General features: G+C 63.9%; 376 protein-coding genes, 5 tRNA genes and 2 pseudogenes (2 of these 383 running past the window's edge). 212 read left to right on the top strand and 171 right to left on the bottom strand.

Annotated elements, in window-relative coordinates; genetic code table 11:
* Positions 1-539, bottom strand: the start of a protein-coding gene (locus ACZ0BA_RS10635) for a phosphatase PAP2 family protein (protein ID WP_463451248.1). 721 nt of this gene lie to the left of the window's left edge; 539 of the gene's 1,260 nt are visible here — the first part of the coding sequence; the start codon lies at positions 537-539; the stop codon falls past the left edge of the window.
* Between the two features lie 89 nt (positions 540-628).
* Here ACZ0BA_RS10635 and ACZ0BA_RS10630 point away from each other — a divergent pair, with 89 nt between their 5' ends.
* From ACZ0BA_RS10630 to ACZ0BA_RS10620, 3 genes are all read left to right on the top strand, one after another.
* Positions 629-1,687 carry a patatin-like phospholipase domain-containing protein gene (locus tag ACZ0BA_RS10630; protein WP_463451247.1) on the top strand — a complete coding sequence of 353 codons (1,059 nt, stop codon included), beginning with the start codon at positions 629-631 and terminating at the stop codon, positions 1,685-1,687.
* Positions 1,684-2,427, top strand: coding sequence for an SDR family NAD(P)-dependent oxidoreductase (locus ACZ0BA_RS10625; RefSeq protein WP_463451246.1), 744 nt, complete (start codon positions 1,684-1,686; stop codon positions 2,425-2,427). Before ACZ0BA_RS10630 ends, ACZ0BA_RS10625 begins: the two co-directional genes overlap by 4 nt.
* A gap of 67 nt (positions 2,428-2,494) precedes the next feature.
* Positions 2,495-4,636, top strand: coding sequence for a gluconolaconase (locus tag ACZ0BA_RS10620; RefSeq protein WP_463451245.1), 2,142 nt, complete (start codon positions 2,495-2,497; stop codon positions 4,634-4,636).
* A gap of 40 nt (positions 4,637-4,676) precedes the next feature.
* Here ACZ0BA_RS10620 and ACZ0BA_RS10615 read toward each other — a convergent pair whose 3' ends face one another.
* Entirely contained in the window at positions 4,677-4,835 is a 159-nt protein-coding gene (locus ACZ0BA_RS10615; RefSeq protein WP_463451244.1) for a hypothetical protein, read from the bottom strand.
* A gap of 26 nt (positions 4,836-4,861) precedes the next feature.
* Positions 4,862-5,287, bottom strand: a complete 426-nt coding sequence (locus tag ACZ0BA_RS10610; protein ID WP_463451243.1) for a hypothetical protein — start codon at positions 5,285-5,287, stop codon at positions 4,862-4,864.
* 398 nt (positions 5,288-5,685) lie between these two features.
* On the opposite strand from ACZ0BA_RS10610, the gene ACZ0BA_RS10605 reads away from it, so the two are divergent.
* Positions 5,686-7,509, top strand: coding sequence for a glycoside hydrolase family 16 protein (locus ACZ0BA_RS10605; RefSeq protein WP_463451242.1), 1,824 nt, complete (start codon positions 5,686-5,688; stop codon positions 7,507-7,509).
* A gap of 19 nt (positions 7,510-7,528) precedes the next feature.
* Here the strand turns inward: ACZ0BA_RS10605 and ACZ0BA_RS10600 are convergent, their stop codons facing one another.
* On the bottom strand, positions 7,529-8,740 hold the full coding sequence (locus ACZ0BA_RS10600) for an MFS transporter (RefSeq protein ID WP_463451241.1): 1,212 nt from the start codon (positions 8,738-8,740) through the stop codon (positions 7,529-7,531).
* A 90-nt stretch (positions 8,741-8,830) separates the two neighbouring features.
* Between ACZ0BA_RS10600 and ACZ0BA_RS10595 the strand changes: the two genes are divergently transcribed.
* The 5 genes from ACZ0BA_RS10595 to ACZ0BA_RS10575 all read left to right on the top strand — a co-directional run bounded on the left by ACZ0BA_RS10595 (position 8,831) and on the right by ACZ0BA_RS10575 (position 13,296).
* Entirely contained in the window at positions 8,831-9,283 is a 453-nt protein-coding gene (locus tag ACZ0BA_RS10595; RefSeq protein WP_463451240.1) for a winged helix-turn-helix transcriptional regulator, read from the top strand.
* Between the two features lie 112 nt (positions 9,284-9,395).
* Positions 9,396-10,586: an acyl-CoA dehydrogenase family protein gene (locus ACZ0BA_RS10590; RefSeq protein WP_463451239.1), complete on the top strand. Its 1,191-nt coding sequence runs from the start codon at positions 9,396-9,398 to the stop codon at positions 10,584-10,586.
* A 9-nt stretch (positions 10,587-10,595) separates the two neighbouring features.
* Positions 10,596-11,735 (top strand): acyl-CoA dehydrogenase family protein, encoded by a 1,140-nt coding sequence (locus ACZ0BA_RS10585; protein WP_463451238.1) that lies wholly within the window; start codon positions 10,596-10,598, stop codon positions 11,733-11,735.
* Positions 11,732-12,775: an alpha/beta fold hydrolase gene (locus tag ACZ0BA_RS10580; protein WP_463451237.1), complete on the top strand. Its 1,044-nt coding sequence runs from the start codon at positions 11,732-11,734 to the stop codon at positions 12,773-12,775. The genes ACZ0BA_RS10585 and ACZ0BA_RS10580 overlap by 4 nt, the downstream gene beginning before the upstream one ends.
* A gap of 59 nt (positions 12,776-12,834) precedes the next feature.
* A complete protein-coding gene (locus ACZ0BA_RS10575) occupies positions 12,835-13,296 on the top strand; it encodes a cupin domain-containing protein (protein ID WP_463451236.1) in 462 nt (153 codons plus the stop codon).
* A 323-nt stretch (positions 13,297-13,619) separates the two neighbouring features.
* Here ACZ0BA_RS10575 and ACZ0BA_RS10570 read toward each other — a convergent pair whose 3' ends face one another.
* The 17 genes from ACZ0BA_RS10570 to ACZ0BA_RS10490 form a co-directional block, all read right to left on the bottom strand.
* Positions 13,620-14,633 (bottom strand): OmpA family protein, encoded by a 1,014-nt coding sequence (locus ACZ0BA_RS10570; protein WP_463451235.1) that lies wholly within the window; start codon positions 14,631-14,633, stop codon positions 13,620-13,622.
* A gap of 94 nt (positions 14,634-14,727) precedes the next feature.
* Positions 14,728-15,645, bottom strand: a complete 918-nt coding sequence (locus tag ACZ0BA_RS10565) for a diguanylate cyclase domain-containing protein (RefSeq protein ID WP_463451234.1) — start codon at positions 15,643-15,645, stop codon at positions 14,728-14,730.
* Positions 15,642-20,249 (bottom strand): PAS domain-containing protein, encoded by a 4,608-nt coding sequence (locus ACZ0BA_RS10560; protein WP_463451233.1) that lies wholly within the window; start codon positions 20,247-20,249, stop codon positions 15,642-15,644. Before ACZ0BA_RS10560 ends, ACZ0BA_RS10565 begins: the two co-directional genes overlap by 4 nt.
* Before the next feature lie 123 nt (positions 20,250-20,372).
* Positions 20,373-20,945, bottom strand: coding sequence for a prepilin-type N-terminal cleavage/methylation domain-containing protein (locus tag ACZ0BA_RS10555; protein WP_463451232.1), 573 nt, complete (start codon positions 20,943-20,945; stop codon positions 20,373-20,375).
* 55 nt (positions 20,946-21,000) lie between these two features.
* Entirely contained in the window at positions 21,001-21,747 is a 747-nt protein-coding gene (locus ACZ0BA_RS10550) for a hypothetical protein (RefSeq protein ID WP_463451231.1), read from the bottom strand.
* Positions 21,744-22,511 (bottom strand): ABC transporter permease subunit, encoded by a 768-nt coding sequence (locus ACZ0BA_RS10545; protein WP_463451230.1) that lies wholly within the window; start codon positions 22,509-22,511, stop codon positions 21,744-21,746. Before ACZ0BA_RS10545 ends, ACZ0BA_RS10550 begins: the two co-directional genes overlap by 4 nt.
* A 34-nt stretch (positions 22,512-22,545) precedes the next feature.
* Positions 22,546-23,268 (bottom strand): type II secretion system protein, encoded by a 723-nt coding sequence (locus ACZ0BA_RS10540; protein ID WP_463451229.1) that lies wholly within the window; start codon positions 23,266-23,268, stop codon positions 22,546-22,548.
* A 27-nt stretch (positions 23,269-23,295) separates the two neighbouring features.
* On the bottom strand, positions 23,296-24,045 hold the full coding sequence (locus ACZ0BA_RS10535) for a hypothetical protein (RefSeq protein WP_463451228.1): 750 nt from the start codon (positions 24,043-24,045) through the stop codon (positions 23,296-23,298).
* Positions 24,035-24,589 carry a hypothetical protein gene (locus tag ACZ0BA_RS10530; RefSeq protein WP_463451227.1) on the bottom strand — a complete coding sequence of 185 codons (555 nt, stop codon included), beginning with the start codon at positions 24,587-24,589 and terminating at the stop codon, positions 24,035-24,037. The genes ACZ0BA_RS10535 and ACZ0BA_RS10530 overlap by 11 nt, the downstream gene beginning before the upstream one ends.
* Complete coding sequence (locus ACZ0BA_RS10525) at positions 24,586-25,278, bottom strand: hypothetical protein (RefSeq protein ID WP_463451226.1); 693 nt, start codon at positions 25,276-25,278, stop codon at positions 24,586-24,588. The genes ACZ0BA_RS10530 and ACZ0BA_RS10525 overlap by 4 nt, the downstream gene beginning before the upstream one ends.
* On the bottom strand, positions 25,275-26,858 hold the full coding sequence (locus ACZ0BA_RS10520) for a hypothetical protein (RefSeq protein WP_463451225.1): 1,584 nt from the start codon (positions 26,856-26,858) through the stop codon (positions 25,275-25,277). The genes ACZ0BA_RS10525 and ACZ0BA_RS10520 overlap by 4 nt, the downstream gene beginning before the upstream one ends.
* A gap of 7 nt (positions 26,859-26,865) precedes the next feature.
* Positions 26,866-28,068, bottom strand: coding sequence for a type II secretion system F family protein (locus ACZ0BA_RS10515; protein WP_463451224.1), 1,203 nt, complete (start codon positions 28,066-28,068; stop codon positions 26,866-26,868).
* Positions 28,068-29,786 carry a GspE/PulE family protein gene (locus tag ACZ0BA_RS10510; protein ID WP_463451223.1) on the bottom strand — a complete coding sequence of 573 codons (1,719 nt, stop codon included), beginning with the start codon at positions 29,784-29,786 and terminating at the stop codon, positions 28,068-28,070. The genes ACZ0BA_RS10515 and ACZ0BA_RS10510 overlap by 1 nt, the downstream gene beginning before the upstream one ends.
* Before the next feature lie 13 nt (positions 29,787-29,799).
* Positions 29,800-31,455, bottom strand: coding sequence for a tetratricopeptide repeat protein (locus ACZ0BA_RS10505; RefSeq protein ID WP_463451222.1), 1,656 nt, complete (start codon positions 31,453-31,455; stop codon positions 29,800-29,802).
* Positions 31,452-33,347 (bottom strand): pilus (MSHA type) biogenesis protein MshL, encoded by a 1,896-nt coding sequence (mshL, locus tag ACZ0BA_RS10500; protein ID WP_463451221.1) that lies wholly within the window; start codon positions 33,345-33,347, stop codon positions 31,452-31,454. Before mshL (ACZ0BA_RS10500) ends, ACZ0BA_RS10505 begins: the two co-directional genes overlap by 4 nt.
* Positions 33,348-33,410: 63 nt before the next feature.
* Positions 33,411-34,349: an ExeA family protein gene (locus ACZ0BA_RS10495; RefSeq protein WP_463451220.1), complete on the bottom strand. Its 939-nt coding sequence runs from the start codon at positions 34,347-34,349 to the stop codon at positions 33,411-33,413.
* A 5-nt stretch (positions 34,350-34,354) separates the two neighbouring features.
* Entirely contained in the window at positions 34,355-35,071 is a 717-nt protein-coding gene (locus ACZ0BA_RS10490) for an ABC transporter ATP-binding protein (protein WP_463451219.1), read from the bottom strand.
* 181 nt (positions 35,072-35,252) lie between these two features.
* Here ACZ0BA_RS10490 and ACZ0BA_RS10485 point away from each other — a divergent pair, with 181 nt between their 5' ends.
* The 16 genes from ACZ0BA_RS10485 (at position 35,253) to ACZ0BA_RS10410 (ending at position 51,684) form a co-directional block, all read left to right on the top strand.
* Positions 35,253-36,959 (top strand): GspE/PulE family protein, encoded by a 1,707-nt coding sequence (locus tag ACZ0BA_RS10485; RefSeq protein ID WP_463451218.1) that lies wholly within the window; start codon positions 35,253-35,255, stop codon positions 36,957-36,959.
* Between the two features lies 1 nt (position 36,960).
* Positions 36,961-38,190 (top strand): type II secretion system F family protein, encoded by a 1,230-nt coding sequence (locus tag ACZ0BA_RS10480; RefSeq protein WP_463451217.1) that lies wholly within the window; start codon positions 36,961-36,963, stop codon positions 38,188-38,190.
* On the top strand, positions 38,190-38,729 hold the full coding sequence (locus ACZ0BA_RS10475; RefSeq protein WP_463451216.1) for a type II secretion system protein: 540 nt from the start codon (positions 38,190-38,192) through the stop codon (positions 38,727-38,729). The genes ACZ0BA_RS10480 and ACZ0BA_RS10475 overlap by 1 nt, the downstream gene beginning before the upstream one ends.
* A gap of 51 nt (positions 38,730-38,780) precedes the next feature.
* Positions 38,781-39,317, top strand: coding sequence for a type II secretion system protein (locus ACZ0BA_RS10470; protein ID WP_463451215.1), 537 nt, complete (start codon positions 38,781-38,783; stop codon positions 39,315-39,317).
* A gap of 98 nt (positions 39,318-39,415) precedes the next feature.
* Complete coding sequence (locus ACZ0BA_RS10465; RefSeq protein WP_463451214.1) at positions 39,416-39,907, top strand: pilus assembly FimT family protein; 492 nt, start codon at positions 39,416-39,418, stop codon at positions 39,905-39,907.
* Positions 39,897-40,523, top strand: coding sequence for a type IV pilus modification PilV family protein (locus ACZ0BA_RS10460; protein ID WP_463451213.1), 627 nt, complete (start codon positions 39,897-39,899; stop codon positions 40,521-40,523). The genes ACZ0BA_RS10465 and ACZ0BA_RS10460 overlap by 11 nt, the downstream gene beginning before the upstream one ends.
* A 6-nt stretch (positions 40,524-40,529) precedes the next feature.
* A complete protein-coding gene (locus tag ACZ0BA_RS10455; protein ID WP_463451212.1) occupies positions 40,530-41,456 on the top strand; it encodes a prepilin-type N-terminal cleavage/methylation domain-containing protein in 927 nt (308 codons plus the stop codon).
* A gap of 8 nt (positions 41,457-41,464) precedes the next feature.
* Positions 41,465-41,938: a pilus assembly PilX family protein gene (locus ACZ0BA_RS10450; protein ID WP_463451211.1), complete on the top strand. Its 474-nt coding sequence runs from the start codon at positions 41,465-41,467 to the stop codon at positions 41,936-41,938.
* Positions 41,939-42,074: 136 nt separating this feature from the next.
* Positions 42,075-43,019 carry a type IV pilus biogenesis protein PilM gene (pilM, locus tag ACZ0BA_RS10445; RefSeq protein ID WP_463451210.1) on the top strand — a complete coding sequence of 315 codons (945 nt, stop codon included), beginning with the start codon at positions 42,075-42,077 and terminating at the stop codon, positions 43,017-43,019.
* On the top strand, positions 43,016-43,687 hold the full coding sequence (locus tag ACZ0BA_RS10440) for an MSHA biogenesis protein MshI (RefSeq protein WP_463451209.1): 672 nt from the start codon (positions 43,016-43,018) through the stop codon (positions 43,685-43,687). Before pilM ends, ACZ0BA_RS10440 begins: the two co-directional genes overlap by 4 nt.
* Entirely contained in the window at positions 43,684-44,433 is a 750-nt protein-coding gene (locus ACZ0BA_RS10435) for a hypothetical protein (RefSeq protein WP_463451208.1), read from the top strand. Before ACZ0BA_RS10440 ends, ACZ0BA_RS10435 begins: the two co-directional genes overlap by 4 nt.
* A complete protein-coding gene (locus ACZ0BA_RS10430) occupies positions 44,430-44,807 on the top strand; it encodes an MSHA biogenesis protein MshK (RefSeq protein ID WP_463451207.1) in 378 nt (125 codons plus the stop codon). Before ACZ0BA_RS10435 ends, ACZ0BA_RS10430 begins: the two co-directional genes overlap by 4 nt.
* Positions 44,808-44,817: 10 nt before the next feature.
* A complete protein-coding gene (mshL, locus tag ACZ0BA_RS10425; RefSeq protein WP_463451206.1) occupies positions 44,818-46,620 on the top strand; it encodes a pilus (MSHA type) biogenesis protein MshL in 1,803 nt (600 codons plus the stop codon).
* Between the two features lie 2 nt (positions 46,621-46,622).
* On the top strand, positions 46,623-47,525 hold the full coding sequence (locus ACZ0BA_RS10420) for an ExeA family protein (RefSeq protein ID WP_463451205.1): 903 nt from the start codon (positions 46,623-46,625) through the stop codon (positions 47,523-47,525).
* Positions 47,522-48,619: a tetratricopeptide repeat protein gene (locus tag ACZ0BA_RS10415; RefSeq protein WP_463451204.1), complete on the top strand. Its 1,098-nt coding sequence runs from the start codon at positions 47,522-47,524 to the stop codon at positions 48,617-48,619. Before ACZ0BA_RS10420 ends, ACZ0BA_RS10415 begins: the two co-directional genes overlap by 4 nt.
* A gap of 305 nt (positions 48,620-48,924) precedes the next feature.
* Positions 48,925-51,684, top strand: coding sequence for a beta strand repeat-containing protein (locus ACZ0BA_RS10410; protein WP_463451203.1), 2,760 nt, complete (start codon positions 48,925-48,927; stop codon positions 51,682-51,684).
* Between the two features lie 44 nt (positions 51,685-51,728).
* Here the strand turns inward: ACZ0BA_RS10410 and ACZ0BA_RS10405 are convergent, their stop codons facing one another.
* The 3 genes from ACZ0BA_RS10405 to ACZ0BA_RS10395 all read right to left on the bottom strand — a co-directional run bounded on the left by ACZ0BA_RS10405 (position 51,729) and on the right by ACZ0BA_RS10395 (position 54,458).
* Positions 51,729-52,715 carry an HD-GYP domain-containing protein gene (locus ACZ0BA_RS10405; protein WP_463451202.1) on the bottom strand — a complete coding sequence of 329 codons (987 nt, stop codon included), beginning with the start codon at positions 52,713-52,715 and terminating at the stop codon, positions 51,729-51,731.
* A gap of 16 nt (positions 52,716-52,731) precedes the next feature.
* Complete coding sequence (locus tag ACZ0BA_RS10400; RefSeq protein WP_463451201.1) at positions 52,732-53,940, bottom strand: pyridoxal phosphate-dependent aminotransferase; 1,209 nt, start codon at positions 53,938-53,940, stop codon at positions 52,732-52,734.
* A 68-nt stretch (positions 53,941-54,008) separates the two neighbouring features.
* Positions 54,009-54,458: a putative toxin-antitoxin system toxin component, PIN family gene (locus ACZ0BA_RS10395; protein WP_463451200.1), complete on the bottom strand. Its 450-nt coding sequence runs from the start codon at positions 54,456-54,458 to the stop codon at positions 54,009-54,011.
* A 56-nt stretch (positions 54,459-54,514) separates the two neighbouring features.
* Here ACZ0BA_RS10395 and yaaA point away from each other — a divergent pair, with 56 nt between their 5' ends.
* Positions 54,515-55,285 (top strand): peroxide stress protein YaaA, encoded by a 771-nt coding sequence (gene yaaA / locus ACZ0BA_RS10390; protein ID WP_463451199.1) that lies wholly within the window; start codon positions 54,515-54,517, stop codon positions 55,283-55,285.
* Between the two features lie 57 nt (positions 55,286-55,342).
* Here the strand turns inward: yaaA and ACZ0BA_RS10385 are convergent, their stop codons facing one another.
* On the bottom strand, positions 55,343-56,143 hold the full coding sequence (locus tag ACZ0BA_RS10385; protein WP_463451198.1) for an outer membrane protein assembly factor BamD: 801 nt from the start codon (positions 56,141-56,143) through the stop codon (positions 55,343-55,345).
* An 89-nt stretch (positions 56,144-56,232) separates the two neighbouring features.
* On the opposite strand from ACZ0BA_RS10385, the gene ACZ0BA_RS10380 reads away from it, so the two are divergent.
* The gene (locus ACZ0BA_RS10380; RefSeq protein WP_463451197.1) at positions 56,233-57,264 is read left to right on the top strand and encodes an RluA family pseudouridine synthase; all 1,032 of its coding nucleotides are present in this window, start codon (positions 56,233-56,235) and stop codon (positions 57,262-57,264) included.
* A gap of 23 nt (positions 57,265-57,287) precedes the next feature.
* Positions 57,288-58,052, top strand: a complete 765-nt coding sequence (pgeF, locus tag ACZ0BA_RS10375; RefSeq protein ID WP_463454740.1) for a peptidoglycan editing factor PgeF — start codon at positions 57,288-57,290, stop codon at positions 58,050-58,052.
* Positions 58,053-58,069: 17 nt separating this feature from the next.
* Here the strand turns inward: pgeF and ACZ0BA_RS10370 are convergent, their stop codons facing one another.
* On the bottom strand, positions 58,070-58,327 hold the full coding sequence (locus ACZ0BA_RS10370; protein WP_463451196.1) for a hypothetical protein: 258 nt from the start codon (positions 58,325-58,327) through the stop codon (positions 58,070-58,072).
* A 61-nt stretch (positions 58,328-58,388) separates the two neighbouring features.
* Here ACZ0BA_RS10370 and phaC point away from each other — a divergent pair, with 61 nt between their 5' ends.
* From phaC to ACZ0BA_RS10330, 8 genes are all read left to right on the top strand, one after another.
* Positions 58,389-60,125 carry a class I poly(R)-hydroxyalkanoic acid synthase gene (gene phaC, locus ACZ0BA_RS10365; RefSeq protein ID WP_463451195.1) on the top strand — a complete coding sequence of 579 codons (1,737 nt, stop codon included), beginning with the start codon at positions 58,389-58,391 and terminating at the stop codon, positions 60,123-60,125.
* A 199-nt stretch (positions 60,126-60,324) separates the two neighbouring features.
* A complete protein-coding gene (phaR, locus tag ACZ0BA_RS10360) occupies positions 60,325-60,888 on the top strand; it encodes a polyhydroxyalkanoate synthesis repressor PhaR (RefSeq protein ID WP_315399017.1) in 564 nt (187 codons plus the stop codon).
* Between the two features lie 223 nt (positions 60,889-61,111).
* A complete protein-coding gene (locus tag ACZ0BA_RS10355; RefSeq protein WP_463451194.1) occupies positions 61,112-62,494 on the top strand; it encodes a GH1 family beta-glucosidase in 1,383 nt (460 codons plus the stop codon).
* Positions 62,495-62,542: 48 nt separating this feature from the next.
* A complete protein-coding gene (locus tag ACZ0BA_RS10350) occupies positions 62,543-63,802 on the top strand; it encodes an ABC transporter substrate-binding protein (RefSeq protein ID WP_463451193.1) in 1,260 nt (419 codons plus the stop codon).
* 3 nt (positions 63,803-63,805) lie between these two features.
* Positions 63,806-64,702 carry a carbohydrate ABC transporter permease gene (locus tag ACZ0BA_RS10345; protein WP_463451192.1) on the top strand — a complete coding sequence of 299 codons (897 nt, stop codon included), beginning with the start codon at positions 63,806-63,808 and terminating at the stop codon, positions 64,700-64,702.
* Positions 64,703-64,815: 113 nt separating this feature from the next.
* Positions 64,816-65,682, top strand: coding sequence for a carbohydrate ABC transporter permease (locus tag ACZ0BA_RS10340; protein WP_463454739.1), 867 nt, complete (start codon positions 64,816-64,818; stop codon positions 65,680-65,682).
* Positions 65,683-65,694: 12 nt separating this feature from the next.
* Positions 65,695-66,780, top strand: a complete 1,086-nt coding sequence (locus ACZ0BA_RS10335) for an ABC transporter ATP-binding protein (protein ID WP_463451191.1) — start codon at positions 65,695-65,697, stop codon at positions 66,778-66,780.
* A gap of 158 nt (positions 66,781-66,938) precedes the next feature.
* A complete protein-coding gene (locus tag ACZ0BA_RS10330) occupies positions 66,939-69,365 on the top strand; it encodes a TonB-dependent receptor (protein WP_463451190.1) in 2,427 nt (808 codons plus the stop codon).
* A gap of 231 nt (positions 69,366-69,596) precedes the next feature.
* Here the strand turns inward: ACZ0BA_RS10330 and ACZ0BA_RS10325 are convergent, their stop codons facing one another.
* On the bottom strand, positions 69,597-70,622 hold the full coding sequence (locus ACZ0BA_RS10325; RefSeq protein ID WP_463451189.1) for a LacI family DNA-binding transcriptional regulator: 1,026 nt from the start codon (positions 70,620-70,622) through the stop codon (positions 69,597-69,599).
* 131 nt (positions 70,623-70,753) lie between these two features.
* Between ACZ0BA_RS10325 and rimO the strand changes: the two genes are divergently transcribed.
* The 6 genes from rimO (at position 70,754) to ACZ0BA_RS10295 (ending at position 78,039) form a co-directional block, all read left to right on the top strand.
* Entirely contained in the window at positions 70,754-72,163 is a 1,410-nt protein-coding gene (rimO, locus tag ACZ0BA_RS10320; RefSeq protein WP_463451188.1) for a 30S ribosomal protein S12 methylthiotransferase RimO, read from the top strand.
* A 66-nt stretch (positions 72,164-72,229) separates the two neighbouring features.
* Complete coding sequence (locus ACZ0BA_RS10315; protein ID WP_463451187.1) at positions 72,230-73,399, top strand: cystathionine beta-lyase; 1,170 nt, start codon at positions 72,230-72,232, stop codon at positions 73,397-73,399.
* On the top strand, positions 73,396-74,454 hold the full coding sequence (gene hisC / locus ACZ0BA_RS10310; RefSeq protein WP_463451186.1) for a histidinol-phosphate transaminase: 1,059 nt from the start codon (positions 73,396-73,398) through the stop codon (positions 74,452-74,454). Before ACZ0BA_RS10315 ends, hisC begins: the two co-directional genes overlap by 4 nt.
* Positions 74,455-74,624: 170 nt before the next feature.
* Entirely contained in the window at positions 74,625-75,248 is a 624-nt protein-coding gene (locus ACZ0BA_RS10305; RefSeq protein WP_463451185.1) for a hypothetical protein, read from the top strand.
* A 125-nt stretch (positions 75,249-75,373) separates the two neighbouring features.
* On the top strand, positions 75,374-76,603 hold the full coding sequence (locus ACZ0BA_RS10300) for a putative DNA modification/repair radical SAM protein (protein ID WP_463451184.1): 1,230 nt from the start codon (positions 75,374-75,376) through the stop codon (positions 76,601-76,603).
* Complete coding sequence (locus ACZ0BA_RS10295) at positions 76,579-78,039, top strand: UdgX family uracil-DNA binding protein (protein ID WP_463451183.1); 1,461 nt, start codon at positions 76,579-76,581, stop codon at positions 78,037-78,039. The genes ACZ0BA_RS10300 and ACZ0BA_RS10295 overlap by 25 nt, the downstream gene beginning before the upstream one ends.
* On the opposite strand, the gene ACZ0BA_RS10290 is transcribed toward ACZ0BA_RS10295, so the two are convergent.
* Both ACZ0BA_RS10290 and ACZ0BA_RS10285 read right to left on the bottom strand, forming a co-directional pair.
* Positions 78,036-78,398 (bottom strand): DUF4870 family protein, encoded by a 363-nt coding sequence (locus tag ACZ0BA_RS10290; RefSeq protein WP_463451182.1) that lies wholly within the window; start codon positions 78,396-78,398, stop codon positions 78,036-78,038. The genes ACZ0BA_RS10295 and ACZ0BA_RS10290 overlap by 4 nt on opposite strands.
* Positions 78,399-78,529: 131 nt before the next feature.
* A complete protein-coding gene (locus ACZ0BA_RS10285) occupies positions 78,530-79,594 on the bottom strand; it encodes an AraC family transcriptional regulator (protein ID WP_463451181.1) in 1,065 nt (354 codons plus the stop codon).
* Positions 79,595-79,844: 250 nt separating this feature from the next.
* Here ACZ0BA_RS10285 and ACZ0BA_RS10280 point away from each other — a divergent pair, with 250 nt between their 5' ends.
* A complete protein-coding gene (locus tag ACZ0BA_RS10280; protein WP_463451180.1) occupies positions 79,845-80,780 on the top strand; it encodes an NAD(P)/FAD-dependent oxidoreductase in 936 nt (311 codons plus the stop codon).
* Here ACZ0BA_RS10280 and serB read toward each other — a convergent pair.
* From serB to ACZ0BA_RS10265, 3 genes are all read right to left on the bottom strand, one after another.
* On the bottom strand, positions 80,772-81,614 hold the full coding sequence (gene serB / locus ACZ0BA_RS10275) for a phosphoserine phosphatase SerB (RefSeq protein WP_463454738.1): 843 nt from the start codon (positions 81,612-81,614) through the stop codon (positions 80,772-80,774). The genes ACZ0BA_RS10280 and serB overlap by 9 nt on opposite strands.
* Before the next feature lie 67 nt (positions 81,615-81,681).
* A complete protein-coding gene (gene mfd, locus ACZ0BA_RS10270) occupies positions 81,682-85,125 on the bottom strand; it encodes a transcription-repair coupling factor (protein WP_463451179.1) in 3,444 nt (1,147 codons plus the stop codon).
* 139 nt (positions 85,126-85,264) lie between these two features.
* Complete coding sequence (locus ACZ0BA_RS10265) at positions 85,265-86,209, bottom strand: 5'-nucleotidase (RefSeq protein ID WP_463451178.1); 945 nt, start codon at positions 86,207-86,209, stop codon at positions 85,265-85,267.
* Between the two features lie 270 nt (positions 86,210-86,479).
* Between ACZ0BA_RS10265 and ACZ0BA_RS10260 the strand changes: the two genes are divergently transcribed.
* From ACZ0BA_RS10260 to ACZ0BA_RS10250, 3 genes are all read left to right on the top strand, one after another.
* A complete protein-coding gene (locus tag ACZ0BA_RS10260; RefSeq protein WP_463451177.1) occupies positions 86,480-87,067 on the top strand; it encodes a hypothetical protein in 588 nt (195 codons plus the stop codon).
* A 9-nt stretch (positions 87,068-87,076) separates the two neighbouring features.
* Positions 87,077-87,502 carry a GGDEF domain-containing protein gene (locus tag ACZ0BA_RS10255; RefSeq protein ID WP_463451176.1) on the top strand — a complete coding sequence of 142 codons (426 nt, stop codon included), beginning with the start codon at positions 87,077-87,079 and terminating at the stop codon, positions 87,500-87,502.
* 243 nt (positions 87,503-87,745) lie between these two features.
* Positions 87,746-88,237 carry a hypothetical protein gene (locus ACZ0BA_RS10250; protein WP_463451175.1) on the top strand — a complete coding sequence of 164 codons (492 nt, stop codon included), beginning with the start codon at positions 87,746-87,748 and terminating at the stop codon, positions 88,235-88,237.
* A gap of 7 nt (positions 88,238-88,244) precedes the next feature.
* Here the strand turns inward: ACZ0BA_RS10250 and yfiB are convergent, their stop codons facing one another.
* Genes yfiB through yfiR form a run of 3 tightly spaced genes read right to left on the bottom strand, consistent with a single transcriptional unit; the run spans position 88,245 to position 90,561 of the window.
* Positions 88,245-88,790: an outer membrane lipoprotein YfiB gene (gene yfiB, locus ACZ0BA_RS10245; RefSeq protein ID WP_463451174.1), complete on the bottom strand. Its 546-nt coding sequence runs from the start codon at positions 88,788-88,790 to the stop codon at positions 88,245-88,247.
* The gene (dgcN, locus tag ACZ0BA_RS10240) at positions 88,787-90,055 is read right to left on the bottom strand and encodes a diguanylate cyclase DgcN/YfiN (RefSeq protein ID WP_463451173.1); all 1,269 of its coding nucleotides are present in this window, start codon (positions 90,053-90,055) and stop codon (positions 88,787-88,789) included. Before dgcN ends, yfiB begins: the two co-directional genes overlap by 4 nt.
* Positions 90,052-90,561, bottom strand: coding sequence for a regulatory sequestration protein YfiR (gene yfiR, locus ACZ0BA_RS10235; protein ID WP_463451172.1), 510 nt, complete (start codon positions 90,559-90,561; stop codon positions 90,052-90,054). Before yfiR ends, dgcN begins: the two co-directional genes overlap by 4 nt.
* 211 nt (positions 90,562-90,772) lie before the next feature.
* Between yfiR and ACZ0BA_RS10230 the strand changes: the two genes are divergently transcribed.
* Complete coding sequence (locus ACZ0BA_RS10230) at positions 90,773-91,453, top strand: TetR/AcrR family transcriptional regulator (RefSeq protein WP_463451171.1); 681 nt, start codon at positions 90,773-90,775, stop codon at positions 91,451-91,453.
* Positions 91,454-91,494: 41 nt separating this feature from the next.
* On the opposite strand, the gene ACZ0BA_RS10225 is transcribed toward ACZ0BA_RS10230, so the two are convergent.
* On the bottom strand, positions 91,495-93,852 hold the full coding sequence (locus ACZ0BA_RS10225) for a penicillin-binding protein 1A (protein ID WP_463451170.1): 2,358 nt from the start codon (positions 93,850-93,852) through the stop codon (positions 91,495-91,497).
* A gap of 185 nt (positions 93,853-94,037) precedes the next feature.
* Here ACZ0BA_RS10225 and glpD point away from each other — a divergent pair, with 185 nt between their 5' ends.
* Positions 94,038-95,573 carry a glycerol-3-phosphate dehydrogenase gene (glpD, locus tag ACZ0BA_RS10220; protein WP_463451169.1) on the top strand — a complete coding sequence of 512 codons (1,536 nt, stop codon included), beginning with the start codon at positions 94,038-94,040 and terminating at the stop codon, positions 95,571-95,573.
* Between the two features lie 17 nt (positions 95,574-95,590).
* On the opposite strand, the gene ACZ0BA_RS10215 is transcribed toward glpD, so the two are convergent.
* The 3 genes from ACZ0BA_RS10215 to ACZ0BA_RS10205 all read right to left on the bottom strand — a co-directional run bounded on the left by ACZ0BA_RS10215 (position 95,591) and on the right by ACZ0BA_RS10205 (position 99,164).
* Positions 95,591-96,520, bottom strand: coding sequence for a lipase secretion chaperone (locus ACZ0BA_RS10215; RefSeq protein ID WP_463451168.1), 930 nt, complete (start codon positions 96,518-96,520; stop codon positions 95,591-95,593).
* 9 nt (positions 96,521-96,529) lie between these two features.
* A complete protein-coding gene (locus ACZ0BA_RS10210; protein ID WP_463451167.1) occupies positions 96,530-97,444 on the bottom strand; it encodes a lipase family alpha/beta hydrolase in 915 nt (304 codons plus the stop codon).
* Between the two features lie 220 nt (positions 97,445-97,664).
* On the bottom strand, positions 97,665-99,164 hold the full coding sequence (locus ACZ0BA_RS10205; protein ID WP_463451166.1) for a peptide MFS transporter: 1,500 nt from the start codon (positions 99,162-99,164) through the stop codon (positions 97,665-97,667).
* Between the two features lie 267 nt (positions 99,165-99,431).
* On the opposite strand from ACZ0BA_RS10205, the gene ppnN reads away from it, so the two are divergent.
* Complete coding sequence (gene ppnN, locus ACZ0BA_RS10200) at positions 99,432-100,802, top strand: nucleotide 5'-monophosphate nucleosidase PpnN (protein ID WP_463451165.1); 1,371 nt, start codon at positions 99,432-99,434, stop codon at positions 100,800-100,802.
* A 101-nt stretch (positions 100,803-100,903) separates the two neighbouring features.
* On the opposite strand, the gene ACZ0BA_RS10195 is transcribed toward ppnN, so the two are convergent.
* Positions 100,904-102,778, bottom strand: coding sequence for a glycoside hydrolase family 15 protein (locus tag ACZ0BA_RS10195; RefSeq protein WP_463451164.1), 1,875 nt, complete (start codon positions 102,776-102,778; stop codon positions 100,904-100,906).
* Positions 102,778-103,575 carry an SDR family oxidoreductase gene (locus tag ACZ0BA_RS10190; protein ID WP_463451163.1) on the bottom strand — a complete coding sequence of 266 codons (798 nt, stop codon included), beginning with the start codon at positions 103,573-103,575 and terminating at the stop codon, positions 102,778-102,780. Before ACZ0BA_RS10190 ends, ACZ0BA_RS10195 begins: the two co-directional genes overlap by 1 nt.
* Before the next feature lie 260 nt (positions 103,576-103,835).
* Between ACZ0BA_RS10190 and ACZ0BA_RS10185 the strand changes: the two genes are divergently transcribed.
* From ACZ0BA_RS10185 to ACZ0BA_RS10140, 10 genes are all read left to right on the top strand, one after another.
* The gene (locus ACZ0BA_RS10185) at positions 103,836-105,329 is read left to right on the top strand and encodes an AMP-binding protein (protein ID WP_463451162.1); all 1,494 of its coding nucleotides are present in this window, start codon (positions 103,836-103,838) and stop codon (positions 105,327-105,329) included.
* Between the two features lie 32 nt (positions 105,330-105,361).
* The gene (locus tag ACZ0BA_RS10180) at positions 105,362-105,619 is read left to right on the top strand and encodes a hypothetical protein (RefSeq protein WP_463451161.1); all 258 of its coding nucleotides are present in this window, start codon (positions 105,362-105,364) and stop codon (positions 105,617-105,619) included.
* Positions 105,620-105,645: 26 nt separating this feature from the next.
* A complete protein-coding gene (locus tag ACZ0BA_RS10175) occupies positions 105,646-106,023 on the top strand; it encodes an ectoine synthase (RefSeq protein ID WP_463451160.1) in 378 nt (125 codons plus the stop codon).
* Positions 106,024-106,035: 12 nt separating this feature from the next.
* Entirely contained in the window at positions 106,036-107,838 is a 1,803-nt protein-coding gene (locus ACZ0BA_RS10170) for an acyl-CoA dehydrogenase family protein (protein WP_463451159.1), read from the top strand.
* The gene (locus tag ACZ0BA_RS10165; RefSeq protein ID WP_463451158.1) at positions 107,838-108,635 is read left to right on the top strand and encodes a maleate cis-trans isomerase family protein; all 798 of its coding nucleotides are present in this window, start codon (positions 107,838-107,840) and stop codon (positions 108,633-108,635) included. The genes ACZ0BA_RS10170 and ACZ0BA_RS10165 overlap by 1 nt, the downstream gene beginning before the upstream one ends.
* A gap of 76 nt (positions 108,636-108,711) precedes the next feature.
* Positions 108,712-109,308, top strand: a complete 597-nt coding sequence (locus ACZ0BA_RS10160; RefSeq protein WP_463451157.1) for a DsbA family oxidoreductase — start codon at positions 108,712-108,714, stop codon at positions 109,306-109,308.
* A 63-nt stretch (positions 109,309-109,371) separates the two neighbouring features.
* The gene (locus ACZ0BA_RS10155) at positions 109,372-109,689 is read left to right on the top strand and encodes a DMT family transporter (protein WP_463451156.1); all 318 of its coding nucleotides are present in this window, start codon (positions 109,372-109,374) and stop codon (positions 109,687-109,689) included.
* A gap of 67 nt (positions 109,690-109,756) precedes the next feature.
* Entirely contained in the window at positions 109,757-110,191 is a 435-nt protein-coding gene (locus ACZ0BA_RS10150; RefSeq protein WP_463451155.1) for a DMT family transporter, read from the top strand.
* Positions 110,188-110,718 (top strand): nucleoside deaminase, encoded by a 531-nt coding sequence (locus ACZ0BA_RS10145; protein WP_463451154.1) that lies wholly within the window; start codon positions 110,188-110,190, stop codon positions 110,716-110,718. The genes ACZ0BA_RS10150 and ACZ0BA_RS10145 overlap by 4 nt, the downstream gene beginning before the upstream one ends.
* A 102-nt stretch (positions 110,719-110,820) precedes the next feature.
* The gene (locus ACZ0BA_RS10140; RefSeq protein ID WP_463451153.1) at positions 110,821-111,228 is read left to right on the top strand and encodes a MarR family winged helix-turn-helix transcriptional regulator; all 408 of its coding nucleotides are present in this window, start codon (positions 110,821-110,823) and stop codon (positions 111,226-111,228) included.
* 43 nt (positions 111,229-111,271) lie between these two features.
* On the opposite strand, the gene lysS is transcribed toward ACZ0BA_RS10140, so the two are convergent.
* From lysS to prfB, 3 genes are all read right to left on the bottom strand, one after another.
* Positions 111,272-112,810 carry a lysine--tRNA ligase gene (gene lysS, locus ACZ0BA_RS10135; protein ID WP_463451152.1) on the bottom strand — a complete coding sequence of 513 codons (1,539 nt, stop codon included), beginning with the start codon at positions 112,808-112,810 and terminating at the stop codon, positions 111,272-111,274.
* 26 nt (positions 112,811-112,836) lie between these two features.
* The gene (locus tag ACZ0BA_RS10130; RefSeq protein WP_463451151.1) at positions 112,837-113,559 is read right to left on the bottom strand and encodes an HAD family hydrolase; all 723 of its coding nucleotides are present in this window, start codon (positions 113,557-113,559) and stop codon (positions 112,837-112,839) included.
* A 3-nt stretch (positions 113,560-113,562) separates the two neighbouring features.
* Positions 113,563-114,667, bottom strand: a protein-coding gene (prfB, locus tag ACZ0BA_RS10125) for a peptide chain release factor 2 (protein ID WP_143067986.1) whose coding sequence is annotated in 2 segments (ribosomal slippage) — positions 113,563-114,585 and positions 114,587-114,667 — 1,104 coding nt in all. Because the reading frame shifts where the segments join, the coding sequence is not laid out codon by codon here.
* 291 nt (positions 114,668-114,958) lie between these two features.
* Here prfB and ACZ0BA_RS10120 point away from each other — a divergent pair.
* From ACZ0BA_RS10120 to ACZ0BA_RS10080, 9 genes are all read left to right on the top strand, one after another.
* A complete protein-coding gene (locus ACZ0BA_RS10120; RefSeq protein ID WP_463451150.1) occupies positions 114,959-116,962 on the top strand; it encodes a bifunctional 2',3'-cyclic-nucleotide 2'-phosphodiesterase/3'-nucleotidase in 2,004 nt (667 codons plus the stop codon).
* 23 nt (positions 116,963-116,985) lie between these two features.
* Complete coding sequence (locus ACZ0BA_RS10115; RefSeq protein ID WP_463451149.1) at positions 116,986-117,519, top strand: tetratricopeptide repeat protein; 534 nt, start codon at positions 116,986-116,988, stop codon at positions 117,517-117,519.
* A gap of 231 nt (positions 117,520-117,750) precedes the next feature.
* On the top strand, positions 117,751-118,908 hold the full coding sequence (locus tag ACZ0BA_RS10110; protein WP_463451148.1) for an ABC transporter substrate-binding protein: 1,158 nt from the start codon (positions 117,751-117,753) through the stop codon (positions 118,906-118,908).
* Positions 118,909-118,990: 82 nt separating this feature from the next.
* Entirely contained in the window at positions 118,991-119,881 is an 891-nt protein-coding gene (locus tag ACZ0BA_RS10105) for a branched-chain amino acid ABC transporter permease (RefSeq protein ID WP_463451147.1), read from the top strand.
* Positions 119,882-119,884: 3 nt separating this feature from the next.
* Complete coding sequence (locus ACZ0BA_RS10100) at positions 119,885-121,852, top strand: branched-chain amino acid ABC transporter ATP-binding protein/permease (RefSeq protein WP_463451146.1); 1,968 nt, start codon at positions 119,885-119,887, stop codon at positions 121,850-121,852.
* An 11-nt stretch (positions 121,853-121,863) separates the two neighbouring features.
* Positions 121,864-122,586, top strand: a complete 723-nt coding sequence (locus tag ACZ0BA_RS10095; protein ID WP_463451145.1) for an ABC transporter ATP-binding protein — start codon at positions 121,864-121,866, stop codon at positions 122,584-122,586.
* Between the two features lie 68 nt (positions 122,587-122,654).
* Positions 122,655-123,494, top strand: coding sequence for an aldo/keto reductase (locus ACZ0BA_RS10090; RefSeq protein WP_463451144.1), 840 nt, complete (start codon positions 122,655-122,657; stop codon positions 123,492-123,494).
* A 14-nt stretch (positions 123,495-123,508) separates the two neighbouring features.
* Positions 123,509-124,582 carry a DUF4272 domain-containing protein gene (locus tag ACZ0BA_RS10085; protein ID WP_463451143.1) on the top strand — a complete coding sequence of 358 codons (1,074 nt, stop codon included), beginning with the start codon at positions 123,509-123,511 and terminating at the stop codon, positions 124,580-124,582.
* 65 nt (positions 124,583-124,647) lie between these two features.
* On the top strand, positions 124,648-126,684 hold the full coding sequence (locus ACZ0BA_RS10080; protein WP_463451142.1) for an alpha/beta hydrolase domain-containing protein: 2,037 nt from the start codon (positions 124,648-124,650) through the stop codon (positions 126,682-126,684).
* Here the strand turns inward: ACZ0BA_RS10080 and ACZ0BA_RS10075 are convergent.
* The gene (locus ACZ0BA_RS10075; RefSeq protein ID WP_463451141.1) at positions 126,654-127,358 is read right to left on the bottom strand and encodes a hypothetical protein; all 705 of its coding nucleotides are present in this window, start codon (positions 127,356-127,358) and stop codon (positions 126,654-126,656) included. The genes ACZ0BA_RS10080 and ACZ0BA_RS10075 overlap by 31 nt on opposite strands.
* The gene (locus ACZ0BA_RS10070) at positions 127,358-128,290 is read right to left on the bottom strand and encodes a glycoside hydrolase family 43 protein (RefSeq protein ID WP_463451140.1); all 933 of its coding nucleotides are present in this window, start codon (positions 128,288-128,290) and stop codon (positions 127,358-127,360) included. The genes ACZ0BA_RS10075 and ACZ0BA_RS10070 overlap by 1 nt, the downstream gene beginning before the upstream one ends.
* Positions 128,291-128,568: 278 nt before the next feature.
* Between ACZ0BA_RS10070 and ACZ0BA_RS10065 the strand changes: the two genes are divergently transcribed.
* Entirely contained in the window at positions 128,569-130,416 is a 1,848-nt protein-coding gene (locus ACZ0BA_RS10065) for a carbohydrate-binding module family 20 domain-containing protein (RefSeq protein ID WP_463451139.1), read from the top strand.
* Positions 130,417-130,422: 6 nt separating this feature from the next.
* Here ACZ0BA_RS10065 and ACZ0BA_RS10060 read toward each other — a convergent pair whose 3' ends face one another.
* The 5 genes from ACZ0BA_RS10060 to ACZ0BA_RS10040 all read right to left on the bottom strand — a co-directional run bounded on the left by ACZ0BA_RS10060 (position 130,423) and on the right by ACZ0BA_RS10040 (position 134,795).
* Positions 130,423-130,752: a DUF2288 domain-containing protein gene (locus ACZ0BA_RS10060; protein ID WP_463451138.1), complete on the bottom strand. Its 330-nt coding sequence runs from the start codon at positions 130,750-130,752 to the stop codon at positions 130,423-130,425.
* 12 nt (positions 130,753-130,764) lie between these two features.
* Positions 130,765-131,454 carry an RES family NAD+ phosphorylase gene (locus ACZ0BA_RS10055; protein WP_463451137.1) on the bottom strand — a complete coding sequence of 230 codons (690 nt, stop codon included), beginning with the start codon at positions 131,452-131,454 and terminating at the stop codon, positions 130,765-130,767.
* Positions 131,455-131,892 carry an antitoxin Xre/MbcA/ParS toxin-binding domain-containing protein gene (locus ACZ0BA_RS10050; RefSeq protein WP_209712617.1) on the bottom strand — a complete coding sequence of 146 codons (438 nt, stop codon included), beginning with the start codon at positions 131,890-131,892 and terminating at the stop codon, positions 131,455-131,457.
* Between the two features lie 135 nt (positions 131,893-132,027).
* Positions 132,028-133,722 carry a single-stranded-DNA-specific exonuclease RecJ gene (gene recJ, locus ACZ0BA_RS10045; protein WP_463451136.1) on the bottom strand — a complete coding sequence of 565 codons (1,695 nt, stop codon included), beginning with the start codon at positions 133,720-133,722 and terminating at the stop codon, positions 132,028-132,030.
* On the bottom strand, positions 133,719-134,795 hold the full coding sequence (locus ACZ0BA_RS10040; protein WP_463451135.1) for a hypothetical protein: 1,077 nt from the start codon (positions 134,793-134,795) through the stop codon (positions 133,719-133,721). The genes recJ and ACZ0BA_RS10040 overlap by 4 nt, the downstream gene beginning before the upstream one ends.
* A 297-nt stretch (positions 134,796-135,092) precedes the next feature.
* On the opposite strand from ACZ0BA_RS10040, the gene ACZ0BA_RS10035 reads away from it, so the two are divergent.
* The 13 genes from ACZ0BA_RS10035 (at position 135,093) to ACZ0BA_RS09975 (ending at position 153,692) form a co-directional block, all read left to right on the top strand.
* On the top strand, positions 135,093-139,889 hold the full coding sequence (locus ACZ0BA_RS10035) for an SdrD B-like domain-containing protein (RefSeq protein ID WP_463451134.1): 4,797 nt from the start codon (positions 135,093-135,095) through the stop codon (positions 139,887-139,889).
* A 62-nt stretch (positions 139,890-139,951) separates the two neighbouring features.
* Complete coding sequence (locus ACZ0BA_RS10030) at positions 139,952-140,644, top strand: PEP-CTERM sorting domain-containing protein (RefSeq protein ID WP_463451133.1); 693 nt, start codon at positions 139,952-139,954, stop codon at positions 140,642-140,644.
* Between the two features lie 130 nt (positions 140,645-140,774).
* Positions 140,775-142,040 (top strand): lipoprotein-releasing ABC transporter permease subunit, encoded by a 1,266-nt coding sequence (locus ACZ0BA_RS10025; protein ID WP_463451132.1) that lies wholly within the window; start codon positions 140,775-140,777, stop codon positions 142,038-142,040.
* A gap of 94 nt (positions 142,041-142,134) precedes the next feature.
* A complete protein-coding gene (locus ACZ0BA_RS10020; protein ID WP_463451131.1) occupies positions 142,135-143,400 on the top strand; it encodes a lipoprotein-releasing ABC transporter permease subunit in 1,266 nt (421 codons plus the stop codon).
* Positions 143,393-144,100 (top strand): lipoprotein-releasing ABC transporter ATP-binding protein LolD, encoded by a 708-nt coding sequence (gene lolD / locus ACZ0BA_RS10015; RefSeq protein WP_463451130.1) that lies wholly within the window; start codon positions 143,393-143,395, stop codon positions 144,098-144,100. Before ACZ0BA_RS10020 ends, lolD begins: the two co-directional genes overlap by 8 nt.
* A 4-nt stretch (positions 144,101-144,104) precedes the next feature.
* A complete protein-coding gene (locus ACZ0BA_RS10010; protein WP_463451129.1) occupies positions 144,105-144,890 on the top strand; it encodes a TatD family hydrolase in 786 nt (261 codons plus the stop codon).
* Positions 144,891-145,041: 151 nt separating this feature from the next.
* A complete protein-coding gene (locus ACZ0BA_RS10005; protein ID WP_463451128.1) occupies positions 145,042-145,842 on the top strand; it encodes a CsgG/HfaB family protein in 801 nt (266 codons plus the stop codon).
* A 45-nt stretch (positions 145,843-145,887) separates the two neighbouring features.
* Positions 145,888-146,616 (top strand): PEP-CTERM sorting domain-containing protein, encoded by a 729-nt coding sequence (locus tag ACZ0BA_RS10000; RefSeq protein ID WP_463451127.1) that lies wholly within the window; start codon positions 145,888-145,890, stop codon positions 146,614-146,616.
* Between the two features lie 316 nt (positions 146,617-146,932).
* Positions 146,933-148,765, top strand: coding sequence for a hypothetical protein (locus tag ACZ0BA_RS09995; RefSeq protein WP_463451126.1), 1,833 nt, complete (start codon positions 146,933-146,935; stop codon positions 148,763-148,765).
* A gap of 122 nt (positions 148,766-148,887) precedes the next feature.
* Positions 148,888-151,392 (top strand): DNA internalization-related competence protein ComEC/Rec2, encoded by a 2,505-nt coding sequence (locus tag ACZ0BA_RS09990; protein ID WP_463451125.1) that lies wholly within the window; start codon positions 148,888-148,890, stop codon positions 151,390-151,392.
* Positions 151,393-151,467: 75 nt separating this feature from the next.
* Positions 151,468-152,316: an alpha/beta hydrolase gene (locus ACZ0BA_RS09985; protein WP_463451124.1), complete on the top strand. Its 849-nt coding sequence runs from the start codon at positions 151,468-151,470 to the stop codon at positions 152,314-152,316.
* Between the two features lie 51 nt (positions 152,317-152,367).
* A complete protein-coding gene (gene dcd / locus ACZ0BA_RS09980) occupies positions 152,368-152,934 on the top strand; it encodes a dCTP deaminase (RefSeq protein ID WP_463451123.1) in 567 nt (188 codons plus the stop codon).
* 17 nt (positions 152,935-152,951) lie between these two features.
* The gene (locus ACZ0BA_RS09975) at positions 152,952-153,692 is read left to right on the top strand and encodes a hypothetical protein (protein WP_463451122.1); all 741 of its coding nucleotides are present in this window, start codon (positions 152,952-152,954) and stop codon (positions 153,690-153,692) included.
* Positions 153,693-153,696: 4 nt separating this feature from the next.
* Here the strand turns inward: ACZ0BA_RS09975 and ACZ0BA_RS09970 are convergent, their stop codons facing one another.
* Complete coding sequence (locus tag ACZ0BA_RS09970) at positions 153,697-155,256, bottom strand: sensor histidine kinase (RefSeq protein WP_463451121.1); 1,560 nt, start codon at positions 155,254-155,256, stop codon at positions 153,697-153,699.
* 3 nt (positions 155,257-155,259) lie between these two features.
* On the bottom strand, positions 155,260-155,952 hold the full coding sequence (locus ACZ0BA_RS09965; RefSeq protein WP_463451120.1) for a response regulator: 693 nt from the start codon (positions 155,950-155,952) through the stop codon (positions 155,260-155,262).
* A 207-nt stretch (positions 155,953-156,159) separates the two neighbouring features.
* Here ACZ0BA_RS09965 and ACZ0BA_RS09960 point away from each other — a divergent pair, with 207 nt between their 5' ends.
* Together ACZ0BA_RS09960 and ACZ0BA_RS09955 are read left to right on the top strand one after the other, a co-directional pair.
* The gene (locus ACZ0BA_RS09960; RefSeq protein WP_463451119.1) at positions 156,160-156,702 is read left to right on the top strand and encodes a Spy/CpxP family protein refolding chaperone; all 543 of its coding nucleotides are present in this window, start codon (positions 156,160-156,162) and stop codon (positions 156,700-156,702) included.
* A 74-nt stretch (positions 156,703-156,776) separates the two neighbouring features.
* Positions 156,777-157,658, top strand: coding sequence for an intradiol ring-cleavage dioxygenase (locus ACZ0BA_RS09955; RefSeq protein WP_463451118.1), 882 nt, complete (start codon positions 156,777-156,779; stop codon positions 157,656-157,658).
* 18 nt (positions 157,659-157,676) lie between these two features.
* On the opposite strand, the gene ACZ0BA_RS09950 is transcribed toward ACZ0BA_RS09955, so the two are convergent.
* From ACZ0BA_RS09950 to ACZ0BA_RS09935, 4 genes are all read right to left on the bottom strand, one after another.
* Complete coding sequence (locus ACZ0BA_RS09950) at positions 157,677-157,868, bottom strand: YqaE/Pmp3 family membrane protein (protein ID WP_463451117.1); 192 nt, start codon at positions 157,866-157,868, stop codon at positions 157,677-157,679.
* A gap of 98 nt (positions 157,869-157,966) precedes the next feature.
* Positions 157,967-160,225 (bottom strand): Orn/Lys/Arg family decarboxylase, encoded by a 2,259-nt coding sequence (locus ACZ0BA_RS09945; protein ID WP_463451116.1) that lies wholly within the window; start codon positions 160,223-160,225, stop codon positions 157,967-157,969.
* A gap of 212 nt (positions 160,226-160,437) precedes the next feature.
* On the bottom strand, positions 160,438-161,004 hold the full coding sequence (locus ACZ0BA_RS09940) for a DUF4337 domain-containing protein (protein WP_463451115.1): 567 nt from the start codon (positions 161,002-161,004) through the stop codon (positions 160,438-160,440).
* Between the two features lie 24 nt (positions 161,005-161,028).
* A complete protein-coding gene (locus tag ACZ0BA_RS09935) occupies positions 161,029-161,514 on the bottom strand; it encodes a dihydrofolate reductase (RefSeq protein WP_463451114.1) in 486 nt (161 codons plus the stop codon).
* 161 nt (positions 161,515-161,675) lie between these two features.
* Here ACZ0BA_RS09935 and ACZ0BA_RS09930 point away from each other — a divergent pair, with 161 nt between their 5' ends.
* Complete coding sequence (locus tag ACZ0BA_RS09930) at positions 161,676-164,561, top strand: insulinase family protein (protein ID WP_463451113.1); 2,886 nt, start codon at positions 161,676-161,678, stop codon at positions 164,559-164,561.
* A 77-nt stretch (positions 164,562-164,638) separates the two neighbouring features.
* Here ACZ0BA_RS09930 and ACZ0BA_RS09925 read toward each other — a convergent pair whose 3' ends face one another.
* From ACZ0BA_RS09925 to wrbA, 12 genes are all read right to left on the bottom strand, one after another.
* Positions 164,639-165,349, bottom strand: coding sequence for an alpha/beta fold hydrolase (locus tag ACZ0BA_RS09925; protein WP_463451112.1), 711 nt, complete (start codon positions 165,347-165,349; stop codon positions 164,639-164,641).
* Entirely contained in the window at positions 165,346-166,320 is a 975-nt protein-coding gene (locus ACZ0BA_RS09920) for a thymidylate synthase (RefSeq protein ID WP_463451111.1), read from the bottom strand. Before ACZ0BA_RS09920 ends, ACZ0BA_RS09925 begins: the two co-directional genes overlap by 4 nt.
* A gap of 45 nt (positions 166,321-166,365) precedes the next feature.
* Positions 166,366-167,547, bottom strand: a complete 1,182-nt coding sequence (locus ACZ0BA_RS09915) for a sulfatase-like hydrolase/transferase (RefSeq protein ID WP_463451110.1) — start codon at positions 167,545-167,547, stop codon at positions 166,366-166,368.
* Positions 167,548-167,562: 15 nt separating this feature from the next.
* A complete protein-coding gene (locus ACZ0BA_RS09910; protein ID WP_463451109.1) occupies positions 167,563-169,110 on the bottom strand; it encodes a DEAD/DEAH box helicase in 1,548 nt (515 codons plus the stop codon).
* A gap of 61 nt (positions 169,111-169,171) precedes the next feature.
* Positions 169,172-170,257 (bottom strand): threonine aldolase family protein, encoded by a 1,086-nt coding sequence (locus tag ACZ0BA_RS09905; protein WP_463451108.1) that lies wholly within the window; start codon positions 170,255-170,257, stop codon positions 169,172-169,174.
* A gap of 33 nt (positions 170,258-170,290) precedes the next feature.
* The gene (locus ACZ0BA_RS09900) at positions 170,291-172,126 is read right to left on the bottom strand and encodes an ABC transporter transmembrane domain-containing protein (RefSeq protein ID WP_463451107.1); all 1,836 of its coding nucleotides are present in this window, start codon (positions 172,124-172,126) and stop codon (positions 170,291-170,293) included.
* 50 nt (positions 172,127-172,176) lie between these two features.
* Entirely contained in the window at positions 172,177-173,268 is a 1,092-nt protein-coding gene (locus tag ACZ0BA_RS09895) for a lipocalin-like domain-containing protein (RefSeq protein ID WP_463451106.1), read from the bottom strand.
* On the bottom strand, positions 173,268-175,820 hold the full coding sequence (locus tag ACZ0BA_RS09890) for an FtsX-like permease family protein (RefSeq protein ID WP_463454737.1): 2,553 nt from the start codon (positions 175,818-175,820) through the stop codon (positions 173,268-173,270). The genes ACZ0BA_RS09895 and ACZ0BA_RS09890 overlap by 1 nt, the downstream gene beginning before the upstream one ends.
* A gap of 65 nt (positions 175,821-175,885) precedes the next feature.
* Entirely contained in the window at positions 175,886-176,341 is a 456-nt protein-coding gene (locus ACZ0BA_RS09885; protein WP_463451105.1) for a DUF4124 domain-containing protein, read from the bottom strand.
* A gap of 11 nt (positions 176,342-176,352) precedes the next feature.
* Positions 176,353-177,771, bottom strand: coding sequence for an FAD-binding oxidoreductase (locus ACZ0BA_RS09880; protein ID WP_463451104.1), 1,419 nt, complete (start codon positions 177,769-177,771; stop codon positions 176,353-176,355).
* On the bottom strand, positions 177,768-178,175 hold the full coding sequence (locus ACZ0BA_RS09875) for a DUF2069 domain-containing protein (protein WP_463451103.1): 408 nt from the start codon (positions 178,173-178,175) through the stop codon (positions 177,768-177,770). The genes ACZ0BA_RS09880 and ACZ0BA_RS09875 overlap by 4 nt, the downstream gene beginning before the upstream one ends.
* A gap of 81 nt (positions 178,176-178,256) precedes the next feature.
* Positions 178,257-178,868, bottom strand: a complete 612-nt coding sequence (gene wrbA / locus ACZ0BA_RS09870) for an NAD(P)H:quinone oxidoreductase (protein ID WP_463451102.1) — start codon at positions 178,866-178,868, stop codon at positions 178,257-178,259.
* Between the two features lie 134 nt (positions 178,869-179,002).
* Between wrbA and ACZ0BA_RS09865 the strand changes: the two genes are divergently transcribed.
* Both ACZ0BA_RS09865 and ACZ0BA_RS09860 read left to right on the top strand, forming a co-directional pair.
* Positions 179,003-180,310, top strand: coding sequence for a YihY family inner membrane protein (locus tag ACZ0BA_RS09865; protein WP_463451101.1), 1,308 nt, complete (start codon positions 179,003-179,005; stop codon positions 180,308-180,310).
* A 153-nt stretch (positions 180,311-180,463) separates the two neighbouring features.
* On the top strand, positions 180,464-180,922 hold the full coding sequence (locus ACZ0BA_RS09860; RefSeq protein WP_209712659.1) for a CBS domain-containing protein: 459 nt from the start codon (positions 180,464-180,466) through the stop codon (positions 180,920-180,922).
* A 68-nt stretch (positions 180,923-180,990) separates the two neighbouring features.
* On the opposite strand, the gene ACZ0BA_RS09855 is transcribed toward ACZ0BA_RS09860, so the two are convergent.
* Positions 180,991-183,258, bottom strand: a complete 2,268-nt coding sequence (locus ACZ0BA_RS09855) for a putative bifunctional diguanylate cyclase/phosphodiesterase (RefSeq protein ID WP_463451100.1) — start codon at positions 183,256-183,258, stop codon at positions 180,991-180,993.
* 266 nt (positions 183,259-183,524) lie between these two features.
* On the opposite strand from ACZ0BA_RS09855, the gene aroC reads away from it, so the two are divergent.
* Positions 183,525-184,622 (top strand): chorismate synthase, encoded by a 1,098-nt coding sequence (aroC, locus tag ACZ0BA_RS09850; protein ID WP_463451099.1) that lies wholly within the window; start codon positions 183,525-183,527, stop codon positions 184,620-184,622.
* 3 nt (positions 184,623-184,625) lie between these two features.
* Positions 184,626-185,780, top strand: coding sequence for an MFS transporter (locus ACZ0BA_RS09845; protein WP_463451098.1), 1,155 nt, complete (start codon positions 184,626-184,628; stop codon positions 185,778-185,780).
* 11 nt (positions 185,781-185,791) lie between these two features.
* Here the strand turns inward: ACZ0BA_RS09845 and ACZ0BA_RS09840 are convergent, their stop codons facing one another.
* A complete protein-coding gene (locus ACZ0BA_RS09840) occupies positions 185,792-187,288 on the bottom strand; it encodes an HDOD domain-containing protein (protein ID WP_463451097.1) in 1,497 nt (498 codons plus the stop codon).
* Positions 187,285-189,033, bottom strand: a complete 1,749-nt coding sequence (locus ACZ0BA_RS09835; protein ID WP_463451096.1) for a putative bifunctional diguanylate cyclase/phosphodiesterase — start codon at positions 189,031-189,033, stop codon at positions 187,285-187,287. Before ACZ0BA_RS09835 ends, ACZ0BA_RS09840 begins: the two co-directional genes overlap by 4 nt.
* Positions 189,034-189,344: 311 nt before the next feature.
* Between ACZ0BA_RS09835 and ACZ0BA_RS09830 the strand changes: the two genes are divergently transcribed.
* The 4 genes from ACZ0BA_RS09830 to ACZ0BA_RS09815 all read left to right on the top strand — a co-directional run bounded on the left by ACZ0BA_RS09830 (position 189,345) and on the right by ACZ0BA_RS09815 (position 192,625).
* Complete coding sequence (locus ACZ0BA_RS09830; RefSeq protein WP_463451095.1) at positions 189,345-191,060, top strand: isovaleryl-CoA dehydrogenase; 1,716 nt, start codon at positions 189,345-189,347, stop codon at positions 191,058-191,060.
* A gap of 48 nt (positions 191,061-191,108) precedes the next feature.
* Positions 191,109-191,759 carry a uracil phosphoribosyltransferase gene (gene upp, locus ACZ0BA_RS09825; protein ID WP_463451094.1) on the top strand — a complete coding sequence of 217 codons (651 nt, stop codon included), beginning with the start codon at positions 191,109-191,111 and terminating at the stop codon, positions 191,757-191,759.
* An 8-nt stretch (positions 191,760-191,767) separates the two neighbouring features.
* On the top strand, positions 191,768-192,130 hold the full coding sequence (locus ACZ0BA_RS09820) for an Hpt domain-containing protein (protein ID WP_463451093.1): 363 nt from the start codon (positions 191,768-191,770) through the stop codon (positions 192,128-192,130).
* Positions 192,131-192,421: 291 nt separating this feature from the next.
* Positions 192,422-192,625 (top strand): cold-shock protein, encoded by a 204-nt coding sequence (locus ACZ0BA_RS09815; protein WP_008448165.1) that lies wholly within the window; start codon positions 192,422-192,424, stop codon positions 192,623-192,625.
* Positions 192,626-192,711: 86 nt separating this feature from the next.
* On the opposite strand, the gene ACZ0BA_RS09810 is transcribed toward ACZ0BA_RS09815, so the two are convergent.
* Positions 192,712-193,626, bottom strand: a complete 915-nt coding sequence (locus ACZ0BA_RS09810) for a LysR family transcriptional regulator (protein ID WP_463451092.1) — start codon at positions 193,624-193,626, stop codon at positions 192,712-192,714.
* Between the two features lie 201 nt (positions 193,627-193,827).
* On the opposite strand from ACZ0BA_RS09810, the gene aceB reads away from it, so the two are divergent.
* Positions 193,828-195,426, top strand: a complete 1,599-nt coding sequence (aceB, locus tag ACZ0BA_RS09805) for a malate synthase A (protein ID WP_463451091.1) — start codon at positions 193,828-193,830, stop codon at positions 195,424-195,426.
* 69 nt (positions 195,427-195,495) lie between these two features.
* Here the strand turns inward: aceB and gloB are convergent, their stop codons facing one another.
* Complete coding sequence (gene gloB / locus ACZ0BA_RS09800; protein WP_463451090.1) at positions 195,496-196,302, bottom strand: hydroxyacylglutathione hydrolase; 807 nt, start codon at positions 196,300-196,302, stop codon at positions 195,496-195,498.
* A 20-nt stretch (positions 196,303-196,322) separates the two neighbouring features.
* On the opposite strand from gloB, the gene ACZ0BA_RS09795 reads away from it, so the two are divergent.
* The 4 genes from ACZ0BA_RS09795 to ACZ0BA_RS09780 all read left to right on the top strand — a co-directional run bounded on the left by ACZ0BA_RS09795 (position 196,323) and on the right by ACZ0BA_RS09780 (position 198,545).
* Positions 196,323-197,150, top strand: a complete 828-nt coding sequence (locus tag ACZ0BA_RS09795) for a class I SAM-dependent methyltransferase (protein WP_463451089.1) — start codon at positions 196,323-196,325, stop codon at positions 197,148-197,150.
* A 4-nt stretch (positions 197,151-197,154) separates the two neighbouring features.
* The gene (rnhA, locus tag ACZ0BA_RS09790; protein ID WP_463451088.1) at positions 197,155-197,595 is read left to right on the top strand and encodes a ribonuclease HI; all 441 of its coding nucleotides are present in this window, start codon (positions 197,155-197,157) and stop codon (positions 197,593-197,595) included.
* An 80-nt stretch (positions 197,596-197,675) separates the two neighbouring features.
* Complete coding sequence (gene dnaQ, locus ACZ0BA_RS09785; protein ID WP_463451087.1) at positions 197,676-198,386, top strand: DNA polymerase III subunit epsilon; 711 nt, start codon at positions 197,676-197,678, stop codon at positions 198,384-198,386.
* 84 nt (positions 198,387-198,470) lie between these two features.
* A tRNA-Val gene (locus ACZ0BA_RS09780) sits at positions 198,471-198,545 on the top strand.
* A 182-nt stretch (positions 198,546-198,727) separates the two neighbouring features.
* On the opposite strand, the gene ACZ0BA_RS09775 is transcribed toward ACZ0BA_RS09780, so the two are convergent.
* Positions 198,728-199,645, bottom strand: a complete 918-nt coding sequence (locus ACZ0BA_RS09775) for an NmrA/HSCARG family protein (protein ID WP_463451086.1) — start codon at positions 199,643-199,645, stop codon at positions 198,728-198,730.
* A gap of 101 nt (positions 199,646-199,746) precedes the next feature.
* Here ACZ0BA_RS09775 and ACZ0BA_RS09770 point away from each other — a divergent pair, with 101 nt between their 5' ends.
* The gene (locus tag ACZ0BA_RS09770; RefSeq protein WP_463451085.1) at positions 199,747-200,202 is read left to right on the top strand and encodes a winged helix-turn-helix transcriptional regulator; all 456 of its coding nucleotides are present in this window, start codon (positions 199,747-199,749) and stop codon (positions 200,200-200,202) included.
* Between the two features lie 43 nt (positions 200,203-200,245).
* Here ACZ0BA_RS09770 and ACZ0BA_RS09765 read toward each other — a convergent pair whose 3' ends face one another.
* From ACZ0BA_RS09765 to imuA, 4 genes are all read right to left on the bottom strand, one after another.
* Positions 200,246-201,028 carry an SOS response-associated peptidase family protein gene (locus tag ACZ0BA_RS09765; protein WP_463451084.1) on the bottom strand — a complete coding sequence of 261 codons (783 nt, stop codon included), beginning with the start codon at positions 201,026-201,028 and terminating at the stop codon, positions 200,246-200,248.
* A 62-nt stretch (positions 201,029-201,090) separates the two neighbouring features.
* Positions 201,091-204,219, bottom strand: a complete 3,129-nt coding sequence (locus ACZ0BA_RS09760) for an error-prone DNA polymerase (protein WP_463451083.1) — start codon at positions 204,217-204,219, stop codon at positions 201,091-201,093.
* 24 nt (positions 204,220-204,243) lie between these two features.
* A complete protein-coding gene (locus tag ACZ0BA_RS09755; RefSeq protein WP_463451082.1) occupies positions 204,244-205,716 on the bottom strand; it encodes a Y-family DNA polymerase in 1,473 nt (490 codons plus the stop codon).
* Positions 205,643-206,389, bottom strand: a complete 747-nt coding sequence (imuA, locus tag ACZ0BA_RS09750) for a translesion DNA synthesis-associated protein ImuA (RefSeq protein WP_463451081.1) — start codon at positions 206,387-206,389, stop codon at positions 205,643-205,645. Before imuA ends, ACZ0BA_RS09755 begins: the two co-directional genes overlap by 74 nt.
* Before the next feature lie 396 nt (positions 206,390-206,785).
* On the opposite strand from imuA, the gene ACZ0BA_RS09745 reads away from it, so the two are divergent.
* The 4 genes and pseudogenes from ACZ0BA_RS09745 (at position 206,786) to ACZ0BA_RS09730 (ending at position 208,292) form a co-directional block, all read left to right on the top strand.
* On the top strand, positions 206,786-207,220 hold the full coding sequence (locus tag ACZ0BA_RS09745; RefSeq protein WP_463451080.1) for a response regulator: 435 nt from the start codon (positions 206,786-206,788) through the stop codon (positions 207,218-207,220).
* Positions 207,221-207,329: 109 nt separating this feature from the next.
* Positions 207,330-207,617: pseudogene (locus ACZ0BA_RS09740) on the top strand (SDR family NAD(P)-dependent oxidoreductase); the annotation flags it as partial.
* 100 nt (positions 207,618-207,717) lie between these two features.
* Positions 207,718-207,879: an SDR family oxidoreductase gene (locus ACZ0BA_RS09735; protein WP_463451079.1), complete on the top strand. Its 162-nt coding sequence runs from the start codon at positions 207,718-207,720 to the stop codon at positions 207,877-207,879.
* Between the two features lie 146 nt (positions 207,880-208,025).
* Positions 208,026-208,292: a hypothetical protein gene (locus ACZ0BA_RS09730; protein ID WP_463451078.1), complete on the top strand. Its 267-nt coding sequence runs from the start codon at positions 208,026-208,028 to the stop codon at positions 208,290-208,292.
* A 19-nt stretch (positions 208,293-208,311) separates the two neighbouring features.
* Here ACZ0BA_RS09730 and ACZ0BA_RS09725 read toward each other — a convergent pair whose 3' ends face one another.
* The 5 genes from ACZ0BA_RS09725 to ACZ0BA_RS09705 all read right to left on the bottom strand — a co-directional run bounded on the left by ACZ0BA_RS09725 (position 208,312) and on the right by ACZ0BA_RS09705 (position 214,589).
* Positions 208,312-210,744, bottom strand: a complete 2,433-nt coding sequence (locus ACZ0BA_RS09725; protein ID WP_463454736.1) for a TonB-dependent receptor — start codon at positions 210,742-210,744, stop codon at positions 208,312-208,314.
* Between the two features lie 194 nt (positions 210,745-210,938).
* Positions 210,939-211,937 carry a FecR domain-containing protein gene (locus tag ACZ0BA_RS09720; RefSeq protein ID WP_463451077.1) on the bottom strand — a complete coding sequence of 333 codons (999 nt, stop codon included), beginning with the start codon at positions 211,935-211,937 and terminating at the stop codon, positions 210,939-210,941.
* Positions 211,937-212,434 carry a sigma-70 family RNA polymerase sigma factor gene (locus tag ACZ0BA_RS09715; RefSeq protein WP_463451076.1) on the bottom strand — a complete coding sequence of 166 codons (498 nt, stop codon included), beginning with the start codon at positions 212,432-212,434 and terminating at the stop codon, positions 211,937-211,939. The genes ACZ0BA_RS09720 and ACZ0BA_RS09715 overlap by 1 nt, the downstream gene beginning before the upstream one ends.
* A 150-nt stretch (positions 212,435-212,584) precedes the next feature.
* On the bottom strand, positions 212,585-213,391 hold the full coding sequence (locus ACZ0BA_RS09710) for a hypothetical protein (protein WP_463451075.1): 807 nt from the start codon (positions 213,389-213,391) through the stop codon (positions 212,585-212,587).
* 214 nt (positions 213,392-213,605) lie between these two features.
* A complete protein-coding gene (locus ACZ0BA_RS09705) occupies positions 213,606-214,589 on the bottom strand; it encodes a glycoside hydrolase family 43 protein (protein ID WP_463451074.1) in 984 nt (327 codons plus the stop codon).
* Positions 214,590-214,805: 216 nt separating this feature from the next.
* On the opposite strand from ACZ0BA_RS09705, the gene ACZ0BA_RS09700 reads away from it, so the two are divergent.
* The 10 genes from ACZ0BA_RS09700 (at position 214,806) to ACZ0BA_RS09655 (ending at position 231,810) form a co-directional block, all read left to right on the top strand.
* Positions 214,806-215,753: an alpha/beta hydrolase gene (locus ACZ0BA_RS09700; protein WP_463451073.1), complete on the top strand. Its 948-nt coding sequence runs from the start codon at positions 214,806-214,808 to the stop codon at positions 215,751-215,753.
* A gap of 293 nt (positions 215,754-216,046) precedes the next feature.
* The gene (locus ACZ0BA_RS09695; RefSeq protein WP_463451072.1) at positions 216,047-219,052 is read left to right on the top strand and encodes a TonB-dependent receptor plug domain-containing protein; all 3,006 of its coding nucleotides are present in this window, start codon (positions 216,047-216,049) and stop codon (positions 219,050-219,052) included.
* A 58-nt stretch (positions 219,053-219,110) separates the two neighbouring features.
* Entirely contained in the window at positions 219,111-220,481 is a 1,371-nt protein-coding gene (locus ACZ0BA_RS09690; protein WP_463451071.1) for a glycoside hydrolase family 43 protein, read from the top strand.
* Between the two features lie 156 nt (positions 220,482-220,637).
* Positions 220,638-222,893, top strand: coding sequence for a TonB-dependent receptor (locus ACZ0BA_RS09685; protein WP_463451070.1), 2,256 nt, complete (start codon positions 220,638-220,640; stop codon positions 222,891-222,893).
* A gap of 23 nt (positions 222,894-222,916) precedes the next feature.
* Positions 222,917-224,851: a serine hydrolase domain-containing protein gene (locus ACZ0BA_RS09680; protein ID WP_463451069.1), complete on the top strand. Its 1,935-nt coding sequence runs from the start codon at positions 222,917-222,919 to the stop codon at positions 224,849-224,851.
* Between the two features lie 27 nt (positions 224,852-224,878).
* Positions 224,879-226,861, top strand: a complete 1,983-nt coding sequence (locus tag ACZ0BA_RS09675; RefSeq protein WP_463451068.1) for a serine hydrolase domain-containing protein — start codon at positions 224,879-224,881, stop codon at positions 226,859-226,861.
* A gap of 25 nt (positions 226,862-226,886) precedes the next feature.
* Positions 226,887-228,362 (top strand): M81 family metallopeptidase, encoded by a 1,476-nt coding sequence (locus ACZ0BA_RS09670; protein ID WP_463451067.1) that lies wholly within the window; start codon positions 226,887-226,889, stop codon positions 228,360-228,362.
* A 77-nt stretch (positions 228,363-228,439) separates the two neighbouring features.
* Entirely contained in the window at positions 228,440-229,132 is a 693-nt protein-coding gene (locus ACZ0BA_RS09665; RefSeq protein WP_463451066.1) for a helix-turn-helix domain-containing protein, read from the top strand.
* Between the two features lie 206 nt (positions 229,133-229,338).
* Entirely contained in the window at positions 229,339-230,472 is a 1,134-nt protein-coding gene (locus ACZ0BA_RS09660; protein ID WP_463451065.1) for an NAD(P)/FAD-dependent oxidoreductase, read from the top strand.
* A 39-nt stretch (positions 230,473-230,511) separates the two neighbouring features.
* Positions 230,512-231,810 carry a peptide MFS transporter gene (locus ACZ0BA_RS09655; RefSeq protein WP_463451064.1) on the top strand — a complete coding sequence of 433 codons (1,299 nt, stop codon included), beginning with the start codon at positions 230,512-230,514 and terminating at the stop codon, positions 231,808-231,810.
* A 152-nt stretch (positions 231,811-231,962) separates the two neighbouring features.
* Here the strand turns inward: ACZ0BA_RS09655 and ACZ0BA_RS09650 are convergent, their stop codons facing one another.
* Positions 231,963-232,559, bottom strand: coding sequence for an NAD(P)H-dependent oxidoreductase (locus ACZ0BA_RS09650; RefSeq protein WP_463451063.1), 597 nt, complete (start codon positions 232,557-232,559; stop codon positions 231,963-231,965).
* 231 nt (positions 232,560-232,790) lie between these two features.
* Here ACZ0BA_RS09650 and ACZ0BA_RS09645 point away from each other — a divergent pair, with 231 nt between their 5' ends.
* Positions 232,791-233,654, top strand: a complete 864-nt coding sequence (locus ACZ0BA_RS09645) for an AraC family transcriptional regulator (RefSeq protein ID WP_463451062.1) — start codon at positions 232,791-232,793, stop codon at positions 233,652-233,654.
* A gap of 21 nt (positions 233,655-233,675) precedes the next feature.
* Here ACZ0BA_RS09645 and ACZ0BA_RS09640 read toward each other — a convergent pair whose 3' ends face one another.
* On the bottom strand, positions 233,676-234,140 hold the full coding sequence (locus ACZ0BA_RS09640; RefSeq protein WP_463451061.1) for a cache domain-containing protein: 465 nt from the start codon (positions 234,138-234,140) through the stop codon (positions 233,676-233,678).
* A 272-nt stretch (positions 234,141-234,412) separates the two neighbouring features.
* Between ACZ0BA_RS09640 and ACZ0BA_RS09635 the strand changes: the two genes are divergently transcribed.
* From ACZ0BA_RS09635 to ACZ0BA_RS09610, 6 genes are all read left to right on the top strand, one after another.
* A complete protein-coding gene (locus tag ACZ0BA_RS09635) occupies positions 234,413-235,621 on the top strand; it encodes an ABC transporter substrate-binding protein (RefSeq protein ID WP_463451060.1) in 1,209 nt (402 codons plus the stop codon).
* Positions 235,622-235,658: 37 nt separating this feature from the next.
* On the top strand, positions 235,659-237,341 hold the full coding sequence (locus ACZ0BA_RS09630; protein ID WP_463451059.1) for an AMP-binding protein: 1,683 nt from the start codon (positions 235,659-235,661) through the stop codon (positions 237,339-237,341).
* Positions 237,338-238,006 carry a glutathione S-transferase family protein gene (locus ACZ0BA_RS09625; RefSeq protein WP_463451058.1) on the top strand — a complete coding sequence of 223 codons (669 nt, stop codon included), beginning with the start codon at positions 237,338-237,340 and terminating at the stop codon, positions 238,004-238,006. Before ACZ0BA_RS09630 ends, ACZ0BA_RS09625 begins: the two co-directional genes overlap by 4 nt.
* A 61-nt stretch (positions 238,007-238,067) precedes the next feature.
* Positions 238,068-238,733: a Crp/Fnr family transcriptional regulator gene (locus ACZ0BA_RS09620; RefSeq protein WP_463451057.1), complete on the top strand. Its 666-nt coding sequence runs from the start codon at positions 238,068-238,070 to the stop codon at positions 238,731-238,733.
* 89 nt (positions 238,734-238,822) lie between these two features.
* The gene (locus tag ACZ0BA_RS09615; protein ID WP_463451056.1) at positions 238,823-239,296 is read left to right on the top strand and encodes a (2Fe-2S)-binding protein; all 474 of its coding nucleotides are present in this window, start codon (positions 238,823-238,825) and stop codon (positions 239,294-239,296) included.
* A 10-nt stretch (positions 239,297-239,306) separates the two neighbouring features.
* Positions 239,307-241,535 carry a xanthine dehydrogenase family protein molybdopterin-binding subunit gene (locus ACZ0BA_RS09610; RefSeq protein ID WP_463451055.1) on the top strand — a complete coding sequence of 743 codons (2,229 nt, stop codon included), beginning with the start codon at positions 239,307-239,309 and terminating at the stop codon, positions 241,533-241,535.
* Between the two features lie 56 nt (positions 241,536-241,591).
* Here the strand turns inward: ACZ0BA_RS09610 and ACZ0BA_RS09605 are convergent, their stop codons facing one another.
* Both ACZ0BA_RS09605 and ACZ0BA_RS09600 read right to left on the bottom strand, forming a co-directional pair.
* Positions 241,592-241,831 (bottom strand): 2-hydroxymuconate tautomerase family protein, encoded by a 240-nt coding sequence (locus ACZ0BA_RS09605; protein WP_463451054.1) that lies wholly within the window; start codon positions 241,829-241,831, stop codon positions 241,592-241,594.
* 33 nt (positions 241,832-241,864) lie between these two features.
* The gene (locus tag ACZ0BA_RS09600; protein ID WP_463451053.1) at positions 241,865-242,605 is read right to left on the bottom strand and encodes an SDR family NAD(P)-dependent oxidoreductase; all 741 of its coding nucleotides are present in this window, start codon (positions 242,603-242,605) and stop codon (positions 241,865-241,867) included.
* 163 nt (positions 242,606-242,768) lie between these two features.
* Here ACZ0BA_RS09600 and ACZ0BA_RS09595 point away from each other — a divergent pair, with 163 nt between their 5' ends.
* Positions 242,769-243,686, top strand: coding sequence for a LysR substrate-binding domain-containing protein (locus ACZ0BA_RS09595; RefSeq protein WP_463451052.1), 918 nt, complete (start codon positions 242,769-242,771; stop codon positions 243,684-243,686).
* On the opposite strand, the gene ACZ0BA_RS09590 is transcribed toward ACZ0BA_RS09595, so the two are convergent.
* Positions 243,683-244,954 (bottom strand): aminotransferase class V-fold PLP-dependent enzyme, encoded by a 1,272-nt coding sequence (locus ACZ0BA_RS09590; protein WP_463451051.1) that lies wholly within the window; start codon positions 244,952-244,954, stop codon positions 243,683-243,685. The genes ACZ0BA_RS09595 and ACZ0BA_RS09590 overlap by 4 nt on opposite strands.
* Positions 244,955-245,008: 54 nt before the next feature.
* On the bottom strand, positions 245,009-247,303 hold the full coding sequence (locus ACZ0BA_RS09585; protein ID WP_463451050.1) for a TonB-dependent receptor: 2,295 nt from the start codon (positions 247,301-247,303) through the stop codon (positions 245,009-245,011).
* Positions 247,304-247,538: 235 nt separating this feature from the next.
* Between ACZ0BA_RS09585 and ACZ0BA_RS09580 the strand changes: the two are divergent.
* A pseudogene (locus ACZ0BA_RS09580) lies at positions 247,539-249,572 on the top strand (LamG-like jellyroll fold domain-containing protein).
* A 125-nt stretch (positions 249,573-249,697) separates the two neighbouring features.
* Here the strand turns inward: ACZ0BA_RS09580 and ACZ0BA_RS09575 are convergent.
* Positions 249,698-251,242: a cryptochrome/photolyase family protein gene (locus tag ACZ0BA_RS09575; RefSeq protein ID WP_463451049.1), complete on the bottom strand. Its 1,545-nt coding sequence runs from the start codon at positions 251,240-251,242 to the stop codon at positions 249,698-249,700.
* Complete coding sequence (locus tag ACZ0BA_RS09570; protein ID WP_463451048.1) at positions 251,239-252,486, bottom strand: DASH family cryptochrome; 1,248 nt, start codon at positions 252,484-252,486, stop codon at positions 251,239-251,241. The genes ACZ0BA_RS09575 and ACZ0BA_RS09570 overlap by 4 nt, the downstream gene beginning before the upstream one ends.
* Here ACZ0BA_RS09570 and ACZ0BA_RS09565 point away from each other — a divergent pair.
* On the top strand, positions 252,485-252,841 hold the full coding sequence (locus tag ACZ0BA_RS09565; RefSeq protein ID WP_463451047.1) for a TIGR02450 family Trp-rich protein: 357 nt from the start codon (positions 252,485-252,487) through the stop codon (positions 252,839-252,841). The genes ACZ0BA_RS09570 and ACZ0BA_RS09565 overlap by 2 nt on opposite strands.
* Before the next feature lie 10 nt (positions 252,842-252,851).
* Here ACZ0BA_RS09565 and ACZ0BA_RS09560 read toward each other — a convergent pair whose 3' ends face one another.
* The 3 genes from ACZ0BA_RS09560 to ACZ0BA_RS09550 form a co-directional block, all read right to left on the bottom strand.
* Positions 252,852-253,277, bottom strand: a complete 426-nt coding sequence (locus ACZ0BA_RS09560; RefSeq protein WP_463451046.1) for a BLUF domain-containing protein — start codon at positions 253,275-253,277, stop codon at positions 252,852-252,854.
* Positions 253,278-253,295: 18 nt separating this feature from the next.
* Positions 253,296-254,018 (bottom strand): GTP cyclohydrolase I, encoded by a 723-nt coding sequence (folE, locus tag ACZ0BA_RS09555; RefSeq protein WP_463451045.1) that lies wholly within the window; start codon positions 254,016-254,018, stop codon positions 253,296-253,298.
* Positions 254,019-254,097: 79 nt separating this feature from the next.
* Complete coding sequence (locus ACZ0BA_RS09550; protein ID WP_463451044.1) at positions 254,098-255,063, bottom strand: MerR family transcriptional regulator; 966 nt, start codon at positions 255,061-255,063, stop codon at positions 254,098-254,100.
* A gap of 153 nt (positions 255,064-255,216) precedes the next feature.
* Here ACZ0BA_RS09550 and ACZ0BA_RS09545 point away from each other — a divergent pair, with 153 nt between their 5' ends.
* Positions 255,217-256,209 carry an NAD(P)/FAD-dependent oxidoreductase gene (locus ACZ0BA_RS09545; protein WP_463451043.1) on the top strand — a complete coding sequence of 331 codons (993 nt, stop codon included), beginning with the start codon at positions 255,217-255,219 and terminating at the stop codon, positions 256,207-256,209.
* Here ACZ0BA_RS09545 and ACZ0BA_RS09540 read toward each other — a convergent pair.
* The 4 genes from ACZ0BA_RS09540 to ACZ0BA_RS09525 form a co-directional block, all read right to left on the bottom strand.
* Positions 256,187-258,355 carry a TonB-dependent receptor gene (locus ACZ0BA_RS09540; RefSeq protein WP_463451042.1) on the bottom strand — a complete coding sequence of 723 codons (2,169 nt, stop codon included), beginning with the start codon at positions 258,353-258,355 and terminating at the stop codon, positions 256,187-256,189. The genes ACZ0BA_RS09545 and ACZ0BA_RS09540 overlap by 23 nt on opposite strands.
* 75 nt (positions 258,356-258,430) lie before the next feature.
* On the bottom strand, positions 258,431-259,735 hold the full coding sequence (locus ACZ0BA_RS09535) for a M20/M25/M40 family metallo-hydrolase (RefSeq protein ID WP_463451041.1): 1,305 nt from the start codon (positions 259,733-259,735) through the stop codon (positions 258,431-258,433).
* Between the two features lie 15 nt (positions 259,736-259,750).
* Complete coding sequence (locus tag ACZ0BA_RS09530) at positions 259,751-261,955, bottom strand: ATP-binding protein (protein ID WP_463451040.1); 2,205 nt, start codon at positions 261,953-261,955, stop codon at positions 259,751-259,753.
* Between the two features lie 6 nt (positions 261,956-261,961).
* Positions 261,962-263,113: a pyridoxal phosphate-dependent aminotransferase gene (locus ACZ0BA_RS09525; RefSeq protein WP_463451039.1), complete on the bottom strand. Its 1,152-nt coding sequence runs from the start codon at positions 263,111-263,113 to the stop codon at positions 261,962-261,964.
* A 122-nt stretch (positions 263,114-263,235) separates the two neighbouring features.
* On the opposite strand from ACZ0BA_RS09525, the gene ACZ0BA_RS09520 reads away from it, so the two are divergent.
* The gene (locus tag ACZ0BA_RS09520) at positions 263,236-264,426 is read left to right on the top strand and encodes a branched-chain amino acid ABC transporter substrate-binding protein (RefSeq protein ID WP_463451038.1); all 1,191 of its coding nucleotides are present in this window, start codon (positions 263,236-263,238) and stop codon (positions 264,424-264,426) included.
* Positions 264,427-264,487: 61 nt separating this feature from the next.
* Here the strand turns inward: ACZ0BA_RS09520 and ACZ0BA_RS09515 are convergent, their stop codons facing one another.
* Entirely contained in the window at positions 264,488-266,785 is a 2,298-nt protein-coding gene (locus tag ACZ0BA_RS09515) for a TonB-dependent receptor domain-containing protein (protein WP_463451037.1), read from the bottom strand.
* Between the two features lie 233 nt (positions 266,786-267,018).
* On the opposite strand from ACZ0BA_RS09515, the gene ACZ0BA_RS09510 reads away from it, so the two are divergent.
* The 4 genes from ACZ0BA_RS09510 to ACZ0BA_RS09495 all read left to right on the top strand — a co-directional run bounded on the left by ACZ0BA_RS09510 (position 267,019) and on the right by ACZ0BA_RS09495 (position 271,097).
* On the top strand, positions 267,019-267,408 hold the full coding sequence (locus ACZ0BA_RS09510) for an OsmC family protein (RefSeq protein WP_463451036.1): 390 nt from the start codon (positions 267,019-267,021) through the stop codon (positions 267,406-267,408).
* 153 nt (positions 267,409-267,561) lie between these two features.
* The gene (locus ACZ0BA_RS09505; RefSeq protein ID WP_463451035.1) at positions 267,562-267,987 is read left to right on the top strand and encodes a post-PEP-CTERM-1 domain-containing protein; all 426 of its coding nucleotides are present in this window, start codon (positions 267,562-267,564) and stop codon (positions 267,985-267,987) included.
* Complete coding sequence (locus tag ACZ0BA_RS09500) at positions 267,977-269,389, top strand: PA domain-containing protein (protein ID WP_463451034.1); 1,413 nt, start codon at positions 267,977-267,979, stop codon at positions 269,387-269,389. Before ACZ0BA_RS09505 ends, ACZ0BA_RS09500 begins: the two co-directional genes overlap by 11 nt.
* Before the next feature lie 121 nt (positions 269,390-269,510).
* Positions 269,511-271,097, top strand: a complete 1,587-nt coding sequence (locus tag ACZ0BA_RS09495) for a RecQ family ATP-dependent DNA helicase (RefSeq protein ID WP_463451033.1) — start codon at positions 269,511-269,513, stop codon at positions 271,095-271,097.
* Here ACZ0BA_RS09495 and ACZ0BA_RS09490 read toward each other — a convergent pair.
* From ACZ0BA_RS09490 to hmpA, 11 genes are all read right to left on the bottom strand, one after another.
* Complete coding sequence (locus ACZ0BA_RS09490) at positions 271,063-272,229, bottom strand: esterase-like activity of phytase family protein (protein ID WP_463451032.1); 1,167 nt, start codon at positions 272,227-272,229, stop codon at positions 271,063-271,065. The genes ACZ0BA_RS09495 and ACZ0BA_RS09490 overlap by 35 nt on opposite strands.
* A 47-nt stretch (positions 272,230-272,276) precedes the next feature.
* Positions 272,277-273,770, bottom strand: a complete 1,494-nt coding sequence (locus tag ACZ0BA_RS09485) for a DUF3526 domain-containing protein (RefSeq protein ID WP_463451031.1) — start codon at positions 273,768-273,770, stop codon at positions 272,277-272,279.
* A complete protein-coding gene (locus ACZ0BA_RS09480) occupies positions 273,767-275,224 on the bottom strand; it encodes a DUF3526 domain-containing protein (RefSeq protein ID WP_463451030.1) in 1,458 nt (485 codons plus the stop codon). Before ACZ0BA_RS09480 ends, ACZ0BA_RS09485 begins: the two co-directional genes overlap by 4 nt.
* A gap of 10 nt (positions 275,225-275,234) precedes the next feature.
* The gene (locus ACZ0BA_RS09475) at positions 275,235-275,939 is read right to left on the bottom strand and encodes an ABC transporter ATP-binding protein (protein ID WP_463451029.1); all 705 of its coding nucleotides are present in this window, start codon (positions 275,937-275,939) and stop codon (positions 275,235-275,237) included.
* A gap of 19 nt (positions 275,940-275,958) precedes the next feature.
* Entirely contained in the window at positions 275,959-278,262 is a 2,304-nt protein-coding gene (locus tag ACZ0BA_RS09470; protein WP_463451028.1) for a TonB-dependent receptor, read from the bottom strand.
* A gap of 22 nt (positions 278,263-278,284) precedes the next feature.
* The gene (locus ACZ0BA_RS09465; protein WP_463451027.1) at positions 278,285-279,556 is read right to left on the bottom strand and encodes a GTP-binding protein; all 1,272 of its coding nucleotides are present in this window, start codon (positions 279,554-279,556) and stop codon (positions 278,285-278,287) included.
* 140 nt (positions 279,557-279,696) lie between these two features.
* Positions 279,697-280,128 (bottom strand): Fur family transcriptional regulator, encoded by a 432-nt coding sequence (locus tag ACZ0BA_RS09460; protein WP_463451026.1) that lies wholly within the window; start codon positions 280,126-280,128, stop codon positions 279,697-279,699.
* 60 nt (positions 280,129-280,188) lie between these two features.
* Positions 280,189-280,929: an ABC transporter ATP-binding protein gene (locus ACZ0BA_RS09455; protein ID WP_463451025.1), complete on the bottom strand. Its 741-nt coding sequence runs from the start codon at positions 280,927-280,929 to the stop codon at positions 280,189-280,191.
* Positions 280,926-281,801, bottom strand: coding sequence for an ABC transporter permease (locus ACZ0BA_RS09450; protein WP_463451024.1), 876 nt, complete (start codon positions 281,799-281,801; stop codon positions 280,926-280,928). The genes ACZ0BA_RS09455 and ACZ0BA_RS09450 overlap by 4 nt, the downstream gene beginning before the upstream one ends.
* Before the next feature lie 13 nt (positions 281,802-281,814).
* Complete coding sequence (locus tag ACZ0BA_RS09445) at positions 281,815-282,807, bottom strand: aliphatic sulfonate ABC transporter substrate-binding protein (protein WP_463451023.1); 993 nt, start codon at positions 282,805-282,807, stop codon at positions 281,815-281,817.
* A 93-nt stretch (positions 282,808-282,900) separates the two neighbouring features.
* Positions 282,901-284,082 carry an NO-inducible flavohemoprotein gene (gene hmpA / locus ACZ0BA_RS09440; RefSeq protein WP_463451022.1) on the bottom strand — a complete coding sequence of 394 codons (1,182 nt, stop codon included), beginning with the start codon at positions 284,080-284,082 and terminating at the stop codon, positions 282,901-282,903.
* Positions 284,083-284,288: 206 nt separating this feature from the next.
* Here hmpA and ACZ0BA_RS09435 point away from each other — a divergent pair, with 206 nt between their 5' ends.
* Entirely contained in the window at positions 284,289-286,334 is a 2,046-nt protein-coding gene (locus ACZ0BA_RS09435) for a TonB-dependent receptor family protein (RefSeq protein ID WP_463454735.1), read from the top strand.
* Positions 286,335-286,565: 231 nt separating this feature from the next.
* Positions 286,566-287,333 (top strand): Crp/Fnr family transcriptional regulator, encoded by a 768-nt coding sequence (locus ACZ0BA_RS09430; protein WP_463451021.1) that lies wholly within the window; start codon positions 286,566-286,568, stop codon positions 287,331-287,333.
* Positions 287,334-287,345: 12 nt separating this feature from the next.
* Here ACZ0BA_RS09430 and ACZ0BA_RS09425 read toward each other — a convergent pair whose 3' ends face one another.
* A complete protein-coding gene (locus ACZ0BA_RS09425; protein WP_463451020.1) occupies positions 287,346-287,762 on the bottom strand; it encodes a hypothetical protein in 417 nt (138 codons plus the stop codon).
* Between the two features lie 15 nt (positions 287,763-287,777).
* On the opposite strand from ACZ0BA_RS09425, the gene ACZ0BA_RS09420 reads away from it, so the two are divergent.
* Positions 287,778-289,226, top strand: a complete 1,449-nt coding sequence (locus ACZ0BA_RS09420; RefSeq protein WP_463451019.1) for a SulP family inorganic anion transporter — start codon at positions 287,778-287,780, stop codon at positions 289,224-289,226.
* A gap of 1 nt (position 289,227) precedes the next feature.
* Here the strand turns inward: ACZ0BA_RS09420 and ACZ0BA_RS09415 are convergent, their stop codons facing one another.
* From ACZ0BA_RS09415 to ACZ0BA_RS09390, 6 genes are all read right to left on the bottom strand, one after another.
* A complete protein-coding gene (locus ACZ0BA_RS09415; RefSeq protein WP_463451018.1) occupies positions 289,228-291,582 on the bottom strand; it encodes a hypothetical protein in 2,355 nt (784 codons plus the stop codon).
* Positions 291,579-292,319, bottom strand: a complete 741-nt coding sequence (locus tag ACZ0BA_RS09410) for a hypothetical protein (RefSeq protein ID WP_463451017.1) — start codon at positions 292,317-292,319, stop codon at positions 291,579-291,581. Before ACZ0BA_RS09410 ends, ACZ0BA_RS09415 begins: the two co-directional genes overlap by 4 nt.
* A gap of 53 nt (positions 292,320-292,372) precedes the next feature.
* The gene (locus ACZ0BA_RS09405) at positions 292,373-293,812 is read right to left on the bottom strand and encodes a catalase (RefSeq protein ID WP_463451016.1); all 1,440 of its coding nucleotides are present in this window, start codon (positions 293,810-293,812) and stop codon (positions 292,373-292,375) included.
* 144 nt (positions 293,813-293,956) lie between these two features.
* Entirely contained in the window at positions 293,957-294,490 is a 534-nt protein-coding gene (gene pal / locus ACZ0BA_RS09400; RefSeq protein WP_463451015.1) for a peptidoglycan-associated lipoprotein Pal, read from the bottom strand.
* 113 nt (positions 294,491-294,603) lie between these two features.
* Complete coding sequence (locus ACZ0BA_RS09395; protein ID WP_463451014.1) at positions 294,604-296,775, bottom strand: UvrD-helicase domain-containing protein; 2,172 nt, start codon at positions 296,773-296,775, stop codon at positions 294,604-294,606.
* A gap of 3 nt (positions 296,776-296,778) precedes the next feature.
* Positions 296,779-297,915 carry a LacI family DNA-binding transcriptional regulator gene (locus ACZ0BA_RS09390; protein WP_463451013.1) on the bottom strand — a complete coding sequence of 379 codons (1,137 nt, stop codon included), beginning with the start codon at positions 297,913-297,915 and terminating at the stop codon, positions 296,779-296,781.
* Positions 297,916-298,140: 225 nt separating this feature from the next.
* Between ACZ0BA_RS09390 and ACZ0BA_RS09385 the strand changes: the two genes are divergently transcribed.
* The 3 genes from ACZ0BA_RS09385 (at position 298,141) to ACZ0BA_RS09375 (ending at position 301,572) form a co-directional block, all read left to right on the top strand.
* Positions 298,141-299,391: an Hsp70 family protein gene (locus ACZ0BA_RS09385; RefSeq protein ID WP_463451012.1), complete on the top strand. Its 1,251-nt coding sequence runs from the start codon at positions 298,141-298,143 to the stop codon at positions 299,389-299,391.
* A gap of 46 nt (positions 299,392-299,437) precedes the next feature.
* Positions 299,438-300,058: a 3'-5' exonuclease gene (locus ACZ0BA_RS09380; RefSeq protein ID WP_463451011.1), complete on the top strand. Its 621-nt coding sequence runs from the start codon at positions 299,438-299,440 to the stop codon at positions 300,056-300,058.
* A gap of 116 nt (positions 300,059-300,174) precedes the next feature.
* A complete protein-coding gene (locus ACZ0BA_RS09375) occupies positions 300,175-301,572 on the top strand; it encodes a tetratricopeptide repeat protein (protein ID WP_463451010.1) in 1,398 nt (465 codons plus the stop codon).
* A 14-nt stretch (positions 301,573-301,586) separates the two neighbouring features.
* Here ACZ0BA_RS09375 and ACZ0BA_RS09370 read toward each other — a convergent pair whose 3' ends face one another.
* The gene (locus tag ACZ0BA_RS09370; RefSeq protein ID WP_463454734.1) at positions 301,587-303,344 is read right to left on the bottom strand and encodes a GGDEF domain-containing protein; all 1,758 of its coding nucleotides are present in this window, start codon (positions 303,342-303,344) and stop codon (positions 301,587-301,589) included.
* A 244-nt stretch (positions 303,345-303,588) separates the two neighbouring features.
* Here ACZ0BA_RS09370 and ACZ0BA_RS09365 point away from each other — a divergent pair, with 244 nt between their 5' ends.
* The 6 genes from ACZ0BA_RS09365 (at position 303,589) to ACZ0BA_RS09340 (ending at position 314,127) form a co-directional block, all read left to right on the top strand.
* Complete coding sequence (locus ACZ0BA_RS09365; RefSeq protein ID WP_463451009.1) at positions 303,589-304,230, top strand: methylamine utilization protein; 642 nt, start codon at positions 303,589-303,591, stop codon at positions 304,228-304,230.
* A 15-nt stretch (positions 304,231-304,245) separates the two neighbouring features.
* A complete protein-coding gene (locus ACZ0BA_RS09360; RefSeq protein WP_463451008.1) occupies positions 304,246-306,651 on the top strand; it encodes a putative bifunctional diguanylate cyclase/phosphodiesterase in 2,406 nt (801 codons plus the stop codon).
* 124 nt (positions 306,652-306,775) lie between these two features.
* Positions 306,776-307,855: a DUF5694 domain-containing protein gene (locus tag ACZ0BA_RS09355; RefSeq protein WP_463451007.1), complete on the top strand. Its 1,080-nt coding sequence runs from the start codon at positions 306,776-306,778 to the stop codon at positions 307,853-307,855.
* A gap of 164 nt (positions 307,856-308,019) precedes the next feature.
* Complete coding sequence (locus ACZ0BA_RS09350; RefSeq protein WP_463451006.1) at positions 308,020-310,230, top strand: prolyl oligopeptidase family serine peptidase; 2,211 nt, start codon at positions 308,020-308,022, stop codon at positions 310,228-310,230.
* Positions 310,227-312,731 carry a zinc-dependent metalloprotease gene (locus ACZ0BA_RS09345; protein ID WP_463451005.1) on the top strand — a complete coding sequence of 835 codons (2,505 nt, stop codon included), beginning with the start codon at positions 310,227-310,229 and terminating at the stop codon, positions 312,729-312,731. Before ACZ0BA_RS09350 ends, ACZ0BA_RS09345 begins: the two co-directional genes overlap by 4 nt.
* A 193-nt stretch (positions 312,732-312,924) precedes the next feature.
* Entirely contained in the window at positions 312,925-314,127 is a 1,203-nt protein-coding gene (locus tag ACZ0BA_RS09340) for an ammonium transporter (protein ID WP_463451004.1), read from the top strand.
* 27 nt (positions 314,128-314,154) lie between these two features.
* Here the strand turns inward: ACZ0BA_RS09340 and ACZ0BA_RS09335 are convergent, their stop codons facing one another.
* Positions 314,155-314,730: a helix-turn-helix domain-containing protein gene (locus ACZ0BA_RS09335; RefSeq protein WP_363509287.1), complete on the bottom strand. Its 576-nt coding sequence runs from the start codon at positions 314,728-314,730 to the stop codon at positions 314,155-314,157.
* Positions 314,731-314,921: 191 nt separating this feature from the next.
* Here ACZ0BA_RS09335 and kbl point away from each other — a divergent pair, with 191 nt between their 5' ends.
* From kbl to ACZ0BA_RS09320, 3 genes are read left to right on the top strand one after another with little or no spacing between them, the layout of a single operon-like run.
* Positions 314,922-316,127: a glycine C-acetyltransferase gene (gene kbl, locus ACZ0BA_RS09330; RefSeq protein ID WP_463451003.1), complete on the top strand. Its 1,206-nt coding sequence runs from the start codon at positions 314,922-314,924 to the stop codon at positions 316,125-316,127.
* Positions 316,128-316,144: 17 nt separating this feature from the next.
* Positions 316,145-317,113 carry an NAD-dependent epimerase/dehydratase family protein gene (locus ACZ0BA_RS09325; protein ID WP_463451002.1) on the top strand — a complete coding sequence of 323 codons (969 nt, stop codon included), beginning with the start codon at positions 316,145-316,147 and terminating at the stop codon, positions 317,111-317,113.
* 40 nt (positions 317,114-317,153) lie between these two features.
* Entirely contained in the window at positions 317,154-318,551 is a 1,398-nt protein-coding gene (locus ACZ0BA_RS09320) for an L-serine ammonia-lyase (RefSeq protein WP_463451001.1), read from the top strand.
* 9 nt (positions 318,552-318,560) lie between these two features.
* Here ACZ0BA_RS09320 and ACZ0BA_RS09315 read toward each other — a convergent pair whose 3' ends face one another.
* Positions 318,561-321,701, bottom strand: coding sequence for a bifunctional diguanylate cyclase/phosphodiesterase (locus tag ACZ0BA_RS09315; RefSeq protein ID WP_463451000.1), 3,141 nt, complete (start codon positions 321,699-321,701; stop codon positions 318,561-318,563).
* A gap of 242 nt (positions 321,702-321,943) precedes the next feature.
* Between ACZ0BA_RS09315 and thrC the strand changes: the two genes are divergently transcribed.
* Genes thrC through moaD form a run of 3 tightly spaced genes read left to right on the top strand, consistent with a single transcriptional unit; the run spans position 321,944 to position 324,917 of the window.
* Positions 321,944-323,422 carry a threonine synthase gene (thrC, locus tag ACZ0BA_RS09310; protein WP_463450999.1) on the top strand — a complete coding sequence of 493 codons (1,479 nt, stop codon included), beginning with the start codon at positions 321,944-321,946 and terminating at the stop codon, positions 323,420-323,422.
* A gap of 2 nt (positions 323,423-323,424) precedes the next feature.
* Entirely contained in the window at positions 323,425-324,663 is a 1,239-nt protein-coding gene (locus ACZ0BA_RS09305) for a molybdopterin molybdotransferase MoeA (RefSeq protein WP_463450998.1), read from the top strand.
* On the top strand, positions 324,663-324,917 hold the full coding sequence (gene moaD / locus ACZ0BA_RS09300) for a molybdopterin converting factor subunit 1 (protein ID WP_463450997.1): 255 nt from the start codon (positions 324,663-324,665) through the stop codon (positions 324,915-324,917). Before ACZ0BA_RS09305 ends, moaD begins: the two co-directional genes overlap by 1 nt.
* Before the next feature lie 36 nt (positions 324,918-324,953).
* On the opposite strand, the gene ACZ0BA_RS09295 is transcribed toward moaD, so the two are convergent.
* The gene (locus tag ACZ0BA_RS09295; protein ID WP_463450996.1) at positions 324,954-325,190 is read right to left on the bottom strand and encodes a hypothetical protein; all 237 of its coding nucleotides are present in this window, start codon (positions 325,188-325,190) and stop codon (positions 324,954-324,956) included.
* A 50-nt stretch (positions 325,191-325,240) separates the two neighbouring features.
* Between ACZ0BA_RS09295 and ACZ0BA_RS09290 the strand changes: the two genes are divergently transcribed.
* Entirely contained in the window at positions 325,241-326,509 is a 1,269-nt protein-coding gene (locus tag ACZ0BA_RS09290) for a TIGR03862 family flavoprotein (RefSeq protein WP_463450995.1), read from the top strand.
* On the opposite strand, the gene ACZ0BA_RS09285 is transcribed toward ACZ0BA_RS09290, so the two are convergent.
* From ACZ0BA_RS09285 to hpnD, 4 genes are all read right to left on the bottom strand, one after another.
* Entirely contained in the window at positions 326,472-327,278 is an 807-nt protein-coding gene (locus ACZ0BA_RS09285) for a head GIN domain-containing protein (RefSeq protein ID WP_463450994.1), read from the bottom strand. The two genes, ACZ0BA_RS09290 and ACZ0BA_RS09285, sit on opposite strands and share 38 nt — an antisense overlap.
* Before the next feature lie 10 nt (positions 327,279-327,288).
* Positions 327,289-328,092 carry a DUF1700 domain-containing protein gene (locus tag ACZ0BA_RS09280; protein ID WP_463450993.1) on the bottom strand — a complete coding sequence of 268 codons (804 nt, stop codon included), beginning with the start codon at positions 328,090-328,092 and terminating at the stop codon, positions 327,289-327,291.
* Between the two features lie 129 nt (positions 328,093-328,221).
* Positions 328,222-329,625, bottom strand: coding sequence for a hydroxysqualene dehydroxylase HpnE (gene hpnE, locus ACZ0BA_RS09275; protein WP_463454733.1), 1,404 nt, complete (start codon positions 329,623-329,625; stop codon positions 328,222-328,224).
* Positions 329,626-329,635: 10 nt separating this feature from the next.
* Positions 329,636-330,469: a presqualene diphosphate synthase HpnD gene (hpnD, locus tag ACZ0BA_RS09270; RefSeq protein WP_463450992.1), complete on the bottom strand. Its 834-nt coding sequence runs from the start codon at positions 330,467-330,469 to the stop codon at positions 329,636-329,638.
* A 105-nt stretch (positions 330,470-330,574) separates the two neighbouring features.
* On the opposite strand from hpnD, the gene ACZ0BA_RS09265 reads away from it, so the two are divergent.
* On the top strand, positions 330,575-330,985 hold the full coding sequence (locus ACZ0BA_RS09265; RefSeq protein ID WP_463450991.1) for a VOC family protein: 411 nt from the start codon (positions 330,575-330,577) through the stop codon (positions 330,983-330,985).
* On the opposite strand, the gene ACZ0BA_RS09260 is transcribed toward ACZ0BA_RS09265, so the two are convergent.
* Both ACZ0BA_RS09260 and hpnC read right to left on the bottom strand, forming a co-directional pair.
* On the bottom strand, positions 330,960-331,187 hold the full coding sequence (locus ACZ0BA_RS09260; protein WP_463450990.1) for a hypothetical protein: 228 nt from the start codon (positions 331,185-331,187) through the stop codon (positions 330,960-330,962). The two genes, ACZ0BA_RS09265 and ACZ0BA_RS09260, sit on opposite strands and share 26 nt — an antisense overlap.
* A gap of 797 nt (positions 331,188-331,984) precedes the next feature.
* Complete coding sequence (gene hpnC / locus ACZ0BA_RS09255) at positions 331,985-332,827, bottom strand: squalene synthase HpnC (RefSeq protein WP_463450989.1); 843 nt, start codon at positions 332,825-332,827, stop codon at positions 331,985-331,987.
* Between the two features lie 156 nt (positions 332,828-332,983).
* Between hpnC and ACZ0BA_RS09250 the strand changes: the two genes are divergently transcribed.
* The 12 genes from ACZ0BA_RS09250 (at position 332,984) to ACZ0BA_RS09195 (ending at position 346,813) form a co-directional block, all read left to right on the top strand.
* On the top strand, positions 332,984-334,135 hold the full coding sequence (locus tag ACZ0BA_RS09250) for an efflux RND transporter periplasmic adaptor subunit (RefSeq protein ID WP_463450988.1): 1,152 nt from the start codon (positions 332,984-332,986) through the stop codon (positions 334,133-334,135).
* Positions 334,132-337,215 (top strand): efflux RND transporter permease subunit, encoded by a 3,084-nt coding sequence (locus ACZ0BA_RS09245; protein WP_463450987.1) that lies wholly within the window; start codon positions 334,132-334,134, stop codon positions 337,213-337,215. Before ACZ0BA_RS09250 ends, ACZ0BA_RS09245 begins: the two co-directional genes overlap by 4 nt.
* Positions 337,216-337,408: 193 nt before the next feature.
* Positions 337,409-337,495: transfer RNA gene (locus tag ACZ0BA_RS09240), tRNA-Leu, on the top strand.
* 32 nt (positions 337,496-337,527) lie between these two features.
* The gene (tig, locus tag ACZ0BA_RS09235) at positions 337,528-338,868 is read left to right on the top strand and encodes a trigger factor (protein WP_463450986.1); all 1,341 of its coding nucleotides are present in this window, start codon (positions 337,528-337,530) and stop codon (positions 338,866-338,868) included.
* 97 nt (positions 338,869-338,965) lie between these two features.
* Positions 338,966-339,592 (top strand): ATP-dependent Clp endopeptidase proteolytic subunit ClpP, encoded by a 627-nt coding sequence (clpP, locus tag ACZ0BA_RS09230; RefSeq protein ID WP_315219061.1) that lies wholly within the window; start codon positions 338,966-338,968, stop codon positions 339,590-339,592.
* 170 nt (positions 339,593-339,762) lie between these two features.
* The gene (gene clpX / locus ACZ0BA_RS09225; RefSeq protein ID WP_090319072.1) at positions 339,763-341,031 is read left to right on the top strand and encodes an ATP-dependent Clp protease ATP-binding subunit ClpX; all 1,269 of its coding nucleotides are present in this window, start codon (positions 339,763-339,765) and stop codon (positions 341,029-341,031) included.
* 278 nt (positions 341,032-341,309) lie between these two features.
* Positions 341,310-343,721 (top strand): endopeptidase La, encoded by a 2,412-nt coding sequence (gene lon / locus ACZ0BA_RS09220; protein ID WP_463450985.1) that lies wholly within the window; start codon positions 341,310-341,312, stop codon positions 343,719-343,721.
* Positions 343,722-343,933: 212 nt separating this feature from the next.
* Positions 343,934-344,206, top strand: coding sequence for an HU family DNA-binding protein (locus ACZ0BA_RS09215; protein WP_090319067.1), 273 nt, complete (start codon positions 343,934-343,936; stop codon positions 344,204-344,206).
* 60 nt (positions 344,207-344,266) lie between these two features.
* Positions 344,267-344,342, top strand: a tRNA-Val gene (locus ACZ0BA_RS09210).
* Between the two features lie 40 nt (positions 344,343-344,382).
* A tRNA-Asp gene (locus ACZ0BA_RS09205) sits at positions 344,383-344,459 on the top strand.
* Positions 344,460-344,488: 29 nt separating this feature from the next.
* A tRNA-Asp gene (locus ACZ0BA_RS09200) sits at positions 344,489-344,565 on the top strand.
* A 337-nt stretch (positions 344,566-344,902) separates the two neighbouring features.
* Positions 344,903-346,813: a SurA N-terminal domain-containing protein gene (locus ACZ0BA_RS09195; protein WP_463450984.1), complete on the top strand. Its 1,911-nt coding sequence runs from the start codon at positions 344,903-344,905 to the stop codon at positions 346,811-346,813.
* Positions 346,814-346,893: 80 nt separating this feature from the next.
* Here ACZ0BA_RS09195 and ACZ0BA_RS09190 read toward each other — a convergent pair whose 3' ends face one another.
* The 3 genes from ACZ0BA_RS09190 to ACZ0BA_RS09180 all read right to left on the bottom strand — a co-directional run bounded on the left by ACZ0BA_RS09190 (position 346,894) and on the right by ACZ0BA_RS09180 (position 351,407).
* Positions 346,894-349,374: a TonB-dependent receptor plug domain-containing protein gene (locus ACZ0BA_RS09190; RefSeq protein WP_463450983.1), complete on the bottom strand. Its 2,481-nt coding sequence runs from the start codon at positions 349,372-349,374 to the stop codon at positions 346,894-346,896.
* Between the two features lie 312 nt (positions 349,375-349,686).
* Positions 349,687-350,748, bottom strand: coding sequence for a tRNA 2-selenouridine(34) synthase MnmH (gene mnmH, locus ACZ0BA_RS09185; RefSeq protein ID WP_463450982.1), 1,062 nt, complete (start codon positions 350,746-350,748; stop codon positions 349,687-349,689).
* Entirely contained in the window at positions 350,745-351,407 is a 663-nt protein-coding gene (locus ACZ0BA_RS09180) for an arylesterase (RefSeq protein ID WP_463450981.1), read from the bottom strand. Before ACZ0BA_RS09180 ends, mnmH begins: the two co-directional genes overlap by 4 nt.
* On the opposite strand from ACZ0BA_RS09180, the gene ACZ0BA_RS09175 reads away from it, so the two are divergent.
* Positions 351,406-352,164: an ABC transporter ATP-binding protein gene (locus tag ACZ0BA_RS09175; RefSeq protein ID WP_463450980.1), complete on the top strand. Its 759-nt coding sequence runs from the start codon at positions 351,406-351,408 to the stop codon at positions 352,162-352,164. The two genes, ACZ0BA_RS09180 and ACZ0BA_RS09175, sit on opposite strands and share 2 nt — an antisense overlap.
* A 23-nt stretch (positions 352,165-352,187) precedes the next feature.
* On the opposite strand, the gene ACZ0BA_RS09170 is transcribed toward ACZ0BA_RS09175, so the two are convergent.
* On the bottom strand, positions 352,188-353,714 hold the full coding sequence (locus ACZ0BA_RS09170) for an NAD(P)H-hydrate dehydratase (RefSeq protein ID WP_463450979.1): 1,527 nt from the start codon (positions 353,712-353,714) through the stop codon (positions 352,188-352,190).
* 107 nt (positions 353,715-353,821) lie between these two features.
* Between ACZ0BA_RS09170 and ACZ0BA_RS09165 the strand changes: the two genes are divergently transcribed.
* Positions 353,822-357,430: a hydantoinase B/oxoprolinase family protein gene (locus ACZ0BA_RS09165; protein ID WP_463450978.1), complete on the top strand. Its 3,609-nt coding sequence runs from the start codon at positions 353,822-353,824 to the stop codon at positions 357,428-357,430.
* Positions 357,414-359,471, top strand: a complete 2,058-nt coding sequence (locus tag ACZ0BA_RS09160) for a hybrid sensor histidine kinase/response regulator (RefSeq protein ID WP_463450977.1) — start codon at positions 357,414-357,416, stop codon at positions 359,469-359,471. The genes ACZ0BA_RS09165 and ACZ0BA_RS09160 overlap by 17 nt, the downstream gene beginning before the upstream one ends.
* Before the next feature lie 313 nt (positions 359,472-359,784).
* Here the strand turns inward: ACZ0BA_RS09160 and ACZ0BA_RS09155 are convergent, their stop codons facing one another.
* On the bottom strand, positions 359,785-361,425 hold the full coding sequence (locus ACZ0BA_RS09155) for a response regulator (protein WP_463450976.1): 1,641 nt from the start codon (positions 361,423-361,425) through the stop codon (positions 359,785-359,787).
* 267 nt (positions 361,426-361,692) lie between these two features.
* Between ACZ0BA_RS09155 and purL the strand changes: the two genes are divergently transcribed.
* The gene (gene purL, locus ACZ0BA_RS09150) at positions 361,693-365,748 is read left to right on the top strand and encodes a phosphoribosylformylglycinamidine synthase (protein WP_463450975.1); all 4,056 of its coding nucleotides are present in this window, start codon (positions 361,693-361,695) and stop codon (positions 365,746-365,748) included.
* Between the two features lie 82 nt (positions 365,749-365,830).
* Here the strand turns inward: purL and ACZ0BA_RS09145 are convergent, their stop codons facing one another.
* Positions 365,831-366,499, bottom strand: a complete 669-nt coding sequence (locus ACZ0BA_RS09145; protein ID WP_463450974.1) for a DNA alkylation repair protein — start codon at positions 366,497-366,499, stop codon at positions 365,831-365,833.
* Between the two features lie 234 nt (positions 366,500-366,733).
* Between ACZ0BA_RS09145 and ACZ0BA_RS09140 the strand changes: the two genes are divergently transcribed.
* Complete coding sequence (locus ACZ0BA_RS09140) at positions 366,734-367,165, top strand: YeeE/YedE family protein (protein ID WP_463450973.1); 432 nt, start codon at positions 366,734-366,736, stop codon at positions 367,163-367,165.
* A 10-nt stretch (positions 367,166-367,175) separates the two neighbouring features.
* Positions 367,176-367,592 carry a DUF6691 family protein gene (locus tag ACZ0BA_RS09135; RefSeq protein WP_463450972.1) on the top strand — a complete coding sequence of 139 codons (417 nt, stop codon included), beginning with the start codon at positions 367,176-367,178 and terminating at the stop codon, positions 367,590-367,592.
* Positions 367,593-367,671: 79 nt separating this feature from the next.
* Here ACZ0BA_RS09135 and ACZ0BA_RS09130 read toward each other — a convergent pair whose 3' ends face one another.
* The 6 genes from ACZ0BA_RS09130 to ACZ0BA_RS09105 form a co-directional block, all read right to left on the bottom strand.
* Positions 367,672-368,448 carry a peptidylprolyl isomerase gene (locus ACZ0BA_RS09130; RefSeq protein WP_463450971.1) on the bottom strand — a complete coding sequence of 259 codons (777 nt, stop codon included), beginning with the start codon at positions 368,446-368,448 and terminating at the stop codon, positions 367,672-367,674.
* A gap of 99 nt (positions 368,449-368,547) precedes the next feature.
* Positions 368,548-369,324 (bottom strand): peptidylprolyl isomerase, encoded by a 777-nt coding sequence (locus ACZ0BA_RS09125; RefSeq protein WP_463450970.1) that lies wholly within the window; start codon positions 369,322-369,324, stop codon positions 368,548-368,550.
* A 120-nt stretch (positions 369,325-369,444) separates the two neighbouring features.
* Positions 369,445-369,717 (bottom strand): BolA family protein, encoded by a 273-nt coding sequence (locus ACZ0BA_RS09120; protein ID WP_463450969.1) that lies wholly within the window; start codon positions 369,715-369,717, stop codon positions 369,445-369,447.
* Positions 369,714-370,343: a septation protein A gene (locus tag ACZ0BA_RS09115; RefSeq protein ID WP_463450968.1), complete on the bottom strand. Its 630-nt coding sequence runs from the start codon at positions 370,341-370,343 to the stop codon at positions 369,714-369,716. The genes ACZ0BA_RS09120 and ACZ0BA_RS09115 overlap by 4 nt, the downstream gene beginning before the upstream one ends.
* Positions 370,344-370,360: 17 nt before the next feature.
* Positions 370,361-370,759, bottom strand: a complete 399-nt coding sequence (msrB, locus tag ACZ0BA_RS09110) for a peptide-methionine (R)-S-oxide reductase MsrB (RefSeq protein ID WP_463450967.1) — start codon at positions 370,757-370,759, stop codon at positions 370,361-370,363.
* A 14-nt stretch (positions 370,760-370,773) separates the two neighbouring features.
* Positions 370,774-372,252: a protein adenylyltransferase SelO gene (locus ACZ0BA_RS09105; RefSeq protein WP_463450966.1), complete on the bottom strand. Its 1,479-nt coding sequence runs from the start codon at positions 372,250-372,252 to the stop codon at positions 370,774-370,776.
* Between the two features lie 218 nt (positions 372,253-372,470).
* Here ACZ0BA_RS09105 and ACZ0BA_RS09100 point away from each other — a divergent pair, with 218 nt between their 5' ends.
* The gene (locus tag ACZ0BA_RS09100; protein ID WP_463450965.1) at positions 372,471-374,096 is read left to right on the top strand and encodes a 3-(methylthio)propionyl-CoA ligase; all 1,626 of its coding nucleotides are present in this window, start codon (positions 372,471-372,473) and stop codon (positions 374,094-374,096) included.
* Positions 374,097-374,110: 14 nt separating this feature from the next.
* Here the strand turns inward: ACZ0BA_RS09100 and ACZ0BA_RS09095 are convergent, their stop codons facing one another.
* Positions 374,111-375,508 (bottom strand): aminotransferase-like domain-containing protein, encoded by a 1,398-nt coding sequence (locus tag ACZ0BA_RS09095; protein ID WP_463450964.1) that lies wholly within the window; start codon positions 375,506-375,508, stop codon positions 374,111-374,113.
* A 177-nt stretch (positions 375,509-375,685) separates the two neighbouring features.
* Between ACZ0BA_RS09095 and ACZ0BA_RS09090 the strand changes: the two genes are divergently transcribed.
* Positions 375,686-375,919 carry a hypothetical protein gene (locus ACZ0BA_RS09090; RefSeq protein ID WP_463450963.1) on the top strand — a complete coding sequence of 78 codons (234 nt, stop codon included), beginning with the start codon at positions 375,686-375,688 and terminating at the stop codon, positions 375,917-375,919.
* 43 nt (positions 375,920-375,962) lie between these two features.
* Here the strand turns inward: ACZ0BA_RS09090 and ACZ0BA_RS09085 are convergent, their stop codons facing one another.
* The gene (locus ACZ0BA_RS09085) at positions 375,963-376,658 is read right to left on the bottom strand and encodes a DUF4197 domain-containing protein (RefSeq protein ID WP_463450962.1); all 696 of its coding nucleotides are present in this window, start codon (positions 376,656-376,658) and stop codon (positions 375,963-375,965) included.
* Between the two features lie 225 nt (positions 376,659-376,883).
* Here ACZ0BA_RS09085 and ACZ0BA_RS09080 point away from each other — a divergent pair, with 225 nt between their 5' ends.
* Complete coding sequence (locus tag ACZ0BA_RS09080) at positions 376,884-378,491, top strand: methyl-accepting chemotaxis protein (RefSeq protein ID WP_463450961.1); 1,608 nt, start codon at positions 376,884-376,886, stop codon at positions 378,489-378,491.
* A 93-nt stretch (positions 378,492-378,584) separates the two neighbouring features.
* On the opposite strand, the gene ACZ0BA_RS09075 is transcribed toward ACZ0BA_RS09080, so the two are convergent.
* Genes ACZ0BA_RS09075 through ACZ0BA_RS09060 form a run of 4 tightly spaced genes read right to left on the bottom strand, consistent with a single transcriptional unit; the run spans position 378,585 to position 383,241 of the window.
* Entirely contained in the window at positions 378,585-380,129 is a 1,545-nt protein-coding gene (locus ACZ0BA_RS09075; RefSeq protein ID WP_463450960.1) for a chemotaxis protein CheW, read from the bottom strand.
* Positions 380,116-380,688, bottom strand: a complete 573-nt coding sequence (locus ACZ0BA_RS09070; RefSeq protein ID WP_463450959.1) for a chemotaxis protein CheD — start codon at positions 380,686-380,688, stop codon at positions 380,116-380,118. Before ACZ0BA_RS09070 ends, ACZ0BA_RS09075 begins: the two co-directional genes overlap by 14 nt.
* Complete coding sequence (locus tag ACZ0BA_RS09065) at positions 380,685-381,530, bottom strand: CheR family methyltransferase (RefSeq protein WP_463450958.1); 846 nt, start codon at positions 381,528-381,530, stop codon at positions 380,685-380,687. The genes ACZ0BA_RS09070 and ACZ0BA_RS09065 overlap by 4 nt, the downstream gene beginning before the upstream one ends.
* Before the next feature lie 13 nt (positions 381,531-381,543).
* The gene (locus tag ACZ0BA_RS09060) at positions 381,544-383,241 is read right to left on the bottom strand and encodes a methyl-accepting chemotaxis protein (RefSeq protein ID WP_463450957.1); all 1,698 of its coding nucleotides are present in this window, start codon (positions 383,239-383,241) and stop codon (positions 381,544-381,546) included.
* 291 nt (positions 383,242-383,532) lie between these two features.
* Between ACZ0BA_RS09060 and ACZ0BA_RS09055 the strand changes: the two genes are divergently transcribed.
* Entirely contained in the window at positions 383,533-385,620 is a 2,088-nt protein-coding gene (locus ACZ0BA_RS09055; protein ID WP_463450956.1) for a 3-hydroxyacyl-CoA dehydrogenase NAD-binding domain-containing protein, read from the top strand.
* Between the two features lie 214 nt (positions 385,621-385,834).
* Positions 385,835-386,479 carry a PEPxxWA-CTERM sorting domain-containing protein gene (locus ACZ0BA_RS09050; RefSeq protein ID WP_463450955.1) on the top strand — a complete coding sequence of 215 codons (645 nt, stop codon included), beginning with the start codon at positions 385,835-385,837 and terminating at the stop codon, positions 386,477-386,479.
* An 87-nt stretch (positions 386,480-386,566) separates the two neighbouring features.
* Here the strand turns inward: ACZ0BA_RS09050 and ACZ0BA_RS09045 are convergent, their stop codons facing one another.
* Positions 386,567-387,799 (bottom strand): lipase family protein, encoded by a 1,233-nt coding sequence (locus tag ACZ0BA_RS09045; protein ID WP_463450954.1) that lies wholly within the window; start codon positions 387,797-387,799, stop codon positions 386,567-386,569.
* Positions 387,800-387,932: 133 nt separating this feature from the next.
* Here ACZ0BA_RS09045 and ACZ0BA_RS09040 point away from each other — a divergent pair, with 133 nt between their 5' ends.
* On the top strand, positions 387,933-388,958 hold the full coding sequence (locus ACZ0BA_RS09040) for a helix-turn-helix transcriptional regulator (protein ID WP_463450953.1): 1,026 nt from the start codon (positions 387,933-387,935) through the stop codon (positions 388,956-388,958).
* 135 nt (positions 388,959-389,093) lie between these two features.
* On the opposite strand, the gene ACZ0BA_RS09035 is transcribed toward ACZ0BA_RS09040, so the two are convergent.
* On the bottom strand, positions 389,094-390,791 hold the full coding sequence (locus ACZ0BA_RS09035) for an MFS transporter (protein WP_463450952.1): 1,698 nt from the start codon (positions 390,789-390,791) through the stop codon (positions 389,094-389,096).
* Between the two features lie 191 nt (positions 390,792-390,982).
* Between ACZ0BA_RS09035 and ACZ0BA_RS09030 the strand changes: the two genes are divergently transcribed.
* The 5 genes from ACZ0BA_RS09030 to ACZ0BA_RS09010 all read left to right on the top strand — a co-directional run bounded on the left by ACZ0BA_RS09030 (position 390,983) and on the right by ACZ0BA_RS09010 (position 396,060).
* Entirely contained in the window at positions 390,983-392,161 is a 1,179-nt protein-coding gene (locus ACZ0BA_RS09030; RefSeq protein WP_463450951.1) for an acetyl-CoA C-acyltransferase, read from the top strand.
* A 4-nt stretch (positions 392,162-392,165) separates the two neighbouring features.
* Positions 392,166-394,091 (top strand): acyl-CoA dehydrogenase, encoded by a 1,926-nt coding sequence (locus ACZ0BA_RS09025; protein ID WP_463450950.1) that lies wholly within the window; start codon positions 392,166-392,168, stop codon positions 394,089-394,091.
* Between the two features lie 12 nt (positions 394,092-394,103).
* Positions 394,104-394,406, top strand: coding sequence for a Dabb family protein (locus tag ACZ0BA_RS09020; RefSeq protein ID WP_463450949.1), 303 nt, complete (start codon positions 394,104-394,106; stop codon positions 394,404-394,406).
* Positions 394,407-394,412: 6 nt separating this feature from the next.
* Positions 394,413-395,420: an NADP-dependent oxidoreductase gene (locus tag ACZ0BA_RS09015; protein WP_463454732.1), complete on the top strand. Its 1,008-nt coding sequence runs from the start codon at positions 394,413-394,415 to the stop codon at positions 395,418-395,420.
* Positions 395,421-395,532: 112 nt separating this feature from the next.
* A complete protein-coding gene (locus tag ACZ0BA_RS09010; protein ID WP_463450948.1) occupies positions 395,533-396,060 on the top strand; it encodes a superoxide dismutase family protein in 528 nt (175 codons plus the stop codon).
* A gap of 55 nt (positions 396,061-396,115) precedes the next feature.
* On the opposite strand, the gene ACZ0BA_RS09005 is transcribed toward ACZ0BA_RS09010, so the two are convergent.
* Positions 396,116-397,195 carry a tartrate dehydrogenase gene (locus tag ACZ0BA_RS09005; protein WP_463450947.1) on the bottom strand — a complete coding sequence of 360 codons (1,080 nt, stop codon included), beginning with the start codon at positions 397,193-397,195 and terminating at the stop codon, positions 396,116-396,118.
* A gap of 105 nt (positions 397,196-397,300) precedes the next feature.
* Between ACZ0BA_RS09005 and ACZ0BA_RS09000 the strand changes: the two genes are divergently transcribed.
* Together ACZ0BA_RS09000 and ACZ0BA_RS08995 are read left to right on the top strand one after the other, a co-directional pair.
* Positions 397,301-398,230: a LysR substrate-binding domain-containing protein gene (locus ACZ0BA_RS09000; RefSeq protein WP_463450946.1), complete on the top strand. Its 930-nt coding sequence runs from the start codon at positions 397,301-397,303 to the stop codon at positions 398,228-398,230.
* Positions 398,227-398,664, top strand: a complete 438-nt coding sequence (locus ACZ0BA_RS08995) for a GNAT family N-acetyltransferase (protein WP_463450945.1) — start codon at positions 398,227-398,229, stop codon at positions 398,662-398,664. Before ACZ0BA_RS09000 ends, ACZ0BA_RS08995 begins: the two co-directional genes overlap by 4 nt.
* On the opposite strand, the gene ACZ0BA_RS08990 is transcribed toward ACZ0BA_RS08995, so the two are convergent.
* Genes ACZ0BA_RS08990 through ACZ0BA_RS08955 form a run of 8 tightly spaced genes read right to left on the bottom strand, consistent with a single transcriptional unit; the run spans position 398,639 to position 407,433 of the window.
* Positions 398,639-401,185 carry a hypothetical protein gene (locus tag ACZ0BA_RS08990; protein WP_463450944.1) on the bottom strand — a complete coding sequence of 849 codons (2,547 nt, stop codon included), beginning with the start codon at positions 401,183-401,185 and terminating at the stop codon, positions 398,639-398,641. The two genes, ACZ0BA_RS08995 and ACZ0BA_RS08990, sit on opposite strands and share 26 nt — an antisense overlap.
* On the bottom strand, positions 401,182-401,835 hold the full coding sequence (locus ACZ0BA_RS08985) for a tetratricopeptide repeat protein (protein ID WP_463450943.1): 654 nt from the start codon (positions 401,833-401,835) through the stop codon (positions 401,182-401,184). Before ACZ0BA_RS08985 ends, ACZ0BA_RS08990 begins: the two co-directional genes overlap by 4 nt.
* Positions 401,832-403,139, bottom strand: a complete 1,308-nt coding sequence (locus ACZ0BA_RS08980; RefSeq protein ID WP_463450942.1) for a glycosyltransferase — start codon at positions 403,137-403,139, stop codon at positions 401,832-401,834. The genes ACZ0BA_RS08985 and ACZ0BA_RS08980 overlap by 4 nt, the downstream gene beginning before the upstream one ends.
* A complete protein-coding gene (locus tag ACZ0BA_RS08975; RefSeq protein WP_463450941.1) occupies positions 403,133-403,984 on the bottom strand; it encodes a hydrolase 1, exosortase A system-associated in 852 nt (283 codons plus the stop codon). Before ACZ0BA_RS08975 ends, ACZ0BA_RS08980 begins: the two co-directional genes overlap by 7 nt.
* Entirely contained in the window at positions 403,974-404,840 is an 867-nt protein-coding gene (locus ACZ0BA_RS08970) for a hydrolase 2, exosortase A system-associated (RefSeq protein WP_463450940.1), read from the bottom strand. The genes ACZ0BA_RS08975 and ACZ0BA_RS08970 overlap by 11 nt, the downstream gene beginning before the upstream one ends.
* On the bottom strand, positions 404,837-405,085 hold the full coding sequence (locus tag ACZ0BA_RS08965; protein WP_463450939.1) for an acyl carrier protein: 249 nt from the start codon (positions 405,083-405,085) through the stop codon (positions 404,837-404,839). The genes ACZ0BA_RS08970 and ACZ0BA_RS08965 overlap by 4 nt, the downstream gene beginning before the upstream one ends.
* A 6-nt stretch (positions 405,086-405,091) precedes the next feature.
* Positions 405,092-406,186 (bottom strand): GNAT family N-acetyltransferase, encoded by a 1,095-nt coding sequence (locus tag ACZ0BA_RS08960; RefSeq protein WP_463450938.1) that lies wholly within the window; start codon positions 406,184-406,186, stop codon positions 405,092-405,094.
* Positions 406,183-407,433: an aminotransferase class I/II-fold pyridoxal phosphate-dependent enzyme gene (locus ACZ0BA_RS08955; protein WP_463450937.1), complete on the bottom strand. Its 1,251-nt coding sequence runs from the start codon at positions 407,431-407,433 to the stop codon at positions 406,183-406,185. The genes ACZ0BA_RS08960 and ACZ0BA_RS08955 overlap by 4 nt, the downstream gene beginning before the upstream one ends.
* Before the next feature lie 248 nt (positions 407,434-407,681).
* On the opposite strand from ACZ0BA_RS08955, the gene ACZ0BA_RS08950 reads away from it, so the two are divergent.
* The 9 genes from ACZ0BA_RS08950 to ACZ0BA_RS08910 all read left to right on the top strand — a co-directional run bounded on the left by ACZ0BA_RS08950 (position 407,682) and on the right by ACZ0BA_RS08910 (position 418,438).
* Positions 407,682-409,316 carry an acyl-CoA ligase (AMP-forming), exosortase A system-associated gene (locus ACZ0BA_RS08950; RefSeq protein WP_463450936.1) on the top strand — a complete coding sequence of 545 codons (1,635 nt, stop codon included), beginning with the start codon at positions 407,682-407,684 and terminating at the stop codon, positions 409,314-409,316.
* On the top strand, positions 409,313-410,599 hold the full coding sequence (locus ACZ0BA_RS08945) for a pyridoxal-dependent decarboxylase, exosortase A system-associated (RefSeq protein ID WP_463450935.1): 1,287 nt from the start codon (positions 409,313-409,315) through the stop codon (positions 410,597-410,599). Before ACZ0BA_RS08950 ends, ACZ0BA_RS08945 begins: the two co-directional genes overlap by 4 nt.
* The gene (locus ACZ0BA_RS08940; protein WP_463450934.1) at positions 410,596-412,437 is read left to right on the top strand and encodes an asparagine synthetase B family protein; all 1,842 of its coding nucleotides are present in this window, start codon (positions 410,596-410,598) and stop codon (positions 412,435-412,437) included. The genes ACZ0BA_RS08945 and ACZ0BA_RS08940 overlap by 4 nt, the downstream gene beginning before the upstream one ends.
* Positions 412,438-412,441: 4 nt before the next feature.
* Positions 412,442-413,467 carry a polysaccharide deacetylase family protein gene (locus tag ACZ0BA_RS08935; RefSeq protein WP_463450933.1) on the top strand — a complete coding sequence of 342 codons (1,026 nt, stop codon included), beginning with the start codon at positions 412,442-412,444 and terminating at the stop codon, positions 413,465-413,467.
* The gene (locus tag ACZ0BA_RS08930; protein ID WP_463450932.1) at positions 413,464-414,096 is read left to right on the top strand and encodes an arsenate reductase/protein-tyrosine-phosphatase family protein; all 633 of its coding nucleotides are present in this window, start codon (positions 413,464-413,466) and stop codon (positions 414,094-414,096) included. Before ACZ0BA_RS08935 ends, ACZ0BA_RS08930 begins: the two co-directional genes overlap by 4 nt.
* Entirely contained in the window at positions 414,093-415,217 is a 1,125-nt protein-coding gene (locus ACZ0BA_RS08925; RefSeq protein ID WP_463450931.1) for an acyltransferase family protein, read from the top strand. Before ACZ0BA_RS08930 ends, ACZ0BA_RS08925 begins: the two co-directional genes overlap by 4 nt.
* Positions 415,210-416,451 carry a carboxylate--amine ligase gene (locus ACZ0BA_RS08920; protein WP_463450930.1) on the top strand — a complete coding sequence of 414 codons (1,242 nt, stop codon included), beginning with the start codon at positions 415,210-415,212 and terminating at the stop codon, positions 416,449-416,451. Before ACZ0BA_RS08925 ends, ACZ0BA_RS08920 begins: the two co-directional genes overlap by 8 nt.
* Entirely contained in the window at positions 416,448-417,473 is a 1,026-nt protein-coding gene (locus tag ACZ0BA_RS08915) for a glycosyltransferase family 2 protein (protein ID WP_463450929.1), read from the top strand. Before ACZ0BA_RS08920 ends, ACZ0BA_RS08915 begins: the two co-directional genes overlap by 4 nt.
* 89 nt (positions 417,474-417,562) lie before the next feature.
* Positions 417,563-418,438: a ThiF family adenylyltransferase gene (locus ACZ0BA_RS08910; protein ID WP_463450928.1), complete on the top strand. Its 876-nt coding sequence runs from the start codon at positions 417,563-417,565 to the stop codon at positions 418,436-418,438.
* Positions 418,439-418,447: 9 nt separating this feature from the next.
* On the opposite strand, the gene ACZ0BA_RS08905 is transcribed toward ACZ0BA_RS08910, so the two are convergent.
* The 6 genes from ACZ0BA_RS08905 to ACZ0BA_RS08880 all read right to left on the bottom strand — a co-directional run bounded on the left by ACZ0BA_RS08905 (position 418,448) and on the right by ACZ0BA_RS08880 (position 423,070).
* Positions 418,448-419,554 carry a nucleotidyltransferase domain-containing protein gene (locus ACZ0BA_RS08905; protein ID WP_463450927.1) on the bottom strand — a complete coding sequence of 369 codons (1,107 nt, stop codon included), beginning with the start codon at positions 419,552-419,554 and terminating at the stop codon, positions 418,448-418,450.
* Entirely contained in the window at positions 419,551-420,465 is a 915-nt protein-coding gene (locus ACZ0BA_RS08900; protein WP_463450926.1) for an HprK-related kinase A, read from the bottom strand. Before ACZ0BA_RS08900 ends, ACZ0BA_RS08905 begins: the two co-directional genes overlap by 4 nt.
* Complete coding sequence (locus ACZ0BA_RS08895) at positions 420,459-420,731, bottom strand: HPr-rel-A system PqqD family peptide chaperone (protein ID WP_463450925.1); 273 nt, start codon at positions 420,729-420,731, stop codon at positions 420,459-420,461. The genes ACZ0BA_RS08900 and ACZ0BA_RS08895 overlap by 7 nt, the downstream gene beginning before the upstream one ends.
* A 2-nt stretch (positions 420,732-420,733) precedes the next feature.
* Positions 420,734-421,330, bottom strand: a complete 597-nt coding sequence (locus ACZ0BA_RS08890) for a hypothetical protein (protein WP_463450924.1) — start codon at positions 421,328-421,330, stop codon at positions 420,734-420,736.
* A 172-nt stretch (positions 421,331-421,502) separates the two neighbouring features.
* Positions 421,503-422,108 (bottom strand): XrtA/PEP-CTERM system exopolysaccharide export protein, encoded by a 606-nt coding sequence (locus ACZ0BA_RS08885; protein ID WP_463454731.1) that lies wholly within the window; start codon positions 422,106-422,108, stop codon positions 421,503-421,505.
* 158 nt (positions 422,109-422,266) lie between these two features.
* Positions 422,267-423,070: a S1C family serine protease gene (locus tag ACZ0BA_RS08880; protein WP_463450923.1), complete on the bottom strand. Its 804-nt coding sequence runs from the start codon at positions 423,068-423,070 to the stop codon at positions 422,267-422,269.
* A 206-nt stretch (positions 423,071-423,276) separates the two neighbouring features.
* Here ACZ0BA_RS08880 and ACZ0BA_RS08875 point away from each other — a divergent pair, with 206 nt between their 5' ends.
* The 17 genes from ACZ0BA_RS08875 to ACZ0BA_RS08795 all read left to right on the top strand — a co-directional run bounded on the left by ACZ0BA_RS08875 (position 423,277) and on the right by ACZ0BA_RS08795 (position 444,429).
* Entirely contained in the window at positions 423,277-424,803 is a 1,527-nt protein-coding gene (locus tag ACZ0BA_RS08875; RefSeq protein ID WP_463450922.1) for an XrtA system polysaccharide chain length determinant, read from the top strand.
* An 85-nt stretch (positions 424,804-424,888) separates the two neighbouring features.
* On the top strand, positions 424,889-425,875 hold the full coding sequence (locus tag ACZ0BA_RS08870) for an XrtA-associated tyrosine autokinase (protein ID WP_463450921.1): 987 nt from the start codon (positions 424,889-424,891) through the stop codon (positions 425,873-425,875).
* Positions 425,862-427,439: a TIGR03016 family PEP-CTERM system-associated outer membrane protein gene (locus tag ACZ0BA_RS08865; protein WP_463450920.1), complete on the top strand. Its 1,578-nt coding sequence runs from the start codon at positions 425,862-425,864 to the stop codon at positions 427,437-427,439. Before ACZ0BA_RS08870 ends, ACZ0BA_RS08865 begins: the two co-directional genes overlap by 14 nt.
* A gap of 15 nt (positions 427,440-427,454) precedes the next feature.
* Positions 427,455-428,471 (top strand): XrtA/PEP-CTERM system-associated ATPase, encoded by a 1,017-nt coding sequence (locus ACZ0BA_RS08860; protein ID WP_463450919.1) that lies wholly within the window; start codon positions 427,455-427,457, stop codon positions 428,469-428,471.
* A complete protein-coding gene (gene wecB, locus ACZ0BA_RS08855) occupies positions 428,468-429,637 on the top strand; it encodes a non-hydrolyzing UDP-N-acetylglucosamine 2-epimerase (protein ID WP_463450918.1) in 1,170 nt (389 codons plus the stop codon). Before ACZ0BA_RS08860 ends, wecB begins: the two co-directional genes overlap by 4 nt.
* Positions 429,634-430,485, top strand: coding sequence for an XrtA system polysaccharide deacetylase (locus ACZ0BA_RS08850; RefSeq protein WP_463450917.1), 852 nt, complete (start codon positions 429,634-429,636; stop codon positions 430,483-430,485). The genes wecB and ACZ0BA_RS08850 overlap by 4 nt, the downstream gene beginning before the upstream one ends.
* Positions 430,482-431,585: a FemAB family XrtA/PEP-CTERM system-associated protein gene (locus ACZ0BA_RS08845; protein ID WP_463450916.1), complete on the top strand. Its 1,104-nt coding sequence runs from the start codon at positions 430,482-430,484 to the stop codon at positions 431,583-431,585. The genes ACZ0BA_RS08850 and ACZ0BA_RS08845 overlap by 4 nt, the downstream gene beginning before the upstream one ends.
* A 3-nt stretch (positions 431,586-431,588) precedes the next feature.
* Positions 431,589-432,809, top strand: a complete 1,221-nt coding sequence (locus ACZ0BA_RS08840; RefSeq protein WP_463450915.1) for a TIGR03087 family PEP-CTERM/XrtA system glycosyltransferase — start codon at positions 431,589-431,591, stop codon at positions 432,807-432,809.
* A gap of 1 nt (position 432,810) precedes the next feature.
* Positions 432,811-434,391: an exosortase A gene (gene xrtA, locus ACZ0BA_RS08835; protein WP_463450914.1), complete on the top strand. Its 1,581-nt coding sequence runs from the start codon at positions 432,811-432,813 to the stop codon at positions 434,389-434,391.
* Positions 434,388-435,563 carry a TIGR03088 family PEP-CTERM/XrtA system glycosyltransferase gene (locus ACZ0BA_RS08830; protein ID WP_463450913.1) on the top strand — a complete coding sequence of 392 codons (1,176 nt, stop codon included), beginning with the start codon at positions 434,388-434,390 and terminating at the stop codon, positions 435,561-435,563. Before xrtA ends, ACZ0BA_RS08830 begins: the two co-directional genes overlap by 4 nt.
* Entirely contained in the window at positions 435,551-437,446 is a 1,896-nt protein-coding gene (locus ACZ0BA_RS08825; RefSeq protein ID WP_463450912.1) for an XrtA/PEP-CTERM system amidotransferase, read from the top strand. The genes ACZ0BA_RS08830 and ACZ0BA_RS08825 overlap by 13 nt, the downstream gene beginning before the upstream one ends.
* A 56-nt stretch (positions 437,447-437,502) precedes the next feature.
* Complete coding sequence (locus tag ACZ0BA_RS08820; RefSeq protein ID WP_463454730.1) at positions 437,503-438,717, top strand: TIGR04063 family PEP-CTERM/XrtA system glycosyltransferase; 1,215 nt, start codon at positions 437,503-437,505, stop codon at positions 438,715-438,717.
* Complete coding sequence (locus tag ACZ0BA_RS08815; protein WP_463450911.1) at positions 438,714-439,835, top strand: glycosyltransferase family 4 protein; 1,122 nt, start codon at positions 438,714-438,716, stop codon at positions 439,833-439,835. The genes ACZ0BA_RS08820 and ACZ0BA_RS08815 overlap by 4 nt, the downstream gene beginning before the upstream one ends.
* Positions 439,832-441,268 (top strand): phenylacetate--CoA ligase family protein, encoded by a 1,437-nt coding sequence (locus tag ACZ0BA_RS08810; RefSeq protein ID WP_463450910.1) that lies wholly within the window; start codon positions 439,832-439,834, stop codon positions 441,266-441,268. The genes ACZ0BA_RS08815 and ACZ0BA_RS08810 overlap by 4 nt, the downstream gene beginning before the upstream one ends.
* Positions 441,265-442,572, top strand: coding sequence for a putative O-glycosylation ligase, exosortase A system-associated (locus tag ACZ0BA_RS08805; protein WP_463450909.1), 1,308 nt, complete (start codon positions 441,265-441,267; stop codon positions 442,570-442,572). Before ACZ0BA_RS08810 ends, ACZ0BA_RS08805 begins: the two co-directional genes overlap by 4 nt.
* A complete protein-coding gene (locus ACZ0BA_RS08800) occupies positions 442,569-443,588 on the top strand; it encodes a polysaccharide deacetylase family protein (protein WP_463450908.1) in 1,020 nt (339 codons plus the stop codon). Before ACZ0BA_RS08805 ends, ACZ0BA_RS08800 begins: the two co-directional genes overlap by 4 nt.
* Positions 443,589-443,730: 142 nt before the next feature.
* The gene (locus ACZ0BA_RS08795; RefSeq protein ID WP_463450907.1) at positions 443,731-444,429 is read left to right on the top strand and encodes a chemotaxis protein CheB; all 699 of its coding nucleotides are present in this window, start codon (positions 443,731-443,733) and stop codon (positions 444,427-444,429) included.
* 51 nt (positions 444,430-444,480) lie between these two features.
* Here ACZ0BA_RS08795 and ACZ0BA_RS08790 read toward each other — a convergent pair whose 3' ends face one another.
* The 3 genes from ACZ0BA_RS08790 to ACZ0BA_RS08780 all read right to left on the bottom strand — a co-directional run bounded on the left by ACZ0BA_RS08790 (position 444,481) and on the right by ACZ0BA_RS08780 (position 447,340).
* On the bottom strand, positions 444,481-445,542 hold the full coding sequence (locus ACZ0BA_RS08790) for a nitroreductase family protein (protein ID WP_463450906.1): 1,062 nt from the start codon (positions 445,540-445,542) through the stop codon (positions 444,481-444,483).
* A gap of 83 nt (positions 445,543-445,625) precedes the next feature.
* A complete protein-coding gene (gene pepA, locus ACZ0BA_RS08785) occupies positions 445,626-446,417 on the bottom strand; it encodes a flocculation-associated PEP-CTERM protein PepA (RefSeq protein WP_463450905.1) in 792 nt (263 codons plus the stop codon).
* A gap of 185 nt (positions 446,418-446,602) precedes the next feature.
* A complete protein-coding gene (locus ACZ0BA_RS08780; RefSeq protein ID WP_463450904.1) occupies positions 446,603-447,340 on the bottom strand; it encodes a GNAT family N-acetyltransferase in 738 nt (245 codons plus the stop codon).
* Positions 447,341-447,603: 263 nt separating this feature from the next.
* On the opposite strand from ACZ0BA_RS08780, the gene prsT reads away from it, so the two are divergent.
* Complete coding sequence (gene prsT, locus ACZ0BA_RS08775) at positions 447,604-450,408, top strand: XrtA/PEP-CTERM system TPR-repeat protein PrsT (RefSeq protein WP_463450903.1); 2,805 nt, start codon at positions 447,604-447,606, stop codon at positions 450,406-450,408.
* 28 nt (positions 450,409-450,436) lie between these two features.
* Here the strand turns inward: prsT and ACZ0BA_RS08770 are convergent, their stop codons facing one another.
* The 5 genes from ACZ0BA_RS08770 to ACZ0BA_RS08750 form a co-directional block, all read right to left on the bottom strand.
* Entirely contained in the window at positions 450,437-451,237 is an 801-nt protein-coding gene (locus ACZ0BA_RS08770) for an N-acyl amino acid synthase FeeM domain-containing protein (RefSeq protein WP_463450902.1), read from the bottom strand.
* Positions 451,238-451,761: 524 nt separating this feature from the next.
* Positions 451,762-452,721, bottom strand: coding sequence for a glycosyltransferase family 2 protein (locus ACZ0BA_RS08765; RefSeq protein ID WP_463450901.1), 960 nt, complete (start codon positions 452,719-452,721; stop codon positions 451,762-451,764).
* Positions 452,722-452,725: 4 nt separating this feature from the next.
* Positions 452,726-453,481 (bottom strand): class I SAM-dependent methyltransferase, encoded by a 756-nt coding sequence (locus tag ACZ0BA_RS08760; protein WP_463450900.1) that lies wholly within the window; start codon positions 453,479-453,481, stop codon positions 452,726-452,728.
* Entirely contained in the window at positions 453,478-454,437 is a 960-nt protein-coding gene (locus tag ACZ0BA_RS08755) for a glycosyltransferase family A protein (RefSeq protein WP_463450899.1), read from the bottom strand. Before ACZ0BA_RS08755 ends, ACZ0BA_RS08760 begins: the two co-directional genes overlap by 4 nt.
* Positions 454,434-455,888 (bottom strand): lipopolysaccharide biosynthesis protein, encoded by a 1,455-nt coding sequence (locus tag ACZ0BA_RS08750; protein ID WP_463450898.1) that lies wholly within the window; start codon positions 455,886-455,888, stop codon positions 454,434-454,436. The genes ACZ0BA_RS08755 and ACZ0BA_RS08750 overlap by 4 nt, the downstream gene beginning before the upstream one ends.
* A gap of 159 nt (positions 455,889-456,047) precedes the next feature.
* On the opposite strand from ACZ0BA_RS08750, the gene ACZ0BA_RS08745 reads away from it, so the two are divergent.
* The 5 genes from ACZ0BA_RS08745 to prsK all read left to right on the top strand — a co-directional run.
* The gene (locus tag ACZ0BA_RS08745) at positions 456,048-456,992 is read left to right on the top strand and encodes a glycosyltransferase family 2 protein (protein WP_463450897.1); all 945 of its coding nucleotides are present in this window, start codon (positions 456,048-456,050) and stop codon (positions 456,990-456,992) included.
* Positions 456,993-457,314: 322 nt separating this feature from the next.
* Positions 457,315-458,604, top strand: coding sequence for a nucleotide sugar dehydrogenase (locus ACZ0BA_RS08740; protein ID WP_463450896.1), 1,290 nt, complete (start codon positions 457,315-457,317; stop codon positions 458,602-458,604).
* A 2-nt stretch (positions 458,605-458,606) separates the two neighbouring features.
* Positions 458,607-459,662, top strand: a complete 1,056-nt coding sequence (locus ACZ0BA_RS08735) for an NAD-dependent epimerase/dehydratase family protein (protein ID WP_463450895.1) — start codon at positions 458,607-458,609, stop codon at positions 459,660-459,662.
* An 80-nt stretch (positions 459,663-459,742) separates the two neighbouring features.
* Positions 459,743-461,143: a TIGR03013 family XrtA/PEP-CTERM system glycosyltransferase gene (locus ACZ0BA_RS08730; protein ID WP_463450894.1), complete on the top strand. Its 1,401-nt coding sequence runs from the start codon at positions 459,743-459,745 to the stop codon at positions 461,141-461,143.
* Positions 461,144-461,161: 18 nt separating this feature from the next.
* Positions 461,162-461,373 carry the start of an XrtA/PEP-CTERM system histidine kinase PrsK gene (prsK, locus tag ACZ0BA_RS08725; protein ID WP_463450893.1) on the top strand. 1,843 nt of this gene lie beyond the right edge of the window, so the window shows 212 of its 2,055 coding nt (coding positions 1-212); it begins with the start codon at positions 461,162-461,164; its stop codon lies beyond the right edge, outside the window.

The following is a 461,373-nucleotide window of genomic DNA, read 5'->3' as shown; positions in this document are numbered from 1 at the left end:
CATGCGGCGCGCGCGACGGTACGCAGGGCGGGCCAGAAGATCACGCAGTACGCCACGTGCAGCGACGGTAGCTGGTTGTACGGCCGGTCCACCAGCGAAAGCTGCGCGAACAGCCAGGCGGGCAGGGCGGCATCGACGGCTGGCCTGGTCAGCTCGAAGCGCAACGGAAAGGCGGCAAAGATCAGGCAGGCGACGATGGTAGCGAAGGCTGCGCGGCGGCTCAACGCGGACAGCTCGCCGCGCCCGCGCACCAGCAGGAAGCTCAGTGCGAACAGCAGGCCCGATGTCATATAGGGCACCACCATCCACGGCAAGAATGGCAGGGCTCTTTCCCATGCCATGACCACGCTGTCAACCGCTGATTGTTCCTGTCTGAGCTGGCCGAGGTAGTTCGATGCAGGATAGCAGACGGCAAACAGCAGTGCGTTCAGTCCCAGCGGTATCCAGCGCGCGGCGGCTGCCATGTCGGCTTGATCGGCCGTATGGGCGCCGATCGGCAGGTCGCGCTCGCACGTACCGGTGGCTGGCTGGCGATACATTGCTGAAGCGTCCTTGTTATTAACTATGTAATTGATGCATTATGTCACGCATGACGCAAGCTGAGCGATATCCAAAATATGAACGTTGCATGGTGCTGGCCGGTGGCGGTTTCCGCTTCGGCTATTACCTGGGCATGCACGCGGCGGCGATCGATGCGGGCCGGGAGCCTGATTTGCTGCTGGCCACGTGCGGCGGCGCCGTCGCGGGCGCCATCATTGCCGGTCTCCCCGATACCGAGTCGCGCAAGGCGTGGCTGCGATCGCGGCCAATGTATGAATTCCTCGGCGACATGCGCTCGAGCGCGCGCGCCACGCCCGCCAGGGCCTTGTTCGATGTGGCGCGGCGGCGTCTGGGCGGCGGTCGCGCAGTGCGTCTGCCGGATCTGTTCAACGACTATCTGTTCGAACTTCCGACGGCGTTGCCGCTACCGCGGCCCGGCGGCGCGGACGGGCCGGCTTTGGCCATCATCGGCGGCAAACTGTTGTTCGGGCCGCACGAAGCAGGGCGGCTGCGTGGCGGGCGCGCGATTTACAGTGTCACGCTGTTTTGCGATGGCCGCACCGCCGCGCTGGCCGATGGCTTGCCGTCTGCGATAGGCGCGGACGGCTGGACCGACGCCGTGACGTCGGATTTACTGGTCGATACCGCCATGTCGGTGGCCGACGCGGCGCGCATCTCCATCGCCGATATGGTGTACTTTCGTTGCCAGGCGGCGCGCGGCGCCGACTACACCGGCGGCGTGATCGATCTGTTCCCGGTCGAGCTGGCGCGCGGGCTGGCGCGGCACGTCACCATGGAAATGAAGGAGGCCTACGACGAACTGCTGGCGACGCCGGCGCTGCGATCGGTCTTCGGTTTCGACGGCAACCGCCGGCTGCGCCACGTGCATGCGCAGCCGGTCGATGTGTGGGTCGATACGTCCGACGTCCGCCGCGTCTTGCGGGGTTGCGGCGTACGCAAGCAGGTGGACTGGCTGCACAACCGTGTCAGGCTGGTCGCGCCGTCCAGCTACGAGCGGTATGTGGCTGATGTCGACGCGTTGTGGCAATACGGCTACGAGCGTGCGCGGGAAGCGTACACCTTGGCGGCGCAAGGCCGTCGTCCACCGATGCGCAACAGCAGCAGGCTCAACGAGGCTGCGCGATGACTGTCCAACACGTGATGATTATTGGCGGCACCAGCGGCATCGGCCTCGGATTGGCGCGCCACTATGCGGCGCTGGGCGCGCGCGTGGCCGTCTGCGGCCGCCACCCGGAGAAGGTCGCCGGTCTGCCGCTGATGCGCGATGGCCGCGTCACCGCGCATGCCTGCGATATCGCCGACCGCGACCAGGTGGCAACGGTGGTGAACGAATTTGCGGCGGGCGGCCTGGATCTGCTGATCGTCACCGCCGGGCAGTACACCGACGCGGCGGCGATTGCACGCGACCCCGGGGCCGGTCTGCCGGTGTTGCGTGTCAATGTCGGCGGATTGGAGCACGCCTTCAGCGCGGGTGCCGGGGCGATGATGGCGCGGGGGGCGGGCCATCTGGTCGCCGTCGCCTCGATCGCGGGATTACAGCGGGATTATCCCGGCGGCTCCGTCTACAGTGCCAGCAAGCGGGCCGCGATCGCCATCTGCGACGCTTATCGCAAGGCGCTGGCGCCGTGCTCCATCGCGGTGACGGTCATCGTTCCCGGCTATGTCGACACCGCGCGCCTGCGCGAGTTGAACGGCGGTGACGCCAGCGGCAAACCATTCCTGATGTCCGAAGACGAGGCCGTACAACGCATCGCGGCCGCCATCGCGCGCCGCGCCGAACGGTATGTCTTCCCGTGGCAGATGCAGGCGCTGGTTCGATTGTTCAACCTGCTGCCCCTGACATTGAAGCGCTTGCGCAAAAAGTGAACAGGCAACCAGAGCGTGCATCAAGCAAACATATGGACTTTATCGTATCAACTATAGGCCAGGCAACGTGTCTACAACCAAATTGAAAATTATTCTGGCGGCGCTGACGCTCGGCGCCGTGGCTATCGGCGGCGGCATCGCCTTCAAGCTGGCGCAACCGTCGATCGACAAGCGCATAGCGGCAGTGGCTGCCGCGCAAGGCACGCAGCGCCAGTGGAGCACACGCGTCACCACCATTGCCGGCGATGGCTCGCCCGGCATGAGCAATGGCGGCGGACGCAGCACGCGCTTTGCCGACCCGTTCGGCGTGGTGGTGGACAAGGCCGGCAATCTGTACGTGGCCGATGGCGGCGACAACAACAGCATCCGCAAGATCGGTCCGGACGGCGTCAGCACCACCTTTGCCGGGGCGGTCGAGGGATACGCCGATGGACTCGGCATTGCGGCCTCCTTCAACACGCCTTCCGGCCTGGCGATCGACGGCGCCGGCAACCTGTATGTGGCTGATACCGGCAACAACGCGATCCGCAAGATCACGCCGGACGGCAAGGTATCCACCCTGGCCGGCGACGGGATGGCGGGCAGCAGGGATGGCGCTGGCGCTGCGGCGCGCTTCAACGGTCCGATCGGCGTCGCGGTCGACAATAAGGGCGTGGTGTATGTGACCGACACTTATAACGACCGCATCCGCCGCATCGCTCCCAACGGCGACGTCACCACCATCGCCGGCGGCGGCCGCGCAGGCCAGGCCGACGGTCCGGCGGCGCAGGCCTTGTTCGACCTGCCGACCGGTGTGGCGGTGGCGGCCAACGGCGATCTGTACATCGCCGATACCGGCAACCACGCGATCCGCAAGCTGGGCAAGGACGGCGTGGTTGTCACTTTCGTCCAGGCTCAGGAGGGCGAGCGGGCGTCGCTATTGTTTTCGCCGGTGGCGCTGGCGTTGACCGCGGATGGTTATCTCTATTTGGGCAGTAATTTGCACGGCCGTGTGGCGCAGATCACGCCGTCCGGCGAGGTGCTGCACCTGGTCGATGTCGATCAGGTGGCCGAGCCGGGCTACGGTCCCGATGGCAGCGTGCGCCTGTACGCGCCGCGCGGCATCGCGGTGGCCGGGGACGGTTCGCTGTTCGTGACCGATGGCGCCACGTATCGTTTGCACCATGTCGTTTTGGCCGTGGCGGGCCAGCCGGCGCCACCTAACGAGCCGCCGCCGGCCCCACCGCCGCACGGCGCGACGATGCTGTGGCCGGTCAAGCCCCAGGACAAGGCGCACGAGGTGGTCGGACTGATGGGCGAGGTGCGCGGCGATTTCCACGGCGAGAGCCGCCACCATTTCCATTCGGGGCTGGATGTACAGGCGGCCATCGGCACGCCGGTGCTGGCGGTCACGGCGGGCAAGGTCACCGATCCGCGCGCGACATGGGGGTATGGCGAGCTGTCGGAAGGCATCGCGTTCAACGGCCTGCAATACATCCACATGCGCGTCGGCCGCGACGGGCGCGACAAGGTGATCGATCCGCGCTTTCAGGTGTTGAAGAACGAGAAGGGCGCGCCGGACGCGGTGCGGGTCAAGCGCGGCACGCGGTTCGTCGTTGGCGAGCGGCTCGGCACCGTCAACCGGATGGCGCATGTGCATCTCGATTACATTCCCAATGGCGATGCGCTCAATCCGCTGAGCTTGCCGTTTATCGGTCTGGAGGACACCATCGCGCCGAAAATCCAGAACGTTACGTTAAGCGACGCGGTTGGCAAGCAGCTCAAGGAAATGGCTGCCGGGCGGTTGCTGGTGCGGCGCAGCCTGGGCGAGGTGCAGATTGTCGTGGACGCTTTCGACCAGATGAACGGCGGGCAGGCGCGGCGGCGGTTGGGCTTGTTCAAGCTGGGGTATCAGTTGCTGAAAGCGGAAGGGGCGGTGATTCCGGGTATGGAGCAGCCGGTGATTACGCAGTTGTACGACAGGATTCCGCGTAACCGGGAGGCGGTCAAGCTGGCGTATATGGCGGGCAGCGGTATCACGGTGCACGGCAATGCAGAGACGCGGTTTGCGTACGCCATCAACAACTCGCTCATGCACGGCAAGCTGACGCCGGGCGCGTGGAAGGTCGGCGCGCTCGCTCCGGGCAATTACACCTTGCGCATCACCGCGGAGGATTATGCCGGCAATGCCGCGGTAAAAGGGCGCGATCTGGCGATCACGATTGAGTGACGACCATACATGGCGGATTACGCGCTTCGGCCAATCCGCCCTACATATTTCCGTTGCGGCGCAAGCGTCGTCGAAGGCGGTAGTTGTCCGCCGCTAGCGCGATCAGCGCGATCACCGTTAGCGCGCCCAGCGCTTGCTCGCCCAGATAGTGCCAGAACGCCCAGGCAAGCCCTGCGCACAACAGCGCGGTCAATATCATTAATAGATCGTCTCTCATGTCGTCGCTCACCGCTGCATCGCCGCGTGCTTGTACGTCTTCTTGCCGGCGACCGTCGGACGATAGATCCCCGGTGCGCGATAAAGTTCCGCCGCCAGCCACGGACGGTGCAGATGATGCGTGCGCGCATACAGCAAAACGTCGGCGACGCCGGCGCCGCCCGACATCGATCTTCCCGTCGCCACGGCCAGGCTGCCGATGCACGCGCCGGCGTAAAACGCGGCCGACAACGTGCCGAACATCCCCAGTTTTTCCAGCCGCGTACCGGCGCCGATCAGATCGGCGATGGTGGTCGTCTTGCCGAATTTGTCGATGCTCGCCAGCAGGACCGAGACCGTGGTCAGGCTGCTCTGCAGTGTGCCGAACAAACTGTCCGGCGCGGGCAGACCGAGGGCCTCCATGTTCTCTTTGAAATAACGGTAAAAGTCGGACATCACATTCTCCTTGTGGCTGCGCGCTTGTCAAATTGATTTCAGCGGCCAGCATAAGGGCGTGCGGCCCGGACGCGTTTGACGCGCGTCATCGGCCGCACGTTTGCGCTTTGGCGTTGACAAAAAAAGTTTATCGGAATATATTTTCCTCAAGGATTGGAATCGTTTCCAAAGTTATCCAGAAATAGTGTCCGGACAGTGATCCGGACCGGCAAGGGGACCGTAGTGACTAGCAAAACGCCTCGTAGCGCAGGCGCCCGTGCGTCCGTTTTTTTTGAAGACGGCGCCGCGTCCTTTTCCTCTCGCCACAACGCATGCGCCGGCGCCGATCGTGCCGGCATGGAGCGGACCGGACCATTGTCCGGTTCGAATTTGAGGAAGTATCGATACGAGGAGTCATTGTGAATAAACAGAAATTCGTTCTGTCCGCCGTCGCCGCCAGCATCGTGCTAGCTTACGGCGCGCCGGTGTCGGCCAGCGTCACCAGTCCCGTCATCGGCACGTTGCTGTGGTCCGAGGAATTCAATGGCGCGGCGCTGAACACGGCCTTGTGGAACACGTACGACGGCAATGGCTGCCAGATCGGCCTGTGCGGCTACGGCAACCAAGAGCTGGAATACTACAGCCCGAATAATCTCTCCATCGTCAACGTGCCGTTCGAGTCGGCCACGCGGGCGCTGGCGATCAAGGCGCAGAACCAGACCATCGGCAGCAACGTCTTCACCTCCGGCAAGATCGACTCGGCCAACAAGGTGCAGGTGCAATACGGCATGATCGAAACGCGCATCGCCACGCCGCCTCTGGGCATCGGCTTGTGGCCGGCCGCGTGGATGCTGGGCACCAGCCCGCAAGCGTGGCCGCGCAAGGGCGAGATCGACATCATGGAAATGGGCCACAAGGCCAGCAGCCGGGCCGCCGCCTCGCCGACGCCGGGCATCGACAATTTCACCGCCTCCAACGTGATCACCTGGCAGCAGGCCGCCTGCGTGACGGGCAACGAAAGCTGCGCCGCGTCCACCGCGTGGCAGACCAAGAGCTGGTACACGCCGGGCCAGTCGCTGGCCAACCGTTTCGTCATCTACCGCTTCTACTGGACCGAGTCGCAGATGCGCTTCACCGTGGTCGACAACGGCGTCGAGCACGATATGTACAACGGGCCGTTGCCGGTCAATTCGACCGCGCTGCAAGCACCGTTCTACCTGCTGTTCAACCTGGCCGTCGGCGGCAATTTTACCGATGCGGCCACGCCGGCGCAGGTGACCGCGCCGCTGCCGGGCACCATGTATGTCGACTATGTGCGCGTCTACCAGCTCGACGGCAAGGGCTCGGTCAAGCTCGGCAACCAGACCGTGCCGGAAGTGGGCAAGTTCGGTGTGTTCACCGACAACACCGTGGTCAACAACAAGCTGGTGGCCGGCACCACCTCCGACATCTTCGTGTGGAACAACGCCTCTGTCTCCGCCGGCAACTTGCCGCCGTATGAGGGGAGCAACTCGATGTCGTGGAGCTACAACACGCCCGGCCAGTGGTTCGGCGGCAGCGTGCAATCGCGTGCCGTGCGCGACTTGAGCAACTTCCGCAACGGCACCGTCAAGCTGAAGATCAAGATTCCGGCCAATGTCGCCTTCACGATCGGCATCGGCGATACTTACACCAACCAGCACTCGGTTAAGTTCCCGGCCAACGCCACCACGTACGGCCTGGTGCGCAATGGCGATTGGGGCACCGCCACCATCCCGGTGGCCGACCTGGCCGGCCCGCTGGTCGCGCTGCAATCGGTGGCGGACGTGTTCCAGATCGCCAGCGACAGCACGGCCTTGCCGACGGCCGCGTTCCAGATGGCGATCGACGACATCATTTGGGACACCGGCGTGCCGACGCCGACGCCGACGCCAACGCCGACGCCGACGCCAACTCCGACACCGACACCGACGCCAACCCCAACCCCAACGCCAACGCCAACGCCAACGCCAACGCCGGCCGTCAGCCAGACCAGCGCGACGATGTTGAAGTTCGCGTGGAATTCGTCCGCCTGGGCGGATGTGCATTACACGGTCAACGGTGGTGGCCAGATGAACGTGCGGATGACACAGAGCGGTGGTGTCAACAGCTATACTGCTAGTGGTCTGAAAATCGGCGACGTGGTCCGCTACAGCTTCACGTATTGGGATACGGCCAACAACTACGCGGTCGACACGGCGCCGCAGACGTACACGATGAAGTAAGCACGTCGTCTTGCGGCCGTCACGCTGGTGGCGGTCGTTTCTCCAGCGTGGCGGCCCAGAACAACAGCGCCGCCGCGCTGACGGCGCCGCCCAGCAAGCACACGCCGGTCCAGCCGGTGGCGGCATACATCGACGTCGCCGCGATCGCGCCGCTTCCGCTACCCACGGCATAGAACAGCATGTAGCAGCCCACCAGCCGGCTGTGCGACGCCGAACTCGCGCGGAAAATCAGACTCTGATTGGTCACCTGCAGCGCCTGCACGCCAAGATCGAGCGCCAGAATGCCGACGATCAGCGCCGCCAGCGCCAGCGGGCCGCTACTGGCGCCGAACAGGCCAAGCGGCAGCCACGCCAGCAATATCAACAGCAGCGCGCCGCCGCTGGTCCTTTGCGCCCAGCCGCGATCGGCCCATTGTCCGGCGCGCGATGCGGCCAGCGTGCCTGCCACACCCACCAACCCGAAAGCGCCGATGGCTGTATGCGAGTAGTTGTAAGGCGGCGCGCCGAGCGGCAGCACCAGCGCGCTCCACAGCATGCCGAACGCGGCGAACATCAGCATGGCGATCGTGCCGCGCACCTGCAGCACGCGGTCGCGCCGCAGCAGGGTGAGCATCGAGCCGATCAGCTGCGGATAGGACAGCGTTCGCGTGGCTGTCGGCAGCACAGGCAGCGTGCGCCACAGCAGCAGCGCCATCGCGATCATGGCCAGCGCCGAGCTGGCGTAGACGGCGCGCCAGCCGGCGATGTCGGCGATCAGTCCGGCCAGGGCGCGCGCCAGCAGCAGGCCGGCCACCACACCGCCTTGCGCGGCGCCGACCACGCGCCCGCGCTCCGACTCGGCCGAGGCGCTGGCGGCGTAGGCGATCAGCCCTTGCGTCATGGCCGTGCCCAGCATGCCGACGGCCAGCATGCCGAGCATCAGCGCCACTGCGCTCGGCGCCAGGCTGACGCCGGCGAGGGCGACCGTCAACGCCGCCAATTGCGCCAGCATCAGGCGCCGGCGCGGCAGCAGGTCGCCCAGCGGCACCAGCAATAACAGCGCGAGCACGCTGCCGACTTGCGTGACGGTGATGACGCCGCCGATAGCGGCACGGCCAATGGCAAAATCGACAGCCAGCGCGTCCAGCAGCGGCTGTGCGTAGTAGACGTTGGCCACGCTGAGTCCGCTGGCGCAGGCGAACAAGGCGACCAGGGGGCGGGACATGGAGGAATGTACCGAATGAGAATGCATAATTGCCTCTAAACTGGTTGCAAATCAAAACTAGTTGAAGTCTAGTCATTCTGGTTTTAAAATGCAACCAAAGAATTCGAGGACACGCCCATGGCAAAACGTAAGTCGATGCACGATGACGCCTGTCCGGTGGCCCGCTCGCTCGACTTGGTCGGCGACCGCTGGTCGATGCTGATCGTGCGCGACGCCTTCGACGGCATCTGCCGCTTCAGCGATTTCCAGCGCAACCTGGGCGTGGCAAAGAACATCCTGTCGGACCGGCTAAGTGCGCTGGTCGAGGAGGGCGTGTTGACGGTCCAGCCGGCGTCCGATGGCACCTCCTACCAGCAATACGTGCTCACGCCCAAGGGTGAAAGCCTGTTTCCGGTGGTGGTGGCGCTGCGCCAGTGGGGCGAGCAGCATCTGTTCGCCAGCGGCGAGCCGCATTCGATGCTGGTCGACAAGGCCAGCGGCAAAGCGGTCGCGCCCATGTTGCCGCACGATCTGGCCGGGCACGCGTTAAAACCCGCCGATACGCTGGTGAAGAAAATCACGGTAAAGTGAATAAAGCCGCCGAATTTGTCGCCCTATGTAAATGCGCACCTGCGGCGTGGCGTCTTGCGGTAGAATTATTTGAACGGTCGTGCTTTTCAGCGGCGAACCACATGGAGACAGCATGGATCTGAATTACACGGCGGAGGACCTGGCGTTCCGCGACACGGTGCGGGCATTCCTCGACGCCAACCTCCCGGCCGACTTGCAAAAGAAGGTGCGCAACCACCTCCGCCTGGGTCGCCGCGATTACGTTCGCTGGCACCAGATCGTCGCCAACCAGGGCTGGGCCGCGCCATCGTGGCCGGTGGAGTACGGCGGTCCGGGCTGGACGCAGACGCAGCGCCACATCTGGGAAGAAGAGTGCGGCCGCGCAGGTACGCCGCCGATCCTGCCGTTCGGCGTCAACATGGTGGCGCCGGTGATCATGGCCTTCGGTAACGACGCGCAAAAAGCCTACTACCTGCCGCGCATCCTCAATTGCGAGGACTGGTGGTGCCAGGGTTATTCCGAGCCCGGTTCCGGCTCCGACCTGGCGTCGCTGAAGACCACCGCCGAGCGAGTGGGCGACCATTACATCGTCAATGGCCAGAAGACCTGGACCACCCTGGCGCAGCACGCCGACATGATCTTCTGCCTGGTGCGCACCGACAGCACGGTGCGCAAACAGGAAGGCATCTCGTTCCTGCTGATCGACATGGACTCGCCGGGCATCACCGTGCGTCCGATCATCATGCTCGACGAGGACCACGAGGTGAACGAAGTCTTCTTCGACAACGTCAAGGTGCCGGTGCAGAACCTGATCGGCCAGGAGAACAAGGGCTGGACCTACGCCAAGTATTTGCTGGGACACGAGCGCACCGGCATCGCTGCGGTGGGCCGTTCCAAGCGCGAGCTGCTGTTCCTGAAGAAAATCGCGTCCGAGCATTTCAAGCACGGCAAGCCGCTGCTGCAAGACCCGGTGTTCGCCGCCAAAGTGGCCAATCTGGAGATCGAGCTGATGGCGCTGGAGACGACGGTGCTGCGCGTGATCACGCGCGAGTCGCACACGCCGGGGCCGGAGGCTTCGCTGCTGAAGGTGCGCGGCACCGAGATCCAGCAGATGCTGACCGAGTTGATGGTCGAGGCGCTGGGGCCGGACGCCTTTGCCTTCGACACCGATTATCTGGAGGGCCGGTCCGACCATGCCGTCACCGGCGACGACGCCGCCGCGCCGCTGGCCGCCTACTACTTCAACTTCCGCAAGACGTCGATCTACGGCGGCAGCAACGAGATACAGAAGAACATCATCACCCAGATGATCCTGGGACTGTGAGGGAACGGCATGGATTTCAATTTTAAAGAAGAGCAGTTGCAGTTTGCCGATGCCCTGCGTCGCTGGATCGATAAGGATTACGGTTTCGACGTGCGCAAGCGTATCGTGCATTCGGCGACCGGCGTCTCGGACGTTGCCTGGAATACGCTGACCGAATTGGGCATGCTGGCCTTGCCCGTGCCGGAGGCGCAGGGCGGCTTCGATGGCAACGCCGTCGACATGCTGGTGGTGATGCAGGAGCTGGGTCGCGGCCTGGTGGTCGAGCCGTACTTCGCCACCGTGTGGGGCGCGCGCTTCCTGGCGCTGGCCGGCAACCAGCATCGGCTGCTGGAGGATGTCGCCAAGGGCGAACTGAAACTGGCCTGCGCGCTGGGCGAAAAACAATCGCGCCACGACCTGGCCGACATCAAGACCATCGCCGGCATCAATGGCGAAGGTTACCGCATCGACGGCACCAAGACGGTGGTGATCCATGGCGGCCAGGCCGACGCGTTGATTGTTTCGGCCCGCAGCGCCGGCGCCCAGCGCGACGCCAACGGTATCAGCCTGTTCGTGGTGCGCACCGACACGCCCGGCGTGACGGTGCGCGACTATCGCACCATCGACGGCCTGCGCGCGGCCACCGTCCAGTTCAGCCATGTGGCAGTGCCGGCGACGGCGCTGTTGAGCAAATTGGGCGGCGGTTGCGAGATGCTCGACGAGGCGGCCGACTACGGCACCACCTTGCTGTGCGCCGAGGCGCTTGGCGTGATGGACGCGCTGTTCGCCGCCACCTTGGAGTATATGAAGACGCGCAAGCAGTTCGGCACGCCGATCGGCAGCTTCCAGGCGGTGCAGCACCGCATGGCCGACATGTACATCCATCTGGAGCAGGCGCGCTCGATGGCGATGCTGGCTGCGGCGCGCATGTCCTGCGGCGATATCGAGGAGCGGCGCCGCGTGGTGTCGGCGGCCAAGGTGCGCATCGGCCACGCGGCCAAATTCATCGGCCAGCAATCGGTGCAGCTGCACGGCGGCATGGGCGTCACCGACGAACTGCCGGCGGCCCATCACTTCAAGCGTTTGACGACGATCGAGGCTACCCTGGGCGATGTCGATCACCACCTGGAACGGTTTATCGCGCAGCGCGGTTTCGGGCAGCACTCATGATGCGCGCCCTTCGCCTGGTTGTTCCCATGTTCGCCGCCGCTGGCGCCGCGCTGCTGATGCATGGCGCCGTCCACGCCGCCGAGGACTGCATCGAGCCGACGCCGGATCCCACCAACACCTACGACGCGCAGCACACGTACGAGAAACTGGCGCCCAAGTATCCGGCGATCCGCATCTCCAGCGCGTCGGTGCCGGCCGACGTGCGGGTGGTGGCCGACAAGACGTATGTTCAATATGGCACGCATTGCCTGAAGCTGGACATGTATCTGCCGGCGGAGGCCAAGCAGGATTTGCCGGTGGTGGTGTTTGTGCATGGCGGCGGATGGCGTTCCGGTTTCCGTTCGGAGTTCGTGCCGATGGCGCTGCGGATGGCGCGCAACGGCTATGCATCGGTCACCATCAGTTATCGGCTGGCGGGAGAGGCGATGTACCCGGCGGCGGTGCACGACGTGCGCGCGGCGGTACGCTGGGTGCGCGAACATGCGGGCGAGTACGGACTCGATCCTCGGCGCATTGCGTTGGCGGGCGGTTCGGCCGGTGGGCAGATCGCCAGCCTGGCCGGGGTGACCGGACATATGAACCAGTTCGACCCTGGCGCGGCCACAAGCGATGTCTCCAGCGCAGTGCAGGCGATCGTCAACATCGATGGCTTGTCCGATTTTACGTCGGAGGCGGCGCGGGTGAATGAGGACGATCCCAAAAAGCCGGTATCGGCGGCAGGGTACTGGTTCGGCGGACGGTATGCCGAAAGGGCGGCGTTATGGCGTGAGGCTTCGCCAATCCAGTATGTCAATTCGAGTATGTCGCCGGTGCTTTTCATCGGCAGCGCGCAGCCGCGCTTCGCCGTCGGTCGGGACGAAATGGTCGAGAAGATGACGCAACTGCGCGTGCCAAGCAAGGTGGTGCTGCTGCCGGATACGCCGCATTCGTTCTGGTTGTTCGACCCGTGGCTGCAGCCGACCGTGGATGTGACGGTGGCGTTTTTGAATGAGCAGATGCCTTCGCGGACAGCCAAGCGGTTCTCGCGAAAATCGGAGTAGGGCGGCGGGCGGGGCGGGCCTCCGCAGGAATCCACATACATTGAGAACGGAGCTTATCGATGCCTATTTTCAGGCCCGACCAATTAATCAGTGAGATCAATCCGGTGGAGGGTTCCAACGAACCGAATCAGACGCTCTGGATCAGTGAGGCCGGAGCGCTGACGCAGTTTGGCGCGTTCATCGAGGTCCTGCAGCCCGGCTGCAGATCCTCGATCAAGCATTGGCACAGCGCGGAGGACGAGATGGTCTATGTCCTTGCAGGCGAAATCACTGTCGTCGAGGGCGGTGCAGAGACACGGATGCCAGCCGGATGCGTCGCCACGTTCCGCGCTGGAGTCGAGGTGGGGCACTATCTGGAGAATCGGAGTTCTTCGGAGACGCGGTGCCTGGTCGTTGGAACGCGGGCGCCTGTCGATCGCATTACCTATCCGGAGCATGACCGCGTGTGTGTGCGAGATCGGTCGCTGCCGGATGACATATGGATTGACTTTGCCGGTCGGCCTGCGGCCAGCCCCTACTAGTCCCTCGACAAGGCAGCGGTTCGTGCCTGGCCCAGCGACGCCAGCATTTGTCCACCCTATCGGTGAGGAATGAAAATCGACCACATCTATCGTCCCAACGATCCCTTTCAATCTTCCATTGACCGAATCGAAGCAGCCGGCAGTTTGTCCACCACGCACAAGCCGTGGGTCAAGACAGCGTGGTTGTACGTCTTCGTCATTTGTCCACTGATTTTCATTCGCCTATGCTGGGGTGGCATACCCGGCGGGTGGCTGGCTGCGGCTGAATTTGCTCACCGCGCCGAACTGGCTCGGGTGCCTCACGCCGATTACCTGCCGCTGGCTTATTGCTTCACCAGCTCGACCCGGCGGTTCTTCTCGCGGCCGGCGTCGGCATCGTTCGAGGCCACCGGCGAGTACGACGCCACCCCTTTGGCGCTGAGCCGCTTGGCGTCGATTTTGTAGTCCGCAGCCAGCGCTTTGACCACCGATTCCGCCCGCTTTTGCGATAGTTCGATGTTATGCGCTAGCCCGCCCTGGTTGTCGGTGTGGCCGACAACGTACACCTTCAACTTTGGATCCTGCTGCAGCAGCTTCGCCATCTCGCCCAGCGCCGCCTTTGAATCCGGCTTGACTTCGGCCTTGTCGGTGTCGAAATAGACGCCATACACGGCGACTTTGCCTTCAGCTGCAATGCCTTTTGCCATGTCGGCCGCGTTCAGGCTGGCGGAGACCTTGCCGCCCTCCATGGCTTTGGCCTCCACCACCTCGAGATACACGCCGCCGATCTTGTCCTGCACCGGCGAGACCACGTACACGCCCACATGCACCAGCGCGCCGTCGGGGCGCGTACCCTTAGCCACCAGGTAGCGGTTATCGTTGCGGCCGTAATTGAATGGCGCCCAGCTCGCTTCCGGGCCCTTGATGAAGTGGTCGCCCACGCGTTTGTCGAGGAAGAACTCGCCGAAGTTGCCGCCACACGTTTCCTTCGCGCAGCTGAACAGCACTTTCAGGCCGGCCTTGTCCAGCGCGGCCTGGTAGTTGCGCATGACTTCCAGCGAGGACCGTTCTTTGGGATAGTTGTAAGCGATGCGGGTGTATTTGCCTTCAAGCTGCAGCGCGTTCTCGAACGCCGCCTTGCCGTCCTTGTTGGCGACGCGCTTGCCTGCGGGCAGCATCACTTCGTCGAATTCCTTGATGTCGTAGCCGACCAGCCTGGAGCCGTCAAAACGGGACAGTAGCGGGTGGTCCTTGGCGCCCTTGACCGTGTCCTGCGCCGGCATTTGCGCCTGCGCGACCGGTGAGAGGGCGGCAATGCCGGCAACCATGGCGAAGGCGAGAAGTCGAGGCGTGCGCACGTGTATCCCTTGTCAAGAATGAATGATTAGTCCGATTCTAGGGGGAAATTGCAGTAAGATCAATGCATCGATCCTACGGTGCGGCGACGTAGGCTCAGTCGGCGAAGTAGCGGTTGCGGCCGGCTTGCTTGGCGCAGTACAGGCGGGCGTCGGCCGCGCGCACCACGGCGATGGCGTCCTGGCTGTCGAGCGGCGGCATCGCCGTCGCCAGGCCCATGCTGATCGACACGTAGGGCGCCGTCGGCGAGGCCGCGTGCGCCAGGTTCAGCTTGCGCACCTCGTCGAGGATGCGCCGGGCGACGACTTCGGTGCCCTCCGGACCTTCCTGCGGCAGCAGCAGGATGAATTCCTCGCCGCCGTAGCGGGCCAGCATGTCCTGCGGGCGCGAGGCGCAGCCCTTCATCGTGGCGCTGATCTGCTGCAGGCAGGCGTCGCCGGCCTGGTGGCCGTAATGGTCGTTGTAGAGCTTGAAGTGGTCGATGTCAATCATGATCACCGACAGCGGCAGGCCGGCGCGCGCGCAGCGGCGCCATTCGGCGTCGATGGTGTCGTTGAAGTGGCGGCGGTTGGCCACGCCGGTCAGGCCGTCGGTCAGGCTCAGTTCGCGCATGGCGTCTGCCTGGCGCTTGATGGTCAGCTGGCTGCGCACGCGCGCGCGCACCACGGCGATGTTGAACGGTTTGCTGATGAAATCGACCGCGCCGGCCTCGAGCGCGCGGGTCTCGTCCTCGGGCTGGCTGAGGGCGGTGACAAAGATAATCGGGATATCTTGCAGCCGGGGCGAGGCGCGCAGCGCGCCGCACACGGCGTAGCCATCCATGCCGGGCATGACGGCGTCGAGCAGGATCAGGTCCGGTAGCTGGGCCAGCGCGATGTCGAGCGCCTTTTCGCCGTCCAGCGCGAACAGCACTTCCTGCTCGTCGCGCAGCGCGTGGTGCAGGATCTGGATGTTCTCCATGGCGTCGTCCACCACGAGGATGCGTCCATTCCTGGCCAGGTCGGTCCAACTCATGCACTTTCCTTTCGCTGCAACATAATGTCCACCAGTTTAGCCGCTGTGATGAAATCGAGCGTTTCGACTGCGTCGGCCAGGGCGCCCGCTTGGTCCGTCGCTACGAGCGCGGGCCGCAGCTCCCGGAACTGTTCAAGGGCCTTCAGGTTGTTATTCTGAAGCAAAGCTTGCAGCTGCGCCAGCCTTTGCGGTAAATCGGACGCTATTGTGTTGCCCTCTGGCATATCCATTTCCACCATCGACATGCCGCGCACGGTGTGGGCGACCACGCCGAGCGCGGCGGCGAGGCGGTCGAGCGCCATGTCCAGCCCGGCGCCAACGGCCGCGTCCTGCTGGTGCAGGGCGCTTTCGGCCAGCGCACAGAGCCGTGCGACCTCGCCGGCGCCGAGGTTCGAAGCTACCCCGCGCAGCCGGTGCAGCGCTTGTGCGGCCTGCTGACGCTGGTCATCGGCCAGCAGCGCGCGCACCTCGTCGACGGTGCCGCCCTGCGATTGCTCGAAGCGGCGCAGCAGCGCCATCAGCGCCGCGCGGTCGCCGCCCAGACGCGCCAGCGCGGCGTCGAGGTCGATGCCGGGCAGGGCGCTGCCGGTGGCGGACGCGCCAGCGGGACGGGTGGCCGGTGCCGCCGCCGAGGCCACCGGGGCGGCCGGCATAGGGGAGGCTGGCGTCGCGGCGGGCGGCGCCGTTGCCACGCCAGCCGGCGGCGAGGACGATGTCAGCCCGGTCAGCACGCCGATCAGGTCCTCGACATCGATCGGTTTGGCGACATGGGCATTCATGCCGGCGCTCCGGGCGCGGCGGCGGTCGTCCTCCATGACGTTGGCGGTCATCGCCACCACCGGCAGCGTCAGGCCGGCCGCACGCAGCGCCGCCGTCGCGTCGTAACCGTTGAGCACCGGCATTTGCACATCCATCAGCACCACGTCGTAGCGGTCGGGTTCGGCCGTCAGCAAGTCCACCGCCAGTTGGCCGTTGCCGCGCACATCGACGGTGGCGCCGGCGTGCAGCAGGATGTATTGCGCCACTTCCTGGTTGATCTCGTTGTCCTCGACCAGCAGGATGCGCATGCCGGCGAGCCGGCCGTGCAGCGGCGACACCGCGACGGCGCTGTCCTGGCCGTGGCCGCCGTCGGCGGCGTCGCCGTCCATCAGCGCGGCGACGCGCCCGAGCAGCCGCGCCGGCGTGACCGGCTTGGACAGGATGCCCGCCAGCCCCAGGCTGCCGGCGTGCTGCGCCTCGGCCGCCGCCAGGTGCTCGGTGACCATCATCAACACCGGCGGCAATGGCAGCGCCATGCTGGCGTGGATGTCCGCCAGCAGCGCCGGGCCATCCATGCCGGGCATGTCGCGGTCGAGCAGCAACAGGCCGTAGGGACGGCTCGCCTGGTGGCTCTCCTGCAGCATCGCCAGCGCCGTTTGGGCGTCGGCGGCGACGGCGGCGCTCCAGCCCAGGTGGCCGCAGGCCTCTTGCAATGCGCCGCGCACGCTGGCGCTGTCGTCGACGATCAGCAGCGAGAGCGCCTCCGCCGCCGCCGGGATGGCCGGCGCCGCAGGCGCGGCCAGGCATTCGAACGGACAGGCGAACAGGAACTCGGCGCCCTGGCCGGGCTCGCTGCTGACCTCGATGGCGCCGCCCATCATGTCGGCCAGCTGGCGGCAAATGGCCAGCCCCAGCCCGACACCGCCGAACTTGCGGCTGGTGCTGCTGTCGGCCTGCGAGAAGGCGTCGAAGATGTGGGCCTGCTGTTCTGCCGGAATGCCGACGCCGGTGTCGCGCACGCGGAACTCGATCAGCAGCGCGCGCTCGTCCGGGCGGGCGGTGGCGGCGCGCCGCACCGACAGCACCACCTCGCCCTGGGCGGTGAACTTGACCGCGTTGCTCAGCAGGTTGAGCAGCACCTGCTGCAGCCGCATCGGGTCGCCGGCCAGCTCGTTGGGCAGGCTCGGGTCGATGTCGAACACCAGTTCGATGCCCTTGTCGGAAGTGCTACCGCTGATGAGGACGCTGATGCTATTCAAAATGTGTTCCAGCTGGAAGCTCGCATGCTCGAGTTCGAGCTGGCCGGCTTCGACCCGTGAGAAATCGAGCACATCGTTCACCAGGCTCAGCAGCGACTGCGTGGCCAGCTGGATCTTGTCCAGGTAGCCGCGCTCGCGCGGCCCCAGCCCGGCCTCCTGCAGCAGCAGCGCCAGGCCGGTGATGGCGTTCATCGGCGTGCGGATCTCGTGGCTCATGTTGGCCAGGAATTCGCTCTTGGCGCGACTGGCGGCCTCGGCGCGGTCGCGCGCGAGCACCAGCTCGACGTTGAGCTCCTGCAGATGCAGTTCGGTCTCCTTCAGTTCGGTTACGTCCGACACCAGCACGAAGAAGCCGCGCACCTCGCCGTACTGGCCAATGTCGGGGATGTAGTTGACCCAGGTATAGCTGAGTTGCCCGGAAGGCCAGCGCAGCTCGCTGGCGAAGCCCTGCGGCTCGCCATGGAGCGCGGCCTGCACATAGGGCGCGTTGTCGGCGTATTGCCGCTCGCCGAGCACGTCGGCCATGCGCGCGCCCATTATTTGCTCCGCGCTGCGCTGGTGCCACTCAAGGAAATAGCGGTTGGCGAAACGGCAGCACAGGCCGGCGTCCCAGTAGGCCACCATGCCGGGCAGGTTGTCGGTCACGGTGCGCACGAACTGTTCGCTTTCTGCGAGGCGCTCGACGGTGGCGCGCAGCGCTTCCTTGGCCTGCTTGCGCTCGGTGATGTCGAGCGCGATGCCCAGCACGTGGGTGGCCACGCCGTGCTCGTCGCGCAGCGCCACCTTGCGCGTGGTCAGGTAGCGCGTCTGGCCGCTGGCGTTGGTGATCGGCTCCTCGGCGATCTCGGTGATCTCGCCGGGGTTGGAGGCCAGCACGCCACGGTCGCCCAGGGCGTACAGTTCTGCCTGCTCGGTCGGCACGAATTCGTCGTCGTTCTTGCCGATCATCTCATCGCCGCTGCTGCGCCCCATGAGCAGCGCGCCGTAGCGGTTGAACATCGCGTAGCGCAGGTCCGACGCGCGCTTGAGGAAGATCATTGCCGGCATGTGCTCGACGACCGAGCTGAACAGTTGACGCGATTGCAGCAGCTCGGCCGCTACGCGCTTCTGGTCGGTCACATCGAGCAGCAGGCTGGTGATAGCGCTGACCTTGCCGTCCGGATCGAACTGCGGGTAGTAGCTCAACACCCAATGCGACAGCCGGTCCGGGTCGGCGGCGGTGTAGCCGGAGCGCTCGATGCCGGTCAGTGGCCGGCCCGTGTCGAGCACTTTGCGGTAATCGGCCAGCACGCCCTGGCGCACGTTGGGGTCGGCAATCATGTCGCCGAGATGGCGGCCGAGGTGGGCCACCACTTTTTGCCCGTTCAGCCCGGCCATGTAGTCGTTGATGCGAATCACCCGCAATTCGCTGTCGACGTAGCTCAGGCCCACCGGAGCGGTGGCGTACAGGGTTTCAAGCTGGGCGCGCGACTTTTCCAGTTGCGCGGTGCGCTCGTCGACCAGTTTTTCCAGTTCGTGACGGTGGGCACGCAGGTCGCCTTCAAGCGCGTGGAAGGCGTCCGCCACAGCCTGCGCCTCGCGAAAACTCATCGGTTGCAGCGTGAACGGCGCGCCGCTGGCAAGCGCCTCGGCCGGCCCGACCAGGTCGCGCACCGAGCGCGCGATGCGCCCGCCGACCATCCATGCCAGCGAAAACCCGGCCAGCAGCACCAGCCCCATGATCAGCGAGATGCTGGTGACCGCGCGCAACAGTTCCTCCAACGCCTTGGCCTGCGGCGTGGCGATGGCGACCGTCACGCCGCTCACCGGCGAGCGGCTATAGCCCAGATAGATCGGGGTGCCCTCGGTGTCCTCGGTCACCAGCAGCGCGTCGGACGCCTGCAGCAGCCGGGCGCGCAAGGTGGCGTCGGCCGGCTGCCCCAGCGCCTGGCGCGGGCCGCCCGCCTGCGCCACGACGGTGCCGTCGCCATCGTACAGCGTCATCGACTGGTGCGGCTTGATCTTCTCGTCGGACAGGATGGCCGTCAGCCGGTTTGGCTTGATCAGGACAGTGATCGCGTAGGCCACGTGGGTGTCGATGAACACCGGCACGTCCACGGCCAGCAGCGCGCTGCCGGCCACGTAGATGATCGACAGCTGGGGGCGCGCCGTCTGGAACAGCGGCATCAGCCGTTTGCTGTTGTTGACCTGGTTGAAAGTTTCCGGCAGCGGGGCGCCGACGTGCATGGCCACGCCGCCGGTTTCATCGCTCAATAACAATTGCGACGCGGGAAATTGCGGCCCCAGCAGGCCGCCGGCCTGGACCCGCAAGCCGGTTTTGTCGGTTTCGCGCATGCTGGGCGAGGTCGCCAGCGCCATGGCCGCGCCCTCGCTCTGGATCAGGTCGCGGTCGATGGCGGCGGCCACCATGCGCGCCGCCTGGCGCGTGTCTTCCATCAAGGTGGCGCGTTCGCGGCCGTAAAACTGCCGGACCACGGCGCCGAAGCCCACCGCCGCCGGCAACGCGCATGCCAGTACCAGCAGCGCGATCTGCGAGCGTATCGATGGCAGCGGGGAGGTCGGTTTGTGTGGCACTGGCGCTGGCACGTGGAGGGCTCCCGGTAACCGGTTGGTTCAGTTGGCAGGAGGATATTAGCTGAGCCCGGCCGTTTCAGAAAGGGTTTTGTCCTGGACCGGCCGGTATCCGGGATGCGCCATCAGCCTGGCCGCCTAGAAGAACAACGCCGTCCGCTGGATCACGCTGCCATTGTTGGAGTACGGCGCGGTCGCGCGCACCGAGCCGGTGTTGAACTTGCCGTCATCGAGCTTGCTGTCGACCTGCTCGGCGAACGAGTCCGGCAGGTTGTCGAGCCGCACGCCGTTGCCGCCGCGTCCGCCGACCACATCGTTGTAAATGTACACGGCGCCGCCCTGGGCGCTGGTCATGAAGTCGGTGGTGCCGTTGAACGAGCCGGTGATAAAGCCCGACAGCGCCAAATGCTGCGGCGCCAGCTGGTATTCGGCGATCTGGCCGTCGCCGTTGCCGTTGCCGGTGGCGCCGGGCGCATGGGTGGTGCCCTGCACGTCGTCGCCCGGCAGCGCGCGGAACTTGTCCTGGTAGGCGTTGGCGGCGGCCGTCAGCGACGTCGATTGCTGGATGATATTCTTGACGCGGGCGCTGTCGATCAGGCCCTGTCCCTTGAGCACGCCACCGAGCAGCAGGCCGATGATGACGAGCACGATGGCGATTTCAACCAGGGTAAAGCCGCGTTGGCGCAGTGAGGTCGGAGGGGGCGTACGCATGGGGTGATTCCTTTCTTTAGTACTGCTCTGTGTTGATGCCATATTACAGCAAGGTTTATGGCTTGGGACCGCTGTCTTGCCGGTTCGCACCGTTCGATTGATCCAGCCGATCGAGCCGGTCCGATAAAAACTTCAGCTCGTGCGGATCGGTGATCAGACCGTCGCGCAGCAGGCCGCCGATCAGCGCGCGGGCGCTGTCGAGTTCATTCATGTCTTCCAGCATGAATACTTCCATTTCGCGCGCCCACGCCGGCACTTGCGGGCCGGTCGCGCGCAGCCGGATCGCCTGCGCGTAGCGGCGCGCCAGCGGCAAATCGTGCAGCCGGTGCCGCGCCACGAGCGCCGCGTGCGCCAGCCACGGCCAGCGCCGGTTCGGGTCCTCGGCAAAGCGGGCATGGACGAACTCAAGCATGACGCGCGCGCGCGCCGGATCGGCCACCGCGCCGTACACCTCGCTGGCCGCGAGCAGCGGATACTGGCCGCGCGGATCGAGCTCCAGCACGCGCTGCAACCACAAGGCGACCTTGGCGTAGTCGAGATCGCGCCAAGCGATGCTGACGCCTGCCTGCTCGTCGAAACCCTGCACGTACAGCATGGTCAGCTTCGACAGCGCCACCGGCTCGCCCAGCGCCGCCAGCCGCAGCGCCGCCAGCGACGGCGCCGGCGGCAAATCGCGCGCCCGGGCGCGTGGCGGCGCCGCGTTGGCCTGCCACAGCAGTTGCAGCACCAGGGTCAGCGCCAGCAGCGCCAGCACCGCGCGCGGCACGGCGCCGATCGGTTTGACGTCTGCTCGCATGCTCATATCTGCTTGCGGTACAAATCGAACAAGCCGGCGGCCGCCATCAGCGCCACATAAATAGCCGTTTGCGCGGCGATGGCCAGCAGGTCGGCGGCCGAGCCGTCGTGGTAGACCAGCCAGTCGCTGCGGGCGAAACGGTCCAGGTGCGGCAGCAGCAGCGCCAGGCCATCGATCGCTGTGCCGAGCACCTGCTGGCCAGCGCTGTGCGCGGTACTGGCGCCGTGGCCGAGCAATTGGAGCGTGCCGATCGCGCGCGCCAGCACATAAAAGGCGAAGGCGGCGGCCAGCGCCGGCAGCACCTGGCTCAGGGTCAACATGCACAACAGGCTGAAAGCGGCGACGATCCAGCATTCGCACAGCAGCGACACGGCCCACAGCGCCGCCTGCGATGGCGGTGCGAAAAACAGCGCCAGCGCGCCGAACAGCACGGCCGGCAGCACAGCCAGCGCGGCGAACCCCGCCAGCTTGCCCAGCAGGTAGACGGCGCGCGGCAGCGGCAGCGCCATCAGCAGTTCCAGGCCCTTGTCGTTGGCTTCGCGCACCATGCTGGTGATGACGAAGGTGGCGATCAGAAACACCGCCGCCACCCGCAGTAGCGCGCCCAGCAGCGCCGCTTGCAGTTGCCGGCTTTCGGTCAGCGCCAGTTCGTTCAGAAAGCCACTGAGCCCGACCGCGCCCAGCGCGACGACCAGCAGCAGCCACAGCAGCCGGTTGCGCAGCGCTTCGAGCAGGGTGTAACGGGCGATGGTGAGGGCGGCCAGGATCACGGAGCGGTCATTAAATTAGACGTTAAGCGGGACATCACGGCAGCTTCTGCGCCGCCACCATGCGGTTGTACAGGATATTGGGCGAGATCCAGATGACGATGTCGTCGAACTCGCCGCCGGCGCCGCGCGGGTCGGTGCTGGCAGGGCGGCTGATCAGCGCCACGCCGCCGCTTTGCAGATTGGTTTTCTCGTCGACGTTGTTGTTGCCGGCGTCGAGGATGCGGGTGTTCTGGTCGCTGGTGCCGCCGTAGCCGTTGCGGCCGAACGACATGATGGCCGCCGGAATATCCTCGACATCGGTCGATGGCACCAGCTCGCCGCCGGCGCCGCGCGTGGCGATGGTGATGTCACGCTTGGTCGAGAGCGAGAAGAAGGCGGTGCTGTCGGCGAACGCCGGCGTGACGCTGTACGCCAACACCCGGCCCCAGCCGTCGAGCCGGCCCACGCCCAGGGTGGCCCACGGCAGGTAGCCGAAGCGCTTGTTGCAGGATGCGCCGGCGCGGTCTTCGCGGCCGTCGGCGGCCGAGATGGCAGGGCAGGGCAGATAGCCGTTGCGCAAGGCAAAGCCCATCAGCGCTTCCTTGGCCTCGTCCATGACGCGCACGGTTTCGCTCACGCGTCGCTGTTCCAGCTGCGACGACAGCGGCGCGACCAGGCCGCCGATCATCAGGCCGACGACCAGCAGGACGATGGCGATCTCGACGATGGTGAAGCCGGCTTGTCGTTGACGTGAAGGCATGTAGGGGTAAGAAGTCATGGTGGTTGAAACCGGTCTGCGCGGTGCTCAGCGCTTGGGCGCCGAGGCGCGCACGCGGTTGCGTATCATCGGCAGCGGCACCCAGCTGACCACGTTGCTGAAGCTGCCGCCGATGCTGCGCGGCTCGCTGGTGGCGGCGCGGGCCATGAAATCGCGCACGGCGACCTCGTTGGCCTGCTCGTCGAGATTGTCCGCCACGCCGCTCAGTTGCGGGATGCCGTCGACGCTGACGCCCAGGTGCTTGCCGCTGGAATAGATTACCGCTGGCGTGCAGCGGTCGTCGACGCGGCAGTTGGCCGAGCCGACACGGTAAAACACGCTGCCATCGTCGTTGCGGTCGAAGATGGTTTTGTCGGCCTCGACCGGATCGTCCAGCGTGCCGTTGGCGAACTCGCGCGACACGCTATAGCGCAGCAACTTGTTCCAGCCGTCGCCCGGCACCAGGCCCAGCGATATCCACGGCAAAAAGCCCGTGCAATCGGCGTCGCTGGCGCACGGGCGCGGATTTTCGCGGCCGTCGGTGGCCGACAGCGCCGGACGCGGCAGGCGCCGGTGCAGGATGGCGTAGCCCAGCAGCGCCTCGCGGGCTTGCGCCAGCGATTCGCGCGTGAGCGCCTGCGGGCGCAATTCGCCGGACGGCGGACTGAACAAGCTCATCAACAACGACGACGCCCCCAGGCCCAGCACCACCAGCAACAGCAGCAGGGCGGCGCCGCGCTGGCGTCGCGGCAAGGCCGGACGGCGCCGCTGCAATGACTGAAGGCGTTCACGGCTCATTGATGTCCTTGACGCGGCCATCGGCCAGGTCGTAGCGCTGGCCCGGCCGCAGCACGATTTTCTTGCCGGAGGGCAGGGTGACGGTCAGCGCTTTTTTGTTACGGTTGCTAAACTTGTTCTGCGGACCGCTCTGTGGCACGTTGTTGAGCCACACGGTGTTGCGCCCGCTGCTACTGCGGACCAGACCGTTCATCTCGAGCTGCTCAGGCGGCGGTGGGGGCAGTGTCCCGGTTTCCATGCCTGGCATAGCCGCTGTGCCGGGTTGCATCATGCCGGGCTGCGCTCCCTGCGCCGCCGGCGGCGGCATATTGCCGGGAACACCAGGCGGCAGCGAATACTCCGCCTGCGCCCCAGGTTGCGGAACCTGCGGTCCGTTGACGGCGGCAGCCACTTTGCCGCGATTGGCATCCAGCGCCGAGCGCTCGGCCGGTGTATTAAACAGGCGACCCAGACCCGGATCGGCGTAAGCGAAGTGACAGGCGGTCGACAATAACACGCCCGCGACAGCCGAATGCCACCTCGACACGTACTCACGGCGGCTCATGCTTTGCCTTTCTTGCGCTCAACCACCGGCGTCGCCTTGGGCACCGGCGCCATCGTAATCCAGTTCAAGGTGCAATCCGCGCCCAAGGTCGGCCCGGCCGCGGCGCCTGGCGCCCCGGCCGCCACGCCCAGCCGTTTGATCGAACAATCCTGCACCGCAAAGAAACTGCGCTCGCGCAAATCGCCCAGGAAATCGAACAAATCCATCTCGTGCAACAACTCCATATGCAAGCGCATGCGGCTTCCCTGCAGCTGGTACTCGCCCAGATCGAGCGCCGACTCCAGCCGCACCGGCTGCTGCGGATCGATTTCATAGCTCAGCGGCAGCAACTTGCGCTGCTCCTGCGTCTGCCGGATCGCGTCGACCCACTCCAGGCGCTTTTCCTCGCCGATCAGCCCGCGCTCGCGCAACTCGATATAGCGTTGCTGGAAATTGCGGATATCGCGTTTTTCATTGTCGACATGCGCGTAGCGCGAATAGGCGGCGTCGCGCACGCGCTGCACCCGTTGCAGCTCCTGGTCGGCGTCCTGCTGGCGCCAATTGGTGACGAGCACGCACGTCATGCCGATCGTCACGGCGGCGACGGCTGTCAGCACGGCCGTGCGGATCAGCGCGAACTCGTTGATCCAATAGGGCAGCGCGACACTGGCGCGCGCCGGCTTTTTGCCGGTGACGGGATTGGTGCTCATGGCTGCCACACTAGGTTCAGGGAGAATTTGGCGCGCGTCTCGACCGCCTGCACGCCGGCCTTGCCGTTGAGCTTGACGGAGGAGCGGGTGTCCAGCGGCGGCTTGTCGACCTCGACGATCAGGCGCGGATGGCTGGCCAGTTGTTGCGCGAAGACGTTCATCGTATTGACGGCGTTGCGGTAGTCGTCCTGGTCGGTCATGATTTCCGCCTCGAGCAACAGCGCCTGCGGCGGCCGCCCCGGGATGCCGGCCAGCAGCGACGACATCGGCGCCACCTGGCCGGCGCCGCCCATATCGGCCGCGCCGCCCTGGCCGCTGATTTGCGCGGCCGGCAGGTTGACCTTCCAGTCCAGTTGCAGCAAGCGGATCTGCGGCGACTGTTCCAGTGCGCCGCTGACAATACTCATCAATTGCTGCGGTCCCGGTCCCTGCGTCACCAGCATGCGCTCGACGTTGACGGCGGCCCGCATATTGGCGGTGGTGGTCACGCGCGGCGGCATCGCGGCCATGACCGCGCTGTAGCGTTGGTCGTACGAGGTCGCTTCGGCGGCCAGCCGCGCGGCGTCGCTGCGGGCGTCGCCCAACTGCCACAGGTTGATACCGGCCAGCACCACGCAACCGGCGGCCAGCACGCCGCTGAACAGATACAGGTTGACGCGCGCGCGCCACAGCCTGAAGTAACGCTGCAACGGCCCCAGGGTGTAGTGGCTGGGTGGATGCGTGCGCGCCAGGAAGGCCAGCATCAGCGGATCGGTCAGCCGTCCCGCCAGGTCGGCGACGTTGCCATCGCCGGTCTTGATGCCGAGGCGGTCGGTCAGACCCTCCAGCGGAATGAAGCGGAACGCGGTCTCGGCGCCTTCCTCGCATTGCGCTTCCAGCGCCGGCAGCGCGGCGGCGGGGGCGATCACCGCCGTCTCGAGCACATTGCCGCGCGCCATCAGCCGCACGCTGGTCAGAAATTGCTGGGTCTTGCCGGTCTCGGTGCCGATGTTGACGGCGTCGCCATCGCGGTCGATGGCCGGCGTCAACCGCGAGAATTTCAACTGGCCGTTCTGGAAGTAGCTCTGACGCCAGCCGGCGGACTGCTGCGTCACCAGCAGCAGGTGCTCGTCGCGCATGGCCAGCTTGCGCACCAGCGCCTCGCTCAGCAGGGTGGTCGAGTACAGGCCGGCCAGCGGTATCTTCAATTGCTCGAGCGCCTCGGCCCACGGCTGCACCGACGACGGATTAGTCAGCGCCGACAGCAGCACGATGTCGTCGCGGCGGCCCAGCGCCTCGCGGCCCTGCACCTCGTGGTGGCGGAACGGCGTTTCGCGATATTGCTGCAGCAGGCGCCGCTGCATCAGCTTGGCGCCGGAGCGACCGCCGACGTGCGGCACGTGGACGCGCTGGAAGTCTTCCTCGATCAGGTCGGCCAACAAATAGACCGGCGCGTGGCTGCCGTGGTCGATATAGTCCATGAAATCGTCGACGCCGGCGCGGTCGTTGTTGAAGCGCACGCCGCCCGTCAAACGGCCGTTGCGCCACTGGTAGGCGTGCAGTTGTTCGCTGCTGAGATAGAGTAGGTGTTTGCTCGTCACGGCAGCCTCAGGTTCTGATCTTGCTGATCGTGTCGTAAATCGGACCCATCACCGACAGCATGATCCAGCCGACCATTACGCCCAGGATCACGGTCATCGCCGGTTCTATCATCGCTTGCACCTTCTCGATCATCTCCTTGACTTCGCGGTTGTAGAAGTAGCTGACGTTGCGCAGCGCGCCGTCGAGCGCGCCGGTGGTTTCGCCGACCTTTAGCATGCGGATCACCAGCGGCGGGAAGATGCCGGTGTTCTGGAACGCCGCCGTGATGCCCTGTCCTTCGGAAATCAGCTGCCCGGCGCGGCGCAGGCCGGCCGCGATCACGCGGTTGCCGACGATGCCCTCGGACAGGCGGATGCATTCGAGGATGGTGATGCCCGAGCCGTACATCATCGCGAAGAAGGTGGCGAAGCGGGCCAGGATGATCTTGTGCAGCACCGGGCCGATCATCCAGATGCGCAGCTTGAAGCCGTCGGCGGTATAGCGCGCCTGCTCGCTGCGCGCCAGCCAGGTGCGGCCGACGAAAAAGGCGATCAGCGGCACCGCGACCAGCACATACCAGTAATTGATGAAGATGTTGGAGACGAAAATCAGCGCCTTGGTGTGCAGCGGCAGCGTGTTGCCCATGTTCTTGACGAACGACGTCAGCTGCGGCACCAGATAGATCATCAGGAAAAAGGTGACAGCGGTGACGAACACGCCGACGGCGGCCGGGTACATGACGATTTTCTTGGTTTGCGAGGCCAGTTCGTCCTGCCACTTCAGGCTTTCCGACAGGTTCTTGAACACTTCGGCCAGCTTGCCGCTTTGCTCGCCGGCCGTGATCAGGCTGGTGAAGGTCAGGTCGAACACCTCCGGATACGCGGCCAGCGCGGCCGACAATTGCTGGCCGCCCTCGATGTTCTCGATCAGGCCGGTGATCATCTCGCGGAAGCGCGGGTGGTCGATGCTCTCGCGCAGGTCGTTCAAGCCTTCGAGGATGGGCACGCCGGCGCCGGTCAACTGTTCCATGTGGAAGCAGAAGTTGATCAGGTCGCGGCGGGTGATGACGCGTTTGAGCGCCACCACCTTGGCGCGCGAGACGCGGCAATCGATCAGGTCCAGGCCCATGCGGTGCAGGCGCAGCTCCAGATCCGGCTCGTTGGCGGCGTCCATGTTGCCCGGCGCGATCTGGCCGCCGGCATCCATCGCGCGGTAGAAGTATTGGGGCATCAGGTGGCCAGCCTTTCGGTGAGCCGCTCGGTCAAATCGACGACGCGGCCGACTTCTTCCAGCGTGGTCACGCCTTCGAGCACGCGGCGCACGCCGTCGTCGATCAGGCTGTGGAAGCCGGAGTTGGCGGCGGCGGTCTTGAGCTCGCGCGACGAGGCGCGGCGCGCCACCATCTCGTCAAGCGCCGGCGTCATCTTCAGCAACTCGATGATGGCAATGCGGCCCTTGTAACCCTGGTGCGCGCAGTGGTCGCAGCCGACCGCGCGGTACAAGGTTTGCGGACCGGCCGTCTCCGGCAGGCCGAGCAGACGGCGCTCGACGTCGTCGGCGATGTGCGGCTCGCGACAGGCGGTGCACAGCTTGCGCACCAGCCGCTGGGCGATGATGCCGATGATGTTGCCGGCCATGATGTCGGGCACCACGCCTATGTCGAGCAGGCGCGGAATCGAGCCGATCGCCGAGTTGGTGTGCAAGGTCGAATACACCTGGTGGCCCGTCATCGCGGCCGAGAAGGCCATCTCGGCGGTTTCCTTGTCGCGGATCTCGCCGACCAGGATGATGTCCGGGTCTTGCCGCATCATCGAGCGGATGCCCTCGGCAAAGCCCATCTTGGCCGACTCGTTGACCGACGTTTGGCGGATCATGTTCATCGGGTATTCGACCGGGTCTTCCAGCGTCATGATGTTGACGCTTTCGGTGTTGATGTGGTTCAGGATCGAATACAGCGTGGTGGTCTTGCCGGAGCCGGTCGGGCCGGTCACCAGGATCACGCCGTCGGGGCGGGCGATCATCAGCTTCAGCAGATTGAGCTCGGCCTCGCCCAGGCCCAGGCCGTCGAGCGGCACCAGGCCTTTTTGACGGTCGAGCACGCGCAGCACGAAGTTCTCGCCGTGCGTGGTCGGCTGCGCCGAGGCGCGGAAATCGATCTGCCGGCCCGAGAACTTGATCGAGATGCGGCCGTCCTGCGGCGCGCGCGTCTCGGCGATGTTCATGTTCGACATCACTTTCAGGCGCACGGCCATTGCCGGCCAGTACGATTTGTGCAGGCTGCGGATCTGGCGCAGGATGCCGTCGATGCGGTAGCGGATACGCAGGAACGATTGCTCCGGCTCGAAGTGGATGTCCGAGGCGCTGTTTTGCACGGCGTCGGCCAGGATCGCGTCCATCAGCCGCACCATCGGCTGGCTGTACTCGTCGGACGTGGTGCCCAGGCTGGCGTAGTTGACCTCGCCCGTTTCAATCTCGTGCAGGATGCCGTCGATCGACAGCTCGAAGCCATAGTATTGGTCGATCGCGCGCGAGATGTCCGACTCGTTCACCAGCAGCGGGCTGATGGTGATGCCCTTGACCAGCATCGCGCTGATCTGGTCGAGCGCGACGATGTTGCTGGTGTCGGACATCGCCAGGATCAGGTTGTCGGTCTGGCGCTCGTAGACGATCGGGAACACGCGGTAGCGCTTGGCCACTTCCTTGGGGATCAGCTTCAGCGCGATGGCGTCGACCACCAAACTGGTCAGGTCGGCGCTTTGCTGGTTCAGGTTTTCCGACAACGCCATCCGCACCGTGGCTTCGGTGACGAAGCCCAGCGTGATTAACAGTTTTCCCAACGGTTCGTTGCTGCGTTTTTGCTCGATCAGCGCGATGCGCAGCTGGTCTTCGCTGATGACGCCTTTCTGGATCAGCAGTTTGCCGAGCGGGAGTTTTGCGTGTTCTGCCATCGATAGTCTGTTCTTATTGGGCGGCGGGCGCGCCCAGCTCGTGCATGCGAATGCGCAAGGCGTTGCGGTCGAACGCGGCCGCCTTGTCCTGCGACAGCACCAGCGCGCGCTGATAATAGGTCAGCGCGAGCCGGCCCTGGTTCAGGCGGTCCAGGCCGATGGCCAGGTTGTAGGCGTAGTCCGGATTGTCCGGCGAGGCGCTGTAGGCGCGGAAGAAGGTCTGCTGTGCGTCCGACCAGCGGTTCTGCTGCGCGTACAGGTTGCCCAGCGCAAACAGCGCGGGACCGGCCTCGGGATTGGTGGCCAGGATCGCCTTGAGGCGGCCTTCGTTCTGGGCGGCGTCGCCCGAGCGCATGCTCACCAGGCCGGCGACGGCGGTGGAGTCGTTCGGATCGAGTTCCAGCATGCGCAGGTAATAAGATGCAGCCTGTGCGCCCTGGTTCTGACGGGTATGCAAGGTGGCCAGGCCCAGCAGCGCGTCGCGGCTGGTCGGTTCCTGGCGCAGCGCGGCTTCGTATTGCTTTTGCGCGTTCGGCAGGTCGCCGCTGGTGAACGACTGGTAGGCGGTTTCCACGGCCGGGGCGATCTTGGGAGCTTGCACGGCGCGCGCCACACGGATCTCGGCATTGTTGTCCGGTGCGGCCACGGGCGGCAGTCGTTCCGCGCGCGGCGCCGAGTTGGCCAGCTGGCTCTGGATGGCCTGCTGGGCGGCGGCCAATTCCTGCTCGGTGCGGGCCAGGCGACGCTCGAGGTCGTCGCGGCCGCCACGGCTGACGGAAGGCGCCAGCATGGCGCTGCCGCTGGCATCGACGGCCATCGGATCGACGAAGCCGGCGGCGGCGGGCTGGCCGGGTTGAGCGGCGGCGCCCGGGGCGGCGCCGATCACCTGCACCGGCGTGGCGCCGGTGGCGCCCGGCGGCGGCATCGGCACCGGCGGCAGGCGCGAGCCGGCACCCGGCGCGACCACGGCCTGCCAGTAGTAATAGCCGAAGCCGGCGACGATCAGCGCCAGTATCGAGAGCAGCCCGATCAGGCGCAGGCGTTCCGGGTCCATGCCGACCGGTTCATTCGCGCTGGCGGACGCCGCACGAGCGCGGGCGGCGCCGCGCGGCTTGGCGGCGGTTTTGTCGCCGGCCTGCGGTTTGGCGGAGGCCGACGCTTTGGCGCCTGCCGTTGGCCTGGCAGCGCCGTGGAGGTTTTGGGCGTGGGTCTGCGCTGCTGCTGCCGCTGTTGTTGTTGCTGCTGCCGCGCTGGCGGCCGCTGTGGGGGCAGCCGCCGACAGCGGCGCTTGCGGTTGTGCGGGCCGTGGCGGCGCCACCGCTGGCGCTGGCGCCACCGGCGCCGACGGATCCGGTGTCAGGTCGAACGTCAGGCCGGCGTCCAGATGGTCGCTCGGCGGCGGCAACGGGCTAGGCGATGGTCGCGGGGTCAGGCTGGCGGCCGGCGCTTCCGGCGCCAGCGGTTCCAGGCTGAATTCGGCCATCGGTTCGAGGTCGAGACTGAGCTCGCGCCTGGCGGGCGGCACGGCGGCGTGCGGCGCGGGCGGCGGCTCGGGCGTGAGCGCCAGCACCGCGTCAAACTCCTCCGACGGCCGGTCCGCCTCGTCCTCGACCGCCGAGCTTTGTTTGGCGCGCTCGGCCTTCTTTAGCGCCTGCATCAGTAAGCTCATGATCCGTTCCCGTTGTTGGTGGGGGCAGGGGGCGATTGCGGGACAGGGTAGGGCTCGTTGTCCGGCTTTTCCCCCGGCAGCAGATAGCGGTAATCCTTGTAGTCGCCGTTGACGCTGGCATCCTTGACGACGATCGGGCGCATGAAGATGACCAGCTCGGTCTTGGTGCTTTTCTCGTTACGGTAGGAGAACAGGTCGCCGATCACCGGCACGCTGCCCAGGAACGGCACCGAGTCCTTGGCGTTGTCGACCGAGTCCTGCATCAGGCCGCCCATGACGGCGATCTGGCCGCTCGGGATCTTCATCAGCGATTCGAGCTCGCGCGCCTGGATTACCGGCACGAAGCTTTGCACCTTGGCGTCGGCCAGCGCCGGGTTCGGGTCCAGCACGGTGCCGACGATCCGGGTGATGGTCGGACGCACGTTGACGGTGACGTCGTCGTTGTCGGCAATTTGCGGCGTGACGCTCATGACGAAGCCGACCGGCACCGTTTCCAGCTTCGATTCGTAGGTGGCCGGCGAGGTCGGCGTGCCGTTGATGCCCAGCACGGCCGGTGTGACCTTGATCGAGAAGAAGACGTTGTTGTCAACCACCTTGAGCAGCGCGGTCTGGTTGTTCATCACGCTGATTTTCGGGCTCGACAGCACTTTGACCTTGCCGAACGACTCCAGCAGCTCGATGGTCGCGGCGATATTGCCCAGGCCGCTGAGCGGGTTGTTGTACTTCAGCAGGAAAATGCCGGGGCTGGTGCCGGGATTGACCGCGCTGGGCAGGTTGACGGTGCCGACCTGGCCTTGCGTCATGCCCAGGCGGCCCGAGCGCGACAACGTCGACCAGTTGATGCCCTGCTGATAATTGTTGTTGAGGCGAACCTCGATCACGGTCGCCTCGATCAGCACCTGGCGCTTGGCCGCGCCCAGCACGATATCGACGAACTCGCGGATTTTTTCGTGCTGGCGGCTGGTGGCGCGCACGGCGATCAGGCCGCCCTCGGCATTGACGATGACCGAGTTGGGGCGGTTGCTATTGTTGCGCGATTGGCCGAAGGCGCCGGTATCGAACGCGGCCGGCGCCTGCTGGGCCTGTCCGCCTTGCGCGCCGCCCTGTGCGTTTGGTGCATTTTGGGTATTTTGGGCCACGCCGGCCAGCGGATCGACCGGGTTGTCGCTCAGATTGGTGTTGCGCAGCATGTCGCGGATGTTCTTTTCCAGCGTGAACCAGAAGTTGTTGTCCGAGCGGTTGTTGACCACGGTCGTCGAGTTGTTGCTGCCGGTGCTGCTGCCGCTGTTGCTGTTCGATGACTGGTTGCCGCTGCCGGTGCTGCCGCTGGTGCTCGAACCGCTGGCCGACGCGGTCGCGCCGACCGGATTGGACGCGCTGGAACCGCCGCCGCCGCCGGTGGTGGAAATCTGCGTTGCGATGCTGACGCTGCTGCTGGTGCTGCGCGCAATGTTGACGTAGTCGATCTTGTAGTTGCGCCACTCCGGCGTGTCAGGCAGCACCGTCAAGGTGCCATTGTTGATCTCATAACGCATGTCGACCTGGCGCTGGATGCGGCTCAGCAGCTGTGGCAGGGTCTGGTCCAAGGCGTTGAGCGTGACCATGCCCTCGATGCCGGGATGGACGTCCACGTTGAGGCCGGCGTCGCGCGCCAGCGCGAACAGCAGCGACTGCACCGGCACCTTGTGCACGGTGACGCTATAGGTTTCCACCTTGGCGGTTGGCTTGGGCGGCGGCAGCACCGCGCTTTGCCGCACCGGCTCGGGGATCGACCCGGCCGGACGTGGCGCTTCGCTGATATGGGCCGGCGAGGTCGGCAGGGTCCGCGTGGCGCAGGCGCCAAGTAACACACTGCAAGCCACGGGGACGATGGTCAAGGCTAGTTTATTCATTGTTTCTTCCGGCCCGGGGGGGAACGCAGGATGTTGTGCATATGCAATACAGCTAGCATGATCTTACAAATTCGGTGCCACCGCAAGGACGCTCAACCATATTGCGCCAATTAAAAGCCCCAGCAAACACCCGATTGCAACACTGCGGTTCAACCGGCCGCCCGGGCGCCGATTTAACAATGTGCCGGCGCGGTCGCGGCCGAACGGCGATTCGCGGATCGCCGCGCGCACGTGGCGCTTGTCGACCACGTCGGCGTCGTCGGCAAACGCGGCCAGCAGCGCCTTGTCGGCCAGGATGTTGATGCGGCGGACGATGCCTTCGGAACTGTCGCCGATCATTTTGGCGGCGGCCGTGCTGAAGACCGACGGGCCGTCGCGACCGGCCGCGCGCAGCCGGAAGTCGAGGAACTCGGCCACCAGCGCTGGCTCCATGGCCGGCACGTGGAAACTGTGGGTGATGCGCTCGCGCAGCTGGCGCATGGTCGACAGTTCCAGGTGCTGGTCCAGTTCCGGCTGGCCGAACAGCACGATTTGCAGCAGCTTGCTGCGCGCCGTTTCCAGATTGGTCAGCAGGCGGATCGCTTCCAGCGTCTCGAGCGGCATCGCTTGCGCTTCCTCGACCAGCAGCACCACCTGCCGGTCCTGGCCGTGTCGCTCGATCAAATGGGCGTGCAACCCGCGCTGGACCTCGTCGACGCGGAAGCCGCGCGTCGGCAGGCCCAGCTCGGCGGCGATCGCGAACTGCACTTCGACCGGGTTCAGATTCGGGTTGACCAGGTAGATGACCTCGATGTGCGGCGGCAGCTGGCTCTCCAACATGCGGCACAACATGGTCTTGCCGGCGCCGACCTCGCCGGTCACCTTGATGATGCCTTCGCCGTGGCAGACCGCATACAGCAAAGCTTCGAGGATTTCGCCGCGCGTATTGCCGGAATAGAAAAAGGCCGGGTTCGGCGTGATGCCGAACGGCGATTCGCGCAGCTGGAAATGGGATTGGTACATGCTGCTCACGCGATACAGGCCAGGAACGCCTGCTCCAGGCTGTCCGCGCCATAGTGGTCGCGGCATTCGGCCGGTGTGCCGGCAAAGCGGATCTGGCCGTCGTGCAGGATGGCCATGCGGTCGCACAGCTCGTCCACATCGGCCAACGCGTGCGAGGTCAGGAACAAGGTGCTGCCGGCGTGGTGCAGGCTGCGCAGTTGTTCTTTCAACAGCGCGCGCGCCTTCGGGTCGAGGCCGCTCATCGGCTCGTCGAGGATATACAACGGCTTGCGCGCGAGCAGGCAGGCGGCCAGTCCCAGTTTTTGCGTCATGCCTTTGGAATAGCCGCGCACCGTGCGCTTGAGCGCGTCCGGGTCGAGGTCGAGCGCGCGCATCATCGCATCGACCGCGTCGGCGTCATAGCGCAAGCCTTGCAAGGTCAGCAAGTAACGGATGAAGTCGGCGCCGGTCAGATAGTACGGCGGCGTGAAGCGTTCGGGCAAAAAGCCGAGCGGCTGGCGGCTGGCGGGGCGGTGATGCGGCTGGCCGAAGATGTCGATGCTGCCGCCGCCCAGCGCGCAAAAATCGAGCACGCATTTGATCAAGCTGGTCTTGCCGGCGCCGTTGACGCCCACCAGGCCGAAGCATTCACCCGCGCGGAGTTCCAGATCCACGCCGCGCAGGACGGTGGTTTGGCCATAGCGTTGAACCACTTGTTGCAAGCGCAGGGCGGGTACGGTCATGAAAGGGAATAGTGGCGACAGGAAACGAACCACAACTGTAGCGCATTCGTGCGAAGAAAGCGACATCCTCTGCAGATAGGCAAGCTTGGCATTGGGTAAGTGGGGTAATCTGCACTAGAATGGCCGCAAGTTGTCGCAAGGCATTAAATCGATCATTTGGCGTTGAGATTGGGGAGCAAGCATGGCGAGGCCGGAGAAAGTCAGGCTGGGGGAAATTCTGGTGCAGCAAAAGCTGCTGTCGGAAGAACAACTGGGGCTGTCGCTGGCCGAGCAAAAGCGCAGCGGGCGCAAGCTTGGCCGCGTGTTCATCGAGAACGGCTACGTCACCGAGGAGCAGATCGCCGGCGCGCTAGCGCGCCAGCTCAGCATCCCGTATCTGAACCTGAAGTTTTTCAACGTCAATCCCGAGATCGTCCGCATGCTGCCGGAGACGCAGGCGCGCCGCTTCCGCGCGCTGGTGCTGGAAGACCGGCGCGGCGTGCTGCTGGTGGGCATGTCCGACCCGACCGACCTGTTCGCGTATGACGAGATCGCCCGCATCGTCAAACAGAATATCGAGCTGGCTGTCGTCAACGAGACCGAGGTGCTGGCCGTCATCGACCGCATCTATCGGCGCACCGAGGATATCTCCGACCTGGCGCGCGAGCTGGAGCAGGATCTCGGCGACGTTTCGGTCGACTTCGGCGCGCTGGCGGCCGCCAATCCGAATCTGGAAGAGGCGCCCATCGTCAAGCTGCTGCAGTCGGTGTTCGACGATGCCGCCCAGGTGCGCGCTTCCGACATCCACATCGAACCGCAGGAAGGGCGGCTGCAGATCCGCTTCCGCATCGACGGCGTGCTGCACCTGCAGACCGAAACCGATATCAAGATCGCACCATCGCTGGCGCTGCGCCTGAAGCTGATGTCCGACCTGGACATCTCGGAAAAGCGGCTGCCGCAGGACGGACGCTTTGCCGTGCGCGTGCGCAACCAGCGCATCGACGTGCGTATCTCGACCATGCCTACCCAGTACGGCGAGTCGGTCGTCATGCGTCTGCTGAGCCAGGGCGGCGCGCAGCTGCGGCTCGACGCCATCGGCATGCCGCGCGGGCTGGTGGAGAAATTTCGCGCCATCATCCAGCGTCCGAACGGCCTGGTGCTGGTGACCGGGCCGACCGGTAGCGGCAAGACGACGACGTTGTACTGCGCGCTGTCGGAACTGAACTCCGTCGAGAAGAAACTGATCACCGTCGAGGACCCGGTCGAGTACCGGCTGGCCGGCATTAACCAGGTGCAGGTCAACGACAAAATCGACCTGAACTTCGCGCGCGTGCTGCGCTCGGCGCTGCGGCAAGACCCGGACATCGTGCTCGTCGGCGAGATGCGCGATCAGGAAACCGCGCAAATCGGCCTGCGCGCGGCCATGACCGGTCACTTGGTGTTGTCGACTTTGCACACCAATGACGCGATGAGCACGCCGCTGCGACTGATGGACATGGGCGTGCCGCGCTACATGGTCGGCAGTTCGCTGCAAGCGGTGCTGGCGCAGCGGCTGGTGCGCATCATCTGCGAAGCCTGCACCACGCCGTACGATCCGACGCCGACCGAGCGCGAGTGGCTGAGCATGGAACTGAACGACAAGGTCGACAAGGCACGCTATTTCCACGGCAAGGGATGCTCGCATTGCAACGGCATGGGCTATCGCGGCCGTACTGGCGTCTATGAGCTGCTGGAGATGACGCGTGCGGTGGTCGATGCCGCCAACGATCCCGATCCGGCGCACTTCCTGAAGGTCGCCGCGACGCAGATGGCCGGCGAAACCCTGCGCCGGCACGCGGTGCAGCTGGTGGTGCAGGGCCGCACGACGGTGTCCGAAGCGATGCGCATCAGTAACCAGACCGAGGATTGACGTGCCGTTCTTCGCCTACAAAGCCCGCAACGCGCGCGGCGAACTGATGCAAGGCGTGCTGGAGGGCCCGGACAGCGGGGCGGTTGCCGATCAACTGTTCAATACGGGCGTGACGCCGATCGAAATCACTGTCACGCAAAAAGCTGTCGCCACCAACGGCGAAAGCTGGCTGTCGCGGCTGCTGGAGAAGAAGGTCACGTCGATGGACGTGCAGTTGTTCAGCCGCCAGTTGTACACCTTGCTCAAGTCCGGCGTGCCCATCATGCGCGGGCTGGCGGGGCTGCAGGAGTCTGCGGTCAGCAAGTCTTTTGGCAAGGTCATCAAGGATTTGCGCGAGTCCCTCGACTCGGGCCGCGAGCTGTCTGCCGCCATGCGGCGCCATCCGGACGTGTTCTCGCCGTTTTACCTGTCGATGGTGCGGGTAGGCGAGATGACCGGGCGGCTCGAGGAGGTCTTCCTGCGCTTGTTCGACCACCTGGAGTTCGACCGCGACATGCGCGAGCGCGTCAAGACGGCGACCCGCTATCCGAGTTTTGTGTTGATGGCCATGGTGGCGGCGATGGTCGTGGTCAATATGTTTGTGATCCCCGCGTTTGTCGGCGTGTTCAAATCGCTGCACGCCGAGTTGCCGTTAATGACGAGGATACTCATCGGAACTTCCGGCTTCACCGTGCGTTACTGGCCGGTGATGGCGGTGGCCGCCGTGGCCGGCGTGTGGGGTTTCCGCGCCTGGGTGGTAACGCAGCGCGGCTTGTATCAGTGGGATAAGTTCAAGCTGAAGATTCCGGTCGCCGGCAAGATCATTTTAAAGGCCACGATGGCGCGCTTCGCCCGCAGCTTCGCGCTCGCCAACCGCAGCGGCGTGCCGATCGTGCAGGGGTTGACGGTGGTGTCGCAGACGGTGGACAACGCATATTTGTGCGCCCGCGTCGAGCAGATGCGCGACGGCGTCGAGCGCGGTGACAGCATATTGCGGACTGCGGCGGCGGCCGGCGTGTTCACCCCGGTGGTGCTGCAAATGATCGCGGTGGGCGAGGAGAGCGGTTCGATCGACGATTTGATGGACGAGATCGCGCAGATGTACGAACGCGAGGTCGATTACGAGCTCAAGACCTTGTCGGCGCAGATCGAGCCGATTCTGATCGTCTTCCTTGGCATGATGGTTTTGGTACTGGCGCTGGGCATCTTCTTGCCGATTTGGGATCTGGGCAAGGCCGCCTTGCATAAGTGATGCCGAAAACGGGGCGTTCGGTGTATTTATTATCAACATTTGTGACGCAGAAACAACGCGGCGCCAGCTTGCTGGAATTTGCGTTGCTCGTCGTGATCGTGGGCATATTGACCACGGTTTTGCTGCATCGGATTTCGCTTTATCAAATCGAGGCGGAGCTGGCGGCGATGCGGGCGACAGTGGCCAACCTGCGGACGTCCTTAGAAATAAAGGTTGTTCATGGGAAATTGCCCGGTGGAACGGTAGATTTAACGATCTTGACCGAACAAAATCCGTTTGATTGGTTGAAAGATAAGCCGCTCAATTACGTCGGCGAATACTTTTCCCCAAGCGACGCCGACATCAGCGCGGGGAACTGGTGCTTTGACCGGACCGATAAGTCGGTGGTTTATTTGTTAAATAATCGCACCGGAATTTTAGATGCCTCAATGAAACGTTTGAAATTCAAGGTAAAATTACTTCGCTTGCCCCATCGCCCCGCCAAGCCGTCAGGCGCACCAGGACCCCTCGGTGTGGCCTTTGAGCAAGTGAAAGACTGACGCAATTCGCGCGGTCTTTCTTCAACTAAATGGACGACTTGGAGAAGTGAAATGAACAAGGCAGCGATGAGCGCATTCCGTAAACCAGCAGCCCAGTCGGGCTTCACGCTGATCGAACTGATCGTCGTGATTGTTATCCTCGGCATTCTGGCGGCAACCGCGTTGCCACGTTTTTCCAGCTTGAGTGGCGATGCGCGCGTGGCGACATTGAACGCTGCCCGGGGCGCGTTGACATCGACGACGGCTATGGTGCACGGGCAGGCTTTGATCAATCCGACGGCGACGACGGTCACTTATGAAGGCACCCAGATCAATATCGTGAATGGTTATGCAGCTGCGAACGCAAATACCGCGATCGCCGCAGGTTTGACCACGAATGACTACACGGTGACGGTGAACTCCGGCTCCACGGCTCAGTCGGCTTCAGGTAACTTGCCGGCCATCCCAGCCAATAGTTTTGTAGCCCAGCCGATCTCCGTCGCAGCCAACGCCACCGGAATCACGTGCTTTTTGACCTATACCCAGGCTGCCAACACTACGACGCCACCAGTGGTGACCGTGAGCGGCACTACCGCTAACTGCAACTAAGCAGCTTGAGATTGCTCTGCGGTGCGACCTTGAAACGTGCATCCCTCCCTCGGCGCCTGCGGGGCTCCGTTGGCTTTCTGCAGGTGGGAGGGTTCACGATGGTCGAACTGGTGACGGTGATTGTCTTGATTGGCATCTTAGGTGCAGCGGGTGTTTCCCGATTTTTCGATAATTCCGCCTATGAAGGCCGCGCTTACGCCGACCAAGCCAAGTCGGTGATCCGCTACGCCCAGAAGCTCGCCATTGCACAGAACCGTCCGGTCTTCGTGCTGGCGACGCCGGCAAGATTTGCTGTCTGTTTCAATCCTAACTGCAACAGCGCCGCCGACCTGGCGCTCGCGCCGGGAAGCAGCAACAGCGGCAGCACGGCAACCCGGGCCGTCTGCACGCTCAATGGTAACTACGTTGCCAGCTGGCTGTGCGAAGGCACGCCGGCTGGTGTGGCGGTGGCTGGGGTAGCACCCGGCAATGTTTTCTCTTTCGACCGCATGGGCAGTCCGAGCTTCGCTGTGCCAATGACGTTGACCTTCACCAGCGGCACCAGTGTTTACCAATTCACAGTAGCGGCCCAGACCGGTTATGTCTATTAATCGCCAGCGCGGTCTCACCATCATTGAGCTGGTGATGTTCATGGTCATCATGGGCGTTGCCGCAGCCGGCATTATCGGCGTGCTGAATTTGAGCGCGAAATCCAATGCCGATCCGCTGCGCCGCAAGCAGGCGATGCTGATCGCTGAAGGTTATATGGAAGAGGTGCAATTAGCGCCCTTTACTATTTGCACATCCGGTGATCCCGCAGTCGGGACCGCCACGATGCGCAGCGACTGCGCCACCCCGGCCGAGGTCGGAACGAGGGCGGCAGGTGCGTCACGTCCGTATACCAACGTCGCCGAGTACGCAACGATATTGAATACGCCACAACGCACTTTCGCTGTCGGCGGTGTGGACCGTGACGTGAACGGCCGCGCGCTGGGACAGGATCAGAATCTCAATACGATGGGTAACGCTTCACTTGACGGTATCACGACGACGGTGACGTTGAATCTGGTCGGGCCCGCCGAGCTCGGACCTAACGGCCGCGCGATCGAATCGGCCGCGAATAATCTCGTGGCGGTGCGCATCACCATCATCACCAGATATGGCAACGGCGCCAACGATTTTATTCAGCTGGACGGCTATCGGACGCGGTACGCGCCGAATAACTGAGCGACCATGACAACACGCTTCCGACTTCTGCGGCTTACACTGCCCCGCCAGCGCGGCTTCACCTTGGTGGAGGCGGTGGTGGTCATGGTGGTCACCGGCATCCTCGCTGGCACCATGGTGCTGTTCATCCGCCGCCCCGTGCAGAACTACACCGATGCCGCAGCCCGCGCGGACCTGAGCGACGCGGCCGATCTGGCGTTGCGCCGCATGGCCCGTGAACTGCGCGGCGCATTGCCCAACAGTGTGCGCCTGACGGTGAACAATGGTGTTTGGTGGCTGGAGTTCATTCCGACTATCGCGGGCGGCCAATATCTGGCTGTCGAAAACGGAGCGCCCACAGGCAGTCCGCTGAGCTTCACCAACGCTGTCGCGATGCCATTCAGCGTGGTTGGGCCGATGCCGAAGCCCCTGCCTACGTTCTCGCCGACGGGGCCGAATAATTACCTTGTGATCTATAACCTGGGCGTTGGCTTTTTGGGGGCGGACGCTTATGCGCGCTCGAATCTCGCGCGGATTACGGGCGTCAACGGCACCGCCATTTCTTATGAACGATATCTGGACGGCGACGCGGCCGGCAACGGCATAAACCCGTTTGCGGGACAGGCCAATCCGAACTCCTCGCCCGGCCAGCGTTTCCAGGTGGTGACCGAGCCGGTGACTTTCCGCTGCCAGGGGCTGGCAAACGGCAAGGGCACGTTGACCCGCTCCGTGGCTGCCAACTTTCTGGCCGACCAGCCCACCCCAACGGCCGCCGCCGGCGCGCTGTTGGCGAACAATGTGGTGGCGTGTAATTTCTCCATTGGGACCGCCGCCACTCAACAGAGTGCGCTGATAGGGTTGAGTATCGCATTGGGTCGCCCTGACATAAATGGCGGCAATGCCGTGGAGACCGTCACCTTGACCCATCAAATCCATGTGGACAACACGCCATGAAGCTACCGATGAGACGCAAATCGGCTGGCGTCGCGCTGGTGACGGCCATCTTCCTGCTGGTAGTGCTGTCCGGATTGGCGGTCGCCGTCGTATCGCTGACGACCTCCCAGCAGAGCGCGTCCACGCAGGACGAGCAAAGTGCCCGCGCATATCAGGCAGCACGTGCCGGTATGGAATGGGCGATATACACCAGCTTGCAAACTGGCGGGGGATTGACCCAGAACCCCCTTGGATGTGCGCTAACCCCGGCAAATGCGATTTCGTTCGGCTTGCGGGCGCCAACATTGTCGGCCTTCACCGTCACGGTCACTTGCACCGGCCCTGCTACGGGATATGGCAACCCGCCAAACGGGCAGCCCGATTTGACCGCCAACGGTGTCCGGATCTCGGTCACGGCCTGCAACCAGCCTGTAAACAATGCCTGCCCCAACGGCGCGCCGGGTCCTGATTATGTGCAGCGCGTTGTCGAGGCGCAGCTATAAAGAAACAAGCCACGGGACAATGTAAATATTTTTGTGGCATTAATATTAATTAGTGGCAAACAGACGGTGTAACGTGAATATAATCAACCAACTAGCGCGTAAACCTCGTGTGCTGGTAATCATCTAGGTCGCTGGCATGGGATTCCTCAAACGAAGCAAAAAGAAGGATGGCTGGCTGACCGTCTCGTTCCAGCGCGACGGCATCTGCGCTGGCCGCGTGCAACGCATGCGCGACGCCAAGCCGCTGGTCGAGCTGTCGTCGTTTTATCCGTTTGCCGCGAGCGTTTCGACCGAGTCGCTGGAAAAAGTGAGCAAGGATTTGAAGGCCGCCAATTTCCTCTTCGGCACGATGCTGAGCGGTGGCGAATACCAGATGCTGACCGTCGACGCGCCCAACGTGCCGCAGGATGAATTGAAAACGGCGGTGCGCTGGCGCTTGAAGGATATGCTCGATTTCCATGTCGACGACGCCACCATCGACGTGCTCGATATTCCGGTCGATCCGAACGCGCCGTCGCGCGCGCATTCGATGTTTGCCATCGCTGCCCGCAACGCGCTGATCCAGTCGCGTCAGGGCCTGTTCGCCGAGGCCAAGATCGAATTGAACGTCATCGATATTCCGGAAATGGCGCAGCGGAACATCTCGGTCTTGCTCGAAACCGAAGGCCGGGGACTGGCGATGCTGTCGTTCGACGGCGACGGCGGGCTGCTGACGATTACTTTCAAAGGCGAGCTGTACCTGTCGCGCCGCATCGACGTGACGTTGCAGCAGTTGCTGGAACCGGATACCGACAAGCAGCAGGCCTGCTTCGACAAAATCACGCTGGAACTCCAGCGCTCGCTCGATCACTTCGACCGCCAGTTCAACTACGTCAACGTGATCAAGCTGTTGCTGGCGCCGACCGGCGCGCAGGGCTTGCACGAGTATCTGGCGGCCAATCTGTACATGCCGGTCGAAGCCATGGGGCTGGAGGATGTATTTGATCTGAGCAAGGCGCCGGCGCTGCTGGACGTCGAGCAGCAGCAGCGTTTCTTCCTGACGTTGGGCGCGGCCCTGCGGCACGAGGAGGTGGTCCTGTGAGCCAGCAGATCAATCTTTTCAATCCCATCTTCCTGAAGCAGAAGAAGGTGTTCACGGCCTTGCCGATGGCCGAGGCGCTGGGCGTGATCGTCGCCGGCGCGCTGCTGCTGACGTGGTACGCCGGCCAGCGCGTGGCGGACCTGGAACATTCGGCGGCATCGGGCAAGACCTTGCTGGCCGACCGCGAGCGCCGCCTGGTGGAAGCCAACAAGCAGTTCGCGCCGCGCCAGAAAAGCGCCACCATCGCGACCGAAGTCGCCGAGGCGGAGGCGGAGTTGCGGTCGCTGCAACAAGTGGAATCGGTGCTGCGTAACGGTTCGTTGGGCAACGCGGCCGGCTATGCGGAGTATTTCCGGGCGTTTTCGCGCCAGAACGTCAGCGGCCTGTGGTTGACCGGCGTGTCCATCGTCGGCGCCGGCAATGATATCGGCGTGCAGGGACGGGCGATGCAGCCGACGCTGATACCGGCTTACATCGCACGCTTGAAGTCGGAGCGGATTATGCACGGCAAGAGTTTCGCCAGCCTCGATATTTCGCGGCCGGACGCGCAGCCGGTGCCGGCCGCCGCGCCGACCGCCGCGCCCGCACCGGCTGCTCCGGTTGCTGTCACGGCGCCGTTCGTGCAGTTCAGCCTGCAATCGACCCCAGTGGCGAGGACCGCACAATGAAGCAGCAATTGCAACAGCAATGGCTCAAGCTGAGCACCAAGCTGGACGCGATGACCTTGCGCGAGCGGACGATGGTGTTCGTGGCCGTGACGGCGGCGATCCTGTTCCTGCTTTACACGATGGCGGTCGAGCCGATGCTCGCTAAGCAAACGCTGCTGCTGACACAAATCAAGCAGCAGCAAAATCAGATCGCCGGTATCGACATGGAAATCACGGCCAAGGCGCAAGGCTTCAGTCTCGACCCGGACGCCCAGGAGCGCGCCAGGTTGCAGACGGCGCGCGCCGAGATCGACCGTATCAGCGCCGGCCTGCTAGCCGTGCAAAAGGGCTTGGTGGCGCCGGAGAGGATCGCGCCGTTGCTGGAAAATCTGCTCGGCGGCCATGGAAAGTTGCGCTTGATGGCGATGAAGACGTTGCCGGTGACAGGCATGAACGAGACCTTCGTTGAATCCACGCCGCCAGTGGTGGCCAGCGCGACGCCGGTTGCCGCGCCAACCCAGTCAGCCCAGTCAGCCCAGCCTGCCGCCAGCACGCACAAGCCGCGCGAGCTGCTGTACCGGCACGGCGTGGAAATCGTCTTGCAGGGCAGCTATTTGGACATGGTCAGTTACATGTCCGCATTGGAAGCATTGCCGGTACAACTGTTCTGGGGCAAGGCCAGCCTCGATGCGCAGCAGTACCCGAACTCGCGCTTGACCTTAACGCTTTACACGCTGAGCCTGGATCAGAAATGGATGAAGCTATGAGCGCCGCCGTAAGTCGGGCGTGGTGGGCCGGCGCTTTTTCTGCGCTGTTGCTGGCCGCGCTGCCGGCGTCGGCGCAGACCTTGGCCGATCCGACCCAGCCGCCACCGGAGTCGCGCCTGCTGATGCCAGGCGCCTCAGATGCGCCGGCGGCAAGCACCGGCCCGCAACTGCAATCGATTCTGATCGGCACGCGCGGACGCGAGGTGGCGGTGATCGACGGCCAGACCCTGCGCAAGGGCGACAAGATCAATGGCGCGGTGCTGGTTCAGATCCGCAAGAATCAAGTGGTGTTGCAACACGGACGGGCGCAACAGGTGTTGACCCTGTTCCCCGACACCGGGACGGGCGGCAAGACGCCCGTTCATCAACGTTAAACGAATGCATATGCAAAAAATACTGACCATCGCCATCCTGACGACGCTGCTGCTGAACGGCTGCTCGACGCCGCCCCAGCGCGATACCTACAACAAGATCAACGCCGAGGTGGATGCCGCGCTCAAGGCCAAGCCGCCGGCGGCGGCGCAGGCGGACGCGGTGGCGAGCGCCTTGCTGCCGCCGGTGTCGCAGCTGACCGAGCAGCTGCCCAAGGCGCGCGCGGTGCTCGAGGAGCGCTTCAACGTGTCGTTCAACAACGTGCCGGTGCAGCAGTTCTTCAACTCGATCGTGGCCGGCACGCGCTACAACATGTTGATCAATCCGGAAGTGACGGGCACCATCACCGCCAACCTGAAGGATGTGACCCTGGTCGAGGCGCTGGACGCGGTGCGCGAGCTGTACGGTTACGACTACAAGATCGAGGGCACCCGCATTTACATTCGTCCGCTGACGATGCAGACTAAGATGTTCAAGGTCAATTACCTGACGGGTATCCGCAAAGGCGTGTCGAGCCTGCGCGTGTCGTCGACATCGGTGGCCAGCGCCGGCACCAGCAACAGCGGCTCGCAAAACAATTCGGGCGGCAACAATAACTCGAACAATAACAATAACAGCGACAACTCGGGCAACAACGGCAATAACGGTAACAACGGCAACAATTCCGGCGGCAACCAGGGATCGCGCGACGCGGCCAACGTGCAAACCACGTCCTCCAGCGACTTCTGGCTGGAGCTCAAGACGGCGCTCGAAGCGCTCATCGAAACCGGCAAGGACGGCCGCAGCGTGACGATCAGCCCGCAGTCGGGCGTGATCGTGATCCGCGCCATGCCCGACGAGCTGCGCAATGTCGACCAGTATCTGCGCGCGACCCAGTTGTCGGTCGAACGCCAGGTGATCCTGGAAGCAAAGATCCTTGAAGTGGAGTTGAACAGCAACTTCCAGAGCGGCATTAACTGGGCCGCGTTTGGCAAGCTGAGCACCAACAGCCGCATCTCGGCCGGGCTGGTGCAGCCGGGCACGTCGCTGACGCCGCTCGGCCTCAGCGCCAGCGGTTCGCTGACCAGCGGCGGCGCGGCCGGCGCGGTGGCCGTGCCGGGCGCGTCGATCGGCGCCGTGTCGGACGCCGTCGGCTCGCTGTTCGGCCTGGCGTTCCAGACCAGTAATTTCGCGGCGCTGATTTCCTTCCTGGAAGGGCAGGGTACCGTGCACGTACTGTCGAGCCCGCGTATCGCGACACTGAACAATCAGAAGGCGCTGCTCAAGATCGGCACCGACGAGTTTTTCGTGACCGGCATCAGCACCACGACGACGACCAGCGGCACCGGCACCGGCATCACGACGCCGACGTTGACCTTGCAACCGTTCTTCTCCGGCGTTGTGCTGGACGTGACCCCACAGATCGACGACCACGGTAACATCATCTTGCATGTGCACCCATCGGTGAGCCAGGTCTCGACCGTCAACAAGGGTGTCAATCTGGGCGCCTTGGGTAACTTCAGCCTGCCATTGGCTGCGTCGTCGACCTCGGAGATGGACAGCATGGTGCGCGGCCAGGACGGTCAGGTGGTCGCCATCGGCGGCCTGATGCGCCAGGCGACGACGTCGGACCGTTCCGGCGTGCCGGGCGCGAGCGACATTCCCGTAGTGGGCGCCTTGTTCCGCACCGCCGGCGAGGTGATCCAGAAGCGCGAGCTGGTGGTGCTGATCAAGCCGACCATCGTCGAATCGAGCGCCGACTGGAACCAGGATTTGCTTGAGAGCGGACGCCGCATCAAGGAACTCGATCCGCGCCGCGCCAGGGAGCGCAACTAATCATGTATAGCAAACACTTCGGCCTGCGCGAGGCGCCGTTCAGCATCACGCCGGATACCAGCTATTTCTTCACCAGTCCGCACTCGCAGGAGGCGCTCAACACCTTGCTGGTGGCCGCCAAGAGCGGCGAGGGCTTTATCAAGATCACCGGCGAGGTCGGCACCGGAAAGACGCTGCTGTGCCGTAAGTTCATCGCCACGGTCGGACCGGAGTTCGTCACCGCCTACATTCCCAACCCGTTCCTGGAGCCGCGCACGTTGATGCTTGCGCTGGCCGACGAGCTCGAGGTGACCCTGGCGCGCGATGTCGACCAGCACCAGATGCTCAAGTCGATCACTTATCGTCTGATCGAACTGGCGCATGCGGGCAAGCAGGTGATGTTGCTGCTCGACGAGGCGCAGGCGATCCCGGTCGAGAGCCTGGAGGCGTTGCGCCTGCTGAGCAACCTGGAGACGGAAAAGCGCAAGCTGCTGCAGATCGTGCTGTTCGGCCAGCCCGAGCTGAACCAGCATTTGCAGGCTAATTCGATCCGCCAGCTGGCGCAGCGGATCACGTTCCACTACCACCTGGGCCCGTTGAGCCGGGACGACATCGAATACTATCTGGCCCACCGCTTGCGCGTGGCCGGCTACACGGGCGGGCGCCTGTTCAGTCGCGGCGCGATCGGCAAACTGTTCCGCGCCAGCGGCGGCATTCCGCGACTGGTCAACATCATGGCCAACAAGTCGCTGATGCTGTGCTTTGGCGAGGGCCGGCAACAGGTCACGCGCCGCGATGTCGGCCTGGCGGCGCGCGACACCAACGACGTGGTCGCCGCGCGGGCGGGCGTACGCTGGCCGTGGCTGGCCGCCGGCGTCAGTGTGCTGGTCGCCGCGTGCGGGCTGACGTGGGCGCTGACAAAATGAGCCTGATCAATAAAATGCTGCAGGACCTGGACAAGCGCGGCGGAGCCGGCGACGGCGCGGTCCAATCCCAGGAACTGAAAGCGGTGCCGGCGCCGGAGCGCGATCGCCGGCCATTGATGCTGGCTGGCGCCGGTGTCGCGGCGGCGGCCGTGCTGGCCGCCGGCGGCTGGTACGGTTGGCAGGCGTGGCAGAGCCATCGCGCGCCGCCGGCGCCGGTGCCGAAAGTGGTGCTCAATCAGCTACCGCCCGGCGTCGTGCGCGCAACGCCGCCATCGGCGCCGATTCCCGTACCGATCGCCGCAGCGCCCACCGAGCCGGTATCGAAGCCTTTGGAGCTGGCGCAAGTCGACGACCGGCCGGCGAAACCGGTCCCGGCCAAAGTGACGGCCACGGCGGCTTCCAGAGCTGTGGCCGCCAGCGACGACGCCGTTGTGTCCAGGCCGCGCAGCCCGGTTCCCGATACTGAAGCGCACCGTCCCGAGCGCAAGCCGGCCCAGGCGGAAGGTGTCAGCCGGCGCGAACTGACGCCCAAGCTTGAATCGGACGGCGCCTACCGTCGCGCGCTGGTGGGGTTGCAGGACGGCCGCTTGAGCGTGGCGATGGCCGATCTGGAGCGCGCGCTGGACATCGATCCGCGCAACGAGGCGGCGCGCCAAACCTACGTCAGCCTGCTGCTGGAAAACAAGCGGACCGATGAAGCGGTCCGCCAGCTGCGCCTGGCGCTTGGCATCGACCCTCGCCAGCCGGGCCTGGCGATGGTGTTGGCGCGGCTGCAACTGGAACGCGGCGGGCCGGCGCTCGCAACGCTGATGGCGACCCTGCCATACGCCGGCAACAATGCCGATTACCTCGCCTTCCTGGCGGGCGTGCTGCAACGCGAGCAGCGCCACGCCGAGGCGGTCCGCTACTATCGCGACGCGCTGCAGCTGGCGCCGGGCAACGGCGTGTGGTGGATGGGGCTGGCGATTTCGCTACAGGCCGACCAGCACCTTCCCGAGGCGCGCGACGCCTATACGCGGGCGCGGGCCGCGACCGGCATGACGCCGGAACTGATGGCTTTCATCGACCGCAAGCTGGAGCAGCTGGGGCGCTAATTGGTCCCCAATCGCACGACCGGAAACCTGAGCAATTGATCCCGGTGGAAAAGATTCTGCTGTTCGAGGCGGTCGACGAGCAATCGCCGGTGGCACATCTGATTGCGCAGGACCAAGCTAAAAATAAACGTAGCCGGTGCCACGGTGTGGGGGGCGAGCGACGCGTCGCCGCCCTGTAACAACATAATTTGTAACGTTACAAATATTATAATTAAAATAAGCTAAGATGGTGTTCTTGACAAGGCTTTCAAGCGGGCGGCCAGATCCGCCCGCATCTCTTAGAACACTATTTTGGGGTCAGCTTAATGAATACATCGAAGTCACGGACATCCCTAGCCACATCGTCGCGCTACATCGCCGGCATTGCGCCGCTGCTGTTGTCGCTGTTGGTCAGCCAGGCCTTCGCGGCCGACCGCACGGTCACCGGCGCCGACGGCGCGACCGGCGCGCCCGGCACTGCGGCCGCGCCCAACGGCGGCACCGGGGGCGCCGCGCCCGATCTCACCGACGCGTCGCTCACCGTCGGCGCCTTCAACCGCTTGACCTTGACCGGCGGCAGCGGCGGCATTGGCGGGACGGGCCTGCGTGGCCCCGTGCTCGATCCGGACAGCGAAGCCTGCCGCGATTACGGCGTTTGCCAGTACGGACCAAGCGGCATCGGCGGCAACGGCGGGGCGGGCGCGTCTGCGACCGGGCGCGTGAACGCGGTCTCGGTGACCGGCGGCGCCGGCGCGGAGTCTAATGTGTTTGGCGGCAATGGCGGCCATGTTGGGGCGGGGGAAACTCTCTCCTTCGATATGGACCCCGCGCTCAGCAACGGTGGCGCCGGCGGCAATGCCTCGAGCGTTGCCAATAGCACGGCCTTGTCCGGTGCGGTGTCGGCCAAGGCGTACGCGACCGGTGGCAATGGCGGCAACACGGACGTCATGTTTGCCGGCCGGGGCGGCGACGGCGGCAAGGCCACGGCCCGGGCGTCGGCGTATTCCGGCACCGGCAATGTGACGGTGCTGGCGCAGGCGACCGGCGGTAATGGCGGCAGTGCCAACAACCACTACGCGCCGGCCGGCGCCGGGGCGGCCGTTTATCTGGAAAACATGGTGGCGGGCGCGACCCGTGGCGTTCTGTCGCTGTTGCAGCATGCGATAGGCGGCAAGGGCGGCGAAATCGCTGTTGGCGGCGGCGGTACTTCTGACCTGCCTGTCAACAACGTCGGCGGCAATGCCGGATCGGTGCTACGACTCAGCGACAGCCAGGCCAGTGCGCTCAAGGGCACCGTCACCGCCAAAGGCGGCGACGCCGGCGGATCCACCGATACCGCTAAGCCGGCCGCCGGCAACGGCCGGGCCGAGCTGTATCTGACCTCGACCCGGGGCGGCGCCAATGTCGACGGCAGCGTGACGGCCACTGGTGGCGACGCCAGCAGTTATGGCTTCGGCATGGGTGGCGCCGCCGGCAGCGCCACAGCGATCGCCAGCCTCACCGGCAAGGCGGCGGTGACGGGAACGGCCGAGTCCTTCGGCGGGCAATACGGCGGGCCGGTCGCCGCCAGCGCCACCAGTCTGTTGACCATCAACGCGGGCGGCCTGGCGACGGGCAGCGCGCGTGCGCTGGGCGGCCAGCAGGGCGGCTCGGACCACAGCTGGGCTTATCAGGACGGCGACGCCAGCGCGACGCTGGAACTGGTCGGCGCCGGCGCCAACGGCGCAAGTTATGCGCGCGGCGGCAACGCCAACAGCAGCGTCAACGTGACCACCACCGGTGCGCGCGCGGTCAACGTCGAGTCCAGGGCGATCGCCGGCCTGGGCGACGCATCCGCGCCGCGCGGCCACCAGGGCGACGCCAAAGCGAGCACCGTGGTCAACGCGGGCACCACCGGCGGGCGCGCCGCCGTGACGGCCGGCGCCTATGCGTTCGGCAGCGGCGGCAGCCAGAATGCGCAAGCCAACCTGCTGATATACACCGGCGGCAACATCGTCGGCACCGCGCAGGCGCAAGGCGGCGTGTTCGAGTACATGTACACCGAAAGCGGCAACTCCGAGGCCACCGCCCGTGGCGTCACCAGCGGCGCCCACTCGGTCACATTGAACGCGACCGCCAATAGCACTTTCGCGCCGATGCAGGGCCAGAACGGCTATGGCAAGGCCACCGCCAACGCGTATGGCGCCTCCGGCAGTGGCGTCGTCACCGTCGCGGCGCAGGCCCTCAGCGGCAACAACTACATCCTGAGTCCGCGCCTGTCCTCGGCGCGCGCCACGGCGGAAACGTCGTTGGCGGGCGGCGTGAGCAACGCCAGCGCCCGCGCCAGCGGCGAGCAGATGGAAGCGGTCGCCACCGCGAACGCCATCGGCGCCAAGGGTGCCCGGGTCGGTTTCGTCGCCACTGCGGCCGGCGACTTCGCGCAGGGCTCGGCCGTGGCCTCGAACCGCTTCGACGCGGCCAGCTTCGCGTTGAAAACCGGTAATGGCGCGGCCGGCGACAACCAGCTGTATGCGTATGCCAGCGCGGCTCCGGCCGATCGCGCCGCCCTCGGCCTGAGCGCGAGCGCCAGCGCCGCGCTGTCGGAACTGTACGGCGCCGGCATGCACGGCGGCTCGGGCGGCGTCGATGCCGAGCAGTCTGTTTCGGCGCTGGGCGCCACCAGTTCGGAGCTCCAGTTCGTGTCGGCGGTCGACCAGCATTTGCTGATCGCTTTCCTGGGCGCGGGCGGCACCGGCTTCGACTCGCTCGACCTGTCGATCAGCAACCACGGCACTCTGCTGTTCAGCCAGTCGTTCACGTCGCTGAGCGACGCCAACCTGTTCTTCACCGACAAGGTGCTGGACCTGGGCTTGTTCGGCGCAGGCGCGCAGGACATCGTGGTGCGCTCGTCGCTTGCCGGTGCGGCATACGGTTATGCGTTCAACTACGTGTTGGGCGGCGGCGTGCTCGGCAGCATTGGCACGCCGACAGGCGTGTCCGGCGTGTCGGCTGTTCCGGAAGAGTCGAGCTGGATGATGATGATGATCGGCCTGAGCGGGCTGGTGATCGTGGCGCGCCGCCGCAAGTCGGCCGCCGCGCGCGCTTAAGTTCCACGCTTAAGCTCTTTGCATCGAGCGCCCGGGGCCGGCCGTTACAGGCTGGCCTGCGGGCCCCAGATCTGCTTCATGCTGAAGCGGATCGCGGCCTGGTCCTCGCTGAGCGCCTCGGCAATGACGGGGCGCTCGCCGGCTGCGCGGTGTTGCTCGGCCGGCGGCAGCGCCGTGCCGGCCGCATCGCGCAGGCAATGCACGTGCAAGGCGTCGCCGCCCGCCAGCCGGTGGCTGACGACGCCGATCTCGCCGGTGGCCAGCCGCACCAGGCAGCCGGGCGGGAAGTCCCCGAGTTCGCGCTGGAAATGCAGCGCAAGCGCCGGATCGACCGGCGAGCCCTGGTCCTCCATCAGATTGCGCAGCGCCCGATCCGGCAGCACCGAGCGCCGGTAGTTGCGCGCGGATACCTGCGCGCAATAGCGGTCCGCCAGGCTGAGCAGCTTGGCGTTGAACGTCACCTGCGGACTGGCGACGCCGGCCGGGTAGCCGCTGCCTTCATCGTTTTCGTGGTGCAGCAGCACGCACGAAATCCATTCCTCGTCCTCGATGCCGGCGCACTTGAGCAGGTCGACGCTGTCGGCCGGATGGCGGCGCACGATGGCCATCTCTTCCTTGCTCAGGCTATGCTTGTTCTGGAAGCTCTCGTGGTGGCGCAGCATGCCGACGTTCATCGTCAGCGCGGCGGCCGTCACGGTGAGCAGGTCGGCCTCGGTCTTGCCCAGGCTGCGCGACATGACGACCATGACCACCGCCGTCTCGATGCAGTGGCGCACCGCGTAGCTGCCGGCGATCTGGCACAGGAAGATGCAGGCGAGCGCGATGTCCGGATTGAGATCGACCGCGCGCACCACCTCGCGTGCGATGTCGCGCAACTCGCTTTCTGCGTCGTGTTCGTTGCGCAGGTTTTGCAGCAGCCGCTCCAGCCGCCGGTTCGACACGTTGAGCTGGTGCAGCACCGACGGCGGCGGGTTGTCCGCCAACGTCGGCGTGGCGGCGAACGGCGGGTCCAGTTGTTTGGTATCGGCCATGATCGAGCTCCCCGATTTAAACTTTCGCCAGCCGCTCCAGCGCCAGCGCCAGGGTCTCGTCCCGTTTGGCAAAGCAAAAGCGCACGATGCCCGACTCCTTGCCTTGCTGGTAAAACGCCGACACCGGGATCGCGGCGACCTTGATTTCCGTGGTCAGCCATTCGGCGAACTCGGCCTCGGTTTGCGTTGAGATCTTGTCGTAGCGCACGCACTGGAAATAGGTGCCGTCGGCCGGCAACAGTTCGAAGCGGGTGTTGGCCAGACCGTCGCGGAACAGGTCGCGCTTGCGCTGGTAGAACGCCGGCAGGTTCAGATACGGCGCTGGATCGGCCATGTAGCTGGCGACGCCATGCTGCATCGGTGTGTTGACGCTAAACACGTTGTACTGGTGCACCTTGCGGAACTCGGCCGTCAGGGCGGGCGGCGCGGCCACGTAACCGAGCTTCCAGCCGGTCACGTGGTAGGTTTTGCCAAAGCTGGAGACGACAAAGGCGCGCGCGGCCAGCTCCGGGTAACGGCACACCGATTCGTGGCGCTGGCCATCGTAGACCATGTGTTCGTAGACTTCGTCCGAGAGGATCAGGATGTTGGTACCGCGCACGATGTCGGCCAGCGCGTGCATGTCGACGCCGCGCAGCACGCTGCCGGTCGGGTTGTGCGGCGTGTTGATGACGATCAGCCGCGTTTTGGCGGTGACGGCGGCGGCCACCCTGGCCCACGGCACCGTGTAGCCGAGTCCGCCCGTGCTCATCTCCATCTGCACGCCGATGGCCACGCCGCCGGCAAGGTTAATGGCCGGCACATAGCTGTCGTACACCGGCTCGATGACGATCACCTCGTCGCCCGGATGCACGCAGCACAGAATGGCCGTGGTCAGCGCCTGCGTGGCGCCGGCGGTGACGGTGATGTCGGTATTGACGTCGTACTCGTGGCCGTACAGCGCGGCGATCTTGGCGACGATGGCGTTGCGCAACACCGGCGCGCCGCTCATCATCGGGTACTGGTTGAAGTCGGCCTGCATGGCGTCGGTGACGGCCTGCAGCAGGCTGCGCTCGCACGAAAAATCGGGGAAACCCTGGCCCAGGTTGACGGCGCCGGACTGCGCGGCCAGGGTCGACATGCGCGTGAAAACGGTGGTGCCGACGGCCGGCAGGCGGCTGGTCAGCAACGGCGTCGACGGAAGATCGTGGTGCGGGTCGTTTGGAGGTTCGTTGCGGCTATTCATGGCGGCTGTAGAGTGAACGGATAATCTATTCTAGCTCAGCGAGCACGCTTTGGTGTTGCGTAAAAAATCTATCGTTCGAGGCGCCACGCCTCCGGCACCACGACCTTGAACATGCCCGCCTTGGCCAGCCGGCGCGCCAGTTTGAGCAGCGCCTTGTCCTTGGTGATGAGCACCTCGGCGCCGGCGTCGCGCGCCACCTCCAGGAATTTTTGATCGTCCTTGTCGGTGCAGACGGGCAGGCGTATGCCCGATTCGGCCGGGGCGACCACCTTGATCAGCGCGTCGAAGCGCGCCGCCGCCAGCGGCCGGCTGGCCTCGTCGAGCGGCAGGTGCGCATAGTGCAGCACGATATTGTATTCGTCGCGGCAGTCGGCGCGGGTGACGGCTTCGACGGCGCCACTTTCCAGCGCGGCCAGCAGGTCGGCCCAGCGCGGATCGTGGAACACGAACAGGTCGAGGCAGACATTGGTGTCGATGACGATGCGGGCCGGTGCGGGTTTTGTTGGAACAGGTATCATGTCGGTAGTCGTATAAATGTGCTTATTTGAAATTCTTTGGACTTAGTTGAAATCTCATGCTGATAGTGCTTTCGCCCGCAAAAAGTCTCGACCTCGAGACGCCACCGACCACCAAGCTGCACTCCCAACCCGCTTTCCTCGACCACTCGGCGCAACTGATCGAGCGCCTGCGCGAGTTTTCGCCGGTGCAGATCGGCGAGCTGATGGACCTGTCCGACAACCTGTCGGCCCTCAATGTTGCCCGATACGCATCGTGGACGCATGACACCGCCGAGGGCCGTCAGGCCGTGATGGCCTTCAACGGCGACGTCTACGGCGGGCTGGCGGCGCGCACCTTGACGCCCAAACAGCTAGATTACGCGCAGGCGCGCATCCGCATTCTGTCCGGGCTGTACGGCATGCTGCGTCCGCTGGACCTGATCCATCCGCACCGGCTCGAGATGGGCACGCGGTTGAGCAATTCGCGCGGCAATAATTTGTACGACTTTTGGGGCGACACCATCACCGGGGCGCTGAACAAAACCGCCGGAGAGCAGGGCGCCGACACCCTGGTCAACCTGGCGTCGGAGGAATACTTCAAATCGGTCAAGCCCAAGCTGCTCGATGTGCCGGTGATCACGCCGCAGTTCGAGGACTGGAAAAACGGCAAGTATAAAATCATTTCCTTCTACGCCAAACGGGCGCGCGGGCTGATGGCGCGCTACGCCGCCGTCAAAGGCATCACCGATCCACAGAAGCTGAAAAAGTTCGATGTCGACGGTTACGCGTTCGACAAGAATGATTCGACCGACAGCACCTGGATTTTCCGCCGCAAAATCGCCGCGTAAAACCAGGTAAAGACCCCGGCGGTCAATAAAAAACCGGGATCGCGTCCCGGTTTTTTGTTAATTCCAGAGTTTCCACCAGTGACGTTCGGCCTTTTTGCCTTCGTCGAGGAACTTGCTGCTCGGGTAGTTCAGCTTGAACACGCGCATGGTGTCGTCGCGCAACTCGGTCATGCCCAGCTTGTCGTAGCTGCGGATCATGATGAACAGCGCCTCTTCGATCGCCGGCGAGTCGCGGTAGTCGCTCATGATGCCCATGGCGCGGTTGGCCGCGGCCAGGTAGGCGCCGCGACGGTAGTAGTAACGCGCCACGTGCACCTCGTACGACGCCATGGCGTTGGTCAGATACCGCATGCGGTCCAGCGCGTCCGGGGTATACTTGCTGTTCGGGAACTTATCCACCAGCTGCTTGAACGCCGCATAGGCTTCGCGCGTGGCCTTCGGGTCGCGCTCGGTCGTGTCCTGGGCGTAGATGAAGTTCAGGAAGCCGATCTGGTCGTTGAAGTTGATCAGCCCGCGCAGGTAGTACATGTAGTCGACGTTGTTGTGGTTCGGGTGCAGCTTGATGAAGCGCTCCACGGCCGCCAGCGCCTGGGCCTGGTCCTGCGCCTTGTAATAGGCGTAGGCGATCTGCATCTGCGCCTGCTGGGCGTAGGTACCGAACGGATAGCTCGATTCCAGGCGCTCGTACAGCTGAATTGCGCGCTCGTAGTGGGCTCCGTCGAGTTCTTCAGTCGCCTCCGAGTATAATTTCGAAGCTGTCCAACCTTTCGTCTCGTCGGCTTTCTCCGAGAAAATGCCGCAAGCGGACAAACTAAGCAGAACCAACGTTGCTGCGACTACCGATAATTTTTTTTGCATATGTTTTGCAAGAAGCTGTTTAACCAAAGTTTTACAATAGGCTGATTATAGCCGATGGGAATGCCGTGATATTAACTCCAAAGCCGAATTTGGCCGAATCCTCCTCCGATCATGAATCCGACGCCGACCTGCCCGCAGAGCTCGAAGTCCAGGATGGCGACTACGGCGACGACGATGACGGCCTGGCTCCGATCGAACTGGAACTGACCCCGGAAGCGTGCGGCCAGCGCCTGGACAAAGTCATTTCCAAGCTGGTGCCGCAGTTTTCGCGCGGCCGCCTGCAAATGTGGATCGACGACGGCTTCGTCACGGTCGACGGTAAAGTGGCCAAAAGCAACAAGGACACGGTCTACGGCGACGAGAAGATCGTCATTCTGCCCCAACCGGCGCCGGAAGACGAGGCTTTTAAGCCGGAAGCGATGGAACTTAACATCGTTTATGAAGACGAGCACCTGATCGTCATCAACAAACCGGCCGGCCTGGTGGTCCATCCGGGCGCCGGCAACTGGTCCGGCACCTTGCTCAACGGCCTGCTGCACCACTGCCCGCAGCTGTCGGGCGTGCCGCGCGCGGGCATCGTCCACCGCCTCGACAAGGATACGAGCGGCCTGATGGTCGTCGGCAAGAACCTGCCGGCGCAGACCGATCTGGTGCGCCAGCTGGCCGCGCGTACCGTCAAGCGCGAGTATTTCGCTTTGGTGTGGGGAACGCCGCGCGTTAGCGGTACTATTGACGCATCGATGGGACGCCATCCGAAAGACCGCATCAAGATGGCGGTCTCGAACAATTTCTCCGCCAAGCCGGCCATCACGCATTACGAGTTGCTGGCCAGCGGCGATCTGGAGCGTCGTCCCGTCAGCCTGGTGCAATGTCGTCTGGAAACGGGCCGCACGCACCAGATTCGCGTCCACATGATGTCGATCGGCTTTTCGCTGGTTGGCGATGTGATGTATGGCAAGCAGCATCTGGCCAGTGTCTTCCCGCGTCAGGCCTTGCAGGCCCGCCGGCTGGGACTGGTACACCCGGCCACGGGCGAGCAGTGTGAGTGGCTGGTGCCGCTTGCCGAGGATTTTGCCGAGCTGATCGCCAAGGCCGGCATCGAGGAACCGGAACAAGTTTGAACGCGATCCATCAGCAGTGGTTGATGCCGAAATGGCCGGGCCTGCCCGCCAATGTCGGCACCTTGTCGACCACCCGGCGCGGGGGCGTCAGTCCCGCGCCGTACGACGACGGCATGGGGCAGGGCGGCCTGAATCTGGGCACCCACGTCGGCGACCAGCCGCACAACGTCGCGCACAACCGTGCCCTGCTCCGCGCGATGTTGCCGTGCGACCCGGCGTGGCTGAACCAGGTGCATGGTACGGCCGTGGTCGACCTGTCGGAATTGCCGCCGCAACAGGTACCGGACGCCGATGCCAGCGTCACCAATGCGCCCGGCAAGGTGTGCGCGATCATGACGGCCGACTGCCTGCCGGTGCTGCTGTGCGACACCGCAGGCAAGACCGTCGGCGCCGCCCACGGCGGCTGGCGCGGCCTGGCTTCGGGCGTGCTGGAGAATACGGTCGAATCGATGCGGGCGGCAGGCGCCGGCGAATTGATGGCGTGGCTGGGGCCGGCGATCGGTCCTTACCAGTTTGAGGTCGGACCGGACGTGATGCAAGCCTTCCTCACCGGCGCGCTGGACGAGTCCGGCGTGCGCCACGTGACAGCGGCGTTTTCGCCGATCGAGGGCAAGCCGGGCAAGCATCTGGCAGACATTTATGCGTTGGCGCGCTACCTGCTGCACCGGGCCGGCGTGGCCCAGGTGCATGGCGGCGAGTATTGCACTGTCTCCAACTCGGGGCGGTTTTATTCGTACCGGCGCGACGGCATCACCGGCCGCCAGGCTTCCTTGATCTGGCTCAAATGAAGCGACGCGGCGCCGGCTTAGTCTTCGCCCTTGGTGGGTTGGACGGCGCCGGTGTCGTCGGCCGCGGCGTTGTCCTGGGCGGCGCGCGCGTCACGGGCCGCCTGCTCTTCGGCGCGGCGTCGCGCTTTGCGCTTGCCGGTGCCGGCGATATACATCAGCGTGCCCAGCGGCAGCACGCAATAGAACAAAAACGTTACAATTCCCGCAACGACGCTGGGTTCGGTGAGCGCCATCAGTCCCACCACGTAAATCCAGGCAACCGCAACGATCAGCATAGAGAGTTCAGCATAGAGCAGTCCAGGTAAAGATATTTAAACTATTTTTAGGGAATCAAACATGAATGTGCCCGATCCTCAAGCCATTGCCAACGCCTGGATGTCGCAGATGAGCGACCCAGCCCAGTGGCAATCCTGGTTCAGCAAACTTCCCGCGCCGGACGCCAATCCGCTGGCCGCCATCATGCAGGACGTTGGCGCCACCGTGCAACCGCAGGCAATGGAACAGCTGAAGAACCAATATCTCGCAGACTTCGGCGTGTTGTGGCAAGATTTTTTAGCCGGCAAAACGCCGGCGCTGCAAGACCGCCGCTTCAGCTCGCCGGCCTGGCAGGGCAATCCGATGTCGTCGTTTAATGCGGCATCATACCTGCTCAACGCCAAATTCCTGACCGCGATGGTCGATACCGTCGAGACCAACCGCCATCAAAAACAAAAGATCCGATTTGCCGTGCAGCAGATCGTTGACGCCATGTCGCCGGCCAACTTCCTCGCCACCAATCCGGAAGCGCAGGAAAAGCTGATTGAAACCAAGGGCGAGAGCCTGACCAAGGGCCTGGCGAACATGCTGGCCGATATGAACAAGGGGCATATTTCGCTGTCCGACGAAAGCGCATTCGAGGTCGGCCGTAACCTGGCGACGACGCCCGGCACGGTGATCTACGAGAACCCGCTGTTCCAGCTGATCCAATACACGCCGACCACCGCCACCGTCCATCAACGGCCGCTGCTGATGGTGCCGCCGTGCATCAACAAGTTTTACATCCTCGACCTGCAGCCGGAAAATTCGCTGGTGCGTTACGCGGTCGAGCAGGGCAATACCGTGTTCATGATCTCGTGGGTCAACGCCGACAAATCGCTCGAAGCCACCACCTGGGACGATTACATCGAGAAGGGTGTGATCGAAGCGATCCGCGTGACGCGCGAAATCAGCGGGCAGGACAAGCTGAACCTGTTCGGTTTCTGCATCGGCGGCACCCTGGTGTCGACCGCGCTGTCGGTGCTGGCCACGCGGGGCGACAACCCGGCCGCCAGCCTGACCCTGCTGACGTCGCTGCTGGACTTCAGCGACACCGGCGTGCTTGATGTGTTCATCGACGAGACCCAGGTGTCGATGCGCGAGCAGCAAATCAAGGAGGGTGGCCTGATGTTGGGGCGCGACCTGGCTAGTACCTTCTCCAGCCTGCGTCCGAACGACCTGGTGTGGAATTACGTGCAGTCGAACTATCTGAAGGGCAACGAGCCGCCGCCGTTCGACCTGCTGTACTGGAACTCCGACAGCACCAATCTGCCGGGGCCGATGTTTTGCTACTACCTGCGCAATATGTACCTGGAGAACCGCCTACGCGAGCCGGGCAAGCTGCAAGTCGGCGGCGCCTCGGTCGATCTGTCGGTGATCGACGCCCCGGTGTTCGTCTACGGTTCGCGCGAGGACCACATCGTGCCGTGGACTTCGGCGTTCGGCTCGATGAATTTGCTCAACCCGGGCAAACCCAAGGCCAACCGCTTCGTGCTGGGCGCCTCGGGCCACATCGCCGGCGTGATCAATTCGCCGGTCAAGAACAAGCGCAGCTACTGGGTCAACGACAAGCCGGCCGGCCGCGCCGCCGCCAAGCCGCACGATCCGGAGGCGTGGATGGCCGGCGCGACCGAGACGCCCGGCAGCTGGTGGCCGGAGTGGGCCGGCTTCCTGGCCGAGCACGGCGGCAAAGACATCAAGCCCAAGGCCAAGCCGGGCAACGCCACGTACAAGGCGATCGAGGCGGCGCCGGGACGTTACGTCAAGGTCAAGGGGTGAGTGTAGAGGGGAAAGGCTTGCTTTCCGGCTTCTAAAATTAGTTGCGTTGCAATAAAAGCCAAAAGTTATATCAGTTAGTGCAGGATATGCTTTTTCCCCTCTATAATAGGTGCGGTAGCTTAGTGGGAAAGCGGACCGGAAGTTCGCTTTTTTTTCGAATTGTTAGAGGACGCGCTGCGGCGCAATAAACGGACTTGTGATGAGTAGTGCGAAAAAAAATGCTGAACGTCTGATCAAGAAGTACCCGAATCGCCGTCTGTATGACACGCAGACCAGTTCCTACATCACCTTGACGGACGTCAAGCAACTGGTGCTGGACAATGAGGAATTCACGGTCGTCGATGCCAAGAGCAACGAGGACTTGAGCCGCAGCATTCTGCTGCAGATTATTCTGGAAGAAGAGGCGAGTGGGGCGCCGATGTTCTCCAGCGACGTGCTGGCGCAGATCATCCGCTTCTACGGCCATGCCATGCAGGGCATGATGGGTTCGTACCTGGAGAAGAACGTCCAGGCGTTCACCGACATCCAGCGCAAATTCACCGGCACCACGGTCGGCGGCCTTGAAGGCAAACCGTTCAGCCCGGAGATGTGGACCCAGTTCATGAATGTCCAGGGCCCGATGATGCAGGGCATGATGAACAACTACATCGACCAGAGCAAGAGCTTGTTCGTGCAGATGCAGGAGCAGATGCAAAACCAGAGCAAGAATATCTTTGGTACGTTCCCCTTCGTTCCAGGCGTTCCGCCGACGGACAAAAAGTAATTCGCTGACGTCGCCCTCGATGGGCGACGTTGGCGGCGCTTGGCGCTTGGCGGGTTGCGCCGTTCCGGCTAATCCGCCAGGCTCCACCACCGGCTCCCACTGCTCACTGTAGCAAAGCTACAAAAAATCCCATATTCCCGTTGACACCCGAATTTCATCGGTAGTACTATCGACAACATATTGTGGAAGCGCTTCCACTGATAATCAAAACAAAGGAGTCGCTGTGGTCCTAGATGCATCCGTTACACTGGAAGAGAGTTTTTCCCCACCGCCTGACTCGGTCCTCTGGCGTCCGGAATTCTTGCTGGGAGCCGCCACCGCCGCCTATCAGATCGAAGGCGCGATCGCCGAAGACGGCCGCATTCCCTCGATCTGGGACACCTTCTCCGCCACGCCCGGCAAAACGCTGGCAGGCGACACGGGCGACGTCGCCTGCGACCATTACCACCGATGGCAATCGGACGTCGAGCTGCTCGCCAGCCTGAATGTGGGCGCCTATCGGCTGTCGATCTCCTGGCCGCGCGTCATGACGCAGGACGGCCAACCCAACCAGAAAGGCATCGCCTTCTACCGCAACCTGCTGACGGCGTTGCGCGCCAAGGGTCTGAAAACCTGGGTCACGCTGTACCACTGGGACCTGCCGCAGCACCTGGAAGACAAGGGCGGCTGGGTAGACCGCGACACCGCCTACCGCTTTGCCGAATACGCCGACATGATCAGCCGCGAGCTGGCCGGCCTGGTCGACGCCTGGGCCACGCTCAACGAGCCATGGTGTTCGGCGATGCACGGCTACGGCACGGGCCACCACGCGCCCGGCAAAACCGACGTGGTGTTCGCCACGCAGGCGATGCACCACCTGCTGCTCGGCCACGGGCTGGCGGCGGCGCACCTACGGGCCAACGATCCGGCGGCGCAAGTGGGCATCGTCGCCAACGTCGGACGCGGTACGACCACGGGCAGCGGCGCGGCCGACCAGCGCGCCGCTTGGCTGTTCGAACTACAGCATAACAACTGGATCCTCGATCCGCTGCTGAAGAAATCCTATCCGTCGGCGCTGTGGCAGCTGTGGCCGGGCGCCGAGCCGCTGGTGCTGGACGGCGACATGGACATCATCGGCACGCCGCTCGATTTTCTGGGTATTAATTACTACTTCCGCACCAACGTCGTCAGCGACGGCAAAAACGGCTACACGGAAGTGGACCTCGAGGGCGTCGAGCGCACGCAGATGGGCTGGGAGGTGCATCCGGACGGCCTGCGCCACCTGCTGGTCGGCTTCCACCGCGACTATCCGAACCTGCCGCCGATTTACATCACCGAGAACGGCATGGCCTCGGACGACAAGGTGGTCGACGGCGAAGTCGATGACCGCAGCCGCATCTCTTTCCTGAACCGCCATCTGGCGGCGGTGGATCAGGCGGTGAAGGCGGGCGTCGATATCCGTGGTTACTTTATCTGGTCTTTGATGGACAATTTTGAATGGGCCTTCGGTTATGAGCGCCGATTCGGTATCATCCACGTGGATTACGCCACGCAGCAACGCACGCTGAAGCGCAGCGCGAAGCTGGTGGCGCAGTTCCTGGCCAAGAGGGCGACGACAGCCGCCTAGCTTTTAGCCATCCAAAAAAATGGGCGCATGACGCCCACAGGAGACAGAATGAAGAAGGCGATAAAAATGGCCGGCGCCTGCGCGCTGGCCCTGGCGGGCGGCGGCGCGTTCGCGCAGGGCGCACCTGCGGCGGCGGGCGCTCCGCTCAAGGCGACCGTGATCCACTGGTGGACCTCCGGCGGCGAATCGCAGGCCGTCAAGCAGTTCGCCGACGCCTACAACAAGGCCGGCGGCCAGTGGATCGACCAGGCGGTCGCCGGCGCCGACCAGTCGCGCGCCACCACCATCAACCGCATTGTCGGCGGCAACGCGCCGACGGCCGCGCAGTTCAACACGTCCAAGCAGTTCCGCGACTTTGTCGAGCAGGGCTTGCTGAACAATGTCGATGACGTTGCCATCGCCGGCAAGTGGGACCAGGTCATGCCGGCCTCCATCCTCGCGGCGATCAAGATCAACGGCCATTTCTATGCGGCGCCGGTGGACATCCACATGCCGGCCTGGTTCTTCTATTCCAAGGCCGCGTATAAAAAGGCAGGCATCTCGGCCGAGCCGCAAACCTACGACGAATTCCTGGCGCAACTGGCCAAGCTGAAGGCCGCCGGCCTGGTGCCGCTGGCCTTCGGCGGCCAGGTGTGGCAGGAGAAGATCACCTTCGACGCCATCTTCGCGATGGTCGGCGGCGCCGACCTGTATCTGAAGGTGTACCGCGACCGCGACCAGAAGGCGGTGATGTCGCCGGCCTTCAAGCAGGTGCTGGTCGATTTCAAAAAGCTCAAAGCCTTCGTCGACGCCGGCTCTCCGGGCCGCAACTGGAACGACGCCACCGCGATGGTCGTCAGCGGCAAGGCCGGCGTGCAAATCATGGGCGACTGGGCCAAAGGCGAGTTCTCGTCCGCCAAACAGGTCGCCGGCAAGGACTTCGGCTGCTTCCCCGGATTCGGCCCCAAGGCGCCGTACATCGTCGCCGGCGACGCCTTCGTCTTCCCCAAGACCAGCAACGCGACCACCATCAAGGCGCAAAAGCTGCTGGCCACGGTGGTCACTTCGCCGGCCGCGCAGGTGGCCTTCAACTCGCGCAAGGGCGCGATTCCGATACGTGGCGACGTTGACGAATCGTCGCTGGACATCTGTGCGCGCCAGGGCCTGGCCATTATCCGCGACAAGAGCCGCCAGCTGCCGAATTCCGAGATGCTGGCCACGCCCGATACCACCGGCGCGCTGCAGGACGTGCTGACCAATTACTGGAACAAGAACCAGTCGGCGGACGACGCGCAGAAAGCCTTCGCACGCGCGCTGAAGGATGAATAATCCATGACCGTCGCCCCTGTGAAGAAACGCCAAAGCGTCTCGGTCGCCGCCTACATTGCGCTGATTCCGATGGCGTTGACCGTGCTGCTGGCCTATCTGGGCACGATGTTGTGGACCGCGCGCGTCTCGGTCAGCAGCTCGCGCACCTTCCCCAACAGCGATTTCGTCGGCGCCTCGCAGTATATCCGCCTGTTCAACAACGAGCGCTGGCTGCTGTCGCTGCAAAACGTCGCCGTCTACGGGGTGCTGTTTATCGCCGCCTGCCTGATCATCGGCTTCCTGCTGGCCGTGTTCATCGACCAGAAGGTGATGGCGGAAGGCGCGCTGCGTACCATCTTCCTGTATCCGTACGCGATGTCGTTTGTGGCGACGGGTTTGATCTGGCAATGGATACTCAACCCGGAGCTGGGCATCCAGGAGGTGCTGCGCAAGCTTGGCTTCACGGAGGCGAAGTTCGACTGGATCGTCGATCAGGACATGGCGATCTACACCATCGTCATCGCCACCGTGTGGCAGGCGTCCGGCCTGGTGATGGCGTTGATGCTGTCCGGCCTGCGCGGCATCGACGAGGAATTGTGGAAGGCCGCACGCATCGACGGCATTCCGCGCTGGCGCGTGTATGCGAGCATCGTGCTGCCGATGCTTGGTCCATCGGTGTCGACCGCGTTCGTGCTGCTGTTCGTGATGGTGGTGAAGGTGTTCGACTCGGTGGTGGCGATGACGCAGGGCGGTCCGGGCACGGCCAGCGAGGTGCCGGCCAAGTTCATCATGGATTATCTGTTCGGCCGCGCCAATATCGGCCTGGCCTCCGCCGCATCGATCGTGCTGCTGGCCACCGTGCTGGCCATCGTCGCGCCGTTGTATTACGTGCGCAGCCGCCGCGCCGACAAGGGGATGTGATGGGATATGTCGTGAAACAGGAGAAGAACGTCATCGCGGTGGCCGAGGCTTCCCACGTTGCCGCCAATGACAGCGGCGTCGGCACCGGACCGGCAGCGGCGTCCGGGGCGGCGCTGCGGCGCAGGAAGCTGGCATGGACTCCCGCGCGCGCCGGCGTCTACGCGTTTTTGATCGTGGCGGCGCTGTTCTTCCTGCTGCCGCTGTACGTGATGCTGGTTACGTCGGTCAAGCCGATGGAGGAGATACGACTCGGCACGCTGTTCGCGCTGCCGGTCAAGCTCACGCTGCAGCCTTGGGTGCAGGCCTGGCAGTCCGCCTGCACCGGCCTGGAATGCGAGGGCATACGCGGCGGCTTCTGGAACTCGGTCGCCATCGTTGTGCCGAGCACCATCCTGTCGATCGCGATCGGCGCCGTCAATGGTTACGCGCTGTCGTTCTGGCGGCCGCGCGGCGCCGGCGTGTTGTTCGCGATCCTGATGATGGGCGCCTTTATCCCGGTGCAGGTGATGGTGTATCCGCTGGTGCGGGTGCTGGCGGCGGTCGATTTGTTCAGTTCTTTGCCCGGCATCGTCTTGATCCACACGATCTTCGGCATGCCGGTCATGACGCTACTTTTCCGTAACTACTACGCGGCGCTGCCGATGGAGCTGTTCAAGGCGGCGCGCATCGATGGCGGTGGCTTTTGGCGCATTTTCCTGCAACTGATGCTGCCGATGTCGACGCCGGTGATCGTGGTGGCCGTCATTATGCAGGTCACCGGCATCTGGAACGACTTCCTGCTTGGACTGGTGTTCGCCGGCTCGGAGCATCTGCCGATGACGGTTCAACTGAATAACATCATCAATACCACCACCGGCGAGCGGCTTTACAACGTCAACATGGCGGCCACGATACTGACTTCGGTCGTGCCGCTGGCGCTGTATTTTATTTCGGGCCGCTGGTTTGTGCGCGGTATCGCTTCCGGCGCGGTCAAAGGTTAAAGGTCTATCATCATGTCTAATGTAGCGATACGCAATCTGCAAATTGAACTGGGCGGCACCAAGGTTATCGAATCACTCAACCTCGACGTCAAGGCCGGCGAGTTCGTGGTGCTGCTGGGGCCTTCCGGTTGCGGCAAGTCGACGCTGTTGCACAGCATCGCGGGCCTGATCGACACCACCTCCGGCCAGATCGAAATCGGCGGCAAGGACATGACATGGGCCGATCCCAAGGATCGCGGCATCGCGCTGGTGTTCCAGTCGTACGCGCTGTATCCGACGATGAACGTCGAGAACAATATGTCTTTCGGGCTGCGTATCAGCGGCACGCCCAAGGCGGAAATCGCGCGGCGCGTGTCACGCGCCTCCGACATGCTGCAGCTCGGGCCTCTGCTTAAGCGCAAGCCCGCCAATCTGTCCGGCGGCCAGCGGCAGCGCGTGGCAATCGGCCGCGCCATCGTGCGCGAGGCCGATGTGATGCTGTTCGACGAGCCTTTGTCCAATCTCGACGCCAAACTGCGCACGGAGCTGCGGCGCGAGCTCAAACAGCTGCACAAGCAGCTGGGCGCGACGATGATCTACGTGACCCACGATCAGGTCGAGGCGATGACCCTGGCGCAGCGCATGGCGGTGATGAAGGGCGGGGTGGTGCAGCAATTCGACACGCCAGCCAATATCTACAACGAGCCGGCCAATCTGTTCGTCGCCACCTTCCTCGGTTCGCCCGGCATGAACCTGTTCCGGGGCCGGCTGGAGCAGCATGGCGGTCGTACGTTGTTTAGCAACGAGTACCTGGCCGTCGACGTGACGCACTATCCATTTAGCCAGCCGCCGGTCGGTACGCGCGAATGCGTGCTTGGCGTGCGGCCGGAGGACGTCGACATCGGCAACACCGACGGCGCCGAGGGCATCGTGGGCGCTACCGTCTCGCTGGTGGAGGCCATGGGCGCGCATCGCGTGTTGTGGCTGGACTTCCACGGCACGCAGATCGCCGGCATCGTGCAGGACCAGCAAAAGATCGACAGCGACAAGGACATCAGCTTCTCAATCCGCACCAAACGACTTTCCCTGTTTGACGGAGCCAGCGAACAGCGGCTCTAAGACGGCACTGGCCGCGTAGCGTAGTCATTCGGGCCGGGCCGCCACGGCATGGCCCGTCGCATCCCTGCGTCCTGCGGTGGTACCGGTTCCACTCGTGCGTATTCGCCGTCAGAGCGATGCACGACCCCACAACCGATGGAAGAAGTGAGGAAGACAAAATGAAGAAAACGATCCTGGCGCTGAGCATCGCGCAAATAGCGCAACTGGCGCTGACGGGCGGCGCGGCGATGGCGCAGCAAGCCACGGCCGCCGCCCAGACCAACGGCGGCGACATGGAAAAAATCATCGTCACCGCGACCCGCCGCGACACCCTGGTGCAGGACACGCCGCTGGCGATCACCGCGTACACGCAGGACACGCTGGCCAACAACCAGGTCAAGGACCTGGCGTCGATGACGGCAATGGTGCCTAGTCTCGTCGTCGAACCGCACAGCGATTCGGGCGGCGTGCACGTGTACATGCGCGGCGTCGGCTCGGCCAACCATACGGAGCTGGGCGATCCCGCGGTGGCGTTCTACGTCGATGGGATCTACGTCGCGCGTCCGCAAGGCGCGACGGCGCTGATGTATGACCTGAGCCACGTCGAGGTGGCGCGCGGTCCGCAAGGCACGCTCAATGGCCGCAATTCGACCGCCGGCGCGGTCAACCTGGTCTCCGGCGCGCCCAATCCGACCAAGATGTTCGGCTCGGCCAGCATCACGGTAGGCGACTATCACCGCATCCAGACCCAGGGCATGATCAATATTCCGCTCAGCGACGATATCGCGCTGCGTATCGCCGCCATCCAGGATCGGCGCGACGGCTATGTCGATTTCCGCAAGGGCTCCAATGTGGCGCCGGGCACGCGCAAATATGGCGCGGGAGACCAGAAGGGCGCACGCGCGTCGCTGCTGTGGCGCTTCACGCCGGACCTGAAGGCGACCTTCATCGCCGACTATTACAGCGACACCGGCGCCGGCAACATCTACCTGGCGGCGGAACCGGCGCCGGGGCAGGACCTGCGTTCGGCGCTGATCGATACGCCCGGCGCGCTCGATCAATCGATCATCACCGGCAAGGCCAAGGTGCAATGGCGGCCGTTCGACGGCATCGAGACGCAGTACCTGGGTTCCTGGAGCCGTTTGAAACGCACCAATGCCAGCGATGCCGACGCCGGCCTCTATCCCGGCTTCAAGGCCGAGAACCGCACCGAATGGGGCCAGTTCGACAGCCTGTCGAACGAGCTGCAGGTGCGCTCCGATTCGGAATCGGCGCTGCAATGGGTGGGCGGCCTGTTCTTCTTCAAGGAGAAGAACAAGGTTCGCTTCGACATCGACCGCAGCCAGATCTCGCAGGCGATGCTTGAGCAGGATATCGCCAACGGCAACGTGATCTTCGTGCAGCCGACCGTGGGCCAGTACGCGTCGGCCATGTCCTTCATCCAGGGCGACCGGCAGCTGCATTCCAAGGCCGTCTTCGCGCAGGCCAGCTACGACATCGATCCGCTGTGGAAGCTCACCGCCGGCGCGCGTTACACCAAGGACCACAAGTACGATGTGGGCGGCCAGAATTGGGCCTGCCCGAACTGGCCTGACAATCCGCCGCGCGGCACCGTCAACCTGACGCCGGGCCAGATCGCGCAGCTGGTCACGCCCGGCACCGGCACCATCAACACCCACAACATCGGTCCGGGCGGGGTTGTGAATCAAGCCACCTGCGGGAATACCTATGGCGACAACACCGCCGACCTGGCGTACGGTCAGGCGACCTGGCTGGGTCGTGTGGAATACAAGGTCACCAAGGATATCCTGACCTTCGCGTCGGTGACGACCGGCTTCCATTCGCCGGCCATCGGCGACGGCGGCGCCACCACCAAGCCTGAAAAGCTGACCAGCTACGAGATCGGCTTCAAGTCCGACCTGTTCGACCGCAAGCTGACGCTGAATCTGGACGCGTTCTGGATGACCTACAAGGACAAGCTGGAATCACAGGTGGTTAATAACACGCTGCAGAACTTCAACGCGGCCGGGGCGTCGGTCAAGGGCATCGAAGCGGAGTGGAACTTCCGCCCGACCAGCGTCGATCGCTTCAGCGGAAACGCCACCTGGCTCAAAGCGCGCTATGACGACTTCCTGTCGTGCGACGTCGACGCCGCGCGCGCCAACGGACAGTCCTGCGGGACCACCGCGCCGACCGTCAACGTCGGCGGCAGTGTGCTGAAACACGCGCCGACCTTCGCCACCACGCTGATGTACGAGCGCGATTTCGACATCGGCAAGGGACGCCTCACACCGCGCGTGTCGGCCCACTACGAGACCGAGTCGTTCGTCGGTTCTGGCGCCTTCAACAACGATGTGCCGGGTCATCCCGGTGTCAAGCAGCAGCGGGCTTACACCACACTGGATTTGAGCCTGCGCTTCGAGCCGCGCAACAAGGCTTACACGGCCGAGCTGTTCGTCAACAATGCCACCGACAAGGACGTGAAATATGACGCGGTGGAAGTGTGCACGCAGGTTGGCGCGCCGTGCCAGCCCACCGAGCAAATCTGGGCGGCGTACTACAACAACCCGCGCACGATAGGCGCGCGGGTGTCGATGAAGTTCTAAAGCAGGGTATCCAACACAGGGGAGTCTCCGTGGTTTTAGGCCGGCAGCGATGCCGGCCTTTTTTTATGGCGTGGTGTCACCTTACCAGCGGTAGCTGGCCGTCATCGCCAGTGTGCGCGGCGCGCCGTATTGAAACGGGTCTATGGTGGTGGAAACTATAGAAGAGACGCACCGACGCCGCAAAAAATTAGTCTTTCTTACAAATATTTTCTATGTGGAGAGCGCAGCGGCTCAGACGCGGGTGGCGACCGACCCGCGCTTCGAGACCGTGACTGGAAAATCGCGCGAGATGGCATGCTCGGTGCCATAGCATTGATTGAGCAGCCAGCGCACGGCGTTCTGGGTCAGCTGCTGCATCGGTATATGCACCGACGTCAGGCCTGGCGAGGAAAATTCGGCCGAATAGTCGTCGTCGTAGCCGACGACGGACACTTCGTCCGGCACGTTGATGCCGGCGCGGTGGAAGGCCGCCATCGCGCCGACCGCCATTTCATCGTTGGCGCAGAAAAGGCCGGTGAACCGTTGGCCCTCTTCGACGACGCGGCGCGCTTCGATCAATCGCTGGGTGGCGCCGAAACCGCCTTCGCGCGAAAAGTCCGATTCGATCAGCTGCACCGCAAAACGACCGATGCCATGGCCCTCCAGCTCCGCGAAAAAGCCTTCCATGCGCGCCTGGTTGTCCGAGGTGGCGGCCGGGCCGGAGATGACGGCCAGTTGGCGGTGTCCCGCGTCGAGCAGGGTGCGCGCAGCCAGCGCGCCGCCGTGGCGGTGGTCGGGGCAGAACGAGGCTTCTTCCAGCTGCGCGCAGTGGCGATTGAGGAAGGCCAGCTTCGGATGCATTTTGCGCAGCGCCAGCATGTCTTCGTCGTGCAGGTCGTGGCCCAGCACGACGATGCCGTCGCAATCGCGCCCGATCAGGAACTTGACCGCTTCGATGGCCTCGTCGCGCGGCGTGCCGTCGCCGCAGCCGGTGGCCACCACCACGTGGCGGCGCATGGCGCGCAGTTCGATGTCGGTCTGTTTGAGGATGGTGCCGTAGTAGGCGCCGAAGAACGAGGGCACGTAGATGCCGATGATGCCCAGCGATTGCGCCGACAACGAGCGGCCGATGGACGAGGGGCGGAAATTGAGCTGTTCGATCGCCGCCTGGACCTTCTTCATCGACTCGGCGGACACGGGGCCGGCGCCCGAGATGGCGCGCGATGCCGTCGACATGCCCACACCGGCCAGCATTGCGACGTCTTTCAGCGTTGCCACACGTTCTCCCGAGCTTAGTCTATCTATATTGGTGAAGCGCTATCCTAGCATGATCTCCCTATGAGAATAGGGTATAATCGTCGATTGCTCGTAATTTTCATGGCGCTTTTCGCAACCCCAGGCAACCTATCATGCAATCGCAACCACTCTCCCGTATCACCAAGCCCGCCGCCGCCAGCACCTCCGTCACGGGTGCCGCACCGAAGGTCGGCTTCGTCTCGCTCGGCTGCCCCAAGGCGCTGGTCGACTCCGAACAGATCCTGACCCAGCTGCGTGCCGAAGGCTACGAAACGGCCAAGTCGTATGATGGCGCCGATCTGGTGATCGTCAACACCTGCGGCTTCATCGACGCCGCCGTGCAGGAATCGCTCGACGCCATCGGCGAAGCGCTGGCCGAAAACGGCAGGGTGATCGTGACCGGCTGCCTGGGCGCGAAAAAAGACGCCGCCGGCGACGACATCATCATGAAGGTGCACCCGAAGGTGCTGGCCGTGACCGGCCCGCACGCGCTGACCGAGGTGATGGACTCGGTCCACTTCCACCTGCCAAAGCCGCACGAGCCGTTCATCGACCTGGTGCCGGCGCAGGGCATCAAGCTGACGCCTAAGCACTACGCCTATCTGAAAATCTCCGAAGGCTGCAACCACCGCTGCAGCTTCTGCATCATCCCATCGATGCGCGGCGACCTGGTGTCGCGTCCCATCGCGGACCTGATGCTGGAAGCGGAAAACCTGTTCAAATCGGGCGTCAAGGAAGTGCTGGTGATCTCGCAGGACACCTCGGCCTATGGCGTCGACGTCAAGTTCCGCACCGGTTTCTGGAACGGACGTCCGATCAAGACGCACATGACGCAACTGACCGAAGCGCTGGGCGAGCTGGCCAAGTCGTACGGCGCCTGGGTGCGTCTGCACTATGTTTATCCGTACCCGCACGTCGACCAGATCATCCCGATGATGGGCGACGGCCATATCCTGCCGTACCTGGATATCCCGATGCAGCACGCGCATCCCGACGTATTGAAGCGTATGAAGCGCCCGGCCAGCGGCGAGAAAAACCTCGACCGCATCCAGGCCTGGCGCCAGATGAATCCGGACCTGACGATCCGCTCGACCTTCATCGCCGGCTTTCCGGGCGAGACCGACGCGGAATTCGAATACCTTCTGGACTTCCTGAAGGAAGCTCAGATCGATCGCCTGGGTTGCTTTGCCTACTCGCCGGTCGAAGGCGCCACCGCCAACGAACTGGCCAATCCGGTGCCGGAAGAGCTGCGCGAAGAGCGCCGCGGCCGCGTGATGCTGCTGCAGGAAGAAATTTCGAAGAATCGCCTGAAGGCCAAAGTCGGCAAGACCGTGCGCGTCTTGATCGATGAAGTCAATCGCAGCGGCGGCATCGGCCGTTCCAGCGCCGACGCGCCGGAAATCGACGGCGTGGTGTATGTCAAGCCGCCGTACGAGCCGCACAAGAAGTTGGTGGTCGGCCAGTTCGTCGACGTCAGGATCACCACCTCCGACGCCCACGACCTGTGGGGCGAGGCTCAGTAATCAGCATGAAGGCGGACCCGCTGTGGTCCGCCTTTTTTTCATCTGGCTTATGTATATGATGTAGATATGACCATCAAAAAATCCCCGCAGACGGCACTGATCCACTCCGATTACCAAGCGCCCGAAGGTTTCGCAGCCTTCCCCAACGCGATCCATCACGCCTCGACGGTGCTGTTCAAGAACGTCGCCGCCATGCGCTCGGGCGACTGGAAAGAGAAGAACGCCTATACCTACGGCCTGCACGGAACGCCGACCACCTTCACCCTCGAGGCGCGGCTGGCCGAGATCGAGGACGGCACGCATTGCCTGCTGGCGCCAAGCGGCCTGGCGGCGATCGCGATGGTCGATTTCGCGCTGCTCAAGGCTGGCGACGATGTGCTGCTGCCCGATAACGTCTATAACCCCAACCGCGAGCTGGGACGATGGCTGTCGGCCGATTTCGGCATCACCGCGCGCTATTACGATCCGCTGATCGGCGCCGGCATCGCCGCGCTGATCCAGCCCAATACAAAGCTGATTTGGACAGAGGCGCCCGGATCGGTGTCGATGGAAGTGCCCGACCTGCCGGCCATCTGCGCGGCAGCGCATGCGCGCGGCGTGCTGGTCGCGCTGGATAACACCTGGTCGGCCGGTCTGGCGCTGCGTGGCTTCGACCTGGGCGTCGACATCATCATGCAGGCGCTGACCAAGTACCAGTCCGGCGGCTCGGATGTGCTGATGGGCGCCGTCATCACGCGCGACGCCGCGCTCAACGAGCGTTTGAGCCTGGCGCACATGCGGCTCGGCATGGGCGTTGGCGCGGACGACGCCTATCTCGTGCTACGCGGCCTGCCGACGATGCGCCTGCGCTTCGACGCCCACGACGCGGCCGCGCGCAGGCTGGCCGCGTGGCTGCAGGCCCGTCCCGAGATCACCAAGGTGCTGCATCCTGCCTTTGCCGATTGTCCCGGCCATGACATCTGGAAGCGCGATTTCAGCGGAGCGGGCGGCTTGTTCTCGGTGTTGTTCGATCCTCGCTTCACGGAAGAACAGACCGACCGCTTCGTCGATGCGCTGGAACTGTTCAAGATCGGCTACAGCTGGGGCGGCGCCAACAGCCTGGTGATGCCGTATCGGATACAACACATGCGCAAGGATTGGAACGACCGGGGTATTCTTGTGCGCTTCAACGTCGGCCTCGAAGACGTCAACGATTTAATCGCGGATATTGAACGCGCGATGGGAGCAATGCTGTGAGCCGTTTTTGGAGTGACATCGTTCATGAACTGACGCCGTACACGCCGGGCGAGCAGGTTCGCATGTCCAACCTGATTAAATTGAACACCAACGAGAATCCCTACGGCCCGTCGCCGAAGGCGGTGGCGGCGATGCAGGCAGCCGTGGGCGACTCGCTGCGGCTGTACTCCGATCCTGCCAGCACGGCGGTCAAGGATGCCGTGGCCAAGCGCTTCGGCCTGACGCGTGCGCAGGTCTTCGTCGGCAACAGCTCGGACGAGGTGCTGGCGCATACCTTCCACGCGCTGCTCAAGCACGACAAGCCGCTGCTTTGTCCGGATATCAGCTACAGTTTTTATCCGACCTATTGCAGCCTGTATGGCATCGAAGCGCGCCAGGTGCCGCTGAACGCGCAATTCCAGATCGACGTCGCCGACTACACGCAGCCGTGCGGCGCGATCATCATCGCCAATCCGAACGCGCCGACCGGCATCGCGCTGCCGCTGGAGCGGATCGAGACGCTGCTGGCCGCGCATCCGGACCAGGTGGTCGTGATCGACGAAGCCTATGTGGACTTCGGCGCCGACAGCGCGGTCGCACTGCTGGACCGCTACGACAATCTGCTGGTGGTGCAGACCTTGTCCAAATCCCGTTCGCTGGCGGGGCTGCGGGTCGGCTTCGCGGTCGGCCATCCGGACCTGATCGCCGGGCTTGAGCGGGTGAAGAACAGTTTTAACTGTTATCCGCTGGGGCAGGTGGCGCAGGCCGGCGCGTTGGCGGCGATCGAGGACGCGGCGTATATGGAGCAGACGTCGCAAGCCATCATCGCCACGCGCGCCTGGCTGACGGCGCGCATGGTGGAGCTGGGGTTCGAAGTGCTGCCGTCGCGTGCCAACTTCATATTCGCCCGCCATCGGGGACACGATGGCGCGGCCATCGCGGCGGCGCTGCGCGAGCGGGCCATCCTGGTGCGGCATTTCAAACAGCCGCGCATCGACCAGTTCCTGCGCATCTCGATCGGTACCGACGAGGAATGCGCCGCGCTGGTCGACGCGCTGAAGCAGATCGTCCGCTGACCTCCCCGGAGGGACTGGCCAAACCCTCTAAAAAACTTGTATTCCTATTGTATCAATTGACCTAGTTTCAGAAACAATACGAAATAATTAATTTGTTGACCATCGTAAACTAAGCTGATGTAATGCCGATGGGAATTTATTTTGTTAGTTTGATATCTCTGGGATAAATGATGCAAAAATTTAAGATGGTCGCTATCCTGACCATGGCGCTGACGCTCGGCGGCTGCGCGTCGACGCAAAGGTTGAGTGAGTCGGACCGCGCCAGTGTCAGGACCGTCTCCGTGGGCAGTGCCGTCCAAAAGGGCGACCTGTTTCTACTTGCTCCCAGCAGCGTCAAGATTGGCACGATGTTCGGCATCATCGGCGCCGCTATTGGATCAACCTCCGCAAGCGATCGAACGGCGTTTGACAACTTTTTGCAAGCTCACGCCGTATCGGTCGACGCCATCGTGCACGACGAGTTCGTAAAGGTGTTGCGGGCCTCCGGCAAAGTGACCGTCGGCGCACCGGGCAACGACACCTTGCCTGTATTGAAGGTCTCGCTACCCCAGTACGGGTTTGGCGTGACGTACCTCACGAGCTCGAACGTCGTGCCGGTAATGCAAATCAAGGGGGAGTTGACCGACAGCGCGGGCAAAGTGCTCTGGAGCGATACCGAGCGCATGTTCCCTTCCATCGCCAGTCCCATCGATCCCACGACCTGGCAGCAACTGCATGACGATCCCAAGCGAATCGAGAAGGAGTGGCGTAAGGCGGCGCACTACCTTGCCCAGAAAATGGTCGACACGCTGTAATAGGGACGGGAGCTCGATCGGCCTTGTCCCGTGTTTGAACCGCATAGCGGCGATCAATAGTCGCCCCCGCTGGCCAAAGGTTGCTATACTGTGTTTTTATACAGTATCACAACATCGGGGCAAGCATGGAGTTGACGGATAAGCTGGAGATCCTGGCCGATGCGGCCAAGTACGACGCCTCCTGCGCCAGCAGCGGGGCGCCGAAGCGCAACTCCATCGGCAAGGACGGTTTCGGCGCGACCACCGGCATGGGCATCTGCCACAGCTACACGCCGGACGGTCGCTGCGTGTCGCTGCTGAAGGTTCTGCTGACCAATTACTGTCTGTACGACTGCCAGTACTGCGTCAACCGCCGCACCTCGAACGTGCCGCGTGCCCGTTTCACGGTCGCCGAGGTGGTCAAACTTACCACCGATTTCTACCTTCGCAATTACATCGACGGGCTGTTTCTCAGTTCCGGCATCATCCAGTCGGCCGATTACACGATGGAACAGTTGGTACAGGTGGCGCGCGAACTGCGCGAGGTGCACCAGTTTCGCGGCTATATCCATCTGAAGACGATTCCCGATGCCGATCCGGCGCTGATCGCCGCCGCCGGCCGTTATGCGGACCGGTTGAGCGTCAATATCGAGCTGCCGACGCAAGATAGCGTGCAGAAGCTGGCGCCGGAAAAAAGCGTCCACACGATCAAGCTGGCGATGGGTTCCATCCGCCGTAAGCTCGATGAAAAGGCCGAGGAGCCCAAGTCGCCGCGCTTCGCGCCGGCCGGGCAAAGCACGCAGATGATCGTCGGCGCCGACGCCAGCGACGACCAGCAGATATTGACCACGGCCGAGACGCTGTACGGCAGCTACAAGCTCAAACGCGTTTACTACTCGGCCTTCAGCCCGATTCCGCAAAGCCCGAAAAGCGTGCCGTTGGCGCCGCCGCCGATGCTGCGCGAGCACCGTTTGTACCAGGCCGATTTCCTGCTGCGCAGTTATGGCTTCCAGGTCAAGGAGCTGCTGCCGGCGACCGGCAATCTGGCGCTCGACATCGATCCCAAGCTGGCGTGGGCGCTCGAGCACCGCGAGCATTTTCCGATGGACTTGAACCGCGCGGAGCCGCATATGATCGCGCGCATCCCGGGCATCGGTTTGCGCAACGCGCAGCGGCTGATCGATCTGCGGCGGTTGCGGCAAATCCGTTACGCCGATCTGTCACGGCTGCGCTGCAGTATGAAGAAGATTTCGCCCTTTATCATCACGGCCGATTATTTCCCCTCCAACGACGCCGGCCCGTCCGAACATTTGCGACGTGCGATGGCCGATGCTCCCCAGCAGATGAATTTATGGCCGGAGCTGCAGGCGGCATGATGCGGCGGGTGGTTCAGTCGTTCGACGAATGGCGCGACGCGGCACGAGAGCTAATCGCGCGCCACGTCGCGCCCGAATTCGTAGAATGGTTGTCACAGCCGGAGGACGGCGATTTGTTTTCGGTCGCGCCTGATGAGCAAACCGGGGCGGCGCCCGACGCGATTTCCGGTCCGGTGCCAACGTCGACAACCCTGCGGCTGCCGCGCCAGTTGATGGAACTACTCGTCAGCGCCGCCTGTTTCAGCGCCCCGGACCGCTGGTCCTTTCTGTACAAGGTGGTCTGGCGCTGGCATCTGGGCGAGCACGATGTGATTTCGCCGGCCGATGCGAATGGCGCGCGGCTGCACGGGATGGTCAAAGCTGTTCATCGGGAGGAGCATGACATGCATGCGTATGTACGTTTCCGCGAGCGCAAGGAGGAAGACGGCGCGCCGCGTTTCGTCGCGTGGTTCGAACCGACCCACGAAGTGCTGCCGCAGGTGGCGCGGCATTTCGCCCGCCGCATGGGCAACGTCACATGGATGATCGCCACGCCGGCCGCCGCCGTGCTGTGGGACGGCGAGCACCTGCACGATGCGCCGTCGTTGATGCGCAGCGCGGCCGACATCGAGGACGCCGGCGAGGCTTTGTGGCTGACCTACTACCGCAGCATCTTCAACCCCGCGCGCCTGAACGCAGATCTGCTGCGCAGCCATATCCCTTCGCGTTTCTGGAAGAATCTGCCGGAAGGGGCGATCGTGCCGGCGATGGTCAGCGCCGCCGCCAATGGCGAGCGTCGCACCGGCCAGACCAGCACCGTGGGCCGGCGCGGGGGCGCGACCACGATCCCGATCGCGGCCGAACGCGCGCAGCCCGAGCGTGAGCAGCCGACCACGCTCGACCAATGCCGCCGCTGCGACCTGTGGGAGAACGCCACGCAGGCGGTGCCCGGCGTTGGCCCCAAACGGGCGCGCATCATGCTCGTTGGCGAGCAGCCGGGCGACCAGGAGGATTTGCAGGGCCTGCCGTTCGTCGGCCCGGCCGGCGCGATGCTGGAAAAGGCGATGGGGGAAGCAGGGATGGAGCGCGACAGCATCTACCTCACCAACGCGGTCAAGCACTTCAAGTGGGAGCCGCGCGGCAAACGCCGGCTGCACAAAACGCCTGCACAAAAGGAGATCGCGGCCTGCCATTTGTGGCTGGAAGAAGAACTGGCGCGCGTGCGCCCGGAAGTCGTGGTGGCGCTGGGGAGCACCGCGCTGAAATCGGTTATGAAGGACGGCAGCGTGACCATGAAATCGGTGATGGGAGCGCCGGTGCAGCACGACGGCCGCTGGGTGGTCACGGTGTATCACCCGTCGTATGTGTTGCGCGCGCCGGACGAGGCGACGCGGCGCCAGGCCTACGAGGTGATCGTCGAAGGCCTGCGCGAGGCGAAGCGCTTGCTGGGCGGTTAGATCGCCGCCGCCGAGTTGTCGTTCAGGCGGATAAAGCCGGCGATCAGACGGTAGGCTTTCCAGATCCAGGCGCCTGCCCACACCAGCCAGGCGACCGGAATGCCGATGATGGTGATCGCCAGCAGCCCGCCGAGCGCCATCCACACCACATACCACCAGAACGAGCGGATCATCCACGTGTGGTGACTGTGGACAAACGTGCCTTCGGTGCCCGGACGTTGCACATAGTTGATGATCAGCGGGATCACCGAAAACAAGCCAAGGGAGAACACAAAGCTGACGCCATGGACGATGTACAGCCACCATGCGGTGGTCTTAGCTGAGCCGACCCGGCTATCCAGAACCAATTCCTGCGACATGGTATTTCCTTTAATGTTGATGGTCTTGGTTAAGAGTATAGCAATCCGGTTTCAGTTTTGGGGTGCAAATTGCGCGGAGGTCCCTGCGATGGCCGGCATGCGTGCGTCGCCGCACACAGGCCGACCTGTTGTCACAGCGGCCTGACCGGGATGCAGAGGTCGCAGACCATCTGGCCGTTTTGCGGGTTGGTCACCGTGTCCTGCCCAAACATTTCGAAGCATGGCCGGTCGTCGCACTGCATGCCGCTCTCCGGCAGCCAGTTGCGCGTGAGCCAAGTCCAGGCGTCGGCGATGCCGGCGGGCGGGCCTTCGAAGCGGGCGACGGCGTAACGCCCGCCGGGCAAGGTGGCGATGTCGGCCGAGCCAGCGCTGTCGAAGCCGTCGGGGACCGCGACGCAGGCGTCGTAGCGGCACTTGTCGGGCGGCGTGATGCTGGGATCGTCGAGGCCGACGCCGTAGCAGCCTTGCTGGCCCAGGCCATGCGACTGGATCCATGGCGCAACCGTCGCGCGCCAAAAGGTGCCGATGCCGGGACCGTAAGGCCCGATGTAGCGATGATAGGCCACGCGTTCTGCGGGCAGCTCGATGACGTTGACGTTCATGTGGAAATCTCCTTGGTCGTTGTTGGAGATGTCATCGTCGCCGAAGCCGCGTTGCGGTGTCTGATCGAACTTGCCCAGTACCTGATCCAGATTGCTGTCGGCGTCAAGCAAGTTCCCGCGGCCTGGCTGCAGCGCCTGCGACGCGAGGCGCTCGCGCGTGTCCCGGCGCCATTGGGTCGGCGTGCAGCCGAACTTGAGTTTAAAGGCGCGCGAGAACGCTTCGCCTGAGCCAAAGCCGGTCGCCAGCGCCGTCTCCAGCACCGATACCGCCGGCTTGCAGCTGAGCCGAAATGCGGCCTTCTCCAGCCGCCGACGCCGCGCATAGTCGCCCAGCGTTTCACCCATCCACGCGGCGAACACGCGGTGGAAATGGAAGGGCGAAAAATTGGCGACTTCGGCCAGCTGCCGCAGGTCCAGCGGCTGATCCAGGTGCTGGTCGATATAGTTCAGTACGCGGTTCATGCGCCGCGTGTATTCGGCGCGCGGCGAGGGATGGGGAGTGTTGGTCATCTGGTAATTATAGCAACGTGATGGCATTCCACGGCCCAGCGCTCCCGAAAGGTGGCGGCCGCCGACTTCGAGGCCTTCGATCATGTGCTGGTCCGACGTCGTGCCCGATCCCTACTATGTAGGCGGGCGCGGGTTCGATCTGGTGCTCGACTATATCGAGGACGCTTCGGACGGTTTGATCGCGTTCTTGCGGACGAAATAGCACAGCGCCGCCGGGGTGTCGGCAAAATCTCACGCCGGCGTGGGCCGTGCGCCGATGGGACGTCGAACCGGTCCGTCGGATACTGGACCAATGAATGCGATCAGCCCAAGTGGCCCATTTTCCTGCGATGTATTGATCATAGGCGGCGGCCCTGGCGGGCTTGAAGCGGCGATTTACCTGCGCCGTTTTCAGCGCAGCGTGATGATCGTCGATAAGGGCCACAGCCGGCTGTCGCTGATCCCGGTGACGCACAACTACGGCGGCTTCCCGGACGGGATACCTGGGCATCAGTTGCAGCAGCGCTTGCGCGATCAGCTTTCGCGCTACGATACCCACGTCACTGCGGGCGAGGTCACTCGGCTGGTGGAAGATAATGAAGGCTTTGTCGCCGATTTCAACGAGACGCAGGTGCTCGCGCGGATGGTCATTCTGGCGACCGGCGTGGCCGACGCCGGTCTTCCCATCGAGAACTGGCACGATGCCGTGCGCTGCGGCGCAGTGCGTCTATGTCCGGTTTGCGATGGCTGCGACGTGTTGGACAAGAAAATCGCGGTGATCACGTCGCCCGCCAACCCGGTGGGCCACGCGGTGTTCATGCGGACCTTTTCAGCCGACGTGACGCTGTTCGAGCGCGACGACTCCGTACCGCTGGACGCGGAGCAGCGCATTCGCCTGCAGCAGGCGGGCGTGCGTTATGTGCAGGCGCCGGTCAAGGGCGTGGGCATGACGGTCCGGATGACCCCGGTGCTGCACACCGCCGACGGCGCCGAGTACCATGCCGATGTGCTGTATCCGATGCTGGGCGAGAGCGCCCGCTCGGAACTGGCGGCGGCGCTGGGCGCGCAAACCGAAGCGGCGTGCGGCGAGCTGCTGGTCGATGAATATCAGCGCACCAGCGTGGCGGGGCTGTACGCGGTGGGCGACGTTGTGAAGGGGTTGAACCAGATCAGCGTGGCGATGGGGCAGGGTGCCGTGGCGGCCACCAATATCCACGCGAACCTGCCGCCGCATTGGCGTGCGCCGGTCGACGCGTCCGGCGCGGGGATGGCCCGCGCCACGTCAGGTTAGCAGCGGCAGGATGCCGTCCAGGCCGACAAAGTTCAGCGCGACGTTGGCTTGTTCACGCACCACCGGCTTGGCGCGGAAGGCCACCGACATGCCCGAGATGCCCATCATTTTCAGGTCGTTGGCGCCGTCGCCCATGACGATCGCCTGCGATGGTTCGATGCCCAGCTCCGCGCAGACGCGTTCCACGGTGCGCTTCTTTTCCTCGGCGTCGACGATGGTGCCGATCACCTTGCCCGTCAACCTGCCGTCGACCACTTCCAGTTCGTTGGCGTTGGTGTAGTCCAGGTCCAGGCGCTTTTTCAGGCGTTCGGTGAAGAAGGTGAAGCCGCCCGACACCAGCAGCGTTTTCAGGCCGGCCTGTTGCACCGCCTTGAGCATGGTCTCCGCGCCCGGCGACAATTGCAGGCGCTCGTCGTAGACGCGTTCCAGCGCAGACGCGTCCAGACCTTCGAGCAGCGCGACGCGGCGCTTGAGGCTTTCGGCGAAATCGAGTTCGCCGCGCATGGCCGCCTCGGTAATCTCGGACACCTGTGGTTTCAAACCCTGCATGTCGGCGATTTCGTCGATGCACTCGATGGTGATCAACGTCGAATCCATATCCATGGCGACGAGTTTGAACTCGCTCATCTTGTGCATGCCGATCGAGTACGTGGCGTCGAGTTGCGCCGCGTGGGCGGCCACTTCGATAGTCTGGCGCAGCGCCGGCGAGAAGGTGATGCCTTCGCAGCGCAGCGCGCGCTCGTTGATCCAGATGACGGACTTCGGTGCGGTGAGGGCGGCGATGCGTTCGAGTCGGGCCCTACAATCGTCGAGCCCCTGTAAAACCAGGTTCATGGTGTCTTTTGCGGTTTTCATAGAATTAGCGTTGTTTGGGCTATGGCATCAAGGTACGACGCCAGCCTCAAGCGGTCAACTGTTTGATGGCGCCTTTGATCTGGGCGACACGCGCTGCCAGATCCGGCATATTGGCGGTTATCTTCAGTTTGTCCTGGCCATTGAGCTTGATTTGGCGGTTTTTTTGTATCAGCTCGATGATGCGCATCGGGTCGATCGGCGGTTTGGCCATGAACTGCAAGGTGGCCGCTTCGCCGTGGGCGTCGATCTTGACGATGCCCACCGTCTTGGCGGAGATGCGCAGGCGGTGGGTTTCGATCAGCGCCTTGACGGCGTCCGGCAGCTTGCCGAAGCGGTCGATCATCTCTTCCTGCATGTCGTCGATCTTGTCCTGGGCGTTGCAGTTGGCCATACGCTTGTAGATGGATAGCCGCTCGTGCACATCGCCGCAGAAGTCGGCCGGCAGCAGCGCCGGCACGTGCAGGTTGATCTCGGTGGTGGTGGCCAGCGGCGCGGCCAGGTCGGGCTCCTTGCCCGCCTTGAGCGAGCGCACCGCTTCGTTGAGCATGTCCGAATACAGCTGGAAGCCGATTTCGGTCATCTCGCCGGACTGGCTGTCGCCGAGCACCTCGCCGGCGCCGCGGATTTCCAGGTCGTGCATCGCTAGATAGAAGCCGCTGCCCAGTTCTTCCATCTGCTGGATGGCGTCGAGGCGGCGCTGCGCCTGTTTGGTCAGCGACTGCACGTCCGTCACCAGCAGGTAGGCGTAGGCCTGGTGGTGCGAGCGGCCCACGCGCCCGCGCAGCTGGTGCAGCTGCGCCAGGCCGAACTTGTCGGCGCGGTGCATGATGATGGTGTTCGCGGTCGGCACGTCGATACCAGTTTCGATAATCGTGGTGCACAGCAGGATGTTGAAGCGCTGCGCCACGAAGTCGCGCATCACCTTTTCCAGGTCGCGCTCGTGCATCTGGCCGTGCGCGACGGCGATGCGCGCCTCCGGCAGCAGCTCGGTGAGCATGGCCATGCGGTTCTGGATGGTCTCGACCTCGTTGTGCAGGAAGTACACCTGGCCGCCGCGCTTCAATTCGCGCAGACAGGCCTCGCGGATGATCGATTCGCCCTCGCTGCGCACGAAAGTCTTGATCGCCAGGCGCTTTTGCGGCGCCGTGGCGATGACGGAGAAGTCGCGCAGGCCTTCGAGCGCCATGCCCAGGGTGCGTGGAATCGGCGTGGCGGTCAGGGTCAGCACGTCGACCTCGGCGCGTAGCGACTTGAGCGCCTCCTTCTGGCGCACGCCGAAGCGGTGCTCCTCGTCGATGATGACCAGGCCCAGTCGGGTGAACTTGACGTCGTCCGACAGCAGCTTGTGGGTGCCGATGACGATGTCCAGCGTGCCGTCGGCCATGCCCTTGATCGCCTGGTTGATCTCCTTGCCGGTGCGGAAACGCGACATCTCGGCGATGCGCACGGGCCAGTCGGCAAAGCGGTCGGCGAAGGTCTGCGCGTGCTGCTCGGCCAGCAGCGTGGTCGGCGCCAGGATGGCTACCTGCCGGCCGCCCATGACGGCGATGAATGCCGCGCGCAGCGCCACCTCGGTCTTGCCGAAGCCGACGTCGCCGCACACCAGCCGGTCCATCGGTTTGCCCGACGTCATATCCTTGATGACGTTGTTGATCGCTTCCTGCTGGTCCGGCGTTTCGTCGAAGCCGAAGCTGTCGGCGAAGCGTTCGTAGTCGTGCGCGGAATATTCGAACGCGTGGCCTTCGCGCAGCGCGCGGCGGGCGTACAGGTTCAATAGCTCGGCGGCGGTGTCGCGTACCTGTTCGGCGGCCCTGCGCTTGGCTTTCTCCCACTGGCCCGAGCCGAGCGAATGCAGCGGCGCGTCTTCCGGCGAGGCGCCGGAGTAGCGCGAGATCACATGCAGCTGCGACACCGGCACATACAGCTTGGTGTCCTTGGCGTATTCCAGGTGTAGGAATTCGGTTTCGCCTTCGCCCAGGTCCATGCTGGTCAGGCCCATGTAGCGCCCGATGCCGTGGTTGATGTGCACCACCGGATCGCCGATCTTCAGCTCCGACAGGTCGCGCACCATCGACTCGACCTGGGTGACGGCTTCCTGCTTCTTCTTGCCGACGCGGCGTCCCGAACCCGCATAAAGCTCGGTCTCGGTGATGAAGATCAGGTTTTCGTTGGGCGTCGACAGCTCGAAACCGGCGTGCAGCGGCGCCACGCCCAGCGCCAGTTTGGCGCTCGAGGTGGCAAAGCCTTCGAAGCCCTCGACCGGCGTCAGCGCCAGGTCGTATTCGGCGAAGTACTGCTGCAGCGTTTCGCGGCGGCCGTTCGATTCGGCGCAGATCATCACGCGGCGGCCGGCTTGCAGCAGATAGGCGCGCAGGTTGGTCAGCGGGTCTTCGCTGTGGCGGTTGACGGCGATGTTGGGCACGGGCGCCGACAACTCGGAGGCGCCACTGTCCGCATCTTTCGAAATCGCCAACCGTGCGTAAGGCTTGGCCAAAGTGAAGAACTGCTCGTCCGACAGGAACAGCGCTTCCGGCGACAGGATCGGGCGTTCGCGGTCGGCCTTAAGAAAACGGTAGCGCGAGCCGGTGTCTGTCCAGAAGCGTTTGATGGCGGCGTCGATGTCGCCCACCAGGGCCAGCGCGGCGCCTTGCGGCAGATAGTCGAACAGCGTGGCCGTGTCTTCGAAAAACAGCGGCAGGTAGTATTCGATACCAGCCGAGGCGATGCCGCTGCTGATGTCCTTGTACACCACCGAGCGCGAAGGATCGCCTTCGAACTGCTCGCGCCAGCGGCTGCGGAAGGTGGTGCGCGCCGCTTCGTCCATCGGGAATTCGCGGCCCGGCAGCAGGCGCACCTCGTTGACCGGGTACAGCGAGCGCTGGGTGTCGGCGTCGAAGGTGCGGATGGTTTCGATGGTGTCGCCGAACAGGTCGAGCCGGTAGGGCAGGGCGGAACCCATCGGGAACAGGTCGATCAGGCCGCCGCGCACCGAGTATTCGCCGGGCGACATCACCTGCGTCACGTGGGTGTAGCCGGCCAGCGTCAGTTGCGACTTCAGGCGCGCCTCGTCGAGCGATTCGCCTTTTTTGAAGAAGAACGTGTAGGCCGCCAGGAACGACGGCGGCGCCATGCGCACCAGTGCCGTCGTGGCCGGCACCAGCATCACGTCGCACTGGCCGCTGGAGATCTCGTGCAAAGTGGCCAGGCGTTCGGACACCAGGTCCTGGTGCGGCGAGAAGGCGTCGTAGGGCAGCGTTTCCCAATCCGGCAGCAAATGGCAGCGCAGCTTGTCGCCGCCGAACCATGGAATCTCGTCGAGCAGGCGTTGGGCGTCGCTGGCGTTGGCGACGATCACGGCCAGCATCTGGCCCTGCGATTTCAGTTCGAGCGCGGTGAGCGCGAGCGCGTAAGCATCCGACGAGCCATGCAAGGTGGGCAGGGCGAAGCGGTTACCTGGTTTGGGAATCGATTTGGCTAAGACTAAGGGCACAATAAGGGCGACGCAGATTTAACGGTTACGGGTGGTTAGTCAACGGTCAGGCGGCGCCGCAATGGCAGCGCCGATGCCGACATTATAGACGATGCCCGCCAGCGCCGTGGTCCGGTCTGACCCGGTGTCGGACGGCCAATCAGATGGCCAGCTTGGGCGGCCGGTTGGCCACGCCGAACGGCACGTGCACCATCGGGATGTTGCCGCCGACCGACTTCAAATGACTCAGCTGGTCGTCGAAGAAGATGTGCGGCTTGAAGATGGCCAGCACCCGCGATTTCTCCATGCCGCCGAGGAAAAACGTCTCGTTGGCCGATACGCCCCAGCTTTTGAGCGTGGTGACGACGCGCTCGTGCGAGGGCGCGCTGCGCGCCGTGATGATGGCGATGCGCAGGATCTTTTTATAGCCGGGATCGCGCCGCTGCGCCCGTTCCTCCAGCCGCTGCATCAGCGACAGCTTCTGGAACAGGTCGGCCAGCGGCCCCGGCTGGTGCGGGATCGCCACCCGCTCGCGCTCGTGGGCGTGGAACTCGTCGACGTCGTTGTTGCGCTTGAAGACGGTTTCGGATTCGTCGTCGGCGATCACGCCGTCGAAGTCGAAGGCCACGCGCAGCTCGGTGTCGTGATCGTCGTCCTCGGTGCGCGAGGGTAGCACCAGCCCGGCCGGATAATTGGCCTCAAGCGCGTTGCGCACGTCTTCCTCGTTGGCGCTGAGAAACAGCGAGGTGTTGAAGGCGGGCAGGTAGGTGTACGGCGATTTGCCGGTAACGAAGCAGGCGCGCGAGATGTCGAGGTTGTAGTGGGCGATCGAATTCATCACGCGCAGGCCGGTCTCGGGCGAGTTGCGCGACAGCAGGACGACCTCGACAGGCGACGATTGCGCATAGTGTTTGTTGATGCCGAGAAAGCGCCGGATGAACGGAAAAGCCACACCCTTGCCCAGTATTACGTCTATATGCTGCTCCTGATACTTTCGGTATTCCTCGGCGCCGCCCTCCAGGTAGATCTTGTGGGATTCGGTGAGGTCGAACAGCGCGCTGGAAGCGATGCCGATGACCAGTTTGTGCTCAATTGGGTAAGCCATGGTTGCAGTGCGCAGGTTGCTGTGCCGGGTTGCTAGAAGTGCCACTCTACCCGATTCACACGGACAACGGCGGGCATATCAGAAATTTCATCGCGGCAACTGTCGATTGGTTCTATACTGCGCTGTTTTCGACCAACCCTTGCTCATCGCGGACGTCCGGCGTGCTTCATCTCGAAACCCTGTTACTGGTCCATTTGTGCGTAACCCTGCTGACCACGGCGTTGGTTGCCGCGTCCGCCAACTACGCGGACAGCCCGCCCGAGTTGCGCTGTGGCGGCGGGCAATGTCTGCGTGTCGGCGGGCGTGGTCGTGACGCTGCTGGAGACGTTGCCGGCGCTGCTCACCAGCGTGGCCGGCTACGGCATCATCGCTTTCGGGCTGGCGTTGGTGCTGCGCGGCCTGCGCGTGTACGGCGCGGCCACCTTGTCGTGGCCGATGATCGCGCTCATCACCGGCCTGGCGCTGCTGGTTCCTGGTTACTACACCTTGGTCGAACCCAGCCGTTGCGCGCGGCTGGTGTTCAGCGGCTTCTATTTCGGCCTGCTCAATTTGTGGTGCGCCGCCGCCATCGCGCGCCATGGCGGCTGGCGTGTCGATTGCATCGGCGTGACCGGCTTTGTCGCGCTCGGCTGTGCGCTGCTGCTGCGCGGTACGCACACGCTGCTGGATACCGATTTGTCCGATCCGACCAACGCGCTGATGATGGGTGTGACGGCCTTGGTGATCCCGCTGGCGCAAATCTGCATCTCGTTCGGGCTGATCGTGATGGTGATGCGGCGTTACGCCGAGCGCCTGCGCCGGCTGTCGACGCTCGATACCCTGACCGGCACGCTCAACCGCGCCGGCCTGGAGCTGTAGGGCAAGCGGGTGGCGCTGCGCGCCCAGCGCGGCGGGCGCAGCCTGGCGGTGGTGATGATCGATGCCGATCATTTCAAGGCGATCAACGATAGCCACGGCCACCTGGTCGGCGACGAGGTGTTGCGCCATTTGTCGGCCTTGCTGAGGATGGAGTTGCGGCCACATGATGTGCTGGCGCGCTTCGGCGGCGAGGAGTTCGTGCTGGTGCTCGATGATTTGAACCTGGCCGACGCGCTGCGGCTGGCCGAACGTTTGCGGGCGGGCATCGAGCTGACCGTGGTGTCGACCGGCGATGTGGCGGTGCGCTTCACCGCCAGCCTTGGCGTGGCTTGCTCGGATCAGCATGGCTACGACCTGATCCGGCGGATCTCGGCCGGCGACGCAGCCTTGTACGAGGCCAAGCGGGCCGGGCGCAATCGCGTGACCGCCGGTTAAATTGTCACGCTGATGCGCAGGTGGCGATTGTCCCCGGCGCGCCACACTGTGTGCGATAACTGTTGACGTGAAATCCGCCGACCCGCATATTGTGTGTGATTCGAACAATAAGCAAGCCACCTTGTGGCGTAGCGGTACAGTGAAGCAGCCCCCGTGGCTGCTTTTTTTTGTCTGATACGCCTCAATCGAAGCGTGGGTAGCGTGTGTTAACTTGGTCATTCCGCCGTGCCCCGAGGAGCGATCATGCCTGCCAACAACGAAGAAAATCCGGTTGAAAACGCGTCTCGTGGCGCATATGATGGACGTGTCGAAGTACGTCTCGCAGTGGTCGAGAAACGCATGTCGGCGGTGGAGGTGGATGTGGCGGTGATACGAACCAGCTTTGCGACCAAGGAAGATGTGCAGTCGCTGCGCAATGAGATTCACGCGTCCACCGAGCGAATTATCGGGCTGCTGCACGAGCATAAGCTGGAGTTCAATAATGCGCTGGCCAAACAGCGCGAGGAATTCAAGGACGCGCTGGCCAAACAGCGCGAGGACTTCTTCGCGGCCCTGTCCGCTCAACGCGAGGAATTCAAGGACGCTCTGGCCAACCAGCGCGACGAGTTCAAGGATGCGCTGGTGGAACAGCGCATCACTTTGTATAACATGCAGATTTCCCACATGTGGAAGCTGTACGGCTTCGCCTCACTGCTCATGACGGGCGTTTACTTCATCGCCCGCTACGTCCATTGAACCGCGGTCACACCGCGCTGACGATGATCGTCACGCGGCGATTTTGGGCGCGCCCGGCTTCGGTGGTATTGTCGTCGATCGGCCGCGCGTCGCCGTAGCCGACGCGGCGGATGTTACTTTCCTTGAAGCCGGCCGTCACGAAGACCTGCGCGGCGGCCGCCGCGCGCCGCTCCGACAGTGCCTGGTTGTAGGTTGCCGCGCCCCGGTTGTCGGTGTGGCCCTCGATACCGAGTTCGCTGACGCCGACCGACAACAGCACGGCGGCTGTGGCGGCGATGTCCTTGGCGCCCTCGTCGGTCAGCCTGTCGCTGTCGAAGCCGAAGGTGACGCGTCCGCCGACCTCGCCGCCGCCGTCGGTGCTCAGGCTCTTTTCCCAGCCGCGCGTGGTCGGCTTGAAGCCCAGCGACTGCAACGCCGCCTGGCGCGCCGTGATCACGGGTGCGGCCGGCTCGGCCGGTTTGGGGGCGGCGCAAGCGGTCAGCAGGCCGGCGGCCAGCGCCACGGCGACGAGGTTGAACAGGGCTGTCGAAGCGCGGCGGTGAAATGCGGTCATGGTGTCGATTGATCTATAGCTTGTGGTTGAAAAAGGGCGTCGGTGCCGCGCGCGCGGCTTTTGGCCACGTACATGGCGGAGTCCGCCGAGCTGACCAGGGCGTCGATGCTGTCGCCGTGGTCCGGATAGATGGCGCCGCCGATAGTCACGCCCAGCGGCAGTAACTGGCCGTCTTCCAGGCGCAGCGGCTGGCGCAACGATTGGCGGATGCGCGAAATGGACGACAGCACGTCGTCCGAGTCGCCGATCGGGTGCAGTAGCACGACGAATTCGTCGCCGCCCTGGCGCGCCACGAAGTCCGTTTCGCGCACCGAGGCGCGCAGGCGCAGCGCCAGCGTTTCGAGCAGCACGTCGCCGACCGCGTGGCCCATCGAATCGTTGACCTGCTTGAAGCGGTCCATGTCGATGAACAACACCGCGGCACGTTCGTCCAGACGGCGGCAGCGCGCCAGCACCTCGCGCAGGTGCTCGACCAGATAGCGTCGGTTGGGCAGGCCGGTCAGGCCGTCATGCAGGCTGGTATGGCGCAGGCGCAGGTTGGCGCTACTGAGTTCCTCATGGCGCTCGGCGATTTCGTGCTGGTACGATTGCAGCTCCGTTAGCAGGTGGTTGAAGTCCTCGGCCAGCGTGTTGATCTCCAATACCGTGCCGACGTCGGCCCGCGCGTCGAAGCGGCGGTGTTCGCGCAACTCCTTGGTCAGGCGCACCAGCGCGGACACCGGTTCGACGATCAGCCGCGCCAGCCGGTGCGACCACCACCACGCCGCCACCGCGCTCAGGGCCAGCGACGACAGCACTGCGGCCAGCAAGCCGGCCAGGGAGTCGAGCAGGACGCGGCCGTCGGAACTGAGGCGCACCTCGCCCAGCTGCCGCGCGCCGGCCGCCACCGGGGCCGACACCGACATCGGCAGCAGCCATGCGGCGACGCGGCGTGCCAGCGCGTCGTGGCGGCCGGCCGGCGGACGGCGGTAGTGCAGCAGCACCGCGCCACGCCGGTCCAGCACCTCGACGGTTGCCAGTTGTTCGCTGTCGGCCAGCGGCTTGACCAGTTCCATCAGGGCCTCGGTGTCCTTGAAGCGTAACGCCGGCTCGCCGGCGTAGGCCAGCGAGCGCGCCGCCAGCGACAACGCGTGCGTGGCCTGCTGCTGAAGGCTGTACATCGCTGCGCCGCCCATCAGCGCGGTCGCGCAGCCGAGTGCCACCAGCACGCTGCGCCATTGGCCGCGCCGCACCAGCGCGGCGATGCTTTGCGGCGCCGGCGTCATCGGGCCGCTCCGCCGCGCACACCGAGCTGCAGCATGCGCGGATTCAGGCGCAAACCGCTGAAGGCGATGGCGTCGAGGTTGACGCGAAAGCGCAGTCCCTTCGCGCCTTCAATCAGGCAGATCTGGCCGGAGTAGGAGCAGAAGTTCTCGCCCCGGCCAAGGGTCAGGATGGGGTGTTTATTCAATCTCAACAGCAGTCCTTGCTGGGTGGCGACCGGCATGTCCGGGAACAACACCGCCTGACAGCCGAGCAGTTCGGCGGCCATCGCCGGCTCCATGCGGCGCATGGCGACCTTGAGCGGCGGCGCCGGCGACATGGCGGCGAAGGACGCGGCCAGCGCGGCGGCGCCGGCGTCGCTGTCGCTCAGGCACAGCATGATCGGCTCGGGCGCGCCCGGCCAACGGGTGTATTGGACGATGCCGAGCACCAGGTCGGCCAGCTCGTCGATATTGCCGGTGGTCTGCGCCTGCGTGGCGCCCGGTAACTGGGGCAGCACCGCCGCCATGACCGAGATCAGGAGGCGCCGGACAGGAAACGATCGGAGCAGGTGCAAGGGAGCCGGATGGTCGGATGGAATGAAAGGCGAATTTTGCTTCTATTGTGTCCGGAAGACAAGCGAAATGTGAAGTAAAGCCACAGTTTTTGGGGCGGGCGCGTGGGAGGCCTGTGCTAAGATGATCGGATACGTTATTAATAAAACCATATCAGAGACTATCTTGCGGGCACAATTCGACTTGGAACAATTCCAGAGCATGACGCCGCTCGACGGCGTCAATATCTGGTCTTATCTGCTGGACCGCAATGCTGAGCGCATCACGGTAAAACGCCGCAAGCCGGCACTGGAAAACCTCGAGCGCATCTTCAACGCCACCTTCAAGCTGGCCAACGAGGTCGGTTTCCGCGCGATGAATTTGCGCGACCTGTGCCACGAGACGGGACTGTCGATGGGCGGCCTGTATGGCTACATCAGTAACAAGGACCAGCTGGCGGAGATGATCGAGGACGTGGTGCGCCACGCCACCCACGAGATGCCGCGCCTGTTCGACGACCTCACCGAGCCGCTCGACAAGCTCGAGGCGCTGATACGGGCGTCGATCTACGTGTCCGAAATTCTGCAACCCTGGTTTTATTTCGTCTTCATGGACTCGCGGGTGCTGCAGGCGCAGCACCGGCACACGGCCAAGGCGTCGGAGCTGTACGTGCAATCGCTGTTCGCCGACGTCATCGCGCAAATTCCGGACCGCCCGCAGGGCAGCGCGGACCTGCTCGCCGCCCACATCATGGCCACCTTCCAGGACTGGTACGTCAAGCGCTGGAAGTACCGCGCCGCCAATGTCACGCCCGACATGTTCGCCGACAGCGCCGTGCGGATGATGCGCGGCTATCTGTCGGCCTGACCGTCCCTGCCGCCAGCTAATTGGCCAGCTAGTTGGCTAGCTTATTGGCCGCGCGGCGGCGGCACCGGCGCGATGTTTTCCGCGCCGGTCGACATTGGCACGATGTTCTCGGCGCCCGGCGCGGTTTCCTCGATATCGAGCGTGGTGCGGGCCGCGTCGCCGGTGAACTCATCGTACAGCCACTCGCCGCCGACCTGCGTCATACCCGCCGGCACCGGGCGGTCCTGCGGCGGACGGCCCTTCATCGCCACCTTCATGTAGTCGATCCAGATCGGCAGCGCGACGGTAGCGCCAAACTCCTTGCCGCCCAACGATTTCGAATCGTCGTAACCCATCCAAGACACCGCCACGATGCCGCCGCCGTAACCGGCAAACCAGCCGTCGACCGCCTCGCTCGAGGTGCCGGTCTTGCCGGCCATGTCGTGGCGGCCCAGGCGCGCCACAGCGCCGCCGGTGCCGGTGCGTGTCACTTCGCGCATCATGCTGTCGGTGACGAAGGCGTTGCGCGGATCGATCACGCGGGCCTCGTCGGGCAGCGTGGTGCGCGGCTTGGTCTCGCTGATGATCTTGCCCTCGCCATCTACTATTTTGGCGATCAGATACGGCTCCACCGTGTAGCCGCCGTTGGCGAACACCGAGTAGGCGCCGGCCATCTGCGCCGGCGTGACCGAGCCGGTGCCCAGCGCCATGGTCAGATTCTTCGGATGCTTGGCCAGGTCGAAACCGAACTTGCCCAAGTAGTTGTGCGCGTAAGGCACGGTGATCGAACGCAGGATGCGCACCGACACCACGTTCTTGGATTCGGCCAGCGCGTAGCGCATGGTGATTGGACCGTCGAACTTGCCGTCGTCGTTGCGCGGGCTCCATGGCTCATTGCCCGTTTCGGCGCTGGTCAGGTCGAGCGGCGCGTCGTTGAGCAGCGTCGCCGGCGAGAAGCCTTTTTCCAGCGAGGCCGAATAGACGAAAGGCTTGATCGCGGAACCAGGCTGGCGCCAGGCTTGAGTGACGTGGTTGAACTTCTGCAAGTTGTAATCGAAGCCGCCGACCAGCGCGTGGTAGCCGCCGCTGACGGCGTCGATGGACACGAAGGCCGCCGCCACCAGCGGCACCTGCGAGATCGACCAGGCTTCCTTATTGCCCTGCATGATGCGGATCACCGCGCCGGGACGCAGACGCACGGCGTCCTTGGCCTTGTCGGTCAGGGCGCCGGCGGCCAGGCGCAGGCCGTCGCCGGTGATGGTGATCTCTTCGCCTGCGGGGTTCTGCACCTTGACCGCCTTCGGACCGGCTTCCAGCACCACGGCCGGAATCAGGCGATCGCTGCTCGGGCGCTTCTGCAGCGCTTCCTCGATGGCGTCGTCGCGCTCTTCCTCGTCCGCCGGCAGCGTGATGAAGGCCTCCGGGCCGCGATAGCCATGGCGCTGGTCGTAATTGAGCACATTGCGGCGCACCGATTCGTAGGCCGCGTCCTGGTCCGCCTTGAGGATGGTGGTGTAGACGCTGATGCCCTTGGTGTAAGAATCCTCCTTGAATTGGGCGTAGACGGTCTGGCGCGCCAGTTCGGCCACGTACTCGGCGTGGGTGTCGAACTGCTGGCCGCGACTGCTCACGCGCAAAGTCTGGTGCAGCGCCTTCTGATACTGGTCTTCGGTGATGTAATCGAGGTCGCGCATCGACTTGAGCACCACGCGCTGGCGTTGTTTGGCGCGTTTTGGATTGACCGCCGGGTTGTGGCGGGCCGGATTTTGCGGCAGGCCGGCCAGCATTGCCATTTCGGCGACATCGAGCTCCTTGAGCGACTTGCCGAAGTAGGTCTGCGCCGCGCTGCCGAAGCCAAACGAGCGCTGACCCAGATAGATCTGGTTCATGTACAGCTCCAGAATCTCGTCCTTGCTCAGCGCCGCCTCGATTTTCATGGCCAGCATGACTTCATTGAGCTTGCGGCCGTAGAATTTATCGCGGGTCAGGAAGAAATTGCGCGCCACCTGCATGGTGATGGTGGAGCCGCCCTGGCGGCGCGATCCGCCGCCCAGGTTGGCGCGCGCGGCGCCCAGCGCGCGGCGCCAGTCGATGCCATTATGTTCATAAAAACGCTTGTCCTCGATGGCCAGCACCGCTTTCTTCATCAGCTCCGGCACTTCCTTGATCGGCACGAAGTCGCGGTGTTCCTCGCCGAATTCGCCGATCAGGGCATTGTCGGCGGTGTAGACGCGCAGCGGGATCTTGGGCCGGTAGTCGGTCACGGCGTCGAGCGCGGGCAGTTTCGGGGCGACGAACAGCAGCAGGTAGGCCAGCAGCAGGCCGCCGGCGACAAGCGCGACGACGCCGGTCACGATAAAGCCGCGAATGGCGTTACGGCGGTTCATCCATTTGGGTAGTGCGATAGGGGAAGCGGTCAAAGCTCGATCTCATGGTGGTAACGGTTGGGCCGATTATAGACCATCAAAATTTGCGCTCTCTTAAACGGAACGTGGCTTTTTGGGGCGGATTGGGTGCCGGCCCCTATGAGGAAAGGCAAATTTCACGTAACGTAGAGTAACTTGTACAGTAATCTGGTTATTTTGGCTATACAGCCGGGGAAGACATGGCGGAACCGCAGCACACACTCGATTGCGATGTCCTGATAGTGGGCGGCGGCATCAATGGCGCCGGCATCGCGCGCGACGCGGCGGGGCGCGGGCTGTCGGTGGTCTTGTGCGAGAAGGACGACCTGGCGTCGCATACGTCGTCGGCGTCCACCAAGCTGATACACGGTGGCCTGCGTTATCTGGAATACTACGAATTCAACCTGGTACGCAAGGCGCTGATCGAGCGCGAAACGCTGCTGCGCGCCGCGCCGCACATCATGTGGCCGATGCGCTTCGTGATGCCGCACGCGAAAGGGCAGCGCCCCGCGCTGCTGATCCGGGCCGGCTTGATGCTCTACGATCTGCTGGCCAAGCGCGAGCTGCTGCCCGCGTCGTCCGGCGTCAACCTGCGCTGCCACGCGGCCGGCAAGCCGCTCAAACCGGAGTTCCAGCGCGGCTTTATCTACTCGGACGGCTGGGTCGACGACGCCCGGCTGGTGGTGCTGAACGCCATCGACGCCGGCGAGAAGGGCGCCACCATCCTGACGCAGGCGGTCTGCAATGCGCTGGTACGCAAGGCGGCCGGCTGGGAAGCGACCCTGTACAAGCCCAGTTGCGGCAATATCCGCGTCAACGCCCGCTACGTGGTCAACGCCGCCGGCCCCTGGACCGCCGATTTGCTGCACGCGGCGCTGCCCAAGGAGGGCGGCGGCCACCTGCGCCTGATCAAGGGCAGCCATATCGTCGTCAAGCGCATCTTCGAGCATGACAACGCCTATATTTTCCAGCACCCGGACGGGCGCATCGTCTTCGCCATTCCGTACGAGCGCGATTTCACGCTGATCGGCACCACCGACCTCGATTACCAGGGCGACGCCAACCAGGTCGCCATCGGCGAGGACGAAATCGCCTACCTTTGCCAGTTGGCGAGCCAGTATTTCGTCCAGCCTATCGTGCCGGCGGATGTGGTGTGGACCTATTCGGGCGTGCGGCCGCTGGTCGAGGATGGCGCCGACGCCAAGGCCGTGACGCGCGATTACCGGCTGGAGGTCGACAGCGACGGCCCGCCCATGCTCAGTGTTTTCGGCGGTAAGATCACCACCTTCCGCAAGCTGGCCGAGGAGGCGGTCGATCTGATCGGCAAGTCGCTGGACAACCGCCACGGCGCATGGACGCACAATGCCTGCCTGCCGGGCGGGGATATATACGGCGCCGAGCCGCAGAACAAATCGGTGCTGCAGTTCGACGCGTGGGTGCGCACCATGCAGGCGCGCTACGCGTGGCTGCCGCCGCTGCTGGTGCTGCGCTATGCGCGGGCGTATGGCACGCGGATTCATACGCTGCTGTGCGATCGCACCGATGTGGAGGACATGGGCGAGCAGATCGCGCCGGGGTTGTTTGCGACGGAGGTGGAATATCTGCGCCGCTATGAGTGGGCGCGCACCGCGCAGGATATTCTCTGGCGGCGCTCCAAGCTTGGTTTGCATCTGCCGGCGGATACCGCCGACAGGTTGCAGGCCTGGTTGAACGCCAATCCGATGCAGCGTACCTGATCCGCATGAACGCTCGCTTATTCGTAGGCGCCTAGTCGGCGTTGCTCCTCTGGCGTGAAACTGCTGTCGCGCAGCTGTTGTAGTGCGGCGTCTTTCTGTTGTGCGGGTTGCGCCATCAATGTCGCGCGCTGGTTCAGGTAGGCGCCGATGCGCGCTTTCCACGCCGCCTCGTCGCGGTCGACGTCGGCCAGGCGGGCCGCCGCCTCGGGCGAGAACGTCGCCGCGCGCAGGCTGTAGACTTCATTGTCGCCGGCGCCGCCGGCCCGCAGCCGCGCCACCGATTCCTCCAGCCGGATGATTTTGGCCGGGGCCTCGCGCTCCTCGCGTAGCGCCGCAGGCATGCGCCGGTCCAGCTCCGCCACCTTTGCCCGTTTCTGCTCCGCGCTCAAGGTCTTGTCGTTGTCCACCTCGAGCCGCGCCACCGCGTCGTCGTCCGCCATATCGGTGGCGCCGAACAGGCCCGCGCTTTGCGCCGGCGTGAAATACGTCGAACGCAAGGCGCGCATCGCCAGCAGCCGCGCGCGCGCCGACTGCGCGACGTCGCCGGACGGCGCCAGCTGCGAGTCGACGCCCGCCAGCGCCTGTTTATAGGCCAGGTAACTTGACAGCAGCTGTTTGGCCTGCCGCGCCGGTCCCGGCTTGAGGCGCCGATCGAGCTCCCGTTCGATCTCCGTCCGGATCGCGTCCAGATCCTTCTCGCCCAGCCCGGCCAGGTAGTAGTCGAACAAATGCCCGAGCTCCGCGTCGACCACCAGCTGGTCGCCTTCCAGCGTTTTGATGTCGCCGTCCGGGCGCGTGCCTTGCATCGACGGCACGAACGCGAAGAGACCGGAACCCGGCTCGCGAACCTGCGCCGGTGGAGACGGCGGCTCGTCCCGGCTGAAATACAGCGCGCAGCCGGCCAGCAGCAGCGCGGCGACTCCGGCCCTCTTCACGTTCGCATGCATGCCGCGCTCCTAGAGGCCCAGTCCCTGCAGGCGGTTGGCCTGCTGGCGGAACACCGTCACCGGGCTGGTTTCAAACAGGCTGACAAGGCCGGCCGTCTGATTGACCTCGTCGAGATGGTTCATCGCGTAGTCGTCGCGGATCACGCGGCCAAGATGGCTGGAGCAGCTGCCGACCAGGCCATCGTTCTTCTCGCCGTTGAACGCCAGCGCCGTCAGCGCGAGCGGCGCGTCGAGCGGGTCGAGCACATTGGTGATCTGCTTGCCGCCGCTCCAGGAGAAGTAGTAGACGCCGCGCGCCTGGTAGGCGCCTTCGCCGCAGGCCGACAGTGGCACGCCCTCCGGATGGCGGCTGTTGAACGCCAGCGACCCTGCGGTGGTGAGCGACATCATGGCCTCCCTGGCGTCCTGCGGCCGGCCGGTGTTGCCCGATACGATGCTCATCAGATTTGCGACCGCACCCAGCACCACGGTGCTGGCGCCGGGGGCGTTGTCCATCAAGATATCGGCCACTTTCGAACCCTTGTTCACGCCGCCCACGCTGGTGACCGAGGCCACCAAATCCGGCCTGACCGAGGCGACATAGCGCGCGGTCGGGCCGCCGTGGCTATGGCCGATCAGGTTGACCTTGGCCGCGCCGGTTACCGCCAGAATTTGCTTGACCTGGGTGAGCATCTGTTCACCACGCACTTCGGTGCTGTTGGCCGCCGATACGGTCGTCACGTACACCTTGGCGCCACCGCTGCGAAGGCCGGAGGTGATGCCGTAGAAGTACTCAAGCGGCCCGATGCTTTCGAAGCCCAAAAAGCCGTGCACCATGACGATCGGGTACTTGGTTTGGGTGTAACCGGCCGCCCAGGACGGCAAGGGCAGGGCGGTGATGGCGATGAGCGTGCCTGCAACATATTTCCAGAAGCGATTCTTCATTTTGTCTCCGTTAGTTATTTTTTAGGAAATGAGAAGCTGGGAAGTCGCCGGCGCCTGGATCGAAAACAAAGCAAGCGCTCGGTAATCGAATGTAGCACCGTTAGTCGAGGAAAGCATGACGCGCTGCAATAACGTGGTGAAAACGCTCAAGACAAAAAAAAATGCCGCCCGGTGTTACCCGGGCGGCATCTGCATGCGTGCTGCGTGCGCGGCGGACGGCTTATTTCACGCCGTGCATCAGCTTTTGAATCAGTGGCGCGATGAGGAACAGCAGCACACCGCCGGCCATCAGCGAATAGAAGCCGAAGGTGTAGCCAGACAGCGCCGACGTCACCGACATGCCGCTCTCGCCGGACACCGCCGACGCGAAGATGCCCGACAGGTTGTTGCCGATGCCGGTCGACAGGAACCAGCCGCCCATGCCCAAGCCGACCAGGCGCGTAGGCGCCAGCTTGGTCACCATCGACAGGCCGATCGGCGACAGGCACAGTTCACCGATCGATTGCAGCACGTAGACCATGAACAGGGTCCAGAAAGGGATCTTGTTGTCGATATCGACCAGCATCGACAGCGCGTACATCAGCAGGCCGAAGGCGGCGCCGTTGAACAGCAGGCCCAGTCCGAACTTGCGCGGAATCGATGGATTCTTGTTGCGCATCGCGACCCAGATAAAGGCGATCAGCGGCGCGAAGGTGATGATCGCCAGCGAGTTCACGGTCTGGAACCACGCCACCGGGAAGATCCAGTTGAACATTTCGCGGTCGACGATTTTCTCGGCCAGGAAGGTGAACGAGCTGCCAGCCTGCTCGAAGAACATCCAGAACATGATATTGAAGAAGAAGATCAGCAGCATGGCGATGACGCGGTCGCGCGCAACCTTGCCGTTCTTGATCCCTTCGATCAGCAGCATCACCGCCAGCAGGATGAACAGCACCGACAGCACCGCCTGCAGGCTTTTGGCGCCGGCGGCGAGCAGCAGGTAGACCACCGGGATCACGCACAGCGAGCCGACGATCACGTACAGCAGGCGTTTCGGATCGCCGGTTTGCGCATCCGGGGCGCCGATGCCCTGCAGGTTGCGGCGGCCGATGAAGAACCACACCAGGCTAATCAACATGCCGACGCCGGCCGACATGAACACCACTTTGTAAGCGGGCATGCCGTTGGTGCCGAAGATCGCGGTGGCCAGCCACTCGGTGAGCACCGGGGCGACCATCGCGCCGGAATTGATACCCATGTAGAAAATCGTGAAGCCAGAATCGCGGCGGCTGTCGCCGGTGGAGTACAGCTTGCCGACCATGGTCGAGATGTTCGGCTTGAACATGCCGTTACCGACGATGATGGTGGCCAGGCCAAGCTTGAACACCGTCTGGTCGGGGAAGGCGATCATGAACAGGCCGGCCGCCATGAAGGCTGCGCCGACCAGGATCGATCGCTGGTATCCCAGCACCCGGTCGGCGACATAGCCGCCGAACAGCGCGGCCGCGTAGACCAGCGCGAGGTAGGAGCCGTAGACCAGATTGGCGGCCGATTCGCCGGACGAATCGCCGTTATAGAATTGTGCGACGACGTAGAGCACGAGCGCCCAACGGATGCCGTAGAAAGCGAAACGCTCCCAGAATTCGGTCATGAACAACATCCAGAGCGGGGCGGGGTGGCCCATGATCTGTTTGAACTCGGGAATAGCGACTTCCTGGTTGGTGGTGGTAGCACCGCTCATGCGGCTTCTCCTAATTTATGATCGACGAAAAGTGTCTCCAGCTCCCTCGTGGGGGGCCAAATTGGGCGCCATTTTAATCTACAAATGCGACGTGACGCACTTTTTGGAGCAATCGCTGCAAGATTGTGTCATTTGTGATAATAAAACCGGAATCGGCGCAGAAAAATTGCAGCGCACAATCTCCGGACCCAAAGTGCGCCGAGTTGTCGTATATTGGCATTGCAGGCCTACTACGTGACATCGAATCTGAATAAGGATTTACGCAACATGGAACATGACGTTATCGATACATTGATTTCGCCCGAGGGACAGCTGGAGATTCTCTCGAAGGCGGAAGTGAACAAGCTGCTCGACACCAGCCAGGGCGGCCTATATAACGTCTTTCGCAATTGCGCACTCGCTGTGCTCAACTGCGGCAGCACCATCGACGACGGCAAGGAGCTGCTCGAGCGTTACGAGTCCTTCTCGATCAGCATCGTGCAGCGCGAGCGCGGCATCAAGCTCGATATCAAGGGCGCCCCGGCGATCGCTTTCGTCGACGGCAAAATGATCAAGGGCATCCACGAACACCTGTTCGCGGTGCTGCGCGATATCGTCTTCGTCAGCAAAGAGGTCACCGATACGCAGAAGTTCGACATGAGCCGCACAGAGGACATCACCGACGCGGTCTTCCATATCCTGCGCAACGCCGGCGTGCTCAAGTCGATGCTCAATCCGAACCTGGTGGTGTGCTGGGGCGGACACTCGATCAACCGCGCCGAGTATAACTACTCGAAGGAAGTGGGCTACCAAATGGGCCTGCGCGGTCTGGACATCTGCACCGGCTGCGGCCCTGGCGCGATGAAAGGGCCGATGAAGGGCGCCACCATCGGCCACGCCAAACAGCGTCTGGCCCATGGCCGCTACCTGGGCATCACGGAGCCGGGCATCATCGCCGCCGAATCGCCGAACCCGATCGTCAACGAACTGGTGATCATGCCGGATATCGAAAAGCGGCTGGAAGCGTTCGTGCGCACCGGTCATGGCATCGTGGTGTTCCCTGGCGGCGCCGGCACCGCCGAGGAGATCCTCTACATCCTGGGTATCTTGCTGCATCCGGATAACGCGGAGATTCCGTTCCCGCTGGTGTTCACCGGGCCGGAGACGTCGCGCGAGTACTTCGTGCAGATCAACCAGTTCATCCTCGACACCTTGGGGCCGGAAGCGCAGCAGCGCTACAAGATCATCATCGACGATCCGGAACTGGTGGCGCGCGAGATGCAGGCTGGGATCAAGCAGGTGCGCGAGTTCCGCAAGAGCCGCAGCGATGCTTATTACTACAACTGGGGCCTGAAGATCGACCGCGAGTTCCAGAAGCCGTTCGCGCCGACGCACGAGAACATGCGCAATTTGAGTCTGCACAAGAACCAGGAAGTGCATTTGCTGGCGGCGAACCTGCGCCGGGCGTTTTCCGGTGTGGTGGCGGGTAACGTCAAGGACGAGGGCATCCGCGCTATCGAAAAGTTCGGCCACTTCGAGATCCACGGCGACAAGGAGATCATGGGGCCGATGGATGCGCTGCTGGCGTCGTTCGTCGAGCAGAGCAGGATGAAGTTGGCGGGCAAGGCGTACACGCCTTGCTATCGGGTGATCCAGTAACCTTCGACTACGCCATGCATGCGCCCCAGGCGGCTTGTGGCGGATTACGCGCTTTGCGCTAATCCGCCCTACGTGCCTCCGGGATTTGTCCCGGCCAACGATTAGGCCGGCCAGTCCCGCTGGCCGCGTCCTTCCATCTCGCGATCGATGTAAAAAGCTGCGCTGACCAGGGCCAGATGCGTGAACCCTTGCGGGAAGTTGCCGATCAACTTCGCACGTTCGTCGAACTCCTCCGCGTACAACTGCAAGTGGTTCGAATACCGCAGCAGCTTTTCGAAGATCATCCGCGCTTCGTCCATCCGTCCGGCGCGCGCCAGGCACTCCACATACCAGAACGAACACGCCGAGAACGCGCCTTCCTTGCCCGGCAAGCCGTCGTCACGCTTGTAGCGGAACACCATGCCGTCGTCGGTGAGCCGGGTGCCGATGGCGTCCAGGGTGGCCAGCCAGCGTGGATCGGTGGCGCCGACAAAGCGCACCAGCGGCATCAATAGCAGCGACGCGTCGAGCTCCTTGCCGCCGCGCTCCTCGACGAAATGTCCCAGCTTCTCGTTCCAGAAATTGGCCCAGATATCGTCGTGGATGGCGTTGCGCACCTTGATCCAGCGCGTGAACGGCGCGGCCAGCGAGCGTTTGCTGGCGAGCCGGATCGCCCGGTCGATCGCCACCCAGCACATCAAGCGTGAATGCAGGTGATGACTTGGCGGGCCGCGCACCTCCCAAATTCCCGCGTCGGCCTCGTTCCAGTGCCGGCACACGTAGTCGATAACCCGGCACACGCCCACCCAGCGGTCGTGCGAGATCGCCTCGCCGTACTTGTTACTCAGGTAGATCGAGTCCATCAACTCGCCGTAGATGTCGAGCTGCAGCTGCGTGACGGCGTCGTTGCCGATGCGGACCGGCGCCGCGCCGCCGTAGCCGCCCAGGTGCTCCAGCGTGGTCTCGGGCGAAATCGCGCCGCCGTCGAGCGCATACATCACCTGCATCTTGCCGCCCTGGCTGGAGTGCAGCGCGCGGTCCCCAAGCCAGCGGTAGAAGTCCTTGGCCTCGTTGTGATAGCCAAGCCGCATCAGCGCGTAGATCGAGAACGACGAGTCGCGTATCCACGCCGCGCGGTAGTCCCAGTTGCGGATGCCACCACGCGCCTCGGGCAGGGCGAAGGTCCCGGCCGCGGCGATCGAGCCGTGCCGGCGCGAAGTCAGCAGCTTGAGCACCAGCGCGGAGCGGGTGACCGCGTCGCGCCAGCGGCCCTTGTAGGTGGATTGCCCGGCCCAGGCGCGCCAGCGGGCGATGGTGGCGTCGATCTGCTGGCCAATGGTGTGGGCGTCGACCAGTTCTTCGTGCGGCTCGTCGAGCATGAAGGTCACGCTCTGGCCCGCGCGCAGCGTGACGCTGGCGGTCACTTCGCCTTCGCCCTTGACGAAATCGGCGTCGCCGCTCAGGCGCAGCGAGGGATTGCCTTTGCCGGAAAAGATCGCGCTGCCTTTCTTGATCGCGACGGCAGGCACCACCCGCGCGTAGTCGTAGCGCGGCGCGCAGCGCAGGCTGATCGTCGCCTTGCCACGGGTGACCGTCACGCGCCGCACCAGCCGGGCAGGGGACTCGCCGGCATCGTCGGTATCGATCATCAGGTCGGTGATTTCGGCGCTGGCGTCGCTGCCCATCCAGCGTGTCAGCAGCACGTTGGTGTCGGGCATATACATCTGCACGACGCGGGGATCGTCGATTTGCGGCGACAGCTCGAATACGCCGCCCTTGGCCGCGTCCAGCAAACCGGCGAAGATGCTCGGGCTGTCGAGATTGGGCCAGCACATATAGTCGATGGCGCCGTCGCACGCCACCAGCGCTATGGTGGCGAGGTTGCCGATCACGCCATGGTCGGCGATGTCGCGTTCCGCGCGCTCCGCGTCTTTCACGGGCGCTTTTTGCCTGGTTGGGGTTTTGGCGGTGGTCCTGGCCTTGACGGCGGCGGCCATCAGCCGTTGTCCTCGAAGCCCGGATACAGCGACATGCCGCCGTCGATGAACAGCGTGCTGCCGACCACGTAGTCCGCCAGGTCGGACGCCAGGAACAGCGCCGCGTTGGCGACATCCTCCGGCTTGCCCACTCGGCCATACGGGATCAGTTTAAGCAGCTCGGGGGTGCCGCCGTCGCCGGTCGCTTCGGCGTTGATCGGGGTCTTGATGGCGCCCGGCGCGATGGCGTTGATACGGATCTTCTCGGGCGCGACTTCCTGCGCCATGGTTTCCATCAGCAGGTGCACGCCGCCCTTGGACGCCGCGTAATTGACATGGCCGGCCCACGGAATGCGCTGATGGACTGAGCTCATGCAGATGATTTTGCCGAGCGCGCGCGAGACGTCGCGTTGGCCCTGTTTGCGGAACAGGCGCACGGCTTCGCGCATGCACAGGAACTGGCCGGTCAAATTGGTTTTCAGCACGCCTTCCCACTGGGCCAGGGTCATGTCGGCGCTGGGGGCGTCGTCCTGGCGGCCGGAGTTGGCCATGACGATGTCGACGGCGCCGAAGCGCCTGACGGCCGCGTCGAACAGGGCCAGCACGTCCGGCTCTTCGCCGACGTCGGCCTGGACCGCGATGGCCTGTCCGCCGTCGGCGGCAATCAGCGCGACTACTTCGTCCGCCTGGTCCGGGTGGCTGTGGTAGTTGACCACGACGTTGGCGCCGGCCTTGGCGAAGGCCAGCGCAATGCCGCGACCGAGTCCTGAGTTGGCGCCGGTGACGATGGCGGTCTGATTTTGCAGCGATAGGTGCATGACGGGACTCCTTGCGATGGAATAGTCCTATTCTAGGTCTGCAACGGAATTTCCGCTGGGAGCCTTTCAATTCATAACGCGCCGACCGTACGCTGCACGACAAATGCGGCTGGGTCGCGCTCAGCGACTAGCCGCAAATCGCCGCTGGGAAGTTGCGATAAATCAAACAATCTTTTAATAAATATATATTTATTAACGTTAGTGAAATGATATTGCGTGCTAGTATTTGCATGTACCTACATTTACTTGGCCCGGAACCCATGAAACTACCTCGTTTATTAGCAGCCGTGGAAGCAAGAGCGCACAGTGCGTCGCCAGCGATCCTGGATCGCGACCGCGTGTGGTCCTATCGTGAGCTGGTGGCGCTGGCGGAGGACTTCGGCCGCCACATCGCGCTCCAGGACTTGCCCCCTGGGTGCCGGGTGGCGGCCGTGGCCCGCAATAGCGCGGAAACCATCGCGCTGATGCTGGCGCTGGGAAAGCACGGCCACACCGTCCTGGCGATCTCGCCCGGCATGGGCGCGGACCTGCGCAAAATCCTGTACGACGAGAACGCCATCTTCTGCGAACTCGGCGCAGGGCTGTCGGACGACCGCGCGCTGGTGGAGCGCGCGCCGTATGCCAATGGCGCCTTCCTGGCCGAGCCCGGCGTCCAGCCGGCCCAGGATTGCCCGCTGATGTTGACCACGTCGGGGTCGACCGGCATTCCAAAAGTCGTCGCCTTGTCGGCTGCCGGCATCGACGCCTTCATCGACTGGTCGTCGCGCTATTTCAGCATCGGCGACCGGACCAGGGTATTGAACTATTCGCCGCTCAACTTCGACCTGACCTTGCTGGAAGTGTGGACGCCGCTTGCCGTCGGTGGATGCGCGATCGTCTGCAACCCGAACAAGACCGCCGATGCCCACTATCTGGCAGCCCTGATCGATAGCGCGCAACCGCACATCGTCCAAGCGGTGCCGATGTTTTTCGGCTTGCTGAGCCTGGGACGGGCGTCGCGGCAGAGCGCTGTGCCGCCGTTCGCGCCCGCCGACATTATCTTGACCGGCGATAGCGTGCCGCTGCACACCAGAAAAGAGCTGGCGGCCGCGTACCCGGACGCGTGCTTCCACAACATCTACGGCTGCACTGAGACCAATGACAGCTTTGCCTATACCTGCAGCGCGGCGGAGGTGGCGTCGATCGACACGCTGCCGATCGGCTTTCCGATCGATGGCACGGCTTATCGCGTGGTGGGCGCGGATGGCCTCGACCTGGCCGGCGCGGGCGAGGGCTTGCTGCATGTATCGACGCCGTTTCTATCGCACGGCTACACCCGGTCCGCGCTGAATGACGGGGTGTTCTACCGGCGGGCCGACCAGCACGGCAGCTTGCGCTACTACGTCACGGGCGACCGGGTGCGGCGCGAAGCGGATGGAAGCCTGTATCTGCGGGGGCGCGACGATTTTGTCGTCAAAGTGCGCGGCGTCAGAACCAACCTGCAGGACATCGAGCGCGTCATCCTCGATTACCCGCATGTCAGGAATGCCATCGTCCTCGGCAAACCGCATGAGATGTATGGAAGTGTGCTGGTCGCGGTGATCGAGACCGAGGACAGCCTGCCGATCGACGTGTTCAGGTTGCGGACCTACTGTGCAGAAAACCTCCCCAGAACCTCTATTCCGACCCGGTTTCAGATTGTGGACCGCCCCTTGCCGACCACGTCGACAGGGAAGCCGGACCGGAAAAAAGTGGCAGTCAGTTTGGAAATCTAGTTTAACCACTACAACAGAAACGGAGCATCACCATGCCGCACACGCAAAAAATCAGGTCTTTCATCGCCAATGAACTCGCCCCTGATTCGGGGATCGAGGATATTCCGCTCGACTACGAAATCATCACCTCCGGCCTGGTCGACAGCCTGGCGCTGGTGCGGCTCGTGGCGTGGATCGAATCGGAATTTCAACTGTCACTGGGCGACATGAATATATCGCCGGCCGATTTCGGCTCCATCGAAAAGATCAACCGCTTCATCAACAACGCGTCGCGTCTGGCGCTGGCTTAATCGCTTAACCAACCCAAGGAGAAAACATGTTTATCCGCAAACGATCCGAAGTCAACGGCGTCAACTGGGGCAACGGCAGCAGCCATCGCCTGCTCACCAAGCACGACGACATGGGGTTTACCGTGTGCCACACCGTCGTCAAGGCCGGTACCGAATCGAAGCTGCAGTACCGTAACCATCTGGAAGCGTGCTATTGCATCGGCGGCAGCGGCCACGTCAAAACCGCCGACGGCAGCGAGACCTTCCACATCGAGCCGGGCACGATCTACGCGTTGAACCAGCACGATGCGCACTTCCTGGTCGCCAGCGAGGACGAGGATCTGGAACTGATCAGCGTGTTCAATCCACCGCTGACGGGCGACGAGGTCCACAAGCTCGACGGAAGCGGATTCTCCCAATATTGATGAGGGCACGACATGGAAGCGCTGAATAACAATCAAAGCAAGCCGCAGAACGTGTCCCCGGCTTTTTGCCACGACAAGTGGCGCAAGCTGGCCGCCACCGGGCTGTTTTCGGCAGCGGTGGAACAAGGTCGCAGCAAGCGCGACCGGGTGGTCGACACCATGCTGGCGCTGGAGCGCATTGGTGAGACCTGTGCAGACTCGGGCTTTAATTTTTCGGTCGCGACCCACCTGGCCAGCACCATCACCGCGCTGGACCAGTTCGGCTCCCCGGAGCTCAAGGCGCGCTACTTTCCGGGACTGGTCAAGGGCGACCTGATCGGCGCCCATGCCATCAGCGAGCCCGAGGCCGGCTCGGACGCGCTGAGCATGACGACCACCGCCCGGCTCGACGGCGACTGCTATGTGCTCAATGGCTACAAGGCATTCGTCACCAACGGTCCGATCGCCGACGTGGTGGTGGTGTACGCCAAGACCTCCGCCGCCGCCACGGCGGACTGCGTGTCCGCTTTTCTGGTGGAAACCAGCACCGCCGGCGTGACCATGGGGGCCGAGCTCACCAAGGTGGGCCTGAAAAACTCGCCGCTGTGCGAGCTGCGGCTAGACGAGTGCCGGGTGCCGGCCGCGCACATGATCGGGGAGAAGGGCGCCGGCTTTTTCGTGCTGACCCAGGTCATGCAGCGGGAAATCCTGTACTCGTTCGTCATCAACCTCGGCGAAATGAAGCGGCGCCTGGGCGAGTGCGTGCGTTACGCGCGCTCGCGTAAGCAGTTCGGCCAGCACATCGGCACGTTCCAGGCGGTGTCGAACAAGATCGCCGACATGAAGATCCGTTATGAACTCGGCCGCAGCTGGTTGTACCAGGTGGCCGAGCGCGTGGGCGCCAACAAGGATGTCACCAGCGAGATCGCGATTTCCAAGGTGTTCATCAGCGAAAGTTCGATCAGTACCGCGATCGACGCGCTGCACGTGCACGGCGGACGGGGATATATTGCCGAAAACGGCTTCGGCTCGGCCGTGTGCGACTCGCTGGCCAGCGCGGTCTATTCCGGCACCAACGATATCCAGCGCGGCCGGATCGCCGCCATGCTCGGTGTCGGCGCCAAGGTCAGGGAAAAGCCGGTGCGCGCCGCAGCCCCGCACGAGTTTCCGCCCAGCGCGATGTTCGACCACCAGCATCCGACGGTGCGGGACTATGTCGTCCGTGTGTTGGGCGTGGATGGCGCGGAAGCGCTCGGCGACAAGGCCAAGGCGGTCGCGCTCTACCACGCGGTGCGCGACGATATCTTTTACGAGGTGTTCGACACCGACATTAGCCGCGAAGGCCTGGCCGCCAGCGCCATCATCGCCGGCAAGCGCGGATTTTGCCTGCACAAGGCGATTTGCTTCGTGACCGTTTGCCGGGCGGCGGGCCTGTCGGCGCGTCTGCTGGCCGACAAGGTGAAAAACCACGTGACGACCAACGAGTTGAGCGCGCTCGTGGGGGGCCAGGAGTTTCTGCATTGGTTTGCGGAAGTCAGGGTCGACAACGTGTGGCTCAAGGTGTCGCCGACCTTCAACAAGCAGATGTGCAAGCTGTTCGGCATGCGGCCGCTGGACTTCGATGGCGAGTCGCACGCGGTCGACCAGCATTACGGCGGCGACGTGTTCATGGAGTACCTGGGCCAGCCGGTGCGCTTCGCCGATCCCGGCCACGACGAGCTGCTGGCGTTCATCGAAGCGCACCATCCGCGCATGATTACTGCCGATCGCATGGTGCCCAAGAAGTCGGCGTTCGGCGCCAACCGCACAATCATCAACCATCTGGAGGTGAATTAATGGAAGAACATTCGCGTTGGCGTCCGGACGGCTGGAGCGCACGGGGGCGCATCGGCATCGTGGTGCCGCACGCCGACGTCGGCCCGGAAGCCGAGTTTGGCGCCATGGCGCAAGGGACGGTGTCGATCCACGGCGCCCGGCTGAATTTTTTCGCGATGCGCGCCGGCGGCGAGATGGACGAAAAGCTGCCGCACGCGCCGATCGAGTCGTTCACGGCGCCGCCGTATATCGACGACACGGTCGAGTCGCTGGCGACTTCGCCGCTGCATGCGATCGGGCTGGCGTTCACCAGCTCGGCTTATGTGCACGGGCCGCACGCCGAAAGGGCGTTGATCAAGCGGCTCGAGCCCCGCACCCGCGCGATCCCGGTGGTGTCGACCTGCCTGGCCGCCGAGCGCGCGCTGCAGGCGCTCGATGTCAGGAAGATGGCGTTGGTCAATCCATCGTGGTTCGACGCCGACATCGACGGGCAGGGCGCCGACTACTTCACCCAGGCCGGCTACTCGGTGGTGCACCACGCGCCGTGCGGCCTGCCCAGCGGCCAGAAGTATGTGACGCCGCAGGCCATGTACGACTGGATCATCAGCGTGATCGCGAAGTCGCGCCCAAGCGCGGTGTTCGTCGGCGGCAACGGCCAGCGGGCGGTGGGCGTCATTGCCGCGATCGAGCGCGATACCGGCGTGGCGATGCTGACGGCAAACCAGGTGCTGTTCTGGAACGCGTTGAGGCTGAGCGGCGTTTCGGCCGATATCGCTGGTTACGGCCGGCTGTTCAAGCTCAACCGACGGAATGGATGAGCCACCGCAATCGGCGGTTGACATGCGCAGCGAAACAATTAAAATGCATGCACATGCAAATAAAAATGGAGACCAAGTGACTACCCTCACTATTTACGCGGACTATGTTTGTCCCTACTGCATGCTGGCCGAGCAGGTCGTGTCCGCCGCCATTGGCGGGCGTGACATCCGCATCGCGTGGCGCCCGTTCGAGCTCCGGCCCGCGCCGGTGCCGACGCTGCGGCCGGAGGACCCGTATCTGCCGGCGGTCTGGCGCGACGCGGTCTATCCCACCGCGCAGCGGCTGGGTATTCCGATCAAGCTGCCGTCGGTCTCGCCGCAGCCGCGCAGCGACAAGGCGTTCGAGATCCTGGCCTTGGCGCAGGACAAGGGCCTCGACCACGCCTACTCGATGCGCGTCATGCGCGCCTTCTTCCAGGAGGACCGCGACATCGGCCAGCCCGAAGTGCTGATCGAACTGGCCGCCGACGCCGGGCTCGATCCTGAAGAAACCCGGCAGGCGCTCGACAGCGGCGCGTTTGCCGAGCGCCATCGCCGCGCGCTGCGCCATGCCCGCGAGGACATGGCAATTACCGCGGTGCCCACCATCGTCGTCGGCAAGCAGGTGTTCCGGGGCACGCCGCCGCTGAGGGCGCTGCAACTGGCGCTCGACCAACTCGTCGCCGGCTCGTGAGCGCACCGGCGGCAGGCAAGGCCCGCTCCGCATCAAACTTCCCAACCCTTAAAAGGACATCGTATGAACTGGTTATATCTTGGAATCGCTGTGATCTTTGAAATCGCGGTCGCCATATCGGCCGGCAACGCGAAGGGCTTCACGCATTTCTGGTGGAGCGTCTCGACCCTGGTTACCGGCGCCATCGGCACCTATTTCCTCAGTCTGGCACTGCTGACGTTCCCGGTCGGCGTCGGCTATGCGATCTGGACCTCTGTCGCCGGCGTCGGCATCGTAATCCTCGGCGCGATGTTTTTCGGGCAGCGGCTCAATCTGAAGAAGATCTTCGGCATCGCCCTGGTGATCGGCGGCGTGGTCGGCCTTCAACTTAGCGGTGCATAAAGGCCGACCCGGCCGACCGCCCCATCCCTTCATTTTCTCAACGCAACACCCATTAAAGGAAACCATCATGACCCCAACTGACGGCAATCGCGAAGGCAATACGCGCGCATGGATTATGCTACTGCTGGCCGGTGTGTTTGAGATCGGCTACGCGCTGAGCGTGGGCGGCAGCAAAGCTTTTACGTTGTTGAACTGGTCGATCTCGGCCGGCGTATTCTTCCTGCTGACGCTGTACGCGCTCAGCGCCGCCCTGAAAACCATCGATGTCGGCATCGGCTACGCCGTGTGGGCGGGCATCGGCGCGGTCGGCGCGGCCATTTTCGGCAGCGTTCTGTTCGACCAGACGCTGGCGCCGATTCAGGTCTTCTGGCTGGCGGTGATCATCGCCGGCGTGGTCTGGCTGAAGCTGGCCGACAGTGCAAAACTGCAAGCGCGCAGCGTGCCCGCACCTACGTATGCCAACGTACGCTCCGACGCCGGCAAGCGGGTGAGAAACTCATGAAGGCTTCTGCGGAACATCGCTCCCCGGCGGCCACGGCGGCCACGGCGGCCGCCGCGGAGCCGCATGGCGAGTTCACGCGGCTCATGAAATCGGCGGTCGCCTATTCGACGGAGCACGTGCACAACGGCGGTATTCCGTTCACGGCGTTTGTCGTCGATGGCGAGTTCCGGGTGGTCGGCTGTGGCGTCAATCGGGTTCGCGAACACCACGATCCGCTGGCCCATGCGGAAGTGGAAGCGATCCGGGATGCCTGCCGCAGCGTGGGCAGCCCCTCGCTGCACGGCATGACGTTGCTGGCCTCGGGCGAGCCCTGCGCGATGTGCTATCTGACGGCGCTGTACGCGGGCATTTCCCAGGTGCTGTTTGCCGTCGACCGCGACGAAGCGGCCGCGCAAGGATTCGACTACCGCCGCACGTATGCGCTGTTCAAGAGCGACCCGCGCCAGTGGAGCGCGCTGACGGCTGGCAAGCTCGAGGTGGAGGAGGGCATGCAGCCGTTCCAGGCATTCCGTGCGCGCCTGCGCTAGCCGGTTCATGGGGGCGCGCCGCCAACGACATCCGGTTTACCTGTATCCTGATCATTTATGATACATTCCAGCGGTTTTTCGTTGGAAACTATGGATTGGGTTATGTCAAAGAGAAGTGATACATGGTTCAACCTGATTCAAGTTGTCGCCAATGTCGAATCCGCCCTGGGCCTGGTTCTGCAAGCCCGCCACGGTATCGGATTGTCAGAGTATCGCGCGCTGGAAGTGCTGGCCCGGTCGCCGAACGCCGAGCTGCGCATGCAGGAGCTGGCCTCGCACCTGCGCCTGAACCAAAGCTCGGTGTCGCGCCTGGTCGAGCGGCTGGAACGCGATGGCCTGACGATCCGCGACCTGTGCCCGGCGGATAAACGCGGGGTCTACACCGTCATCACCAAGGAAGGGCGCGCGCGCCTCGACCGCGCGCAGCCCGATTACGAAAACGCGCTGGACGCGGGCCTGAAGGAACACGGCGGCGAGAACTTGCTGTCGGCGCAGCAGATAAAACAGTAAAAAAAAGCCGCTCGGAGTGAATGTCGAGCGGCTTTTTGCTGGCTTACTCTTCGCGGCGCAAGTGCGGGAACAGCAGCACGTCGCGAATGTTCGGCGAGTCGGTGATGATCATCATCAGGCGATCGATACCGATGCCGCAACCGCCGGCCGGCGGCATGCCGTATTCCAGCGCGCGGATGTAGTCGGCGTCGTAGAACATCGCCTCCTCGTCGCCGGCGTCCTTGGCGGCCACCTGGGCCAGGAAGCGTGCCGACTGGTCTTCGGCGTCGTTCAACTCCGAGAAGCCGTTGGCGATCTCGCGGCCGACCATGAACAGCTCGAAACGCTCGGTGATGCCCGCTTCCGTATCGGAGGCGCGCGCCAGCGGCGACACTTCGGCCGGGTAGTCGATGATGAAGGTCGGTTCCCACAACTGCGCTTCGGCGGTTTCTTCGAACAGTGCCAGTTGCAGCGCGCCCAGGCCGGCCGTGGCGAACGGTTTGACGCCGAACTTCAGCAGTTCCTGCTTGATGAACTCCGCGTCCTTGAGCTGCTCCGGCGTGTAGCCCGGCGCGTACTTGTTGATCGCCTCGACGATGGTCAGGCGGTGGAAGGCCTTGGCCAGATCCAGTTCCTTACCACCGTAGGTCAGGGTGGCGGTGCCGTGGGCGTCGATGGCGGCCTGGCGGATGATCTCCTCGGTGAAGTTCATGATCCACTTGTAGTCGGTGTAGGCCGCGTAGAACTCCATCATTGTGAATTCAGGATTGTGACGGATCGATACGCCTTCGTTGCGGAAGTTGCGGTTGATCTCGAACACGCGGTCGAAGCCGCCCACCACCAGGCGCTTCAGATACAGCTCCGGCGCGATACGCAGGAACATCTGCATGTCCAGCGCGTTGTGGTGGGTGATGAAAGGCTTGGCCGCGGCGCCGCCCGGAATGGCGTGCAGCATCGGCGTTTCCACTTCCATGAATTCGTTTTTTTCCATGAAGCGGCGCATCGACGAAATCGCGGCGGTACGCGCCTTGAAGGTGCGGCGCGTTTCCTCGTTCATGATCAGATCGACGTAGCGCTGGCGGTACTTGGTTTCCTGGTCGGCCAGGCCGTGGAATTTGTCCGGCAGCGGGCGCAGCGACTTCGTGATCAGACGCAGTTGGCTGACCTTGATGGTCAGTTCGTCGGTCTTGGTCTTGAACAGCGTGCCGACCACGCCCAGGATGTCGCCCAGGTCGTAGTGGTGCAGCGCGGCCATCGCCGCTTCGCCGGTCAGGTCGAGCGTGGCATAGATCTGGATGCGGCCATCGGCCTTGGCGCCGGACGAATCCTGCAAGGTGGCGAAAGCGGCCTTCTTGCCGGCTTCGCGCTTCAACATCATGCGGCCGGCCAGCACCACGGTGACCGGATTGGCTTCCAGCTCTTCGCGCGACTTCTCGCCGTACTGCGCGTGCAGGTCGGCCGCCTTGTGCTCGGGTTTGAAGTCGTTCGGGAAGGCGATGCCCTGTTCGCGCAGCGCGGCCAGCTTGACGCGGCGCTCGGCGATGATCTTGTTTTCGTCGGGCGGGGTGGCCGATCCTGCTTGTTCTTGAAGATCCGTAGTCATGGTCTGTTTCTAGGTTGAGGTGATGATTAGTTGGTTGCCGTGGCGTCGACGGATGGTTCGACATCCGGCTCGGAGGCGAACAGCGCCTCGATATCGAGCTCGCTGAAGTCGCGCGCGACGGCGATGACGTTGTCGTATTCGGCAAAAGCCTCGGCCGGCAGGGTGGTGGTCAGCACCACCGCGCGCATGCCGGCGCGGCGGGCCGCCTCCACGCCCAGCGGCGCGTCTTCGAAGACGATGCTGTTGGCGGGCAGCGCGCCGGCGCGTTCGGCCGCCAGCAGGAACACGTCCGGATTCGGCTTGCCGCGCGCCACATCGGCGGCGCCGGCGATGGCGTCGAACTGCTTGCGCAGGTCAAGGCCGTCGAGCGTGAAGGCGATGTTCTCGTTGGGCGCGGCGGTGGCCACGGCCAGCTTGATGCCGGCGTTTTTGGCGGCGGCGATGAACCGGTCGAAGCCCGTCGTCACCGCCAGGTGCGGGGCGTACAGCTCGCGGTACAGCGATTCCTTCTCGAAGTCGAGCGCCGCGCTTTCTTCCCTGGTCAGGTGGTCGCCCAGGTAAGTGCGCATGATCTCATGGCCCTGGCGCCCGGCCGTGTCGCGGAAGAACGCGTCCGGGTCCAGCGTCTGGCCACGGCGTTCGAAAAAGGCCAGCCACGACTTGGTGTGGAAGGCCATGTTGTCGACGATGGTACCGTCCATGTCGAAGATGAACGCGCGCTGCGAGGAGGATGTCACTGTATTTGCCATTGTTTACACGCCTTGTTTGAGCGAAGCGGAGATGAAGTCGTCCAGGTCGCCGTCCAGCACACCCTTGGTGTTGCCGGTCTCGAAGTTGGTGCGCAAATCCTTGATGCGCGACTGATCGAGCACGTAGGAGCGGATCTGGTGGCCCCAGCCGACGTCGGTCTTGGAGTCTTCCAGTTTCTGCTGCTCGCTCATGCGCTTGCGCAGCTCCATCTCGTACAGCTTCGCCTTCAGCATTTCCATCGCCTCGGCCTTGTTGCGGTGCTGCGAGCGGTCGTTCTGGCACTGCACCACGATACCGGACGGGCCGTGGGTCAGGCGCACGGCGGAATCGGTCTTGTTAATGTGCTGTCCACCGGCGCCGGACGCGCGGTAGGTATCGATGCGCAGGTCGGCCGGATTGATCTCGATATCGATCGAGTCATCGACTTCCGGATAGACGAACAGCGACGTGAACGACGTGTGGCGGCCGTTGGCCGAGTCGAACGGCGACTTGCGCACCAGGCGGTGCACGCCGGTCTCGGTGCGCAGGAAGCCATAGGCGTAATCGCCTTCGACCTTGATGGTGGCGGTCTTGATGCCGGCCACCTCGCCGTCGGACTGCTCCATGATCTCGACCTTGAAGCCTTTGCGTTCGGAGTAGCGCAGGTACTGGCGCAGCAGCATCGAGGCCCAGTCCTGGGCTTCGGTGCCGCCGGCGCCGGCCTGGATGTCGATGAAGCAGTTGTTCGGGTCCATCGGATTGTTGAACATCCGGCGGAATTCCATGCCTTCGATGACCTTGCGCACTTCCTCGGCGTCGGCGATCAGCGCTTCGAGCGTGTCGTCGTCGCCTTCTTCCTTGGCCATGGCGAACAGGTCGCTCATGTCTTTGAGGTCGGTGTCGGCCTTGGTCAGCGCGCTGACGATCGCCTCCAGCGATTTTTTCTCTTTACCGAGGTCTTGGGCCTTTTTCGGGTCGTTCCAGACCGTCGGGTCTTCCAGTTCTTCGTTTACTTGTTCGAGTTTCTCTGACTTTTTATCGAAGTCAAAGATACCTCCGTAGTTCGGCTTCGCGCGTGGTCAGATCGGCGAGCAGGGCGGAGAGGGCGTTGATGCGTTCGGCTTCCATGTTTTCTTCTTCTCTAGGCTGAAATCAAACCTTGGATTATACCGGATGAGGGGTGTGGCCGGGCGCTTGTCTGTCCACGCAGGGCAAAAGTACGCGCCGGATTGCCTGGCGGGCATGGCTCTTGCATACCGACAGTCAACGCCAAGTTGTAAAATACTGACAATTCAGTCACGACCGGTATAAAATATGCACCCATTCGGTGACGTATATTGATGCAAAGAAATATCGCGGGCGTCACCGTGCCGCACCCTGGTCACCGGCCCAAAACACTGCCACTCCCTGTTGATATCCATGCGCCTGTTCTTCGTCCTGCCCATTTTGCTGATCGGTTGCGGCAGCCTGCCGCAGCCCGGCTCAATGCCGCCGGCCGGCAGCGAGGCCACCTTGGCGCTGCTGGAGACGACCGACCTGCACGCCAACGTGCTTGGATACGACTATTACAAGCTCAAAGCCGATCCGTCGATCGGGCTGGAACGCACCGCCACGCTGATCAAGCAGGCGCGTGCCGAATTCCCCAACAATCTGCTGCTCGATAATGGCGACGCGTTGCAAGGCACGGCGCTGGCCGACTATCAGGCGATGGTCGCGCCGGTCGGCTGCGACCAGCCGCCGGCGATCTACAAGGCCATGAATCTGCTGGGCGTCGACGGCGCGGGCATCGGCAACCACGAATTCAATTACGGCCTGGCGTATCTGAACCAGGTCACCGGCAGCCATTTCGATGTCGACGGCGTCGCCGCCGACGCGCCGCGCTGCGCCGGTCCCGCGTTCCCGATCGTGCTGGCGAATATCTACAGCGCCCGGACCAGGGAGCCGCTGTTCGCGCCATATAAGATCCTCACCCGCCGGATCGCCGCCACCGGCCCGGATGGCAGGCCGCTCATGGCCACCATCAAGGTGGGCATCATCGGCTTCGCGCCGCCGGGCGTCCTGTCGTGGGACAAGCACTGGCTGGACGGTAAAGTCTACGCCGAGGGCGTGCGCGAAACGGCGCTGAAGTACATCCCGCAAATGCGTGCGAAAGGCGCCGACCTGGTGGTGGCGATCTCGCACGGCGGGCTCGATGGCGGGCCGTACACGCCGCAGATGGAAAACGCCAATTACTATCTGGCGCAGGTGCCGGGTGTGGACGCGATGCTGATCGGCCATGCGCACCAGCAGTTCCCGAACGCCGCCAGCACCGTCGATTCGTTCGATCTGCCGGGCGTCGACAAGGCTGCGGGCACGGTACAAGGCGTGCCGGCGGTGATGGCCAGCCTGTGGGGCAAGCACCTGGGCGTGATCGGCCTGCGCCTGAAGTACGACGGCAAGGCCTGGATCGTCGACAAAAGCCGCACCACGGTCGAAGCGCGCGGCACGCGGAATCCCGACCACACGTACGTCGCCGCCGATCCGGCCGTCGGCGCGCTGATCGCCGCCGAGCACGAAGCGACCATCCGTTATGTACGGGCGCCGATCGGCACCAGCGACTTCCGCATGTCGTCCTATTTCGCCGATGTCGGCGACGTCAGCGCCATCGAGCTGGTGAACCAGGCGCAAACCGATTATGTGGTGAAGTACGTCAAGGCCGCCATGCCGAATTACGCGGCCCTGCCGGTGCTGTCGATGGCGTCGCCGTTCAAGGCCGGCGCGGCGGGTGTGGGCGACTACACCGACGTCAAGGCCGGCGGCGTGGCGCTCAATAACGCCGCCGACCTGTATCTGTATCCCAACGCGCTGCATGCGGTGAAGCTGGACGGCGCAGGGCTCAAAGCCTGGCTGGAAAAGTCGGCCGAGCGCTTCAACCGCATCGATCCGGCCAGCGGCGCGCAGCAGGAGCTGGTCAATTCGTCCTTCTCCAGCTTTAACTTCGACATGCTGACCAGCGCCGATGTCAGTTACCGGATCGACGTGACCAAGCCGGCCGGCCAGCGCATCGCCGCGTTGCACTATAAAGGTGCACCCATCGCACCGTCGCAGGAATTCCTGGTCGTGACCAATAACTACCGCGCCAGCGGCGGCGGCAATTTCCCCGGCCTCGATGGCCGCAAGACGGTGCTCGAGGCGCCGGACAGCAGCCGCGATGTGCTGATCGCATATATCAAGCAGGTCAGGACCTTGACCCGTGCGCGCAACGGTTCGACGCGCAGCTGGCGCTTCGTGCCGGTTGCGACCAGGGGGGCGGTGATGTTTCACGCGCCGCCGAACATGATCGGTCTGGCCAGCGAGGCGGGCCTGGCGTCGGTCTCGCAGATCAAACCGGATGATGGCGGCGGCAAGGGCTTCGCCCTGTACGCCATCGACTTGTCGAAGTGAGTGGAGGCCCGATGATGCCTGTCATGCGAAAAATCTGTGCGGTTCTGACGTTGCTGGCGGCGGGGACGGGGGCGGGCATTGCCCCGGCTCCGGCGTGTGCGGCGCCGGTGGACGAAGCGCGTTTGTACCTGCGCGGCGGCCAGGGCGTCAGGGTCGACCTGCCGAAGGCGTTCTCCCTGCTCTCGGGCGCGGCCAAGGCCGGCGATCCCCAGGCGGCTTATTATCTGGGCATGATGTACCAGAACGGCATGTCGGTGCCGCGCGACGCCAGGGCTGCCGCGCAATGGCTGCAGTTTGCCGCCAACCGCCAGATGCCGGCGGCGATGTTCGCGCTGGCGAACCTGTATCTGAGTGGCGATGGCGTCAAGCGCGACGAGCAGGCAGCCCGCCGGCTGATCGAAAAGGCCGCCGACCTTGAGTACCCGGACGCGGTGATGGCGATGGCCATCGGCCTGCGCGACGGCTCCATGGGTTTCGAGCGTAACGAGGCGCTGGCCGAGACCCAGATGCGCTTTGCCAACCGCGCCCTGAAGCAGAAGCCCGCCGGCGGCATGTAGCATCCGGCGGCGCCGCGCGCCTTGTTTAGCGGTCACTTCTCCCCATCCATCCTTACGGCTTGCTTACACGCGGCGGGCCACGCGCATCCCGCCGCACGTGCTGCAATGCCGCACATGTATCTGTTGCTGGTCCCCGTTGTCTCCCCTACAATGCCTCATCGATGGGGGCAACTTTCCAGCCCGTTTTCCAGCGTACGACTACTATAAAAACGTTGTAACAGGAGATGACAAATGGATTTCAAACTGAATTTGCTGGCCGCTGCATTGGTACTCGGTTTCTCTTCTTCCGCCATGGCGGCGGACCCCATCAAGATCGGCGTGGCCGGTCCGTTCACCGGCGGCTCGGCGCCGATGGGCGTCTCCATGCGCGACGGCGTCAAGCTGGCCGTGGCCGACATCAACGCCAAGGGCGGAGTGCTGGGCCGCCAGTTGCAGATCGTCGAGCGTGACGACGAGGCCAAACCGGAACGCGGCGTGCAGATCGCCCAGGAATTGATCAACAAGGAGAAGGTGGTCGCCACCGTCGGCTACATCAACACCGGCGTCGCGCTGGCGTCGCAGCGCTTCTACCAGGAAGCGAAGATCCCGGTCATGAACAACGTCGCCACCGGCTCGATCATCACCAAGCAGTTCGCCGACAAGCCGGAGAACTACATTTTCCGCAACGCCGCCAACGATCAGATCCAGTCGCAGATGATCATCCAGGAGGCGGTCGACAGCCGCAAGTTCAAAAAGGTCGCCATCCTGGCCGACTCCACCAACTACGGTCAGCTGGGCCGCGAGGATCTGGAGAAGGCGCTCGATAAAAAGGGTATGAAGGCGGTCGCCATCGAAAAATATAATATCAAGGATGTCGACATGACGGCCCAACTGCTGAAGGCCAAGCAGGCCGGCGCAGAAGTGGTGCTCACCTACGGCATCGGTCCGGAGCTGGCGCAGATCGCCAACGGCATGGAAAAGCTGAACTGGAAGGTGCCGATGATCGGCAGCTGGACGCTGTCGATGGGGAATTTCATCGACAACGCCGGCAAGAACGGCAACGGCACGCGCATGCCGCAGACCTTCATCCAAGAGGCCACCACGCCCAAACGCAAAGCGTTCATCGACGCCTACGTGAAAGCCTACAATCCGCCGGCCGGGCGCATGCCGTCGCCGGTGTCGGCGGCCCAGGGCTACGATTCGATCTACCTGCTGGCCGCTGCCATCAAGCAGGCTAATTCCACGGAAGGGCCGAAGATCAAGGCCGCGCTGGAAAACCTCAACGAGAAGATCGACGGCGTCGTCACCTCGTACAGCAAACCATTCAGCAAGGATAACCACGAGGCCATCACCGCCGACATTACCGTCTTCGGTGAAGTCAAGGACGGCAAAGTCGTTCCGGTCAAGTAAGGTAAGGCGACGCATCGTCACCGGCCAGTCTTGAGCGTTCAAGCCTGGCCTTTTTCTCGTGTTCCTCACCGTGGTGGACATCATGGAAATCCTGTTACAACTGATCTTCAGCGGCATCGCGCTCGGCATGATCTACGCCGTCATCGCGTTCGGCTACCAGCTCACGTTCGCCACCTCCGGCACGCTCAACTTCGGCCAGGGCGAATCGCTGATGCTCGGCGCGCTGGTCGGCCTTAGCCTGGTGGGCACCATCCACGGCGGCCCGTATATGAGTTATTTGTTAATGATCCCGCTGGTGATCGTCTTCGGCGCGCTGCAAGGCATGTTCGTCGAATGGATAGGCGTGCGGCCGGCGATCAAGATCAAGTCGGAGTTCGGCTGGATCATGTCGACCATCGCGCTGGCGATCATCTTCAAGAACGTCGCCGAGAATATCTGGGGCAAGGACGACCTCACGTTCCCGTCGCCGCTCAGCTCCACGCCGTTCCAGATCTTCGGCGCCAATGTTCAGCCGATGCAGGTTGCCGTGATCGTCGGCGCGCTCGCCATCATGGCCGCGGTTGAAATCTTCAACCGCAAATCGATCTACGGCAAAGCCGTCGTCGCCACGTCCAACGACCGCGACGCGGCGGGGCTGATGGGCATCAATACCAGCATGGTGATCACCTTCTCGTACGCGCTGTCGTCGGCCACCGCGGCCTTCGCCGGCGTGCTGGTGGCGCCGCTGACGCTGACCGGCGCCACCATGGGCGCCTCGCTCGGCCTCAAGGCCTTCGCCGTCGCCATCATCGGCGGCCTGACGTCCGGCGTCGGCGCCATCGTCGGCGGTCTTATTTTGGGCATCACCGAGACGGCGGCCGGCTACTACATCTCGACCGGTTACAAAGACGTACCGGGCTTGCTGCTTCTGCTGCTGGTACTCGCGATCAAGCCGTCCGGCCTGTTCGGTAAAGCCGCCATCAAAAAGGTCTGACCCATGAACAAGACGATCGTCGCGGCAAGCGTGTTGGGGTTGGCGGTGCTGGCGCTGTATCCGGTGCTGATCCCCAATCCGTATTACATCCACCTGTTCGAAACCATACTGATTTACGCGATCCTGCTGTTCGGACTCGATATCGTGGTCGGCTACACCGGGCAGGTGTCGCTGGGCCACGCCGGCCTGTTTGGCATCGGCTCCTATGTCACCGGGGTGCTGGTGTTCAAACTGGGCGCACCGTTTTGGCTTGCGATTCCCGCCAGTGTGCTGGGGGCTGCGCTGTTCGGCGCCCTGCTGGCGCTGCCGGCGCTGCGCGTGACCGGACCGTATCTGGCGATGGTGACGCTGGCCTTCGGCACCATCATCCAGATCCTGATTAACGAGATGACCTTCCTGACCGAAGGGCCGATGGGGCTCAAGCTGTCCAAGCCGGAGATTTTCGGCCATAAGCTCGACGAGGTCGAGTACTACTATATGTGCGCCGCGCTGATGGTGGTCTCCTTGATCGTCGTGCACCGGATACTCAAGTCGAACCTCGGCCGCGCCTTCGAAGCGCTGCGCGACAGCCCGATCGCCTCCGACTGCATGGGCGTCTCGGTCTACCGCTACAAGGTGTACGCCTTCATCATCAGCGCCGGTTTCGCCGGACTGGCAGGCAGCTTGTACGCGTATTCGGAGGAGTACATCTCGCCCAACACCTACAACTTCGAACTCACCATCCTGTTCCTGCTGGCGGTGATCATGGGTGGGCGCAAGACGCGCTCCGGCGCGCTGATCGGCGCGCTGATCGTGGTCATGCTGCCCAGCTTTTTGGCTGACATCGAATTGTTCCGCAAGATCGCCGTCATCGCCGCCGTGCTGGGCGTCGTCGGTTCCGCCGTGATGCTGGCGAAGAAGCGCGCCACCCTGCGCGGCGTGCTGGTGCCGCTGGTGGCGACGATCGGCATGGCCGCGTTTTCGTTCAAACTGGAGAACATCGTCGATTGGCGCCTGACCATCTTCGGTCTAATGACGCTGTTCGTCGTCTACTATCTGCAAGACGGCATCGTCGGCTTCCTCAAAGGCTTGCTTGGCAGGGGAGCTGTGCACGCCAAGGCGGTTGACGCCAGCGGCGCCGAAGCGTTCGCGCGCGCCAAGGGCGGCAACGCCGGCGAAACACTGCTCGACGTGAACCAGATCCTGATGCAGTTCGGTGGCCTGAAGGCGCTCAACCAGGTCGACATGCACGTGATCCAGGGCTCGGTGCATGGCTTGATCGGTCCCAATGGCTCGGGCAAAAGCACGATGATGAACGTGCTGACGGGGATCTACAAACCGACCGCCGGCCAAGTCAAGTTTTCTGGTGCGGTGATTTCGGGCCGTACGCCGTCGGAAATCGCGTTGGGCGGCGTCGCCCGCACCTTCCAGAACGTGCAGCTGTTCGGCGAGATGACGGCCACCGAGAACGTGCTGGTCGGATTGCACAACACCTTCAAGTCGAATGTGCTGGACGTGATGCTGCAAACCCCGCGCTACAAACGTGAGGAGCGGGCCGCCCGCGACCGCGCCGCCAGCATCCTGGAGTTCGTCGGCCTGACGGCGATGGCCAACGAGGAAGCGCGCAATCTCCCGTACGGCAAACAGCGGCTGCTGGAGATTGGCCGCGCGCTAGGACTCAGTCCGCGCCTGCTGCTGCTGGACGAACCGGCGGCCGGCCTGACTGCGCCGGACATCAAGGAGCTGATGGCGATCATTCGCAAGATCCGCGACCACGGCATCACCATCATCCTGATCGAGCACCACATGGACGTGGTGATGGCCTTGTCCGACACGGTCACGGTGCTGGACTTCGGCCAGAAGATCGCAGAGGGCGCGCCGGCGGCGGTGCAAAGCGATCCGAAGGTGATCGAGGCATACCTTGGCGGCAGCAGCGAAGAACACGGCGGCACAATGGCTTCGGTTGCGCCGCCGGCGCCGATCGCACACTAACAAGGACAGACATGCTATCGATCTCCAATCTGCACGCCGCCTACGGCAAAGTCGAAGTCCTGCACGGCATTTCGCTGGACGTCCCCAAGGGAAAGCTGGTGACCCTGATCGGTTCCAACGGCGCCGGAAAAACCACCACCATGCGCGCCATCTCCGGCATGATCAAGCCGAAGGACGGCAAGGTCACGCTGGACGGCAAGGACATCACCGGCTTCGATTCGCACCGGATCGCCCGCGCTGGCCTGGCGCATTCGCCGGAGGGGCGGCGGGTGTTCGCTTCGATGACGGTGACGGACAACCTGCTGCTCGGCGCCTTCCCGCGCTTTACGCGCGCGCGGCCCAAGGGCGACATCAACCACGACCTGGAAAAAGCGCTGGAGCTGTTCCCACGTCTGAAGGAGCGGCAGGGGCAGCTGGCCGGCACCTTATCCGGCGGCGAACAGCAAATGCTGGCGATGGCGCGCGCCATCATGCTCAACCCGGACGTGGTGCTGCTTGACGAGCCGTCGATGGGGCTGGCGCCGATTCTGGTCGAGGAAGTGTTCCGCATCATCATGCGCCTGAAGTCGGAGGGCGTGACGATGCTGCTGGTCGAGCAGTTCGCCGCCGCCGCGCTGAACGTCGCCGACTACGGCTACGTGCTGGAGAACGGCAGCATCTCCGTCCACGGCCCGGCCGAGAGCCTGAAGACCGATCCGAAGGTGATCGCAGCCTACCTCGGCGGTGGCCACTAGCGAATCAATCGGACGGCGGAACTGGGTGCGGTATCATTTGCGGGATACGGTTTTTAGGGAGTTCCGCAATGAAAACAGTCAGCTTTGCGTCCGGCCGCGCGGTGCCCACGCTCGGGCAGGGCACCTGGAACATGGGCGAGGACCCGTCCCGCAAGCAGGATGAGGTCCGCGCGCTGCAAATGGGCCTCGATCTTGGCATGACATTGATCGACACCGCCGAAATGTACGGCGAGGGCGGGGCGGAACTGGTTGTCGGCGACGCGATTGCCAGCCGCCGGTCCGAGGTCTACCTGGTCACCAAAGTCTATCCGCACAACGCCAACCTGGAAGGCACGCAAGCGGCCTGCGAGCGCAGCCTCAAACGCCTGAAGGTCGATTGCATCGATCTCTATCTGCTGCACTGGCCCGGATGCTTCGCGCTGGACGAGACCTTCGACGCCTTCGAGGCGCTGAAGAAGGCCGGCAAGATCAACGAGTACGGCGTCAGTAACTTCGACCTGGAAGGCATGCAGGACGCCGTCGATTGCGGCGCCGTGGCCACCGACCAGGTACTCTACAACCTGATGAAGCGCGGGATCGAGTTCGATCTGCTGCCGTGGTGTCGTCAGCAGCGCATGCCGGTGATGGCTTACTCGCCGCTGGAATCGACCGGCCGCGAACAGGCCGCGCTGCTTGGCAATCCTGGCCTGCTTGCCGTCGCCGAGGCGCATGGCGTCACGCCCGCACAGGTGGCCTTGGCGTGGGTGCTGCATCAGGAAGGCGTGATCGCCATCCCCAAGGCCGTCGATCCTGTACACTTGCGCGCTAATCGCGCTGCCGCCGATATTCGTCTCTCTGCGGAAGACCTGGCGGCGCTGGACCGAGCGTTTCCACCGCCGCGCCGTCGGCGTGCGCTGGATATGCGTTAAATGACGAATCACTTATGCTAAACCGAATCAAACAATTCTTTGCTGCGAAAGACATCAGTAACCACATCCTGCTCAATGCCTACTGCACGGTGGCCGACGCGCCGAAGCCCGACTTCGCACATGTGTTGAACGCGCGCCGCGACCTGTCTGATCCTGAACTGCAGCCGCATCTCAATGGTTTCATGAATTTCGTGGCGGACGCCGGCCGGGGCAACATGACGCGCGTGCGCTATCACGTGATCCGCCACCTCCAGCGCGTGCGCCAACACGTCAGCCTGGCCGTGGAGGAGGGCGCGATGGATAGCTTCTCCGAGTGGGCGAAGGCGGCCAACGCTATCGTGTTCATGGCGGATGGCAGCGTGCGCGACCCGCAGGGACGCATTCTTCTACCCGCTTCCAGCGATGATGGCGACCCGCAGGCTGCGGTGCCGTACCCGCCGCAGGCCTGGCAGCGCAAAGCCCGCAGCGACGAGCTGCTCGCGGCCCGCAAGGTCACCGTGCCGGCGGATTTGCCGCCGCTGGTGTCGGAGCCGGAACTGCGGTTGCGCGCCCCCGAGGATGTGCTGCGAAGGATGCTGGCCTTGTTCGTGGTGGCGATACGCGCCGAGTCCCTGACCGGTGAGACGCCGATTACGGCCGCAGACCTTCAACAACGCTTCCCGCCGGCGTTTGCCGGGCTGACCGACGCGGAGCGCGCCTTCCTGGCGCAGGAAACGCCCACGCAGCAGGAAATCACGCAGCACCTGTGGCGCTATGAGGCGATCCTTGTGCTGCAGTGGACTTTGGGGCTGCAGGACGCACTGCCGTTCGCCGATACGATCTGTGACGTGTCGTCGATTTCGCGCACCGCCATCGAGCGGGGAACCGAAGGCTTGCGCAAGCAGCCGGCAATGCGGTCGGCGACGGAGATCCTGGACGCCCTTGATCTGCACTACCGCCAGCATTGGGCCACCCGCCAGGCGCTGTTGAAGAAGTACCCGGCGCCGGCAGGGTTGAATGACGGTGTGCTGCAGGAGCGACATCACGCATTGAACTGGTTGGTGCGGTTCGAGGACCGCGATTGGGACGACGTCGATACGCCGACATAACCGCAGCCTCGCCGGTGTGCCACCTCTGCTAGGATAGACGCTTCGCAAACGAATAGAGGTGCAGGATGATCTACAAGCATCGGTTGGCACTGCTGGCCACCACGACCGCGTTGGCGGCACTCTGCGTACCGGCGCAGGCGGGTGTGGAGCGTATCGAAGTGATCGAGCGCACGCCGTTTGCGGCGGGCATGACCTTTGGCGACGCCGGTGCGTATGAAAAGATACGCGGTGTCGCTTATTACGCGCTGGATCCCAAGTTGAAGTCCAACGCAGTCATCGTCGATCTGAAGCACGCGCCTCGCGACGCGCGCGGCCGCGTTGTTTTCTCCAGCGAATTCGTCCTGCTGCGGCCAGTCGGCTCGAAGTCCTCCAGTTTGATCTATGACGTCAACAACCGTGGCGGCATTGCGATCATGGGGCAGGTCAACGGCCGCAGCCCGGTCAACAACGATCCGACCACCGCCGCCGACGCGGGCGATGGTTTCCTGATGCGCCATGGCTTCTCGCTGCTGTTTTCCGCGTGGACGTGGGATGTGGCGCCGCAGGCGCCCGGCGCCCGGCCGCTGGTGTTTGCGCCGCCGGTTGCCAAGGGTATCAAAGGCAAGGTGCAGAATGAGTTCACCGTCAGCGCGCCGGTCGATATCGCTGTCTACGCCGGTCAGCGTGGCCTGACCTACGAGCCGGCCAAGACAGGCGACCCGAAAGCGCAGTTGACCCAGCGCGCCCGGCCGGCCGATCAGCGCAAGCCTATTCCGCGCAGCAGCTGGCGTTTCGTCGCGGCGGAGCAGAAGGGTGGGCCTGGCCGCGTGCAGTTGGACGGCGGCTTCAAGCCAGATACGATCTATGAATTGACCTACGTCGCGAAAGACCCTTACGTCACCGGCGCCGGGTTGGCTGGCATACGCGATCTGCTGGCCTACTTCCGCGATATGCCATTCGAAGGCGCGCCGGTGCCAAAGGCGGTGCTTATGTTCGGCATCAGCCAGTCCGGTCGCGTAATCGGCCGCATGCTGCACGACGGCCTGAATGTGGATGAATCCGGGCGGCTGGCCTTCAGCGGCGCCTATCTGCAGGTGCCTGGCGCCGGCGGTTCGGCGGGATTCAACGGTCGCTTCGTGCAGCCGACGCGCCACCCGTCGATGATGGAGGAGCATGAGTATCCGGCGGATGCCTTCCCGTTCACCACTGCGCCCTCGCGCGACGCTGTCACCGGCAAGACAGCGTCCACGCTGGATCTGGCGCGGGACAAGCAGGGTAATTTGCCGAAACTGATTTATGCGAATACTTCGACGGAATATTGGAATCGCGGCGCCTCGCTGATCACCACCACGACGGATGGCGCGCGCGATGTGGCGCCAGCGGACAATGCGCGTGTCTATGGTTTCATGGGCGCGCAGCACTACGTCGGCCGCTCGCGCGTGCGCGCGCCTTTCACGGCTTGCGTCTCCACCAGTAACCACTACTTGCCCATGCGGGCGTTGATCGTGGGGCTGGAGGATTGGGTGGTCGACGGAAAACGGCCGCCGGACAGCGCCTATCCGCAACTTGCCGACGGTTCGCTGACCACGGTTGCGGATTACCGCGCTATCTTCCCCAAGGGTTTCGGCCTGACGCCGCCGGAGCAGAATCTACGCGAGCCGAGGTTGATCGGCAGCGGGGCGCCGGTCAAGCGTGGCGAGGAATTCGAGACCCGCGTGCCGACACCGGATGCGGACGGCAATGACAGGGGCGGCGTGCGGCTGGTGGAGTTGCAGGCTCCTCTGGGGACGCATACGGGGTGGAACCTGCGCGCGCCGGAGACGGGGTTCGCTTGGGCGACGTCCCGTTTCGATGGCAGTTTCGTGCCGTTCGCCAGGACGGAGGCGGAGCGGGTCGCGGCTGGCGATCCTCGGCCTAGTCTGGAGGCGCGGTATCCGACCCGGGATGATTTCGTCGCGGCCGTCCGGGCTGCGGCGGAACGACAGGTGGCGGCGGGGTTGCTGCTGCCCGAGGATGTGGCGCGGACGCTTGCGGAGAATGCAGGGTTGTATGACCGGATATTGGCGCGCGATCCTTCGGACCAGGGCTGTGGTTATTTGTTTGCGGAGGCACGCAAGGAGTGAATCGCGTCCCGTAAGACTTGCTGCATATGTTGGTCGTGCTTCATCTGGTCTTCGTCGGCGCTGTTTGATGGTGGCGCGGCGCCGTCGCGGCGCTGGCCCAGTTCTTCCAGCGCTTGCGTGAAGTAGGCCTCCTCGTTGCCGAACCACTCGAGCGTGACCCTGTCTCCCAGCATGCGGTTGCGCAGTTGCTCCCGCTGCCGTTGCCAGCCGATCAGGCGATTGAGGTCCGGCGTAGCAGCGAAATTTTGCGCCGCCAGCAGTTCGTCATGTGCGCTTAAATACGCGTTGTAGCTGCTCGCAAGCTGTCCGGCCTCGCGCGCCGCGCTGGCCGGCAGGTGCCGATTCAGATAGGCCAGCAGTGCCTGAAGGCCGCCGTTGTCACTCCTCGCGAGCAGATAGGAATCCATCACTTTATGCAGTGCGCTGTCGGCGATCAGTTCCTGATTATCGGTCAGCGCGATATCCGACGATAAATCACCGGGCGTGCGCAAGGCCGGCGCAGGCGATGTGGCGTTCGCAATCACAGGCGCCGCCATCGCCTGCGGCGGCATGGCAGCGGCAGCGGGTGCCTGGTCCGGCCACCGCGCCCACATCAGCGCCGTCGCGCCGAGGATGCCGCCGGCCGCAGCCGCCAGCATCACCGGCCAGCGCTTTTTCCGCGCCTGGTCCGTCATTAGAAAGTCGGCCAGCCGTTGGTGAAGAACAGGTCGCTGATGAACAGCACGCCGTTGTAGTTGTTCTGGCTATCGAGACGGTGTCGCACCATCGCGCCGTTGCTGATCGATTCGCCGCCCGGTGCGATGAAGCGCGCGCCGCCCGAATCGAGCACGGTGCCGCCGCCGTTGCGCATATCGACGCCATTCTTGTCGACATACGGCCCGGTGATGCTGGTGGAGCGGCCGTAGGAGATGTGATAGGTGCTGTTGGCGCCCGCGCAGCAGCTGCCTTTGGAGACGAACAGGTAGTAGTACGAGCCGTTGGCGATGATGAACGGGTTTTCGATGCCGGCGGCGTCGTCGGCCAGGCGGTATTTGGTGCCGATCGGTTTGAGCGTGTTGGCGTCGACCCGCGTCAGGAATATCCCGTCCCAGAAGGAACCGTAGCTTAACCAGGGCTGCCCCGATTTGTCGACCACGAAGTTGGGATCGATCGCGTTGAAATTGTCGCCCGGCGCGGACGTGATGACGACTCCCTTGTCCACCCAGTTACCTTGCGCGATGCTGCTTGCCGTCGCCAGGCCGATCGCCGATTTCTGGTTGCCGAAGGTGGATACGGCGTAGTACATGATCGCCTTGCCGTTCCAGACGTGGATGTCCGGCGCCCATACGGTTTTGCTGTTGCCGTTGTATTGGCCCCACCACGACAGACCGCCGCCGAAGATGCTGACGCCTTGCGTCCATGCGCGGCCATCCGGCGAGTACTTAACGCCGATGCCGGTGTCGCTGGTCTCCGTGATCCACCAGGTGTTGCCTTCCTTGTAGACGCTCGGATCGTGGGTGACGACCGCGCCGGTAAGCGTCCATGTGGCGGCGCCGGCGTTCAAGGACGAGGCCAGCGCGAGGCAGCCGACCGCCGCCCACTTTTTCAGGTGCGTGAATTTGCTCATGTTTGTCTCCGTTTTTATTGGTGTGTACAGCCACCTCATGCTGTGCCACAGACCAGCGCCCGTCTAATGACTTTTTTCGCATGGTTGATATTCCTATCTGTATCGCGACTACAAATATATATGTAGTCGACTTACAATTAGCACGGCGCCATTGGAGAAAATTCTTAAAGTTTCAGTTGATGTTTACTGTAGTTCTGCTACATTTTGTTCGGGAGACAGCATTTCCCCAAACATAACGATAAGGACACATGATGATCGATTCGACACAACGCAGTCTGATGAAATCCCTATGCGCCGCCGGCTTGCTGAGCGGTCTGATGGCCGTTCCGGCGCATGCGGCACTGAACGCACCCGATACCTCGGTGCAAATGTTCCGCTGGAAGTGGAACGACATCGCCAAGGAGTGCACCAACTGGCTGGGTCCACAGGGTTACGGCGCGGTGCAGGTATCGCCGCCGACGGCTGCCGCCAGCCTGGGAACCTGGTGGGATGTCTACCAGCCGGTCAACTTCAATTCGCTCAAGAGCGGTATGGGTACCGAGGCCGAGTTCCAGGCCATGGTCAACACCTGCCATGCGGCCAAGGTGCGTATCTACGCCGATGTGGTGGTGAACCACGTTGCGGCCGGCGCTGGCACCGCGACCGACGGCTCGACTTGGAATTCGACGTCGCTGACCTATCCCTTCTTCAGCGGCAGCGACTTCCACCCGGCCTGCGATATCGCCGGTGGCGACTACGGTTCGCCGGGTAATCGCAACAATGTGATGTTCTGCCGCCTGAGCGGCCTGCCGGATCTGAAGACGGAAAGCGCGTACGTGCAAGGCCAGGTGAAAACCTATCTGAATAAGCTGGTGTCGATGGGCGTGGACGGCTTGCGCTTCGATGCGGCCAAGCATATGCAGCCTTCCGATATCCAGGCCATCATGAGCGGCGTGACGCAGACCACCACCTCCGGCGAGCCGCTGTGGGTGACGCAGGAGGTTATCCCGGACAGCAACGTGGTGAGATCGAGCTACTTCGCCGGCGGTACGCTCAACGAGTTCCAATACACGTACGCGATCAAGGCCGTGTTCCGCAATGAGAACGGCGCCAGCCTGTCGCAGATCCGCACCATCATGGGCACGCCGGGCAATTGGGGCGGTACGTGGGGCTTCATCCCGAGCGAAAAGGCGACGGTGTTCGTCAATAACTGGGACACGGAGCGTAACAACAGCTCCCTGGTGGCCAGCAATTACGTCACCGGTTCGCCCAACGACACGCAGGGCACCAAACGCTACGACCTGGCCAATATCTTCATGCTGGCGTGGCCGTATGGCGCGGCGCAGCTGCATTCGGGCTTCCGCTTCACCAGCTACGATCAGGGGCCACCGAGCGCCAGCCCGTTCGACGCGGCCGGCGCGCCGCTGATCAACCAGCAGTGGGACTTTATCCACCGCTGGAGCGACATCTCCAACATGGTCGCCTTCCGCGCGGTGACGTCCGGGCAGGGCGTGGACAACTTCACCAACGGCACCGGCAACCAGATCGCCTTCGGCCGTGGCGCCAAAGGCTACGTCGCGATCAATAACGATGGCGCGGCGTGGAACGCATCGCTACAAACGCAGCTGCCTGCCGGGACCTATTGCAACGTAGTGCATGGACAGCTGAACGCGGCGGGCACCGCCTGCACCAGCGACAGCGTGACCGTCGGCGGCAATGGCGTGATCAGCGTGAGCATTCCTGGCAACGGCGGTTCGGTCGTGCCGGCGGTGGCGCTGCACATCAACCAGAGAGTTGGCGGCGGCGGTGGTGGCGGCAGCTGCACCACGGTGCCGGTGACCTTCCGCGTGGAGAACGCCAACACGGTGGTCGGGCAGAACGTTTATGTGGTCGGCAACCGCGCGGAGCTGGGCAACTGGGTGCAGGGCGCCGGCAACCAGCTGACCATCGAAGGCAGCGGCGCCAACGTGCCATGGTCGCGTACCTTCCAGCTGCCGCCGGCGACCGCCATCCAGTACAAGTTCATGAAGTACGGCGTGAGCACCGTATGGGAGAGCAACCAGTCCAGCGCCAGCGGCAATCGCGAGGCGACCACGCCGGCCTGCGGCGGTTCGCTGACACTCGATGGAGGAAGCTTCAGGTTTTAGGCGGTTTTAATGCACGCTGGCCGGTACCGCTTTTTCCTGCTGCACGAGGATGAACGGGCTGACGACGACCGCCCATAGTTCGGCGTTGGCTTCCAGCCAGTCCTGCGCCTGCTCGTCGCTGACGCGCGCGAGCAGGCCGGCGTTCATCCATTGGCTGATGTTGGCCTTGTCGTCGTGCGAGATGCGCACGGCCACATCGACCAGGTCGAGCGAGTTGGCGATCCACACCACGTTGCCGGCGGCGAAATGCTTGAGCAGTTCGGTCCACGGCAGGCGGGCGGTCTCGCGGTTGACTTTGAGGCGCAGTTCAGTATCGTTTTCGGGTTTGGTTTGCATGGTAAAAATGAGTCAGATAATCTCGATGGTCGGTTCCGGGCTGCCTTGCCATGTCAGGCGATAGGCGGCGCCTTTGCGCACGTTGCCCACCAGCGCGGGGCGGAAGCAGGCCAGGTTGGTGCCGCCCGGGCGCCGCACGCTCGGGTAGATGATGCCGAGCGAGCCGCCGTCGAGCAGGCGTTCGGCCAGTGTCTGCGATTCGATGTAGCTGGCCGGCGACAGGCAGGCGTCGTAGCGCGGCTGGCCGCGCAGATCGTGGAAGGTGGCGGTGAAGTCGGCCAGCATGCATTGATACTGCACGCTGTCGTCGAAGCGGTTGATCTCCGCGTATTCCACCGCCTTGTGAAAGCTGATTTCCGCCAGCGCCGTCTCGACGTCGAAAGCGCAGTACCATGCACCGCGCCGGCCGTCGTTGAAGCGGCTGCCCTGCGGGTGCGCGTAGGTGAAGGCGGCGTTCACGATGCGGAAGTTCGGCACGCCGAACACCAGTTCATCGACGTTGATGCCGGCCGAGCCGCCGTTTTGCGTGCGCAGGCGCGCATTGGTGGCGTTATCGAGGTCGAACAGGTCGCGCAGCATGTCGTCGCTGTCGGCCAGCGGCGAGAGCACGGAATCCTCCAGGTCGGCGAACCGGGATGGCAGCAAACGGCAAGTGTCGAACTGGCGCAGCGTGGTAAGGGGTGGAATCAGGCTGACCGGCACTTACAGTCCTCCACGGCGCGCATCTAATAATTGACGCACGGTTTGCATCGCCAGCAGGCCGCCGCCCAGCATGTATGCCAGCGGCGTGCGGCCTTCAAAAATCTGGTTGTTGTTGGGCAGGTTGACCCATTCGTCGGCGAGCTTGTCGCCGTAGATGATGTGCAGCGCCTTGTAGATACCCAGCAGGTAGGAGATGCGGGTGATGCAGTCCACCTCCAGCGTGCGCTCCGGGTTCTTTTTCCATTCGTACAGGGCACTGCTCGACAGCCCGCCCAACAGCTGGCGGGCGTCCTCGTCGCGCACGTGCCACGTGCCGACGAGTTTGAAAAAGCCTTTGAGGGCCGACTTGGACAAGCGCTCGCGCTCGGCCTTGGCGTTCAGGTCCACCAGAACGGTTGGCTCGAAGCGGCTGCGAGGGTAAGCATAGGTCAGATTCATAGATCCTCCGGTAATGGAGTACTTATACTCCTTTTTCGGATGGATTGCAATCGGGGAGTGTGTTTCGCTAGCGTTGTTGGCGGCTCGTGGCGAATTACGCGCTCTGCGCTAATCCGCCCCACGTTTCCGCTCCGTTCACGCCGGCTCGGCGTGCTCCACTAGAAGTTGCACTTTTGTTACGCCATTGTATTCGTTGGCGTCCAGCCGGAAAGCGACTTTGGCGCGCTCGCCCAGTGAATCGACATGGCCGAACCAGATCGCATCGTAGCGGGCGCCGTTCTTTTCCAGCAGCAGTTTAAGGTGGCGCTCTTTTAATATCCGCTGGCTGACAACGCGGAATTCGTCGCAGAACACCGGCGGCGCGAAGCCCTGGCCCCACACCTGGCCGGCCATCAGGTCGATGAAGGAGGTGGTGTAGTAGGCGTCCTCCAGCGGACCGTCGGTTTCGATGATGCGCTCGAGCTGCTGTTTGCTCAGCCACGCCTGGCCGACCTCCTCGAAGGCGGCGGCAAAGGCGTCGAAGGCGTCCGCGCGCAGGGTCAGTCCGGCCGCCATCGCGTGGCCGCCGAACTTGTCGATCAGGCTCGGCGCCTTCTTGTAGACCAGGTCGAGCGCGTCGCGCAGGTGAAAGCCGGGGATGGACCGGCCCGACCCCTTGATCCAGCCGTCGGCGCCTGGCGCGAAGGTGATCGTCGGCCGGAAGAACTTTTCCTTGAGCCGCGAGGCGACGATGCCGATCACGCCCTGGTGCCAGGAGTCGTCGAATACGCAGATGGTGCTGCTGTTGGCAGGCTCGAAGGCGTCCAGGTGCAGCAGCGCGGTGTCCTGCATTTCGGCTTCGATCTCGCGCCGTTTGAGGTTGATTTCATTGAGCCGCTGCGCCAGTTCCCAGGCGCGGCCCTCGTCGTCGGTGATCAGGCATTCGATCCCGAGCGACATGTCCTCCAGGCGCCCGGCCGCGTTCAGACGCGGACCTAGCGCGAAACCGAGGTCGAACGGGCTGGCGGTGCGCGGTTCGCGACCGGCGACGCGGAACAGCGCGGCGACGCCGGCGTGCATGCGGCCGGCGCGCATGCGCTTGAGCCCTTGCGCCACCAGGATGCGGTTGTTCGGGTCCAGCCGCACCACGTCGGCGACGGTGCCCAGCGCCACCAGGTCGAGCAGGTTATCCAGCTTTGGCTGCGGCTGCGTTTCGTAGGCGCCGCGTTTGCGGAATTCGGCGCGCAACGCCAGCAGCACGTAGAACACCACGCCGACGCCGGCGATATGCTTGCTCGGGAAGCCGCATTCGGGCTGGTTCGGATTGATGATCACACGCGCGGCCGGAAGGGTATCCGCCGGCAGGTGGTGGTCGGTGACGACCACTTCGATGCCGCGCCGGTTCGCTTCCGCCACGCCGTCGATGCTGGCGATGCCGTTATCGACGGTGATGATGATGTCGGGCTGCTTCTCGCGCGCCGTCAGTTCCACGATTTCCGGCGTCAGGCCGTAGCCGTACTCGAAGCGGTTGGGGACGATGAAGTCGATGTTGGCGCCCATGGCGCGCAGGCCGCGCAGCGCGACCGCGCAGGCGGTGGCGCCGTCGCAGTCGTAGTCGGCCACGATGACCATGCGTTTGCCGGCGGCGATGGCGTCGGCCAGGAACACGGCGGCGGCGCCGATGTGCAGCAGGCCCGAAGGCGGAATCATCGCCGTCAGCTCGCTCGACAAATCCTTGATGTCGGTCAGGCCGCGCGCCGCGTACAGGCGCGCCAGCACCGGGTGGATGCCTCCCTGGCGCAGCATTTCGGATTCGCGGTAAGGGTAGGGACGGGTGGCGATACGGGTCATGTGCGGACGGTGCTCAATAAAGTGTTCAGGTTTTGCTTGCGCCAGAACTTACGCTGGGCGAGTTTGGTGCTCGCTACCGTCATCCAGTTGTGACGGTGGCTGAGCACCAGGGTGACGCGGCCGACGCGGCCCTCTTTGAGCGCGGCCAGCAGCGGCGCGAACCACTCCTGCTCCAGGCGCTGCATGCGGGCCAGCCAGTCGGCCCAGTCGCCGGTTTGCGCCGACGGAATCAGCTCCGCCAGCACGGCGGTGACGGCGGCGCCGTTGGCGGCATCGGCAATCAGCCGCGCGGCCTCCGGCGCGCGCCGCTCGGGCGCGGCCAGCGCCTGCATCCAGGACGGCGCGCCGGCGCTGGCCACCCACAGCGGCGTCGCCGCCGGGGTAACGGGCGCGGAGCCGCCCCACAGCCAGAACGAATTGACCTGTTGCAGGCCGCGTTCGTGACGCGCTTCGTTGACCGGGTGCTCGTGCCACAGCATCTGGATCTCGTTTTGCAGCTTGCGGTAATCGCGCGCGCGCTCGCCCTCCGGCACCCAGTCGCTAATGTATTGAGTGGTGGCTGCGTCCGGCGAGGCGGTGCGCAGGCCGGACCAGTCGTCGGCGCGCGTGAACCACAACCCCGGCGTCGCGTACAGCAGCGGCTTGCCCAGTTCCTCGAAGTAGGGGCGGGCGATGTCGTACAGGCTGCGCGATTCGTCCTCGGTCAGCTGCAGCGCGCGCGGGTCCGACAGCAGCGAGTGGGTTCGTGAGATCTGGATATTCGCCGGCTGCACCACGAACCAGTGGCCGCTCGCAGCCGCCGTGGCCAGCTCCGGGCCGCAGCCGCGCATGGCGGCGGTGGCCACCGGGGCGCCGGTATCGGGGCGATCGGGCGCGGGCGCCAGGCCGAGCGCATGGCTCAGCCATGCCTCATGCGGCAGCACGCGGCTGTTGTTGTCGAAAATGGCGGTATTGGCATCGCTGTGGCGCGACAACAATGCCGCCAGGGCGGGAGTTTGCAGGGCGCGGATCAGGTCGCGCGCCATCTCCGCAGGGGGTAGCGCGTAAGGCAGAACAAGGGTGATTTCAGTCATCCCGAGATTGTAGGGCATTGCGGCGGAGGACGAAAAAATCTTTCGACCAAAATATCCATCAGGTTGTCAAGAATTAAATACAACATTCCAAGAAGATATTGAAAATAAAATCACTGTAGTGGACAAAAATCAATTGTCTAAAGCAAAATTGATATGTAATATGAGCAACTTAAATGATTTGCAGGCATCACTTAACGTCCGTGTATGCCTCCGCGAGCAGCGCCGCCGATCACCTAGACCACGTGATAGCAGCCGCTCAGCTACTCAACTCCTAAAAGAATTAGAAGGCACTACGACATGAGTTCGATTAACCTTGCTACCACTATTCACATTTGCGAAGATACCGAAGGTAATTTCGATGTACGCGACATTTTGTCCGCAGCCGGTTACGCGGCCACGTCCTCGCTGAACGTGAGCGCCATGTACGTGATGCTGCCGGACGGCACCACGTCGACCAAGAACACCCCTTTGTTCGGCAAGGTTGATGCCGACACCATTTATATCCGTCCGGGCCAGTGGCATGCCGACTACAACGGCAAGTTCACCACCATCGAATTCGTGGTCGACCAGGGCGGCGGCAATACCGTGACGATGACGCTGCAAGTGATCGTCGATCCGGTCAACGACGCGCCCACCGCCGCCAACAAGACCTTTAATCTGGACAACGGCAACGCCGTGGTGCTGTCGCAGGGCGACTTCGGTTTCGTTGACGCGGTCGAGCACGACGCCTTCCAGTCCGTCATCGTCACCTCGTTGCCGACCGCCGGCAAATTGCTGCTCAATGGCGTGGCCATCGCCGCCAACACCGAGGTGTCGGCCGCCGACATCGCCGCCGGCAAGCTTGCCTTCGAGCCGAGCCAGAGCACGTCGGGCAGTTTCGACATCGGCTTCAAGGTTCGCGACGCGGGCGGTCTGGTCGGCTGCGGCGCTGCCGACACCAGCGCCACGCCAAACTACCTGACCTTCAAGGTGCCGCAAGCGCATCTGGGCGATTTCGTATGGGAAGACGGCAACGGTAACGGCGTGCAGGACGCAGGCGAGGCCGGCATCGGCAATGTCGTCGTCGAGCTCAAGGACGGCGCCGGTAAAGTCGTCGCCAGCACCACCACGGACGCCTCCGGCCAATACCACTTCGACGTCGACGCCGGCACCTATTCGGTGTCGGTCAAGGCGCCGGCCGGCTTCAAGCCGGTCGGCCAGGACCAGGGCGGCAACGACGCCACCGACAGCGACATCGACGCCGCCGGCAGCACCGGCGCTATCGCGCTGACCCCGGGGGAGACCAACAACAAGGCCGACGCCGGCCTGTACCGCGCGGCATCGCTGGGCGACACCGTCTGGTACGACACCAACCGCAACGGCAGCCAGGACGCCGGCGAAGCGGGCGTGGCGGGCGTGCGCGTCACCTTGCTCGACGCCAGCGGCAACCCTGTCGGCGCCGCCGTCACCACGGACGCCAACGGCCACTACCAGTTCAACGACCTCAAACCGGGCACTTACAGCGTTCAGTTCGACAAGACCAGCCTGCCGGCGCACCATCTGTTCACCGCCCAGGGCCAGGGCAGCGACGCCGCCCTCGATTCGAACGCCGACACCACCACCGGCCAGACCGCGCAAGTGACTTTGGTCTCGGGCGACAGCAACCAGACCCTGGACGCCGGCATCGTCGCCGAGCGCGCCACCCTGGGCGACCGCGTGTGGGAAGACAGCAACGGCAACGGCGTGCAGGACGCGGGCGAAGCCGGCCTGGTTGGCGTCAACGTCGAGTTGCGCGACGCCAGCGGCAACGTGGTCGCCACCACCACCACCGGCGCCGACGGCAACTACAGCTTCACCGTCGATGCCGGCCAGTACAAGATCGCCGTCACCGCGCCAGCCGGCATGACCGTCACCGGCCAGAACGCCGGCGCCAACACGGCCGCCGACAGCGATATCGATGCTTCCGGCCTGAGCGGCCTGGTCACCCTGACTCCGGGCCAGGTCGACAACACCGTTGACGCCGGCCTGTACCGCGCCGCGTCGCTGGGCGACCGCGTCTGGCTCGACGCCAACCGCAACGGCGTGCAGGATGCCGGCGAAGCGGGCGTGGCCGGCGTCAAGGTCACCTTGCTCGATGGCAGCGGCAATCCGGTCGGCGCCAGCGCCACCACCGACGCCAACGGCGGCTACAGCTTCACCAACCTCAAGCCGGGCACCTACAGCGTGCAGTTCGACAAGGCCACCTTGCCAGCCGGCCATACCTTCACGGCCGCCGACCAGGGCGGCAACGACGCCACCGACTCCGACGCCAACGCCGCCACCGGCGCCAGCGCGCAAGTCACGCTGGTTTCCGGCGCCAACAACGTCGATCTCGACGCCGGCGTGGTCGTGGTCCAGGCCAAGCTGGGCGATACCGTCTGGGAAGACAAGAACGCCAACGGCGTGCAGGACAGCGGCGAGGCGGGCATCGGCAACGTGACCGTCGAGCTCAAGGACGCCAGCGGCAAAGTGGTGCAAACCACCAGCACCGACGCGGCCGGCCGCTACAACTTTACCGCCGATCCTGGCAGCTACACCGTGTCGGTCAAGGCCCCGGCCGGCTACATCTTCACCGGCAAGGACGCCGGCGCGGACGACGCCAGGGACAGCGATGTCGGCGCCACCGGCCAGACCGACGCGATCACGCTGAACGCGGGCGACGTCAACAACACCGTCGATGCCGGCCTGTACAAAAACGCCAGCGTGGGCGACCGCGTCTGGCTCGACACCAACAAGAACGGCGTGCAAGACAGCGGCGAAGCGGGCGTGTGCAACGTCAAGGTCAGCCTGTTCGACGCCGACGGCAAGCAGGTCGGCGCCAGCGTCACCACCGACGCCAGCGGCAATTATCAGTTCAGCAACCTCAAGCCGGGCAACTACAGCGTCGTGTTCGACAAGGCAAGCCTGCCGGAAGGCATGGCCTTCACCAGCGCCAACCAGGGCGCCAACGACGCCGTCGACTCCGACGTCAACGCCGCCGGCCAGTCGCACACCTTCACGTTGACTTCCGGCCAGGTCGACAAGACCGTCGACGCCGGCGTATTGGCGGCCGCCACCATCGGCGACCGCGTCTGGATCGACAATAACGGCAACGGTCTGCAGGACAGCGGCGAAGCGGGCAAGGCCGGCGTCACCGTCGAATTGCGCGACAACGGCGGCAAGGTGCTCAAGACCACCACCACCGACAACAGCGGCAACTACAAGTTCAGCGTCGAGGCCGGCACCTATTCGGTCGCCATCAAGACTCCGACCGGCTACACCGTCACCACGCAAAAGATCGGCAGCAACAACGCCACCGACAGCGATGCCGACGCCAGCGGCAACCTCGGCAGCGTGACCGTCACCGCCGGCCAGAACGTCACCACCATGGACGCGGGTATCTATCAGAAGGGCAGCATCGGCGACAAGGTCTGGTTCGACACCAACGGCGACGGCATCCAGCAAAGCGGCGAAGCCGGCGCCAAGGGCGTGGGCGTGACCTTGCTGAACGAGAAAAACGTGGTCGTCGGCACCACCACCACCGACGCCAGCGGCCTGTATTCGTTCGGCGACCTCGGTCCGGGCAAGTATTCGGTCAAGTTCGCGGCGGTCGACGGTTATCTGTTCACCAAGCAGAACCAGGGCGGCAGCGACAGCCTGGACTCGGACGTCGACAGCACCGGCAAGAGCGCGCAGATCACGCTGGCCTCCGGCGTCAACGACAAGACCCATGACGCCGGCCTGGTCAAGGTCTCCAGCATCGGCGACACCATCTGGGAAGACAGCAACTACAACGGCGTGCAGGACAAGGGCGAGCAGGGCGTCGATGGCGTCACCGTCAAGCTGTACGACGGCAACAACGTGCTCAAGGGCACCACCGTCACCCACGACGGCGGCCAATATCTGTTTGGCGGCCTGTCGGCCGGCAACTACAAGGTCGAAGTGGTCAAGGCCAACGGCTGGTTCTTCACCAAGGCCGACGTCGGCGACTACGCCACCGATTCGGATGTGACCAGCGTTGCCGGTAACACCGGTCGCACCGACGCGATCAGCCTGGCCGCCGGTGAGCAGATGCGCTCGGTCGACGTCGGCATCTACCGCAAGGGCAGTATCGGCGACAAGGTCTGGCGCGACGGCAACCACAACGGCGTGCAGGACAGTGGCGAGGAAGGCATCGGCGGCATCACCGTGTCGCTGTACGACACCGCCAACAACAAGCTGGGTACGGTCAAGACCGACACCAACGGCAACTACAAATTTGCCGATTTGACGCCAGGCAATTACTACCTGGTGTTCGACAAGTCCAACGTGCTGTTCAAGAACTACAACATGAACGACTGGAAGTGGGGCGTGAAGAACACCGGCAGTAACGACGCCATCGATTCGGACGTCAACGGCGACATGATTTCCAAGGTCAACGTCACCAAGACCGACACCATCAACCTGAGCTCGGGCGAGAACGATATGAGCTGGGACGCCGGCATCACGCCGATCGCGATCGATCTGAACGGCGACGGCATCCACACCATCGCCCGTGGCGACATGCACGGCAGCTTCGACCTGCTGGGCACCGGCAAGGCGATCCAGTCGGGCTGGCTGTCCAAGGCCGACGGTTTCCTGGCGATCGACAGCAATGGCAATGGCAGCATCGACAACATCAGCGAACTGTTCGGCGGCACCGGCAAGGGTTCGGGCTTCGCCAAGCTGGCCAGCTACGACAGCAACGCCGACGCCGTGGTCAACGCCTCGGATGCGCACTTTGCCAGTCTGTTGATCTGGCAAGACGCCAACAGCAACGGAAAAACCGACGCGGGCGAGCTCATTTCGCTGGCGGCCGCCGGGGTGACCGGGCTGAACGTCGGTTACACCGAGCTGCCTTTCCTCGACGCCAACAACAATCTGCACCTGGAGCGTAGCAGCGTCACGATGAGCAACGGCAAGACCGCCGACATGACCGACGTCTACTTCAACGTTGCCGCGTCCGACGCTGTCGCCGCCGGCGTGACCCTGCCGACCATGGCCGATCTGATGGCCGACAGCGCGCACCAAGTTCAACTGGTGGGCCAAAACCAGCAGTGCGAGCCAGCGTTCGCCTAAGTTTGTATCAGTTTCTCCCTAAGCCGTATAACGACATTTACTTTTATAGAAGAAAAAATATCATGCAAATCAAATTCACCGCCATCAAAGCAGCCATCCTTTCCGCATCCCTGGCACTGTCCGGCGCCGCATTCGCCAGCCAGACCTACACCACGACCGTTACCGCCGATGACGACAGCCTGGTAATCAACCTGGGCGGCAAGAACTTCGTCGACTCCATCGCCGTCGGCATTCCGGTGATCGAACTGAACAGTAGCCTCAGCGCGCAGAACAGTTTCCTGGCCTTCTGCGTCGAGCCAACCGTCGGCCTGCAAGGCAATGCCGTCTACACCGCTAGCCAGGCCGACGTGAAGAACAGCGTCAAGGCGCTGTACGAAACCTCGTACACCACTGCCATGCATGACAGCGTCAGCCAGAAGGCGTTTCAGATGGCGCTGTGGGAATTGGTGGCTGACGACGGCAATATCTACGCAGACAGCGGCAAGCAATACTTCGTCAGCGGCGGCAATAGCAGCGCCGACGCGGCATTCCAGATGCTGGACCTGGCCTCGAAGCACACGGTGCTGAGCAATATCTACACCTACACCAGCTTCACCGGCATCGGTTCGAACGGCCAGGCGTCGCAGCAATTGCTGGGCGTGGCGATGGCCGCACCGGTGCCGGAAGCGAGCACCTGGGCCATGCTTGGCCTGGGTCTGGGCCTGATCGGCTTCATGGGTCGCCGCAAGTCGGGTCAGGACGAAAAGTTCGCCTGATAGCTTGACCGTCGCGCCGCCGCTCCCCTGGCGGTGCGACGATTTCTCGCCGCAGTGGGGCGTTTCACCCATGGAATGCTATTTATATGGCAAACTTCGGGCTCACTTCAGTTGATCGCCCCGGTAGCCCATGAGTATAGTCAAGAATTTGCCGTTTGAATGGCTGGTCGGCCTGCGCTACACGCGCGCCGGCAAGCGTAGCGGCCGCAACAGTTTTATCTCCTTCATTTCCCTCATTTCCATGGCCGGCATCGGCCTCGGCACGGCCGCGCTGATCGTGGTGCTATCCGTGATGAATGGCTTCGAGAAAGAAGTGACCACCCGCATGCTATCGGTGCTGGCACACGTCGAGGTGTTCGACCTGCGCGGCAGCATGCCGAACTGGGAGCAACGCGCCCGCGTAGCGTCCGCCAACCCCGAGGTGCGCGCCGCCGCACCCTTCGTCGAGACCGAGGGCATGCTGATCCGCGACGATATCCTGCGCCCATCGGTCGTGCGCGGCGTATTGCCGTCCGCCGAGAAGAACGTTTCCGAGGTCGGTGAGCACATGCGTTCGGGCAGCCTCGACACGCTCAAAGCCGGTCAATTCAATATCGTGCTGGGTGCGGAGCTGGCCCGGGCGCTCAAGGTCGAGCTCGGCCAGACGGTGACCCTGGCCCGCGCGCAAGGGCCGGGCGCCGGCAACGCGATGCAGCCGCGCGTGCGTTCGCTGACGGTGACGGGGATTTTCGAGGTCGGCCACAATCAGTTCGACTCCGGCCTGGCGCTCATCAATATCAGCGATGCCGAGGAACTGGCCGGGCTGAGCGCGCCGTCCGGCCTGCGTCTGCGCCTGGCCAACATGCAGCGCGCGCCCGAGGTGGCGCGGCAGTTGAAGCAGTCGATGCCGGGAGATTTGTTCATGCGCGACTGGACCAGCGCCAATTCGACCTGGTTTGCCGCGGTGAAAAGCCAGAAGAACATGATGTTCATCATCCTGACCATGATTATCGCGGTCGCGGCCTTCAACCTGGTCGCGACGCTGGTGATGACCGTGACAGACAAGCAGGCCGATATCGCCATTTTGCGTACCTTGGGCGCTTCGCCGGCGTCGATCATGAAGATATTCATGATCCAGGGCGCGCTGACCGGCGTGCTGGGAACCGTCTTCGGCGTCGCGCTGGGGTCGCTGCTGGCGGTCAACATCCACATCATCGTACCGTTTATCGAAGGCTTGTTCGGGATGCATTTCCTGTCCAAGGATATTTACCTGATCAGTTCGGTGCCTTCCGACCTGCGCCTGTCCGATGTCACGCGCATTGGTATCGTTTCGGTGTTGCTGGCCTTCGTGGCGACGATTTATCCAAGCTGGCGCGGCGCCCGCGTCAAGCCGGCGCAGGCGCTGCGCTACGAGTGAGGCGCGCTGCTCCGGGCTCCGTGCTGCGCCGCACGCATGGAACGCTATTTATATGGCAAACTGCTGACTTCGCCGATTTTGTCCGCTGGAACACATGAGTATCATTAAGAATCTACCGTTTGAATGGCTGGTCGGCTTGCGCTACACGCGCGCCGGCAAGCGCAGCGGGCGTAACAGTTTTATCTCCTTTATCTCCCTGATTTCGATGGCGGGCATCGGCCTGGGCGTCGCCGCGCTGATCGTCGTGCTGTCGGTGATGAACGGCTTCCAGAAGGAAGTGACCGGCCGCATGCTGTCGGTGCTGGCGCACGTGGAGGTATTCGACCCGCGCGGCTCGATGCCGAACTGGCAGGCCGCCGCCGCCGAGGCGCGCAAGAATCCGGAGGTGATCGGCACCGCGCCGTTCGCCGAAACCCAGGGCATGCTGGTGCGCGACGATATCCTGCGCCCGGCCATCGTCCGTGGCGTGCTGCCGGAGCAGGAGCCGGACGTCTCCGACGTCGCCAAACAGACCCGCCGCGGCAGTTTCAGCGCGCTGCAGCCTGGCGCCTACAACATCGTGCTGGGAATCGAGCTGGCGCGCGCGCTGCGCGTCAACCTCGGCGAGAAGGTCACGCTGGCGCTGGCGCAGGGACAGGCCACGCCTGCCGGCATGCTGCCGCGCATGCGCTCGTTCAATGTGGTCGGCATTTTCGAGGCCGGCCACAACGAGTTCGACTCCGCGCTGGCCTTCGTACACCTGACCGACGCTGAAAAGCTGCTGCGTTTGGACGCGCCGGCCGGCCTGCGTCTGCGCCTGTCCGACATGAACCGCGCGCCGCAAGTGGCGGTGGATCTCGAGCGCACGATGCCCGGTCACCTGGTCATGCGCGACTGGTCCAAACTGAACGCCAACTGGTTCGCCGCCGTGCAGACCGAAAAGCGCATGATGTTTATCATCCTGACGTTGATCATCGCGGTCGCCGCCTTCAACCTGGTGTCCACGCTGGTGATGACGGTGACCGACAAGCAGGCCGATATCGCCATTTTGCGTACACTGGGCGCCTCGCCGCGCTCGGTCATGAAGATTTTCATGATCCAGGGCGCGCTGGTCGGCATCCTCGGCACCGTACTGGGCGTGGCCGGCGGCGTGCTGGTGGCGCTCAATATCGACATCATCGTGCCGTTTATCGAACATTTATTAGGAGTGCAGTTCTTGTCCAAGGATATTTACTACATCAGCGCCGTGCCGTCGGACCTGCGCTGGCCGGACGTTTTCAAGATCGGCGGCGTGGCCGTGGTGCTGGCCTTTGTCGCCACGATCTACCCAAGCTGGTGGGCCGCCCGCGTCAAACCTGCGGAGGCATTGCGCTATGAGTAATCCGACGAACAACCTGGAACCGGTGGTCCTGTCCTGCCGCAACCTGGGCAAGACCTTCACGCAGGGCAGCTACTCGGTCAAAGTGCTGGCCGGGATCGATATCGATGTACGGCGCGGCGAACGCGTGGCCATCGTCGGCGCCTCCGGCTCCGGTAAATCGACGCTGCTGCATCTGCTGGGCGGTCTCGATACGCCAAGCACCGGCAGCGTGACCCTGCTGGGCAAGGACTTCGCCAACCTGAGCGAAACGGCGCGCGGCGATCTGCGCAACGCGTCGCTGGGCTTTGTCTACCAGTTCCATCACCTGCTACCGGAGTTCTCCGCGCTGGACAACGTCGGCATGCCGCTGATGATACGCCGCGTCAAGCGCAGCGACGCGACCAGCGCAGCGGAACAAATCCTGGCCCGCGTGAATCTGGCCAAGCGCGTCACCCACGTGCCGGGCGAGTTGTCCGGTGGCGAACGTCAGCGCGTGGCCCTCGCGCGCGCACTGGTCACGCAGCCCGCCTGCGTGCTGGCCGACGAACCGACCGGCAACCTCGATCACGCCACCGCGCAGCAGATTTTCGATTTGATGCTGGAGCTGTCGCGCACCCTGGGCACGGCCTTCGTCATCGTCACCCACGATATCGAACTGGCGCGCCGCTGCGATCGCGTTCTTCGCCTGACCGACGAAGGTTTGAAACCCTACCAGGACTAATATCATGTGGATCGACACCCACTGCCACCTCGATGCGCACGAATTCGGCGACGAATCGGCCGAACAGGCGCGCAAGGCTAAGGAGCAGGGTGTCGGCATGATCGTCATCCCGGCGGTAGAGACGGCCAATTTCTCCATCGTCGCGCAGTTGGCGGCCAGCGTCGATAACGGCTGTTATGCGCTCGGCATCCACCCCATCTATGTCCCGAACGCGAAGGAAGACGATTTGCGCGTGCTGCGCGAGCAGGTCGAGGCGGCACTGTCGGATCCGCGCTTCGTGGCCCTGGGCGAGATCGGCCTGGACTTCTTCATCCCCATGTTGACCGATCCGGCGATGCGCGAGAAGCAGATCTTCTTCTTCCGCGAGCAGCTCAAGATCGCCCGCGATTTCGATCTGCCGGTGTTGATGCATGTGCGCCGCTCGCAGGACGTGGTGCTCAAGCATGTGCGCCAGATCCGGCCGGCCGGCGGCATCGCGCATGCGTTCAATGGCAGCTTTCAGCAGGCGCAGGGCTACATCGACCTGGGATTCAAGCTGGGTTTCGGTGGCGCCATGACCTTTACCCGCGCGCTGCAGATACGCCGCATGGCCGCCGAGCTGCCGCTGGAGGCGATCGTGCTGGAAACGGACGCGCCGGACATCTCACCCAGCTGGATACATCCGGGGCGTAACAGTCCCGATCAAATTCCCCGTATCGGCGCTGTCCTCGCCGAACTGCGCGGCATCAGCGTCGAGGAGGTGGCGTCGGCGACCACCGCCAACGCCAGACAATCACTTACACGCATCTAGAGACGGTTAAAGGCACAGAATCGCGCCTTGCGTGTTGCGATGCCTCAAATTTTGTGTAATTGACCACTGGTTGTTACATTTGGATAGAATTATTGATGAGTCCACAGTGCATAATCGCCAATATTTGCCTGTCAAAACTCACGGAATCCATATGAAACCAGACGTTCGCCTTGCCGCCGCCCTCCTGTTCGTTCCTGTCATGTGCTTCGCCGATACCAGCGAGGTGTCGGAGCGCCAAATCGACGTTCCCAAATGCAAAACTCCTGCGGCCAAAGTCGTCTTCACCGAATTCAAATGCAAGTCCGCCGATTGCTCGTCCGGCGCCGGCCAGCAGGACCCGCGCCAGTACCGCTGGTGGGAGCGTTCGGGCACCGTGGCGCAACCAAGCTACACCGGCGTGGGCACCGGCATGACCGAGATGCTGGCCACCGCGCTGACGCAGACCGGCTGCTTCGACGTGCAGGAGCGCGCCGAAATGGAGGAGATTAACAAGGAGCTGGCGCTGATCGGCAAAAAAGTCGAGGCCGAAGCGGCCGACTACATGATCACCGGCTCGATCACGTCGCTGGGCTTCGAACAGAGCTCCACCGGCCTGGGCGGCCTGAGCTTCCTCAAGGGCCCGCTGGGCATGCTGGCCGGCGCGGTCGATTACAAGAAATCCAAGGTCCACATGAACATGGACATCCGCGTGGTGGACGTCAAGCGCGCCAAGATCATCGCCTCCAAGACCTTCCAGGCCAATAACGAGAAGACCGGCTTCGGCGTTTCGGCGATGGGCTGGGGCGGCGGCACCGGGCTGGGTGGCAATCACGCCAGCATCAGCGGCTCGCCGCTGGAAGAGGTGGCGCGCGACCTGCTGGTGAAGTCGACGTCTTTCCTGACCGAGACCATCGCCGCAAAAAACATCAATGAGCGTATCGCGGTCAAGGCCACCGACGTCTCGCCAAAATAAGCGCGGCAGTTTCTTTTGCATGGTTTGCCCACACAGGGATGGAAAATGAAAAAACTGTTGGCTTGCGCGTTGAGCGGTTTGCTGCTGGCCGGCTCCGCTAGTGCGGAAATTTTGACCTACAGCTTCACCGGTACGGTTTTCGGTATTATGGAAGGCAACAGCGAAGACTGGTCATGGGTATCGAGCACCAGCTTGCCCGGCTACACGATCAGCGAGAACGGCGAGGTCCACGGCCAGTTCTGGATCGACACCGCACAGCCGCTATCCTGCGATGGCTCAGAAGGGCGCTCATGCCGCTACACGGTGCCCGGCGCCAGGACCGGCGTCAGCGCCACGCTCGCCGATGGCACAGTTGCGGGCCCGTCTGCCGCATCGGCGTCGGGCCACTTGAGCACCGGAGCGTCGCCTGATGTTCCGGACAACTGGTATATAGATAGCGCGAGCAATGATGGCCGCGTTGAGCAATGGAATTCAGTGCTTTTCGCCGCGCCGTTGGGCCAAAGCGTGATTGTAGACGGCAGCATCCCGTTATCGATGTTAACGCTCGAAAACAATCTTTTGTCACAGTTCTCTCTTTATTACCACGATCTCGCCAGTGACTCATACTCGCGCGTGCTGGGTAATTTGAACACAGTCACGCTGGTCCCCACGCCTGCCGTTCCCTCCGCAGTACCCGAACCGGAAACTTACACCATGCTCGGCGCCGGCTTCGCCTTGTTGGCGTTCTCGTTGCGGCGGCGCGCAGCCAAGACGGGCATGCTCGTCAGCCAGTAAGCGCAACAGTTTCTTTGGCACGCAACGAACGCCGGCAGGGTTATCCTGCCGGCGTTCTTGTTTGTTTGCAGAAAAGCTTAGGTTGATCCGGATCAAAGGCCGCATCGACTCCGTGTATCGCCTCCGCGACCTTGCATAGTATCGCTGTGTCGGCCGGAATGGCTCGCCGACTGTCGCGCAGCAAATAGTTTGTTGGAACTATAATACTGGCCTTTGATTTCTATGGTGCCAACATGACCACGCTCACCCACTCCCGCGTTGCTAATTTGCTGCCCTGTTATCACGAAGTGCCGGCGTGAACAGGCGGCACCGTTTTTTGACGGCGCTCGACGCATGGTTCGTTCGCCGCACTGCATTTCTCGCCCATCCGCGCGCGCCAAGGGTGGCCGCATTACTGATTCCGATACTGTTTGGCTTAATGTCGGTGGTGATCGGCCAGGATGCCAATTGGGATCTGCGCAACTATCACGTGTACAACGTGCACGCGTTGCTGAACGACCGCATAGGCTTCGACCTGGCGCCTGCGCGCTTTCAGACCTATTTCAACCCCACGCTGGACCTGCTTTATTATGGTTTGAACCGCTGGTTGTCGCCGCATGCGGTCGGCTTCGTCATGGGTGCCTTACAAGGCCTGAATTTCGTTCTTCTGCTGGCGATCGCGCGCCAGCTGAGCGGCGTGTCCGCCGATTGGCGTATACCGCTTCTGTTAGCCGCTGTCGCCATGCTGGGCCCTGGTTTCCGTGGCGAGCTGGGCAACACAATGGGGGACAACACGACCGCGCTGTTTCTGCTGGGGGCGCTGTATCTGGTCTTGTCCCGCTGGGATGCGGTGCTGGAGCCGGTTGCGAAGGCCGCAATGGTGGTGCTGTGTGCCGGTTTGTTGATGGGCGCGGCCACCGGATTAAAGTTAACCAACGTTGCCTATGCGGTTGCGCTGTGCCTGGCCTTGTTAGCCTTGCCTTTGCCGTATGCCCGACGTTTCGGACTCGCTTTTCTGTTCGGTATCGGAGTGCTCGCAGGCATGGCGCTCATGGGCGGCTGGTGGTTCGTGAAGATGTGGCACATGTTCGCCAACCCGCTGTTCCCGCAATTCAATAACATCTTCCACAGCCCTTGGGCGGCCGAGACCGGTGTTATCGATACGTCGTTTTTGCCGAAGACCCTGTTGGAGTATCTGTCTTGGCCGTTCATCTTTGCAGCCGATTACCGACGCGTGACGGAGGTGGCGCACAGCCTGATCATGTGGCCTGTGACCTATTTGCTGTTTGCGGCATTCGGTTTGATGGCGTTGTTGCGCCGTCTGCGCGGCGCTGGCGCCCCTGTCACCAGCGCACGTGCGCGCTTTTTCTTGCTGTTTTTCGCTCTGGCCTATCTGGTCTGGATGCGCATGTTCAGCATTTACCGTTATCTGATTGCTCTGGAACTGCTCATGCCGCTGGCGGTCTGGCTGTTATGGCGCGGCATCGCCAGCAGTGCGCGGGCCGCCCAACGTCTGACTGCGGTCACATTGGTAGTGTTGCTGCTCTGCGCAATGCCGACGCCGCAGTGGGGCAACGCGCAGTGGGGCAAGCAGGCCTATAGCGCCGAGATGCCGGTGTTCACCCAGCCCGCGCAGACCGTCATTTTTTTCGCGAACCCGGAGCCGCCGATGGGGTGGATGGTGACGATGTTCCCGGCTCAGATAAAGTTCATTGGCGTCGATACCGGCTTTCCGGAGTCGCCGGCATGGCGACAACGTATGCGCGAGGCGGTGGCCGAACGCAGCGGCCCGCACTACGTCATGTTAGGGGCTGTGAAGAATGAGAAGCTCGATACCATGCGCAACAAGCTGGCTGCGGCGCAATGGCTGGGCTTGACCGAGGACGCCGCTGGCTGCACAAAGCTGGACTGGCTGGGGCGCGTGGTTCGGCTGCAGGTGGAATTGCGCCGATTACCATCGGGTGGTTGCACCTTTGAGCTGCCGCCGCAGCATCGCGAGGTGGATCTGGTGACACCGAATCGTGTCATCGCCGCTGCGGCGGCGGACCATTTGCAGCGGCATGGCATTTCCATGGATATGGACAGCTGCAAGGCTTATCCGGCCGCGCTGGGCCGCAAAACCTATATGTATCAACTGTGCCGTGCGACCCCATGGAAACGCTCGCATTGATCAGGATCAAAGGCGGCATCGATGCCATGTTTGCTCCCGACACGCTTGCATAGTATCGCTCTGACGGCCTTAAGGCATGGCCGATTGCTCAATTGCACCAGTGGTGCACCGGCGAGGTGGCTATGCGGATGGCGATCATTGGCTTTGCGGCGGGGGCGGCGTTCTTGCAAACGCGGTCGGCGCTACCTGGCGTCCCTGTCTTGGCCTGGCTTGCGTGTTCTTCGCCAGTCTGGTTGGCGCTAGGGCAAATCGCAGTTAAGCGCATTTTGCCCACGGATGGGACGCTGTGGCAGCGAATTTTACGCGCGGCGCACGCTTTATTGGTTGGCGCGGTAGTCGGCTTTTACTGGGCGGCCTGGCTGGCGCATGTGGCGTTGTCATCGCAATTAGCCAGCGCGGACGAGGGACGGGATTTTACGGTCGTAGGCACCGTCGACAACTTGCCTTATCGGTTTGCGCAGGGCGTGCGTTTTAACTTTGCCGTGGAGCGTGTAGTGGACGGCCCCGGCGGGGCGCTGCATACGATGCCCGGTCCGGCGCCGGTTCCTCCCCGTATCGCGTTGTCGTGGTATGCCGGCTTTCGCGACCAGGTGACCGAAGTGGGAAACGTGCAACCGGGCGAACGCTGGCAGCTCACCGTCCGTCTGCAACGCCCTCACGGCAACGCCAACGAATACGGTTTCGATTACGAAGCGTGGTTGCTGGAGCAGGGCGTTCGGGCGACCGGTTACGTGCGGCCAAATCACGGCAACGGGCGCCTGGACAGCTTTGTCTTCAGCGTCCACAACCTCGTCGAGCATTGCCGCGCCGCGCTGCGCGCACGGATTATGGCGGCGCTTCCCGACAAACCCTACGCGGGCGTGATTGTCGCCTTGGTGGTGGGTGACCAGCGCGGGATCGATCAATCCGACTGGAAGGTATTCACCAATACCGGTATCGGTCATCTGGTCAGCATCAGCGGATTGCACATCACGATGGTGGCGGGTTTGTTTGCGCTGATCGCCTTTACGTTGTGGCGACATTCGTTCTTCACACGCGCGCAATTGCCGTTGCTACTGCCAGCGCAAAAAGTCGCGGCGCTGGTCGGCGCTGCCGTGGCATTGTTCTATGTGCTGCTGGCCGGCTTCGGGGTGCCGGCGCAGCGTACCCTGTACATGTTGATCGTAGTCGCCGCCGCGCTGTGGCTGAACCGGATCGCCAGTGTGTCGCATGTGTTGTGCACCGCGCTGGGCGTCGTGGTGCTGCTTGATCCATGGGCTGTGCTGTGGCCGGGATTTTGGTTGTCGTTCGGCGCGGTGGCCGTCATTTTGTATTCCACAGTTGGCCGTACCACGCTGCGTTCAGCGCGCCGAGTTCAGGGCGCCGAGGATACTTCGCATGACGCACATCCCGGGCAGACGGCGGCTGCGCGGTGCTGGGCGGCCATGCGCGTCGGCGCGCATACGCAGTACGCCGTCACGCTTGGACTGGTGCCGCTGACCATGCTGCTGTTCGCGCAGGTATCCGTCATCAGCCCATTGGCGAACGCGGTGGCGATACCGCTGATTAGTCTAGTCGTCACGCCGCTGGCGCTGGTCGGCAGCATGCTGCCGCTGACATTGGCCAGCTTCGTCCTCAGTTTGGCCCATTCGATCGTCGAGTGGCTCACTATTTGCCTGCAATGGTTCAGCGGTCTGCGTTACGCGGTCTGGCGCGCGCCGACACCGCCTTTGTGGCTGTTTTGTTGGGCGATGTCCGGCACCGTGTGGCTGCTCGCGCCGCGCGGGTGGCCGGTTCGCTGGCTTGGCCTGGCGACGTGGATACCGCTGCTGGCGGCCGAGCCGTCGCACCCGGAACCGGGCCGCATGACGGTGACCGCTTTCGATGTGGGGCAGGGCATGGCGTTGTTGATAGAGACCAGCCATCATCGGCTGCTGTACGATACCGGCCCAAGCTACGGTCCCGAAATCAACGCCGGCAACCGCGTCATATTGCCATATCTGCGGGCGCGCGGCATCCCCTCGCTCGACGCCATGATTGTGAGCCACAGCGACGTCGATCATTCAGGCGGCGCCTTGTCGGTGCTGGACGGCTTGCCGGTCGATTGGGTACTCGGATCGCTGCAGCCCAGTCATCCGATCATGGCGGCGGCCCGGCGGCAGGTGCAGTGCGCCGCAGGCCAGGCGTGGACCTGGGACGGCGTGCGCTTCGAGATACTGCATCCGCTGGCAGCCAGCTACGCCGACAACACGCTGAAACCCAATGCGCGGGGCTGTACGCTGAAAATCACCGCCGGCGGCAAATCCATGCTGCTCGCCGGGGACATCGAGGCCTTGCAAGAATCGCAACTGGTGTCGCGCGACCATGAGCGGCTGCGGGCCGACGTCCTGCTGGTTCCCCATCATGGCAGCGGCACCAGTTCGACGCCGGAGTTCCTGGAAGCGGTAAGCCCGCAGACCGCCGTGTTCCAGGTCGGCTACCGCAACCGCTACCAGCATCCCAAAAAAGAAGTCTACGACCGTTACGGCGCGCTGCACATCCAACGCCTGCGGACCGACCAATCGGGCGCATTGACCTTCGATTTCGGTGAGACGATAGACATGGCCAGCTACCGTGAATCGCATGCACGCTACTGGTACGGCCGTTGAATTAGAGCCTTCCCACCAGCCGCTGGCCGGATCTGCCGTTACAATTGGCTGATAATAACCATACGGAGACCGCTTGTGAGCAAGCCCAAGCTGCATTTCGCCCACGCCAACAGCTACCCGGCGGGCGTGTACCGCCAGTTCTTCGAGCGCCTGAACGACCAATTCGACATCCAGGCGCTCGATATGCACGCGCATAACCCCAATTACCCGGTAACCGATTGCTGGCCGCGCCTCGTCGACGAATACATCGCCGAACTGACAGCGCGCTATACGGAGCCAGTGATCCTGGTCGGCCATTCGCTGGGCGGCATGCTGAGTTTACTGGTCGCCCACGCGCGACCGGATCTGGTGCGCTGCGTCGTCATGCTCGACGCGCCGGTGGTCGCCGGCTGGCGCGCGCTGGTCTGGCGCACCATCAAGCTGGTTGGCAAGCAGTATGACGTGCCGCCGGCTAAATTCTCCAAACGCCGCCGCAATGTGTGGCCGAGCGCCGCCGCCGCCTATGAGCACTTCGCCAGCAAGGATATTTTCGCCGCCTGGGGGCCGGGTGTGCTGACCGATTACATCGACAACGGCCTTAAACCGCATCCGGAAGGCGTCCAGCTGCGCTACACGCGGGAGGTGGAGACGGCGGTCTACGCCACTTTGCCGCACCATCTGCCTAAAATCGTGCGCGGGCCGTTCCCGGTGCCGATCGGCTTCATCGGCGGTACCGATTCATGGGAAACCAGCCAGTCCGGCCATGATCACACGCAAGCGCTGGTGGGCCGCCATTTCCGGTTGATCCCGGGCGGCCATCTGTTTCCGATGGAGACGCCGGTGGCGGCGGCCGACGCTACCGCCGAGATGATCGCCGGTCTGCTGGACGACCAATCCGCTCCCGGCGGCGCTAAAAAGGTTCTTAAACACGGGGCTTTCGCGTAAAATCTCGTCCATTCGGGGCGATAGAGCCCTCGGCAATTTTAGGAATGTGCGATGACGATTAAAAGCGATAAATGGATACGCCAGATGGCGGAGCAGCACGGGATGATCGAGCCGTTCTTCCCGGACCAGGTGCGTGAGCAGGATGGCCGCAAAGTCATCTCTTACGGTACCTCGTCGTACGGCTACGATATCCGCTGCGCCGACGAATTCAAGATCTTCACGAACATCAACAGCACCATCGTCGATCCGAAGAACTTCGATTCGAATTCGTTTGTCGACGTCAAAAGCGATGTGTGCATCATCCCGCCGAACTCCTTCGCGCTTGCCCGCACCATGGAGTACTTCCGTATTCCGCGCAGCGTGCTGACGGTCTGCCTGGGTAAGTCTACGTATGCGCGTTGCGGCATTATCGTGAACGTCACGCCGTTCGAGCCGGAATGGGAAGGGTACGTGACCCTGGAATTCTCGAATACCACGCCGCTGCCAGCGAAGATCTACGCCGGCGAGGGCTGCGCACAGGTGCTGTTCTTCGAGAGCGATGAAGTGTGCGAAGTGTCGTACAAGGATCGTAACGGTAAATATCAGGGCCAGCGCGGCGTCACCTTGCCGAAAGCTTAAGGGCGCGCGAATACGTAATGAAATCAATAATCTTCTGCACGAGCTATATCAGAGACGCCGCAGCCTGGGAGACCCGATATCAGCGCTGGCTCGATTATTATCAGGATTTCCCGCTGGATGTGGTCAAAAGACTCATGATCGATGACGGGTCGCCGTATCTGCCGCCAGCCGAAATCATCAAAACGGTTTCCAATACCGCCCCTCTGGCGTCGGAAGAAGACAAGAATCTGATCATTCGCTTCGACGATAACCTGGGGCGCCAGAGTATCAAGGACTATCCCGGTTGGTGGCGCAGCTTTCTGCATTCGGTGGAGGTGGCCCGCGAGCTGGGCGTCGATAAAATCATTCATATCGAGTCGGATGCGTATGTCTTGAGCCCACGGCTGCGCGATTTCATCGACCAGACCCGCAGCGGCTGGCACGTGCTGTGGACCCAGCATAACAATTTTCCGGAAACGGCAATCCAGGTGATCTGCCGCGATCAGTTTGAGATTTTCGAGGACTTCAAGCGGAGAAATCCTACGCTGCATTTCCCGGACATGGCCGAGCATATGCTTCCATTCACCGCAGTGAACCGGGAGTTCAAGGGCGACCGTTACAGCGAACTCAAACGAAATCGCGGCATCTTCCGTTCGAAGAAATTCAATCGGCTGCCGCTATTCAAGCTGGATTTCTTCAACGTGCAGGTTCCGGACGACGCGGACTTCGTGACCCAGGGCGTGAGCAGCCAGCATCTGGAATACCGGCGCAACGGATAGGCCGTTACAGCTTTACCGGCAGGATCATCTCCACACACAAGCCACCACCCGCACGGTTGGTGGCTTTTATACTTCCGCCATGCGCTTCGATCACGTGCTGGGCGATCGCCAGCCCCAGGCCGTGGCCTTCGGTGCCGGCATTGGCGGACCGGAAGAAGGGCTGGAAGATGGTTTCCAGATCGGCCGGCGCCACGCCAGGTCCCCGATCGAGCACACGGATGCAGAGCTGGCGCGCGTCGGGCAGGGACCGCACTTGCAGTTGCACCTCGCCGCCTTCGTTACTGTGCTTGATGGCGTTGCGCACCACGTTCTCGATCGCGCGTCCCAGCAAATCCGCCTGGCCGAGCACCAGCACATCGGCGTCGCCCTCGCGCACCACCGTGCGGTGCTGGCTGGCCGCCTCGTAACTGGCGTCGTCGGCGATTTGCTCCAGCAGGTCGGCCATGCTGATTTCCTCCTGGCTGGCCCTGATCGCACCGGCCTCCAGACGGGCCAACGTCAGCAGCTCGCCCACCAGTTTGTCCATGCGGACGCTTTCGCGTTCGATGCGCTCCATCGAGGCGTCGATCTTGTCCGGCTGCTGGTGCGCCAGGCCGATGGCGGCCTGCAGCCGCGCCAGCGGCGAGCGCAGTTCGTGCGAGACGTCGTGCAGCAGGCGTGTCTGGCCGTCGATCAGATTGCGCAGGCGCGCGGTCATGCGGTCGAAGTCGCGACCGAGGTCGTTCAGTTCCGTGAGGCTTTTGCCGGATGCGCTGACGAAGCGCGGCGCCAGGTCGCCGCCGGCCGCTGCGTCGAAAGCCGCCCGCAAGGCGCGGATCGGTCGCGAGAAGTACCAGGCCAGAAGCACCGAGAACAGCAAGCTGGCGAAAACCGCAGCGACGATCGGCACCCATGGCGTCAGCGGCTGGAATCGTGGGCCCATCGGTCCGCGCGGGCCCTGCATGCCTGGACCGCCACTAGCGCCATTGCCACCTTGCGCCTGGCCTGCGGAAGAACCGCCGGGCGAGCCGCCGTTGGGCGGTGGACCGTCTGGACCGCCGGGCCGATTGGGATCGAACCGGCCGTCGAAATTGCCGCCCATGCGCCGGTCCTCAAACAACATCTGCTGGCTTTTCAGGCCGGCGAGCAGCTGCCGCGACTCGCTGTCGAAGCCGCGCTGGTGCTCCGCCCAAGGCAGGAAAAGCATATAGCGATTGCCCTGCGGGTCGTACACCTGGCGCACCACGCGACGCTTGCCGTCGTCCTTGAGCAGGGCGCGCGACTCGCGCAGCATGGCCGGGCTGACGATACGGCCCAGCATTTCGCGGCCTTCGTCGTCGACTGCGTAGACGCGCCGTCTGTCCATATTTTCAAGCATGCGACGCAGGGCGTTGGTGCCGCCATATTCCAGCGTGGCGGCGGCCGCGTTGATGGCCATTTCCGCCGGCGGGCTGGTATCGATATCGGCCGGGGTGGCGCTTTGCTGGCTGCGGTCCTTGAGCCAGATGCCGCCGAGGATACCCACGGTCGCCGTCATCTGTGCCAGTAGTATGCACACGAAGAACTTCCAGAACAGACGGCCCACAGGCTACTCCTTGATCAGCTGATAGCCAAGGCGGTAGACCGTTTGCAGGCAAGAGCGGCCGTCGGCGATGGTGCCGAGTTTATGCCGCAAGCTGCTCAGGTGAACGTCGATATTGCGGTCGAAGCGCGCCAGCGGGCGGCCCAGGCCCTGTTCGGACAAGGTGTTCTTGCTGACCGGGCGTCCGGCGTTGCGCGCCAAGACCTCGAGCAGATTGAATTCGGTGCTGGTCAGTTCCAGCTTGGCGCCGGCCCAGGCGGCGCGGCGCTGCTCCGGCCACATGGTCAGCTGGCCGACGTTGAGGGCGGCCGGCGTGCCGTTGTCGGTCGGCGCGCTTTGCGCCCGCCGCAGGATGGCGCGGATGCGGGCCGTCAGTTCGCGCGGCGTGCAGGGCTTGGTGACGTAGTCGTCGGCGCCCAGTTCGAGGCCGACGATGCGGTCGGTGTCGTCGCCGCGGCCGGTGAGCATCAGGATGGGCAACTGGCTGTTGGTGCGGATGCGGCGCAACGTCTCCAGGCCGTTCATGCGCGGCATCATCACGTCGAGGATGGCGATGGCGTAAGTACCGGTGGCCGCTTCGGCCGTGCCGGCTTCGCCGTCGTGCACGGCTTTAACGTCGAAGCCTTCCTGCTCCAGGTACTCCTTGAACATGCCCACCAGCTCGATGTCGTCGTCGATCAACAGTACTTTGCTCTTCATTTGCTGCGCAATTCTTTCTATAAGGATCGTTAATCATACCAGCCGCACAGGTTCGGTCAGCCACCATTTACCCCGATTTACAACGCCTTGCCGACGAGAAACTCTGCCCAAGACCGCTGTTTTACGCCGATTTACGTTGTCCTTACGCTACTTAACAAACGGCAACTAGAGAATGGCGTCTTCCAGTTGAGAAAAGGATGGAATTGCATGAAAACTAATAAACTGTACTTAACCAAGCTGTTGCTTGCGATGGCCATGGCGCTGCCGTTATGCGCCGGCGCTGTCGGCGCCAACGAAATGGAAGACCACCACCCGGCCATGCAGCATGGCGGCCCGGACCGCGACGGTCCGGACGACGGGCCGCGCGGGCAGGGCGGTATGCCACCCTTCGGCCCGCCGGGTATGGTTGGCGGGGTGGGGCGTCCGCTGTTCCTGCGCTCGGTCGTATTGAGCGAAGCCCAGGACGACAAGGTGTTCGCGATCCTGCACGAAGAGAAGCCGTATCTGCGCGAGCAGGGCAAAGCCGCCGCCAAGGCGCAGGAGGCGCTGCGCGATATGGCCGGCGCCGACAAGTACGACGACGCCAAGGCGGCATCCCTGGCGCAGGCGGCGGCGACAGCCATGGCCAACATCTCGTTGCAGCGCGTGCGCACCGAACAAAAACTGTTGGCCCTGTTGACACCGGAACAGCGTAAAAAACTGGACGGCGACAAGGAGGGCAGGGACAAACCACGCCGTTCGCGTCAGTAGCCTTAACCAGGGGCGCCAACCGGCCACCCCGGCCATCGCGGGGCGGCGGTTCAACTAATATAAGGGGAGCAAGCATGGAACATCATGACGATAACGAACACAGCCTGGCGGCCGATCTGACCGCGATGCTCAATCTGAACAGCGACCGTCGCCAGACGTTGCGCTGGCTGTTGGCGGGCGCCTCGGCGCTGCCGATGATGGGTTGCGGCGGCGGTTCGGACAGCGCCAGCGATAGCACCAGCACGACCGCGACCGCGACGGTCACGACGCCAGCCACCACCACCCCAACCACCACGACCACCGCCGGCTCATGCTCGGTGATACCGGAGGAAACCGGCGGCCCGTATCCGGCCGACGGCACCAACAGCACTTCCAGCGGCGTGGTCAACGTGCTGACGCAATCGGGCGTCGTGCGCAGTGATATCCGCAGCAGTTTCAACGGCGCGACGGGTGTGGCGGCAGGCGTGCCGCTGACGATCAAACTGCAGGTGGTGAATGTGAACGGCAGTTGCGCGGCGCTGGACGGCTACGCGATCTACCTGTGGCATTGCGATCGCGACGGCAACTACTCGCTGTATTCGAGCGGCGTGACGACGCAGAATTATCTGCGCGGAGTGCAGGCGACGGATAGCAGCGGCAACGTGTCGTTCACGTCGATTTTCCCGGGCTGCTATTCAGGCCGCGTGCCGCATGTGCACTTCGAGGTATATCGAACGCTGTCGGCGGCGACCAGCGCGTCGAACCGCATCAAGACGTCGCAATTCACCTTCCCGGTGGCGACCTGCAACGAGGTGTACGCCACGGCCGGCTACAGCGCCAGCGTACGCAATATGGCCGCGATCAGCCTGGCGACCGACAACGTGTTCAGTGATGGCTATTCGCTGCAAATGACCACGGTGACGGGGAATGCCACCGATGGTTACGTGGCGACGTTGACGGTGGGTGTGTCCGGTTAAGTCCGAACAAAGCGGCCGTTAGCGGCCGCCCATGGCGTCGCGGATCTTCTGGTCGGTTTTGTACTGGCTCAGCGCATACACGGCCCAGATCGCGGCGGGCAGCCAGCCGATCAGGGTGATTTGCAAAATCAGGCAGATGATGCCGGCGAAAGGGCGGCCGATCGTAAAGAAGGTCAGCCACGGAAGAATCAGGGCAATAAGCAGGCGCATGTAGGTGTTGTCTCTCTATCTGATGACGACGGGGGCGTGCCGGCGGCACGCCCCAATCCGAAATTTACCATATCGGCCGGATCATCCCGGCCAATCCATCAATCGTCCAGCTTGACGCAATCGACGAAGTAACCGCGCTTGCCATCGACCTCGCGCTTGACCAGGCCGTGCACGTCCGTCTCGAAGCCCGGGAAGCGCTCGTTGAAGTCGCGCGCGAAGCGCAGGTAGTCGACGATCGTCTTGTTGAAGCGCTCGCCAGGAATCAGCAGCGGAATGCCCGGTGGATAAGGCGTCAGCAGGATCGACGTGATACGGCCTTCCAACTCCTCGATCGCGACGCGCTCGATTTCGCGGTGCGCCATCTTGGCGAAGGCGTCCGACGGCTTCATCGCCGGGATCATGTCCGACAGATACATCTCGGTCGTCAGGCGCGCGACGTCGTAGGCCTTGTAGAAATCGTGGATCTGCTGGCACAAGTCGCGCAGGCCCATTTTTTCGTAGGTCGGGTTGGCGGCCGCGAATTCCGGCAGGATGCGCCACATCGGCTGGTTCTTGTCGTAATCGTCCTTGAACTGCTGCAACGCGGTCAGCAAGGTGTTCCAGCGGCCCTTGGTGATGCCGATGGTGAACATGATGAAGAACGAGTACAGCCCGCACTTCTCGATGATCACGCCGTGCTCGGCCAGGTACTTGGTGACGATCGACGCCGGAATGCCGCTGTCGGCAAACTGGCCGTCAAGCGACAGGCCCGGATTGACGATGGTCGCCTTGATCGGGTCGAGCATGTTGAAGTTCGGCGCCAGGTTGCCGAAGCCGTGCCAGTCGTCCTCGGCGCGGATGACCCAGTCTTCACGCGAACCGATGCCTTCTTCGGCGAAGTTCTGCGGGCCCCACACCTGGAACCACCAGTCCTTGCCCCATTCCTGATCGATCTTCTGCATCGCGCGGCGGAAGTCCAGCGCTTCCAGGATCGATTCCTCGACCAGCGCGGTGCCGCCCGGCGCTTCCATCATGGCGGCGGCGACGTCGCACGAGGCGATGATCGAGTACTGCGGCGAGGTCGACGTGTGCATCAGGTAGGCTTCGTTGAAGGCGTCGCGGTCCAGCTTGACCGTTTCCGATTCGCGCACCAGCACCTGCGAGGCCTGCGACAGGCCGGCGAGCAGCTTGTGGGTCGACTGGGTCGAGAAGATCATCGACTCCTTGGCGCGCGGACGGTCCTTGCCGATCGCGTGCATGTCCTTGTAGAAGTCGTGGAAGGTGGCGTGCGGCAGCCACGCTTCGTCGAAGTGCAGCGTGTCGATCTTGCCGTCCAACATTTCGCGCAAGGTCTCGACGTTGTAGACCACGCCGTCGTAGGTCGACTGCGTGATCGTCAGGATGCGCGGCTTCTTGTTCTTGGCTTCACGCGCGAACGGATTGGCATCGATCTTGCGCTGGATGCTCTCCATCGTGAACTCTTCGAGCGGAATCGGCCCGATGATGCCCAGGTGGTTACGCGTCGGCATCAGGAACACGGGAATCGCGCCGCACATGATGATCGAGTGCAGAATCGACTTGTGGCAGTTGCGGTCGACGACGACGATGTCGCCCGGCGCCACGGTCGAGTGCCAGACCATCTTGTTCGACGTCGAGGTGCCGTTGGTCACGAAGTAGCAGTGGTCGGCGTTGAAGATGCGCGCGGCGTTGCGCTCGGACGCGGCCACCGGGCCGGTGTGGTCAAGCAGCTGGCCGAGTTCCTCGACGGCGTTGCAGACGTCGGCGCGCAGCATGTTCTCGCCGAAGAACTGGTGGAACATCTGGCCGATTGGCGACTTCAGGAAAGCCACGCCGCCCGAGTGGCCGGGGCAGTGCCACGAGTACGAACCGTCGTTGGCGTAGTGCACCAGCGCGCGGAAGAACGGCGGCGACAGCCCGTCCAGGTAGGATTTGGCTTCGCGGATGATGTGGCGGGCGACGAATTCCGGCGTGTCCTCGAACATGTGGATGAAGCCATGCAGCTCGCGCAGGATATCGTTGGGGATGTGGCGCGAGGTGCGGGTTTCGCCGTACAGGTAGATCGGGATGTCGGCGTTCTTGTAGCGGATTTCCTCGACAAAGGCGCGCAGCGATTTGAGCGCGGTGTCGGTTTCCTCGACGGAGCCGGCGCCGAATTCCTCGTCGTCGATCGACAGCACGAAAGCCGACGCGCGCGATTGCTGCTGGGCGAACTGGGACAGGTCGCCGTAGCTGGTCACGCCCACCACTTCCATGCCTTCTTTTTCCATTGCATCGGCGAGGGCGCGAATGCCCAGGCCGGACGTGTTCTCGGAACGGAAATCCTCGTCAATAATGACGATGGGGAAACGAAATTTCATGCATGTCTCCAAAAAAGCAAGCCGCCCCTTACAAATGTGAAGGGGCGGACAGGGCGCGACACGATTGGCTAGCGGTCGCAGAAAAAAAATAAGAACGGGATTCTCGCAGAAATGCGCCCGCTGCGGGAAAAAAAGATCATATAGAAAAAATGACCAAACCGCGCAGTAGAGTGCCTCAGCGGTGTGACCGGCGTATTACAGCCGGCCCGACCTTAATGTAGCCAGGCGATGACGCCGAGCCCGATGCCGACGGCGGCCACGCCATACGCCAGGCCCATCATCCATTTCTTGCGCGTCAGCAGGGTGATCGCCGCCAGCGAGATGGCGATTTGCTCGGCGGTGGTCGCCAGCGCCCACTGATGATGGTGGTGCATGGCCTCGTCCGACTTGTGATTCCATTCCTTGGACGATTCTTCCCATTTCTCCGCTTCCTTGCGGATATCGTCCTTTTCGGCCTTGTAGCGGGCGACATCGGCCTCATATTTCTTTGGGTCCACGCCTGGCAAGGTCATCGCCAGTTCGGCCAGGTTTTGCTTGCTGGACTTGGCTTGGTAGTAATTCCAGCTGTTGGACGCTTGCGTCTTGTCGATCGCGGCGTTGTTCTTGAACATGGCCGCGTCGTTCTGCGTGGCCCCGCCCAGATAGCCGAAAGTGGCGCCGACGGTCGCCAGGATCGCCGTCATGACAGCAATATTGTTTGAGAAGCCATCGTTTCCGTGGGCTGCATGTTCCACCGCGTGATCGTGCGGTCCGTGTACGTGAAAACCTTGGCCTGACATTGGTGTTTTATCCTTGATGAGAAGTTAGACTTTACGACGGTAAGTGACAAACGCGTACGGCAAACCGGCTGTTTCGGAGGTGTGCTGCTCGCGGGCGGTTTCCTCCCACACCGCGAGGTCGATTGCAGGGAAGAAAGCGTCGCAGTCGAAGGCTTGGCCGATTTCGGTAACGATCAGGCGGTCGGTCACGGCCATCGACTGCTTGTAGATCTCGGCGCCGCCGATGACATAGCCTTCGGCGCCGTCGAGCAGCGAGATGGCCGCATCGACCGAATCCACCGCCTCGACGCCGTCGTGGCGCCAGTCGGCGTTGCGGGTGATGACGATGTTGCGGCGGTTGGGCAGCGGACGGCCGATCGAATCGAAGGTTTTGCGGCCCATGATGATCGGATGGCCGGTGGTCAGGCGCTTGAAATGGGCCAGATCTTCCGGCAATTTCCACGGCAAGGTGTTGTTGATGCCGATGCCGCCTTGCTGGTCGGTGGCGACGATGATGGTCAGTGTGCTCATGGATACTCGGTAAGGTTGGGTAAGAATTCCCGGTGGCTGGTATTATCGTTGAAATTGCGGTCCGCTTCCATGACCGTTGAGTAATTTGCCAGAGTAACTAGTGTGAGTTTGCCTGGCGCGAACACCCTATGAATCCGGCCGTATGGCCATACCGAGTACCTATGACGAATTTCGAAAAAACCGGCAGCCGTTCCATCCCGTCCTTGCAAGCGACCGTTGAAGAATACATCGAGCCGCGCAGCGGCGCGCGCCACATCCATCTGGCCAGCGACCAGCAGGAACTGGTCTTCCTGGTCGCCTTCCCGACGGTGCCGGACGTCAGCGACGGGCGCGCCCACATTCTGGAGCACTTGTCGCTGTGCGGCTCCGAGCGTTATCCCGTGCGCGATCCGTTTTTCTCGATGCTGCGCCGCTCCACCGCGACCTTCATGAACGCGTTCACGTACGCCGACCGCACCGTCTACCCGTTCGCCAGCACCGACCGCAAGGACTTCTTCAACCTGCTCGACGTGTATCTGGACGCGACCTTTTTCCCGAATCTGGACTACCTGAACTTCCGCCAGGAGGGCTGGCGCCACGTCATCAAGGATGGCAAGCTGGCCTACCAGGGCGTGGTGTTTAACGAAATGAAGGGCGCCTTCAACGATCCGATGCGCGCGCTGTACAGCGGCATCGAGGGCACGCTGCTCAAAGGGACCACCTATGAAGTCGAATCCGGCGGCGATCCTCTGGTGATCCCGGAGCTGACGCACGAAATGCTCAAGGAATTCCACGCGAGTCACTACCATCCGTCGCAAGCGGTGTTCATGACGGCTGGCGACATCAGCGCCGAGGAAATCCAGGAGCAGATCAAGCTGCGCGTGCTGTCCAAATTGCCGGCCGCCGCGCAGGAACGCATGCTGCCGCAACTGGCCGAATATTGGACCGCGCCGCGCGTCAACGAGGTGCGCATCCCGTCGCAGCAGGCCAAGGCCGACGAATACGGTTTGCAGTTTTCGTGGCTGCTGGGCGAATCCACCGATCCTATGGCGTATTACAATGCCTACCTGCTCGACGCCGGCCTGCTGGGCGACGCCTCGTCTCCGCTGATGAAGGCCATGGAATCTGCCGGCTACGGTCGCCCATCACGCCTGAACGGCCATGACGACGGCCCGCGCCAGCTGATTTTCCACGTCGGCATGGAAGGCTTGACCGAACCGCAGATCGAAAAAGCGCGCGTGCGCATCTGGTCGGCGCTGGAGCGCGCCGCGAAGCAGGGCGTGCCTACCGACGCGCTGCAGGCCGCATTGCGCGACATCCGCTACAGCCAGCGCGACACCGCCAACTCCCACATGCCGAACGCCTTGAGCCGCCTGCTGCACGCGCTGCCGGTGGCCATGCGCGGCGGCGACGTGTTCGACGCGCTCGATGGCGAAGCCCACCTGGCCAAGCTGGAAGAAGCGATCCAGGACCCGGACTACTTCAAATCGCTGGTGCGCTCGCTGCTCGACAGCCCGACGCGCCTGACCACCAGCGTGGTTCCGGACGCTACCTACTTCACGGGGCGCGATACGCTCGAAGCGGAGCAACTGGCCGCGCGCGAGGCCGCGCTGACCGACGAGGAACGTGCCAGCATCGAAGCCGAAACGGCGGCCCTGGACAAGCACCAGCAGCTGCCGTCCAATTCGGAGGTATTGCCGCGCATCCGTCCGTCCGATGTCAGCATCCACCCGGCGCCGGCGCTGCCGTTGCCGGCGCCGCTGGACGCGCAAGGCGCGCGCGTGCTGCCGTTCACCATCGCCTCCAACGGCTTGTCGTATGCGCGCGTGAACTACGACGTTTCGCATTTCGACGCCGCCGACTGGCCCTGGCTGCGTCTGTATGCGGACGTGGTCACCGAGATCGGTGTCGGCGACATGGATTACGAGGATGCCGACGCCTGGCGCCAGCTGATGGCGCCATCGTTCGACGTCGGCCTGGACGCGACCCAGCAGCCTGGCGGCGCGCTAAACATTGAACTGTGGTTTGGCGCCAGCGGCTTGCGTGAGGATCACGAAGGCATCGCCGAACTGATTTCACGCACTTTGTCGGAGACGCGCTTCGACGAATATGAACGTTTGGCCTTCCTGATCGACAGCGAAGCGCAGGATCGCCTGACCGGCCTGGCGCAGGCGGGTAACCGTTATGCGATGCTGGCGGCGACTGCGCCGTTGTCGCCGCTGCGTCGTTTCGACGATGTGGTTGGCGGCGCGGCGTCGCTGCCGTTCTATGCGAAATTGCTTGAGCAGAGCAAGACGCAGGAAGGCATCGCCACCATTGCCAGACGCTTAAGCGCTCTGCATACCCGCGTGACCGGCGTGACGCCGATCGTACTGTCGGCCGGTTCCGGTGACGACAGCGCCGATCTGGCACGCATGGTCAAACTGCCGGCGTCGCAGGCCGAGGCCCCGGGTATCTCGGCGGCGCCGGAGAGTTTGCCGTTGGCGGAAGCTGCGCTGCACGCGGTCAGCCAGATCAATCACTGCGTGGTGGCCTGGCGCGCGCCGATGGTGCACGAAGCCGGTGCGGCGGCGCTGGCCGTCGCTGCGGAGCTGATGACCAATCAGCTGCTGCACGCGGCCTTGCGCGAAAAGGGCGGCGCTTATGGTGGCAGCGCCGGATACGGCGGCGGCAGCGGTACCTTCGTGATGGCGTCCTATCGCGATCCGCGTCTCGCGGAGACCTATGCCGATTTCGACGTGGCCATCGACCAGCTGCTGGCGAACGACTTCTCGCAGGAGGAGCTTGAAGAGGCGATCATCTGCGTGATCAAGGGACTGGACAAGCCGAATTCGCCGCACGAACAGGTCACGCACGCGTGGAGTTTGTACCGTCGCGGGATCAGCGAGGAGTTGCGTCAGCAGTTCCGTTCAGGTGTGCTCAATTGCACGCTCGACGATATCCGTTCGGCGGTGCGCACGTGGATCAAGGATGGACAGGCCAGCCGCGCCGCGTTCGTCGGCGACCTGTCGCAGGACTTGTCAGGATTGAAGACGGTGGATCTGGTCGAATTGGCCAGCGCCGCGTAGAGCGGTGGAGTACATCTAAAATACGTAGGGCGGATTAGGCGGAACGCCGTAATCCGCCCTACGTGGTGTGGATGATTTCAGCTTCCGAGGCCGCTGCTCTGGTGGAAAGCAAGCATGTGCTCCGCCAGCGGCTGCGGCGCCTCCAGCGGAATCATATGCCCGGTATCCCCCGTCAGCATGCGCAAACTGGCATTCGGGAAGCGCTCTGACATCTGCTGCAGATCCTCTGGCGGCACCAGATTGTCCTCCTCCGCGCCGACGATCAGTACTGGAAAACTCAACTCCGCCAACCGCTCCATCAAATCCGGCCGGTCGATGGTCGTGGCGAATTGCGTCAACAGCACCTCTTTACCAAGATCGAGGGCCATTTGCTGGATCGGACCGACAATCGCTTCGTCGTCCAGATGCGCAGGATGCAGCAACTCGCGCAAGCGCTGCCGCGACATCCCCGCATACGCGTTCCGCTCCAGCATAGCGACGATCCGCTCGCGCGCGAGCACCTCCGCCGGTTTCAGCCCCTTGGCCGAATTGGCGATCAAAATCAACGACTTCACCCGTTCCGGATGTGCCACCGCGTGCTCGATCGCCAGGTAAGCGCCAAGCGAAAACGCCACCAAATTAGCCTTCGGCGCGCTGTGCGTGGCGATCAGGTCGCGCATCTCCTGGCGCGTGCGCGCCTCGTGCAAAGGGACGAAATTGAAATCGAACGCGTCACCCAGCAGCGGCGTCAGTCGGGACCACATCCGCTCGTCGCACAATGTGCCGGGAATGAAGTCCAGTCGCGTCATACCGCCATCGGCGCCGTGATCGGCGCGTGGTGCTGATAGCCTTCCAGCGAAAAGTCCGACGGTTCGATCCTCTCCAGCCATTCCGGCTCGTACTTGCCGGTCTTGGCGAAGTCCGGTACGCGGTCGGAGATACGCAATTGCGGCGCGGCGAACGGCGTGCGCGTTAACTGCTCCTTGACCATGTCCATGTGGTTTTCGTAGATGTGCGCATCGCCGATGAAGTAGCTGAACCAGCGCGGCGTGTAGCCGGTCAGGCGGCCGACCAGATGCATCAGCGCCGCGCCTTCCGCCAGGTTGAACGGCGTGCCCAGACCCAGATCGTTCGAGCGCACGTAGAGACACATCGACAACTCGCGCGTGGTGGGATTGGGGATGAACTGGTACAGCAGGTGGCAAGCCGGCAGGGCGACGGCGTCCAACACCGCTGGATTCCAGCCGTGGAACAGGATGCGGCGGCTGCCAGGGTTATTGACGATGGTGTCCAGGCACTCGCGCAGCTGATCGATCGATTTGTGCAGCAGGACCTTGGGAACGCCGTTGTCGTCGAACTGGGAGATCAGGCGGAAGCCGTTCTTTTGCGCGTCGGCGATCTGCGCCGGTTGATCGAGTTCGATCAGCTTAAAGCCGGGCCATTGGCGCCATTGCACGCCGTAGACCGGGCCAAGGTCGTCTTCACCGAGGCGATAAGGATTGTCCAGCCATTGCTTGTTTTCGTTGGCGTTCTGGTCCCACACCTTGCAGCCGAGCGCGCGGAAGTCGGCGGCGCTGCGGGAGGCGCGCAGGAATGCGCACAGTTCCCCGACCACGGATTTGAAGGCCAGTCGCTTGGTCGTGACGGCTGGGAAGCCGTCGCTCAGTAAGTCGAAACGCATCATTGCGCCCGGCACGCTCAGGGTGCGGATGCCGGTGCGGTTATCTTGCCAGCTGCCGGTGTCGAGCACCGTCTGGATCAGTTCCTGGTATTGCTGCATAAATTCTCCAACGTGAGCGCTGCGGCTCTAAAGTCGGCTATTTTATCAGGACCGGCCGGGGACAGAGGTTGCGTGGCGGCTCATCAGCTGATGGTCCAGGTCTGTGACCGTCGCCTTCATTGCGGTATCGCCGGCCAGATTGTTCAGCTGATACGGGTCGGCGCGGACGTCGTAGAGTTCAGCCGGCGGACGCTTGGCGGTAGCAATGTCCAGCAGCCGGTCCATCGCGGGATCGCCACGGCCGACGATCATCGCCGTCTTGCTTGGGCTCGGGGCGATGCCGGCGAAGGCCGCGTTGATGTCGTTGTCCAGCTTTGCGGGCGTGACGGCTTGTTGCGCAGGCGCGCCGGCCGGCCAGCGGTCCGGAAAGGCATTACGGATGTAGAGGTATTGCGAGGTTCTTATCGCGCGCGCAGGATAGTTTACACCGCTTGTCAGCACCAACGCCTGTGGGTTGGCTCTCGCAGTTTTTTTAGTGACGCCGACGTCGAGCAAGGTCGCGACCAGATCGACGCTGCTGACAAAGGCTTTCGATACGCGGCTGTCGCCGGTCCTGCCGGGGTACATGATGACGAGGGGTACGTGGGTGCCGGCGTCATACAGCGTCCCTGCGCCGCGCGGGAACGGCCAGCCGCCTTTGCCGGTCATGACAACTACGGTATTAAAAAGCTGGCCGGCGCGTTCCAGCCGGGACATCAGCAAGCCCGCCTCGTGATCGAAACGCTCGATCTCCGAACGGTAGCCGGCGATATCGCCACGCACGGCCGGCGCATCGGGCAGGAAGGGCGGCACGATCAGGTTTGCGGTATCGACAGGCGCCGCAGACCGGCGGTACGAGCTTTTCGATTCGAGGCAGAACAACCGAGGCTTGCCGCCGCGCCGCTTACCGAGCAATGCTTCGAAATCGCTAACCGTGGCGTATCCACTCTTTTCCAGCAGGGCGACGTAAGGCAGCTCGGCGCCGGGCGATGCGATAAACGCGTTTTCAAAGTGGGTGCCGTCGCGCTGGAGGCGGGCGAACGTCGGCATCCGCATGCCAAGCCTGTCGACCGCCTCCGAGCCTTGCCAACTCCAGCCGTCGGCGACCAGCAGCAGGATATTCGGACGTTGCGCGGACTTTGCGCCGCTTGGTGCGGCCAGCGCCACGCCCAGACTACCCAGCAACGCGCCGCCGAGTATCGTAGATGTTCGCGTGATCGCCTGGCGACGGGTTATCTGTTTGCCCATGCTGGTCCTGGCGTCTTAGCGGCTGCCCGATTTGGGCTTGCGCCCGCCCGGCTGCGCGCTGACTTTGCCGGCCGCACGGGCCAGCGATTTGGCGCCACGCCCGCCGGTGACAACGACAGCGCCTTTGGGCGCCGCCGGTTTGCCGCCACCGCCATACATCCGGCCCGTGCCGGCTTTGCCGCCGGCGGAGCGCGCACCGCCAGCCCCTTTGCCGGCGCTCGGGACGGGTGGTGTCCACGTGCCGAGCGAGGCGTCGCCGCCAGCCGGGCGTGCGGTTGCCTTGCCGGTCGCCGTCCCTGTTGGCGCCTTACCTGCGGCCGATCCGCCGGCCGGGCCGGTGAACGGCCGCTTCTTCTTGGTCGGCGCTTCGGCCGCCGCTTTCTTCGCCAGTGCCGCCGCCACGCCTTTCGGGCCGGTTTCCGGCACGCGGTGATCGGCCTCGAAGCCCGGTTCCTCTTCGCGGCGGATTACTTGGCCGGTCAGCGTTTCGATTGCCTTCAGAATCTCAACTTCGTCGGCGCAGACCAGCGATACCGCTTCGCCCTCCATGCCCGCGCGGCCGGTGCGGCCGATGCGGTGGATGTAGTCCTCGGCCACGGTCGGCAAGTCGAAGTTGACCACCTGCGGCAGCGCTTCGATATCCAGACCGCGCGCGGCGACGTCGGTCGCCACCAGCAGCTGCACCTCGGCTTTTTTAAAGCGCGCCAATGCCTTCAGGCGCGCCGGCTGGGTTTTGTCGCCGTGGATGGAGTCGGCCGAGATGCCCTGTTCCTGCAACGTCTTGACCAGCGTTTCCACGCCTTTGCGCGTCTTGACGAACACCAGCACCTGGCCCCACTGGAGTTTTTTCAGCAGATGCAGCAGCAGCTCCGGCTTGCGGCGCTTGTCGGTGGGGATCAGCCATTGCTTGACGCTTTTGGTGGCCGTGTTACTGGCGCTGACCTGGATCGATACCGGGTCCTTCAACATGCCTTTGGCCAGTTTGCGGATCTCGTCGGAGAACGTCGCCGAGAACAGCAAGGTCTGGCGCTTCTTCGGCAGGGCCGCCAACAGAATGTCCAGATCGCGCTCGAAACCCAGGTCGAGCATCCGGTCCGCCTCGTCCAGCACCAGCGTTTGCAGCAGCGTGAAGCTGATCGCGCCCTGGTCGTGCAGGTCTTTCAAGCGTCCGGGCGTCGCCACCAGCACGTCCAGACCCTTGCGCAGCTTGGTGATCTGCGGCTCGATCGGCACGCCGCCGTAAGCCACGGCGGAACGCAACGGCAGATTGCCGCCGTAGGTGCGGAAGCTTTCGTAGACCTGTTCGGCCAGTTCGCGCGTTGGCACCAGCACCAGGCAGCGCACCGCTTTCGGCGCGGTCGCACCTTCCATGGTCAGGCGCTGAAGGATCGGCAGCGCGAAGCCGGCCGTCTTGCCGGTGCCCGTTTGCGCGGCGGCCATCAGGTCGCGACCCTCCAGGACGACGGGGATGGCTTGTTTCTGGACGGGCGTCGGCTGTTTGTAGCCCAGGGTGTCCAGTGTGCGCTGGATTGGATCGATCAGGCCGAGTGCTTGGAAGGTCATTGTATGTGCAGTAAAACGAAAAGAGGGCGCAGTGTAGCCGGTTGTCCCGGCTTGTGCGAAATTAGTTGGCCAGCGCGGCGGACCACAGCGACAGGATCTCGCGCACGCGTTTGTCCGGCATGTTGAGCAGATTGTCGCCAATGTACAGTTCCACCGAGCTGCGGTCCTGCAGCGCGCCGTGGCTGGCGCCATTGAACAGCCATACGCTGTGCCGCTCGGCGATCAGGTTGCGGATGTTCAGCGCCCGGTCGCGGCTGACCGGCAGATGCAGATGCAGCATGCTGGCCTGCGGGCGCGCCGGATTGGGCGTCAGCAGCGGATAGTCGCGCAGCGTCTCGTAAAGCCACAGCGTGCGGCGGAAGTAATCCGGCATCGCCGCCAGCCGCGCATCGAACTGCATCGCGGCGGCCACCACATACGGTGTGCGCTGGTAGACATTGCCGCCCTGGCGGCGGTACCACTCCTGCGCCTTGGCGACAAACGAGGAGGAACCCAGCAGCATGGCGCCGCCCATACCGCCGATGCCTTTGTATAGCGATACGTAGACCGTGTCGAAGCCGGCGGCGATCTCGCCGGCAGTCCGTCCGTAAGCGGCGGCGGTTTCCCACAGGCGCGCGCCGTCCAGGTGCAAATGGATGGCCTGCTCGCGGCAGTAGGTCTTGATTGCCGTGAGATCTTCCCATTCCGGGCATTGGCCGCCGATCTCGCGCATCGGCAATTCCAGCGTGGCCGCGCCGAGTTTGTCGGGGACGCCCTGGAGTTCCTCGAGCGTCCATGGACGGTTTTGGTCGCCGATCTGTAATGCGTGGAAGTGGTCGAACAGCTGGTGGTTGCCGCGTTCATGCCGCAGGATGTGCGACGTCGGGTGCAACGCCACCAGCTTGCTGCCGCGCTCCTCGCAGGCGATGCGCAGCGCGGTGGCCTGCGTCATGGTGCCGGTGATGCAGAACAGTGCCGCCTCGAAGCCCAGCAGTTTTGCGACTTTTTGCTCGAAATCCTGTATCAGGGCGCCGTTGCCGTAGGTGTCGTGCTCCGCGCCGTTCGCTTCGCACCACGCCGCCATCGCCGCGAACAGCTGTGCGGGCGAGGGTTGGCGATGGCCTGGAAGGTGGGTCTGGCAGCGCAGGCGCAATTCGGCATCGGTCAATTCATTCTCCTGAAAGAACGAATGATACCCCGATCAATGCGCGGTGTGGACGTTGTGGAACTGGAGTGCGGCAAGGTTGGCGTAGATGCCACCCAGCGCCACCAGCGACGTGTGGGTGCCGGTTTCGACGATTTTGCCGTCTTCCATGACGATGATGCGGTCCGCGCGCTGCACGGTCGCCAGGCGGTGGGCGATGATGACCGTGGTGCGGCCGACCATTGCCGCTTCCAGCGCCTTTTGCACCAGCCGCTCGGATTCGGCGTCCAGCGCGCTGGTGGCTTCGTCAAGCAGCAGCAGCGGCGGGTTTTTCAGCAGTGCGCGCGCGATGGCGATGCGCTGACGCTGGCCACCCGACAGGCGCACACCGCGCTCGCCCAGGAACGATTTATACCCCTGCGGCAGACGTTCGATGAATTCGTGCGCGGCGGCCAGCTTGGCGGCCTGGATCACTTCCTCGTCGGTGGCGCCGGCGCGGCCGTAGCGGATATTTTCCATCGCGTCGGCCGAGAAGATCACCGTATCCTGCGGCACGATGCCGATGGCGTCGCGCAGCGTGTGCAGATCGAGCTGCGTGATGTCGACGCCATCGAGCTTGATGCTGCCGCTTTGCGGATCGTAAAAGCGCAGGAACAATTGGAACAACGTGGTCTTGCCGGCGCCGGACGGACCAACGACGGCCACCGTCTCACCCGGCTGGATGTCGAGCGACAGATGGCCCAGCGCAGCCGTTTCGGGCCGCGACGGATACGAGAAGGTGACGTCGTTCAGGCTCAGGGCGGCGCCGTTGGCGGCGCGCGGCGGCAGTGCCAGCGGCTTGGCCGGCGACTGGATGTTCGATTTGACGGCCATCAGTTCGAGCAGGCGCTCGGTGGCGCCGGCGGCGCGCTGCGCCTCGCCCATCACTTCGGACAGCGCGCCGATGGCGCCTGCCACGATGGAGGCGTACAGGATGAACTGACCGAGGTCGCCGCCGGTCATGTCACCCGACAGCACCGCGTGCGCGCCCAGCCACAGCACGAAGACGATGGTGCCGAACACCAGCACGATGGCGATCATGGTCAGCAGCGCGCGGGCGCGGATGCGCCGCATCGCCGTCTTGAACGCGCCTTCGACCGAGGCGCCGAAGCGGTTCGATTCGATCGTCTCGTGGGTGAAGGCCTGCACGGTGGGCATGGCGTTGAGGATTTCGCCGGCCATGGCCGAGGCGTCGGCCACGCGGTCCTGCGAGTCGCGCGACAGCTCGCGCACGCGGCGGCCGAACATCACGATCGGCAGCACCGTCAGCACCAGCAGGCCGATGATAATGGCCGACAGTTTGACGCTGGTCACGAACAGCATCACCAGGCCGCCGATGAACAGCAGCACGTTACGCAGCGCCATCGAGATGCTGGTGCCGACCACCGCTTGTATCAGCGTGGTGTCGGTGGTGATGCGCGACAGGACTTCGCCGGTCTGCGTGGTTTCGAAAAACTCGGGGCTTTGGGTGACGACGTGCCGGTAGACGGCGCTGCGGATGTCGGCGGTGACCCGTTCGCCCAGCCAGGAGACAGTGTAAAAACGCGCGGCGGTGGCCAGGGCCAGCACGGTGGCGACGCCGAACAGCGCCAGGAACACCAAATCGACATGCTTGATGCTCTTGTCGCCGGTGCCGCCGAAACCGAGATCGATCATTTGCTTGAACGCCGCCGGAATGGCCAGCGTGGCGCAGGCGGCGACCACCAGCGCGATGCCGGCCATGACGAATTGGCGCTTGTACGGCGCCAGGAACGGCAGCAAGCCTCGCAGGGTGGACAGGCTGCCTTTCTTTTGTTCCCGGTTGACGTTGGGCGCGACTGCGGATGGGGTGCTGGCGGTGGTGCTGTTGGTCATCGTGTGGCTGCGGTTTCGGTAAACATACTTTGGGTTGTTCTCATATTCTTCTACAGTTTCATCGGGCTGACATACCCGGTCAGTTCCAGGTAGGCGCGGCCGGCCTGCTTGCCGTCCCGGCTCAGCGTCACCGCGCCCTCCCAGTACACGGCACCGGTCGAGCGGCGCGAATCGAGCTCCTGATCGTCCTGTAACGGCACGATGCGCCACTCAACATTGCCGGTGGTGAGCCGGCTCTCGACCGGATACTCGGCATTGGTGCGGGGCGAGCGCCAGCGCCGCTGCGCGGCAAAACCGACCTGCTCGGGTCCGAACTGCGTGATCTTACCGGATGCGTCGCGCCATGTCGCCTGCGACCATAGTTTAGCACCTGTCTTGTCGCGGAGTTGGAATGCCATCAGCGCGCCGCCGTCGTCGAGGTTGGCGCCTATCCACTCCCAGCCCACGGCGCCCGAGTCGCGGCCCATGATATCGCTGGACCATTCGTGATCGAGCCAGCTGGCGCCGGTGACGGCCGATGCCTTGCCGCCGCGCGTCACGGTGCCGGTGGTGGTCAGTTGCGGCTCGCTGTAGTAATAACTGGCCTGCTCGGGGCGCGGACCTTTGCGCGAGTAGCCGCGTTGGCCCTGCAGCAGCACCGGTTGCGACGGCGCCAGTTTCAGGTTCAGCGTGAAGTTGGCGGCGTCCACGCGGACCGCGTAGCTGCCGTCGGCGTTGCGCGTCATGCGCCAGTCGTCAAGTTTTAAGTCGGCGTCGCCGACCTTGGCCGAGGCGATGCCGAAGCCCTGGCGCGCGCTGCGCTGGTCGTGCAGCAGCTTTCCATTGGCCGGATCGGAGACGGCGGCGTGGCCGATGATCAGCTGCGTCGGCGCGAATTTGCTGGGGTTGGCCCGGTCATGGTCGGTCGCGCTGCGGAAGAAGGTGACCTGGAAGCCCAGCGGCTTGCCATCGGTCGTATTGAGCCAGCCGGTGACGTACCACCATTCGATTTTATAGTCCGGATGGGCGCCGTAGTCGGCAGGGAAGTTCAGCGCGGCGCCGGCCGGCAGCGGCGTGACGGACGCAAATCCGGGCGCCGCCGCCTGTGAGGACAGGCCGCCCAACAGCATTAAAAACACCACGCAGCAACGTATCAAGTGCATCACCAGTCCTCCCTGACTGCGCGTATCGGACCGCCGGACAGCGACTGCCGTCCGGCCAGCAGGGCAGTCAGCGCGGACGCGGCAAGCAGCAGCCCGGCGACGGCCGCCAGCAAACCCCAGGGCAAATGCAGCTGCATGGTCCAGTGGAACGACTGCGGATTGACGACAAATACCAGTATCAGGCTGATGACCCAGCCCAGCACGAAGCCGGTGGCGATGCCCAGGCCCGTCAGCGCGCCGCCCTCGATGGCCAGTATCGACAGGATCTGGCCGCGCGTGACGCCGACGTGGCGCAGCATGCCGAACTCCTTGGAGCGCGCCAGCGTCTGTGCCGAGAACGTCGCGGCGACGCCGAACAGGCCGATGACGATGGCGATCGCCTCCAGCAAATAGGTAATGGCGAAGCTACGGTCGAACACCTTCATGCTCATGTCGCGGATCTCCGACGGCGCGCTGGTTTCCAGCGCGGCGGCAAACGGTAGCCGCTTCAACGCCTGCACCGTGTCATCGGGCTTGGCGCCGGGCTTGAGCCACAGTGCCGCGTTGCTGGCCTGCTGGTCGCCGGTGATGGCGCGGTAGTCGCTTATTCTCATCTGGATAGAACCGGTCGGGCGCGCGTAGTCGCGCCAGACGCCGGCCACCTCGAACGTATGCAGCTTGCCGTTGAGCGGTATCTGCACCCGGCGGCCCAGGGCCATGTCGTACAAATCGACCATCGCCTCCGAGACCCAGACCGGCGGCGGGCCGCCCGGCGCCGGCAGCCTGGTCTCGCCGACGATGGCCAATGACTTTGCCGGATCCTGGGCGTTCACGTCGCTCGCCAACAGCGCCACCGGCGGACGGCCCGGCGCCAGCGAAATGCCGCGCACGCGCAGGAAATTGGCCGATTGTACGCCGGGCAGGGCGGCGATGGCGGCTTGCTCCTGCGGCCGCAAACCCGCCGTGGTGCCCGCGCCGACGGTGCTGACGTAGACATCGGCCGGCAGGACCTGGCGCAGCCAGTCGTCCAGCGAGACCCGGAAGCTGGCGACCATGATGGCCATGGCCACCATCAGGCTAAAGCTCGACAGCACGCCGCCGAGCGCGATGCCGGCCTGGCTCGATGCGTTGGCCAGGCGCGATAACGTCAGCGTCAGGACGGGCGAGGCGCCGGGACGGTTGGCGCTGGCGGCGCTCCAGCGCTGGTGCGCGAAGCGGAACACGATGGCGGCCAGGCGCGGCATCAGCGCGATCACCCCGATCAGCAGCATGGCGATCGACAGGTAGCCGAAGATCGGCAGTTCGAATACGGGCGGCGCCTGCGACAGCAGCGCGGCCAGCGCGATGCAGGCCAGCGCCGGCCAGGCCATCGCCAGGCGCGACATGGCCGCTTCCTCGGTGCCGGATTTGAGCGCGACCGCCGGTTTGGCGCGGGCGGCGTCGAACGCCGGCGCGGCGCAGCCGAGCAGCGAGACACCGACGCCCAGCGCGAAGTAGACGGCTGCGGCCACCGGTGTGAAATGCACCGTCGGCTGGACGCCGGAGAAGAAGCCCGCGCCCAGGTCCGCGCCCATGAAGTGCAGTGCGGCCGCGGCCAGGCCGTAGCCGGCGGCGATGCCGATGGCCGATCCGGCGATGCCGAGGCTCAGGCCCTCGACCAGGATCTGGCGCAGCAGGTGGCGGCGGTCCATGCCCAGCACGCGCAGCAGCGCGAACTGGCTGCGGCGGCGTATGACCGACAGCGCCTGCGTGGAAAACACCAGGAAGGCGCCGGTGAACAGCGCCACCAGCGCCAGCACCGTGAGGTTGACGCGGTAGGCGCGGCTCATGCCTTCGTTGCGGCTGTTCTGTTCCTGGTCGTTGGGCTGGTTGACGCGGAAGCGGCCCGGATATTCTCGTTGCAGGTCCTGTTCCAGTTGTGCCTTGAAGGCGTCGCGATTGACGCCGTCGCGCAGTTTCAGGTCAACGCGCGACAGCTGGCCCAGTTTGTCGAAGCGCCATTGCGCCGCGCCCAGGTCCATCACGCCGATGCGCTGGCCGGCGCGCGCGCTTTGCAGCGATCCCGCCACGCGCAGTTGTAGCTTGTCGACGCCCACTTGCAGGTTTATCCGATTCGCTGCGGGCTTGAGCCACTGCTGCGCGGCGGGCGACAGGAAAATCGTGTCGTCGGCGAGCGTGTCGCTCGGATCACCGTTGGCCGGCACGCCGATCAGGTCCGGCGCCACGAAGTTGGCGCGGAAAACGTCGATACCGATGATCTTCAACGCGGTGCGCTCGCCGGGCACCGATGCGTCGAACTCCAGCACCGGCGAGGCCACGGTGACGCCGTCGCGCCGGGCCAGGATTGGATAGATCGCCTCATCGAACGCTGGCTCGGTGCCGCGCACCTGCACGTCGGCCACGCCGGACAGGCCCTTGATCGCCGACGAGAACTCGTTGAACGCGGCGGCGTTGATCAGATGGATCGCGAAGCCGAGCGAAATGCCGACCGCGATGGCGGCGATCGCCACCAGCGCCCGCATAGGGTGCGCGCGCCACTCGCCCAGCAGCAGCCAGCGCGACAAACGGCGCATCGACGCCGCCTCGCGTTCGGATGCGATGCCGTCCCTGCCGCCTGCCGTGCGAACCGGATCGGACATCAGTGGCCGCACTCCAGCGAATGCGATTCCCCGGCGCGCTTGGCGCGCAGCCTGGCCTTGTCGGCATTGGCAGGCGTCGCGCGGCGCGCGTCCTCGTCGGCCCACTGCCTGGTCAGCGCGAGTTTGGCGCAGCGCTTGCGCTGGGTCGCCGTGGTGCGCGCGGCGCGCTCGGACTCGCGGGCTTCACGCTCCTCGATTTTCTGGCGCGACTTTTGAAGCGCCGCCGATTCTTTTTGCATCCGCTGCAGGTCGGCGCCAGCGACGGGCGCGTCGGCGGCCGCAGTCGGCACGGCCAGCGTCGAGGACGACGTGGTGCCCGGAGGGCAGGGCATGTCGCTGTAGCTGATCTTGCCGTCGACGGTGCATTTGTAGACGTTTTGCGCGGCCGCGCTGTCGCCCGCCAGCGCGGCCAGGCACAATACGGCGGCGCATGGCGTGCGTAAATGATGGTTCATGACGGTCCCGTTCATAGAATTTTCCCGGGATTCATGATACCCAGCGGGTCCAGCGCCGCTTTGATGGCCCGCATCATGTCGAGTTCCACCGCCGATTTGTAATGCGCCAGCTCGTCGCGTTTCAGCGCGCCGATGCCATGCTCGGCGGAAATCGAACCGCCGAAACCGACCACGCTGTCGTGCACCACGCGGTTGACTTTGTCCTGGTTGGCCAGGAAATCCTCGTTGGAAATGCCCTCCGGCGGCGCGACGTTGAAATGCAGGTTGCCGTCGCCCAAGTGCCCGAAGCACACCAGCTGGCTGCCGGGGAAGGCCGTCTGCAACTGCGGCGCGGTGACGTCGATGAAGTCGGCGATGCGCGACACCGGCAGCGAGATGTCGTGTTTGATGTTCTTGCCGGCCTTGGCCTGCGCCAGCGGGATATGCTCGCGCAGTTGCCACAGGCCGGCCGATTGCGCTGTCGATGTGGCCACCACGGCGTCGCTGACGACGGCGCGTTCGAGCGCGGCGCCGATCGCGCGCTCCAGCAGCTCGATCGCGTGCTGCGCCGATTCGCTGCTCGACAGTTCCAGCAGCACGTACTGCGGATGGGCGTCGGCGAAGGGCTTGGGCAGTTGCGGGAACTGCTGCGCCACCAGCTCCAGGCAGTAGCGCGACATCAGTTCGAACCCGGTCAGGCTGGCGCCGCAAAGGTCCTGCATCAGCATCAGCAAGCGCAGCGCGTGCGCGGGCGAGGGCAGCGCCGCCAGCGCGGTGATGCTGGCTTTGGGCTGCGGGTACAGTTTGAGCACGGCGCCGGTGATGACGCCCAGCGTGCCCTCGGCGCCGATGAACAGGTCGCGCAGATCGTAGCCGGTATTATCCTTGCGCAGGCCGCGCAGGCCGCTCCAGATCTCGCCTTGCGGCGTGACCACTTCCAGGCCAAGACACAGTTCGCGCGCGTTGCCGTAGCGGAGAACGGCGGTGCCGCCGGCGTTGGTGGACAGGTTGCCGCCGATGGTGCAGCTGCCCTCGGCCGCCAGCGACAGCGGGAACAGGCAGCCTTCGGCGGCCGCCGCTTCCTGCGCCTGTTGAAGGATGCAACCGGCATCGACGGTCATGGTGCGGTTGACGGTGTCGATCTGGCGGATGGTGTTGAGCCGCGCCAGCGACAGCACCACGGCGGTGCCGCTGGCGTCGGGGATGCTGCCCAATACCAGGCCGGTGTTGCCGCCCTGCGGCACCAGCGGCACGCGCCAGCGCGCGCACGCCTTCACCAGCGCGGCCACCTGTTCCACCGAGCCGGGACGCAGCACGGCGGCCGCCTTGCCGGTGAAGCGCCCGCGCCAGTCGGTGAGGAAAGGCGCCATGTCGGCGTCGGTGTCGAGCACATAGGCCTCGCCCAGCAGCGCGCGGCAATGCGGCAAAAATTCCGTCTGCAACTGCGTCATTTGACCGTGGTGCCCTTCACCTTGTCGAGCAGTTCCTTGGACAGCTTTTTGGCCGCTCTTTTATACGGCCGAAGATACATCAGCGCGCAGACGAAGTAGACGCAGACGATCACCGCCTCGCCCCAGGCGAGCCATGACGACAGTTCGTCCTTGTCGCTCCAGCCGCGCACCACGCCCTCGGTGAAGTACAGCAGTATCATCATCGACGTCCACTGCAGGGTGTAAATGTCGCGCTTCCACACGCCGTACAGCGGCAGCAGCAGCGGCGCGGCCTTGAGCACCAGCCATGAGCCGCCGGGCTTGAGCGGCGCCAGCACCATCTCCCACAGCACGCACCAGACGATCAGCAGACCGAGGCTGCCGATGGCGCCCCAGTGAAAGTACTTATGCATCGCGTTTTGCATTTTGCATCCCCGTTTGCGGCTTATGATATCGGCTTAAAGCTTTTTTTCGGCTTAAAGCTTTTCAGCTTACAGCTTATCCAATTATGCGCCTGCGCGCAGCTTCATCGCCGTTTCGGCCAGGCGCCGGCCCATTGCCAGCGCCAGGCGCTTTTCATCATCGGTGATGGTCTTTTTGCCATCGAGGCCGGACCAGTGGCTGGCGCCGTAGGGCGTGCCGCCGCTCGCGGTGGTCATCAGTTCCGGATTGGTGTAGGGCAGGCCCATCACCATCAGGCCGTGGTGGAACAAGGGTATCATCATCGACAGCAAAGTCGATTCCTGGCCGCCGTGCAGGCTCCCGGTGGAGGTGAACACGCACGCCGGCTTGCCGGACAACGTCCCGGCCAGCCACTCGGTGGCGGTGCCGTCCCAAAAATACTTCATTGCCGCAGCCATGTTGCCAAAGCGGGTGGGGGAGCCCACCGCCAGACCCGCGCATTCCCGCAGGTCGTCCAGCTCGACGTAGGGCGCGCCCTCGGCCGGCACGTCCGCCTCGGTGGCCTCGGCCACCGTCGAGACGGCCGGCACGGTGCGCAACCGGGCGTCGCAACCGGCCACGCTCTCGACGCCCTGGGCGATCAACTCCGCCAGTTTGCGGGTGGCGCCATGGCGGGAATAGAACAATACAAGAATAATCAGATTAGGTTGGTTCATCGGCGGTATTATAGGGCGCTTTCACTGGAGGCAACACTGCCAGTCTTGTAATCCGATTATCGCTCATGTACGCAAAATATATACACCCGATTCTTCTTTATGTGTTTCGCAGCTGCCGCGGCGGCATTGCGACCATGCGCTCGCTATCCTGGCCCGAAGTGCGCGACCTGGTGCTGTTCGCGCACCGCCGCTTGCGCGAGGAGAGCCTGCCGCAAGTGGCCGGCAGCCTCACTTTCACCACCGTGTTCGCGCTGGTGCCGCTGCTGACCATCGCGCTGGCGATCTTCACCACCTTCCCGCTATTTAATACCTTCCGCATGTCGCTGGAGGCGTATTTCGTCCAAAGCGTGATGCCGAAGTCGATATCGACCACGATCCTCAATTATCTGACGATGTTCGCCTCCAAGGCCACGCGGCTGTCGGCGGTGGGCGCGGTGGCGCTGATCATGACGTCGATCGCGATGATGAACCTGATCGAACGCGTGTTCAACCGCATCTGGCGGGTGCGCGGGGAGCGCAGCTGGACACGCCGCATCCTGGTCTACTGGGCCATCATCACGCTTGGCCCGCTGCTGATCGGCGTGTCGCTGACGTTGTCGTCGCAGGTGTTCATGGCCACCGTGGACCTGTTCGGACGGGTGCCGGTGGTGGGCGCGATCATCTACACGGCGCTGTCGCTGGCGCTGACCACGGCCGGTTTCACCTTGCTGTACCTGGCGGTGCCCAACCGGGACGTCGACTGGCAGGACGCGGCCTGGGGTGGCCTGGTGGCCGGCCTGGCGTTCGAACTGGCCAAGCGCGGCTTCGCCATCTTCATCACGCAGTTCCCGACGTATTCGAAGATCTACGGCGCGCTGGCGGCGCTGCCGCTGTTCCTGCTGTGGGTCTACGTATCGTGGGTGATCACGCTGGTCGGCGCCTTGCTGGTGGCCGCGCTGCCGGTGGTGAAGTACGAGCGCTGGTGGCACGAGGCCCAGCCGGGCGGTGAGTTTGTCGACGCCATGGCGATCATCAAGGTGCTGTATGTCGCGTGTAAGTGCGGCGATACGGCGCTGGTCGGCGCCGGCGCGATCCGCCTGCGCACCCGGCTCGGTTTCGACGAGATGGACAATCTGCTGGAAAAAATGATGGCCGAGGGCTGGGTGGGGCGGGTCAAGGTGGAAGCGCCGCCCCGGGTCCAATGGGGCAAGCGCGTCAGCGACGGCACCGACCATTGGGTGCTGCTGGCCAATGTCGAGAAACTCACATTGGCCGAGGTCTACCGCCTGTTCGTGTTCGGCGGCATGGCGGTCAACGCCGGCGTGGTAGCCGACAGCGACGATGCGCGCGATCTGCAAGCCGCGCGCGAGGCGGCCAGCCTGGCGCGCGAGGTGGAAAACGCCGTCGAAACCGGGCTGGGTAAAACCCTGGCCGAGCATTTCGGGCCGCTGGACTGCCGCTGAACCACGCCCAGGCAACATAAGGCCAATTATGTTGTGATTTGCTTATCCGCAGCGCTGGATTTTTTGCCGGGCATAGGCTACATTCGCTATAAGGCGAGAACAACTACAACTCCCATTCACACAGCCTATATCTCAGCGGACAGGACGGCCAAAATGAAAGTCTCCGAAATTCTTCAGGTAAAAGGCAGCATCCTTTATACCATCTCTCCTGACCAGCCTTTGGCGGACGCCGCCAACACGATGGCTGAAAAGGACATCGGGTCGCTGGTCGTCATGGAATTCGGCGATCTGGTCGGCATGTTGACGTTCCGCGAAGTGCTGCGGGCACTGCACGATAACGCCGGCACGGTCGGCGCCGGCACCGTGCGCAAGCACATGGACGACCATCCGATCACGGTCACTCCGGACACCGAGGTCAACGAAGTGCGCCGCATCATGCTCGAAAAGCACGCGCGCTATCTGCCGGTGATGAACGCCAAAACCATCCTCGGCGTGATCTCGTTCTACGACGTCGCGCGCGCGGTGCTGGAGGCGCAAAGCTTCGAGAACCGCATGCTCAAGGCGTATATCCGCGACTGGCCGGCCGAAACGGCGGATCAGCACCCGGACTAAATCGCGACAAGACACAAAAAAACGCCATCGGCCTCGCGCCCATGGCGTTTTTTTTATTTCAACCTCTGCTAGGCGGCGCCCTGCAGCGCGTCGTTGCTAAGCCAGCCGTCGAGGGCGGCCGCCGTCATCGGACGGGCGAACAGGAAGCCTTGCGCCAGCGGACAGCCCAGCGCTTGCAGGATCTGCGCCTGGCGCTCGTCCTCGACGCCTTCGGCGATCACCGACAACCCCAGGTTGCGGCCAAGCTGGATCACCATCTCGGCGATGCTGCTGCCGCGCGCCGAGCCGGTGATTTCGGTGACAAAGGCGCGGTCGATCTTCAGCCGGTCGATCTGCAGGCGCTGCAAATACGACAGCGACGAGAAGCCGGTGCCGAAATCGTCGATGGCGATGCTGACGCCCGTTTGCTTGATCTGGCCGAGCATCTTGATCAGCATGTCCGGTTCCTCCATCGCCATCGATTCGGTGATCTCCAGTTCGATGTACTGCGGCGGCGCCTGCGTGTCCTCCAGCGCCTTGCGCAGCATTTCGAGGAAGTGCGGATGGCGGAACTGCACCTGCGAGACGTTGATCGACATCATGAAGTCGTGGTGTCCGGCCTTGCGCAGCGCGACCAGTTCGCGGCAGGCGGTGCGCATGACCCATTCGCCCAGGTCGATGATTAGGCCCGAATACTCGGCGATCGGGATAAAGCGGTCCGGCGAGATGAATTTGCCGTCCGGCGTCTGCCAGCGCAGCAGCGCCTCGGCGCCCACCGGCCGGCGCGTGGTCAGATCGATCTGCGGCTGGTAGACGACAAACAGCTGGTTCTGGCCGAAGGCGGTGCGCAGCGCGTGCATCATGCGCACCCGCTCGCGGATCTCGACGCCCATGCTGCGCGAGAAGTAGAAGTGGCCGGCGCGCTGCTGCGACTTGGCGCGCTTGAGGGCGATGTCGGCGTCCTTCAACGCGTCGGCGCCGCTGCCTTCGTGCTCGGACAGCCGCACCAGGCCCAGCGTCGCCGTCAGCTGCACGTCCTGGCCGTCGATGCTGAACGGGCGTTGGAACAAGCCCAGGATGTTGCCCGGGTTGACTTGCTCCGAGTTGCCCACCAGGCAAAAGATGTCGCCGCCGATGCGCGCCACCGTCAACTGGCCGCCCAGCTCGAACTGCAGCCGGCCGGCGACGGCGACCAGCAGCAGATCGCCGAACTGGTGGCCCAGCGCGTCGTTGGTCTCGGCGAAGTGGTCGAGGTCGACCAGCGCCAGCGTGGCCTGGTCGCGCGACGGGCCGGCGAGGGTGGCGTCGAGCATCTCGACCAGGCGGGTGCGGTTGGGCAGTTTGGACAGCTGGTCGTAGAAAGCGGCGTTGTGCAGGTGCGAGACCAGTTCGACGTTGTCGAGGCCGACGGCGACGTTGCTGCAGAAGACATCCAGCAGCCGCTCGTCGATCTCGCCGGGCTGGCCGCATACGTCGACGTGGGCGACGAAGTCGCGGCTGGCCTTGCCGGCGAAGTACAGGGTGATCGAATCGGGACGGTAGATGTTGCGGCGTTCTTGCAGCGCCAGTTCCATGGCCTCGTAGGCGCGCGCGTCCTGGTCCGCCGTCAGGATGGCGTTGTCGAGGTGGCCGTAGGCGCCCGACGTGGCCATCACCACCAGTTCGTGGCAGTTGTCGTCCGGGCATTCCTTGACGCACATCACGCCGCTGTTGTCCTGGCACAGCAGCGCGCCGATCTGCGCCAGCACGCCGGCGGCGAAATTTTTCACGCCATGCAAGCTCATCAGCTCCGTGCTGCCGTGGACGATCTGGTTCAGGCCGCGCCGGCTGTCGTTGATCTTGCGGATCTGCTCGTAGGAGCGGATCGCCGAGGTCACCGTCGTGAACAGCTTGATGCGCGTGAGTTCGGACTTGGTCTTGTAGTCGTTGATGTCGAAATCGCGGATGGCGTCGATCTCGGGGGCGTAGCCGGGCTGCCCGGTGCGCAGGATGATGCGCACGTCGGCCAGCTTGAGCGTTTCGCGGATGTAGCGCACCAGGTGCAGTCCGGCGTCGTCCTGCTCCATCACCACGTCGAGCAGGATGACGGCGATTTCGCGCTCGTGTTCGAGCATTTCGCGGGCTTGGCCGGCCGAATACGCGTGCACGAATTCAAGCGGCCGGTGCTGCATGTCGAGGTTGCCAAGCGCGAAGGTCGTGGTCGAATGGACGTCCTCGTCATCATCGATGATCATGACGCGCCATACGTTGCGCGCGCCCGGCGTATCGGGTGCGGCCGGGTGTTCTTCCAAGAATACCAGATCGTCTTGATCATCCTTGGGCGCTGACGGCTCAAGTGGCGTGATCGGTGGGGGCATGTGTAGCTTCTCCAGGCTGTCTCGGTGTTCTTGTGATCAAGTATATAGCGGATTGTCGGAAAGAATGCGGGATTTCCCCGGCTTTGGGCGCAACCATGCATGCTCTAGTGCAACTTGCTACATAGTTGTCGGTTAGTTGTAACAACTAGATAGCATTTTACCAAGATACACTTGTCAATATGCAAATTATCGCCGCGACCGGCCCCGAGCGGCGGCTGGCTGGTAGAATGAGGAACTTTTCACCTTTTTCCGAAGATTCTCTTCCTATGTCCGGCAATACATTTGGCAAATTGTTTTCTGTTACTACTTTTGGCGAGTCGCACGGTCCCGCGATCGGCTGCGTGATCGATGGTTGTCCGCCGGGTTTGCCGTTGTCGGAGGCGGATATCCAGCCTGAACTGGACCGCCGCAAGCCGGGCACGTCGCGCCACGTCACCCAGCGCAAGGAGCCGGACACGGTCGAGATCCTGTCCGGCGTCTACCAGGGCGTGACGACCGGCACGCCGATCGCGCTGCTGATCCGCAACGAAGACCAGCGCAGCAAGGACTACGGCAACATCGTCGACAGTTTCCGTCCCGGCCACGCCGACTATACCTACTGGCATAAATACGGCGTGCGCGATCCGCGCGGTGGCGGCCGCTCGTCGGCGCGCCTGACCGCGCCGGTGGTGGGCGCGGCGGCCGTGGCCAAGAAATGGCTGAAACAGCAATACGGCACCGAATTCCTCGGTTGCATGAGTCAACTGGGCGACATCCCGGTGCCGTTCCAGGACTGGTCGCACGTGCACGACAACCCATTCTTCGCCGCCAGCGGCGACGCCGGCCTGATCGCCCGCATGGAGGCGGCGATGGACGAGCTGCGCAAGGCCGGCGACTCCGTCGGCGCGCGCATCGACGTCATTGCGCGCAACGTGCCGGTGGGCCTGGGCCAGCCGATCTACGACAAGCTCGACGCCGACATCGCCTACGCGATGATGGGCATTAACGCCGTCAAGGGCGTGGAAATCGGCGCCGGCTTCAAGTCGGTGGTGCAAAAGGGCACCGAGCACGGCGATTCGCTGACGCCGCAAGGCTTCATCGGCAACAACGCCGGCGGCGTGCTGGGCGGCATTTCGACCGGCCAGGACATCACGGTATCGATCGCGATCAAGCCGACCTCGTCCATCCGCTCGCCGCGCGACTCGATCGACAAGGACGGCAAGCCGGTCGTGGTCGAGACGTTCGGGCGCCACGATCCTTGCGTCGGCATCCGCGCCACGCCGATCGCCGAGGCCATGCTGGCCCTGGTGCTGATCGACCACGCGCTGATGCACCGCGCCCAATGCGGCGACGTCAAGGTGTCCACCCCCGACATCACGCTGTAAGCGGTGCCGGCGCAGGCGCTCGGCTTCGCCTTATTCCTGTTCTGTTACTACGCGCACGCGGGTACCTGGAGCACCTACGCGACTCTGTATTTCGCCGATCAGGGCATGACGGTCGCGCAGATCGGCGTGCTGATGTCGATGATCCAGGTACTGCGCATCGTCGGCCCCAATGTGTGGGGCTACGTCGCCGACCATTACGACCGCCGCGTGCTGGTGCTGCGGCTGGCCGGCTTCGCCGCGCTGGTGGCGTTTTCCGGCTTCCTGGTCGGCAGCACCTTCGCCCACTTCCTGCTGGCGATGATCCTCCTGAATCTGTTCACCAGCGGCCAGGCGCCGATCTGCGAGGCGCTGATGCTGTCGGAGATGCGCGGCGACCTGACCTTTTACGGCCGCATACGGATGTGGGGCTCGATCGGCTTCATCGTCGCGGTCACCCTGGCCTCGTACGCGCTCGAGCACTACGGCATCACCACCTTGCCGTGGGTGGCGGCCGCGCTGCTGGTGCTCACCATCGCCGCCGCTTTCCGCTTGCGCGATGTGCCGCGCCGGACCCACAAGGAGGCGCCGCTGCCGCTGATGACGCTACTGCGGCGGCGCGAGGTGCTGGCCTTCTTCACATCGACCGCGCTGATGGTGGCCGCGCATACCTCGCTGTACACCTTTTATTCGCTGTATCTCGAACGGCACGGCTACAGCAAGACCGTGATCGGGGCCATGTGGTCGCTGGGGGTGACGGCCGAGGTGCTGCTGTTTTACTTCCAGTCGCCGCTGTTGAAGCGCTGGGGCGCGATGCGGATGATGTACCTGGCGCTGGGCGTGGCGGTGGTGCGCTTCGTGATGATCGGCGTCGGCTCGGATTTGCTTTGGCTGTTGATCGTGGCGCAGGTGCTGCACGCGGCCACATTCGCGCTGCATCACTCGTCGTCGGTGATGACGTTGCAGCGCTGGTTTTCCGGGCCGCTGCAGGCGCGCGGGCAGGCGCTGTATATGAGCATTTCGTACGGCATCGGCGGCTCGCTGGGTGGGCTGTTTCTGGCGCAGTGGTGGCAGCGGGTGGGGCCGCAGTCGGTGTACTACGTGGCGTCGGTGCTGTCGCTGGCGTCCGGCGTGGCGGCCGTGCTGTCGTTCAGGTGGCAGCGCCGGCGCGACGCTGTTTGATTTATCCGGGCTTAGACCCGGTTGCCGACGATTTCCTGCGCATGGCGCCGCTCCACCGCGCGCACCACCAGCAGGCGCATGTCGTTGAGCAGCGAGAATTCGGTCTGGCTTAGCTGGATCGGCGGGAACGAGTCGTCCCAGTCGCCGTACAGGAAACCGGCCGGCTGGCCGTTGGCCGACAACGGCAGGATAACGAAGCTGCGCGCCTCGGCCAGCGAACTTTTCCACCATAGCGGCAGCTTGGCTGCGAACTTGGCGTCGCGCGCGTTCTCGATGAAGATCACACGGTCGCTATTGAGCGCGGCGTGGAACACGTTCGGTTCGTAGGCGTCGTCGAACGTCAGCGCCGCCAGCAGTTCCTTGGTGCCTTCGCCGAAGGAGATCTTGGCCGCGTAGTGGTTGTCCTTGCGGTTGCGGACAAACGCCACCGCGCGCGAGAAATCCAGCCCCTTGTAGACGGTCTCCAGCGCGATCTGCACCATCTGGCCCGGGCTGGCCGTGTCGAGCATGTCGCGCATGTCGGCCAGGCCGCTGAGCAGGATCTTGTTGCCGGCCGCGCGCTGGCGCGTCTTGGCCAGCGCCTTGGCGCGTCGCTCGGCGGGACGCGACAGCGGGGCGATCGTGAGGTCGTTGGCCGCCACCACCTTGGCCTGTTCGATGGCGTGCATCAGATTGGCCGGCTCGACGCCCAGCATCACCGCGTAGCTCTCGGTCAGCTGCTTGACGATGGCCGCGCCGGCCGGGTCGTCGTGCCACAGCGATTCGGCGCACATGGCCGACATGGTCGACAGGCCGGCGATCCAGTCGGCGGCGCTGACGTCGGCGCCTTCGTCGGCCGGCGCCAGCTTGCGCATGCCCTTGACCAGGCTGGCCGGCAGCCCCCAGTGCAGGGCGGCGGCGTGGCCGACCTCCTCCAGGCTAAGCCCCAGCATTTCGGGTGCGACGTCGTCGATGGCACGGCCGTCATGGTCCGCCAGGCGCTGCAGCTCGTGCCAGCGTTCCGGCATATAAAAGGTCATCATCATGCGGCCCAGCGTATGCAGCATCGAGCACACCACGGCGGCCTCGCCATGCTGGCTTTCGGCCGTGTAGGCGATTTGCTGGGCGACGATCCCGGCCAGCACCGCCTTTTCCATTTCGATATGGGCGATGGTGGCGTCGCCGGAGCCGACGGCCAGCTCTTCGATCAGTTTGAGCCCGAGCGCCAGGTGGCCGATCGCCTCGGTGCCCAGCACCAGCACCGCTTTCGAGACCGTGTTGACGTGCTGGCCGAACGCCGAGTACATGCCGCTGTTGGCCAGCCGCAGCACCTTTTGCGTCAGCACCGGGTCCGACAGCACGGTGCGCGTCATGTTGAATTCCTGCTCGTCCTCGCCGCGCATGGCGCCAAGGATGGCGGTGATGGCCTTGGCGAAGCCGGGCATGTCGCCGCGCCGGCGGGTGCAGTCCCAGAGCTGGGCCAGCGTTTGGTCGCCCAGCGGCGTGCTGGCTTTGAAGGCGTCCGTCATTGTCCCACCTGACGCAGTTCGGGCGGCACGACCTTGACGTGGATGCTTTCCCTGAGCGCGGCCAGCGCCACGTTGGCCGCCATCGGCTTGCCGGTCAGGTAGCCCTGGATGTACTGGCAGCCGCGCTGCTGGAGGAAATGCAGTTGTTCTTCCGTTTCGACGCCCTCGGCCACCACGGACAAGTCCAGGTGTTTGGCCAGATCGAGTACGGCGTTGCAGATGGCGCCGTCCTTTTGCGAGTCGGGCAGGTCGCGGATGAAGGCGCGGTCGATCTTGAGCACCGAAATCGGGAAGCGTTTGAGATAGGCGAGCGACGAGTAACCGGTGCCGAAATCGTCGATGGCGATGCGGGCGTTGCGCTCCGCCATTTTGGACAAGATAGCTTCGGCGTGGACCGGATCGACCATCAATGTGCCTTCTGTGATTTCTAACACCAATTGCTCACCAAGTAGGCCCGAGAACGCGATGGCGTCGTCGAGCACGTCAAGAAACTTATCATTTCGGAATTGCCGGGGGCTAATATTAACAGAGATGTACAGGGGGCGTTTCGCCACCTCCTGGAACTGTTTTAGCTGCACGCACGCGGCCTTGAGGGCCCAGGCGCCCAGCAGATTGATCAAGCCGTTGGTCTCGGCGATCGGAATGAAGCGGGCCGGCGGCACCATGCCCAGCGTCGGATGCTTCCAGCGCATCAGTGTTTCGAAGCCTTGAATCTCGCGCGTCTTGGCGTTCACGATCGGTTGGTAATACAGCAGGAATTCGCCCTCGCGCACGGCCTGGAACATCGCCGCCTCGAGCGAAATGTCGTGCGCCGGCGGGCCGGCTTCGGCCGGGCTGTAGACCACGCAGCGCGCCTTGCCGGTTTCCTTGGCGCGCGACATGGCGGCATCGGCCAGTGCGACCAGACGTACCTCGTCCTCGGCGTGGGTCGGATAGACGGCGACGCCGACCGAGGCGCCGACATAGATGGTATGGCCGTCGATTTCGAAGGGCGACTGCAAGGTGGCGATCAGGCGGCCGGTGACCAGTTTGATTTGCGCCTCGGTGGCGGTGCCGGGCAGGATGGCGACGAATTCGTCGCCGCCGACGCGGGCCAGGGTGTCGCTGTCGCGCAGGGTTTTGCGCAGGCGCGCGGCGGCCGTGCGCAGCAGCGCGTCGCCGATCGGGTGTCCGAGGCCGTCGTTGACCTTCTTGAAGCCATCGAGGCCGATGGTGGCGACGGCGAAGCCCTGGCCGGAGCGGCGCGCGTTGGCGATGACCATGCGCATGCGGTCCGACAGCAGCAGGCGGTTGGGCAGCTCGGTCAACGCGTCATGCGTGGCCATGTGGCGCAGGCGTTCCTCGGTGGCGTGCTGGATCGACATGTCGCGCCCGACCACCAGCAGCCCCGCGACGGCGTGTAGCTGGTCGAGGTGGCAGGAGATGCGCAGCTCGTGCCAGACCTCGGCGTCCGGGGTTTTGAGGCGTACCTCAATCAGGCGCGCGGTGCGCGATTCGGCGACCCCGGTCAGGGCGGCCGCCAGCGGCGCCTGGTCGGCTTCGCATATCAATCTGGTCAGCGTGCCGCCGGTGAGCGCGTCCGGGCGTGCCAGCAGCGCGGTCGCGCGGCGGCTGGCGAAGGCGATCGCGCCGAGCGGATCGAGACGGAAAACCACATCGCCAGCTTCCTCCATGAGGTGGTCCACGAAGTGGTCCGACTGGTTGCGCGGGTCGCGCTCGGGCAGTGATGGATGAGAGGGGTGCATCGCGTGAATCTACACTTTCAAGTTGTCCATGTAACAATTGGGTTGCTTTTATCTTGCAAAACCAGAACGAAATGTATCATTGATGAGTTCGGATATACATGAAAACGGACAACATTCCGTCGAGTTTCACTCATTTCTATTGAGAAACCTCTAAAAACCTGCGGTAAGTGGGTAGGGATCGCACGCCGCCAGCGCTTTTCGTCGCCGCCGCGCGACCTCCGCCAATGCCCATTACCGGGCTTGCCTGGCACTTTTGTTTGCGCTAGTCTGGTTCGTCAATTCAACCCAACACCGCGCGGAGGAGACCCACCGTGAACGCTTTCGACAACCCTTTCGACACCCATCAGGTGCGTAACACCGTCGCGCCGCTGGAAAATTTAAACTTGTTTACTGCGGACCCGGCGTTGTGCGAGGCACTGCTGCGCGAGGGCGGTGGCGCCCAGGCCGGGGCGTTGCGCACGTTGGGCGAGCAACTGGGCCGCGCCGAGACGCTGGACCTGGCGCGCCTGGCCAACCAGTATCCGCCGACGCTGCACAACTTCGACCGCGCCGGCCATCGCATCGACGAGGTGGAATTCCATCCTGCCTGGCATAAGCTGATGACGCTACTGATAGAGAACGGCGCGCACGCCTCGCCGTGGCTGGGCGGCGAGGGCGCGCAGGTGGCGCGGGCGGCGAAGTATCTGATGTTCGGCCAGGTGGAAAACGGCTCGCAATGCCCGGTGACGATGACTTATGCCTGCGTGGCCGCGCTGCGCCAGGCACCGGCGATCGCCGCCAAATGGCTGCCCAAGATCCTGTCCATGGAATACGATCCGCGCTCGTTGCCAATCGAGCAAAAGCGCGGCGCCATCATCGGCATGGGCATGACGGAAAAGCAGGGCGGTTCCGACGTCCGCTCCAACACCACCCGCGCCGAGCCGCTGCTGCCGGCCGATGCCAGGGCCAGGTTTGGCGACGACGGCGTCGACGTCTATCGCATCGTCGGCCACAAATGGTTTTTCTCGGCGCCGCAAAGCGATGCGCACCTGATCCTGGCGCAGACCGACGACGGCGGCAGCGCGGGGCTGTCGTGCTTCTTCCTGCCGCGCTTTCTGCCGGACGGTAGCCGCAACCAGATCCGGGTGCAGCGGCTGAAGGACAAGGTGGGCAACCGCTCGAACGCCTCGTCGGAGGTCGAGTTCACCGGCGCCCACGGCTGGTTGATCGGCAAGCCGGGACGCGGCATTCCGACGATATTGGAGATGGGCGGCCACACGCGGCTCGATTGCGTGCTCGGTAGCGCCGGCGCGATGCGGGCGGCGCTGACGCACGCGCTGCACCACGCGCGCGGGCGCTCGGCGTTCGGCAAGCCGCTGGCCGAACAGCCGTTGATGCGTAACGTGCTGGCCGACCTGGCGCTGGAATCGGAGGCCGCCACCGCGTTCGCGATGCGGCTGGCGCGCTGCTTCGACAAGGGCGGCGATCCGGCGCAGCAGCAGCTGGCGCGTATTCTGACCCCGGCCGGCAAGTACTGGATCTGCAAGCGCGGTCCGGCCTTCGGCGCCGAGGCGATGGAGGTCATCGGCGGCAGCGGTTATGTGGAGGACGGGCCGCTGGCGCGCCTGTACCGCGAACTGCCCGTCAATTCCATATGGGAGGGCTCTGGCAACGTGATGTGCCTCGACCTGCTGCGGGCCTTCGGCAAAACCCCGGCCGCGCGCGAAGCGCTGGCGGCGGAACTCGAGCTGGCGTGCGTGGGAGAGGGCGCCGGCGAAATCCCGGGCCATGGCGACTATGTGCGCTATACGCAGGCATTGCTGGCGGATCTGGCCCAGCCGCAGGCCGACGAATTCGGCGCGCGGCTGCTGGCCGAACGCGTGGTGCTGGCGGTGCAGGCCGGCCTGCTGCTGCGCCACGCGCCCTTGTATGTGTCGTCGGCGTTCGTCGCCTCGCGGCTGGCGCGCGAACCCGGAGGGGCCTTCGGACGGCTGCCGGCGGGCGTGGATTGCGGGGCGATTCTTGATCGGGCGCTGCTGCCGGCCTAGTATAATGGCGCGATCATGACACGATAAACCGTCTAAAAAGAGCAAACAATGAAACAAGATCCGCGCTTCCCCAATCTCTTCATCACCGACCACCCACTGATCCAACACAAACTGAGTCACATGCGCGAAAAGGATACGTCGACCCGTACCTTCCGTGAACTGCTCAAGGAAATCACACTGTTGATGGGTTACGAGATCACGCGCGACCTGCCGCTGACCACCCGCACCATCGAAACCCCGCTGATGACGATCGACGCACCCGTCATCGCCGGTAAAAAACTGGCCATCGTGCCGATTCTGCGCGCCGGCATCGGCATGAGCGACGGCCTGCTGAACCTCGTGCCATCTGCGCGGGTCGGCCATATCGGCGTGTTCCGCGACCCCGAGACCCACAAGCCGGTGGAGTATCTGGTACGCCTGCCGGATCTGGCCGAGCGCACGTTCATCCTGTGCGATCCAATGGTCGCCACCGGTAATTCGGCGGTGCATGCGGTGGACGTGCTGAAGTCGCGCGGCGTCACCGACGAACAAATCATCTTCCTGGCGCTGGTGGCGGCGCCGGAAGGCGTCGAGGTGTTCCAGAAGTCGCATCCGGGCGTGAAAATCTACTGCGCCTCGCTCGATTCGCACCTCGACGACCACGCGTACATCGTGCCTGGCCTGGGCGATGCCGGCGACCGCATTTTCGGTACCAAATAAGGCACCACATGGCCACTCCAGTCGATCCCGATTACCGCGCGCGCCTGGCGGCGCTCAACGCAAAATTCGCCGCGACCGTGCCGGCGACGATGGAAAAGATCACGTCGGCGCTGGCGGTGTGTGTCGCTGAAGGCGCTGACGGGCGCACGCCGACCGACGCGGCGATGCGCCAGCTCCACGAGCTGCTGCACGGCGTGGCCGGTTCGGCCGGCACCTTCGGCTTCGGTACGTTGGGTCAGGAGGCGCGCCGTATCGAACACATGTTGCGCGAGGCGATGGCGTCCGGTTCAGGCTGGGATGCGGTGGTGCCGGAGGTGGAAAAACTGCTGCGTTGGGCCGCCCGTGACGCGAATGCAACAGTTTTTGATTGAGGCGTGCGCTTGATGTATATCAAACCAGTTATCATTTACTTGTCTATAGTGACAGTTACACCACTCACTAACGAGAGCAGAAGTACCGGTTGGGAACCCCGATGAACTCGGTTTTTCTACCAAAAAAAGCGGCGGTTTGCATTTATTTTCGTGAACGCGTGCTTTTCTCTCGTAAATGGGTATAATGCGGGATCGTTTAGATTCAAGAGTAGTGCAGTTAAGCTGTCATTTCTTTCTTGCCTCAAACGATATCACGGGCGCAAGCCCAACTTAACTGAAATAGGAATTGTAATGGCAACTGGTATCGTAAAATGGTTCAATGATTCGAAGGGCTTCGGCTTTATCACCCCTGACGAAGGCGGCGAAGATCTGTTCGCTCACTTCTCGGCGATTCAGTCGGCAGGCTTCAAGTCGCTGCAAGAGAACCAACGTGTTTCTTTTGAAGTGACCGCTGGTCCTAAGGGCAAGCAAGCTTCGAACATTCAGCCTCTGTAATACGCTGAATCAAACGAAATAAAGAAATCCTCGGTATCCGAGGATTTTTTTTCGTCTACAGTTTTGTGGTTGCTAGTTTATAAGAGTTATTGCTTTCCCGATTTGCGCCAATAGTCTTGCTGCGCGTAAGTGTGCCGGAGAAAGTCCACAAACGCGCGTATGCGCAATGGCAAATGGCGGCGCTGCGCAAACACCGCGTAGATATCGTTGCCCGGCGCCGCGTGCTGGTCGAGCACCGTCTGCAGCTTGCCTGATTCGATTTCGCTGCCCACCTCCCACATTGAGCGCCACGCCAGGCCCTTGCCGGCCAGCGCCCAATCGTGCAGCACTTGGCCGTCGTTGCATCCCATGTTGCCGTTCACTTTCAACACCACGTTCTTGCCGTTGTCGCGGAAGGTCCAGCCGCGCTGGCTGCCCTCGCTGCTGATGGCCAGGCAATTATGTTTGGCCAGGTCGGCCAGGGTCTTCGGCTCGCCGTAGCGTTTGAGGTAGGAGGGTGCCGCCACCACCACGCGTTCGTTGTCGGCCAGTTTGACGCTGACCAGGTTGGAATCGGCCAGGCTGGCGATGCGGATCGCAACGTCGATGCCTTCGCCGACGATGTCGACCACGCGGTCGCTCATGTTCAGGGTGGCTGTGACGTCGCGGTGCTCGCTGAGGAACGATGGCAGCAGCGGCGCCACATGCTGGCGGCCGAAACCGGCCGGCGCCGAGATCATCAAATGCCCGGTGGCATGGGCGCTGCGCTCGGCCACCGCCGATTCGGCTTCCTCCAGTTCCGCCAGGATGCGCTGGCAATCCTCCAGGAAGGCCGCGCCTTCGTCCGTCAGCGCCAGCTTGCGCGTGGTCCGCTGCAAGAGTTTGACGCCCAGGCGGCTCTCGAGCGCGTCCAGGCGGCGGCCGATCATGGCCGGGGCGATGCCTTCGGCCCGGGCCGCGGCAGACAGGCTGCCCTTGGCGACGACTTCAACGAAGGTGGATATCTGTCTGAACTGGCCCATCGGCGGCATTGCCTCTCACTTGTGATAAAAACGCATAGATGAAGTGATTTTTAGTCTCGTTTGCATAACTTATGAGTGAATATACTGTAAAACAGAACGCCGCGTAACCGAGCAGCCACACTAAAAGATTCAGGCGCGCGGGGGCAGCACCAGTGCTTATAATTTGGTATGGAAGTTAATGTTTTCTTACGGAGATCGATCATGACGCAGTCCACCATCACCTTGCCAGCAGGCATGCAAATCACCGGCGACATCAAGCCCGGCTACGAAAACATCCTCACTGCCGATGCGTTGTCGCTGGTGGTCAAGCTGACGCGCGAGTTCGAGGCGCGTCGTCAGCAGCTGCTGGCTGTGCGTGTCGAGCGCGCCAAGCGGCTTGACGCGGGCGAGCGTCCGGACTTCCTGCCCGAGACCGCGCATATCCGCGCCGGCGACTGGAAAATCGCGCCGATTCCCAAAGCGCTGGAATGCCGTCGCGTCGAGATCACCGGCCCGGTCGAGCGCAAAATGGTCATCAACGCGTTCAATTCGGGCGCCGACAGCTACATGACCGACTTCGAGGATTCGAACACGCCGAACTGGGACAACCAGATCACCGGTCAGATCAATATGTTCGACGCCGTGCGCCGCACCATCGCGCTCGAGCAGAACGGCAAGTCCTACAAGCTCAACGACAAGATCGCCACCCTGGTCGTGCGGCCGCGAGGCTGGCACCTGGATGAGAAACACGTGCTGGTCGACGGCAAACGTATTTCCGGCGGCATCTTCGACTTCGCGCTGTTCATGTTCCACAACGCCAAGGAGCAGCTGGCGCGCGGCGCCGGCCCGTACTTCTATCTGCCGAAGATGGAATCGCATCTGGAAGCGCGCCTGTGGAACGACATCTTTGTGATGACGCAGAACGAGCTGGGTCTGCCGCAGGGCACGGTCAAGGCGACCGTGCTGATCGAAACCATTCTGGCGGCTTTCGAGATGGATGAGATCCTGTACGAACTGCGCGAGCACAGCTCGGGCCTGAACGCCGGCCGTTGGGATTACATCTTCTCGTGCATCAAGAAGTTCAAGCTGGACAAGGATTTCTGCCTGGCCGACCGCGCCAAGGTGACGATGACGGCGCCGTTCATGCGTGCGTACGCGCTGCTGCTGCTCAAGACCTGCCACAAACGCAACGCGCCGGCCATCGGCGGCATGGCCGCGCTGATCCCGATCAAGAACGATCCGGAAAAGAACGATGTGGCGATGGGCGGCGTGCGTAACGACAAGGCGCGCGACGCCACCGACGGCTACGACGGCGGCTGGGTCGCGCACCCGGGCCTGGTCGAGTTGGCGATGACCGAGTTCACCAAGGTGCTGGGCGACAAGCCGAACCAGATCGACAAGCAGCGTCCGGACATCGACGTGTCCGCCGCACAGCTGCTGGACTTCAAGCCGGAAGCGCCGATCACCGAGGCCGGCCTGCGTTACAACATCAACGTCGGCATCCATTATCTGGGGAGCTGGCTGGCCGGCAACGGCTGCGTGCCGATCCATAACCTGATGGAAGATGCGGCCACGGCGGAAATCAGCCGCTCGCAGGTGTGGCAGTGGATCCGTTCGGACAAGGGCGTGCTCGACGACGGCCGCAAGGTGACGGCCGACATGGTGCGCGCGATGATCCCGGAGGAGCTGGCCAAGGTGCAGCGCGACGCGCCGGGCGGCGACGGCCCGACCTATGTGCGCGCGGGCCAGATCTTCGAACAGATGTCGACCTCGAGCGAGTTCGCCGAGTTCCTGACCTTGCCGCTGTATGAAGAGATTTAATGCTATAAACTGAATGCGTTAGATTCAGCAACAAGGCCGACGGATGAAATTTATCCGCCGGTCTTCGCATCAAAAATCATTCTTCCACAAGCGCAGCGCGGTGAAGGTGGCCAGCGAGGTGTCGATGCGATCGAGCCGTCCGGCCTTGACCAAATGCTGCGCGATGGCCGGTTCCCGGTAGCGCAGGAAGGGATTGGTCGCCTTCTCGACGCCGATCGTGCTCGGCACAGTCGGCAGGTTGTGCTCGCGCTTGTCGGTCTCCACTTTCACACGCTCCTGCAGCGCCACATTGTCCGGTTCCACCACGCGCGCGAAGCGCAGGTTGGACAGCGTATATTCGTGGGCGCAATACACCTTGGTATCATCCGGTAGCGCGGCAAGTTTGCCCAGTGAGCTGATCATCTGCGCCGGCGTGCCCTCGAACAGGCGTCCGCAGCCGCCCGCGAACAGCGTGTCGCCGCAGAACAGCCAGGTCGGCTCGTCGGCGGAACGCTCGCGCACGTAGGCGATGTGGCCCATCGTATGGCCGGGCACGTCCAGCACGGACAGGCGCAGCGCCAGGCCCGGCACGTCGAACTGCTTGCCTTCGCCGACCGGCAGGGTGACGGCGGCAATGGTCTCGTTGCGCGGGCCGAAAACGGGAACCTGATAATGCTGTAATAATTCGGGAACGCCACCAATGTGGTCAGCGTGGTGATGGGTGAGTAGAATGGCGGTGAGCTTGAGTCCGTTTGCTTTGAGCGCCGCCAGAATCGGCTTGGCGTCGCCCGGATCGACTACGGCGGCATGTACACCATCATGTATCAGCCACAGGTAGTTGTCGTGGAATGCTGGAACCGTCAGAACACAGAGAGCTTGGTTAGAAGATATGGTCATTGGATCACAAAAGGCTAGACATGGATAAGGCGGGATCGGATCAATCCATTATAGCGCTGGAAGGCTGGATGCAGACGCCCGCAGGTGTGTACTTGCGTGCGTGGGAACAAACCTGTCTCGATAATTTAACAGCCGATATCTTCGGCTTCAACGCGGTGCAGATCGGCATGCCTCAAATCGATGCGCTCTCGGCCAATCGCATGCCGTACAAATGGTTGGCCGACCGCAAGGTGCGGGCGCCGTTGGCGCCAACGCCTGTTGCTGTGGCGCCGGCGCAAGGCGCTGCGGTGATCGAATTGCCGCAGGCGCCGCCGCCGCGTCCGGTGGCGCTCACGCTCGACTACACCGAGTTGCCATTCGCGTCGCAAAGCATGGACCTCGTGGTGCTGCCGCACGTGCTGGAATTTTCCGCCGACCCGCACCAGGTGCTGCGCGAAGTCGAGCGCGTGCTGATACCGGAAGGGCAGGTCATCATCTGCGGCTTCAACCCGGCCAGCCTGTGGGGCGCGCGCCATGTGATGCGGCGCGTCGGCGGCACCTCGTTCCTGCCGCGCACCGAGGAGCTGATCACTATGCCGCGCATGAAAGACTGGTTAAAATTATTAAACATGAGCGCCAGCCAAAGTCATTTCGGCTGTTACGCGCCGGCCTGCCGCACAGAAAAATGGTTGAACCGTTACGCATTCATGGATAATGCCGGGCCGCGCTGGTGGCCGTTCTTCGGCGGCGTCTATATCGTGCAAGCGATCAAGCGGGTCAAAGGCATGCATCTGATCGGTCCGGCTTGGACCAAAAAATCGGCGACGTCCCCAGTGGTCGTCCCTGCAACAAATAAAAGGCGGGAATAGCAGTATGGATAAGGTGGAAATTTTTACCGACGGCGCATGCAAGGGCAACCCCGGCCTGGGCGGCTGGGGGGCGTTCCTGGTGGCCGACGGCGCCGAGAAGGAAATCTGCGGCGGCGCGCGCGACACGACCAACAACCGCATGGAATTGCAGGCGGTGATCGAAGCGTTGAGCGCGCTCAAGCGCCCGTGCACGGTAGTGCTGCACACCGACAGCCAGTATGTTCAAAAAGGCATTAGCGAATGGATCCACGGCTGGAAAGCGCGCGGCTGGAAAACCGCCGCCAAGGAACCGGTCAAGAACGAGGACTTGTGGAAAGCGCTGGACGCGGCCCAGCACATGCACACGGTCGAATGGCGCTGGGTGCGCGGCCACAACGGCCATCCGGGCAACGAGCGCGCCGACATGCTGGCCAACCGCGGCGTCGAGTTGGCGCGGGGCCGCTAAGCCACCCATTGCCCCAGCCGCAGGGCTGATGAGCTGCCTGTTATACTTCTCCGCTTGACCGTAGCAACCACAGAGTACTTATGCGCCAAATCGTTCTCGATACCGAAACCACCGGTATCAACCCCAAGCTGGGCAACCGCATCATCGAGATCGGTTGCGTCGAACTGCACAACCGCATGCTGACCGGGAATAACTTCCACGTCTACATCAATCCGGACCGCGAATCGGAGGAGGGCGCGCTGAACGTCCACGGCCTGACCACCGAGTTCTTGCGCGACAAGCCGAGGTTCCACGAGATCGTCGACCAATTGCGCGAATACATCCAGGGCGCCGAAGTCATCATCCACAACGCGCCGTTCGACCTGGGTTTTTTGAACCACGAGTTCCGCTTGTTGAAGCTGCCGGATTTCTCGACCCACATCGGCGGCGTCATCGACACGCTGGTGCACGCCAAGGAACTCCATCCGGGCAAGCGCAACTCGCTCGACGCGCTGTGCGACCGCTATGGCGTGTCGAACTCGCACCGCAAGCTGCACGGCGCTTTGCTCGATGCGGAGCTGCTGGCCGACGTCTACCTATCGATGACGCGCGGACAGAACAGCCTGGGCATGGATGTGGAAGAAGAGGTCGTTTTGGGCGGCGCCTTGCTTGAACCTGTGCCGCTGGCCGACATCATCTTCCTGCCGGCGTCGGATGAGGAAATCGCCGCGCATCAGGCCACCTTGGCCGGGTTGGACAAGGCTGTCAAGGGACAGTGCATCTGGACGGCGACGCTGGCGTCGGCGGCCTGATCGGGCGGATCGGTGGTGGATGCAAAATTTTCGCTCGGGCCCTTCCATTTTGGCGGGGATATATGCGATAATTCGCCCCGCTTCGGGAGGTTAGCTCAGGGGTAGAGCACTGCATTCACACTGCAGGGGTCGCAAGTTCGAAACTTGCACTTCCCACCAAGAATTCGTTGTAGATCAAGGGCTTACGAGAAATCGTAGGCCCTTTTTTCATGTTTGATGGAAAAGTTCCGAATAAGTACGGGAAACAGTCGCGCACAACTGGACAGCCTTGGCCGAGGTATTCCGTCAAATCTAGTGAATCCATCCTATCGCCAAGGTCAACCGCTGGACGTGTGTTGGCCCTATTTTGTCTGGTTGTAGGCCCAGGTGCCGCCTGAACCCAGCGCTGCCCTGAACGGCTCTTGGCCATCACCGGAAAGCCACGCGCGCATCGATTGCATTTCCGAGTTGATGCGCCGCAGTTCCTGCAGCGCGGCTTCATCTACAGGCTGCGCCCGGTCCAGCATGGTGGTCAATTTGCTCAGGAATGGATTTGCAGCGAGCACCTCGTCGGGAAAGCGCGCGTAGGTAATGGTGCGGCCAGCCGCATCGCTGAACAATGTCGCGAGATCCTGTCCCGTGACCATGTCGCCGGCGAGTTCCAGCGTGGCGCCGGCAAAACGCTCCGGATCGGCAAAAATGGCAGCAACGCATAGGCCGATGTCCCGCACGGCAAGTACGCCCATCGGCTGGTCCGGTCGCATAAAAAAACTGAAGTGGCCGCTGTCGAGACCGAAGCCGGGCATGACCAGCATTTCCATGAAGGTGGCCGGCCGGATCACCGTCGCATTCAACCCCAGCGTGGCGATGTGTGCTTCGATCCTGGCCTTGCTCTCGAAATGGCCCAGTCCCACGCCAGCCTCGACACTGGCAACGGAACTGTAGACGAGGTGTGCAACGCCGCACGCCTGCGCCAGGTCGGCAATGGCGATGCCGAACCGGATCTCGTCGTCATCGGTGACTGTTCCGCCAGGAGAACTGGGCTGGACGCTGAACACGCCGTGTACACCGACCATCGCGGCGCGCAGTGACGCGGCATCGTTGAAATCGCCCTGGACGGTGTCCACGCCGGCGTCACGCAGCGCGGTCGACTTTGGCGAGGCGAGATCGCGCACCAGCGCGCGGACAGACCAGCCAGCTTTCAATAGTGCATCGGCGACCGAGCCGCCTTGCTGGCCAGTGGCCCCGAACACCAGGATCAAACGTTTATTGTCAGACATTTACAAACCCTCTTTGAACAATGAAGGTTACGAATATATACTCGCAAGAAACACGTTACAAGACGGCACATTTTTCACCCTCAGGCACAAAGTTGATACCCATGGATAAACTCATACACGGTCGTCCTTACGAAGAAACCGACGCCGGGCCACGCTTCAAACCTTGCGTACCGAACGGTGTGCTGGCCCGGCTGGGCGATAAATGGACGATCCTTGTGATTTCTCATCTTGCGGTGGCGCCTGGTCACCGGCTGCGTTTTTCGACACTCAAGAAAGGTATCGAAGGCATAACGCAGAGGATGCTCACGCTCACCGTCCGCAACCTTGAACGCGATGGCCTTCTGCTGCGGCATTATTTTCCCGAGGTTCCGCCGCGCGTGGAGTACGAGCTGACAGCCATGGGCGCTAGCATGCTTCCCGCGCTGGAAGGCTTTACAACTTGGATCCGCGATCACTGGCCGGAGATTCGCGAGGCCCGTGCCAGCTATGACGCGTTGCAAGACGTGCTACCCGCTCAAGAGAATGGAAAACTCATCAAGATATCGCCATTAAAATGAGCATGTCGTCATTCGTGGGCACATCCCGCATTGAATTGTTCAATCAAAACAAGCTTGGTTGGATTATCTCCGTCAGATTGGATTCCGTTTCATTTGGCATATCCTTTTTCGTCGGCGATTTGGGGGCCGGGCGCGCTCGTAGCAAGTCGGTAGGGTGCAGCTGGACGAGTGCTCTTGCAAATTCCGGATTCGTCGAACCGAGCCAGTCGTCGTAGTCTTCGGGGCGCAAAATGGCGACGCCACGTTTTTCTTTGTCCGAGTGGAACCGACGCAGCAGTGGGTGTTCGTTTGCGTTCAGCGTGAAATGGGTGAATGTGTGCTTGACGGTGCCATCCGTCTCTTCCCATGTGCGCCACATGCCAGGCAATCCGAACGGCTCACCGCTGGCCAGCTCTATGGCCCATCTTTCATGTTTTCCGGTCTCCCAGTTAGGCTCATAGACGGTAGTCGCCGGCACGATGCATAGCTGTTGTTGCAGCCAGAAGCGCTTATAATTTATCTTGCCGGTGACTTCCTCAAAACGCGCATTCATCGTATCCATCGGGATGCGCGGCGGCGCAGGCGGTTCTTTACCCTGCGCCTTGGCCTTGTCTACCGCGCGCAGGTACTTGTCTCGTTCCTCGTCGTTGAGCTTCTTGAGCGGACGATGGTTTTGAGGCACGAAGCCATATGTGCCGACCAAGCCTTTTCGTCTGCCTTGGTCATCGTGGACGATAAACGGGGCACTGTGGTCGCGGTAAATTTCATCCCGCCAGTCATCGCCAGCTTCTATCGGCGTACGGAACCAATCGAAGGCCAGTTGGCGGCTGACGGTGATGTAGTTCACGCACATACGATTTCCTTGGAGTGGATGGTTCGAAGCGCTAGTTTACTCTGGGTTTGGTTCCGTTAGTGGAAGTTGCGGCTACGCGTGTCGAGCTCTCCCAGCAGGTGCGACAGGTCAACCAGCCGCTTCGCCACCAGGTGCCGCACGTTGTTCGCGCACTGCCATTGTCCATAGACGCCCAGCAGGCGTGCGCTCATCACTTCGCGACGTTGCTGCTCCAGCAGGCTCGGCCAGACGATGACGTTGACGTTGCCCGTCTCGTCTTCGATGGTCAGGAAGACGACGCCCTTGGCCGTCTCGGGACGCTGTCGCACCGTCACGAGGCCGCAGCCGCGCGCCAGCCTTGCGTCGTCATACAGGTTCAGCACTTCAGCAGTCATGAAGCGCATGGCATGCAATCGTTCCCGCAGTAGTGTCAGCGGATGGCGGCCCAGCGTCAGACCCATATGGCGATAGTCCGCCACCAGTTCCTGGCCCTCGGAGGGCGCCTCGAGTATCAGTTCCTCCTCGACGATATGCGCCTGCCGCAGCAGATCCTTGTCAGGCGTGCTGCCAGCCGCGTTCCACATCGCCTGGCGGCGGTTGCCGCTGATCCCAGCCAAGGCGTTGGCGCTCGCCAGTAACTTGAGCTGCGCGGCGTCGATATCTGCCCGTACGCCAAGGTCGTGCAGCCCGCTGAACGGGCGCACGGCGCGGGCTTCCTCAATACGCCACGCCGCGTCGCGCTCCATGCCACGGATGATGTTAAGCCCGAGACGTACCGCCGGCTGCGCGCCCGAAGACGGTTCCAGCGTCGCCTCCCACTGGCTGATGTTGATGTCAAGGCCTCGGACCTCGACGCCGTGCCGGACGGCGTCCTGCACAAGTTGCGACGGGCTGTAAAATCCCATCGGCTGGCTATTGAGCAGCGCGGCAAGGAAGGCGGCCGGCTCATGGCATTTCATCCAGCTAGACGCATAGGCGAGCAGGGCGAAGCTGGCTGCGTGCGATTCGGGGAAACCGTATTCCGCGAATCCGCGTATCTGTCCGATGATGCCGGTGGCGAAATCATCGCTGTAGCCACGGGCGGCCATGCCCAGTTTGAGTTTGTCCTCGAATTGTTCCAAGCCGCCTTTGCGCTTCCAGGCCGCCATTGCGCGGCGCAGCTGGTCCGCTTCGCCGGCGGTGAAGCCAGCGGCCACCATTGCGATCTGCATGACCTGCTCCTGAAAAATCGGGATGCCAAGCGTTCGCGATAACACCGCCTCCATGTCCGGACTGGGGTAGCTGACCGGGTCAGCGCCCTCCCGCCGGCGCAGATACGGATGGATCATTCCGCCCTGGATCGGACCCGGACGGATGATCGCCACCTCGATCACCAGATCGTAGAATACCCGAGGTTTGAGACGCGGAAGCATCGACATCTGCGCCCGGCTCTCGATCTGGAAAACGCCGACGGTGTCGGCCCGGCAGATCATGTCATAGGTCGCCGTGTCTTCCTTCGGGATGTCCGCCAGTTCGAAGCGTTCGCCCCGCTGTTCTGAGACCAGATCCAGCGTGCGCCGCATGGCGCTCAGCATGCCCAGCGCCAGGATGTCGATTTTGAGCAGACCCACCGCGTCCAGGTCGTCCTTGTCCCACTGGACGATCGTGCGGTCTTCCATGCTGGCGTTTTCCACCGGGACGAGGCGAGACAGCTTGCTGTGCGAGATGACGAAACCGCCGGGGTGCTGCGACATGTGACGCGGGAAGCGCATCATGTGCTCGGCCAGGAAGGCCCACTTGTGCGCGACGTCGGACTCCGGATCGAGGCCGCAGCTGTGCATACGCTCGGCCAGTTCGGCGCGTCCGCCCCAGCCGTGATTGGCCTTTGCCACCTTGTCGACAATCGAGAGGTCCACGCCCAGCGCGGTGCCGACATCGCGCAGCACGCTCTTGGGCCGGTAGCTGATAACCACGGCGGTCAATGCCGCGCGAGTGCGGCCGTATTTGCGGTAGATGTACTGGATGACTTCCTCGCGCCGCTGGTGCTCGAAATCGACATCGATGTCGGGCGGTTCATTGCGCTCTTTCGAAATGAATCGTTCGAACAGCAGCGTGCCGCGCGAGGGATCGACTTCGGTCACGCCAAGGCAGTAGCACACGGCGCTGTTTGCCGCGGACCCGCGCCCCTGGCAGAGGATCTTGTTGGCGCGCGCGAATCGGACGATGTCGTACACCGTCAGGAAGTAGCTTTCGTAGGACATCTCGGCGATCAGTTCCAGCTCCTTTTCGATCACTTCCTGCACCTTGGCCGGGATGCCGGCGGGATAGCGCCAGTGGGCGCCGAGGTAGGCTTCCTGGCGAAGGTAGTCAGAAGGCGTCATTCCCTCCGGGACGATCTCCACCGGGTATTCGTAACGCAGCTCGTCCAGTGAGAAGGTGCACAGGTCAGCGACGCGCACCGTTTCATCGAGCGCGGCGCGCGAGTACAGATTGCCTAGCCTGACGCGCGAGCGCAGGTGCTGCTCCGCGTTGGAGGCGAGCCGGTAGCCGCAACGCGCCACTGGCACGCCGTGGCGTATGGCGGTCATGGTGTCCTGGAGTGGTTTGGCCGAGCGTACGTGCATGACCACGTCGCCAGTCGCCACCACCGGCAGATCGAATTGCGCGGCGACCGAGATGACAGCGTTGCGATGCTGTTCGTCGCGCGAGCGGAAGTGCAGCGTCAATGCGATACGCGCGCGACCAGCCGCGCACTGCAGCAGCCACGCCGCCTGGCGTTCCAGTACATCGACTGCCACGCCGTAGCGCGGCAGCAGGATCAGCTGACAATCGGGCATTCCGCGCAGCGCAACTAGGTCAGGGGGCGGGGCCGCGATGTCGCGCGGACGAACCAGATATTCGCCTTTCTTCGCCCGCCTGCGCGCGACGGTGATCAACTCGCACAAATTGCCGTAGCCGTTTTTGTTCATCGCCAGGATCAACAACGAGAAGGCCGGCGTGCCGTCTTCCGGTGTGATCAGCATCTGGCTGCCGACGATCAGTTTCAAACCCGCTTCCTTGGCCGCCACATGCGCTTTGACGACGCCGGCCACGGTGCATTCGTCGGCGATCGCCAGCGCGTGATAACCGAGGCTAGTGGCGCGCTGCACCAGCTGCTCCGGCGCAGAGGAGCCATGCAGGAACGTGTAGTGGCTGACGCATTGCAGCTCGGCGTACGAGGGAAGCATGGAGGCGCTCATGACAGCCGGAGGTCAGGCGTATAGCCCGTGCAGAAACCAGCGCGCGTTCTGCGTGCGTTCCAGATAAATCCAATAACAGGTGGCGTCCTTGCCCTGTGCGACGTAGTAGTCGCGCGCCACGGTTTGGTCGTCCCACCAACCGGCCTCCAGGCGCTCCGGCCCACGTATCAACTTGAGCGGGCTACCGTAGAATGGGCGCTCCTGCCGCATCAGCAGCGGTATCGGTTTCGGCAGCACGAGGGATGGTCGTTCAAGCGGTTCCTCGTCGTCCGCTAATTTCCGGACATTGGCGGTGGCGGGCCCCCAGGTGTTGCACTGCTCCGGACGATGATCAGGAGAGATGACCGGCGTGAGCACGTTTTCGGGTCCGAGTCTGGCCGACAGCAATTCAAGCAGTCGTGCAAAGTCGGCGGGAGAGCCACCCGGTTCCGGGAACAGTTGATCCGTCGGCACCTGCATCGGCTGGAGCTGTCCAGCTTCCAGCCGCAATCCGATCACTGGCGCGGTCAACTCGATCTTCGCCAGGCGCTCCTTCAATAGTCGCAGCAAGTGCGGCTCTTTCCATGCCGGTTCGGCCAAGGTGATCTCAAGCGGCGTCGGCGCCACCGCAGCGCGGCCACGTTCGTGCTCCATCAGCAACGTGAAGCTGCCCACCGCGAGCTGTCGCGCGTTCAGCCATCCGGTCAGTTGCAGGATCAAGGTCGTCGCGCCATGCATCAGCGCCTCTGCATGCTCGATGCGGTCGAACGTTTCGACATGCGCGGAGAAGTGCTCGGGCACCGCCATCCATCGTTGCATCTCGTCCACATCACCGTAGGCGTGATCGAGCACACGTATCAGCTGCTTGCTCGTTCGCCGCAGCAGGCCGGTACGCGGGAGCCGTCGCAGAGCGCCCAAGTCGACCGCGCCGATACCGTCGAACCAGCCGAGGAAGGGCTGGGCCGCTGGCAGGATCCCGCACGGTAGACGATCCAGGCGGGGCGCCATCGTCGCCAGTTGCAAGCAACGCCGGTGGGGCGGCCTGCGTTGATGTGTCGCGTGCGCGAGCAGCCATGCGCCTTGTGCCGTCGGCGCCGCGCCGAGGGATGCGGTGAAGCCGAGCCGTCGTATGCTGCTGCGGACCAGGTGGCACAGCGCCAGCGGCCCGCCGAAAAGGCGCAGGCTTGGTCCCACATCGAGCAGCACGGTGAAGTTTTCCGTGAATGCCACGTCGGGCGTGAACTGCAACATCGCCAGGGCGATGGCGTCCAGCGCGCGCGCCTCTTTCTCGGGCTCGCGGTCGAGCATGATGGTGCCGGGTGCGATCGTCGCCACGCCGCCGCAGCGCATGCCGGAACGCACGCCGGCTTGCATCGCTTGCTTCGAGGCGACCAGCACCTGTTCACTATCCATCACGGCGTAAGGCCCAGGTTCAGACCAGGACGGGCGCAGCGTTTCGAGCGGTAACAACGGCAGGTACAAACTTAACAGCAGGGGCGTTTTCATGATGCAGGGGATGACGGCCGGCAGGCATATCGGGAAGCGGAATAAACAGGGTTTTGTCGGACGCCGGGCCACGGCGCTTTAACACGTCGACGGCGACGCCGCCCAACGCCGGCCGCAGGCCGAGCCGCAACGGGGCAGGGGAGGCCTCGCTGGCGCACGCCATCGGTCGCATCAGCCAGAACCAGATCTCCGAGCCTTGCGCCGCCAGATTCAGGCGGCGCAGGGATTCCGAACGGATATGGTTTTGCCAGAAGACGACGGCGCCGCAACTACCGTTTTTAAGGATCTGTTCCGTCGTCCACAAGGCGTCGCCGGTGTTCGAGGAGCGTATCCACAGCAAACGGCTGGTGTCGATACCCCACGTCTTGAACGCTTGCGCGTGCGGGATGTAAGGCGGCTGCACAAGCGCGATACGTTGTTTCTTCGCAAGGTTGGCCAGCAACGGTTTTAGCAGCTGCAGTTCACCGATGCCTGATTGTTGCAGCATGAGCTCCACCAGCGATGATCGCGGCCAGCCACGGTTGGGCAATTCCAGGTCGAGCGCCGCGTGGCCTGTTGAGGCGGTCGCAGCGCGGGAGACCGCCAGCTCGCTGGCGCGCCAGACGTCCGCGAACAGCGCCGGATTGGTGGCGTTCGCTGGGGCGTGCTGTTGTTGGAGCGTGGCGCAAAGCATGGCAATGTGTAGACTCGAAAGAGACCGTTATCAACTTAATACTGTATGGATATACAGTGTAAGTGGGAAATCGAGATTCCGCAAGTCTGCCTGCGAGAACCAGCATGGTGATTTGGTGATTTGATGTGCGGGTGCTAACAGCCGCTCCCGGACGCCGTGCGACGCTCCTGGCAACGGGCCTCAACTCCGCCGTTTCAGGCCAGATTTGCCGACAGATGTGCCCACAAGCATGAATTGTGTTGTAAATGTCAGATCCAGCAGATTTGCGATTGTTTGTTCCAGGGGTTCTACACTAAGATAGTGGCTATACAATTGCAATTTGATGCCCCGAGCCGCAGCAGATTGCCTTCGTCGGCCCTAGCTTCGCCGATCGCATTCTGCCAATATCGGCCTACCATGACACATCCTGCAGTAGAACGTTCCATTCTCGTTGTTGACGATAACCGCGAGGCCGCCGACCTCATGGTCGAATTATTAACGCTCTGCGGGCATACGGCAGTTGCTGCGTATAGCGGCGCAGACGGCATTTCTCTGGCAGAGCGATTCAGGCCTGAAATCATCTTGCTGGACTTGACCATGCCGGTCATGGATGGCTTTGCGGTTGCGAAAACGCTTCGCGAATCCGAATTGTTCCGTGGAGCTGTTCTGGTCGCATTCACCGCGCGCAGCGATCCGATCACAACTGCGCGAATTGCCAGCGAGGGATTTGATTATCATCTCCCCAAGCCGGTTTCGATTGGACGAGTAATGGATGTCATCTCCAAGGCACGCAATCAGATTGCGTTGGCGAACGACGCTTTGCTGAATCGCTACACGTCGGAGCGTGTTTGACGGATGTACGCTGTAAGCGAAATTCACCTCATCGATTCTATTACTTCGAGATTAATCGGCTGTGCGGCCACAGACCAAACCGGTTGATCTTTCGACTTCCATATCGCGGATGGCGTCCGACAGCACGAGATCGACCTTTCGTTTTGAAGGCAAAGTCGTGATTGTCACGGGCGCCGGATCGGGCATCGGCGCAGCGACGGCGCAGCGCTTTCTGCAGGAGGGCGCGCTGGTCACGTTGAACGGTCGGCGCGAGCACAAGCTGCGCGAGACGCTGGTCGGCTTCGATCCAGCCCGGGCGCTGATCCACCCGGGCGACGTCTCCGACGAGTCTTACGTGAACCAGATGGTGGCGGACACGGTGGCGCGATTCGGCAAGCTCGATGTTCTGGTCAACAACGCCGGCATGGCCATCTTCGGCCCGTTCGAGCAGACCACCACGCCCGACTGCCGCCGAGTTCGGGAAAAACGAGGCGCTCCTGGCCGCTTTCCGCGACCGCATGCCCGCCGGCCGCGCCGCCACGCCAGCCGAAATTGCCGGTGTGATCGCGTTCCTGGCCAGCGACGATGCCCAATTTATCAACGGTGCGATTGTCCCGGTGGATGGCCTGAACGCGTCCAACGGCCAGCCCAATTTCCTGTCGCTGTTTGCAGCTGCCTGAATTCAAGATAAGAGCGGGTAGACTGAGCCGCGACTGGGGTTTTCTGACGCCCGCGCAGGATACCCGACACTATCGTCCACATGTGAGCTATCGAACAGTGCGCTGCCGAGCCAGGATGGAAACTCTCCTGGTGGAGGGTATTAACGATGACTGGCAAAGACGGGAAAGATGCTCACGATGGCGGGGCCGACCGGCGGGTCGATGGTCCGGTGGAGGTGATCGACGAAGGTGTCGTGATCGCCGCCGTCGACGGTGTTGGGCCCGCTATCGACCACATGGCGAAAGCGGGCGTGGACCGCAGCACCGCCTTGCGCGTGATGTCCGGCCCGGAGTATCACCGCGAGCCGCAGAACGGAACGGTATCAAGAGTCCTGCAATATATCGCTGCCCGGCTATGGCCACGAAAGGGCTGACAAACGTCGCGGCGCCTGCTTACCAGCGGCGGTTGTAGGCGACGCTCAACACGGCGCCCGGTGCCGGCAAGCGGCTGCTGTTGTTGCTGTTGCGCATGAGCTGGCTGTAGGCGGGCAGGTAGTAGCGGTCCAGCAGGTTTTCGATGCCGATAGCGACAGCGTCGCGCTGCGTGAACTGATAGCGGCTGATCAGGTCCAACGTGGTGTAGCTGGTGACCTCGCGGCGGCCGAAGCCGGTCACGCCGTTCAGGCGCGAGTCGCGGGCGCCATAATGAGTCGCCTGCAAACGGCTGCTCCAGCTGGCGCCGGGCTTGAGCTGTACGTAGGCGGTCACTTTGGTCGGTGGAATGCGGTAGCCCGTCATGACCTGGTCGCGCTCGCTGCCTTGCGGCGTTTCTCGGCCCGACATCATCGTCAGCGTGCCGCCATAACCCCACGCGCTGGCTTGCGGCAGATAGTCGAGGGTCGCTTCCAGGCCGCGCACCTTTTCGGCGGTGCGGGTCAGGATCAGGCCGTTGTTAAAGCTTTGTACGTCGCCCAGTTTGGAGGTGGTGCGGAACAGCGCCAGCGTGCCCAGCAGCTCGCCCACGCCACCGCGCCAGCCCAACTCGTAGTTGTTGGTCTTGACCGGTTGCAGCGCCGACGAGGCGAGGTCGAACGCGGGCGTGGCGTTGCGGATCTGCAGGCCCATGTCGGGCAGCTGGAAGCCCTGGCTGAACGAGGCGTACAGCTCCTGCCCCCGGACCGGTTTGAACACCGCGCCGACATTGGACATCCAGGCGTCGAACGCCAGCGCGCCGCCGCGCACCTGGCGCGGCGTGGCGGCGCGGATCTGCGACAGCGGCACGAAATCGTCGAACCGCGCGCGCGCGTGCTCGTAGCGCAGGCCGCCTTCGAGCGCCCACTGCGCGTTCAGCTTGTACTGCAGCTGGCCAAAGCCGCCGATGCTGCGCGTGGTCAGCGGCGGCATGTACAGCATCGTCCTGCTCAGCTCGAAGGCGACGCCGCCGCTGGCGTCGTACGCTGCGGCGCTGAAGAAGTCGTCGGGCATGTCGCTGCGCTCCTGGTTGAAGTCCAGACCCCACAACATTTTGAGCTGGTTCGTTAGCGGCGAATCGACCGTGGCGCGGCCGCCCCAGACGGTGGAGTTTTGCATCACCTGGTCGACGTTGTTGCCACGCGTCGACACCGCGCGGGCGTCGAACGGCGTGAAACGGGTGAAATAATCGCGGTAGTACAACTGGGTCGACAGCGAACTGCCGGCGATGCCGCTGTGCTGGTAGCTCGCGCTCAGCAGCGTGTTGCGCAGCTGGTTCTGGTCCTCCAGGCGCAGCCCTTTGAGCGGTCGCGCGACCGCTGCGCCGGCCGGCAAGCGGGTCACCGACGGATCGGAGCCGTAGTCGCTGTCCTGCTCGGCGACATAGCGGCTGGCGGCGAACTGCACGCGCTGGTCGCGGTCGATGCGCAAGCCGATCTTGCCGCCGACGGTGTAGTTGTCGCTGTCGAACAGGTCGCCCTGGCTGGGCTCGGGAGCGATGCGCTTGCCTTTGCCGTCGTACGAGGCGCCGATATGCTGCAGGCCGACGTTGAATGCGTAGTCGAGCGCACCGTTGGCGCCGGACATGTAGTGGCTGGCTTCGCCGCCCAGGCCGTCGCTGCCGATGCGCGACAGCGGCGAGCGCAGCGACAAGGTGCTTTCCGCGTGCGGCGCGCCGCCGGCCGGCCGCGTGGTGATTGCGATGATGCCGCCGCTGGCGCCGGCGCCGTAGATGGCGCTGCTGCCGCGCAGCACTTCGACCTTGTCGATGCTGGCCAGGTTCAGCGCCGCCATATTGCGCGCGGAGTCGCGGTTGGTGTTGAGCGGAATGCCGTCGACCAGCACCAGCGTGTTGCGTCCGCGCAGCGTCTGGCCGTAGTCGGTGATGGTGCGGCTGGAATCTGCCATGCCCGGCACGGCTTTGCTCAGCACGGTGGCCAGGCTGTCGGAGGCCTGGCGCAGCTCGTTGAACTCGTCGCGCTCGATCACGGTGCTTTGCCGGGTTGGCCGGATCATGGTGCTGTTGGTGCGCTGCGCGGTCACCTCGACCGCCGGCAATTCCACCAGCGGACGCTCGCTGCGGGCGTCGGTGCCAGTGCTGGCGCCTGGCACGCCGTCGGCGGTTGCCAGCGGCGCGGCCTTGAGCGTGTAGCCGCCGTTGGCCAGCCGTTGCGCCTGCAGGCCGCTACCTTGCAGCAACCGGGCGAAACCGTGGACGACGGACACTGTGCCGCGCAATCCCTTGCTGGTTTTACCTTCCAATCGCTGGCTGTCGTACGACAGCGCCACGCCGGCGTCGGCGGCAAACCTGGACAGCGCCTGGCCCAGCGGGCCGGCGGGAATGTCGCGATACACGGCGGCATCCGTTGCGGCCTGTGCCTGCGCCAGCGGCGACAACGCGACCGCGGCCAGCATCGCTGACGCGCAGTGGAGCGCCATGGCGAACGCCGCGCGCTGGCGGGCGGTCGCGCCCGGATGACGCCCGCCGGACGCTAGCGCAGTCCCCGGGTTTTGCTGCTGATAATTCATTCAAAGCCTTTCGTTCATCAAATGTGCCGCTCTTATCTGATATGTCGAACGAGAGTTTAAAAAGGCTCATCTTTTTTGATTTATTTTGAAGTGGGTCCGACCCGCGCCCAATAACGGGTGAAATATCGGGTCTCCACCGGCAGGGTTTGCTCCAGCATCGACAGCGTCAAGGCGGTGTCGGCTAATGGAAATGCGCCCGACACCGGCAGCCGGGCGACGGCCGGGTCGCACTGCAGCGTGCCGCGCCGGTAGCGGTTCAGTTCGGCCAGGAATTGCGCCATCGGCATGCGGTCGGCGACCAGCATGCCTTGCTTCCAGGCGGTGTCGATCTCGTCGGCGGCAGCGGTGGCGTCGATCTGCGAGCGCGAAAAGGCTGTTTGCCGGCCGGCGGTGACGATCGCCCGGGCCGACGCCGTGTCGCGCGGGCTGACCTCCACGGCGCCCGCGAACACGGCCACACGGCTACGGTCGTCGAGCTGGCGCACAGTGAAGCGCGTGCCGAGCGCGCGGACGGCGCCTTCGCCGACGGTGACCAGAAACGGGCGGGGTGGCTGGGCGGCGTCGCTGGCGGTGGTGACCAGGATTTCGCCGCGCCGCAGATGGATGGTGCGGCGGTCGCGGTCGAATTCGACGTCGATGCGTGTGTCGGTGTTCAAGGTGACCTGGGTGCCGTCGTCGAGCAGGATGTCGCGGCGTTCGCCGATGGCGGTGCGGTGGTCCCCGGTTTGCGGCCAAGGGGTGTAGCGGTAGGTAAGCCAACCGATCGGCGCCGCCACCAGCAGCGCCGCGAGCAGCTTGACGGCGGTGCGCCGTTCAGGCGCGGGCATGTTCTTGAGTGCGGTTGCGCCCGACGCCGGCAGGCCGTCGAATTTTTGTAGCAGGGAGGCGGCTTTTTGCCACGCCCGTTCATGTTCTTCGCTGCGCTGGCGCCAGGCCGCCAGTTGCTCGCGCTGATGCGGACTCAGCGGACCGTCGTGCAATTCCATCAGCCAGGTGGCGGCCTCGGTCAGCACCTGCGGCGAGATGGCCGCGCTATCCGGCCCCGTACGCTCCTCTGCTTGCGCCACGGTTCGCAGCACTACAGCGCCACCAGGCAGCGGCGGAACGCCAGGACCATGTGCCGCTTGACCGTGCTCAGCGATAGGTTCAGCAACGCGCAGATGTCGGCGTAGCACAGGCCGTCAAGCTGGGCCAGCAGGAACACTTGCCGCGCCGTGCTCGGCAACCTGTCGAGGATGCCGTCTATCTCGGTCAGCGTCTCCAGCACGGCCAACCGGTCCTCTGGCGACGGCTGGACCGGCTCGGGTAGCGCGGCCAGCGCGTCGAGATAGGCCTGTTCGAGTTGCCGGCGGCGCAGGTGGCTGTTGAGCAAGCCCTTGGCCACCGCCGTCAGATACGCGCGCGGCTCGCGCAGATCGTGCGGCAAGCGGGCGCTCAGTATCCGCAGAAAGGTGTCATGGGCCAAGTCGGCTCCGAGGTTTCTGCAGTTGAGCTTGTGACCCAGCCACGAAGCCAGCCAGCCGTGATGCTCGGTATAAAGTGCGCCTATTTGTCGATGCGCATCAACGTTGGACATGATGGGTTTCCATTCGGCGAAGGGGACGCTTCAAAGCTTAATGAGAATTATTCTCACTATAACTTGAGTTGTGCGGTTTTAGCAACCGTTCTCGGGCGGTCGTTTCTGCGGCGACGGATTTGCTTGTCCAGCCTGCGAGTGCGTGGGGGGTTAGGCGGAAAACATTCTGAGGAGGGAGGGGAGCAACTGGGAGAGGAAGATCGCGCCGACTACCCAAACGATGATCGAGGTCTTCGCTTCTGCAATGTCCGTCTTTGTCGCTGCCCTGGCTTCGGCGATGTCGGCCTGAGTGAGAGATCGTAATTCCACAATCTCGGCCTTTGTTGCGGATCTTGCTGCCGCAATATCTGCTTGATTGGCAGCTCTTGCTTCTGCAATCTCGGCCTTAGTATCGGCGCTTGATTCCGCAATCTCGGCCTTAGTATCGGCTCTTGATTCCGCAATCCCGGCCCTAGTGTCGGCTCTTGCTTCCGCAATATCGGCTTTAGTGGTGGCGCTGAGTGCGGCAATATCCGCCCTGTTGGCGGCGCCTAATGCAGCAATATCTGCCTTGGTAGTAGCACCTAATGCAGCAATATCAGCCTTGGTAGTAGCGCCTAATGCAGCAATATCAGCCTTGGTAGTGGCACCCAATTCTGCAATATCTGCCTCGGTGGCAGCCCTTAATTCTGCAATATCGGCTTGAGTGGCAACCCTTAACGCAGCAATATCAGCATGGGTGGCGTACCTTAACTCTGCAAGATCCGCTTTGAACGCGGCTCTTGATTCTACGATATCGGCCTTGGTTGCACCGTTCGCAATAATAACGGCGACATCAATTTTGATGGCGGTAATGTTGGCTTCGAGTTTTTCGACGCGCGTCTCCATTCCCCCATCATAGGGCGGCTCGCCTCCACCCGCAACTTCGCCAGGCTTCGGATCGATTTTTCGTTTCTCTGGCAACGGTTGGCTATTCATTTCCAAGTCTCCAGCTGTCTGCGTGTTTGATCCACCAGATCGTAAAAGGTTCCGTCCGCATCGCCGCAGCCGCGCGGAATGCCGGAAGAGCACTAAAAACTATAGCGCGCGACGGTGGGCAGGTTGGACATGGGTCAAGCACGTCTCTGTGAGCCGTGCCTGACCAAAATCAACGGGGAATGGGTAGAGTGGACAGGCTGCTTTAGGACTGGGCTCAACGCGCCGGAGGTGGTGCGCTCACGCCCGCGTCGGTCTGCACCACGGGCTTCATGGTGCCGTCGGCGTTGTACTGCAAATGCTCGACAGTGACGGCGCGGCGTCCGATCGCTCCGTTCATGTCGCCGATCGCCAGGGTGGCGTTGTGCAGGAACAGATACCAGTTATCCTTGAACTGAACGATGCCGGGGTGAATGGTGAAACTGTATTTCCCGGAACCGGTCAGCAGGCCGCGATAGGTCCAGGGGCCGGTGATCGAAGGCGCGGTCGAATACGACACATGCTCGTCGCGCTGCGTGGTGCGGTCGAGCGATGCATAAGTCAGGTAATACAGCGCGCCGCGCTTGTGCAGCCAGGGGCCTTCCTCGAAGTGGGGCGGGGTGATCTCCTGTATCGGTCCATCGAGCTCGACCATGTTGGGCTTGAGCCTGGCGATGTAGCACTGGCGGTTGCCCCATGCGAGCCAGCTGGTGCCGTCATCATCGGTGAACACGGTGGGATCGATGTCTTCCCAGCTATGGGTGCCCTTGGGCGTCATCTTGTTCGTCACGAGCGCCGAGCCGCGCGCGTCCACGAAAGGGCCGGTCGGCTGGTCCGATACCGCCACCGCGATCGCCTTGCCGGGATTGGTGGCATCATGCTCGACAGCGGCGTAGAAATAGAACTTGCCGTTTTTCTCGATGGTTTGCGAAGCCCAGGCATCTGCTTTGGCCCACTTGAAATCCTTCACGTTCATGATGGGCGCGTGGCTGGTCCAAGTGCGCATGTCCTTGGTCGAGTAGACCAGCCATTCGCGCATGTTGAACATCTCGTCGCGCTGCGCCTCGTCATGTCCGACGTACAAATACAGGGTATCGCCGACCACCAGCGGCGCGGGATCGGCGGTGAATTTGTCGCGGATGATGGGGTTCGAACCAGCTGGCGCGCCCGGCGCGGCATGCACGGCGGCCGCCAGCGCAACAGATCCTGCACAGAGCGCCATCCATGCCCGGCTTCGTCGCGGGCACACTTTTCCTTCGTTCTGCATTGTCGTCTCCACTATTTTTTTCTCGCACCGCTATCGCAATCATTCCCTAACACGAAATGATATGCGCTAACATTGGCGTGCTTTTATGGTAACTGTGGAGTCAAACGAAGTCCAACAATATTTCCCGGATGACGGATCAGCCTGTCCGGAAAACCATATGGAGACGAAAAAATGACCTTGGCAACACCCCTGAAAACGCGGGCAGAGGCGGCTGGCAGCACTGCTGTGGCGGCACTCCTGGCCTGCACATTGGCCGGCGCGGCGTGGGCGGGAGAAGACGTCATGACGCCGATCCCGGCGCCTGCCCAGCCCGACGCGATCACCCTGGATACGGGCGCGCTGCCCGGCGCGACCGCACCGGAAAGCTGGCACCGCCAATACGGCAGTGTGTTCGCCCGCAACGTCACGGTCGCCACGCTGACGCCGGTTCTGCCTACTGCGGCGAAGGCGACCGGCGCCGCCGTCATCGTCGCACCCGGTGGCGGTTTCCGAACGCTGTCGATGGATAACGAAGGTTGGGCGGTGGCCCGGGCGCTGGCCGACAAGGGCGTTGCGGCGTTCGTGCTGAAGTACCGGCTGAACCAGACGCCAGCGGACATGGCCGGCTTCGAGCGTTCAATGGCGGAGATGTTTTCGGCCACGGCAAAGCGGCCGCCGGCCCCGCAGGATCCGGCAGCGGCCTATGCGCCGCAGATCGCCGACGCCCGCGCCGCGTTCGCGCTGGTGCGCGCGCGCGCCAGGCAATGGCATGTGGACGCCGACCGCGTCGGCATGCTCGGCTTTTCCGCCGGCGCGATGCTGACCATGGCGACCGCGCTGCATGGGCAGGATGCGAAGCCGGCCTTTATCGCCAACATCTACGGACCCTTGTCGACGGTGGCGGTGCCGGCGGATGCGCCGCCGCTGTTCGTCGCGCTGGCTGCCGACGATCCATTTTTCGGCAACGCCGGTTTCGGCCTGATCGAGAGCTGGCGCGGCGCCAAGCGGCCCGTGGAGTTCCACCTGTATGAGCAGGGCGGCCATGGATTCGGCATGTACCAGAAGACCACCACCAGCACCGGATGGTTCGACGGTTTCACCCGCTGGCTGGGGATGCATGGTTACCTCAAGCCGCTTTAACAACGGCTGCGCGTGGCCGCCTGACCACAATCGGCCACGCTCCGAAGTCGCGGTCGGGCGATGTTAGCGCTTGTCATTTTATCGATAACGTTCTATGACAGCGCAAGTCAGGCATATCATTTTGGATATCGCAAGCGGAAAAAAAGTTATTGGTTATTCGACAATCAGGTAGCTACATTCAAATTGTTATTCGCTAAACGGAGGTGACCACAACGACACCGGCAGTTCGGAAGCGGGGCGGCCAGATCGACCGCCGACAGCACAACACACTATAAAAAACAGATGGAGACCAAATGAAAATACCATGTCAACGCAGCTTGATGCATCTCGCCGTCGCCGGGGCCTGTGCGATGTTTGCCATGCCGGGCCACGCCCAGCAGACGCCGACCGCGCCGGACGCTCCTGTTAGCGCTACCAGCTCCAATGACGGCAACCGTCCCGAAGCGCAGACCGCAACAGCCGTACCAGCCACAACCGTACCAGCCACAACCGCGACCAACGCCGCGACGCCGGAAAACACCGTGGTGGTCTCCGGCTCGCGCATCGCCGCGCGCGGGTTCAACCAGCCGACCCCGACAACCAGCCTGACCAGCGCCGACCTCGACAAGGCCGCCAAGCCCAATCTGTTCGAGACGCTGACCGAGCTGCCGGCGCTGCAAGGCAGCACCGGCCGCACCGTCAACACCTTTAGCACCTCGAGCGGCCTGCAGGGTCTGTCGTCGCTGTCGCTGCGCGGCCTCGGCACCAACCGCACGCTGACGCTGCTCGACGGTCAGCGCGTGGTCGGCGCCAACGTTACCGGTGTGACCGACGTCAGCCAGTTCCCGCAGTTGCTGGTCAAGCGCGTGGACGTGGTCACCGGCGGCGCCTCGGCGTCCTACGGCTCGGACGCCATCGGCGGCGTGGTCAACTTCATCACCGACAAAAAATTTAATGGCTTCAAGGCCCACGTCGGCGGCGGCATGACCACCTACGGCGACGACAAGAACGGCACTGTGCAGGCCGCCTGGGGCAAAGCCTTTGCCGACGACCGCCTGCACGTAACCGTCAGCGGCGAGTTCACCAAGCAGGGCGGCATCGATTCGCCCGGCTTCGGCGAGGTCGGCCCGAACGGCCGTGACTGGTACAAGAATCCGGCGCTGCAGGAGTCCACCAAGGATATGCAGGCAGCCGGCCTGCCGCGCTACACCAGCATCCTGCACGCGCAGCAGGTGCAGTACGCTAAATACGGCCTGATCACCGGCGGCGCGCTGCGCGGGACGGCATTCGCGGCCAACGGTTCGCCTTATCCGTTCCAGTACGGTACCAACTGCGTCGGCAACTTCTGCGTCGGCGGCGACCTGTCCGGCAGCGTCGGCGCCGGCACCAACCTGGCGATGAACTTCAAGCGCAAGGTGGCCTACACGCGCGTGTCGTGGGACCTGGACGCGGACAACGAGATCTATGTCACCGGCAACTGGGCCGAGGTGACGTCGGTATTCTCGCCGAGCCCGGGCGCTGCCAAGCAGGGCAACCTGGCCATCAAGTGCGACAACGCCTTCCTGCCGGCCTCGGTGGCGGCCGGTTGCGCCGCCGGCTATCCGGGCGGGACCATGCCGGTCGGCACCGCCAATGCGCAGTTCCCCGAGCTCATCAACGTCCATCCGACCCGCACCCAGCACCGGGTCGTGGTGGGTGCCAACGGCAAGTTCGGCCTGTTCGGCAAGGAGTGGTCGTACGACGCCTACGCCGAGCACGGTGAGAACACCACCGTGCTGCAGGTGCACGACATCACGCTCAATCCGCGCTACAACTTCGCCATCGACGGCGTGCGCGACGCTGCCACCGGCCAGATCGTCTGCCGTAGCGCGGCGGCGCGCGCGGCCGGCTGCTTGCCGATCAACATCTTCGGTAACAACCCGATTGACGCCACGACCTGGAATTACATCGCTCCGGAAAACGGGCCGCGCCAGCACACCGATTCGAGTCAGAATGTTGTTAGCGCTAACATCAACGGTACGGTGGCCGAGGGCTGGGCCGGGCCGATTTCGCTGGCGTTCGGCGCCGAGTGGCGGCGCGAGAAATACTCGGTTTACGGCGATCCTTACGGCGCGGGCGTGGCCTACGAATCGCCGTACAGCGGCAGCTATCCGCAGGACCCGACCTTGTCGGCCACCGGCGATAACTGGTTCGCCGGTAACTATCACAACGGCAAGGGCTCGTTCAACGTCAAGGAGGCGTATGTCGAGTTCAACATTCCGTTCCTGAAATCGGCGACCTGGGGTGAGGCCAACCTCAACCTGGCCGACCGTGAGGAGAAGTACAGCACGGCCGGCAAGGCTCGCGCCTGGAAACTGGGCGCCACGTGGCAGACGCCGATCGACGGCCTGCGTTTGCGGGCGGTCAGTTCGGCCGACGTGCGGGCGCCCAACCTGAGCGAGCTGTTCGCCGCCACCACGGTCACCAACCAGGCGGTCAACAACAACCAAGGCCAATCGATCCAGGTCCAGCAGCGCAACGTCGGCAACCCGGACCTGAAGCCTGAGAGCGCCCGCAACAATTCGTTTGGCGTGGTCCTCAGCCAACCGAGCTGGGCGCGTAACTTCAACCTGTCGATCGATTACTACGACATCAAGGTCAAGAATGTGATCAACTCGCTGGGGCCGCAACAGGAAGTCGACCTGTGCTACGCCGGCTTCCAGCAAGTGTGCTCGGCCGTGTCGATCAACGGTCCGGCAGGCACCAACTTCGTGTTGGCTCAAGCGTTCAACTTTGCCTCGCTGCACACGCGCGGCATCGACTTCGAAGCCGCCTATCGCGCCAACCTGAGCGACTACGGCCTGCCGGGCACGTTGACCTTGCGGGGACTGGCCAGCCGCATGATCCACTCGGTCTCGGACCCGGGCCTGCCTGGCACGATACCGAGCGAGGGCGCCGGCAACATGTTCGGCAGCACGCCGAAGTGGAAAGCGCTGTTGCAGCAGTCGTGGGACTACGGCAAGCTGGGCGTGACGTTGTCGCAGCGCTGGATCAGCGCCGGCGTGTACAACAACGAGTACATCGAGTGCCAAACCAACTGCCCGCTGCCGACGGCGGCGCACCCGACCATCTACGACAACCATATCCCCGGTGCGGTCTATGTGGATTTCGGCGCGACCTACAAGTTCTCGCCGCAAATCACCGTCTACGGCAAGATCGACAACCTGGCCGACCGCGCCCCGGTGCTGCTGCCGCAGACCAACCTGAGCTACGGCATCAACCCGGCCATCTATGACGTGGTGGGCCGTACCTACCGCGCCGGCGTGCGGATGGCGTTCTAAGATGGATCGAAAGTTCTCTACGCGCCCGATCCTGCAACCCTGGCGGGCGGCGTTGCTCATGGCGCTCGCCATGGCGACGCCGCCCGCCACGGCCGCCAACCCCATCATCCAGACGCGCTTCACAGCCGACCCGGCGCCGTTGGTGCACGACGGCGTGGTCTACCTGTACACCAGCCACGACGAAGACGACGCCAGCGACTTCAAGATGCGCGACTGGCTGCTGTACTCGTCCACCGACATGGTCAATTGGACCGACCACGGTGCGGTCGCCTCGCTGGCCACGTTCCCGTGGGCGGTGCAGGACAACGACGCCTGGGCGCCGCAAGTAATCGCGCGCAACGGCAAGTTCTACCTGTACGCCCCGGTCAGCGTGGCCGGCTGGCCCAAGAATGTCATCGCCGTGGCGGTGGCGGACAACCCGGCCGGCCCGTTCAAGGACGTGCTGGGCAAGCCGCTGATCGACAAGGCCGAAGGCTTTTTCGATCCGACGGTCGCCATCGACGACGACGGCCAGGCCTATCTGTACTGGGGCAATCCGCACCTGTGGTACGTCAAGCTCAACGAGGACATGGTGTCGTACTCCGGCCCCATCGTCAAAAGCGACAGCAAGCCGGCCGACTACCAGGAGGGGCCTTGGTTCTACAAGCGGGGCAAGCACTACTACATGGCCTACGCATCGACCTGCTGCCCGGAGGGCATTGGTTACGCGATGGCCTCGTCGCCGACCGGGCCATGGCAGTACAAGGGGCCGATCATGGCCGCGAACGCCGCGTCGACCGGCAACCATCCCGGCATCATCGATTACAAGGGTAATTCCTACGTCTTCGGCTTTCACTACGAGTTGAATTTCGCCCAGGGGCCGGTGCATCGGGAGCGGCGCTCGGTCACGGTCGCCAAGTTCAGCTACAACGCCGATGGCACCATCCCGGCGCTGCCGTGGTGGCACCGGGACGGCGTCGAGCAGCTCGGACATCTCGATCCTTACCGCCGGGTCGAGGCGGAGACCATCGCCTGGACCTCGCGTATCAAACAAGACGTGGACCGTCCGTTCGACTGGGCTCCCGGCGTGCGCACCGCAAAGGGGCCGGGCACCGGCATGCACGTGGCCGACATCGTCGACCGCACCTATATCAAGGTGGCGGGCGTCGATTTCGGCGCAACCGGGCCCGCGCGCTTCGCCGCCAGCGTGGCCAGCGGCGGCAGGGGTGGACAGATCGAGATTCGCCTCGGCAACGTACAAGGCCCGTTGCTGGGCACCTTGACTGTGCCGAACACCGGCGGCTGGCAGAACTGGCGCACCGTCGAGACCGCCATCGGCCGTGCCACGGGCGTGCATGACGTGTTCTTCGTCTTCAAGGGGAAGTATCGGGCGCCGCTGTTTAACCTGGATTACTGGAGGTTCTTCGGCGGCGAGGCGCCCGCCGGCTAGCTATCATGCTCCGGTGCGGTGGGGTCTGGCGCGGGATCGCGTGTCTATTTTCCACAATAGAAAAAAATATTCGTATTTTCCATTTGTTCAAATTATGGAAAATAATGTAATATTTGGAAAACGGATTGGCCGCGGTCCCATCTCCAGGAGTGCATCATGTACCCAAGCGTAACGAAGCTGTCGAAGTCCACCCCACACGACGTTGCGCAAAGGAATGCATGGCCTGGCGGCTTGCCGCGCCGCCACGCCCTTTCCCTGGCCGTGGCCTCGGTCCTGTCGATAGGTTGCGCGCAGGCGTTGGCGCAGGCCAATGTCGCCGAGGAAGCACCTGCCGCCACCGGCGCCGGGATGGAAGTGGTCACCGTGAGCGCCACGCGTCGCCGCGAGCCCGTGCGCGACGTGCCGCTGCGCGTCGAAACGCTGGGCGCGGAGACGCTGGAGCGCTCCGGCGCCGCCTCGCTGACTGACTATGTCGGCTCGCTGCCAGGCGTGCACGTCGCCAGCGACGGCGGACCCGGGCGCGGACAGGTCAACATTCGCGGCGTGTCGGTCGGCAGCATGGGCTCACCCACAGTGGGCGTGTACGTCGACGAGGTGGCCTTCGGTTCGAGCACCAGCTTCGTCGGCGAGGCCGTATCGGCGCTGGACCTGTCGCTGCTGGACCTGCACCATGTCGAATTGCTGCGCGGCCCGCAAGGCACCTTGTACGGAGCAGGGGCCATGGGCGGCCTGCTCAAGTACGTGACCAACGACCCGGACGCCACCGGATTTTCCGGCAAGGCCGGCCTGGCGCTGCGCGAAAGCCGGGGCGGCGGCCTTGGTCACACGGAAAACGCCGTGCTTAACATCCCGCTGAGCGAAGGTGTGGCCGCGCTGCGCGTGGCGGCCTTCAACCAGCGCGACGGCGGCTACGTCCGCGCGACCGGCCGCGTCACGGGCGAACACGTCAATGACGGCACCACGCGCGGCGCGCGCGCATCGCTGCAATTCGATCCGAGCCGCGCACTGCGGGTGCGCCTGACCGCCACGCAGCAAAATATCGAACGCAATGGCACCAACGTGGTCCAGTATGACGCCGGCACCGGACAGCCGCTGTACGGCGACCTGACGCACCGGCTTTACCGGCCGGAACCCTACACCATCAAGACCGGCTTGTTCTCCGGCGACATCGAGTACGACCTCGGCTGGGCCAGGCTCAATGTGATCGGATCGCACCAGCGCTTCAAGGGCGCCACCGCGCTTGACGCCACCGAGATCCTCGGCGGCGAGGGCCTGAACTTCGGCGCGCTCGACAATACCATCGAACTGCGCAAGCGCACCGCCGAAGTGCGGCTGACTTCGGCGCGTGGGCCGCTGGAGTGGCTGCTGGGCTACTACCACAACAAGGAAACAGGCAACCGCGAGCAACGGCTGTGGGCGCAAATGGAAGACAATTCCGAGGCGACGCTGGTGACGTCGGGCCAGCCGTCGAACTTCATCGAGAACGCCGTCTATGGCGACTTGACATGGAATCCCACGCCGGCCTGGTCGTTCACGGTGGGTGCGCGCGCCGCCCGCAACCGCCAGGTCTACGGCACCGTGACCAACGGCATTAAAGATTTCGAGTCGCCCGGCAAGGACAGCTCCAAGACCTATCTGGCCACCGCGCGCTATTCGCTCGACAAGGTCAGCAGCGTGTACGCGCGCGCCGCCAGCGGCTACCGCCCCGGCGGGCCGAATCCGCCAGCGATCGACCAGAATGGCACCGTGGTGCCGGGCGCGCCGCTGTCGTTCGCGGCCGACACCTTGTGGAGCTACGAGCTGGGCTACAAAGCTGATCTGCTCGACAAGCGGCTCTCCGTCGAGCTGGCGCTGTTCGATATCCGCTGGAACAAGCTGCAGCAGCCGATCGCCGTCGGCGCCACCACGCTTACCGGCAACGCCGGCAAGGCCGAGTCGCGCGGGCTGGAACTTGCGCTGCGCTACAAGCTGAACGAGCGTTTCAGCATCGACGGCAGCCTGGCCTACACCGACGCCAAGCTGAAGGAAGACGCCCCGGCGCTGGGCGCATCCGGTGCGCGACTGCCGAACTCGGCCAGATTGTCGACGGTGCTGGGCGGGCGTTACAGCTTTGCTCCCGCAGGCAAGCCAGCCTATGTAGGTCTGAACTTGCGTCAGGTCGGCCAGCGCAATGCCGGCTTCGATTCGCCCACCACGTCGATACCGAATTTCCGCATGGCCGGCTACACGCTGGTCGACCTGCAGGCCGGCGTTGAGCTCGATGGCTGGGAGCTTGGCGCCTATGTCCGCAACCTGGGCGACAGGCGCGCTCTGAGCGGCGCCGACACCGCGTTGACGTCGTTCGGCGGGCCGCTGCGCGCGATCCCGGTACAGCCGCGCACGTTCGGCATGAACCTGTCGAGGGCCTTCTGATGGCGCGCCCGTCGGTGGTGAAAATGCTTGCCACACTGGCACTGGTCGTCTGCTGCATGGCGGCGTCCGCGCAAACACCGCCCACCGCGCCAGCAAGGACGGTGGCGCCGCCCGTACCGGCAGCCGCAGCGCCAATGCCGACGCCTGCGCCCGCGCGGTCGCTGACCGCCGCCGATGCCGAAAGCTGGCTGGACGGCATGATGCCGACCGCTCTGCGTATTGCCGGCGTGCCCGGTGCGGTGGTGGTGCTGGTCAAGGATGGCAAACCGCTGCTGCAAAAAGGCTACGGCTATGCGGACCTCGCCAAATCGGTGCCGGTCGACCCCGCCGCCACGCTGTTCCGGCCGGGCTCGATCTCCAAGCTGTTCACGTGGACGGCGGTGATGCAACTGGTGGAGCAGGGCAAGCTCGACCTCGATGTCGACCTCAACCGCTACCTCGACTTCAAGGTGCCCTCACGCGACGGCAAGGCGCTGACGCTGCGCCATGTGATGACCCACACCACCGGCCTGGAAGAGGCCGGCCGCGCGCTGATCGTCTACGACGCGCCCACGCCCGACACCGGCAAAGTGCTCAAGGACTACATTCCGCCATATCTGTATGAGCCGGGCACGACCGCCGGATACTCGAACTGGGCCACGTCGCTGGCCGGCTACATCGTCCAGCGCGTCTCGGGCGAGGCCTTCGACGACTACATCGAACAGCACATCTTCGGGCCGCTGGCGATGCGCCAGGCGACGTTCCGCCAGCCGTTGCCGGCCCGGCTGCAAAGCCTGATGTCGCGCGGCTATCCCAGCGCCGACGAGGAGGCGAAAGGATTTGAGGTGGTCAACATGCCGCCAGCCGGCAGCCTGGCAGCCACCGGCGCCGACATGGGACGCTTCATGCTGGCCTACCTGGGCCAGGGCGAGCTCGACGGCAAGCGCATCCTGCGGCCGGAGACGGTAAGCCTGATGCAGACCACCATCACGCGCGCCATGCCGGACCTCAACGGCATCGGCCTGGGCTTCTACCAGCAGGACATGAACGGCCATCGCGCGGTTGGGCATGGCGGCGACACCAATATGTTCCATTCGGACCTGATCCTGTTGCCGGACGACGGCCTTGGACTGTACGTGTCGGTCAATTCGCCCGGCCGCCACGATCAGGGCAAATGGCTGCGCGAGCACCTGTACCGCGAGTTTGCGGACCGCTACCTGCCCGATACGCGACCGCCGGCCGGACCCGGCGTCGACCTCGCTACGGCCGAGGCGCACGCCGCCATGCTGGCCGGCGCCTACCGCACCACGCGGCGTGAAGATTCGACTTTCCTGTCGCTGTTGCAGTTGCTCAGCCCGTTGCGGGTGGAGGCTGTGGAACAGGGCCGCGTGGCGATCCAGATCGGCGGCAGCCGGGGCGTTTTCCGCGAGGTGCGCCCGTTCCTGTGGCAGGAGGAGCACGGCAAGCGGCGCCTGCAGGCGATCGTCAAGGATGGCAAGGTTGTGCGGTGGGGACTGGAGCCGTACGCGTTCGCCTTCGTGTTCGAACCCGTGCCTTTCTTGGCCGGCACCGGTGCGCTGGTGCTGCTGCTGGGCGCGCTCGGCGTGGTCGTTGTCACCGTTCTCGCGTGGCCGGTCGCCGCACTGGTGAGGCGGCGCCACGGCGCTGCGTCCCCGGCGCGGCCGGCGCTTTGGGTGCGGCTGGCCGCTTGCCTGGTGCTGGTTGCCATCGCGCTGTGGACGGCCACCGTCGCCATGACCGAAGAGTTGGACCCAAGCACGTTGCTCACGCTGGCGCAGGCCTGCACCTTCGTGGCCTTCGTCGGCGGCCTGTTGGCGGCGCTGTGGCATGCACGCATTGTTTTCGCCAGCGGCGGCAGGTCGGCACGGGTGCTGGCCGTCCTGTGGGTGCTGTCGTTCGCGGTTTTGGTGGCGATCGGCTGGTATCACCATCTGTTGAGCTTTAACCCCCACTACTGATCCACCGATCCGCTGAAGGAGCGTTACATGAAATTACGCAGCATGTTCTCGGCCGCCGCCATGCTTTGCCTGATGCTGGATGCGGCGGCGCAAGTGCCGCCGATCGATCCGCAAGTGCCGCCGACGCCGCAAGCGTCCGCGCCGGGCGGTCCCGGGCGGGACGCGGTTGCCGGTCGGGCGCTCGACGCCACCGACCTGTCGGCCTGGCTCGACGGCAGGGTGCCGTATGCGCTCAAAAGCGGGGAGATCGCAGGCCTGGTCATCAGCGTGGTCAAGGACGGCAAGGTGCTGCTGGAAAAAGGTTACGGCCTGGCCGACATCGCCGCCGCCGCGCCGATGGACCCGGCCACGTCGCTGGTGCGGCCCGGCTCGACATCCAAGCTGTTCACGTGGACGGCGGTGATGCAGCTGGTGGCCCAGGGTAAGATAGACCTCGACCGCAGCGTCAACGACTACCTGGACTTCAAGATCGACGAGCGCTTCGGCAAACCGGTGACGATGCGTCACCTGATGAACCACCGCGCCGGCTTCGAGGAGGGCATCAAGGACTTGCTCGGCTTCGACCCGGCGCAAGCGCAGACGACCGAACGCTATCTCAAGGAGCATCCGCGTCCGATGTTGTTCGCGCCGGGCGCGGTGCCCGCGTATTCCAACTACGGCGTCGCACTGGCCGGCTACATCGTCCAGCGCGTCTCGGGCGAGCCGTTCGAGACCTATGTCGAGCGCCACATCTTCCGCCCGCTGGGCATGCTGCATTCGACCTTCGTGCAACCGTTGCCCAAGGGGTTCCCGGGCCGGCTATCGAAGGGCTACCGCACCACGGCCGATGCGCCGTCGGAATTCGAACTGGTGATCACCGCGCCGGCCGGGGCGCTGACGACCACCGCCGCTGACATGTCGCGCTTCATGCTGGCCCACCTGGGCCAGGGCGCGGTAAACGGCGCCCGCATCCTCGATGCGGCCACAACGGCCCGCATGCACAGTCCCAGCGAAGCGGGTCCGGCCGGCTTCAACGTGATGGCGCACGGTTTTTTCCGTGGTACGCAAAACGGTCGCGACGTCATCGGCCATGGCGGCGACACCATTGTCTATCACACCGAGATGAATTTGCTGCCGGGCGAGGGCGTCGGCATCTTCTTCACGTTCAACAGCCGTGGCAAGGACGACGCCGTGTACGGTGCGCGCAAGGAACTGTTCGACGGCTTCATGGACCGCTATTTCCCTGCGGCGCCTGGCGTCACGCCGCCCGCGCTGGCGTCGGCCGTGGCCGATGCACAGCGCATCGCCGGCAGCTATCAAAGTTCGCGCCGGGTCGAACACGGCTTCCTGAGTCTGCTGTATCTGCTGCAACAAAGCACCATCACCGCGCATCCCGATGGCACCATCAGCGCACCCGAGGCGACCGGCGGTATCGCCACCTACCGCGAGATCGGCCCGCAGCGCTGGCGCAAGGTCGGCGGACAGCAAACGCTGATGCTGACCGAGGTGGACGGCGTCAAGACGGTCATCGACAGCGACAACCCGGTATCGGTGCTGCAGGAGGGAACGGTGCTGCGCTCGGCGGCGCTCAATCTGGGCGTGCTGGTGTTTTCCGTGCTAGCGCTGCTGTGCGCGCTGCTGGCATGGCCGCTGGGCGCACTGTTGCGCCGGGCCGACCGCGCCACCAGCGGCGCCACGCCGGAGGTCCGCAGGCTGCGCCGTCTGCAACGCGGCGCCGTGGTCGTGGCCTTGCTGTATCTGGGCGCGTGGTTCTTGCTGATCATGCCCTTGCTGAGCACCGACGTTGGCGTCTACCGCACGGCAATCGACTGGGTGGTAGGCGCGCTTGAGCTGAGCGGCCTGCTGGCTGTGGCTGCGGCGGGTGTCGGCGTGTGGGTGGTGTGGCGCATGTGGCGCGCCGGCGCCAGCGGGCTGTCGCGCGCCTGGGCCGTGCTGGTGGCGCTGGCCTTGCTGGGCGTGGTGTGGATAGGCGTGGTTGGCCAGTTGATGACGTGGAACCTGAATTATTGAATAACGACGCGCATCGGAGCACCACATGAAATTCTTTATCGCGCATTTCGCCACCGAGACCAATACCTTCGCTGCCGCGCCGACCGGGCTGGGCGACTTCGAGGAGATCGGCATCTTCCACGGCGACGCCAGCAGTCGTGACCCGGAAGGCACGGGTTCGTTTCTGCGCTACCTGCGCGGGCTGGTCGAGGCCGACGGCGGCGAGGTGGTTGAAAGCCTGTGCACACTGGCCCAGCCAGGCGGGCGCACGGTACGCCACGTGTACGAGACGTTGCGCGACGAGATCCTCGCCGATTTGCGGGCGGCGTTGCCGGTCGACGCCGTGCAATTGCTGCTGCACGGCGCCATGGCCGCCGAGGGCTACGACGATTGCGAAGGCGACCTGGTTGCGCGCATCCGCGACATCGTCGGTCCGGACGTTGCTGTCGGCATCGAGCTCGACCTGCATTGCCATTTCACCCGGCAAATGCAGGCGGCGGCCGACGTGATCATCGCGTTCAAGGAATATCCCCACACCGACACAGAGGAACGCGGCCTTGAGCTCTATCGGCTGCTGTCGGACACGGTTGCGCGCCGCGTGCGCCCGGTCACCGCCGTGTTCGACTGCAAGATGATGGGCTTGTGGCACACCACGCGCGAGCCGATGCGCGGTTTTGTCGCGCGAATGGTCGAGGCCGAGCGCGAGCCTGGCGTGTTGTCGGTGTCTCTCGGTCACGGTTTTCCTTGGGGCGACGTGCCGGAGGCGGGTGCCAAGTTGTGGGTGGTCACCGACAACGACCCGGCGTTGGCGCGGTCGGTGGCTGAACGATTGGCGCGCGAATTCTGGTCCCTGCGCGAACTGACCGGGCCGCAGGTGGTCGGCATCGACCAGGCGCTTGACGATGCGCTCGGCGATGCGGCCGGACCCGGCCCGGTTGTGCTGGCCGATATCGCCGACAACCCCGGCGGCGGCGCGGCCGGCGACAGTACCTTCATCCTGCGCAGGCTGATCGAGCGCGGCGTCGGCAACGTGGCCCTCGGTGCGATCTGGGATCTGGGCGCGGTGCATATTTGCCGCAGCGCCGGGGTCGGCGCGCAACTGGCATTGCGTGTCGGCGGCAAGTGCGGGCCGCAGTCGGGCCAGCCGGTGGACCTGCGCGTTACTGTGCGCGCGGTCGTCCCCAATCACAGCCAGGGCGCGCTGGGTGCGCGCGAGCGGCTGGGCGACTGCGTCTGGGTCGAGGCGGACAACGGCCTGCATCTGTTGCTGTCGTCGATACGCACCCAAACCTACGGCACCGACGCCTTCACAGGCATCGGCATCAGCCTGGCCGATAAGGCCATCGTCGTGGTCAAGTCGACGCAGCATTTTTACGCCGATTTCGCGCCGCTGGCGCGCAAGGTGATCTACGTCAGCACGCCCGGGGCGATGAATGTCGACTTCGCGGCCATCCCATACCAACTGTTCCCGCCTGATTACTGGCCCCGCGTGGCGAACCCGCATGGCGCGGCAGGAATTTAGCGTCCTGGAAAAGCGGCCCGCCGAGTTTTCAATCCGGGCAAGGGCGTCTATAATAAGTGCTCTTACAGGGATGACGCATGGCCACTAAACGCGCGAGCACGCACGGCACGGAACGGGACGGCGATCTGGGCGAATCGCTCAGGCGCATCCGCAAGGAGCGCGGGATGACCTTGATCGAGGCGGGCGCCAGGAGCGGCATGCCGATGTCGACGATCTCCAAGATCGAAAACAACAAGATGTCGCTCAGCTACGACAAACTGCTGCGCATTTGCAAGGCGCTGGAAGTCGATATTTCGCAGCTGTTCAGCGGCGCGGCCGCCGTCGGCAAACCGGCGGCGCCTGCCGCCAGCGGGCGCCGCAGCATCAACCGGCGCGGTACCGGCTACGCCATCAACACGCCGAATTATTCGCACTTGTACCCGGCGGCGGACCTGCTCAACAAGCGCGCCGTGCCGATCATCGCCGAGATCCATACGCGTTCTCTGGCCGAGTTCGGCGAGATGATCAGCCATCCGGGCGAGGAGTTCGCCATGGTCCTCGAAGGTACTGTCGATCTCTACACCGACCTGTACGCGCCGGCGCGGCTTGAGACGGGCGACTCGATCTACTTCGACAGTGGCATGGCGCACGCGTACATCGCCGTTGGCGACGGATGCTGCCGGGTGCTGTCGGTCTGCACCTCGGACGAGCCCAATCACGAAGCCATCTACACCGCGTTGATGGAAGCGCCAGCGGATCAGCCGCCGGTGGTGAAAAAAGCCAAAAAGTAATCGCGTCTGCCAGCGTCGCATTTGCGCGCGTATTTTCCGATCTTGAAAGCAGCTGGTCCGGCCCTGGCCGGCCTGCGTTTGCTCCGTTGCGCTCGCGGTACGTACGGCGCACGCGGAAATATCAAAAAACGCTTGCGTGCCTTCTCGGACTCACCTATCTTTCGTATACAGAAAATTTTCTTATTTCGAAAAATATAGGGAATCGCATGAGTCAGGACATCGCGGACTTCATCGTTATCGGCGCCGGCATCGGCGGCGCCTCGGTCGCTTACTGGTTGTCGCGCCAGGCGCGCGTGATCGTGCTGGAGGCTGAAACCCAGCCGGGTTATCACAGCACCGGGCGCTCGGCTGCGCTGTTCATGGAAAGCTACGGACCGGACCAGGTGCGTGCGCTGAGCCGCGCCGGCATCGACTTCTTCAAAAATCCGCCGGCCGGCTTTTGCGAACACGCGCTGCTGTCGCCACGTGGCGCCTTCGTGTTCGCCGGTCCCGGCCAGGAGGCCGCGCTCGACGCCCATGAAGCCTCGGTACGCGCCACGTCGTCGGCGGCGCGGCGCCTGGACGCGCGCGAGGCGCTGGCGTTTCTGCCGGTGCTGCGGCCGGATCATGTCATCGGCGGTGTGCTGGAGCAGGATGCCTCCGACATCGATGTCGACGCGCTGTTGCAGGGCTTCTTGCGCGGCACGCGCCAGCATGGCGGGCGCACGGAGTACGACGCGGCCGTCACCGGTTTGCAGCGCGCCGACGGACAATGGACCGTCTCCACCGCGCGCGGCGTCTACCGCGCCCCGGTGATCGTCAACGCCGCCGGCGCCTGGGCCGACGCGGTCGCGCGGCTCGCCGGCGCCGACCCGGTCGGACTGGTGCCCAAGCGCCGCTCCGCGTTTCTGTTCACGCCGCCGGAGGGCGTCGCGTCGTCGCACTGGCCGTTGTTCCTCGATGTACAGGAATCGTTCTACATCAAGCCGGACGCCGGAATGCTGCTGGGCTCGCCATGCAACGCCGACCCCGTCGCGCCGCACGACGTCCAGGCGGAGGAACTCGACATCGCCATCGCGATCGACAACATCGAACGGATGACGACCTTGCGCATACGGCGCCCGTCGCATGTGTGGGCCGGCCTGCGCAGCTTTGTCGCCGATGGCGAACTGGTGGGCGGCTACGACCCCAAGGTTCCGGACTTTTTCTGGGCGGCGGGGCAGGGCGGCTACGGCATCCAGTCGGCGCCCGGCGCTGGGCGCTACTATGCATCGGTATTATTAGGCGAAGGCGCCGGAGCGCTGCCGGCTTTGCCCGGCTTCGACCCCGCCCGTATCAGTCCGGCGCGTTTCGCATGCTGACGCGCGCCGCCATGCCCAACTTGCCTGCGGACGACGCTCATGCGTGACAACGACACCTGGTTCGGCCAGCCCAAGGGCTTGACGATACTGTTCCTGACCGAGATGTGGGAAAAGTTCTCGTTCTTCGGCATGCGCGCGCTGCAAATCTATTACATGACCAAGGAGCTGCACTACACGCAGGCGTTTTCCTCGGTGGTGTTCGGCGCCTACGCGGCAGGCGTTTATCTGACGCCGATCTTCGGCGGCCTGATCGCCGACCGCTGGCTGGGCCGCAGGAAGGCCGTTATCGCAGGCGGTGCGCTGATGGCTGCCGGTCACTTCATGATGGCGTTCGAATCGTTGTTTTTCCCGGCGATGGTCGTCATCGCGGTCGGCAACGGCTTGTTCCTGCCCAATCTACCGAGCCAGGTGCCGCTGTTGTATCCCAAGGGCGATCCACGCGCCGGCGCCGCCTTCAATGTCTATTATGTCGGCATCAACCTTGGCGCCTTCCTGGCTCCGCTGATCTGCGGCACGCTTGGCGAGGTGTACGGCTGGCATTACGGCTTCGGCGCGGCCGGCATCGGCATGTGCCTCGGTTTGGCGATCTATATTTTGGGCGGCAAGCATCTGCCCGCCGAAGCGTCCAGGGGCGGCGAACGGCACGCGCCGGTGGCCGATGGCGACGGTGGCGGCAACATCCGCATGCTGGTCGCCGTCGCGCTGGCCGTCATGTTGTTCCGCGTCGCCTACGAACAGACCGGCAACACCTTTGCCGTATGGGCCGACGCTTCGGTGGCACGCCAGGCGTTCGGGCTGACGATCCCCGTCACCTGGTTCCAGTCGCTCAATCCGATGTTCGTCTTCCTGCTCAGTCCGATACTGGTGCGCGTCTGGAACGGCCGCGCCGCCAGGGGCATGGCGACGCCGGCGCTCGAACGCATGAGCAAGGGCGCGATCGGCGTCGGCGCCGCCTACGCCTTGCTGGCGGCGTTGATCGTGGTCAGCGGCGCCGGCGGCTACTCCATCAGCTGGCTGTGGCTGGTTGCCTTCTTCGCCATCTTCACGTTGGCCGAGTTGTACATTTTGCCCGTGGGGCTAGGCCTGTTCGCCAGCCTGGCGCCGAAGCGCTTCGCCGCCACCACCATCGCCGCCTGGTTCTTCTGTTCGTTCACCGGCAACCTGCTGTCCGGCTTCGCCGGCGCGTTGTGGGAGCGGGTTACGCCGCAAGGCTTCTTCATGCTGATGGCTGGCATCTGTACCCTGTCGGGCTTGGCGCTGTACGCCATCCACCGCGCGCATCGGTCAAGGGACGGGGTTTCTCCAGCGGTCGCTCTTCACGTTGACAATCCCGCCTAAAGCGCGATAACGGCGCCGACCTGGAGTGGAATGCGCGACGCCAGTGTACGGCCTATGCCGTCACGCCGGCGCTGCTGGATATTGCGGCGTGACGAATTGCGTGGCACGGCGGCACTCTGTAAAGCCTTGGTAGCGGCGATGACGCGTCGATCCTAGTCCAGCCCTAGCACGGCGAGATGTTTGCGCAGCCGGACGACATCACCCTCGACGTCGGGCTGCTTTACCACGTCATGGCAGGAGAAGGCGGGCAGGATCTCCGCACCGCAGAACTTGTAGTTGGCCGTGTTGGCCACGAACACATCGTCGACGGTCTTGCCGTCGAACAGCGATTGCCGAGGCTCGCCGAAGGCCGCTGCGGGCGCGTTCCACGTCAGCGACAGCATGTATTTCTTGCCCTGCATCTTGCCGCCGCTGCCGTATTGCTTGCTCGGATCGTCGCGGGTGCGCCCATCGTCGGTCAGTAATCTCTGCTGCACGAGACCTGCAGTGAACACCTCGTCGACATATTTCTTGTAGATCCACGGTGTGCCGAACCAGTACACAGGCGTTTGCAGGACGATCAGGTCGGCCTCCACGTGTTTTTGCACTTCAGTGGCGATATCGTAGCCTTCTTGTATCGACGTTTCCAGTACTTGGTAACCCCGTTGCGACAGTTCCTCCTTGATGACGCCAGCCATCTTGTGGTTCAACTTACCGGTGGCGAAGCCTTCGTAGAACTGGTGCGCATTAATAATAAGTACTTTTTTCATCGTTGATCCTGGTGATAGCCGTGGCGGCTAATTGTTGCTGAGTGCCGACATTGTGCCGCCACCCTGGTCGAAACCGGTTGCCGGATCCGATGGGCTTTTTGCCTAATTTGACGAGTCGTCGCGCCGGGCCGAAAACCGCCCGGCAAGCCGTGCTACGCTCTGGGCTATTGGCTTGGACGCGAGGATGCGATGAATGTTGGAGTGGAAACGCCATCGGCGGCGGAAGACGATTTGGCTGATTTGATCAGTGAGATTGCCCAAACCGATGGCGAGTACGCGACTCCGGTTCCCGAGTTGATGCTGTACCGGCGTAGCGCCGCGACCGACCCCATGCCTTGCATATACGGCATGGGACTGGGCATGACGGTGCAGGGTGAAAAGCGCGTGACCCTGGGCAGCGACATCCACGACTTCATGCCGGGGCAAACCCTGGTGACGTCGGTCGACCTGCCGGTGGTCGCCTATGTGACGCGCGCGAGCCCGGCCAAGCCGTATTTGGGCCTGTGGCTGCAACTCGACGCCCGCATCATCGGGCAGGTGGCCGCCACCATGGATTTCCCCACGCCGGCGACGACCGGCCCGTCCCTGGGGATGACCGTCGCCACGCCGGATGCCGGCCTGCGGCGCGCGTTGATCCAACTGCTGCGCCTGCTGCGGGAGCCGGCGCTGGTCCCGCTGGTGGGACCGCTGGTGCGGCAGGAGATCGCCGTTCGCCTTCTCGCGGGTGAACACGGGCCGACGTTGCGCCGCCTCGTCATGGCCGGCTCGCCAAGCCAGCAGATCGCCAAGGTGATCGGCTGGCTGAAACAGAACTTCACGAAGAATTTTCCGATGGACGACCTGGCCGCGCAGGCGCACATGAGCCCGTCTACTTTCCGCCAGCATTTCCGCGAGGTGGCTGGCATGAGCCCGCTGCAATACCTGAAGCAGCTGCGTCTGCAGGACGCCCGGCAATTGATGCTCAACGAGGACATCGACGCCGGCAGCGCCGCCATGCGGGTGGGCTACGAGAGCGCCTCCCAGTTCAGCCGCGAGTACACGCGCCTGTTCGGCGCGCCGCCGCTCAGGGACATCCGGCGCCTGCAGGAGTCGTGACGGCCCGCTTTATTGTTCGCGTTATTGTTTATAGATGCCGCAACCGATGACCAGATCGTCCACCTTCTCGACATAGGTCGATTTCGGTTCGATCGCCTTGGTGACCGGATGCGGCCATTTGTAGTCGACCCAGCCTTTGCCTTTGGCCTTGGCGACGTCGAGCATCATCTTGATGAAGAGTTTGTCGTCCGAATCCTTCAGGGCGGTCAGGTCTTTGCCGATCAGTTTGGCGTTGGCGCCGTGCGCCAGCATCTTGCCGTTCATGTCCATGACGAATACGTACAGGTCGCGGTCCTTGAACTGGGCTGCCGGGTCGTTGAATGCCGCGTACGATTTGGCCGGGCCGTTCGCCTTCAGATACTCGGCGGCGCGCTGGACCAGCGCGGTGGCCTCGGCGGCGGTGCCGCGGTCGTCGGCCGCGAACACCGGAATGTGGAAGGCCAGCACGCAGGCCGCGACGGACATCGACTTCAGCAGTTGTTTCATTCTCGTCTCCTTGAAAGATAGTCTTATGGTCTTGGTGCCCCGCGCCGTCCAGTCTGTTTCTGCGCATCCCCATCGTAGTCCGTCCTTTGGCCCGAAAATGTAACGGCATCGACAATTAGCCTGCGCAGCGTCAAAACGTTGCACTAAAACAACTCATAAAAAACCGCCCAATTGTCGCCGCACGGACAATTCGGCAAAAACATCGGTGCTACGCTGATTGTTGACTTACGTTTACGTAAGCGTAAAAAAACAGAACAAAACGGAGACAAACCATGAAGCTTACGCAAATGTCGCTGGCCGCCGCCATGCTGACCGCCGTCACGGCCGGCGCCACCGCACAGGTCAGCAACGACACCGTGAAAATCGGCGTGCTCACCGACCTGTCCGGCCTGTACTCGGACTTGTCGGGGCAGGGCTCGATCGTCGCGGCGCGCATGGCGATCGAGGACTTCGGCAAAACCGTGCTCGGCAAGCCGGTCGAATTGATCTCTGCCGACAGCCACAACAAGGCCGACGTCGCCGCCAACAAGGCGCGCGAATGGATCGACCAGCAAAACGTCGACGTGCTGATGGACCTGGTGCCGACCAACGCGGCGCTGGCCGTCATGGACATCGCCCAGCAAAAGAACAAGCTCGCCATCGTGGTCGGCTCGGCCTCGAGCGTCATCTCCAACGAAAAATGCACCAGCACCAGCGTGCACTGGATGTACGACACCTATTCCAGCTCGGTCGGCACCGGCAAGGCACTGCTCAAGCGCGGCGGCGACAGCTGGTTTTTCCTCACCGCCGATTACGCGTTCGGCAAGTCGCTGGAGAAGGACGTCTCCGACGTGGTCACCGCCGGCGGCGGCAAGGTGCTCGGCGCGGCCAGGCATCCGTTGAACAGCAACGATTTTTCCTCGTACCTGATGCAGGCGCAGGCGTCGAAGGCCAAGGTCGTCGGCCTGGCCAACGCCGGCGGCGACGCCGTCAACGCCGTCAAGCAGGCCGGCGAGTTCGGCATCGCCGCCAAGGGCATGGTGGTGGCGCCGCTGTTGATGTTCATCAGCGACGTCCACGCCATCGGCCTCAAATATGCGCAGGACATGTACCTGACCGAGGGCTTTTACTGGGACTATAACGACGGCACGCGCGCCTGGTCCAAGCGCTTCTTCGCGATCCAGAAGAAAATGCCGACGATGGCGCAGGCTGGCATGTACTCGGCCGTGACCCATTATCTGAAGGCGGTCAAGGCGGCCGGCACCGACGACACGGCCGCCGTCATGAAGAAGATGCGGGAGCTGCCCGTCAACGACGTCATTATTCCGAAGGGCACCTTGCGTGCTGACGGCCGAATGGTGCACGACATGCTACTGTTGCAAGTGAAAAAGCCGGCCGAGTCCAAATCGCCCTGGGACTATTACAAGGTGGTGGACGTCATCCCCGGCAACGAGGCGTTTCGCCCGCTGGCGCAGTCGGGTTGCCCGCTGGTGAAAAAATAGTCGAGACAGCGAGTGGCGCTAGCCACAAGGAGATTTTATGCAGGAAAATTTGAGCTACGTACACGGCGCCCACGACGTGCCGCTCATCGGCGTGACGATCGGCCCGTATCTGGCCTCGGTGGCCGCGCGCCACGGCGACAGCGACGCGGTCGTGGTGCCGCATCAAAACGTGCGCTGGACCTACCGCGAGTTCGACGAACGGGTCACCCGCGTCGCCGCCGGCCTGCTCCGGCTCGGCCTGCGGCCGGGCGACCGGGTCGGCATCTGGTCGCAGAACTGCGCCGAGTGGGTGCTGGTGCAGTTCGCCACCGCCAGGGCCGGCCTGATCATGGTGAACATCAATCCATCCTACCGGCGTTCCGAGCTCGAGTACGTGCTCGACAAAGTGCAATGCAGCGCGCTAATCCTGGCGCCGGCGTTCAAGTCGAGCGACTACATCGCCATCGTGCGCGACGTCGTGCCGGCCATTCACCACGCCCGGCCGGGCGCCTTGCACTCCGAACGGCTGCCGCATCTGCGCCATGTGATCCGGCTTGGCGACGAACGCACCGACGGCATGTTCAACTTCAGCGAGTTGCTGGCGCAGCCGACGGATGAGCAGCTCGCGGACCTGGCGCGGGTGGAAGAGGGGCTGCAGTTCGACGATCCGGTCAACATCCAGTTCACTTCCGGCACCACCGGCGCCCCCAAGGGCGCGACCTTGACGCACCACAACATCCTCAACAACGGCTTCTTCATCGGCGAGGCGATGCGGCTGGATGCCAACGACCGGCTCTGCATTCCAGTGCCGCTGTACCACTGCTTCGGCATGGTGCTGGGCAACCTGGCCTGCGTCACGCACGGCGCCGCCATGGTGTTTCCAGGCGAGGGGTTCGAGCCCAAGGCGGTGCTGGAGACGGTGCAGTCCGAACGCTGCACGGCCCTGCACGGCGTGCCGACGATGTTTATCGCCATCCTCGACCATCCGGAGTTCGGCAACTATGACCTGTCGACCTTGCGTACCGGCATCATGGCCGGCTCGCCATGCCCGGAAGAGGTGATGAGCCGGGTCATCGGCACCATGCACATGAATCAGATCACGATCGCGTACGGCATGACGGAGACGTCGCCGGTCAGCTTCCAAAGTTCGGTTGACGACCCGGTCGCGCTGCGCGTGGCGACGATCGGCCGCGTGCATCCGCATCTCGAGGTGAAAATCGTCGACGGGTCCGGGCGCATCGTGCCGCGCGGCGTCAAGGGCGAGCTGCTCACGCGCGGCTACTCGGTCATGCTCGGTTACTGGGGCGACGACGAGAAGACCCGCGAGACCATCGACGCGGCGCGCTGGATGCATACCGGCGACCTGGCCGTCATCGACGAGCAGGGCTATGCCACCATCGTCGGCCGCTCCAAGGACATGGTCATTCGCGGCGGCGAGAACATTTATCCGCGCGAGGTCGAGGAGTTCCTGTACCGGCATCCCAAGATCCAGGACGTGCAATGCGTCGGCGTGCCGGACAAGAAATACGGCGAGGAGCTGTGCGCCTGCGTCATCCTGCGCCCTGGCATGCAGGCCGACGCCGACGAAATCCGCGCCTTCTGCCAGGGGGAGATCGCCTACTACAAAGTGCCGCGCTACATCGTGTTCGTCAACGCCTTCCCGATGACGGTGACCGGAAAGATACAAAAATTTGTGCTGCGCGAACAGGTCGCCGGCGACCTCGGGCTCGCTGCGGCATGATCGGCTTATACCACTGCGTCGCGGCGCGCTCGTTCAGGCCCCTGTGGGCGTTGGAAGAGCTCGCGCTGCGCTATAAGTTGAAGATGCTCGCCTTTCCGCCCCGGTTCACCGACAGAAGCTATCTTCAGCTAAACCCGCTCGGCACGGTGCCGTTGCTGTGCGACGGCGACCTGCGCATGACGGAATCGGCCGCCATCTGCCACTATCTTGGCGTAAAGTACGGTCCCTCGCACCTGATCGTCGGGCCGGAGGAGAACGATTACGGGCCGTTCCTGAACTGGCTGCATTTCGGCGAAGCGACGCTGACGTTTCCGCAAACGATAGTGCTACGTTACGAGCGGCTGGAAGCGGCCGGGCGCCGCCTGCCGCAGGCCGTCGCCGATTACCGCCGCTGGTTCCTCGGCAGGCTGAGGACCTTGGAGCCGCTGCTGGCGGCACAGGACTGGCTCTGCGCCGGCCGCTTCACGATGGCCGACATATCGGTCGGCTACGCGCTGCTGCTGGCTGACTATCTGGGGTTGGAGCCGGAGTTTCCGGAATCGGTACGGTATTATTGGCGGAGATTACAGCAGCGGGATGGGTACGGCCGAGCCCGTGCTGCGGAGATCGCCGCCGCCACTGCGCAAGGTGTCAGCGTCATTCCCGCTCCATTGCAGTCGCCGTGAACAAACCCCTGAATTGTAGACAATGGCGAGTGAGCAGATCGAAGCATTCATAGCATCTTCCTTGTGGGGCCGTAACTTGACTGCGCAGCAGTTGCGGCGGGTACTCGCCGACACGTCGGAGTTGCTGGCCGAGGGCGGGCAGACCGTCTGCCATCGCGGCGTGCGCGCCGAATATTGGTATGGCGTGGTTGAAGGGCTGGTGAAGGTTTCCAATGTCACGAGGGAGGGGCGGCCTACCTCGCTGATCGGTATCCCCGCCGGCGGCTGGTTCGGCGAAGGCTCGGTGCTGAAGAACGAGAATCGTCCCTACGATGTGGTGGCGCTACGTGCGAGCCATCTGGCCCAGGTGCCGGCCGCCACCTTCCACTGGCTGCTGGGGTGCAGCCTGCCGTTCAACCGGTTTTTGATCGAGCAGTTGAACGCTCGCCTTGCGCAGTTTGTCATACGCGTTGAGCACTTCCGGTCATCCGGGCCGGAACGGCATGTCGCGCACTGCCTGGCCGAGTTGTTCAATGCCGAGCTGTATCCGGGCACGGCGACGATGTTGCGGATTTCGCAGGAAGAAATCGCTTTGCTGGCCGGGGTGTCGCGCCAGCTGGTGAACCGCGCGCTGCGCCGGCTGGAGGACGCGCAACTGCTGCAAGCCAGCTATGGCTCGATCCGGATACTCGACATCGCGGCGCTGCGCGCCTTCGCTTCCGAGGCGGATGGAAAACCATCGGTTTAGGCAAGATATCGGTCGGATTCGGCAACCGGTTTCAGGCCGGTCGAAGTCATACTTCCAGTGGATAAAATTTCACTGGAGATACGCTTACCATGACCACACTCAATGTCAACGGCAGCCCGCGCGCCATCGATGTCGACGCCGAAACGCCCATCCTGTGGGCGCTGCGCGACACGCTCGGGCTGACGGGCACCAAGTTCGGCTGCGGCGCGGCGCTGTGCGGCGCCTGCACCGTGCACCTCGACGGCCAGGCGGTCCGCTCGTGCGTCACGCCGGTCTCCGCTGCCGAAGGCAAGAAGATCACCACCATCGAAGCGGCCACCGACGGCAGCGACCGCGTCGGCAAGGCCGTGCACGCGGCATGGGTCAAACACGACGTCGCCCAATGCGGCTACTGCCAGAGCGGCCAGATCATGAGCGCCATCGCCTTCCTCAAAACGCTGCCGCGCGGTAAGCAGCCGACCGTCGCCGAGATCGAGTCCGCGATGGCCGGCAATATTTGCCGTTGCGGCACCTACGCCCGCATCCGCGCCGCCGTCGCCGACGCCGCCCGCACCCTCGCTTAAAGGAATCATCATGCTGACCAACTTCAATCCCAAGGAATTGCCGCGCGCGCTGCAAAACATGATCGAGCGCGAGGAGGGTACGGCAACGGCCAGTCCGCCGCGCCGCGCCTTCCTTAAAATCGTGGGCTTGTCCGGCCTGGCGCTGGGGACGTTCCCGGGCATGGCGATGGCGCAGGAGGCCACCGGCCTGAAACCGACCGAGCAGCCGCTGGCTTTCGTCCGGATCGCACCGGACGGCGTTGTCACGGTGACCATCAACCGGCTCGAATTCGGCCAGGGCGTGCAGACCGGGCTGCCGATGATCCTCGCCGAGGAACTGGACGCCGACTGGTCGCTCGTCACCGCGCGGATGGGCACGGACGATCCGGCGTATATCGATCCGGTGTTCGGCATGCACATGACCGGCGGCTCCGGCGCGATCAAGCACAGTTATACCCAGTACCGCGAGCTGGGCGCGCGCGCCCGCGCCATGCTGCTGACGGCCGCCGCCCAGCGCTGGAACGTCGACGTGGCGACCCTGCGAACCCGGGCCGGCAAGGTGCTGGGGCCGGGCGGACGCCAGTTGGGTTACGGCGAGCTGGCGCAGGCCGCCGCCGCGCTGCCGGTGCCGCAGAACGTGGTGTTGAAGGATCCCAAGGACTTCCGCATCATCGGCCGCGCCACCGGCCGCATCGATGCCAAGGCCAAGAGCAGCGGCAAGCAGGCGTTCGGCATCGATACCCATCTTGAAGGCCAGCTGACGGCCGTGGTCGCGCGGCCGCCGGTGTTCGGCGCCAGAATCAAGTCGGTGGACGACAGCGCCGCGCGCGCCATCAAGGGCGTGCGCGCCGTGCTGCGCGTGCCGCTCGACCGTGGCGCGGAAGGCGTGGCAGTGGTGGCGGACGGCTACTGGAACGCCAAGCGCGGGCGCGACGCCCTGAAACTGGAGTGGAACACCGACGGCGTCGAAAAGGTCGACAGCGAAAAGCAGCTGGCCCAGTACCGCGAGCTGGCCGGCCAGCCCGGCAACCGCAAGTTCGACGCCGACATGGCGCCGCTGGCGGGAGCCCCGCTGAGCATCAAGGCGGACTTCGTGTTCCCGTACCTGGCGCATGCGCCGATGGAGCCGCTGAACTGCACCGTCAAGCTCGACGACGGCGCCGCCGAATTGTGGACCGGCACCCAGATGCCGGGCCTTGACGCCGCCGCCGCCGCGCGCGTGCTGGGTCTCAAGCAGGACAAGGTCAAGATGAACGTGGCGGTGGCCGGCGGCGGGTTCGGCCGCCGGGCGGTGCCAACCAACGACTTCGTGGTGGAGGCGTGCCAGATCGCCAAGGCCGCCCGCGCGGCCGGCGTGATGGCGCCGATCCGCACCGTCTGGAGCCGCGAAGACGACATCCGTGGCGGCTACTACCGCCCAATGCATGTGCACCGCGCCCACATCGGCTTCGACGCCAGCGGCAACGTGCTGGCGTGGGACCACGCGATCGTTGGCCAGTCGATCACGGCCGGCTCGCCGTTCGAGCCGTTCCAGGTGAAGAACGGAATCGACGGCACCGCCACCGAAGGCATGCGCGATCCCTACCCATTTCCGATGCGCCTGACCGTGCACCATCCGAAGCAGAACGTGCCGGTCCTGTGGTGGCGCAGCGTGGGCTCCAACCACACGGCCTTTGTCATGGAGACGCTGGTCGACGAGATCGCGCGCATGACCAGGCAGGACCCGGTGGCCTACCGCATGCGCCTTCTTAGCCCGAAGCAGGCGCGCCACCGCGCGGCGCTGCAACTGGCCGTCGACAAGAGCGGCTACGGCAAGCGCCGCTTGGCGGCCGGGCGCGCGTGGGGCGTGGCGGTGCACGAGTCGTTCGACAGCGTGGTGGCGTATGTGGTCGAGGCGTCGGTCAAGGAGGGGGAGCCGGTGCTGCACCGCGTCACCGCCGGCGTGCACTGCAACCTTGCGGTCAACCCGCGCAGCATCGAGGCGCAGGTGCAGGGCGGGGCGGTCATGGGATTGTCGATGTGCGTGCCCGGCGCGGCGATCACACTCAAGGACGGCGTGGTCGAGCAAAGCAACTTCGGCGATTTCGCCGTGCCCCGGATGACCGGCATGCCGGCCGTTGACGTGCACATCGTGCCGAGCGCGGAAGCGCCCACCGGCATCGGCGAACCGGGCCTGCCGCCACTGGCCCCCGCGTTCGCCAACGCCATCGCCCGCCTGACCGGCAAGCCGGTGCGCGATATGCCGTTCAAGCTGGCCTGAGGGCGTTGCGCAACGGCTGGGGCGCCGGTGTTCAAGTCCGAGCGGGCGGCGGGGCGTTAGCCCGGAACACTCGTTTCGCTGCCGTCTCCCTCCGCCCGCTCTCGCAGGCGCCGGGTGGTGATGTTCTCGCGGTTCAGGCCCCAGCTGTCGGTGTCGATCTCGTCGATGATGACGAAGGTCGTCGCCGGATCTTTGTCCAGAACGCGCGAGAGCAGGTCGGTGGCGCCTTCGATCAACGCCAGTTTCTGCGCCGGTGTCGTGCCTTCTTTGGTGATGCGGATATTTACGTATGGCATAGCAAGGTCCTTTTGTGAGGGTTGATCGGCAAGTTACCAGGTACCGGCGGCGCCGCCGCCGTCCACCACCATCACCGTGCCGGTGGTGAAGGACGAGTTGGTCAGGTAGAGCACGGCATCGACCACATCGCGCGTGGTCCCGATCGCGCCGTTTGGCGCCAGCGTTTTGAGGAAGGCCTGCGTGCCCGCATCCTTGCTGTGCAGTGGCGTATCGATGCTGCCGGGAGCAACCGCGTTCACCCGCACGTTCGACGCGGCCAGCTCGATCGCCAGGCCACGGGTGGCGTGGTTCAGGCCGCCTTTGATCAGCACTGGCAACAGCGCTGGAACCTTCACGTTCGGCTGCATGGCGATGCTTGCCGTGATGGTGATGATATGGCCGTCGCGGTTCGCGCTCATGTGGCTGGCTGCGGCTTGCGATGGGTAGAAGAAGCCGTTCAGATTGGTGCTGACGATCGCGTTGACGTCGGCCTCGGTGTAGTCGACTACCGGCTTGGCCAGGAAGATGCCGGCGTTGTTGACCAGGACATCGACCTTGCCGAAGGCGGCGATGGCCTCATCGAACAGCGCGGTGGCGGTCGCGGGCAGCGCGATGTCGCCGGCGACCAGCAGGAAATTGTCCGGATTGCCCAGTTTGTCGGCGGCGCTTTGCAGGCGTTCGATGGTGCGCGCGTTGCCCACCACGTTATAGCCGAGTTCCAGATACGCTTCAGCCAGTGCGAAGCCGATGCCGCTCGATGCGCCGGTGATGATGGCAGTCTTGTTCGATTTCATGGTGTTGCTCCTTAAGTAGTAGAGGTTGTGCCGGCCGACGGTGTTCTGTTGCGGCATGTAACCAATATACTTATTCTCGTCGGTGTCATAAATGGCTCTGCAAGAAGATTACTTGATACATGATGTAATATGTTCGCTTGGATACTGATCGGGGATATCTGAGATGAAACGCGATTTTGACGACATGCAGCTGGGCAGCATCGACCTGTTCTGCCAAGCGGCCGAGTTGAGCAGTTTTACGGCGGCGGCAAACGCGGCCGGTGTCACGCCGGCGGCGGTGAGCCGGTCGATCGCGCGGCTGGAAGAACGTCTGGGCGTGCGCCTGTTTGTCCGCACCACACGGCAGATTCGTCTGACCGAGGGCGGCCAGCGCTATTACAAGCAATGCCGCGAAGCGTTGTCGCAGCTGCTCGAAGCCGAGCGCGAGGTGACCGGCGAGCAAATCGCGCCGGCCGGATCGCTGCGCATCAGCGTGCCCACGCCTTACGGACATTACCGATTGCTGCCGCTGCTGCCACGCTTCCGCACGTTGTACCCGGACGTCAAGGTGGAGGTCCATCTCAGCAACCGTAATGTCGATTTCGCCGAGGAGAGTTTCGACATGGCGATACGCGGGCGCGATCCCGCCGACTCGTCGCTCATCGCCCGCAAGCTGGAGGATGCGGAACTGGTGCTGGTCGCGGCGCCGTCGTATCTCAAGCGCAAGGGCACGCCCGCGTCCATCGAGGCGCTGCAAGCGCACGAATGCATCCAGTTCGACCTGCCGAGCACGGGGCGCAAGATACCGTGGCCGTTCATGGTCGATGGCGAACGGATCGAGGTGGTGACGACGGGCGGCTACACCTGCGCAGGGGACGTGCTCGGCATTGTCACCCTGGCGCGCAGCGGCGCCGGCGTCGTGCAGACCTACCGCTACATCGTCGAACGCGACCTGGCCGATGGCACATTGCTCGAGCTGTTACCGCAGCACGGCGGCACGTCGCGGCCGTTCATCCTGCTGTATCCGCACGCGCGCCATCTATCGCTGCGGGTGCGCAGCTTTGTCGATTTCCTCGCGCAGCATCTCGGGCCCCGCAGCTAGCTGGCCGCCACTTGCCCGACGGCCGCCGCCAGCTTATCCAGGTGCGCCAACGGCGTGAACACTCCCGGCGTCACGCGCACGCAGCTGCCGCCCACCGCTCCGTGGCGCACCACCGTGAAGATGCCGAACTGGTCCATCAGTCGCCGCGCCAGCGCGATGTTCTGCTCGCGCGTGCCTTGTCCACGCAGCCGGAACGATGTCACCGCGCCCGACATGCCGTCCGTGTCCGGCGTCAGGACCTCGACATTACTCAGGGGCCTCACACGGCTGACCCAGTAATCGCGCAGATAACGCAGGCGCGCACCCTTGGCCGCCGTGCCGATCTCTTCGTGCGCCCGCAGCGCCGACGGTATCGTCATGATGGTCGCGGAGTTCAGCGTGCCGGAGTGGACACGCGAGCGGATGTCGTTGGTATCGTAGTCGCGGTCTCCCATGTGCACGCCAATGTCGGCCAGCCGTGCTTTCCGAATGTGGATAAAACCCAGCCCCAGCGGCGCACCTACCCATTTGTGCAGGTTGCCGCCGATGAAGTCCGCCTGCAGATCGGGCAGCCGGTAATCCAGCTGCCCCCACGATTGCGCGACGTCGACAATGACGTCCACGCCGCGCCGCTTGGCCATGCGTGTAATGTCGGCCACCGGAAACACCAGCCCGGTCCGGTGACTGATATGCGTCAGCAGCAGGAGTTTGGCGCGCGGATTGGCGCGCAGCGCGGCTTCATACGCGTCCAGCACCGCTTGGCGTGTGGCGGGCTCGGGTACGCGGACGACGGGGGCACGCGCTCCACGCCGTTCCGCCAGGTCGTTCATAGCGTACTGCATGGCGTCGTAATCGAGGTCGCCGTACAGGATGGTGTCGCCTTTGCGCAGCAGTTTGTAGTTGGAGATGAGGTTTTGCAGCGATTCCGTGGCGCCGCGCGTGAGGGCGATTTCGTCGACCGGCACCCCGAGGTGGCGCGCCAGTTGCAGGCGGATCGCTTCGGTACCGTCGCCGTCGAAACTTTGCCGCAGCAGCCGCGAGTTGTCGCGGTTGAGAAGGTCGATGTTGCGTTTGAAGTCATCCGACACCTGCTTGCTCATGATGCCGTAGTAAGCGTTTTCGAGATTGATGAAGTCGCCGCTGACCTCGTAGTGGGCCGCGATCTTGCTCCAATAGGCTTCATCGTCGGGAGCGGGCGTTGGCGTTTGCGCGCGCAAGTCTTGGGCGGCGGCGAGCGCCGCGATGGCGGAACCGTGCAGGAAGGATCGGCGGGTCAACGTCTCGGTCATGGTTGTATCCGGTAGGGGAGGTAGAGTGATTCTAACCGCCCCGACCGCACAACCTTAAAATTCGTATTTCACCCGCAACCCGACGTAGCGCTGCGAGTTGCGCGGCAGCGTTTGCGTCATCACGTGCGCGCCCCGGTAAAAGTTGAAGTTGTCGCCGATGAAGGTGGTGTAGCTTTTGTCGAACAGGTTGTTGACGTACAAGGTGACCTTGAAGCCGCGCGCCGTGTCATTCAAGGCGATGCTGCCGTTGACCACGCCATAGCCTTTCTGCACTGTCAGCGGATTGTTGCCCAGGTCGAAGTTGACCGCCGATTGGTGCTGGTAGTTCAGGTTGGCGATGCCGTTGTAGCTGTCGAACAGCGGGAAGTTGTAGGTCGCGCCCAGGCCTATCTTGAGTTTGGGGGCGTTGGCCAGGCGCTTGCCGGCAAGGTCCTGTACCGAGGCCGTTCCCACTTGCCGGCAACCCTCGGCCAGCGTCTGACCCGGATAGCAGTTCGCCAGCGGAAATTCCTTGACGATGGCGTCGACCCACGCAAGCGAACCCTCCAGCAGCAGCGTGTTGACCGGCTTGCCGGCCACTTCCAGCTCCACGCCGCGCGTGCGCAGCGCGCCGACGTTCATGACGGCGTTTTGCGTCAGGTTGGTGACCGGATCGATGCGGTTGGACTGCGCCTGGAAATCATCATAGTCGGTGTGGAAAGCGGTGGCGTTGACTTGCAGGCGGTTCTGCAGGAACCGGCTTTTGAGGCCAAGCTCATAGGCTTTCGACGTCTCCGGCGCGACCGGCAGGCGCACCCGCGACTGGTCGAAGCCGGTGGAGATGTCATAGCCCGCGCCCTTGTAGCCGGTGGCGTAGGAACCGTACACCATCACGTTTTTGGCCACGTCATGTTGCAGCGCCAGCTTGCCGGTGACGACGCTGTCGGTGTTCTTGCCGCTAAAGCGCGTCGGCGTGGCAGGTATGCGGTTGGTGAAGTCGACATCGATCGTTTCGCGGTTGTAACGCAAGCCGGCGTTGAGCCGCGTGGCCGGCGTCAGCTTGTAGTCGGCCTGCGTGAAGGCGGCCAGGGTGCGGTTGCCGGCGGTGGCCTCCCAGCGCGCCGGCGACAAGGTCGGCGCGCGGGTGAAGGCGCGCTCGTTGTCTGAATTGGAGAAGTACAAGCCGCCGAGATAGTTGAAACGTCCGTCGCCGTTGGACGTGAGGCGCAGCTCCTGCGTCAGCATCTTCGAGCGATAAGGCCCGCCTTGCGTGACGCCGCCGTGGCTGGCGCCGCGCGTCAGGGCGCCGACCAGATCGGTTTCGCTGCCGTCGTAGTCGGCGAGGAATTCATATTTCCAGTCCTGCCAGGTCGTCACCGAGGTCAACGTGTGCAGATCGCGCTTCCAGCTGAGCGTGCCGCTGACGCTGGCGTTGCGGTTGTCCGCGTAGCCGGGATCGTCCATGCGCACGTCGCGATTCTCCGGCCCTGGCGTGACGCCGGAAAGGGCCGGCGCCAGCGGCGCCACGCTCTGCTGGCTGGCGCCCGGCGGCGCCGCGCGCAACGTGGTCACCGGACCCTCGACCCAGCGCGTGTTGTAGTCGGCGATGAGCTTGCCCTCCAGGCCGTCGCTTCCTTTAAAGTCGAGCCGCGCGCGCAGGCCCTTGGCGCGGTCGCCGTTAAGGTCGGTGCCGTAGGTCAGGTTGTGGATTTCGCCATCGCGCTGCGCCGTGTAGGCGTTCAGGCGGAAGCCGAGATGCTCGCCGAGCGGTCCGGAGACGCCGGCGTCGAGGCGCCGTTCGTGGTCGCTGGTGATGGCGATCTGCCCGTGCCCCTCCAGTATGTCGGCCGACGGTTTGGTGATGACGTTGATGATGCCCGCCGACGAGTTCTTGCCGAACAACGTGCCTTGCGGACCGCGCAGCACTTCGATGCGTTCGATGTCGCTCAGGTTGGAGAACGCCTGCGCCTGCTGGATGACCGGCACGTCGTCGACGATAACCGAGACCGCCGACTCGATGCCGATGCTGTAGGCAAAGGTGCCGATGCCGCGCAGGGCGATGGTGCTGTTGTTTGGATTCTGGTTGATGGTCATCGACGGCGCCACGCGGGTCAGGTCGCTGAAGTCGACGATCTGCTGGTTTTCGATGGCGCGGGCGTCGACCGTATTGACCGCCACCGGCACATCCTGCATCGATTGCGGCCGCTTCTGGGCGGTGACCACGACGCTTTGCAGTCCCGCTTCGGCTTGCGCCGCAGGTGTCTGTGCAAGCGCCGGCAGGCTCGAGCAGGCCCCGAACGCGGCCATGGCAATGGCTTGCGCGATTGGTTTTAGCAACGGTAACCGCGCCGGATGTGTTTCTGATTTCATATCGTCTCCTGGATTATTATGGTCTGATGTTCTAATATATCAGCGGAAAAGGCGTGCAATTGCTCAATCTCTTGACTGGATGACGGTGCGACTTGCATGTTGTCATGAACACGTCACGGTACAGAAATAGACTTGGCGCTCCACTATTCTTGAGCACGAGTCACATGAGCGAACAAGGCAAAGCAAAACCACACTGACCACCACGCCACGCCCACAGCGCCGCACTTTGCTGAAAATGGGTCTGGCCTCGGCATCCGGTTTGTCCGTTGGCGGCTTGCTGGCGGGCTGCGGCGGCGGCAACAGCGATATCGGCAATACCGGTGCTGGCGGTGGCACCGCGCCTGTGATCATCCCGCCGACCACGCAGATTTCCAGCTTCGCGCTGGCTGTTTAGCCGGATACGCAGTTCTACTCGCGCTACGCGACTTCGTCGGAAAGCAACCAATACCAGCGGCACTACGGCAACGAACCGTTCGCCGCGCAGACCAACTGGGTGGCGCGCAACGCCGCCGCATTGAATATCCCGTTTCTGATCCACCTGGGCGACGTGGTCGACCAGGTCGGCAAGCCGGAGCAGTGGAAGGTGGCCGACAGCGCCATGCAGGTGCTGGAAGTGAACAAGGTGCCGTACTCGATTTTGGCCGGCAACCACGACGTCGTGAACGATCTGGACTACACCGGCGACCAGACGAAGGGCACTGACAGCCAGCGCGTGCTGGCCAACGAGCCGTATCTGCAATGGTTCGGCACGCGCCGCGCGCAGCGCCAGGCCACCTTCGGCGGGCGCGACAGCACCGGTTTCCACGAGTACCATATTTTCACGGCGCAAGAGCAGAAGTTCATGGTGTTGTCGCTGTCGTGGCGCATCTCCGACGCCGGCATCGCCTGGGCGCGCAAGGTGATGGCCGACAATCCGACCCTGCCGGTGATTCTGGTCAATCACCAGCTGCTCAACATCGCGGCCGACGCTCTCAGCCCGCTGGAAACCGATTACGGCAAGATGCTGTGGGAAAAACTGATCCGCGATAACGACCAGATCTTCATGACGTTGAACGGCCACCATCATGGCGCCGCACGCCTGACCAAGACCAACAACTTCGGCAACGCTGTCGAGGAAATGGTGGTCGACTACCAGATGGACTACCAGGGCGGCAATGGCTTGATGCGGCTGTACGAGTTCGACCTGACCAACAACCAGATCAAAGCGCTGTCGTTCTCGCCGTGGGTGCCGATGAAGCCGGCCGACACGCGCAACGCCTTCGACCGCGCCGTGCTGACCGAGCCGAACGAGGCGTTCACCATCAACATCAACTTCGCCAAACGCTTCGCGCGCTTCAACGCCGGTTTCGGCATCGGCAAGGCGACCGTGTCATCGTCGCTGGTGGACCAGGCCAAGGCCCTGGTGCTCAAGGGTTATACGGAGCCGGCGGTGGTGGTGCCGGTCGCGCCGAAGGACGCCGACGACTATCCGAAAGTGGCGTCGACCGTGGCGCACTGGCGCTTCTACGGCGGCGCCGATGGCGCGGTGGTGGCGCCCGGTACCCGCATCGCCGATGTCACGGGCGCCAATCCGCTCACGCGCGACGCCCTTAACAGAGGCGGCATCGTTGGCGCCGAAGCGGGCGATATCGTCTGGAGCAGCGATCGCCACCGGCTGTCATCGGCGCCTGGCTCCGTCAGCTTCATCAACACCGACAAGAACACGCCGCGCCTGAGCTATTTCGTCACCGACCCTTCGGCCGCGATCAACGCCCAGACCTTCGCCAAGACCGGCTACACCATCGAAGCATTCGTCAAAATCAACCAGGCGTGGGACAAGACCAAACACGCGTGGATGAACATCATGACGCGCGACGGCAAGCGTGGCGACCTGGCTGGCTTCGACGGCGGCGACCCGGAATCGCCGCCGCTGCTGTTCGCCATCTCCAGCCTGCGCGAAGTGCAATGGGAAGTGGTGCCGGACGTTGTGGGCGAGCGTGGCGGGCTGGCGAGTTGGTCGGGCGAGATCATCGCCGGCACGTGGGTACACATCGCCATCGTCAACGACCCGGTCACGCACGACACGGTGATGTATGTGGAAGGCGCGCCGGTGCTGCGCAACAGCAGCAATGTGGTCGGACTGGCGACGTTGTCGGCGACGTCGCAATGGGTGGTGGGCGGCGGCTCGTGGGATGGCGCACGCGCCGACGGCTTCTTTGGCAACATCGGCGAGGTGCGGGTGGCGGCGGCAGCGCTGCCGGCCGCGCAGTGGCTCACCGCGCGCCGCTAATCAGCGAATCAAATTGCCTGAACTAGCAGGGCGGATTAGCGAAGCGAAATCCGCCATGCATGCGCCGTCGGCGGCTCAAAGATGGCGGATTACGGCGTTCCGCCTAATCCGCCCTACGTGGCTCCTCACAAATCGTCCAGCGTCGCGCGCGTGTGCGCGGCTTGCGCGCGTATCGCGTCGAGCGTCGGTCCGTCCATGCGTTTGATCTGCTGATACACCATGCCGAGACGATGGTTCCTGCCCAACGATTCGCGATTGCGATCGAAAAAATCCCAGTACATCGCATTGTATGGGCAAGCCTTCTCGCCGATCCTCGCCTTCTTGTCGTAGTGGCAGCCCTTGCAATAGTCGCTCATGCGATCGATATAGGCGGCGCTCGATACATACGGCTTGGTGGCCAGCAAACCGCCATCGGCATACTGACTCATGCCCAGTGTATTCGGCAGCTCGACCCATTCGAAAGCGTCGATGTACACGCCCAGATACCACTGATGCAGCTGATAAGGCGACAGCCCGGCCAGCAACGAGAAATTCCCGATCACCATCAGCCGGCTGATGTGGTGGCTGTGCGCGTGCTCCAGCGACTGGCCGATGGCGGTGGCCATGCAGCGCATGCGCGTTTCGCCCGACCAGAACCAGTGCGGTAACGGCGCCGCGTGGTTGAAGGCGTTGAGCTGGTCGTACCCCGGCATGCGATGCCAGTAGACGCCGCGCACGTATTCGCGCCAGCCCAGTATTTGGCGGATGTAGCCCTCGGCCGACGCCAGCGGCACGGCGCCTTCCCGCCACGCCGCCTCGACGCGCTCGATCACCGTGCGCGGATCGAGCATTTTGCTGTTCATCGCGAACGACAGCAGCGAATGGAATAGTCGCCATGCCTTGAAGCTCATCGCGTCCTGAAACTGGCCGAAATGCGGCAGCGCGTGTTTGACGAAGCGCTCCAGCTGCTCTAGCGCCTCGTCGCGGTTCAGCGGCCAGGCGAAATCGTCGGCGCTGGGCTTGCCGAAGCTGCGGGCGCCCGCCGCCTGTATGGTCTTCCATAGTTCGCTGTGGTCGTGCCGACCGCGCAGGTCCGCCGGCTCCCACGGCATGCCTTTCCAGGATTCGCGGTTGTCGTGGTCGAAGTTCCACTGACCGCCGGCCGGCTTGCCGGTTTCCGACACCAGTACTTTGTGACGCAGGCGCATGTAGCGGTAAAAACGCTCCATCAACCAGTTTTCCTGGCCTTCGAACAGCGTAGCCGCCTCGTCGCGGCCGGTGTAGAAATGCTCGGTGTCGTCCATCGTCGCCGGAATCGACAGGCCGGCGGCGTAGTCGGCCAGTTGGCGGTCCAGCCGGTACTCGTCGGGCGCCTGCCAGCGCAAGGCTCTCGCGTCATAGTGCGAGATCAGGTGATCGAGGTTGGCGGGCATCGACTGACGGTTGTCTGGATCGTCGATCGCCAGATAGTGCACGCGGTGGCCGTCTTGCTGCAGTCGCCGCGCCAGATCGCGCATGGCGGCAAAGATGGCGATGATCTTTTGCGCGTGATGCAGCACGTAGTCGGTTTCCTGACGTACTTCCATCATCACGAAGATCACGTCGTCGTTTGGCTGCGAGTACCAGCTATGCCTGCAATTGAGTTGATCGCCGAGGATGAGCTTGAGCGTCGGTTGGTTTTGCGCTGTCATTGTCCGCTCCACAGTCGCTGGTAGGCGCCGTCCGGGTCATGGATGCGCGCCTGGCGCTCAGGGTCGAAACGCCGGCCGCCGCGCGGGTCGGTGCCACGGCCTGCGATGTACAGCCAGTTGCCCTGATTGGAGTAGACATCGTAGTCGATCAGCTGCGCTTCGAACCAGGCCGCGCCGGCGCGCCAGTCGCATGCCAGTTCGTTGATCAGGTAACTGGCGACGATCTGTCGCATGCGGTTGGACAGGAAACCCGTGGCCGCGAGTTCGCGCATGCCCGCGTCCACCAGAGGCTGGCCTGTGCGGCCTTCGCGCCAGCGCAGCATTTTGTCGGAATCGTGCGGCGGCGACGACGGCGTCGCTGCGAGCAGACCGCGCTTGCGGTACAGCGCCGATCCATGCTTGAGGTGCAGGAAGCGGAAGTGATCGCGCCATAGCAGTTCGAAGCGTATCCAGTAGCTGCTCTCGGTCGCGCCGTGCTGTTCCTCGTACAACCGCAATGCGGCGTCTATGGTGCGTGCCGATATGGCGCCGCTCCAGAGCCAACGCGAAAAGCCGGTGGAGAAATCGGCGCCCTGGAGTTGGTCCCGGGTCGACTTGTAAGTGTGAGGCAGGCTGCCGCTGAAGTAGCGGGCGAGGTGCGCGGTCGGGGAGGCCTCGCCGCCGCCGGCAGTGTCGTCATCCAGCGCGACGCCCGCAGGTGCATGTTCCGGTAGCGGCGGGATGAAGGCTGGAGCCGGCAATGGGGCAACCGGCGGCGTCGGTGCCTTTTCGACCGCGCGGCGAAATTCCGTGAACTGATTTGGCATATCGCCAGGCGTGAACGGCAAGCCCGCAGGGTCGAGCATCGTCGATTGCCAGTGCGTTTGGACGGCGATGCCAGACTGGCGCAGCGCCGCCACGGCGGCCAATTCATCGGGTGCGGCGATGTCTTCGCACACGATGCCGGTGGCGCCGATATCGTGCATCAGGCGGGGAAGGGCCGTCGAGGGCGGCTCGTCGAGTATCAGTAGTCCGCTGCCGGCATTGGACAGCGATTGGCGCAATTCGCGCAACGCAGAGGCGAGCATCTTGCGCCGGTGCGGCCCGACGCGCTCGAAGCCCCAGGGCGAGCTTCCCGAAGGCGGCATGCAGAACACGGGCAGCAAGCGCGTGGCCTGCGCGCAGGCATGCCGGAATGCTGGATTATCGGACAGGCGCAAGTCATTGCGGAACCAGTAGAGCAGGGTGTTTGACGGGGATGGCATGGTGCGAGCCACCTTAGAGGAAGACCACCGGGTCGTCCAGTGCGTACATTGCGAACTGCGCGCAAAAATGGTTCAATGGCGGTTCAACGAATCACATGGAGTTGCGGCGACGATGGAAACCAATAGCAAACCAGCGCCTCGGCTGAGTCCTCAGAAACTCAGGCTGAGCAAGTGGACGGCAGTCACGCCGAGCAACAAGGAAAAGCACTTCATGGTGGTGGAGCTGGTTGAACCGGCGCAGGAGGGCGGGGCCATTGTGGAGATCGTGCTGGAAGCGGTGCATTCGCGCCGCCGGCAAACGATGCCGTGGCGCGAACTGTCGGATGCCGCCAACTGGCGACAGGGCTGGCATTAAATTAAGGGCGTCAGGCGCGACCGAGCACCGCTGCCGCCGCCATCAACTCGTCAATCAACGCCAGCGAGCTTTTGCCCGACAGCGAATGCGGGTCGAAATCCGCAGTCGCCGAGTAGCGCAGCAAGGTGCCCGGATTGAGCTTGTTTAAATTGGTTTGCCCCATGGTCCAGCCGGAATAACGGCGTTCGCAGATTTCCTCGTAGTGCAGCAGCACCACGTCGGTATGTCGCGTATCGCGCAGGATCTTGCCGTACAGGCGGTTGACCTGATCGCGCCCACCCTCGATCACCTGCAGGTAGGCGCGGTCGCTATGGCACAGCACGCCGGTAATGCCATGCTTGGGGTTATAAGCATGCGATTGCTGCATGATGGCCGTGAACGCGCCCGTTTGGGTATCAATGGCAGCGCGGCTTGCGTACAAAAGTCGGACGAGCATTCGTATTCTCCAGTGATATCAGCGTTTGATCAGCGACAGGAACTCGCGCCGCAGGGCCGGGTCTTTGAGGAAGGAGCCATGCATGACGCTATTGATCATGCGCGCATCCATGTCCTTGACGCCGCGCCACTGCATGCAGAAGTGGTCTGCCTCCATGATAATGGCCAAGCCGTCCGGCTGCATTTTCTCTTGAAGCAGATCGGCCAGCTGTACCACCGCCTCCTCCTGGATTTGCGGCCGGCTCATGATCCAGCTGGCCAGGCGTGCGTACTTGGACAGGCCGATCAGGTTCGAGTGCTGGTTCGGCATCACGCCGATCCATACCTTACCGATCACCGGGCACAGATGATGCGAGCAGGCGCTGCGCACCGTGATCGGACCGATGATCATCAACTCGTTCAGGTTGGCGGCGTTCGGGAACTCGGTCACCGGCGGCATGTCGACGTAGCGGCCGCCGAACACTTCGTTCATATACATCTTGGCGACGCGGCGCGCCGTATCCTGCGTGTTGTGGTCGCTGACGGTGTCGATGACCAGGCTCTCGAGCACCTTTTGCATATGGCCGGTGACTTCATCCAGCAACTGATCGAATTCACCGGGTTCGATGAACGCGGCGATATTGTCGTTGGCATGAAAGCGTGTTTTGCTGGCGACCAGGCGCGCGCGGATGCGCTCGGAGACGGTGGTGGCGGTGGTTGCGGTGGTGGCAGGGCGATATGCCGGAAGCTGCTCGGTGGTCATGCGGTGGTCCAATCAGAAATTCGAATAGTGAGTACAACTGCGTGTTCAGTTGCGGATACGACTAAGTGTGCGACGGCCTTCACTGCTTATACGGCAACGGCAGCCCCTCGGCAAAGGCCAACCGTTCCAGCGCCTGCTCCATCATCACGCGCGCGTGCCCGGCGCTGCGGCCCAGGTCCTCGTGCAGCGCCGCGTCGCTGGCGTTGCGGTTTTGGCACTGGAAGCTATAGCGCTCGAAACTGGCCAGCATCATCAGTATATCCGCCAGATGCCGCGGGCACTCACAATTGATGCTGGAGGAGGCCGCCGCCAGCGCCGCCAATGCCTGGTCGTCGAGGCGACGCGGGGACGGCGCGGTGGTCGGACCAGGCGGCGGCCGCGCCGCGCCGGTCAGCGCCGTGCTGCATAAAACCGCTACTTCGGCGGCGTCGGACGGCGCGCGCGCCACCAGGCAGCCATGTTCGCGCAGACGGCGCACGGTGGCGCTATCGCAGAAGCGGTACAGCACCACCACCGTGCGCACCTGCATGGCGCGGCGCGCGGCCTGGATTTGCGGCAGCGCGTCGGCGCTCATCTCGGACGATTCGATCAGCAAAACGTCGGCCGATACGCCCGCCATCGCCTCGGCCGCGCCTTCGAGCTGGAAGCAACTGGCGACGATATCGAGTTCCGGCGAAGTATGGATAGCGCCGAGGCGGCGCGCCAGCGCGGCGCCGGCCACGGCGATCTTGAGCGTCTGCGCGACCGCGCCGGGGACGGCCGGCGACGGCGCGGCGCCGGCCAGCGCGATCAACTCATCGGCCGCCAGGCGCGCCACGGTGCCGATGGCGTGCCCCTGGTCGACCACGCGCTTGAGCAGGCCAAGCCGGCGGACCTGGTCGGCCGAGTACAGGCGTTGCCCATGCGGCGAGCGGTCGACGTCTGACACGCCATAACGGCGTTCCCACACACGCAGCGTTTCCACCGGCAGGCCAGCGAGGCGCGCGGCCACGCCGCTGCGATAACCGGTGGGCTTCGATTCTGGTTGTTGTTCGGCTTTAGACATGTCGCTCCTTTTTCGTCTGTTCCGGGTATTCTAGCAGTTTGCGGTTCATCGCGTGTTATGAACCGAAATTGAACCGGCGAAGGCGCGTAAACCCTTCTGCCCACACCGGCTTCTCTTTATACTTTGCACTTTATTTTGAAGAGGATCATCGCGATGCCTGATACACGTCTCAATGTGGCGGTGATTGGCGCCGGGCTCGCCGGCCTGTCATGCGGACGGCATTTGCAGAATGCGGGGTCTCGCGTCACCGTCTTCGAGAAGGCCCGCGGCCCCGGCGGCCGCATGAGCACACGGCGTGCCGACGGCTGGCAATGCGACCACGGGGCCCAGTATTTCACGGTGCGGGACAACGCCTTCCGCGAGGAAGTTGCGCGCTGGGAGGCGTGCGGCGTGGCCGCGCCGTGGGAACCGAAGATCAAGGTCTTCGGCGGCGACAGGGCGGAGCCGGACAGCGTTGTCCGCTTCGTCGGCGTGCCGCGCATGAGTTCCCCGGCGGCGTGGCTGGCCGCCGGCCTGACGGTGCACAGCGGCGTCACCATCGACGATATGCGGCACGATGCGGAAGGATGGCGCCTGCATTCGAAGGAGCACGGACTGCACCCCGAGTATTATGACGCGCTGGTGCTCGCGGTGCCGGCGCCGCAGGCCGCCGCGCTGCTGGAGCCGCTATTGCCGCTGACGGCGATGCAATCGAACGCTGTCGCGATGCTCCCCAGCTGGACGCTGATGCTGCGTTTCGCGCAGCCATACACGCCGGGCTACGACGCCGCCTTCATCAACGACGGCCCGCTGCGCTGGATTGCGCGCGACAGTTCGAAACCCGGCCGTACCGGTAGCGAGATGTGGGTATTGCAGGCCAGCGCAGAATGGAGCGCGGCCCACATCGAAGATGACGAGACGCTTGTGAAGGTGCTGCTGCTCGACGCCTTCGCCAAGCTTGGCGGCCCGCAGCCGGAAGCCGTCACCGCGCACCGCTGGCGTTACGCCAAGGCCGGCGCGGCGTCGTCGCGGCAGGCGGTGTGGCTGCCGGCGGTGCGGGTTGGCCTGTGCGGCGATTGGCTCGGTGGCGGCCGGGTGGAGGACGCCTGGTTGAGCGGCCTGGCGCTGGCCGCCAAGGTCCTGGCTAAAACTCCGTGCTTGCCGTGAGCGCAAAGCTGCGCGGCGCGCCCAGCACCAGATAACCGGTGCCCTGCGAGCCGCCGGCCGACGCCCAGTAGCTCTTGTCGGTCAGGTTGTCGACACGCACGCGCAGAGAGTAGCTGCGCCCATCCAGATCGAACTGGAAGCGCCCGCCGACATCGAGCCGATTCCACGACGGCAGTTGCTGGGTGTTGGCCGCGTTCACCGCTTGCGACGCCGTGTGCAGCGCGCGCGCCGACAGGCTCAGTCCCGGCATCCCCGGCACATCCCAATCGACGCCGATATTTACTTGCGACTTGGGTACGCCGATGACGTCCTTGCCGTCGGTGACACCGCCGGCCGTGCGTTCCTGTGTCGCATCGAGCAAAGTCACGCCGCCCAGCACACGCAGGCCGCGCAGCGGTTCGCCGAACGCCGAGAATTCCACGCCACGGTTGCGCTGCTCGCCGTCGATGCCGAACACCTTGCTGGCCGGGTTCAACACGCCCTGCGGCTGGGTGGTGGTGAACAGCGCGACATTGGCGCCTACCCGGCCGCCGTCGTATTTGGCGCCGACTTCTTTCTGGCGCGATTTGTAAGGCGCGAAAATCTCGCCGACGTTGACGGCGGTGGTGCCGGCCACCGCGCCTTGCTGCAGGTTTTCCATATAGTTTGCATACAGCGACACTCGCTTGGTAGCCTTGTACACCACCGCCGCGATTGGCGTGTTGGCGCTTTCGTTGTAGTCGGCGTTCTGCTTGCCGGTGTTGTAGGCGTAGCCGGTCTGCGTGATTCTCTGGTGACGCACGCCGACGGTCAACAGCACGCTGTCGTCGAAGAAGCCCATGCTGTCGGCCACCGCGCCGCTGACCAGTTTTACTTTGTTGGTGGTCTGCGGATCAGACAGCGCGTTGCCGAAGGTGGTCAGCAGCGGCAGGTCCATCGACGGCGGGTTATATAGCGACGTTGGCTGGTAGGCCGATGTCGCGTAGGCGTTGCGCGAGTCGAGATCGAAGGCGGTTGTCGTCACCGCCAGCTTATGGCTCACAGGACCGGTGCGCAGCGCCGCCCGCAGCCCCAGCTCGCCGGTCTGGATATGGTCTTCACGGGCGTTGTCGAAGCGGCGGATGTTGCCGGCCCCCGAGCTCGATGTCAGGTTCAGGGTGCTGGCCAGACGATTGAGTTCATGGCCGCGCCGTCCGCCGAACGAGGCCCACGCCACCACGTCCTTTGCGACATCCCACTCGCCGCGCAGCGTGCCGAATACATCGCGCTCGCTGGAGTAGTCCCATGGCTGGCCGAAGTTGGCGCCGCCGTCGGGCGCCGCCGGCACCGGCAGGCCGGCGGCCACGTTGACCGCCGGTCGGGCGTTGCTTAACTTGCTGTCCTGCCAGCCCAGATCCGCCGACAGCCGGAATCCCCGTCCGCGATAATCGGCGCCCAGCGCGGCCAGCCGCAGCTCGCGGTATTCGTCGTCGATGGCGGTGCCGCCCTTGCGCTGCACGGCGTTGAAACGCAGGCCGACCCGGTTCTCGTCGCCGAAGCGGCGCGCGATGTCGGCCGCGAGGTGGGTTAGGCGGCCCGATTGCAGGCCAACGCTGATGTCTGTCAGCGGCTGGTTGGGCGCGCGCTTGGGCAGCAGGTTGATGGCGCCGCCGATGCCGCCGCCGCTCGGTGACGCGCCGTTGAGGAAGGTGTTCGCTCCCCGGAAGACTTCCACACGCTCCAGCAGCTCGGCCGCGATGTACTGGCGCGGCAGCACGCCGTTCAAGCCGTTGTAGGCCAGGTCGTCCGACGGCACCGGGAAGCCGCGAATGACGTACAGCTCCTGGTAGTTGCCGAAACCGCGCGCCACGCGCACCGACGGATCGCTTTGCAGCACATCGGCCACGCTGCGCGCCTGCTGGTCCGCGATGAACTGCTGCGTGTAGTTGGTGCTGTTGAACGGCGTGTCCATGTTGTCCATGTTGCCGAGCATGCCGATCCGACCGCCCTTGGCGACCTGGCCGCCGGCGAAGGCCTTCGACAGGCCGGCGGCCGAGGCGTCGGCGCTGGCGCTGATGACGACTGTTTGAAGTTCGGTGTCGGTTTGGGCCCGCGCGCACGGGGCGAGAGCGAAGGAGGACAGGGCGGAGAGTACGCAGACGGTCGTGGTCTTGAGGACGAGGGGCATGGGGCTGACAATGAATGAAGATGAATGGGAATGATTCCCATTATCACTGCCACGCCCCGCACTGTACAGTCTTACTTAAGGGATAGCCGGCGGCGCGGTGTCCTTGACGCCCGCCAGGCCGAGGATGGTCAGAATGACGTTTTGGGGCGCCGCGTATGCCTTGGTCGGCGCCCACCATTCGTTTTTCTCCGAGTGGTAGCCGCCGGAGCTGCCGCCGGCCGGCATCGTGATGGCCGGGATGCCAAGGCTCATCGGCAGGTTGGCGTCGGTCGAATGCGGGCCGTCGAGCAGCGCGGGCCGGCCCTGCGCGCTTGCCGCGGCCAGCGCCAGCTTGACGATCTTGGCGTCCTTGGCCATCTGGCCGGCCGGGCGGTCGCCGATCAACGCGATGTCGGCGGTGATCGCCTTGCTGTTCCAGCGCTGGTTGGTCTCGTCCACGCCTTGCTGGATCGCGGCCTTGATGCGCCGTTCCGTCTCCGCCAGCAGCGGCGCGTCGGCCGAGCGGATGTCGACCAGCATGCTCGTTTCGGCGGCGATGCTGTTGACCGATTGTCCGCCCTGGATCACGCCGACGTTGAAGGTGACCTTCGGTTCGGACGGCACGCGCAGATCGTCGATGCGGGCGATCGCACGGCCGGCCGCGTGCACCGCCGACGGCAGGCCGAAGCCTTCGTAGCTATGTCCTCCAGGGCCGCGCACGGTCACCTTGAAACGGCGGCTGCCGGTGCCGATGTGGGTTACCGGATCGCCGTCCGCACCCAGCGCCGGTTCGAGGCCGACGAAGGCCTTGATGTCCTTGCGCTGGCTGAACAGGTGCTTGACGCCTTTCAGGTCGCCCAGGCCTTCCTCGCCGACGTTGGCCACCACCAGAATGTCGCCCACCGGCGCGACGCCTGCGTCGCGCATGGCGCTGACGATCACCAGCATCGCCGCCAGCGAGCGGGCGTTGTCGGCGATGCCGGGCGAGTAGAAGCGGCCATCCTTTTCGCGCACGGTCAGGTCGGTGCCGGCCGGGTAGACGGTGTCGAGGTGCGCGGCCAGTACGATGGTGGGCCCTTTGCCGGCGCCGCGATAGGTGCCCAGTACATTGCCCGCTTCGTCCAGGTGCACGTCGTGCAGGCCCGCCGCCTTCATGCGCGCCGCGTAGTCTGTCGCCCGCGCCGACTCGGCGAACGTCGGCGCCGGGATCGCGTTGATCGCCAGCGTGTTTGCTGTGGTCGTCGGCTCGTTCTTTTCAATGTACGCGAGCGCGCGTTTCACCGCCGGCTGCGCGGCAATGCGCGCCATGGTCGTTTGCTCGTCCTGGGCCACGGCCAGGGCCGGAACGACTGAAAAACCGATAGCCAGAATGGTGCAAACGTTGCGGGGAATGCGGCGCATGAGGTTCCTGTAGGTTTATTTGAGCGTGGCAATCACCGCCAGCAAACCGTCGACATCGAGCGGCTTGACGAAATAGTGGTCGAAACCGGCGTCTTTGGCCAGCTCCTTGTCTTCGCGCCGCCCGTAGCCGGTCACCGCCACCAGTGTGGCGCCGGCCGTCTGCGGCAACTTGCGCAGGCCGCGCGCCAGGTCGTTGCCACTGAGGTCGGGCAGGCCGATGTCGAGCAGGCACAATTGCGGCGCATTCGCCTGCGCCAGCTCCAGCCCCGCATGCGCGGTGTGGGCGACGAAAACCTCGTGTCCAACGGTTTCCAGCAGCAGCTGCAAGGTTTGCGCTGCGTCGATGTTATCGTCGACCACCAGCACGCGCAGCCTGGTGTGCGTCAAGGCCGCCGGTTTGGCCGGCGCCGGCGCCGACGCGCCGACGGTCGCCGGCAGCTTGATGGTGAAGGTGCTGCCTTTCTGATCGCCGCCGCTTTCCACCGCCACCGTGCCGCCGTGCAGTTCGATCAGCGTCTTGACCAGCGCCAGCCCCAATCCCAGGCCACCCTGCGAGCGGTCCGGATTGCGGTCGGCCTGCGCGAACAATTCGAACACGCGGCCGCGCAATTCGTCGGAAATGCCGATGCCGTTGTCGCTGACGACCATCTTGACTTCGCCCGCCTCGGCGCGCACCAGCAGCCGGATGGCGCCGCCGGCGGGCGTGTATTTGGCGGCGTTGTTGAGCACATTGACGAGCACCTGCACCAGCCGTTTATGGTCGCCCATCACCTGCAATGGCGTCTCCGGCAGCGCCAGGTCGAAGCGGTGCTGCTTGGCGCGCATCATCGGTTCGGCTTGTTCAATGGCGTCGGCGACGATATCGGCCACGTTCAGGGGCACCCGCGTCAAGGTCACCAGGCCGCGCGTGACGCGCGAGACGTCGAGCAGGTCGTCGACCAGCCGTGTCATGTGCGTGACCTGGCGGACAATGATGCCGGCGGTGCGTTCGACCGCCTGCGGGCTGGCGTTGCCGCTCTGGAGCAGCTGGGCGCCGGCGCTGATGGGCGCCAGCGGATTACGCAGTTCGTGCGCCAGCATCGCCAGGAATTCGTCCTTGCGCTGGTCGGCCTGGCGCAGCTGGGTCTCGGCCAGCAGGTGTTGCCGCTCCTTTTCCTGCAGCGCTGCGGCCATGGCGTCGAGCGCGCGCGCCAGTTCGCTGATTTCCTCGTTGCCGTAGGTGATGCCGCTGCGCGCGCCCAAGGTGCCCGAGGCGATGCTGTTGGCGGTGGTGGCCAGCCGCTTGACCCGGCGCAGCACCAGCACGTCGCCGACGAACCACGCCGCCAGCAGCGCCAGGATCACCGTGGCGCCCAGCGCCAGCAGATCGAGCTTCTGGTCGCGGCGGGCGGCCGCCGTGATGGCGTCGGCCGGGATGCCGATGGTGACCGTGTAGTCGGACAAGCCATTGTTGCCGACCCGGGCGAAGCGGTGCAGCCGTTCGACGCCGTCCGGACCTGTCAGCAGCACCGGCTTGCCCGGTTCGCCGGCCATCGCCGCGCGCATCTCGGGCCACACCTGTTTGCCGTACCACTGCTCCGGATGGGGCTTGCGGGCGATGATGTAACCGCTGGAATCGGCGGTCATCAGCAGGGAGCCGGGCGGCAGCTGGATGTCGGCGACGAAGCGATCGAGTTTGGTCAGGTCGAGCGCGGCGAACACCACGGCCAGCACCTGCTGGCCCTCGTCGAGCAGCGGATACGTGAGGTTGACGGTGTGCTTCTGGATCACGCGGCCGAAGACGTAGCCGCCGGCGACGAAGCGGCGTAAATGGACGGCGCGGCGGAAATGCGTGCGGTCGCCCAGGTTGACCTTGTTCTTCGACGGAATGGAGCTGCAGGTGACGTCGCCGTTCAGCTGAATCAGTCCAAGGTTGGCGTAGTCCGGATTCTGCCTGTGAACGTTGGCCAGCAGGCGGCTGCAATGGGCCTGGTCGCCCATCAGATCGGGCACGCTGGACAGGTCGCGCAGGATCTGGCGCGCGCTTTCGATCGATTGCGCCTCGTTGGCGGCGGCCAGGTTGGTCAGCTGTTGCAGGTTTTCCTCAGCCACGCGGATCGCATGCTGGCGCTCGCGCACCCCGCTGACGACGGTCATCACCGCGATCGGCGTGATGGCCAGCGCCACCAGCAAAATCAGCCGGCTGCGCAAGCTGTTGAGTTGGAAGAGGAGGAAGGCCACGGCGGATCAGCGCGAGCGGTACAGCGCGTTGCCGAAATCGACAATCGCCTTGACGCCGCGCCGCAACGTCGCCTCGTCGTCGGAGATATAGCCGATACGGATGTAGCCAGGCACGCCGAGCGCCTCGCCCGGCATCACCGCCACCGCGCGCTCGGTCAGCAGCCGCTCGGCCAGGGCAACGGTGTCCGTGGCCAGCGGCGAGACGTCGGCCCACAGATAGGGTCCGGAGTCCGGACGGTACATCGTCAGCCAGGGCAGGCCGGCGGTCATGGCCAGTACCAGATCGCGGCGCGCCCGGTAGTCGGCCAGCATCGCGCGCTGCTCGCCGGATTCGAACGCGGCGGCCAGCGCCAGCTGCATCAGCATCGGCACGGCGGCGGTGATGGGGCCTTGCAGCGTTTCCATGGCCGACACCAGATTGGCCGGCGCCACCGCGAAGCCGGCGCGCCAGCCCATCATGGCATAGCTTTGCGAGGCCGAAAACAGCGTGACGACGCCGATCTGGCGCCAGTCCGGGCGCGAGGCCAGGCTGATATGCACGCCGTCGAAGATCAGATTCTCGTAGCTCTCGTCGACGATGGCGTGGGTGCCGGTGCGTTCGAGCCAGGCGCCGAGGCGGTCGATTTCCGCCTTGGTCAGCACGGCGCCGGTTGGGTTGTGCGGATTGTTGATGATCATGATCTTGGCCGGCGGCAGACTGTCGAGCAGCTCGTCGGTGATCACCTCGGGCAGGTCGACCAGCACCGGCACCAATCCAAGCAGCTTGCTGGTCGCCACGTAGGCCGGCCAGTGCGGCTTGAAGATGATCACGCGGTCGCCCGGATCGGCCATCACATACAGCGCCTGGTAAAGCGCCTGCTTGGCGCCGTTGGTGACCAGGATATCGGCCGCCGTGGCGTCGATGCCGTTTTCGCTGACCACTTTGGCGGCCAGCCGGGCGCGCACTTCGGCGTCGCCGGCGACGGCGGTGTAGGCCAGCGACGGCTGGCGCAGACCCGCGCGGGTCGCTTCGAGCACCGCGCCGGGCGCCGGGAAATGCGAAATCGCGATGGAAAAATCGATCACGTCCTCGCTGCGCGCCTTCATGGCGTCGACCCGGCCGTGCATCGCCGTGGTCGCCAAGGGCCTGGAACGCGCGATGCGTTGGGAAATTTCCATATTGATACCCTGAGGCAAATGTTTCGATAAATTATTCTACTTCAGTTATACCAGTCGCAACGCACGGAATGCAGACACTTGTGCCGGGTGGTATCCTTGCCAAGTTAACCTATGAGGATTGTATGAAGTACCCAACAAAAGCAAGTGTGGTAAAGCCGACAACAATCGCCGCTGCGATGGCGCTGGCATTGGGCGCCGGCGCGCCGGCCGCGCAGGCGCAGGCGCAGGCGCAGGACACGATCAAGATCGGCCATGTCGCCGCCACGTCGGGTCCGATCGCCCACCTGGGCAAGGACAACGAAAACGGCGCCCGCATGGCGGTCGAAGAGCTCAACGCCAAGGGTCTGGTCATCGGCGGCAAAAAATACACGGTCGTGCTGCAGGCGGAAGACGACGCCGCCGATCCGAAGCAGGCCACGGCCGCCGCGCAGAAGCTGGTGGACGCAAAAGTGCAGGGCGTGATCGGGCACGAGACGTCCGGCACCTCGATTCCGGCGTCGCGGATTTATTACGACGCCGGCATTCCGCAGATATCGCCGTCGGCCAGCAATCCGCAATACACGCGCCAGCGCTACAACACCACGTTCCGCAATGTCGCCAACGACGAGCAATTGGGCGCGGCGCTCGCGCGTTACGCGATGCAGCAGGTGAAGGCCAAGCGCATCGCCGTCATCGACGACCGCACCGCCTACGGTAAAGGTCTGGCCGATGAATTCATCAAGAACGTCAAGCGCGGCGGCGCGGCGACCGGATCGAGCATCGTGTCGACCCAGTTCACCAACGACAAGGCGACCGACTTCAGCGCCATCCTGACGGCGGTCAAGGCGACCAAGCCGGATATGATTTTCTTCGGCGGCATGGACGCCGTGGCCGGCCCGATGCTGCGCCAGATGAAGCAGCTGGCGATCCCGATCAAATTCATGGGCGGCGACGGCATGTGTTCGGATTCGGTGCCGCGTTTGGCGGGCAACGCCATGAGCGACGGGCAGGTGATTTGCGCGGAGGCGGGTGGGGTCGAGCCGTCGCAGGAAAAGGGCATGGCCGATTTCCGCGTGGCGTACAAAAAGCGTTATGGGATCGACGTGCAGACCTATGCGCCGTACACCTACGACGCCCTGATGACGATGGTGGCGGCGATGCGCAAAGCCGGCTCGCCCGATCCGGCCAAGTATCTGCCGGAGCTGGCGAAGATCCAATACAAGGGCGTGACCGGCAATATCGCGTTCGATGCGCGCGGTGACGTCAAGGATGGCGTGCTGACGATCTACACCTTCAAGAACGCCACGCGCCAGAAGCTGGCGGTTGTGAAGTAGCAGCATGTGTCGCCGATCGATTTAGGCGACACATAATGGAAAAGGCAGGCGCCGCCGAGCCTTACGCGCCCGGTGGGCCGCCGCCCGGTCCCGGACCGCCGGGACCACCAGGACCGCGCGGACCAAAACCGCCGCCTTCGCGCTCCGACGAGGCGTTGCCGGCGCCGCCGAAGCGGTACGACAATCCCACATAAAACACGCGGCCGTCGAAGCGCCTGGTGCTGGTCTCGCGCAAGGTGCTGCTGTTGATGATGGTCTCCATCTTGTTCTTATCCAGCACGTCGGTGACGTTGGCCACCAGGCTCAGTTGCGGCGTCAGCGCGTGGCGCGCGCTCAAATTGAGCGTGCGGTTCGGCGAGCGGTAGCCCTGGCCCGACAAGGTCTTGCCCATCATCTGGAGCGCCATCTGCATCGTCGTGGCGGCGCTGTACTGATAGTTCAATCGCAAACGGCCGCTCAGCGAGTTGGCGGTGCGGGTGCTGTAGACGCCCGTGTCGTCCTGCGTGCGCTGCTGGCTGCGCGCCAGGTTGCCGCTGGTGTTGATCGTCAGATTGGGCAGCAGCTTGCCGCTGACGGTGAATTCCAGCCCGCTCGCATGACTGCCTTCGCCGTTTTGCTTGGTCGTCAGCAGCACGTTGTTGGCGATGAAGTAGCGGTAGTCGACGATGGCGTCCGAATCCTCGCGATAGTAGGCACGCAGGTTGGTCTCCAAACCGGCCACCTTGGTCTCGTAGCCCACCTCGAACGAATCGGTCTTGGTCGGCATCAGCTGCGGATTGCCGGCCGAGACGTTGAATTCATCGCGGTAGATCTGGTAAGGATTGAGGTCGTTGGCGCCTGGACGGCGGATCCGGCGCGCGTAGGCGAAGCGCATATTGGCCGTGTCGTTGACCTTGTAGGTGGCGAACAGGCTCGGAATGAAATTGACGTAGCTGTTCTTGTCCTCGCTGCCGCTGGTGATCTGGCGGATGTCCATATCGGTGTACTCGGTACGCAGGCCGGCCAGCGCGCCCCAGTTCTCGCTCAGGCGCATTTGGTAGGACGCGTACAACGCCAATACCTTCTCGTCGACCTCGAAGCGGTTGGTGCGCGCCGGGTTGACGATGGCGACCGATGTCAGTGGATCGAAATCGGTGTACAGGGTGTCGAACGTGCTTTTGGTGCTGGCCGCCTTGTAGCCGGCCTTGGCCGAGCCGCCCCACAGCGGACGCTCGTAGTCGCCGGTGAAGTCGACCACCTTGATGGTGGTGTCGCTGTGCTGGAAGGCGCGCGTGTCGATCAAGCCCGGGGTGGCGTAGTCGTTGGCGTAGTTGCTGTCGTTGTCGTTGTCCGACGACGACACGCGCAGGTCGATCTTGAGCGTTTCGCCCGGCAGCTCGCCCTTGTGGTCGTAGCGGCCGCCCCAGCTGTAGTTCTTGCTGTCGCCTTCTCGCGCGGTGGTGCGCACGTACTCACTGGCCGGACTGAACGATGTGGCGCCGTTGCTGTAGCGATCGGTGCCGCGCTGGTCGTTGGTGCGGCCGTTGTAGGAGGCGCTGCCGGTCAGCGTGTCGGTCTGGTTCAGGTTGTAGCTGACGGTGCCGTTGGCGCCCACCATGTCGTTGAGGCCTTTGCCGACCGACGACTGGCTGCTGTGGACGAACTGCCCGGTGGCCGGGTCGAGGCGGTCGCGGCTGACCTCGGCGGTGGAATCGCGGCCGTCGTGGCGCACGTTGAGGCCGCCCTGGAAGCCCCAGGCGCCTTCGTTGTAGCTGCCGTTGACAGAGCTGTTGTAGCGCCCGTCCTTGCCGGCGTTGGCGTTGACGGTGCCGAACCCGCCCGGCTTGCGGTTGCGGCGCATCACCAGATTAAGGATGGGGCCGCCGCCGCCCTCGTTGCCGAATTGCGCGCCGGGGTTGTTGATGACCTCGACGGACTCGATATCGTCTGCCCCCATCGCCTGCAACGCGGCGCCGCGATTCTCGCCTTGCAACATGGCCGATGGTTTGCCGTCGACCAGGATCTGCACATTGCTGCTGCCGCGCAAGGTCACGGTGCCGTCCGGATCGACGGCCACCGACGGCACGTTGTTGAGCGCGTCGGCGGCGGTGCCGTTGGTGCTGGAAACGTCGGATTTGACGTCGTATACCTGGCGGTCGATGCGGTTGGTCGGGCGCTCGCCGGCGACGGTGACGGACGGCACGACCGCCGTGTCTTTCGCCGGTGTGGCGGTGGTGGCCGTGGCCGTCGTTGCAGCCGGCTTGGCAGCGGGTTTTTCAGCGGCGGTTTGCGCCTGGGCGATCAGCGGCGCGGCCAACAGCACGCCGAGCGAGCCGCCGGTCAGGCAATGGGACAGGAGTTTCTTTTGCTTCTTTTGCATGAGGTGGCGGGCCGCCGGGCGGCGCCGTCTTATTCAATAGTGGAAGCCTGCTATTTTACAGAAGGCCGGTGCCGATTATTGCCATTTACAAATCTTTACCAACGTGTACCTAGCAGAAACAAACAAAGCGTTGTTTCTCCGAGTTAAAACAGATCCGCTCTGTCTTTCGGCATAGCCGAATTGTGCCACCGCCGTATGGCCGGCGCGATAAAATGTCGCCAGGGAGAATGATCATGGCACAAGGCGTCGCACGCATCGGCAGGGATATTTATAAGACATCGATCGAGGTCGGCGGCCACGCGCTGACCGGCGACGAGCCGCCGCGCAACGGCGGCGCCAACGCGGGGCCGGCGCCGTACGATTTCATCCTGGCCGGGCTCGGCTCGTGCACGGCGATCACCTTGCGCATGTACGCCGACCGCAAGCAGTGGCCGATGGAAGCGGTCGACGTGGCGCTGCACCTGGCGCCCGCCGCCGACGGCGCGTTGCAGATCAAGCGCGTGCTGACCTTCCACGGCGCGCTCGACGCCGGTCAAACCGCCCGCCTGGCGGAAATCGCCGAAAAGACCCCGGTGACGCTGACGTTGAAAAGCGGCCTGCGCATCGATACCAGCGTCGCCTGACGCCGCCCGACCCCGTCTTGAGCTGGATCAGCGAACCATCACGCCTGAAGCGGAACAAAGTCGAACCGCGCCTCGTCTAACAGAGGCAAGTTGAACCATATCCTGGTTTTTGTTCGATTCGATGTTCTGACTGTTCTTACCAAAGGGCTTGATATGAACCTGATTAAACTTCTGGCGGGACTGCTTGGCGTGGCCGCCAGTTGCAGCGCCACCGCCTCGCCGCCCGCCGCCAACGGCGTCATGGAATTTCCCAACGTAAGTGTTGTCGCGCAGCCGACGCCCGAGCACGGACGAGCGGCGCCGCCGCAGCCCGGCATGATGGGCTACAAGGACCCGGCCACCGGACAGTTGACGGCCCCGACACCGCAGCAGGCGGCCGCGCTGACCGCGCCACCCAAAGGCCCGGCCACCGCCGGCACCCCCGCAAGGCCGGCACTGACACGTCCCAAGCACGGCGGCGTCGCCATGAAGCTCGAGGAACGCCACGAGCGCTATGCGCTGGCGCACAAGGACAGCGACGGCAAGGTCACCGAGATGTGCGAAGCGGACGGCAAGCTGGGAGAACATGATGAAAAATAAACTTATCGCCGTATGCGCCGCGCTGGCCATGCTGTGCTCGGCGGGCAGCGGGGCCGCCGCCACCATCACCATCGTCAACGGCGATCCGGCCGGTGTCGGCTTCAACGACCCGACTCCGGTTGCGCCGGTCGGCGGCAACACCGGCACCACCCGGGGCGCGCAGCGCATCAACGCCTTCCAGGCGGCGGCCAGCATCTGGGGCGCGACGCTCGAGAGCAGCGTGCCGATCCGCGTGCTGGCGACGTGGGAGGCCTTGCCCTGCAGCGACACCGGCGCCGTGCTCGGGTCTGCCGGCGCCTTGCAGGTGTTCGCCGACTTCCCCGGCGCGCCGCAGCCCAACGCCTGGTACAGCGAAGCCGAGACCAACAAGCTGGTCGGGTTCGACACCGATCCCGAGCAGCCCGAGATCCGCGCCCGCTTCAATGTCAATCTGGGTGAGCCGGGCTGCTTCACCGGCTCGCCGTTCTACCTGGGGCTGGACAACAACCATGGCCCGCTGATCGATCTGGTGAGCGTGCTGCTGCACGAGTTCGCGCACGGGCTGGGCTTCCAGACCTACACCGACGACGCCACCGGCGAGCTGCTGGCCGACATCCCCAGCATCTGGGATTATTTCCTTCTGGACAATGCTACCAACAAGCTGTGGAAGGATATGAGCGACGCCGAGCGGGCGGCTTCGGCCCGGCGCTCCGGCCGCCTGGTGTGGAGCGGCCCGATCGTCACCGAGGCGGCGCGCATCGTATTGCGGCCTGGCTCGCCGTTGCTGACGATACTGTCGCCGTCGCGGGTGGCCGGTATCCAGCGCGTCGGGGTCGCGCAATTCGGCCCGCCGCTCAGCAGTCCGGGCGTGACCGGCGAAGTTGTCCCGGTGGTCGACACGCCGCCCAATACGGGCCTGGCGTGCACGCCGTTGTCGCCCGCTAACGCCCGCGCTGTCCGGGGCAAGATCGCGCTGATCGATCGTGGCGTGTGCACGTTCGTCGAGAAGGTCAAGAACGTGCAGGACGCCAGCGCCATCGGGGCCATCATTGTCGACAACATGGCGGGCTCGCCGCCGCCGGACCTGGGCGGCAGCGATGCGACCATCGTCATTCCGGCGGTGCGGATTTCGCTGGAGGATGGCACGGCGCTGAAGGCTGTGCTGGCCACGCGCTCGCGCACCGGCTCGGGCCTGTTCGCCAACCTCGGCCTCAATCTGGCGGTACGTGCGGGCACCGATCTGGCGGGCAGGGTGTTGATGTATGCGACCGATCCCAATCAGCCGGGGTCGTCCGTATCGCACTACGACATCAGCGCCATCCCCAACCAGCTGATGGAGCCATCCATCAACCAGGACCTGCCGCACGAGGTCAAACCGCCGCGTGACCTGACCTATCCATTGCTCAGGGATATAGGCTGGTGACCAAGGCGACAGTCGCCAGCATGCGGCCCGGCCCAACACGCTCGGGCGGTGTGCTGGCGTACATACCGGAATGGCGTCCTTGTCTACTCTTTCCGCAGTCCCGGTTAATAGAAAGAGTGTCATGGCAGCCCCCAAAAACAAGCAAATCAACGACCTTCTGCGCAAGGTTTTCGGTATCGAAGCGCTACGCGATGGCCAGCGCAATGTCATCGACAGCGTGCTGGCCGGCCAGGATACGCTGGCCGTCATGCCGACCGGCAGCGGCAAGTCGTTGTGCTACCAGTTGCCGGCGCGCCTGTTGAAGGGCGTGACGGTGGTGGTCTCGCCGCTGATTTCGCTGATGAAGGACCAGGCGGAGAAGCTGGAGGAGGCGGGCATCGCCAGCGCCGCGCAGATCAACAGCAGCCTGTCGCGCGGCGACGAACTGGCCGCGCTCGAAGGCATCGAAAGCGCTGACAAGGATATCGTCTTCTGCACGCCGGAGCGGCTGGTGACACCGGAGTTTTTGACGCTGCTGAAAAATAGCGAGATCGCGCTGATGGTCATCGACGAGGCGCATTGCATCTCGCAATGGGGCCACGATTTCCGTCCGGCCTATCTGGAGATTGGCGCCGCGCTCGACGCGCTGGGCCGTCCGCCGGTGCTGGCGCTGACCGCCACCGCCACCGACGGCGTGATCGCCGACATCCGGGCGCAATTGGGCAGGCCGCGCATGGCGGTCATCAACACGGGCATCTACCGCCCCAATCTGCATTACCGCGTGCGCCAGGTGACCAATCCCGGCGAGAAGGACGCCCAGGCGCTGCAACTGGTGCGCGAGAACCCCGGCGTCGGCATCATCTACGCCGCCACCGTCAAGGCGGCCGAGGAAATGTACGAGATGCTGCGCACCGCCGGCGAGAGCGTAACGCTTTACCACGGCAAATTGAAGGCGCATGAGCGCAGCGAGAACCAGAATCTGTTCATGAGCGGTGAGCGCCGCGTGATGGTGGCGACCAACGCCTTCGGCATGGGCATCGACAAATCCGACACGCGCTTCGTCATTCATCTGCAGGTGCCCGCCAACCTGGAGGCCTACTACCAGGAGTCCGGCCGCGCCGGGCGCGATGGCCTCGACGCCGAGTGCACGCTGTTGTACTACCATGCGGACAAGCGCCTGCAGCAGTTCTTCCTGATCAAACACTATCCGTCCGCTGACGAACTGAGGGCGGTATATGACGCGGCCGTGGCCTGCGAACAGCCCACCTTTACCGAGGCCGATCTGAAACCGCGTCTGGAGCAGCTCCCCGCGAGCCAGCTGAAAATCTGCCTGAAAATGCTCAAGGACGGCAAGCTGCTGAAGCGCAATAGCAAACTGGCCTACCTGCCGGCGAAGCAGCCGAAGGGACCCCCGAAAATGGCGGAGTTCGAGCGCATGGCGCAAGTCTACGTGGACAAGCATGAGCGCGACCGCGAAGGTCTGGAACAAATGGTGGGTTATGCGCAGAGCGGCTATTGCCGCTGGAAGCTGCTGCTGGATTACTTCGGCGACCTGTCGCCGGGCTTCGCGCGCTGCTGCAAATGCGACAACTGCCTGTCGCCGCCGTCGATCCAGGAGAGCGGGCCACTGCTGGCGGCAGACGCCGACCCGGCGCCGGCAGCGCCGCCACCCGCGTTGTCGGCGCAGGTGAACGCTATGGGATCAGCTCAAACAGCAGCAGTTGCGTAACCTGGTCCTTGCCGAAATTGTCGTCCGAGATCAGCACCAGGCTGGCGTGGCCGTTCGCCAGCACCGGGCCCAGTGAGATGCCTTCCAGGTTGTCCACCCGTGGCAGCTGAAGCTCGTTCACGTCCAGCACCAGGCGTTTTTTCAACAACGTGTATTTGGCGCCGTTGAGGCTCGCCAAGCCCTGGATATCGCTGGCGCCATCGGTGGTGATTTCGTAGATGCGCACGAAATCCTGGAACGTGCCATCGCTGGCCTGGACGCCCGAGCGTTCCATGACCAGCACGCGGGTGTCGCTGAGGGCGAGGATCTCCGAGATGCCGTTGTCGGCGAACTTGCCCTTGCCCGGCGACGCGGGAATCGCATCGAGCGGGTAGGCGAACTGCCCGAGCACCTTGCCATCACGGCCGAAGCGGGTGATGCGATTGACCGCGCCGGTAAGTGGGTCAGGCAGCGGGCCATCCTGGACCATCGGGCCTTCCATCGACACCCACAGCGAGTTGCCGTCCGGCGCAAAGCTCAAGCCTTCGAAACTCTGGTTGTTGCGTGGTCCGGACTTGCCGTCCGAGGGAACGTCGAACATCGCCGGTAACGGCAGCTCCGACAGAAAGGCGCCATCGGCTTTGGCGTGACGCACGAACGGCGGCAGGCCGGCGGGAACATCGCCTTCGCTGGTGTACCAGATGCTACCGTCGCGCGGATCGACGCGCATCGATTCCAGGTCGGGCACCACGCCGCCGTGCCGCTTGAAGTTCTCCTTGGACGGGTAGGCTTTGCCGTCCGGCTGCAGCAGCGTGGTGACGCTGGTCAGTTCGACGGATTTAAACGATTTTTCATCGTACACAAGCCGGCCGCGATAGTAGCGCGCCGGATTGTGCTCGGAACGGTCGTCCGACACCATCACCCAGTCGCCACGCGACGCGTCGTAGTCGATGCCGGACAGGCCGCCGACCATCGTGTCATGGAACTGCACGCGCCACGGCAACCGCTGCTCGCCGATGAAGCGCATCGACGAGACGGTATCGGGCGTGGTTTTGGCCGTCGGCAGCTGGGCGCAGCCGCCCAGCGCCAGAAGCAGCGATAGTGCGCCGGCGAGGGGAAGGATGGACCGGCGGGATGAGTGGTGAGCCTTCATGTTCTCTTGTCGTAATCAGCAAAGGCAGCAGTATAACGGAGCCGGCGCTAGCCTCCGCGAATACGCAGCATCAGGCCCGCCGCAAGCGCCAGCAGCGCGGCGATCCACACCGGCAGCGCCGCCAGCTGCGCCGGACCGTCCGGCGCCCGCGCCAGCTCGGCGGAGGCGTTAAAGCGCGGCACTTGGTCGAAGTCGCGGAAGCCGTAACCACCAAGACAGGCGGCGGGGCAGGGCTTGCGTTCGTCGCCCAGCGCCGCCAGCTGGATCACGCGCTGAAAGTAGTCGCGCAGGCGCAGCTGGTGGTCCTGCACCTCCGCCATGAATCGCCGATGGCGCTCACCGTCGTTGCCGGCGATGTCCGACAAGGTTTGATAGACAAGCGTCACCGGACTGAATACGATCGCCTGCTCGAACAGCGCTTGCTGGCGCATCCTTGCCTGTTCGAACTGGCGGTCGACACCAGCCATGACGCGTTCCAGTTCCTGCGCACGCTGCAACCGCGACACGCTCGACGAGACCTTGGAAAGCGGCGTGACCGACGGCTTCCATTCCGGATGGCTGTCGTAGAAGCGCGCCAGGCTGCCGAGTTTATCGGCGTTGACCTGATCACCGGCGTCGCGCAGCGCCTGGACGTAGCGTTCCCGCACCGGCACCGGCGCCCCGATCTGGATGGCGGCCGTCATCGCGCCCGGCAGCAGCACCGCCAGCATCAGCCATGCGCCGAAGCCGGCGAATGCGGCGGTCATGCGGTTGCCGCATACCGCGCAGATGACGATGGTGACGGCCGCCCAGAACATCGAATACAACAGAACCACGGCGGCCCACGACGCCAACGCCGCAATGCCGGCGCCATCAACCGGTATGATGCCGGCGGCGAGCGCGGTGATGGTCACGGCCAGCACCAGCACGAGGCTGGCCGACATCGCGCGCGCCGTGACCTGCGCCGCCAGCATGCGGCCGAGGCGCACGCCTTGCAGCCGCAAGGCGCGCAGGCGATGGCTTTCACGGTCCTGCGTCAGCACGGAGGTGCATAGCGCGAGCAGCATCAATGGCCACAGATAGACCACGAAGAACATCAGGTCGAAGCGGCCGACGGCCAGGCGGCCCGGGTGTTCGATTTCCAGCGCGGTACGCGCCGTTTCCATCGATTCCGCGCGCACGCGGACGTAGGACGGCAGAAGATCGGCCTGGCCGATCGCCAGCGCGGCGCCGGGGACCTCTGGTTTTCCCGCGAAGCCGACATGTGCGCGGAAGGCGTAGCCGCGCACATCGATGGGCGTCTTGTACCATTGCAGCGCGCTGAATTCGGGCGCCGCCGGGTTGGCGAAGTAGCGCTTTGCCAGCGCCTTGGCTTCAGCGCGGGCGGTGAGCTCCTGCGCTGCCGCGCCGGCCACCGCACGCCGCTGGTCGCGTTCGAAACGCGCCCCTTCGAACAGGCCGAAGCCGGCCAGCGCCAGACCGACCAGCACCAGGGCGATGGTGCCGCGCTCGCGCAACTGGCTGCGCAAGTCGTAAGCGATCAATGTCAACATCTGTTTCATCGTAAGTTTCCGCTACGTAGATGGCGCAAGCCGGCGCCGCACAGCAGCAGGCTTGCAGTGAAAAGTGCGATCAGGGGCAGGCCCTGACGCAGCGCCAGCGCTTTCAGGTCGAGCGCCTCGAAAGTGAATGTGAACGGCGGTATCTTGTCCCACAGCGCCTGGTCGCCGTCGTGTCGCACGCCGTTTTCCTCAGGATGTTCAGTGATCGCCTGGTTCAACACTTCCTGCATGCGGCGTCTTTGCCGCTCGGCGCCATCGACAAATTGCAGGTGGTGGTTGGTGTCGCTGCCCGCCGCCGCGCTGGACAGCCCGGCCATCGCGACCGCCGGCGACAGCCACCCGGCCAGCGCCGCAGCGTCGCTTTGCCTCCGCATCGCGTCGAACAGGCGGCCGTAATGTTCGTCGAAAATGCGGTCGCCGTGCTGTTCTCCGCGTTGCAGGCTGATGCCCGCCCAATTGACCGGCAGGTCCTTGACGTCCTTGACGCCATATTCACGCAGCAGTTGCTGCTTGTCGCGTTCCGCCTGTTCGGGATCGTCGGGCATGCCGAGCGCCGCGTCCATGCTGGCGCGGAACTGCTGCATCGTCGGCAGCGGCGCCGCCATCCGCGACAATTCCACCGCCGCGCGCGGGACCACCAGCGTGGTCGCTGCCCACAATCCGATCAACACCGCCAGGCTGGCGCGCAGCGTGGACGCGCGCGCCGACACGGCGGCGATCAAGGCAGCCCAGGTGCACAGGTAGACCAGATACCCGGCGCCGAACAGCAGCACGCGCACAAAGCCGTCGCTAAATGGATTGCGCGCCTGCAGCGTCCAATCCAGCACGCCGACTGCGATACAGGCCGGCAGCACCAGTACCATGGCGAGGCAAAGCAGCACCGCACCGCGCGCCAGCGCCAGTGCGCCCAATGGCGCGGCGTTGATGCGCAGCGCTGCCAGTGTGCCGCGTTCGCGCTCCGCCGCGAACATGCCGAAGCCGAGGAAGATCATCGCCATCGGCGCCAGCACCTGCAGAACAAAGGCGGGGTTGAGCCGGAACTGGCGCGTGACGCCCGGTTCGTCGTTGGCGGGGCGGTAAACAAGTTCATTCTGCTTGTGCGCCTCCAGCCACACGCTGGCGCCGACGTAGTGTTCCACGCCGGGATCGAGCGCCGCCAGCGCGGACAGCGGTTTGAAGACATAGACGCCGTAATGGGCCGCCGAATGCGGATACTTTTTGCCTTGCTGCGACCAGCGTTGTTGCTCCGCTTGTTGCGCGATTGCGCGACCTTCAAGCGTGGCACGCAGCTCCATCGATGATAGCAGCGCCGCGCACACGGCCAGCGCCAGGCCGACGCCGGCCACCAGCCACACGCGCCAGTCGCGCCGGCGCTCGCGCCAGTCGGCCTGCCAGGCGCCGTGCAGCGCCCGCAGCCACTTCCGCCACCGCTGCCGGTTTGATTGATCATCCATCGACTGCATGTCAGGCGCGGCCGGCGAGGATGCCAAGGTAGTTGCGTTCAAGTTCACCTGCATTCAGTTCTCCCAGTTTCCATTCACCGGCCAGACGGCCGCCCACCAACATGCCGCAGCGGTCTGCCAGTTCCTGCGCGCGAAACAGATCGTGCGTCGCCATCAGGACGGCGGCGCCGTCGTCGGCCAACGCCCGCACCAGTTCACCGAAGGTCACGCTGGCCTCCGGATCGAGGCCGGAGGTCGGCTCGTCGAGCACCAGGACCTGGGCGCCCTTGGCCAGCGCCATGACGATGCCGACTTTTTGCCGCATGCCTTTCGAGTAGCCGGAGGCCATGCGGTGCCACGCGTGCTCCGGCAGGCCGGCGCGTTCCAGCAGCGCCTCGATCTGCTGCCGGCGCGGCTTGCCGCCCAACAGACGCATGAAGAATTCGACATTTTCCACGCCGGTCAGACGTTCATACAGCGCCACGTTTTCCGCGATGTAGGCGGCATGCCTGACCGCCGCGCGTGCCGGCGGAAGGTTGGAACCGGCCAGCCGGATGCTACCGGCGTCGGCGTCGACAAATCCCAGCAGGCAGCCGATGGTGGTGGATTTGCCGGCGCCGTTGGGACCCAGCAGCGCGTAAATCTCGCCCGCTTGCACATGCAGATCCAGGCCGTCGACCACCGTCCTGCCTTCGTAGCTTTTGCTCAGTTTCTCTATATGTATCATTCGTGCTCTCTCCTGTATCCTAAAAAACGTAGCGCATCTCCGCGAACAGTGTCCGGCCCGGGTAGGGATGCATCTGGTAGGCACGATTGTTATTCAGGTTGTCGATGCCGACGGCCAGTTCAGTGCCGACAACAGGCTTGAACAACAGCCGCATATCCACTTGGCTGACGCGCGAGATGGCGCCGTAGACATCGGTGTTGTAGTCGGCGTTGTTCATCTCGTTGTACTGTGCGCCGGAATAGCGGTAGGTGGCCGATGCGCTCCACTTGGTGCCCGGGGCGTAGGTCAGGGTGGTGGCGCCGCGCACGCGCGGCACGCGAGTCCAGTTCTTGCCGACGGACGGCTGGTAGTTGGCGTTTTCCAGTATCGTCGATTTGCTGAATGCGATGTTGGCATCCGCGCTGAGCCCCCGCACGCCCAACTGATCGATCTGCGCCACCAGCTCCAGCCCGCGCGTGCGCACCCTGCCGACGTTGGTCACATTGGTCACATTGGGGAAGACGTTCAGATTGAGCTGACTCCAGATGGCGTCGCGCACATCGTCCTGGAACAGCGATGCGCGCAGCGTGCCGAAGGACGCCCTCTGTTCCGCCATCAGTTCAAGCGCGTTGGAGCGCTCCGGCTTCAGATCGGGATCGTTGACGACAATGGCGCTGCCCACCGCGGTACCCTGGAACAGCTCCGCGACGGTGGCAAAGCGCGTTCCACGGCCTGCCGACAGGCGCAAGGTGGTATCGGCTGTGGCGTCCCAGCCCAGGGACAGCTTGGGCGACCAGGCCTGGGCGCTGCGGCTTGGGTAGTTTTGTGTGGCGCCAGGGATGCGCTGCGCGCCGTTCCTGGCTTGCCATGACTCCGCCCGCAGTCCCAGGTTGGCCTGCCATTGCGGCGCAAAGCGCCACGCGTCCTGTCCATACATTGCCACGATACGCGTTTCGCCACCGATGAACTGCGTCTGCGGGCCGTGGGCGTTACGCCAATCGGCCGTGGCCACGGTGGATTGTTTGAGCTTGTAGTCGTCCGCGTGCAGGCCGAATGTCAGCGCGTGGGCGCCGCCGGTCCAGTCGCCGGGGGAGGGCGAGTAGGTGGTTTGCACGTCGAGCGAATTGAAGCCGCTGCCGTCGCGCAGCACGGCGTTGCCCGCGCCGCCGCCCGCCGCAAACGGATCGGCGCTGCCGGCGTTGCGCTGCACGTCTTCGAGGATGCGGTAGGCGCTGGCCGATACGCGGGCGCTCCAGCCTTCGCTGTAGCGGGTCTTGACGGTCAGGCCGGTCTGCGCGTGGCGTTCGTCCCGAGTGTACGGCGCGAAGGCTGCGACGGGGATGACGAAGACATTGGCGCCATCGCCGACCCGCCCGGACCAGACGGTATTGCCGGCGGCATCGCGCAGGAAGCTTTGATTGCGCGTCACGCTCTCATTGCTCCACCAGGCGACGAAGCCCTCCGCGCTCACGCTGCGATTGAAGTCGTAGCCGAAGGTAGCCTTGACGGTGTTCTGCTTCGTATGGTCGATGGCGCCGGTATTGGCGCCGAAAATCGCCCGCGTCGTGCCGAACGGGCCGTTGTCGTAGCGAATGCCGGTGACCGGGGTTACCGCGCCGGCGCCCGCCGGCGCAGCGAAGACGCCGGCGGCGTTGGCCGTAGCGGTGTAGTAGCCCATCGGCTGGCTGGTCGAATCCTGATGGTTGACCATCAGTTTGTACCATAGTCCCGACGCCAGCTTGTCGCCGATCAGCGCCGACCCTTGGTAGTTGCGGTAGTGGTCTTTAAGTCCGTATTGGTCGAAGGACTGGTCCTGCATCGCCACCCGCACCGAGCCTTCGAATTTAGTCGGGCGGCTGGTGGTGATGGCGATGGTGGTGCCGATGGAGTTGCCGGGATAGAGCGCCGAGAAGGGACCGTACAGCACATCGACGCGCTTCATTTCCTCCGGCGCGATCATGTTCCAGCGTGGCGCATCGAAGCGGCCGAGGAAGTTCGACAGCAGGTAACCGTCCATCGTCACCAGCGCGCGTGGCGCCTGCGTGGTGGAGAAGCTGCGGCCGCCGACCAGCGCGTTGCGGTCGCCGCTATAACGCTTGCGGATGGTCATGCTGGGCAGATTGCGCAGCGCGTCCTCCGGATTGAAGATGTTTTGCTGCTGTCGCAGCTCCTCCTGGGTCTTGGTGACGCTGGTGGTGGGCAGGTCGGGATCGAGCGTGCCGCGGGTGCTGTTGATGGTTACCGTTTGCATGGCTGCGTCGACGATGTTGCCGGCAAAGGCGTTTGGGCAGGCGGCTAGGGCGAGCGAGATCGCCGCCGCCAGCGGTCGTGTTGTTGGTTTCATTGTCAGGGAAAGTAAAAAGAAATCAGGCGTGCGCGGTTTCTGCTGCTTCTTCGTCTTCGCGGCTCCAGTCCGGGAAGGGATCGGTGTAGCCGCGCCACGTCAGCAGGCCGGCCGCGAATTCGACGTCGTTCAACACGCATGCGTTAAAAGCCGCTTCGATCGCCTCGCGGCTCATGCCACGGCCGATGAATACCAGCTCGTTGAGGCGGTCGCCGTACGGCTCCTCCCAGATCGCCTCGATCGCCTGGCGGTCCGGATCGCCCGGGGCAGGCCAGTGCGCCTTGTCGCTGGCGGCCCACCATTGCCCCACCGGCTCCACGGCGGCGATCCGGCCGGCGCGCGAGTACGCCACCGCCCAATCGGGACGGCTGGCAAGCCAGATGTAGCCCTTGGCGCGGATCAGGCCAGGCAGCGCCTCGTCGAGGAAGCTGTTGAAACGGTCCGGGTGCAGCGGCTTGCGGCTGCGGAGCACAAAACTGTCGATGCCATATTCCTCGGTCTCGGATAAGTGTTCGCCGGCCAGCTCGCGCGCCCAGCCGGCCATCTGGCTGGCCTGCTCCAGGTTGAATTTTCCGGTGCCCAGTATCGTATGCAATGGCACGTTGCCTTTCCCGGCATGGACGATGGCGGCCGTCGGATTGAGCGCCTTGATGACGGCGCGCACTTCGTCCAGATGCGCCGGGCTGACCAGATCGGATTTGCTGACGACGATGACGTTGGCGAATTCGATTTGCTCGGACAGCAGCGCTGCCAGCGTGCGGTCGTCGCCTTCGCCGGCGGTCTCGCCGCGCTGGGCCAGGAAGTCGGTGCCGTGATAATCCTTCAGCAGGTTGAGCGCATCAACGACGGTGACCATCGTATCGATGCGCGAGACGTGGTTCAGCGAGTCGCCATTTTCATCCTCAAAGTCGAAGGTGGCCGCCACCGGCATCGGTTCGCCGACGCCGGTCGACTCGATCAGCAGATAGTCGAAGCGGTTTTCGGCAGCCAGCTTGCGCACCTCCAGCAGCAAGTCCTCACGCAAGGTGCAGCAGATGCAGCCATTGCTCATCTCGACCATTTTCTCCTCGGTGCGGGACAATGCGGCGCCGGCGTTTTCAGCGCCCTTGCGCAGCAGCGAGCCATCGATATTGACCTCGCTCATGTCGTTGACGATCACCGCCACGCGCAGGCCTTCCCGGTTGGCCAGGACATGATTGAGCAGCGTGGTTTTGCCGGCGCCCAGGAAGCCGGAAAGCACAGTGACGGGAAGCCGGTAATCCGGATGGGTGGGACGATGCGAAGCGATAGGCATGGGAACAACTCACTGAAAAAGCGCGGACGCGCAGGATTATTGGCACAACTGCTAATGCAATTGAGTTGCATAATAAGTCCGTTCTAAAGTTAATGCAACCATGTTGCATTAACTATTTTGGCGTGAGGTTGCCGGTTTGCTTATTTTTTCGGGGCGCAGTGCGGGCAGGTGCCCTTGATGAGGAAGTCGATTTCCTGGCTTTGAAAGCCATCCGGCAGCTTGATTTTGCGGGGCAGGGCGACATCGGTAAAGCAGGTCACTTCCTCGCATTTGGTGCACTGGAAGTGCGCGTGTTCGTGCGAGTGGTGACCGGCGCCGGCGCTGAAGCGCCAGACCTGGTCGGCGCCGGCGATGCGGTGCACGAGTTCATTTTCAGTCAGCCATTCGAGCACCCGGTACAGCGTGACCGAATCGAGCGCCTCGTCCGACAGGTGGTGCTGGATTTCGTGGTGAGTCAGCGATTTCCCCTGGCCCAGCAAGAAGTCGAGCACCGTCACACGCTGCCGCGTGACGCGCGCGCCGGTGGCGCGTATCAGCGTTTCTGCCTGGTCTGTGGTGGAGGTTTGCATCATGGACGCGATTTTACCAGTTCTGCCAGCGCGTCGCATATCCGGCAAAAGTGGACTTTTCGATCAGATGGCGTGCACCGCGTGCAATCTGTCGATAATCGCCGACTTCAATGCCGCCAGCGCGACATCGCCACGGCCGCGCGGCCGCGGCGGCGGCTGGAACTCCGTCACCGCAGGCGTGCCGACGCCGTCGAGCAGGATAATGCGGTCGCTCAGATACAGCGCCTCGTCGATATCGTGCGTCACCAGCAGCACGGTCAGTTCGCGCTGGCGCGCCACCTTCAGCAGCAGATCCTGCAATTTCATGCGCGTGAAGGCATCAACGGCGGAAAACGGCTCGTCGAGCAGCAGCACCCTTGGATGGCTGAATAACCCGCGTGCGATCGCTGCCCGTTGCGCCTGGCCGCCGGAGAGCTGCTTGGGCAGCGCCTGCGCGTGTTCGTGCAAGCCCACTTCCGCCAGCAGGCGGGTGGACAGCTTTTGGGCGGCGGCGTCGTTGTTGCTATCAAAAGCGACGTTTTGCGCCACGGTCAGCCAGGGAAACAGGCGCGGTTCCTGGAAAATGAAGCCGATATCGCGGTGCACGCCGTCGAGCGCCTGACCATGCAGCTTGATCGCGCCTTGAAAGTCGCGATCCAGTCCCGAGGCGATCGACAGCAGGCTGCTTTTACCGCAACCGCTGGCGCCGATCAGGCTGACCACTTCCCCCTGCCGCAGATCGATGCCGACGTCGCGCAGCACTGTGCGGGCGCCGTAGCGCTTTTCGGCGATGTGGATATCGAGCGCGGAATCGAGATGCTTCATGCGCCGCCCGTCGAGGAAAAGCTGTCGCGCCATGCCAGGCCGCGCTTTTCGATGGCTGCCATCAGGCTGTCGCTGACTTTTCCCAGTATGGCCAGCAGCACGATCGCGGCCAGCACGATGTCGGCGCGGCTGGTTTCGCGTCCTTCCGACAGCAGGTAGCCCAGGCCCTGGCTCGCGGCGATCAGTTCCGCCGCCACCATGAACATCCACGCCAGACTCAATCCATTGCGCAGGCCCGTGAGGATGGATGGCATGGCCGCCGGCAGCAGAACGCGTCGCGTCAGCGCCACGCCGCCCAGCCGGTACAGGCGCGCCACTTCGATCAGCTTGCGGTCCACGCCGCGTATGCCGGACGACACGCCCATGTAGACCGGGAAGAAGGCGCCGATGGCGATCAGCACCAGCTTGGGCGCCTCGTCGATGCCAAGCCAAAGCAGCAGCAGCGGCACCCAGGCCAGCGAAGGAATGGCGCGCAGGGCCTGGAAGGTTGGATCAAGTATCGATTCGGCGCGTCGATTCAGGCCGACGGCCGCGCCCAGCAGCACCGCCAGCGCGCCGCCGATACTGAAGCCGGCCGCCACGCGCAAAGTGCTGGCGCCGATGTGGCCAAGCAGTCCGCGCGTGCCGAGATCGGCCAGTGTCTCCAGTATCTGCGTCGGCGCCGGGAGAAGATTGGAGGGAATCCAGCCGGCGCGGGCGCCGATTTCCGCGCCGATCAGCACCGTCGATGGCAGCAGCAGGCCAAGCAAACCGCGCGAAACGTGCCGCGGCTTTTGCTCGCGCGGGTAGGGCGCCGCAGTTGGTGGTAGCGTGGCCGCCGCCGGTGCACCATCGAAATCGGTGCGCGCATTCGCCGCCAGTTGACTGCTCATATCCGTACCGCTCCTAGACGCGGGCGATGAAAGGCTGGGCGAAGCGCGTGTCGACCAGATCGAGTATCGTGCGGTTCAGGTCCGTGCCGCTTTTGACGAGGCCTTCGTCGAGCAGAATGGGCGCGGCTACTTGCAAGGCCTTCACATGCTCACTACCGGGCTGCGGATTGTTGAAATCTGTCCGCAGTTTGATTTGCAGCAGTGCCACGGGCAGCGATACCTTGGCTTCCTCCGACAAAATCTTGGCCGCTTCCGACGGATTGGCGCGTATCCACGCGCGCGCCTTCTCGTAGGCTTTGATCACGCGACCCAGCTCCGCCGGATGCGCGGCCAGAAAGTCTTCCCGCACGTTGAGGAAGCCGTAGGTATTGAAGGCGACGTTGCGGTAAATCAGGCGCGAACCGCTTTCCAGTTCGCTGGCCGCCATGTGCGGGTCCAGCCCCGCCCACGCATCGACCTTGCCCTGTTCCAGCGCCGCGCGGCCGTCGGCGTGTTGCAGGCCGACGTGTTCGATATCGCTGCGTTTCAGTCCGACCGTCTGCAAGGAGCGCAGCAGGAACAAGTAGGGATCGGTACCTTTGGTGGCGGCGATCTTTTTGCCCTTTAAATCGGCCAAGGTGCGCAGGTTCGAGTCCTTGCGCACCACCAGCGCCGTCCACTCAGGACGCGAGAATATATAAGGCGTTTTGATCGGATTGCCGTTGGCCTTGGCCAGCAAAGCGGCCAGGCCGGCGCTGGAACCGATGTCGATGCTGTTCGCGTTCAGATATTCGAGCGCGCGGTTGCTACCAGCGCTGAGCACCCAGCGCACGCTGGTGCCGTCGGCCTTGAATTCCTCTTCGAGCCAGCCGAAGCGGCGCAGCACCAGACTGGCCGGCGAATAGTAGGCGTAGTCCAGCCGCAGTTCCTTCAGCGGCGCGGCGCCGAAGACCACGGGAGAGGCGCCGCCAAGTGCGGCCAGCGCGGCCCCGTTGGCCGCCAGTTTCAATACAGTCCTGCGCTTCATGTTTTCCTTCGGATAGGCGAGATGCGAGCAGTATTGCATCGGCGCCTTCCGTCGTACACGAAGATATCCGGCTTTACATATCCGAAAAACGCATCAGGCCAGCGCTTCGGCCGGGCCGAAGAACTCGTAGTGCGTCTGCGCCTCGGGCACACCCAATTCCAGCAGATGCGACTTGATGGCCTTCATGAAGGACGTCGGTCCGAGGAAGTAAGCGTCCACGTCGCGCGTGGCCGGCAACCATTCCCGGAGGCGCGCTTGATTCAGGTAACCGGTGGCGTGCGGCTGCGGGCCGGTATCGCCGGCTGTCTCGTAGCAATAGAAGCGCTGAAGCTGCGGACGCTCAAGCGCCAACGCGTCGATCTGGTCGCGGAAGGCATGCACCCCGGCGTGGCGCGCCGCGTGGATGAAGTGGACGGCGCGGCCGGTCGACAGGGCGACAGTCAGCATTGCCAGCGTAGGCGTGATGCCGACGCCGCCGCTGATCAGCACCAGCGGCTTGTCGCCATCTTTCAGCACGAATTCACCCGACGGCGGGAACAGCTGGATGCTGTCGCCGACTTTGACCTGGTCGTGCAGGAAGTTCGACACCGCGCCACCCGCTTCGCGCTTGACGCTGATGCGGTAGTTGGCGCCATTGGCCGCCGCCGACAGCGAGTACTGGCGGCGCGCCTCTTCACCTTCGATGCTGACGGAGATGCCAATGTACTGGCCCGGTTTGTGGGCGACGACGGCGCGGCCGTCGGCCGGCTCCAGCACAAAGGACGTTATCTCTTCGCTTTCGGCCTTTTTGGAGGCAACCTTGAATTGGCGCGCGCCGCTCCAGCCGCCCGGCGCACGGGCGTTGTCTTCGTAGACGGTTTGTTCGGCGCCGGCCAGGATGTCGGCCAGTTGACCATAGGCGGCCGCCCAGGCGTCGATCACGGCGTCGGTTGCGGTGTCGGCGCCGAGCACCTCGCGAATCGCCTTGAGCAGCGAGGCGCCCACCAGCGGATAGTGTTCGCGCTGTATCTGCAACGAGACGTGCTTGTTGACGATGGTCGACACCAGCGGCCCCAGTTGTTCCAGACGGTCGATATTCTTCGCGTACATCAGCACCGCGTTGGCCAGCGCGCGCTGCTGGTTGCCGTCCTGCTGGTTGGCTTGGTTGAAAAACGGCTTCACATGCGGGAAGTCGCGGAACAGCGTCAGATAGAAATGGCGCGTCAACGTTTCGCCGCCCTGTTCCAGAATGGGTACGGTGGCGGTGATGATGGTTTTTTGTTCTGCGCTCAGCATGATGGTCTTTCGTCGTTTGGAAATGGTGTGTAAAGAAGTATAGCGTATACATGTTTAACGCGCTTGGGTCATTTTGTCTCAACGGCAACTGGCCGATGAGAATGAGAACTGTTATCATCTTGCGCTTTAACACCAAGCCCAACACGTCCATGTCCGATTCCGCCTTGTCCGCACCGCGCTCCGGCGCGCATTTCCCCCTGACCGCGATGGCCGCGGCCATCTCCCTGCTGCTGGCGTCGTCCGTGGCACGTGCGCAGGAGGGCGGGGCGACCGCGCCCATCGAATCGATCCAGGTGACGGGCAGTTGGCTTGGCTCGGGCTTGCAGAACAGCGTGAAGAACTTCCCCGGCGCACGCACGGTCGTCGGCAAGGAAGAGATCGAGAACTCGGGCGCCCTTGACATCGGCGACGTGCTGCGCCGCATTCCCGGCGTGCAGGCCACCGACAACTCGGGCACGGCCGGCAGCGCCATTTCGCTCAATATCGGCGTGCGCGGGCTGACCGGCCGCTATTCGCCGCGCTCGACCATCCTGCTCGACGGCATTCCGCTGGCGGTGGCGCCTTACGGTCAGCCGCAGCTGTCGTTCGCGCCGGTGAGCCTGAACAACATCGAATCGATCGACGTCGTGCGCGGCGGCGGCGCGGTGCGCTACGGCCCGCAGAACGTCGGCGGCATCATCAACTTCCGCAGTCGCGCCATTCCCGACGGTCCGGGCGTCAGCGGCGACGTGTCGGTGCGTTACAACGACTTCACCGAGACCGGCCACAGCCGCCAGTACAGCGCCTTCGTCGGCAGCACGCTCGATAACGGCCTGGGCCTCGCGCTGATGTATTCCGGCATGGACGGCTCCGGTTGGCGCGTGGGCAGCGATGAAAAGGTCAACGACGTCGCGCTCAAGTTCCGGTATAAAATCGATCCGCAAAGCGAGGTGTACGGCAAGCTGACGTACTTCGACGTCAACTCGCGCACGCCGGGCGGGTTGTCGGTGGCGCAGTACAACGCCAATCCGTTCCAGAACACGCGGCCGACCGATTTCTGGAGCGGCGACCGCAAGGGCGCCGACGTTGGCTACCTGAACACGCTGTCGGCCACGCAGGAATTCGAGATCAAGGCCTATTACAACGAGAGTTTCCGCCAGAGCGCACTGATCAACGCCGCCCGCACGCAACTGACCTACCAGCCGCGCAACTATCAGGTGCTTGGCATCGAGCCGCGCTACACGCAGCGGTTCGCCGCGTCCGGCATGACGCACGACGTCACGGTCGGCTACCGCTTCCTGCGCGAGCGGGGCGACGACAACAACTATGTGCAAAACGTCGCCACCGGCGTCAACGGCGCGACCGCGACCTTCGTCAACAGCACCGACGCGCACGCTGTGTATATCGACGACCGCATCGCGCTGGGTGCGTGGCGCGTCACGCCGGGCGTGCGCTACGAGCGCATCCGTTCGGAGCGTGACGACATCGCCGGCAACAACACCTTCGAATCGAACAACAACAAGGCGCTGCCTTCGCTGAATGTCGCCTATCTGGTGAACAAGGCGCTGACGGTGTTCGCCAACTACACCACCTCGTTCGGGCCGGTGCAAAACACGCAGCTCAATTCGCAGACGCCGTCCAATCCGCTCAAGCCCGAGCTGGCGAAGACGGCCGAAGTGGGCGCGCGCTGGAAGGGCGGCGCCGTCGGCGCCGAGCTGACCGCGTTCAAGCTCAAGTTCGACAACCAGATCATCCAGGTGCCGGGCATCACGCCGGCGACGTTCCAGAATATTGGCGCGACCGATCACGAAGGCATCGAAACGGCGGCCGACTACACGTTCAGCGACGCCAGCGCACTGGCCGGCCTGAACGTCTACGCCAACTACACGCACACCAAAGCGATCCAGGAATCGGGCGCAACGTCGGGCATGGACGTGCCGTTCTATTCACGCAACACGGACACGGTGGGCGCGCGCTACCGCGTCGGCGCCTTCACCGCCAATTTGTCCAGCACGCATCAGGGCAAGCAATATTCCGACGCGGCCAACACGGTGGCCGAATCGGCCAATGGCGGCGTGGGGCAGATCCCCGGCTTCCGCCTGTGGAACGCGCAGCTGGGCTGGAAGCTGGCTGGCAAGCCAGGTTACGAAATCATGGCGGGCATCAACAACCTGTCGGACAAGCGTTACTACACGCGCAACGTCGACGGCAACGCCGGCCGCATGGTCGGCGCCCCGCGCACGGCATATCTGCAGCTGCGCGCCACGTACTAAAGCAACTGCGGAGGTTTCACATCTTTTTTTTGACCCGGGTGTGCGCTGAACCGCTTTGCGTAGGACAAAGATGACATTTTGCAATGTTCATAACCTACATAGGACTACAAGGTGGTCCTATACCGACGAGTTAGCCCTCTAGCTATAGTGTCATCAACGGTGAGGCAAACATGCCACCGCGATCCACACGACATCATTCGAAGGATCAACAAGACACTAAAGGCTGACACCATGAACGCTTTCGATACCACCTCCGCAACTCGCTCGATCAACGTTGGCGCCGCAGCACAACCAATCAGTTTGATTGGCGCGCAACAGAACGATTTGCTGCGCGCCTTGTCGCGTGATGATCTGCTGGCCTTGTTCAGCGATCTGGAGCTGGTCGCATTGCCGGCAGGTAAGCATCTGTTCGACTACGGCGACAAGGTGGAATACACCTACTTCCCGACCAACGCGATCGTATCGCTGCAATATGTGATGGAAGATGGCGCGACCACCGAGATCGCCGTCGTCGGCCGCGAAGGCGTCGTTGGTGTCGCCTTGTACCCAACCGAGCGCGCCAGCTATTCGGCAGTGGTCGAGGCTGATGGCTACGGCTATCGCCTGCGCACCGAAGTGCTGCGTGAAGCGTTTTACGCCGGCGGCCCCCTGGCCCAGCAACTGATGCGTTACACCAGCGCAATGTTTGCCCAGTTGGCGCAAAGCGTTGCCGGTAGCCGTCACACCAGCATCGAGCAGAAACTGTGCCGCTGGTTGCTGGAGCGTCTGGACCGTTCGATGACCAGCGAACTGAAAGTGACGCAAGAAATGATCGCCAACATGCTGGGCGTGCGCCGCGAAAGCGTCACCGGCGCGGCGGGCAAGCTCGCTGAGGAAGGTTTGATCACCTACCGCCGGGGTTGCGTGACGGTACTGGATCGTGCAGCGATGGAACGCCGTGCGGGCAGCTGCTACCAAGCTAGCCGCAAGGCGGCCCAGGTCGAACAGCGCGCAGCGTGATATTAGAAGGAATTAGTGCAGGACGCGGGAGGCAGGCGGCATCACCAGGAAGCCGCTGAACTCCGCCCGCGCAGCAGGGCGCGGTGCAAGGTTGTCCAACTTACGTTGAACCAATTTATGCCAGGCGCTTGCCCAACGTGCCGCAAGTTGAGATTCCTCGGCCGAACGCGCATACATCGTGCGCTCCACAGCGATTTTCTGGCGGTTCAGGGCACGGGTGGCGGATGTCAGAGTAGTCATGGCGATATGTCGTACGGGCAAGTGGTTAAGAAGTTCGCAAGGTAATTCTGCCGCGCTCAGCGGTTTTTGAATGTGCGCCATTTCACCCATAACGATGAGTAAACGAATGCCGCCGTGTAAAATGCGCGGACTGTTGCGTTTTAGCGTCGCCTGCGGCGGCGTTCCTGCACTCTTTTGGCGCGTTTTCACCTCTTTCTCTCTCCTATGTGGTCATCAAATTTTTCTAAAAATGCACTTGCAGGCCTGACCACGTCCTTCGCTTTAGTTCCCGAATGCATCGCTTTTGCGCTCGTTGCCCACCTCAATCCACTGACCGGGCTGTACGGTGCTTTCTTCATTTGCACGCTGACGGCCATTTTCGGCGGCCGTCCCGGCATGATTTCCGGTGCCGCCGGCTCCATGGCGGTGGTGATTATTGCCCTGGTCGCCCAGCACGGCTTGCAGTATTTCCTGGCGACGGTGGTGCTTAGCGGAGTGATCATGCTGCTGTTCGGCGTGTTGAGGATGGGGAAACTGGTCAGCATGGTTCCGCATCCGGTCATGCTCGGCTTCGTCAACGGTTTGGCGATCGTCATCGCGTGGTCGCAACTGCAACACTTCAAGGCCGACGGCCAATGGCTCCAGGGCACCTCGCTAGTTTGGATGTGCGCGCTGGTGGCGCTGACCATGACGATCGTTTATGTGCTTCCACGCCTGACCAAGGCCGTGCCGCCCGCGTTGGTCGCGATTGTCGGCGTCGGCCTGTTGTCCGAGGGCTTGCATCTGCCCGCGCGCACCTTGGGCGACATGGCGCAAATCGCTGGCGGCCTGCCGATATTCCACATCCCGGAGTTACCGATGACGGTGGAGACGCTGCAAATCGTGCTCCCTTACGCCTTGCTGATGGCGGTGGTCGGCCTGCTCGAGACGCTGCTGACCTTTAATCTGACCGACGAAATCACCGAAACACGCGGCTTGCCGAACCGCGAGTGCGTGGCGCTGGGCGCCGCGAACGTCACCTCTGGCCTGTTCGGCGGCATGGGCGGCTGCGCGATGATCGGCCAGACCATGATCAATCTGAGTTCGGGCGGCCGCACGCGCGTCTCCGGCGCCGTCAGCGGCATCATGATCTTATTGTTTATACTGTTTTTGTCGCCGCTGATCGAGCGCATTCCGCTGGCGGCGCTGGTAGGGGTGATGTTCGTGGTGGCGCAGCAGACCTTCGCCTGGGGTTCGCTGCGCGTGCTGGGCAAGGTGCCCAGGCATGATGCGCTGTTGATCGTGGTTGTCACCTGCATCACCGTGGCGACCGATCTGGCGGTGGCGGTGCTGTGCGGGATCGTGATCGCCGCGCTCAGCTTCGCCTGGCGCCATGCCCGCGAGATCCGCGCGGACGTGGCGCAGGGCGCCGACGGCGTCAAATACTATACGCCGCACGGCACGCTGTTTTTTGCGTCCATCGCGCACTTCAACGATTTGTTCGATCCGCAGGGCGATCCTCAAAACGTGGTGCTCGATTGCCGTTATCTGCGCCTCGCCGACCATTCGGCGGTGGTGGCGGTGGCGACGCTGCACGAGCGTTACATCAAGGCCGGCAAGGCGCTGGAAGTCCAGCACCTGTCGAAGCGGTGCGAAACGCTGCTGCACCGCGCCGGCGTGGTGATCACTGCTTGAATCAGTAGAAGTAGGGCGTCTTGTTCGCCCACTCGCTCTTGGCGTAGCGCTTGTGCAGAAGTGTGAAGGCGCGCTTGGACAGCGACTTGGCGTCATCGTCGAGGCAACCGCCGCGCGTCGATTGCACCACCACATGCAATAGCCATGGCAGGTCGGGATCGTTGGGCGCCTTGACCGCCCGCTGCAGCACATGGTCGCCGAGAAAGCCGGTGGCGGTTTTTAAAGCGGCCAATTGCGCCAACTCCTTGTCGCGCAGCGCGACGTTGCCGGTCTGCGGCATGGCCGGCGCTCTCTCCAGCTGGACGTCCTCCGAGTATTCCGCGCCGGCCCTGGCCGGCATTTTGCACCACATGGCGGCCGTGGTTTCATCGGCCGGCTGCAACGAAATTTCCGCCGGTGCATAAGCGCCAGCCATCGGCGTCAGATTGTATCGGGCGGCGTTGAGCATCATCCAGTGGCGCCGTTCCTGCGCGTCCGGCAGCGCGCGGTACTTGCGCATCACCGGCGCCAGTATCGTCGAATTCTGCTCGACCTGCTGCGCAGCCTTGAGCGCCTCATCCCCTTGTCCGAGCAAGTCGAAACGCATCCACGCGGCGACGCCGATGCGCGCGCGCACCGTTTGCGGCAGGCGGGTGTCGGCGCCGAGCGCGTACAGGTCGGCCGCGGCCAATCCGGAATTGAGCCAGCGCTGGCCGTCGGCGGCCAAGGTCTCCGGGCTTTGTGGCGCGGCCTTGGCCTGCTCGCCGGTGTCGGCGTCGAAATCGCCGTTCTGCCTGCGCATCAGGTAGGCGGCGGCCTCCGCCGGCGTGGCGGCGATCGCGAAGCGCTCCTGCAGGAACAGGTTGCGCGCGCTGTTCGAATCGCGGTTCGCCAGCGCGGCCTCGCCGACCGCGCGCGCTTTGTCGGGCTGCTGGCTCAGACGGTAGTGGCGTGCCAGCGCCAGCCGCAGCGTGGCGTATTCCGGTGCTTCCGGCGCGACCTGCGCCATCGCCTTTTCCAGCTCCGGTGTCAGCGTCGTGGACAGCATCGCCGTCGCCATCAACCACACGCGCGCCTGTGGCGCATTGCCCGTTTTGAGATGCCGCGACCATAAATCGGCGGCGTGCGCGCGCTCGGCGGCGCAATTGGACGTGGCGCCGGCATCCTGGCATTGCACGCTTTGTATCCAGTCGACGAAGCTCGCGTTCTCGCGCAGCGTCTTGCGCTTGTCGATGCCGCCCGGCGCGTGTGACGCCAGCAGTTGGTCCGCCAGTACCGCCCAGTCGCCCAGATGATCGTCGACATACGGATCGGCGCGCGGATCGTCCAGCAGTTTGCTTAAATGGGCGAAGTGGGGTTCCGGCGTCAGGCGCGCACGCATCGTGCGGCCGATCACGCGGCTATCCTCATGACGCTCCTTGAGCGCAGGGTCGGCGACGATGCGGTCGATGCTGGCCTGGATGTCCGCCATTTTCCTCTGCTCCGAGGCCAGGCGCTGCGCGGCGGCGGCCGGACCTTCGGCGCCGGCCGCCTGTTGCGCTTTCCAGCGCTCCTCGTCCGTGCCGGGCACAAACAACGCGGCGCGCGCCTGCGAGCGCAGGCTCAGATACGCGCCCCATGGGCGCAGCGGATGATTGTCGGTGGCGCCGATCCTGGCGAACAAGGCGCCGCTCCGGGCGTAGTCCTGGCTATAGAACGCGGCCGATGCCAGCTGGTAGTCACGTATCTGGCGCCAGTACAGCGCTTCGGTCGCCGGTAGCGTGGCCGGTGCGGCGACAGCCGGCTTGGGCTGGCCGTAACCAGCGCGCTGGGCGTCCGGATCGTCTCCGCAAGCCTTGAAGACTTGACGTTGCGCCGACACCCAGTCGGCCAGACGGGCGGGCGTCGCATCCGGGCGCTTGGCGAGCGCGGTGAGCGTGCTGGTGGCGAAGGTGTAGCTGGCGGCCGGGCAGTTCAGATAACTATCGAGCACCAGATCCTTGTTCCGTGGTGGCGACATTTCGCGCTTGAGGGCCACGGCCACGGCGTCGCGCCATGCGGTGTAGAGTTCCCGACCCGGCTCGCTGCCCGACCAGCCGCCCTTTCGCAGTTTGAGCAGGTTGGGCAGGCCGCCTTCCGGATTAGGCGCTGTTTTCAACCCTGCCGGGCCGAGGGCGACGTCGCGCCATGCGGTGTAAAGGTAGGCGCGTTCGTAGGAGGGCAGTACCACCCCCAGCTTGCCATTTTGGTAGCGGTGCGGGGCGATGTCGGTGCCGGTGCGGTCGACATAGCCGTCCCAGGGGGCATCGCTGCTGGCCATGGCCGCGGAAGCGGTCAGCAGCGCGGCGGTGGCGAAAATGGCAGGTGAAATGCAATGCGGTCGCGAGCGAAATGTCATGGTGTGGTCTTGGGCTGTGGAGAGCTGGCCGCCGCATCGCGCTTCCACGCGTGGCGGTCGAACCAGTAGGTTTTACGATAGCGTTCATGCACCTGCGGCGCGAACGGCTCCTGCGGCGAGAAGCCTGCGCTGCCGGCGCGGCAACTGGCGTGCAGCGTGCCTGGCGACTGTTCGATGATCGCGCGCAGGCGGACCTTGTCCCTGCCCATGCGGAAGAACATCGGCACCACCTCGTCGGCGGCCAGATCGTCGAGCCACGCGGGCGAGCGACACCACCACGCCAGCGCGGTCACGCTCAACTTGACGTTGACGGGCAACTGCCCGCGCAGTTGGCGCACCAGCGAGCGGTAAAAGTCGCGTTGCGACGGTTTGGCTTCCATGTCGAGCTGCACCCAGCCGGACGTCGTGGCGTCGGCCGCTTCAAGCATCGCGCGCACGATCATCGCACGGCGCGATTCGATGTCGATCGGTGGATTTACGGTGCTGACTTCAACGTGGACCACGGGCGTGATGCGTGTCGACGCGGGCATCGCGGGCCAGCGCTGGCGCGGGCGGGTGAGGGCGGTGGCGCCGGAGAGCAGGATATGGCGTTGCAGGACGGCCGCTTCGGCAGCGGACCACGCGGGCAGCCGCGCCTCGTCCCATAGCCAGGCGATGGTCGGCGCGCCCTGGGCGGCGCCGGCGTGCAACAGCAATGCGGTGAGTGACAGGAACAGGGAAAGCGTGAAACGTCTCACCGGCGTCTTCAAGTTGCAGAAAACGCCATTTTACACAGCTGTTGCCTGATTTGCTACTTCGCTTCGAGTGCCGCGATCGCAGCCATCACCCCCGCGCCGTAGGCCGGATCGGCCTGCGTACAGTTGAAGATGTGGCGCTCTTGCACCGGCTTCGATACGCCATGGATGGCGCGCGCGGTGTTCTCGAACAGCAGCTGCTTCTTCTCGTCCGTCAGCAGCCGGAACAGGTTGCCGGGCTGGGAGTAGTAGTCGGTGTCGACCCGATGGTCCCAATGCGCGGCCGCGCCCTCGAGCGACAGCGGCGGTTCGGCGAACTGTGGCTGCTGCAGCCATTCGCCACGGCTGTTCGGTTCATACGAGGTGCCGGCGCCGTGGTTGCCGTCGGTGCGCATGGCGCCGTCGCGGTGGTAGCTGTGGAACGGGCATTTGGGCGCGTTGACTGGGATCGCGTGGTGGTTCACGCCCAGGCGATAGCGTGCGGCGTCGCCATACGAGAACAGGCGCGATTGCAGCATTTTGTCCGGCGAGAAGCTCACGCCCGGGACCACGTTGGCCGGCGAGAAGGCCGACTGTTCGACGTCCGCGAAGTAATTCTCGGCGTTGCGGTTCAATTCCAGCACGCCGACATCGATCAGCGGATAGTCCTTGTGCGGCCAGACCTTGGTCAGGTCGAACGGGTTGTAGGGCACCTTGGACGCCTCGTTCTCCGGCATGATCTGCACCGCCAGCTTCCAGCGCGGGAAGTCGCCGTTTTCGATGGCGTCGAACAGGTCGCGCTGCGAGCTTTCGCGGTCGTTGGCGACAACCGCCGCCGCCTCGGCGTCGCTGAAGTTGGCGATGCCCTGCTGGCAAACGAAGTGGAACTTGACCCAGAAGCGTTCATTGGTCGGGCTGATGAAGCTGAAGGTGTGGCTGCCAAAACCGTGCATGTGGCGGTAGCCCTTGGGGATGCCGCGATCGCTCATGACGATGGTGATCTGGTGCAGCGCCTCCGGCAGCAGGGTCCAGAAGTCCCAGTTGTTTTCGGCGCTGCGCAAGTTGGTCTTGGGGTCGCGCTTGACGACGTGGTTCAGGTCCGGGAACTTGAGCGGGTCGCGGAAGAAGAACACCGGCGTGTTGTTGCCGACCACGTCCCAGTTGCCTTGCTCGGTGTAGAACTTGACGGCGAAACCGCGGATATCGCGTTCGGCATCGGCCGCGCCACGCTCGCCGGCGACGGTGGAAAAGCGCATGAAGATCTCGGTCTTCTTGCCGATCTCGGAGAACAGCGCCGCGCGCGTGTACTTGCTGATGTCGTGAGTGACGGTGAAGGTGCCGAAGGCGCCGGAACCCTTGGCGTGCATGCGGCGCTCGGGTATCACCTCGCGCGCGAAGTGGGCCAGCTTTTCGAGGTGCCAGACATCCTGCAGCAGCACCGGGCCTTGCGGGCCGGCGGTCTGGGTGTTCTGGTTGTCGACGACCGGCGCGCCGGCGGCCGTGGTGAGGTTTTTCATGGAAGTCCTTCAGTGTGCGTTGAACGGAAACTTCCAGCATAACCAACGCGTTGCCTCCGCGCAGCTCTCTTTCGGGAGAGTCAAACGCAAAAAAGCCCGGCTAAAAAACCGGGCTTTGATCACGCTACTGGTACTGCAAGCAAATTACTTGCTTGGGTAGGCCAGGTCGGCGCGACGGTTCTGGGCGCGCGACGCCTCGTCGGTGCCGGATGCTTTTGGCTTTTCTTTACCGAAGCTGACGGCTTCCATCTGGCTGTCTTGCACGCCTTGGGTTTTCAGGGCGGTGATGACGGCTTGCGCGCGCTTCTGGCCCAGGGCCAGGTTGTACTCGGCGCTGCCCTGGTCATCGGTGTTGCCTTCGACTTTGATCGACACGTTCGGGTTCGCGGCCAGGAATTTACCGTGGTCGGCGACTACGGCGTCGAACTCTGGCTTGACGGTGTACTTGTCGAAGTCGAAGTAGACGCTACGGTTTTTGTAGATCGAGCTGTTTGGGTCCAGGTACGCTGGCAGGGTGGCTGCTGCCGGAGCGGCGACTGGCGCTGCTGCTGGAGCTGGGGCCGCCGCTGGCGCAGGGGCAGGGGCTGGTGCCGGTGCTGGGGCTGGAGCAGGGGTCGAGCAAGCGCTCAGCAGGGCTACGGTGCAGGCTGCCAGCAGGGTGTTGATTTTTACGTTCATGGAAATACTCCCGAATTGTATTTTGTTATTGACACATTGGTGTAGTGAGGCTGTTCAGCCAGCCGCGAGCGACATTATATAAGCATTTCTCTATTATTAATTGGCGCAATGCATTATTTTTTAAGCCAACGTGAGAAAAGTGACATATCTCGCGAAGATTCCACGTACCAGGCGCGCCGCGCGATGTCGAATTGTGCTCCCAGCGCCTTGACCTCATCCTTCTCGTGGAAGGTTGCGGTCAGATAGTGACGTCCCGGCGTTGCGGCCGGCTGAGCCTGGTTGCGGGCCATGGCCGCCTCGGCGGCAGCGGCCGATTGCTGCAGGCGCATCTCGGCGATGAACACGCTGCGCAGCGCCGGGTCGGCCGGCGATAGCAAGGTCAGGCGGGCGCGCGCGCGGGTGACGCCGACGTAAAACAGGTTTTCCTCGTCGCGCCGGAGCTGCATCGGATGCGGAAACTCGTCGGCCTGCAAAAACGGCAGGATCACGTGTTCGAACTCCTTGCCCTTGGCGTTGGCCACGCATTCGATCAACACCGCCTTGCGTTCGCGCTTGCGGCGGATGAAGGCTTCGCGGGCGTTCATGGCGGTCCAGAACTCGCGCAGGCTCTGGCCGGACGCCGCCGCCGATTCCAGCAGGCCGGCCACCGATTTATTGACCACGCCGGCCTCGTACGGACGCACGAAGATGCGGCGCGCGGTCGCCACCAGTTTGACCCGCTCGCACAGCTCCGTCAGCACGGCCGCCGCCGGCGTGGCCGGATCGAGCGCGGACAGCCAGGCGATGGCGTCGATGACGGCCTTCTTGGTGGCCTGGCTGGCCACGTCGCGGTAGCTGATTTGCTCGCCGTCGCGGTGGTCGTCCTCGATCATGAACAATTCGCCAAGCAGCGCCGGGTCCTTGATGATCTGCGCCTTGAAGTTGTCCATGCGCCGCGCCGAGAACTTCATTTCGCTGAAGGCCGTCATGGCGTCGACAATGGCCGCGCGCACCTGGTCGGATTTGACGGCGGCAAAGTCCTTCAGGGCGATGGCCAGCATGCCGCGCAAGAACAGGATCTCGTCGCGTTGCAGGTAGCCGGCCATGGCCGGGGTGCGGTAGTCGATGTCCGCCTCGATCAGCGCGTTCTCGATCGCCATCGACTGGTGGCGGTCGCGGATCAGGATCGCACAGCCGTCGTACGCGTGGCCGTCGGCCTTCCACTGGCGGATCGCGCCGATCGCCGCCTGCGCGCATTCGGCCGGCGTGGCGTAATGCGCCTGGCGGATCTGCGTGTGCAGCGGCAGGCTCGATTCGACCGTTTTATGTTTGAATTCGGCCATCGCGTAGGCCAGGTGCGGGCCGTGGCGATAGCTGTAGGTCAGCGGATAGCGCACCAGCTTGGGATGGCGCTCGGCGAAGCGGCGGTTCAGATATTGTTCGCTGGCGCCCAGTTTGGCGTGGATCACCTGGTCCTTGTCGCCGGCGCCGACAAAAAAGCACTGCGGGCGGCCGATCAGGGCGTCGAGGATGCGGAAGGCCGCTTCGTTCAGATCGTGCAATTCGTCGCACAGCACCAGCCGGTAGTCGGGAAAGTGCTCGGCCAGGCGCGCGCCGGCGTCCAGGTTGCAGGCCAGGTCGTAGGTGGCGTCGAACGGGCCGCGGAACACCGCGCCGGCGCCGCCGTCCAGGCGCAAGGTTTCGTATTCGACCGTGGTCAGGTAGTCGGCCAGCGGCACGCCGAGCAGCTCGGCGATGTCCTCCAGTCCCATGAAGTCGACGTCGGCGGCCAGCGCCATCGTCGCTTTCAGTCCCAGCTGGGCGTCGAGGAACTGGCTTAGCGCGATGCTGTGGGTGTGCAGTTCCAGGCCCTCCAGCCGTCCGGCGTAGCGCGCGCCGACGCGGTCGACGGCGGCCAGCGCGTATTCCTTGAGCTGGCGCGCTTCCGTGCAGCGGCGCAGGTTGTCGCCATCGATGGCGTCCAGCCGCCACGCGGCGAAATCCTCGAACGTCATCACGGCCAGGCGGGCCACCAGCGCCTGCGGTACGCCGACATCGATCAGGCGCTGGCGCATCACATCGCGCGCCTCGGGCGTGAAGGTCAGCGCCAGGATCTGTTCCGGAGGGAGCTTGCGGGCCAGCGCCTCGCCGATGCGGATCGCCAGGGTGGTGGTCTTGGCCGCGCCGGCGTTGGCGTCGACCAGCACCACCTTGCTCTGGGATAGCTGGATGGCCGTCTGTTCCGGCGTCGGGATCAGGCCTTGCGGGGTGAAACGGATGGGATTTGGAGGTTGGGCAGCGTTCATCCGCTACATTATAGCGACCGGCGTCCGCATGGCGGCAGCCGGTGCGGCGCACGGCGCCGGCGCCGGCGTCAGTCTGGCCGTCGCGCCCTCGATGAACTGGGCGCTGAAGACGCGCCGCTCCGGCCGGGCATCCGGGCTGCAGTCCTGACTGTCGATGACGGCGCACAGCAGGTCGGCCGCCGCCGTGGCCATTTTCGGCATCGGCTGGCGCAGCGTGGTGAGGTTGTAACTCAACCAGTTGGACGGTTCGACGGCGTCGAAGCCGGCCACCGACAATTGTCCCGGCACGTCGATGCCCAGCTCATGGCGGGCGCAATCGAGGCAGCCGATGGCCATCACGTCGCTGCCGCAGATGATCGCGTCCGGCACTTCGCCCATTTGCGCGATGATGGCTTTGAGGCCGGCGCCGCCGCTTCGGTAGTCGGACTGGCCGGGCACCACCACCGGCGGCGGCAGTCCCAGTTCGGCCAGCCGTTCGCAGGCGCCGCGCCGGCGTTCGTTGGCCACCGACGAGTCCTCGGTGCCGGCGATGATGCCAAAGCGGCGGTGGCCGGCGGCGGCCAGGCGCGACACCAGCATGCGGCCGGCCTCCAGGTGATCGCAGGTGACGGTGTTGACGACGCGCTCGCGCAAGGTGCGGTTGAACAGCACCAGCGGCATGTGGCGGCGTTCGAATTCGGCGATGTGCCCGTCGCTGAGGCGGGCGGCGGCGATCACGCCATCGACCTGGAACTGCCAGACGTCGGTCAGCACACGGTCGACATCGGTTTCGCGCGCCAGGGTGAACAGCAACACGCGCTTGCCGCGCGCGGTGATCTGCTGGCTGAGCTCGGCGAGCAGCTCCGGATAGTACAGGTTGGCCTGGTTGGTGATGATCACCGCGACCATGTTGGAGCGGCGCGTGATCAGGCTGCGGGCGGCCGCGTTGGGGATGTAATCGAGCAATGAGGCCGCTTTCATCACCCGGGCGTGGGTCGCCTTGGAGACGCTGGCGCCCGGCTTGAAGCAGCGCGAGACGGCGGATTGCGAGACCCCGGCCACCTGCGCCACATCATAAGAGGTGACGCGGCGCGCTTCGCGGGCGATGGTGGCTTTGTGTTCAGTAGCGCTGATCTCAACTGTCGGCTTGGATTTGGTCATTATCTCGTTATCGTCGTGGTGACCGCTGGTGTCGCCCAGGTTCCGGCATCGCTATTGCTTGCCGATAGCAGTCATGTCGAGGATAATCAAAGTATTGCCTTTAGGAAATAACTATCGTGCTTCCCTGTGGAAATTACGTACGCACTGTGGTGGCACAGCAATTTTCCCTGATGAGGGCGTTTTTCTGATAGCATAACGCCCCTTTATCACGTGTGAAGGGTCGACATGGCCAATGCTTGCGGCGTCGATTTCGGCACGTCAAATTCCACGGTCGGCTGGGTGCGTCCCGGCCAGGCCGTGATGTTGGGACTTGAGGACGGCAAGACCACCTTGCCGTCGGTCGTCTTCTTCAACGCGGAAGACGAGCAGGTCACCTTTGGACGTGCGGCGCTGGCCGAATATCTGGCCGGCTACGAGGGGCGCTTGATGCGCTCGCTCAAGAGTTTGCTCGGGACCAGTCTGATCGACGGTCAGACCGAGGTGGGCGGCCGCGCGCTGCCGTTCCGTATGTTGCTGGCGCAGTTCATCGGCGAAGTCAAGAACCGGGCCGAGCAGTCTGCCGGGCGCGAATTTACGTCGGCGGTGTTCGGCCGGCCGGTGCATTTCATCGACGACAGCAAAGCGAACGACCAGCTGGCCGAGGATACGCTGGCCGAAGTCGCCCGCTCGGTCGGCTTCAAGGACATCGCCTTCCAGTTCGAGCCGATCGCGGCCGCGTTCGACTACGAGTCGCAGATCGACCGCGAGGAACTGGTGCTGATTGCCGACATCGGCGGCGGCACGTCGGACTTTTCGCTGGTGCGCCTGTCGCCCGAGCGCGCCAAAAAGACCGAGCGGCGCGACGACATCCTGGCCAACGGCGGTGTGCACATCGGCGGTACCGACTTCGATAAATACCTGAGCCTGTCCTCGGTGATGCCGTTGCTGGGCTACGGCAGCCGCTTGCGCAACAACAGCGAAGTGCCGTCGAGCTACTTCTTCAACCTGGCGACGTGGCACACCATCAACCAGGCCTACACCAAAAAGATGTGGACCCAGCTGTCGGACCTGCTGCGCGATTCGGCCGAGCAGGAAAAGCTGGGCCGTCTGCAGCGCCTGATCGACGAGCGCGCGGGCCACTGGCTGGCGATGAAGGTGGAGGAGGGCAAGATCGCCCTGTCCGACGACGTCAAGGTGCGGCTGGAGCTGGACCGTCTGGCGCCGGCGGTCACCCTGGAGCTCGACCGCGCGCAGTTCGACGCGTCGATCGACCATCTGGTCGGCTCGGTCGAGAATACCGTGCTGAGCCTGCTGCGCGACGCCGGCGTCGGGCCGGCCGATGTCGATACGGTGTTTTTCACCGGCGGTTCGAGCGGCGTGCGCATGTTGCGCGAACGCATCGGCGCGCTGGTGCCGGCCGCGCGCAAGGTCGAAGGCGACCTGTTCGGCAGCATCGGCGCCGGCCTGGCGCTCGACGCGGTGCGCAAATTCGGCTAATTTGGCGATCTGATCGGCAATCCAACTCATATAGACAGGCACGCAAATGCTCGACAAATCCATCGTCATGCTCGACTTCGAGACCACCGGCCTGTCGCCCGCCATGGGCGACCGCATCACCGAGGTGGCGGCGTTGCGCATCGTCGGCGGGCGCATCGTCGAGCGCTACGTCTCCCTGATCAACTGCAATGTGCGCATTCCCTCGTTTATCACCGGACTGACCGGCATCACCCAGGCGATGGTCGACAACGCGCCGCCGGTCTCGCGCGTGGTGCCCGACCTGCTCGATTTCATCGGCGGCGATGCGCTGTCGGCCCACAACGCCAGTTTCGATGAGAAATTCCTGCGCGCCGAGGCCGCTCGGCTGAACCTGACGCCGGGCCATCAGGCACTGGTGTGCTCGCTCAAGCTGTCGCGCCGGGTGTTCCCGAACCTGGCCAGCTACAAGCTGGGCAATCTGTCCGGGCAGTTGGGCATCCGGTTTAAAAGCGCGGCCCACCGGGCCGAGTCCGACGCCGAGGTGGCCGCCGAAGTGCTGATACATATCGGTAAGCACATCGGTTCGACCTATGGCATCGGCGTTGTCGATCCCGCTCTGCTCGTATCGGTCAACAAGCTGGCGGCTGCCAAAGTGCACCAATACCTGCAAAAACAATCGCCCCAGTAAGTTTAGGTTTAAACGATAGTATTTCATCATGGCTCGTTTGATGACGGTCAAATCTGAAGTCACTACGAGGCTTACACTTTAGTCAACATAGTTGCAGTGTTGGCAAGGGGTGCGCGATGAAAAACCATAGCTCCGCCAGAGATGGCTACGACAGTTATGTTTGGTACAAGGACGCCGCCGAGCGGGGAAATCCCTACGCGCAATTCAACCTTGCCATGGTCTATAAAAAAGGCCAGGGCGTGGCGCGGGACGATACCCGGGCTTTCCACTGGATGGTCAAGGCCGCGGATCAGGGCCTGGCGTTCGCGCAGAACCATCTGGGGGCGATGTACTACAACGGCCGCGGTGTCGCCAACAACGACAAGGAGGCGGTGCGCTGGTTTCGCGCCGCCGCCCAGCAGGGCGATGCCTCGGCCCAGCAAAATCTCGGGCAGATGTATAAAAAGGGACGCGGCGTCGCGCGCAGCGACGAGATAGCGCTGTCCTGGTTCTACCGCGCTTCCGAGCAAGGCGTCGCCAGCGCGCAAACCTTGCTGGGCGAGGCCTATGTGCATGGCACCGGCGTGCGCCGCAACTATCCGTTGGCGCTGGCGTGGTTCCGCAAGGCCGCGCTGCAAAACGACCCCAATGCCCAGCTCAATCTCGGAATGATGTATAAACACGGCCACGGCGTCGCGCGCAGCGATACGCAGGCGCTTGCGTGGTTCCGGCAGGCCGCCGCGCAGGGCGACGCCGTGGCGCAGCGTATGGTGGGCGTCGCCTATTCGGAGGGTTTGGGCGTGGCGGCCGATCAGCTGCGGGCCTATGCCTGGTTGTCGCGCGCGGCCGAGCAGGAGGACGCCGACGCGCAGTTTAACCTTGGCATCATGCTGGCAAACGGCAAGGGCGTGGACCGCGACGACGAGTTGGCGTTTTCGTGGTATCGCCGCGCGGCCGAATCCGGCCATGTGCTGGCCCAATACAACCTGGGCGGCATGTATGCGCGCGGGCGTGGCGTCGGCCGCGACGAGCAGCGCGCGCTCGAGTGGTACCGGATGGCGGCCGAGCAGGGCGCGCCGAACGCGCAGTTCAATGTCGGCGTCATGTACGCCAATGGGCATGGCGTGGTCAAGGACGAGGCGCGCGCCGTGGCCTGGTACCGCAGCGCCGCCGAGCAGGGCGACGCCAGCGCGCAAAACAACCTCGGCGTGATGTACGCCAACGGCTTTGGCGTGGCGCAGGACGATCTGCAGGCGGTCAAATGGTACGGCAAGGCGGCCGAGCAGGGCCACGCGCTGGCGCAATTCAATCTTGGTGGAATGTTCGGCAGCGGGCGCGGTGTCAGGCGAGACGCCTTGCGCTCGTTCATGTGGTTGACCCTGGCGGCGGACGCCGGCGATGTCGCTGCGGTCAGCAACCGCAAAAAGGTGGCGCTCGACATGACGCCGGATGCGATTGCCGAGGCGCAGGAACTGGTGCGCCGCTGGCGCGCGCAGCATCGCAGGGCCGTGCCGATACGCGAGCGACCGCGGTGATGTAATTGCTCCAGCTAACCTTGCGGTTGCTGGCGACGGTCGAGGAACAGGCTGTTGCCGTGGATTTTCTTGGCCTGGCGCTTGGATTCGGCGGCCGCCGTGGCAATCTGGTGGTGGGTGTAATACTGGCGCGGATCGACGCGGATCACGCCGATTGACAGGCTCATCAACGAATAGAACACTTTCTTCCCCTGGCGGTCCTCGCTCAGGTAACCGCCGCGTTCGCGGTCTTCGATGCTGTAAAACTCCTGCACGTTTTGTTCGAAATCGGCCAGGATGCCTTCGCAGCGCGTTTCCCAATCCTCGCTCTGGAACAACACCATAAAATCGTCGCCGCCGATGTGGCCGACAAAATCGCGGTTGGCGTCGCAGCGTTCGCTCAGCATATTGCCGGTCAATTGGATCACGTCGTCGCCCCGGCGGTAACCATAGACGTCGTTGAACGGTTTGAAATGGTCCAGGTCCACGTAGCAGGCCCAGAAGCGCGTGCCGCTTTCCAGCAGCCGGTCGATGTGCTCGTTGATCGGCACATTGCCGGGCAGCTGGGTCAGCGGATTGGCGTAGCGCGCCGCGTTGATCTGCATCTGCGTGATCTCGCGCATCAAATCGTGGCCGGTGCCCAGGCCCAGATAGCGTCCCTGGTCGGTGATGATGAAGCCGTTGAACAGGTGGTGGGCGTCGGCCTGCACCATGCGAAAGCTCAGCGCTTGCAAACTGGTGTCCTGTTCGGCGATCAAGGGCTTCGCGTCCATAAACTGCCTGCACGACTTTTTGCCGTACAACTCGCGCTGGTAGGGCCGGGCGAAGTGGTCGATCATCTCGAAGCGGCTGATCAGTCCCAGCGGCTGGTCGCCGTCCACCACCGGAATGATCAGCAGCTTGGGCTCCTTCAGAAAGATCTCGTAGACGTCGTTGTTGCTCATTGACGAAGGCACGGTCTGCACTTCGTTGAGTAGTTTGAGCACGGTGGCGGCGTTCTTTTCCGCGCCGCGCTGCGGATACACGGCAACGCCGGTGCGCGCCAGCGCCTTGACCACTTCCGCCGGGGCCGTGCGCGCCGGCTGCGGGTGTGGCCGGCCCAGATGGTAACCCTGGCCGTTGGCGACGCCAACGTCGCGTATCACCAGCAGTTCGGCCTGGGTTTCGATGCCTTCGGCGATGACCAGCGTGTTCGATTTCTCGGCGATCTCCTGGATCGAGCGGACGAACTGCAACTTCACCGGGTCGTTATTGATACCCTGGATAAAATGCATGTCGATCTTGACATATTCCGGCCGAAGCTCGGACCACAGCCGCAGGCTGGAGAAGCCTTCGCCCAGATCGTCGATGGCGATCTGGAAGCCCATGGCGCGATAGTGCCGCACCGCCTCGCGCATCAGTTCATAGTCATAAGTGGGCTGGTTCTCGGTCAGCTCGATGATCACGCGGTCCGGGTGGATGCCGGCGTGATGAATGTACTCCAACGTCCCGCCGTGGCGCGCACCGCGCTGCAGCAGGCACTCGGGGCTAACGTTAAGAAACAGCTTGCCTGGCAGTTCCAGTTCGGCGAAGCGTTCCAGTATCACCTGGCGGCACAGGTGCTCGACCTGCACCGTCAGCCCGCTGGCGCGCGCCACCTTGAACAGGTTCATCGGCGCGTGCAGGGGGCTGTCGGACGGCCCCCTTATCAAACCTTCGTAGGCGATGATGTCGCCGTTCTGCATGTTGACGATCGGTTGGAACAGCGCGCTGAGTTGGCGGCGCGCCACAATGTCGACCAAATGGGCGCGCAAGACTGCCTCCTCGTCCTCGGGTCCGGGCCCGATGTAGGTCACCGCGGCGGGTGTGGCGTTGCTACGGTGCAGCGTTTGGGCGGCGGTTTTCACGATAATCGCTTGCGAAATGTGGGTTTAACTGTACGATTCTATGAAGAATTTGTGACGACACGATGAAATTGGTCCTGTGACGCAATAAGTATTTCCATGTCACATTGTTGTCGCGCTACAATAGCCAGACCACGTGTTTCCTGGGCCCACCATGATCTGCTTCAACCGCCGTCGCCTCGTTTCCTGTTTGATGTTGTCAAGCGCCACCTCGGTTGGCGCGACCGGCGTCGCCGTGCAAGTACAGGACGCGGCTGGCAATCCGCTAGCCGATACGGTCATCTACGTGGAATCCGACATTGCCGCAACCGGTGCTAAGTCGCCCGCCAAGGCGGAGATCGAGCAGAAGAGTTTGAAGTTCATGCCATTGGTCACGGTGGTGCAGACCGGCAGCAAAGTTTACTTTCCGAATAACGACAAGGTGCGCCACCACATCTATTCGTTCTCTGCAGCCCACAAGTTCGACCAAAAGCTGTACTCGGGCGAATCGGCCGAGCCCCAGGTGTTCGACAAGGCCGGCACCGTGGTCCTGGGCTGCAATATCCACGACAAAATGCTCGCCTACGTCAAGATCGTCGACACGCCGTACTTCGCCAAAACCGACGGCGCCGGCGCCGCGCGCATCGTGCTGCCGGCCGGCGGCAAGTATGTGGTCAAGGCCTGGCACTACAACACCGTCGGCGGCGCCACGCCCGAACAGGTGCTGACGGTGAAGGCGGGCGACGCGCTGTCGACGGCCGTCTTCAAGCTGCCGATGAAGCCTGCGGCGACCGACGCGACGTCGGCGCTCAATTAAAGGATCGCCCTGAGTATGCGTATGCGTTTTCGCAGCCTGGAAAGCCGGATCGTCACCCTTTTCCTGGTCCTGATCGTCGCCGTCCAACTGGTTGGTCTGGTGGTGATCCAGCGCGGCATCGACAACAACGCGCGGTTGTCCATCGCCGGTGAACTCAATAACGGCACCAAGGTATTCCGCCGCCTGCTCGATCAGAATGCCCAGAACCTGCGCTTCGGCGCGCGCCTGCTGGCGCGCGACACCGCGTTCCTGGCCGCCATCGGCAACAACGACGAAGGCGATCGCGCCACCATCGAATCGGCGCTTGCCAACAGCGGGCGCCGCATCAAGGCCTCGCTGACGATGTTGATCAGCGCCGAACGCAAGATCGGCGTGTCCACCAATACCAGCCAGGCCGCCGGCCTGGAGAAAATGGCCGTCAGCATGCTCGACGCGGCCGAAGCGGCCGGCGGCGCCAACGGCATCGCCATCATCGAGCGTCGCCCGTACCAGATCGTGGTCATGCCGATCAAGGCGCCGGTGACCATCGGCTGGATTGTGATGACCTTCCCGATCGACCGCCAGTTGGCCAACGAAATGCGCGAAGTGAGCTCGCTGCACGCGACCGTGCTGACTCGCGACTTGCGGGGCAAATGGACGTCGGCCGGTTCCACATACGTCGGCGGCTCCGCGCAGGCGGTGGTCGACCAGTTGCAGGCCTTGCCGGCGGCGCCCACCGGGCCGTTCGACATCGAAGTCGAAACCGGCCGCTATAGCGCGCGCCTGATGTCGATCGGCCAGGATAACGGTCAGACCGCCAGCGTGCTGCTGGCGCGCTCGATCGACGAGGCCACCGCCGAATACGCGCGCCTGGAGCGCTGGCTGATCTTCCTCACCGTCGGCGGCATCGCCATCTCCGCGCTGGCCATCATCTTTACCGCCAAGCGCATCGCCCAGCCGATCAGCGAGCTGGCCGACACCGCCAAGCGCCTGGAGCAGGGCGATTACAAGGGCCAGATCGACACCAGCCGCGAAGACGAAATCGGCGCGCTGGCCCAGGCCTTCGATTCGATGCGCGAGGGGATCGCCAAGCGCGAACAGGAAATTCGCCGCCTCGCGTACTGGGACACGCTGACCAATCTGCCCAACCGCGCCCAGTTCCTGCTGCTGTTGAATGACGCGATGGAGGACGCCCGCAAGCGCGAGGAAGCGGTGTTCGTGCTGATGATGGACCTTGACCGCTTCAAGCATGTCAACGACGTGATGGGCCACAGCTTCGGCGACGCGCTGCTGCGCCAGGTGGCGGGGCGCCTGCAGCTGCTGCTGGCGAACCGCCGGCAATCGTCGGCGCAGGTGGCGCGGCTGGGCGGCGACGAATTCGCGGTGCTGCTGCCGGCGTCCGACATCGAGGCGGCCCAGCGCGTGGCGGCCGACATCCTGCAGGCGCTGGAGATGCCGCTGTCGCTCGAGGAGCACACGGTCGATATCGGCGCCGGCCTGGGGATCGCCGGCTATCCGATCCACGGCAGCGACGGCGAAGCGCTGCTCAGCATGGCCGAGGTGGCGATGTACGCGGCCAAGCAGCGCAACGACGGCGCCGTGGTCTACGACGCGGCGATGGACAAATCCAGCGAAAAAAGCCTGTCGCTGCTGACGGAGCTGCGCAACGCCATCGAACGCAACGAGTTCCGCCTGCACGTGCAGCCGAAGATCATGCTCGATACCGGCAAGGTGGTCGGCATGGAGTCGCTGGTGCGCTGGGTGCATCCGGAGCGCGGCAACGTCTTCCCGGACGAATTCATTCCGTTCGCCGAGCAGACAGGGTTTATCCGCGTGCTCACGCGCTGGGTGATGGAGCGCTCGGCGGAGCTGTGCCAGGAACTGGCAGCCCGGGGCCATCAATTGAAAGTGTCGGTCAACCTGTCGACGCGCGACCTGCTGGACCAGGACCTGCCGGCCAAATTTGCCGATCTGCTGGTGCGACACAAGCTGTCTCCCGGATCGTTCTGCCTGGAGATCACCGAGAGCGCCATCATGGACGATCCGGTGCGCGCGCAAACCACGCTGGAGCGCCTCAGCGCCATGGGCTTCGATTTGTCGATCGACGATTTCGGCACCGGTTATTCGTCGCTGGCGTATCTGAAACGGCTGCCGGTCAATGAACTGAAGATCGACAAATCCTTCGTGCTCAATATGGAGCACGATGAAGGCGACACCAAAATCGTCCGCTCGACCATCGACCTGGGTCACAACATGGGCCTGCGCGTGGTGGCCGAAGGCATCGAGAGCGAGGCCGTCTGGCGCCTGCTGGCCGACCTGGGTTGCGACCAGGGGCAGGGCTATTTCATGAGCCGCCCGATCCCCGGGGACCAGATGATCGCATTCCTGGAAAAGTGGCAGGCTCCGGCCGCGTCGGTGGCGCCCAACCCCGTTTTCATCTGAACGCAACGCCGTTCTATCGCCGTTATTTGCATTTCAGACAAGCGTTTTTACCGTACGTCGCAAGCGCCTCCCTTGCGGCGCCGGCTGTCGCATACACTGCCCGAACCCCACTTCAGGAGCCTGTATGCACCGTCTATTTACGACCGCTTTAATCGCCGTCGCCTGCCACGCGACGGTGTTTGCCGCGGAGTCCACGCCTTCGTTTTCGCCGGCTGCGCACAAGCTGAAAACCGGTCAGCCCAACGAGGTGATGGTGCTTGGGTCTCCCCATCTGTCACAGATGGACAAGTCCATCGAGCTGGCCAGGTTTGGCTTGTTGACCGACCGGCTCACGGAGTGGAAGCCGCAAGCCGTCGCCATCGAATCGCTGTCCGGCATGCAGTGCGCTTATCTACGCAGCTATCCGCAGCGCTATGCGGACTCGGTGAAGACCTATTGCTGGGATCCTGCTCCTGCCACCGCCGCAACCGGCCTGAGTGTGGCGGAAGCGAATGCCCAAGCCGAACGCATGCTGGCGGCGTGGCCGGCGGCGCCATCGCCGGCGCAGCGGCGCAAGCTGGCGGCCTTGTTGCTGGCCGGTGGCGAGCGCGCGTCGGCGCTGGTGCAGTGGTTGCGGTTGCCCGGCGAAGAACGGCGCGCCGGCGACGGCCTGCCGGACAGCCTGGCGACGCTGTTGAATGGCTTGACGCAGCGCCGCGATGAGAGCTACCGGATCGCCGCCGTGGTGGCCGCGCGCAGTGGCCTCGAGCGCGTCTATGCAATGGACGACCACACGGCCGATGGTCCCGACGAAGATGAAAAAGCCGCCGGCGAGGCGATTTCCAAGGCTTGGGATAACCCTTACACGGCTGCGCGCGCACGGCAGTCGAAGGATCTGGAAGGCCGGCTCAATGCGCCCGGCGATGTGCTGGCCATGTACCGCGCCTACAATGACGCCGGCTATCCGGAGCAGGCCTTCCGCAGTGATTTCGGCGCGGCGCTCGAGGAGCCATCGCTGCCGCGCTACGGGCGCGGCTACGTCGCTTACTGGGAAACGCGCAACCTGCGCATGGCCTCCAACATTCGCGACGCGATGAGCGCGCGCCCCGGTGTGCGCATGCTGGTGGTGGTCGGCGCGTCCCATAAAGCTTATCTCGAAGCCTACCTCGATCAAATGCACGACGTGCGCATCGTCCCAACGGACCGCGTGCTGCGCGCCGAATAAAACACGATGAGATCGCTCGGCTAACGTTGCTTATTTGTCACAAAGCACGCTATCATCGGTACGGTGGCCCGTCGTGGAACGGGCGCCATTGAACTCCGGCGGCGCCGTGGCCCGAAGGTCGCGTGCCCGCCGTTCCAAATCAATCACGACCCACGGAACCACGCATGAAGCAATTGAAACGCGCCGCACTGGCGGCCACCGTCCTGCTGGCACAAGGCGCCATGGCGCAAACCTGCGCCAACGTCGGCGCCGGCCTGACCTACCCAACCACCCGCACGGTCGACCAGACCGACGATTACCACGGCGTCAAAGTGGCCGATCCATACCGCTGGCTGGAGGACGCCAACAGCGCCGACACCAAGGACTGGGTCGACGCCCAGAACAAGCTTACGCAAGGCTATCTGTCGCAGATCCCAGGTCGCGAGGCGATCAAGACACGCCTGACCAAGCTGTGGAACTTCGAGCGTTTCAGCGTGCCGTTCAAGGAAGGCGGGCGCTATTTTTACAGCCGTAACGACGGCCTGCAAAACCAGTCGGTGCTTTACACGATGAAGACGCTGGCCGACGTGCCGCGCATGCTGCTCGACCCGAACACGCTGGCCGCCGATGGCACCGTGGCGCTGGCGGGATTGGCGGTGAGCCCCAACGGCAAATACCTCGCCTACAGCACCGCCGCATCGGGCTCCGACTGGAACGAGATCAAGGTGCGCGACATCGACAGCGGCAAGGATGTCGAAGACCATATCAAGTGGGTCAAGTTCTCCAATACCGCGTGGCTGCACGACGGCTCCGGCTTCTTCTACAGCCGCTACGACGAGCCGAAGGAAGCGACCAAACTGGCCGACGTCAACTACTTCCAGAAGCTGTACTTCCACAAACTGGGCACGCCGCAAAGCGCGGACGCACTGGTCTACGACCGTCCGGACCACAAGGACTGGGGCTTCAGCGCCGACGTGACGCAGGATGGCCGCTTCCTGATCATCACCGCTTCGCAGGGCACCGAGAACAAGAACCGCGTGTTCTACAAGGACTTGAGCCGCAAGGATTCCAAGGTCGTCGGCTTGCTCGAGGACTTCGACGCCGTCTACAACTTCGTCGGCAACGACGGACCGGTGTTCTGGTTCCACACGGAGCGCAACGCGCCGCGCGGGCGCATCGTCAGCATCGACACGCGCAAGCCGGCGGTGCTGAACTGGAAGCAGATCGTACCGGAAAGCTCCAACACGCTGGTGTCGGCGTCCGTCGTCAACAATCAACTGCTGGTGGACTACCTGAGCGATGCGCATAGCCTGGTCAAGGTGTTCGATCTGAAAGGCAAACCGCTCCACGATATCGAGCTGCCCGGCCTCGGCACCGCCGGTGGCTTCAGCGGCAAACGTGCCGATACCGAGACCTTCTACTCGTACACCAGCTTCACCACGCCGACCACGATTTATCGCTATGACCTGAAAGCCAATAAGAGCAGCGTGTACCGCCAGCCGAAGGTGGACTTCGATCCGGCGGGCTTCGAGACCCGCCAGGAATTCTTCACCAGCCGTGACGGCACCAAGGTGCCGATGTTCATCGTCGCCAGGAAGGGCCTGAAGCTGGATGGCGCCAATCCGACCTACCTGTATGGGTACGGCGGTTTCAACGTGTCGCTGACGCCGGCGTTTTCGGTGGCCAACCTGGCGTGGCTGGAGATGGGCGGCGTCTATGTCATGGCCAATTTGCGCGGCGGTGGCGAATACGGCGAATCGTGGCACGAAGCGGGCACCAAGCTGCAAAAGCAGAATGTGTTCGACGACTTCATCGGCGCCGCCGAATGGCTGATCGCGCACAAGGTCACCTCGCCGGCCAAGCTGGCCATCGGCGGCGGCAGCAACGGCGGCCTGCTGGTCGGCGCGGCGATGACGCAGCGGCCGGAATTGTTCGCGGCCGCGATCCCGCAGGTGGGCGTGCTCGATATGCTGCGCTTCCATAAATTCACCATCGGCTGGGCGTGGACTTCGGACTACGGCTCGTCCGACAACGCCGAAGAGTTCAAGGCGCTGGTCAAGTACTCGCCGCTGCACAACCTGAAAAAAGGCACCTGCTATCCGGCGACGATGATCACCACGGCCGACCATGACGACCGCGTAGTGCCGGCGCACAGCTTCAAGTTCGCCGCCACCGCGCAGGCCGACCAGGCGGGCGCCGCGCCCATTTTGATCCGTATCGACACCAAGGCCGGCCACGGCGCCGGCAAGCCGACCACCAAGCAGATCGAGGAGGTGGCCGATCGCTGGGGCTTCCTGAGCCGCGCGCTGCACATGGACGGCGCGACGCCGACCGTGCAAACCACCGCGTCGCCGGCTCCGGCGGCGGCGGCACACAAGGCGGCGGGTCCGCAATGAGGGCCGCGCCAGCCGCCGGGCCGCTGCTGCTCGCTCTCCTGATGTTGGGCGCGGCGCCGGTGGCGCCGGTGCTGGCGCAATCGAACAACGCCGCTGCCGCGCAGGCATCCGCCAAATCCTTGGCGGATGCCACGCGCGGCCTGCAGGCGCAACCCGGCTTCATCGACGTCTGGCGTGACAATGCCAAGGGCAGGGTGCTGCTGTCGGTGGTGTCGCTGGAGCAGCCGTTCCTGTTACTGAGTTCCCTGCCATACGCACTGGGCTCGAACGACGTCGGTCTCGATCGCGGCCAGCCCGGCGACATGCGCATGGTCCATTTCGAAAAGCACGGGGCCAAGCTGTTCCTCGTGCAGGACAATACCGCCTACATCGCGGCCTCGGCGGACAAGGACGAACGGGCCGCCGTCAAGGAGTCGTTCGCCAACGCCGTGCTGTGGTCGGGCGACATCCTGGCCAGCGAAAGCGGCGCACACCTGGTCGACTTTTCCAGCTTCCTGCTGGCCGACCGCCATGGCATCGCCACGCGGCTGGCGGCCGCCAAACAAGGCGCCTATCAGGTCGACCCTGCGCGCAGCGCGGTGCTGGCCGAACAGGCCAAGGCATTCCCGGACAATGTGGAACTTGAAGCGCTGCTGACCTTTGCCGGACCGGGACAGGCCGACTACGTGCGACAAGTCGCCGCCGACCCGGCCAGCCTGTCGATGCGCCAGCGTATCAGCATGGTGCGCCTGCCGCGTATCGACGACCAGACGGGATGGCGGCCGCGCACCTATCATCCGTTCTCCGGCGGCTTCGACGTCAACTACTTCGACTTCGCCACGCCGCTCGCCAGCAGCATCGACGTGCACTGGCAGGTGCGGCACCGGCTCGAAAAGACCGATCCATCGGCGGCGGTCAGCACCGTCAAAAAGCCGATCGTGTACTACGTCGACCGGGGCGCGCCGGAACCGGTGCGCAGCGCGCTGCTGCAAGGTGCCTCTTGGTGGGCCAGCGCTTTCGAAAAGGCCGGCTTCAAGGACGCCTACCGTGTCGAGCTGCTGCCGGAAGGCGTCGACGCCATGGACATCCGCTACAACGTGATCCACTGGGTGCACCGCGCCACGCGTGGCTGGTCGTACGGGAGCGCGCTGGCCGATCCACGCACCGGCGAGATCATTCGCGGCGCTGTCACCCTTGGATCGCAGCGCGTGCGGCAGGACATCCTGATCGCCGAAAGCCTGCTTGCGCCGTACGGCAAAAACGCACCGGCGGACAAGCACAAGCTGGCCGAGGAAATGGCATTGGCGCGCCTGCGCCAGTTGTCGGCGCACGAAGTCGGCCACACGCTCGGTTTCGCGCACAACTTCGCCGCCAGCCGCACTGGCAATGGCAACGGCTCGGTGATGGATTATCCGCATCCGATTTTGAAGCTCAACGCGCAGGGGGAGGTCGATCTGGCCGATGCCTATGGCGTTGGTGTCGGTCCGTGGGACGACTACATCGTTAAATACATCTACGGCGATTTGGGCGCTGGCGCGCAGGAGCAGGCGGCACTGGCCAGGCTGCGCGCCGACGCCAGGGCTGCAGGAATGGTGTATTCCAGCGACCAGGACGACCGCACGCCGGGCGCCAGCCACCCGGACGGGCTGCTGTGGGACTTCGGCCCGGACTCGATCAAGACCTGGGACCAGCTGGGCGACGTGCGCCGGCGCGCGCTGCAAACCTTCTCGGCGGACGTTTTGCCGGACGCGCGCCAGATCGGCGAGCTTGAAGCGCGCCTGGTGCCGGTGTATCTGCTGCAGCGCTACCAGGGCGAAGCGGTGGCGCGCCTGATTGGCGGCGGCGATTTCGATTACACCACCAGCGGCGACGTCAAAGCCGGCAATGGCAAGGCCGGTGTCAGGATCACGCCGGCGGCGGTGCAGCGCCAGGCGCTGAACCGGCTGGCGGACAGTCTGCGGGCCGAGTATCTGGCGCTACCCGCCAGCGTGCTCGATGTCCTCACACCGCCGGCGATGGGACATGAGCGCGGCCGCGAATACTTCGCCACCCGCATGGGGTCCGTGTTCGATGCCTTCTCGATCGCCGAGGCGGGCGCCGCGCAATCGGCCGGTTTCCTGCTCGACCCGGAACGCATGAATCGCCTCGCGTGGCAGCATGCGCGCGACGGCCAGCAGCCCGGCGTGCAGGACGTGCTCTCGCTGCTGCTTCAAAAGACGTGGAAGCGCGAGCCGGTGCCCGCATCGGTGGTTGGCGGCGAGGCGGTCCAGTTGGCGGCAAATTGGGTGCTGGTCGACGGCGTGCTCAATCTGCTGGATGGCGGCAAGCTGCATCCGAACGTCGCGGCCGAGGTGAGGCAATCGGCGCGTGAGTTTGCGCAGTGGCTGCAAATAAATCCGGGCATGGGTGTGACGGCGACCAGTCGCAAGGAGGCCGCCGAATTGATCACCGCTTACCTGAAGGACCCGCGCAGTGTCAAATTGCGCTCTCCGCCGCCGGTTCCACCGGGAGCACCTATCTGAGGCGCGACGACATCGAAACCGCGCGCGCACCAAAATGATGCCATTTTGCGGTGCGCACGCTCTTAGTGCGCACATCGACCTCAAAACAAAATACAGTTAAATCATAGACTTAAAATTTGCACCAATCTGGAACAAATATTGCTTATAAGCGTATTGGTTTTCAACGCGTGCATTATTTTGGGGAGTGATTTTGATGGGTTTACATAAAGACGGCGCCGATGCATTGTTCATTTTGCTAGGCGCCATCATGATTTTGGCGATGCACGCCGGCTTCGCGTTCCTCGAGCTGGGCACCGTGCGCAAGAAGAACCAAGTCAATGCGCTGGTCAAGATTCTGGTGGACTTCGCGGTATCGACCATCGCCTACTTCTTCGTCGGCTACAGTATCGCCTATGGCGTCAATTTCTTCTCCTCGGCCGATGTGCTGGCGGCCAAAAACGGCTATGAGCTGGTCAAGTTCTTCTTCCTGCTGACGTTCGCGGCGGCCATCCCGGCCATCATCTCGGGCGGCATCGCCGAGCGGGCGCGCTTCCATCCGCAACTGATCGCCACCGCGCTGCTGGTCGGCTTTGTGTATCCGTTCTTCGAGGGGATAGTCTGGAATCGCCGTTTCGGGATTCAGGAGTGGCTGCTGCAGGCGTTCGGCGCCGAGTTCCACGACTTCGCCGGCTCGGTGGTGGTGCACGCGGTGGGCGGCTGGATCGCGCTGCCGGCGGTGCTCTTACTTGGCGCGCGGCGCGGGCGCTATATGAAAAACGGTGCCATTGCCGCGCACCCGCCATCGTCGATTCCGTTCCTGGCACTGGGCGCGTGGATATTGACGGTGGGCTGGTTCGGCTTCAACGTCATGAGCGCGCAATCGCTCGACAAGATGAATGGCTTGGTGGCGGTCAACTCGTTGATGGCGATGGTCGGCGGCACGCTGGTTGCGCTGCTGCTGGGTAAAAACGATCCGGGCTTCGCTTACAACGGGCCTTTGGCGGGGCTGGTGGCGGTATGCGCGGGATCGGATCTGATGCATCCGATGGGCGCGCTGGTCACCGGTGGCATCGCCGGCGCCATTTTTGTGTGGATGTTCACGCTGGCGCAGAACAAGTGGAAGATCGACGATGTGCTGGGCGTCTGGCCGTTGCATGGCCTGTGCGGCGCCTGGGGCGGAATCGCGGCCGGCATCTTCGGATTGAAAGCGCTCGGCGGCATGGGCGGGGTATCGTTTGCCGCGCAGCTGGCCGGGACGGTGCTGGGCGTGGCGATCGCGTTGGCTGGCGGCTTCGCCATCTACGGGGTGTTGAAGGCGACGATGGGCCTGCGCCTCGACCCCGAAGACGAGTTCCAGGGCGCCGATCTTGCCATTCACCGCATCAGCTCCACGCCGGAGCGGGAATCCAACTGGTAACGGCCTTACACCGCTAGCCCGCCCGGGTCAGCGGTGTATCACCACCAGCAGCGCCTTCGCCTCGGTCTTGCCGACGTTGCGTATCGTGTGCTGCTGGTCGCCCGGGTAGCGCGCCGTGCCGCCCAGCTTCACCTTCTTCTTGGTATTCCCCACTTCCACCTCGACCGATCCATGCAGCAGCGTGACATGCTCCTGCGCCCCCGGATCGTGTCCCTGCGACGCCAGCTCGCCACCGGGCGACAAGGTTAGCTCATACCATTCATACTTACCTGCCAGCTCCATCGGCCCGAGGATGCGCAGCACGTAGCCGGCGTGGTTGCCGGGCAGGGTGGGGGTTTCGTGGGCGTCCAGCACGCGAATGGTTTCGGCTTCCTTCTCCGCCGTCGCCAGCAGTTCGCCGATCTGCACCCCCAGCGCGTTCGATAGCCGCCAGGTGATCGCGATGGTCGGATTGGCCTTCTCGCGTTCGATCTGCGACAGCATCGATTTGGAGACCCCGGCAATGCGCGACAGGTCTTCCAGCGTGAGGCCGCGCGCAAGGCGCAAGCGTTGCAGCGCTGCGCCGACCTCGGGTGGTGCGTTCGTCGAAACAGGTGTTTTCATTGTTTTATTCGGCGGATGGGCTAAATTCTAAGTAAATCTGTCGGAAAAACGCGGTCAGAACCGCATGCTTCCGTCTTGCGCAGTTCACTGGTTCTCTGTAAGATTCGATATATTGAATTTGAGTTCGACATAACGGATTTCTCATAACGCAGTGAAAATCTGCTGAAATCGTACCACATACAAGGACCATCATGAGCGACCAAGCAAAAAGCACCTTCTTCAGCGGCCTGCAGCAAAACCTGGATCAATTGCGCGATCAGGGCCTGTACAAGCCGGAACGCGTGCTCGCTTCGCGCCAGGGGTCCGAAGTGGTCGCGCAGGATGGCAGTACGCTGATCAATATGTGCGCCAACAACTACCTCGGCCTATCCGGCGAGGAGTGGGTGGCCAAGGCGTCGATCGACGCCACCGAAAAATACGGCTACGGCCTGTCGTCGGTGCGTTTCATCTGCGGCACCCAGACGGTGCACAAGCAGCTGGAGCAGGCCATCTCCAAATTCCTCGGCACCGAGGACACGATCCTGTACGCGGCCGCCTTCGACGCCAACGGCGGCGTGTTCGAGCCGCTGTTCGACGAGAACGACGCCATTATCTCCGATGCGCTGAACCACGCCTCCATCATCGACGGCATCCGCCTGTGCAAGGCCGCGCGCTTCCGCTACGCCCACAACGACATGGCCGACCTGGAAGCGCAGCTGCAAGCCGCCGCCGGCAAACGCCATAAAGTCATCGTCACCGACGGCGTGTTCTCGATGGACGGCACCATCGCCCAGCTGGACAAGATCTGCGACCTGGCCGACAAATACGGCGCGCTGGTGATGATCGACGAATGCCACGCCTCCGGCTTCATGGGCGCGACCGGTCGCGGCACCCACGAGCACCACAACGTCATGGGCCGTGTAGACATCATCACCGGCACGCTGGGCAAGGCCCTCGGCGGCGCCATGGGCGGCTTTACCTCGGCGCGCAAGGAAGTGATCGATATGCTGCGCCAGAAGTCCCGTCCCTACCTGTTCTCCAACACGCTGGCGCCATCGATCGCCGGCGCTTCGCTGGCGGTGCTGGAGCGTCTGTCGACATCGACCGAACTGCGCGACCGCCTGCACGAAAACACCGCCTACTTCCGCAAAGAGATCGAGCGGATCGGCTTCACCATCAAGCCGGGTACGCACCCGGTGGTTCCTGTCATGTTGTTCGATGCGCCCGTCGCGCAGAAATTCGCGGCACGAATGTATGAGCTGGGCGTTCTGCTCAGCGGCTTCTTCTACCCGGTGGTCCCGATGGGCCAGGCGCGCGTGCGTGTCCAACTGTCTGCCGCGCATACCCGCGAACAGCTCGACACCGTGCTCAAAGCATTCGAACAGGCGGGCACCGAGCTTGGCCTGCTTAAAAAATAAAACAGTCAGGAATCAAAATGGAACAACAACGCATCCTCGTCATCGGCGCCAACGGCCAAATCGGCAGTGAACTGGTGGAGGCGCTGGCCGCCAAACACGGCGCGCAAAACGTCATCGCCAGCGACATCAGCCCGACCAATCTGTATCACGCGGCGCGCTACACGCCGCTCAATGTGCTGGACAAGGACGCGCTGTCCGCATTGGTGACGGAGCAGGGGATCACGCAGGTCTATCAATTGGCGGCGATGCTGTCGGCCACCGGCGAAGCGGCGCCGCTCAAGGCCTGGACACTGAACATGGATGGGTTGCTGAATATTCTGGAAGTGGCGCGCGAGCGCGGCATCATCGGCAAGCCACTGAAGGTGTTTTGGCCGTCGTCGATCGCCGCCTTCGGCCCGAACACGCCCGCCGTGAATACGCCGCAAACCACGGTGATGGACCCGACCACGATCTACGGCATCAGCAAACTGGCTGGCGAGCGTTTGTGCGAGTACTACTTCATCAAGTACGGCGTCGATGTGCGCAGCATCCGCTACCCTGGCATCATCAGCTACAAATCGCCACCGGGCGGCGGCACCACCGATTACGCGATCGCCATCTTCCATTCGGCACTGCGCGGCGAGCGCTATGAGTGCTTCCTCGGCCCGCAGACCACGCTGCCGATGATCTACATGCCCGATGCGATCCGCGCCACCATCGAATTGATGGAAGCGCCGGCCGATCAGGTGAAGGTGCGCTCGGCTTACAACGTTGCAGGTGTGTCTTTCAATCCCGAACAGCTGGCCGCCGCCATCACGCGCGCCGTGCCGGACTTCAAGATCGCCTACAAGCCCGATAGCCGCCAGGCCATCGCCGACACATGGCCGCAAAGCCTGGACGACGCCACAGCGACGGCCGATTGGGGCTGGAAGGCCCGTATCGGTATCGAGGAAATGGTGACCGACATGCTGGCCAACGTCGATGTCCGCCTGAATAAAGCGGCGTAACGCGCTGCGCACGATAACACTATAAATAGAGAGACAACTGATGGACATGAGCGTATTCGATTTGTTCAAGATCGGCATCGGGCCGTCGAGTTCCCACACGGTGGGACCGATGGTGGCGGCCCGCCGTTTTCTGCTCGATTGCGCTCCGCTCGACGATGTCACCGCGGTGAGCGCCGAGCTGTATGGCTCGCTGGCGCTCACCGGCATCGGCCACGCGACCGACAAGGCGGTGATCCTCGGCCTGATGGGCGAGACGCCGCAGGACGTGGTGCCGACCCGTGTCGACGCCCAGTTGTCCGAAGCCGAAGCGGCCGGTGAACTCAAGCTGCTGGGCACCCACGCGGTGCCGTTCAAGCGCGGCAAAAATCTGTTCTTCCACATGGCCGAGTCGCTGGCCGAACACCCGAACGGCATGCGCTTCACGCTGACCCGCGCCGACGGTACCACCGTCAGCAAAGTCTATTATTCGGTCGGTGGTGGTTTCATCAAGGAAGAGGGCGAGGCGCCGCAAATGCCCGCATCGGCCGACGACACGTCGCCCGCTCCAGCAATCCCTTACCCTTTCGACACCATGGATCAGTTGCTGGCCCACGGTGAAACGAGCGGACTGACGATCCCGCAGATGCTGCGCGCGAACGAACGCGTGAAGCGCAGCGAGGATGAACTCAACGCCGGCATCGACAAGATCTGGCAGGTCATGCGCGACTGCATCACCCATGGCCTGGAAACGGCTGGCAAACTGCCGGGCGGCTTGAACGTCAAGCGGCGCGCGGCCAACTTGTGGACGCAATCGCAGTCCAGCGCCAGCCAGGCGAACCAGTTACCGCACGACGCGCTGCATCAGGTCAGTCTGTACGCGATGGCCGTCAACGAGGAAAACGCGGCAGGTGGCCGCGTGGTCACGGCGCCGACCAACGGCGCTGCCGGCATCATCCCCGCAGTGCTGCGCTACTATGCGGAGGACTGCAAGCCGAGCGACCCGGTCACCGGTATCCGCGACTTCATGCTGACGGCTGCGGCCATCGGCATGCTGTGCAAGCGTAACGCGTCGATCTCCGGTGCGGAAATCGGTTGCCAGGGCGAGGTGGGCGTGGCCTGCGCGATGGCGGCCGCCGGGCTGGTGGCGGCGCTGGGCGGCTCGAACAACCAGATCGAGAACGCGGCCGAAATCGGCATCGAGCATCATCTCGGCATGACGTGCGATCCGATCGGCGGTTTGGTGCAGATTCCATGCATCGAGCGTAATGGCATGGGCGCGGTGAAGGCGATTACGGCGGCGTCGCTGGCGTTGAAGGGCGACGGCACCCATTTTGTCAGCCTCGATGAAGTGATCGAAACGATGCGCCAGACCGGCGCCGACATGCAGGCCAAGTACAAGGAAACCTCGCTGGGCGGCCTGGCGATCCACGTCATCACCGTCAACCACGCGGCCTGCTGACGCGGGAAGTTACGCCACCACTTCCAGCATCAGCTGCCGGAACGCCTGCTCCGGCACTGGCTTGCTGAAATAATATCCCTGCATCTCGTTGCAGTCCTGCTGCTGGAGGAACTCCAGCTGCTCGGCGGTCTCCACGCCTTCCGCGATCGTCTTCAGTCCCAGGCTGCGAGCCATGTTGATGATGGCGCTGACGATCGCCTTGTCCTCGGCGTCGGTACTGATATCGCGCACGAACGACTTGTCGATCTTTAGTTTGTACACCTTGAACTTCTTCAAGTGACTGAGCGACGAATAGCCGGTGCCGAAATCGTCGATCGACATTCGTACCCCGCGCTCGTGCAGGTTGTTCATCATGGCGATCGCGCCTTGCGGGTCGTTCAGCGCCACCCCTTCGGTCAGCTCCAGTTCCAGATACTCGGGCGGCAAACCTTCCTCCTGCAGTATTTGCGTGATCAGTTCCGGCAGATCGGTATTGCGGAACTGCGTGGCGGACAAGTTGACCGCCATGACCAGCGGCGGCAGGCCGTCATCCAGCCAGGCGCGCGCCTGGCGCACCGCCTGGCGCAGCACCCACGCGCCGATCGGCAGTATCAAGCCGCTTTCCTCCGCGGCAGGAATGAATTCCGCAGGCGATACCACGCCAAGTTCCGGTGTCGACCAGCGCAGCAGCGCCTCCGCGCCGATGATGCGCTGGTCCGGCAGCGACACCTGCGGCTGATACACCACCTGCATCTGGTCCCGTTCCAGCGCATAGCGCAGCGCGTTGACCAATTGCAGATGACGCGCCGCGCGCTGCTGCATGGCGGCGGTGAAGAAGCGGAAATCGTGGCGCCCCGCTTGTTTGACCTGATACATGGCGGCGTCGGCACGTTGCAGCAGCGTTTCCATGTCGATGCCGTCGGCCGGATAGAGGGCGATGCCGATCGAGGCCGTCACCTTCAGGTCGTGGGTGCCGACGCGGAAGGGCTGGGCGATCAGATCCATCAGCTTGCGCGCCACTTCGGCGGCATCCTTGGACTCCGCCTTCTGCAACACGAAAATGAATTCGTCGCCGCCCAGGCGCGCCACGATGTCCTCCTCGCGCAGGCCCTGGCGTAGGCGTTTGGCCAGTTCGCACAGCAGGCCGTCGCCGACGCTGTGGCCGAGCGAGTCGTTGATGTCCTTGAAGTGGTCCAGATCGAGCATCATCAGCGCCATCGATTCGCGGTTGCGGCGCGCCAGCGCCAGCGAGTGCAGCGTGTGTTCCTGCAGTTGCGCGCGGTTCGGCAGACCGGTGAGCGGGTCGAAATGCGCCAGATACTGTATCCGCTCGTCCGCCAGCTTGCGGTCGGTGATGTCGCGCGTGATACCGAGCAGCATGCGCTGTTCGCCGTCGGCGCCGTTCATCGGCGCGGCGTGCGTCTCCAGCCAGCGCTGGCCGCCTTTGAGGCCCTGCACCCGGAATTCCAGATGGCCGTTCTCGCCGCCGATCACGCGCTGGTGCAGCGCGATAAAGGCATCGCGGTACTCCGGCATGATCAGGTCCGTCAACGCGTGTTTTTGCAGTTCCTCTAGCGACTCGGCCTCGAGGATCTTCAGTCCCGCCGCGTTCATCTCCAGCAGCCGGCCGTGGGCGTCGACCACCTTGATGCATTCCGGTTCGGTCTCGATGATGGTGCGCAGATGCTGCTCGCTTTTGCGCAGCGACGCCTCGGTCAGCGCGCGTTGCCGGTCATGGTCGAAGTTTTTCAGCGCGAACTCGATGTCGAGCGCCATCTCGACGAACAGGTCGCGCACTTCCGCGTCGAACACGTCGGTGGTGGTGGAGTAGGCCAGGAAAAAACCGACGATGCGGCCTTTGCGCCGTAGCGGCAGCGATGCCAGCGCCGCCCAGCCGTAGCGAGCGGCGCGCGCGTGCCACGGCGCGGTCTCGGGCGCTTGCAGGAAGTCCTCGCACCAGTATGGCTCTCCGGTGCGGTAGCAGACCGCTATCGGCCCCCGTCCTTCCGGCAGTTGTTCGTCCAGCGAGATCCCCAGATTGTTCAGGTACTCGGTACCGTCGCCGGCGCTGGCGACCGGCGACACCGTTGCCACCTGGCCGTCGGCGCCGGCATCGATCATGCCAATCCACGCCATCGACATGCCGCCATAGGTCACCACCGCGCCGCAGATGTCGTTGAACAGTTCCTGCTCGCTGGTGCTGCGCACGATGGACTGGTTGCACTGGCTCAGGGCAGCGTACAGCCGTCCGACGCGCTGCGAACGTTCGAGCGCCAGTTCCCGCTCGCCGTCGATCCTTGCCAGGTTGCGCTGCATGCCGGCCAGCCAGGTCCAGACGCTGTCGCTGTCGCCATCCCGCACCGGCAGCGGCTCGCTGATATCGCCCCGGCCGAGCCGACCGATGGCCGTCTGTAGTTTTTCGACCGAGCAGCCAAGCGCCGAATCCAGATTGCGCTTGGCGCGCCACAGCAGCGCCAGCAAAATGAGCGCGACCAGCGTGAAGCCGGCCCGCGCCAGGTTGGCTTGGGCCGCGGCCGAACGCACTGCCTCCGTGGTGCGCTGCTCGACGCTGTCGTTCACCTGCGCGATCGGCGCCATGATCGCGGCCTTGGCATGATGATAGATGTCGTCGTAGAGCAGGGATAGCGCGGCGGCGACGGCCTGCGGATCGTCGCCGCCGAAGTCGCGCATCGCCAGCGCCTTGTTTTCAATCGCCGTCAGACGGTCCGATTCGTCCTTGGCGCGGGTCAGCAGGGACAACTCGGCCGGCGTGAACGAGGTGTTCTGGATCAGTTCCATCAACGCCACCGGTTTGCCGTCGCCCCGGGGGCGCTGCTGCCCGACCACCAGATCCCAGTACACATTGTCATAGTGCTGCGGGCGCGGACGGCGACCATCGCGGATATCAATAATCTCTTGATAAGATTTTCGGTATTTCGGATCGCCGGTGGCCACATAGGTGCGCGCCATGCGGGTCATGTCGTCGGACGACTGGCGCAGCTCCGCCACCAGGCTGCGCGACACATAACGCAGTTCGTTGGCCTGGTCGACGCGTTTTTCGGTCCACACGTACAGCAGGAAGGCGATGGTGACAACGAACAGCGCGCTAAAGCAGGCCCACAGCATGCTGGCGAAACGGGCGGGTTTGCGGGGTACGGGGGACTTCGTCATCATCGATTACGGCGGCTGAGAATGGAAACGGCTGTCAGGAGTGGTCTCTTCAGTATATTGCCGGACTGACAGACAGACCAGCGCGCTCCAACCGAACGCGCCCGTCCGGGGCCGCGCATAACCATAAAACAACGGCAATCGCACCGGAAACGGCGAGGCGCACTATAATATCCGCTCGCTTTGTAACGTTCTGCCAATAGCTGCCTGTCAACCTTGTCAGCCCAACCGGACTTTTCTAATCTATGCAATACGTGTCTACCCGCGCCGCCGCATCGGCCGCTTCGTCGTCTCCCCAACAATTTTCGGACATTCTGCTGGGCGGCCTGGCCGCCGACGGCGGTCTGTTCCTGCCTTCGGCCTATCCGCAGGTGACCGGGGCCGAGCTGGACGCGTGGCGCCAGCTGTCGTATGCCGACCTGGCTTTCGAGATCCTGAAGAAGTTTGCGACCGACATACCGGAAGCGGACCTGCGCGCGCTGACCGCCAAGACCTACACCAAGGAAGTCTATCGCAACGCCCGCCCAGGCGAAAAAGCCAGCCAGATCACGCCACTGCGGGTGCTGGAAGAGGGCGACAACGGCACCAAACTGGTGCTGCAGGCGCTGTCGAACGGGCCGACCCTGGCCTTCAAGGACATGGCGATGCAATTGCTGGGTAATCTGTTCGAGTACACGCTGGCCAAGCAGAACGCGGAACTGAATATTTTCGGCGCGACCTCCGGCGACACCGGCAGCGCCGCCGAATACGCGATGCGCGGCAAGAAGGGCATCCGCGTCTTCATGCTGTCGCCGCACCAGAAGATGAGCGCCTTCCAGACCGCGCAGATGTTCAGCCTCCAGGACCCGAACATCTTCAACATCGCCATCGAAGGCGTGTTCGACGACGCCCAGGACATGGTCAAGGCGGTTTCCAACGACCTGCCGTTCAAGACCAAACAAAAAATCGGCACCGTCAATTCGATCAACTGGGCGCGTGTCGTGGCGCAGGTGGTGTACTACTTCCGCGGCTACCTGTCGGCCACCACGTCGAACGACCAGAAGGTCTCGTTCACCGTCCCGTCGGGGAACTTCGGCAACATCTGCGCTGGCCACATCGCCCGCATGATGGGTCTTCCGATCGACAAGCTGATCGCCGCCACCAACGAAAACGACGTGCTCGACGAATTTTTCCGCACCGGCGTGTACCGCGTGCGCAAGTCGGCCGAGACCTATCACACCAGCAGCCCGTCGATGGACATCTCCAAGGCGTCCAATTTCGAGCGCTTCATCTATGACCTGGTTGGCCGCGACGGCGAGCGCACCCGCGCGCTGTTCCACAAGGTGGAGACGCAGGGCGGCTTCGACCTGTCGGGCAAGCCTGGCAGCGATGGCGACGAATTCAAGCTGGTGTCCAAGTACGGCTTCAAGTCCGGCAAGTCGACCCATGACGACCGCCTCGACACCATCCGCGACGTCGCCGACGACTACGGCATCGTCATCGACACGCACACTGCCGACGGCATCAAGGTCGCGCGCGAAAACCTGGAACCCGGCGTGACGATGATCGTGCTGGAGACCGCGCTGGCGGCCAAGTTCAACGAGACCATTCTCGATGCGCTGGGCGAAGACGCCGAGCGTCCGGAAGGCTTCGAGAACATCGAAGACCTGCCGCAGAAATTCGTGGTCATGCAGCCGGATGTCGAGAAGATGAAGGCTTACATCGCCGCCAACACCGGTCTGTGAACATGAGCGCACCGCAGCCGCCGTCAAAACCGCAACCAAGGCCGATGCTGGCCGTGGCCGAGGCGTTGGCCTTGATGCTGGAAGCCGCGCGTCCCGTGGCCGACACCGAAACGGTGCCGACCCTGGACGCCAATGGCCGCATCCTGGCGCACGCGCAGGTCTCCGGCATGAACGTGCCGGGCATGGACAACACCCAGATGGATGGCTATGCGGTGCGCGCGGCCGATTGCGCCGGTGGGGACGCGGTGTTGACGGTGTCGCAGCGGATACCGGCCGGCCATGTCGGCCAGCCTTTGCTACCGGGGACCGCCGCGCGCATCTTCACCGGCGCGCACATTCCCGAAGGCGCGGACGCCGTCGTCATGCAGGAGCAATGCGAGTTGCTGGGCAACCTGGTCACCATCAAGCATGTACCCAAGTCCGGCGAGTGGATACGCCGCGCCGGCGAGGACATCACCAACGGCAGCGTGATCCTGCCGGCGGGCGCGCGCCTGCGCAGCCAGGAGCTGGGACTGGCCGCCTCGGTGGGCCTGGCCGAATTGCCGGTCAAGCGCAAGCTGCGCGTGGCCGTCTTCTTCACCGGCGACGAACTGACCATGCCGGGCGAGCCGCTGGCGCCGGGTGCGATCTACAATTCCAACCGCTTCACCTTGCGCGCGCTGCTGGAGAATCTGGGCTGCGAGATCACCGACTTCGGCATCGTGCCCGATTCGCTCGAGGCCACGCGTTCGGTGCTGCGCGAAAGCGCCCAGGCCCATGATTTGATCATCACCTCCGGCGGCGTTTCCGTCGGCGAGGAAGACCATATCAAGCCGGCGGTCGAGGCGGAAGGAAAGCTGAATATGTGGCTGATCGCCGTCAAGCCGGGCAAGCCGCTGGCGTTCGGCGAGGTCAAGGACGCCTTCTTCCTTGGCCTGCCGGGCAATCCGGTGGCCAGCTTCATCACCTTCCTGATGTTTGTGCGGCCGTTCATCCTGCGTTTGCAGGGCGTGTCCGGCACGATCACCCCGCGCGCATTCCAGATGCGCGCCGACTTCGACCTGCCGAAAGCCGACAAGCGCAACGAATTCCTGCGCGCGCGCATCAACAGCGCCGGCGGGCTGGAACTGTTCAACAACCAGAGCTCCGGCGTGCTGACATCGACCGTCTGGGGCGATGGCGTGATCGACAACCCTCCCGGCACCACCATCTCCGCCGGAGACATGGTCCGGTTTATTCCGTTTAGCGAGTTAATGTACTAATGGCTGTTACCGTAAAATTTTTCGCCAGCGTGCGCGAGGCCGTTGGCGCCGCGTCGGAAACGCTGGAACTGCCGGCGTCCGTGACGACGGTCGGACAGTTGCGCGCGCATCTGGCCGCGCGCGGCGACGGCTGGAGCACCGCGTTGGGCAGTCCGGCCTTGCGGATGGCCTGCAACCAGATCATGTGCGGGGCGGACAGCGCCATCGCCGATGGCGCCGAAGTAGCGTTCTTCCCGCCGGTGACCGGCGGGTAAATTGGCGGCCAAGTGGTGGCCGGGCCACCGCCAGGATTATTTGCGGGTAGTGCGGGCGGGCGGCGTTTGTGCGGCGGACGCGCGTGCCTCGGCTTCGCGATAGCGGCGCCACGCGCTCCAGGTGAACACCGCCGCCGCCAACAACGCCCAGGCCGCGGCGCTCAGATAGTCGTTGTGCGAGGTCGAGCCCTTGAACCATTCAACGGCGGCCAGTATCGCAAACAACGGCACGGCGGCCAGCAAATAGCGTTTAATCCAAAAAGTCGCACCCATCTTGTCTCCATTAATATTGTTCTTCATATCGATCGTATCGGACCGAATGCATGCAGTCTAGTTTGACACCTTTTCGCGTCGCCGTCATCGGTGGCGGACCCGCCGGCCTGATGGCCGCGCAAACGCTGTCGCAGGGCGGGGCCCAGGTGGACGTGTATGACGCGATGGCCTCGGTCGGCCGCAAGTTCCTGCTGGCCGGACGGGGCGGCATGAACATCACCCACGCCGAGCCTTATGCGGACTTCGTCCCGCGCTACGCCGGCGCCGCCGCCGCGTTGCGGCCGATGCTCGACGTTTTCGGTCCGCAGGCGGTGCGCGATTGGGTGCACGGTCTGGGCGTGGAGACGTTTGTCGGCACGTCGGGCCGCGTTTTTCCGACCGATATGAAGGCGGCTCCCTTGCTGCGCGCCTGGCTACACCGGTTGCGGGAGAGCGGCGTGCGGTTCCATATGCGGCATCGCTGGCTGGGTTGGCGCGACGGCGCCTTGCTGCTGCAAACGGCCGACGGCGAACTGCCGGTGCGTGCGGACGCGGTGGTGCTGGCGTTGGGAGGCGGCAGCTGGGCGCGACTGGGTTCGGACGGCGCCTGGGTGCCGCTGCTAGCGGCGCGCGGGGTCGATGTGGCGCCGCTGGCGCCTGCCAATTGCGGTTTCGATGTCGACTGGAGCGAGCATTTCAGCGGGCGTTTCGCGGGGGAGCCGCTGACCACCGTCGCGATCATCTCGACCGGCGCGGATGGCGCGGAATTCCGCAAGCAGGGCCAGTTCGTTGTCACCGCCGGTGGCGTCGAGGGCAGTTTGATTTATGCGCTGTCGGCGGCTTTGCGCGATCAGATAGTCGCCAATGGCAGCGCGACGATCTACCTGGATTTGCTGCCGGATCTATCGGCGCAGCGGGTGGCGGACGAAGTCGCGCGGCCGCGCGGGGCGCGATCGCTGGCCAGTCATTTGCAAAGCCGCCTGGGCATCAAGGGCGTGAAGGCTGGCCTGTTGCGCGAATGTCTGAGCAAGGACGAATATGGCGACGCCGATGTGCTGGCGCGGGCGATCAAGCGGTTGCCGGTGCGGCTACTGCGGCCACGCCCGATCGACGAGGCGATCAGCAGCGCGGGCGGGGTGCGCTGGGATGCGCTGGAGGGCACGATGCTCAACGCTGCGCCGGGCGTGTTCGTGGCCGGTGAGATGATCGACTGGGAGGCGCCGACCGGCGGGTATTTGCTGACAGCGTGCCTTGCGAGCGGAATCGCGGCTGGGCGCGATGTCCTGGCCTGGCTGCGCAGTCCTACTCCCAGCTCACATCACCCGAACCACTGCGGTTGACGTTACGCTGATCCGGGTTACCCAGCACCCGGATATCGCCGCTGCCGCGCAAGGTCAGATCGGCCGATTGCTTTGCGAAGACATGGCTGGTGCCCGAACCCTTCAAGTCGACCGTCACCTTGTCCGCCGCCAGATGGCGCGCATCCAGGTCGCCGGAGCCGGTCAATTGCGCGTCCAGCGTCTTGCAGCTGCCCGACGACTTGATCTCGCCCGAACCGACCAACTCCAGTTCCACATGCTCGCTGCTGCCGGCGTTCAGGTGCAGGTTGCCGCTGCCGTGCGCCCCGGCGCTCAGGTTACGATAGCGTCCCGAAAAATTCACATTGCCCGAACCGTGCAACCGCAGTTCCAGCTTGTCGCCGCTGAAACCGGAGACTTTGGTGTCGCCGCTGCTGCGCACCATCAGCTCCTCCAGCATCGGCAGCACCAGTTCCACCTGCAAGCGGTGTTTGGGGTTGAGCAGCATCCCCTTGGTGCCGATATGCAGATCGCGCCCATCCTGAATGGTCTCGATATTGGCCAGCGACCGCTGCTCGCCGCGCACCTGCATCGACGCCGTCGGCCCCTGGGTCAGTATCAGGTCGATCGGCCCTTCCAGCACCACGTTCACCGCCATCGCATCGACCTTGCGGGTTTCCCCGCTCAGCGTGCGGCCGGCCGCGCTGGTCGGACTGGTGGTCCCATATGCCTTGAGCATGCTGTACGTCACGCCGATCAGCAAGACCGACAGCAGCAACAGGCCGACTCCAATTTTTAGCAATGCACGCATTTCAGGCTCCTTAGCGTCCGCGCAGCAGCGACATGTTCATCGCCGCATAGCGCCTCAAGCCGACCACGGTGTAGCGCGTCAGCACGATGCTGATCAGGCACAGGCCGATGCCCGCCAAAATCATGCCGAAACCGATGAAGGTCTGCGTGGTGCGGGCGCCGCTGTCGAAATCGGTGGTGATGTGGACATCGCCCGTGGCCACGGCCTCGGCGCGGTCGAACAGGCGGCTGGCACGGCTGGTCCCCTGCACGGTGTCGGCGCCGGCTTCGTCTTCGCTGTCTGGCGCCTTCCTGACCTGAATGCCCATGTCGTTGATGGCGATACGCCAGCTCTTGGCCTCGGCTTCCTCTTCCTGGGTGTCGAAACGCGAGTGGGTCAGCGCCATGACGTGGTGCAGCGGGCCTTCGAGCGAGAGCTCGTTCTGGCCGGACAGCCCGCTGGCGGTCAGCGCCACGCCGCCGATGTAGAAAGCGAAGGCCGACACATACACGGCCATCAACATGGCCGCGTACACCAGTGCCGGAATCACCATGAACAGGTTGAAGATCGCCAGGCCGATGAACGAGATCATCACACGGACCAGGTTGGTCGGCGTCTTTTTTTGCTCAAAAGAATTTAAATGGGCCGACGCAAGCAAGGTCATGGCGATCTTGCGCGGTTCATCGAGCTCCTTGTAGACCTCGGCTTCGCTTTTGCCGGCGACCAGGCCGTCGATAAAGCGCTGCTCGTAGTAGGCCAGGGTCTTGGCCACCGTTTCCGGCGGCAGGCCCTGCATCGCCTGCTTGAGCGCATCGAGGTATTGCTGCTTACTCATGATGTGTTCCAATAACCTTTTTGTCGATGGTGCGACTGTACGCAGATCGGCGTCCACACGCCAACGCCATGTGACAGGCTGCACAAAACGCGGGGCAGGCGACAGAAACGGCGCACCGGACGGGACGGGCTAGGTGACGCCCTTTAAATGGGCCGCCGCCGCCACGCCGCTGCGCACCGCCATTTCCAGCGTGGCCGGGTAGTCGCCGGCCGTGTAATCGCCCGCCAGAACCAGCCCGGGCAGGCCGCTGGCGTTGCGCGGACGCACCAAACCAGGCGAGCTCGCGTAGGTGGCGCGCTTTTCCGTGATCACCTTGAACCAGCTTGGCCGGCCCAGCTCGGGCCGCTGGAAGGCTGCCGCCAGCTGCACGGCGACCGCTTCGGCCAGCAAATCCTGTTCCTGCGCGGCCACGTCGGCCGAGGCGCTGATGACTACCGCCAGCAAACCTGCCTGTCCGTCACCGAGTTGGCCGCGGTCGAACACAAACTGACTCCACTGGTAGTTGTCCGGGTCTTCCAGCAGCGCGAAGAACGGCAACGCCAGCCGCACGGTGGCGTCGTATTGCAGATAAATGGTGGTGATCGCTTCGGACTCGAAGGCCGTCAACCGGGCGCAAACCTCGGTGGTGTCGCAGTCGGGCACCGCATGCAGCAGCGCGGCGGCCTGGGCGGCGCCGGTAGCCAGCACCACACCGTTGAAATACGTGCTCCAGGTGCCGCCCACTGCCGCGCCGCTGATATCGACCTGCCACAGGCGGCCCTCGATCGAGCGCATCGCCTGCACCTTGGCGCCGGTGCGCACCGCGCCGCCATGCGCGCGCAGGAAGGCCGAGGCCGCATCCGGGAACAGCGCCGACAGGTCGGCGCGCGGCAGCAGCATGTCCGACGCGGCGCGCTTGGCGCCGAGGCTGTCGCGCAGCACGTTCAGGAAAATCCGGGCCGAGGCGCGCTCCGGCGGCGTGTTCAGCGCCGCCAGGCACAGCGGGCGCCACATCAGCTGGATCAGGCGCGGCGTCTGCTCGAAGCGCGCCAGCAGTTCGGTGACGGTGCAATCGTCGTTGAGCTGCCAACCCATCCAGCGCGCCGTGCTCGAGAACCGGGCCAGGCTCATCTTGTCGGCGCGGTCCAGGCCTTTGCTGCGCAGCAGCGCGATCGCCAAGTGCAACGGAGCCGGCAGGCGCGGGGCGACAAAGTCCATGCCGCCGCTGCCCGGCGGATAGCGCATTTGCAGCGGCAACGACAGCAGGGTCTGCTCGCGATCGACGCCGACCAGTTTCATCAGGCGCAAGGTTTCGCTGTAGGCGCCCAGCAGGATGTGCTGGCCGTTGTCGAGCAGCTTGCCGTCGATCTCGACGCGGCGCGCGCGTCCGCCCAAGGTGCGGGCCGCCTCGAACAACGTCACCTTGAAGCCGGCGCGCGCCAGTTCGACAGCCGCGCTGCAACCGGCCCAGCCGCTGCCAATGACGGCGACCGAACGCGATGGGGAGGAGTCGGCCTTCGCAGCCGAGCGTTTTTCCTCCGGCGACCCGGTCAGGGCGTCGTCGTTAGCCACGAATATAGGTCTTCCAGGCGAGCCACAGCTTGCGGATCGGCGTCAGCGAAATGCGCTGGGTGAGCACGTGGTAGCCGTCGTCCTGCACCTCGGTCAGCAGGGTGCGGTAGATGGCGGCCATCATCAGGCCCGGCCGCTGGGCGCGCCGGTCTTCCTTGGGCAGCAGCGCGAAGGCGTCGTCGTAGGCCCGCTGGGCGCGGGCGACCTGGAAGGCCATTAACTTCTCGAAGTTCTCGCTGTGGCGGGCGTTCAGCAGATCGGCGGCTGTCACGTTGAACTGTTGCAGCTCGTTGATCGGCAGATAAATGCGGCCCTTGCGCGCATCCTCGCCAACGTCGCGGATGATGTTAGTCAGCTGAAAAGCGTGGCCGAGTTTTTCAGCGTACTTCAGCGTCTCCGGCCGGGTCGCGCCAAAGATGCTGGCCGACAGGATGCCGACCACCGAGGCCACGTGCCAGCAATACGTGGTCAGGGCCGGATAGTCGAGGTAGCGTGTCTGGTTGAGGTCCATCTCCATGCCGTCGATGATGGCTTGCAGGTGCTGCTGTTCCAGCTTGTAGATGGCCAGGTGCGGCTGCAGCGCTTGCGTGACAGGATGACTTTGCTTGCCTTCGTACATGTTGGCGATTTCCTTGCGCCACCACGCCAGCTTGATGCGCGCTACCGATTCGTCGGTGCATTCGTCGACAGTGTCGTCGACCTCGCGGCAAAAGGCATACAGGGCGGTGATGGCACGGCGACGCTCCGGCGGCAGGAACAGAAAGCTGTAGTAAAAACTGGAGCCGCTCTGGGCGGTCTTTTGCTGGCAGTAGTCGTCGGGAGACATGAATAAAAAAGCAAGATAGACTATCGAAGTCGCTATTCTATAGTGTTCGGTGCCTCGATGGGGGCCGGGTTATATTCACCAATTTCGAAGTGACGGAGGGGTGGGATGATACATATTCGGGAAATCGACCATATCGTGTTGCGGGTCGACAAACTCGACCCGATGCTGCATTTTTACAGCACCGTGCTGGGCTGCCCGGTGGAAAGACGCCAGGACGAGATCGGCCTCGTGCAACTGCGCGCGGGCGCTTCAATGATCGACCTGGTGCTGGTGGACGGCAAGTTGGAAAGGATGGGCGGCGCGGCGCCGGGCGTGGGCGGCCGCAATCTGGACCATTTTTGCCTGCGGATCGAACCGTTCGACGAGACAGCGATCCGCGAGCATCTGGAAGCGCATTGCTTCGCTGGCGGCCCGGTCGAATCGCGCTACGGCGCCGAAGGGGAGGGGCCGTCGATCTATCTGACCGACCCCGAGGGAAATGTGGTGGAGCTTAAAGGCCCGCCGGCATCCGGTTAGCGCGACGGCGGCCCGGCGGATCGGACAGCACACGGACGATGACGTTGACCGGAATCGCGCGGCGCACCAGGAATTCCGACGCGAATGCCTTGCCGTGGCTCTGCTGCAGACGCACGCCCAGCTCCACGATCTTGGACGTTTCAGTATCTGGACGCTGCGACTGGCCCATTGCCATGCCGAAGTAGGGGTTGTGTGACAACATGATGACACCTCGTAATTTTCTGCGAACATAACACGAGAAGTGGTTATTGTGCAGTGGCAACGAGATAATTGTGCGCGGCTTGCAGATTACTGCTGAGCTACGACGTGAGTGTACGGGGAGGGAAGGATAGGTCATTCGTGCAGCTGACCTGACGGTTGGATTGCGACGACCGACAGCTTCCGCAGCCGGTTTGGGTCAAAAACTTACTCTCGCCACTGCTTAAAATAGCGCGCGCTAAGCCACAATACCGCCGGAAAACTCAGCAACCAAAATATCAGTGCAAGGTACGCGCGAGAATTTGCAGTGACGGCGGACCATGCGGTGCACGTGATGACACACCAAACGGTTATCTCCGTTACCATTATTGGTAACCACAGCGTACGATTGCCCTTGCCTGCGATAGCGAACGAGACCCCAATAATGAACAATGCTGCGAGTGCTATACACGTAATGGCTAAGACGTAAACGAACATGTTTTGTAGAGTCAACGGTGAGATTTCAATGCCTTATCTAGTACACCTTCAGGGTCTTCAAGCGCCCAAGCCCTTACGCACACACGCCCCTTCGCCTACAGAGTTAAGCAGTCTATCTCTATCATCAAACTGTCTAAAAGGTGCTCTCCTGGGAACTTGCGAAGACACAGGTCCACAGTAGCTCGTCTTTCCAAATTCCGTAGTGATTCAATTACTGAGCGATACGCAAAGCGGCCGGCAGCTTGTCGCCTGCCACCGCCTGCCTACTAGAGACTCCAGGCTGCCTCGAATTCATGCTCATCGCCGCGAAGCGCATTCCAATGTTCAAGCTGCGCTCAACACCCGCTTCAACTGCCGTTTCATGCGCACCGACGCCCAAAGGACGCTGACCCAATCACGCTTGGTGAGCTTCGGCCGATGCAGGAACACATCGTATTCGGCCTCTTCGATGGCGTCGAGGATGCGCAGGCCGCCTTGCACCATCATCCTCAGCTCGAAGCCGATCCGGCCCTTCAGCCTCAGCGCCAGCGGTGCGCCGCTCAGCATCAGCGCTCGCGCTCGTTCGACTTCGAACTTCATCATCGAGCGCCAGCGGGGGCGGGCGCTGGCCTGGTCCAGCGCGCCGGGCAGGATGGCGTAGCGGTTCAGATCCTCCAGCGGTATATAGATGCGCTCTTTTTGCAGGTCGATCGCTACGTCCTGCAAAAAATTGATCAATTGAAGCGCGCTGCAGATCGCGTCCGAGTCCCGCAGGTTCTGCTCGTCGGCCGCACCGTACAGATGCAACATCAGGTGCCCGACAGGATTGGCCGACCGGGAACAATAGTCCAGCACCGCCTCATAAGTCTGGTAGCGGTTGACCACCACATCCTGCTTGAAGGCCGACAGCAAGTCATACATCGGCTTGAGCGGCAGTTCGAACTCGCGCACCACCTGCGCCAGCCGCTCGAACATCGGCGCGTGGCCGCTGTCGCCGGCGGCGATACGGTCCAGCGCGGCCTCGTACGCGCTCAGGGAGGCCAGCCGCTGCTCCGGGGTGGCGTCGCCTTCGTCGGCGATATCGTCGGCGCTGCGGGCGAAAGCGTAGATCGCTTCGACCGCCGGACGTAGACGACTTGGTAACAAAATAGAAGCAACAGGGAAGTTCTCGTAGTGATCAACTGACATACACACCCAGCCTAAAGCAATATTTTTAGATTAATGACGCAAAAGTCATTTGCAAACGAATTTGCTCGGCTTATAATTAATTAACGGAAAGTCATTTATTTCCGACCCGTAATAGTAGTGCCAACTACACTCCAGAGCAAGAAAAAGGAAAGTACTGTGGTCGCCCCAAAAATCCCGCGTCAAATTCCCTCCCTGATAATGGCCTCGCTGCTGGCCGCCACCTTGGCGGCTTGCTCCAAGCCGCCCGAGAAAACCGAGGACATCCGTCCGGTGCGGGCCATCGTGCTCAGCAGCAGCGACGTCGATGTCAACGCCGAGTTCTCCGGAGAAGTCAGGGCGCGGGTCGAATCGCGCCTGGGCTTCCGCGTGGCCGGCAAAATCGTCAGCCGCAAGGTCGACGTCGGCGCGCTGGTCAAGAAGGGGCAGGTGCTGATGCAGCTCGATCCCCAGGATTTGCAATTATCGCAGGCCCAGTCGCTGGCTGCGCTTCGTTCGGCTGAAACCAGCCGCGATCTGGCCAAGGCCGAGTTGAAGCGCTATCAGGAGTTGCGCAGCAAGAACTTCGTCAGCCAGGCCGTGCTGGACGAGAAGGAGTCAACCTTCAAGTCGGCGCAGTCCAACGTCGAGGCGTCCCAGGCGGCTTATCGCGGGCAATCGAACCAGGCGGGCTACGCTGCGCTGGTGTCCGATGTCGATGGCGTGGTCACGGCGGTGTCCGCCGAGGCGGGGCAGGTGGTGCAACCCGGCGCCGAGGTGGTGCGCGTGGCCAAGGCTGGCGAGAAGGAAATCGTCATCGGTTTGCCGGAGGATAAAGTCGATCTGTTGCGAAAGATTTCGGACGTGCATGTGCGTTTGTGGGCCGATCCGAGCAAATCGGTGGTCGGCAAGATCCGCGAGATTTCGCCGGTGGCCGATCCCGCGACGCGCACCTATACCGCCAAGGTCACCATTCCGGACAGCTTGGCCGAAGCCAAGCTGGGCATGACAGCTGTGGTGCAATTCGCATCGAAAACGGCCACGCCGCAGATCAAGGTACCGTTGACGGCATTGTTTAACGAGAAATCGGTCACGTCGGTCTGGGTGGTGGAGGGCGGCGTCGCCAAGCTGGTGCCGGTCACCGTCACCGGCGCGGCCGGCAACGACTTGATCCTGGGCAGCGGCGTCAAGCCCGGCCAGACCATCGTCACGGCGGGCGTGCATCTGCTCAAGCCGGGGCAGAAGGTCAAGATCCTCGGTAACGACGTGCCTGCCGCAGCGCCGGCCGCACCAGCCAGCATGGCCGCGCCAGCAGCCGGGGCCGCCAAATGAAGGGATTTAACCTCTCACGCTGGGCGCTTGAACATATTCCGCTGACCCGCTATCTGATTGCGGTGTTGCTGATCGGCGGCGCCCTCAGTTATAGCAACCTGGGCCAGGACGAGGACCCGCCGTTCACCTTCCGGGCGATGGTGGTGCGCGCCAACTGGCCGGGCGCGACTTCGTTGCAGGTGGCCGAGCAAGTCACCGACAAGCTGGAAAAGAAGCTGCAGGAAACCCCGGGCATCGATGAGATCAGCAGCTATTCCAAGCCGGGCGAGACGCTGATCATCCTCAAGTTGCTCGAATCGACGCCGCCGAAAGACGTCGCGCAAGCGTGGTATCAGGTGCGCAAGAAGATCGGCGACATACGCGGCACCTTGCCGCCGGGTGTGCAGGGGCCGTTCTTCAACGACGAGTTCGGCGACACCTACGGGTCGATCTTCGCGCTGTCCGGTGACGGTTTCACCTATGCCGAGATGAAGGACTACGCCGATTTCGTGCGCCAGCAGTTGCTGGGCGTGAAGATGGTGTCCAAGGTCGAGCTGTTCGGTGTGCAGGACGAGAAGATCAACATCGAGTTCTCGCACAAGAAGTTTGCCCAGCTGGGCATCCCGATCGAGACCATCGCCAACCAGATCGCGACGCAAAACAGCGTTGAATCGACCGGCGTGCTGGTCACGCCAACCGACAACCTGCAGGTGCGCGTGACCGGGGCATTGAAAACCGTTAAGGACCTGGAAGAACTGGAGCTGCGCGCCAACGACACGACGTTCCGCCTGGGCGACTTCGCCACCATCAAACGCCAGTATCAGGACCCGCCGGGCGACAAGATGCGCTTCAACGGCAAGGAAGTGATCGGCTTGGGCGTTTCGATGGAAAAGGGCGGCAATATCATCGAGCTCGGCAAGCACATGGAGAAAACCGTGGCCGAGATGAAGGCCAAGCTGCCCGTCGGTATCGAGCTCGAGCGCGTGTCCGACCAGCCCGAGGCGGTCAAGGCGTCCGTGGGCGAGTTCGTGCATACGCTGATCGAGGCGGTGCTGATCGTGCTGGCCGTCAGTTTCGTCGCGTTGGGTCTGCACACCAAACCGTTCCGCCTCGACATTCGTCCGGGCCTGGTGGTGGCGCTGAGCATCCCGCTGGTGCTGGCAGTGACCTTCCTGTTCATGCGCGTGCTCGACATCGATCTGCACAAGATATCGCTGGGCGCGCTGATCATTGCGTTGGGCCTGCTGGTGGACGACGCCATCATCGCTGTCGAAATGATGGTGCGCAAGATGGAGGAGGGCATGTCGCGCTTCGACGCCGCCACCTTCGCGTACACGTCGACCGCGATTCCGATGCTGACCGGCACATTGATTACCGTCGCCGGCTTCCTGCCGATCGGCCTGGCCAAGTCGGCCGCTGGCGAATACACGTTCTCGCTGTTCTCGGTCAACGCGTTGGCGTTGATTATTTCGTGGGTGGTGGCGGTCACGTTCACGCCTTACCTCGGTTTCATTTTGCTGAAGGTCAAGCCGCACGCGGACGGCGCAAGCGAGCACGACTTGTTCGACACGCCGGGTTTCCGCCGCTTCCGCGCCGTGGTCAACTGGTGCGTCGAGTATCGCAAGACGACGATTGTGCTGTCGCTGGCGGTGTTCGCGCTGGGCGTGTACGGCTTTAACTTCATCGAGAAACAGTTCTTTCCGGATTCCAGCCGGCCCGAACTGATGGTCGAGATGTGGACGCCGGAAGGTACGACTTTTGCGGCCAACGAGGCGCAAGTGAAGAAATTCGAGGCCTTCATCCGCAAGCAGCCTGGCGTGGTCAGCGTGACCAGTTATGTCGGCACCGGCAGCCCGCGTTTCTATCTGCCGCTGGACCAGATTTTCCCGCAGACCAACGTCTCGCAGATCGTCGTGCTACCCAAGGATCTGAAGGCGCGCGCCGAATTGCGCCAGAAGATCGTCGACGTCTTCAAGGTCGATTTCCCTGAAGTACGTGGACGCGTCAAGCTGTTGCCGAACGGTCCGCCGGTGCCGTATCCGGTGCAGTTCCGCGTGACGGGTACCGAGGTAGCCAAAGTGCGCGCCATCGCCGACCAGGTCAAGGACATCATGCGCGCCAATCCAAATACCCTGGGCGTTAATGACAACTGGAATGAATCGATCAAAGTGCTGCGTTTGGACCTGGATCAGGACAAGATGCGCGCCGTTGGCGTGACTTCGCAAACGGTCATGCGTGCTGCCAACACGATTCTGTCTGGCACGACAGTCGGCCAGTTCCGCGAGGACATCAAGCTGGTCGACATCCAGATCCGCCAGCCGATCGACGAGCGCAACACGATCTCGGTCCTCAACGACACGAATATTCCGACCGCAAGCGGCAAGTTCGTAACGATCAGCCAACTGGCGCGCGCGCATTTCGTGTGGGAGCCGGGCGTGGTCTGGCGGGAAGGGCGCGAGTGGGCGATCACCGTGCAGGCCGACGTGGGCGACCACATCCAGGGTCCGACCGTGTCCGGCCAGATCGAGCCGAGCCTGAAGGCGCTGCGCGACGCGCTGCCGGCCGGCTACAAGATCACGGTCAAGGGCGCGGCCGCGGACAGCGGCTCGGCCGAGGCGTCCATCGCCGCCAACCTGCCGCTGGCGATCTTCATCATCTTCACCTTGCTGATGTTGCAGCTGCATAGCTTCTCGCGGGCGCTGCTGGTGTTCCTGACCGGCCCGCTGGGCGTGGCGGGCGCGGCGATGGCGCTGCTGTTGCTGGGCCGTCCGCTGGGCTTTGTCGCCAACCTGGGCATCATCGCGCTGTTCGGCATGATCATCCGTAACTCGGTGATCCTGGTCGACCAGATCGAGCAGGACATCAAGGCCGGCCACGATCCGTGGACGGCAATCGTCGAGTCGGCGGTGCGCCGGTGCCGTCCGATCATCCTGACGGCGGCCGCTGCGGCGCTGGCGATGATACCGTTGTCGCGCTCGGTATTCTGGGGTCCGATGGCGGTGGCGATCATGGGCGGACTGATCGTGGCGACCGCGCTGACTTTATTGTTCCTGCCAGCGCTGTATGCGGCGTGGTTCCGGGTGAAAAAGCCGGTTAAATAAGCAGTTACACGGGAAATTCACGCAAAAATAAGCGAAAAACGGCGGAATGCTGGGGTTAGTTTAAAAATCACCACATTTCGCTAAAAAACCCGTTAGAATACCGCGTTGAAGTTGAAAGCTCCCACGGAAAATAGTGGGGCCGGGGCGACCGTTTTCACTTACGAGTCGCCCTTTGCTTTTGTGCAAACATGCCGCGAGGATGGCGAAATTGGTAGACGCACCAGGTTTAGGTCCTGACGCCAGCAATGGTGTGGGGGTTCGAGTCCCCCTCCTCGCACCAACTGTATTACTATTTTTTTGGACGATTTTTACATGGCAACTGCAGTCGAAACCTTGGGCAAACTCGAACGTCGTATCACGATCTCCTTCCCGCTGACCGAAGTACGCAGCGAAGTTGAGAAGCGCCTGAAAGTGCAAGCCAAAACGGCTAAGGCACCAGGCTTCCGTCCGGGTAAAGTTCCTCTGAAAATGGTCGCAGCACAATACGGTTATCAGATCGAGACCGAAGTGTTGAACGACAAAGTTGGCCGCGCTTTCAACGACGCCGCAAACGAAGCCCAGCTGCGCGTAGCTGGCTACCCGAACATCCAGCCTAAGGAAGACTCGCCAGAAGGCGTGCTGACCTTCGACGCGACGTTCGAAGTCTACCCGGAAGTCGTCGTTGGCGACCTGACCACGGTGGAAATCGAAACCGTCAAGGCCGACGTCTCGGAGGCGGAAATCGACAAGACCATTGAAATCCTGCGCAAACAGCGCGTGCACTTCCACACCAAGGGCGAAGCCGGCGAACACGGCGACGGCGGCGAGCCAGTCGCCGCCAACGGCGACCGCGTCACCGTTGACTTCGTCGGTTCGATCGACGGCGTTGAGTTCCCAGGCGGCAAAGCTGAAGACTACCCGTTCGTGCTCGGCGAAGGCCGCATGCTGCCGGAATTCGAAGCAGCCACCGTCGGCCTGAAGGTTGGCGAAGCCAAGACCTTCCCGCTGGCTTTCCCAGAGGACTACCATGGTAAAGACGTTGCCGGCAAAACCGCGTCGTTCACCATCACGCTGAAAAAGCTGGAATGGGCGCACCTGCCGGAAGTCGATGCTGAATTCGCCAAATCGCTGGGCGTGGCCGATGGCGACGTCGCTAAAATGCGCGAAGACATCAAAGTCAACCTGGAACGCGAAGTCGCCGGCCGTGTCAAAGCCCGCAACAAGGAAGCCGTCATGGATGCGCTGGTGAAAACCGCCACCCTGGACGTGCCACAGTCGCTGATCGCCCAAGACAGCGAGCGCCTGGCCGAAATGACCCGTCAGGACATGGAACAGCGCGGCATGAACGTCAAGGACGTGCCATTCCCGCAAGAACTGTTCGCTGAAAAAGCCGAGCGTCGCGTACGCCTGGGCCTGATCCTGTCGCAACTGGTCGGCGAGAACAACCTGCAAGCCCAGCCTGAGCAGGTCAAGGCGCAAGTCGAAGACTTCGCCCAGAGCTACGAAGACCCGCGCGAAGTGCTGAAGTACTACTACAGCGATCGTCGCCGTCTGGCCGAGGTGGAAGCTCTTGTATTGGAAGAAAACGTCGTCAACTACGTCCTGGGCCTGTCGAAAACGTCGTCCAAGGTTGTGGCTTTTGACGAACTGATGGGAAGCAACGCTCAAGCGTAATTCAGCACCGGCCGGAGCGGGCACTATGCACCAAGTTGGATGTAACAATTTGGTGTAATATTGCCTTTCCGGCCTAGCTGCTTCACAAGGAAATAGAATGACTGGTTTTAACCGTAATCCGGCGCTGGACACTGAAATGCTCGGCCTGGTGCCGATGGTGGTCGAACAAAGCGGTCGCGGCGAGCGTTCGTACGATATTTACTCGCGCCTGCTCAAGGAACGCATCATCTTCATGGTCGGTCCCGTCAACGACCAGATGGCGAACCTGGTGGTCGCGCAGCTGCTGTTCCTGGAAAGCGAAAATCCGGACAAGGATATCTCGCTGTACATCAATTCGCCTGGCGGCTCGGTCTCGGCCGGTCTGGCGATCTTCGATACGATGCAGTTCATCAAACCTGACGTATCGACGCTGTGTACCGGCATGGCCGCCTCGATGGGCGCCTTCCTGCTGGCCGCCGGCGCCAAGGGCAAGCGTTTCTCGCTGCCGAACTCGCGCATCATGATTCACCAGCCGTCGGGCGGTTCGCAAGGCATGGCGTCCGACATCGAGATCCAGGCCAAGGAAATCTTGTATCTGCGTCATCGTTTGAACGCGATCATGGCCGAACGCACCGGCCAAACCGTCGAGCAGATCGCCAAAGACACCGATCGTGACCGTTTCATGTCGGCGGAAGAGGCTGTAGAGTACGGATTGATCGACAAAATGTTGTCCAACCGGGCTTGATGCTTTCATCGCAGCATTGCTGCGCAGCATTGCTGAGTAACGCCCGGGCGATCAATCGTTCGGGCGTTTCGTTTTTATTTCGGGTAGCATGTAGTGGTAGACGGACTTTTCCGGGCCGCCACATACGCTGCAACAGCAAAGCCATTCTGTAACTCAAAGAAAACTGCCCCATGTCAGACAAAAAATCCTCCAGCGGCGAAAAATTACTGTACTGCTCGTTTTGCGGCAAGAGCCAGCACGAGGTAAAGAAACTCATCGCCGGCCCGTCGGTGTTCATCTGCGACGAGTGTATTGACCTGTGCAACGACATCATCCGCGACGAAACCTCGGCCATCGAGTCCGTCGCCGGCGCCAAGTCGGACCTGCCTACCCCGCATGAAATCAAGGACTTGCTGGACCAGTACGTCATCGGCCAGCAAACCGCCAAGCGCATCCTGTCGGTGGCCGTGTACAACCACTACAAGCGCTTGAAGCACCTGGGCAAGAAAGACGACATCGAACTGGCCAAGAGCAACATTTTGCTGGTCGGTCCGACCGGCTCGGGCAAGACCTTGCTGGCGCAGACCTTGGCGCGCATGTTGAACGTGCCGTTCGTCATCGCCGACGCCACCACGTTGACCGAAGCGGGCTATGTGGGCGAGGACGTCGAGAATATCATCCAGAAACTGTTGCAGAGCTGCAACTACGACGTTGAGAAAGCGCAGCGCGGCATCGTCTACATCGATGAGATCGACAAGATTTCGCGCAAGTCCGACAACCCGTCCATCACGCGCGACGTGTCGGGCGAGGGCGTGCAGCAGGCGTTGTTGAAACTGATCGAAGGCACGATGGCATCGGTGCCGCCACAAGGCGGGCGCAAGCATCCTAACCAGGACTTCGTGCAGATCGACACCACCAACATCATGTTCATCTGCGGCGGCGCGTTCGATGGTCTGGCCAAGGTCATCGCCAACCGTTCGGAAAAATCGGGCATCGGCTTCTCGGCCAGCGTCAAGAGCAAGAAGGAGCGCAACGCCAGCGAAGTGCTGCTGGAAGCGGAACCGGAAGATCTGATCAAGTTCGGCCTGATTCCCGAGCTGGTCGGCCGTCTGCCAGTGGTCGCCACCTTGTCGGAACTGACCGAAGAGGCGCTGATCCAGATCCTGATCGAGCCGAAGAACGCACTGGTCAAACAGTACGCCAAGCTGCTGGACATGGAAGGCGCCGAGCTGGAGATTCGTCCGGCCGCGCTGCACGCGATCGCCAAGAAGGCGCTGGCCCGCAAGACCGGCGCGCGCGGCCTGCGTTCGATCCTGGAACATGCTTTGCTGGACACGATGTATGAACTGCCAAATGAAACCAATGTCACCAAAGTGGTTATCGATGAAAATACGATCACCAGTGGCGCGAAACCTTTATTGATATACCAAGACCAGGCTAAAGCGTCTGGTGAGAATTAAATAACTTGTGCACACTTGCCGCACGCCGACGCAAAATTCATTTCGCATCCGTGGGGCAAGGCGGTACAATTTAAATCAATAAAAGAGCAGGCTTCATTCGAAAAGCCACACGTGACAGCCGCTGTCGCGCGTGGCTTTTTTATTGGATTGGTTTCTTTTAGAATGGTCTGGCTGCTTTGAAAAGACTCTTTTTTAAGGGAATTATTTCTTGTAGTCTGGTCTTGTGATTCGGCATATCAGCGCCCACATCATAATCACGCTTTCACATAAGGTACGCCATGACAACTTCCAAATTAACAGAGCAAACTCAGCTGCCGTTATTGCCCCTGCGGGATGTTGTAGTCTTCCCGCATATGGTGATACCGCTGTTCGTGGGTCGCCCCAAGTCGATCAAGGCGCTGGAAGCCGCAATGGAGCAGGGCAAGAGCATCATGCTTGCCGCGCAAAAAGCGGCCGCCAAGGACGAACCTTCTGCCTCCGATATTTATGAAATCGGCTGCGTGGCCAATATTCTGCAAATGCTGAAACTGCCGGACGGTACCGTGAAGGTGCTGGTCGAAGGTTCGCAGCGCGCGCGCATCAACCGCATCACCGACACGCCGACGCACTTCGTGGCCGACCTGACGCCGCTCGATTCCGAGCTGGGCGACGATTCGGAAATCGAAGCCATGCGCCGCGCAATCGTTCAGCAGTTCGACCAGTACGTCAAGCTGAACAAAAAGATCCCGCCTGAAATCCTCGCCTCGCTGTCGGGCATCGACGACGCCGGCCGCCTGGCCGACACCGTCGCCGCGCACCTGCCGCTCAAGCTCGAGCAGAAACAGGTGATCCTGGAAATCTTCAGTGTTGCCAAGCGTCTGGAACATCTGCTGGGCCAGCTGGAAGGCGAACTCGACATTCTGCAGGTCGAAAAGCGCATCCGTGGTCGCGTCAAGCGCCAGATGGAAAAATCGCAGCGCGAGTACTACCTGAACGAGCAGGTCAAAGCCATCCAGAAGGAACTGGGCGAGGGCGAAGACGGCGCCGATCTGGACGAGCTGGAGAAAAAGGTCGCGCTGGCCAAGATGCCGAAAGAGGCACTGGACAAGGCCACCGCCGAGCTGAAAAAACTGAAACTGATGTCGCCGATGTCGGCCGAAGCAACGGTCGTGCGCAACTACATCGACACGTTGGTCGGCCTGCCGTGGAAGAAGAAGTCCAAGGTCAACAACGACCTGGCGAACGCTGAAAAAGTGCTCGAGGGCGATCACTACGGGCTGGACAAGGTTAAAGAACGCATCCTGGAATATCTTGCAGTCCAACAACGCGTCGACAAGCTGAAAGCGCCGATCTTGTGCTTCGTCGGTCCTCCGGGCGTGGGTAAAACCTCGCTGGGCCAGTCGATCGCCCGCGCCACGAACCGCAAGTTCGTGCGCATGGCGCTCGGTGGCGTGCGTGACGAGGCCGAGATCCGCGGCCACCGCCGTACCTACATCGGCTCGATGCCGGGCAAGGTGCTGCAGTCGCTGGCGAAAGTCGGCGTGCGCAATCCGCTGTTCCTGCTCGATGAGATCGACAAGATGGGCGCGGACTTCCGCGGCGATCCGTCGTCGGCCCTGCTCGAGGTGCTGGACCCTGAACAGAACCACACGTTCTCGGATCATTACATCGAAGTCGACTTCGATCTGTCCGACGTGATGTTCGTAGCGACGTCGAACTCGTACAACATCCCGCCGGCGCTGCTGGACCGTATGGAAGTGATCCGCCTGTCCGGTTACACGGAGGACGAAAAGACCAGCATCGCCCAGCGTTACCTGCTGCCTAAACAGATCAAGAACAACGGTCTGAAGGAAGAGGAAATCGCCGTCAGCGAAGCCGCGTTGCGCGACATCATCCGTTACTACACCCGTGAAGCGGGCGTGCGGTCGCTGGAACGCGAAGTGTCGAAGATCTGCCGCAAGGTCGTCAAGATGCTGCTGCTGAAGAAGTCGGAGAAGAAAGTCGCCGTCACGCCGAAAAACCTGGACAAGTTCCTGGGCGTGCGCCGCTACGACTTCGGTGTGGCCGAGAAAGAAAACCAGATCGGCCAGGTCGTCGGTCTGGCATGGACCGAGGTGGGCGGCGATCTGCTGACCATCGAAGCCGTACAAATGCCGGGCAAGGGCGGTGTGATCCGTACCGGCACGCTGGGCGACGTAATGAAGGAGTCGATCGAAGCGGCCCGCACCGTGGTGCGCAGCCGTGCCAACCGCCTCGGCATCAAGAACGAAGTGTTCGAGAAGAGCGACATCCACATCCACGTGCCAGAAGGCGCAACGCCGAAAGACGGTCCTTCGGCCGGCGCGGCGATGACGGTGGCGATGGTGTCGGTATTTACGGGCATTCCGGTCCGCGCCGACGTGGCCATGACGGGCGAGATCACCCTGCGCGGCGAAGTGTTGCCGATCGGTGGCTTGAAAGAAAAACTGCTGGCGGCCCAGCGCGGTGGCATCAAGACCGTGCTGATCCCCGAGCAGAACGTCAAGGACCTGGCCGACATCCCGGACAATGTCAAAAACAAACTGGAAATCGTGCCGGTGCGTTGGATCGACAAAGTGTTGGAAATCGCGCTGGAACGCCTGCCGGATCCGTTGACGGAAACCGCGCCGGTGGAGGCGGTGGCTGCAGCTGCCACCAAAACCGACGGCCAAACAGAAGTGGTAAAACACTAACTTTTGTTCGGCATTAGTATCTGGTATTGCAAAAACAGGCGCTTTTATGGCGCCTGTTTTTTATTTTGGCCCACTTTTCTACAGTACAACGCTTGACACGACACAGGGCTGGCTTGTTTAATACGGCCTGAGATTTTTCTCGGCCAGGACTGCGGTTTTAAATACCGGAGTTTAGCGGCTAAACGATATAACCTTTGTGACGGGGAATTGCTTTGAATAAGACTGAATTGATCGACCATATTGCCACTTCCGCTGACATCTCGAAAGCTGCCGCTGCGCGCGCGCTGGACGCGGTGATCGACGGCGTGACCACGACCCTGCAAAACAACGACAGCGTGACCCTGGTCGGCTTTGGTACCTTCTCCGTGAGCGAGCGCGCTGCCCGCACCGGCCGCAACCCACGCACCAAGGAAGAGATCACCATCGAAGCAGCTAAAGTTCCTAAATTTAAAGCTGGTAAAGCTTTGAAAGATGCTGTAAACTAACGGACTTCGGTGAGCAGCTCATGTAAATGAACGGCTCACTTGAGAAAAAAGCGGCAAAACGGGCGGTTAGCTCAGTTGGTAGAGCGGAGCCCTTACAAGGCTTAGGTCGGGAGTTCGAGCCTCTCACCGCCCACCAGTTTTACGCTTGTAGCAAAAGTAGTACCCAGTGTTTTGTTGGAGCGGTAGTTCAGTTGGTTAGAATACCGGCCTGTCACGCCGGGGGTCGCGGGTTCGAGTCCCGTCCGCTCCGCCAACAAAACCTAGTAATGAGATTGACCCAAAGGAGCGGTAGTTCAGTTGGTTAGAATACCGGCCTGTCACGCCGGGGGTCGCGGGTTCGAGTCCCGTCCGCTCCGCCAAGAACAAGATACCCCGCAGCTTATAATGAGCTGCGGGGTTTTTCTTTTGTGCGCCGCGTATATCGCCGTGCTTGAAATTGAATATCGCCAGGCCGGCTATATATTAGCGGTGTCGTGGGAATATATTAACTTTGTGGTGAATATGCTCATGCCGGCGCTGCGGCTTCGGCAACCCGGCGCGGCGCGGCTGTTGCGGTGGGCTTCGGAGGTGCCGTTCTGTCATGATTTACCCTTGCTATAGAGGGTGCCTCACTGTAAAATCCGCGAACCGGAATTGGCGAACGCGAGTTCGCCTTTTTTGTATGTGCAAGTTCCACTCAATCCGAATTGGCAGACCATGTTTGAATTTATTCGTACCCATCAACGCTTGATGCAGATTCTCCTGGCGATCATCATCGTCCCTTCGTTCGCGTTAGTCGGTCTCGAGGGCTACAAAGGCTTCGGCGAGGACGCCACCACGATCGCCAAGGTTGCCGGTCAACCGGTGAGCCAGCAAGAGTTCGACAACGCGCTGCGCAACCAGCTCGACAGCTATCGCCAGCGCATGGGCGCGCAGTTCGACCAGAAAATGTTCGACACGCCCGAATTCAAGCAAAACCTGCTCGACCAGCTGATCGCCGAACGCGCGATCGCGGCCGAAGTCACCCGCGCCAACCTGAGCGTGAGCGACGTGCAGCTGCAAAAAGCCATCACCGAACTGTTCGGCGGCCCTGGCACCTTCGACATGGAGCGCTACAAGCAGATCCTGGCCGCGCAGGGCTTGACCCCGGCCATGAACGATGCCCGCATGCGCCGCGACATGGCCTTGCAACAGTTGGCCGGCTCGGTGCAGAGCACCGGTTTCGCGCCGCGCACCGTCGCCAAGACGCTGTCGGACATCGGCGCGCAGGAACGCGAAGTACAGGAACTGCTGCTGCCGATCGCCGATTTCGTGCCGCAGGTTAAAGTTACCGATGCGATGGTCAAGGCTTACTACGACAAGAACGGCAAGTTCTTCGAAGTGCCGGAGCAGGCCAAGATCGAATACGTCGTCCTCAACAGCGACGCCGTGCTGAGCCAGATCGCCGTCACCGACGCTGAAGTCGCCACCTACTACAACGCCAACCAGGCCGCGTTCACGACGCCGGAAACGCGCCGTGCCGCACACGTGCTGGTCGCGCTGAAAAAGGGCGCCAACGCCGCCGAGACCGCCGCCGCCAAGGCCAAGGCCGACGCCATCGTTGCCGAGCTGCGCAAGAACCCTGCCGATTTCGCCAAGGTTGCCAAGGCCAAGTCGGAAGATCCGGTATCGGCCGAGCAGGGCGGCGATCTGGACATCGTCACCAAAGGCGTGCTGCCGGCTCCGGTCGAGGCAGCGGTCATGAAGCTCAAGCAGGGCGAGATCAGCGATGCTGTGCAATCGGAGTACGGTTTCCACGTGCTGACCGTCAGCGCGCTGACCCCGGCCGTCGTCAAGCCGCTGGACGCGGTCAAGACCGAGGTCGCCGACGCGCTGAAAAAGCAGAAAGCCACCAAGAAGTATTCCGAAATGGCCGAAGCTTTCACCAACACCGTCTACGAGCAGTCCGATAGCCTGAAGCCGGTTGCCGACAAGCTGGGCCTGAAGATCGAAACCGCCGCCAACGTCTCGCGCAATCCATCGCCGATGGCCGGCCCGGCGCCGTACAACAACGCCAAGTTCCTGGCCGCGCTGTTCTCGAACGATTCGATCACCAGCAAGCGCAACACGGAAGCGGTCGAAGCCGCGCCGAGCACGCTGATCGCCGGCCGTATCGTCGAATTCAAGCCTGCTGCCAAGCGTCCGCTGGCCGAAGTCGATGCGGCGATCCGCCAGCGCGTGACCATGGAAGAAGCCGGCAAGCTGGCCACCAAGGCGGGTGCCGAAAAGCTGGCCGCGGTCAAGAAATCCGGCGACGCCACCGGCTTTGGCGCGGTCAAGCTGGTATCGCGCGCCAAGGCCGAAGGCATCAACGGTCTGGCCATGCAGGAAGTGATGAAAGCGGACACCACCAAGCTGCCGGCGTATGTCGGCGTGGACGTGCCTGGCATGGGTTATGGCGTCTACCGCATCGGCAAGGTGCAGCAGCCTGCCGAGCAGGATGCCGAGCGCCGCAAGTCGGAAGCCGAGCAGATCAACTCCATCGTCGCGCAGCAAGAGATGTATGAATACATCCAGGTGCTCAAGCAGCGCGCCAAGGTCAAGATCCTCAAGCCGATCCAGACCGCAGCGGTGACCGAAGTCAAATAAGCAGCACAGCAAGACCAAGAAAAGCCCCGAACGTCGACAGCGTTCGGGGCTTTTTTATGCAACGGACGGACCAGGTTCTATCAGAAGGTGTAACCGACCCGCGCGTAGTAATACCCGCCATTGATCCCGATCGGCGAGAACGACGGGTACTGGGTCACGGCCGCCGTGTTCAGCGCCGCGCGCGCCGCCGCCACGTAGTCCTGGTTCACCTTGCCCGGATACTTGTTGAACAGGTTGTTGGCGCCGGCCGACACCGTCACTGCCTTGGTGACCCGGTACGACACCTCCAGATCCGTGGTGAACAAGGTGTCGATTTTGGTCTCGAAGTAGGTGACGTTGTTGAGCGAGCTGTAACCCGACGACGGCCCATAAATCGATTCCCGCAGATTGACCGTCCAGTCTCCGTTCTTCCACAAGCCGCCCAGATTCACGCGCACCTTCGGCGACGAATTCTCCAGCGAGGCGATGGCCGACTGGTCCAGCAGACGCTGCGGCAGCAACTGCGCCGGCGCCTGGTTGACCTTGGTCACCGTCACCTTGTTGTAGTTGGCGGCGGCCGACCAGTCCACCCGGCCCAGCTCGCCAAAATTACTCCCGTACGACAGCACCGCCTCGATTCCTCTGTTGCGCGTGTTGGCCGCGTTCGAGAACACGCTGATGCCGGTACGGGTGACGGTCGGGTCCAGGATGTTGCCGTTGGCGCGGATGGCCGCAACCACCGCCGGCGAATTGACGGTGTTGCCGGACCCGAACAAGGTGCCGCTGCCGACGATGCGGTCGTGGATGCTGATGCTGTAGGCGTCGACCGTGACGGTTGCTTTCGGCACCGGATGGAACACCATGCCCAGGCTGTAGTTCTGTGATTTTTCAGGTTTGAGCCCGTTGATGCCGACCAGCGCGGCGGCCGGCGAGTTCGGCGCCAGTTGGACCGACGCCTGCGTCGGCGAGACGTTGGTGGCCGAGTAGTACTGCTCGGCCATGGTCGGCGCGCGGAAACCGTTGCTGACCGTGCCGCGCAGCGCGAACGCCGGTGTGAAGTCGTAGCGGCCGGTGAATTTGCCCACGCGTGCGCTGCCGAAGTCGCTGTAGTCCTCGAAGCGGGCGGCGACGTCGAGTTTCAGGTTGGCGACGGGCGAGCCGGCCACGTCGAGATAGACCGATTTGTTGTTGCGGTCGTGCTTGCCGGCGTCGGTCAACGAGAAGCCGGGATACGATTGCGAGCCTTCCTTGTAGCGCGAAGCGGGATCGCCGGCGCCGATCTCGTAGCCGTCGCGGCGGTACTCGATACCGCCGGCCACCGACAGCGGCGACGCCCAGCCGATGGCGAACTCGCGGTTCACTTCCAGCGACGTGGTCCACTGGATGGCGGTGAACGTGCCGGCGTGGAACAAGGTCGGCGACGATCCGGTGTCGTTGAACAGCGAGATGTTGCCCGAGTTTTTGACGCCGATTTCGGCCTCGTCCTTGCCGTAGGTGCTGCTCAGGTCCCAGTTCCAGCCTGCCAGCTCGCCCTTGGCGCCGCCGGTGAAGCCGTAGTCGGTCTCGTCCAGCGTCTGCTTGGGGTTGAAGCCGTTCGGGTACATGCGCGGAATGCGGTTCGGCACGCGGTAATTCTGGAACGAGTCGGCCTTCTTTTTGCCGTAGGTGTCGATGGTGTACAGCTCGGTGCCACCGAGGTCGATGCCGCCGTTCAACGAGATCAGGTTCAGGTGATACGCGGCGTCGCCGGAAATCTTGTTGGCGTACGGATAGCCGTCTGCCTGGGTCAGGGTCGGCATGGCGGCCAGGTTGGCCGGGTTGGTCACGCGCGGGTCGATGTCCGAGCGCATGCTGTGACCGTGGTATTTGGTTTCGCCGGTCAGGTTCAGGTAGCTGTTGGCGCTCGGTTCGAAGCCGATGTTGAAGGCGGCGTCGCCGGTCTTGCCGCCTTCGTCGAAGTAGCGTCCGCCGGTGCCGGTCAGCGAACCGCCCGAGCTATCTTTTTTGAGGATGATATTGATCACGCCGGCGATTGCGTCGGTGCCGTACTGGGCCGCGGCGCCGTCCTGCAGCACTTCGATATGGTCGATGGCGGCCACCGGGATGAAGTTGAGGTCGGTCGCGGCGCCGCCCTGGAACGGGCCGGCCAGCACGGCCAGGTTGGCGGTGGTGTGGCGGCGTTTGCCGTTGACGAGCACCAGCGTGTTGTTCGGGCTCAGGCCGCGCAACCGGGCCGAGAGTGTCATGTTGGCGGTGTCGCCGCCGAACGCCTGGGCAGTGAAAGAGGGCAGGTTTTGCGCCAGCGCCTGGATCAGGTCGGGCTGGCCGGTGCGTTCGAGCGAGCCGGAATCGAGCACCTGGATCGGCGAAGCGCTGTCGACGGCTTTCAGGCCGCCCCGGCGCGTGCCGGTGACGATGACGGCCGAGATATTGTCACCAACGGCGGCGGCGGGCGCCGGTGTTGCGGCCGCTGCGGCGTCGTCGGCAGCGGATGAGGCGTCGGCGGCCATGACGTGTGCCGCCGCGCCGGCGGTCAGTGCCAGCAATACGGCTTGGGTCAACAGGCGTTTTTTCGTGTGCATCGGATGCTTCATTGGTGCCGCTCCTTCTGGTTTAAAAAATTAGGCGCAAGTGTCCCCATACCCCGTCGCGGGGTTTTCTTTTGGGTTCGTGGTTAAAGGCACGCCGGCATGAAACTGGCGTAAGGGACAATTACCTTATCGCAAGATGTGTGCCAAGATAGCAAACTGAAAGCTATGTAAATACTTTAGCGAACTGGAAGGGGCGGCTGCCCGGGAGCGGATTTTTTTGTGCAGAAATCCGCATCAGACGCTTTGTAACAAAGTTGTTACAAGCGCCGCTTGCGGATGCACTGTTTTGGGATGGTGCGGCGTTTACTGCGCGGCTGCGATCAAACGCGTCGCTGCCTTGTCGAAGGCGGTTGTGTCGATATCGTCAAGCTCGAGCACCGTGGCCTGGCCGAACTTCACGAAGTTGCGGTCGATCGAGCGCAGATATGCCGGATCGTAATGCCGCTCCAGCAATTCCTCGACCAGCGGCGCCATCTGCCCGCCGTCGGACATCGACTGCCAGCGGCTGATGGTCTCGCGCCCGTGCAATGCCGTCAGATGTTCCAGCTGCTCGTTCAACGACGCCGGGCTGACCAGGAAATGCTGGTAATCCTCCATTAACAGACGCACCCGGTTGGCGCGCGACAAGGTCAGCGAAATGCAGTCCGATGCCCGCATCGTTTCCATCAATGCGGCCGGCACGCGCAGATTACCGACTTTCTTGCTCTCGGATTCGACGAACACGGGCAGCGCCGGGTCGAAGCGCTGCAGCCGGTCCCAGATGGCCGTCTCGAAGGCCTTCTGGCTGGGCTGCGGCTGGCTCGGCAGATTGCCCAGCACCGACCCGCGGTGCGCGGCCAGTTGTTCCAGGTCCAGAACCTGCGCGCCGCGCGCGTCCAGCACTTCCAGCAGACGGCTCTTGCCGCTGCCGGTTGTGCCGCACACGACTTTGAAACGCAGCGGCGGCGCCACTTCCAGCGCGGCGCTGACGTGCGCGCGGAACGCCTTGTAGCCGCCGTCGAGCTGCACCACCGGCCAGCCGACCTTGGCCAGGATATGCGCCATCGAGCCGCTACGGTTGCCGCCGCGCCAGCAATAGATCAGCGGGCGCCATTCGCGCGGCTTGTCCAGCCACAGCTGCTCCAGATGCCTGGCGATATTGTTCGCCACCAGTACCGCGCCAACTTTTTTCGCCTCGAACGAATTGATCTGCTTATACATGGTGCCGACGCGGATACGTTGCTCGTCGTCCAGTACCGGCGCGTTGATGGCGCCGGGCAAATGGTCAAGCGCATATTCTGACGGGCTGCGCGCGTCGATGATGGCGTCGAAACTGCCCAGCTGCTGCAGCACGTCGTCGATGCCGAGAATTTCCGGATACTTCATTTTGCCTTGATGGTTTTTTGCAGGACTGGCCAGATATGGGCCAGGATGGTCGGATGGGCCTCTGCCAGCGGATGCAGGCGGTCGGCCTGGAACAGCTGGGTCTTGTCGGCGACGCCTTCAAGCATGAACGGCACCAGTGGCGCGTTGAATTCCTTGCTCAGCGCGCCATACATGGCGAAGAATTTGTCCGAGTAATCGCGCCCATAGTTGGGCGGAATCCGCATGCCGACCAGCATCACTTTCGCGCCGGCCTTGGTGGCCGCCTCGTTCATGGCGCGCAGATTGGCCTCGGCGGCCTTGACCGGCAGCCCGCGCAGGCCGTCGTTGGCGCCCAGTTCGATGACGACCAGCGCCGGGTTGTACTTCGCGAGCAATGCCGGCAGGCGGGTGCGGCCGCCGCTGGTGGTCTCGCCGCTGACGCTGGCGTTGATGAGCACTGCGTCGATTTTCTCGTCCTTGAGTTTTTTCTCGGCCAGCGCGACCCAGCCGGCGCCGCGCGCCAGGCCGTATTCGGCAGACAGGCTGTCCCCCAGCACAAGCACGGTTTTTGGTGCAGAATAGGCGCTCGCCGCTGCCGACAACAAGAGCAGGGCGGCCAGTGCGTGTACACTTAGTTTCTTCGATAAATCTGTTACCAACTTACTCAATACATTTCGCATGCCCGATTTCCCTAAAGCGTCTTCCAATTTTGTTCCCGATGGTCCCGGCGGTTATAGCACGGCCGCTGCCGCGCAGACGGTCTCCCAAGTGCACAGCCCCGCCATCGCCGTCAGCGGCCTGGCCAAGCGGGTCGCCGATGCCAGTGGCGAACTGACGATTTTGCACGAGGTCGATTTTACCGTGCAAAAAGCCGAGACGCTTGCCATTGTAGGCGCTTCCGGATCGGGCAAGTCCACTTTGCTCGGTTTGCTGGCCGGTCTGGACACGCCAAGCGCCGGCAAGGTGGTGCTCGATGGCGTCGACATCTACGCCCTCGACGAGGACGGTCGCGCCGCGCTGCGCAAGGAAAAGCTGGGCTTCGTGTTCCAGTCGTTCCAGTTGCTGGCGCATTTGACGGCGGTTGAAAATGTCATGTTGCCATTGGAATTGAGCGGCGCCACGCATGCCCGCGAAAAGGCCGAGGCCATGCTGGATCGGGTAGGGCTGTCGAGCCGGTTGAAGCACTATCCCAAGTATCTGTCCGGCGGCGAGCAGCAGCGGGTAGCGCTGGCGCGCGCATTTGTCACCGAGCCGCCGCTGCTGTTTGCCGACGAGCCAACCGGCAGCCTGGACGCCGCCACCGGCGAATCGGTCATCAAACTGATGTTCGAATTGAACCGCCAGCATGGCTCGACGCTGGTGTTGGTCACGCACGACCAATCGATGGCGGCGCGTTGCGGCCGCACCATCACGATCGCCGCCGGCCGCCTGGTTTAACAGGCTTCCGGGCGGCCGGAACATTACCTGCCGTGATGCTGCACCATCCGGTTGAACGCCACCCGGATCGCCGGTATCAACTCGCCGGCGGTCAAGCCGATCGGTCCGGCGCCATCGGCCACCAGCACATCGGCCGCCATGCCGTGCAGCCAAACCGCCCCCAGCGCCGCCTCCCACTGCGGCCAACCCTGCGCCATCAAACCGCCGCATAGGCCGGCCAGCACATCGCCTGTCCCGGCCGTCGCCAACGCCGGATTGCCGGTGGTGTTGATGACAACCCCGCCGGTCGGCGCGGCGATCACCGTCCCGGAACCCTTCAGCACCACCACCGCGTTCAACGACGCCGCCAGTTTGCGCGCCGCCAGCACCCGGTCCGCCTGCACCTCGCCTACCGAACACTCCAGCAAGCGTGCCGCCTCAAGCGGATGCGGCGTCAGCACAGCCGGATGCTTGCGGCCCGCCAGCGCCTCGCGCAGCGACGGCGTTGCCGCGATCAGATTGAGCGCGTCGGCATCGGCCAGCAAAGCCCCGTCGCAGGCGATGGCGCGCGCCAGCAGCCCGGCCGCGGCCGCTGACGCCCCCAGCCCCGGCCCGACCACCAGGGTGGCCGTCTCCAGGTCGAAATCACCGGCGGCGCGACACATCAGTTCCGGCTGGCCGGCGTCGTACGGCAGCGGCTCGCCGACAAACAGCGCGTAGACGCGGCCGGCGCCGCCATGCAGCGCGGCGCGCGAGGCCAGCAATGGCGCCCCGGCCATCCCGGGCGCACCGCCGATCACCGCCACGTTGCCGTAGCTGCCCTTGTGCGAACTGTGCTGGCGCGGACGCAGATGCCGCGCGAACAGTTTGACGTCGTTCACATCCATGCTCGCCGCCGGGAACAGGGCCGCGTCGATCTCCAGCCGCGACACGTCCACCAGCCCGGCGTAATCGCGGCCCTCGCACGTATGCAGGCCCGGCTTGTTGCCGATGAAGGTGATCGTATGGGTGGCGCGCACGGCCACGCCTTCCGGCCCGACGATGGCGCCGGTGTCGGCGTCCAGGCCGCTGGGAACGTCCAGCGCCAATACCTGGCACGTCAGCTGGTTGTTGACCGCCTCCACCAGCGCCCGCATCGCGCCGCTCAGCGGGCGTTTCAGGCCGATGCCGAACAGGCCGTCGACCACCAAACTCCAGTCGGTGCCGGCCACCAGCGACCCGGCGCCATCGACGGTGTCGTCGATGTCGGCAAAGCGCGCGTCGCTGACGCTGGCACGCTGCAGCGCCGTCTCGCGCTCGGCCGAGGGTTCTGCGGTCGGCGGGTAGTGCAGGATCGTGACGTTGGCACCGGCGTAGGCCAGATGCGCGGCCGCCTCCAGCGCGTCGCCGCCGTTGTTGCCGGGACCGGCGAGCACGAGGACCCTGGCATGGTTGGTGGAGAACGGCAGCATGTCGAGCGCCGCGTTGGCGCCGGACTGGCCCGCGCGCTGCATCAGCGCGCCGTCCGGGAGTACCGCTGCGGCGGCGTGTTCGATGGCGCGGATTTCGGCGACGGAGTAGAGTCTGTTCATGGTGACATCTTAGCATCAAAATTTGTCACGGCACGGCAGGAACGCCGCTTCCACGCGCGCGCCCGACCCACTACAATAGACGCTTCACTTGGCGTTTTGAGGCATGCATGGATTGGCAATTCTGGATCGACCGCGGCGGCACGTTCACCGACATCGTGGCGCGTCCGCCCGATGGCCGCTTGCGCACCTTGAAACTGTTGTCCGAAAATCCGGAACACTACGCCGACGCCGCCATCGCCGGCATCCGCCAGATGATGGGCGTGGCCTCGGGCAAGCCGATTCCCGTGGCGCAGATCGGCGCCGTCAAGATGGGCACCACGGTGGCCACCAACGCGCTGCTCGAGCGCAAGGGCGAGCCGACCGCGCTGGCCATCACGCGCGGTTTCCGCGACGCGCTGCGCATCGCCTACCAAAACCGCCCACGGCTGTTCGATCGCCACATCGTGCTGCCCGAGCTGTTGTATCAACATGTGATTGAAATCGACGAGCGCGTCGGCGCCCACGGCGACATCGTCACCGCGCTCGATCTCGACGCCGCCCGCGCCGGCCTGCAGGCCGCCTACGACCAGGGCGTGCGCTCGCTGGCGATCGTCTTCATGCACGGCTACCGCTACCACGAGCACGAAAACCAGGTGGCCGAGGCCGCCCGCGCCATCGGCTTTACGCAGGTGTCGGTGTCGCACCAGGCCAGCCCGATGATGAAGCTGGTCGCGCGCGGCGACACCACCGTCGTCGACGCCTATCTGTCGCCGATCCTGCGCCGCTACGTCGACCAGGTGGCCGGCGAGATGCCGGGCGTGAACCTGCAATTCATGCAGTCGAGCGGCGGCCTGACCGACGCGCGCGCGTTCCAGGGCAAGGACAGCATCCTGAGCGGCCCGGCCGGCGGCATTGTCGGCATGGTGCGCGCCAGCAAGCTGGCTGGCTTCGACAAGGTGATCGGCTTCGACATGGGCGGCACCTCGACCGACGTGTCGCATTATTCCGGCCAGTTCGAGCGGGTGTTCGAAACCCAGGTCGCCGGCGTGCGCATGCGCGCGCCGATGATGAGTATCCACACGGTGGCCGCCGGCGGCGGCTCGATCCTGCATTTCGACGGCAGCCGTTACCGCGTCGGCCCGGACAGCGCCGGCGCCAATCCCGGTCCGGCCAGCTACCGGCGCGGCGGGCCGCTGGCGGTCACCGACTGCAACGTCATGCTCGGCAAGATCCAGCCGCAGCATTTCCCGCAGCTGTTCGGCGGCGACGGCCGCCAGCCGCTCGACGCCGACACCGTGCGCGATAAATTTGCCGAGCTGGCGGCGCAGATCTCCGCCACCACCGGCCTGGAAACCACCGCCGAGCAGGTCGCCGAGGGCTACCTGGACATCGCAGTGGGCAACATGGCCAACGCGATCAAGCAGATCTCGGTGCAGCGCGGCCACGACGTGACCGACTACACGCTCACCAGCTTCGGCGGGGCCGGCGGCCAGCACGCCTGCCTGGTGGCCGACGCGCTGGGCATGAAGACGGTGTTCGTCCACTCGCTGGCCGGTGTGATGTCGGCCTACGGCATGGGCTTGGCCGACCAGACCGCGATGCGCGAGGCCGCCGTCGAGGCGCGCCTGATCGAGCAGCTGCAATCGGACCTGATTGACCGGCTCGACGCGCTGGGTGAACAGGCCCGCGCCGAGCTGCACCGTCAGGGCGTGACCGACGCGCGCATCGCGCTGATACGGCGGGTGCATCTGCGCTACGAAGGCACCGATTCGGCGCTGATCGTGCTGTTCGATACCAACGACAGCATGCAGTCCCAATTCGAGGCGGCCTACCGCAAACGCTATTCCTTCCTGATGGAGGGCAAGGCGCTGATCGTCGAGGCGGTGTCGGTGGAGGCGGTCGGCAAATCCGACGCCCCGGCCGAACACGTCGATCCCGCGCCGCGCCGCGTCTCCGGGCTGGCGCCGCACGCGGTGGTGCCGATGTACGCCGGCGGCCGCTGGCGCCAGACCGGCCTGTACCAACGCACGTCCACGCGCATCGGCGACATCATCAAAGGCCCGGCCATCATCGCCGAGGCCAACGCCACCACCATCGTCGAACCGGGCTGGCAGGCCGAGGTGTCGCCGCACGACCACCTGGTGCTGCGGCGCGTGGCCGCGCTGCCCGAGCGGCGCGCCATCGGCACCAGCGCCGATCCGGTGATGCTGGAGATCTTCAACAACCTGTTCATGTCGATCGCCGAGCAGATGGGGCTGCGGCTGCAGAACACGGCATATTCCGTCAACATCAAGGAGCGGCTCGACTTCAGTTGCGCCATCTTCGACGCCGACGGCAACCTGATCGCCAACGCGCCGCACATGCCGGTGCACCTGGGCTCGATGGGTGAGAGCATCAAAGCGGTCATGCGCGAGAACGCCGGCAGGATGCGCTCCGGCGACGTCTACATGCTCAACGATCCCTACAACGGTGGCACGCACCTGCCGGACGTCACCGTGATCTCGCCGGTGTTCGACGAGGCCGGCGCGCAACTCCTGTTCTACGTCGGCTCGCGCGGCCACCACGCCGACATCGGCGGCACCACGCCCGGCTCGATGCCGCCGGACTCGCGCGTCATCGAGGAAGAGGGCGTGTTGATCAACAACTTCAAGCTGGTCGACGGCGCGGACGGCGGTCGCCTGCGCGACGCCGAAACGCGCGCCTTGCTGGCCGGCGCCCGCTATCCGGCCCGCAATCCGGACCAGAACATGGCCGATCTGCGCGCGCAGGTCGCCGCCAATCAGAAGGGCGTCGACGAGCTGCGCAAAATGGTCGCGCACTTCGGCCTGGACGTGGTGCAGGCCTACATGGGCCACGTGCAGGACAACGCCGAGGAGGCGGTGCGGCGGGTGATCGGCTCGCTCAAGGACGGCGTCTACACGCTGCCGCTCGATAACGGCGCGCAGATCCAGGTCGCGGTGCGGGTCGACCAAGCCAATCGCAGCGCCGAGATCGATTTCACCGGCACCTCGCCACAGCTCGACAACAACTTCAACGCGCCGTCGGCGGTGTGCATGGCGGCGGTCCTGTACGTGTTCCGCACTTTGGTCAACGACGAGATTCCGCTCAACGCCGGCTGCCTGAAGCCGCTGAAGGTAATCATACCGCCCGGTTCCATGCTCAATCCGCACTATCCGGCGTCTGTCGTTTCCGGCAATGTGGAAACCTCGACCTGCATCACCAACGCCCTGTACGGCGCTTTGGGCGTGATGGCCGCGGCGCAGGGCACGATGAACAACTTCACGTTCGGCAACGCCAAATACCAGTACTACGAAACGATCAGCGGCGGTTCCGGCGCCGGGCCGGGTTTCGACGGCACCAGCGTGGTGCAGACCAATATGACCAACTCGCGCCTGACCGATCCCGAGATACTTGAGTTCCGCTTCCCGGTGCGGCTGGACAGCTACGAGATCCGCCACGGCAGCGGCGGCGCCGGCAAGTGGCGCGGCGGCGACGGCGGCGTGCGCAAGGTGCGCTTCCTCGAGCCGATGACGGCGGCGATCCTGTCGAACAATCGCATCCACGCGCCGTTCGGCATGGCCGGCGGCGAACCGGGCGCGCTCGGGCGCAACACCGTGCTGCGCGCCGACGGCCGGGTCGAGCAACTGGGCCACATCGGCAAGGTCGACATGCAACCGGGCGACGTGTTCGTCATCGAAACGCCGGGCGGCGGCGGCTACGGTGACACGGTTGAGTAGCGCGGGCGAGCGGCAACCGGTGCGGTCGCCCGGCGGCGCGATGGCCGCGCGCGTGGCGGCGCACGACTGGGATGCCACCCCGCTGGGGCCGATCGCCGGCTGGCCGCCGGCCTTGCGCATCACTGCCAACCTGGTGCTGGCGTCGAATTTTCCTTCGTGCCTGGTGTGGGGCGAGCACAAGACCATGATCTACAACGACGCCTTCTGTCCGATCCTGGGCCAGAAGCCGGATGCGCTCGGGCAATCGTTCCAGCAGGTGTGGGCGGAGGCCTGGGACAGCCTGGACCCGATCTGGGCGTTGACCAGGGACGGCCAATCGACCTTCATCGAAGACTACCCGCTGGTCGTCAATCGCAACGGGGTCGGCGAGCAGGCCTACTTCACGTTCTGCTACAGTCCCGTTTTCGACGAGCATGGCCGCATCGTCGGCATGCTCGATACCGTCATCGAAACCACCGAAAAAGTGTTGGCGATGCGCGAGGCGGCGCGCTTTTCCGTCGCGCTCAAAAACGAACTGACCGCGCTGACGCAGGACCGTGACCGCATCTGGCAGCTGTCGAGCGATCTGATGCTGCTGCTCGACGCCGACGATGCCGTGGCGGCGGTCAATCCGGCGTTCAGCGCAACGCTGGGCTGGAACGAGGACGAGCTGCCGGGGCGCCCGTTCATCGAGCTGGTGCATCCGGCCGAGCGCGACCAGGTTCGGGCCAGCCTGGCCATGATACGCGTGGGGTCCGCCGCGTTGCGGCTGGAGAGCCAGCTGTGCCACAAGGACGGCCATTTCGTGTACATCGTCTGGACCAGCGCCCTCAACGGCAATTATCTGCTCGCCATCGGCCGCGACAGCACCGCCGAGCGCGAGGCCGCCGCCGCGCTCAAGCGCACCGAGGCCGCCTTGCAGCACGCGCAAAAGATGGAGGCGATCGGCAAGCTCACCGGCGGCGTCGCGCACGATTTCAATAATCTGCTGCAAATCATCTCCGGCAATCTGCAGTTGCTGTCGGCTGTGCTGGGCGCCGAGCACGTCGCGCTGCGTTACGTCGAGCGGGCGCTGGCCGGCGTCACGCGCGGCGCCAAGCTGGCCAGCTATCTGCTGGCGTTCAGCCGGCGTCAGGCGCTGGACCCGAAAGTGGTCAGCATCGACGGCCTGCTCGGCGCCATGGACGACATGCTGCGCCGCACGCTCGACGGCCAGGTCGACATCGAAACGCGCATCGGCCACGGCCTGTGGCACACATTTGTCGACACCGGGCAGCTGGAAAACGCGGTGCTCAATCTGTGCATCAACGCCCGCGACGCGATGGACGGCAGCGGCAAGCTGACCATCGTCATCGACAACGCGGTGCTCGACGACGACTACGCGCGCGCACACATCGAGGTCACCCCGGGCGACTATGTGATGATCGCCGTTAGCGACACCGGCAGCGGCATGCCGCCGGAAGTGCTGCAACGCGCGTTCGATCCGTTCTTTTCGACCAAGGCGGAGGGCAAGGGCACCGGGCTGGGGTTGTCGATGGTGTTCGGCTTCGTCAAGCAGTCGGGCGGCCATGTCAGCATCGCCACCGAGGTCGGCGCCGGCACCACGGTTCGGCTATACCTGCCGCGCTGCCACGAGGATCAGGACGCGCCGGCGGCGGGCGAGGGCGACCAGGCGGTGGTCGGCGGCACCGAGACCGTGCTGGTGGTCGAGGACAACGACGCGGTGCGCGACATCGCCGTCGAGATGCTGAGCGAACTGGGCTACAAGGTGCTGAAGGCCCACGACGCGGTCACTGCGATGGCCATCGTCGACAGCGGCGTGGCGGTCGATCTGCTGTTCACCGACGTCATCATGCCCGGGCCGCTGCGCAGTCCCGAGCTGGCGCGCCGGGCGCGCACCAAATTGCCCGGGCTGGCCGTGCTGTTCACTTCCGGCTATGCCGAAAACGCCATCGTCCACGACGGACGGCTCGATGCGGGCCTCGATTTGCTGGGCAAACCTTACACGCGCCAGGCGCTTGCGCGCAAAGTCCGCCAGGTGCTCGAGCGCCCGAAGGCGTAGCCGTCCGCGATGAGGCGGGCGCCGGCGGCTCGGCGCGGGGACATTGCGGCGATACCTGGGGGTGTGCCAAACGATACCGTTCATTCGGCGCTTGTTGAAAAGTTTGTCGCTCAGTAGAGTTGGCTTTTGTCCAACGACGAGACAACCATGCGTACGCTTTTCAGACTCCTGCGCGGACACGGAACCCCCAACTCGGCAGTCGTTTCCGCCTTCATCTTATGTGGGCTATATTTCGTGTCGTGGTATCTGATCACGCACTGGTCGGATTTTCCGGCGTCGACGATTTTCTACCGCTAGCCTGCTTGTCGCCAACTTACGCCGTGGTGGCGATACCGTACTTGCGCTGGGTGTGACTATACTGCGCCTGTAGCGCTTCCAGCGACGGATGGGCCGGATCGATCTTGCGCATGCGCTCCAATAAATAGGCGCACTGCTCGGCCAGCGGCATTTCCCAACCCAGATCGTCCAACTGCTTCAGCATCGCCGATGCCGCCGCCGGCAGCAGCGACATGTTCGCCGGCGCCTTGCGCAAGCCGGCGTTGAGCGTATCGAGCGCGCCCCGCAAATCGCCCTGGCCGCGCATCGTGGCCGCGTCGGCCAGCAGCTCGCCCACCTGCATCTTGATCTGCTCGCCCATGCCTTCGGCCAGGTCGTGGCGGCCGGCTTTTTCAAACACTTGCACGGCGTCGTCCATGGTCACACCGCTGTCGGTGTCGTTCATCAGGTTGAGCATGACGTTCGACGCTTGCTGGTCGAGCTTAATGTTCAGGCAACTGTGCACCAGACCGATCTTCAGGCCGGTCGACAGGCCGCGCGCGTTCTCGATGGCGTTGACGGCCGTGGTCAGCTCGGTGGCGGCGGCGACCAGGTTGCCGGCCATCTCCTGCACCAGCCCGGCGGCGATGGCGCGGCAGGCCTCGGTGTTGGCGTTGCCGCGTAAGGAGCGCTCCATGTCGCGGATTACGCCGCTGGCCTGGTTGGCGTCGCCTTTCTTGACCAGGGTCTTGACCAGTTTGACGTGGTCCTCGGGATCGCGGAATTCCGAGTACTTGGCCTTGGCGACCACCTGCTTGAAGGCTTTCTCCGCGACGCCGACGTCGCCAGTTTCCAGCGCCACTTCGCCCAAGTGGCGCAGCCGTCGCACCATGTTGGGCGAGATGCCGACCGCGTCCTCGAGCACCTTCTTGGCCGACTCTTGCTGGCCGAGCGCCTCATGGGTGCGCGCCAGCAGATCGTAGGCCGCCATGAACTTCGGATGGTCCTCCAGCAGGTTGACCAGCGTTTGCTGCGCCTCGACAAACTTCTGCAACCCGAACTGGCAGCGCGCCATGCCCAGGTGGGCCCAGGCGGTGGGGCGGGTCATCAGGATGGTTTGATAGACGAATTCGGCCTCCACCAGGTCGTCGATGGAGACCAGCAGTTCGGCGCGCAGCCGGGCGTAATCGTTGGCGTAGCGGGGATGCTTGTCTTCGCCTTCCTTGCAACTGGTGATGGCCTTGCGGATGCTGCCGGCGGCCAGTTGCTGGTACACCGGCCAGAACACGTCGCGCCGGTCGACGGCGCGGCCGATGCGCTGCAGCAGCGAATCGACGGTGAACGGTTTAAGGATGTAGTCGGTCGGCGCCAGTTCGACCGCGCCGATCACTTTGCTGTAGACGCCCTCCGAGGTGAGCATGATGAAGATGGTCCACTGCGCGATCAGCTTGTGGTGTCGCAGGTCTTCGAGCAATTGCTGGCCGTCCTGGCCATTGTTTTCGCCGCTGCCGTTGCCAAGGTCGTATTCGCACAGCACGATGTCGTAGGGTTTTTTTGACAACTGCCGGATGGCGGTGCCGGAACTGACCGCGTATTCGATCTTGGTGATCGACGATTGGTTGAGCATATTGTGCAGGCTGCCGCGCATACCCGGGTTCGGGTCGACGATGAGCACCGACAAGTCGCTATATTCTGCCATGGACGCAAACCCCTGCTTATATTCGGTCTAGCATACTCCAAGGCAAGTAAAAACGTTACAGAAACCCGCCGTTTAGCACCGAAACAAACGGTTTTGGGTTCGAAACCGTCGGAATTTGTTGCTTCGATGGCAGTTTTTGGGTGGAAATGCCGCTGTATGGAGGGCGTGCTAAAGGGTATAATGCGCGCAAAGGAACACTGCAAGAATTAGCCTCATGCCTCATCGCCCTTTAATCCGCAGCCTTGCTGCATCAACCATCCTCCAAATATGTTGATTCTGCCGGGCTCCAACGCCCTGTCCGCATTCCGTAGCCAACGCCTGTTGACCCAATTGCAAGCCGCGCTGCCGTCCGTCGCCGCCGTCCAGGCGCGCTATGTCCACTTCATCGATGCCGCCCAGCCGCTGTCTGCCGACGACACCAGCCGCCTTGGCGCGCTGCTGACCTACGGCGAGCCGGCCCACGCCGACAACACCGAAGGCGCGGTGGAAGAATTCTTCGTGATCCCGCGTTTCGGCACGATCTCGCCTTGGGCCTCCAAGGCCACCGACATCGTCCACAACTGCGGCATGGCGCACGTCAAGCGCGTCGAGCGCGGCATCGCGTTCCGCATCAACCTGAAGACGGGCATCCTGGGCAGCAGCATCGGCGCGCCGAAGAAGCTGTCGGACGCGGAAGTGCAAACCGTCGCGGCCTTGCTGCACGACCGCATGACCGAATCGGTGCTGCGCTCGTCGGAAGAGGCGGCAGGCCTGTTCCGCACGCTGGACGCCAAGCCGCTGGAATCGGTCGACGTGATCGGCATGGGCAAGAACGCGCTGGAGAAGGCCAACACGGACCTCGGCCTGGCGATGTCGGACGACGAGATCGAATACCTGGACGCCGCCTTCACCAAGGCCGGCCGCAATCCGACGGATGTCGAACTGATGATGTTCGCGCAGGCCAACAGCGAACATTGCCGCCACAAGATCTTCAACGCCGACTGGACCATCGACGGCGTGGCGCAACCGAAGTCGCTGTTCGGCATGATCAAGAACACCCACCAGCTGCAGCCGAAGGGCACCATCGTCGCCTACAGCGACAACTCGTCGATCATGGAAGGCGCCGAAGTGATGCGTTTCTTCCCGCAGGGCGAGGCGCAGCAGTACGCGCCGATGACCGAGTTAACGCACACGCTGATGAAGGTGGAAACCCACAACCACCCGACCGCCATCTCCCCGTTCCCGGGCGCGTCCACCGGCGCAGGCGGCGAGATCCGCGACGAAGGCGCGACCGGCCGCGGCGCCAAGCCGAAGGCCGGCCTGGCCGGCTTCACGGTCTCGAACCTGCTGCTGCCGGCCGCCGTGCAGGCCTGGGAAAACGACCACGACGTGACCGCCCCGGTTTCGGGATACCGCGATAGCGCGTCCGCCAAGGCCTACGGCAAGCCTGATCGCATCGCCTCGGCGCTGCAGATCATGATCGAAGGTCCGCTTGGCGGCGCCGCGTTCAGCAACGAATTCGGCCGTCCTGTGCTGGGCGGTTACTTCCGTACCTACGAACAGAATATCGGCAAGCAGTTCGCCGGCGCGCAGGACACCGTGTTCGGCTACCACAAGCCGATCATGATCGCCGGCGGCATCGGCAACATCTCCGGCCAGCATACGCACAAGAACGATATCCCGGTCGGCAGCCTGCTGGTGCAGCTGGGCGGTCCCGGCATGCGCATCGGCATGGGCGGCTCGGCCGCGTCGTCGATGGCGACCGGCACCAACACGGCCGACCTGGACTTCGACTCGGTCCAGCGCGGCAATCCGGAAATGGAACGCCGCGCCCAGGAAGTGATCAACGGCTGCTGGCAGCTCGGCGCCAAGAATCCGATCATCTCGATCCACGATGTCGGCGCCGGCGGCTTGTCGAACGCCTTCCCGGAGATCACCAACGACGCCAAGCGCGGCGCGATCTTCGACCTGCGCAAGATCCCGCTGGAAGAAAGCGGCATGGCGCCGAAAGAGATCTGGTCCAACGAATCGCAGGAACGCTATGTGCTGGCCATCGCGCCGGAAAGCCTGCCGCTGTTCCAGGCGCTGTGCGAGCGTGAGCGCTGCCTGTTTGCTGTCGTCGGCACCGCCACCGAAGAACGCCAACTGAAGCTGATCGATCCGGAACTGGGCAACGAGCCGGTCGACATGCCGATGGACGTCCTGCTGGGCAAACCGCCGAAAATGCAGCGCGATGCGCATCATGTGCAAAATGAATTCCCGGCCATCGACCTGACCGGCATCGAACTGGAAGAAGCGGCCAAACGCGTGCTGCTGCTGCCAACCGTGGGCGACAAGTCCTTCCTGATCACCATCGGCGACCGCACTGTTGGCGGCATGTCCGTGCGCGACCAGATGGTCGGTCCATGGCAGGTGCCGGTGGCAGATTGCGCCGTCACCGCGATGAGCTTTGAAGGTTATCTCGGCGAGGCGATGGCGATGGGCGAGCGCACGCCGCTGGCCGTCATCAACGCCGCCGCGTCGGGCCGCATGGCCGTCGCCGAATCGATCACCAACATCGCCGCCGCGCCGATCAAGGATATCTCCGACATCAAACTGTCGGCCAACTGGATGGCCGCCTGCGGCCAGCCGGGCCAGGACGCGGCGCTGTTCGACACCGTCAAGGCGGTCGGCATGGAACTGTGCCCGGCGCTGGGTATCAGCATCCCGGTCGGCAAGGATTCGCTGTCGATGCGCACCACCTGGAAGGATGACGGAGAGTCGAAAGCCGTCACTTCGCCGGTATCGCTGATCGTCTCGGCCTTCGCGCCGGTGTACGACGTGCGCAAATCGCTGACGCCACAGATCAAGACCGACGCCGGCGACACTGCCATCATCCTGATCGATCTGGGTCGCGGCAAGAACCGCCTGGGCGCCTCGGCGCTGTCGATGGTCATGGGCCAGCTGGGCAACGAGACGCCGGACGTCGACAATCCGCAAGACCTGAAAGCCTTCTTCGCCGCCATCCAGCAGTTGAACGCCGACGGCAAGCTGCTGGCCTACCACGACCGCTCCGACGGTGGCCTGTATGGCACCTTGACCGAGATGGCCTTCGCCGGTCGCGCGGGCCTGTCGATCAACCTCGACATCCTGACCCTGGAAGAGGGTCACGGCGCCGACCAGGGCGACGCCAAGAACTGGACCGGGCAGATCGCCGAACGCCGCAACGAGCAAACCCTGCGCGCGCTGTTCTCCGAAGAGCTGGGCGCGGTGATCCAGGTGCGCGCGGACGAGAAGTCGCTGGTCATGGACGTGCTGCGCTCCTTCAACCTGGGCGCGTGCAGCCATATCATCGGCAAGCCGAACGACCGTGGCGTGATCGAATTCACCCGCGACGCCAAGATCGTCTACAACCAGCCGCGTTCCGCGCTGCACCGCCTGTGGAGCGAAACCAGCTGGCGCATCGCCCGCCTGCGCGACAATCCAGCCTGCGCCGACGCCGAATATGACCGCATCCTGGACGAATCCGAGCCGGGCATGACGCCGAAGATCACCTTCGACCTGACCGAAAACGTGGCCGCGCCATTCATCGCGACCGGTGTGCGTCCGCGCGTGGCGATCCTGCGCGAGCAGGGCGTCAACTCGCATATCGAGACCGCCTATGTGATGCACCAGGCGGGCTTTAACGCCGTGGACGTGCACATGAGCGATCTGATTGCCGGCCGCGTCAAGCTGGACGACTTCCAAGGCATCATCGCTGTTGGCGGCTTCTCGTACGGCGACGTGCTGGGCGCCGGCGAGGGCTGGGCCAAGACGATCCTGTTCAATGCCGCGCTGTCCGAGCAGTTCGCCCGCTTCTTCGCGCGCACCGACAGCTTCGGCCTGGGCGTCTGCAATGGCTGCCAGATGATGAGCAACCTGAAGTCCATGATCCCGGGCGCGCATGCGTGGCCGAAGTTCACCACCAACAAATCGGAGAAATTCGAAGCGCGCTTCGCGATGGTGGAAGTGCTCGATTCGCCGTCGATCTTCTTCAACGGCATGGCCGGAACGCAGACGCCGATCGCCATCGCCCACGGCGAAGGCTACGCGGACTTTAGCCAGACTGGCAACATTGCCCAAGCCGTGGCGGCGATGCGCTTCGTCGACCAGCGCGGCGCGGCCACCGAGGCCTATCCGTTCAACCCGAACGGCTCGCCGCAGGGCCTGACGTCGGTGACCACGGCCGATGGCCGCTTCACCGTGATGATGCCGCATGCCGAGCGCGTGTTCCGCTCGGTGCAGCAATCCTGGCATCCGGAAGCGTGGGGCGAGGATTCGCCTTGGATGCGCATGTTCCGCAACGCCCGTAAATTCGTGGGTTAAAACCTTGGCGTAATTGCGGGGTTGGATATCGAGGCAGCCGGGAGAAATCCCCGCTGCCTCGATTACGTTAAGATCATCCGGTTTAATCGTCGGCCGCGAGATGCTTATTCGCTTCCCGATAACTGAGCGGAGAAAGCCTGGCTTTTTCCCTTGCGGTGAATTCCCGCACGGCCTGCGGGTTGTGGCGCGCGTAATCCCTCAATGCCCAGCCGATGGCTTTCTGTATAAAGAACTCTTTTTCGTGCGCGCATTGCAGCGAATAAGAAAAAAGCAGAACCTCATCGGTTTTATCCCGCCAGCCCAACTGATGTAATATCGCGACCCGCCTCACCCACATATTTTGGTGAACGATGGCCTGATCCATATCGTCATGCCGGTATTGCAAAACCTTGCCGACGATGGATGCAATCGCATCGACCGTATCCCACCATGATTTCGATTGCACCAGCTGGATCAAAGCAGGCAAATGATCGGCCTCGATTTTATTGATGTGCATCGCAAGTAAATCGATCGCCGCGTATTGATATTCCCGCTGAGGGTAATCCCACAATGTCCGCGACACTGCTAGCAATTCATGCGCGCTACGCGCCTTCATACCTTGATATAACGCCTTGGTTGCCGCGCGGCGCGCTGGCGTTCCGATGCCAAGAAACTCAAACTGATCGCGCATATAAGCGGCCATGGGCGCGCGACGGGTTGGGTCCGCAACGCCCTGAAGGGAGGCAACAATAGCTGTTATATCGGGCGTCATTGGCGGCCACGGGCATAAGTCGTTAGTTTGCGCCAAATATTAGCACGTAACAGCCAAATTCTGGTACAAAGTGCCATCGACAACGCGCTCGGGCATTCTTCCAAACCACGTTGGACGGATTAGCGCAGCGTAATCCGTCAAGACCCGCGAGTAGCCCGAACAATTACCGATCACAGTGATATAGTGGGAATCAACCAACGGCCAATCCACGGTACGATCGAAAAAGGGACAACAATGTCAATCGACTGGCAATCCTTCACCCCGTGGGCTTCGCTGGCGGGGGGCATATTAATCGGCGCCGCAGCCAGCCTGCTCATTATATTCAACGGGAGAATAGCCGGCATTAGCGGCATCATCGGCGGCTTATTCCAGCCGCAAAAGGGCGATATCAGCTGGCGCGTGGCGTTCATCGTCGGCCTGTTTGGCGCACCGTTAATTTACCGTTTATTCACCGAACTACCCGCCATTCAAATCGACGCGAGTTACGGCATTCTGATCGCCGCAGGCCTGATCGTGGGCGTAGGAACACGCTACGGTTCCGGCTGCACGAGCGGTCATGGCGTGTGCGGTTTATCGCGGCTATCGCCACGTTCTCTGGTGGCGACAATAACTTTTATGGCAGCAGGCTTCGCCGCCACCTACGTGGTCCGTCATTTAATCAACTAGAGTAGGGCATATGCCGATATTCACCGCCTTACTGTCCGGACTGATTTTCGGCCTCGGCCTGATACTGTCCGGAATGGCCAATCCCGCCAAGGTACTGGGCTTTCTCGACCTGGCCGGCGCCTGGGATCCCTCCCTGATATTCGTCATGGGCGGCGCGATCGGCGTTGGTTTGGTCGGCTTCGCGGCGGCCGCCCGGCGCAAAGTGACGCCATCCGGCGAGCCGATCAAGCTGCCAACGACGCGCCAGATCGACCGTCCCCTGGTCATCGGCGCGCTGCTGTTCGGCATAGGCTGGGGCATCGCCGGCTTTTGCCCCGGCCCGGCGCTGGTGGGCGTGGGCATGCTGGAGCCCAAGACGCTGCTGTTCGTGCTGGCCATGCTTGCTGGCATGGGGCTGTTCGAATGGCGCCGGGGCGCCAAGGCTTGAAAAGCAAAACGCCCGATAAACTTCATCGGGCGTTCCATGGGAGCGGGGCGGCGGTCCGCGCCGCGCTTACCGGCCAGTATTACTGGACCTTGGCTTTCTTGATCAGTTCGTCGCGGTAGGCGGCGATCTTCTTCTGTTGCAGTGCCTCGGCAACCTGACCCTTGACTTCAGCCAGCCCCGGCAGCTTGGTCGCGCGCGACTCTTCCAGCTTGATGACGTGGTAGCCGAACTCGGTCTTGACCGGGGTTTCGGTGATCGCGCCTGGTTTCAGCGCAATCATAGCGTCAGCGAAAGGCTTGACCAGCTTGGCGGGAGTCATCCAGCCCAGATCGCCGCCGTTGTTGGCCGAACCATCTTTCGATACCTTGGCCAGTTCTTCGAACTTGCCGCCGGCTTTCAGCTTGGTGATGATGTCCTTGGCTTCCTGCTCGGTTGCGACCAGGATGTGACGTGAATGGTATTCCTTGTCCCCGACGGCGGCCTTGTACTTGTCGTATTCGGCCTGGATTTCAGCATCCTTGACCGGGTTCTTCTTGACGTAGTCCGCCAGCATGGCGTTGATGGTGATGCTCTGCGCGGCGTTGTCGATGGCCGACTTCACTTCCGGCTTGGCGCCATAGCCCTGCTTGCTGGCTTCCTGAAGCAGCACTTCGCGGCCGATCAGTTCTTTCTTGACCATTTCGCGCAGCTGCGGACTGTCAGGTTGCTGGCCTTGGGCGACCACTTGCTTGACCATCTGGTCTACCTTAGCGGCAGGAATAGCCTTTCCATTGACGGTCGCGACGTTTTGCGCGAAAACCGGGGCTGCAACGACAGCGATCAGTGCTAACAACAGACGGGCTGGCTTCAACATCATTATTAAATCCTATAAAAAAACAAGAAATCGCACTCGGCGGTGCATTGTACCAACGCACAATCAAAAACGGCGCCCCGCAGGGCGCCGCCTTCTATAACATTACTGCACTTTTGCTTTCTTGACCAGTTCTTCCTGGTACGCTTGCAGCTTCTTCTGTGCCAGCGCTTCGGAGATTTGCGGCTTGACTTCTTCCAGCGTCGGCAGCTTGGCTGGACGGATGTCGTCAACCTTGATGACGTGGAAACCGTTCGGGGTTTGCACCGGCTTCTCGGTCACGCCACCTTTTTGCAGGGCCACGAAGGCGGCCGAGAATGCTGGTGGGAACGACGAAGGCGAGGCCCAGTCCAGATCGCCGCCGTTGGCAGCCGAACCGGTGTCTTTCGACGTCTTGGCCAGGTCTTCAAACTTGGCGCCGCCTTTGAGCTTGGCGATCACGTCGTTGGCTTCGGCTTCGGTCGCCAGCAGGATGTGGCGCACGTGGTATTCCTTGTCGCCGGCCTGCTTGGTGAAGCGGTCGTACTCGGCCTTGACGTCGGCGTCGGCGATCGGGTTCTTCTTGATGTAGTCGGCGATCATCGCGTTGATGATGATGGCCTGGCGGGCGTTGTCGATCTGCGCTTTGACGGCGGCATCCTTGCCGAAGCCTTGTTTTTCGGCTTCCTGCATCATTACTTCACGGCCGATCAGGTCTTTCTTGATCAGGTCGCGCAGCTGCGGCGAGTCCGGCTGCTGGCCTTGGGCGACGACCTGCTTGACGACGGCTTCGACGCGCGAGGTTGGGATGGCTTTGCCATTAACAACGGCAACGTTCTGTGCAAGTGCAGGCACGGCGACAACGAGAAGTGCGATCAGCAAACTGGCTGGCTTGAAAGTCATTATTAATTCCTGTAAGGGGAAAGTTTTAGCGAAATTGCCTGGAAGGAGTTTGGTCAGCTATCTGTCTTTGTGTTCAATTATTCTTGAAACCGATAGGACCGCTCCTAGCCGGGCGCTACATCATACTTCGGACGGAGCCAATGCGGTAATGGCCAATGCATGTATTTCACTATGCATCATATCGTGCACGGAATCATACACGAGTCGATGTCTTGTGACGAGTTTCAGGCCCTCGAATTGTAACGAAACGATTCTGACATTGTAGTGACCGCCGCCGGAGGCAGCGCCGGCATGGCCGGCGTGCATTGCGGAGTCGTCTTCCAGCACCAGTTCCACCGGCGATAGCGCGGCCTGGAAGCGGCTGCGCATGCGGTCCATGCGGGTATCGCTCATGTCGGGTCCTTCATGTGGCGCGACAAATAAATCGTCTGCGCAACGATAAACACGAACATGATGGCGGTCGAACCGAACGCCTTGAAACTGACCCAGGCGCTGGTATCGCCTTTATAAAGGACGAAGGCGACATACCAATTGAGGATGCCCATGGCGGTGAAGAAACCGATCCACGCCAGATTGAGGCGCGACCAGATCACATCCGGCAACTCGATGATTTCGCCCATCGATTTGCGCATCAGGTTCTTTTTAAAGACGAATTCGCTCACCAGCAAACCGACGGCAAAGAACCAATAGACGATACTCAGTTTCCATTTGATGAATACTTCATCGTGCAAGTAAACCGTCAGGCCGCCGAAGAACACAAACATGCCCAGCGAGAACCACATGAGGAATTCGACTTTCTGTCCGCGCAGCTTCAGATAGGCGATCTGGGCGATGGTGCCGATGATGCCGACCAGGGTGGCCAGCACGATCGGCGACTGGTCCGCCGTGACCGAACCGCCCGAAATGATGCCGCTCAGATAAGTGTTAATGAAGTGCTGCGAAGCCTCCGCGTGGGCGCCGGAGAGCTTGTAGGCGCCGAAGAACAGCAGGACCGGCAAAAAGTCGAACAGAAATTTCATGGTGTCTTAGGGCGTTATTAGTCTTGTGGATCAAATCGCAAGGAAGCCGAATTGATGCAATAGCGCAGGCCGGTCGGCGGCGGGCCGTCCGGGAATACGTGGCCCAGGTGGGCATCGCATACCGCGCAAATGATTTCGGTGCGCAGCATACCATGGGTTCGGTCGGTTTTCTCGATCACGTTGGCTGGGTCCAGCGCTTCGAAATAGCTCGGCCAGCCGCAGCCGGAATCGAACTTGGCGTCGGAACGGAACAGCGGCGTGTCGCAGCACACGCAGGTGTAGATGCCGTGTTCGTGATGATCCCAGAATTTGCCCGTAAACGCACGCTCGGTGGCGGCATGCCGCGTCACTTGATACTCCATCGGGTCCAGCATGTTGCGCCATTCGGCGTCGGATTTGGTCACTTTATTGGTCATGGATACGTGCTCGCTTAAGAAGAACAGCTGACTTCGAGATGGCTTGCCCAGTCCGGCGGCAAAGCGGCGTAGTGTTCGTGCTCGGGCTGTTCGTCGTACGGGCGCTGCAATACCGCCAGCAGGCGCGCCACCTCCGAAAAGTCCTTGTTTTGCGCTTTTTCAATGGCAACTTGCGCCAGATAGTTACGCAGCACATATTTGGGGTTGATTTTGTTCATCGCAAGCTGGCGTTGGGCATCGTCGCTGCCTTCGGCCTGCAGGCGCTCCCGATACCGGATCGCCCAGGCGTCGAACGCGGGCCGGTCGATGAACAAGTCGCGCAGAGGCTCGTCCCCGCTGGCGTCGGCCGCCTTCAATCCACCAAGGCGGCGGAAGAAGAGCGTGAAATCGACGCCATTAGCGTGGAGTAGGGCGAACATGCCGTCAAACAGCGCGCGGTCAGCCTCCGCGTGCTGCTCCAGATGGGTCAGCCCCAGCTTGGCGTGCAGCAGCTCATCCAGCTTTTCGGCGAACGCCGACTGGTACACATCCAGTGCCGCCTGCGCGGCGTCGACCTCGCCGATCAGCGGCATCAACGCCTGGCCCAGCGCGTAGCAGTTCCAATGGCCGACCTGCGGCTGGTTGCTATACGAGTAGCGGCCCTGTTGATCGGTGTGGTTGCAAATGTGATCGGGATCGAAGGCTTCCATGAAACCGAACGGGCCGTAATCGATCGTCAGGCCCAGAATCGACATATTATCGGTGTTCATCACGCCATGCATGAAGCCGACCGCCTGCCAGTGCGCGATCATCTGCGCCGTGCGGCGGGTGACTTCGCGCAGCAGGCCGACATAGGGGTTGTCCTCGCTGCGCAGCTCCGGGTACGAACGGTCGATGACATAGTCGGCCAGGATTTTCAGCTCGTCCGCCTTGTTGCGGTAGAACCAGTGCTCGAACGAGCCGAAGCGCACGAAGCTGGGCGCCATGCGCACCACGACGGCCGACGTTTCGACGGTTTCGCGCATCACGCCCTGGTCCGAACCGGCCACAGACAGCGCACGCGAAGTGGGAATGCCCAGCGCGTGCATCGCTTCCGAGCACAGGAACTCACGGATCGACGAGCGCAGCACCGCGCGGCCGTCGCCCATGCGGGAATAGGGCGTCATGCCGGCGCCTTTCCATTGCAGTTCCATCGGGCCTTGCGGCGTGGCGACCTCGCCAAACAAGATTGCGCGGCCATCGCCGAGCTGGCCGGCCCAGACGCCGAACTGGTGGCCGGAATAAACGGCGGCCAGCGGCAGGGATCGATCAGGGACGGCATTGCCGATGAGGATATCGACGCTGTCGGCCACCTGTTCAGGTGTCAGGCCGATCAGCGCAGCGGCCGGCTCGCTGACGGCGACCAGATAGGGCGCCGGCAACGGTGTAGGCATGAGCCGGGTATAGAAAGCGGGCGGCAAGGACGCAAACGAATTGTCCAGCGGCAGGTTGGAAGCAGTAATAGTAGTGTCCATTCAAGTAGGCTCGGCGGGGCTGCCGCCGAGAATTATGGTGATTTTACCGCAGGCTCCAGGTGCTGCATTGCAGCATCGAAAACCGTTGACTGTGCTCGTGCCGGCCATCCACACTTGTTTGCATAAATAACTATGTTGCGGAGCGTGACATGCAATCCAAGAGTTCTGGGAATACGTCGGTGCCAGCGAGTGCAGGGAGCCAGAACATCGGCTCAATAATGGGCCAAATGATGAGCCAGCCCTTACTGATCTCCAGCATTATCGAATTCGCCGCCCGGCACTACGGTGGTAGTGAGATCGTCTCGCGGCGCGTTGAAGGCGACCTGCACCGCTACACGTTCCGCGAATGCCACCAGCGCGCCAAGCGGCTGGCGAACGCACTGCACAGCCTCGGCGTGAACCCCGGCGAGCGGGTCGCAACCCTGGCGTGGAACGGCTACCGGCACCTGGAAGCGTACTACGGCGTATCCGGTTCCGGCGCAGTCTTGCATACGATCAACCCTCGACTGCATCCCGAACAACTGGCCTACATTTGTAATCATGCCGAAGACCAGTACCTGCTGTTCGATTTTTGTTTCCTGCCCCTAGTTGAGGCCATCGCGCCTCATTGCAAGACGGTCAAGGGGTTCGTGTTGATGGGCGACGCCGATCGCATGCCGGTGGAAACCAGTATCCCCAATCTGCTGTGCTACGAAGACTTGATCGACGCGCACTCGGACGAGTATGTCTGGCCGCAGTTCGATGAGAACACGGCCGCGACCCTGTGCTACACCTCCGGCACGACCGGCAATCCGAAGGGCGCGCTGTATTCGCACCGCTCGACGGTGCTGCACGCTTACGCGTCGGCCTTGCCGAACGTGCTCAATGTGTCCTCGCGCGACGTGGTCATGCCGGTGGTGCCCATGTTTCACGTCAACGCCTGGGGACTGCCGTATTCGGTGCCGCTGTCGGGTGCCAAGATGGTGTTCCCGGGCGCCGCACTGGACGGCAAATCGGTCTACGAGCTGTTCGAAAGCGAACGCGTGACGTTCTCGGCCGGCGTGCCGACGGTCTGGCTGGGGTTGATCAACTACGCGCTGCAGAACAAGCTCAAGTTCTCGACCTTCCGCCGCACCGTGATCGGCGGCTCGGCCTGTCCGCCGGCGATGATGAACACCTTGATCGACGACTTTGGCGTCGAGGTCATCCACGGCTGGGGCATGACGGAAATGTCGCCACTTGGCACCACCGGCGGCTTGCTGAGCAAGCACATGGAGCTACCCAAGGCGCAGCAGCGCGCCATCCTGCAAAAGCAGGGCCATGCGATCTTCGGCGTTGACATGAAGATTGTCGACGACGATGGCAAGGAATTGCCATGGGATGGCGTCAGTTATGGGCATTTGCTGGTCAAAGGGCCGTGGGTGGTAGCGAGCTACTTCAAACATGAGGGTGGCGATGTGCTGGAGGATGGCTGGTTCCCGACCGGGGACGTGGCGACGATCGACATCGACGGCTTCATGCAGATTACCGACCGCAGCAAGGACGTCATCAAGTCCGGCGGGGAGTGGATCGGCACCATCGACCTGGAAAACGTCGCCATGGCGCATCCGGCCGTGATGCAGGCGGCCTGCATCGGCGTGGCGCATCCGAAGTGGGACGAGCGGCCCTTGCTGGTGGTGGTGCTCAAGCCGGGACAGCAGGTGGGTCGCGACGAGCTGCTGGCGCATTTCACCGGCAAGGTTGCCAAGTGGTGGTTGCCGGATGATGTAGTCTTCGCGGACGCCTTGCCGGTGGGCGGCACCGGCAAGATTCAGAAAAACAAATTGCGTGAACAGTACAAGGATTACAAATTACCGACGGCGTGAACAAGGCAGGCTGCTTACGTAGCAGGGGTGGGCGAATTGGGCCGCCGCGCAAGCAGCTGAGACAGCCGTTGAAGACCGGCCTGCAGGCGTCCACGGTCCTTGATGCTGCCCAAAGAAATTCGGATAGCGTTTACGGATGCGTTGCCTGTCGCGAACGCTCCGGCCGGCGTGACTGCAATGCCCTCGCTCTCGGCTGCGACCGCTAGCTGCGCGCAGTTCCAATACCCGGGCAACTCGAGCCATACATGCAGGCCGTCTCCGGCGCCGCTGTAGCGCCCCGCCAGAATATCGCGCGCCATCCGGTGGCGCAGACGCGCCTCGATGCGTATGCCTTCCATCAATCTGTCGGCCGAACCGTCGAGTATCCACTGGGTGGCAAGTGCTGCCGTGAGCGGCGCGACCATCAACGCAAATGACCTTAGCGCGGCCAGGAAGCGTTCGCGTTCCTGCGGGTCGCGAATGAGCACGAAAGCGACCCGCAGGCCGGGCGTCAGACACTTCGACAGGGTCGAGATGTACACCACGTGTTGCGGGGCGAACGTGGCAATCGGTGGTGGCGGCGCATTGGCCAGCAGCCAGTAGGGATCGTCCTCGACGATGCGTACATTGCAGCGCTGCGCAATGCTGGCGAGTTCCTTGCGTCGGTGTTGCGGAATGGTGATGGCGGTCGGATTCTGTAATGTCGGATTGAGGTAGATCAGCGCCGGCTTGTGCTGGCGGCACGCCTGCTCAAGCAGCTCGGGCATCATGCCGTGCTGGTCCGCTTCCACCGCGATGATACGGCGGCCGAATTGGGTTGCCGCGGCAAGCAAACCCGGATACGTCGTCGGCTCTGCCAGGATCACATCGCCAAGTGCCGTCAGCGCAAGGATCAACGCGGCGATGGCTGCTTGCGCCCCCGGACAGACAACGACTTGCCGGGAATCCAGCGGTCCGAACATCGGTTCGAGCCACTTGGCGCCAGCGATACGGTCGGAATCGCTTCCCCCGGCCAGATGGTAAGTCATCAGCAATTCGGTATCCGCCCTCATCAGCACCTGGGACAAACCCTGCTTCAACATGTCGTCGAAGTCCACGCCGGCTGGTGGCGGCGCGGTATTCATGCTCAGGTCGAGGATCGATGTTAATTCGACTTTCGCCGCCGCGACATATGTGCCGCGAGCGCCACGTCCTTCCAGCAAGTTGCGGCGTCTGGCTTCGTCGTATGCGCGCGTGACCGTCGTCAGGTCGACATTCAGCTGTGCCGCCAACTGGCGCTGCGGTGGCAGGCGGTCACCCGGTTGCAGCGTGCCGTCTACGACCGCCGCCTGCAACGCATCGGCAATCTGCAAAAAACGTGGTCCGCCGTGCACGGCCAAACGTGGCAACCAGATTGGCGATTGATCATCTAGTATGGGTTTCACCTGGGACATTATGTCTCAATGTATGGAAATTGCTTTCCAGTAGTATGCATCTCATGCCAACCGATGTTAATGAGCGAGGTGCTAAGGCACTTGGCTTCGATGGTTCGAATAAAAGTAGTTGCGCAAGCAACGTTTAGAGGGTGATGCCTCACGATAGTGTCAAGTAATAGCCTGGAAGTATTCAAAATGGTGGATTGGATCCCTGTAATTTTCGTGATATTCAAGTTTATCGTGCTCGGCACGGGGATGTTCTACGCCATCAAGTGGCATTACGACCAAGGCAAGAAGGGCAAGGATACGCGCGCGGTGCTGCGCACAAGCGGCAAGGTGGCCGCATTCTTCGTGTCAGCGGTTGTGGGACTGGCGCTAGTCACCTTCGTCGTTATTAGGATGCTCGGTATGGACCTGGCCTTCCTTTAATGGATATCGTCGGGCGCCATGCTATTCAAGCAAGATAAACTTCCTATTTGATCGCGCCGAACACCTTGCCGATCAGCTTGCTGCCGGCGCCCAGCGGATCGGCCCGAATGGCTTTTTCTTCCTCGCCGATCATCGTGTACAGGCCGTCGAGCGCGCGCTTGGTCACGTAACCTTCAACCGTGCGCTGATCGTCCGACACCAACCCCATGGTCGGCGCCATCGCCATCGTGGAGTTGTATTGCGTCGACAGTTTTGAGCGGTCGGTGACTTTTTTCACAATCGGCAGAAACTGCACCGCCAGCTTGGCCGAAGTCTTGTCGCGGAAGAAATCGGTCACCGACGTCTCGCCGCCGGTGAGGATGTTCTTGGCATCCGTCACGCTCATCGACTTGACTGCATCCATCAGCAACGGCTTGGCCATCGGCACGGCGGCCTCGGCGGCGTGATTCATCTGGATCACCAGATCGTCCAGCTTTTTGCCCTTGCCGGTCATTTGCAACAGCGGCCGCGCCTGTTCCAGGATCTTCGGCAGCTGGATGCGCACCTTCTCGTTGTTCAGGAAGCCGTTCTCGGCGCCCAGCTTGGATATCGCCAGATTCGAGCCTTGCTCCAGCGCCGCCTTAAGGCCGCCGGTGGCGTCCTTGTTGCTGAGGTCGGAGAGCGAGAGGGCGAAGGCGCTGGCGGCGATCAGCCCAAGCGGAAGCAGCGCGATGGCGCGAAGGGGAGTAGCGACGGGCATGTTGACCTCGATAAAAGAGCAGCGGCGGTTGCCGGCACGCCACTACTTTACCCGACGCTGTCTCAAGCCGCCAGAAACCAAGGTCCGGGCGTGTAATTTATCTAAACAGTGCTTTCAATTCATTCATAAAAGGTTTGACGGTGTAATAAATTTGGGTTTAAATAGTTGCCTGTTGGTATTTTATTGCCGAATACCATGCCCGCCCACGACAACCAGGACAACTTCATGGCCCATCTTTCCATTCGACTCAGACTGATCGCCACGATGTGCGTGCTCGGCGTGCTGATCCTGGCGCTGGCCGGCGTCAGTGCTTTCGGTATCAGCAGAGTCAACTTCGCACTCAAGGACGTGTATTCGAACCAGTTGGCATCGGCCATCGCGCTGGGCAATGCCAAAAACTTCCTGAACCGCTCGCGCTTCGCCATCGACCGCGGCGTGTTCCATCCGGAAGCCGCCGATTTGCCCAAAACGCTGGACCGCGCCGAGGGCTTCATCGCCGACTCCGACAAGGCCTGGAAGGGTTACCTGGCCCTGCCGCTGGGTCCGGGCGAGAAGGAACTGGCTGCGGACCTCGACACCAAGCGCACGCAGTACATCAATGATGGGCTGCGCGCGCTGATGGCGGCGCTGCGCGCCCAGGACGCGACACAGATCGACGAGCTGGCGATGAAAAAGCTGTCCGCCCAGTTCGGCATCTTCGACGCGGCCTCCGCCAAGCTGGAGGAATACCAGTTGAAATCCGCCGAAGAATACTATGTGGAGAGCCAGGCGTTTTACGCGACCTTCCAGAAAGGGTTCGTGATCGGCTTGCTGGTCGTGCTGGCCGTGATCGTGTTTTCAAGCACCACGCTGTTGCGCGCCATCATGCGCCCGCTGTCGGCTGCGCTCGGCCACTTCGACGCTATTGCCGCCGGTAACCTGGCTAACCGCATCGACATTGGCCGTCAGGATGAAATGGGCCGTTTGATGCAGGGCCTGGTCAAGATGCAGCAACAACTGGCCGCCACCGTGCACAGCGTGCGTGGCGGCAGCAACGCCATTGCCATCGCCAGCAAGGAAATCTCGGACGGTAATATGGACTTGTCGCGCCGTACCGAGGCGCAGGCGGCGGCACTGGAAGAAACCGCGTCGTCGCTGGAGGAATTGACCTCGACCGTGCGCCAGAATGCCGACAACGCGCGGCAGGCCAATCAGCTCGCGCTGACCGCGTCCGATGTCGCCGGTCGCGGCGGCGCGCTCGTATCGCAGGTGGTGGACACGATGAGCACCATCAACGGCTCGTCGCGCAAGATCGCCGATATTATCGGCGTGATCGACGGCATCGCCTTCCAGACCAACATCCTGGCGCTGAACGCGGCGGTTGAAGCGGCCCGCGCCGGCGAACAGGGACGCGGCTTCGCGGTGGTGGCCACCGAGGTGCGCAACCTGGCCCAGCGTTCGGCGGCCGCAGCCAAGGAAATCAAGGAGCTGATCACCGCCTCGGTCGAGCAGGTCGACGCCGGCTCGCAGCTGGTGGACCGCGCCGGCGCCACCATGAACGACATTGTCAGTAGCGTGCAGCGCGTCACCGGCATCATGAACGAGATCATGGTCGCCGGCGAAGAGCAAAGCGAGGGCATCAATCAGATCAACCAATCGATCTTGCAGATGGACGAGGTGACGCAGCAAAACGCCGCGTTGGTCGAGGAGGCCGCCGCAGCCGCCGGTTCGATGCAGGAACAGGCCGCCGCGCTGGAACAGATGGTCAGCACCTTCCAGCTCGATGAAGCGGCCGGGCAGGGCGCCGCGCCACGTGCCGCCCCGCGCGGCCGGCAACTTGCCATCGGCGCCTGACGTCGGCCCGGGCGAAAAAAAAGGGCGGTCCGTAGGCCGCCCGTCATACCCAACCCGGCCCGCTGTGGACCGCTGCGGACAGTTATCTTGCGGCTACGACGCCAGTGCCGGCATTTCACGCGCCAGACGCTGCAGCAGGCGGTCGCATTCGAATACGCTGAGCGTCTTGTGGCTGTCGCCTTCGCCCTCGATGTCGATCACTTCCTCCATCTCGCCGCGCGGGCCGTCGTTGACGCTGTGGTTGCGCATCATCTTCGGCGCGGTGAAGCGGCGGTTGTCGTTGACGGTCATGATGTTCTCGACCGCGTCGACCAGCAGCCCGTAGCGGTCCTGCCCGCGCTCGATCACCAGGATCTTGGCCTGGCCGCTTTCCGGCGCCGGCGCCATCTGGTACAGGCTGCGCAGATCGATCACGCTGATCATTTGCTGGCGCAGGTTGAGCATGCCGCGCATGAACGACGGCATACCTGGCGCATGCGTAACGTCATCCGAATAATCGATGATTTCGCGCACCTGCTTGATTTCGACCGCATAGGTGTTCTCCAGCGAGAACGTGATGTAGACATGGCGCTGGTTGCGGCGGGCCTGGCCGCTTTCCTGGGCTGCGGCGGCCGCTTCGTCCTTCGGATACAGGCTGGCGTGGCCGGTGCGCATCGCTACGATTTCGGCGCTCGACAGGATCTGGCGGTGCTCGAGCAGGATGATGTCGCCCAGGTCCGGTTTGGAGATGCAGCCGGCGAACATGCCCGAGCGCGACTTGCCCAGCATCGGGATCGGCATGATCTCTTCGCTGAAGAAGTTGACGATGTTGTCGACCGAGTCGACCAAAAAGCCGATCGTTGTGTCGTCGATGCGGGCAATGACAACTCGCTGGTCTGGGTGGAACACGCGTTCGCTTGGCGGCGGGGCGCTGGCGGCGCCCGGCGTCAGCAGCGTGTAAAAGCAGACCACGCCGACCGGGCTGCCACGGAAGTTGATGCGGCCCAGGCACAGGGCACTGTTCAGCACGGATGCCTGGATCTCCGGCACGCGGATGATTTCCTGGATCGCGCCCATTTCCAGCGCGAACGACGAACTGCCAACGCGGAAGCTGACGCACTGACGCCGCTCGCCCTGGTGCCGCCGCGCCGCCTGGCGGCCGGCGCCTTGCAGCGCCAGCACTTGCGGTACGTTCTCAATGCGCGCCAGCGCGGCCGGGTCGAGCACCTGCAGCAGTCGCGCGCCGTCCTCGAGCAAAATGGTGCCGGCCACCACGCCGTGGCTTTCGCCGGACGCGTAGCTTAGCGTGCTGCGTTGTTCGGGACGCACGCGCAGGATCTCGCCGGTGGCATGGAACAGGATGCCGACCAGCACACCGTCGTAGTCGAGGATGGCGATCTTGTGCGTACGCTCGGCGGCCGGTGCGGCCGGGTTGAACACCCGGCCCAGGTTGACCACCGGGATGACGCTGCCGCGCAACGTGAACATCCCTTCCAAAAACGGCGGCGACAACGGCAGCGCGGTCATCTTGTCGGGAAAATTGACCACTTCGCGGATACACAGCGCGGGTAGGGCGAACTCATCCGGGCCCAGCACGAACGAGCCGAACAGTTCGGTGGGGCCGGCGACGGCGGGCGTTTTCTGTTCAAGCATGTGCATGGCGGCGTTCCCGGGGCTGGGCGGCGATCTCTGCGATCTGATAAGTACATGTGGCGCAATCGACGGCCAGCGTGCGGCCGGTCTTGCCGCCGACGCGGCATTCGAGCACGTTGAGGCCGTACAGGCCGAGGTATTTGCGGGCGGCGTCTGCGTTCTGCTGGCCGACCTGGAAGCGCGACGAGCAGGCGTCGAGCATCATGCCGCCACCGGCCACCACCACCAAAATGTCGGCGTAGTCGGCGGTGCTCGCACCGATCAGGCGCAACAGCGATGGCACGGCCTGGCTGACGTAACGCGCGCCCGGTTCCGATTGCAGCGAGGTGCCCTCGGGCAGCAGGCAGTGGGCCAGGCCGCAGCGGCCGCGTTTTTTCCACAGGAAAGCGATGCCCACGCAGGAACCCAGCAGCGCTTTCAGTTGCTCGGTGCGGCCGCCGATTTGCAGTTCGCCAATGCCGACGTGGCGGAACGGGCCGGCGAGCCGTCCGGCCGCGTCGTCTTGCGCGGTCCATGGCAGGGTGGGCAGTACCGCTGCGTTGCTAAGGGTGGGGTGTGAGATCATGGTGTCAGGCTACCGAGCGTATAAATCAATGGCCGCTCGAACTGCCAGGCGGTATCGAGGCCTGTGATCGATTCGGATTCGCCCAGGATCAACCTGGTGTGGGGCGCCATACTGTGGCGGACTTGCTGGAGCACGGCCTGTTGGTGTTCCTCGTCAAAATAAAACAAGACGTTACGCAGGAACACGAGGTCGAACTTTTGTTGCTTGAACGGCGCCGGCGGCCGCAGCGGCTTGAGCAGGTTATGCTGGGCCAGCGTGACGTGCCGTTTGAGCGCGTCGACCACCTGCAGGCCGTCGCCGCGCGCCGTGAAATACTGGTTGACCCAATCCGGGTGCGAGGCCATCAGCCGCTCGACCGAGCGGCCGGCGTATTGACCGCCACGTGCCTGCGCCAGGATTTGATTCGAAATATCGGTGCCGAGGATGCGATAGCTAAAGCCGGGCGCCAGCGCCGCGAACTGGTCGCACAGCATGGCGATCGAGTACAGCTCCTCGCCGCTGGAGGCCGCCGCCGACCACACCGACAGCGTCTGGCCGGGATGCTCGCGCCACCAGCGCGGCAAGAACTCGCGCTCGACGTAGTCCCACACGTGCTGGGTGCGGAAAAACAGCGTGTCGTTGGTGGTGACCAGGTCGATAAAATGCGGCACTTCGGCGCTGTCGTCGCGTACTCGTTGCACATAACCCTGGAAGCTGCCGATGTCGAGCGCCTGCATCCGCGGCCGCAGGCGCCGCTCCAGCAGCGAGCTCTTGCGGTCGCTCATGGCGATGCCGGTATGCTCGCGCACCAGCGCGATCAAGGCCGACAAGGTCGACGGTTGGATGCCTCCGCTGATTTCCACCTGGTTGTCTACCTTAGACCACGAAGCCGGAAACGGTTTTGTTCAAGTCGCCGGCGCGCACGTTCAACCCTTCGGTGGAGCGGGCGATGCTGTCGCATGCGGCGGCGGACTTTTCGGCTTCCTCGGCGATGTACTGCACCGCCGTGCTCACTTCGCGCGCGGTCAGCAGCTGCTCGTTGGTGGCCTTGGAGATGTCCGAGATGGCCATAGTGGTCTTCGCCACGCCGGCGACGATCTTGTCGAAGGCGTCGCTGGCCTGGCGCGAAATCTCGCTGCCGGCCGAGACGCGCTTGACCGATTCGTTGATCAACTTGGAAATCTCCTTGGTCGCCTGCGAGGAGCGCTCGGCCAGCTTGCGCACCTCGTCGGCCACCACCGAGAAGCCCAGGCCGTGCTCGCCGGCGCGCGCGGCCTCGATAGCGGCGTTGAAGGCCAGCATATTGGTCTGGTTGGCGATCTCGCTGATGACCTTGACGATCTCGCCGATGTCTTCCGACGAGCGATTGATCAGGTCCATCGCCTCGATCGACTTGGCCACCGCTTTGGCGCCGACCTCGGCTTCGTGCTGGGTATCCTTGGCCAGCGTGTCGGCGTTGGAGGTGTTGCCGGCGATGATGTCGATCGAGTTGGTCAGGCCGTCGATCGACGCGTTCATCTCCTCGACGGTCGCGCCCAGCGCCTGGGTGCCGAGCGCAACGCTGCCCGAGCGCTCGGCGATGGTGGTCGAGGCCTCGGCGAAACCGTTGGCCGACGCCACCACCTCGCCGATCACTTTGCGCAGGTCGGCGATCATTTTGCTGATGCCCTCGGCCAGGTGGTCGAGCGGCTCGTCGCCGTCGATAACGATGGCGCTGGTTAGGTCGCCGGAGGCCGCCCGCTCCACCGATTCGAGCAGGCGCTTGATCTTGGCGCCGTCGGAGGCGGCCTTGTCAGCCACGGAAGTTTCCAGATTCACCTGCGCGGTAATATCGCTGGCGAATTTAACCACCTTGTATGGTTTGCCATTTAAATCGAGGATGGGATTATAAGTGGCCTGTATCCATATTGTTTTGCCATTATTTCCGATGCGCTTATACCGGCCGCCATCGAATTCGCCGCGATTGAGCTTTTGCCAGAAACGTTTATATTCTGAGCCGGTGGCGTATTCCGGTTCGCAAAACATGCGGTGATGCTCGCCGCGAATATCATCGAGGGTATAACCCATCGTTTGCAGGAAGTTATCGTTGGCGCACAGCACGTGCCCGGTCATGTCGAATTCAATCACCGCCTGCGCCTTGGACATGGCGGCGACCTTGCCCTCGTACTCGGCATTCTGGTTCTTGCTGTCGGTGATCACGGTGGCGAACTTGATGACCTTGTAGGCCTTGCCGTCGGCATCGATAATAGGGTTGTAGGACGCATTGATCCACACTTCGCGGCCGCCTTTGCCAACGCGCTTGTAGTCGCCGCGGTCGTATTCGCCGCGGCCCAGGCGGGCCCAGAAGTCCTTGTACTCGGCGGTCTTGACATAGTCGGGATCGCAGAACATCGCATGGTGGCGGCCCTGGACTTCTGCCAGCGTGTAGCCAACGGTGGCCAGGAAATTCTCGTTCGCATGCAGGATAATGCCGTCGAGATCGAACTCGATCAGCGCCTGTACCCGGTTCAGCGCGGTATTAATCGCTTGCAAATCCCGGTCTCCCGATTGAATTGCCTGAGTATGCGCGTCCATAGAAATCCTATATATAAGATAATAATAATGGGTAGATAATGTTGTGCGCTGAGTGGATCGCAGCCGCCGCGTTATATTATTTCTCCTAATCAAGTTAGAAAACAAGCTGAGCCATCAATTCATGCCTTGCGGTGTACCTTATTTTCCACTTGCTGCGATACTTTCTCCGCGTTTAGAAGCGCCGTCGCCGCTTTCAAAAGCCTGCGCGCGTAGGCGCGATTTTTCGGTACGATCGTTCTTTTTTACGGTATAGTGGGTTTGTTCCGTTTAACACAACAATAAGGAAGAGACATGACCGCTGAATATCACGTCCACGGCGCCGTTGCCGTCGTCACCCTCAACAATCCGCCAGTCAACGGACTGGGCCTGGCTACCCGCACCGCCGCCGTCAAAGGCATCCAGCAAGCGCTGGCGGACGACGCGGTCAAGGCGATCGTCATCACCGGCGCGGGCAAGGCGTTCTCGGGCGGCGCCGACATCAAGGAATTCAATTCACCCAAGGCGCTGGCCGAACCGAGCCTGCACACGTTGATCGCCACGGCGGAAAGCTCGACCAAACCGGTGGTGGCGGCCATCCACACGGTATGCATGGGTGGCGGCCTGGAGCTTTCGCTCGGCTGCCACTACCGGGTCGCCATGCCGGGCGCGCAGATCGCCCTGCCGGAAGTCAAGCTCGGCCTGCTGCCGGGCGCCGGCGGCACACAACGGCTGCCGCGCGTGCTGGGTCTGGAGATGGCGCTCAACATGATCGTGTCCGGCACGCCGGTCGCGTCCGACAAGCTGGCCGGCACCGCGCTGTTCGACGCGGTATTCGCGGCCGACGCCGACTTGCTGGCCTCGGCGATCGCCTTCGCCGAAAAGATCGCCGATGTGCGGCCGCTGCCGAAGGTGCGCGAGCGCAAGGTCGACTACCCGAACCACGAAGCGTTCCTGCAGTTCTCGCGCAACACGGTCAAAGCCATGGCCGGCCCGTTCCCGGCGCCGCTCGAGTGCGTTGAGACGGTGGCCGCTTCGGTGACGATGAAATTCGAGGACGGCATCAAGTTCGAGCGCGAGCGCTTCATGTACCTGATCCAGACCACCGAGTCCAAGGCGCTGCGCCACGCCTTCTTTGCCGAGCGTGTCGCCAGCAAGGTGCCGGACGTGCCTGCCGATACGCCGGTGCGCACGATCAAACAGGCGGCCGTGATCGGCGCCGGCATGATGGGCGGCGGCATCGCCATGAACTTCCTCAACGCCGGCATCCCGGTCAAGCTGCTTGAGACCAAACAGGAAGCGCTGGACAAGGGCCTGGCCACGATCCGCAAGAATTACGAAAGCACGATGAAGAAGGGCAAGCTGACGCAGGAGAAATTCGAACAGCGCATGGCCCTGGTCAGCGGCACGCTGGCTTACGAGGACATCGCCGACGCCGATATCGTCGTCGAGGCCGTGTTCGAGGAAATGGGCGTCAAGGAGGCGGTGTTCCGCAGGCTCGACGAGGTGATGAAGCCGGGCGCGATCCTGGCCACCAATACCTCCACGCTGGATGTCGACCGGATCGCAAGCTTCACCCAGCGTCCGCAGGACGTCGTCGGCACACACTTCTTCAGCCCGGCCAACGTGATGAAGCTGCTGGAGATCGTGCGCGGCGCGCAGACCGGCAAGGACGTGCTGGCCACCGCGCTGGCCCTGTCGAAAAAGCTCAAGAAAACCGGCGTCGTCTCCGGTGTCTGCGACGGTTTCATCGGCAACCGCATGATCGAGCAGTACAGCCGCCAGGCCGGCCTCCTGCTGGAAGAGGGCGCGCTGCCCGAACAGGTCGACAAGGCCGCCGAGAAGTTCGGCTGGGCCATGGGACCCTTCCGCATGGCCGACCTGGCCGGCAACGATATCGGCTGGGCCATCCGCAAACGCCGCTATGTCGAGAAGCCCGAGATCAGTTATTCGAAAACCGCCGACCTGCTGTGCGAGATGGGCCGCTACGGCCAGAAAACCGGCGGCGGCTGGTACGACTACAAGGCCGGCGACCGCAAGGCCTACCCGAACGCCGAGGTCGACGCGATGATCGTCGCCCATTCGGCCGAGCTCGGCATCACCCGGCGCAAGATCTCCGACCAGGAGATCGTCGAGCGGCTGGTGTACGCGCTGGTGAACGAGGCCGCCAACATCCTGGAGGAGGGCATCGCCCTGCGCGCCTCCGATATCGACATGGTGTATCTGACCGGTTATGGCTTCCCGCTGTTCCGTGGCGGGCCGATGTTCTACGCCGACACCGTCGGGCTGCCGAATGTGCTGGCGGCCATCAACAAGTATGCGCAGGGTCACCACGGCGAGGCCTGGCAGCCGGCGCCGCTGCTGGTGCGGCTGGCCGCCGAGGGCAAGGGATTTAACGGCTAAGCGCCCGCTGAATAACGCTGATGTTGTCAGATGCACACATGCCATGAGGAAAATTTCATAGCATGTGAGCATTTTCTTTGAAACTTAAGTATAATTCTCGAAAGCACAACTTTCATCTGAGCCCTAAAAAACGGTTCGAGTCGCAACGTGAGCAAAACGGCATCCCGATCGATGCCCACGTGACCACCCAACTTTTTCTTTTTTTGAGGCATCTATGAAACGCATCATCATTTCCGCAGTACTCGCCATCAGCGCATTCTCGACCGCCCAAGCGGCCAGCATCAACGGTCTGATTAACACCGGCTTCGGCGCCAACGGCACCGCAGATTCCCACTACACGCTGAGCGCGGCCAGCAGCGACACCACGATTTCCAACACCGCCCCGGTCATCACCTTCGACAACCAGTGGCCGATCAATCCATGGATGGCCAACGACGCCACTTCCAAATGGATCACGCCGACCGGCAACCAAGGGCAAAGTTTCGACGCCTGGAGCGCCGGCACCTATACGTATTCGCTGTCGTTCGACCTGACCGGCTTCAAGGCCGACAGCGCCAGCTTCAGCGCCCGCATGGCCGCCGACAACTCGGTGGTGGTGCTGCTGAACAATCAATTGATTTCCAGCGCCAGCGGCTTCACGGGCTGGAGCGCGTTCACTTCGAACGGCGGCTTCATCGACGGCGTCAATAAATTGGACTTCGTGGTGACCAACTGGGCGCAAAACAGCGGCAACCCGACCGGCCTGCGCGTCGAATTTACCGACAGCACCGTCACCCCGGTACCGGAGCCGGAAACCTACGCCATGATGTTGGGCGGCCTGGCACTGGTCGGCGCCATCGCGCGTCGCCGCAAGGCCTAACAGGCACCGTATAACTACAAGTGGGTTCAGCCTTAAAGCCGCCAGCGATGGCGGCTTTTTTTTGGGGTCCGGCGGCGGCGTTGCCGGTTATGGCGCGCCGCAATTGCTGGCGGCGGCGCGTCCGCTGAAGCGTTCCTCGAACCAGGCCGGCAACACCTTGGCCGCTTCCCCGACCACCGCGCCATGGTCAAGTCCAGGGAACTCCTGGTAATCGACCGCCGACCCGGCGCTGCACAGGGCCGCGCGTTCGCGCTTGGTCAAGGAGACCGGAGTGGTGGTGTCGGCCGATCCCTGATAGATCTTGAACGGCATCGAACCGCGTGGGGTGAAGTTGTCGACCGCCGTCATCGCCGTCCACCATGGCGTGCCGGTGGACAAGGCGCCCGGCACATAGGCATCCTTGACGCCTGCGGCGGCGCTCCAGACGTCGAAGCAGCCCGCCGCCAGCACGGGCAACTGTTCCATCGCTTCCGGCGTCAGGAAATCGCGGTATTTCAGCGTCGGGAAGTAAGCCTGGATGCCCGGCAGGGTCGAGATCACGTAGCCGGCGTTTTCCGTGGTGGTCATCGAGTTCAGGGTCAGGTCCTTGATGCGCACGGCAGGCGCCATCAGCGCCGCGCCCAGGCCGGTGAATTCCGGCGCGTAAGTGGCGGCGATATTCTCCGCCCACATCGTGGTCTGGCCGCCTTGCGACCAGCCATACATCACGTAGCGGCGCGAGGCGTTAGCTTCGCTGAACTTCTGCGCCACGCGCAACATGTCGAGCGAGGCGCGGGCGTTCGGCTGGCCGGCCATGTAGAAGGCGGGGCCCGGCAGGCCGAGTCCCGGGTAGTCGCTCATGACCACCACATAGCCTTTGGCCAGCAGCGCCTCGAGCGCGGGTGCACGCTCGTGTCCGGCTTCGACCCGGCTGCGCCGCGATGGCGCGCAGGCGTCGGCCAGGCCGGCGGTCTCATGGTTCCACAGCACCACGTCACGCTGGCCGCCCGCCGACCCGCTGGGGATGTAAATTTCCCCCGATACATAGGCCAGTTTGCCCGGTTGAATCTCCGAGACATAGACCACGTCCCAGGCCTTGACGCCGGGCGGTGCGTCGGTGCGCAATTGGGCCTGCAGGATGTCACCGGCGGCCGCGCCGGCGGGCGGCGCCGCAGTGACATCCCAAAAGGAAGTGCCGAGCGACACTTCCTTGAATCCGGCTACGTTGGCCGCGTGGGCGTTGTTGTCGCCGCAGCCGCCGAGCATTGCGGTCGATAGTGCCGCGCCGCAGGCGAGCGCCAGTGCGCCGGCCCGTGCGACCGTGCTGTGAATGATTGCCATGTTGAGTCTCCTTTTATCGTTATTGGATGATATTTATCAGGTGGCCTGATATCATCGATACTACAAGCTGGTGCGCCGGCGCGGCCCTCCGCAGATGCGGGGGGATTAGGGCGCGGCGATACGGGGAGGGCGTGTGCGGGACCAACATCCATCGATCAAGACGGGCTGCGGGGCGGTTGCCGCAGTGCCGCGTCCGGCGTACCTGGCGTTCAGCGGCGCGCTGCTGGCGCTGGGCGAGCTGGCGCGCAACGTCGGGCCGGAGGATTTTCTGCGCGAGTCCCTGTTGATACTACGGCGCTGCATCGGCTTCGATTCCGCCTGGTGGGGCGAGGTGTGTCCCGGCACGGCCGCACGGGCGCCGCGCAACCTGATGCACGCAAGCATAGGCCTGAGCGGCGACTTCGCGCAGGAATGGAATCGGACGGTGGCCGCGTCCGACGGCTTCGCCCGCGCGTCGATGGAGGGCCTGGGCGTGGTGATGCGCGAGGACGGCGGCGAGTGTCCGGACGACGCGCAGGACATGGCGGCGTTCGTCGAGCGGCACGGACTGCGCACCATCATGGCGATCACCGAGGAATTGCCGGGCAGCGGCTTGCTGTTTTTCGTCTGCCTTTACCGCAACTGTCCGCGTTCGCCGTTCAGTGATCTTGAGAGCACGCTGTTCCATGCGTTCAGCCGGCACTTGCTGCAACACTGGGGATACCGCTTGGCGGATCTGCGCGCGACGAGCAAGGCAACGTCGCTGGCCTCGCTGGCGATCTCGGACATGCACGGACGGCTGTCGTTCCTGGGTGGCGGTGTCGGCCGGCTGCTGGGGAGCGCATACGCCAATTGGCAGGGGACCATGCTGCCGCCGAGGATGATCGACGGGCTGTCACAGGCGCCATGCAGCATCGCGCTGGCCGGAGGCCGGTTGCTGCTGGAGCGGAGCGGACCGTTGGCAATGCTGTCGCTGGTGGACGGCGCGACGCGCGCGTTGCAGGTCTCGCCACGCGAGCTGAGTGCGGCGATGCTGTACGCGCGCGGCCACTCGTACAAGGAAATCGCGAGATTGATGGGCCTGACGCCGGCGACAGTGCGCAGCTATCTGAAAAACGCCTATGGCGGGCTGGGCGTGTGCAACAAGATTGAACTGCTGGCAGCCCTGAGCGCGATATGAGGCGCCGACGTCATAATTGATGCGACGAAAAGATGAGATTAACCACCCGCTCGAACTCGGGAAGCATGAGCAGACGTAAAAAAAGCCGGGCCCGCTCAGCGGAACCCGGCCTTTGTGCGCCTTGGCGCGCCAGCCTTAGTCGTTGGCGTAGATGTTGTTGTCCTTGGTTTCACGGACGAACAGCGCGCCGATCACAACGGTGATCAGGGCGATGATGATCGGATACCACAGGCCGTAATAGATGTCGCCCTTGAACGCGACCAGCGCGAACGAGATCGTCGGCAGCAGACCGCCGAACCAGCCGTTACCGATGTGGTAAGGCAGGGACATCGAGGTGTAACGGATGCGGGTCGGGAACATTTCAACCAGCATCGCGGCGATCGGGCCGTACACCATCGTCACATACAGCACCAGGATGAACAGAATGGCGATCATCATAGGCTTGTTCATCTGCGACTCGTCGGCCTTGGCTGGGTAGCCGGCGACTTTGACCGCAGCGGCGACATCTTTCTTCAGCGCCGCTTCGGCCTTCTTGCTGTCGGCGTCGAAGTTCAGGCCGTCAGGCGTCATAACAGCGTTGAACGCTGGCACTTCCTTGTCGCCGATCTTGATCTTGGCAACGGTGCCGGCAGGCGCCGCTTCCTTGGTATAGGCGACCGAGGCGTTCGACAGGATACCGGTGGCGATGTCGCACGACGATGGGAACTTGCTGGTGCCGGTCGGGTTGAACTGGAAGTGGCACGATGCTGGATCGGCGACCACCACAACTGGCGAATTCTTCAACGCGGTTTCCAGCGCAGGGTTGCCGTAGTGGGTCAGCGCGCCAAACAGCGGGAAGTAGGTCGCGGCAGCGATCAGGCAACCGCCCAGGATGATCCATTTGCGGCCGATCTTGTCCGACAGCATGCCGAAGATGATGAAGAACGGCGTGGCCAGGGCCAGCGAGATCGCGGTCATGATGTTGGCGGTCGCGCTATCGATCTTCAGCGTTTGCGTCATGAAGAACAGCGCGTAGAACTGACCGGTGTACCAGACCACGGCCTGGCCCATCGTCAGGCCGATCAGCGCCAGGATGACGATCTTCAGGTTTTTCCACTGACCGAAGGCTTCGCTCAGCGGCGCCTTCGAGGTTTTGCCTTCGGCCTTCATTTTGGCGAATGCCGGCGATTCGTTCATCGACAGGCGAATCCACACCGAGACGCCCAGCAGCAGCACCGACACCAGGAACGGCACGCGCCAGCCCCAGGCGTTGAACGCTTCTTCGCCGATGGCGGTGCGGGTGCCCAGGATCACCAGCAGCGACAGGAACAGGCCCAGGGTCGCGGTGGTTTGAATCCAGGCGGTGAACGAGCCGCGCTTGCCGTTAGGGGCGTGCTCGGCAACGTAGGTGGCAGCGCCGCCATACTCGCCGCCCAGCGCCAGGCCCTGCAAAATACGCAGGGCGACCAGGATGATCGGCGCGGCGATGCCGATCGCCGCGTAGCCCGGCAACAGGCCGACGATGAAGGTGGACGCGCCCATGATCAGGATGGTGATCAGGAAGGTGTACTTACGGCCGATCATGTCGCCCAGGCGGCCGAACACGAGCGCGCCGAACGGACGCACGATGAAGCCGGCGGCAAACGCCAGCAGCGCGAAAATAAAGGTGGTGGTGGGGTCGCCGATGAAGAACTGCTTGGCGATGATCGACGCCAGCGCGCCGTACAGATAGAAATCGTACCATTCAAAGACCGTGCCCAGCGACGAGGCGAAAATCACCTTGCGTTCTTCCGGTGTGATCACCGTCGATTTGGGCGGATTGCGCAGGTCTGCAGTGCCTGTTGGGGTTGCCATATATGTCTCCTGTAATTATTTGAACTTCACTAGCCGCGATAGTTATGACTCCGTCAGCCTGAACGCAGTGTGGCCGTCGAACCTTACGTCATGCTTGCTTCAAACTTACGCGAAACTGACAAATAGAATTAAGAACGGTCGTACTAAATATGCTATTCTGGCCCGACTAAAATAATTTACAGGAGATGTTCATGATTGATGCCGTCATCGTTTCGACCGCCCGCACCGGGCTTGCCAAATCATGGAAGGGCGCGTTCAACATGACCCATGGCGCCACTCTGGGCGGCCACGTGCTGCAGGCGGTAATCGCGCGCGCCGGCATCGAGCCCGGCGAGGTCGAGGATGTGCTGGTCGGCTGCGCCAATCCGGAAGGCGCCACCGGCGGAAATATCGCGCGCCAGATCGCGCTGCGCGGCGGTTGCCCGGTCACCACCGCCGGCATGACCATCAACCGTTTCTGCTCGTCCGGCTTGCAAACCATCGCCACCGCCGCGCAACGCATCATCGCCGGCGAGGGCGACATCTACGCCGCCGGCGGCGTCGAGTCGATCTCGTGCGTGCAGCAGGAAATGAACACCCATATGTACAAGGAAGTGTGGCTGTCCGAGCACAAGCCGGAGCTGTATTGGCCGATGCTGCAGACGGCCGAAACGGTCGCCAGGCGCTACAACATCAGCCGCGAGCGCCAGGATCACTACGGCGTGCAAAGCCAGCAGCGCGCCGCCGCCGCCCAGGCCGCCGGACTGTTCGACGCTGAAATCGTGCCCATGACCACGATCATGGGCGTGGCCGACAAGGAATCGGGCATGTTGCTGAGCCGTGAGGTGACAATCTCGGCCGACGAAGGCATCCGCGCCGACACCACCTACGACGGCGTGGCAAAGATTCGCAGCGCCGTGCCCGGTGGCGTGATCAGCGCTGGCAATGCCAGCCAGTTCTCCGACGGCGGCTCGATGGCCATCGTCATGAGCGCGCAGACGGCCGCCGCCAAGGGGCTGGCGCCGCTCGGCATCTTCCGTGGCTTCGCCGTGGCCGGCTGCGAACCGGACGAGATGGGCATCGGCCCGGTGTTCGCGATTCCCAAGCTGCTCAAGAAGGCCGGCCTCAAGGTCGAGGACATTGGCCTGTGGGAACTGAACGAAGCCTTTGCCGTGCAGGTGCTGTATTGCGCGGACAAGCTGGGCATTCCGATGGACCGCCTCAACGTCAACGGCGGCGCGATCGCCGTCGGCCATCCTTACGGCGTCTCCGGCGCGCGACTGACCGGCCACGCGCTGCTGGAAGGCAAGCGGCGCGGCGTCAAATACGTGGTGGTGACCATGTGCATCGGCGGCGGCCAGGGCGCGGCCGGCCTGTTTGAAGTGGTCTGAGGCCATGCAATCGAAACTGCTGTCGCGCCGCGACATCGACTTCATGTTGTACGAATGGCTGGACGTGGAATCGCTGACCAGCCGAGCGCGGTTCCAGGACCACAACCGCGAAACCTTCGACGCCGCGATCGACACGGCCGCGCAGCTGGCCGCCGATCTGTTCGAACCGCATAACAAGAAAAGCGACAGCCACGAGCCGCACGCGGTTCCCGGCGAGCACTGCCTGAACGTCAGCATGATTCCCGAGGTGAAGGTGGCCCTGGACGCCTATTCGGCGGCAGGCCTGATGGCGTCGGGACAGGATTACGAGCGCGGCGGCATGCAGCTGCCGTGCGTGGTGGAAAAAACGCTGGCGTGCTACTTCACCGCCGCCAACGTCAGCACCACGTCGTACACCTTCCTGACCACCAGCAACGCCGGCACCTTGCTCAAGTGCGGCACGCCGGAGCAGGTGCGGCGCTACGCCGATCCGATGTTCGCCGGGCGCTATTTCGGCACCATGTGCCTGTCCGAGCCGCAGGCCGGTTCCAGCCTGTCGGACATTACCACCCGCGCCGAGCCCGATCCGGTGGACGGCGTGGACGGCGAACGCCAGTACCGCCTCAGCGGCAACAAGATGTGGATCACCGCCGGCGAGCACGAACTGTCGGACAACATCGTCCATCTGGTGTTGGCAAAGATTCCCGGCCCGGATGGCAAGCTGATCCCAGGCGTCAAGGGCATCTCGCTGTTTATCGTGCCCAAGTTCCTGGTCAACGAGGACGGCAGCGCCGGCGAGCGCAACGACGTCGTGCTGGCCGGCCTGAACCACAAGATGGGCAATCGCGGCGCCACCAATTGCCTGCTCAACTTCGGCGAGGGCAAGTTCAAGCCGCTGGGCAAGGGCGGGGCGATCGGTTACCTGGTCGGCACCGCGCACCAGGGGCTGGCCAACATGTTCCATATGATGAACGACGCGCGTATCTGCGTCGGCCTCGGTGCGGCGGTGCTCGGTTATACCGGCTATCTGCACGCGCTCGACTATGCGCGCAACCGTCCGCAAGGCCGACATCCGGCGCAGAAGGACCCCGCGCAGCCGCAACTGACGATCATCGAGCACACCGACGTGCGCCGCATGTTGCTGGCGCAGAAGGCGTATGTCGAAGGCGCGCTGGGACTGGTGCTGTATTGCTCGCGCCTGGTCGACGAGCAGCGCACCGCCGAGACGCCGGAAGCGCGCGAGCATGCCGGTCGCTTGCTCGATTTCCTGACACCGATCACCAAGTCGTGGCCGTCGCAGTGGTGTGTCGAGGCCAACAGCCTGGCGATACAGGTGCACGGCGGCTACGGCTACACGCGCGAGTACAACGTCGAACAGTTCTACCGCGACAACCGCCTCAATGCCATCCACGAGGGCACGCATGGCATCCACGGGCTCGACTTGTTGGGCCGCAAAGTGGCGACGCAGGACGGCGCGCTGTTCAAGGCCTTCGGCGCCGAATTGCGGCGCACGGTGCGCAAGGTGCGTGGCGGCGTGGTCGCGCCGGGCACGGTCGGCGCCGCCACAGCGCAGCTATCGGCCGAAGCGGCCAATGACATCGCCACCGAACTGCTGGCCCACGCCGACGCGCTCGATACGGCATGGCAGGCAGTGGAACAAGTAACGCAGAGCCTGTATGCTGTCGGCGACATGAACAAAACGCTGGCCAACGCCAGCGCGTATCTGGAAGCGGTCGGCCACGTCGTGCTGGCGTGGATCTGGCTTCAGCAGGCGTTGCTGGCGGCGCGCGCGCTGCCGGAGGCCGGTGCGCAGGATGTCGACTTTTATCGCGGCAAGCTGCAGGCTTGCCGTTTCTTCTTCCGCTGGGAGCTGCCGAAGGTGGCGCAGCAGCTGGAGCTGCTGGCCAGCGTGGACACCACCACGCTCGATATGCAGGACGCGTGGTTTTAACAAGGAATAGAAATGCTGAAACACATCGTAATGTGGAAACTGAAAGAACACGCCGAGGGCGGCGACCGTCTCACCAATGCCGCCAGGATGAAGGCGATGCTGGACGGCTGCGCCAGTCTGGTGCCGGGCATCCTGAAGTTTGAAGCGGCACTGGCGCAGCCGGGCCTGGAAGCGACCTACGATGTGATTTTGTATTCCGAGTTCACGGACAAGGCCGCGCTCGACGCCTATCAGGAGCACCCTGACCACGTGGCGATCAAGCCGTTCTTCGGCGCCGTGCGCGACCAGCGCCAATGCATGGATTACGAGGTCTGAATGGATATCCCATCGAGCTACCAGCGCATCGTCCTCGCTTCGCGTCCGCGCGGAGCTGTGCTACCAGAAAACTTCCGTCTAGAAACAGTGCCGGTGCCGGAATTGGCCGACGGCGAGGTTTTGATACGCAATCACTATCTGTCGCTGGACCCGTACATGCGCGGGCGCATGAGCGCGTCGAAAAGCTACGCCGACTGCCAGGCGCTCGATGAAACCATGATCGGCGGCACGGTCGGCCAAGTGCTGGCGTCGCGCAACCCCCGTTATCAACCTGGCGATTTTGTCGGCGGCGTGCTGGGCTGGAGCGAAATGGGCGTGTCCGACGGCGCCATGCTGCGCAAGCTCGACCCGTCAGTTGCTTCTAAGATTCCGCTGTCGGCGTATCTGGGCGCGGTCGGCATGCCGGGCATGGCGGCGTGGTACGGTTTCAACCAGATCATGGCGTCCAAACCGGGCGAGACGATTGTCGTGTCGGCCGCCAGCGGTACGGTGGGCAGCGTGGTCGGACAATTGGCGAAGTTGCGCGGCTGCCGCGCGGTCGGCATTGCCGGCGGCGCGGACAAATGCGCTTATGTCGTCGATGAACTTGGATTCGACGCCTGTATCGACTACAAGGCCGGCAACCTGGAACAGGATCTGGAAGCGGCCACGCCGGACGGCGTTGACGGCATCTTCGAGAACGTCGGCGGCGCCGTGCTGGACGCGTCGCTGGCGCGCACCAACGCCTTCGCGCGCATCGCGCTGTGCGGCATCATCGCCGGTTTCGCCGGCGCCGACCTGTCGATCAAGAACTCGCGTCAGCTGCTGATCAACCGTCTGACATTGCGCGGCTTCATCATCACCGAGCACATGGAGTTCTGGGGGCAGGGCTTGCAGGAACTGGGCGGGTTGGTCGCCGATGGCAAGCTCAAGTATCGGGAATCGGTGGCGCAGGGACTGGCGTCGGCGCCGGAGGCCTTCATCGGCCTGATGGCGGGACGGAATTTCGGCAAGCAACTCGTCAAGCTGGTCTGATGAGTGAATTGTGTCACACACTCTACATTACGAGTGTTGTCGAAGCGACCAAACCGGCGTAGCCTACGCTCTGCTGTACGCATCGAAATACTCTCTTGAAGATAGGAAATATATGAAGAAGATCACCCTAGTGCGCTGCATGATGAGTTTGTCCCTGCTGGCGGCATCGACCGCCTTCGCCGCGAGCACGACCGCCGAGGCACCGCTGAAGGCGACCGCCGGCAACAAGGTCACCGGCACGGTGAGTTTCGAACAGGACAAGGACAGCTTGCGCGTCAAGGCGCGCATCGAAGGACTGACGCCAGGCCTGCACGGCTTCCACATCCATGAAAAGGGCGACTGCTCCGCGCCGGACGGCACCAGCGCCGGCGGACACTTCAACCCGTCGACGACCCAGCACGGCGATCCGGCGAAAGCGGCCCACCACGGCGGCGACTTCGGCAACCTGAATGCGAACGACAAGGGCGTGGCCGAGCTGGATGTGAAGGTGCCGCTGACCCAGATCAACCTGACCGAAGGCAACCCGGCCAACGCCATCGGCCGCTCGGTGATCGTCCACGCGGCGCCGGACGACATGGTCACGCAACCGACCGGCAATTCCGGCGCGCGACTGGCCTGCGGCGTAATCGCGGCCAAATAATCAGTTGAAGTCACGCGGGCCGGTCGGCGAGCTTCGCCAACCGGCCACGCCAGTTTCACCCCAACGCCGCCGCTATGGCTTCGCCCGCTGCGGTCGTATCCGCGGTCCCGCCCAAATCGGGCGTGCGGGCGCCATCCTGGATACTCGACTCGATGGCCGCGACAATCGCGTCATGCGCCGCGCGGTATTTGCCCTCGCCACCGCCCAAAAAGTCCAGCATCATCGCGCCGGACCAGATCATGGCCACCGGATTGGCGATATTCTTGCCGTAAATATCCGGCGCCGATCCATGCACAGGCTCGAACAACGACGGCCAGGTCCGCTCCGGGTTCAAATTCGCCGACGGCGCGATGCCGATCGTCCCGGTGCACGCCGGTCCCAGATCCGACAAGATATCGCCAAATAGATTCGACGCCACCACCACATCGAAGCGTTCCGGCGACAGCACGAAACGCGCGCACAAAATATCGATGTGGTACTGGTCGCGGCGGATCTCCGGGTACGCCTCGCCCATGACGGCAAAGCGTTCGTCCCAGTAAGGCATGCTGATCGAAATACCGTTCGACTTGGTGGCCGACGTCAGATGTTTCTTCGGCCGGCTTTGCGCCAGCTCGAAAGCATACTTCAGCACGCGGTCGACGCCGGTGCGCGTAAATACCGACTCCTGCAACACGAATTCGCGGTCGGTGCCCTCGAACATCTTGCCGCCGACTGAGGAATACTCGCCCTCGGTATTTTCGCGAACAATATAGAAATCGATATCGCCCGGCTGCTTGTTCGCCAAAGGACATGGCACGCCCGGCATCAGCCGCACCGGCCGCAGGTTCACGTACTGGTCGAACTGGCGGCGGAACTTCAGCAACGATCCCCACAGCGAAATATGGTCGGGCACCGTGTCCGGCCAGCCCACCGCGCCAAAAAAGATCGCGTCGAAGCCCTTGAGCTGCTCGAACCAGTCGTCCGGCATCATCTTTCCGTGCTTGACGTAATAATCGCAACTGGCCCATTCGAAGGTGGTCCATTCGATGCCGATGTCGAAGCGCTTCGCCGCCGCCTCGACCACCCGTATGCCCTCGGGCATGACTTCCTTGCCGATGCCGTCGCCGGCGATGACCGCGATTTTGTGCGTTTTCATGAGGCTTCCCCTGTGTTGTTCGATGGGTGACAGCATAACGCGCCCGGTCTCGTTTAAAATGTGTCCAATTGTGATCTCATAAAACACGTAGCGTGAACAGTGTCCATGAATAAAAATATCGAGAACAACGACTTGCGGGTGTTCGCCACCGTCGTGCGCAAGGCCAGTTTTGTCGCGGCTGCCGAGGAGCTGGGCATGTCGCCGGCCTATGTCAGCAAGCGGATCGGCCTGCTGGAGGAAGCGCTGGGCGTGCGCCTGTTCCACCGCACCACGCGGCGGGTTGTCGTCAGCGATGATGGCGAGCAGGTCTACGCAAGGGCGCTGACGATACTCGCCAGTCTGGACAGCCTGTTCGACGAGGTCGCCGAGCGGCAGGGCGTGCCACGTGGGCAACTGCGCGTCAGCAGCAGTTTCGGTTTCGGACGCAACGTCGTCGCCCCGGCGATCGCCGCATTGGCGGCCGGGCATCCGTCGCTACAGGTGCGGCTGGAGGTGTTCGACCGCCTGGTCGACATCGTCAGCGAAGGCTTCGACATCGACGTGCGCATCGGCGACGAGATCGCGCCGCAGCTGATCGCGCGCCGGCTGATGACCAATTACCGCATCCTGTGCGCCTCGCCAGCCTATCTGACGCGGCGCGGCACGCCGCAAACCCTGCGCGAGCTGGAGGCCCACGATTGCCTGCCGATCAAGGAGCGCGATTTGCCGTTCGGCGTCTGGCGCCTGCGCAGCGCGGACGAAGAGGGCGTGGTCAAAGTGACCGGCCCGCTGTCGACCAACCATGGCGAGATCGCGTTGCAATGGGCGGTGGCCGGCGCCGGTATCGTGCTGCGCTCGCGCTGGGATGCGCAGGCGTATCTGGATCGGGGACAACTGGTGCAAATTTTGCCGGCGTACACGCAAGAGGCCAATGTCTGGGCGGTGTATCCGCAGCGGCTGGCGAGTTCGGCCAAGGTGCGCGTGTTCGTGGACTTCCTCGAACAGCATCTCGCGTGCGACAATCCTGGACCAATCAATCAGATGCCACGCGAATGACCGACCACCCATACTACGATATCCGTTGCGGAGACTGGAGCGTCCTGAACAGGGATGCCAAAACCATCCGTTTTGAAGTCTTCGTCGAAGAACAAAAAGTCCCCGCCGAGCTGGAAATGGACGACATGGACGCCGTCTGCCTGCATGCCGTGGCGTACGATGCCGCCGGAATGCCGATCGGCACCGGCCGGCTGCTGCCAGACGGCCACATCGGCCGCATGGCGGTGCGCAAGGGCGCGCGCGGCACGGGTGTCGGCGGCGCGTTGCTGCAAACGCTGATGGCGCAGGCCATGGCGCGCGGCGACCGGGAAGTCGTGCTCAGTTCGCAGACGCACGCGGCGCCTTTCTACCAGCGCCACGGCTTTACCGTCGAAGGCGGTGAGTTCTTCGAAGCGGGCATCGCCCACATCAATATGCGCTACCAGTTCGCTTAACGCCTGCCGCGACCCGTCGGCGCGGCCGCGTCAAGCCCGCCGCCAGCACGAGGAAAAAGAGCAACTGCACCTTGGGCACATCGAACAGGCTGTCGAAGCCACCGACCAGTAACGCTCCGGTCAGCGCCGCCAGGAACACCGCCGCATCGACCCGGCCATGCCAGGCGCTGCCCGTCATGCGGCCGGCCGCGTACAGCAGCAGCAAGGCCATCGCCACCGAACCCACCCAGCCCTGTTCGAAGTACGTGTGAATGTAAAAGTTCTTGATATGCCACGGCAAGTGATCGCGGTCGCTGGTGAAGAACCAGCCCGCCTGGCCGGCCGTGAAGTCGCCATTGCGCAGCAGTTCGGGCCCGCCGTCGCGCGCGCGCACGCTGACGTTGTCGATGTCGATTACGCCGCCCTGGTCGCCGCTGGCCAGTTCCAGTTGCACCGGCGCCTGCGCGCCCGGTATCCGCGACAGCAAGCCGTGGCGTTGGCCCATGCCCGCGCTGTAAAAGTCCAACTCGAAGTGTTGCCAGCGGTCGTCAGCCGAGACGAGCTTGACCACGGGCGATACGCACGTCTGCGGATAAAGCAGCCAGCGCTCGCACACGGCCATCCACACGACAGCCTTGGGATCGCTGCGTTTGACGTCCAGCGATATGCGATAGTTGGTATTCGGCTCCAGACGCACGTGTTGCAGGTGACGCAGCACTTCGCCGTAGCCGAGCGGGTGGACGGGCGCGGCAAGACGCAGGAAATTGTTGCCGATCAGGTCAGTCTCGTAGCGGAAACTGCCCGGGCGGATGCCCAGCGTGTTGCCCCAGTAGTAAGTGCGCGGATAGCTGCCGAGCCCGGCGCCGAACAAGGTGGTCGGCAAGTCGTCCGGCATCATGTGCAAGGCTTCCTCCCAGTGGCGGGTGCGCAGTTCCCAATCCTGTTGCACCGTGCTCAAGCGCTCGCCCATGTAGGAGCTGCCGAGCACCGGAATAGCCATCGCCAGCAGCGCCGCCGCGCCCGCGCCGAACGTCACGCTGGCGCGGCCGATGTGCCAAAGCGGCTGGTGGAACAGCAGGCTCACGGCGCAGATCACGCCGCACAGCCCAACCACCCAGGCCGCGTCCAGCGCGGCAGGCATGCCGCCCCAATGACGAGCCACCAGCAAGCAGGCGAGTGCGAGGACCGGGTAGGTGCCAAGCGTCAACGCCGTGGCGTGCTGCCGCCAGGCGTGCGGGCCGGCCAGCGCGGCGACGCCCGCCAGCCCTGCGGCAAACCCGGCGGCCGCCAGCGACAGGTAGGGCGCCTTCGCCCAGCCCGGCACGGGGAGTTTGCGCAGCGCGATGAACAGCGTCAGGTCCAGTAGGAGCAGGGCGGCGATGGCCGCGCCGACCCATAACAAATAGCGCGGCTGCAAGACGCGGCCGGCCGCGCGCGGCAGCCCGCCCGTCAGCAAGGTGGCGCCCAGCAAAATGAGCAAGGCGCCGAGCGTGCGGTAGCCGCCGGTGGAAAACGATCGCATCAGCAGCACGCTGATCACTGCGAGCAACACCGCCACTGCCAGCAAGACTCCCGGCCGCACCTTGCCGGCTACAACTTGCGGACCGCAGACCAGACAGCCGATCACGACGCCGGAGCCGGCGTATGCAAGCCAGACGTCGCGCGAGAAGGTGGTGAAGCCGGTGAACAGGCCCACGAGCAGCAGCGCCAGCGCGGCGCCGAGTTGCCAGGGCTTGGCTTTGCCCAGCAACCAGCACGCGACGAACGGAAAGCTCAGCGCCAGAAAGGCGTCGAGCGCGGCGCCGCCGGTGTGCATGGCCGAGAACGACGCGGTCGGCCGGTAGTCGCTGGAAAAGTTGAGCAGGCCCGGAAACAGACGGCGTTCCCAGCCCTGGATCAGCGCCGTGCAGAGCAAACCGAGCAACATGCCGGGCACCAGCAGCGTGCGCAGCCGGGACAGTTCGGGACCCACGCTGCGGGTCAGCAGCGGCAACAGCACCAGCGCCCAGGCGAGCCCCTTGGCCACGCGCAAGCTGTTGTAGTGGGTGTTGTAGCTGGCGAAGGCGTTCAAGTCCAGCGCTTCCGCCGGCAGTAGCCCTCGCACTGCCGCGACGGCGGTGGTGGCGGTCACGGCAGCCAGCAACAGCTTGGCGATGGTGGGAAGTTTACCGGTGCGGTGGCATGGCGCCAGCCGCCAGTAGCCGACCGCCGCCGTTGCCAGCAGCATCAGGTCGAGCTCATCGACAAACAACCATCCGGTCCAGGTGCTGAAGTCCAGCCACGGCAGCGCGGCCGGCACCAACAGCAGCCACAGCGCCGGGCGCCACCAGAGCAGTGCCGCGTAGGCCGCCACAACCAGCGTTGCCGCCAGCGGCCAGAACGGATAGTGCGGCAAGAGCATCGCCAGCAGCGCTAGCGGGATCAACGCTAGCAAGCGCCACAGCACGACGCGCGCGGCGCCGACCGTTGGCTGGCGCGCAAAGTCGCCGGCCATATGGGCGGCCGCTCCGCCGACAATGTGGCCGGCGGCGGATTCGTTCATGGCGTTGGTTCCTGCCATTTTCCGGCCGTTACGAGTAGCTGCTTGAGGCCTGGCAGCGGAAAGCCGAGCGCATAGGCCTTGTGCGCGTATTCATTGGCTTCCTTGAATTGCTTGGTCTTGTAGTACACCAGGCCGAGGTTGTAGTTATAAGTGGGGTCTTCCGGCGCCAGCGCCACCGCCTCGCGCAGCTGATCGCGGGCCATGTCGAGCTTGCCGAGCGCCATCAGATAGGTGGCGTAGGTGGCGCGTACGGCAGGATCGGCCGGCTGGAATTCCATCGCCCGCACGAAATAACACTCGACCGGGAACTGGGCGCCAGGCAGTTGCGTGACCTTGTCGCGCACGCCCACGCGCGCCATCGTCGCCAGCGCGCGCGGATGGTTGGGAATGGCGCGCAAGGTGTAGTCGATGTCGCTGCCGAGCGGGCCGGTGGCGCCGCGTATGCCAAGCTCCACCTCTTCGGGAAAGTGGTGCGGCTCGACCATGGCGATATTCTGTACATTGCCCGGGTCGTTGTAGTCGAACGGGCCGAAAGAGTTGGCGATGTAACCGCACAACTTCTTTGGCGCGGCCTGGGAGTCGCCCGTCGCGCCGGCCAGCAGCAGCGCCGCGACCAGCAGCGGCGCCAGTGACGAAGGTGCGCGCCTCATGCCGCCGCCGCACCGGCCTTGAACGCCACCGGGGCGCCGGCCACATCGTCGAGCAACTGCGCCAGCACGGCGCTGCGGGCGTGGCGCGAATGGGCGGCGACCACGGCGGCCGGCGGCAAGGGCGCCTTGCCTTCGCGCACCAGCGACAGGAAACGCGGCAGTGTTTGCATGATGTCCTCCTCGGAATCGAGCGCGGCGATCGTGTCGATCCCGGATGCACGCAGGGTGGCGGCGGTGTCGCCGGCGGCGTCGGTCAACGCCAGGATCGGCCGGCTGGCACGCAGATATTCATAGAGTTTGGCGGGAATCTGATGATTGCAGTTCGACGCCTGCAAGATCAGCAGCGCGTCGACGGTGAGCATTTCCGTCAGCGCGGCGCGGTAGGGCTGGTGCGGCGCGATGGTCACCATGTCTTCCAGTCCATAGTTCGCCAGCAATCCGGCCAGGAAAGCGTCGTGACCGGTGGCGCGCAGCACCAGTTTGAGCGTATCGGGGCCGATCAGGCCTTGTCGGCGCAGCGCGGCCATGGCGGCGAACAAAGGCGCCGGATCGCGCTCTGACGGATAGATGACGCCGCTGTGCAGCAACACCAGCGGACGGCCGGCGGACGGCGTCGCGACGGTGCCCGCAGCGCCAGTGCGCTGGGCGTCGAGGAAATTCTCCTCGTCGTAGCCGTTTTCAACCAGGCGGAAGCGATCGGCGGGCAGGTGGGGGAAGCGTTGCCGATACGTCTGGATCGCGCCCGGCGTCGTGCACACGGCCACCGTGCAGCGCTCGATCGTGCGGCGCTCTATCCACAGGTAGACCTTGCGCGTCAGCGGATTTTCCGGATAACCGACATCGGTCATCGGGTCGCGCAAGTCGGCCACCCAGGGCAGGCCGGACAGGCGCTGCAGTACGTAGGCGATCAGGTGGGCGGTGGCGATCGGATAGGTCGACCACAGCACTTGCGGCCGGTGCTGACGGATCAGCCGCAGTCCCGCCGGCACCGCGCCCAGCAGCCATGAGACCCAGCGGTCGGGCAGCGCCATCAGGCCGGAGTAACGCCCGCGCAGCGACAGGTGGCGCGCGGTGTCGAGCGCGAACGCGCGGCATACCGGCACGTCAGCCGGGATTTCGCCCATCTGGTCGTCGCCGGGATTGCTGTAGGCGCGCGGATGCGCCGACAGGATCACCGGCTGCCAGCCCCATTCCGGCAGGTATTGCGAGAATTTCAGCGTGCGTTGTATGCCGCTGCTGCCGCGCATCGGCGGATAGTGGAAGGCGATCATCAGCACTGTTTTGGACGTTGCCGTCTCTACCATTTGTACACCCAGTTTGCAGTCCAGTCGGCGACCTGGTCGCGCCAGACGCGGCGGGAAAAAGTGTGGTCGGCTTCGTCGAGTTCGTGTCGTGTGGTGCCGCTGCGCGCCAGCAGCTGCTGCCAGGCGGGCGAGGCGTCGGCCAGGTCGGTGAATTCCCTGGCCGTCAGGTCGGCGCCGCTCAAAATCAGCAATACCGGTCCCTTGAAGCGCGACCAGCTCGCCAACATGCGCGAGGGCAGGTCGGCCGGAGGATTGTCGGCGGCAACCGCTGGCTTGGCGCCGGCGCTGCTCGCGGCCAGCAGTTGGCGCAGCGAACGCCATGCGGCGCCGGCGTCGAACTGCCCGCTGAACAGTTTGCGCCACAGCTCGCCCTGCAACAGGCGGCCCCGGTAATAATGCTTGAGCGTGGCACGCGCGGCGCCAGCTTCGGTGCGCACCCACGGGTTAAGCAGCACCAGGCCGCGTACGCGGGCGTCCTGGCTGGCGTAAAACAGCGCCGCCGAGGCGCCGTCGCATAGTCCCCACAGCACCACTTCGCGCATGCCCGGAACAGCCGCCATGAAATGATCGACGGCAGCGCGCACGTCGAGCTCGACATCGCTGAAATCGCGCTGCGCGCCGTCGCTGTCACCCATGCCGCGATAGTCGAAGCGCTGCACCGGAATGCCGCGCGCGGCCAGCGTGCGCGCCAGCAATGTGAACTGGCGATGGCTGCCGGCGCGGTATTGTGGTCCCCCGACAATGATCAGCACGCCGCGCGGCGATGGTTGCTCAGGCAGGCTCAGCACGCCGTACAGTTGTTCGCCGGCGCAGCGGAAGGCCACGGCTTGATCTTCATAGCGCATCGGCGCTCTCCATTGCCAACCAGGGAGCCAGCGAGGCGGTCGCTTCCAGCAGCGCCGGGCAGGTCGCGATTTCCTGGGCGCCCCAAAAGGCGGGACCGTCAATACGGGTCAGCTCCACCTCGACGCCGCGCCCGCGCAGCCCCGCCAGCGCCTTGTCGCTGGCCGGTGACGTCGCGCGTTCCGGCTGGCCGATGTCGAACCAGTGCAGCGCGCAGCCAGCCCTGCCCAGCGGCGCCAGTTTCAGGCCATCGATGGCAAGCGCGAGTTGCGGCGACAGGTCGTAGCCGGAGACCTCGAGCGATTGCCCGGCCGCCAGCATCGTCCGCAGCGCGGCGGTTGAGTTCTCGGCCGCGCCTGTTGCGCTCATCATCGCGCCGGCCATGCGCAGGCGCAGGAATTGCGTCAGCGCGGTGGCGCCGTCCAGTACGGGTTGCCACAATATGAGTTGACGCGGCGCCCGGTCCGGCTCGATGTTGGCGGCGTAATCCATCGCCAACAGCGCGCCCAGACGCAGCCCGAGCAGCGCGGGCCGGTGGCCGCTGCGCCGTTCCAGCCAGGCGCTGGCCAGACCGACATCGTCGCGCCAGCTTTCCCAGCGGGCGTCGGCGAAATCGCCGCTGCTGTCGCCGCAGCCGTGCAGGTCGACGCGCAAGCTGGCGATGCCGTGCCGCGCCAGCTCCAGCGCCAGCAAAGCGGCCATGCGCCGCGATTTGTTCATTTCTTCTGCGAACGGCGGCACGTAGACCAAGGCGCCTCGGCACTCGCCGACCGCCGGCTGGTACAGGCAATAGCGCTGCCCGTCGCCAATGTCGTTGTCGGCCGGTAAAAAGAACGCTTCGGGCGCCACGTGGTTCATGCGGCCATCTTGTCGGTGACGAAGTCGGTCAGGCTGCCGACGGTGGCGAAAGTATGGGCGCTGATGTCGTCGTCCTCGATGCTGAAGCCGTAATGCTCTTCCAGCGCGGCCAGCAGCTGCACCACCGCCATTGAGTCGAGCTCGGGGATGCTGCCCAGCAGGGCCGAGTCGCGCGTAAGCGTCTGTGCGGACGGACCCAGGCTCAGTACGTCGCCGAGGATGGTTTTGACGGATTCCAGTTGCATGTAACGCTACTCCATTGGTTGTTCGGCGGTTGCTGCGGTGGCGGCGGCCGGGGCTGCAGCCAGGTTGCGGTGTTCGGCGCGACGTTGCCATGCCAGATGCAGGCGGCGCAGTCCCGACCAGCGGTAACTGTTGACGTGGTACAGCGTGCGCACTTCGTCGCTCCACCGACGATGCCACTCCATTACCTTGCCATAGAATTCAAGTCCCTTGAAACGACGTAGCGCAAACAAATGCTGACAAAGCTCTTCCAGCAGCAGAAAAGCCGGACTGTATTGGCTGCCGAGCGACTCGTCGTACGTGGTTTTGAGGATGATGACGCTGTCGCCGCCTTCGACGCACAAGTTCACGGCGACCAGCCGGTCGTCGAACCAGTAGCGGTAGACGGCGGCATTGCCGCGATTGGCCATGCCTTCGAGCATGGCGCGGTAGAAACGGCCCTGCGCGTTGTCGAGGTGCACCGAGGTGCCTTCCTTCGACTTCCAGCCGGCGCTTTCGAGCCGGCCGAAATCGGCCACGGCGGCGGCCATGCCCTCGGCCTCGCGGGTGACTTCCATGCGCGTGGCGATGCCTTCCTTGAGCAACTTGGCGCGTTGCTTCTTCATATTGGCGCGCAGGTTCTTGCCGCGCCCGTTCCAGTAATCGGCGAACTCGCCCTGCAATGCCACGCGGGCGGTGTCCAGATAGGGCAGCACGGTGATGCGGTCGCTGTCCTCGGGCTGGGGCGTGACGGCCGGGTCGCACTGGGTCATGCCCAGCAGCAGCGCGCCGCCGGGCAGGGTGCGGATCAGTGCGTCGAGCAGGCGCGGCAACTCCTCTGGCGCCAGCGCGCCCGGCCGCTCCAGCCATAAGGTGACGGGCGCCTGCGACGGTTGAAACGTTTCCCAGACGCCGGCACGGCGCGGGCAGACGATGGTCATGACCAGCACCTCGTTATCCTCGCGCCACATGGCCAGCCATTCGTTGCCGCTGCCGAACTCCTTGAGCAGCGGTTGCACGAACTCGGGCGAAAGCAGCGGCGCTGCGGGGCCGGCAATGTTCAGGGCGGCCCAGGCGCTTGCATGGTCGGCGAAGCGGGCCGCCGGCACCAGCGACCAGCTCATGCTTGCGCTCCCGCCGTTAACGCCGCGCGGATCTGGACGATCATCCATTCCAGCTCATCGTCGCGCAACTCCTGGTGACAGGGAAACTGCATCACGTGTCGCGACAGTTCGACGCTGGCGTCGCACACGGCGGCGCCGGCATCCGGCCACAGGAATTCGCCGAAGCGCAGGACAGGAACCGCGCCGCGTTTGAGCGCCGCGAACACTTGCCGTGGCTGCTCCACCCACAACGGAAACACCCACGGATAGACATGGTCCGGGAGCGCCGGGAACAGGGGCCGGCAGCCGGGCAGGTCGGCCAGCGCCGCGTGCAGCCTTATATAGTGGCGCCGGCGCAGCGCGCCCATGCGCCGCCGCGACACCAGCCGCAGCATCAGCCGCGAATACACCGACGAGCGCTTGTCCAGCCAGGCCGGATCGAAGCTGAAACCGCCTTCCGACGAGCCCGGCGACAGCGGTTGCGCGCGCGCCGGATTGCGGGCCTTCATGCGCTGCCACAACGCGTTCTTGAGCGCCATCGGCAACGCCAGCAGGTGACGCAGCACACCGAGTCGTCGATATTGGCAGCCTTCCTCCAGCGCATTGATGGCCACCTTGGCCTCGAAACCGATGCCGGCCGAGCGCAGCCGCACGCCGCCGAGCGCATGGCGCGCCGACACCAGGCAGCCGCCTTCATAGATGGGCAGGAATTTCATGCTGCTGGCGATGGCGTAGTCGCCGAACGAGCCCAGCGGCTTGCCCTGGTACTCGCCCAGGAAGGAATGCGCGCAATCCTCCAGCAGTTTGATGCCGTGCCCGTCGCAAAACGCGCGCAGCTTGTCCAGCGGTTGGGGAAAGCCGAAGTAATTAGTCGCCATTAATACCTTGGTGCGCGGCGTGACCCGGCGCGCCAGATCGTCGAGGTCGATCTCGGTGTTGCGCAGGATGCGGTAAAACACCGGCTGCGCGCCCGACCAGATCACCGGTTCGATCATCGACGCGCAGTGGTAGGCCGGCACGAGCACTTCGTCGCCGGCGCCAACCGCCATTTCCCGCAGCGCCAGCGCGATGGCGACACGGCCGCTGGTGACCAGCCGCGCCGGCCCGGCATCGACGATCGAGCGCACGGCGGGATGCCCTCGATGCAGAAAGGACGCGGCGGACAACACGGGCGCGAGCGGAATCGGCGAGGCCGGCGGTGGTGCGGACGCCGCTTGCGCGCCGCCAACGGCCGGCTGGAAACCGACATCCTGATTGACATTCAACATGCTCAGCTACTCCCCGGCCGGTAAGATTGGAGGCGACTCTGCGTTCGCCTCTCCGTTACCATTTAGACATTTTTCGAGTATAGCGCTCCTGTTAGTTCGATGCACTATTAATAACGAAGGATGTCAAATAGTGTTGTTTTCGTTGTAATTGAATATTAAAATGCTAATCTCAGTGCCATTCTGATATCATCGTTCGACCTGTTGGCCGGGGCCGGCCTTTCCACTAAATACCTGCAAAAGAGGGTGATATGGGCTGTGCGACGAGCTACCTGGTGCACGATTTTATTTTCTCCACGGCTGAGCGCGCACCCGCTGCCGAAGCGCTGGTCGATGGCGCCCGGCGCCTCTCCTACGCTCAACTGGCCACCTTGACCAGGCGCGCTTGCGCGGCGTTGCGGTCGCGCGGCGCGCGACGCGGCGAACGCGTTGCGGTCTATATGGAAAAGAATATCGAGCACGTCGCCGCGCTGTTCGGCGCCGCTGCGGCCGGCATGGTGTTCGTCCCCGTCAATCCCTTGTTAAAACCCGAGCAGGTCGCCTATATCCTGCGCGACTGCGACGTGCGGGTGCTGGTCACCAGCGCCGACCGGTTGCGCCAGCTGGCGCCGAGCCTGGGCGGCTGCGACAGCCTGCACACGGTGCTGGCGCTGGGCGCGGCGCGCGCCGCGACCGCCGTCGCCGATATCGGCCAGATCAAGGTGCTCGACTGGGAGGCGGCGCTGGCCGATGGCGACGCCGCCGAGGCCAACGTGCACAACGCCGGGTTGCCCGCCCGCCGCATCACCGATTCCGACGTCGCCGCCATCCTGTACACCTCGGGCAGCACCGGCCAGCCCAAGGGCGTCGTGCTGTCGCACCGCAATTTGGTGGCCGGCGCGGCCAGCGTCGCCAGCTATCTGGGCAACACCGCAGAGGACCGCATCCTGGCCGTGCTGCCGCTCAGCTTTGACTACGGCCTGAGCCAGTTGACCACCGCCTTCCTCAGCGGCGCTTGCGTCGTGCTGATCAACCACTTGCTGCCGCGCGACGTGCTCACCGCCGTGATCGCAGAGCGCATCACCGGCCTGGCCGGCGTGCCGCCGCTGTGGATACAGCTGGCCGCGCTCGACTGGCCTACCGTGTGCACCTTGCGCTACCTGACCAATTCCGGCGGCGCCATGCCGCGCGCCACGCTCGACCAGCTGCGCGCAAGGCTGCCTGCCGCAAAACCCTATTTGATGTACGGGCTTACCGAAGCGTTCCGCTCGACCTTCCTGCCGCCGGCCGAGCTGGACAAGCGTCCCGACTCGATGGGCAAGGCCATTCCCAACGCCGAGGTGCTGGTGTTGCGGGCCGACGGCAGCGAATGCGCGCCCAACGAACCTGGGGAGCTGGTGCATCGGGGACCGCTGGTCTCGCTTGGCTACTGGAACGACGCCGCGCGCACCGCCGAGCGCTTCAAACCCTACCGCTCGCCGCTGACGGGTCTGATGCTGCCGGAAATGGCCGTGTGGTCGGGCGACACAGTGCGCCGCGACGAGGAAGGCTTCCTGTATTTCATCAGCCGCGCCGACGAGATGATCAAGACCTCCGGCTACCGCGTCAGTCCGGGCGAAGTGGAGGCGGTGCTGTACGCGCAAGGCGAGGTGGCAGAGGCTGCCGCGCTGGGCGTACCGCATCCCGTGCTCGGCCAGGCGATCGTGGTGGTGGTGGCCGTGCGCGAGGGACGTGTGCTTGACGAAGCCCGACTGCTGGCCGCGCTCAAGCCGCACCTGCCGAACTACATGCTGCCGCATAAAATCATCCTGGCCGACGCCAGCCTGCCGCGCAACGCCAATGGCAAGATCGACCGCAAGCTGCTCAGCACGCAATATCTGGCCAGCTTCACGGTAGCGCCGGCATGAGTGCGGTGTTGAACCAAGCGGCCAGCCACGCCCCAGTTCACGCGCCGCTGGAACAATTCCCTGTGCGTGACGACTGCCTGCAAGTCGGCGGCGTCCCGCTGACGCGGCTGGCCGCGCAACTGGGGCAGACCCCGTTTTACGCCTACGACCGCCATGCGATCACGCGTCGCGTCGCCGAGCTGCGCGCGGCATTGCCGCCCGGCGTGCAGTTGCACTACGCGATGAAGGCCAATCCGATGCCGGCCGTGGTGCAGCACCTGGCCGGTCTGGTCGACGGCATCGACGTCGCCTCTGGCAACGAACTGCGCGTCGCGCTCGACACCGGCGTGGCGCCAACCGATATCAGCTTCGCCGGACCCGGCAAGGGCGACGGCGAACTCTCGTGCGCGGTTGCGGCGGGCGTGATCATCAACGTCGAGTCGGAAGCCGAGCTCGATCGAATCGCCGCCATCGGCCTGCGGCTTGACATTCGCCCGCAGGTGGCGCTGCGCGTCAATCCCGATTTCGAACTGAAGTCGTCCGGCATGCGTATGGGCGGCGGCGCCCGCCAGTTCGGCATCGACGCCGAGCTGGTGCCGGCCTTGCTGCAACGGCTGGCATCGATGCCGGTGGACTGGCATGGCCTGCATATCTTCAGCGGCTCACAGAATCTCAAGGCGGCGGCGTTGCAGGAAGCCCATCAGCAGACCTTGGCATTGGCGATGCGACTGGCCGAGTTCGCGCCGCGTCCGATGCGGCTGCTTAACATCGGTGGCGGCTTTGGCATCCCGTATTTCCCCGGCGAACAGCGCCTGGACGTGGCTGCCGTCGGTGCCAACCTGGCGCTGTTGCTGCCGGACGTGGGCCGCGCGCTGCCCGAGGCGCAGATCGTTATCGAGCTGGGCCGCTATCTGGTCGGTGAGGCCGGCGTCTATGTCAGCCGCGTGATCGAGCGCAAGCTCTCGCGTGGGCAAGTGTTTCTGGTCACCGATGGCGGCCTCCACCATCACCTGTCGGCGTCGGGCAACTTTGGCCAGGTGATCCGCAAGAATTATCCGGTGGTGATCGGCAACCGGGTGCATGGCGCATCGCGCGAGACGGTATCCGTGGTCGGACCGCTGTGTACGCCGCTGGACTTGCTGGCCGACCGCATGGAGCTGGCCACCGCCGGCCCGGGCGACCTGGTGGCCGTGCTGCAATCGGGCGCCTACGGATTGAGCGCAAGTCCCGGCGGCTTCCTCAGCCATCCGGCGGCGCTGGAAGTACTGGTCGGACAACAAGATCGCGACGGAGCGGCTTCATGAGTGGAATCTGTGGGTGGATAGGGCAGGGCCGCGACGCCGGCGCCAACCGTGAGTTGGCCGAGACGATGGCCGCGCCGCTGACGGGCGTCGACGCGCGTCCTCCCCAAATCATGTCGGGCGCGGCCAGCGCGATGGCAGGCGTGGGCGTGCAATGCTACGAAGCCGACGGCGTGCGCTTCATGCTGTGGGGCGAGGCTCGCTTGCGCGGCAGCGTCGACACGATCCCTGGCCCGCTCTGGACCGAACTGTGGCGCGGACAGGGTGCGCTGGCGTTATGCGAAGCACTCACCGGCGCCTTCGCCCTGGCGGTGATTGACGAGCGTGCCGGCGAAGCCTTGCTGGCCACCGATCACATGGGCAGCTTCCCGCTGCTGTATCAGCAGCAGGGCGAGACGCTGGTATTTGCTAGCTCGGCCCAGGCGCTGCGCCGGCACCCGTTGACGCCGGCCGAGATCGATCCGCAGGGCTTGTACAACTACGTGTTCTTCCACATGATCCCGGCCCCGGGCGGCATCTACCGGTACCAGCAGCACCTGCTGCCGGGGAGCTGCCTGCATTACCGCCAGGGACGCATCGAGTCGCACACTTATTGGCGCATGCGCTTCGATGAGCGGATCGATACACCGTTCCCGCAACTGAAGGAGGAATTCCGTCAGGTGCTGCGCGATAGCGTGCGGGAGAGTATGGGAACCGGCAACGGCAAGGTCGGCGCCTTCCTCAGCGGCGGAACCGACAGTTCCACGCTGGCCGGCATCCTGTGCGAAACCGGCGGCGGTCCGGCGCAAACGTACTCGATCGGCTTCTCGGCCGACGGCTACGACGAAATGTCTTACGCCCGCCTGGCGTCGCGCCATTTCGGCACCGACCACCACGAATACTATGTAACGGCCGACGACGTCGTCGACATCATCCCGCGCATGGCAAAGGCCTTCGACCAGCCGTTCGGCAACGCCTCTGCCGTGCCCGCATATTACTGCGCGCGCATGGCGGCGGCCGACGGCGTTACGCGGATGATCGGCGGCGACGGCGGCGACGAGCTGTTCGGCGGTAACGAGCGCTACGCGCGCCAGCAAGTGTTCGCGCTGTACCAAAAAGTGCCTGCGCTGCTGCGTGAAGGGCTGCTGGAGCCGGCGCTCAACCATTTTCCCGGCGCCGACCGCGTGGCATTGTTGCGCAAGGCGCGCAGCTACGTTGCACAGGCGTCGGTGCCGATGCCGGCCCGGCTGGAAACCTACAATTTGCTCAACCGCTATGGCGCCGCCGAGGTGTTCGAGCCGGGTCTGCTGGCGGGCGCCAGCACGGACCGTCCGCTGGACGAACTGGCTGCGTCCTACGGCCAGAGCGACGCCGGCAGCCTGATCAATCGCATGCTGGCGCTGGACCTGAAAATCACGCTGGCCGACAACGACCTGCCGAAGGTGCGCGGCGCCTGCGCGCTGGCCGGAGTCGAAGCCGCGTTTCCGTTCTTGAGTGAATCGATGGTCGCGTTTTCGTCCCGCCTGACGCCGCGTCAAAAGCTCAACGGCAGCCAATTGCGCTATTTTTTCAAGCAGGCGCTGGGCGATTTCCTGCCGCAGGAAATCATCCACAAGGAAAAGCATGGCTTCGGGCTGCCGTTCGGCGTCTGGATGCAACAGTATCCACGCCTGCACGCGCTGGCCGGCGACAGCCTGCAATCGCTGCGCCGGCGCGGCGTGGTACGCGGCGAGTTCATCGACAAATTGCTCGGCCATCACGTGCGCGAGCACGCCGGCTACCACGGCACCATGGTGTGGGTGTTGATGATGCTGGAACAGTGGTATCAGCAACATCAGCAAACTCAACATGCGCGGGACTGAGGCCATGCGCGTCTGTTTGACCATCGATACCGAGTTCAGCATCGCCGGCGCCTTTGCCGATCCAGCGCTGCGCCCGGTCGGCGCACAGATGGTGCGTTGCGATGTCGACGGGCGCTCGCAGGGCTTGGACTTCATGCTCGACTGCTTCGCCCGCAACGACATCACCGCGACGTTTTTCATCGAGACCTTACAGCGTCACTATTTCCGCGATGATCCAATGCGGCCGCTCGCGCAGCGCATCGCCGCCGCCGGCCATGAGCTCCAACTGCACGCCCATCCGTGCTGGGCCGTGTTCCAGCACGACGACTGGTCCGAACGCGTGCGACGCGAGCCGCGCCAGGACGATTTCGCCGGCCGCGACGAGGCATCGACCTTGGAACTGCTGCGCCAGGGCCAGGAAACATTCCGCGAATGGGGCCTGGCGCCGCCGCAGGTGTTCCGCAGCGCCAGCTTGCAGCACGATGCCGGGCTGTACCGCGCGATGGCCGCCGCCGGCATTCCCTACAGCTCCAACATCGGACTGGCGATCTATGACAGCGGCGATCCGAGCTACCGCCTGTACGGTGGGCGCCATCTGCGCCACGGCGTGCTGGAGTGCCCGGTGCTCACGTTCACCGATTGGCGCCTGCGGCGTCCGCATCTGAAGACGCTGTCGATTTCCGGCACCAGCTTCGCAGAAACCCGAACCTTGCTGGAACGTGCGCGACAGGCCGGCATGGAGCTGGTGGTGATCCTGACCCATCCTTTCGAATATGTGCAAAGCCGTGGCGCCGATTACCGAACCCTGCGCCGCCACGGCGTCAATCAGGAGCGGCTGGAACGGCTGTGCGGCTACCTGGCGGCGAATACCGACCTGTATCAAGCCAGTGGCCTGGCGGCGGCCGCCAGCATGCCGCTCGCGCCATGCGGCGCGGAAAATCAATTGCTGAGCGGGGCGCCATGGCAAAGCGTGTGCCGTATGGCAACCCAGGTGTTATACGACCGCTACGGGCACTGGGCGTTGTCCCGGGCAAGCGCGGGGGCGGCATGAGCTGGCGCCGTCCGTTCGACGCGTTGGCGGAGACCATCGACCGCCGCCACGGCACCTGGCGCGGCCTCGTACGCGCATGGCTGGCCCGGATCGAGCTGGCCGCCGGGCGCTTGTCGGGCTTCCGCCTGCGCCATCCGCACAAAGTGCGCCGCGCCGTATTCATTTGCCTGGGCAACATCTGCCGCAGCGCCTTCGCCGAACAGGTGGCAGCGCGGCTGGACATGACGGTGGCCTCGGCCGGCCTGTCGACCCATTCCGGCTCGGCCTCCCCGGACAGCGCGCTGCGTGCGGCGCGCCGCCACGGCTACGACATGAGCGCCCACCGCGCCACCGATCTGACCGATTTCGACGTCCAGCCTGGCGACCTGTTCCTGGTGATGGAAGTGCGCCAGGCGCGCGAGCTGCGCCGTCGTCTCGGGCCGCGCACCGATGTCGAAGTGGTGCTGCTGGGCCTGTGGTGCACCGGACCGATGCCGCATCTGCACGACCCGTTCACACTGAGCGACGCGTATTTCGACCAGTGTTTCTCCCGAGTTCGACAAGCGGTGCGCGGCCTTCAGCGCTCCGTGCCGCAGTTGACACGGCGTGAGACCACCAGCGCATCCGAACGCGGCGGGAGGGTTGCATGAACCGCGGCTTTTCCATCTATCTCGACCTGGTGCGCGTGCTGGCTGCGCTGGCGGTGATCATCTATCACTCGAATTTCCGCCTGCTGACGACCGAGAAGCTACCGTTCAGCAACCACGGCCACGCGGCGGTGATCGTCTTCTTCGTGCTGTCCGGCTATGTGATCGCCTACATTACGTCCGAGCGCGAGAACACGCCGCTGTCCTACTGGTCCAGCCGCCTGTCACGTTTTTACTCGCTGGCGCTGCCCGTGGTACTGCTGACGCCGCTGTTCGACATGGCAGGCGAAGCCATGGCGCCGCAGTTCTATACCGGCGGCACCACCACCTACGGCCTGGCGTGGTTGCGCATCCTGACCAGCCTGACCTTCCTGAACGAGGTGTGGCTGGTATCGATCATGTCGTTCTCCAACGTGCCGTACTGGTCGCTGTGCTACGAGTTCTGGTATTACGTGCTGTTCGCGATCGTCACCTTCACGGCCGGCCGCACCCGCGTGTTGCTGGCCGGCGCCGTCATGCTGCTGCTCGGGCCCAAGATCTTGGTGCTCGCGCCGGTATGGGTGGCGGGCGTGGTGCTGTTCCGCTGGCAATGGCTGCGCACGCTCAAGCCGCTGCCCGGGGCGCTATTGTTTACAGCGTCCTGGCCGGCGTACTGGCTATTCCACCACTACGGCATGACCGAAGCAGGCTCGCAATTGTTGTTGCGGCTGGTCGGCGCCAATCTGCATCATCAAATGGCGTTTTCCAAGTTCTTCATCACCGATTACCTTCTTGCGCTGATCGTGCTGGCCAACTTTGCAGGCATGCGCGCGCTTGCCGACGTCGCAGCACGCCCGTTGCGCATGATCGAACCGGTCATACGTCCGCTGGCCGCTTACACCTTCAGCGCCTATATTCTGCATCAGCCATTGATGCAGTTTTTCGCCGCACTGATCGATGGCGACCCGGGCCGGCCATGGTTTTATGCCGCCACCATGCTGGCAACGTTCGCAACCATCGCGGTGCTCGGCAGCCTGACCGAGCAGCAGCGCCACCATTGGCGTCATGCGATCCGCAAACTGCTGGCCCTGGTGTTCGAGAGACCGGGCAGGCAGGTGCCTGTCGCGGGAGTGCCCCATGGCTGAGACCCTGATACCGGCTGTGGTGCTGGGCATCGACACACCGATCGGTCTCGCCATCATCCGCGACCTGGGCCGGCGCGGCGTGCCGGTGATCGGCATCGCGCACAGCGCTTCCGGGCTCGGCCTGCGGTCGCGATATCTAACCCGGGGCCTGATACGTCCCGGCGGTGGCGCCGCCGGCCTGTTGCAGCAGTTGCGGCAACTGTCCGCTGAAATCGGCCCCGCGTGCCTGTTCGCGATTTCCGAGACCGACATCAGCGCGCTCAACCTGGAGCGTGCGCAACTGGACGGCTACCGTCTGATGTTCGCCGACACGACGCGCATGGAGCGGGTGCTGCACAAGGACCAAACCTACGCTGCGGCGGCATCGGTGGGCATCCACGTGCCGCGCACCTTACATCCGGTCTCGCTGGACGAGGCCGCCGCTGCGGCGCCAGGGCTGCGCTACCCGGTCATCCTCAAGTGGGCCGATCCGAACGGCGCCATGCAGCCGCTGCGGCGCGCCGGCCTGTCGCTTGACAAGCTACGTTATTGCGCCGATGCCGAAGAGCTCATGGCCGGACTGCGCCGCTACGAAGCGGTCGGCATCTATCCGATGGTGCAGGAATTTTGCGCTGGTTATGGCCTCGGCCAGTTCGTGCTGATGCGCGACGGCCAGGCGCACTGCCTGTTCCAGCACCGCCGCGTCCACGAGTGGCCGCCGGAAGGCGGCATCTCGACGCTGTGCGAGTCGTTGCCGCCGGGCGAACACGCGTCGTTGATGCAGCAATCGGTCGCGCTGCTGCGTGCGCTCGACTGGGAGGGCGTGGCGATGGTCGAATACCGCTACGACCCGGCCACCGGACGCGCGGCGCTGATGGAGATCAACGGCCGCTTCTGGGGCAGCCTGCCGTTGGCGTGCCAGGCCGGCGCGGCGTTTCCATGGTACGCGTATCAATTGCTGGGCTTGAACCAGCCGGTGTCGCAAGCGCCGTATGTGGCCGGCCTGCGCGCCCGCTTCATGGTGCCCGAAACCAAGCGGCTGTGGCGCGTCCTGACCCGCAAGCCCAGCGACGGTTACGTGCCGCCGGCCGGCGCGCTGGCCGAGGTGGCCGGCTATCTGTTCGACTTCGTCCGGCCCGGCACCCGCTATTTCGTCCACAGCTGGCGCGATCCGATGCCCTTGCTGAGCGACCTGTGGCTGACCGCGCGGCGGCTGCTGCCCACGCTGCGCATTCCGCAACGGAGAAAGACATGAACACCACAGTTGACGAAGACACAGTTGCCGGCAAAGTTCCCGTGGTGGCCGTGATCATTCCCTACTACCAGCGGCAGCAGGGCATCCTCGGCAAGGCGGTGGCGTCCGCACTGGCCCAGCGCGGCGCACATCGGCTCGTCATCATCGTGGTCGACGACGCCTCGCCGGTGCCCGCGCGTGCCGAGCTGGCCGGATTGCCGGCGGACGAAGCGGAGCGCATCGTCATCATCGAGCGCCCCAACGCCGGTCCTGCCGCCGCCCGCAACACCGGTCTGCGCGCGTTGCCGGCCGACACAGACTTCGTTGCCTTTCTCGACTCCGACGACGAATGGATACCGGAGCACCTGGAACGCGCATTGACGGCGCTCGGGCAGGGCAACGATTTTTATTTTTCCGACCACTACCAGTTGAACCAGACCGTCAGCGCGTTCCGCCGCGCCGGCCGCATCGACCTGGCGCAACACCCGGCGCTGGCCGGCGCCGACGAGTTGTACGCCTACCGCGGCGACATGTTCGATCAGATCCTGAGCGGGAACATCATCGGCACTTCCACCGTGGTGTACCGCCACGCACCGCTGTCGACGCTACGTTTTCGCGAGGAATTCGTGTACGCTGGGGAAGACTATCTATTCTGGCTGGAACTGAGCCAATGCACCAGCCGCATCGCGTTTTCGGCGCGCTGCGAATGCGTCTATGGTCCCGGTGTGAATATTTTTTCCGGCTCCGGATGGGGCAGCAAAACATCGCTGTTGCGTCTGCACCACGAAATGAAGTTCCAGCGCGCGTTGTCGCGGCTGTTCGAGCTGTCGGCGCCGCAGCGGCAGGCCAACCTCGCCAGCGTGCGCCGGTTGCGCCGCAGTTTTGTCGCCGATCTGCTGCACCGCGTGCTGCACCGGCAGGAAGTGTCGCCGTCGCTGTTGGGACGGCATTGCAAGGTCGATCCGCAGACCTTCATCTACGCCTTGCCGCTGGCGGTCGGCATCGCGTTGCAGCGCGAGCGCGGGAAGTCGACCACCATTTAAAGACTCACCGAATATCCTGGATGGCACGATGGCGTTGGGGAAATGGCCACGATACCGGTATGACCAGGATCACCAGAAAGGTAGCTGTCATGGATCAAGCTTTTAATTACGAAAAGGCATTCTCACGCAATATCGGTTGGGTGACCGAAGCAGAGCAAGCGGTATTGCGCACCAAACGCGTGGCGATCGGGGGCGCCGGCGCGGTCGGTTCGTTCTACGCCAACACTTTCGCCCGGCTCGGCTTCGGCAAGTTCGTCATCGCCGACTTCGACACCTACGACATCGTCAACTTCAACCGGCAGCTGGGCGCGACAATGAGCACGCTTGGCCAGCCGAAGTCGGAAGTGATCCGCCGCATGATCCTCGACATTAATCCAGAAGCCGACATCCGTGTGTTTCCCGAGGGCGTGACGACCGACAACCTGAACGAGTTCCTGCGCGACGTGGATTTTTATGTCGACGGCCTGGATTTCTTTGCTTTCGACGCCCGTCAGCAGACCTTTGCCAAGTGCGCCGAGCTCGGTATTCCATCGACAACCTGCGCGCCGCTCGGCATGGGCGGGGCCAGCCTGACTTTCCTTCCCGGCCAGACCACGTTCGAACAGTATTTCCAATGGGGCGATCTGCCCGAACTGGATAAAGCGATCCGCTTTATCGTCGGGCTGGCGCCGGCGGGCCTGCATCGAGGATATCTGGTGGTGCCGTCGGCGATGAATCTGAAGGAGCGGCGCGGGCCATCGACCATCATGGCGTGCAATCTATGCGCCGGCATTTCGGCCACGGTTGCGCTGAAGGTGATGCTCGGGAGGGGAAAGGTGTTGGCCGCGCCGCACGGGCTGCATTTCGACGCCTATCGCAACAAGCTGGTGCACACTTACCGGCCCGGTGGCAGCAGCAACCCGTTGCAGCGGCTCGCCATCGGCGTCGGCAAACGGATGTACGGAAAAATGCTGGCGAAGGGGTGAATTAGCCCGTCAGACATCGCGCGTGCGCGCCGCTTGCAGCGGCGTCAGCAGGGCCTTGTGGAACAGGTGGCGCGCCAGCAGCCACGGCGGCATGCGCAGCCAGTTGCCGCGCAGGTAGAGCATCTGCCGCGCCAGCTTGCTCAGCGGTCCGTCGCAGCTTTCGTGCTCGGGTAGCAGGGCCCGGTCCAGCAACGCGTCCATCAGCGCCAGCACCACCGGCCCCGGTCGCGCCACGTCGTTGCCTTCCAACAGCGCAGCCGGCACCGGCGTGTGCAGCAGCCGGGCGGCGTGGCGTAACGCGTAAAACAGCGGCCGCTGCAGTTGCAGCGCGGCGGCCCGATCCGTCAAACGCACCCAGAAACCCGGCAGCGAGGAAAACTCGTGCAACAAGCGGTCGATGTCGACCAGATTGCGCAGCCCGTGGTCGAACTCGCTTTCGTACAGCAGGTGCGTGGCGCTGTGCAGAATCATGTCCACCGGACCCAGCGTGTACACCGCCGGCAGGCTGCCGCTGGCGGGGTAGCCGGGCAGGGGCTCGGCCGCCGCGCGCAGCAGCATGGCGTCAGGATGCGCCGCGGCCGTGCTGGGCAGTATGGCGTGATGGACGTCGATCACGGTCTCGCGCCACACATGTTGCATCGGCGGCAGTTCGTGCATCCAGCGCCGGTAGTAATGCTGGTCGTAATCGTCGTGACCAACACCGGCCCAGCCGTGCAACATCAGCGCAGATTCGACGTCGGCCAGCGCCGAGCGTGGCACCAGGATGTCGATGTCGGAAAAGATCCGGCCCTCGGCGGCGGCCAGCCCGGCCATCGCGTACGCGCCGCCCTTGAGCAATATCAGCGGTACACCAAGGCCTGCCATCGCCTGGCGGATCTGGCGCACTTCCCAACGTACTGCCTGCAGATGGCGCTCGCCCTGCTGGCGGGCCCAGTCCAGTTGCCGCCGCGCCGGCGCCGGCAGGCGCTCCAGCACGCCTGCGTCGCGCGCCCGCGCGTGCAGGCTGGGCAACAATTGCGCGCGCTCGGCCTGGCGCAACACCAGGTCGCACTGGGCCGGCGTGAACGCGGCCAGCGCGGCCGGCGTGCGCAGCGCTTCGATCAGCAGCGGCGTCATGGCGGCGCCACCAGACGTTCGAACGTGGCGATGCCGTCTTCCAAGCTGCTGTAGCGGAAGTCGTAACAGTCCGACTGGTCGATCAGGTCGGCCATGGCGTCGAAGCCTCGCGCCGCGAGGACGCTGTAGTTGAAGGCATTTTCGGCGGTGCGCAGATGCGCGCGCGCCTTGGCGACCGGCTGCAACTCTGCGGCCGCGCCGGCTTCGTAGCGGGGGAAAACGATCCAGGCCGGGCGCGCCGGTTCGGCCAGGCGCCCGACGCTATCGGCCGGCGCGCGCAGGTGGGCCACCGTGCCTTTGTTGGTGTCGGTGACGGGCGGCGAAAACAGGGCGCTCGGCAGCGCCGCGCGCATCAGATCGATCGAGCCGTTCTTCAGGCTGATCGGACGCGGCATCGGCACGATCAGGCCGTCCTCGAGCCGGACCATGGTCAGCTCGTCGGACAGCAGGCGCCAGCCGTGGTGCACCAGCGCCGCGCATAAGGTGCTTTTGCCGGAGCCCGGCGGCGCCGGCAGGATGGCCGCGCGGCCGTGCTTTTCCACCACCGCCGCGTGCAGCATCAGATAACTATGGGCGCGGCTGGAGATGCACCAGTTCAGCCCCCATTCGAACATTGGATAAGCCTGCGCCAGCGGCAGCGGTTTGAACGGCGCCAGGCCGTCGGCCAGCAGCTGCACCTGCGGGCGCAACCAGCGCCGCCAATTGAGCGGACGCACCATGCGCAGGTGGAAGTCGGCGTAGCCGTCGTCGGGACCGAGCGGGTAGTCCGCGTACATCATTCCCACGCCGCGCACCACGCTCGGTATCGTGCTTTGCAGACGGGTGACGAAGGCGCCGGTTTGCAGGTACAGGCCGGCGCCGGCCAAGCGCGAGGCCAGTTGTCCGGCCGGCAGCTGCGCCACAGTCAGCATATGGCCTCGACCAGGGCAAGGCGTTCCAGATCTTCCAGCATGCTTGTCACCTCGGCATCGTCGGCGGCGGCCATGCCGGCCGCCAGCAGGCGGCGACCCAGAGCGTCGGCGCCGGCTGGCCCGGCGTGCAGCGCCAGCAGCAACTCCAGCGCATCGGCGCCCATCAGATGGGTATCGCCTGACAGATCGTTGTACAGCACGCATTCGCCGTCCCACTGTCGGCGCCGTAGTTGCTGGCCCGGACAGAGGCGCCAGGAAACACCCATGCTCATTCCATTGTGCTTTTGAGGTAGCCGACGATTTCGCGCGAGCCCCATTTACGGCCGCCGGCGATCGGCGTGTAGGTTCCGCCGAGGTTGGCGCCGGACGCTTGCCACTCGTTCCAGATGGCGATCACGGCCGGCACCTTGAGGAATGACGTGCGACCCGTGTAAGCGTTGAAGTAGGCTGCCATCAGGTACATGCCGACCTGGTCGCGGTCGTAGTTCTGGGCCTTGAGAACCTTCATCACCGGCTGGCTGGCGTAGGTCAGCGTGCGCGAGCTGCAGGTGAAGACGTGGCTGAACGCGGTGCAGTTCTTCGGCATTGGGCAGCTTTGCTCCGCCCACCACGTCGGCAGGCGGCCTTTGCAAGTGGGCGCCTGGGTCGGCTTGCGGCTACTCAAACCGCCCGACATGGCGCCCGACGGCGCCTTGCACATCGCCGCGCCCATCGCGGACGGACTTTTCAGTGTGAGGATGACGCCGCTGGCGATGCCGGCACCGGCCAGACGTCGACGGGACGGCCGCGATGGGGCATCGGCGTCCACCATCTGCGCCGGCACCGGCGCATCGCCTGGATTATCTTGATGCGTTTGCTTAGCCACGTCTGCCATCCCCTGAGTTTTACTTGTCTGTGCAATCTAATGCAAGTTTCATTCCCGACACCGAATCCAAATTTGAGTTCGATTAAAATCAAGTACTTACGTCGAATTTTTTGCTATCAGCGATCACGCCGCAAACGCGGCGCCGGCGACTGTAAAGAATCTCGACACTATCTTAGAAGAAACTCTCGGGGATGATCAGGATGTCGCCCGGCCACATGCGCACATTGGCGGAGATATCGCCGTCCTTGATCAGGTCGCTCAAGCGCACCGGCAGCTTCTCTTGCTTGCCGTCGACTTTGCGCACGATGCTGGCACGGTTGCCCGCTGCGAACTCGGTCACGCCGCCGACGGCGATCAGCACGTCCATCAGCGACATGTCGCGCCGGTACGGCATCGACTGCGGCTTGGCGGCCTGGCCGATCACGCGGATCTGCTGGTCGTAGGTGCCGACAAAGCCGTTGACCACCACGCTCACCGCCGGTTGCTGGATGTAGCGCGCCAGGGCTTTTTCGATATCGCGGGCCAGCTGGCTCGGGGTCTTGCCGCTGGCCGGCAGGTCCTCCACCAGCGGCGCCGTGATCTTGCCGTCCGGACGCACCGGCACCGTCTGCGATACCTCGGGATTGCGCCAGACGTTGATGCTGATGCTGTCGCCCGGGCCGATCAGGTAATCGATATCCGGCGAGCTCTCGGCGGGCGCTGCCAGCGGGCGCTGCGTCGCGCAGCCGGCCAGTGCCGCGATCGCCAAACCACAGGTCAACGCCAGGACGCAGCGCAGCGCGCGCCGATAAAAATTGGGGGAAGAGTGCGCGTTCACGGTCGTCCTTTAGTGGAGTGCGATGGAGAAAACTGGCACGGCGCAAGTAACGCCGATCTTTTCATTTTGACATGCCTTTTTGATCATGGCAAGAAAGTTATTCTGGCGTCGTTGTAAAGTTATGGTGACGTTGTACGCAGCAGGTCGCGCACGTAGTTCGACGGCACGGCGTAACCGATGCCGCTCGGCGTGCTGATCGCGTTCTCCTTGCTGCCCTTGACGTACACCATGTTCAGCACGCCATAAACGGCGCCGGTTGACGGGTCGTACAACGGGCTGCCGCTGTTGCCGGGATAGGCGATGGCGTCCAGCTGGAACACGGTCACGGGCGGCCGCCGCAACTGCTTGAGGGCGCGCGCGTCAAGCTGGCGCGAGGTCTTTGCCGGATTCGTCATCGGCGTGATCGCCGCCAGCACGGCGCGGTGCGTGGCCGGGTGCAAGCCCAGCACCATGCCCAGCGGGAAACCGGTGAAGGCCAGGTCCTGGCCCTCGGCTGCGGCGTCGGAATCCGCCAGTTTGAGCGCCGGCAGCGGCGTGCCCGTCAGGCGCAGATGCACCAGGTCGTGTTCGATGTCGCGCGCGACCAGGGTGGTTGCGCGAAAGCGCACATTCTCGCCGTCGGCCACCACCACGCCCCAGCTTTCCTGGCGCGCCAGATCCGGCGCCTCCGGCACCACGTGGGCGTTGGTGACGACGCTCAGACCGTCACCGGTAATCCAGCCGGTGCCGCTGTAGACGATGGGCGGCGAACGAGTCGGCTGGAAGCTGCCGATCGCCACCACCGAGCGCTTGACGGCGGCCACCGTCTCCTTCAGCTCGGCCGCCCGCGCGGCCGGCAAAACGGCTACGGCTGCGGCTCCCAGCCAGGCGGACAGCCCGGCGGCGCGCATCCCGGTGCTGAAAAATGTGGCGATTATGATCATGCCCGCAATCTACACCATCTGATAATTTTTGCAACAAATCTTCGCTTTTTGGCCGCTTGTCCTTTTCTTGCAACGTTGTAGTCGAGTGTGTAAAAAATAATAACAATGATCTGTTCCGTTGTACTATGATTCATAGAAATGTTGTTTTGATAATCGACGCGCCGGCCTTCCAGACAGGACTTGGCGCGCACTTGGCGAGGCAAGAGATGGCGGAATTGAGTGCATTGCTGCTGACGTTTCTGAAGGCGCTCGGCAAGTATCGCTGGTATGCGGTGGCGGTGGCGTGGGTGGTCGGACTGATCGGTTGGGCCGTGGTCTACCGCATGCCGGACGAATATCAATCGACGGCGCGCGTCTACGTCGACACCCAGAGCATCCTCAAGCCCCTGATGGCCGGCATGACCACCATGCCCAACATCGAGGAGCAGGTGATGTTCATGCGCCGCACGCTGATCAGCCGGCCGAACGTCGAGCGCGTCATCCGCATGGTCGACCTCGACATCAAAACCCGCAGCGTCAACGACAAGGAACGCCTGATCGACCAGCTGACCTCGCAGATCAGCATCACCGGCACCGGCAACGACGACATCTATACCATCGCCTACACCAACCCCGATCCCAGGCTGGGCAAGGACGTGGTGCAGTCGCTGCTGACCATCTTCGTCGAGGGCAGCGTCGGCGGCAAGAAGCAGGATTCCGACAAGGCGATATCCTTCATCGCCGAACAGATCAAAAGCTACGAGGAAAAGCTGGCGGCCGGCGAGAACGCGCTCAAAGACTTCAAGATTCGCCACATGGGGCTGATGTCGCGCCAGGGCGGCGACTACGCCAGCAAGCTGGCCGAGACCACCGAGCTGCTCAACCAGGCGCGCCTGGAGGCGGCCGAGGTCGAGCAGTCGCGCAACGCCATCAAGCGGCAGATCGTCGGCGAAGAACCGGCCCCGGTACTGGGCGCGGCGCCCAGCGAGGACGCCAATCCCGAGCTGGACGGCCGCATCCAGGCGCTCGAAAAAAGCCTCGACCAGCTGCGCATGCAATATACCGACGAGCATCCGGACATCGCCGGCACCAAGCGCCTGATCGACCAGTTGAAGGCCCGCAAGCGCGAAGAGGCCTCCAAGAAGGTGCGCACCACCGGCGCCAATTTCAGTCCGATGGTGCAGCAGATGAATGTCGCGCTGTCGGTTGAAGAGGCGCGGCTGGCTGCGCTGCAGACCCGTGTGCGCGAATACAGCAGCCGTGTGGCCGCGCTGCGCGCCATGAGCACGGCCGCACCCGAGGTCGAGGCCGAACTGTCGCAGCTTAACCGCGACTACGCGATTAACAAGGAAAACTACGCCAAGCTGGTCGAGCGGCGCGAATCGGCCCGCCTGTCGGGCGACTTGAGCTCGGCGTCGGACATGATGACCATCCGCGTCATCGATCCGCCGAGCGCCCCGGTGATGCCGGTCGGCCCCAACCGCGCGCGGCTGTGTTCGATCGTGTTTGCCGGCGCCTTGCTGGCCGGCCTGGGTTCGGCGTTGTTGCTGAGCCAGATACGGCCGACCTTCATCAGCCAGCGCGCGCTGCGCGAGGCCACCGGCATTCCCATCCTTGGAAGCATTTCGATGAACTGGACCGACACCCAACGCCTCAAGCGGCGACGCCGCCTGTATGCGTTCGGATTGGCGGTGTCGCTGTTCTTCGGCGGCTACGGCGGCGTCATGGCATCGGTACTGTGGATGCAGCGCTAGTTCCACCTCATTAATCGGCCCGACGGACGTCCATCGTCTTCACCCGCCCAGTCGGCCAGCTTCATCAGCGCAACAAGGAGTCTCCGTGAGCATAATCGAACGAGCCACCAGCCGCATGCACCAGGACGCGGCGGCGCGGCAAGGGCTGGCCGATGGTCAGGCCCGAGGCCAAGGCCCGGGCCAGGCCCAACACCACGCCGACGAGGCCGTCGCCGCGGCGCTGGCCGCCAGCGCATCGGCCGCTTCCGCGCCATCGCAGTCGGCCTCGCCGACCCGTGGCTTGCCGCCGTCGGCGTCGCCGGCCGCCGTGCTGCGCAACCGGGGCAACGGCAAGAACATCGAACTGGACGCGGTGCGCATGCAGGACATGGGCTTCATCACCGCCGGCAACCGCACGCCGCTGATGGAAGAGGTCAGGGTGATCAAGCGTCCGCTGATCACGCGCGCCTTCTCCGCCAAGAACCGTGGCGACAAGCCTGGCAACCTGATCATGATCACCAGCTCGCTGCCGGGCGAGGGCAAAACCTTTTGCGCCATCAACCTGGCCATGAGCATCGCCATGGAGCTCGACCACACCGTGCTGCTGGTCGACGCCGACGTCGCCCGGCCGTCGGTGCTGCGCACCCTGGGCCTGCCCGGCCAGCGCGGCCTGATGGAACTGCTACTCGACGAGCAAGCGGACATGTCCGAACTGCTGCTGCATACCAATATCGACGGCCTGACGCTGCTGCCGGCCGGCGCCGCCAACGCCCGCGCCACCGAGCTGCTGGCCAGCCAGGCCATGGCCAACCTGTTGCAGGAAATGGCCGGTCGCTATCCGGACCGCATCATCATCTTCGATTCGCCGCCGCTGCTGCTGACCACCGAAGCGCACGTGCTGGCCGCGCACATGGGCCAGATCGTCGTGGTGGTCGAGGCCGAGAAGACCAGCCAGCACGCGGTGCAGGAATCGCTGCGCCAGCTTGAGGGCCTGCACAACGTCAACCTGGTGTACAACAAGACCCGCGAGTTCCCGGGGACTGCGGCGTATGACTACCAATATAATTATAGTTATCATAATGGCCAGTCCTAAGCGCCGTTACGGGCTGGGCGCCGGCGTTTTGCTACCGATGCCGACCGTGACGGCGGCGGCGGTGGCGTTGCTGTTCGCGCCTGCTTGCCGCGCGGAGCTGAGAGTCGAGCCGTCCGCGCAGTTCCAGCAAACCTATACCGACAACGTCAGCCTGGCGCCGCCGGACCAGGCCCGCAGCCTGTGGATCAGCGAACTGACGCCGGGGCTGACCGTGCGCGACGACAGTCCGCGCCTGCAATTGCTGGCGGCGTACGAAGCGCGCCTGTACGCCTATTCGCGCGACGACCCGGCGGCCAATCAGAGCCTGTCGCATAACTTCAACGGCAAGCTGCACGCCGAGGCCGTTGCCGGCCTGTTGTATCTGGACGCCGCCGGCGCCTACCGCCAGCAGGCCGTGTCGGCTTTCGGCGCGCCGGTCGCCCAGAACGGCAGCGACGCCTACCTGACCGAGAACCGCACCAACGTCAAGAGCTACAGTGTCAGTCCGTACATCACGCACAGTTTCAGCCGCCTGATGACGGGCGACCTGCGCTACACGCACGATGTGGTCAGCGCCGACAGCGTCGGTTTCAACCACAGCAACTCCGATAGCGTGCAAGCCTCGCTGGGCGGCAGCGTCGGCCCACGCATCGGCTGGGGCCTGCAATACTACCGTCAGCGGCTGGAGGACGGCGTCGGCCCGACGACGATCAGCGGCAACACCGGCCTGAACGGCTCCTACCTGATCGCCGCGCCGCTGCGCCTGACCGCCAGCATCGGCCGCGACCAGTACAAATACGAATCGCAGGTGGGCGATACGCCGACCGGCAAATCGTGGTCGCTCGGCTTCGGCTGGACGCCGTCGAGCCGCACCAGCGTCAGCGCCAGCTTCGGCAAGCGCTTCTTCGGCGACAGCTACCACCTCGATGCCGTGCACCGCACCCGCGCCACCGCCTGGAGCGTGCGCTACTCGACCGACGTCACCACCTCGCGCGATCAGTTCCTGCTGCCGGCATCGGTGTCGACCTCGGATCTGCTCGACCGCATGTATGCCGGCGCCATTCCCGATCCCACGCTGCGGCGCCAGGCGGTCGACGCCTTCATCCGCGCCAACGGCCTGCCGCGCACGCTCACCGACAGCGTCAACTATCTGAGCAACCGCTACATCCTGCAAAAGCAGTTCCAGGTGTCGCTGGCCTGGACCCTGGCGCACAGCGTGCTGGTGCTGAGCCTGACCGATGAGCGGCGCAACGCCTTGTCGTCGGTGCAGTCGGACAGCACCTTGCTGGGCAGCCGCCTCGGCAGCCTGAACGACAACAGCCACCAGCAGGGCGGCAGCGCGACGTTCAACTACCGGCTGTCGCCGCGCAGTTCGGTGAACCTGTCGGCCAGTGTCAACAAGGCCGACTCGCTGGTCCAGAACGCCAGCAGCATCAACCGCGCCTTCCGCGTGGCGCTGTCCCGCCAGCTCGGCCGCCAACTGACCGGCGACCTCGAACTGCGCCGCCAGACCGGCAGCGTCGCCGGCGCCCTTGGTGGCTATCACGAGAACGCCATCGTGTTTCATCTTAACCAACGCTTCTGAGGAGCCAGGCCCGCGATGTATGAGAACTATTATGGGCTCAGCGCCAAGCCGTTCCAGCTGCGCCCCGATCCCCACTTCTTTTTCGGCAGCCAGGGCCACAAGCGCGCCATGGCCTATCTGGAATACGGCCTGTCGCAGCGCGAAGGCTTCATCGTCATCACGGGCGAGGTCGGCGCCGGCAAGACCACGTTGATGCGCAACATGTTCAACGGTTTGCCGGCCAATGAAATCGTCGCCGCGCAGATCACCAACACCTACCTGAACACCGAGGACACCCTGCGCATGGTGCTGGCCGCGTTCGGCCTGCCGGCCGAGGAGGGCAGCAAGAGCATGCTGCTGGTGCGGCTGGAACAGTTCCTGCGCAACTGCGACAAGCAAGGCAAGCGCGCGCTGCTGGTGGTCGACGAGGCGCAAAACCTCACCGCCCGCACCGTCGAGGAGTTGCGCATGTTGTCGAACTTCCAGTCCGACGAGCGCTCGCTGCTGCAAACCTTCCTGCTGGGGCAGCCCGAGTTCCGCACCACGCTCAACAGCCCGGAATTGCGCCAGCTGCGCCAGCGCGTCATCGCCACCTACCATCTGGGACCGATGAACAGCGACGAAACGCGCGCCTACATCTTCCATCGTCTGCAAACGGTCAACTGGCGCGGCAATCCGTGCTTCACCGACGGCGCGCTGGATGCGATCCATGCCTACACCGGCGGCATTCCGCGCACCACCAATCACGTGTGCGACCGGCTGCTGCTGATGGGCTTCCTGGAGGAGCTCGACACCTTCACCGAGGCCGAGGTGGCCACGGTGCTACGGGACATCCGCGACGAAACGGCCGTGCCGGACGGGCCGGACGGCTTGGGGCCGCTACCGGCGATGGAGCCGCCTGGAGAGTGGCCGCCCAGCGGCGGCATGGTTTCCCAAGGGACGATCGACGAGCGCCTGGTGCGCGTCGAACGCTCGATGGTATCGCTGCTGCACGTGCTCAGAAAACTTGTCGCCACTCCCGCCAACCTGCCACAGATGGACAACATCGAATGAGCCATACCGACGTAGACACGCCCGCGCGCAAATTCCGCATCCTGTGCGTGGTCGGCGCGCGCCCCAACTTCATGAAAATGGCGCCGATCATGACCGCGCTGGCCGAACCGAGCGCGCGCTTCGAGGCGCGGCTGCTGCACACCGGCCAGCATTACGACGTCGCCATGAACCACCAGATCTTTTCAGCGCTGGGCATCCCGGATCCGGACATCAACCTGGAGGTCGGCTCCGGCAGCCACGCCCAGCAGACGGCCGAAGTCATGCGCAAGTTCGAGCCGGCCATGGACGAGGTGGCGCCGGACGGCGTGCTGGTGGTTGGCGACGTCAACTCCACGCTGGCGTGCGCGCTGGTGGCCAACAAGCGCGGCGTTCCCGTATTCCACGTTGAAGCGGGCCTGCGCAGCGGCGACCGCGCCATGCCGGAAGAGATCAACCGCGTCCTGACCGACCAGTTGTCGGATCTGCTGTTCACGACCGAGTGCAGCGGCCGCGACAACCTGCTGCGCGAAGGCATCGAGGAGCAGCGCATCCATTTCACCGGCAACGTCATGATCGACACCTTGTTGTCGAACCTGCCGCGCGCGGTGCCTGCCGCCAGCATCGCGGCGGCTGCGGGGCGTGCCGGCTTCGCCGACGGCGAGGACGGCTACGCGGTGCTGACCTTGCACCGGCCATCGAATGTCGACCGGCCGGAAGTGCTGCGCAGCCTGCTGGAAACGGCCCTGATCGTCTCGCGCCGCACGCCGGTGATGTTCCCAATGCATCCGCGCACCCGTTCGATGATCGAAAAGGCCGGCCTGGACCATTTGCTGGACCAGCCGGGCATGTTGCCGCTGCCGCCGATGGGCTACCTCGAAATGCTGGGCCTGATGCGTGGCGCCCGCGTGGTGCTGACCGATTCCGGCGGCATGCAGGAGGAAACCACGGCGCTGGGCGTCCCGTGCTTGACGCTGCGCAACAACACCGAGCGGCCGATCACGGTCGAGCAGGGCACCAACACAATCGTCGGCCAGGACCCGGGCCGCATCCTGGCAGAGTACAACAAGGTGCTCAGCGGCGGCGGCAAGACCGGCCGTGTGCCGCGTTACTGGGACGGCCAGGCCGCGCGCCGCATTGTACAGATCATGCAGCGCTGGCTGGCCGAGCGGGAAGGGACCGCGCAATGACAGCCATCCAGCCGGTGCGCAACGCCATGACGATCGACGTGGAGGATTACTTCCAGGTATCGGCGTTCGCCCCGCACATCGCCCGCGACAGCTGGGCCGACCGCGAATGCCGGGTCGAGGCCAATGTCGACCGCATCCTGGGCATCCTCGACGACGGCGCCGTGGTCGCCACGTTCTTCACGCTGGGCTGGATCGCCGAGCGCTACCCGCAACTGGTGCGCCGCATAGTCGACGGCGGCCACGAGCTGGCCAGCCACGGCTACGGCCACCTGCGGGCCTCGGACCAGAGCCATACCGCGTTCTCGGAAGACATCACCTCAAGCAAGAAAATTCTGGAAGACATCGGTGGCCAGGCGGTGCACGGCTACCGCGCACCGAGTTTTTCGATCGGCCCGGCCAACCTGTGGGCGCTGGACGCGCTGCAACAGGCGGGTTACCGCTACAGTTCCAGCATCTATCCTATCGTTCACGACCACTACGGCATGCCGGACGCGCCGCGCTTCGCCTTTTACCCGAACGGTGACCAGGGTCTGCTGGAAGTGCCGATCACCACCGTGCGTTTGATGAAACGCAACCTGCCGGCCGGTGGCGGCGGTTATTTCCGTCTGATGCCGTATGCGATGTCGCGCTGGATGATGCGCCAGGTGAACCAGCAAGACCGCCAGCCTGCCATCTTCTACTTCCATCCGTGGGAGCTCGATCCCGGCCAGCCGCGCCAGCAGGGCCTGGAATGGAAAACCCGTTTCCGCCACTACGTTAATCTCGACCGCATGGACGGCCGCATCCGCGCGCTGACCCGCGACTTCGCCTGGGACCGCATGGACCGGCTGTTCCTGGGGGCCGCATGAGCGCGCTGGCCGAATCCGTGCATCTCGGCGCAACGCAAGCACAAGGGCAGGCTCCGGTCGCCGGCCAGCTACGCCTGCACTTGATGGAAGAACAAGACAGCCAGCGCTGGGACGGCTACGTCGACCAATGCCCACAGGCGACGTTCTTCCACCGTTCTGGATGGCAGCGCGTGCTGCACCAGGCATTCGGCCACCGCACCTGGTTTTATTATGTCGAGCGCAACGGCGTCATAGAAGGCATCTTGCCGCTGGGCGAGGTGCGCAGCCGCGTGTTCGGCCATTGGCTGGGATCATTGCCGTTCTGCGTCTATGGCGGCATCGCCGCCAGCTCGGACGAGGCGCACGCCATGCTCGACCAGGCGGCGCAGGCGCTGGCGCGTGAACTGGGCGTCGGCCACCTCGAATACCGCAACATCGCCCGCAGCCACCCGGGCGACCCGGGTTGGGTAGTCAAACCCTTGTATGTGACTTTCCGCAAGGCCATCGTCGCCGACGACGAGCAAAATATGAACGCCATTCCGCGCAAACAGCGGGCCATGGTCAGGAAGGGCATCAAATTCGGCCTGCAAGGCGAAGTCGACCAGGATGTGGAACGCTTTTACGCCGCCTACGCGCGCAGCGTGCATCGCCTCGGCACGCCGGTGTTTTCGCGCCGTTATTTCGCCCTGCTCAAGGAAACCTTTGGCGACGATTGCGAGGTGCGTGTGATTACCCAAAACGGCGAACTGGTGGCCGGCGTGCTCAGCTTCTTCTTCCGTGACCAGGTGCTGCCTTACTACGGCGGCGGACTGGACAACGCCCGCGCGCTGGCCGGCAACGACTTCATGTACTGGAACTTGATGCAGGCGTCCGCCGCGCGCGGCCTGCGCTCGTTCGACTTCGGCCGCAGCAAGCTGGGCACCGGCGCCTTCGACTTCAAAAAGAACTGGGGTTTCGAGCCGGAGCCGCTGGACTACGAGGTCAAGCTGATCAAGGCGACGGCGGTGCCGGAAAACAATCCGTTGAATCCGAAGTACCGCCTGTTCATTCAGGTGTGGCAGCGGCTGCCGTTGCCGGTGGCGAACGTGCTTGGGCCGCACATCGTCAAGAACCTGGGCTGACACGTGGAAAAACTGCTGCTCCTGGTGCACCGTATTCCGTATCCGCCCAACAAGGGCGACAAGATACGGTCGTACCATTTGCTGCGGCATCTGCGTGCTCGCTATCAAGTCTATCTGGGCACGTTCGTCGACGACGCCGACGATTGGCAGCACGTGCCGCATCTGCAAGCGATGTGCGCCGGCAGCCATTTCGCCGCGCTCCATCCGCTGCGCGGGCGGCTGCGCAGCCTGGCGGCGCTGGCAGGCGGGCGGGCGCTGTCGTATGACTATTACAGTGATGGCAACATGCGGCGCTGGGTCGATGACACGGTACAACGCGAGGGCATCAGCCGCATCGTCTGTTACTCCTCGCCGATGGCGCAGTACGCGCAAGCCCATCCGTCGGCCCGGCGGGTGATGGATTTTGTCGATGTCGATTCCGACAAGTGGCGCCAGTATGCGGACGGCAAGCGCTGGCCGATGCGCCAGGTCTACCAGCGGGAGGCGCGCCTGCTGCTCGACTACGAGCGCGCGGTGGCGCGCGCCAGCGATGCGGCCTTGTTTGTGTCGGCGCCCGAGGCGGCGCTGTTCCGTACGCTCGCGCCGGAAAGCGCCGCCAACATCGGCCACTACAGCAACGGCGTCGATACCGAATTCTTTTCACCGGCCAACGCTGGCGTGTCGCCTTATCCGGCGGGAGCGCGCGTGCTGGCATTCACCGGCGCCATGGACTACTGGCCGAATGTCGACGCGGTGGACTGGTTTGCGCGCCAGGTGCTGCCCGCCATCCGCGCCGCCGCTCCCGACGTGCTGTTTTGCATCATCGGATCGCGGCCCGCGCCTGCCGTGCAGCGCCTGGCCGAACTGCCCGGCGTGCTGGTGACCGGCACGGTGCCCGATGTCCGTTCCTACGTCGGCCACGCGACGCTGTGCGTGGCGCCGATGCGCATCGCGCGCGGCATCCAGAACAAGGTGCTCGAGGCCATGGCGATGGGCCGCCCGGTGCTGGTGTCGCCGCAAGCTTTGGAAGGCATCGACGCCGTGCCGGGCCGCGAATTGCTGCTGGCCGACGATGCCGCCGGTTACGCTCGCGCCGCGCTCGACTATCTGAATGCGCCCGATCCCGCCATCGGCGCGGCCGCGCGCGCGAAGGTCGAACGTATGTACGGCTGGGAAAGCAACCTGGCGCCCGTGTCCGCCTTGCTCGAACAGCCGCTGGCCCAGCCATGGCCACGGAGCGCGTGACATGAGCGCCATCCCAACCGCTGCGCGCGCCAGCGAGGCCCGGACCGGCATCAGCGGCTCCGTACGCCGCAGCCCATCGACCACGACCGTTGTCTGGGCGCTGCTGCTGACCTTGCTGCCGCTGGTCGCCTACTGGAGCACGGCCGTCTCCATCGTGCAGATCTGGTCGCGCTCGGAAACCTTTGCGCATGGCTACCTGATCGTGCCGATTAGCCTGTGGTTGGGCTGGCAACGCCGCGAGCGGCTACGGTCGATGACGCCGGCGCCATTCTGGCCGGCGTTGCTACCGCTGGCCGGCTGCGGCATGCTGTGGCTGCTGGCGGACTTGGGCGAGGTGCAGGTGATACGCCAGTACGCGTTTGTCGCGATGTTTCCGCTGACGGCGCTGGCCGTGCTGGGTTGGCGCATGGCGAGGGTAATCGCTTTCCCGTTGCTGTTCCTGTTCCTGGCCGTGCCGGTGGGCGACAGCCTGATCGAGCCGCTGATGACCGTCACCGCCAATTTCACCGTGGCGGCGCTGCGCATGACTGGCATACCGGTTCTGCACGAAGGCAACAACTTCGTCCTGCCGTCGGGCGGCTGGTCCGTAGTGGAGGCGTGCAGCGGCCTGCGTTATCTGATCGCCTCGGTGACCGCCGGCGTGCTGTACGCCTACATGACCTACACCCGTTTGTGGAAGCGCCTGTTGTTCGTGCTGGTCGCCGCCTTGCTGCCGATCCTGGCCAACGGCTTGCGTGCGTACATGATCGTCATGCTCGGCCACCTGAGCGGCATGACGCTTGCCGTCGGTGTCGATCACCTGTTGTACGGCTGGCTGTTCTTTGGCATCGTCATTTTCGCGCTGTTCCTGCTGGGCGCACGCTGGCGCGACCGCTTGCCGCCGGCCCAGACCGCGACGCCGGAGCGCTCGTCGCAACGCACGCCAACGACGCGCATTGCCGCGATGGCGATCGGTGTTGTCGTGGCCTTGGGCGTTTGGCCGGCCTACGCGGCTTATCTGCAAAGCGCCGGCGATACCGCGCCGCCGATCGGCCTCGACAGTTTCCCGGCCAAGGCGCCCCAGACCGCCGCCTTCACCGACTGGCAACCGGCCCATGGCTCGCCGGCGGTGTCGCTGCGACGCTACTACACGCAGCAAAATGAGCAGGTGGGATTGTCGCTGTTGTATTACCGCCACCAAACCGAGTCGAGCAAACTGATCACGTCGATGAACCGGCTGACGCCGATGGTGAATTCACCCTGGAACCTCACCGGCGGCGCGCCGCGCAACGAGACCGTTGGCGACCGCACGCTGGCGGTGCGCGAATCGCTGTTACACAGCAAAGACGGCGCGCTACTGGTCTGGCACTGGTACTGGATCGACGGCCGCGCCACCACCAGCGATACGATGGGCAAGCTGCTGCAAATCAAGCAACGTGTGCTCAGCGGCAGCGACGACGGCGCGGCCGTCATGCTGTTCGCGCCGCTCGGCGACCATCCGGACAGCGCCCGCGCCGCCATGCGCGCCTTCCTCGCCGACAATCTCAGCGCCATCGACGCCACGTTGGCGCGGGTACGCGCGCAGCCGGGAGCGAAGCGATGACGCCGCCACTGGTCGTGCATCTGATCTACCGGCTCGATTTCGGCGGCATGGAAAACCTGATGGTCGAGCGCATCAACCGCATGCCGGCCGGGCATTACCGGCACGCGGTGATCGCGCTGACCGGCTATACCGCCTTCGCCGAGCGCATCACCCGCAGCGATGTCGCCTTGTATGCGCTCGACAAGCCGCCCGGCCTGGCGCTGGCGACCCACGCGGCGCTGTGGCGCCTGCTGCGGCAACTGCGCCCGGACATCCTGCACACGTACAACTTGTCGGCCATCGAATACGCCCCGGCCGCGCTGCTGGCCGGCGTACCGGTGCGCATCAATGGCGCCCATGGCCGCGACGCCGCCGATCCCAAGGGCCTCAACCGCAAGCACCGGCTGCTGCGCCGCCTGATGATTCCCTTCTACGACCACTGCTACGCCAATTCGGCCGAGATGCTGGCCTGGAACCGCGAGATCATCGGCGTTCCGGCGCGCAAGAGCCGTCTCCTGCCCAACGGCATCGACATCGACCGCTACCGGCCGCCGGCGCCCGGCGAAACCCATGGCCCGCTCGATCGCCATTTCGGTGCCGGCTGCCTGGTGATCGGCAGCGTCGGCCGCATCGAGCCGGTCAAGAATCACGCGCTGCTGCTGAGCGCCTTTGCCGCCTTGCGCGCGCGCCGTCCCGACCTGGCTGCGCGGTTGCGCCTCGCGATCATCGGCGCCGGCCCGTTGCTGCCGGCGCTGCGCGCACAAGTCGACGCCGCCGGCCTGAACGACGTCGTTTGGCTACCCGGCAAGCGCGACGACGTTGCCGCGATCCTGCGCGGGCTGACCGTGTTCGCGCTGCCATCGATTGCCGAGGGCACACCCGGCGCCGCGCTGGAAGCGATGGCCAGCGGCGTGCCGGTGATCGGCAGCGACGTCGGCGGCGTGCCGGAAGTGGTGGCCGACGGCGCCACCGGCGCGCTGGTGCCGCCGGGCGACAGCGACGCACTGTGCGCGGCGCTGGAACGCTACGCCAGCCATCCCGCGCTGGTCCACGAACACGGCCTGGCCGCGCGCCTGCGCGTGATCCAGCATTACGGCATGCCGGCGATGGTGGCCGCCTACCAGGCGCTGTACGACGAATTGTGCGAACGAAAACTTAAACTGAGAAGGCGGGTGGCATCATGTGCGGAATAGTTGGCATCATGGACATAAGCGGCAAGCGCGACATCGATCGCGCCGTGCTGCAGCGCATGAACGAGACCCAGCATCACCGCGGCCCGGACGAGGCCGACCTGTACCTGGAACCGGGCATCGGCTTCGGCCACCGGCGCCTGTCGGTGATCGACATCGCCGCCGGCCTGCAACCGCTGGGCAACGAAGATGGCTCGGTGATGGTCTGCTTCAACGGCGAGATCTACAACTTCCGCGAGCTGACGGTGGAACTGAAGGCGCTGGGCCACGTGTTCCGTACCCGTTGCGACACCGAGGTCATCGTCCACGCCTGGGAAGAGTGGGGCGAGGCGTGCGTGCACCGCTTCCGTGGCATGTTCGCCTTCGGCCTGTGGGACCGCAACCAGCAAACCATGTTCATCGGACGCGACCGGCTGGGCGTCAAGCCGCTGTATTACTGCCTGACGGGCGACGGCTTCCTGGCCTTCAGCTCGGAATTGAAGGCGCTGGCGTCGCTGCCGGAGCTTGAGCGCCGCATCGATCCGCGCGCGGTGGAGGACTATTTCGCCTACGGCTACATCCCCGAGCCGCGCACGATCTACCAGGGCGCGCTGAAGCTGGCGCCCGGCCACACCTTGACCCAAAAAGTCGGCGCGCCGCTGGCCACGCCGGTCAAATTCTGGGACGTGCCGTTCGCACCGCACGCGGCGATGGCCAGCGCCGATGTCGAACATGAATTGATCGAACGGTTGCGCGAGGCCGTGCGCATCCGACTGGTTGCCGACGTGCCGCTGGGCGCTTTCCTGTCCGGCGGCGTCGACTCGAGCGCCGTGGTGGCGATGATGGCCGGCATGAGCGACAAGCCGGTCAACACCTGCACCATCGGTTTCGAGGACAAAGCCTTCGACGAATCCGACTACGCGGCCCAGGTGGCGGCGCAGCATGGCACCGACCACTACACCGGCAACGTCGGCACCGACGACTACGCGCTGCTCGACACCTTGGCCGGCCTGTACGACGAACCGTTCGCCGACAGCTCGGCGATTCCGACCTACCGCGTCTGTCAGCTGGCGCGCCAGCGGGTGACGGTGGCGCTGTCCGGCGATGGCGGCGACGAGAACCTCGCAGGTTACCGCCGCTACCGCTACGCCATGAACGAACATCGTGTACGTGGCCGCATTCCGGCGGGCCTGCGCAAGCCGGTGTTCGGTTTGCTGGGCCGCTGGTATCCGAAGGCCGACTGGGCACCGCGTGTGTTCCGCGCCAAAACCACGTTCGAGGCGCTGTCGCGCGACCTGGTCGAGGGCTACTTCCACGGCGTGACCCTGATGAGCGACGCCATGCGCGCCGACTTGTTCTCGGACCGTTTCAAGACCGGCTTGCAGGGCTACCGCGCCATTGAAGTCATGCGCGGCCACGCCGACGCCGCGCCGACCGACGAACCGCTGTCGCTGCTGCAGTACCTGGATATCAAGACTTATCTGCCGGGTGACATCCTGACCAAGGTCGACCGCGCGAGCATGGCCCACGCGCTGGAGGTGCGGGTGCCGCTGCTGGACCACCAGTTGGTCGAATGGATTTCCGGCCTGCCGCCATCGCTCAAGCTGCAGGGCGGGGAGGGCAAGTACATCTTCAAGAAAAGCCTGGAATCGCACCTGCCGCACGACATCCTGTACCGCAAGAAGATGGGCTTTTCGGTGCCGCTGGCGGCCTGGTTCCGTGGCCCGCTCAAACAGCGCGTGCAAGATGCATTGCTGGGGCCACTGCTGGGCGACAGCGGCATGTTCAATGCCGACTATCTGCGCCATCTGCATGAACACCACCAGGCCGGGCTGCGCGACTACAGCGCGCCGATCTGGTCGCTGCTGATGTTCGAAGCGTTCCTGCGCAAGGAGCTGCGCGCATGAGCACCGCCACTTTATACGCTGGCGCCGGGTTGGCACCCGATGCGGCGACGGCGCCGCTGCGCATCCTGCACGTACTCGATCATTCGATTCCGCTGCACAGCGGCTACACTTTCCGCACCCGCGCCATTTTGCGCCAACAGCGCGCTCTGGGCTGGCAAACCTTCCAGCTCACCGGCCCGAAACAGGGCGTCAGCGACGCGGCAACGGAGCAGATCGACGGTCTGGACTTCTATCGCACGCCGCCGGCAGCCGGCTTCAAAGCCGCTTTGCCGGCGCTGCGCCAGCTCGCGGTGATCGACGCTATCGAGGCGCGTCTGCTGGAAGTGGCGCGCGAGCTGCGGCCTGACATTTTGCATGCGCATTCACCGGCGCTCAACGCCATCGCGGCGCTGCGGGTGGGCCGCCGCCTCGGCATTCCAGTGGTGTACGAGATCCGCGCTTTCTGGGAGGACGCCGCAGTCGATCACGGCTCCAGCAGCGAGGGCGGCCTGCGCTACCGCGCCACGCGGGCGATGGAAACCTACGCGCTGCGGCGGGTCGCCGCCGCCACCACCATCTGCGAAGGGCTACGAGCCGACATCGCCGCGCGCGGCATCGCACCGCATAAAGTGACGGTGATCCCGAACGCGGTGAATATCGCCGACTTCAGCGTCGGCGGCGCCCGCGACGAGGCGCTGGCCGCGCAACTGGGGCTCGACGGCAAGGTGGTGTTGGGCTTCATCGGCTCGTTCTACGCCTACGAAGGCCTGCACATTCTTCTGGAAGCGCTGCCCGGCATCATCGCGGTGCGGCCGGATATCCGTTTGCTGCTGGTCGGTGGCGGGGTCCAGGAAGCAGCGCTGCGCAGCCAGGCGCAGGCGCTCGGCGTGGCCGCGCAAGTGGTCTTCACCGGACGCGTGCCGCACGAACAAGTGCAGCGCTACTACGATCTGACGGACGTGCTGGTGTATCCGCGCGTGAAAATGCGCCTGACCGACCTGGTGACGCCGCTCAAACCGCTGGAGGCGATGGCGCAGGGACGTTTGCTGGTGGCCTCGGATGTCGGCGGCCACCGCGAGCTGATCGAAGACGGCGAGACCGGCGTGCTGTTCGCGGCCGGCGACCCGCAGGCCTTGACCGACCAGGTGCTGGCCTTGCTGGCGGAACCGCAGCGCTGGGATGCGCTGCGCGCGGCCGGACGCCGCTTCGTCGAACAGGAACGCAATTGGGCCGCCAGCGTGGCGCGTTACCGGGCGGTCTACCAGAGTGTCAACGCGGAGCGTGCGGCGTGATCGAGTCCCCCGTCCACATTGGCCTGATCGGCCCTTTGCCGCCACCGCCCGGCGGTATGGCCAATCAGACCTTGCAGCTGAACGAGCTGCTGCTGCGCGACGGCCACCGGGTCGAGCTGGTGCAGATGAACGCCCCATACAGCCCGGCGTGGGCCGGCCGCATTCCGGTGTTGCGCGCCGGCGTGCGGCTGCTGCCGTATTTATGGCGGTTGTGGCGTGTGGCCGGCAAGGTACAGCTGCTGCACGTGATGGCCAATTCCGGCTGGTCGTGGCATCTGTTCGCAGCGCCCGCGATCTGGATCGCGCGCCTGCGCGGCTGCCCGGTGGTGGTCAACTACCGGGGCGGCGAGGCCGACGCCTTCCTTCAGCGGGCGGTCGATTGGGTCCGCCCCAGCCTTCGCCGGACCGCCGCCTTGCTGGTGCCATCCGGTTTTCTCGAGGCGGTGTTCCAGCGGCATGGCTTCGGCAGCACGGTGGTGCCCAATGTGATCAACCTGGAACGCTTCGGCGCCGCGCAAGCCCGCGCCACGTCTGCGGGCGGCAGGGCGCCGTCGGTGCTGGTGGCGCGCCACCTGGAACCGATCTACGACAACCAGACCGCGTTGCGCGCTTTCGCGCTGCTGGCGGCGCGCTATCCGGCGGCGCAGCTGGTGATCGCCGGCAGCGGGCCGGAGGCCGACATGCTGGCCGCGCTGGCGGACCATCTGGGCATCGCGCAGGCGGTGCGCTTCACCGGCCGGATCGACAACTCGGCGATGGCGGCGCTGTACCGGGACGCCGACATCATGCTCAATCCCAGCCTGGTCGACAACATGCCCAACTCGGTGCTGGAGGCGCTGGCCGGTGGCGTGGCGGTGGTCAGCACCGACGTCGGCGGCGTGCCGTATCTGGTCGAGCATCGCCGCAGCGCCTTGCTGGTGCCGCCGCAAAACCCGCAGGCGATGGCCGAGGCCATGTTCCTGCTGCTCGGCGAGCCGGATCTGAAGGAACGCCTGCGCCAGGCCGGCCTGCAGCTGGCCGACCAGTACACGTGGGCGCAGGTGCGTCCGCGCCTGTTGCAGGTCTATCGCTCGGTGATCGAAAAAGCCAATAACGCTGGCGGCGGGAGCAAAGCATGAACACTGTCCTTGACACTGATACCAAACAGGATACCGGCGTGCCGCTGGCGCCGCGCAGTCTTTACACGGCGGTCGTTTCGCGGGTGTTGTTTCCGCTGCAGGAGCAATTCAAGCGCCACACCACGGTGAGCGTGCGCCGCCGCATGGACGCTACCGAGTATTGGGCGCTCGAGCGCTTGGAGAAACTGCGCCTGGAACGTCTGCGGCGCCTGCTGCTGCGGGCGCAGACGCAGGTGCCGTATTACCGCGCCTTGTTTTCCGAAATAGGCTTCGACGCCCGCCGGGATGTCGGCTCGCTCGAGGCGCTGGCGCGGCTGCCGCTGCTGGACAAGGCTTTGATACGCCGCCACAGCGCCGACCTGCGCGCAGCCGACGCGGGCGACCTGGCGCGCTTCAACACCGGCGGCTCCAGCGGCGAGCCGTTGATCTTCTATATCGGCAAAGAGCGTGTCAGCCATGACGTCGCCGCGAAATGGCGCGCCACCCGCTGGTGGGACGTGGATATCGGCGACCCGGAGATCGTGGTCTGGGGCTCGCCGATCGAATTGGGCGCGCAGGATCGCGCCCGCGCCATGCGCGACCGCGTGATGCGCACCATGCTGTTGCCGGCGTTCGAGATGTCGGAGGCGAACCTGGACGCCTTTGTCGCGCGCATCCGCGCGCGGCGCCCGCGCATGCTGTTCGGCTATCCGTCGGCGCTGTCGCACATCGCCCGCCACGCCGAGCGGCGCGGCCAGCGCATGGACGATTTGGGCATCCGTGTCGCCTTTGTTACTTCCGAGCGGCTCTACGAAGAGCAGCGCGAGCAGATCTCGCGCATCTTCGGCTGCGCGGTGGCCAACGGCTACGGCGGGCGCGACGCCGGCTTCATCGCCCACCAGTGCCCGCACGGCGGGATGCATATCACGGCCGAGGATATCATCGTCGAAATCGTCGATGCCGATGGCCGGCCGCTGCCGGCCGGCGCCACCGGCGAGATCGTCGTCACCCACCTCGCCAGCGGCGATTTTCCGTTTATCCGCTACCGCACCGGCGACGTCGGCGCGCTGTCGACCCGCCCGTGCAGTTGTGGGCGCAGCCTGCCGCTGCTCGAGGAGATACAAGGACGCAGCACCGATTTCCTGGTGGCGGCCGACGGCACCGTCATGCACGGCCTGGCGCTGGTGTACATCCTGCGCGACATCGAAGGCATGAAGGCCTTCAAGATCATCCAGGAGTCGCTGTTGTCAACGCGCGTGCAGGTGGCGCTCGACACCCCGCTCGACGCCGCGTTGACCGCGCACATCACGCGCGGCGTTCGGGCGCGGCTCGGCGCCCAGGTCGAGGTGAGTGTCGAGCGGGTGGACGCCATCGCGCCGGAAGCCTCCGGCAAATTCCGCTACGTGGTCAGCAAGGTCGACGCCGCGCGCAACTATGGAGCCGGGACGCCATGAGGGATTTGCTGGTCACCTTGCTGGTGTTCGGGTCGCTGCCGTTCATTTTCAAGCGGCCGCCGTTCGGCGTTGTCATGTGGGTCTGGATCAGTGTCATGAATCCCCATTCACAAGGCTGGGGTTTCGCCCGCACGTTCCCGTTCGCGGCGGTGATCGCGGCCGCCATCGTTGCCGGCATGGTGCTGCATAAGGATAAATACCGGCTGCCGGCCCATCCGATCACCGTGGTGTTCCTGGCCTTTATGGGCTGGATGAGCGTGACGTCGCTGTTCTCGATCCACGGCGTCGATGTCGTCACCACGCAATGGATCAAGGTGTACAAGATCTTCGGCATGACGGCGGTGGTGATGATGCTGGTGCGCACGCGCCAGGAGATCGAATGGCTGGTGTGGACAGTGGTGGTGTCGCTGGGATTCTACGGCGTCAAGGGCGGTATTTTCACGCTTCGCAACGGCGGCAATTTCCGCGTGTGGGGGCCGGAGGGCACTTTCATCGACGGCAATAACGAGGTGGCGCTGGCCCTGGTGGTTGTCATTCCGCTCATGTATTACCTGATCGGCAACGTGCCGAAACGCTGGGCCAAAGGCGCGCTGGTCGCTTCGATGCTGTTGTGCGCGCTGGCGTCGCTGGGTTCGTATTCGCGCGGCGCCGCGCTGGCGATCGCGGCGATGACCACCGTGCTGTGGCTGAAAAGCCAGAACAAGGTGCCGCTGGGCGTGTTGCTGGCGATGGCCGTGCCGTTCCTGGTGTTGCTGATGCCGTCGCAATGGCACGAGCGCATCGACACCATCAACACCTATGAGGAGGATACCTCGGCCATGGGGCGCATCAACGCCTGGCGCATGGCGTTCAACCTCGCCAGCGACCGTCTGCTGGGCGGCGGCTTCGAGATCTACGACGGCCAGGTGTTTGCCCGCTACGCGCCGATTCCGACGGACGTACATGCGGCCCACAGCATCTATTTCCAGGTGCTGGGCGAGCATGGCTGGGTGGGGCTGGCGCTGTATCTGGCGCTGGGCGTGATGATCTGGCGCACCGGCAGCGCCATCGTGCGCCAGGCCAGGGGCGTACCGGAGCTCGAGTGGACGATCCGGCTGGCCACGATGCTGCAGGTGAGCCTGGTGGGTTTTGCCGTCGGCGGGGCGTTCCTCAGCCTGGCTTATTTCGACGTGCCCTACCTGATCATGACCGCCATGGTGGCGACCCGGATACTGGTGGCGCGCCAGGCCACTCCACAGCGCCGGGCGGCGGCGCAGCCTGCGGAACGGAACGCCGACGTAGACGCCGGCGTGGCGCACACATGAGCGCGAGCGTCGACATCGCCGTGCAGTCGCCGCCGTCCGCGCGCAGCGTCTGGCCGACGAGGCCGTTGTTGCGCCTGCTGTCGCCCGGCGGCCGGCGTGGCCTGAGCATCATGATTTATCACCGGGTGCTGGCCGCGCCCGATCCCTTGTTCCCGGGCGAGATAGACCGCGCGGCGTTCGGTGCACAGCTGGCCTTGCTCAAGTCGTCGTTCAATGTGCTTGCGCTGGAGGACGCCGTGCGCCTGATGCGGGCCGGCCAATTGCCGCCGCGCGCGGCCTGCATCACCTTCGACGATGGCTACGCCGACAACGCGGTGGAAGCGCTGCCCATCCTGCAGCGATTCGGCCTGCCGGCGACGTTCTTCGTCGCCACCGGCTTTCTCGACGGCGGCCGCATGTGGAACGATACGGTGATCGAGCTGGTGCGCAAGGCGCCCGGGGCGCTGTTCGACGCCCGCACGGCGGGACTGGGACAGCTATCGCTGGACGGCATCGCAGCGCGGCGGGGCGCCATCGGCACCCTGATCGGCCACCTTAAGTACCTGCCAATGGAGCAGCGGCTGGCCATGGTCGAGCGCCTGGCCGGCGAGGCGGACTACGCCTTGGCCCGGGATCTGATGATGACCGGCGGGCAGGTGCGCCAACTGCACGCGGCCGGCATGGGCATCGGCGCGCACACCGTCAATCATCCGATCCTGACTGCGGTTCCTGCGCGCTTGGCCGGCGACGAGATCGCGGCCGGCAAGCAGCGGCTGGAGACGCTGGTCGGGGCGCCGGTGCCGCTGTTCGCCTATCCGAACGGCAAGCCAAATGTCGATTATCACGCCGAACATGTCGGCATTGTGCGCGAACTGGGTTTCGAGGGCGCTGTCTCGACCGCCTGGGGTGGCCGCGTCTGCGACCTGTACCAGCTGCCGCGTTTTACGCCCTGGGATCTGGGCGCGCCGCGTTTTCAGTTGCGCTTGGCGATGAATCTGGCGCGGCGGGCGCAAACCGCCGGCTCTTCGCCAGCATAAGAGGGACAGCGTACAGAAAAAAACCCCGTTCCCACCCACACTGATGACTTAGGCCATTTGAACGACTTTTTGGTATAATTTCATTGAGTTACGGCAATTTCCGAGCGCTTTTTGTGCCGTCAACCGCTGGCCAAGGAGAACGATGATGGAACGGGTAGTGGTGGTCGGCGCCTCCGCAGGGGGTATTCCGGCACTGGAGGCGATATGCGCGGAGCTGCCTTCGGATTTTGCCGCGCCCATGCTCATCGTCATGCACGTCGGCCACCAAGGCAATGAACTCCTCGAAGTCCTGGCTAAACGCTGCCGTCTGCCGGTATCGTACGCCATCGACGGTCAATATGCCGATGCCGGCGTCATTCTGGTCGCCGCGCCGGGGCGCAATCTCACCATCGTCAACGACCATGGCAAGGTGCGCGTCAAATTGACCGACAGCGCCAATCCCAATCTGATGGCGCCCGCAATCAATCCCCTGTTTACGACAGCGGCCACCGAATTCGGCGAACGGGTGGTCGGCACGGTGTTGTCGGGTTTCCTGGACGACGGCACCGAAGGACTGCGCGCAATCAAGGCCGCAGGCGGTACGGCGATCGCGCAGGAGCCTGCCGACGCGCTGTGTCCCGACATGCCGGCCAACGCGATCCGTCAGGTGGGGGTCGATTCGATTCTGCATGCCAGCGCCATCGGTCCGGTGTTGGCGGCGCTGGCCGTCACGCCTGCCGGGCTTCCAGCCGTAGCGGCGCATGGCGCGCTGTCGCCCGGCAGGGTGCCGGGGCGACAAGGCCAGGAAATCGAACTCGGCAACCCGGGACTGCTGGCGTCCGGCGCCAAGCAACCGGGCTAGAGCAACCCCAGCCGGGACGCAAGCCAGCGTGCTGCGGCAGGGCGTCGGTCGCTAGCCGCTGACCACCGACACCTCGGCGAGCCCCAGCCGTCGCGAGCGCACCGCCGGTTTCTTCGGATATCCCACACGCAACACCATATACAGCGTCACTCCCGGCGCGAGCTCGGCCCGGGTCGCGCTTTCCAGCGCCATGGCCTCGGCGCGTACATTGTCCGGGACGGTGCCATCCTTCAGCCGGAAAATCTGGTCGGGCACCACATAATAGGGTTGTACCGCCAAGCCGGCCGCGTTGAGCCGGGTCCACGCCCGCATCAGCAGTTGGCCGGCGTCGAGCGCGCCCTGGCGACCATCGGCGCCGGTGACCAGCAGCAGTCCCGGGCCCTTGCGCACCAGGTCGGCCTCGATCGAGGCGAATACCTTGTAAATGCCAATACGGTTGAGCATGGCCATGCGTGGCCAGCTGCGCGTATAGGACAGCATCGACTTGGCGCCGGGCGGCAGGAAAAAGGTGGCGACATCGAGGCCGTCGCCGCGCGCCGCCTCGGCCTCGGTCATCCTGAGGCTGGCGTCGAGCGCAATATGCGCAAGCCGGTTGCGGAAGCGCAAGGACGATCCCTCGCGCACAAGGCCGGCCCAGCGCTGAATCGACGGCGGATCGACCAGCAAGCGGCAGCGCGCCTCGCCCTGCGCCAGCGCGGCCATGTTCGCGACAATTTCATCTGGAAGAGGCTGGTCCGCATACGGCAGGCGGTTGGTGTGGCGCTGGAATAGCGGGTGGGCGCGCCAGTCGGCGGGTGCGGTGCTCGGCACGGCGGCGTCGATGCGACAGCGGAACACGCAATCCTTGTCGTCGTCCGGAGGGAACAGGGCGGCCTGGTACAGCTGGCAGCCGGTGGCCTCGGCCATCCGCGTCACATTCTCGATGACGCCGCCGAAGGCCAGCAAGGTGGCGGGACTGTCGATGCCAAACGTGCCCTCGTTGTCATGCTCCACGAAAAAAAGGCGCAACGTCGCGCCGTCCCAGCGGAAGCGCCAGGGTTGCATGTTGTCCGCAGAGGCCGCCCAGCGGGCCGCCTCCAGCAGGCATTCGATCACTTGGTTGTTGACACTCATCTGAGGGGCTGGGCTCCAAGGGATGCGGCGGACCGGGCCGCCTGGTTAATGCGGCGGCGCGCCAGGCGCCACCGCCGGGTACATCACGCCTGACGACGGCGGTTGACGACGTGCACGCCAAGCAGCGCCAAGCCCAGCAGTGCCAGCGAACCTGGTTCCGGAACCCGGTTGAAGTCGCTGATACCGTTCGAGTTGATGGCGACCAGACCGTTCGGTCCGAACACCGGAGCCTGGGTGGTGTTGTTGAAGGCGTTGAACATCAAATCATAGAACGGCATTGGATCGACGAAGAACAGCGCGCCCTGTGGCGTCAGGTTGAACGTGGTGTTGCCGTTCAGCGCGGCGCCGAGCAGCGAGTTGAACGACGAGATGCCAGTCACCAGCGAGCCCGAGGCGAGCGGGATGTCGCCCACCTTGCCGTCGATCGAGTATTCGCTGCCGAGCGTAGCCTGATGGAAGACGTTGGTGTTGCCCGGATCGGCGTACATCGTAAAGTTCAGTTCCGTCAGCGTGTTGATGCTGTTGGCCTGGTTGATGACGCCGGACGTGGTGACGTCTTTCAGCGAGAACTCCAGATAGATGCCGTAGTTGAAGTTCAGCCCGGTGATGTTCGCACCGAGGTTGGCGCCGTTGTACCCAAAGCCGCTGTAGCTGATGTAGCCAACCGCCTCGTGGGTGTTGCCGATCGTATGCAGCAGTTGCGACGACACGCCGTTCAAGGAATCGGCCTTGATCGGTCCGACCGGGCCGTTGAGCCCCAAGGCCGCCGGATTGATACTGAATTCCGGCGATGCCTGGGCCGACGCCATGCCAAGTGTCAGCGCGATGCCCGCAGCGAGCAGCGACAGGCTTTTGCTAAAGTTTAAGTTTTTCATTGATGCTCCCCTGATTGAATTGCCTCGTTGTTGCACGTAACCGTGAGATCCGGTCTAGTGTCAGATAAGCATGATTCGGGCCAGTACTTTAGTTCACAAATACCTTGTTTGAAATCAATGAGTTGCATGCACAGAGCGTTTGACGGAAATCAAAACTGTAAAGAAAATCGACACTTTTCTCGACCTTAGTTGATGTCGCGCAGACGATTGACGATACCAGCTTCCTCACGCGGCGAGAAAAACAATGGATACAGCGAGCGCTCGCCTGGTGTGGCCTCCTTGCCCTTGCCGCCCCAGAGTTCGGTCTGTTCGCTCATGTAGGCGAAGCTCACCCATAGCAAACAAGCCGGCGCGTCCACGCGGGGATTGCTTTTCGGTTCGCCCAGTTGCTTGAAGCCGAGCATTTGCTGGTAGAAGCGGCGGTGGCGCGGATTCACTTCGATGAACAAATCGGAGCAGCCGTGTACGTCGCGGCCGTACATGATGCCGAGGTTGAACAACGACGCCATCAGCGCTTGCGATTGCACGGTCGGATCGAAGGCCAGCTTGGTCAGTTCGCACACCTTGGAACCGCGTGCGCGGAAGGCGTCGATTTCGTCCTTGAAGATCTGGTCGGCCAGGATGCCCATCGGCGAATCGAGTCCCAGCGTGAGCGTGCCGACCACCTCGCCCTTGTGGGTGGACGTCAGCGTCACGCGGTTGGGGTCGTCCGACAGCGTGTGCGTGCCGTACCCGCGCCACGTGTACATTTTGTTGATCAGGACGCTGGCCTTGTTGCGGCCTTCGGGCGTGTCCACCATACGCAAGCCGAACACTTTTTCGTCGATCAGCAGTTCCACCGCATTGCTGGGCACCTCGTCCGAAATGTCGGCCATACCCTGGGACAGCACGGCGGCGTTGCCGTCGTTTTGGGACGAAGTCATGTGCTCCTCCTGTAGTGGACGCCCGCCATAGTTGGCGGCACAGGCCGCTCTCCGGGGCATTCGTTATAATATTGATCATCATATGCCAATCTAGCGAACTGGACAATATATGCGCCGCGACAAACCGGTTCACACAATCGTGGTCCGCCCCGACTGTGACCATTTCCACCACGTTTGATGCATTTATTTTAACTTTCCACGCGAGTTCAGCGGTATAGTCTCGATGCTATCTTTTTTACATCGAATTCGCGAGGGAAGTGCGTATGTCTATCTTGGCCCGGAAAAACCGTCGAACCGGCGCAGTCGCCGGCGCCTGCGTGCTGCTTGCCGCGTTTGCCGGCTGCGCCCGGCAACCCAGCGCGGACGAGCTGATCGCCGAAGCGCGCCAGATGCAACAAAAGCGCGACCACAACGGCGCCATCATCCAGCTGAAAAACGCGCTGCAGCTAAACGCCGGCAACGCCGAAGCGCGCCTGCTGCTGGCCGGCGCTTACAACGATGCGGGCGACCCGGTGTCGGCCGAAAAAGAGGTGCGCAAGGCGCTCAGCCTGGGACTGGCCGCGCAAAAGGCGATGCCGGTGCTCGCCGAGGCGCTGCTGCGACAAGGAAAATATGCCGACGTGCTGAAGGAGACGGCAACGGCCGACGCGCCCGGCCCCGACCTGCTGATCTACCAGGGGCGGGCCCATCTGGGTCTGGGCCAGCTGCCGGCGGCGCGCCAGCGGTTCGAGGCCGCGTTGCGGGCCCGGCCCAAGGACGCCGGCGCCACGACCGGCCTGGCCCAGGCGGCAGCGCTAGCGCGCGACATGGAGGGGGCGGACCGCTACGCCGCGCAAGCCGTGGCCGACAACCCGCGCGACATGGACGCGTGGAAGGTCAAGGGCAGTCTCGAACGCGTGCAGGGCCGCGTCGAGGATGCGGAACGGTCGTACGACAGCGCCCAGCGGATCGATCCCGCCGATGCCGACGTCCACCTGCAAAAGACCTATCTGTACATCGACGCGAACAAGTTCGACGAGGCCGCGCGCGAACTGGAGCAGTACAAGAAAGTGGCCAAAGGCAGCTTGCTGCTGCCCTACACGCAGGCACTGCTGGCCTACAAGCGGGGCGATGCGGCTGCCGCGCTCGAACCGCTGCAGCAAGTGTTGAAGGTGGCGCCGGACCACATGCCGGCGCTGCTGCTGGCCGGCGCGGTCCAGTTCAAGCTGGGGGCGATCGCCCAGGCCGAGCTGCATCTTGCCAAATACCTCGAGCACGACCCGGACAATCTGGGCGCGCGCAAGCTGCTGGTATCGACCTTGTTGCAGGCCAAGCGCCCGCAAGACGCGATGGTGGCGCTGGCGCCGGCGTTGAAAGATCCCGCGCCGGACGCCTATGTGCTGGCGCTGGCGGCGGAAGCGGCCATGCAGAGCAACGACTTCGCCAAGGCCGGCACCTATTACGAGCGCGCCAACGCGCTGGCGCCGGACAAGGCGGCGTTGCGCACCTCGCTCGGCTTGAGCTTGCTCGGCGCCGGAGACCAGCAACGTGCCATGGCCGAGTTCGAGCGCGCCAGCGCGCTCGACGCCGGCTACCTGCCCGCCGGCCTGGCGCTGGTCCGCACCGCGCTCGGCCTCAAGCGCTACGACGTGGCGCTGGATGCCGCGCGGAAGCTGGCGCAGGCCCATCCCGACAACGCCGACGTCACCTATCTGATCGGCTCGGCCCAGATGGGCAAACGCGACCCGGTCGCGGCCCGTGCCAGTTTTGAGCGGTCGCAACGGCAGCGGCCGGGCTACTATGTGCCGGTGGCCGCCCTGGCGGTGCTCGACACCGAGGAAGGCAAACCGGACGCGGCGCGCGCGCGCCTGGTCGCCTTCCTCGAGCAGGATAAAAAGAATATGGACGCGATGACCGCGCTGTCGGCGCTGGCGGCCACGCGCGGCGATGCGGCCGAGGCCACGTCCTGGCTGGAAAAATCGGTGGCCGCCAATCCCGACGCCGTCTATCCGGCCCTGCGCCTGGCGACCGACCACCTGAACCGGCGCCAGTACGAGCGCGGCCTGACCCTGGCGCGCAAGACCAGCGCCGCCCACCCGGGCAATATCGACGCGCTCGATGTCCTTGGCCAGGCCCAACTGGTCTCCGGCAAACCGGTCGACGCGGTCGAGACGTACAGCCAAAGCATCAAGCTCGCGCCGCAGTCGGCGCGGGCGCGCTACCTGCTGGCTGGTGCGCAGGCGCAGGCCGGCAAGGCCGACGACGCCATGGCGTCGTTGAAAAAAGCACTGCAGATCGAGCCCGACTACGTGGAAGCCAAACTCGCGCTGGCCGGCCTGGCGCAGCGCGCCGACGACATGCCGTTGGCGTTCACGCTGGCGCGCGACATCCAGCGCCTGCGGCCCAAGTCGCCGGCCGGGCTGCTGCTCGAGGCCGATCTGCTGGTCAAACAGAAAAAGCTGGCGCCGGCCATCGCCGCCTTCGAGCGGGCGCTGACGCTGGCGCCGGACGCGGCGATCAAGATCAAGCTGGCCTACACGCTGTCGCTGGCGGGCAAGGGCGCAGAGGTGGAGCAGCGCCTGGCGCGCTGGATCAAGGAAGCGCCGGCGGCGCCGGGAACGGTGCCCCTGCGGATGTATCTGGCGCAGCTGACCATTGCCGGCGGGCGCTATGCGCAGGCGGCCGCGCAACTGGAGGCCGTGCTGGCCGCGCGCGGCAAGCCGGAGGCGCCGAGCTCCGCCGTGCTGGCGGAAGCGTCGAACAACCTGGCGTACGTCTACCAGCAGCTCAACGACACGCGCGCCTTGCCCACCGCCGAGCAGGCGCTGGCGCTGGCGCCGGAAAATCCGGCCGTCCTCGACACCGCCGGCTGGCTGCTGGTCGAGCGCGGCGACACCGTGCGCGGGCTGCCGCTGCTGCGCAAGGCGGCCACGTTGGCGCCGTCCAGCGTCGTCAACTACCATCTGGCACACGGCCTGTCGCGCGCAGGCGACAAGCCGGGGGCCAAAAAAATGCTGGAGGAGCTGTTGGCGCGCGACCCGCGCTTCCCCGAGGTCGACGACGCGCGGGCGCTGCTCAAGCAGCTCTAAGCCATCGTCAGCAGCGCTGCGGCCACACTCAAGCGGCCCAGCGCCGCCCGTAAGCGCTCTCAGCGGGCGGCTCGGACAGCGAGTTCACCAGCGACAGAATGCCGGCCTCGGCGTTGCGGCAGAAAAAATACGGGTACAGCGAGCGTCGCGCGTCGCTGCTGGCGGCCGCAGCGGTGCCGCCCATCCTGGCGATCTGCGCGCCCATGAAATCCAGGCTGATGCGCAGCAGGTGCGCCGGCGCGTTGACGCGCTCGTTATTCCTCATCTCGGCCGCCGGCTCGAACCCCAGCATTTCCTCGTAGAAGCGCTTATGGCGCGGATTGACCTCGATGAACATGTCGGTGCAGGCATAAATCTTGTACGCATACAGGTAGATGATGTGCACCAGCGTGGCCAGCGCCAGCTTGGGGTGGGCCAGCGGATCGATGGCCAGTTTGGTCACCTCGCAGACCCTGGCCCCGGCGCGGCGGTAGGTGTCGATCACTTCCTTGAAGGTGGCGTCGGCCAGCATGCCGTTGGCCGAGTCGGTGCGCAAGGTCACCGTGCCCAGCAGTTGTTCGGGTTCGACCGCCGTCAGGGTCACGTGGTGCGGGTGCGCTTCGACTGCGTGCTGGTCGCCATAGCCGCGCCAGCGGTACATTTTGTTGACCAGCATGGCGGCGGAGCGGCGTCCCGCGTCGGTGTTGGCCAGATGGATGCCGAATGAGGTCAGCGGTCCGGAGGTTTTCCAGTTGGGTGGCAGTTTGGCCAGGACGTCGGGCACGATGGCGGGGCCATAGTACTCCGGGGTGGCACAAGGTGGTCGGATGGCTACCGGGCTATTGGTCATCGATACTTCCCATATTCCGCGTCAAACGTGAAATCCGCGTTCGACTGATTTAACATATTGCAACGGGCGACATAATAGCCGTGTTCGGTTTAATCAGCTTTCAAGCTGATAGCTATCGTGCGTGCAATTTCCATTGGGAATTTTTAACGCATCGCCCGCAAAAACAGCGGACGACGTGCCTGAGATTGATATCCCGCGCAGCAAACAGGCTGCTGTACGGTGCGCTGACCAGGCGCCAGCCGGCGGCGTAGAAGGGGAACCCGTCCAGCACGCAGGCGTGTAGATATTGACGAACCGCTTCGGCGGTTTCGGTGTGACACAAATTTACAAACGGCATTAAACCATGTTGCTCACTAACACATCCGGTTTCAGCCAACGCCCATGCTGCAGTGCAGCGCATTTGTCGTGCCGCGCGTGCGCTGATTGCAATGAAGCATAGTCCGAATTCCAGCGGTATTGCGTATTTGCATTTGGAGTATATACGAAAACGCTTTCAGGGAACAAGCCGCGCGGAAATTCCCGGTTCAGGCCACCGGCCACAGCGAGCGTGCCAAGTGTTTTGGATTGAAGCCGAAAGCCGCCCGCGGTGCGCCATACAGCGTGCCGACCAGCCGAAGTCCGTCGGTGTAGGCATGCCACCCGTCGCGCGCGCAGGTGTAGAGGTAGTCGCGGATGGCGACCCGGGTTTCATGACGAAAGGCGTTACGTTGTGACGGATCGAAAGCACTGCTGCTGTCATTGATGCGGTGCAGCGCGCGCAGCGCATATTCCATGTTGCGGCGGCTGTTTTTGTGGCTCGAGGCGTTGTCGTCGTGCCATCGGTAACGCGTGATCGGCGTCGGCGTGTAGACGAAGTCGCCACTCAGCAGCAAACGGATCAGGAATTCGCGGTCCTCGCTGACCCGCAATCCTTCGTCGAACAAGCCAACGGCCAGTGCCGCCGCCCGCGAAAAGCACAGGCTCGACGGCTTGATGAAGTTGCCGTGGATCAGACGGGCCAACGCGCCGCCATCGATCCTCAAACAGTCCGAGCCGTCGATCGCGCGGCCGTGGTGGCGCGAGGGGTTGTCCCAGAAATCGTCATACAGGCGCGGCTGCACTTCGCCGTCGACCAGCAGCCGGCCGGCGCCGTAGGCTGCCACCGCGTCGGGCGCTGCCGCCAGCGCCGTGTGAAGGGCCGCCAAATGGTCCGGTTCCCAGACGTCGTCGGCATCGAGCAGCGCGATCCAGTCGCCGCTGCCGGCGCGGATGCCGGCGTTGCGGGCCACCGGAATGCCGCCGTTGGCCTGTTCGACCAGCCGCGTGTCGCACGCCGGATGGGCGGCGATCCAGTCGCGCACCACGCGCGCAGTATCGTCGCGCGAGCCGTCGTCGACCACCACCACCTGATCCGGCGGCGCACTCTGGCCGGCCACGCTGTCGAGCGCCTCGGTCACATAGCCGGCGGCGTTGTACGCGGGAATGACCACGCACACGTTCATCATGGCTTCAGGCGGCGGGTTTGCGCAGCAGCGCGACGTAGATCTGGTTGCGTAGCGGCGCCGGCCTGCGCATCAACAAGTCGATCGCCTTTGACAGGTACAGCAGGCGCGGCGAGCCGCGCACGCGGCCCCACGGGTCGCCGACCGAGCCTTCCCAGACCGGCGCGAAGCCGGCCTCGGTGAAACACTTGTGCAATTGCCACTGGCTCAGCGGCGTGATGTGGCCGTCGCGGGCGTAGTCGTCCTCGGCGAACCACTGGAACGACAGGTCGCGCATGAACATGGCGATCGACGCGGCCGTGTCGAGGTTGGGTGTCGACAGCAACAAGGTGCCGCCCGGCTTGAGCACCTGGAAGCATTGACGCGCGAAGTGGCGCGGGTTCTCCAGGTGTTCGATGATCTCCAGCGCGCAGATGTGGTCCTCGCTGGCGGCGCGGCCCTCCGAAAAATTCTGGTTCAGGTCGCAGGTGAAGAAAGGGATCGCGCCGTGCAGGCGGAAATTCTCGCGCACGTAGTCGGTGGCCGTGACGCGGTAACCGGCGTCGGCCAGCCGGCGGCTCATGGCGCCGCTGCCGGCGGCCAGCTCCAGCACGCTGGCGCCGGGCGGGTTGTGGCGGCTGAACTGTTCGAACGCATATTCATGCAGGCCGGGCAGCGCGTGGATCGGCAAGCCCTGGTAGGCCACGTGGCTCTTTTCGCTGGCGGCGGTGGCGCGGTAGTGGTCGACCAGCACGGTCGCCTTCAGTTCGGTGTCGGCATTCATGGCGTCCTTGGTGTGCGCGGCGGCAGGCGCAGGAAATGCAGCAGGAAATGGCGGCTGTAGCTCAGGTATTGCAGGCCGCCCGGCTGGCGCAGGCTGCGCCAGTGCCAGTCCAGCGCTTCGCGCCAGCGGCCGCGCCCGAGCGCACGCACCGAGTGGTCGTGCTGGGCGCCGGACAGGTGTCGCCGGATGCGCCGCTCGATCGCCGGCGGCGGTCCGGCCGCCAGCATCTGCTGGTACAGCGACAGATAGAATTCGAAATAGGCGTCCGATTGCGACAGCGAACCGCCCGTCACATGGACGCGGAAGGTCGGCTGCTCGATGGTGGCGACCTGCTTGCCGTCGAGACTGAGCTTGAACGCCAGCCAGGTCCACTCGGCATACGGCTGGTAGTCGGCGAAGTAGCCGGGGCCGACGCTGTCGGTGCGGTACAAGGCGTTGCCATTGGTCAGCCAGTTGGCCTCGAACAGCATCGCCAGCGGTTCGTGCCGCACCTGCGCCAGGTGGTTGTACAGCAGCGCGTCGACGCCTTCGAAGCGGCGGTAGGCGTTGGTGACGACCAGGTCGGCCTGCGGCTGCGCGTGCAGCGCGGCCAGCTTCAGGTCGGTGGCGCCCGGCAGGTATTCGTCGTCGTCGTCGACCATCGAAAAGTAGGGCGTGTCGACCATGCGCCGACCTTCCCAGACGGCGTTGGGCGCGGAGGGCAACTCGACGTAGGCGTAGCGCACGTCCGGCTGGGCGCGCAGCCAGTCGCACACGCCCTCGTCATAGCGCTGGCCATTGACCACGACGATGATTTGCACCGGCTGCGACGACGAGGCCCGGATCGAATCGAGGCAGCGTTCTATCTCCATGCGGCGCGACAGCTGGGCCGTGGTCGGCACGATCACCGTCACCTGCGGCTTGCCCGGCGCGGTCGCGGGCGACCGCACGGCTTCCATGAGCGCGCCGTGCTTCATGCCGGCAGCACCTTCAGGCGCCGCAGGCAGAAGCGCTCGGCGCCTTGCGGACGGGCGCTGACGAACCACAGCACGAATACGGTCGAGACGTAGACCAGCGCGCCGCTGCCGGAATCGGCCAGCAGCCGCAGCCATGGGTTGAGGCCGGCCATGCGGGCGTCGAGCGGGGCCACCGCCATCGCCATCACGGTCACGCCGGCCACCGGGCGCCAGACGGTGCGCACCACCTCGCTCCAGTCGAATTTGAGCAGCCGTTTTGTCGCGCTCATCTCGAGCACCACGTCGAGCAGTTGCGCGGTCAGGTAGGCGTAGCCGGCGCCGACAATGCCGTAGCGCCGCATGAAGAAGAACAGCGCCGGAAACAGGATCAGCAGATAGCAGGTTTGCACGATGGCGACCTCGTGCGGACGCCCCAGCGCCAGCCACACCGACGCATTGTTGGTCTGGGTGGCCGTGATGGCGCCGCTGATGGCGAGGATGGCAATCAGCGGCACGGCCTGGTGCCATTTGTCGCCCAGCATGGCTTGCACCAGCGGCTCGGCGACGCAGGCGATGCCGATGCCGACCGGCAGTATCAACAAGGTGATCATGCCCAGCAGCCGGAAATACGATGCCGAGATCTGCGCCGTGTCGGCCATCTTGGAAAAGCCGGGAAAGGTGACCCGGTTGATCGGCGCCACCAGCTCGGTCGATGGCAGGTTGGAGATTTCGTACGACACCGTGTACACGCCCAGCCCGGACGCGCCGAAGTAGCGGCCGATGATGAAGGTGCAGCCGTCGTGGCGCAGAAAACCGAGCGCGTTGTTAAGCAGCATCCATTTGGAAAAATGGAACAGCTCGCGCATGGCGCCCAGGCCGAAGCGTGGCCGGTAGTCGTTCATCGCGTAGCTCATCACCACGGTGATGGTGCGCCCGAGGCACATGCCCAGCAACAGCGCCCAGTAGGAATGCAGCATCAGCGCGGCGCCGATGGTGACGACGAAGGTGCCGAGCCTGCGCACCATGATGAAGTTGAACTCCTGGCGGAAGTCGAGCTCCTTGCGGAAGTTGACCACGCCGACGTTGCCGAAGGCGTTGATCAGGTACATCAGCGACAGCACCAGCATGACGCTCACCAGGCGCGGCTCGTCGTAGAAACGGGCCGCCGGGTGCGCCAGCGCCACCAGCGCGGCGGCGCAGAACAGGCCGAAGATCACGTTCAGCGTCCAGACGGTGTCGTAGTGGCGGCGCTCGGCGTTTTTTTTCTGGATCAGCGCCAGGTCGAAGCTGAACGCGCCGAGCACGTCGAGCAGGCCGCCGATGGCGGTGGCCATCGCCACCAGGCCGAAGTCGTCCGGCGCCAGCAGGCGCGCCAGCAGCAAGGTGCTCACCATGCCGATGCCGCGATCGACCAGGCGTGCGGTGATCATCCAGACAATGCCGGTGGCCATGCGTTCGTTAATGTGCGTCATGCGGCGCGGGACCCCGGTTGGATATGGCTGCGGCAACGTGTTTGTCCGAATAAACAGTTGTCATTTTTGCTTATTAATAAGCTATTATCATGATTCTCTCGTATGCATATGAGGGAGTCAAGCTTGATGTTGATTTGATTACACTATCCAGGAGCAGCGATGTCGCAACCTGCCGTATCGGTCGTCATCCCGGTGTACAACGCCGGCGTTTTTTTGCGCGAGGCGGTGTTGTCGGTGCTGGGGCAGCAGCCTCTCGACGGCCACTCGCTGCCGGTGTTCGAAGTGGTGGTGGTGGACGATCGCAGCACCGATCCGGCCACCCGCGCCGTGCTGGACGAGGTGGGCGGCTGGTCCTCGGTTTCGGTGTTGCGTAATCACCACTCGAAAGGGGCGGCGGGCGCGCGCAACACCGGCATCGAAGCCGCGCGCGGCGAATGGATCGCTTTCCTCGACGCCGATGACGTCTGGTTTCCCCACTCGCTGGCGCAGCGCTGGCAGGTGCAGCGCCAGCACCCCGAGGCGCACTGGATCGCCGGCAAAATCAGTCTGCTGCGTCCGGGCACGGACGGCTTCGCGCCACTGGCCGAACTGAGCGCCGCCTGTCCGGGGTCGCCGGCGCCGGCGGCCGTGCAAAGGTTGCGGCGGCCGGTCGCCGAATTGGCGCGCGACTGCATCGTGATCCCGACCACCACGCTGATCCGCCAGCGCCTGCTGGTGGCCAAGGGCCTGTTCGACGAGCGCCTGCGGCGCGCCGAGGACTACCACCTGTGGTTCCGCTGCGCGCTCGACAACGACCTGTGGATGGTGACGGAGGAGGTGGCCTATTACCGCATCCATCCGGCCAGCCTGACCCACGGCGACGCGCCGCGCTTCCTGCTGGAGGACAACATGCTGCTGATGTTGATGAACATGCCGGCCTGGCGCGCCTACCGCGCGCTGCTGATCGGGCGCCTCGACATGGTGATGCAGGACCATTGTTATTTCTATCGCGGCCGCCGGCGCTACAGTGCCGCGCTGCGCTGCGCCGCGCGCTGGATACGGCTGCGGCCGTTCCATCCGGCGGCGTGGAAGGAGTTGCTGGCGAGCGGTTTGCGCGCGGGTTGACGGCGGCCGGTGCGCCGTCCGCCGGCCGCGCCGCAGCAAATTCCTATCCGCAATCCTCTGTCGCAAACCGGGCACGCCGGCGTTGTATTCCCGCCCATGTGGCTGAAATGGTACGGCCGAGGTCGCCATAGTAGGCGGACGTATCCGGCCAAAAAAAAGACACAAAAGCTTTTTTTATCGCTTGCATTTTTTTGTCGGTTCGATAACTATTGGGCCTATCATGTAGCAATGTAAAAAATATATCTTTCCTGACGTTTTAATAATTATTTGTCAAATTGTCCGGCAAGCAAAATAGGTAGTGCGTCATTACTGGGGTTCTGCAATGGAAAACACGAATGTGGTAGCCGTGATTGGTTTGGGCTATGTGGGCCTGCCGTTGGCGGTCGAGTTTGGAAAGCGGCGCAACACGGTTGGTTTCGACCTGTCGGCGAAGAAGATCCAGCATTACCGCGACTTCGTCGACCCGACCGGCGAAGTGAGCGAGACACAATTGCGCGCCGCCGAGCGGCTGCGCTTTACCGGCGATCCTGCCGAGCTGGCAGAGGCCGACTACTTCGTGGTGGCGGTGCCGACCCCGGTTGATAACGCTCACAATCCGGACTTCACGGCGCTGGCCGGCGCCAGCGAAACGGTGGGCCGCCACATGAAGAAGGGCGCCATCGTGGTGTTCGAATCGACCGTCTATCCGGGCGCCACCGAAGAGGTCTGCATCCCGCTGCTGGAGAAGCACTCGGGCCTGAAATGGCGCGAGGACTTCCACGTCGGCTTCTCCCCTGAGCGCATCAACCCGGGCGACAAGGAACACACGCTGACCACCATCCTCAAGGTCGTCTCCGGCGACGACGCCGACACCTTGGAAAAGGTCGCGGCGCTGTACGAATCGATCGTCACGGCCGGCGTCTACCGCGCGTCCAGCATCAAGGTGGCCGAGGCGGCCAAGGTCATCGAAAACACCCAGCGCGACCTCAATATCGCACTGATGAACGAGCTGGCCATCCTGTTCGACCGCATCGGCATCGACACGCTCGAAGTGCTCGAAGCGGCCGGCACCAAATGGAACTTCCTGCCGTTCCGTCCGGGCCTGGTCGGCGGCCACTGCATCGGCGTCGATCCCTACTACCTGACCCACAAGGCGGCGACGCTGGGCTACCACCCCGAAGTGATCCTGGCCGGACGGCGCATCAACGACGGCATGGCCAAGTTCGTGGCCGAGAAAACCGTCAAGAGCATGATCGCCGCCGGCTGCTACGTCAAAGGCGCGCGCGTCAATGTGCTGGGCCTGACGTTCAAGGAAAACTGCCCGGACCTGCGCAACTCCAAAGTGGCCGACATCGTCGCCGAGCTCAAATCCTACGGCGTCGAAGTGCACGTGCACGATCCGGTCGCCGCCGACGCCGAGGCCTATCATGAATACGGCATCGAGCTTGAAGGCTGGGACCACCTGCCGCGCGCCGACGCCATCGTCGCCGCCGTGCCGCACCGCGAACTGCTAGCCATGCCGATGGGCGAGCTGCAGGCGAAGTTGACGCCGCGCGGCTGCTTCATCGACATCAAATCGGCATTCGACACCGCCAAACTCGCCCAAGCGGGACACTGCGTCTGGCGCTTGTGATCATGGACGACCATACCCGAGGCGCGTCGGCGTACGCCGCGCTGCTGCATGAACTGCGCGCCAATCCAATACGCTGGCTGGTGACCGGCGCCGCCGGTTTCATCGGCTCCAACCTGGTCGAAGCGCTGCTGCGGCTGGGCCAGCGCGTCACCGGCATGGACAACTTCGCCACCGGCCACCAGCACAACCTCGACCAGGTGCGCGCGCTGGTCGGCGAGTCAGCATGGGCCAACTTCGATTTCGCGCTTGGCGACATCCGCGTGCCCGGCGATTGCGCCCGCGCCTGCGAGGGCGTTGACTACGTGCTGCACCAGGCGGCGCTCGGCTCGGTGGCGCGCTCGATCGAGGATCCGGCGGCCACCAACGCCACCAATGTCGGCGGCTTCCTGAATATGCTCACCGCCGCGCGCGACGCCAAGGTGCGGCGTTTCGTCTACGCCGCCTCCAGCTCGACGTATGGCGACCATCCGGCGCTGCCCAAGATCGAGGAACAGATCGGCCGGCCGCTGTCGCCATACGCGGTCACCAAATACGTCAACGAGTTGTACGCCGAGGTCTTTGCGCGCTGCTACGGCATGGATTCGATCGGCCTGCGCTATTTCAACGTGTTCGGCCCGCGCCAGGACCCCAACGGCGCCTACGCCGCCGTGATTCCGCAGTGGGTCGCCGCGCTGATCGCCGACGCGCCGGTGCGCATCAACGGCGACGGCGAGACCAGCCGCGACTTCTGCTACATCGACAATGTGATCCAGGCCAACCTGCTGGCGGCGTGCAGCACCGATCCGGATGCGGCAAACCAGGTCTACAACGTCGCGCTCAACGAACGCACCTCGCTCAAGCAGCTGCACGCGATGATGTGCGCGCTGCTGGCGCCGCGCTTTCCGCGGCTGCGCGAGCACACGCCCGAGTACACCGACTTCCGCCCGGGCGACGTGCGGCACTCGCAGGCCGACATCGACAAGGCCCGCAAGCGACTCGGTTACGCGCCCACCCACCGCATCGATGAAGGCCTGGCGGTGGCGATGGATTGGTATGTCGACAGTTTGAGTAAGCAGTAAAAGAGACAAGAAGGGCCGCAGCGCCGGAGGCAAGGCGCTGATAGCTCTCATCGTGCAGTCCATGTTGGTGGGGATACGGTATGCTGAAAATTTCAAATCACTACGTGTCGAAGGTGGCGGCGAGTCTGCTGTTGATCGAGATAATGATGTTAATCGCGGCCTTCCACGCAGGGGCCGCGATCCTGCTGCTGCCGGTCGGCGCCGGCGCGCCGCCGCTGCATAATCTGATGGCCTCCGCCTTGACGTTCGCGCTGGCGATCGTGTTCAGCATGAGCACCTTCGGCTTGTATCACCAGGACCTGGCGCAGGGCTTCCGTCCGCGCCTGTTCCTGCAGCTGCTGCCGGCGTTCGCGATGGCGGTCGGCATCCTGGCGGTGGTGTTCTATCTGGCGCCCGGCCTGTACGTCGGGCGTGGGGTGCTGCTGCTGGTGCTGGGCATCGCGCTGGCCGGCGTGATGCTGGTGCGGGCCATGTTCGTCAGCGGCTCGCAGTCCAAGATGCTGACCTCGCGCCTGATCTTCCTGGGCCACGGCGCGGTCGCCAAGGAATGCGGCGAGCTGGCGGCCAATACGGGCAGCTACCAGAAATACCAGATCGCCGGTTACGTCGCCACGCCGAACGAGGCCTGCTGCGTCAACACCGGCGCCTTGCTCGGCATGGAATTGGGCGACTCGCTGGTCGACCTGGCGCGCCGCTACAAGGCGCGCGAGATCGTCGTCACGGTGCAGGAGCGGCGCGGCGGCGCCTTGCCGATCAAGGATCTGCTCGAGTGCAAGCTGCACGGTGTCAAGGTGATCGACGCCACCACGTTCTTCGAACGCGAGAGCGGCCAGATCCGGGTCGACTCGCTGCAACCGAGCTGGCTGGTGTTTGGCGGCGGCTTCGACCAAAGTCCGGTGCGCATCGTCATGAAGCGGGTGTTCGACCTGGTGGTCAGCGCCGTCATCCTGGCGCTGGCGCTGCCGGTGATGCTGCTGGCGGCGCTCGCCATCCGTCTCGAGGACGGCGGTCCGGTGTTCTATCAGCAGGAACGGGTGGGCAAGAACGGGCGCCGCTTCTTCATCCTCAAGTTCCGCAGCATGGGCATCAACGCCGAGCAGGCCGGCGAGCCGCAATGGGCGATGGTGCGCGATCCGCGCGTGACGCGCATCGGCAATATCATCCGCAAATGCCGCATCGACGAGTTGCCGCAGCTGCTCAACGTCTTCAAAGGCGAAATGAGTTTTGTCGGCCCGCGTCCGGAGCGGCCTTACTTTGTCGACCAGCTCAACGCGCAGCTGCGCTTTTACCAGCTGCGCCACAGCATCAAGCCCGGCATCACCGGCTGGGCCCAGGTACGCTACGGCTATGGCGCCTCGGTGGCGGACGCGATCCAAAAGCTGCAGTACGACCTGTACTACGTGAAAAACAACAGCCTGTTCCTGGATGTTCTGGTGCTGATCGACACCCTGAAAGTGGTGCTGTTCGGCGGCGGCCGCTAGGTGCCTGATGGGGGCGTGATGCACGGTCGCATAGACAGCCTCAGTTACGGATTGGCGGCGCTCGCGTTCCTGGCGCTGGCGGGATTGTTGTTGGGCGGCTGGAGCCTGCGCCGCCACGCCGGCGCGCTGCTGTTGGCGTGCCTGTGCTGCAGCGCCTGGGCCGCGCTGATCGCCGCCGACGCGGCCGGGCTGTCGCTTGCCGGGCGCTGGATCGATGTCATGGAAGTGGC

It is taken from the genome of Duganella sp. AC917 (genome assembly GCF_979258245.1).
This window is presented reverse-complemented; position numbering and strand designations above follow the sequence as displayed.

What these genes read in the sequence shown, in the direction of transcription:
- ACZ0BA_RS10265 (WP_463451178.1), bottom strand. Translation starts at nt 86,209, where the DNA reads ATGGCTTACCCAATTGAGCACAAACTGGTCATCGGCATCGCTTCCAGC.
- ACZ0BA_RS09595 (WP_463451052.1), top strand. Translation starts at nt 242,769, where the DNA reads ATGAAACGCGATTTTGACGACATGCAGCTGGGCAGCATCGACCTGTTC.
- ACZ0BA_RS10455 (WP_463451212.1), top strand. Translation starts at nt 40,530, where the DNA reads ATGACAACACGCTTCCGACTTCTGCGGCTTACACTGCCCCGCCAGCGC.
- ACZ0BA_RS08950 (WP_463450936.1), top strand. Translation starts at nt 407,682, where the DNA reads ATGGGCTGTGCGACGAGCTACCTGGTGCACGATTTTATTTTCTCCACG.
- ACZ0BA_RS08765 (WP_463450901.1), bottom strand. Translation starts at nt 452,721, where the DNA reads ATGATGAACGTGTGCGTGGTCATTCCCGCGTACAACGCCGCCGGCTAT.
- ACZ0BA_RS09685 (WP_463451070.1), top strand. Translation starts at nt 220,638, where the DNA reads ATGTACCCAAGCGTAACGAAGCTGTCGAAGTCCACCCCACACGACGTT.
- ACZ0BA_RS09540 (WP_463451042.1), bottom strand. Translation starts at nt 258,355, where the DNA reads ATGCCCCTCGTCCTCAAGACCACGACCGTCTGCGTACTCTCCGCCCTG.
- ACZ0BA_RS10600 (WP_463451241.1), bottom strand. Translation starts at nt 8,740, where the DNA reads ATGCATTCTCATTCGGTACATTCCTCCATGTCCCGCCCCCTGGTCGCC.
- ACZ0BA_RS09525 (WP_463451039.1), bottom strand. Translation starts at nt 263,113, where the DNA reads ATGGAAATTTCCCAACGCATCGCGCGTTCCAGGCCCTTGGCGACCACG.
- ACZ0BA_RS08730 (WP_463450894.1), top strand. Translation starts at nt 459,743, where the DNA reads ATGCTGAAAATTTCAAATCACTACGTGTCGAAGGTGGCGGCGAGTCTG.
- ACZ0BA_RS09380 (WP_463451011.1), top strand. Translation starts at nt 299,438, where the DNA reads ATGCTCGACAAATCCATCGTCATGCTCGACTTCGAGACCACCGGCCTG.
- ACZ0BA_RS09265 (WP_463450991.1), top strand. Translation starts at nt 330,575, where the DNA reads ATGATACATATTCGGGAAATCGACCATATCGTGTTGCGGGTCGACAAA.
- ACZ0BA_RS09390 (WP_463451013.1), bottom strand. Translation starts at nt 297,915, where the DNA reads ATGACCAAATCCAAGCCGACAGTTGAGATCAGCGCTACTGAACACAAA.
- ACZ0BA_RS10450 (WP_463451211.1), top strand. Translation starts at nt 41,465, where the DNA reads ATGAGACGCAAATCGGCTGGCGTCGCGCTGGTGACGGCCATCTTCCTG.
- hpnD (WP_463450992.1), bottom strand. Translation starts at nt 330,469, where the DNA reads ATGTCTCCCGACGACTACTGCCAGCAAAAGACCGCCCAGAGCGGCTCC.
- pal (WP_463451015.1), bottom strand. Translation starts at nt 294,490, where the DNA reads ATGAACGTAAAAATCAACACCCTGCTGGCAGCCTGCACCGTAGCCCTG.
- ACZ0BA_RS09700 (WP_463451073.1), top strand. Translation starts at nt 214,806, where the DNA reads ATGACCTTGGCAACACCCCTGAAAACGCGGGCAGAGGCGGCTGGCAGC.
- ACZ0BA_RS09455 (WP_463451025.1), bottom strand. Translation starts at nt 280,929, where the DNA reads ATGAAGCATCTCGATTCCGCGCTCGATATCCACATCGCCGAAAAGCGC.
- ACZ0BA_RS09315 (WP_463451000.1), bottom strand. Translation starts at nt 321,701, where the DNA reads ATGACGAAGTCCCCCGTACCCCGCAAACCCGCCCGTTTCGCCAGCATG.
- ACZ0BA_RS09960 (WP_463451119.1), top strand. Translation starts at nt 156,160, where the DNA reads ATGAAAACTAATAAACTGTACTTAACCAAGCTGTTGCTTGCGATGGCC.
- ACZ0BA_RS10095 (WP_463451145.1), top strand. Translation starts at nt 121,864, where the DNA reads ATGCTATCGATCTCCAATCTGCACGCCGCCTACGGCAAAGTCGAAGTC.
- ACZ0BA_RS09075 (WP_463450960.1), bottom strand. Translation starts at nt 380,129, where the DNA reads ATGCACATGCTTGAACAGAAAACGCCCGCCGTCGCCGGCCCCACCGAA.
- ACZ0BA_RS09465 (WP_463451027.1), bottom strand. Translation starts at nt 279,556, where the DNA reads ATGCCTATCGCTTCGCATCGTCCCACCCATCCGGATTACCGGCTTCCC.
- ppnN (WP_463451165.1), top strand. Translation starts at nt 99,432, where the DNA reads ATGGAACATGACGTTATCGATACATTGATTTCGCCCGAGGGACAGCTG.
- pepA (WP_463450905.1), bottom strand. Translation starts at nt 446,417, where the DNA reads ATGAAAAACTTAAACTTTAGCAAAAGCCTGTCGCTGCTCGCTGCGGGC.
- rnhA (WP_463451088.1), top strand. Translation starts at nt 197,155, where the DNA reads ATGGATAAGGTGGAAATTTTTACCGACGGCGCATGCAAGGGCAACCCC.
- dcd (WP_463451123.1), top strand. Translation starts at nt 152,368, where the DNA reads ATGACGATTAAAAGCGATAAATGGATACGCCAGATGGCGGAGCAGCAC.
- ACZ0BA_RS09345 (WP_463451005.1), top strand. Translation starts at nt 310,227, where the DNA reads ATGAGGGCCGCGCCAGCCGCCGGGCCGCTGCTGCTCGCTCTCCTGATG.
- ACZ0BA_RS09520 (WP_463451038.1), top strand. Translation starts at nt 263,236, where the DNA reads ATGAAGTACCCAACAAAAGCAAGTGTGGTAAAGCCGACAACAATCGCC.
- ACZ0BA_RS10330 (WP_463451190.1), top strand. Translation starts at nt 66,939, where the DNA reads ATGAAGAAAACGATCCTGGCGCTGAGCATCGCGCAAATAGCGCAACTG.
- ACZ0BA_RS09135 (WP_463450972.1), top strand. Translation starts at nt 367,176, where the DNA reads ATGCCGATATTCACCGCCTTACTGTCCGGACTGATTTTCGGCCTCGGC.
- ACZ0BA_RS09295 (WP_463450996.1), bottom strand. Translation starts at nt 325,190, where the DNA reads ATGGGTGCGACTTTTTGGATTAAACGCTATTTGCTGGCCGCCGTGCCG.
- ACZ0BA_RS08760 (WP_463450900.1), bottom strand. Translation starts at nt 453,481, where the DNA reads ATGAATGCCGACACCGAACTGAAGGCGACCGTGCTGGTCGACCACTAC.
- ACZ0BA_RS10565 (WP_463451234.1), bottom strand. Translation starts at nt 15,645, where the DNA reads ATGAGTTGGACCGACCTGGCCAGGAATGGACGCATCCTCGTGGTGGAC.
- ACZ0BA_RS09935 (WP_463451114.1), bottom strand. Translation starts at nt 161,514, where the DNA reads ATGAGCACACTGACCATCATCGTCGCCACCGACCAGCAAGGCGGCATC.
- ACZ0BA_RS09145 (WP_463450974.1), bottom strand. Translation starts at nt 366,499, where the DNA reads ATGACGCCCGATATAACAGCTATTGTTGCCTCCCTTCAGGGCGTTGCG.
- ACZ0BA_RS09395 (WP_463451014.1), bottom strand. Translation starts at nt 296,775, where the DNA reads ATGAACGCTGCCCAACCTCCAAATCCCATCCGTTTCACCCCGCAAGGC.
- ACZ0BA_RS09640 (WP_463451061.1), bottom strand. Translation starts at nt 234,140, where the DNA reads ATGAAACAACTGCTGAAGTCGATGTCCGTCGCGGCCTGCGTGCTGGCC.
- ACZ0BA_RS08830 (WP_463450913.1), top strand. Translation starts at nt 434,388, where the DNA reads ATGACGCCGCCACTGGTCGTGCATCTGATCTACCGGCTCGATTTCGGC.
- recJ (WP_463451136.1), bottom strand. Translation starts at nt 133,722, where the DNA reads ATGACCCGTATCGCCACCCGTCCCTACCCTTACCGCGAATCCGAAATG.
- ACZ0BA_RS09840 (WP_463451097.1), bottom strand. Translation starts at nt 187,288, where the DNA reads ATGACGGACGCCTTCAAAGCCAGCACGCCGCTGGGCGACCAAACGCTG.
- mshL (WP_463451206.1), top strand. Translation starts at nt 44,818, where the DNA reads ATGCAAAAAATACTGACCATCGCCATCCTGACGACGCTGCTGCTGAAC.
- ACZ0BA_RS10250 (WP_463451175.1), top strand. Translation starts at nt 87,746, where the DNA reads ATGCCTGCCAACAACGAAGAAAATCCGGTTGAAAACGCGTCTCGTGGC.
- ACZ0BA_RS10415 (WP_463451204.1), top strand. Translation starts at nt 47,522, where the DNA reads ATGAGCCTGATCAATAAAATGCTGCAGGACCTGGACAAGCGCGGCGGA.
- ACZ0BA_RS09435 (WP_463454735.1), top strand. Translation starts at nt 284,289, where the DNA reads ATGGCCGCGGCCATCTCCCTGCTGCTGGCGTCGTCCGTGGCACGTGCG.
- mshL (WP_463451221.1), bottom strand. Translation starts at nt 33,347, where the DNA reads ATGAATAAACTAGCCTTGACCATCGTCCCCGTGGCTTGCAGTGTGTTA.
- ACZ0BA_RS09885 (WP_463451105.1), bottom strand. Translation starts at nt 176,341, where the DNA reads ATGAACCATCATTTACGCACGCCATGCGCCGCCGTATTGTGCCTGGCC.
- ACZ0BA_RS10540 (WP_463451229.1), bottom strand. Translation starts at nt 23,268, where the DNA reads ATGACTTCTTACCCCTACATGCCTTCACGTCAACGACAAGCCGGCTTC.
- ACZ0BA_RS09835 (WP_463451096.1), bottom strand. Translation starts at nt 189,033, where the DNA reads ATGCACCCCTCTCATCCATCACTGCCCGAGCGCGACCCGCGCAACCAG.
- ACZ0BA_RS09515 (WP_463451037.1), bottom strand. Translation starts at nt 266,785, where the DNA reads ATGCAAAAGAAGCAAAAGAAACTCCTGTCCCATTGCCTGACCGGCGGC.
- ACZ0BA_RS10470 (WP_463451215.1), top strand. Translation starts at nt 38,781, where the DNA reads ATGAACAAGGCAGCGATGAGCGCATTCCGTAAACCAGCAGCCCAGTCG.
- phaR (WP_315399017.1), top strand. Translation starts at nt 60,325, where the DNA reads ATGAGTAGTGCGAAAAAAAATGCTGAACGTCTGATCAAGAAGTACCCG.
- ACZ0BA_RS08825 (WP_463450912.1), top strand. Translation starts at nt 435,551, where the DNA reads ATGTGCGGAATAGTTGGCATCATGGACATAAGCGGCAAGCGCGACATC.
- ACZ0BA_RS10410 (WP_463451203.1), top strand. Translation starts at nt 48,925, where the DNA reads ATGAATACATCGAAGTCACGGACATCCCTAGCCACATCGTCGCGCTAC.
- ACZ0BA_RS08745 (WP_463450897.1), top strand. Translation starts at nt 456,048, where the DNA reads ATGTCGCAACCTGCCGTATCGGTCGTCATCCCGGTGTACAACGCCGGC.
- ACZ0BA_RS08930 (WP_463450932.1), top strand. Translation starts at nt 413,464, where the DNA reads ATGAGCTGGCGCCGTCCGTTCGACGCGTTGGCGGAGACCATCGACCGC.
- ACZ0BA_RS09335 (WP_363509287.1), bottom strand. Translation starts at nt 314,730, where the DNA reads ATGAAAACACCTGTTTCGACGAACGCACCACCCGAGGTCGGCGCAGCG.
- prsT (WP_463450903.1), top strand. Translation starts at nt 447,604, where the DNA reads ATGTCTATCTTGGCCCGGAAAAACCGTCGAACCGGCGCAGTCGCCGGC.
- ACZ0BA_RS09660 (WP_463451065.1), top strand. Translation starts at nt 229,339, where the DNA reads ATGAGTCAGGACATCGCGGACTTCATCGTTATCGGCGCCGGCATCGGC.
- ACZ0BA_RS08740 (WP_463450896.1), top strand. Translation starts at nt 457,315, where the DNA reads ATGGAAAACACGAATGTGGTAGCCGTGATTGGTTTGGGCTATGTGGGC.
- ACZ0BA_RS10195 (WP_463451164.1), bottom strand. Translation starts at nt 102,778, where the DNA reads ATGGCCGCCGCCGTCAAGGCCAGGACCACCGCCAAAACCCCAACCAGG.
- ACZ0BA_RS08770 (WP_463450902.1), bottom strand. Translation starts at nt 451,237, where the DNA reads ATGACCAATAGCCCGGTAGCCATCCGACCACCTTGTGCCACCCCGGAG.
- ACZ0BA_RS09955 (WP_463451118.1), top strand. Translation starts at nt 156,777, where the DNA reads ATGGAACATCATGACGATAACGAACACAGCCTGGCGGCCGATCTGACC.
- ACZ0BA_RS10590 (WP_463451239.1), top strand. Translation starts at nt 9,396, where the DNA reads ATGGATCTGAATTACACGGCGGAGGACCTGGCGTTCCGCGACACGGTG.
- ACZ0BA_RS08910 (WP_463450928.1), top strand. Translation starts at nt 417,563, where the DNA reads ATGGATCAAGCTTTTAATTACGAAAAGGCATTCTCACGCAATATCGGT.
- ACZ0BA_RS09485 (WP_463451031.1), bottom strand. Translation starts at nt 273,770, where the DNA reads ATGAAACAGATGTTGACATTGATCGCTTACGACTTGCGCAGCCAGTTG.
- ACZ0BA_RS10625 (WP_463451246.1), top strand. Translation starts at nt 1,684, where the DNA reads ATGACTGTCCAACACGTGATGATTATTGGCGGCACCAGCGGCATCGGC.
- ACZ0BA_RS09165 (WP_463450978.1), top strand. Translation starts at nt 353,822, where the DNA reads ATGGATTGGCAATTCTGGATCGACCGCGGCGGCACGTTCACCGACATC.
- ACZ0BA_RS09350 (WP_463451006.1), top strand. Translation starts at nt 308,020, where the DNA reads ATGAAGCAATTGAAACGCGCCGCACTGGCGGCCACCGTCCTGCTGGCA.
- ACZ0BA_RS08755 (WP_463450899.1), bottom strand. Translation starts at nt 454,437, where the DNA reads ATGAAGCACGGCGCGCTCATGGAAGCCGTGCGGTCGCCCGCGACCGCG.
- ACZ0BA_RS09625 (WP_463451058.1), top strand. Translation starts at nt 237,338, where the DNA reads ATGATCGGCTTATACCACTGCGTCGCGGCGCGCTCGTTCAGGCCCCTG.
- dnaQ (WP_463451087.1), top strand. Translation starts at nt 197,676, where the DNA reads ATGCGCCAAATCGTTCTCGATACCGAAACCACCGGTATCAACCCCAAG.
- ACZ0BA_RS08850 (WP_463450917.1), top strand. Translation starts at nt 429,634, where the DNA reads ATGACAGCCATCCAGCCGGTGCGCAACGCCATGACGATCGACGTGGAG.
- aroC (WP_463451099.1), top strand. Translation starts at nt 183,525, where the DNA reads ATGTCCGGCAATACATTTGGCAAATTGTTTTCTGTTACTACTTTTGGC.
- ACZ0BA_RS10465 (WP_463451214.1), top strand. Translation starts at nt 39,416, where the DNA reads ATGGTCGAACTGGTGACGGTGATTGTCTTGATTGGCATCTTAGGTGCA.
- ACZ0BA_RS10155 (WP_463451156.1), top strand. Translation starts at nt 109,372, where the DNA reads ATGAACTGGTTATATCTTGGAATCGCTGTGATCTTTGAAATCGCGGTC.
- ACZ0BA_RS10100 (WP_463451146.1), top strand. Translation starts at nt 119,885, where the DNA reads ATGAACAAGACGATCGTCGCGGCAAGCGTGTTGGGGTTGGCGGTGCTG.
- ACZ0BA_RS09095 (WP_463450964.1), bottom strand. Translation starts at nt 375,508, where the DNA reads ATGTCCCAGGTGAAACCCATACTAGATGATCAATCGCCAATCTGGTTG.
- ACZ0BA_RS09245 (WP_463450987.1), top strand. Translation starts at nt 334,132, where the DNA reads ATGAAGGGATTTAACCTCTCACGCTGGGCGCTTGAACATATTCCGCTG.
- ACZ0BA_RS10150 (WP_463451155.1), top strand. Translation starts at nt 109,757, where the DNA reads ATGACCCCAACTGACGGCAATCGCGAAGGCAATACGCGCGCATGGATT.
- ACZ0BA_RS10215 (WP_463451168.1), bottom strand. Translation starts at nt 96,520, where the DNA reads ATGCATGCGAACGTGAAGAGGGCCGGAGTCGCCGCGCTGCTGCTGGCC.
- ACZ0BA_RS10185 (WP_463451162.1), top strand. Translation starts at nt 103,836, where the DNA reads ATGAAACTACCTCGTTTATTAGCAGCCGTGGAAGCAAGAGCGCACAGT.
- ACZ0BA_RS09120 (WP_463450969.1), bottom strand. Translation starts at nt 369,717, where the DNA reads ATGAGCGATACCCGCATGGACCGCATGCGCAGCCGCTTCCAGGCCGCG.
- ACZ0BA_RS10505 (WP_463451222.1), bottom strand. Translation starts at nt 31,455, where the DNA reads ATGAGCTTACTGATGCAGGCGCTAAAGAAGGCCGAGCGCGCCAAACAA.
- ACZ0BA_RS08800 (WP_463450908.1), top strand. Translation starts at nt 442,569, where the DNA reads ATGAGCGCGAGCGTCGACATCGCCGTGCAGTCGCCGCCGTCCGCGCGC.
- ACZ0BA_RS08945 (WP_463450935.1), top strand. Translation starts at nt 409,313, where the DNA reads ATGAGTGCGGTGTTGAACCAAGCGGCCAGCCACGCCCCAGTTCACGCG.
- ACZ0BA_RS09080 (WP_463450961.1), top strand. Translation starts at nt 376,884, where the DNA reads ATGGCCCATCTTTCCATTCGACTCAGACTGATCGCCACGATGTGCGTG.
- ACZ0BA_RS09940 (WP_463451115.1), bottom strand. Translation starts at nt 161,004, where the DNA reads ATGTCAGGCCAAGGTTTTCACGTACACGGACCGCACGATCACGCGGTG.
- ACZ0BA_RS10435 (WP_463451208.1), top strand. Translation starts at nt 43,684, where the DNA reads ATGAAGCAGCAATTGCAACAGCAATGGCTCAAGCTGAGCACCAAGCTG.
- ACZ0BA_RS08795 (WP_463450907.1), top strand. Translation starts at nt 443,731, where the DNA reads ATGATGGAACGGGTAGTGGTGGTCGGCGCCTCCGCAGGGGGTATTCCG.
- ACZ0BA_RS10490 (WP_463451219.1), bottom strand. Translation starts at nt 35,071, where the DNA reads ATGACCGTACCCGCCCTGCGCTTGCAACAAGTGGTTCAACGCTATGGC.
- ACZ0BA_RS09385 (WP_463451012.1), top strand. Translation starts at nt 298,141, where the DNA reads ATGGCCAATGCTTGCGGCGTCGATTTCGGCACGTCAAATTCCACGGTC.
- ACZ0BA_RS09745 (WP_463451080.1), top strand. Translation starts at nt 206,786, where the DNA reads ATGACACATCCTGCAGTAGAACGTTCCATTCTCGTTGTTGACGATAAC.
- hpnC (WP_463450989.1), bottom strand. Translation starts at nt 332,827, where the DNA reads ATGTCAGTTGATCACTACGAGAACTTCCCTGTTGCTTCTATTTTGTTA.
- ACZ0BA_RS10020 (WP_463451131.1), top strand. Translation starts at nt 142,135, where the DNA reads ATGAGTATCATTAAGAATCTACCGTTTGAATGGCTGGTCGGCTTGCGC.
- ACZ0BA_RS09770 (WP_463451085.1), top strand. Translation starts at nt 199,747, where the DNA reads ATGGATAAACTCATACACGGTCGTCCTTACGAAGAAACCGACGCCGGG.
- ACZ0BA_RS09085 (WP_463450962.1), bottom strand. Translation starts at nt 376,658, where the DNA reads ATGCCCGTCGCTACTCCCCTTCGCGCCATCGCGCTGCTTCCGCTTGGG.
- ACZ0BA_RS09450 (WP_463451024.1), bottom strand. Translation starts at nt 281,801, where the DNA reads ATGAGCAGTCAACTGGCGGCGAATGCGCGCACCGATTTCGATGGTGCA.
- ACZ0BA_RS08935 (WP_463450933.1), top strand. Translation starts at nt 412,442, where the DNA reads ATGCGCGTCTGTTTGACCATCGATACCGAGTTCAGCATCGCCGGCGCC.
- ACZ0BA_RS09140 (WP_463450973.1), top strand. Translation starts at nt 366,734, where the DNA reads ATGTCAATCGACTGGCAATCCTTCACCCCGTGGGCTTCGCTGGCGGGG.
- ACZ0BA_RS09755 (WP_463451082.1), bottom strand. Translation starts at nt 205,716, where the DNA reads ATGAAAACGCCCCTGCTGTTAAGTTTGTACCTGCCGTTGTTACCGCTC.
- serB (WP_463454738.1), bottom strand. Translation starts at nt 81,614, where the DNA reads ATGAACCTGGTTTTACAGGGGCTCGACGATTGTAGGGCCCGACTCGAA.
- ACZ0BA_RS09055 (WP_463450956.1), top strand. Translation starts at nt 383,533, where the DNA reads ATGACCGCTGAATATCACGTCCACGGCGCCGTTGCCGTCGTCACCCTC.
- ACZ0BA_RS09175 (WP_463450980.1), top strand. Translation starts at nt 351,406, where the DNA reads ATGCCCGATTTCCCTAAAGCGTCTTCCAATTTTGTTCCCGATGGTCCC.
- ACZ0BA_RS09445 (WP_463451023.1), bottom strand. Translation starts at nt 282,807, where the DNA reads ATGAAGCGCAGGACTGTATTGAAACTGGCGGCCAACGGGGCCGCGCTG.
- lolD (WP_463451130.1), top strand. Translation starts at nt 143,393, where the DNA reads ATGAGTAATCCGACGAACAACCTGGAACCGGTGGTCCTGTCCTGCCGC.
- ACZ0BA_RS09950 (WP_463451117.1), bottom strand. Translation starts at nt 157,868, where the DNA reads ATGCGCCTGCTTATTGCCCTGATTCTTCCGTGGCTGACCTTCTTTACG.
- ACZ0BA_RS09285 (WP_463450994.1), bottom strand. Translation starts at nt 327,278, where the DNA reads ATGCGTGCATTGCTAAAAATTGGAGTCGGCCTGTTGCTGCTGTCGGTC.
- ACZ0BA_RS10460 (WP_463451213.1), top strand. Translation starts at nt 39,897, where the DNA reads ATGTCTATTAATCGCCAGCGCGGTCTCACCATCATTGAGCTGGTGATG.
- ACZ0BA_RS08750 (WP_463450898.1), bottom strand. Translation starts at nt 455,888, where the DNA reads ATGACGCACATTAACGAACGCATGGCCACCGGCATTGTCTGGATGATC.
- ACZ0BA_RS09670 (WP_463451067.1), top strand. Translation starts at nt 226,887, where the DNA reads ATGAAATTCTTTATCGCGCATTTCGCCACCGAGACCAATACCTTCGCT.
- ACZ0BA_RS10290 (WP_463451182.1), bottom strand. Translation starts at nt 78,398, where the DNA reads ATGTCGCAGGAATTGGTTCTGGATAGCCGGGTCGGCTCAGCTAAGACC.
- ACZ0BA_RS09675 (WP_463451068.1), top strand. Translation starts at nt 224,879, where the DNA reads ATGAAATTACGCAGCATGTTCTCGGCCGCCGCCATGCTTTGCCTGATG.
- ACZ0BA_RS09405 (WP_463451016.1), bottom strand. Translation starts at nt 293,812, where the DNA reads ATGAAAAACCTCACCACGGCCGCCGGCGCGCCGGTCGTCGACAACCAG.
- ACZ0BA_RS08810 (WP_463450910.1), top strand. Translation starts at nt 439,832, where the DNA reads ATGAACACTGTCCTTGACACTGATACCAAACAGGATACCGGCGTGCCG.
- ACZ0BA_RS08985 (WP_463450943.1), bottom strand. Translation starts at nt 401,835, where the DNA reads ATGAGGCGCGCACCTTCGTCACTGGCGCCGCTGCTGGTCGCGGCGCTG.
- ACZ0BA_RS09945 (WP_463451116.1), bottom strand. Translation starts at nt 160,225, where the DNA reads ATGAAATTTCGTTTCCCCATCGTCATTATTGACGAGGATTTCCGTTCC.
- ACZ0BA_RS10110 (WP_463451148.1), top strand. Translation starts at nt 117,751, where the DNA reads ATGGATTTCAAACTGAATTTGCTGGCCGCTGCATTGGTACTCGGTTTC.
- ACZ0BA_RS09965 (WP_463451120.1), bottom strand. Translation starts at nt 155,952, where the DNA reads ATGAAGAGCAAAGTACTGTTGATCGACGACGACATCGAGCTGGTGGGC.
- pgeF (WP_463454740.1), top strand. Translation starts at nt 57,288, where the DNA reads ATGCCGAAATGGCCGGGCCTGCCCGCCAATGTCGGCACCTTGTCGACC.
- ACZ0BA_RS08790 (WP_463450906.1), bottom strand. Translation starts at nt 445,542, where the DNA reads ATGAGTGTCAACAACCAAGTGATCGAATGCCTGCTGGAGGCGGCCCGC.
- ACZ0BA_RS09050 (WP_463450955.1), top strand. Translation starts at nt 385,835, where the DNA reads ATGAAACGCATCATCATTTCCGCAGTACTCGCCATCAGCGCATTCTCG.
- ACZ0BA_RS09280 (WP_463450993.1), bottom strand. Translation starts at nt 328,092, where the DNA reads ATGAGTAAGCAGCAATACCTCGATGCGCTCAAGCAGGCGATGCAGGGC.
- ACZ0BA_RS09480 (WP_463451030.1), bottom strand. Translation starts at nt 275,224, where the DNA reads ATGGATGATCAATCAAACCGGCAGCGGTGGCGGAAGTGGCTGCGGGCG.
- ACZ0BA_RS09500 (WP_463451034.1), top strand. Translation starts at nt 267,977, where the DNA reads ATGAAAAATAAACTTATCGCCGTATGCGCCGCGCTGGCCATGCTGTGC.
- ACZ0BA_RS09010 (WP_463450948.1), top strand. Translation starts at nt 395,533, where the DNA reads ATGAAGAAGATCACCCTAGTGCGCTGCATGATGAGTTTGTCCCTGCTG.
- ACZ0BA_RS08905 (WP_463450927.1), bottom strand. Translation starts at nt 419,554, where the DNA reads ATGACGCCGCTGCTGATCGAAGCGCTGCGCACGCCGGCCGCGCTGGCC.
- ACZ0BA_RS10190 (WP_463451163.1), bottom strand. Translation starts at nt 103,575, where the DNA reads ATGCACCTATCGCTGCAAAATCAGACCGCCATCGTCACCGGCGCCAAC.
- ACZ0BA_RS10085 (WP_463451143.1), top strand. Translation starts at nt 123,509, where the DNA reads ATGCTAAACCGAATCAAACAATTCTTTGCTGCGAAAGACATCAGTAAC.
- ACZ0BA_RS09130 (WP_463450971.1), bottom strand. Translation starts at nt 368,448, where the DNA reads ATGATGTTGAAGCCAGCCCGTCTGTTGTTAGCACTGATCGCTGTCGTT.
- glpD (WP_463451169.1), top strand. Translation starts at nt 94,038, where the DNA reads ATGGCGGAACCGCAGCACACACTCGATTGCGATGTCCTGATAGTGGGC.
- ACZ0BA_RS10300 (WP_463451184.1), top strand. Translation starts at nt 75,374, where the DNA reads ATGGAGTTGACGGATAAGCTGGAGATCCTGGCCGATGCGGCCAAGTAC.
- ACZ0BA_RS10395 (WP_463451200.1), bottom strand. Translation starts at nt 54,458, where the DNA reads ATGATACCTGTTCCAACAAAACCCGCACCGGCCCGCATCGTCATCGAC.
- hmpA (WP_463451022.1), bottom strand. Translation starts at nt 284,082, where the DNA reads ATGCTGAGCGCAGAACAAAAAACCATCATCACCGCCACCGTACCCATT.
- purL (WP_463450975.1), top strand. Translation starts at nt 361,693, where the DNA reads ATGTTGATTCTGCCGGGCTCCAACGCCCTGTCCGCATTCCGTAGCCAA.
- ACZ0BA_RS10005 (WP_463451128.1), top strand. Translation starts at nt 145,042, where the DNA reads ATGAAACCAGACGTTCGCCTTGCCGCCGCCCTCCTGTTCGTTCCTGTC.
- ACZ0BA_RS09430 (WP_463451021.1), top strand. Translation starts at nt 286,566, where the DNA reads ATGAACGCTTTCGATACCACCTCCGCAACTCGCTCGATCAACGTTGGC.
- ACZ0BA_RS10430 (WP_463451207.1), top strand. Translation starts at nt 44,430, where the DNA reads ATGAGCGCCGCCGTAAGTCGGGCGTGGTGGGCCGGCGCTTTTTCTGCG.
- ACZ0BA_RS09125 (WP_463450970.1), bottom strand. Translation starts at nt 369,324, where the DNA reads ATGACTTTCAAGCCAGCCAGTTTGCTGATCGCACTTCTCGTTGTCGCC.
- ACZ0BA_RS10510 (WP_463451223.1), bottom strand. Translation starts at nt 29,786, where the DNA reads ATGGCAGAACACGCAAAACTCCCGCTCGGCAAACTGCTGATCCAGAAA.
- ACZ0BA_RS10385 (WP_463451198.1), bottom strand. Translation starts at nt 56,143, where the DNA reads ATGCAAAAAAAATTATCGGTAGTCGCAGCAACGTTGGTTCTGCTTAGT.
- ACZ0BA_RS10065 (WP_463451139.1), top strand. Translation starts at nt 128,569, where the DNA reads ATGAAATCCCTATGCGCCGCCGGCTTGCTGAGCGGTCTGATGGCCGTT.
- ACZ0BA_RS08990 (WP_463450944.1), bottom strand. Translation starts at nt 401,185, where the DNA reads ATGAACGAATCCGCCGCCGGCCACATTGTCGGCGGAGCGGCCGCCCAT.
- ACZ0BA_RS09665 (WP_463451066.1), top strand. Translation starts at nt 228,440, where the DNA reads ATGGCCACTAAACGCGCGAGCACGCACGGCACGGAACGGGACGGCGAT.
- ACZ0BA_RS09005 (WP_463450947.1), bottom strand. Translation starts at nt 397,195, where the DNA reads ATGAAAACGCACAAAATCGCGGTCATCGCCGGCGACGGCATCGGCAAG.
- ACZ0BA_RS09375 (WP_463451010.1), top strand. Translation starts at nt 300,175, where the DNA reads ATGAAAAACCATAGCTCCGCCAGAGATGGCTACGACAGTTATGTTTGG.
- ACZ0BA_RS10180 (WP_463451161.1), top strand. Translation starts at nt 105,362, where the DNA reads ATGCCGCACACGCAAAAAATCAGGTCTTTCATCGCCAATGAACTCGCC.
- ACZ0BA_RS09460 (WP_463451026.1), bottom strand. Translation starts at nt 280,128, where the DNA reads ATGATGCAAACCTCCACCACAGACCAGGCAGAAACGCTGATACGCGCC.
- ACZ0BA_RS09910 (WP_463451109.1), bottom strand. Translation starts at nt 169,110, where the DNA reads ATGACCTTCCAAGCACTCGGCCTGATCGATCCAATCCAGCGCACACTG.
- ACZ0BA_RS09105 (WP_463450966.1), bottom strand. Translation starts at nt 372,252, where the DNA reads ATGGACACTACTATTACTGCTTCCAACCTGCCGCTGGACAATTCGTTT.
- ACZ0BA_RS10575 (WP_463451236.1), top strand. Translation starts at nt 12,835, where the DNA reads ATGCCTATTTTCAGGCCCGACCAATTAATCAGTGAGATCAATCCGGTG.
- ACZ0BA_RS09930 (WP_463451113.1), top strand. Translation starts at nt 161,676, where the DNA reads ATGACGAATTTCGAAAAAACCGGCAGCCGTTCCATCCCGTCCTTGCAA.
- ACZ0BA_RS09415 (WP_463451018.1), bottom strand. Translation starts at nt 291,582, where the DNA reads ATGACATTTCGCTCGCGACCGCATTGCATTTCACCTGCCATTTTCGCC.
- ACZ0BA_RS10400 (WP_463451201.1), bottom strand. Translation starts at nt 53,940, where the DNA reads ATGAATAGCCGCAACGAACCTCCAAACGACCCGCACCACGATCTTCCG.
- ACZ0BA_RS09020 (WP_463450949.1), top strand. Translation starts at nt 394,104, where the DNA reads ATGCTGAAACACATCGTAATGTGGAAACTGAAAGAACACGCCGAGGGC.
- ACZ0BA_RS09495 (WP_463451033.1), top strand. Translation starts at nt 269,511, where the DNA reads ATGGCAGCCCCCAAAAACAAGCAAATCAACGACCTTCTGCGCAAGGTT.
- ACZ0BA_RS08965 (WP_463450939.1), bottom strand. Translation starts at nt 405,085, where the DNA reads ATGCAACTGGAATCCGTCAAAACCATCCTCGGCGACGTACTGAGCCTG.
- ACZ0BA_RS08735 (WP_463450895.1), top strand. Translation starts at nt 458,607, where the DNA reads ATGGACGACCATACCCGAGGCGCGTCGGCGTACGCCGCGCTGCTGCAT.
- yfiB (WP_463451174.1), bottom strand. Translation starts at nt 88,790, where the DNA reads ATGACCGCATTTCACCGCCGCGCTTCGACAGCCCTGTTCAACCTCGTC.
- ACZ0BA_RS08940 (WP_463450934.1), top strand. Translation starts at nt 410,596, where the DNA reads ATGAGTGGAATCTGTGGGTGGATAGGGCAGGGCCGCGACGCCGGCGCC.
- ACZ0BA_RS10060 (WP_463451138.1), bottom strand. Translation starts at nt 130,752, where the DNA reads ATGCAAACCAAACCCGAAAACGATACTGAACTGCGCCTCAAAGTCAAC.
- clpP (WP_315219061.1), top strand. Translation starts at nt 338,966, where the DNA reads ATGACTGGTTTTAACCGTAATCCGGCGCTGGACACTGAAATGCTCGGC.
- ACZ0BA_RS09735 (WP_463451079.1), top strand. Translation starts at nt 207,718, where the DNA reads ATGCCCGCCGGCCGCGCCGCCACGCCAGCCGAAATTGCCGGTGTGATC.
- ACZ0BA_RS09260 (WP_463450990.1), bottom strand. Translation starts at nt 331,187, where the DNA reads ATGTTGTCACACAACCCCTACTTCGGCATGGCAATGGGCCAGTCGCAG.
- ACZ0BA_RS09535 (WP_463451041.1), bottom strand. Translation starts at nt 259,735, where the DNA reads ATGCGCCGCATTCCCCGCAACGTTTGCACCATTCTGGCTATCGGTTTT.
- ACZ0BA_RS10285 (WP_463451181.1), bottom strand. Translation starts at nt 79,594, where the DNA reads ATGATCGAAGGCCTCGAAGTCGGCGGCCGCCACCTTTCGGGAGCGCTG.
- ACZ0BA_RS09045 (WP_463450954.1), bottom strand. Translation starts at nt 387,799, where the DNA reads ATGGCAATCATTCACAGCACGGTCGCACGGGCCGGCGCACTGGCGCTC.
- wecB (WP_463450918.1), top strand. Translation starts at nt 428,468, where the DNA reads ATGAGCCATACCGACGTAGACACGCCCGCGCGCAAATTCCGCATCCTG.
- ACZ0BA_RS10130 (WP_463451151.1), bottom strand. Translation starts at nt 113,559, where the DNA reads ATGGCAAATACAGTGACATCCTCCTCGCAGCGCGCGTTCATCTTCGAC.
- ACZ0BA_RS10615 (WP_463451244.1), bottom strand. Translation starts at nt 4,835, where the DNA reads ATGATATTGACCGCGCTGTTGTGCGCAGGGCTTGCCTGGGCGTTCTGG.
- ACZ0BA_RS10405 (WP_463451202.1), bottom strand. Translation starts at nt 52,715, where the DNA reads ATGGCCGATACCAAACAACTGGACCCGCCGTTCGCCGCCACGCCGACG.
- ACZ0BA_RS10090 (WP_463451144.1), top strand. Translation starts at nt 122,655, where the DNA reads ATGAAAACAGTCAGCTTTGCGTCCGGCCGCGCGGTGCCCACGCTCGGG.
- ACZ0BA_RS09610 (WP_463451055.1), top strand. Translation starts at nt 239,307, where the DNA reads ATGCTGACCAACTTCAATCCCAAGGAATTGCCGCGCGCGCTGCAAAAC.
- ACZ0BA_RS09775 (WP_463451086.1), bottom strand. Translation starts at nt 199,645, where the DNA reads ATGTCTGACAATAAACGTTTGATCCTGGTGTTCGGGGCCACTGGCCAG.
- ACZ0BA_RS08895 (WP_463450925.1), bottom strand. Translation starts at nt 420,731, where the DNA reads ATGGGTGTTTCCTGGCGCCTCTGTCCGGGCCAGCAACTACGGCGCCGA.
- ACZ0BA_RS10210 (WP_463451167.1), bottom strand. Translation starts at nt 97,444, where the DNA reads ATGAAGAATCGCTTCTGGAAATATGTTGCAGGCACGCTCATCGCCATC.
- ACZ0BA_RS09320 (WP_463451001.1), top strand. Translation starts at nt 317,154, where the DNA reads ATGGACATGAGCGTATTCGATTTGTTCAAGATCGGCATCGGGCCGTCG.
- ACZ0BA_RS09365 (WP_463451009.1), top strand. Translation starts at nt 303,589, where the DNA reads ATGATCTGCTTCAACCGCCGTCGCCTCGTTTCCTGTTTGATGTTGTCA.
- ACZ0BA_RS09600 (WP_463451053.1), bottom strand. Translation starts at nt 242,605, where the DNA reads ATGAAATCGAACAAGACTGCCATCATCACCGGCGCATCGAGCGGCATC.
- ACZ0BA_RS09705 (WP_463451074.1), bottom strand. Translation starts at nt 214,589, where the DNA reads ATGGCGCTCTGTGCAGGATCTGTTGCGCTGGCGGCCGCCGTGCATGCC.
- ACZ0BA_RS10535 (WP_463451228.1), bottom strand. Translation starts at nt 24,045, where the DNA reads ATGAGCCGTGAACGCCTTCAGTCATTGCAGCGGCGCCGTCCGGCCTTG.
- ACZ0BA_RS10630 (WP_463451247.1), top strand. Translation starts at nt 629, where the DNA reads ATGGTGCTGGCCGGTGGCGGTTTCCGCTTCGGCTATTACCTGGGCATG.
- ACZ0BA_RS10495 (WP_463451220.1), bottom strand. Translation starts at nt 34,349, where the DNA reads ATGTACCAATCCCATTTCCAGCTGCGCGAATCGCCGTTCGGCATCACG.
- moaD (WP_463450997.1), top strand. Translation starts at nt 324,663, where the DNA reads ATGGCTGTTACCGTAAAATTTTTCGCCAGCGTGCGCGAGGCCGTTGGC.
- ACZ0BA_RS10345 (WP_463451192.1), top strand. Translation starts at nt 63,806, where the DNA reads ATGACCGTCGCCCCTGTGAAGAAACGCCAAAGCGTCTCGGTCGCCGCC.
- lysS (WP_463451152.1), bottom strand. Translation starts at nt 112,810, where the DNA reads ATGACTACGGATCTTCAAGAACAAGCAGGATCGGCCACCCCGCCCGAC.
- ACZ0BA_RS09115 (WP_463450968.1), bottom strand. Translation starts at nt 370,343, where the DNA reads ATGAAATTTCTGTTCGACTTTTTGCCGGTCCTGCTGTTCTTCGGCGCC.
- ACZ0BA_RS08980 (WP_463450942.1), bottom strand. Translation starts at nt 403,139, where the DNA reads ATGGTAGAGACGGCAACGTCCAAAACAGTGCTGATGATCGCCTTCCAC.
- ACZ0BA_RS09730 (WP_463451078.1), top strand. Translation starts at nt 208,026, where the DNA reads ATGACTGGCAAAGACGGGAAAGATGCTCACGATGGCGGGGCCGACCGG.
- folE (WP_463451045.1), bottom strand. Translation starts at nt 254,018, where the DNA reads ATGACCACCGAGCAGCTTCCGGCATATCGCCCTGCCACCACCGCAACC.
- ACZ0BA_RS09025 (WP_463450950.1), top strand. Translation starts at nt 392,166, where the DNA reads ATGCAATCGAAACTGCTGTCGCGCCGCGACATCGACTTCATGTTGTAC.
- aceB (WP_463451091.1), top strand. Translation starts at nt 193,828, where the DNA reads ATGACGCAGTCCACCATCACCTTGCCAGCAGGCATGCAAATCACCGGC.
- ACZ0BA_RS09915 (WP_463451110.1), bottom strand. Translation starts at nt 167,547, where the DNA reads ATGGGCAAACAGATAACCCGTCGCCAGGCGATCACGCGAACATCTACG.
- phaC (WP_463451195.1), top strand. Translation starts at nt 58,389, where the DNA reads ATGAATGTGCCCGATCCTCAAGCCATTGCCAACGCCTGGATGTCGCAG.
- ACZ0BA_RS10515 (WP_463451224.1), bottom strand. Translation starts at nt 28,068, where the DNA reads ATGCCCCAATACTTCTACCGCGCGATGGATGCCGGCGGCCAGATCGCG.
- ACZ0BA_RS10000 (WP_463451127.1), top strand. Translation starts at nt 145,888, where the DNA reads ATGAAAAAACTGTTGGCTTGCGCGTTGAGCGGTTTGCTGCTGGCCGGC.
- ACZ0BA_RS09590 (WP_463451051.1), bottom strand. Translation starts at nt 244,954, where the DNA reads ATGACCGAGACGTTGACCCGCCGATCCTTCCTGCACGGTTCCGCCATC.
- xrtA (WP_463450914.1), top strand. Translation starts at nt 432,811, where the DNA reads ATGAGCGCCATCCCAACCGCTGCGCGCGCCAGCGAGGCCCGGACCGGC.
- ACZ0BA_RS10120 (WP_463451150.1), top strand. Translation starts at nt 114,959, where the DNA reads ATGCGCCTGTTCTTCGTCCTGCCCATTTTGCTGATCGGTTGCGGCAGC.
- ACZ0BA_RS08960 (WP_463450938.1), bottom strand. Translation starts at nt 406,186, where the DNA reads ATGAGCTGGTCGCTGGTGCCGGCGGCCCGCTTCGCCGACCATGCAAGC.
- ACZ0BA_RS09100 (WP_463450965.1), top strand. Translation starts at nt 372,471, where the DNA reads ATGGGCCAAATGATGAGCCAGCCCTTACTGATCTCCAGCATTATCGAA.
- ACZ0BA_RS09565 (WP_463451047.1), top strand. Translation starts at nt 252,485, where the DNA reads ATGGTGCGAGCCACCTTAGAGGAAGACCACCGGGTCGTCCAGTGCGTA.
- clpX (WP_090319072.1), top strand. Translation starts at nt 339,763, where the DNA reads ATGTCAGACAAAAAATCCTCCAGCGGCGAAAAATTACTGTACTGCTCG.
- ACZ0BA_RS10555 (WP_463451232.1), bottom strand. Translation starts at nt 20,945, where the DNA reads ATGCGTACGCCCCCTCCGACCTCACTGCGCCAACGCGGCTTTACCCTG.
- ACZ0BA_RS09470 (WP_463451028.1), bottom strand. Translation starts at nt 278,262, where the DNA reads ATGAAACCAACAACACGACCGCTGGCGGCGGCGATCTCGCTCGCCCTA.
- ACZ0BA_RS09035 (WP_463450952.1), bottom strand. Translation starts at nt 390,791, where the DNA reads ATGGCAACCCCAACAGGCACTGCAGACCTGCGCAATCCGCCCAAATCG.
- rimO (WP_463451188.1), top strand. Translation starts at nt 70,754, where the DNA reads ATGCAATCGCAACCACTCTCCCGTATCACCAAGCCCGCCGCCGCCAGC.
- ACZ0BA_RS09190 (WP_463450983.1), bottom strand. Translation starts at nt 349,374, where the DNA reads ATGCACACGAAAAAACGCCTGTTGACCCAAGCCGTATTGCTGGCACTG.
- ACZ0BA_RS10610 (WP_463451243.1), bottom strand. Translation starts at nt 5,287, where the DNA reads ATGTCCGACTTTTACCGTTATTTCAAAGAGAACATGGAGGCCCTCGGT.
- ACZ0BA_RS09560 (WP_463451046.1), bottom strand. Translation starts at nt 253,277, where the DNA reads ATGCTCGTCCGACTTTTGTACGCAAGCCGCGCTGCCATTGATACCCAA.
- thrC (WP_463450999.1), top strand. Translation starts at nt 321,944, where the DNA reads ATGCAATACGTGTCTACCCGCGCCGCCGCATCGGCCGCTTCGTCGTCT.
- ACZ0BA_RS10295 (WP_463451183.1), top strand. Translation starts at nt 76,579, where the DNA reads ATGGCCGGAGCTGCAGGCGGCATGATGCGGCGGGTGGTTCAGTCGTTC.
- ACZ0BA_RS10580 (WP_463451237.1), top strand. Translation starts at nt 11,732, where the DNA reads ATGATGCGCGCCCTTCGCCTGGTTGTTCCCATGTTCGCCGCCGCTGGC.
- ACZ0BA_RS09865 (WP_463451101.1), top strand. Translation starts at nt 179,003, where the DNA reads ATGCGCTCGCTATCCTGGCCCGAAGTGCGCGACCTGGTGCTGTTCGCG.
- ACZ0BA_RS09690 (WP_463451071.1), top strand. Translation starts at nt 219,111, where the DNA reads ATGGCGCTCGCCATGGCGACGCCGCCCGCCACGGCCGCCAACCCCATC.
- ACZ0BA_RS08900 (WP_463450926.1), bottom strand. Translation starts at nt 420,465, where the DNA reads ATGCTGACTGTGGCGCAGCTGCCGGCCGGACAACTGGCCTCGCGCTTG.
- ACZ0BA_RS09090 (WP_463450963.1), top strand. Translation starts at nt 375,686, where the DNA reads ATGGTGGATTGGATCCCTGTAATTTTCGTGATATTCAAGTTTATCGTG.
- ACZ0BA_RS09550 (WP_463451044.1), bottom strand. Translation starts at nt 255,063, where the DNA reads ATGTCTAAAGCCGAACAACAACCAGAATCGAAGCCCACCGGTTATCGC.
- ACZ0BA_RS10140 (WP_463451153.1), top strand. Translation starts at nt 110,821, where the DNA reads ATGTCAAAGAGAAGTGATACATGGTTCAACCTGATTCAAGTTGTCGCC.
- dgcN (WP_463451173.1), bottom strand. Translation starts at nt 90,055, where the DNA reads ATGACGCCGGCGCCGCAAAGCATCGCCGCGCTGGTGCGGCGCGGCCAA.
- ACZ0BA_RS09760 (WP_463451083.1), bottom strand. Translation starts at nt 204,219, where the DNA reads ATGCTTCCCTCGTACGCCGAGCTGCAATGCGTCAGCCACTACACGTTC.
- pilM (WP_463451210.1), top strand. Translation starts at nt 42,075, where the DNA reads ATGGGATTCCTCAAACGAAGCAAAAAGAAGGATGGCTGGCTGACCGTC.
- mnmH (WP_463450982.1), bottom strand. Translation starts at nt 350,748, where the DNA reads ATGAAGTATCCGGAAATTCTCGGCATCGACGACGTGCTGCAGCAGCTG.
- ACZ0BA_RS09925 (WP_463451112.1), bottom strand. Translation starts at nt 165,349, where the DNA reads ATGACGCGACTGGACTTCATTCCCGGCACATTGTGCGACGAGCGGATG.
- ACZ0BA_RS09810 (WP_463451092.1), bottom strand. Translation starts at nt 193,626, where the DNA reads ATGGGCCAGTTCAGACAGATATCCACCTTCGTTGAAGTCGTCGCCAAG.
- ACZ0BA_RS09680 (WP_463451069.1), top strand. Translation starts at nt 222,917, where the DNA reads ATGCTTGCCACACTGGCACTGGTCGTCTGCTGCATGGCGGCGTCCGCG.
- ACZ0BA_RS10335 (WP_463451191.1), top strand. Translation starts at nt 65,695, where the DNA reads ATGTCTAATGTAGCGATACGCAATCTGCAAATTGAACTGGGCGGCACC.
- ACZ0BA_RS09170 (WP_463450979.1), bottom strand. Translation starts at nt 353,714, where the DNA reads ATGAACAGACTCTACTCCGTCGCCGAAATCCGCGCCATCGAACACGCC.
- yfiR (WP_463451172.1), bottom strand. Translation starts at nt 90,561, where the DNA reads ATGGCGGCGGTGCTGCCCCAGTTACCGGGCGCCACGCAGGCGCAGACC.
- ACZ0BA_RS08915 (WP_463450929.1), top strand. Translation starts at nt 416,448, where the DNA reads ATGAACACCACAGTTGACGAAGACACAGTTGCCGGCAAAGTTCCCGTG.
- ACZ0BA_RS08875 (WP_463450922.1), top strand. Translation starts at nt 423,277, where the DNA reads ATGGCGGAATTGAGTGCATTGCTGCTGACGTTTCTGAAGGCGCTCGGC.
- kbl (WP_463451003.1), top strand. Translation starts at nt 314,922, where the DNA reads ATGAGCGACCAAGCAAAAAGCACCTTCTTCAGCGGCCTGCAGCAAAAC.
- ACZ0BA_RS10030 (WP_463451133.1), top strand. Translation starts at nt 139,952, where the DNA reads ATGCAAATCAAATTCACCGCCATCAAAGCAGCCATCCTTTCCGCATCC.
- ACZ0BA_RS10040 (WP_463451135.1), bottom strand. Translation starts at nt 134,795, where the DNA reads ATGACTGAAATCACCCTTGTTCTGCCTTACGCGCTACCCCCTGCGGAG.
- ACZ0BA_RS09650 (WP_463451063.1), bottom strand. Translation starts at nt 232,559, where the DNA reads ATGAAAAAAGTACTTATTATTAATGCGCACCAGTTCTACGAAGGCTTC.
- ACZ0BA_RS10115 (WP_463451149.1), top strand. Translation starts at nt 116,986, where the DNA reads ATGCGAAAAATCTGTGCGGTTCTGACGTTGCTGGCGGCGGGGACGGGG.
- ACZ0BA_RS10525 (WP_463451226.1), bottom strand. Translation starts at nt 25,278, where the DNA reads ATGAGCACCAATCCCGTCACCGGCAAAAAGCCGGCGCGCGCCAGTGTC.
- ACZ0BA_RS08805 (WP_463450909.1), top strand. Translation starts at nt 441,265, where the DNA reads ATGAGGGATTTGCTGGTCACCTTGCTGGTGTTCGGGTCGCTGCCGTTC.
- ACZ0BA_RS09695 (WP_463451072.1), top strand. Translation starts at nt 216,047, where the DNA reads ATGAAAATACCATGTCAACGCAGCTTGATGCATCTCGCCGTCGCCGGG.
- ACZ0BA_RS08955 (WP_463450937.1), bottom strand. Translation starts at nt 407,433, where the DNA reads ATGTTGAATGTCAATCAGGATGTCGGTTTCCAGCCGGCCGTTGGCGGC.
- ACZ0BA_RS09855 (WP_463451100.1), bottom strand. Translation starts at nt 183,258, where the DNA reads ATGCCCCCACCGATCACGCCACTTGAGCCGTCAGCGCCCAAGGATGAT.
- ACZ0BA_RS08975 (WP_463450941.1), bottom strand. Translation starts at nt 403,984, where the DNA reads ATGCGCTATGAAGATCAAGCCGTGGCCTTCCGCTGCGCCGGCGAACAA.
- ACZ0BA_RS09570 (WP_463451048.1), bottom strand. Translation starts at nt 252,486, where the DNA reads ATGCCATCCCCGTCAAACACCCTGCTCTACTGGTTCCGCAATGACTTG.
- ACZ0BA_RS10010 (WP_463451129.1), top strand. Translation starts at nt 144,105, where the DNA reads ATGTGGATCGACACCCACTGCCACCTCGATGCGCACGAATTCGGCGAC.
- ACZ0BA_RS10485 (WP_463451218.1), top strand. Translation starts at nt 35,253, where the DNA reads ATGGCGAGGCCGGAGAAAGTCAGGCTGGGGGAAATTCTGGTGCAGCAA.
- ACZ0BA_RS08995 (WP_463450945.1), top strand. Translation starts at nt 398,227, where the DNA reads ATGACCGACCACCCATACTACGATATCCGTTGCGGAGACTGGAGCGTC.
- ACZ0BA_RS09060 (WP_463450957.1), bottom strand. Translation starts at nt 383,241, where the DNA reads ATGGACGCGCATACTCAGGCAATTCAATCGGGAGACCGGGATTTGCAA.
- ACZ0BA_RS09490 (WP_463451032.1), bottom strand. Translation starts at nt 272,229, where the DNA reads ATGAAGGCTCACCACTCATCCCGCCGGTCCATCCTTCCCCTCGCCGGC.
- ACZ0BA_RS09000 (WP_463450946.1), top strand. Translation starts at nt 397,301, where the DNA reads ATGAATAAAAATATCGAGAACAACGACTTGCGGGTGTTCGCCACCGTC.
- ACZ0BA_RS09820 (WP_463451093.1), top strand. Translation starts at nt 191,768, where the DNA reads ATGGCCACTCCAGTCGATCCCGATTACCGCGCGCGCCTGGCGGCGCTC.
- gloB (WP_463451090.1), bottom strand. Translation starts at nt 196,302, where the DNA reads ATGACCATATCTTCTAACCAAGCTCTCTGTGTTCTGACGGTTCCAGCA.
- ACZ0BA_RS08880 (WP_463450923.1), bottom strand. Translation starts at nt 423,070, where the DNA reads ATGATCATAATCGCCACATTTTTCAGCACCGGGATGCGCGCCGCCGGG.
- ACZ0BA_RS10075 (WP_463451141.1), bottom strand. Translation starts at nt 127,358, where the DNA reads ATGACGGACCAGGCGCGGAAAAAGCGCTGGCCGGTGATGCTGGCGGCT.
- ACZ0BA_RS09975 (WP_463451122.1), top strand. Translation starts at nt 152,952, where the DNA reads ATGAAATCAATAATCTTCTGCACGAGCTATATCAGAGACGCCGCAGCC.
- ACZ0BA_RS09030 (WP_463450951.1), top strand. Translation starts at nt 390,983, where the DNA reads ATGATTGATGCCGTCATCGTTTCGACCGCCCGCACCGGGCTTGCCAAA.
- ACZ0BA_RS09815 (WP_008448165.1), top strand. Translation starts at nt 192,422, where the DNA reads ATGGCAACTGGTATCGTAAAATGGTTCAATGATTCGAAGGGCTTCGGC.
- ACZ0BA_RS09890 (WP_463454737.1), bottom strand. Translation starts at nt 175,820, where the DNA reads ATGCGCCGTTTGTCGCGCTGGCTGCTGCTGGGCGAGTGGCGCGCGCAC.
- ACZ0BA_RS09545 (WP_463451043.1), top strand. Translation starts at nt 255,217, where the DNA reads ATGCCTGATACACGTCTCAATGTGGCGGTGATTGGCGCCGGGCTCGCC.
- ACZ0BA_RS09860 (WP_209712659.1), top strand. Translation starts at nt 180,464, where the DNA reads ATGAAAGTCTCCGAAATTCTTCAGGTAAAAGGCAGCATCCTTTATACC.
- ACZ0BA_RS10080 (WP_463451142.1), top strand. Translation starts at nt 124,648, where the DNA reads ATGATCTACAAGCATCGGTTGGCACTGCTGGCCACCACGACCGCGTTG.
- ACZ0BA_RS09715 (WP_463451076.1), bottom strand. Translation starts at nt 212,434, where the DNA reads ATGTCCAACGTTGATGCGCATCGACAAATAGGCGCACTTTATACCGAG.
- ACZ0BA_RS10315 (WP_463451187.1), top strand. Translation starts at nt 72,230, where the DNA reads ATGACCATCAAAAAATCCCCGCAGACGGCACTGATCCACTCCGATTAC.
- ACZ0BA_RS10035 (WP_463451134.1), top strand. Translation starts at nt 135,093, where the DNA reads ATGAGTTCGATTAACCTTGCTACCACTATTCACATTTGCGAAGATACC.
- ACZ0BA_RS10585 (WP_463451238.1), top strand. Translation starts at nt 10,596, where the DNA reads ATGGATTTCAATTTTAAAGAAGAGCAGTTGCAGTTTGCCGATGCCCTG.
- ACZ0BA_RS09725 (WP_463454736.1), bottom strand. Translation starts at nt 210,744, where the DNA reads ATGCTGGCCGCGGTCGCGTTGTCGCCGCTGGCGCAGGCACAGGCCGCA.
- ACZ0BA_RS10175 (WP_463451160.1), top strand. Translation starts at nt 105,646, where the DNA reads ATGTTTATCCGCAAACGATCCGAAGTCAACGGCGTCAACTGGGGCAAC.
- ACZ0BA_RS09615 (WP_463451056.1), top strand. Translation starts at nt 238,823, where the DNA reads ATGACCACACTCAATGTCAACGGCAGCCCGCGCGCCATCGATGTCGAC.
- ACZ0BA_RS10475 (WP_463451216.1), top strand. Translation starts at nt 38,190, where the DNA reads ATGCCGAAAACGGGGCGTTCGGTGTATTTATTATCAACATTTGTGACG.
- ACZ0BA_RS10595 (WP_463451240.1), top strand. Translation starts at nt 8,831, where the DNA reads ATGGCAAAACGTAAGTCGATGCACGATGACGCCTGTCCGGTGGCCCGC.
- ACZ0BA_RS09195 (WP_463450984.1), top strand. Translation starts at nt 344,903, where the DNA reads ATGTTTGAATTTATTCGTACCCATCAACGCTTGATGCAGATTCTCCTG.
- ACZ0BA_RS08845 (WP_463450916.1), top strand. Translation starts at nt 430,482, where the DNA reads ATGAGCGCGCTGGCCGAATCCGTGCATCTCGGCGCAACGCAAGCACAA.
- ACZ0BA_RS10550 (WP_463451231.1), bottom strand. Translation starts at nt 21,747, where the DNA reads ATGAGCATGCGAGCAGACGTCAAACCGATCGGCGCCGTGCCGCGCGCG.
- ACZ0BA_RS10050 (WP_209712617.1), bottom strand. Translation starts at nt 131,892, where the DNA reads ATGAATCTGACCTATGCTTACCCTCGCAGCCGCTTCGAGCCAACCGTT.
- ACZ0BA_RS09900 (WP_463451107.1), bottom strand. Translation starts at nt 172,126, where the DNA reads ATGACCAACAGCACCACCGCCAGCACCCCATCCGCAGTCGCGCCCAAC.
- ACZ0BA_RS09360 (WP_463451008.1), top strand. Translation starts at nt 304,246, where the DNA reads ATGCGTATGCGTTTTCGCAGCCTGGAAAGCCGGATCGTCACCCTTTTC.
- ACZ0BA_RS09355 (WP_463451007.1), top strand. Translation starts at nt 306,776, where the DNA reads ATGCACCGTCTATTTACGACCGCTTTAATCGCCGTCGCCTGCCACGCG.
- ACZ0BA_RS09605 (WP_463451054.1), bottom strand. Translation starts at nt 241,831, where the DNA reads ATGCCATACGTAAATATCCGCATCACCAAAGAAGGCACGACACCGGCG.
- ACZ0BA_RS08925 (WP_463450931.1), top strand. Translation starts at nt 414,093, where the DNA reads ATGAACCGCGGCTTTTCCATCTATCTCGACCTGGTGCGCGTGCTGGCT.
- ACZ0BA_RS09510 (WP_463451036.1), top strand. Translation starts at nt 267,019, where the DNA reads ATGGCACAAGGCGTCGCACGCATCGGCAGGGATATTTATAAGACATCG.
- ACZ0BA_RS10350 (WP_463451193.1), top strand. Translation starts at nt 62,543, where the DNA reads ATGAAGAAGGCGATAAAAATGGCCGGCGCCTGCGCGCTGGCCCTGGCG.
- ACZ0BA_RS10305 (WP_463451185.1), top strand. Translation starts at nt 74,625, where the DNA reads ATGCAAAAATTTAAGATGGTCGCTATCCTGACCATGGCGCTGACGCTC.
- ACZ0BA_RS10420 (WP_463451205.1), top strand. Translation starts at nt 46,623, where the DNA reads ATGTATAGCAAACACTTCGGCCTGCGCGAGGCGCCGTTCAGCATCACG.
- ACZ0BA_RS09070 (WP_463450959.1), bottom strand. Translation starts at nt 380,688, where the DNA reads ATGATCTCACACCCCACCCTTAGCAACGCAGCGGTACTGCCCACCCTG.
- ACZ0BA_RS10170 (WP_463451159.1), top strand. Translation starts at nt 106,036, where the DNA reads ATGGAAGCGCTGAATAACAATCAAAGCAAGCCGCAGAACGTGTCCCCG.
- ACZ0BA_RS09630 (WP_463451059.1), top strand. Translation starts at nt 235,659, where the DNA reads ATGCAGGAAAATTTGAGCTACGTACACGGCGCCCACGACGTGCCGCTC.
- ACZ0BA_RS09880 (WP_463451104.1), bottom strand. Translation starts at nt 177,771, where the DNA reads ATGACGCAGTTGCAGACGGAATTTTTGCCGCATTGCCGCGCGCTGCTG.
- ACZ0BA_RS10165 (WP_463451158.1), top strand. Translation starts at nt 107,838, where the DNA reads ATGGAAGAACATTCGCGTTGGCGTCCGGACGGCTGGAGCGCACGGGGG.
- ACZ0BA_RS09920 (WP_463451111.1), bottom strand. Translation starts at nt 166,320, where the DNA reads ATGCAGCAATACCAGGAACTGATCCAGACGGTGCTCGACACCGGCAGC.
- ACZ0BA_RS09180 (WP_463450981.1), bottom strand. Translation starts at nt 351,407, where the DNA reads ATGCGAAATGTATTGAGTAAGTTGGTAACAGATTTATCGAAGAAACTA.
- ACZ0BA_RS10205 (WP_463451166.1), bottom strand. Translation starts at nt 99,164, where the DNA reads ATGAGCGGTGCTACCACCACCAACCAGGAAGTCGCTATTCCCGAGTTC.
- ACZ0BA_RS09990 (WP_463451125.1), top strand. Translation starts at nt 148,888, where the DNA reads ATGCGGATGGCGATCATTGGCTTTGCGGCGGGGGCGGCGTTCTTGCAA.
- imuA (WP_463451081.1), bottom strand. Translation starts at nt 206,389, where the DNA reads ATGCTTTGCGCCACGCTCCAACAACAGCACGCCCCAGCGAACGCCACC.
- ACZ0BA_RS10370 (WP_463451196.1), bottom strand. Translation starts at nt 58,327, where the DNA reads ATGCTGATCGTTGCGGTTGCCTGGATTTACGTGGTGGGACTGATGGCG.
- ACZ0BA_RS08970 (WP_463450940.1), bottom strand. Translation starts at nt 404,840, where the DNA reads ATGAACCACGTGGCGCCCGAAGCGTTCTTTTTACCGGCCGACAACGAC.
- ACZ0BA_RS10105 (WP_463451147.1), top strand. Translation starts at nt 118,991, where the DNA reads ATGGAAATCCTGTTACAACTGATCTTCAGCGGCATCGCGCTCGGCATG.
- ACZ0BA_RS09475 (WP_463451029.1), bottom strand. Translation starts at nt 275,939, where the DNA reads ATGATACATATAGAGAAACTGAGCAAAAGCTACGAAGGCAGGACGGTG.
- ACZ0BA_RS09340 (WP_463451004.1), top strand. Translation starts at nt 312,925, where the DNA reads ATGGGTTTACATAAAGACGGCGCCGATGCATTGTTCATTTTGCTAGGC.
- ACZ0BA_RS10145 (WP_463451154.1), top strand. Translation starts at nt 110,188, where the DNA reads ATGAAGGCTTCTGCGGAACATCGCTCCCCGGCGGCCACGGCGGCCACG.
- msrB (WP_463450967.1), bottom strand. Translation starts at nt 370,759, where the DNA reads ATGACCAATAAAGTGACCAAATCCGACGCCGAATGGCGCAACATGCTG.
- ACZ0BA_RS09875 (WP_463451103.1), bottom strand. Translation starts at nt 178,175, where the DNA reads ATGCAAAACGCGATGCATAAGTACTTTCACTGGGGCGCCATCGGCAGC.
- ACZ0BA_RS09895 (WP_463451106.1), bottom strand. Translation starts at nt 173,268, where the DNA reads ATGCACTTGATACGTTGCTGCGTGGTGTTTTTAATGCTGTTGGGCGGC.
- ACZ0BA_RS08920 (WP_463450930.1), top strand. Translation starts at nt 415,210, where the DNA reads ATGGCTGAGACCCTGATACCGGCTGTGGTGCTGGGCATCGACACACCG.
- ACZ0BA_RS09420 (WP_463451019.1), top strand. Translation starts at nt 287,778, where the DNA reads ATGTGGTCATCAAATTTTTCTAAAAATGCACTTGCAGGCCTGACCACG.
- ACZ0BA_RS08860 (WP_463450919.1), top strand. Translation starts at nt 427,455, where the DNA reads ATGTATGAGAACTATTATGGGCTCAGCGCCAAGCCGTTCCAGCTGCGC.
- ACZ0BA_RS09290 (WP_463450995.1), top strand. Translation starts at nt 325,241, where the DNA reads ATGCAGTCTAGTTTGACACCTTTTCGCGTCGCCGTCATCGGTGGCGGA.
- ACZ0BA_RS08865 (WP_463450920.1), top strand. Translation starts at nt 425,862, where the DNA reads ATGGCCAGTCCTAAGCGCCGTTACGGGCTGGGCGCCGGCGTTTTGCTA.
- ACZ0BA_RS10530 (WP_463451227.1), bottom strand. Translation starts at nt 24,589, where the DNA reads ATGAGCCGCCGTGAGTACGTGTCGAGGTGGCATTCGGCTGTCGCGGGC.
- ACZ0BA_RS08780 (WP_463450904.1), bottom strand. Translation starts at nt 447,340, where the DNA reads ATGACTTCGTCCCAAAACGACGGCAACGCCGCCGTGCTGTCCCAGGGT.
- ACZ0BA_RS09505 (WP_463451035.1), top strand. Translation starts at nt 267,562, where the DNA reads ATGAACCTGATTAAACTTCTGGCGGGACTGCTTGGCGTGGCCGCCAGT.
- ACZ0BA_RS09795 (WP_463451089.1), top strand. Translation starts at nt 196,323, where the DNA reads ATGGATAAGGCGGGATCGGATCAATCCATTATAGCGCTGGAAGGCTGG.
- ACZ0BA_RS10070 (WP_463451140.1), bottom strand. Translation starts at nt 128,290, where the DNA reads ATGAGCAAATTCACGCACCTGAAAAAGTGGGCGGCGGTCGGCTGCCTC.
- ACZ0BA_RS10025 (WP_463451132.1), top strand. Translation starts at nt 140,775, where the DNA reads ATGAGTATAGTCAAGAATTTGCCGTTTGAATGGCTGGTCGGCCTGCGC.
- ACZ0BA_RS09655 (WP_463451064.1), top strand. Translation starts at nt 230,512, where the DNA reads ATGCGTGACAACGACACCTGGTTCGGCCAGCCCAAGGGCTTGACGATA.
- ACZ0BA_RS09155 (WP_463450976.1), bottom strand. Translation starts at nt 361,425, where the DNA reads ATGGCAGAATATAGCGACTTGTCGGTGCTCATCGTCGACCCGAACCCG.
- upp (WP_463451094.1), top strand. Translation starts at nt 191,109, where the DNA reads ATGAAACAAGATCCGCGCTTCCCCAATCTCTTCATCACCGACCACCCA.
- ACZ0BA_RS09325 (WP_463451002.1), top strand. Translation starts at nt 316,145, where the DNA reads ATGGAACAACAACGCATCCTCGTCATCGGCGCCAACGGCCAAATCGGC.
- ACZ0BA_RS09305 (WP_463450998.1), top strand. Translation starts at nt 323,425, where the DNA reads ATGAGCGCACCGCAGCCGCCGTCAAAACCGCAACCAAGGCCGATGCTG.
- ACZ0BA_RS09585 (WP_463451050.1), bottom strand. Translation starts at nt 247,303, where the DNA reads ATGAAATCAGAAACACATCCGGCGCGGTTACCGTTGCTAAAACCAATC.
- yaaA (WP_463451199.1), top strand. Translation starts at nt 54,515, where the DNA reads ATGCTGATAGTGCTTTCGCCCGCAAAAAGTCTCGACCTCGAGACGCCA.
- wrbA (WP_463451102.1), bottom strand. Translation starts at nt 178,868, where the DNA reads ATGAACCAACCTAATCTGATTATTCTTGTATTGTTCTATTCCCGCCAT.
- tig (WP_463450986.1), top strand. Translation starts at nt 337,528, where the DNA reads ATGGCAACTGCAGTCGAAACCTTGGGCAAACTCGAACGTCGTATCACG.
- lon (WP_463450985.1), top strand. Translation starts at nt 341,310, where the DNA reads ATGACAACTTCCAAATTAACAGAGCAAACTCAGCTGCCGTTATTGCCC.
- ACZ0BA_RS09710 (WP_463451075.1), bottom strand. Translation starts at nt 213,391, where the DNA reads ATGAATAGCCAACCGTTGCCAGAGAAACGAAAAATCGATCCGAAGCCT.
- ACZ0BA_RS09635 (WP_463451060.1), top strand. Translation starts at nt 234,413, where the DNA reads ATGAAGCTTACGCAAATGTCGCTGGCCGCCGCCATGCTGACCGCCGTC.
- ACZ0BA_RS09575 (WP_463451049.1), bottom strand. Translation starts at nt 251,242, where the DNA reads ATGACAGCGCAAAACCAACCGACGCTCAAGCTCATCCTCGGCGATCAA.